Raw genomic sequence first — 446,416 nt, 5'->3', positions numbered from 1 at the left:
GCCGGTGGGCGTACCCACTTGGTCAGCCCGGCCATGGCTGCTGCAGCTGCCGTCAACGGTCGTTTCATCGACGTTCGCGAATTGATCTGAGGAATACCCGATGCGTGCTTTTACCCAACACACCGGCCTTGTCGCCCCATTGGACCGTGCCAACGTCGACACCGACCAGATCATCCCCAAGCAGTTCTTGAAGTCGATCAAGCGCACCGGTTTTGGCCCGAACCTGTTCGACGAGTGGCGTTACCTGGACGTGGGCTACGCCTACCAGGACAACTCCAAGCGCCCGCTGAACAAGGACTTCGTGCTCAACGCCGAGCGTTACCAAGGCGCCAGCGTACTGCTGGCCCGGGAAAACTTCGGTTGCGGCTCCAGCCGTGAACACGCGCCGTGGGCCCTGGAAGAATATGGCTTTCGCAGCATCATCGCGCCGAGCTATGCCGACATCTTCTTCAACAACAGCTTCAAGAACGGCCTGTTGCCGATCATCCTGACCGACGAAGAAGTCGACGAGCTGTTCAAGCAGGTGGAGGCCGAAGAGGGCTACCAACTGACCGTCGACCTGGCTGCGCAAACCGTGACCCGTCCGGATGGCAAGGTGTATCACTTTGAAGTCGATGCGTTCCGTAAGCACTGCCTGATCAACGGCTTGGACGACATCGGCCTGACCTTGCAGGACGGCGATGCGATTGCAGCGTTTGAAGCCAAGCACCGGGCGAGCCAGCCTTGGTTGTTTCGCGATGCTTGATTTTATATAAGCCGGACAGGCCCCTTCGCGAGCAAGTCGAATCGTCGCACCGCCGCTCCCACTTTTGATTGCATTTCAACTGAAGAAACTCGGTCAAATGTGGGAGCGGGCTTGCTCGCGAAGGCGGCAGCAAAAACAACACACGTCCCAAGGAAAGCCACCATGACCACCACCGCCCACACCCACATCGTGCAAAAACAATTCGGCGAACAGGCGTCTGCCTACCTGAGCAGTGCCGTGCACGCCCAAGGCACCGAATTCGCGCTGCTCCAGGCCGAACTGGCCGGGCAGGGCGCTGCACGGCTGCTGGATCTGGGCTGCGGTGCCGGTCATGTGAGTTTCCATGTGGCGCCGCTGGTCAAGGACGTGGTGGCGTATGACCTGTCCCAGCAGATGCTCGACGTGGTTGCAGCCGCTGCCAAGGATCGTGGCCTGGGCAACATCACCACCGTGCACGGCGCTGCCGAACGTCTGCCGTTCGCCGATGGCGAGTTCGATTTCGTGTTCAGCCGTTATTCGGCTCACCACTGGAGCGACCTCGGCCTGGCGCTGCGCGAAGTGCGCCGCGTACTCAAGCCGGGCGGCGTGGCGGCGTTCGTCGACGTCTTGTCACCGGGCAGCCCGCTGTTGGACACTTACCTGCAAACCGTCGAAGTGCTGCGCGACACCAGCCACGTGCGCGATTATTCCGCCGCGGAGTGGATGCAACAGCTCAGCGAGGCCGGTCTGCACGTGCGCACTAGCAGCCGCCAACGCTTGCGCCTGGAATACACCTCCTGGGTCGAGCGCATGCGCACGCCAGAGGTATTGCGCGCTGCAATCCTTGAGCTGCAGAAGGCCATGGGCCAGGAAGTGCGCGATTATTACGAAATTCAGGCCGACGGCACCTTCAGCACCGACGTACTGGTGGTCTTCGCCGAACGCTGATCGATTTTTCCCGACCTGCCCACGGGCGGGTCGCTTGATGAAATGAGGAACGCATGAGCAAGCAGATTCTGATTCTCCCTGGCGACGGTATTGGTCCGGAAATCATGGCCGAAGCGGTCAAGGTGCTGGAACTGGCCAACTCCAAGTACAGCCTGGGCTTCGAGATGAGCCACGACGTAATCGGCGGCGCGGCCATCGACAAGCACGGCGTGCCCCTGGCCGATGAAACCCTGGACCGTGCCCGTGCGGCCGATGCCGTGCTGCTCGGCGCCGTGGGTGGCCCGAAATGGGACAAGATCGAACGTGACATCCGTCCTGAGCGCGGCCTGCTGAAAATTCGCGCCCAACTGGGCCTGTTCGGCAACCTGCGTCCGGCGATCCTCTACCCGCAACTGGCTGACGCGTCGAGCCTCAAGCCGGAAGTGGTCGCGGGCCTGGATATCCTCATCGTGCGTGAGCTGACCGGCGGCATCTACTTCGGCTCGCCACGCGGTGTGCGTGAGTTGGAAAATGGCGAGCGCCAGGCCTACGACACCCTGCCGTACAGCGAGAGCGAAATCCGCCGTATCGCCCGTGTCGGTTTTGACATGGCCCGCGTGCGCGGCAAGAAAGTCTGTTCGGTGGACAAGGCTAACGTCCTGGCCTCCAGCCAACTGTGGCGCGAAATCGTCGAGGAAGTGGCCAGGGACTATCCGGATGTCGAGCTGAGCCACATGTACGTCGACAACGCTGCGATGCAACTGGTGCGCGCACCCAAGCAGTTCGACGTGATCGTCACCGACAACCTGTTCGGCGACATCCTGTCCGACCAGGCGTCGATGCTCACCGGTTCCATCGGCATGCTGCCGTCGGCGTCCCTGGACACCAATAACAAGGGCATGTACGAGCCTTGCCACGGTTCGGCGCCGGACATCGCGGGCCAGGGCATTGCCAACCCGCTGGCGACGATTTTGTCGGTCTCGATGATGCTGCGTTACAGCTTCAACCTGAGCGACGCAGCCGACGCGATCGAGAAAGCTGTGAGCCTGGTGCTGGATCAGGGTTTGCGCACCGGCGACATCTGGTCGCAGGGTTGCACCAAGGTCGGTACGCAAGAAATGGGCGACGCAGTAGTCGCCGCGCTGCGGAATCTGTAATCTCTCGGGCCCGCTTGCAGTTCTTGCTGCAAGGCGGCCCACTTTTTAACAAGGTGTAGTTGCGATGAAACGTGTAGGTCTGATCGGTTGGCGCGGTATGGTCGGTTCCGTGCTCATGCAGCGGATGCTGGAAGAGCAGGATTTCGATCTTATTGAGCCGGTGTTTTTCACCACTTCGAACGTGGGTGGCCAAGGGCCGTCCGTGGGCAAGGACATTGCCCCGCTCAAGGACGCCTACAACATTGAAGAGCTGAAAACCCTCGACGTGATTCTGACCTGTCAGGGTGGCGACTACACCAGCGAAGTCTTCCCCAAGCTGCGTGAAGCCGGTTGGCAGGGTTACTGGATCGACGCCGCGTCGAGCCTGCGCATGCAGGACGATGCCGTCATCATCCTAGACCCGGTGAACCGCAAGGTCATCGACCAGCAGCTGGACGCGGGCACCAAGAACTATGTCGGCGGCAACTGCACCGTCAGCCTGATGCTGATGGGCCTGGGTGGCCTTTTCGAAGCGGGCCTGGTCGAGTGGATGAGCGCCATGACCTATCAGGCGGCCTCCGGTGCCGGCGCGCAGAACATGCGTGAACTGATCAAGCAGATGGGCGCGACCCACGCGGCTGTGGCCGATCAACTGGCTGACCCGGCCAGCGCGATCCTCGACATCGACCGCCGTGTGGCCGAGGCCATGCGCAGCGAGGCCTACCCGACCGAGAACTTCGGCGTGCCTTTGGCCGGCAGCCTGATCCCCTGGATTGACAAGGAACTGCCGAACGGCCAGAGCCGTGAAGAATGGAAGGCCCAGGCCGAGACCAACAAGATCCTTGGTCGCTTCAAGAGCCCGATCCCGGTGGACGGCATCTGCGTGCGTATCGGCGCGATGCGCTGCCACAGCCAGGCGCTGACCATCAAACTGAACAAAGACGTGCCGATCGGCGATATCGAAGCGTTGATCAGCCAGCACAACCCTTGGGTCAAGCTGGTGCCGAACAACCGCGACATCAGCATGCAGGAGCTGAGCCCGACCAAGGTCACCGGCACCCTGAATGTACCGGTGGGCCGCTTGCGCAAGCTGAACATGGGTACCCAGTACCTGGGCGCGTTCACCGTGGGCGACCAACTGCTGTGGGGCGCGGCCGAACCACTGCGTCGCATGCTGCGGATTCTGCTGGAGCGTTGATCGCGTAAGGCAAGATGAGAAACCCGCGTTCTGGTGACAGGCGCGGGTTTTTTATTGTTCTTTCGGGCGCTATCGCAGGCAAGCCAGCTCCCACATTTGATTGCATTCCAACTGACGAAACTCGGTCGAATGTGGGAGCGGGCTTGCTCGCGAAGAGGCCATCAGCCACACCACAAAAGCTGGGTTAATTGCCTCACCCCCCACCACCCGGTAAAGTGCCGCTCCCCCCGCAATGCCCGAGGCAGCCCCCATGACCCAGACCTTTGATATCGCCGTGATTGGCGCCACCGGCACCGTTGGCGAAACCCTGGTGCAGATCCTAGAAGAACTGGGCTTCCCGGTGGGCACCCTGCACCTGCTGGCGGGCAGTAACTCTGCCGGTGCATCGGTGCCGTTTCGCGGCAAGAACGTGCGGGTGAGGGAGGTCGATGAGTTCGACTTCAGCAAAGTCCAGCTGGCATTCTTTGCGGCGGGGCCGGCGGTGACCTTGAGTTTTGCGCCGCGTGCCACGGCGGTGGGCTGCTCGGTGATCGACTTGTCGGGCGCGCTGTCGGTCGAACAGGCACCGCAGGTGGTGCCGGAAGCCAATGCCCATGTGCTCGACGGCCTGGAAAGACCCTTCCAGCTCGGCAGCCCAAGTCCATCGGCGACCCACCTGGCAGTCGTCCTGGCGCCATTGCGGGGCCTGTTGGATATCCAGCGCGTGAGCGTCACCGCCAACCTGGCAATGTCGTCCCAGGGGCGTGAAGCCGTCAGCGAATTGGCCCGGCAAACCGCCGAGTTGCTGAATATGCGCCCACTGGAACCGAAGGTGTTTGATCGGCAGGTCGCCTTCAACCTGCTGGCTCAGGTCGGTACGCCGGACGCCCAAGGTCATACAGCCCTGGAGAAGCGCCTCGTACACGAGCTGCGCGCAGTGCTGGAATTACCTTTGCTAAAGATTTCCGCAACCTGCGTTCAAGCCCCGGTGTTTTTTGGCGATAGCCTGACAGTGTCTCTGCAACTGGGCGCACCGGTCGACCTCGCCGCCGTGAACCGCCTGCTCGACGCAGCGCCGGGAATAGAGCGGGTTGAGGAGGGGGACTACCCAACGGCGGTGGGCGACGCGGTTGGCCAGGACGTGGTCTATGTAGGACGGGTCCGCGCAGGTGTGGATGACCCCGCGGAACTAAATCTGTGGCTGACGTCAGATAACGTACGCAAAGGCGCGGCACTGAACGCCGTACAGCTGGCGCAGTTGTTGATAAAAGGCCTTGCGTAAAAGATACTTGGCGGCAATTTGTAGATTGATTCTAGCCAAGCGCTATGCTTGGCCCCAGGCAGGAAAAGTTGCGCGTCGGTGACCTATCGGCTCGCCATGCCTTATGGCAGCGGTTACCAACCTTCTCGCAGGCCGGGGAGTGTTCAGACAAAGGATGAGGCTATGGTTCAAGTTCGCAAACTGGTGTTAGCAATAGCGGCCGCCTCGGCGCTGTCCTCCGGTATGGCGCAGGCGCTGCAGCTGGGGGAGATGACCCTCAAGTCGAAGTTGAACCAGCCGTTGGCGGTGGAAATCGAATTGCTCGATGTCGGTGGGCTCACCGCCTCCGAGATCACGCCAAGCCTGGCTTCGTCCCAAGCCTTCGTGGATGCCGGCGTTGATCGCCAGGCGTTCCTCGACGACCTGACGTTTACCCCGGTGGTCAATCCCAGCGGCCGCAGCGTGGTGCGTGTGACCTCCAGCAAGCCATTGCCGGATTCCTATGTCCGCTTCCTGTTGCAAGTGCAATGGCCCAATGGCCGTTTGATGCGCGACTACAGTGTATTGCTTGACCCGGCCAAGTTCGACCAGCCGGCACCGACGACCGCCGCGCCTGCGCCGCGATTGGCGGCACCGGCCAGCACCGCGCCGGCCGTGAGCAAGCCGGCACAACACACCACGACGTCTCGCGACACGTTGTGGGAAATTGCCGCGAAGAACCGCAATGGCGGCTCGGTACAGCAGACCATGCTGGCAATCCAGGCGCTGAATCCCGACGCATTTATCGACGGCAACATCAACCGTTTGAAAACCGGCCAGGTCCTGCGCCTGCCGGATCCCGTGCAAAGCACCTCGCTGCCACAACCCCAGGCGATCGCCGAAGTCAGCGCGCAGAATGCGGCCTGGCGCCAAGGCCGACGCGCCGCCAACAATCCCGCCGCGGGCAAGCAGCAACTGGACGCCACCAAGCGCACCCAGGCCGGCAATGCGCCAGCGAGCACCGGCGCCAAGGACAACCTGAGCCTGGTTTCCGCTGAGGCGGCCAAGAAAGGCGTCAAAGGCAAGGCGGGCGATAGTGCGGCGTTGAGCGACAAACTGGCGATGACCCAGGAGCAACTGGACACTACCCGTCGCGACAACGAAGAGTTGAAAAGTCGCGCAGCAGACCTGCAAAGCCAGTTGGACAAGCTGCAAAAGCTGATTCAACTGAAAAATGATCAGCTCGCACGTCTGCAGGCCGAAAAGGGCACCCCGGCCGCTCCGGCCACGGCGGCGATGCCCGCGCAGTTGGCAGGTGAGCCGGTGGCCGCTCCGGCAGTGCCCGACGCCGCCACTGCTACCCCCGCACCTGCCGCGCCGGCGCCTGAGCCGGTCAAGGCGGATGCAACGCCGGCCAGCGCCGAAGGCAAGTTCAATGACCTGCTGACCAACCCGGTCGTGCTCGGTGTGATCGGCGGTGCCGCAGGCCTGCTGGTGCTGTTGCTCCTGCTGTTGTGGGTGCGCCATCGCAATGCGCGCCGCGAGGAGGAAAAACACCTGCGCATGGCGCGCGCGCTGGCTGAAGAGCCGGTATTCACCTCGAACATCGACCAGGATCTGCCACCAGACAGCTTCGAAGGCTTGGAAGTGCCGCCGCCGAACGTCAAGCTGGCCGCAGCTCCAACTCCAACGCCTACGGTTGAGCCGGCAGTCGCTGTGCCGACTGTCGCCTCGGTGCTGGCGCCGCTGGCGGTTGCCGTGGCTCCGGTGAACGCCAGCGATGCCCTGGCCCAAGCGCAGTCCCTTGTCGACCGTGGTCACCTGAACCAGGCCGCCGATGTGCTGGAGCAGGCGATCAAACAGGAGCCCAAGCGCAGCGACCTGCGTTTGAAGCTGATGGAGGTCTACGGCCTGCAAAACAACAAGGACGGCTTCGTGACCCAGGAGCGTCAACTGGTGGCCAATGGTGAGAACCATGCCCAGGTCGAACAGCTCAAGAGTCGCTTCCCGGCCATGGCCGTGCTGGCGGCGGGTGTCAGTGCTGCGGTGGCCGCGGCTGCCTTGGACGCTCAGTACGTCAAGGATTTGCTGGAAGACAAGCCAGCGCCTGCGGCTACAGAGCCAGAAGCGTTCGACACCGATTTTGACCTGAGCCTGGACGACCTGGAAGAAGCCTCCCCGGCTGAGGCCAAGGACGATCAGCAGACCTTCGAATCGCTGCTGCAACAGCAGACCGAAGCCAAGGCCGCGCCGGATGACCTCTCGGACTTCGACCTGGACCTGCAATTGGATGGCCCGGCATCGGCGCAATCCGATGACGACTTCCTCTCCGGTCTGGAAGAGCAGATGAAGGATGTGCCGCCGGTCGAGCCGCCCACCCTGGCCCCGACGGCGCTGGATGACTTCGACCTGCCGGAAGATTTCGACTTGTCCTTGGCCGATGAGCCGGAAGCGGCGGCCAAGCCTGATGCATTTGCGTCCGAGCTGGACGATGTCAACGCCGAGCTGGACCGTTTGTCCCAGAGCCTTGAGCATCCTTCCATCGAGCCATCCTTCACCGCAGAAGACGCGGCGCAGGGCGACGATGAGCCGGAATTCGACTTCCTCTCCGGTACGGACGAAGTGGCGACCAAGCTCGACCTGGCCCAGGCCTATATCGACATGGGCGATGCGGACGGCGCGCGGGATATCCTCAGCGAAGTGCTGACCGAAGGTGATGAAGCTCAGCGTGGCGAGGCCAAGGAAATGCTCGGCAGGCTGGTCTGACCGTCAATCGTCAAGGCAGCGGCGACCTTCGGGTCGCCGTTTTGCTTTTGTGGGCACTCACACAAATCGGCATAATGGCCGCCTTTGCGCAACTCATCAGGCTCTCAGTTCTTGGCAAATATAGATAACGCGGCCGCCGAAATGGCGGCCGCAGGCTTTTACCGCATCGCCCTGGGCGTGGAATACAAAGGCTCGCGCTATTGCGGCTGGCAGCGTCAGGCGTCCGGCGTGCTGACGGTGCAGGAAACTCTGGAGAACGCACTGTCGAAAGTGGCTGATTCGCCGGTGTCGCTGATGTGCGCCGGGCGTACCGATGCGGGCGTGCACGCCTGTGGCCAGGTGGTGCACTTCGACACTCAGGCTGAACGGTCGATGAAGGCGTGGGTGATGGGCGCTAATATCAACTTGCCCCATGACGTCAGCGTCACTTGGGCCAAGGTCATGCCAGCGCACTTTCACGCGCGCTTCAAGGCCATCGCCCGGCGTTATCGCTACGTGATCTACAACGACCAGATCCGTCCGGCGCACCTTAACGAAGAAATCACCTGGAATCATCGTCCGCTCGACGCCGAGCGCATGGCCGAAGCCGCACAGCATCTGGTCGGCGTGCATGATTTCAGCGCCTTCCGTGCCGGCCAGTGCCAGGCCAAGTCGCCGATCAAGGAAGTCCATCACCTGCGGGTGACCCGTCACGGCAAGATGATCGTGCTGGATATCCGTGCAGGAGCGTTCCTGCACCATATGGTTCGAAACATTGCCGGGGTGCTGATGACCATCGGCACCGGCGAGCGTCCGGTGGAGTGGGCCAAGGAAGTGCTGGAGAGCCGCGTCCGTCGTACGGGCGGGGTCACGGCGCATCCGTTTGGCTTGTACCTGGTGGATGTGGAGTACCGTGACGAGTTCGAATTGCCGGAGCGTTTCATCGGGCCACACTTCCTCACAGGTTTCAGCGAACTTGGCGGCTGACGCCCGGAAAAGCTTTTGTTACCATCCGGGACTTTATCGGTCCAATCCCTGGGGTTTCCACGACATGTCAGCCGTTCGCAGCAAGATTTGCGGGATTACCCGCATAGAAGACGCGCTGGCGGCGGTCGAGGCGGGGGCGGATGCTCTCGGTTTCGTGTTCTATGCCAAGAGCCCGCGGGCGGTGAGTGTGGTGCAGGCGCGGGCGATCATCGCTGCGTTGCCGCCATTCGTGACCACTGTGGGTTTGTTCGTCAATGCCAGCCGCTGCGAGCTCAACGAAACCCTGGATGCCGTACCGCTGGATATGCTGCAGTTCCACGGCGACGAAACGCCGGACGAATGTGAAAGCTACCAGCGTCCGTACCTCAAGGCGTTGCGTGTCAAGGCGGGGGACGATATCGCTGCGGCGTGTGCGGCCTATGGCAGCGCCCGCGCAATCCTGCTCGACACCTATGTCGAAGGCGTGCCCGGCGGTACCGGCGAAGCGTTCGATTGGTCGCTGATTCCCGAGGGCCTGAGCAAGCCGATCATCCTGGCCGGCGGGCTCAACCCCGGTAATGTCGGGGCGGCGATAGAGCAAGTCCGGCCTTATGCCGTGGATGTCAGCGGCGGCGTGGAGCAGGGCAAGGGCATCAAGGATCACAGCAAGATTCGCGCATTCATGCAGGCCGTGCGCAACAGCAGTGACCGGATGTGACGGCTGGCAGTCTGCCGCCGTCCATAACTACCACTGTGTAAAACAGCCCGGCGCCGCCTGAGGGTGGCCCGGAAACGAAGTGGCAACCCTGCGCTGGCAGGTTGTCTGGAAGGCTGAGGATACAGGCGGGAAAAGGCCGGTCGAACGTCTGACCCCGTCCAGCTTGTGTCATCGCCACATATGAATTTAGCTCAAGGGCATACGCGGGGCTGTGTTCAAGCCACCGGTACTGGAGAAAGAAAGCATGAGCAACTGGTTAGTAGACAAACTGATCCCTTCGATCATGCGTTCCGAGGTGAAAAAAAGCTCGGTTCCTGAAGGTCTGTGGCACAAGTGCCCATCCTGCGACGCGGTGCTGTACCGCCCGGAGCTGGAAAAGACCCTGGACGTTTGCCCCAAGTGCAACCACCACATGCGTATCGGCGCTCGCGCTCGCATCGACATCTTCCTGGATGCCGAAGGTCGTAACGAGTTGGGTGCCGACCTGGAGCCGGTTGACCGTCTCAAGTTCCGCGACAGCAAGAAGTACAAGGACCGTCTGGTCGGCGCGCAGAAGCAGACTGGCGAGAAGGACGCGCTGATTTCCGTCAGCGGTAAGCTGCTGGGCATGCCGGTCGTGGTGTCGGCCTTCGAATTCTCCTTCATGGGCGGCTCCATGGGTGCCATCGTCGGTGAGCGCTTCGTTCGCGCCGCCAACTACGCCCTGGAAAACCGTTGCCCGATGATCTGCTTCGCCGCCTCCGGTGGTGCGCGCATGCAGGAAGCGTTGATCTCCCTGATGCAAATGGCCAAGACCTCTGCGGTATTGGCGCGTCTGCGCGAAGAAGGCATCCCGTTCATCTCCGTACTCACTGACCCGGTCTACGGCGGCGTTTCCGCCAGCCTGGCGATGCTGGGTGACGTGATTGTCGGCGAGCCAAAGGCATTGATCGGCTTTGCCGGCCCACGTGTGATCGAGCAGACCGTGCGTGAGAAGCTGCCGGAAGGTTTCCAGCGCAGCGAATTCCTGCTGGAGCACGGTGCTATCGACCTGATCATCCCGCGCGGTGAGCTGCGTCCACGCCTGGGTAACCTCCTGGCACAAATGATGGGCCTGCCTACCCCTGTGTACGTCGCGCCTAAAGTTGAACCGATCGTCGTGCCGCCGGTGCCTGCAAACCTATGACCCAGCGTACCCTGGGCGAATGGCTCGCTTACCTTGAGCAGTTGCATCCGTCCGCCATCGACATGGGCCTGGAGCGCTCGCAACAGGTAGCGGCCCGCCTCGGGTTGGGCCGTCCGGCACCGCGTGTGATCACGGTGACCGGTACCAACGGCAAAGGCTCTACCTGTGCCTTTGTCGCGGCGCTGCTGCAGGCCCAAGGGCTGAAAGTCGGCGTCTACAATTCCCCGCACCTGCTGCGTTACAACGAGCGGGTGCAGCTCAATGGCGTCGAAGCCACGGATGAGCAACTCTGCGAAGCCTTCGCCGCACTCGATGCCGGCCGTGGCGAGATTTCCCTGACTTACTTCGAGATGGGCACCTTGGCGGCGTTCTGGCTGTTCGAGCGTGCTCAACTGGATGTGGTGGTGCTGGAAGTCGGCCTGGGCGGGCGTCTGGACACGGTCAATGTGGTGGATGCCGACCTGGCATTGGTCACCAGCATTGGCGTGGACCATGCCGACTACCTGGGCAATACGCGCGAATCCGTTGCCTATGAAAAAGCCGGGATCTTCCGCCAGGGCAAGCCTGCGCTGTGTGGTGACCTGGATCCGCCGCACACCTTGCTCGACAAGGTGCGCGAGCTGGATTGCCCGTTTTTCCTGCGCGGTCGCGACTTCAATCTCGAGATCGGTGCGCAGCACTGGCAATGGCGTGGGCGCGATGCCCGCGGCCAGGTTGTAGAGCTGTGCGACCTGCCGCTGCTGAATCTGCCGATGGAAAACGCTGCGCTTGCGCTGCAGGCCTATCTGTTGCTGGACCTGCCGTGGAATGCCGAGCAGATTGCCGCCACCTTGTTGTCGACACGTGTGGTCGGGCGATTGGATCGTCGTGAGTTCCAATGGCAAGGCAAGCGCCTGAACCTGTTGCTGGATGTGGGCCATAACCCCCATGCGGCCGAGTACCTGGCGCAACGCCTGTCGCGTACGCCGCCGGTCGGTCGTCGTCTTGCAGTCTTTGGCTTGCTGGCCGATAAGGACCTGGACGGTGTCGTCGCGCCGTTGCTGGGCAGCGTCCAGGCTTGGGCGGTAGCGCCATTGGATACCTCGCGCAGCCGTCCGGCCGCCGAGCTGGAAGTGGCCTTGCAGAACCTTGGTGCGCCGGTAGCGTCGTATGCAAGCGTGACCGATGCCCTTGAAGCACAGTGCGCCGTTGCCACCCCCGACGATGAGATTCTGTTGTTCGGGTCATTTTATTGTGTTGCCGAGGCGCTCGAGTGGTTGGCCCGGCGCTCCACGGAGGAAGCTGCACATGGCATTACTGGATAGCGCATACAAGCAGCGAATGGTCGGAGCCCTGGTTCTGGTGGCGTTGGCGGTGATTTTCCTGCCGATGCTGTTTTCTCGCCAGGATGAAGAGCGTCAAGTGGTCGTCGAGGCGCCGGCTGCCCCACAGGCCCCGGCGGTGCCGCAAGTACAGGTTGAGCCGGTGGTGGTGCCTGAGCCCCAGGCCTTGCCGGAAGAAGAGCCGGTGCCGACCGATGCTGAAGTGGCTGCCCAGCAAGCCCCGTCGATGCCGGTTCAGCCGAGCGTACCGGTGGTCAAGCCGGCACCCGCTGCACCGGTTGCTGCCGCCAAGCCCGCTGCGCCCGCACCTGCACCCAAGCCGGTAGCGCCGCAACCTGCCGCGCCGGGCAAGCCGGACGTGGGGCAAAGCCGTATCGATCCGAATGGGTTGCCGATCAGTTGGTCGATCCAGGTGGCCAGCCTGGGTAATCGCGAAGGCGCTGATGCCTTGCAGAAAAAGCTGCGTAGCCAGGGCTATAACGCTTACATCCGTAGCGCTGACGGCAAGAACAGGGTGTTTATCGGTCCGCTGATCGAGCGTGCCGAGGCGGATCGCCTGCGGGACCTGCTGGATCGCCAGCAGAACCTGAAGGGGTTTGTCACCCGCTTCCAGCCTGAGCGCGGCTGATACCGCCAGCCTCTGGTTGGAATGCAGGCCAAGTGTGGGAGCTGGCTTGCCTGCGATGACGGTGGGCCAATCAACAGGGATGTTGAATGTGCCCGCCCCATCGTAGGCGAGCCAGCTCCCACATTTGTTTTGTGGTGGGCTTGAGATCGGATTCGCTCGCCCCAACTGACTGATTTGCAAGGCACTGACAATCACAGCTTACCGACAGCCCGACGCTCTGCTAAAATGCGCCGCCTTATCTGTCCGTAGGCTCAAACGTGCCATTTACCTGGGTTGACTGGGCGATCGTTGCAATCGTCGCCATCTCCGCTTTGATCAGTCTAAGCCGCGGCTTCGTCAAAGAAGCACTGTCGTTGCTGACCTGGATCATCGCAGGAGTCGTAGCCTGGATGTTCGGCGGTTCATTGTCGGTCTACCTGGCCGGATACATCGAGACACCTTCGGCTCGCGTCATCGCGGGCTGCGCCATCATGTTCATCGCCACGCTGCTGGTGGGAGCAATGGTCAATTATCTTATTGGCGAGTTGATACGTGTCACCGGCCTCTCCGGGACCGATCGATTTCTCGGCATGGCCTTCGGCGCCGCGCGTGGCGCGTTGCTGGTGGTCGTGGCGGTCGGGCTGTTGAGCCTGGGGCCGGTACAGCAGGATTCGTGGTGGCAGGAGTCGGTACTCGTGCCAAAATTTCTATTGGTTGCAGATTGGTCCAAGAACCTCATTCTGGGGTGGAGCAGTCAGTGGCTGGCCAGCGGAATCAGCGTACCCGCTGATCTTCCGTTCAAGGAACACCTCTTACCGGCCAAAACGCCTCAGTAAGCTGTGTTCAGTCAAGATTCATTAAGTAGGGGTTGCGTCGCATGTGTGGCATCGTCGGTATCGTCGGTAAGTCGAACGTCAATCAGGCGCTGTATGACGCGCTAACCGTCCTCCAGCACCGCGGCCAGGACGCTGCCGGTATTGTGACCAGCCACGACGGCCGGTTATTCCTGCGCAAGGACAATGGTCTGGTGCGTGACGTGTTCCACCAACGTCACATGCAGCGCCTCGTCGGGCACATGGGCATTGGCCATGTGCGTTACCCGACTGCCGGTAGCTCGACGTCGGCCGAAGCTCAACCGTTTTACGTCAACTCGCCTTACGGCATCACCTTGGCGCACAACGGTAACCTGACCAACGTTGAACAGCTGGCCAAGGAGATTTACGAATCTGACCTGCGCCACGTCAACACCAACTCCGACTCGGAAGTGCTGCTCAACGTGTTCGCCCACGAGCTGGCCCAGCGCGGCAAGCTGCAGCCGACCGAAGAAGATGTGTTCGCCGCCGTCACCGACGTGCATAACCGTTGCGTCGGTGGTTATGCGGTAGTGGCCATGGTCACCGGTTATGGCATCGTCGGCTTCCGTGACCCCCACGGCATTCGTCCGATCGTGTTCGGCCAGCGTCATACCGACGAAGGCGTCGAGTACATGATCGCGTCCGAAAGCGTGTCGCTGGACGTGCTGGGCTTCACGCTGATCCGCGACCTCGCGCCAGGCGAAGCGGTTTACATCACCGAAGACGGAAAGCTGCACACCCGTCAGTGCGCCGTGGCGCCGAAACTCACCCCGTGCATCTTCGAACACGTCTACCTGGCGCGTCCGGATTCGATCATCGACGGTGTTTCGGTGTACAAGGCGCGTTTGCGCATGGGCGAGAAGCTGGCCGAGAAGATCCTGCGCGAGCGTCCTGAACACGACATCGACGTGGTGATCCCGATCCCGGATACCAGCCGCACCGCTGCGCTGGAGTTGGCCAACCACTTGGGCGTCAAGTTCCGCGAAGGCTTCGTGAAGAACCGCTACATCGGCCGTACCTTCATCATGCCGGGCCAGGCTGCGCGCAAGAAGTCGGTGCGCCAGAAGCTCAACGCCATCGAGCTGGAGTTCCGCGGCAAGAACGTGATGCTGGTGGATGACTCCATTGTGCGCGGTACTACCTGCAAGCAGATCATCCAGATGGCCCGCGAAGCCGGTGCTAAAAACGTGTACTTCTGTTCCGCAGCGCCTGCCGTGCGTTACCCGAACGTCTACGGCATCGACATGCCGAGCGCCCATGAACTGATCGCTCACAACCGTTCGACCCAGGACGTGGCCGACCTGATCGGCGCCGATTGGCTGATCTACCAGGACCTGCCGGACCTGATCGAGGCGGTTGGCGGTGGCAAGATCAAGATCGACCAGTTCGACTGCGCCGTGTTCGACGGCAAGTACGTGACCGGTGATGTCGACGAGACCTACCTGAACAAGATCGAGCAGGCGCGCAACGACTCCTCGAAGATCAAAACCCAGGCGGTCAGCGCGATCATCGACCTGTACAACAACTGAGTGACAACCGGCCCTGAGGGGCCGGTTTTGTATCTTAAATAAAGAATTGAGTAAGGAGTCGCAGCATGAGTCAGGAATGGGATGCCGGTCGGTTGGACAGCGACCTCGATGGCGTAGCTTTCGATACCCTGGCTGTGCGCGCTGGCCAGCATCGCACCCCGGAAGGTGAGCACGGTGATCCGATGTTCTTCACCTCCAGCTACGTGTTTCGTACCGCTGCCGACGCCGCTGCGCGCTTTGCTGGCGAAGTGCCGGGCAACGTGTATTCGCGTTATACCAACCCGACTGTGCGCGCGTTCGAAGAGCGTATCGCAGCGCTGGAAGGCGCTGAGCAGGCAGTGGCCACGGCCACCGGCATGGCGGCCATCCTGGCGGTGGTGATGAGCCTGTGCAGTGCCGGCGACCACGTGCTGGTGTCGCGCAGCGTGTTCGGTTCGACCATCAGTCTGTTCGAAAAGTACTTCAAGCGTTTCGGCATCGAAGTGGACTATGTGCCTCTGGCGGACCTGTCTGGCTGGGATGCGGCGATCAAGGCCAACACCAAGTTGCTGTTCGTCGAATCGCCGTCCAACCCATTGGCCGAGCTGGTGGATATCGCCGCATTGTCCGAAGTGGCACATGCCAAGGGCGCCATGCTGGTGGTCGACAACTGCTTCTGCACTCCGGCGCTGCAACAGCCGTTGAAGCTGGGCGCGGACATCGTCGTGCATTCGGCCACCAAGTTCATCGACGGCCAGGGCCGTTGCATGGGCGGCGTGGTTGCGGGGCGCAGCGAGCAGATGAAAGAAGTCGTCGGCTTCCTGCGCACGGCTGGCCCGACCTTGAGCCCGTTCAACGCCTGGATCTTCCTGAAGGGCCTGGAAACCCTCAGCCTGCGGATGAAGGCCCACTGCGCCAACGCTCAGGCCCTGGCCGAGTGGCTAGAGCAGCAGGACGGTATCGAGAAGGTGCATTACGCCGGCCTCAAGAGCCACCCGCAACATGAGTTGGCCCAGCGCCAGCAGCGTGGTTTCGGTGCCGTCGTGAGCTTTGAAGTGAAGGGCGGCAAAGAGGGCGCCTGGCGCTTTATCGATGCGACCCGTCTGATTTCCATCACCGCTAACCTGGGTGATAGCAAGACCACTATTACCCACCCGAGCACCACCTCCCACGGGCGCCTGGCGCCGCAGGAGCGTGAAGCGGCCGGTATCCGTGACAGCCTGATCCGCATTGCAGTGGGCCTGGAAGACGTCGCTGACCTGCAAGCTGACCTGGCTCGTGGGCTGGCGGCCTTGTGATCGAGTGGTCCATGGACGCCGCGGCAGCCAGCAATGGGCGCGTCGCGCTGGTGACGGGTGCGGCGCGGGGCATTGGCCTCGGCATTGCCGCGTGGCTGATCAGCGAAGGCTGGCAGGTGGTGTTGACCGACCTGGACCGCGAGCGCGGCTCCAAGGTGTCCAAGGTGCTGGGCGAAAACGCCTGGTTCATCAGCATGGACGTGGCCGACGAAAAACAGGTGGCCCAGGGGGTCGCCGAGGTATTGGGGCAGTTTGGGCGCCTGGATGCGCTGGTCTGCAATGCCGCGGTGGCTGACCCTCGCAACATCACCTTGGAAAGCCTCGACCTGGCTTACTGGAATCGGGTGCTCGCCGTGAACCTCAGTGGGCCCATGTTGCTGGCCAAGCATTGCGCGCCTTACCTGCGTGCCCATGGTGGTGCCATCGTCAACTTGGCATCGACCCGGGCTGGCCAGTCTGAGCCGGACACTGAGGCCTATGCGGCGAGCAAAGGTGGCCTGCTGGCGCTCACGCATGCCTTGGCGATGAGTCTGGGGCCGGAAGTGCGGGTCAATGCGGTCAGTCCCGGCTGGATCGATGCGCGCGACCCTGCTGCGCGCCGCGCTGCGCCGTTGAGTGATGCCGATCACGCTCAGCATCCGGCGGGCAGGGTGGGGACTGTAGAAGACGTGGCGGCGATGGTGGCGTGGCTGCTGTCGCGCCAGGCGGGGTTTGTCACCGGGCAAGAGTTTGTCGTGGACGGTGGCATGAGCAAGAAGATGATTTACAGCGAGTAGGGTGGGTAGCCGTCTTGAAGCAATTTTGTCTTTTTCAGAAAAACTTCAAGCAGGCTATTGACTTAGGTCCGTTACCTGCGTAAATTTCGCGGCCTCAACGAAGCAAAGGGTGATTAGCTCAGCTGGGAGAGCATCTGCCTTACAAGCAGAGGGTCGGCGGTTCGATCCCGTCATCACCCACCACTTCTTGAGAGTTTTGCCTCAGGGCAAGACGCAACGTTAAAGGTTGCACCGACGCGCAGCGGTAGTTCAGTCGGTTAGAATACCGGCCTGTCACGCCGGGGGTCGCGGGTTCGAGTCCCGTCCGCTGCGCCATATTTTCCAGGTCTGATTCGTCAGGCTTGAGATTGAACAGTCAAGGCTGAACGATCAGATGTTTAAAGACGGTTGAGGCTTTACGCGCAGCCGGTCAAGCGATACGCAGCGGTAGTTCAGTCGGTTAGAATACCGGCCTGTCACGCCGGGGGTCGCGGGTTCGAGTCCCGTCCGCTGCGCCATATCTGCCTCAAGGCCCACTGAACGCCTTGAAGCACAAAGCAAGCCTCTGGCTACTTTGATCCGATAGCAAAGACCCTGGTCGAAAGACCGGGGTTTTTTGTGCCTGCGATTTGATAATGCGACCCGTGGGATCCTGATTGCGGGCGATGGCGTCAGTTAAATCGCCATCGACCGCAAACGGGCTACCGGTTCCGAGTCAGAATCCCAATTTGTCGCGCAGCCCGTAATACCAGGCACCCATTGCCGCAAAGGGCGTGCGCAGCAGTTGCCCGCCCGGGAACGGGTAGTGCGGCAGGTCGGCAAACGCATCAAAGCGCTCTGCCTGGCCTCTGAGCGCTTCGGCCAGTACCTTGCCCGCCAGGTGTGTGTACGTTACGCCATGACCACTGCAGCCCTGTGAGTAGTAGATGTTGTCGCCCAGGCGTCCCACTTGCGGCAAGCGCGACAGGGTCAGCAGGAAATTGCCGGTCCAGGCGTAGTCGATCTTCACATCCTTGAGTTGCGGAAACGCCTTGAGCATCTTCGGACGGATGATCGCCTCGATATTGGCCGGGTCGCGCGCGCCGTACACCACGCCACCGCCGAAGATCAGGCGCTTGTCGCTGGTGAGTCGGTAGTAGTCGAGCAAATAGTTGCAGTCTTCGACGCAGTAATCCTGCGGCAGCAGGGTTTTTGCCAGTTCGTCACCCAGAGGAGCGGTAGTGATCACTTGCGTGCCGCAGGGCATCGACTTGGCCGCCAGCTCCGGCACCAGGTTGCCCAGGTAGGCATTGCCCGCGACGATGATGAACTTGGCCCTGACCTTGCCCTGCGCGGTGTGCACCACTGGATTTGCGCCGCGCTCGATCCGCACTGCCGCCGATTGTTCGTAGATCGTGCCACCCAGGGATTCCACGGCCGCGGCTTCGCCGAGTGCCAGGTTGAGCGGGTGGATATGCCCGCCGCTCATGTCCAGCAAGCCACCTACATAGTTGTCACAGGCCACCACTTCGCGGATACGGCGTTCGTCCAGCAGCTCCAGTTGAGTGTGGCCGTAACGCTCCCACAGACGCTTCTGCGACTCCAGGTGGCCCATGTGCTTGCTGTTGAGCGCGGCGAATACGCCGCCGTCCTTCAGGTCGCACTGGATCTGATAGTTGGCTACTCGCTCGCGGATGATCTTGCCGCCTTCAAACGCCATTTGGCCCAACAGTTGCGCTTGCTTGGGCCCGACGCTGCGCTCGATCACATCGATATCACGGCTGTAGCTGTTGACGATCTGCCCACCGTTGCGGCCCGAGGCGCCAAACCCCACCTTGGCGGCTTCCAGCACGGTGACGCGAAAACCGTTCTCCAGCAGAAACAGGGCACTGGAGAGGCCGGTATAGCCGGCACCGATCACACACACATCGGTTTCGACTTCGCCTTGAAGTACCGGGCGAGGCGGAACGGCATTCGCGGAAGCGGCGTAATACGACTGGGGGTAGGGGGTGTTCGCCATCCTGGAACCTCTGTTTTATATTTTTTACGAGTGCGTCGATCCTACCTGAGTTGAAAATTGCCTGCCAGCCACCCGAAATTCACGGGTGTGCTCCCCGCAAATAAAAAATTCGCATATTCATAGGGTTAGCTGCAAAAAAGATGTTGACACCCCTCCGGAATTCCGTAGAATGCCGCCTCACAGCAGGCACGTAGCTCAGTTGGTTAGAGCACCACCTTGACATGGTGGGGGTCGTTGGTTCGAGTCCAATCGCGCCTACCAAACAAAATCCGCTCTGCTGGGCGGTCTAGAAGGGCTCACCGAAAGGTGGGCCCTTTTTTGTTGTCCTGGATTTCTTCAGAACGTTTGCAAGACACCCCTCTCAGAACGCCAAAGTAAAGAACACGACGTGCAGGATGATCTGCAGTCAGGCGCTGCCCTCCGGTTGCCGGACGCAGCGAATAGGGTCGGAAATGCGGAACTAAAATCGGCAATCCCGTCTACATTTCAAGGGGGAGTTCCCTTTCGGAGAAGACGATCATGTTTAAAGCTCGCTCGCTTGTATCCGCGGTTACCTGTCTTGTATTGGCCGTGGGTTCGGTGACGGCCCTGGCCGATCCTGGCAACGGTAAAGGCCAAGGCAATGGGAAAGGCAATTCACAAGGCGGCCAAGGCCATGGCAACCAGGGCAACAAGGGGAAAGGTTCCAGCGCAAGTGATTGGGATCACGGGCCCAGCATTGACCGGGGCGGTGTGCTGGGCGTGATCGGTGGCTATCGTGACTATTGGCGCCCAGGCCCTTCACTGCCACCCGGAATACAGAAGAATCTCGCTAGAGGAAAGCCGCTTCCACCTGGCATCGCCAAAAAGCTGGATGGCCGGTTGCTGGGCAGGTTGCCCCATTACGACGGCTACGAGTGGCAACAAGCGGGCACTGATTTGATACTGGTAGCCATCGCCTCAGGCATCATTTACGAGGTGCTCAACGGAGCGTTCGATTAAGTCGATAAGGGTTCGATTCTCTCCTCGCCAGGGTCTTTCTGGGTGGCGAGCAGGCTTTTATTACGGAATTCCCGCGCCACGTTGTCGGGTGTCTCACCTTCGTGGCGCGGGGGCTTGAGCCAGCTGGACAGCGGTTTGAAGATTGCCACGGCAAGCATGCGGGCAGTGATGCCGACGCACCCCGAAGGACGAGGCCCCTTTTGGTGGGGCGGCAGCCCCAGCCGCGACCCTCGAGAACAATCCATAGCGCTTCAATCACCGACAAAATTTATTGGTTCGCAGCAACAATTTTTCTTGTTGGACACCTCCCGCCCCCAGGCAGCAAAGTTGCCGCCACTGACGCTCGACCTTTCGGGTCAACAATAAAAAACCGAGCCGACTGCACGCCCATTCTTGCTGTGAGCCCGTTGTTCACATCCTGCTGTAATGGCGCCGCAGCGCGCATTTAAGGACCTCACGCCATGCAAACTGTTGTGAACTTATGGCCGTTGATCGGCGTACTTGTGATCGTGGTTGGCTTTGTCTTGCGCTTCAACCCGCTGTTGGTGGTCACCGCCGCCGCTATCGCTACCGGGCTTGCTGCCCATTTCCCTCTGGAAAAAATCCTCGCGACCATGGGCGATGGCTTCCTTCAGACCCGTGCCCTGCAATTGATCCTCCTGTTGCCCCTGGCGGTCATCGGCCTGCTGGAGCGTCATGGGCTGCGCCTGCATGCGCAGAACTGGATTGCGCGGTTCGAGCGCGCCACGGTGGGGCGTTTGTTGATCATCTATCTGTTTGTGCGCGAGTCCACGGCCGCCATGGGCTTGACCAGCCTGGGTGGACACCCGCAGATGGTGCGGCCACTGTTGGCTCCGATGGCCGAGGGCGCGGCGGAAAAACGCTACGGCAAGCTGCCGGACAAGTTGCGTCACAAGGTGTTGGCCATGTGCGCCGCGACGGATAACGTCGGCCTGTTCTTTGGTGAAGACATCTTTGTCGCCTTTGGCGCGATTGCCTTGATGCACACCTTCCTGCTTGGCTCGGGGATTGATGTGGAGCCACTGCACATTGCGGTATGGGGGATTCCGACGGCAATCTGCGCTTTCATCATCCACGCAATCCGCCTGCATCGGTTCGACCGAAGACTCACCCGTGAGATGACGCCTGCCGCCGCCTCGGTGGAGGCTGTGCAATGATTATTTCCATTCAATACCTGTACTGGCTGGCTGGCGTTCTGCTACTGATCACGGCGGGCATGATTGTGATGGACCGAACCCATCCAAAGCGCTGGTCCACTGCGCTGTTCTGGCTGTTGTTCGCCATTCCGTTCCTGATCGGTGAGCGTCTGCCGTCGGTGGCTATCGGCGCAGGCATCGTGGTAATGGCACTGATCGCCGGCATGGGCGGCGTCGGTCGTGGCAAACATGTCGAACTGCATGACAAGGCATCCCGTGCCAGTGCCGGTCGCCTGGGTCATAAGCTGTTTATCCCGGCGTTGGCCATTCCCCTGACCACCGTCATCGGTTCGGTGTTGCTCAAGCACACAGAGATCGGCGGTGTCCCGCTGCTGGACCCGAAAAACACCACCTTTGTGTCACTCGGCATCGGCTGCCTGATCGCTCTCGGCCTGGCCTGCTGGCTGACCCGTGATACGCCGGTGCAAGCCTTGCGTGAATCCCGTCGCCTGACTGAAGCACTTGGCTGGGCCATGGTGCTTCCGCAAATGCTGGCAATGTTGGGCTTACTATTTAACGAAGCTGGAGTCGGTACGGCAGTCGCGCACGTCACCACCACCTATATCAACCTGGATTTCAAGTTGGTGGCGGTGATGGTCTATGTACTGGGCATGGCGTTGTTTACGGTGATCATGGGGAATGGCTTTGCGGCTTTCCCGGTGATGACGGGCGGCGTCGGCGTGCCGGTGCTGGTCGGTATCTACGGCGGTAACCCGGCGGTGATGGCGGCGATCGGCATGTTTTCCGGCTATTGCGGTACCCTCATGACGCCGATGGCCGCCAACTTCAATATCGTGCCGGCGGCATTGCTCGAGCTGCCGGACAAGAACGCGGTGATCAAGGCGCAGTTGCCGACTGCGTTGATGATGCTGGTGGTCAATATTGTACTGCTCTACCTGTTGATGTGAGGCCAGGATGCGAATTGTACTGCTGACGGGTTTCGAACCCTTTGATCAAGACCCGGTGAACCCTTCCTGGGAAGCTGTGCGCCAACTGGATGGCGTGCAGTTGGGAAGCGACGTGAAGATTGTTGCACGCCGGCTGCCTTGTGCATTTGCCACGGCGGGTGAATGCCTGACCCGGCTGATCGACGAGTTGCACCCGGCGATGGTGATCGCCACCGGATTGGGGCCGGGGCGTAGCGATATCTCAGTCGAACGGGTGGCGATCAACATCAATGATGCACGCATCCCCGATAATCTGGGTGAGCAGCCTATCGATACGGCAGTCGTGGCTGACGGCCCGGCGGCTTTTTTTACGACGCTGCCGATCAAGGCGATGGTCAAGGCCGTGCGTGAAGCGGGAATCGCGGCCTCGGTATCGCAGACGGCAGGGACGTTCGTGTGTAATCAGGTTTTTTATCTGCTGCAGCATGCGCTCGCAGGGTCTGGGGTACGCAGTGGGTTTATCCACGTGCCGTTTCTGCCGGAGCAGGTGGCGGGTTCGCAGCGGCCCTCGATGGCACTGGATACAATGGTTGCGGGATTGCAGGCGGCTGTACTGACAGCTTGGCATACACCGGTGGATGTCAAAGAAGCGGGCGGGCAGGTCAGCTGACCGGCCCGACGCGTCTCACATTGCAAACAGTCGGGTGAGCCCGAAGGTGATCGCGCAGGCTAGGCCTGTCATTGCGCATGCGGTGGCCACGTACCACTTGATAAGGTTCGTTTCAGTGGTTGCCAGGTCTGCCTTGGACGCGAAGTGCTTATCCATGGCGTCTGCCTTGTTCGAAACGCTGATCAGCTTTTCATTCATTTCAGCCAGCCCCTTTTCCAGTAAACCTAATCGTATTTCCATTCCTGAATCTCCATTTTTTGGCGGTTGCCGGCTCTGCCTTGAGCCCCTTGGGAAGAAAGATTAGTGCGGCTTCAGTCAAACAGTAAGCGACAAACTTTTGCAAAATAACACCGGGCGTTTTGACGCTCAGTCTTCCCGTTTCGGAAAGAACAACTCAAAACACGTCACCCCTGCCTCGCTGCTCACGTCGTAACGTCCATTGTGCAGCTGCATGATGGTCGCCACGATCGACAAGCCCAGCCCATTGGACTGCGCCGAACGTTCTCGTGACTCATCCACCCGGTAAAACCGTTCGAACAGTCGCGGTAAGTGCTCGGCGGCGATGGTTTCGCCTCGATTGCTGACCCTCAGGTGAATGCCCTCGGCACTTGGAACCGCCCGGATCTGCAGCACAGTGCCCGGCGCACCATATTTGATGGCGTTGGCGCACAAGTTCGCCAAGGCCCTGCGCAGCAGCATCGGCTCCGCCCAGATTACCCCGTCGCCTTCAGCAAGAATGCTGATATCCACATCCCCCGCCAGGCCTTCAAAGTACTCGGCGATGCGTTCCACTTCGTCCGCGGCATTCAGTTCCTGGCGTTGACGCAGGGCACTGGCGGGGTCAGTGCGGGCCAGGAACAGCATGTTGTCGAGCATCCGTGCCAGGCGTTCAAGTTCTTCGACGTTGGACGCCAACAGTTGCTGATAGCTCTCGATGCTGCGGTTTTGTTGCAGGGCGACCTGGGTTTCTCCCAGCAGGTTGTTGATCGGCGTGCGCAGTTCGTGGGCCATGTCGGTGGACACCTGGCCCAGCTGTACAAAGCCCTTGGCCAGCCGCTCCAGCATGGTGTTGAACGAATCAATCATCGGCAGCAGTTCTTTTGGCGCGCCGTGACTGTCGAGGCGTTCGGCGAGGTTGCCGACGCCGATGCCCTGGGCGTGTCGGGCCAGGCGGCGCAGCGGCAAAAGCCCACGATGAACCAGCAGGTAACCGACCACGGCCAGGATGATTGCGGCAATGCTCGCCAGGACATAAACGCTCAAACGGTAGCTGGCGAGCACGGCGGTGCGCTCGGTCATCAGGCGCCCCGTGGTGACCTGCAGGCTGCCCAGGTCGCCGGAGTCGATGGACGCGGCGACGGTCGCGAAGGGCACGCCATTGATGCCGGGAAAGTGGTGCACATCGGCAAACGTCAGCTTGTGGTTCTTCGGGACGGGGGGCACGGAGGGCAGGTTGATATTGCCGGGGTTGACCGTCAGCAACGGTTGTTGCCCTGGCGCGGCGATGCTCAGCACTGATTCACGGTTGCCCAGCATGTTCTGGAACAGTTCCGGCTTGGTCTTGATCAGGTCCAGGGTGTTGCTGTCATTGAGCAGGTTGCGCAGTTGGTCGATGCGATAGATCAAGGCGGCATCGTCACGCATGATCAGCTCGCGCTCCAGCTCGCGGTACAACGCCACACCCAGGGTTGCCAGCAAGGCGAAGGCGAGCAGGGCAAAGATCAGCGCCAGGCGCAGGGTCAGGGAGTAATGGCGACGTGTGTTCATGGCTGGGTATCGAAACGGTAGCCGATGCCGCGCACGCTGTGGATCAGCTTGAGTTGGAACGGGTCGTCGATTTTCAAGCGTAGGCGCCGCACGGCGACGTCCACCACGTTGGTGTCGCTGTCGAAGTTCATGTCCCACACCCGCGAGGCGATCAGCGAGCGGGACAGTACCTGGTCCTGGTGGGTTGCGAACAGATGCAGCAGGGCGAACTCTTTATTGGTCAGGGTAATGCGCGTGCCGGCGCGGGTAACGCGGCGCTTCAGCACGTCGATTTGCAGGTCGGCGATCTGCAGCTGTTCCTCGTCCCGGCTCGGGCCGCGACGGGTCAGGGTACGCAAGCGTGCTACCAGTTCGGCGAAGGAGAACGGCTTGATCAGGTAATCGTCGGCGCCCAGTTCGAGTCCCTTGATACGATCGGCAATGTCATCGCGTGCAGTCAGAAAAAGTACTGGCGTGTCAGCTTCCTTGCGTAGGCGGCGCAGCACTTCCCAGCCGTCCATTTTTGGCATCATCACATCCAGCACGATCACGTCGAACGGGGTTTCCAGGGCCTGGTGCAGACCGTCCACGCCGTCGCGGGCGAGACTCACGGAATAGCCCAGTTCCTGCAGGCCATTGAGCAGGTAATTGCCGGCCTTGGGTTCGTCTTCGACTACGAGAATGTTCATGGGAAATGCCCTGTCTCAATGCGTGGCGCAAGTGTAGCCCGATCAATTGTCACTGGCGCAACCGATGCCCTGCACCTGGTAGTCCAGCACGTGTTCGCGGCCTTGGCTGTCGAGGTAGTTGAGGCGTGCGGGGACGATGCCGCATTGGCCGTAGGTGTCGGTGCTCGACAGGACTTTTGCCACGTCCAGGTGGACGAAAAAGCCGGTTTTATCGTGGATCACGGGCTCGGCGGCAAACACGGAACCGGTAGCGAGCAACGCGGCAACGCCGAAGATAAACAGTTTCATGGCGGTATCTCTCTTAATGGGTTGGCTGCCAGGTCATGGCAGTGAGTTCACAGTAACCAGGGGGGCCGAACAGCCAACCAACAGGATGATGACAAGTGTGTAATGCAAGGCTTAAGGCTGGCGGCCCGAGGCTTCGAGGATCAGGTCGGTGATTTCCTTGGCGTGGGATACCAGCGACAAGTGGCTTGATGGCAACTCGATGGTGGTGGCGTTCATGCGTTTGGCAAGGAAGCGCTCCAGGTCCGGGTTGATAGTCTGGTCGTTTGCCGACACCGCGTACCAAGACGGCTTGGTGTGCCAGGCGGCATTGACGGTGCGGCCGCTGAAAAGCGTCTTGGTGATGGGTTGCTGCACGGCATACAGCTGCATGGCTTTGGCGCGCGGCACGTCGGCGGCGAAATACTTGAGGAAGGCGTCCTGGTTCAGGGTGAGGTAGCCGCCGTGATCTTCGACGCCGGCGCGCACAGGCATGGTCGGGTACTTGGCCGAGAGTGCAACGAAGTCTTCGTTGGCATCTGGAGCCCGGGCGGCCACGTAGACCAGGGCGCTGACGTTCGGGTTGACCCCGGCGTCGCTGACCACGGTGCCTGCGTAGGAATGGCCGACCAACACGGTAGCGCCGTCTTGCTGATCCAGCACACGGTTGGTGGCGGCGACATCGTCGGCCACCGAGGTCAGTGGGTTCTGCACGGCAGTGACGTGCAGCCCAGCGGCCTGGAGGCGGGTAATCACCTCGGACCAACTCGAGCCGTCAGCCCAGGAACCGTGCACCAGTACTACATTATTGGCTTTGACCGGCGCGACAGTGCCGGCCATGGCGGTGCCAGTGCCCAGCATCAGCAGCGTGGCGGCGATCAGGCAGAGTTTGCTTGCAGGTTTCATGGTGAAGACCCTTTTCATCAGTAGGAAGTGACGTCATCCGGTGTGGGTGACTGACGACTCCACTGTATGAAGTGAGGGTGGTGACAAGACTTACCGTTTGATTACAAAGCTGTAATGCAATCGGCTCGGTAGCGTTTACAAGCGACGAGGTGATCCGTAGATTGCGTTGGGCCCATCATTTGTCTCCGTCCATGAGGAAGCCGCGCAGTGTCCATCCGAGGTTCAGCCGTATACAACCGCCGTTACCGTGCCTTTCTGTTCGATATGGATGGGACGTTGCTCAACTCCATTGCTGCCGCCGAGCGAGTGTGGAGCATCTGGGCTGAACGCCATGGTCTGGATGTGCCGGCGTTTTTGAAGACCATTCACGGTGCCCGCGCGATCGACACCATCACCCGCCAGGCATTGCCCGGCGTCGATCCCGAGGCTGAGGCGCGGTGGATCACCGAGGCAGAGCTCAATGATGTCGAGGGCGTTGTCGCGATTCCCGGTGCTGTCACGTTTCTGAACAGCCTACCGGGCGATCAATGGGCACTGGTTACTTCAGCACCCAGGGAGCTGGCCTTGCGTCGCCTGCAAGCGGCGGGCATTGCGCCACCGGCGGTACTGGTGACGGCCGAAGATGTTGCCATCGGCAAGCCGAACCCCGCCTGCTACGTGCTGGGCGCGCAACGCCTGGGCGTGCCGGTGCAAGAGTGCCTGGTGTTTGAAGATGCGACGGTAGGCATCCGTGCGGGAGAGGCCGCAGAGGCGGATGTGATGGTCGTGACCTCGACACATCACACGCCAATGGTTACCGAGCATCCATCGATTGACGGGTACGAGCAGCTAAACGTACGGCGTGACGCACAAGGATTGTTGTACGTGCAGAACGCGGCGGGCTGACGCGAAAAGGCCGAGCCCGTTAACGGTCTCGGCCGTGTTCTGCGCTGGATGGATCGGGCGGCTGCATCCGGTCATTCCTCATGCTCTTGCGTGACTGCACCATCTCCCTGAGTATTTCATTGGCCAGCCCTGCGATCGCTTCGGCTCCGCGGTAATGCGCGCGCACGATCCCGGTAATTGCAAAATGGTCGGTTTCCGGCCCGCTGAGCACGACCGAAAGGGTTCCATCCGCATGTAACGTACAGGTCACCTGATAGCTGGGCAGCCGTGCTGCCAGTGCGGATTCGATCTGGGATTTGCTCAGGGTATCCATCTTGCGTCAGTGCCTTTTCCTGATCATGCACGCCCAAGCATAGGTCGTGTTGTGGTGCTGTAAATACCGGCGATCTGATAGCGAATGGTGCCGCTTCAACGGGCCGCTTGCCGGCACAACTTACGCTGCACGGCTTTCTGGATGGGTTGGAGGCAGAACAGCAGCAGGTAGCCGCCGAGCAGCAGTGTCAGGTTCAGCCAGGAGTGGGGGGTGTTGGAGTCAGTGCCTTCGATTGCATGCCTCACGCCATACGCCAGCCCCACAACGATCAACCCGATCAATAGGGCAATTATCCAAGAAATGTAGGAAAAAGGCGGTGCGGTCGTAGGCCTCATCGACGTGCTCCTGAATGCACATGGATGGCTGAGTGTCAGTCAGGGGATTCGGCCGCGAATGAAACAACAAGTTCCAGGCGTGAAGACAGTTTCATCTTTCCACGAAGATGAACACGTTGGCGACGTCTATCACGCAACAAAGATCAGAGCAGTCCGAAGAAGTTTTCGCCAGCCATTACAGTGAACGAAAAGGCTGGCTACTGAAGGCGCTTCAAGGCGTCTGGTTTTTGTCCGGTGCAGTCAGGCCAGCCTGGATGCGCTGGTAGATCTCCTCGCGATGCACGGCAACATCTTTGGGGGCGTTGATGCCGATTCGTACTTGCTGGCCGCTTACGCCCAGGATGGTGATCGTTATGTCATCACCGATGTTTATGCTTTCACCGACTTTGCGGGTGAGTATAAGCATGGACTTCTCCTTGATTACTTTTAAGGACACATGTTTCAGACAGGGCAGGTGTCGGATGTGTGTAGCTTACTGCTAAGCGCTTCCCTGTGACTGCCTCTTTTAGGACGCATAGAGGCGACATTAATTCCCATGGCGGCATCATACAGGTCTGCGATACATGATTCGCATTGTTTAAGCCAACGTTTATGACGGCCAGAATAGACAGTGAATGATAAAGTCGCCTCTTTATCTTTTAAGGAGCAGGGCAGTGCGTAAAGTAGCGATGGCAATTGCGGTGTTGGCATTGGCCGGTTGCGGTGAAGGCAAAAGCGTCGATGCGCCCAAGCCCAAGCCTGCCGTGACCGAAAGCCAGCCCCAGACCGGTGCGATTGCCGCCCAGGAATGGGACGTTCGGGTAGGCCCGCCGGACCACAAGTTGCAGGCGATCACCGACCTCACGGCCTGGCTGCTGGAGCATGGTTTCAATTTTTACATCGTGAAAGTGGATGGCAAGGACGAAGTCCTGCTGGGGCCTTTCGCAACCAAGGCTGAAGCCGAGGCGAAACAGACCCTGCTCAACGAGAAAATGGCCCGCGCCAAAAAAACCGACACTGTGTCAGAAATCATTGAGCACAGTGCCGCCCAATAAGGGCCACGTGGGCGGGCGCCCCGCCCACGTTCAACCGCAGGCTTTGAGGTTTACCGGGCCGACAAATTCATTGCCACGCCCCATCACGCACGCCACGGTCTGGTTGCGTTGACGCTCCCAGGCCTGCACCGGGTAAGTCTTGTTCCAGGCTTCATATAGCTGGCGATCCTGTTTTGACAGGCGCAAGCCGTACTGCTTGCTCATGTAGAAATACGTGCGGGCGATCATCCCCCGAATGGAAGGGCGCGGCATGACCTTCTTGGCCTTGAAGTCCACCTGGGTCAGACAAGAGCCGTATTGCCCGTTTTGCACCGGCAGCCAACCAAAGCTGAAGTTGTTACGGTCCCCATTGACCTCGCCGATGCTCGGCACCAGGTTGTGCAGGTCGGCTTCGGCGCGCTTGAACACGTCGTCGTGACGCGTGCAGTTCTTGCGCCCGCCATCCTGCCAGCACTGACGCTGATGCCCGATCTGCCACGCTGGAACGATGTGCTCCCATTCGATGCGTGCGGCGCGGTTGGCGTTTTTGCGTGGGATGTAGCCACAGCCCTTCAAATCCACACGGTTGCCGGTGTATTTGCAACCGCAATAGAACTCGGTGGATTGTGGGGCGTAGAGCTTCCAGGCGACTTTCTTGGCTTCACTGAAGGTTCGGGGCGCCTGGGCGTGGGCGGTGAAGGTGAGAAACAGGCAACACACAGCGATAAAACGGACACTCATTGAATCAATCTTCCTTCGGTACAACCCAGAAAATCTGTACACCGCCGTCGTCCCGATAGGCGAGGGTGACGTTGTCGTTTTCAGCGATTTCCTCCAGCAAGCGCGCCCACTCATCCTCAGGCTCTTCCGGCAAACGGAAGATCAAGGCCGCCTTGGCTTTCTGCGCGTTGGTCGAATTGATGATCTTTTGCACACGAACAGCCAGGCGTTCGTAGGCATCGGGCGGGGTTGGCGCTGCGGAAGAGGACTTTGCCACGGAGTATTCCTTAATATGCTGTACGCACATACAGTATTTAACTGTAGGCGTTTTCGCAACTGCTTAAACTTCAAGAAGTCCGTCTGACAGCAAATCAGGCAATTTCGTGTAGGGCGGGGGCGGGGATTTGTAGGAGCGAGCAGGCTCGCTCCTACAGGACGCGGCTAGGAATCAGTATTCCCAGAACATCCGTTGCAGCTCTTTGCTGTCCTGGGTCTTGGTCAGGGCGACCATTGCCAGGATGCGGGCTTTCTGTGGGTTGAGGTCGAGGGCCGCGACCCAATCGTATTTGTCGTCAGGCTGTTCGGCGTTACGCAACACCATGCCGCCGGCATTCACGTGGGAAGAACGAATGATCTGCACACCTTGTTTGCGCAGTTCTACCAGTGCGGGCACGACTTTGGAGGACACAGAGCCATTGCCGGTGCCAGCGTGGATGATCGCTTTGGCGCCGGCTTGAGCCAGTGCCTTGTAGGCGGTATCGCTCACATTGCCATAGCCATAGGCAATCTCGACATCGGGCAGGCTCTTGATGTTCTTGATGTCGAATTCCGAATCCATGGTGTGGCGCTTGGCAGGCAAGCGGAACCAGTAGGACTTGCCTTCAACCACCATGCCCAGTGGGCCCCATGGGCTCTTGAACGCTTCGGTCTTGATATTGATCATCTTGCTGACGTCGCGACCCGACTGGATCTCGTCGTTCATGGTGACCAGCACGCCCTTGCCGCGTGCATCTTTGCTGCCGGCCACGGCCACGGCGTTGTACAGATTGAGCATGCCGTCTGCCGACATGGCGGTGCCTGGGCGCATGGAGCCGACCACCACGATTGGCTTGTCGGTTTTTTCCACCAGGTTCAGGAAGTAGGCGGTTTCTTCCAGGGTGTCGGTACCGTGGGTGATCACGATGCCGTCCACGTCCTTGCTGTCGGCCAATTCGGCGACGCGGCGACCCAGCTGCAGCAGGTTTTCGTTGTTGATGCTTTCGGACGCAATTTGCATCACTTGCTCGCCGCGCACGTTGGCGATCTGGCTAAGCTCAGGAACACCGGCGATCAATTGCTCGATGCCGACCTTGGCCGCCTGGTAGGTGGCACTGTTGGCCGCGCTGGCGCCGGCGCCGGCAATGGTGCCGCCGGTGGCGAGGATCACCACGTTGGACAGTTTGGTCTTGGATTCAACTTCCTTTGCCTGGGCGGCAACGGGGAACAGCAGCAGGAGGGCTAACGCGCCCGGAACAAAGTTTTTCAGTGCAGATTTCATTATTTTTCTCTCTGGTTTTTGATGAGTGCTGTAGCAGGTTCATCTAGAACACCCGGGCGATACTGAATGCCACGAGGTAACGGGGTAGAGCAGGATTTGTACCAGGCCGAGCGTGAATCCATTTACAAATTAAATCATTGATTTATAACAACTTATATTGAAATTTAATGGCGATTGACCCGGTGGGCGTCCGGCTTTCCGAACATCAGACGACATTGCGTTCGGTTGTCCGAAAGAGCTGGCGCTCGCTGCGTGGAGGTTTGCAGGCGTGACGCAGCACAGTCTGTCGTTTTAGAGAACGATCAAGCGCGCGCTATGTTTACAGACGTGGTTGTCTATCGCGAGGGAAGGGTGAGATGAAAGGCTATTTTCAACCGTTGACAAATCTCGACAAGGTTCTCATAGTTTGAACAACGCAAACGTTTGCGAGATGTTTCACGGAACACTCCTGGAGTATCGTGACAGCTCGTTTCAGCCACCCGGGTGGGAAGGCTGCCGAAGTGCCCTTCGGTGCAAGCGTTGCTCACAATAATCATAAGATCGGAGTGAACCCATGAAGCTGCCATTCGCTGGACGTCTTCTTGCTGTCGCTGTGCTTGCCGCCGCATCCGCTGCCCTGCCTCTCTCCTCTGCATTCGCTGATGACGCCGCCAAACCCAAGGTCGGCCTGGTCATGAAATCCCTCGCCAATGAATTCTTTGTCACCATGCAAGACGGAGCCAAGACGTACCAGAAAGAACACGCCGCCGATTTCGACATGATCACCAACGGGATCAAGAACGAAACCGACACCAGCGCGCAGATCGATATCGTCAACCAGATGATCCTCGCCAAGGTCAACGCGATCGTCATCGCACCCGCTGACTCCAAGGCGCTGGTCACCGTGCTGAAGAAGGCGTCCGATGCGGGTATCAAAGTCGTCAACATCGACAACCGCCTGGACCCGGACGTGCTCAAAAGCAAGAATCTCGATATCCCGTTCGTAGGTCCGGACAACCGCAAGGGCTCAAAGCTGGTGGGCGATTACCTGGCCAAGCAACTGGCTTCGGGTGACAAGGTTGGCATCATCGAAGGTGTGCCGACGACCACCAACGCCCAGCAGCGCACCGCAGGCTACAAGGATGCGATGGACGCTGCAGGCATGAAGATCGTTTCCACTCAATCCGGCAACTGGGAAATTGACCAGGGCCAGAAGGTCGCCTCCGCCATGCTGAGTGAATACCCGGACCTCAAGGCGCTGTTGGCCGGTAACGACAACATGGCGCTGGGCGCCGTCTCCGCTGTGCGAGCGGCAGGCAAGGCCGGCAAAGTACTGGTGGTCGGCTACGACAACATCGAGGCCATCAAGCCGATGCTGCAAGACGGTCGTGTGCTCGCCACCGCTGACCAGGCAGCTGCCCAGCAAGCTGTGTTCGGTATCCAGAACGCGCTCAAGCTGGTCAAGGGTGAGAAAGTCGACTCCAAAGACGGCGTGATCGAAACCCCGGTCGAACTCGTCCTCAAGAAGTAATCCTGGCAGTACCCAACAGCGCCCGCTCGTCCTGAGCGGGCGCCTGGAGATTTTCCTATGTCATCTTCCGCCCCGAACGCTGTCCTCTCGGTCAGCGGTATCGGCAAGACCTATGCCCAGCCGGTTCTGTCCGACATCACCCTGACGCTCAATCGCGGGGAAGTGTTGGCGCTGACCGGTGAGAACGGCGCAGGCAAAAGCACCTTGTCGAAGATCATCGGCGGGCTGGTCACACCGACCACCGGGCACATGCAGTTCAATGGCCAGGATTTCCGCCCTGGCAGCCGCACCCAGGCCGAAGAGCTGGGCGTGCGCATGGTCATGCAGGAGCTCAACCTGCTGCCGACCCTGACTGTCGCCGAAAACCTGTTCCTGGATAACCTGCCCAGCCATTGTGGCTGGATCAGCCGCAAGCAACTGCGCAAGGCTGCGATCGAGGCCATGGCCCAGGTCGGCCTGGATGCTATCGACCCGGATACACTGGTCGGCAGCTTGGGGATTGGCCATCAGCAGATGGTCGAAATCGCCCGCAACCTGATCGGCGACTGCCATGTACTGATCCTCGACGAACCCACGGCCATGCTCACTGCCCGCGAAGTCGAGATGCTTTTTGAGCAAATCACCCGCCTGCAGGCCCGGGGCGTGGCGATTATCTACATTTCACACCGGCTGGAAGAGCTGGCGCGTGTGGCCCAGCGCATTGCGGTGTTGCGCGACGGCAAGCTGGTCTGTGTCGAGCCGATGGCCAACTACAACAGCGAGCAACTGGTCACCCTGATGGTGGGGCGTGAGCTGGGCGAGCACATTGACCTGGGCCCACGCACCATCGGCGGCTCGGCCCTGACGGTGAAAGGCTTGACCCGCTCGGACAAGGTCCGCGACGTGTCCTTCGAAGTACGCGCAGGCGAAATCTACGGTATCTCCGGCCTGATCGGCGCGGGGCGGACTGAATTGTTGCGCCTGATCTTCGGCGCCGACCTGGCCGACAGCGGCACTGTGGCGCTCGGTTCGCCGGCCCAGGTCGTGAGCATCCGCTCGCCCGTGGACGCGGTAGGTCATGGCATTGCCCTGATCACCGAAGACCGCAAGGGGGAAGGCTTACTGCTGACCCAGTCCATCAGTGCCAACATTGCCTTGGGCAACATGCCGGAGATCTCTGGCGGGGGCGTAGTCAACAGCCGCGACGAAACCGCCTTGGCCAAGCGTCAGATCGACGCCATGCGCATCCGCAGTTCCAGCCCGGCGCAGTTGGTCTCCGAGCTGTCCGGCGGTAACCAGCAGAAAGTGGTGATCGGCCGCTGGCTGGAGCGCGATTGCTCGGTAATGCTGTTCGATGAGCCGACCCGTGGCATCGACGTCGGTGCCAAATTCGATATTTATGCCTTGCTTGGCGAATTGACCCGCCAGGGCAAAGCGCTGGTGGTGGTGTCCAGTGATCTGCGTGAACTCATGCTGATCTGCGACCGCATCGGCGTGTTGTCCGCCGGTCGCTTGATCGAGACCTTCGAGCGCGACAGCTGGACCCAGGACGAATTGCTCGCCGCCGCCTTTGCCGGCTATCAGAAACGTGATGCGCTGCTCAACGATGCAGTGCTTAGGGATACCCCATGAAAACCACAACTTCCCCCGGCAAGACTGGCGGCAACTTCTACGGCCTCGGCACCTACCTGGGCCTGGCGGGCGCCTTGCTGGCGATGATCGCTCTGTTCTCGGTGCTCAGCGACCACTTCCTGTCCTATGACACCTTCAGCACCCTGGCCAACCAGATTCCAGACTTGATGGTACTGGCGGTGGGCATGACCTTCATCCTCATCATCGGCGGCATTGACCTATCGGTGGGGTCGGTACTGGCACTGGCGGCGTCGGCCGTCAGCGTGGCGATCCTCGGCTGGGGCTGGAGTGTGTTGCCGGCTGCCGTGCTGGGTATGGGCTGTGCAGCCTTGGCCGGTACCATCACCGGCTCGATCACCGTGGCCTGGCGCATTCCGTCGTTTATCGTGTCCCTCGGCGTGCTGGAGATGGCCCGTGGCGTCGCGTACCAGATGACCGGCTCGCGCACTGCCTACATTGGTGATTCGTTTGCCTGGCTGTCCAATCCGATTGCCTTTGGTATTTCGCCGTCGTTCATCATCGCCTTGCTGGTGATCATCGCCGCACAGCTTGTACTAACGCGCACCGTATTTGGTCGTTACCTGATCGGTATCGGCACCAACGAAGAGGCCGTACGCCTGGCGGGGATCAATCCCAAGCCCTACAAGATCCTGGTCTTCAGCCTCATGGGCCTGTTGGCAGGTGTGGCTGCGCTGTTCCAGATCTCGCGCCTGGAAGCGGCGGACCCGAATGCCGGCTCCGGCCTTGAGCTGCAAGTGATCGCGGCGGTGGTGATCGGCGGTACCAGCCTGATGGGCGGGCGCGGTTCGGTGATCAGTACCTTTTTTGGTGTATTGATTATTTCGGTATTGGCGGCAGGCCTGGCGCAGATCGGCGCCACGGAACCCACGAAGCGCATCATTACCGGTGCCGTGATCGTGATTGCCGTGGTCCTCGATACCTACCGCAGTCAGCGCGCCAGTCGGCGAGGCTGAACCATGGCAACGATCAAGGATGTGGCAGCGCTTGCAGGTATTTCCTACACGACGGTGTCTCATGTGGTGAACAAGACGCGCCCGGTCAGTGAGCCGGTGCGCATCAAGGTCGAAGCGGCGATCAAACAGCTCGACTACGTGCCCAGTGCCGTCGCGCGTTCGCTCAAGGCCAAGACCACAGCCACCATCGGTTTGTTGGTGCCCAACAGCCTCAACCCGTATTTTGCCGAGTTGGCCAGGGGCATCGAGGATTACTGCGAGCGTAACGGCTATTGCGTGATCCTGTGCAACTCCGACGACAATGCCGAAAAGCAGCGCAACTATTTGCGCGTGTTGCTGGAAAAACGCATCGACGGCTTGATCGTAACTTCGGTGGGCGGCGATGACAGCGGCCTTGCCGCTGGATTGAGCGCGGTACGTACGCCCATGGTGATTGTCGACCGGGCGCTGGATGGCATCGACGTGGATTTGGTGCGTATTGACCACGAGGAGGGCGCCTACCTGGCGACCCGACACTTGCTCGAACTGGGCCATCGAGACATCGCCTGCATCGGCGGACCTGCCCATACCCGTGTCGCGCAAATGCGCTTGGCGGGCTATCACCGTGCGCTGCGAGAGGCAGGCGTAACGGTGGCAGCCAATCGCACCCAGGAAAGTGACTTCACCAGCACGGGCGGTTATACCGCCGCCGTGCAATTGTTGACGGAAAATCCGCCCAGCGCGATTTTTGCCAGCAACGATATGATTGGTTTCGGCGTGTTGCGCGCAGCAGCGGAGCGTAACATCCGCGTGCCGGGCGAGCTGTCGGTGATCGGTTTTGATGACATTCAAATGGGCCGTTATGTCTACCCGGCGTTGACCACGGTCGGGCAATCGATCGTGCAACTCGGCGAGACGGCGGCCGAACTCTTGCTGCGAAGAATTGCAACACCCCACATGCCGATCGATCAACGTATCGTGACGCCGAGCATTGTGTTGCGCGAGTCGACGGCGCCCGTCGCCGGTACATTTGCCCAATACCGCTGAACCGAATTGATGAGTACTGATGTATGCCAGCAAAAGTAGTGGTAGTAGGCAGCTTGAACATGGACCTGGTGACCCGCGCCAGCCGGCTGCCGCGTGCCGGTGAAACGCTGATCGGCCAAACGTTTTCCACGGTGCCTGGCGGTAAGGGCGCGAACCAGGCTGTAGCTTCGGCACGCTTGGGGGCCGATGTTTCAATGATTGGCTGCGTTGGCAGCGATGCCTATGGCAGTCAGTTGCGCGAGGCATTGCTGGTGGAAGGCATCGATTGCCAGGCCGTCAGCACCGTGGACGGCTCCAGTGGCGTGGCGCTGATCGTGGTCGATGACAGCAGCCAGAACGCGATTGTGATCGTGGCGGGCAGTAACGGCGAACTGACGCCTGCGTCGTTGCAGGCGTTCGACGCAGTATTGCAGGCGGCTGACGTGATCGTCTGCCAGCTGGAAGTCCCGATGAATACGGTGGGCTATGCGCTCAAGCGCGGCCGTGAGCTGGGTAAGACGGTGATCCTCAACCCGGCTCCCGCCAGCGGTCCATTACCGGCTGAGTGGTATGCATCGATCGACTATTTGATCCCCAATGAAAGTGAGGCCTCCGCACTCAGCGGCGTGACAGTCGATTCGATTGACGCTGCCAAAGTGGCTGCGACCCAATTGATTCAGGCGGGCGCCGGCAAAGTCATCGTCACGCTGGGGGCTCAGGGCGCGTTGTTTACCGACGGCCAGCGCTTTGAGCATTTGCAGGCGCCGAAGGTCAAGGCAGTCGACACCACGGCAGCGGGGGACACCTTTGTTGGTGGCTTTGCCGCGGCGTTGGCCAACGGCAAAAGCGAGGCCGAGGCCATCCGTTTTGGCCAGGTCGCGGCGGCACTGTCGGTCACCCGTGCCGGTGCGCAGCCCTCTATTCCAACGCTGCACGACGTACAAGGTTTTGTGCCCTCATGAAAAAGACACCTCTGCTCAATATCGCCCTGTCGCGCGTGATCGCCTCTCTGGGGCACGGCGACATCCTGGTGATCGGTGATGCCGGCCTGCCGGTGCCGCCGGGCGTCGAGCTGATTGACCTGGCGTTGACCCAGGGCATCCCGGATTTCATCAGCACCTTGCGTATCGTGCTCAGTGAAATGCAAGTGGAGAGCCATGTGTTGGCCGAAGAAATCCTGCTCAAGCAACCGCCGGCACTGGCTGAACTCAACGCACTCACAGAACAGACCGCCCTCGGTGAGCGGCGCCTGGTCAGCCATGAAGAATTCAAACAGCTCAGCCGCAAGGCACGCGCCGTGGTGCGCACTGGCGAATGCCAGCCTTACTGCAATATCGCGCTGGTGTCCGGCGTAACGTTCTAGCGTTCTCAACGACAAGGAGTGTTTTATGCAATGTAGTCTTCCAACCCTGAAAAACCTGTTCCGGAGTGTTCTGCTTTTGTCCGCACTCACTGCTGCAAGCGCCCAGGCGGCGGAAAAGATCGATCTGATCATCGACACCGACCCCGGCGCTGATGACGTGGTGGCCTTGCTGTTCGCCATGGCCTCTCCGGATGAGCTGAACATCCGCGCGCTGACCACCGTCGCCGGCAACGTTCGCCTGGACAAGACCTCCCGTAACGCCCGGCTGGCCCGTGAGTGGGCAGGGCGGGAAGAAATCCCGGTGTACGCCGGTGCGCCGGCACCTCTTCTGCGCAAACCGATCTACGCCGAGAACATCCATGGCAAGGAAGGTATTTCCGGTGTCACCGTGCATGAGCCCAAAAAGGGCCTGGCGGACGGCAATGCCGTTGATTACCTGATCAAGACCCTCAGCACCGCCAAGCCTCACAGTATCACCATCGCCATGCTTGGCCCGCAGACCAACCTGGCGCTGGCATTGACCCAGGCGCCGGAAATCACCCAAGGCATCAAGGAAGTGGTGGTGATGGGCGGTGCGCACTTCAATGGCGGCAATATCACCCCGGTGGCGGAGTTCAACCTGTTCGCCGACCCGGTTGCAGCCGAGATTGTGCTCAAGAGCGGCGTAAAGCTGACCTATCTGCCGCTGGACGTGACCCACAAGGTACTGACCAGCGAAGCACGCTTGAAAAAGATCGCCGACATCAAGAACAACGCGAGCAAGGTGGTGGGCGATATTCTTAACGAATACGTCAAGGGCGACATGGAGCACTACGGCATTCCTGGCGGCCCGGTGCATGACGCTACCGTTATCGCCTACCTGCTCAAGCCTTCGCTGTTCAGTGGTCGTCAGGCCAATATGGTGGTGGATAGCCGTGAAGGCCCGACCTTCGGCCAGACCATCGTCGATTGGTACGACGGCCTGAAGCAGGACAAGAATGTGTTCTGGGTTGAGAATGGCGACGCGCAGGGCTTCTTCGATTTGTTGACTGAGCGCCTGGCGCGCCTGAAGTAAGGGGTTGACCGGTCGGCGTTCGCTGGCCGGTTCTTATTCGCGCTCGGGGTCGTGTGCCCCCATGTGATCGGCCGGATACTTTTCGAATATCTGGCCGATAAACGCTTGCGCCGCCTGCGTGCCCAGTTCCTTGACCAGTAGGTCGATACCAATGATTGCCAATTCCTCTGGGCTGCCAGGACTGTAGGAGCTTTGTCCTTGTGGCCACTTGGCTTTGATGTCGGCTTGGAGCGTTACGGTGGTCATGACTGTCTCGCGGGGTTGAGAGTACTGGGCAATGCGCTGGAACGCGGTTCTTACCGGGCCAGTTAACCATTTTGTACCGCGTTTGGCACTGATACTTAGGCATGAGGCGATTCGGAATGACGGCGACGCTGTGCGACACTGTTCGCCTGTTTAATTGCCGGGGACACCACGTGCAGATCGATTTGAACAATCCCGAGAACCTGACATTGGGAAATGTGCGCCTGCTGCTCGCCAGTGCCAGCGACGACGAACATACCCAGTTGCGCGTGACCAAGGCCGGAATCGCCTATATCTCCTCTGGGAGGGTGGTAGGTGGTGTGGATATCGACGGGCTGCTGTTCCGCCTGGAGACCTGGGCAAAAGGCTCTGGATACGTAGGTAATGTGGCCGCCAGCGATGAAGTCTGGGTGACGCAGATTTTCAATGCGCTGAAGGAAAACTGGCCGAAGCCGGCGTTCGACTACATCGACATCTACTGAACACATTCATATCTGGTCACGATTGACCGGGCGAATGCCTGCCCAGAGTCAGGCAGACTTGCCCAGCGGCGGTTTACGTCTTGAAACCAATCCGCCCAATCGCTGTCGCACGATCTCTGTCCATTTTTTATCATAGGAGGCTTCATGCCTTGGAAGCTCGCATCATTCGGTACTTTGTTGGCAGCGCTCGCGTTGGCGGGTTGCAGCACCCAGGGCGCCTCTGAGCCAGCCAAAGACGCCGTGGCCGATGCCGGTCATAGCCGCTGTGAGTCGAAGGCCGCCGAATTCACCATCGGCCAGAAAGCCTCGCCCCAGTTGCTGGAGCAGGCCCGTACCCGTGCCGGTGCCCAGAACGCACGCATCCTCAAGCCTAACGATATGATCACGCTGGAGTACCGCTCCGACCGCTTGAATCTGAACACCGACGATAACCTGGTGATCACGCGGGTCAATTGCGGGTAAACCGCTCCAGGCTTTAGCCGCGCCCATAAAAAACCCCGTCACATGGACGGGGTTTTTTTAGCTCAGCGGAGAATTACTCGCCGCGAACCTGTGCAGCTTGCATACCCTTTTGGCCTTTCTCAGCCACGAAGGAAACGGTTTGGCCTTCTTTCAGGCTTTTGAAACCGTCGCTTTCGATAGCTTTGAAGTGTACGAACAGGTCGTCACCGCCACCTTGAGGAGTGATGAAGCCGAAGCCTTTTTCATCGTTGAACCATTTAACGGTGCCGGTTTGGCGATTAGACATGGTGTATCTCCAAGAAACATATATTTTCAGTAGTGCTGTGCTGCTCAGGCCAACTGGGCACACCGGGCTATCATAGTCGAAATGTTCGACTTGGGAGCCCCCCCAAGGCATTGTTTGCTAATCAATAGCGTCGCATTAAGTGCTTTGGTCGGCTGAAAGCCCCGAATTACGGGGCTTTGGCTCGAAATATCAGCTAGTAAAAAAAGCCGTAAAAGCTGTGTAATTTGTGCGAAATGGCAGTTTTCGGGCCATTTTTTCGGCAAAACAGCTGTGTGATCAGCCGCAAATCTTACTTTTTCTTCACCACTTTGCAGGACGAAATAGCCGCGACCGCTTTGTTTTTAAGCTCCGGGCTGGCGTTCTGATTGGTCATCAGTTCCTTGATTTCGGCAGTGCTCAATTCGGCGTTGATCTTGTCGGCGCCACATTCGCAGTGGGCTTTGGCAGTTTTGACGTCTACGTTCTGGCTGGCAGCTGCGCTGCAATCGCTGACGAAGCTATCGCGAGCACCGGCTGGCCAGTTGGACGGGGCTGCTGCGTGCGCGCCAAGGGAAAGAACAGTCAGGGAAGCGGCGAGAGCGAGAGTAGAGGTAAAACGCATCATGAGGATGCTCCTTTGGGTCGAGGACGAACGGCGATTCTCAGTGGGTTTGAGGTAGTGCGTACAGCTCAAGTTCACTTTTGCAGCTATAAAGGCCGGATTTTGTCGTTACGCAAGATAGCAGCGCCGCGATGACCGTTCATCTGTGCTAGGATCTTGCGCTTGGCTATTTCCAGGCGCGCCAATTGCCGCCTTGCCATATTCTTTTTAGCTCACTCCAGTCACTCTGGTTCGATTATCGGTTGGCCGAAAGGCTCCTGCCGCTGTAAGGCAGGCGTTCATTACTGAGCGGCCTGGTGTTGGATCTTGTACTGGCTCATCCCAACCCACGTGACCTTTGGTAGGGGTCACCACTAGGAGAGGAGGCGCCATGCCAACTATTACTCTTCCCGACGGCAGTCAACGTTCATTCGATCATTCGGTTTCCGTAGCCGAGGTCGCCGCATCCATTGGTGCTGGCCTGGCCAAGGCCACCGTGGCCGGCAAGGTTGACGGCAAGCTCGTCGACGCCAGCGACCTGATCACTCGCGATGCCAGCCTGCAAATCATCACGCCCAAGGATCAAGAGGGGCTGGAGATCATTCGCCACTCTTGCGCGCACCTGATTGGCCATGCGGTCAAGCAGCTGTACCCAACGGCGAAGATGGTGATCGGTCCGGTCATTGAAGAAGGCTTCTATTACGACATCGCCTACGAACGTCCTTTCACTCCGGACGACCTTGCTGCCATCGAGCAGCGCATGCATGCGCTGATCGAAAAAGATTACGACGTGATCAAGAAAGTCACGCCGCGCGCCGAAGTGATCGACGTGTTCACCGCCCGTGGCGAAGACTACAAGCTGCGCCTGGTGGAAGACATGCCGGACGAGCAGGCCATGGGCCTGTACTACCACGAAGAATACGTCGACATGTGCCGTGGCCCGCACGTGCCGAACACGCGCTTCCTCAAGTCGTTCAAGCTGACCAAGCTGTCTGGCGCCTACTGGCGTGGCGACGCGAAGAACGAGCAACTGCAACGGATCTACGGCACTGCCTGGGCTGACAAGAAGCAGCTGGCGGCCTATATCCAGCGCATCGAAGAAGCCGAGAAGCGCGATCACCGCAAGATCGGCAAGCGCCTGAACCTGTTCCACCTCCAGGAAGAAGCGCCGGGCATGGTGTTCTGGCATCCGAATGGCTGGACCCTGTACCAGGTGCTTGAGCAGTACATGCGCAAAGTACAGCGCGAGAACGGTTACCTGGAGATCAAGACTCCCCAGGTCGTTGACCGTAGCCTCTGGGAAAAGTCCGGGCACTGGGCCAACTACGCCGACAACATGTTCACCACGCAGTCGGAAAACCGCGACTACGCCATCAAGCCGATGAACTGCCCTTGCCACGTGCAGGTGTTCAACCAGGGCCTGAAAAGCTACCGCGAGTTGCCGATGCGCCTGGCCGAGTTCGGTGCCTGCCACCGTAACGAGCCATCGGGTGCGCTGCACGGCATCATGCGCGTGCGTGGCTTTACCCAGGACGACGCCCACATCTTCTGCACCGAAGAGCAGATGCAGGCTGAATCCGCCGCGTTCATCAAGCTGACCATGGACGTTTATCGCGATTTCGGCTTTACCGACGTCGAGATGAAGCTGTCCACTCGTCCGGAAAAACGCGTCGGTTCCGATGAGCTGTGGGATCGCGCCGAAGCTGCACTGGCCGCTGCGCTCGACAGTGCGGGCCTTGCGTACGATCTGCAGCCGGGCGAGGGCGCTTTCTACGGTCCGAAGATCGAGTTCTCACTGAAAGATTGCCTTGGCCGCGTCTGGCAGTGTGGTACCCTGCAGCTCGATTTTAACCTGCCGATCCGTCTGGGCGCCGAATACGTGTCCGAAGACAACAGCCGTAAACACCCGGTCATGCTGCACCGGGCGATCCTCGGCTCGTTCGAGCGGTTCGTCGGGATCCTGATCGAGCACTACGAGGGTGCATTCCCTGCGTGGCTGGCTCCGACCCAGGCAGTGATCATGAATATCACTGATAAACAGGCAGATTTTGCCGCTGAAGTTGAAAAAACACTCAACGAAAGCGGATTTCGTGCCAAGTCCGACTTGAGAAATGAAAAGATCGGCTTTAAAATCCGCGAGCATACTTTGCTCAAGGTTCCCTATCTTTTGGTTATCGGAGATCGGGAAGTCGAGATGCAGACTGTCGCTGTGCGTACTCGTGAAGGTGCTGACCTGGGCTCGATGCCCGTCGCCCAGTTCGCTGAGTTCCTCGCGCAAGCGGTTTCCCGGCGTGGTCGCCCAGATTCGGAGTAATTATTATTAAGCGTGAAATGAGACAAGATAAACGAGCTGCACCGAAAGCCCCGATCAACGAGAATATCTCGGCACGCGAGGTTCGGTTAATTGGCGCTGACGGCGAGCAGATTGGCATCGTCTCGATTGATGAAGCGCTTCGTATCGCTGAAGAGTCCAAATTGGACCTGGTGGAAATCTCCGCCGACGCAGTCCCGCCTGTTTGCCGGGTGATGGACTACGGCAAGTCGATCTTCGAAAAGAAGAAGCAGATTGCTGCGGCGAAGAAGAACCAGAAGCAGATTCAAGTAAAAGAAATCAAGTTTCGTCCAGGGACGGAGGAAGGGGATTACCAGGTAAAACTGCGCAACCTGGTACGTTTCCTGAGTGATGGGGACAGGGCCAAGGTATCCTTGCGATTCCGCGGCCGTGAGATGGCCCACCAGGAGCTGGGGATGGAACTCCTCAAGCGGGTTGAAGCTGACCTGCTGGAGTACGGTTCCGTCGAGCAGCATCCTAAGATGGAAGGACGCCAGCTGATTATGGTCATCGCCCCGAAAAAGAAGAAGTAATCAACAGGGCACGGCAGGCCTTCTGATTATGTTTATCAACTGAATGCGGAGTATCCGAACATGCCAAAGATGAAGACTAAAAGTGGTGCTGCTAAGCGGTTTCTGAAAACTGCTAACGGTATCAAGCACAAGCACGCTTTCAAGAGCCACATCCTGACCAAAATGTCGACCAAGCGTAAGCGTCAACTGCGCGGTAGCAGCTTGCTGCATCCGTCTGACGTGGCAAAAGTCGAGCGCATGCTGCGCCTTCGTTAATTTTTGGATCAAGAATAGAGGAAGTAACTCATGGCTCGTGTAAAGCGTGGCGTCATTGCCCGTAAACGTCACAAAAAAATTCTGAAACTTGCTAAAGGCTACTACGGCGCGCGTTCACGCGTATTCCGTGTTGCCAAGCAAGCGGTAATCAAGGCAGGCCAATACGCCTACCGTGACCGTCGTCAGAAAAAACGTCAGTTCCGCGCTCTGTGGATCGCTCGTATCAACGCTGGTGCACGTGTTAACGGTCTGTCCTACAGCCGTTTCATCGCTGGCCTGAAAAAAGCGTCCATTGAGATCGACCGTAAGGTTCTGGCTGATCTGGCAGTGAACGAAAAAGCGGCGTTTGCTGCGATTGTCGAGAAAGCTAAAGCCACCTTGGCTTAAGTACCCCCGACAGTCACCTTGGGTTACGCTGTAGCCCAAGGTGTTAAACGTCATAAATAGGGGAAGAGCCTTCAAGCTCTTCCCCTATTTTGTATCTGGAGTCTGTACATGGAAAACCTGGACGCGCTCGTCGCCCAAGCCCTTGAGGCTGTGCAAAGCGCTGAAGATGTAAATGCCCTGGAGCAAATCCGGGTTCACTACCTTGGCAAAAAAGGTGAATTGACTCAGGTGATGAAGACCCTGGGGAATTTGCCGGCTGAAGAGCGTCCGCAAGTCGGTGCGCTGATCAACGTCGCCAAGGAGCGTGTCACAGAGGTGCTCAATGCGCGCAAGGCGACCATGGAGGAGGCCGATCTCGCGGCCAAACTCGCCGCCGAGTCCATTGATGTAACCCTGCCTGGTCGCGGCCAGGCCTCGGGCGGTCTGCATCCGATCACCCGGACTCTGGAACGTATCGAGCAGTTCTTCACCCACATCGGCTACGGCATTGCCGAAGGCCCTGAGGTCGAAGACGATTATCACAACTTCGAGGCGCTCAACATCCCAGGCCACCACCCGGCCCGGTCGATGCACGACACCTTCTATTTCAACGCGAACATGCTGTTGCGCACCCATACCTCGCCGGTACAGGTCCGCACCATGGAAGCGAACAAGCCGCCGATCCGCATTGTCTGCCCAGGCCGTGTGTACCGCAGCGACTCCGATATCACCCACTCGCCGATGTTCCACCAGGTCGAAGGCCTGCTGGTTGATCGCGACATCAACTTCGCCGACCTCAAAGGCACCATTGAAGAATTCCTGCGGGTGTTCTTCGAGAAGGAGCTGGCGGTGCGGTTCCGTCCATCGTTCTTCCCGTTCACCGAGCCATCCGCTGAAGTCGACATGGAATGTGTGATGTGCAGCGGTAAAGGCTGCCGCGTCTGCAAGCAGACCGGCTGGCTGGAAGTGATGGGCTGCGGCATGGTTCACCCTAACGTGCTGCGCATGTCCGGCATCGATCCGGAAGAGTTCTCGGGCTTTGCCTTCGGCATGGGCGTTGAGCGTCTGGCCATGCTGCGTTACGGCGTGAACGACTTGCGTCTGTTCTTCGACAACGACTTGCGGTTCCTCGCGCAATTTCGCTAGTCGTAACGAATCTTTAGGAGAGCAGGATGAAATTCAGTGAACAATGGCTGCGTGGCTGGGTAAGCCCGCAGGTAGATCGTGACGAGCTGGTTGCTCGTCTGTCGATGGCCGGTCTTGAGGTCGATAGCGTTACCCCGGCCGCCGGTGTCTTCAGTGGCGTGGTGGTGGGTGAGGTGCTGAGCACCGAGCAGCACCCTGACGCCGACAAGCTGCGTGTATGCCAGGTCAGCAATGGCGCGGAAACCTTCCAGGTCGTGTGCGGAGCGCCCAATGTGCGCCCGGGCCTGAAGATCCCGTTCGCCATGATCGGTGCCGAGCTGCCGGGCGACTTCAAGATCAAGAAGGCCAAGCTGCGCGGCGTCGAGTCCAACGGCATGCTGTGCTCCCAGGCAGAGCTGCAGGTAGGCGAGGGCAACGATGGCCTGATGGAACTGCCGGCCGATGCGCCAGTGGGCCAGGACATCCGTGTTTACCTGGAGCTGGAAGACGCCAGCATTGAGGTCGACCTGACCCCGAACCGCGGTGACTGCCTGTCCCTGGCTGGCTTGGCCCGTGAAGTCGGAGCGCTGTATAACGCCCCGGTCACCCGCCCAGTCGTCGCCGCCGTGCCTGCGGTGCACGACGAAGTACGCTCGATCGAAGTGCTGGCGCCCAACGCTTGCCCGCGCTACCTGGGTCGCGTGATCCGCAACGTCGACCTGTCCAAGCCAACCCCTCTGTGGATGGTTGAGCGCTTGCGTCGCGCCGACGTGCGCAGCATCGACGCTGCCGTCGATATCACCAACTACGTGATGCTGGAGCTGGGCCAGCCGCTGCACGCTTTTGATCTTGCCGAAATCAACGGCGGCATCCGCGTGCGCCTGGCCGAAGAAGGCGAGAAGCTGGTGCTGCTCGATGGCCAGGAAGTCAGCCTGCGTGCCGATACCCTGGTGATTGCAGACCACTCCCGCGCCCTGGCGATTGCCGGCGTGATGGGGGGCGAGCACAGCGGCGTGTCCGCGACCACTCGCGATATATTCCTTGAGAGTGCGTTCTTCGACCAGATCGCCATCGCCGGCAAGGCCCGCTCCTACGGCCTGCACACCGATGCATCGCACCGCTATGAGCGCGGCGTGGACTGGAAGCTGGCGCGTGAAGCCATGGAGCGCGCCACTGGCCTGCTGCTGGAAATCACCGGTGGCGAAGCCGGCCCGATCACCGAAACCGTGAACGAGCAGTACCTGCCGTCTGTTGCGCCGATCACCCTGCGTGCCAAAAGTGTCGAGCAGATGCTTGGCCTGGTGATCGAGCCGGCTGAAATCGAACAACTGTTGTCCGCCCTCGGCCTGGGTATTTCCGCAGGCGGGGAAGGGCAGTGGACCGTTGAAGTGCCAAGCCATCGCTTCGATATCAGTCTGGAAGTTGACCTGATCGAAGAATTGGCTCGCCTCTACGGCTACAACCGTCTGCCGGTTCGTTACCCGCAAGCGCGCCTGGCGCCACAACCCAAGGCCGAGGCGCGTGCGCACTTGCCCGAGTTGCGTCGTCTGCTGGTTGCCCGTGGCTACCAGGAAGCGGTGACCTACAGCTTCATCGATCCCAAGCAGTTCGAGCTGTTCAACCCAGGCGTCGAGCCGCTGCTGTTGGCCAACCCGATCTCCAACGACATGGCGGCCATGCGTTCGTCCCTGTGGCCAGGTTTGGTGAAAGCGCTTTCCCACAACCTGAACCGTCAGCAAGACCGTGTGCGCATGTTCGAAAGCGGCCTGCGCTTCGTCGGTCAGTTGGACGGCCTGAAGCAAGAGCCGATGCTGGCTGGCGTGGTTTGCGGCAGCCGTCTGCCGGAAGGTTGGGCACAGGGTCGCGACGCTGTGGACTTCTTCGACGTCAAGGCTGACGTGGAAGCGGTGCTGGGTTTTGCGGGTGCTCTGGATGCCTTCACCTTTGTACCGGGCAGCCATCCTGCATTGCACCCTGGCCAGACTGCGCGCATCGAGCGCGAAGGTCGCCTGGTAGGCTTCGTCGGTGCCATTCACCCTGAGCTGTCGAAAACCCTCGGTCTCGACCGTCCGGTCTTCGTGTTTGAGCTGGTTCTGGCTGAAGTGGCCTCTGGCAAGATGCCTAAATTCAGCGAGTTGTCGCGCTTCCCTGAAGTGCGCCGTGACCTGGCCCTGATCGCCGACCGTGAAGTGGCCGCCACTGCCGTTCTGGAGGTAATCCGTGAAAATGCAGGGGAATGGCTGACAGACCTCAGGCTATTTGACGTCTATCAGGGTAAAGGTATTGATCCGCATAGAAAAAGCCTTGCAGTTGGCTTGACCTGGCAGCATCCATCGCGCACTCTTAATGACGATGAGGTGAATACCACGACACAAAATATCCTCACCTCGCTCGAACAAAGGTTGAACGCCACGTTAAGGAAGTGACGTATGGGGGCTTTGACGAAAGCTGAGATGGCGGAACGTCTGTACGAAGAGTTGGGTCTGAACAAGCGCGAGGCCAAGGAATTGGTCGAGCTGTTTTTTGAAGAGATCAGACACGCTCTGGAAGACAACGAACAGGTCAAATTGTCCGGTTTCGGCAATTTTGACCTGCGGGACAAACGCCAGCGGCCTGGCCGCAATCCAAAAACGGGAGAAGAAATCCCGATCACGGCTCGCCGTGTGGTCACCTTTCGTCCAGGGCAGAAGTTGAAGGCCCGAGTTGAGGCTTATGCTGGAACCAAGTCATAACGACGAGCTACCCGTCATCCCAGGCAAACGCTACTTCACCATTGGTGAAGTCAGCGAGCTCTGTGCGGTAAAACCGCACGTACTGCGCTATTGGGAGCAGGAGTTTCCTCAACTCAACCCCGTCAAACGCACCGGGAACCGTCGGTATTATCAGCGCCAGGATGTGCTGATGATCCGACAGATCCGTGCGTTGCTGTACGATCAGGGGTTCACCATCAGCGGCGCGCGCCAACGCATGTCCGGTGATGAAGCCAAAGACGACACCACCCAATACAAACAAATGATCCGCCAGATGATCGCCGAACTCGAAGATGTGCTGGTGGTTCTGAAAAAGTAATTCCGGCTTTTAAAATACTTCCACATTTCAAAAGCTTGCGGTATATTCCGGATCGCTTCGTCAAGAAGCGTACCCAGTAACACGCCTAGTCGGGGCGTAGCGCAGTCCGGTAGCGCACTAGCATGGGGTGCTAGGGGTCGAGTGTTCGAATCACTCCGTCCCGACCATATTTTTCAATGACTTAGGCCAATGTTCACAGCATTGGCCTTTTTCATGTGCGTGACTTTTGCGTGACTTCTATATTTTTCACGCCTGCTTCCTCTTCAAAATTGTCAGGACCGGTCCGCGAGAATCGGTTGCTGATACCATGTTCGCAGCTTCGATCAGATGCCCGAGTTCAGCGCCCGAGTAGTGACTGGTGATGCTGCCGTTCTTGTGCCCCAGCAGGGCCTTGCGATCTTCTTCGGTTACGCCTGCTGCGCGCAGCCGGCGGCCAAATGTGTGCTTGAGGTCATGGATCCTGATGGATGCATACCCAGGGTGAGCGGGGCGAAGGTTTTCCTCCTGCCAGAGTTTCGCCGCTCTCACCCGCGCCTTCTTCCAGGCTGAGTCGTTCATGCGGTGCATCGCGGTTCCGTTGTATGGGAAGACCCACTCCTTGCTGATGCCGCGTTGCTTCTCAATGATCGACCTGGCCACGCTGTTCAGCACCACCAACCTTTCGTCACCATTTTTCACGCCAGAGCGCTCATGCCGGCCACCAAAGTCGGCCGGTATCAGAAATACGCTGGTGCCCAGTTCCGGTACCGCGATCTCCCAATCCCACCTCAGCTTGCAGACTTCCTGCTCCCGGGTGCCGGTGTTCACCTTGAACAGCGCCATCGTTTGCAGGTGCGCCGGCAACTCCCCGAAAAGAATCGACTGCTCCGGCCATGACATTGGGTATGGCTTACGGCTCGACTTCTTCTCTTCCAGCTTCGTGAGCATCGGCACGCTATCCAGCCACGGCCTGCGCTCATCGTCTCGCCACTTCCTGGCACACAACGACAAAATCCGAACCACGCGTTCTATCGAAATGTTCACCGTTCTGTTGCTGACGCCCTTCTTGATCTTCCCGTTCTCCAGCTTCTTCGTCGCCAGCCTGTCTTTGATGAACGGCACCAGGGCCTGGTCATCGATATGGGTCAGCGGCATGTCGCCAATGAATGGGTCCAGCTGTGAAAGGTGGTGGGCGGATAGCTTGATTGACGGCTGGTCTTTGAACTCCAGCAGGAAGCGAGTTGCCGCCTCCCGCCACGTCCTTACCTTCTTTACTCCATACACCTTCTGTTGCCGGATCTGCTCCAACCTATAAATCAGGTAGCGTTCCGCTTCTTCCCGGTCACCAGTTCCAGTGCTTTCGTAAAGTCGTTCTCCGTTGATTTTCTTGTCGATATGCCAGATACCTTTCCTTTGGGAGAGGCCTGTGATCGATTTTCGCGCCATGATTTATCTCCTTTCCGGCGCTCGCTGCGGGGCGATTGTTGCTCCGTTGCGCCTTTTTTATCAATCGCCTTTGCCTCGACGTATGCCGTGGCCCAGTCGTCCAGTTCTTGCCGATCGAACCCGACGCCACGCCCGCCGATTGGGAACTCGCTGACGAAGGGTCTGACGGTCTCGTCGAAGATTGCCCGGCACATGCCCAGATAACCCGGAGCCTCTTTGGCTCGAATGAAGCGCGGGATCAGCTGTTGAGCGCCCATACCTTCCTCCTGCCGCCCATGCTGGGCAGCGTCTTAATGATGTTCATGGTGAAGATCTACTCTGCGTGCGGCGGCAGAGTGTTCAGTGGATAGTCACGCTGTCCTGGCCCGGGGCGACGGCGCGTGCCTGCTGTTCTGTGCGGAAGGACATGTGCTGCTTGATTCCGCTGCATTCCGCGATCACCCACCAATAACCGCCAAAGCGGTTTGGGCCTTTGATGATTTTGGTAATGGTCATTTGGTGTCCTTGCCGCGCTGGGCGGCAGAAGGTGGGGTTATGCTGTCCGGCGTCCGCTCTCTTTCTGGCGCTCTATGTCGATTTGCTCGTAGAGGGCGTCGACTCTTTTGCTTTTCCTGTCGATGGCCTGTGAGCGTTTGATGTGGTCTGACATAGCCTTGTCGTAAGGCTCGATTTGCTTGAGAAGCCGAAGTTTCTCTTCAGGGTCTTTCGACTCATTGAGTTGGGCTGCAAGCCGGTCGCGCGCCTTGAAATCCACACCATCCAACGCCCGGTTTTCCTTTTGCATCTCGTCGAGAACTTCGGCGGATTGCCGTTCCCAGCGCAGATACAGAACGTCGCTTCGTTTTGGGCGGAAGAAGTACTGGTTCTTGATCCAGGCAACCAGTTCATCCTTCGTCATTTCATCGAGGACATCTTTCGCGGACGAATCTTTCATGCAGGAGTACCTCGCCCGCCGCTCACCGGCAGGCTTTTGAGTTGGAGGAGGGGCAAAAAAGGGGAGGGTGTTAGCCGAACTGCTATACGGAACTTTTCAACCTTTTTTTGTACAAACAGGTGTTTCGTGTATAGGTTGTCCTGCCGCAATCAAGGTAGGAGAACTATTCGGTTAACTGGCTGCAGACCGCCACAGAACATCGACCGCCACCATGAATTCCACAGAAGATCTACGATTCCAGGCACACGTTCTTCTTGTTGAGCTTGATGCTGCTACGACGCAGTTAATGATGCTTGTAGTTGCGGGCGAGCTCTCCGGTCCGAGCTGGGATGAAGCCTTCGCTCGTCAAAGCTCCGCTTATTCAGCTTGGGTAACCACCGTAAAAGGCGTCAAAGTCGACCCAATGCCAATTCTCGATGGTCGTGCTCCTGAGGAGCCGCTCACTTCCTGATGCCGCATCACCGCGGCCCCTTGTAGCAGTACACCTAGGCGAACCAGAGGGTGGCGATCATCAGTAATCTCCCCAATCCAATCCTTGAATGTACTCGCTCGGGATGGTCACGGCCTCGGTCGGTATGGTGCTTTCGACTTCATGGTTGCCGAAGTATTCGATTGCTGCCTTCGCGCGCTCCATGGACAACTGGGCATGCTTCATCTGCCATGCTTTGCGGGCCTTGTACGAGCGCAGTGCCAGCGCCTTGTCGGTGTAGGCGAAGCGCCGGCCCCATTCGCCACCTTCTTTCAGCACGCGCTTGCGACGTTTCTTGATCGCCTCAGCAGTCCAGTTGTATTGAGGGCCTTTGACCATCGCGCAGGTATGGGTGTCGCCGATGTAGTAGCACTGTTCGGTTTCGCCAATCACCTGGTAAGTGATGCAGTGGACCTCAAGGCCATCCGGGCCAATGGTGTCGATGTAACGGAAGTGATCCGGCCAGGCTTTTTGAGTTTCTTCAGTCATGACTTCGTCCTTGCCGCTATAGCGGCTGACTTTGAAAGGGGGAGGGGTTACAGGTTTTGCGGGTGGAGTACAGATGTACTCCTATCGGGATTTGGCGGCACGCTTGCGGAACTCGTAAACCATGCCGCGCAAATCTATCAGAGCTTCCTGCAGGTCGCTGCGGGTGGAGTCGATACTCTCAAACAGCTCCCCTTCACCGTCGTCGCCGCCCTCATCGACGGCCAGAAGAGCCAGCCCATATGCCTGGAACTTCGCCAACACGTCATCGGCTGACTTGGCCATGTACTCGGCGTGCTCAATGGCATAGTCCTTGTTGGATCGCTCATTGGTGACAGGCGCTGCCGGAGCGGCGGCGAGCATGGCGGCCCAGCACAGTTTCGCGCGGAACGCCGCTTGCTGGCAGCCGCTCATCCCTTGGTATTGCTCCCAGATTTCCTCGTTGGTGAAGCTCTCGTCAGGCACCGACTCGAAACCGTGTATCACCATGGTTTCGGTCGGTTCAATCGGCACCAGTTTCCATTGACTGCTCATAAAGCCTCCCTCGTTACCAGATCATGGGCATCCACAACCGTCATGCCGAGGCGTTTGGCGATCAGGACTTCCAGGCGCGCGCCCTGTGACTTCTCCCAGTCAGGCAACAGGGCGATTACACCGCATAGGCCCAGGCGGGTCAGGTTGTAGGCCATGTAGTCGGCCCACTGGGCACCCTCGACGATGCCGTGGTCTGCGGGGTTCTCAATTTCGTAGCCCTGGGCGCGCAGGTGGTCGGCGACGGCGTTGAAGGCGGGGTAGTTGAAGTCAGCGATACCCGTCATGGGCCCCGCCACGTATACGCGGTTGGCGCGGCTTGCCTGGAGCGTTACGAATGGCTCGCCTGGCTGACTTTTACCGCTGAATGCCCATGCGGTAGGTCCCTGGCACATCTCGCAAGTGAGGTTGCGCGTGATTTCGTCGATCGCTTCGCGATCAAGCTTCTTGCCGTAGTGGTTGACGAGCTCGTTGGCGATCGTAAATACCATAGTGCCGAGTCGTGTGGATTGCGGGTTTTGGTTCTCTTTAGTGCGCATGGGGAGTCCTTGCCGGGCCATGCCCGGGCGGTGGAGTGGTGACATTTCTGGGATCAGCTACAGTTGGCTGGTCATTCACAAGGAGCATCAGAAAATGACTTGCTTGATTTGCAAAAAGCCCGCTCAGAACATTCAGACCATTGGCGATTTCGATGAACTGAAATGCTCTGATGGGTGTGGTCACTACAGAGCCTCAGGAACGCTAATCGCGGCCTTGAGGACTTCGGGGAGGTCTTTGGACGTACAGCAGACAAGGCAGTGGCTGGCGGCACACCGGGTAACCGAGCCCGCGCCAATCATCACCTCGTCGACTGCAATCTACGTCTGAAGCTGGATTAGCAGGCGCTGGCCGATCCATCGAACCACGGTGACGGCCTTGCTGTTGCCGATCGCCTTGTAGCGGGGGCCGTCCGGGCATGCGCTGGCTGGTTTGCCGCGCCATGGGATCAGGGTGTAGTCGTCGGCCATACCCTGAAGGCGTTCGCACTCGCTGGGAGTGAGTCGACGGACAGCACTGGTGGAAGACACAACGTTGGGGCCCAGGGATGAGTCGGTGTTGTCCACTTGCTTGCCGTAGTTGCTGGTCAAGGTTTGAGCTACGTCGCGGCATGCGACTATCGGCTGCCCACGGCCTGTTCCGTCCTCACTCCCATCGAACCCTTCAGCTTTCAGAGTGTGAGTGATGTCGCCAGTGATGCAGACGGCCACCTGGCCCCCGGCGTTGGCGTGGCTGCCTGAGTGATTCATGGCGCGCAGGGTCGGCGCGATCTCCCCGGCGTCAGCGCCGTGATCCTTGCAGGAGAAAGCCAGCACCGCGTTTTCCTGGCCGTTATTCCTGCCCAGGGCAAAGGCGAGCCTTTCGCTGACACCAGGATCTTGTGTGCCGTGCACGACCAACAGGCCCGACTCGGCATCTTGTTGGGTTGCGCTGCCAGCCGCCTTGCCGCCAGCCTGAAGCGTGCCGGCCACAATCAACAGACTTTCCCGGCTCTCATGATCGCCGTATTGGTTTGTTGTGAGCGGCGCCGTAACGACGAATGTTTCGGTCTCAGCATCCATCCTTGTCCCGCCAGGGTGTGCGCTGAGAGCTGTTGCTACCTCGGTCTGTTCGCAGTTGGCGCCGCCGCCGAAAGCTACTGACTGAAGATGGCCTGCTATTGCGTGGTCGACATCGCTGCCGCCGTCAGTGCTTCTAAGAGCGCCGGCGGGAGAGTCCGCTTTCTCGCCTCGGCGCGGCGCAGAATCCCGGCGCACGCCTTCGCGCTCAAAAAGTACCTGGATGGGATCGAACCCTTCTCGAGCACTTGCGACAACGAACACACGACGGCGTCGTTGGGCCAGGCCGAAATATTGGGCGTCCAAGACCCGCCAAGCGATTGTTCTTTTGGGTCCATACACACAACCAGCGTCCTGCCATTTCTTCCCTGGAGGCTGCAGCTCGCAGTCTTCCCCAGCAAGCGCGCCAAGAAAGCATCCGAAGGCGTTCCCTTTGTCACTGAGGACGCCGGGGACGTTCTCCCAGGTAAGGACGCACTCAGCTTCTCCTCTTGCGGTTCGAACATAGTCAACTGCATCTGCAAGCTCCACGTATTTGATGGTGAGGGCGCCGCGCGGGTCAGTGAGACCTTCGCGCAGGCCGGCGACCGAGAAGGCCTGGCATGGGGTGCCGCCGACCAGCGCGTCCGGCGCCGGGATCTTGCCGGCCAGCACCAAGGCCGCCAACTTGGTCATGTCGCCGTGGTTCGGAACGTTGGGATAGTGGTGGGCCAGTACCGCCGAAGGGAACGGCTCAATCTCGGCGAACCATGCGGCGCGCATGCCCAGCGGGTGCCACGCTTGTGTTGCAGCCTCAATGCCGCTACACACGCTTCCGTAAGTGATGGCCATATGGTGTATCCTTCTTGATTTAAACTCGGGCTAAGATATGGACTTACCTAAGTCATTTGAACTAAACGCTGCTGATATCAAGTACGAAGGGCAAGTATTGACGAGTCAAGTTGGCACTGAGATCGGCGTTAAAGATTCGCCAATATATATACATGTCGACTCAGACACGGACTGGGCAACAGTTGTTCCGGCTGCAGCTGGAGTGGTAGTAGCGCTTTTAGTGGCGTGGTTAACGATCGGCGTTCAGAGGAATCAAATTCAAGGGAATTTGAGTAATTTCAGACATCATTGGATGGCCGAGCTTAGAGAAGCGGCCGCAGAATTGATTTCTCTTATGACATATGTTGTCAATATGAACTCAAAGCAAGAAGGGTTTAAAGGCTCCGATGACTACTACAAAGCCTGCGCTAGGATGTCGCAACTGCGTGCTAGAGTTAATCTTCTTTTAAGTCGAAATGATGGGCGTTCTAGAAAACTAATAAAGTTCGGTGGTGAGGCTAACTTGCTGGCGATCAGAGTCGAGCATGATAGTCCTACAGTTAAACCGCTTCAAAAAATAAAAGAATACCGCGATTTGCTAAGGGCGGAACTCGAACAGGCTTGGGTGGATACTAAAAACGACCTTGGTTTCGGCCGAAGATTGATATTCCCAAAAATGTCGTGGTTGCTGAAGCGAAAAAAGGCCACCGGTGCGTAAATGCTCGTAAACGATGGATAGGCGTGGTGGACCCTCACCGGCTGGCGTGATTCGTTGATATGGGGTATTACGGGCGACCGGCATGGAGCCAGATCAAGGAGGTATGTATGCGTGATGACAACTACGAAGCAGGCCTTCTCGAGCTTCAAATCGCAAAGGAGGAAGCTGAGGCAGCGGCGGAAGATTTCTACAAGAAATACTGGCCGTTCCAGACTGACGAGATAGCCGCTCAGTACGGGGAGTTGCAGTTCACGGCCGTTATCATGCTCGCCGAGTTTGAACAATTCGCGCAGCAGGGCAGCGCCAAGCGTTCACGTTGATGTTCCTCAAGGCGTGTTGCTTGTTCCGCAGTTCCGGCAGTCTTCCCGGTAGCGCTGCGCGTCGCTTATGAACCGACCGCAACCATCGCAGTTGAACATCATCATTCGCGGCTTTTGCGGCTTGGCCAGTTTTATGCCGGTGCCACGCAAGGCCTCCTTGATGTTCACGTCGTCTCGCTCAACCAGCCTTCGGGCGAACTTATCGATGTATGGCTTGGGCCACACTATGGCGCCTGTTGAGCCAAGCTTGCTTATCCAGGTGATGGTGTGAGCCTTCGGTACTACGACTGCCTTCGACAGATCGCTTGTGAATACTCCGTCCTCACAAAGCCAAATCAGGTTGTTGCCGTTCCAGCACTGCGGCTTCTGGATGTAGAACTCGGCTGCGTCGGGGTGCTGGTCTAGGGCCTCGCTCAAGGTGACATATTGGCAGTCGACACCAACACGCGCCCTGGCGTCGATATAGGCCTTGGGCCAAGGTATATCGGTGTCTCGGTGATCGCAAACGCCGTCACGGGTGGACACCTGGGCCTTGGCCAAGTCGGTGACGTACCCAGAGCCACCGAAGCCCCAGAACGATAACCCGTCGCCGACGTAGGCGTGGCTGCGGCTGTCTTGCAGGTAGAACTGGTCGTCCATGGATTATCTCCAGTCAGGCGCCGCCCTCCGTGACCGGATACGGCTGTGTGTGAAATTTGGTGAAGTGGCGGTTTGATGGCTCTATGATTTGCCACCACCTACAGGGAGAGTTTTAAATGCGTTTTTTACTGGCTACAGCGATAGCTATTGCGATTGCAGGCTGCTCCGGACCCGGAGTTGTTCCGATGGGCCGCGACACCTACATGATTGCGAAGGACGGTAGCTTCACTACTTTTGGTGGTGGCGCTGTAAAAGCGGAGCTGTACCAAGAAGCCGATGCGTTCTGTGGCAAGAAGGGAAAGCAGTTGATGCCAGTCAAAGAGGCGTCCAGGGATTCGGGTTACGGGCGCTACGCAAATGCCGAATTGCAATTCCGTTGTCTTGACGCGAACGACCCAGAGATGGGCCGACCGACGATGGAGTCAGAGCCGCAGCTGAAGATCAAAGTGGAGTAAGCCGCCATTTGCGCTGATGGCAATTTGTTTTAGGTTGGGGTATTACGGGTGACCGGCATGGGGCCGGTCGAAGACGCGAACAAAAGAATTCGCATGATCTTAAAGGATGATATTCAATGTCCCTATCAAGGCAATTGCACGCTGGATTCGCAGAGTTTTTTGCAAAGCCTTCCTACGAAACCTTGAGAAGTCTCATTAAAAATAATATAGGCGAAACTAATGAGGTAGATTTCAAAGAGGTTTGGCCTGACAAGGGGAAGTTAGCTAAGCATGTATTGGCTTTGGGTAACTCCGGTGGCGGCGTTCTTGTGATTGGTGTGAAGGATGGTGAGCAACCGATAGCTGTCGGCTTGGATGTTGGAGCAGTTAAGGATAAAACTGTCATCGGAAATATGATAAAGTCTCTGATTCCTTCAAGTTTGAGCTATGAGGTTTTCGATTTCACCTACCGTGAATCAGAAAATAGTGATCTCAGGGGGAAGGCGTTTCAAGTGCTTCTCGTTGATTCCAGACCTTCTGACTTGCCGTATCTTGCAATTAAGGCATCTGGGGATTTAAAGGCAAACGCTGTTTATGTTCGTTCCAGTTCAAGCTCTAATGAGGCAACCCACGACGAGCTGCAGATAATCTTGGAGTCTCGAATTGGTACTCAGGAGGCTGCGAGACGGTTGCTGAATTTAGGGGAGCACTGCGAACAGCTTAAGATGCTGTTTTCTCAGTTGCCAACGCGTAATGAACTAGATTGGTTGATGCCTAAATCTTTTCGTAGTCAAAAATATTTGTCCAATGTTCTTTTTAGAAATTTCGAATCAAATATCATTGATGGCCTTCCAAAGCAACCTACCTATGAGGATTTCATTAATCAATGTATAGAAAAAAAGAAAAAAAGAATAGAGCGAGAGTTGGATATATAAGGGTTTTATGTTGGTATAGATCTTGGTTTGCTTGTTTTTAATTGCTGGATGATTGTCGCGTTATATCTGGCTTATTTATTTACTATCCTCTCTTAGAGACGGCGCGCCACGTTTTTATCTGTTAATTACCTCGTGGCGCGGATTTTCAATCGCGAGGTAGGAGCGTAAGTCCAAGGATGTCAGTGCTCAAAAGTTCATTTCACTTCTTCGCTAGTCTCGACATGGTGTACTGCTGCTTCACTTACCCAAGGTCCTGCCTGGAGCCTAGCCGTATCTGCTTCTTGCCCAGATTCGCTTTTCAGTTATGGACACCCCAATTACGCTGACCTGACAATCCGGCCAAGTCTGTCGGCGACTTAGATGCGCGTGGTTAATGGAGCACTTCACGCTGTGACCTTCTGCTGATACCACGCGTCGACCGCTTCGAAGATCCGTGCGGCGTGCGCCTCGTCCAGCGACATCACCTCGGGAATGGCGATCCAGCCGGAGGCCACCATCTGGCTTTGGTTGGCCTCGGCGCGCAGCTTCATGTAGCAATGCTCGATCACGTCTTCCAGGTGGTCGGACAGGTAAACCCCGTCCGGCGCCAGTTCCACCGACTTGCTGTAGCGGTCGCCGCGAGCGTCAATGCACATGGCGCTCATGTAGATCGTCCAGCGGTGAGGAATGCCGCACACGGCCTGGCCAATCTTCCCGGGCGCGATGTTCTTGAGTGACTTGTAATTGATCATGCCCTGGCGGCCGCTGGGATCGATGTTCACCACCGCGACGTGGTTGGATGCCAGCAATGAGCGGCACGACCGGGCGATGCGCGCCTGTAGGTTGTGAAGCTTACGCTTGCTCATAATGCCTCCGCCAATTTGCGCAGCGCCTCACGCTCGGCCCGGGTGATGGGCGGCTTGCGGCGCTTGAGGATGGTTGCCGGGTCGATGAATTCCGAACGCTTCGCCGGGGCTGGATTGATCGCCGGGCTGTCGTCGATTGTGAGCCTGCCGCCGGCGGCCAGGTGCTGACGTACCTGGCTGGAAAGCTCCAGCGCTTTCTCGCGTCGGAACTCGATATCAGATCTGAGGTTGCTGATCATGCTGCCGCCTTGCCGAGTGTCACCCCGGCCATGCTGAAGTTTGCACCCTGCGCTGCAACCATCGCGTCGAGCGCTTCCCAGTTGACCAAAAGCAGCGTGACCGGCGCCTGACCATATGCCACCGCTTTGATCAGTGCCTCGAAGTCTGTCACGCTGGCCTGCAGCGCTACCTGCTCGACCACGTGGCTCGTTACTGGCTTTGTAGCCTGGGAGACGGGTGCCGCTGTCTGAACTGGCGCGGCGCGGACTGGCTCGGGCGCCGCCACTTTCTCCACGACTGGCTCTGGCTTGATGGCTGCCAGTCGCTGGGCTTCCTGCTCTTCGGCGATGCGCTTCGCGTCGGCCTTTGCCTGCTCCGTCTTCTGGTGTTCGGAAATGCGGAATTTGATCAGCGTTACCAGGTCATCGTTTGCCTTGGTCACCAGCTGCTGCACGTCGCTGAACAGGAAGGCATGATCAACGGCGAGCTCTGCAAGACTGGTCAGGTTCAAGCGGATGCCGTCGGCTGCCTGGCTTGCATCGATCTTCGCGCGGGCAAGCTCGGTATCAACTGCGTCCTGGAGGCTGGCGATTGTGCGCTTGCTCTTCATGGCGCCGGCGAAGTCGACGTGCACATGAGGCAGCGCCACCTGGCCCAAGGTCCTGTTGATCCCCGCTATGTGCTCCGCAAGCGCTAGCTCGGCCTTTTGCTTTATGGTGGTCTTTACCAGAAGTTCCTGGGCCTTCACCAGCTTGTCGACCTTCAGGCGAGTCTCGCGGGCATGCGCACTGATGCGATCCAGCGACGAAAACAGCTCGTCGATGCTTTGGGTCTGCGACAGGGCCTGCTTTTTGGCGACAGCAACAGCTTCCTCGACATCGCCACACCACTTGACCGCCTTCTTCGCGTCGGCGAAGTCCTGGTCCGTAGAAAGTGTGGTTTTCACCGAGTCGATGACAGCGAGCGCCGAGTCTTCGAACACCTTCAGGTTGCTGGCGGTAACCATGCCAGTCAGCTCGATGCGCAAGGCTGGCAACTCATCAGGCGCCTTGCCGACGACAATTGAAGGCGCGTTGGCCATCTCGAAGTTGGCCAAGTCTGCCTCGAACTGTTTCCAGCCCTCGATCAACTGGGCCGCACGGCCGGCGACGGGCCGGTACTCCATGTGCACGAAGTTTTCCGGCGTGCCGTCCGAACAAACAAAGATCACTCGCTCTGCGCCGCTGACCAGCAGTTGCTGCTCAAGCTGCCAGTAGTAGTGCGGAGCCAGGTCGCCAGCCTTCACCTGGGCCACGACCGACTCGTTCCAAAGTTTGTGCTCGAACAGCGTCTCGCCGAGCATTGTGGCTCCGTCCATGGAGGCGAGCAGATTGCCCTCGGTAGCAACGATCGGATAAAGCTCTTCGCCGATCAATGCTTCAGCCAGCGGGCGGGCCAGAGCTTCAGTAGCGTGGCCCTTGTCGAAGATGAACTGCTGAGACGGCGTAATATCGGGCGTGATGCCGGTCTTCTTGGCCGCCAGCAGATCGGTCCGGGTTTGGTACTTCGAAGCGCCCATCATTGCCGGGGCTTCGGAGGCGGTGCGGAACTTGGCGCGAAGGGTAAGCCACTCGGCGGAGCCTTGAGCTACGTTGTGAATTTTCATGCGGCGTCTCCATCGAGGGCTTTGAGGTTGGTGATTTTTTCAATCTGCGCCGGGCTCAGCGTGTACTTGCTGCTGATGGTCGCAATGAGGTGTTCGGGGCTGGTGCGGTTCGAGTCGATCAATGGCTGCCACTTCACGATGTTCTCGGTTAACAGTTCGTCGGAGTAGGCGGGCAGCGCTTCCGGTTCAGGCTGAGCCTGCTGTTGTGGGCTTACATCGCGCGCCGGCTCCTCGAACGCTTTACCTTCCATCTCGTCGGCCGTTGGCGCTGATCCAACTTCAGGGAAAGCTTTGCGCAGGGCCTGGGCCTCGGCGCATTTGGCGAGCTGGGCAAATGCTCGGCGCTTCCACATGGCGTTGGGCGCCGCAGTGTCCTTGCTTGATGTCGCGTAGTTTTCAAGCCAGCGCTCATTGGCCGTGTATTCGGCAACAAGCCCGTTGCTCATCTGCCGCTTGACGGTCACGCGGCACCATTCGGGATACGTGACTTCTACGCCGCTCAGCTTCGCCGTTACTGGAGGGCCATATTCAGGCTCGCTGATTCCGGCGTACTGGCCGGTGCGTGCCGCTTGGATGCGGTACAGGCCGATGCCAGGCATCACTGTGTCCTGCATCTTTTTCGTCTTCGAGTTCCAGATCGGGACGATGTGCACCGGCTTCAACATTGGGTCCAGGTGGGCCGCCTGGCAGTAAGCCAACACCATCACTACAGAGTTCTTTTCTGCGCCGGGATAGAGGCTGCTGCTCAGCACTTCAACGAGCGCGGCCTCCGACATCGCAGGCGTGTTGTCGTCCTGCTTCATTACTGCGGACATGGGGATTCCTTGCCGCGATGCTCGCAGCGATGAAAGGGGTAGGGGAAATAAGAGTTGATAAACGTTCTTATTCGTATTTAAGATACGTAATAACGTATCAACTTAATGTAAGGAGCCTCACCTATGAAAGTGCTGTCCTCACTCAAAGAAGCTAAAAACCGTCATCGCGACTGCCAGATCGTGAAGCGCCGGGGCCGGATCTACGTGATCTGCAAATCCAATCCTAAATTCAAAGCGCGGCAGGGCAGTGCGAAGAACAAGAACAAAGGGAAAGGTTGATCAACTCTGCTGCTCAACCCTATAGCGCAGGACCTGGAGGACGCGACCGCCGTAACCAGGTTCTGCATATTGCTCAATTGGTGCACCGTAGAAGCCGCGGCGCTCTGCCAGGCTGTACGCCTCGCGTAGGTTGTGAGCGCTGATATCCTCAAGCTGCTCGTCGATCAGTGATTGGACTGGTGCAGTAGTCATGGCCTTCTCCTTGTATATGCGCCGCTGATTCTGATGTGCCCGCGAATGGTTTTTTCGACGAGTGACGTGTCTAGATCAATGGTTCTAAGGGCATTAGGGGTTGTCACCTCAGAATTTGGTGTTTACTCTGAAAATGTTCGAATTGTTACGAATAATTTCGGAGGCGCCTGTTTGTGAGGCGCGATACTTCAGGACGAGGAACGAAACATGTTTTCACACGAAGGTCCCGCAATAGAGCTGATGGTGTTGGTTTTTTGTCTGGCTGGGCTGCTTCTGGTTGCTTGGTTAATTCACCATCTGTACGAGCGTAAAAACGGGAAAGGCGTTAAAAAACAACAAAATCGTAACGCAGGTCGTTCAACTTAGGATCGTTGCAGTTCTATCCATTTGAGCCAGCCGCTTCCGGCTGGCTTTCAGTAACCAGGCGCTGTAGTGGTGAAATTCATCCGCTGTGAAGGTGCCGCTGGTGAAGTGACACACTATTAGTTCTTCAACCAGTGCCTCTGCAAAAACTGTGGAGTCGGGATGATCCAACGCGAGCAGGGCGGTCGAAACTTCGACGTGCGGGCTCATAACTCGTCATCCACGTCGTCTTCGGCTTCCTCACGCTCTGCTGCTGCCGCATCGGCGGCGTAAGGCCTTAGCAGGTCCATGGCGAACCGTTCGACTGTCTCGACTGGGCGCTCATTGCTAAGCAAGTCCGACGCATGATTGCGTGCCTCGCCCTGGCTGCCTAGGATCGCCGATAGGAAGAGGCGGGCAAACGAGTCTCGCTCATCCAAACCGTCAATCTGGCGCTGATTAAGGATGCCTTGCAGGTAGGTGCAGAAGCGGTCGAACGTCACCACCTGTGGCTTGCCATGGCGGCGCTTCCACTTAATGTCGACGCCGCACACCAGGCGCTCCGCCGAATGCTCAAGCCAGTCCGTTACCTCGTCGCTGTCGCTGACTTCTGGAGGCAACTGAGCGTCGTAACGCTCCTGGCATATCTTCAATGCTGCGTTCATGGTCGCCTCCAAAGTGGCGGGTTGTTCACCTGTATTCGTCAACACTCATACCTCCCGCTGGTTGCCGATGGGCGCGGGGGAGGAGTGCTGACGTAATAGAGGTGGGGAAGGGGGCCCAGGCCCGCTACTGGCGACGGCCTGGGTTGTTGCGTCAGCGGTGTGGCCCGTTGCCCGCTGCTGATTGCAGGGCTGGCCGGTCGTCTTCGGTGTGGGCTTCGAGCTTCCTACTCACAGCGTCAAACAGCATCTGTTCGCCGTGGATCACAGGTCCTTACAACATGCACGCTACAGCTCTGAATGCCCTGGCTGAGTGGGGCAGGGTGCATGAGGTCCGGCGTTCCCAGCCGAGGCTAGCGGGATCGCTAATTCAAATCTTTTGGGGTGGGCCGTGACCCGCTACTGGCGTCAGTCACCGGCTTGAATCAAATGTTCTTCCAGCCGCGGGCCTTTCGGCTTGTTCTCCCGCTGGATAACTGTTCTTGGCGCTTTACGCTGCACGCCCGGGTCAGTTGCCAACCCTCTGAACCGTTTAGGCCGGTTCATCGCTGCCTTTGAATCTGGGCCGGTGGTGAACCGGCAAGGGTTTCGCTAAAGAGCGGCACAGCTCTCGCTGCTGGCCGGCGGTGTTCGTTGCTGGCTTGAGTTGAATTTAAGCAAGCTGAAATAAAAGTGTCAAGCATGCTGAAATAGATAATTCAGATTGCTGAAACTTGAGGGTGATAAAAAGCCCGCTCACTGGCGGGCTCATTTAAGAATCGCAGTACTCACGCCAACCGATCCTGACGGCGCCGTCATCCAGATGCTCGATCCTTATCCCGGCGGTGTCGCCGATGTCTTGGATGACCTGGCGCCAGGCTTCAGGGCTTTCGTCGTCGCGTCTGGAAACCTCGACCAACTGAACCCGCTGTACTCGAGGAGAGGCAATTATGCGTTGCAGGCGGTGACCAACAAGCTCGTAGGAATTTCTCGGTTTAGGTGTGGGGTAGGGTGGCTGGATCATGCCTCGCTCCTTGCGAATACTGTATTCATACACAGTATTTGCACTGACATATCCTGGCAATAGGGTAGCAAGAAGTTTCATGCATAAATGCATATTTCTGTTGCCGAAGAGTTTTGGGGCAGGGTCGCGTCAGGCAAATTTGCAGGTATAGAGAAGCTCGCTCACTGACTGGCCTGGATAGAAAGCCAGTAGCGACCCAAGTAGGCGCGTAGTACGGTCCGCTTTCGACAAGTTGCCCGGTCCGTCGCTTGGTAGACCACGGAGCGGGACACTCATGGCATGGAGGTCAAATGGACGTTACTCGACAGGTCAAGAAAGAAGAATTGGATGCAGCCCTGGTAGCGTTTGCCCGTTACAAAATCGGGGAGATAAGAATCTTCGACCTGGAGCAGGCAATGAGTTTTGAAGTAGGCGAGGCCCTGTCCAGAAGCGGGCTGGTCAGGTTTTCAATTGCGAAGATGCTGTCCGGTCGTTATCGCATCAGCGATGAAGGGGAGAATGCGATCACAGATGCCGGCCGAGATCGCCTCAAGGTGATCCGAGGATGACGCGGCTTTTTGGCGAATGATAGGCAGCAAGAGCCCGCTCAATGGTGGGCTCAGATCGGGTAGGGCGTCAGTCCGGCCCTTGGGCCTTCAGCTTTGCCAAGCCCTGCTTGATATACCCGGCATTCTCGCCGATCGTCTCCAAAGCGCCACGTACGTTGCCGCCGACCTCGGCATTGCCTTGTTCTTCGACGAGCAGCGTAAACTCCATTAGTGCAGCCTCCAGGGCGAGTTGGTTCTCATAGATTCGCTCAAGGGTGTCCGGGAGAGAATATTCGGGATGGGGCATAGCTTTGGCTCCAGTCATTGATGCTGGAAGAGTAGTCGACGGCTGCTTGGGAGCGCGAGCAAATCACAGACAAAGAAAAGCCCGCGATGGGGAGTAGCGGGCTTAAAGGGATGTTCTCTAGGAGCTGGGGTAACCGTAAGCGCCCGACTGTGAAAGGGATGTGAAATGCTGTGCTCAGTAGGACGTCGCGATTGCCTTGGCGAGTTGCATATCGGACATGAGGGGCGACCTATAGCTCAATCGATAGTGCCTGGATGCTTGCTCAAACTGTGCGCCGCGAATTTCTCCATCCGACCCAATGAACGCCAAAGCGTCGGTCTTCGCCGATTTGAAAACCTTTGGCGGCTCGGTCGTGAGGGATGTGGTCGCCCCAATCAAAATGGTTGGCGCGGAGATAGTGAGAAATATCGCGGCAGCGATAGGGTTGGCGCCATCACCTGATACGGCTTGAGTGCTGACCGCTACCAGCAGGGCGATCGCCAGGGTCTTCCGTGAGTCCATGCTTCGATGCTTCCATTGCGATCATAGGGCGCCACGATAGCAGAGTAGGGGGATCACCAGATACAAGAAGCCCTGCGCTGGGCCGGGCTCGATGATGGCTGCTTATGCTGCTACTGCCAGGGTATCGGCTCTCACAAGCACCAGGATATTCACAAGGCGGCCTTCAGAAGGACTTTGCATTCGGCGTCGTATTTTTCACGCAGCTTGGCAGTACTAGCTGGCGTCATCGGCCCTGGTGTCTCTTTGTGCAATTCCACCATTTTTTGCGCAACTTCTTCCTGGGCCTGCGGGGTGTAGCCAGCGTGCACCAATAGTACATAGGAGGCTCTTGAGGACTGACTGCGGCTTATGTCTGGCTGGTCACCAGCTACTGAAAGCACTTCGTAGTAGGCCGCGCAGTAGATGTCTCTTTCTTTTTTTGGTGTCGGCTTGGGCTGTTAAGGAAGTGCAGGTGAAGATGGCGCATAAGGCCATTGGCATCGAGGATAGGCGCATGAAAAACGAGTCCATTCGAGAGGGGAGCAGATTTTATCAGCTCAAGGTGGAGAAACAAGAAGCCCGGCGCTTGGCCGGGCTTAGGTTTTCAGTGAAGCGTATCGGGAATGCCTTGCTTGATTTGGTCAATTATTACTGACTTTCCCTCCGCCGAGCTGGTGACGCGTATACCCGGAAAGGTCTGCAGCTCTTCAGCGATTTCGCGATACGCCTTAAGTAGCTTCGGCTTGCCTTCTTCAGGTGGTCCCGCAATAAAAAGGGTATCTTTTGCGAGTTGCCCTGCAGCACTCAAACGTCTTATTTTCGAAATCCATGCGTCGCCATGCTCAATGATTTTAGAAGACTCATCGTGCCCCAGGTGGATAGGCTTTAGGGCCTGCACAGGCTCGGTACCACTCATCAGCACAAACGGAAATTTTACTGGGTAATCAGCATTACCTAACTTCTGCTCGCTGTAGCGCTGTTTTAAGTTGGAGGCTGCGAGCAGCTTTCCAAGCTGGCGCTCTAATACCGTTTCCTGATACTCCTTTGTTGCAAAGCTGTGGTTTACATAATGGTCGAATAGAGTAGCAAGCGCTTGGTCCGCGTTATCTGTGGCCATCGTGCCGGGATCGCTAAACCTCATCATCGTTTCACGAGGATGGATCAGGTGCTTGAAGGTTGAGAGTAGCAGCGAGATATCTTCACGATTAACGGTGAGAAAGCCACTAAGGCGTGCTAGTTCTACATCAATTTCCCTGCGAGCCCTGACGAATATTTTTGCCTCGAGACTGGGGAAAAAATTTGTGATGCGCTGTCTTTTTTTCTCAATTTTGAAGCGAAAGTCACCATTATTGGCAATCAGCACGATTCCAATATTCACGAATTCGCCTGTTTCAGGGTAAGGCAAAAACCTCAGAATTGAATAGTTGCATATGTACTTCATAGCGCTCCCCAGAACCGCTCGTCCTTGAACACTTCCAGCATTTGCAGTCTTTCCGCCAGTGTGGGCTCTGTTTCGTCGATGTGGTCGCGATCTCGATACAGCCAATCGTCTGGCAAAAGGGCCGTGATCGTACCCCAGTTCTTCATAGCCTCGCCAAGCATTTGCTCGCAGTCCTGACGAACGACCAAATCCCTGAAGAATGACCGACACTCTCGAAAAACGTGCCCCTCCATAAATGCATCGCAGTCAAACGTTCTGTCAAACGCGAGATTGTGATCGATTACGGCGAGATCTCCGTTTGAGTCCAGGATCAGGTTGACGTTCCCGCCGCGATCCCCAAGGCACCGATCCTCGTTACGGATCCACCAATCAAATAGAAGAATTCGTCTTCTGAGGTCTACGGGAGTTCGATTGATATTGCTGAGACTGAAGTCAGTGGCGTTTTCTACTGCGAGAGAGGCAAATGCAAGCCCTCCTCCAAGATCCCCAACGTTGGGGATTGCACTGAATGCAATGAGGTCTTGTGGAATGTGCATCAAGCGCCAAGGAGGTATTGGTAGGTTTAGCGCCTTGCCAAGCTCAGCGCCAATCGCCTCTGAGATCAGAGCAAATCCACCGGCCTTATCGAGACCTTTCACGAAGTATGGAAGACCATCGTCCCCGCGCACAATGAAAGGCTTTATAGAATATCCCTGATGACTCTGCCGGACGATTTCAATCGCTGTAATGCTCTCAGGCATTCTTATTCTTCCATGTTCGATACACAGTGCGTGTCCGGTTTTGCTGGCCGCTTTGCCTGCGTGCTTTCGCAGTGGCCCGCTTTCAATAAAACTTCTGTAGCGCCTGCACAACCACGCCCACGATCCGGCAGTTCTCGTCGACGGCCTCGATGGGGTAGCTAGGGTTCAGCGGCTTCAGGAACAGCCGTCCGCCGTCGCTGACCAGCTTCTTGAATGTGGCTTCATTGCTGTCCGGTAGCTTGGCCACGACCAGCTTACCTGGTGCAACCTCCGCCTCAGTGTCCACTAGGATTAGCGTGCCCTCGGTGATGCTCTGGCCGGCGGGCGCTGTCATCGAGTCACCTTTGACTGTCAGCCAAAACGCTGGGCCTTTGGAGTCGTACTCCGAAAATGCGTAGGTGTCCGAGATTCCAGCCGGGTAGGGCTCTACTGCTTCCGCCCAGGCGCCGGCGGCAACCCAGCTCACTACCGGATAGCGGAATGATTTGGTGGGTTGCGCGGCGGGGGAGACGTTCGATTCTGAAGCATCCCGCTCATCACCCTCACCGATTGCCAGCCACTCAGCTCGGAATCCAGTCGCTTTTGCCAGTGCGTAAAGGTTCTCCGGCCTGAGGCTTTTGCTCTCGCCGGTGATCCACTGCGTAACGGCAGAATTTGCAACGCCGCAAAGCGATGCAATTTCTCCTTTCTTTTTACCGCTGATCTGTATGGCGCGGGCGATGCGTTCATGTCTTTCCATGGACTCAATATTAAGTTAACTGAATTTAAGCATGCAGTAGGCCTTAAACGCCGTTGATGTCATAACTTAAGCATGCTTAAATTACGTCAGATTCGAACGAGGATTCGCAATGAATACGCATGAAGTCGCCGAATTCTTCGGCAGCAAGACAAAGCTGGCGCTGGCCCTGGGTATCCGTCCAAGCGCAGTGACCATGTGGGGAGAAACGATTCCCGAATCCAGGCAGTACCAGATTCAGGTTCTCTCCAAGGGCAGATTCAAGGCAGCAAAGAAGGCGCAGGCCGCCTGACATTGATGTCCGCCGATCCATAGAGCAAATGATCGCTTCTGCATCGGCAGGGCGCCACGGAAACAAATTTGAGGTTTTACGAATGGAAGACTTTTTAGATGCATGCCAGGCAGCAGTGAAGGGCAATGAGCCCAAGATCCTGGCTGCAAAGATGGGTATTCCGCACGTTGGCCTGCTTCAGCGCGCTAACCCGGACAACGAGGCTCACCACCTGACCGTGGAGCACCTGTTCGGGATCTTGCTGCACACCCGCGACATGCGCCCTCTGCTGGCTCTCGCCAATGAGTTCGGCTTTGACCTGGTATCGAAGTCAGCGCCGGAGCCGCAAGCGCTCACCAAGTCGCTGATCAACGTGGGCAAGGAAGTCGCCGACCTGACGATCGCGGTTCACGAAGCGCTGGACGACAACCACGTCAGCACTTTTGAAAAGAGCCTGATCCGCCAGGAGATCAATCACGTTCGACAGAGCCTCGACGTGATGGATGCGTCCGTGAAGGCAGCCTGAATTTCAGACACAAAAAAGCCGACGTACGAGGTCGGCTTCTTCAACAGCTTTATGCGAGAGAAATCATGCCAAACATTGTTGCGTTACACAACCCTCGGGGATTCACCCGTATGGACAATAGCCTTATGGAGGCATTGGCTACGGTTGACCTGCCAGCGCGTGAGCTGCGCGTGCTCATGGCCATTGCACGCCAGACAATCGGCTATCAACTAGAAACCAAACGCCTGACTGCCGACGATATCGGCAAACAGACCAACTTGCGCCGTGACGTCACGTCGAAGGCGATCAGCCACCTCCTTGAGCGCCGGATCATTTTTCGCGTTGGCGGGAGCCGTGGGGATATCGGCATCGCGCCTGTGCGCGAGTGGTCTTACTTCGAAGAAAAACAACCGAGTCTCACTGAGACCAAAACGTCTCACTCAGACAATATCGTCTCACTGAGACCGCCTGCGAGTGAGACCAAAACTGCTCACTCCCTTCTTTATACAAAGAAAGAACCCCTATTAACTCTTTCTACGAAAGAGATTAATCCGCCCCAAGAGCCAGCCGGACCTCCGAAGCCTGATCGCAAAACTCCGTTCGGCATGGCGCGGCTGTTGGCCGACAACCCGCACAATGTCCCTGAGCAACTGCTGGCCGACTGGCTGACACAGCGCAAAGCCAAGCGCGCCGCAGTGACCGCCACCGTCTGGGCGACCGTGAACACCGAGCTGGCCAAGTGCGCCGAGGCCGGGATCACTGCAGACGATGCAATCACCGAAGCGCTGAATTCCGGCTGGCAGGGTTTCAAGGCTTCCTGGGTGATCAAGCGTCTGGCTGAATCCGCACCGGTGCCGGCCCCTCAGTCTCGTCACACCGGTTTTGCTGACCGTAACTACACCGATAGCCTGATTCAGCGTGAGGACGGTTCCTATGCGATCTGAGCGAACTGAGCAACCCGCACCTGAGCTACCGCCGGGAACTCGCATCCAGCCAGGAGGCTGTGAGATTCACGGTGCTTTCGAGCAGAAGGTATTCCCGGTGCTGGGCAAGGAGCTGAAGAGCGCCTGCCCTGAGTGCAGCCGAATCTCACGCGAGAAGACTGAGGTCGCCGAGCTGGCGAACAAGGCGATGGAGCTACGTATGGCCATGGAGCGCAAGCTCGGTGCCGCACTGATCCCCAAGCGCTTCGCCAGTAAAACCCTGGACGGGTACATCGCCACCACCGCAGAGCAGCGCAAGGCGTTGAACACTTGCCGCCGGTACGCCGCCGAGTTTAAGCAGATAGCCGAGGCAGGCCGCTGCCTGCTGCTGCTGGGCAAACCCGGTACCGGAAAGACGCACCTGTCCGTGGCGATTGCCAATGAAATCATGGCCAAATCAAGCGCAACCGCTGTGTACCGCACCATAGGTTCCGTGCTGCAGGCGATCCGTGCGACTTACGACCGCGCCAGCGACCAGAGCGAAAGTCAAATCCTTTCGACCCTGATCAGCCCCTCGCTGCTCATCCTGGACGAGATCGGCGTCAGCAAGGAAAAGCCCAGCGACTTCGAGTTGACCACGCTTTTCGCAATCATCAATGGCCGATACGAGCAGGTGCGCCCCACGGTGATTGTTTCCAATCTCGACGGTAAGGCGTTACCGGATGCCATCGGCGACCGCTGCATTGATCGGCTCCGAGAGGGCGGCGTGATTGTTATTCCGTTCGAATGGGAATCGCAGCGCGGAAAGGAGGGCTTTTGATATGACCAGGTTGACAAAGCCCCGCCCAATGCCTGTGTACCTAGTGCTGCGGCGCCTGGTAGATCCGGCCACCGGCAAGGAGGTCGCCGCGTTCGTACCGTCCTCCGACGCCGACCGGTCGATCCTTCGCGAGCGTGAATTCAAGATGAACGCGAAGATCCGCGCCGACCTCAAGCAGCCACGCAACCCACGGTTCAACGGCTTGGTCCACGGCCTGGGCCGGGTGCTGAGCCAGAACATCGATCGGTTTTCCGGGAAGCAATCGCATGATGCGATCAAGGCCTTGCAGTTGGAGTCGGGCGTGTACTGCGACGAGGAATTGTTCGACATCCCTGGCCTGGGCCAGCTCACCCGCAAGATCCCCCGCAGCCTTTCCTACGACTCGATGGGGGAGGAGACATTCCAAGATTTCTGGCGGCAGTGCTGCGCGTACCTGGTGCTGCATGACTGGCCAACGCTCACAGAAGAGCGCCTGACCGAAATGGCCGAGTTCGAAGCATTCAAGGAGGCTGCATGACGATTGAGCGCAAGCCGCCCAAGCCAAAGAGGTGCCGTGTCGCAACGTGCAGGGCCTCATTCGTGCCTGCGCGCCTGGGCCAGGCCGTATGCAGTCCGAAGTGCGCACTCGTCGACGGGCCGCGCCACGCGCCGAAGGCTCGCAAGGCCCTGGACCAGATCGAGCGCGCCGAGATCAAGGTCCGCAAGGAGAAGCTGAAGAGCAGGGCGGACCACCTGCGTGAAGCCCAGGCCGCTGTGAACGAGTACGTGCGCCTGCGTGACGCTCACCTACCGTGCATCAGCTGCGACTCGACGCCGAACGACAACGACCTCATGACCGGCAGCCGGTGGGATGCCGGGCACTACCGATCCGTCGGCGCCTGCCCTGAGCTGCGCTTCGAGCCGCTGAACATCCACCGCCAGTGTGTGAAGTGCAATCGCAACCTTTCCGGCAACGCCGTGGAGTACCGCATTCGCCTAGTCCGGCGCATCGGCGCCGAGAAGGTGTCTTGGCTGGAAGGCCTTCACCCGGCTTGCAAGTACACCGTGGAAGAGATCAAGGCCATCAAGGCCAAATACCGAGCAAAGACCAGAGAACTGAAAAAAGGTGAAGCCGCATGACCTATCGCAACGTTGTTTCAGCAGTAGTTCGAGCCCTCGCGGCCGAGACCATCAGTTCCGCCGGCGGCTGCGACTTTGAGCCGAAGGTGCAATGTGCCAAGCAGAAGGGGGAGATTGTCGGCAAGGAGGCAGCATTTCTGCAGGACTGCTGGGTGTTCGGTCGGCTACATAAGACGTTGACCCCGGCTCACTGGCGGGTGCTCGTTGCGAAGTACTCAACGCATCAGGAGCACAAGCACGACGCCATTCTTGAGCTGCTTAACTCGGTGTGCACGCCGGCGCCGAAACGCTTCCGGGAATGCGCTGTGCTGACCTGGGCCATTCCGCAAGTGGCAGGGGCCGAGGGCAAGCGCTCCGCCGCGGTGCTGCCGGCTGCCTGGTATGACATAGCCAACTGGGATAACGACGGCAAGCCGGAATCGACTCGTTATCGGTGGCGGTCTTCCATACGAAAAGCTTTGGATCGTCAGATGAATGAGGCGCTGGTGGCCGCTCAAGAGCTCCTTGACGCGGAGGGGCTAATTGAGACGTTCGCTGCATAATAAATTGCCGCGGCGATGAACTGGAAAGGTGGCCTATATGACCCCAGCTTTGTGAGATGGGCGGGAGCTGGAAACGAGCTTCCCGCCGACAAGTTCTAATGAATTAAAAGGACTCAGTACCTGGCTCTGTAGTCCGATCACATGGCCGCGTTGAAACCACCTTGCTCCAGCCATTCTTCTAGTGGTTTCGCTTTCAGTGGGGGTGTGAATAGGTATCCCTGCGCCTCTGAACACCCCCAGGGCGTAATTAGATCTAAGATACTTTTGGTCTCGACTCCCTCTGCTACGACTCGATACCCTAACCCTCTCGCAAGCTCGATTAGTGTCTTAACTAACCTCTTATCTTTTTCGTTTGTGTCCAGATTGCTGATCAGTGACTGGTCTAGTTTTACCGTACTGACCGGAAGTTGCCTTAGGTATGTCCAGTTGCTGTAGCCAGTGCCGAAGTCGTCCACGGAAATATCAATGCCTAGCCCACGGGCGCGCTCTAGCTGAGTAATAACTGCCTTTGGGTCTGACATGTGCATACTTTCAGTGAATTCAAGTTCTAGATTTTTGGGTAGGAGTGCGCCGTCGTTTATGTACTCTGTGATTTTGTTTACGAATTTTGAGTTTTCAAGATCACTGACAGTCACATTCATGGAGATTCGTAACTCAATACCTTTGCTCCTCCATACTTTCGCTTGGGAAACTACGGCATGAAGTACCCAAAAGGTAATCGAATGCATCAACGCAGTTTTCTCTGCCAATGGTATAAATTCTGCAGGGCTGATAGGTCCGAGCGTAGGGTGATTCCACCGGATCAAGGCTTCAACACTTTCACATGCTAGGCTAGGTAACCTGATTTTCGGCTGGAAAACTAGGCTCAGTTGATTTCCAGATCGAACGGCGTCAGGCAAGGAACTCAGTAGCACAAATGCTCGCTGCTGAGCTGCGTCCAACTCAGGCTGATACATTGTCCATCCCAAGTTACGAACTCTGGCGTCGTCGGCAGCGCCTACCACCAGGCGTAGCCAGTCCCTCTCTTCTGCATCAGCGATCTTCAAAACTCCAATGCCTGGCTGCATAGGTATTGGAATTCCTTGACAATCAACCGGTTCGCAAAAGTTAGAAAGAATGTCAAGGCAGAGGCGCTCGACCGGCTCGCCAGCTTTCAAAAGAAACCCAAAACGTGTGGGACTAATTTTGTACAGAAGATAATCTTTAGGTAGTAAAGACTGAAGTCTAGTCTTTACGTCGAGCATTAATTTTTGAGAAAAGCTGTAACCAAGTGCTTTTACTACGTCATTCAAAAATTTCGGTGATATTACGTCCACCGCAAAAAGGTCATGCTGAATGCCGCTGGAGCTTGCCATGCGGATATCTTCTTCCAATCTAAGTCGATTGAAAAGTCCAGTAGGCTGATCAATGAAGTTCCGTGAGCGTAAGCTTGTAATCCTCATTACAACGAGTTGAGCAAAATAAACGAGCATTCCCGCATCTCGCTTGCTCATTGGTTCTCGAGCTGAAGTATCTATTATGCATAGGCTGCCCAAGGAGAAACCATCACTTGTGAGAAGTGGTGCGCTAGCGTAGTAGCGAATGAAGGGCGGGCCGGTGACCATAGGGTTATCTTTGAAGCGCTCATCATCTCGCGCGTCCAAAACCTCTAAGGGCTTTCTGTCGCGTAGCGAGTGGGCGCAGAACGAAACGTCCCGTGGTGTAGTGTGTTCTTCAATCCCAATCCGAGCCCTGAACCATTGGCGGTGCTTATCGACAATAGAAATTAGCGCGATGGGAGCATTGAAGTATTCTGAAGTCATCGAAATCATTTTCTCGAAGACTTCATCGTCTTGTTCATTTTGCGGGCAGAGGGCCTCAACGCGTTTTAAGCGTTCTGCTTCGTACTCAGGAAAATGGGCGTTTACGTCCATAATTAGCCTCGTGTATCACGACCATATGGCTAAACGGTATCAGATCCCCTGCAGACCTACGACTTCATTTACCTATCGCTCCAATAGGTTAGACCCGGTCACACGTATGGCGCATACCCCGGATACGACCGTTTTACCGTTCGAAAGGATGTAGGCAAAAATCTGGAACGCCCTGGATAGGTTTTAATCGGCGGAGCTACAAGCAAAGTTCGGATACCCAAAAAATGTTGCACTGAGTGAGAAAATGAGAGATTATTTATTCATCCTATCGATCTTACGCGTTAGGAAGTTGCACTGCGAAGCCCGGCTAATATGTCGGGCTTTTTGTTGCTCTCAGTCTGTCCAGAGTCGAAAATAGAGATTCCGACTATAAACTGGGAGAGCGTCATGGTTTTGCGTGGCATGGCACAGATGCATGTCGACGACTTGGCGGAACGGTTCAAGAAGTTGGTTGTAGGGCAGGCTGGCAACGCGGATATTCAGTTTGCGTGGGTTGTTTTTTATCAGGGCAGAATGTTCGGAGCTTATTCAACGGCCGAGCTTGCACTGAAGAAAATAACGGATATTGAGCACTGCATCAGCATCGACGAGGCCCCAGTCCCTCAAACTTCAAGCGACTAAAGTTTTTATGAAGCCCCGCCTAGAGCGGGGTTTTTTATTGCCAAAATGCAGGCGAAAGACCGGAAAGACCCTCCTGCTCAATCGACGTTCGAGGATCTACCGATGACCTACATCACCCGCTGCAAAATGACTCTTCGCTCCAAAGGGCCTGTTCAGGGCTCGACGGAATCACTGACCCGCCTGCACTTCGGCGCCGTGTGGTCTGCCAATCCTGCGGAAGAGGATGCGATCTACGGCAAGTACACCCCGTACGGCGAATACGTCGTGAATGTGGCTGCCGACCGGGCCGAGCATTTCGAGGAAGGGAAGGACTACTACTTCGATATCTCGCCGGCTTTCTGATTCACCTGTAGCCAGGACAGCCTTCGGGAAGGCCTGGACGTCGATAGCCGGTAGTGCGACGTACGGAAATAACACCGGCAGCCCGTGCATCCTGACCTCACTGTGCTTCCAGGGTGGCGCGAGACAAGAACGGCGAGATCGATGCATTGGGGCGTCGACGCTGGGACTGTCTTTGGCTGACAGCGGGAAAGACCGCGCACCTATTCAGGGCCTCGACATTGATCGGGGCCTTTTCGTTTTCGGCCCCACCACACCCGTTGCTCCGAGCTGGGAGTGCAGTTGGTGCCGGATCTATCAATCTCCCCGAGGGGAGCAACCCGGATGCCTACCATGCCTGACAAGCCAGACACATGGGCCAAGATCTGGCTGGCGTTGAGCAATCCGCTCTGGCAGGGCGCAATCATGGCCATCACAGTATCGTTGCTTCGAGTCATGTACGACGCGAAGGAAACCAGTAAGCGTCGGATCTTGTTCGAATCGCTGATCTGCGGATCGCTGAGCCTTGTTGCGTCCAGCGTGATCGAGTGGATGACCTGGCCGCCCAGCTTATCGGTTGCTGCTGGAGGGACTATTGGGTTCCTCGGCGTGACTGCCATCCGCGAGCTGGTGACCCGCTTCCTGGGCCGCAAGGCGGATTCAGTATGAAGGCCTTCGCTGCTGCAATCATCATCGCCCTGGTCGGCCTGCTGCTCGTTGGCATCCAGCAATCCCGTGTCGTCGCCCTGCGCGGGGAGGTGGCCTTCGAAGCCGGCGAGAAGAAGAAGGCGGTCGACGCCAACCTCGAAAGCCAGGCGACCATCACCACGCTGCGCGCTGAAGCAAAGCGCAATGCTGAATACCAGGCAGACCTGGCAAAGCGCCTCAAGGCCAGCCAGGACAAAGCCAAGAAGGCGGAGAAGAACTTTGAAAACCTCAAGCGCAACAGCAAGCCTGTTCGTGACTGGGCTGCTCAGCCTCTTCCTGACGGCCTGCGCGGCAAAGCCGGTAGTGGTAACAAAGACCCAGGCCGTAAGAATTGAAGCCCCTGAGCTGATCCCATGCGAGCGCATTAACGACAGCGATGAAGACCTTCGCCTCAATGGTGACGTGTGGGAGCTGAAAGACAAGGCGGTCCGGCTGCTGGACACCTGCGCAGATCAGGTTGACGCGCAGATCCTCCGAAGCCAGAGCAAGTAATCCGCGCCACGTTTTCGAATGCGCCAAATCGTGGCGCGCAATCATGAGGAATCACCCATGGATAACCAGCACAAGAAAACCACCGGCTACCGCGACCTGAGCCAGTCCGAGATCGACGGCATGAATTCCATCAAGGCGCTGGAGGCGGACACGGGCGAACTGTTCAAACAGATCGGCCAGATCGAAGGCGTTGACCCGCGGCTGCTAGCACTGGCCAAGACGAACTTACAACAAGGTTTCATGTGGTTCGTGCGCTCTATCGCCAAGCCAGCCGATCCATTCAGCTGATGGGCGACGTAACCCGCCTGCGCCATGCGCTACCGATGAGTCAGGACATCAACGCAGCGGTAAGCGCTCTCGACAAGGCCATTGCTACCGCCGTGGACGCCGCCAAGGCTGCCGGGCTCCCCCAGGGCCTGATCGTTGGATTGCTCCACGGCCATGCCCATGCACAGACACACCAAATGGTGATCGAATGACCGTCAAGGTTCTGGAGTTCAAGCGGGAAGACTGGCGCGACGCCGCCAAGACCCTGCGCAAGATTGCCGATAACCTTGATGCCGGTGAGCATCCCGAGTGCACCGTAGGTGCCTTGACCCTGATCGGTGCCAAGGGTGAGGTGACAGTGTTCGGCCTCGGCCCCAAGTGTAACGACCTGCAATGCCTCGGCGCTATGCGCCTGGGTGAGCAGAAGCTGATTGATGTGCTGCTTGACGACGACGGGAACTGATCTCGCCGCCGTAACATCGCTCAGTGGATGGGCGGGTTTTCGGTCCGAAGCAGATGTTCTGCGCCGATAACCTGCATCCGTTGGCTATTGTACTTTTCATCAAGCGAAAGATATTCGTCCTGTTCTTCTGCCGATTTATGTCTAGTAGACATGCTTAAGGCAACGTACCTCTCTGACTCTTCATGCGTGAGCCCTACAAAAATTTCCCTGCCAAGCTGGTCAGTGTTCAAGGCTCGAATCTCGTTGAGCAAAGCCCTGCTTTGGTCATCAAGAAGCAGCTTTTTCGATTCTCTGTTTAACAATGCACAATGAGCTTCTGCGTCAGGCAATTTTTCGTAATGGCCGGGCAGATTTCGTTTTTCTACAGTGTCGAAAATTCCATAACCCTCAGGGGATGCCTTTGACGTTCTCCTGGCGCCGTTGACGCCAATTAGCTCAACGTGAACCTTCCGCTTTACCTTGTATCTCGGCTCCATTTTCTTCTTCCTTGTGCTGAGTGGATGAATCTTCACAAATACCGGCAACGCGCCACTATTTCAACCTCGCCTGTAGGCGCACCTGAGACAATTTATGACAACCAAGCAACCCGACTGGGAGGCAATCGAACGCGCCTACCGGGCTGGTTCGCTTTCCATCAGGACTATCGCAGAGCGCCAAGGCGTGAGCGACACGGCAATCCGGAAGAAAGCCAAGGTTCAAGGATGGGCGAGAGACCTTTCTGACCAGGTGCGTAAAGAGGTTCGAAGCAAGCTGGTTCGCGGAGAGGTTCGCAACGACCAAGGCGCGAACTGCGAACTTGACGCCGAGATCATCGAAGAGGCCGCAGAAGAAGGCGCTCGGGTGGTTCGCAGTCATCGCCGAGACATTCGCAAAGCCACGAACCTCGCGAACCTGCTGATGGATGACTTGCTCAACACCATCCAGCGCCGCGAAGAGATCGAAGACGCGATCATCGACGCGACTGACGAGGACAATAACGGTATGCGCCGGGCCTCGATGCTCGCTGCTGTTGCGCTGCCCAGCAACTCCAAGACCTTGTTTCAGCTTTCCTCTGCAATGAAGAACCTGCAAGTCCTTGAGCGGCAGGCATTCAGCCTGGACGAGAAGGAGAAGACGGACGACGCCGACGAGATCTCGAAGATGATGGACGAACTATCACAGGACGCCTGATATGAAGCCCGAGCACATGAAACTGCTTCGGGACCGGTTCTGGCGACTGAACAACCTTTACTTCATCACTGACAAGCAGGGGAAGAAGGTTCGCTTCCGCATGACGCAGGAGCAGATCGATTACTTCCAGGGGATGCATACCCGGAACATCATCCTGAAAGCTCGCCAGCTGGGCTTTACGACGCTGGTGTGCATTGTGCAGTTGGATGCAGCGTTGTTCGAGGCTGCCAAGTGCGCCTTGATTGCTCACACACTGAACGACGCGAAGCGCCTGTTTCGTGAAAAGGTCAAGTACGCCTACGACAACTTGCCGAAGGAGCTACGCGCTGCCAATCCGGCGAGAAACGACGCTGCCGGCGAACTGGTGTTCAGTAAGGGCGGCTCGCTTTACGTCTCTACCTCATTTCGGGGCGGTACGCTGCGCTACCTGCACGTATCTGAGTTCGGGAAGATCTGCGCCAAGTTTCCGCACAAGGCGCGGGAGATCGTCACCGGTGCTTTCGAGGCTGTCGCTGCTGAGTGTTTCGTAACCATCGAGTCGACGGCAGAGGGCAGGGCCGGGTATTTCTTTGATTACAGTCAGTCAGCAGAGCGCCAGCAACTCGCTGGTGTCCCGCTGGGCCTGCTTGACTGGAAGTTCTTTTTCTTCAGTTGGTGGAATAACAAGGCCTACTGGCTTGACCCGACTAACGTTGTCATCCCGCAGCGCCTGACCGACTACTTCAACGAGCTGTTCGCGAAGCACGGCATTGACACGAACCCGGGCCAGCGAGCCTGGTACGCCGCCAAGGAGAAGACTCTCGGCGACGACATGAAGCGGGAATACCCGTCACTGCCGGCGGAAGCCTTCCAGCAGTCGATTGAGGGTACCTACTACGCCAAACAGTTCACCAAGCTGTATGGCGCTCAGAGGATCGGCCCGCTACCGGACAACAGTCATCTGCCGGTGCACACGATATGGGATATCGGCGTCGGCGACTCCACGGCGATCTGGTTCGTCCGGATCGTTGGCGAGGAATATCACGTCATCGACTTCTACGAGAACAGCGGTGAAGGCCTGCGGCACTACATGAAGGTGCTCAAGGATCGCAAATACACGTACGGCGATCACTGGGGCCCGCACGACATCGACAACCGCGAATTCGGTAGCGACGGCAAGACCCGGCGCGAACTGGCCCGGGAGGGCTACGAGATCGACGGGCAAAAATACAGCCTCAAGTTCAGCGTTGTTCCAAAGCTCGGCATCGACGAGGGCATTGAGCAGGTTCGGGAGATCCTTCCGGCCTGCGCCTTCGATGAGTCCAAGTGCGAACTGGGTATTTCCTGTCTGGAGAACTACCGAAAGGAGTGGGACGACAAGCGGGGCTGCTGGAAAGACAAACCACTTCACGACTGGTCATCGCACGGCGCGGACGCCTTCCGCTACTTCGCCGTCTCGATGGGCCGACGCAAACGCACAGGCGGAACACGCCGAATTGGAGGCTTGGCCTGATGCCAGTGCAATCGACAAACCCCGACTACGACGTGCACATCGCCGAGTGGGAAATGATGGACGACGCGCTCGAGGGTGAGTGCGCCGTGAAGCGCAACGAGCGCAATCTGCCCAAGCCGAGCGGCATGGTCGAGGCGGAAAAGCTCGACGGCGCCGGCAACAAGTACCTCTACGAGAACTACACGAACCGAGCTCAGTACGAACACTGGGTGCGCGACTCGCTGCGGTCGATGATGGGCCTGGTCTCACGGCTTATTCCTGAGATCGAATTGCCCGGCGGCTTGAAAGGGCTGGAGGACAATGCCACTGCCGACGGCTTCGGCCTGAAGCAGTTGTTCTTTCGCATGGTGCGCCAGGCCATTTCACACGGCCGGGTACCGCTGGTGGTGAATATCGACGAGAGCGGTGAACCGTATTTCTCGACGTACGCCACCCGCAACGCGATCAACTGGGACACGGCTGATCAAGGCGGCCGACAGGACCTGGTGCTTTCTGTGTTCCGCGAGTTCCGCAAGAAGGGCGGCGATCGCTACAGCCATGACTGCGACACGGTGTTCCGTGAGTTCTTCATGCTCAACGAGGTCTGCTACACCGCCGTGCGAAATGAAGGCGGTGAGCTGGTTGAGGACGAAACGCCGTTGGGCACAACAGGAACTGACAACCGTCTGGTTAAAGGCCTGCCGTACTTGCCGGTGATCTACTGCGGCTCGACCGACAACTCGCCAGACGTCGACGAGGTGCCGCTGCTGACCATGGCGCGGGCCGCGCTGAAGTCCTACCAGTTGAGCGCTGACTACTTCACATCACTGCACCAGACCAGCCACCCGCAGCCGTGGGTTTCTGGCTTGGATGAGGCGGTGGAGCTGAGCGTCACCGGCCCATCGGCGGCATGGGACCTTGGTCCGAATGGCGAGTGCGGTTACCTGGAATTCCAAGGCGCCGGTATCGAAGCAGTGCGTAAGGCCATGGATGACCAGAAGAACGCCGCGCTTGAGGCAGGCGCCAAGGTCATGGACGTCGGCGGTACCGAGTCAGGCGAGGCGCGTAAAACACGCCAGAACGATCAGCACGCCACGCTGCACAGCATCGTCATCACTGTGGCAGAGGCGGTGGAGCAGGGACTGCGGTATGCGGCCGAGTGGAAGGGCTACGACCCAAAGCAGGTCAAGTTCAAGGTGAACCCTGAGTTCGTGACCCCAGTGGTCGATGCCCAAGTACTCGCTGAGCTGCTGAAAGGCGTGATGGCCGGCACAATCAGCGCCGACACCTACTGGCAGTACCTCACCACCGGCAAGCTGCCGGAGCGCCCATACGAAGACGAAGCCGAACTGATCAGCGATGAGCGCGAGTCGGCCGGCATCAACTTGGACAAAGACGATGCCATCGAGAAACCTGGTGCAGGCGGACAGCCAACTGCTGGAGCAGACGACTCGCCACTCGGTAATGCTGGAGCGGCTTAAGGCCGGCGAGGTCAAGAAATTTGAAAAGTACCTGCGCCAGATCGACAAGCTGGTGCGGGAGCAACTCACCCGCAAGGAGCTGACCACCTACAGCCGGGACCGCCTTGAGCAGTTCCTGGCCCGGGTGGACGGCAAGCTCCTGGAGATCTACAAGGCCTACGGTGATCTGGTGCAGGCTGATCTGGTCGACATCGCGCTTTACGAGTCGAGTTTTGAGGCCAAAAGCCTCAGCAATGCGCTCTCCATCGATGCGGTGGTGCCGACCAACACGGTGATCCGCGCGGCGGTATTCTCCTATCCGCTGCAGGTGAAAGGTATCGACGGTGGAAAGCTGCTGAAGAGTTTCGTCAGCGGCTGGACGCGCACGGAGACGATGCGCGTCACGAACACCATCAGGCTCGGCTTCGGCCAGGGCCAGACCAATGCGCAGATCATCCAGGCGATTCGCGGTACCGCGGCGCAGAACTTCACGGACGGCGTCTTGGCGGTGAGTAACCGCAACGCTGCCGCTGTGGTGCAGACGGCAATCCAGCACGTGGCTACCACGGCGCGAATGGAGACGCTGAAGGCCAACAGTGACGTGGTTCTGGGCTACCGCTGGGTGTCGACGCTCGATCGCAAGACCTCTCAGCAGTGCAAGGGCCTGGATGGGATGCGTTTCGACCTGGGTAAAGGCCCGCTGCCGCCGGCGCATATCAACTGCCGGTCAACCACGGTGCCCTCCACCAGGCTTTCGGAGATGTTCGCCAAGGACGCCACGCGCGCTTCGGTGGGCGATAACGGCGGGGCCCAGGTCGACGCCGGCCTAAATTATTACGAGTGGCTGGCAACGCAACCGGCGAGCTTCCAAGACCATGCCCTCGGGCCAGTCCGAGGCAAGTTGTTCCGTGATGGCGGGCTGACGCCGGAGAAGTTCGCAAAGCTGCAGCTCGACAAGTCATTCAAGCCACTGACGCTGGCGCAGCTGAAGGAAGCAGAGCCTGACATGTTCACCCGAGCAGGCGTTACACTCGGCGCTCCACCAGGTTGAGATAGCCGATGCAGATCATCGTTGAGGACGGGAAGGGCAGGCCAGACGCGAATAGCTTCGTGCCGCTGGAGAAGCTGACCTTCTACCGCGACTACTACGGGTTCCGGATACCTGAAGCTGAGGCTGAGCAGGTCGAACTGCTGCTGCGCGCTGCGGCCGACATCAACAGTCGCCAGTGGAAGGGGCGCAAGGCCAATCCTGACCAGGCAATGGCCTGGCCCCGGCGTGACTGCAAGATCGAATACCAAACGCTTTCCGAGACATTCGTGCCCTTTGAGCTGGAATGGGGGCAGGTACGGCTGGCCGTCGAGTTATACGCTGTCGAGCAGGGCTTCCAGATCGAGGAGCCAACGTATTGCACTGAGCCCAATGGCCGGCGCACGCGGCTCAACCGAGATACGCCAGGGCTGCGCATGCGTCCGCCGCCCTATGCGCCGAGCAGGGCGCAGTTCGCCGATTACTTAGTGATGCGAGGTTTTTACGTCGTTCGATAACTGTAATGCGTAGAGGCACTAGGCTATCATTCAAGCTATCACAAGGAGGATTTATGAGTGAGCGCTTGATTAGTAGTTTTGCAATGGTCTTGATTTCTTTCACGCTGGGCATGGTTGTAGGTGTAGTCAACGTTGACTGGCTTGCCAATCATGTCTCCGTTACTGGAACGATTGGGGAATGGTTCGCGGGCCTGGCTACATTCTCTGCGGTGGTATTTGCTCTGTGGCAATCCTACGAGCATAGACATAAAGAGCGAATGAAAGCTCGGGTTCTTGATAACAATGCAATTGAGGACTGGTCCCTTAGCGTTGTTTCTGAGGGGTTGATTCCTGTTACGGTTGTTGATGTGGATTTGATTGTTGGTAAAGGATCCTACAAGTCGAAGCTTGAAAAGAAGAAGAACTTACAGCTAAGTTTTCCGCATAAGCTTGAGCGTGGCGAGGTTCTTCAGCTCATCGCTATGGAGAAGGAGAGTCTGTCAGGCTTTGCTGATTGGCTCCTAGCACCCTTTGTAAGTGAACTTAGCTCGAAAAATATCAATAAAGGGCGACTTGACTGTCAACTAAATGATGATTACTTTGATGCTTTAAGTTCGCTGTCTAAGTCTCAGTTAAAGATTGTAATTCACTTTGCTCATGAAAGTATTACTCATGTTGTCAGTAGTAGTCTGTTGAATAGGCTTGTTTGGGATCTGAGCGAGCGACATAAGGCGGATCAGCTTGAAAAGCTGCGAGAACGACAAGAGGGATACGACGAAGTTGACAGAATGCTAGGGCCGGATTTTTTTTCGAAGTAGTAATGAATAGCGAGTTTCAGAACCCAGCGAACGCTGGGTTTTTTTATGCCTGCAAAGCGGGCCGACCAAACCCAAGGGGTGCACCAAGTGGCAGACGAAAACCAGATTGATCTTGAAGACCCGGCAGTTCAGACCGCCATTGCTGCAGCCGTTGAGGCTGCAACCCTGGGCCTCAAGAACAAAAACACCGAGCTTCTTGGCTCGCTCCGGACCACGAAGACCGAGCTGGACGGCTTCAAGTCCCAGTTTGAAGGCCTGGACATCGCTGCCGTGAAAGGGCTACTGACCAAGGTTGGCCAGGATGAAGAGACCAAGCTGATTGCCGAGGGCAAGCTGGACGAGGTCATCACCCGCCGTACCGAGCGCCTGCGCACCGACTACGACACCAAGTTGGCCGCCGAAAAGGCCCGTGCCGATAAGGCAGAACAATTTGCCGCCAAGTACAGCGACAAGGTCCTGGCCGACTCCATCCGCGCTGCTGCCATCAAGGCCGGCGCGCTCCCTGAGGCTGCCGAGGACATCATCCTGCGCGCCCGGGGCACTTTCAAACTCAGTGAAGACGGCGAGGCGATTGCCACCGACCGTGACGGCGAGGTCGTTTACGGGAAGGACGGGAAAACCCCGCTGTCGCCGCTCGAATGGGCGGAATCTCTGCGTGAAACAGCAACACACCTGTGGCCAAGGGCTCAGGGTGCCGGGCAGACCGGCGACAACGGTGGCAAGGCCACGAAAAAGTGGGGCGAGTACACGGAAACCGAGCGCGCTGGGATCGCCCGTGACAACCCCGAGCTCTTCAAGAAAATCCAGGCCACCAAAGGAACCTAATCCATGGCAACTACCCAACTGACCGACATCTTCGTCGGTGACTACTACGCCTCCCTGGCACCGGTTAACAGCCCGGAAAAGACCGCTGTGTACGAGTCGGGCATTGTGACCCGCTCGCCTGTGCTGGATGCGATCGCCTCCGGCAGCCAAGGCACCGCCGAGATCAGCTACTGGCAGGATCTCAACGCCGATGAAGCCCCGAACATCAGCAACGACGACCCGAACGACCAAGGCGAAGTCGGCAAAGTCACCCAGGACAGCATGCGTGCCCGCGTTCTCTACCTCAACAAAGGCTACGGCGTCACCGACCTGACCGCTGAGCTGGCAAACAGCGAGCCTCAGCAGCAGATCCGCAACCGCTTCGGCACCTACTGGACCCGCCAGTGGCAGCGTTACACCCTGGGCGCGGCTCGCGGCATCATCGCGTCGAACATCGCGAACAACGGCGGTGACATGGTCATTGACGCGGGCGCGACCATCAGTGCGAACGCTTTCCAGGATGCCGCGTTTACCGCCGGCGACGCGGCTGACCAGTTCGGCGCGATCGGCGTGCACTCGGTGGTGATGAACCAGATGGTCAAGCAGGACCTCATCGAGTACCTGCGTGATTCTGACGGCAAGATCATCCTGGCCACCTACCTCGGCAAGCCAGTGTTCATGGACGACGCTCTGGTCTACGGCGCGGGCAAGTACCTGTCCGTGTTCTTCGGCCAGGGCGCTTTCGGTTACGGCGAAGGCACACCAAAGGTTCCGGTAGAACTGGAGCGGAAGCCCAGCGGCGGTAACGGTGGTGGTGCCGAAGTGCTGTGGGAGCGGAAGACCTACATCCTCCAGCCCGCAGGCTTCAGCTGGAAAGGCTCCGAGGCTCAAAACCTCAGCCCAACCGCGACTCAGTACGCAGCTGCTGCAAACTGGCAGCGCGTGTTCAGCCGCAAGCAAGTTCCCTTCGCTGCTGTCATCAGCGGTACCACCACGCCGTAATCCGGCCCACACAACCTGGCGTCTTTATCGGCGCCGGGGAGCTTTTGAGGTGACTCATGAAAGTGATCTACACGGACAAGCCGGGCAAAGAGCGCGGCGTGTGCTACCGCCTGCTGAGCGAATTCTTCGGTGTCATCGGCTCCGCTACCGAGGTGGTGGTCGATGGCGATGCCCCGGATATCTTCGATGCCTACCAATCGGCCGGCATCAAGGTGTCAGACGGCAAGGAGCCAGAGAGCAAAGAAACCGACCCTCTGAAAATGAAGGTCCCCGAACTGAAAGAATGGCTGACCGAGAAGGGTATTGCCTTCGACCCGTCCGCCAAGAAAGAAGACCTGCAGACCCTGGTGCCAGCGGAATAAGGACAAGCACATGACCGATTACATCACCGTCGCCGATGTTGACGCCCAGCTCGGTCCTGACTGGGCCGGCACCGGTGATCCGGTCCTTGCTGTGACCATGGCCAATGCCTGGCTCATGGCCAAGATTAAGCGGGCTGTTCCTGATCCGGTTCCGGCTGAGATCAAAACAGCCGGCGCCCAGGTTGCCAAAGAGGCGGCGGCGGGCAAGCTGTACACGGCCACGCAGAAGGAAGTGCAGAGCAAGACGGTCTCGGCCCAGTCCGGCACATCGGTGAGCAAAACCTACGTGGCGGGCTCAACCGATCAGTCGGCGGGGGTCAACTTCGCCCTGGCGCTGCTGGCTCCGTGGATCACGCGCTCCGGCGTGATGATGCTGAAGAGGATCTGACCGTGGGCATGCGCGAAGAGATCCAGGCCGAACTGGCGGAAGCATTCGACGATCCCGATGGCCTGGCCGACGCAGTCAAACCGGTGACAGGCGTGCGCAACGTTGCGGGTGAGTATGACCCCGACCTGGGTGGAGAAACGCCGGAGACCACCGTCACGTACTCGGGCCGCGGCGTTCTTGGCAGTTACTTGTCCAAAGAAATCGACGGCTCCCTCATCCAGACCAGCGACAAGAAGCTGCTGGTGCTGCAAAACGAGCTGTTCGTGTTGGAGGCCGGCGTTCCGACGGCGGTACCGGCTGCCCCGGCCATTGGCGATATCGTCAACGGGCTGCGGGTGATGAACGTGTCTGCGGACCCTGCTGATGCAACGTGGACGGCGCAACTGAGGAAATGACATGGCGACCCAATCCGGCAGCTTCGCCCTGAGCCTGGCCGAGTTCGCCGCCCAGGCCAGTGAAGCAATCGACGCGAGCCTGCGTGAAATCATCATCGAGATTGGCAGTAGCCTCATCCGTATGTCGCCGGTGGGCAACCCAGAGATATGGGCCGCGAACGTCGCTCACCGCGAATCCAATGCCCGCGCTGCCGATGACTACGACTTCAACGTCGCCGTCCGCAACACGCTCATCAACCTGACCGAATCGAACTTCACGAATGCGGGAAGTCTCAAGCGCGGCGTCAAATACGCCAAGCCGCTGACAAAGACTGAGCGCGACCAGAATTTCAACGTGAATGGCCTGGTGGCCGGTCAGGACTATGTCGGCGGCCGCTTCCGGGCGAACTGGAATTTCTCTATTGGCTCTGTCGACAACAGCTTCCGCATTCACCCGGACCCGACAGGGGCTGAGGCGACTGCGCGGCTTGTGGCGGGCGCCATTGAGTTCAAGGCCGGAGAAACGGCTTTCATCGTAAACAACTTGCCCTACGCGATTCCGCTGGAGTTCGGCCATTCAACCCAGGCTCCCGGCGGTATGGTGAGGGTAACCGTGGCTCGCTTTCAGCAGATCGTGCTGGAGGCTATCAGGAACAACAAGGTATGAGTCACGCACGAGCCCGTCAGGCCATCGAAACGAAGCTGGCTGCATGGGCGGCTGAGCGCCCGATACGAGTGGCCTACCCAAACCAGCCTTTTACACCAAGCGCTTCTGAAACGTATCTGCGAGCCTTCCAACTGCCGGCCAGCACAACCTGCCGCTATCTCAGCGGGGAGGCTTACGAATACGCCGGTGTTTATCAGGTCAGCATCGTCTGTCCCTCTGCGCAGGCCATGGTCACCGCCGAAGCGCTTATTGACGAACTGACCCGGCTGTTTCGCGTCGACACGCCACTGGCCCGCAATGGTTTCGAGGGCTTGATCACTGAGCCAGTAGATCAAGGTCCAACTATTACCGAGTCGGCGACCTACACGGTCCCGGCCAGCTTCACCTATCTGGGTGTCGCAGACCAACCGCCCGCTGGGGCATAACCTACCGCCGTCAGGCGGGCACTCAAGAGGAAATACACCATGGCCGCACGCTTCCCGCTGCCGAACGGCGCTGTGCTGGAGATCGCCAGCGTTTTGGGATCTGCTGTCCCATTCACCGCCTTGACCAATGCCAAACCTCCAGTCGCTGCATCTGTTGGACACAGCATTGAAATGGGCGACATCTTGCTGGTCAACTCTGGCTGGGCGCTCATCAATGACCGCGCTGTAAAAGCATCCGGGATTACTGCCGATGCCTTTTCCTTGGCTGGCCTCAATACCACCAACACCGACAAGTACACCCTCGGCGCAGGTGCCGGCTCAGTGATTCCTGTATCCGGCTGGACGCAGATCTCGAAGGTCACGTCCTTCACATCTTCCGGCGGCGAGCAGCAGTATCAAACTGTCGGCTACCTGGAGGATGATGACGACAAGCAGTTCCCCACCAACCGCAACCCGACCACGATCACTATCGTGGTGGAGGATCAACCCACGGCGCAGTACGTCGAAACCGTCGAAGGCTACGACGACACCAAGGAGTTGGCGGTGGTCCGCATGAAGCTGCGTAACGGCGATCAGATCCTCTATCCGGGCTATGTGAGCATCACACCCGACCCGACCATGGAGCGCAACAACGTCATGACGCGCACCATCAGTATCGGGCTTTCGGCTCGTTCGCTTCGCTACCTGGCTGGCGCATAAGGACTTCTCATGGCAAAGATCAGGATCGCCCAGAACCCAACATTCAAGGCATTCGTGTTGATCCCGGTAGTTGGGGAGGAGCCCGAGAAAATCGAGTTCACCTTCAAATATCGGGATCGCCCGGGACTTGCAGCCCTGTTCGATGATTGGAGCGCAAAGGGAAAGGAGATGCGCGCCAGTTTCGGTGAAGGCACCACTCTGTCTGATGTCGTTTCGGCCGAGACCGAGCTTCAGGTGCAGCAGATCAAGGATCTCGTTGTTGGCTGGGGCTTTGATGACAAGTTCGACGACAAGAGCATCCAGGCTCTTGTTAAGTCGTGCTATGGCACCGCCGAAGCGGTCGTGAGCGCCTATCAGAGCGCTTTTAGCCAGGCCCGCCTGGGAAACTGATATCGGCAGCCAAAGCCATGTACGAAAGTGGCCCATCTGCTGAGCAGTTGGGTGTTCTCGGGCTGACGGCTGCCGACCTTGATGATGAAGATGTCGAGGTCTGGCCCTGCAACTGGCCGGCCTTCCTGCTTTTCAACCGCATGTCCACCCAGTGGCGAGCAGGCTCGGGCGGCGCTATCGGCCTCGACTACAGCAGCATCCGCGACGTGGCCGGCTTCCTCGGCATCAAGAAAAATAAAATCGCTGAAATCTTCCCTGACCTTCAGGTGCTGGAAGGCGAAGCCCTGCGCGTTATGGCGGAGGAAAGGGAAAACAGCCCGTGACCATGGGCACTTATTCAAGGTGAGTCGATGAACATTGCAGAACTCGGCGTCAAGATCGACTCGGCCGATGCAATCCAGGCGAAAACAAGCCTGGATGAGATGGCGAAGGCCGGCGGCCGGGCCGAGCAGTCCGCCGTTTCGCTAATGAACGAAATGCAGGCCCTGGAAAAGTCGCTGTCCACTAGCGCAAAAACCACCCAGGACCTGGCAAAGCAGCGTGACGCCCTCGCCAAGCTGACCAAGACCGGCGCCTATGGCGAGGCAGAGGCGGCGAAGATCTCCGCTCAGTTGGACAAGCAGCAGATCGCCCTGGCCAAGTCGGCCATGGACGAGCAAAAGGCCCTGAATAGCCTGTTGGGTGCCATCGACCCGGCCCGCGCTGCGCTGGCGAAGCTGGATACTCAGGTCGAGCAACTGGGCAAGCACCTCGACGAAGGGCGAATCAGCCAAGAGCAGTACAACAGCGCCCTGGGCAAGATCGACAAGGATTACGCCAAGCTCGAAAAGACGGCCACCGGTTTCGACAAGCTGCGCCTCGGCACCCGCCAGGCGCAGGAAAACGTTGTGCAGCTGGGCAACGCGCTGTCGTCGGGGGATTGGGGTAGCGGCGTTCGTGCCGTGGCTCAGTTGGGCGCCGGTGCTGGCGCTGGTGCGGCTGGACTGCTCGCTATCCTGGCCCCGCTGGCCCTGGCCACTGCAGCCGTCGGTGGCCTCGCCGTTGCCTACTACAAGGGCAGCGAAGAGCAGAACCGCTATAACAAATCACTGATCCTTACTGGCAACTACGCCGGCGTGAGTGCCGGGCAGTTGGGCGACATGGCTCGGCAGGTCAGCGCTACCGTGGGCACCACCGGCCAGGCGGCCGCAGTCTTGGCGCTGCTGGCAGACAACGGCAAGATCGCCGGCGAGAGCTTCACTGGGATCACCCAGGCCGCCGTGTCGATGCAGGATGCCACCGGCAAGGCGGTCAGCGAGACTGTTGCTGAGTTCGTCAAGCTCGCCGATGACCCGGTAAAGGCATCTGCTGCGCTGAACGAGCAGTACCACTACCTCACCGCTTCGGTTTACTCGCAGATTGCCGCGTTGGAAGAGCAGGGTGACCACGCCGGCGCCGTAAAGCTGGCGACTGAGCAATATGCCGATGCGATCAACGAGCGCACGCCGAAGATTCTGGAGAACCTGAGTTTCTGGGAGAAAGGCTACAACGCGGTTGCACGCGCTGCGGACAACCTCAAGAATATCGGGCGCCCAGACATTGGTGCTGATATTGAACAGGCCCGCCGAGATCTGGCTAGCGCGCAGTCGGGTGACGTTGGCTTGTTCCAAAACAAGCAGGAGATGATCGATCTCTATCAAAACCGCCTGAATATGCTCGAGGACCAAAAGGCGGCGCAGGCTGAAATAGCCAAGTTGGAAGGCGACCAGGCAAAAGCTCAACAGGCCGCTGTCACGTCCATGCAAAAAGTCGACGCGCTCACCAAGTCTTCATGGACGAATGAACAGAAGCGGGCCAATGCGCTCAAGGACTACAAAAAGCAACTCGACGACATCCGTAAGGTTGCGCCGAATGACCCGCGCCTGGCCCAGGCAACGATCGACAAAAACATCGCCAACATCAACGACAAGTTCAAAGACCCGAAAACCGCCGGGACCCAAGTTGACCTGACCAGCTTCAACGACGCGAAGAACGCACTTGCGGCGATCACCGACACCTACAAAAACTACCAGAAGGAACTGGAAGCGGCGCAGAAGGCCGGCCTGCTGTCTGAGGAAGACTATCTGCTGCGGCGCCAGGCTCTGATTGGCAATCAGCTCGACCAAACCACGGCGGCGTACGAGGCTGAGATTGCCGCACTGGAGGCAGCGAAGCGCAAGAAAACCACGTCTGCCGCGCAAAGCATCCAGCTGGACCAGAAGATCGCCGACGCGCGCGCAGGGATGGTCAAGGCGCAGAAGGATGCGGATAGCCAGCTCGAGGTATTGGCGACCAACGAGACCGGGCGACTCGCCAAGCAGGAGCGGGCGATCAGCACATATGTGCAGGCGCTCGGGCAACAACAGCGCGCCCTGGAGCTTGCCGGCCAACGTGCAGTTATCGGCGTTGGGCAGGGCGATCGCCAGAACGCACTCAGCGGTGAGCTGAACAGCCAGCAAGATCGTTTCGCTCAGCAGTCGCTGGAGTTGGCCAACCAGAAATCCGACCCGTCCCGCAACATGTCCGAGGAAGAGTTCACCAGGAAGTCGCAGGCGCTTGCAGACGCGAACAAAGCGGCCACCGACCAGATCCGGCAGAACTACGCGGATGTGGAGAACGCCCAGGGCGATTGGACGAAGGGCGCGACGTCAGCCTGGGCCAACTACCTGGATTCGGCGCGCAACGTTGCCGGCCAGACCAAGGCCCTGTTCGGCAACGCCTTCAGCTCTATGGAAGATGCAGTAGCGAACTTTGCCATCAGCGGGAAGTTTTCGTTTGCTGACTTCACCAAGTCGATCCTGGCCGACATGGCTCGCATTGCCACCCGTCAGGCCAGTTCGGCACTGCTGAGCAGTTTGGTGGGTGCAACCGCGAGTTACTTCGGCGGCAGCGCTGCCGGTGGCAACGGATTGGCCGCCGGGTCTGCAGGTGCGGCATCGTCAAATCTTGGCGCGTCAGCGGCCGGCTATTCGGGCTCGTACTTCCCTCAAGCTCTGGGCGGCGCATGGTCAGGCGGTGTGCAGATGTTCGCCGATGGCGGCGCCTTCACAAACTCCATCGTCAGCAAGCCAACGGCATTCGGTATGGCTGGTGGCAAGACTGGAGTCATGGGCGAGGCGGGGGAGGAGGCGATCATGCCGCTGACCCGTACGTCCAGCGGGAAGCTTGGAGTTATGGCCATGGGCGGCGGCGGGGCGGGTGCTACTCAGATCAACGTCGAGGTGCATATCGATGGTGACGGCAACGCGTCATCCACTGCTGATGCGCCTGGCTACGATCTGTTCGGCAAAGAACTGGCGACCTTCGTAGAGCAGAAGTATCAAGAGTTACGCTCGAAGGACATGCGCCAAGGCGGCGTCATTAACAAAGCAATCAAGGGGCGCTGATGGCAATCGAACGATTCACCTGGGCTACGGAGAAGGGCGCAGAGGGGGATATCACCCAGCGCGTTCGCTCCAAGCAGTTAGGCGATGGATACGAGCAGTCGGTAGAGGATGGCCTCAACAACCGGTCGCAATCCTGGCCCGTGACCTTTACGGGCTTGAAGGGGCGCATCAAGGACATCATGGCGTTCCTAGATCGACACAAAGGGGCGAAGGGCTTCCTCTGGGAGCCGCCCCTGGGTGAGCTTGGCCTTTACAAGTGCAACGGCTACAAGCCCGTGCACCGCGGCGGCCAGGTCTACGCCATCACCGCCACCTTCCAGCAAACCTTTCATCCCTGAGATAACCGCCCATGGCACTGATCACGGACATCCAGAAACTGGAGCCCGGCGGCGAGATTCGCCTGTTCGAAATTGATGGGACCGAATATGGCGCGGATTACCTGCGCTTCCATGGGCACGCCATTCCGCACACGCCTGAGGAATTGCTGGCCTATGAGGGCTCGGAAGAGGACCTGCCGGCCAAGTCGATAATCTGGCAAGGTGAGGAGTACGCGGCGTGGCCGGTGCAGATTGAGGGTATTTCCTCGAGCAGTGACGGCACCGCCTCTCGGCCGACTTTCGCTGCCGGCAACGTCAACGGGCGCGTCACGGCGCTGTGTCTGGCCTTCGAGGACATGCTCAAGTTCAAGTTGACGGTTCGCGAAACCCTGGCCCAGTACCTGGATGCAGCGAACTTCCCAGAGGGCAACCCAACTGCTGATCCGACTCAGGAAGCGCTGGAGATCTGGTACATCGACCAGAAAACCAGCGAGGACGGTGAGGCGGTTGTCTGGGAGCTGTCTTCGCCGGGCGAGATCGACAACCACGGACTTCCCGGCCGACAGATGACGACGCTGTGCCATTGGAGCATGACAGGGGGATATAGAGGCCCTGATTGTGGATACACCGGCGCGGCCATGTTCGACGACGAGGACAACCCTACGGACGATCCAGCCAAGGATCAATGCAAGGGCTGTCTGTCGTCCTGCAAGTTGCGCTTCGGTGAGAACAACGAACTTTCCTTTGGCGGATTCCCTGCCGTATCCCTCATTGCTCGGAGCTGACCATGCGCAAGCACATAATTGCGGCTATCCAGGCGCACGCGGCGGCGGAATACCCCCGCGAGTGCTGCGGCCTGCTGCTGGCCGTTGGCCGGGCGCAGAAGTACTACCCGTGCCGGAACATCGCCACGGAGCCCAACGAAGAGTTCCGGCTGGACCCAGAGGACTACGCTGCGGCGGAAGACCTTGGCGAGGTGATCGGCATCGTTCACTCGCACCCGGACGCCACCAGCAGGCCTTCACCGCATGACTTGGCCATGTGCGAGGCCACGGCCTTGCCCTGGCACATCCTGTCTTGGCCGGAGGGCGACATGCGCACGATCACACCAACGGGCAGCACGCCGCTGCTCAAGCGCCCGTTCGTGCATGGCGCCTGGGACTGCTGGCAGGTCTGCGCTGACTGGTATGCCCGCGAGTGGGGCCTTGAATTCGAAACCTTCCAGCGCACCGACGGTTGGTGGGAGAGCGCGAAAAACGCAAGCTTGTACGAGAAGCACTACGAGGCGGCCGGATTCGTGCGCGTCGACCGGCCAGAACGCGGCGATCTGATCGTCATGCACGTAGGGCGCACAGTGCACCCGAACCACGCCGGGATCTACTTGGGGACTGATCCTGCGCTAGCCGACGAAGAGTCGAGCACCTTCGGCCCCGGCCCGTTCCTGCTGCACCACCTGTACGGCAGGCCGTCCGAGATAATCGTCTACGGCGGCCCTTGGAATGACCGAACACGCCTGATCCTCAGGCACAAAGGTGCTCAGAGCCATAAAGTTTCCATATAGGCACAGTGAGATCGAGCTCTTCAACTTCAGAGTGTCGCAACGTCTTTGTTTAACTACGCTTTGCGTAGCAAAACTGTTTTTCCTCGGATGCCCTCAATTTGCGCAAGGAGATGCCGATAGGATTGCTATGACCTAAGAGGCGATTTCCTATGTTCAACGCTAAGCTTAAAAAGCAGCTTCAATCACAAGACAGCGAATTGTTTGAGCTACGCCAGCTACGCGATGGCCTGAACCGTGAAATGTTGACGTTGAGTATTGACTCGACGTTTAAAATTACGGGATGCAACGAAAACTTTGGAACGGCGTTGGGGTACGCTCCGGATCGACTTCTAGGTCGTGCCATGGCAGAGATTGTTCCACAGTACGTCTCCCAGTTGCCGTGCTTTCATAACTTCCGAGCAGCAGTTGCTGCAGGCAAGTCTATAACTGACGATTACAGGTACATTCATGCTGATGGTTCATTGGTGTGGATTCATGCTCATTGGCAACCGATCATGGATGCGAGCGGCCAATTGAGTCATGTCACTTGTTATGCGACAAATATTACGTCACGAGTTGAAAAAGCCTCAGAAAATGCTTCATTTATTGAGGCGTTATTACGTTCTACGGCGGTAATCGAGTTCGATCTCTCTGGGCATGTACTAATGGCAAACGATCAATTTTTACAAGCCATGGGTTATAGCTTGGGACAAGCGAAAGGGAGCCACCACCGTATTTTCTGTAAACCAGAACAAGTTTCTTCCCAAGAGTACAAGGATTTCTGGTCAACTTTGAACAGGGGTGAGTTCGTTGCTGGCCGATTCGAACGTATAGACAGCCGCGGCCAAACGGTATGGTTGGAGGCAACCTATAACCCGGTTTACGACACCGAAGGGAAACTTTGCAAAGTGGTTAAGTTCGCGACGGTAGTATCCGATCAGGTGGCCCGCGAGCAAGAAGTCAGCGGGGCAGCTCAAACAGCATTTGAAATATCTCAGCAAACTGATGTCAGCGCACAGCGAGGAGCAGTCGTAGTCAACGATACTATGCATACAATGCGCAAAATTGCCGTTGACATGCAGGCGGCCTCCGGGGGAGTAGAAGCGCTGGGCAAGCAGTCACTGTTGATCAGCTCCATTATTCAGACAATCAGTAGTATCGCCCAGCAAACCAACCTTTTGGCTTTAAACGCAGCGATTGAAGCTGCTCGCGCAGGCGAGCAAGGTCGAGGCTTTGCCGTTGTGGCTGATGAGGTCCGACAGCTAGCTGGAAGAACCAGCACAGCTACCGAAGAAATCGCTTCAGTTGTGCTGCAAAACCAGAAACTGGTAGATGAAACCGTCGCAGAGATGGCAAATAGCAGATCTCAAGCCGAGCAAGGGCTTGAACTTGCCACTCAGGCAGGCCAGGTTATTGTTGAAATTCAAGATGGCGCCAAGCGAGTGGTTGATGCGGTGGGTAGGTTCGCTACACAAGTGGCTTAGCAATTGAGTTGGCTCTCTAAAAGGTTTAGCGAGGGTTTGACGTTCATCTGGTGGGCAATCATTGCAATAGGACTGCATTCCAATACGCCCTATTTGCGAGGCTAGATAAAACTGTGGTTTATCTGGAGGCCGATTAACCTCCTCTGAACCCTAAGAGCCACGCATATGCGAGGCTTTCGTTTTTGCCCCTTTTTAGGTGATAAAATCCTGAGAAATCAAAGAGGGAACGACATGCGGATTTTGATAGCTGCGGTAGCGGTGATGGTGCTGGCGGGTTGTGCATCCACGGCGATTTCAGTACGTGATGCGAAGCCGGTGCCTGCGGATGAGCTATATGCATTTCAGTCCAAGCCGTCAGGTGAGAGCGGAAAAATTACGGTGGTGCGCGACTCCGGCGCGGTCGGCTCGGGGTGCGACATCGTTGTTTATGTCGACGGACGAAGGGCTGCAAAAATCGGCACCGGCCAGCGGGCTACATTCTACCTTCCGCCAGGCTCCCCCAATCTCGGCACTGGTCTGGCTGGCTCTGGTTTGTGTGCAGGCGCTGCAATCCGGACCATTGCGGCGACGGTGCAGCCCGGCAAGGAAAGCCTCTACAGGATCAGCGGGGATATGTCGGGCTTCTACATCGGACCATACGTCGAGTACAACTGAAACCAAACCATCCAAACCGCCTTCTGGCGGTTTTTTTACGCCCGGAGAAAGCAATGCAAGCCCCTGCAATCAACTACCAACCCATGACGACTATTCGGCTACACGGGCAACTCCGGCAATTCGGGAAGTCGTTCCGACTTGCAGTTAAGTCTCCGGCGGAAGCTATCAAGGCCCTTTGCGTGCAGATCCCCGGGTTTGAGCGTTTTCTTTCGAATGCTAAATCGCGGGGGCTTGAGTTCGCAGTCTTCCGCGATAAGCGCAACATCGGCGAAAAAGAGCTGAGCTATAACGGGACCGGTGATATCCGTATCGCCCCCGTCGTGGTTGGTAGCAAGCGCGGAGGTGTTCTTCAAACCATTGTCGGAGCGATTTTGATTGTCGTGGGTGTGATTTTCTCGGCAACGCCTTTCGGTACTCCTCTCATCGGCGCTGGTATTGGCCTTGTCGCCGGCGGAGTGATCCAAATGCTCAGCCCCCAGGCCGGCGGCCTCAAGACCAGCGCCGCTCCGGAAAATACCCCCGGCTACGCCTTCGGTAGCGCCAAGAACACCACGGCATCCGGTAACCCGGTACCGCTCTGCATCGGCGAGCGCCGGTGGGGCGGCGCGATTATCAGCGCTGAGATCTACGCAGAAGATCGCATGTAACTATCACTTGCAGCACCGCAGCCGCCCATGAGGCGGCTTTTTATTGCCTGGAGAAAAGCATGGGCGCAGCACACAAAATCGACGTTTATGGCGCCAAGGGCGGATCGGATAAGCCCAAAACACCTACTGAAGCGCCGGATAGCCTGCGCTCTGTCGCCATGGCAAAGATGCTGATCGCCGTGGGCGAGGGAGAGTTCGAAGGCACACCTACCGCGCGCGATATCTTCCTCGACAACACCCCGCTTCAAGACCCCCAAGGCAACATGAACTTCCCGAACGTTAAATGGGAGTGGCGCACCGGGGCGGTAGACCAAACCTATATCCAAGGCATCCCGTCGATCGCTAACGAAACAACGATCGGTACGGAGTTGCGCAGTGGCACGCCCTGGATTCGAGCCATCACCAATACTCAGCTTTCTGCTGTGCGCGTGCGCTTTGCCTGGCCGGCACTTCAATCCGTCGACTCGGGCGGGAACATCAACGGGTACACGATTGGCTACAAGGTCGAGCTGGCAACTGACGGCGGTGCCTACCAGGAAGTCCTGAATGAGGCCGTGTCCGGAAAGACTACAAGCGTCTACGAGCGCACGCGCCGCATCGATTTGCCAAGGGCGAGTTCTGGTTGGCTGATGCGGATCACTCGCCTGACCGCGAACCAGAACAACAACAAAATCTCCGACACCATGCAGATTGCCGGCTTCACCGAGGTAATCGACGCGAAGATTCGTTACCCGAACACCGCGCTGCTTTTCATTGAGTTCTCGGCAGAACAGTTCCGAAGCATCCCGGCCGTGACCGTGGGCTGCAAGGCTCGAAAATGGTCGGTTCCGAGCAACTATGACCCGGCATCGCGGACATACAGCGGCGTGTGGGACGGTACCTTCAAGGAGGCCTACACCAACAATCCGACATGGGCGACGCTTGGTATCACTACCAACGACCGTTTCGGCCTGGGCCGTCGCATCAAGCCGTGGATGGTGGACAAGTGGGAGCTCTACCGAATTTCCCAGTACTGCGACCAACTGGTGCCGGACGGGAAGGGCGGCGAGGAGCCTCGTTTCATCTGCAACCTGAACCTGCAGAGCAAGGCTGACGCTTGGTCGCTGCTGCGCGACATTTCGGCGATTTACCGCGGCATGACCTACTGGGCCCAAGGCCAGGTCTTCACTCTGGCGGACATGCCACGGGCTACTGACTTCGACTTCGCCTATACCCGGGCGAACGTCATCGACGGCAAGTTCACCTACTCAAGCGCATCGGAGCGCACGCGCTACACCAGGGCACTGATCAGCTACGACAACCCGCTCAACAACTACGATACCGACGTCACCGCCGTGACCGATGCCAAGTTGCAGCGGCGCTACGGCGATAACCCGCTGGAGATCAGCGCGATTGGTTGCACCCGCGAGTCGGAGGCGCAGCGCCGCGGTAAGTGGGCGTTGCTCACCAACTCCAAGGACCGGGCCGTTACCTTCAAGGTCGGCCTCGATGGGCGTATCCCGCTGCCTGGCTACGTGATCCCTATCGCCGACGAACTTTTGGCCGGTCGGCCGGTTGGCGGGCGTATCTCGGCGGTGAACGGCAAGGTCATCAAACTGGACCGTGATACCCAGGCCAAGCCCGGTGACAGGCTGATCCTCAACCTGCCAGACGGCAAGTGCGAGGGGCGCACCGTACAGTTGGTCAGCGGCCGACAGGTCACCGTTACCGTTGCCTACTCCGTTGCGCCCGAACCCGAACTGGTGTGGGCGCTGGATGCCGACGATCTGGCAATCCCGTTGTACAGGGTGGTAAGCGTGGCCCGGCCGGAGCCAGGCGTGTTCGAGATCTCGGCCGTGCAGTACGACCCAAGCAAGTTCGATCACATCGACTCCGGTGCCCGGCTGGAAGAGCGTCCAATCAGCGTTGTGCCGATTACCGTAGTTCCCGCGCCGGCAAGCGTCACGCTCACATCCAGCTACGCCGTAAATCAGGGTATTGCGATCAGCACCATGAACATTTCGTGGCCAGCTGTTGCTGGCGCGGTTGCCTATGACGTGGAGTGGCGCAAGGACAGCGGAAACTGGATCAAGGTGCAGCGCACGGGTTCGACCAGTGTCGACGTCACCGGCATCTATTCGGGCGCCTACGTGGCCCGGGTCCGCTCGGTGAGCGCCTTCGAGATCTCTTCGATCTGGAAAAGCTCCAGCCTAACCAACATGGAAGGGAAGGTCGGCCTGCCGCCTGCGGTTTCGTTCCTGACCACCACCAGCGAACTGTTCGGCATCGGCATAAAGTGGGGCTTCCCTGCTGGCGCCGAGGATACCCAGCGCACCGAGCTGTGGTATGGCCCCGCGAACGACCTGGGAGCGGCGACCAAGCTGGCCGACCTGGCTTACCCGCAGGCCGATTACCGGATGCAGTCGCTTCTGGCGGGCGCAACCTTGTTCTTCTGGGCGCGCCTGGTGGACCGGACCGGCAACGTCGGGCCGTTCTATCCGGTGGTAGACGGTGTGGTGGGCCAGGCCAGCTCGGATGCTGGTCCGATCCTTGGGATGCTTGCCGGCAAGATCAGCAAAACCGAGCTTGGCCAGGACCTGCTCAGCGACATCGAGAAGATCCCGGACTTGCAAGCCCAGATCGACGCACTGGACGGGCTCGGTGCATACGTTTCGGGTCAGGTCTACCTGAAAGGGCAGATGGTGGTGGCAGGGGATCGAATCTACCAGGCGAAAGTAGAGGTGCCGGTCAACAACCCTCCACCGAACACCACCTATTGGCTGGATGTAGGTCAATCGATTGAGACGGCCAATGGCTTGGCACAGCAGGTCTCCACCAACACCGCCGACATTACCAAGTTCGACGGCGTGGTCACCGCCCAGGCCAGCACCACCAACGTCCTGCGGGCTGCGGCGCGTGATGACAGCGGGAACGGAGCGAAGGCTGACGCGCTGAAAGGTTGGGCCAGCACGGCCGCGATCGTTCAGGAGAGCAAGGTCAGGGCGTCAGAAACGGAGGCCAGCGCCGAGCGAACCACGATCCTTGACGCCAAGGTCAACCAGAACGCTGCGAACGTCACCTTGCTGGAAAGCACGGTAGCCAACAACAAGCAGGCCTCGGCACAGCAAATAGCTCAGGTCAGCGCGGAGGTGGCGGACAACAAAGCAGTGATTCAGCAGACAACGTCAGCCCTTGCCGACACCAACAACAAGCTGTCGACAATCTGGTCGGTGAAGATGGAGACCACGGCTGGCGGCCAGAAGTATGCCGCATCGTTCGGCCTGGGCCTGCAGGTTGACCCGTCCGGTGTTTCTTCGCAGTTCGTCGTCAGGGCTGACACGTTCATGCTTTTGAACCTGACCAATGGCACACCGGTGTCTCCGTTCTCGGTGTCTGGTGGACAGACCTTCATCCGGTCCGCTTTCATCCAGGACGGCACGATCACCAACGCCAAGATCGGCAACTACATCGAGTCGAATAACTACGTGGAAGGCACCAGCGGCTGGAAGTTGTTCTTCGATGGTACCTTTGAAATCAACGGCGCATTCGGTGGGCAGGCGCGCCAGGTGATCAATAACAGAGGCGGCAAAGTCTTCGATGAAAACGGCGTGAAACGCTACCAGTGGGGAGATCTGTCCGCATGAGTTTCGGGATAAGAATCTGGGGCCCCACTGGTGCCCTTGAACTGGATGAGACCTCGTTTACTGTGAGGGTGGTGTATTCGGCTGTTGTGGCTTTCGTTACCGGCGGGAATCGGTCTCAAACAATTCCAATTGCTGGAGTTTCTCCCGCAACGCACTCAGTTGTATGCATTCCAATCGGGGCCTACCCTCAAGATCCAAATGCGCAAAACCTATCTGCCATTCAATATGAGCCACAGGTTTACGATGGGGGCGTCATTGTTTGGTTCGGAAACCGTGCGCAGCCGAGTGGAACAGTTGGGATTGGTCCTCAAAGACTTTTAGTTATGAGGTATCGATAGATGAGCTATGGCGTACAGTTCACTAATAACAATGATGTAGTGACACTTGATTCCGAGTTCTCGCGGTTAGTGGTTTTGCAGCGGGGGAGGTACCAAGGGGGCGCGTCATTTAGCGCACCTATAACCAGCGCGGAGCCGCCACTGGTATTCGTAAGGCCGGACGCCACCACTACGTTCAGCTACGCCACGATCGCCGGAAGCCCGGGAAACTGGACTGGGTTTTCGTTTCTTGGTGGAGGAGCGGGAAACTTTTTTGTTGCTGCCTATAGCTCAACCCCTACCGCAACTTATGGGATCAGGATATGGGACGGATCGACAAAGTTGCTTTTTGACAGTGGCACCCCCTGCGCCCAGTTCACTCGGACTATTTCAGCGTGGACCTATCTCGGCTCTAGCTCTACCGGCCAGGGGACCACGCGTAGCAATTGGACGGCAACTAGTCCTTTAGATACGGGTGACTTCATGCTCATCAATAACATAGGCATGGACGTAGCCGGAGCAAGCACGCGCGCCGCAAAACTGTATTGCACTTGGGACTATGGATCAAACAGATTATTGATGTGGGTGGTCGGGGTAGCCAACTCCACGTCTTTCTTCATACCAGTTGTATTTGCAAAGCCAATAAGCTGAATTAATGCCAACCACCTATGCCGCCTAGAGCGGTTTTTTATTGCCTGGAGAAAACTATGGTTTGGCAAAGAGCCGGAACAGTCGCCGTACAGAACGGCAGCAGCACAGTCATAGGCACGAACGTAGATTTCGCAGCCAGCAGCAGGATTGGGGATTCGTTCGTTGGTCCTGATGGTGCGACATACGAGCTGGCCAACGTCGCAAGCTCCACTGTTATCTCTATTCTGCCTGCTTACAAAGGACCGACCGTAAGCGGTGCGGCCTACGCTATTATGCCCGTGCAGGGCTACGACAAGATGCTGTCGGATGCCTTCAACAACCTGAATAACCAATTTGGGGCTAAGCTGGCTGCGCTGGGCACGACGGGTAACTATGACATCCTGCCAGAGACAAAGGGTGGAACCGGAAGAACAGCGGTAGGGACGGCTATATCAGCTAATGTCGCCATAAGTTCATCTGACGCTACATCGGGTCGCTTGCTAGCGGTCGGACATGCTGGATTTAACGGCGGTGGCGGGCTGGTTCAGCCATCAAGCGTAGATGCAAATTCATTAATAACGTCCGGGGTATATATATTCTCAAACGGAGGAAACGCAAATACCCCTACAAACTTGGGTTACATGATTGTCCTCACGCACCCCTCAGCTGGTTATTGCCGCCAGGTATTCAAGAGTTTCAACACAAATGCGTACTTTGAGCGCTTCCAGTCAACCGGAACCTGGAGTGCCTGGGATCAGGTTTACGGAGCCACATCATCAGTTCTTGATCCGCAAACTGCCGGCGGACTCATGTCCATGACTGCGGTTAGTGGATTCACCGTATTCAAGTATGCAAACGGTCAAATGATTGTTCAAGGGCCGGTGCCCACAACTGCAATTATTGCGGCTAACACTCAATTTGTAGTTAGCGTTTCAATTCCCGTCAGTTTTCCCGTCGGGTTCGTAACATTGGTTGGCACCCTTTACCCATCAGTTGGCAATGATTTTGCCATACGGAACACCCAGGCCCCTGGGACGACTGCGTACCTGTTTTGTGCCAACGGCACCTCAGCTCAATCTTTTTCGGGGAACATAGCCCTTTTTGGTAGGTGGAAATAATGAAAATTAAGCTGTGGGCCTGCTTAATGGACGGGCATTTAGATGCCTCGATTAGTGGTGACATCATCACTATCAATGGGGAGGCCATTGATCTATCCGGTATTCCGTCGGGTTTTCGGCTTCCGGGTAGCGCGGTCGGCAATAGGTTTTTTGTCGAGTCTGACTACGTTGAGCGGATAGGAAAAACACTTCACCTAACTTTACGTCTTCCAGTGGCTTGGGATAGCCCGGAGGAGTTTCGAAACCCAGCAGAGCCTATTGTAATTGATGCTCGCAGTGGGCCTGTGAAGTTTCCCGACACGTCGCCGGCAACCCCCCGACCTGTACAACATCCGGAAATATTTGAGGTATCAGAAAATGGTGGACTTGAGCAAGCTTGAGCCGATCAAAACCGCGCAGGACGAATCTGATCAAATCAGCCTGGACCAGGCGCGCGCATACCTGAACGAAACCAATTGGCATGCCTTCGCCTTACTTGAAGATGGCACGCCGATACCCGACGACATTAAGCAGGCGCGAGCCAATGCCAGGGATACTATAAATCGTCTCGGACCACCGACATCGGCTTGATCCAAAAAAACACCGACACCGCCTAGAGCGGTTTTTTTTCGTCTGGAGAAAAGCATGCCGATCACTGAGCAGCAGTTGCTGCAGATCCTCCCGAACGCCGGCCACCAAGCCGGCGTTTTTGTTCCTGCCCTGAACACGGCCATGAACCGCTATGGCATCGTGGGCACCGCGCGCGCTGCTGCATTCATCGCCCAGGTTGGGCACGAATCCGGCCAACTACGCTACGTGCGCGAGATTTGGGGGCCCACTGCGCAGCAACTCACGTACGAAGGCCGTGTCGATCTGGGAAACACCGTTAAGGGTGACGGCTCGAAGTACCGTGGGCGCGGACTGATCCAGATCACCGGGAGAGCCAACTATGCCGCATGCGGGGAAGCCCTGGGCCTGGACCTGATCAACAGGCCCGAGCTGCTCGAGCTGCCCCAGCACGCGGCGATGTCTGCGGCCTGGTTCTGGTCCACCAAGGGGCTGAACACGCTGGCGGATCAGGGGGAGTTCACGAAGATCACCCGCCGCATTAATGGCGGTCTCAACGGCCTGGAAGATCGCTTGCAGTTGTGGGAGCGGGCGAAAAAGGTGCTGGCATGACGCCGGTACAGAAGCTGGCCGGTTTGGTGGTGCTGATCCTGGTGCTAATGGCGACCGCCGCCGGCGTCACCTGGCAGGTGCAGGACTGGCGGATGGGCGAGAAGCTTTCCGAGCAGGCCGGCCTGCACAAGGACGACCTGGCGGCGATCAGCAGTGCCGCCGCCGCCCAGACCAGAACTGAGCAGGACAAGCGCCTGGCCGCAGAACAGAGAGCGGCCGCCGCAGACCAACAACACTCCCTGGAGCTTTCCAATGAACAACGCAAGCAAGCTGCTCTGCGCGATCGCCTTGCCACTGCTGATGTACGGCTGTCAGTCCTTCTCGACGCCACGGATTCAGCCAGTGACTGCAACGTGCCTACCACCCCCGGCGCCGTCGGCGTGGTTCATGCAGCCCGTCGAGCCCAACTTGACCCAGCGCATGCTCAACGAATTATCGCCATCACCGACGCCGGCGACCAAGGACTGATCGCGTTGAGGGCTTGCCAGTCGTACGTCAGAACCATTAGGCCCTGATCAACACTCCAGATCGCAAAATTAACACGACCCAAAATGAACACTCACCTTGCAAAGGATTGCAAAAATGACAAACCCAATCGTTCCATGGATGGGTGGCAAGCGCCGCCTGGCCGACCGTCTGATTCCTCTATTCCCTCCGCATGAATGCTATGTTGAGGTTTTCGCTGGCGGCGCGGCGCTCTACTTCATGCGGCCCCAGGCTGCACCAGTTGAAGTCCTCAACGATATCAATGGCGACCTGGTGACGTTGTATCGGGTGGTGCAAAACCACCTGGAGGAATTCGTGCGCCAGTTCAAATGGGCGCTCAGTTCCAGGCAGGTATTTGAGTGGCAGAAGATGACTCGGCCGGAAACTCTTACCGATATTCAGCGGGCTGCGCGATTTTTCTACCTGCAGCACCATGCCTTTGCCGGGAAGGTCAGCGGCCAGACTTTCGGCACAGCCACAACGGGGCCGGCTATCAATCTGTTGCGGATTGAAGAGAACCTTTCCGCAGCCTGGCAGCGCCTTTCTGGAACCTATGTCGAAAACTTGGGATGGCTTGAATGCGCTGAGCGCTACGACCGCCCCCACACTTTCCACTATATGGACCCGCCGTACTGGCAGACCGCGGGCTACGGGGTGGACTTTCCGTTCGAAAACTATGAGCGGATGGCCGACTTCATGCGCCGCTGCAAAGGCAAGGTCATGGTGAGTATCAACGACCACCCTGATATCCGGCGGGTATTTGAGGGGTTTCACTTTGAAACGCTGGACATCCGCTACAGCACCACCAATCAGCGCCAGGGAAAAGCCGAGATCAGCGGCGAGCTTGTGATCATGAATTGGAAACCCTCTGACCTCGGTGGGCTGTTTTAGGGTACAGGCTGTATCAGGTGGGGCCCCTTGTTCCGGACGTTACCCACGGCCGTATCGACCTTGAACCATTCGAAGGCCTCGGCTGGCTCGCCCTGGTGCAGCACCATCTGCTCGGCGCGCTCCTTGGGCGTGGTCGGGTCCAACCATTCCAGGGCTAGATCGGGTGTAAGCACCACGGGCCGCCGATCGTGGATGTCCACCATGCCGCCGGCGCTGTCGGCGGTAATGATGACGAAGCCGTCATGCTCACCTGGGCCTTCATCAGCATCCGGTAGCTGACCGATTGCGGCACAGAATATAGGTTCACCATCCCGCCGGCGGATCAGGTAGGGCTGCTTCTTTGCCCCGCCTTCATCCACCCATTCAAACCAGTTATCGATTGGCGTGATCGCCCGGTGCGGCCAGATAGCCCGAAAGAACGGGCCGTGGGCGACTTTCTCCACGCGTGCATTGATTGGTGCTGCACGATCTTTCGCCCAATGCGGTCGCCAACCCCAGCGAACGGGATCCGCATGGAGCATGTCCCCCTGCATGTGCAGCAGCGCAACTGCGGTTGTCGGTGCAACGTTGTAGCGCTCAATTGGCTGATCTCCCACGGAGTTAGCCAGGGCATTGGGCATGCTCAGAGCCGCGACAAAATCGTGGATTCCTCGATACTGTGAAAGCCTTCCACACATGATCTTCCCTCCCGCCGTCATTTCAGCCTAGCTTGCGCTGGAGGATTGAGCTTGACGAATCTCGCCCAGCAATCGTTGATTTTCCCTGAGCAGGTGGTCTCGCTGGCTGGTAATGAGATCGATGGGGCGAAAGCTTCCGTTGTCAGAAGGCTCATTGCTCATCGCCGCAATTTGATCAAGGGCCCTTCTTAGCGCAGCCTCCGCCGAAGCCTTGCCAGTGGCGAGCAGGTCATTCATCTGCACCAAGCCGGCCACATTGGCCCGGGCCTTTCGCAGCATCGCCTCGGTTTGGATGAGCTCGTCCTCGAGCAGGGCGCACTGGTGTTGGTACATTTCCAGGGGCGTGGGGCAGCCAAGCCACTCAGAGGTGTCTTCGTCGATGTCGTTCATGGTGCTTATCCGATACTGTATGTGCGTACAGTAATCGAGGTGTTGCGGATTGGGGAGTGGTGTTCGTCGGCAGGACGCCAGGGGAGGGTGCGTGACATTTGCGTGACTCTCTCACGCACTCGTAAGCTCTTGTAGGCATTCGATTGCAGCGAGCGCCAATAAAAACAGCCACTTAACAAGGTCTTACAGAGGTACTGCGTGCATGGGGTGCTAGGGGTCGAGTGTTCGAATCACTCCGTCCCGACCATTATTCCTGAGTAAAATCAGACACTTAAGCCGATCAGATAGATCGGCTTTTTTGTGCCCGCGCGAAACTGCCTGGTGATGTCGCTGGTATTCGGCTCAAGGGCTGTGTTCTGCTCAGTCGGGTTGCCACCTTCAGCTCTGGCAATTGCTCTGAAAATTTCCAACCGATTCATGTCTTTTTGTCGTCGGCCAGCGGGGCAGTCGGTTGGGCTTTCTCTTCGAATCAGCCTTGTCCCTTCAAGCCCTCAGGCGTTGGACAACTGAAACCGATAGCCCACGCCGTACAATGACTCGATGGGTGTTTCCCCTGGGCACGCCTGCTCCAGCTTGCGCCGTAGGTTGCGGATATGACTGTCTACCGTACGGTCGGTGACCACGCGGTGGTCGGAGTAGAGCTTGTCGAGCAGTTGGTCGCGGGAAAATACCCGGCCGGCGGAGCGTGCAAAAGTGCTCAGCAGGCGTAACTCCAGAGGCGTGAGGTCCAAAGCGACGCCGTCGAGTGATGCGCGGTACTGGGCTTCGTCGATCAGCAGTCGCGGTGGGGTGTTGCTCAGCAATTGGGGGCCACGGCGCAGGATGGCCTTGACCCTGGCAACTACCTCCCGGGGGCTGAAGGGCTTGCAGATGTAGTCGTCGGCGCCCAGGTCCAGGCCCAGCAGGCGGTCCACTTCTTCGACGCGGGCGGTGATCATGATGATCGGCACGGCACTGAAACCGCGCAGGTCCTGGCACACTTGCATGCCGTCGCGCCCTGGCAGCATCAGGTCGAGCAAAATCAGGCGAGGGGGGCGGGCGCGCACGGTCGGTACCACCTGAAGGCCATTGTCCAGGCACAGGGTCGGGTAGCCCGCTGCGGCCAAGTAATCCTGCAGCAATGCGGCCAGTTTCGGTTCGTCTTCAACGATCAGGATCGGGCGTTCTTCGCTCATGGGTCAGGTATTCCGTGGGAGGCGCAGGCTCAGCCAAAGGCCACCGAGGGGGGAGTGAGCGGCGCTGAGGCTGCCGCCGTGGGCGAGGGCGATGCTGTGGCAGATCGCGAGCCCCAGGCCGGCCCCGCCACTGGCACGGTTGCGCGAGGATTCGCCGCGATAGAAGCGCTCGAACAGGCGCGGCAATTGCTCGGCCGACACACCAGGGCCGGAGTCGAGGATGTCGATGCATACGTCAGCGCGATCCAGGGCGACGCGGATACGTATTAGCCCATTCGGGTCGGTGTAGCGCACCGCATTTTCCAACAGATTGGAGAACAGTTGCTGCAAGCGACCGGCATCGGCCAACAGTTCCACGGGCGGTGCTGGCAAATCCAGTTCGAGGCGCAGGTGGCGCGCGTTCAAGCGCTCCTGGAACATCGACACACTGGCGCGCAGCAGTGGCTCCAGTGCGCAGGCGCTCTTGCGGTAGGTCAGCGCCCCAACATCCGCCAGGGACAGTTCATACAGGTCATCCACCAGCTTGCTGAGCATGCTCACTTCGCCCTGCAAGGACTGCATCGAGCCTGGGTCGAGGGTGCGTACGCCATCCTCGATAGCCTCCAGCTCGCCGCGCAAGACCGACAGCGGGGTACGCAGTTCGTGGGACACATCGGCCATGAATTCGCGGCGCATCTGCTCATTGCGCTCCAGGGTGTAGGCGAGTTGGTTGAAGTCACGGGCCAATTGGCCGACTTCGTCATTGGAACTCACTGCCACCCGGCTGCTGAAGTCGCCGCTGGCCAGGCGATGTGTTGCCGCAGCCACCCGCTTGACTGGCTCCAGCAGCGTGCGGGCGATCCACCAGGCAATCAGCATCGCCAGCAGCAGTGAGAAGGCGCCCATGACCAGGCTGGTGCGTAACTGGTATTGCTGGAATCGTTCGCCGCCGGCTTCGGTCACGCTCTGGAACGGGGTCACGGCCAGCCAGCCCACGGTTTCATCGGCCACCACAATCGGGCGTAGCAGGGCGTCCGTGCCGATGTCCGGGTAGCCGTTCACGCGCTTTTTATATTTATCCAGCAGGGCGATCCGAAACAGGGCGCCCGTCAGGTCCGAAGCCATGGGCGAGCGCAAGTCGTTCTTCGCCGGGTCTGCGCCGAGTTCGGGCCGCATGATCTCAAACCAGCGATCCGGCTGGTTACGCAGGAACTCCCAATTGCCCTCACGCGCGTAAGCACTGGCCAGACGTGGCAGCACGGGCGCCATGCGCTCCAGTGCCTGCTCATTGAGGTACCCGAGAAAGCCGCGTCCAAAACTCCAGCTCGTCGCCAGGCCCATGCTCAGGATGACCAACAACACACCGGCCAGTACCGCAATAAACAGTTTGGTGGAGATACTGAACTTCATGCAGATGGGCCGTTAAAAATAGGTGGGACCATTTAGGCCCTAGTGAGGGATAGATTCAACCCGGCTGGGCAATCTTCAATTTTCCTGCACATTTGCCTCGCAGGATGGCGCTGACTCAAGCCATTCCGTGTCGCAGAGGCTGCTATGTCCACGAAAGTAATCGCCAAATACCTGGTAACCGCCGCAGTTTTCCTGTCCTTGATCGTTCTGGCCATGCTGGGCGGCTGCTCCGGTGGCGAGCCACCTCCTGAGGCGGTCACCCCCAAAGTCTCGGTCATCAGCATAAAACCCCAGAGCCAGGTGCTGACCACTGAGCTGGCGGGGCGCACCCAGGCCTTCATGGTGGCGCAGATTCGTCCTCAGGTTGGCGGTATCGTCCAGCGTCGACTGTTTGTCGAGGGGGCGGATGTCAAGGTTGGGCAAGCGTTGTACCAATTGGATGCAGCGTCCTACACCGCCGCGCTGGCGCAGGCCGAGGCTAGCCTGGCCAAGTACCGCGCCACGCTTAAATCGGCGCAGGCCACCGCCAGGCGCGACGCCGAACTGGTGAAGATCAATGCCATCAGCCAGCAAGATAACGAAGACGCCCAGGCGACCTTGCTGACGGCCGCCGCCGACGTGCAGGGCGCCGAGGCCGACGTTCAGACCGCGCGGATCAACCTGGCTTACACCCGTATTACCTCTCCGGTCGGCGGGCGCATCGAAACCTCGACCGTGACCCCTGGGGCGCTGGTGGTGGCCAATCAGGACAGCGCTTTGACCACGGTGCAGCAACTCGATCCGATCTATGTGGACGTGACTCAATCGACCACCGAATTGCTCAAGCTCAAGCGTGACCTGGCCAGCGGCGCATTGCAGTCCAACGGCGATGGCCAGGCACGGGTCAGCCTGAAGCTGGACGATGGCAGTGCCTACAACCAGCAGGGGCGGCTCAAGGTCAGTGGTGTCAGTGTCAACGAGGGGACGGGCACGGTCACCCTGCGTGCGGAGTTCGCCAACCCGGATCACCTGCTGCTACCGGGCATGTATGTCCGCGCGGTGCTCGAACAGGCTCGCAACGAGCAAGCCATTCTGGTTCCGCAAAAAGCTGTGAACCGCAGCGCCAGTGGCGTGACCACCGCGTTGCTGGTGGTTGACGGCAAGGTCGAACAACGTGAGCTGACCATCGATCGGGAGGTGGGGAATCAGTGGTGGGTTACGGCAGGTCTGCAGGCAGGTGACCAGTTGATTGTCGAAGGCGGACAAAAAGTCCGTGCCGGTGCCGCGGTCCAAGTGCAGGAAGCCAATGCTCAGGCGGCCACACCCCGCACCCCAGCGAAGGAGGGTTGAGCGTGGCGCACTTTTTTATTGATCGACCGATTTTCGCCTGGGTCATTGCCATCGTGATCATGCTCGGTGGCAGCCTGTCCATCAGCCAGTTGCCGTTGGAGCAATACCCGGATATTGCACCACCCACGGTGAAAATTTCTGCCACCTACACCGGGGCCTCGGCCAAGACCGTCGAAGACTCGGTGACCCAGGTCATCGAACAGCAGATGAAAGGCCTGGATAACCTGACCTATATGTCGGCCACCAGCAGTTCGGCAGGCAGTGCCAGCATCAGTTTGACCTTTACTGCCGGCACCGACCCGGACGTCGCCCAGATGCAGGTGCAGAACAAGCTGCAACAAGCCGAGTCGAGGCTGCCGCAGTCGGTACAAAGCGAAGGCCTGACCGTGACCAAGGGCGGTTCGGACTTCTTGATGATTGTCGCCCTGGCATCGGACGACCCCAGCGTCACCGGCACTCAGATAGGTGATTACATTTCCACCACCTTGCTCGATTCCATCAGCCGAATAGACGGCGTCGGCGATGTGCAGACGTTGGGCTCGGGCTACGCCATGCGGATCTGGCTGGACCCCGCCTTGCTGGAAAAATATGCGTTGATGCCATCGGACATCAGCAGCGCCCTGGAAGCGCAGAACACCGAAGTCTCGGCTGGACAGCTCGGCGCCTTGCCCGCGATCAAGGGGCAGCAACTGAACGCTACGATCAGCGCCCGCAGCAAACTGCAGACCGTGGACGAGTTTCGCAAGGTCGTGGTCAAGTCCAACAGCGACGGTGCCGTGGTACTGCTGGGCGATGTCGCGACCCTGGAACTGGGCAGTGAAAGCTACGACATCAGCACCGCCCTCAACGGCAAGCCCGCGGCGGCCATGGGCGTGCAGTTGGCCGCCGGCGCCAACGCGCTGAACGTCGGCAAGGCGGTCAAGGCCAAGCTCAAGGAGATGGAGCCCTTCTACCCGACGGAAATGCAGCTGAAAAATGTGATCGCCTACGACACCACGCCCTTTGTCAGCCTGTCCATCGAAGAGGTGGTCAAGGCCCTGGGCGAGGCCATCGTGCTGGTGGTGTTGATCATGTTCCTGTTCCTGCAGAGCCTGCGTGCAACGCTGATCCCGGCGATTACCGTGCCGGTGGTACTGCTCGGCACGTTCGGCGTGTTGGCGCTGTTCGGCTACTCGATCAATACCTTGACCATGTTTGCCATGGTCCTGGCGATCGGCTTGCTTGTAGACGATGCCATCGTGGTGGTGGAAAACGTGGAGCGGCTGATGGGCGAAGGGCTGTCGCCCGTGGCGGCTACGCGTCAATCGATGCGTGAAATCAGTGGCGCACTGGTCGGGATCACCCTGGTGCTGAGTGCGGTATTTATCCCTATGGCGTTTTTCGGTGGTTCCACCGGGATCATCTATCGGCAGTTCTCCGTGACCATCGTCTCGGCCATGGTCCTCTCAGTGTTGGTGGCGATGACCCTGACACCCGCGCTGTGCGCGACGTTGCTCAAAGCGCGCAATGGCAAGGGGCATGGTGCTCAGCATGGGTTCTTTGGCTGGTTCAACCGCACCTTCGAGCGCGCCAGCGCCGGTTATGAGCGCTGGGTGGGCGTGGTGTTGCGGCGTTGGGGGCGCAGCCTGCTGCTGTATGGGCTGGTGCTGGTGGTCATGGCGGTGGGTTATGTCAGCCTGGCCACTTCGTTTCTGCCGGACGAGGACCAAGGGATTCTGCTGGCACAGATCCAGTTGCCGGTCGGCGCGACGGACAGCCGCACACAGGCGGTGATCAAGCAGTTCGAGGACTACATCCTGCAACAGCCCGAGGTCGAAGCGATGATCAGCATCAGCGGCTTGGGCATGGGCGGTAACAGCCAGAACACCGCACGGGCGTTTATCCGCCTCAAGGATTGGTCCGAACGCGGTGGCTCTGGTCAGGGGGCAGCCGCGATTGCCCAGCGGGCGACCCTGGCACTGTCCAGCATCGGCGATGCCGATGCGTTCGTCATGCAGCCGCCGACCGTGCGTGGCCTGGGCCAGAGCTCGGGGTTCGACCTGCAGCTCAAGGACCTCGGTGGCCTGGGCCATGATGCGTTGGTGGCCGCCCGCGAACAGTTCCTTGAGTTGGCCAGGAAAGACGCCCGCTTGCTGGGCGTGCGCAGCAACGGCCTGGACGATGCACCGCAGCTCAAGGTCAGCATTGACGACCGCAAGGCCGGGGCCCTGAGCCTGAGTACCAGCGATATCAACAGCACCCTTGCGACGGCCTTAGGCGGCACTTATGTAAACGACTTTCTCAACCAGGGCCGGGTGAAAAAGGTCTATGTACAGGGCCAGGCATCCTCGCGCATGCAGGCTGCGGACCTTGATCATTGGTTTGTGCGCAACAGTAACAATGAAATGGTGCCGTTCTCGTCCTTTGCCAGCAGCACCTGGGGCTACGGCTCGCCGCTGCTGGAACGCTACAACGGTAACGCCTCCCTGGAGATCGTTGGCGATCCGGCGCCAGGGGTGAGCTCCGGCGATGCGATGGCCGCCGTGGAGGCCATTGTCCGGCAGTTGCCCCAGGGTATTGGCTACGAGTGGACCGGGCAGTCCTATCAGCTGCGCTTGTCCGGGTCCCAGGCGCCGCTTCTCTACGGCATTTCCGTGTTGTTTGTATTCCTGTGCCTGGCCGCGCTCTACGAGAGTTGGTCGGTGCCGTTTTCGGTGATCCTGGTCGTGCCCCTGGGGGTCATCGGTGCAGTGCTGGCGACCCGTGTCGCCGGGCTGAGCAACGACGTGTATTTCCAGGTCGGGCTGTTGACCACCGTGGGCCTGGCCGCAAAAAACGCGATCCTGATCGTTGAGTTTGCCAAGCACTTGCAAGAGCAGGGCAGCAGCGTGATCGACGCGACGCTGGTCGCGGTGCGCCAACGCCTGCGGCCGATCCTGATGACCTCCCTGGCCTTCATGTTCGGCGTACTGCCGCTGGCCTTGAGCACCGGTGCAGGCTCCGCCGGACGCCAGGCCATTGGTACGGGAGTACTGGGCGGTATGTTCAGCGCCACAGTGCTGGGGATCTTCTTTGTACCGTTGTTTTTCGTGCTGATCCGCGGTCGTTTCGGCCGCGTGCGCAGCGCTAATCAATCTGCCCCGACAGGTGATGCATGATCAAGTCACACTGGCCTCTGCTGGCCGCCATGGCCCTGGGCGGCTGCATCAACCTGGCGCCGCAGTACGAGCGCCCTGAGGCCCCCGTCTCCGAGCAATGGTTGCCGGCGGCCAACCTGCCCAAAGGAAAGGTTGGGGCTGATATCAAGTGGCAGCAATTTTTTACCGACCGCCGCCTGGCGCAGTTGCAGCAATTGGCGCTGGCCAATAACCGCGACCTGCGCCTGGCCAGCCTCAACGTTGAAAAGGCCCAGGCGCAGTACCGCATCAAGCGCGCTGACCTGTTTCCTACCGTCGACGCGGGCGTCAGCGGCACCCATAGCCGTACGCCGGGGTCGTTGTCCAACACCGGCACGGCAGTCACCACACACGACTACAGCGCTCAGTTGGGGCTGAGCAGCTATGAACTGGACGTGTTTGGCAGGGTTCGCAACCTGCGCGATGAGGCGCTGGAAGACTACCTGGCGTTGACGGAAACCCGGCGCAGCACGCAAATCAGCCTGGTGGCGGAAATTGCCACCGCCTGGCTGACCTTGGCCGCCGACAACGAACGGCTGCTGCTGGCCCAGGAAACCCTGACCAGCCAGTTGGCCACCTACGACCTGACCCAGCGCAGCTACGCCTTGGGTGGCTCTTCCGCGTTGTCGGTGGCGCAAGCCCAGACCACCGTCGAATCGGCACGGGGCGATGTAGCGTCCTATGAGAGCCAGATCCTGCAGGACCGCAATGCTTTGCGCCTGTTGGTGGGCAGCGATCTGCCCGAGGCCCTCTTGCCGGGCACGCGCCTGGAGTCGGCGGCAGTGCTGGTGGATATTCCAGCAGGCCTGCCCTCCAGCCTGTTGCAACAACGCCCGGACGTGCTCTCGGCCGAGCATACGCTCAAGTCCGCCAACATCGATATTGGCGCGGCCCGTGCGGCGTTTTACCCGAGCATCAGCCTGACCGCCAACGCCGGCTCTTCCAGCTCGGCATTGGCCGGCCTGTTCAAGTCCGGCAGCGGCGCCTGGACCTTTGCCCCGAGCATCAGCGTGCCGATTTTTGACGGGGGCAGTAACCGCGCAACCCTGGATTCGGCCAAGGTCGAACGCGAGATCCAGGTGCAGACCTATCAGCAAACCCTGCAAACCGCATTCCGCGAAGTGGCCGACGCACTGGCGGTGCGCAGCACCCTGGATCGCCGTATTGCCGCGCAACAGGCGCTGACCGACGCCAGCCGCAAAAGCTTCGAACTCTCGGATGCCTTGTATCGGGGCGGCTCCCAAAGCTACCTCGAAGCCCTGGATGCGCAACGCTCGCTCTACAGCGCACAACAGGACCTGATCACGCTGCGCCTGACCGAGCAGAGTAACCGCATCACGTTGTACAAAGTGCTGGGTGGCGGTTGGAATTAACGGCGCTGGCACATGCACACATCACCGCAGCAATGGAACGGCTTGCGCGGATCAAATCGGCTAGTTCATTCAACGGGGAATCAACATGTGTGCTTTTCGTTCCACTTTAAGCGGTTGCGTCCAGGTGCTGGGCTGCGCCTGTTTCATCATGATGTCACCGCTGTGTCTTGCGAATTCCGACGCGGACCCATGGGAAGGTGTTAACCGACCGATCTTCGCATTCAATGACGTACTGGATACCTATGCACTGAAACCCCTCGCCCAGGGCTATCAACTCATCACGCCCGGTGTTGTCCAGGACGGCATTCATAATGTGTTCAACAACCTCGGGGAGGTCAAAAACGTGGCTAACGATGTCCTCCAGGTGAAGTTCCACAGCGCTGGCGTCGACACAAGCCGCTTTTTGCTCAACAGCACGATTGGCCTGGTGGGGTTGATCGACGTCGCGACCCCCATGGGGCTGCAGCGCAGTGACGAGGATTTCGGGCAAACCCTCGGTTACTGGGGGGTCAATAGCGGGCCTTACCTGGTGCTGCCGTTCCTGGGGCCCAGCACACTGCGCGATGCACCGGCCATCCTTCCCGATGCCTACGCCAATCCGGTTCGCTACATGGGCGACGTGCCTACGCGTAATAGCCTGTACGGCGTGGGCGTGATCGACGGGCGTGCTCAATATCTGGCATCTGAAAAGCTCATGACGGGCGATAAATACACGTTTATTCGCAGTGCCTATCTGCAAAACCGAGCGTTCAAGATCAACGGCGCAAACGTAAAGGATGACTTTTGACCGGCGCCCCTGCGTGCTCTTCCCCAACCCGCTCGGCAAAGAAGATCAGTATCGTTCGTCACTCTCCAGTTGGAACGCAACACTAACGTTGCGCTTACTCCAACACTGCCGGTTGTACGGCTGCGCCCTGTGCGATCTAAAATTCGGTCACGACGGTTACGCCAGCGGTCTCGAAGCGATCCATGTTCATCAACGCGTCGATGGACTGCTCCAGGCTGATGGTTTTACCCACGAGTTTTTCCGGTGCCAGTTTTCCGCTGGTGATCATCTGGATCATGGCGTCATAACGATGTGCTTGCATGCCGTGGCTGCCGTAGATCTCAAGCTCGTGCGCGATGACCTTGCTCATGGGGATCGCCGGCTGTGCGTGGTCGGCGAGCATCAGGCCTACCTGGACGTGCTTGCCTCGACGGCGCAGGTTGTTGATGGAGTTGAAGCAGGTGGTGGGATGGCCCAATGCGTCCAGCGATACGTGGGCGCCCCCCTGGGTGATTTCCAGCACGGCTTCGGTGACGTCCGCCACGCTGTGTGCGTTCAGGGTGGCAACGGCGCCGAGCGTGCGTGCCAGTTCGAGTTTTTCCGGCGAAATATCGATGGCGATGACATTCGCGCCAAGGGCCTGGGCGATCATCACGGCGGACAGGCCCACACCTCCGCAGCCATGCACCGCGACCCACTGTCCGGCGCTGACCTTGCCTTGGTCAACGACGGCGCGGAATGACGTGGCGAAGCGGCAGCCCAGGCTCGCAGCAGTGGCGAAGTCCATGTTCTGCGGGAGTGCGACGAGGTTCAGGTCGGCCTGGTGTATACCGACGAATTGCGCAAACGACCCCCAATGAGTGAAGCCCGGTTGAAACTGCGTATTGCAGACTTGCTGGTTACCGCTGTTGCACTCGGGACACGCGCCACACCCGCCGACAAAGGGCACCGTTACACGGTCGCCGACCTTCCACCGGGTGATGTCCCTGCCAACTTCCGTCACGATGCCGGCAAGCTCATGCCCGGGAACATGCGGCAGTTGGATGTCCGGATCATGCCCCTTCCAGCCGTGCCAGTCGCTGCGGCAGACGCCGGTGCCCCGCACCTGTACGACCACGCCGTGACGCTCCGGCGTCGGGTCTTCGACGTTCATCAAGCGCGGCGGTTGGGAAAAGGCTTCGTAGACAACTGCTTTCATGAAAATCACCTCTGCTCGGATAGACACGACGTTGTATTCGTTCGATTTCTTGCGCGGGGCGGCTCGAATCAACGCTGATCCATTATGTGCGAATGCCTTGAAATTGCTTTTCAGATTCCAGTTGATAGTGGGCGATAAATGAAATTAATCTCCGTTATCCGGCACATAATTGAAAGGATCAACCATGTTTGAGCGTTTGGATAAGGTGGATATTGCGATATCGGAGCGACTGCAGCGAGATGGGCGACTCTCGAATGTCAAGTTGGCGGAGCAACTTTCCCTCAGTGAAGCATCGTGTTGGCGTAAACAGAAACGCCTGGAGGAGTGCGGCGTGATCGAGGGGTATCAAGCCATCCTGAATCGCAGAAAACTGGGCCTGGGGGTGATGGCTTTCGTGCAGATTTCCTGCAGTGATCACAGTGAAGAAGCCACGGAAAAGTTTGAGAAAATCATAGCGTCGGCGCCGCAGGTACTCAGTTGTCACAACACAACGGGCGAGGCGGATTTTTTACTTCAAGTGGTCGCGAGAGATTTGGACAGCTACAGCCGATTCGTTGAAAAAGTGCTGAGGAAGCTGCCGGGTGTATTGAGTATCCGGTCGAACCTGTCACTGCGAGAAATGAAGACCACCCATCGTTTTCCCGTGGCCGAACTCCTGAGCATCTGAGGACCTTTGAATCAGGGCGACGGCCTGATCATCAGGCGCCCAGGCGCTACCTGGTTCAAGGCAGGGCCTTTATCGCCTGGACGACAGCATTGACGATGGCCTGGGCGATGACCCGACGCTGGGCTTTCTCCATCCTGGGGCTCAGCCATGCAGGCAGGCTGTTCAGCATGGGCACGATTGCCTGCAGTGCGCCTTCGCGCAAGGGGCCACCAGGCTGATGGCATAGCTGCCCGACCAAGCTCAGTATTTCCGACTCATAAGCCTCCCTCAATCGCCGTACACTTTCTTCCATCGGCGCGTTCAGGCAGCCGGTGTCCATGACGGCCAACTTAAACTGCCCGGCCATGTGTTCATGCAATCGAAGGTGGCCTTCGATCAGTTTTGTCAGACGTTGCGCGGGCGTCAATCTTCGTTTTTTGATCAGCTCAACGTGCGACAACAACGTCTGATACAGCTCCATCAGCCACTCGAAAAGCAGTGCTTCCTTGCTTTCTACATGGTGATAAATCGCCCCCGGAGTGATGCCGATATGCGCCGCCAGTTCACGCATGCTGACCTGACTGAAACTGCGCTGCTGGAACAACTCCAGGGCTCTGCGCTGGAATTCAGAGCGGCTTAGCACAGTGCGCACGCTGTGTTGCGCACACGCAGCCACACCCGACGGCCGTAGCCTTGAGTCATGTGTCGAACGCCTGCTGCTTCGCGATTTCCTGGTTGCGCAGAATGAACCGCTGCAATTTGCCACTGGGTGTTTTGGGCAGGTGTTCGACGAACTCGATTTCCCTCGGGTACGCGTGCGCGGCCAGGCGTTGCCGGACATGCAGGCGCAGGACCTCCGCCAACTCGGTGCTTGGCAGGCTTTGACTGTTCAGTACGACGAACGCCTTGATCAACTCGGTGCGTTGCGGGTCCGGTTTGCCAATCACGGCGGCTTCAACCACCGCAGGGTGTTCGATCAGCGCACTTTCCACATCGAAAGGTCCGACGCGATAGCCGGAGGTAGTGATCACGTCGTCGTTACGGCCCACGAAGCTGATACTGCCGTCGTCATTCAACTCCACGATATCGCCGCTCAAATAATAACGGTCGACAAAAGCCTGGGTGGGCATTCCGAAGTAGCCCTCGAACCAACACAGGGGCGACCGCTCGCGATCCACCGCCAGCACGCCTGGCCGGCCCGGCGGCAGTTCCCGATGAGCATCATCCAGCACGACAATCCGGTACCCCGGAACCGCATAACCAGCTGAACCCTCACGTACCGGGTGACGCAGGCCGTGGTGGTTGCACAGCACCATGCCGATTTCAGTCTGGCCATAATGGTCGTGGATGACCACGCCGAGTTCGTCGGCAAACCAACGGATGACCTGCGGGTTCAGCGGCTCGCCGGCACTGCTGATGACACGCAGGCGACCACGCACGGTGTCGGCGAACGCAGCCCCCGCCGCGATCAGCAGGCGGTAGGCGGTCGGCGAGCCGGCCAGGTTGGTGATCGCATACTTGGTAATGATCCGGCAGGTACTGTCCACCGCGAACGGGCCGTCATAGAACAGCGTGGCACGGCCACATGCCAGCGGGCCGGTCACCGCGTAATACAAACCATAGGCCCATCCGGGGTCGGCGAGGTTCCAGAAATGGTCGTCCTCTCGCAGGTCAATCGAATCACGCATATAGCCCTTGAAGGCCAGAATGGCGCTTAAGGGCACCTCCAACGGCTTGGCCGGCCCTGTGGTGCCTGACGTACACATCAGCAGGAACGGCGCACTGGCGTCCAGCAACTCGGGTACACAATCGGCCTGTTGGCGATCCAAAACGGTCCAGAAGTCGTAATCGTCCGGGTTGCGTGGGCCTGCGCCGGTCACGATGATGCGTGGGCAGTCAATGACGTCGTCCAACTTGGGGCGATTATGGGCATCGGTCACAATCCAGCGCGCCTCGGAGCAACCCAATCGCTGCTCGATCGCCTTGGGGCCGAATGCGGTGAAGAGCGGTTGGTAGACCGCGCCGATGCGCCAGGTCCCCAAAATGGCAATCAACAGTTCAACCGTGCGTGGCATCAGGCCCGCTACACGCTCTCCCGGCTTGACCCCTTGCTCGCGCAAAAAGTTGCCGAAGCGCGCAGCGTGGGCCTGCAGTTCGCTGAACGTGTGGTGCGTGGCGCGGCCATCCGGCGTTTCGCAGTACAACGCCACGGCATCACCCAGGGCGTGCCGGTCGCAGCATTCGATGCAGGCGTTCATGGCCGTCAGCTCGCCGTGCAAGTCCTGGGCGGCCAGTTGTCGATAATTGAAAGAGGTCACTGCCGAGTCGTAATCACGCATAACGTACCTGATTGTTATTGTTGGTAGATGTTCGGTGTGCACACGCCCAGTGCGCGCGCTTTGATGTGGCTAGCTGTCCATCATTTCGGCCGCTTGCTGTGTGGCCTGGCTGGTCCGAGTGGCCAGCTTGCGGACTTCATCAGCGACCACGGCAAACCCGCGCCCGGCCTCGCCTGCGCGCGCCGCCTCAATGGCGGCGTTCAAGGCGAGCAGGTTGGTTTGGCTGGCAATGCCCTGGATGGTGGCGACAATGTGCGTCAACTTGCTGAGCGTTTCCTGCATCACGCGATGTTGTTCCGCCTGCGCCTCACGCATCGTGCTTTCTTCATGGTGGGCATGGATATCGGTAATGGCACCCACCACTCGCTGCGGGGAGCCGTCCGATGCGCGGCGCGTTTGCCCCCGGCCGCGGAACCAGCGGTAAGTGCCACTTTTATGTTTGAGTCGGTAATCCACATCAAACGGTGTTTTGCCGCTGCGGTCTTCAACGTGGGCAACAAACGCTGCGATCGCCCGTTCGCTGTCGTCGGGATGCAGGCGCGAGGTCCAGCTTTCCAGGGTATTGGGGAACTCTTCAACCGTGCTGCACCCCAGCAGTCGGCGCATTTGCGACGACCACCAGATGGTATTTTTCGGGTTCGCAGGGTCGCCGGCCACAACCTCGATGTCCCAGAGCCCGTCGTGCAGCATTTCCCGGGAAATGTCGAAACGTGTGGCCGCCAGTTCAAGTGTCTCGTTGTGCAGGTGTTGTTCGTGAATGTCACGAAGGGTTCCACCGATGGCGAGAGGTACGCCTTGAGGATCACGACTTGCGTTACCGCTGACCCTGCACCAGCGATAGTCACTGCCTGATGCGGACTTCAGGCGCACATCGAGCGCAAAGGGCGTCCGCCCACTGCGATCGGCAAGATGCCGGGCAAGCGCTTCCAGGTGCGGTTGCCGGTCAGCGGGGTGTAACTGTTCGCTCCAACGGCCGAGCTGATCAATACCTTGGGCCTGGATTGACGCCGACCCCGACCACTCCATTGCGCACTCCGGCCCGGGGGCGGCGGTTGCAGCCAGATCCAGTGTCCAGAACAGTTCATCTGCACCCTGGGTGATCAGTGCCCAGCGCGTCTCCACATGACGCAAATGCTTGTCGCGGCAGGCCAGACGTTCGTCCAATTGGCTGACTTTCAATGTCAGTGCACGTGCTTGCTCCTCCAAGGCACGCCGCTCCTGTAGCAATTGATCGACGCCTGACAGAATGCGGCGCAATAACGGGTTGTTCGATGATAACGGCATGCTCGGCTGGTCTGGCTGCTCCAGCCTCTCGGCGAGCGGCGCCAGTACCCAACGGGTGGTTCTGCTGAAAAAAAGCATGGAGCACCTCTACCTCGTTCAAAGGGGATCCGCCTGCAAGAGGGGGGACGGGCATGCCGACAAGGCCCGGGTGTCAAAGTCTGTCGCTCCCGGCAGGGTTTGCCAGGCCGACGGGCCTGCGGCGATTTCCTGAGCACTCAGCAGGCAGTTGTCGAGCTCGTGTTGCAACCTATGGGTATCCAGATCCTGGCCGATGAAGACCCATTCCTGCCGGCAATCCCCGACAATGCTGTCCCACTTGGCCATGATGCTTTGCAACCGATATTCATCCCGTGGCCATTGCGACGGCTCAATGAAGGTCCACCAGCGCCCGACATAGTCCCACTGGAACTGCTTGCCGCTTTGCACCAGCAGGCCGATTTCAAGGTGGCGGCTGGCCAACCAAAAGTAACCTTTGCTGCGCAACAGGCGCCCGTTGCACCAGGGTCGCAGGAGGAAATCGAACAATCGCTGCGGATGAAAAGGGGCGCGCTCGCGGTACACCCAGGACGTCACGCCATAGGTATCCGACTCGGAGGCCGGTGCGTCGCTGGCCTCCATTGTCTTCATCCAGCCCGGCGACGCCGCAAGGCTGGGTAAATCAAACAGATGGGTGCCGAGGATGTGGGATAGCTCAACGTTACCCTGAGTCATTGGCTCGATCCGCGCGGACGGGTTAAGGCCTGCGAGGATTCCGCGCAAGGCCTGGTAGCCAGGCTCATCGATCAAGTCCATTTTGTTGACAAGAATGACGTTGGCATACTCCACTTGCTCGATCAGAAGGTCGGTTAGAGGGCGCTGGGGCGTGTCCTCCTGTGCGTCGTCGCGGGGCACGGTGTCCGGTGACTCAAGCAGCGCCTGGAAACGGCTGCCATCGACCACTGTCACCAAGGTATCGAGCCGTGCCAACTCGCTGAGGCTGAAGCCTTCGGCGTCCAGGAAGGCGAACGTCTCCGCGACCGGCATCGGCTCAGAGATCCCGGTGGACTCAATGAGCAGGTAATCGAAACGCTGCTGGCGCGCCAGCGCACTGATCTGCTCAAGCAAATCGGCGCGCAGCGTGCAGCAAATGCAGCCGTTGCTCATCTCGATCAACTCATCGCTGCCACGGTGCAGTGACACATCGCGCTGCACCTCCTGGGCATCAATGTTGACCTCGCTCATGTCATTAACGATGACCGCCACCCTGAGGCCTTCGCGATTGCGCAGGATATGGTTGAGCAGGGTGGTTTTGCCGGCGCCGAGGAAGCCGGAAAGCACCGTCACCGGCAGTCGGCCTGTCAGGGCGCCGTCAATCATGCTTTCACCGCTTGAGCGACATCGGCGTGGTCCAGGTAGCTTTCGAAAAGATCGACCACCACCAGCCCATCGTCTGCCGCATCACCCCAGAGATCCTTTACGCGAAACTCGACATGGTAGGTCGGCTGGTGCGCCGCGCTCACGTCGCCATGGCCAATCGCGTCCGGGAACGGCCACTGCTCCGATGTGCGGTGCAGCACCACGCCTGCCTTGCCACGCACATAGGCTGGCATGCGGGTATGCCCGGCCACGTACTCGTCTCGCACGACGACCCGGTCGCCCACCTCAAAATGCGGTCGACCGGTGATCGCCGGGCGACCTTCGGCATGAGCAGGGTTCGCCAGCTTGAAGGGGGAGCCCAAGGCCTGATCGAGTTCTGCCTGGGTGATGACGCCTGTTTCGACCAGCAGGGTGGCGGTCGCAATGACATAGCGTTCGTAGTACTGAGTGCCGACATGTTGGCGGACATCCAGGCGTTCTACGGCGTGGCGCACTTCGTCCACGCTGAACTTTTTCAAGTGATCGGCACCGATAAACATCAAGCTGTAGGCCAGGTGTTCCCAGTCCTGCTTGAATACCTGTTTGTAGTCCAGACTATTGATGGTGTGAGGGACCTTGCCAAAGCCCTGAAAACCACCGAGATCGTGAAAACCATCCATTGTGAATACCTCTGAAAAGTGAAAGAAACAAAGCGCCCCGGTTACGCGACGTGCGGTAGCGCCACGCCGATAAGGACATCCTTGGTGATCAATTTTCGAAGCGCCTCTTCATCCATGGACTCGCTCCCTTGCGGCCGTACAGGCAGCACCAGATAGCGGCTTTCGGCGCTGGTGTCCCACACCTTGATGGTGACGTCGTCCGGCAGTTGCGTGCCCAATTCCCGCAGGACAGTGCGCCCTTCGCGCACCAGCCGGGCACGAAATTCGAAGCCCTTGTACCACTCCGGTGGTAAGCCGAGGACGGGCCAATTGGTGCAGGAGCAGAGGCTGCACACAATCACGTTTTTCAGAGTGGGCGTGTCTTCCAGGGCAACAATGTACTCACCCTGCGGGCCGGTGTAGCCAAACTGGGCACACGCTGCGGTGCCATCCCTTAGCAACAGTTCACGAAACTGCGGGTCTACCCAGGCCTTGGCCACAACCCGCGCACCATTTTCCGGGCTCCATTCGTGGGCCATCAGTTGCGTCATGTGCTCGATGTAACCGTCGGGGATCAGGTCCTTCTGCTTGAGCACTTGCAGTAACGCTTGTGCTCGTTCGCCCGGGGTTGATGTGTTTCTCTCAGGAGTGGTCATCGGTTTATTCCTCATCATTGAGCGTCTAGGCAGCGCCTGGCGGCTTGGTCTTTTTTGCGCTGCGGGGGGCCGGCTAACAGTTTTTCCAGTCGACAGCCGCCTCGAACGCTGCGGCAGCCTGATAAATCGTGCCTTCGGCATAGTGCTTGCCCACCAACATGAGCCCGACAGGCAGACCGTCTACCAGACCGCAGGGGATCGACATCGCCGGGTGGCCCGTGATGTCCTGGGCGGAGGCATTGCCGATCATTTCCAGTGCTCGCGCCACGTACTCAGTGATCGAGCAATCCGGTTCCGGGTGCGGCTGGGCAATGATCGGGACGGTAGGCATCACCAGCAGGTCATAGCGCGCCAAGGCCGCGTCATAGGCCGAGCGAGCCAGGCGCCTGAGGTTTTGCGCCTTGGCGTAGAAACGCCCGTTGTAGCGCTCGACACCGTATTGGCCGACGAACATGCACAGCTTGAGAGAGGCGGACAGGTCATCCGCCTGATCGCGCCATCCGGCTTGCTTGTCCAGCAAGCCCACGTCATACAGCCCTTTCCAGTTAAAACCCGCCCCATTGCCGTGCATCATCTGCATCGTCAGACCCTCACAGCCGATGGGGTGCCACAGCGCCCCGGCGATCGCGTGCTCAGGCACCGACACCTCCTCGACCTGCGCGCCCAGTTGCGAAAACCGTGCGATGGCATTGCGGACCGACGACGCAACGCGTGGATCCTGGTTGGCCAATTCGAAGCCTTCGCGCAGGACGCCAATCTTCAGACCGCTCACACCGCGTGCCAGGTAATCGCTGTACGTGTCGACCTGGGGCGCGGCTTGCCGGGGATCAAGCCCGTCCGCGCCGGCCATGACCTCCAGCATCAAGGCGTTGTCTCTCACATTGGCGGTGATGGGGCCGGCATGATCGATGGTCGCTTCGATGGCCATGATCCCGGTGTAAGGCACCAGACCGTGCGTAGGTTTCATCCCGTAAGTGCCGCAGAATGCGGAAGGAATCCGGATCGATCCGCCCTGGTCACCGCCGACTGCGAGGTCGACCTCGCCCGCGGCGACCAGCGCCGCGCTGCCGGAAGACGATCCACCCGAGGCAAACCCATGACGATAAGGGTTGTGAACCGGTGCGGGATCGGAAGTGTGACTGCCACCTGACAGGCAGTAATGCTCGCACGTCGCCTTGCCGAGGATGGTTGCGCCCGCGTCCAGTAACCGAGTGACCACAGTGGCGTCGAACGATGGAACGTGGCCTTCCAGTGGCTTGGCACCATTCATCATGGGCACGCCAGCCAGTGAAATGTTGTCTTTGAGTGCGACCGTTTTACCCGCCAGTTTGCCGTCACGGGCACCGCTGACTTCCGTTCGCACGTACCAGGCGTTGAGTGGGTTGTGTGCAGCCGATGGACGATAGCCCGAGCTGCGTTCGTAACGTACCGGTGGAATGAAATCGGGCAACTCGTCAATCAGGTCGTAGGCGTCAAAGCTCGCCTGCATAAGCGGCAAGTATTCCCGCGCATGCTCGGGGCTGAGCTGCATGTGCAGGCGGCTGGCGATATCCAATAACTGCTCAAGGGTGGGGCGAACGATTGCCATGGTGGGGCTGTCCTTATCGTCTGTGGCCGAAGAGCACTGCATGCTCATCAAGGTCAGTGGGCCTGGTGCTCAAGATAGTCCGCGCCTCCAGTCGAAGGCTTGGTTGAAAAAGACAGCGACTTGGCTGAGCCGGACAGCCCTGCGCCAAGGCAACAGAGGGCTGGGGCCGCTGTCCGGTGGACGCTTGCGTCAAAATACGCGGGCGTAGCGCAGGTTCATGCGGAAGTCTTCCTTGGCGCCGTTGTCCACTGACAGATCCTTGCCCAACTGCAGCTGGATCTGGTCTTGGGGGGTGACGAATTTGGTCGCTGTCAGGCGGAAGTTGGTTGTACCCAACTCGTTATCCTGATTGACGTGCTCGACGTTGGTCTCACCTCCCCAGGTGCGCCCGAAGCCGATACCAAACGCTGTGGTAGCGTCAGGCATGTAACGCCCCATGATCTGTGCTGCATAGGAAACGTCTTGCTTCAGACGGTCGGCATTTGCGCCATAGTCGGTGTTGTCGCCATACCAGGTTGCGCCGCCGACCAAGTCCATTGCCCATTTTTCTGTGAAGTGCTTGACGTAGGCACTCTGCAGTTCGAACTTCCAGCGGTTCTCACCGATATTGAGCGCGTCATCCTTGTCATAAGTGCCAGTGGGTACATACAGATAGGGGGCGATACTGAGGGTGTCGCGGGCTTCGTTGAGCCGCCACTTGACCGGCGCGGTCAGGATCAAGTCGCCGACGCCGCGGGTACTGCCCAGCGTCGAGGCGTCACCGCCACTGGAGACGTGCCCGAAGGGCAGCAGGAATTGCGGGTCGATGGTGACTGTGTCGCTGAGTGCGTAGACGTGGAGCAGACGCAGAATGCCGACGTCTGAGCTCAACCTGTAGTCGGAGCTGACCTTGTGCCCGTTGGCGTAAGCCGAGTCCGTGGTGGAGTGCTGGTAATAAATCGCACCGATGGTCGCGCCGACCGGGTATTGCTCATAGTCGCCAGGGGCTACTTCACCGGCGTTCGCGTGAAGTGCGGGCAACAGGGTGGAAAGTGTCAGCAGGCGGATCTTGTTCATTTTTTTATTCCTCGCACAGGAAACCACGCCACCCGGGGAGGGTGGCAAGGAAGTAGGAAATGGGGGAGAAGTGCCGACGGCACTCAGGCGGTTGGCGACAGCGCGTCGCGCAACATGCCGGTCTGCGAGTGACAGTTGATGTACTCGAATACCTGGCTCTTGGCGTCTGACACCGACACTTCGTGGTACAGCCGTAACTTTTTCAAACCCGCGGCCACACGGAAGAACGTCACGAAAATACGCAGGTGGGTAGGGTGCGACTCTGCCCAGCGTTCGAGTTTTTCCACCGAGCGCCAGTGACCGATGTTGTAGCTCACGTCGAGAAAGTTACCGTCGATATCGATATTGCGCACAAACCTGTTGCTGTAGCAGCCCAGGGGTTGCCCGTTGTCACGCAGGAAGTCCATGCCGTCCTGCAAGGTCGGCAAAATTTCATCCAGGTACAGCGAGCGTTCGTCCGCCTCGGCATCCGCCCAGTCCTGGCCTGAACGGATCAGCGTGAGGTTGTCATGCCCCATGACCACGACCCGCCCACCCTTGGCAGGGTCACCCGCGACCACTTTCAGCTCACTGGTAGGTTTCATCCAGTCCGTCTGAGAGATCGGGAAGCGGTCGCGCATCGAGCCCCAGTAACCGTGTTCCTCGATCTCGCCACTGGTGCTATCCATGACCGCGCCGACACCGGGCAAGTTTTCCTGGAAGGCGTACAAGGTTTCGAACTGTTCGGCGCGTGGGGCGGTGATTTCGCGGAAATAGCCCAGGCCGTCACTGAGCCGATCCGGCGAATTCCACCAGTCATTTACCTGGGGTGAGCGCAACCAGCGACAGTGGGCGGCAGGGTCTTTCCAGTACCCGACCACAATCAAATTATCAAACCCACTGCTGTCGGTGTGGTGGGTCAAATCATGGGTCTGCGGGCCATCGGCCAGACTGAAACTGCCGACGATGTGGCGCATTGACTGCAACGCGGCCTCGCGCTGGGCGTCGCCGCGATATTGCACGCCGAGGTATCCCATCACCACTTGTTCAAGTTGCTCGTCAGCGCGCGCGACCCACATCGGGAACGGCGGTTGATATTCGTCGGGCACCCGGCGTGACAGGGTGCGTGGGCATTTGAGATGTGTGTCGATTGCAGATTCCATGGTGAGCTCCTCGTTATTTTCGTTCAGGCCTACGGGTGGGCATCAGCGCTTCGGCGGCAGGTCGCGTTTGACGACTTGCCGTCGGTGCAGCAGCGTCATGGCTCCCCATTCAATCAACCAATACGCCGACTCTTCAGGGACCAGGTCGCGCCTCTGCAGAAACCAGGAGGAATCAGCCCGTCGTTGTGAATAGTGTCGATACATGGCGTGCCTCATCAGCGGGGTATGAGCTGCTGTGAGGTGGAAATTAGGCTGGGTGGCGAGGGGGCGCTTTGTTCGACGGGACAACCGTTTGGTTGGAAAAGACATTGCAGAAACTGACATTGCGCCGTGGTCCGCGTTGGTGCACTTGGGCCGACCGCGTGACGGGCTGTGCCTCTAAATGGGGATAACGGCACAGGCAACCGCCTGCGGCCTGAGGCGCGTTGCGAGGGGCATCGCACGGCAGTGTGACTGGACGGCCTGCAGCGGTGTTTGGCCTGCAAATTGCTTTTGATGGGGGACAGTTGACCGCAAGTTACCCCTTATCGAGCGCCTTTTGCATTGATGTCGAGGTCAGTGACATGAACCCGAGCACGCAGTATTCGACCCTTGCAGTGTCGGCCCCCCGTCGCTTTGATTACTGGAAGGAAGTGGTGTGCCGCCATTGCCTGGCAGCAGACAGCAAACCCTTGTCCCAGAGCAGTTTTGATGGCGCGCTCGCGATCAATACGCTCGGCGACCTGGACATCTGTTCGCTGTCTTCGCCGCTGCATTACTGGGAGCGCTCAGAGCGTCACCTGCGCAGCGGCCCGGCTGAAGATTTATGGTTGGGCTTCTCCCGAAATGGCCATGGGCAAATTGAGCAAGGAGGAAGAAAAGCCAGCCTGGCAGCTGGAAATCTGTTTCTTTATGACGCAACACAGGCGTTTCGATTCAGTTTCGGTGGTACCGAAAACCACTTGGTCCGTATTCCGCGAGCCTTACTGACCGAGCGTCTGCCACGAATCGCCGATTACACGGCGATGGTCCTCGACGACCGCCGCCCCGGCGTCGTGCCCTTGCGTGAAATGTTGCGTCAGGCCGCGAGCTCGCCGATGTCGTTGCAGGATGAGCACATCTCGAATCGTTATTCCGGCGCATTGATCGACCTGCTGGTGATAAGCCTGGAACTCCAGGACCTGAAGACAACCCACCAGGAACTCGACCTCTACGGTCGTATCATGCAGTACATCCAACGGCACTTGACCGAGCCGGACCTATCCATTGACGTCATCGCGCAGGCTCATAATGTGTCCACGCGAACTGTCACGCGCGCGTTCGCGCGATACCAGAAGACCCCCGTTGCCGAGATCTGGAAAGAGCGCCTGAATGCGAGCCGTGAAGCGATCGAGCGCGGTCAGGTGCGCAGCGTGTCCCAGGCGGCGCTGGACTTCGGGTTTTCCGACTTCTCCCACTTCAGCCATGCCTTTCGCAAGGCCTTTGGCGTTGCGCCGAATACCCTTTTGCGCCGCAATTGAGAGGCTTCGCGCTCAAACGGCTGGCGATTGAGTGCGGTTGTCGCTGGCCGTTTCCCGGAACAGTCGTGGTGACATACCGAATGTCGATTTGAAGTGCCGGCTGAAATGTGAACTGCTGCCATAGCCCCAGGCATAGGCGATCTCGGTGAGTGAGCGATGGGCCTGTTCGCGGTTGCGCAGGTCCTCGGCGCATCGGGACAACCGACGCTGCCAGATATACTCGCTGACGCTGCAGCCCAATTCATCCTGAAAGGCCCGGTGCAAGCTGCGCACCGAGCACTGTTCAGCATTGGCGATGCGCTCAATGCTGAGGTCGCGGTCCGCCAGGTGGCGCTCAATATAGGCCTTGAGGCGATTCTGTTTGAAGAACCGGAAGTCGTGGTCCAGTTGCTTTTCATCTTGCTTGTTCTTCAAGGCATTGTTGAGCAACCCGGCGATGCTGTCGCCGATCAGCCCGGCCGACTGGCTGTTGAGCAAGGGGTATTGATGGTAAGCGTCGCTGATCAGGTGCATCAGCATGCGCCCCAGCCCGTTGCGGCCACTCAAGTGCATGTCGCCGGTCTGTGTCAGTTGGCCGGCGGCGCCTTGGAACAGCAGGATAAAGTGTTCGCAACCCTGGGTACTGGTAACGCTGAAGGGCTTGCCACAATCGACCAGGAGCATTTCGTCCGGTGCGACGGTACTGCTTTGCTGTCCTTGCTCGAAGTGGCTGACACCGGCAACTTGCAGGATCAACATGCGCGGCGTGTCGACGACATCGAGTGCTTTGCTCAAGTGGCGTGAATAGCGATGGGCACTGGCGGTCATGCGGCAGAAACGCAGCTGGCCCAGGTCGCCATATTCCAGCCGCCCCTGGAAGTTACCGTTGTGCAACGGGTCGATATGGGTGGCTTCCAGGCGCTTTATATACTCAGGCGTGCGGCCCAGGTGATCGCTCATGAACTCTTTCCACTTCATCAGCCGGTCAGAGCGAACGACCTGATCGGTGGACACACAGGCTAGGTTGTTCATTGGTTTCGCCTTCTGTCTTTTTGTTATGGCTGAAGGGGCAAGGAGGGCGCCTTGCCCGATTCTGGCATGCGATCAGAACGGGTAGCGATGGCTCCCCGCTTGCCAGGTGACCCAATGGGCCCGGGTAAACTCATCCAAGGCATAGTGACCGTTGAAGCGCCCTAGGCCGGAGTTCTTCTCGCCACCGAACGGTGCATTGGGTTGGTCGTCGACGGTGATGTCGTTGATATGGGTCATGCCCGCCACGATGCCACGCGCAAAACTCAGGCCGCGCGCCATGTCCCGGGTGAACACGGCACTGGATAGACCGTACTCGCTTGCATTGGCCAACTCCAGGGCGTGGGCCTGATTGTGTGCAATCATCAATGGCAATAACGGGCCGAAGGTTTCATCGCGGGCCAATGCCTGCTCGGGGCCCACTTCGCCGAAGACATGGGCTGGCAGCACGAGCCCTTGCGCCTGGCCACCACACAGTTGCTTGAGACCGGCACGCTCGGCTGCGTCGATCTTCCCCAGCAGGCCATCGAGCTGACTCTGGTTGACCACCGGCCCGATCACCGTATCGGGCTTGGCCGGGTCACCGGTCTTGAGGTTGCGCACGCGCTCCACCACCAGCGCCGCGAAGTCGGCATACAGCGAACGATCGACAATGACGCGGTTGACGCTCATGCAGATCTGGCCCTGATGCAGGAAGCGCCCGACCACGGCGGCATGCGCCGCGATCTCGATGTCCGCATCGTCCAGGACCACCAGCGGTGCGTTGCCGCCCAATTCCAGCGCCACGCGCTTGATGTGCTTGCCGCCGGTGGCGATGCGTCCGACATTGCGGCCCACGTCGGTGGAACCGGTGAAGGAGATCAGGCTTGGTATCGGGTGCTCGACGAATGCATCACCAATCTCCGAGCCCGCGCCGACCACCACATTCAGCGCACCCGCGGGGAACCCGGCTTCTTCGAACAGGTGCGCAATCAGCAGGCCTCCGGTGACCGCCGTGTCACTGGCGGGCTTGAGCACCACGGTATTGCCCAGCGCCAGGGCCGGCACCACCGAGCGCATGCTCAGGTACAGTGGAAAGTTCCAGGGGCTGATGACACCGACCACGCCCAGCGGCTCGCGAAACACGAAGCTCTGTTCGCCAGGCTTGTAACTGCTCAGGATTCGCCCCTCAACCTGCATCGGCAGCGTTGCGCACTCGCGAACCAGGTTGAGGGTGAACTGCCATTCCATCCCCGCCTTGATACGGGTACTGCCGGACTCACGGATCAGCCAGTCGATGATTTCTTCGCTGCGGTCCTGGATGACCTGAGCGAGTTTTTCCAGCTGCGCACTGCGCTGGGTCGGGTGCAGCGCTGCCCAGTCGGTCTGTGCGCGCTGGGCCGCCTGGTAGGCGTCATCCAGGTCAGCCACCGAGGCCAGTGGCATCTCCAGCAAGCGTTCGCCGTTGAACGGGTTACGGTCATCCAGGCGTCGTGTCGAACGACCTGTGCGCCAGGTGCCGTTGATGTATTGGTCGCCTCTGATGGCGTAGGTCGCGAAGGTTGGAATTGTCATTGTCTTACCTTAGGCAGGTAGCCGCGTTGATTGAGGGTAGGTGAGGGCAGACCCTTTGAAGTGTGTCTTTTCAGCTGCGTATCCAGGCGCGTCCCCAGGAGTTGAGGGTGTATTCCTCTTGGGGCCAGACGCCTGGCGCGCGGCTGGCTTCGGTGATTTCCAGCTCCGCCGAGAACTCCAGGCGATTGCGATCGGCATCGACCACCATGAAGAACAGGTTATTGCCCGGACCGTGGCGACCTGGGCCAAAGAACAATGTAATCCGCTCCTTGGCGAAACGGTCGCCCCAGTCGCGAATGTCATTCCACTCGTTGGTTTCGTAACAGTGATGATCCCATTCGTTTTTCGAACCGCGGAAAAACGCCAGCGAGTGGTGCTCGTCGTCTGAACGCAGGAAGCAGGTCGTGAGCTGGCTGCTCTGCTCATCGACAACATTGTCCGAGACCGTGAACCCCACCGTGTTGACGTAGAAGTCGATCATCGCTTCCAGCTCTGTGGTCTGGAACACCACATGCTGCAGGCGGCCCGGCATGCCCTTGCGGTCGGTGGCGACGGCGCCAAGAGACACGCCAAACACGGTTTGCCGGCCCTGGGGGTCGCGGATTTGAAAGGCGCCGGCTTCCAGCAGTGGCGAGTCGAGCGCTTCGACGCTACAGCCCTTGCTCACCAGGCGCGTGCGCAGTTCACTCAAGCGCGCTTGGCTGCCCAGGTCGTACGCGGCCGCGAGCAGGCCGCTGTGGTCGGCGGGCGAGATTAGCATGGCCCGTTGCGGGCCTTGGAGCAGCCAACTGCCGTCTGCCTGCGCCAGGCAGTTCATGTCCAGCAGGCGCCGATAGAAATCAACTTGTTGCTGGGGCGCTTTGCTCGCCAGGTGCAGGTAACACAGGCGTGCGGGGGTAGAAGTCTGCAAGGTTTGCATAAACACCTCGGTGGCTGAAGGTTCAGGGGTAGACGGGGGCCATGGCCGGTTGATCCGCATAGGCGCTTGTCGAGGGGATGCCGAACAGCGCCTGCAAGGCGGCGGCAGCCTGGTCTTGGGTGGTCTTGTCGAAGAGGGCGGCGACATAGCGATCGGGGCGCAGCAACACAAACGTGTGGCTGTCGCCCAGCAGGTCCTTGAGCGCATCCTCATGGTCTTGAAGTACGGTGCAGCCAGGCAGCGATGGCAGAGCCTGGAAGTGCGCAGGCAGGATCAGGATGCGCTTGGCCTCCAGGTGATCCCAAAGACCGTGGCGCAGTTCATCAAGACGCTGGCGAGCAGGGTCGCCATATTGAATCAGGGCAAAGCCGGCACCGATGCTCGCGTCCAGCAACTGGGCGTGGCCTTGGGCGTCGGTCAGCAGCGGCTGAGGAAACATTTGCCCACAGGCCAGCTTTCCGGCCTTGCCGTCGGGCAGCACCAGGCCTTGGGTAAAGCGTGGTTTTGGCTTGAAGCGCATCTGCAGGAAATAGTCGCGCAGCGGCGGCACCAGGCCGACCAACGCGAATGCCGCACTGATCAGGCGAGCCCGCAGCACGGTAGCCGGCGCCATGACCACGCCCAGGTTCAGGGCCAACTTGATCAAGGCCCAGGCATGCCCGCGCCGCTCGCTTTCGTAGGACTGCAAGGCGGTCGCGGCCAATTTGCCGTTGAGTACGCCGATCAACTTCCAGCCCAGATTATGAGCATCGCGAACGCCGCTGTTCATCCCCTGTCCGGCGTAGGGCGGGGTCAGGTGCGCGGCATCACCGGCGAGCAATACGCGGCCCACCTGCCAGCGCTCTGCAACGCGGGCATGAAAGGTGTAGACCGTCTTGCGCACGATCGAAACCGGTGCATCGCCCTTGAACGGACGCAACAGCACGTGCAGGCTTTGCGGGCTGAGCACCTGCTCCTCGGTTTCGTCCGGCCGGAGCATGAATTCGAAACGCCGCGTACGGTGCGGACCGGGTACTTCCACCACCGGGCGCCGGGCGTCACAGTACACGCGGGTCTGCCAGAACGGGTCGTCGTCCTGGTCGGTATCGACCACCAGCCAGCGCGAGGAGAAGCTCGACCCGACCATCTCGATTCCCAGTTGCTTGCGCACCGGGCTGCGGCCGCCGTCGCAGGCGACCAGGTAGTTGGCCTTGACGTCGAGCAATTGGCCATCGGTGTCCTTGATCAAGGCACGCACACCGTGCGCGTCTTGAGTGAACTCCAGCAGTTCGTGATTGAAGCGTGCAGTCACGCTCGCAAAGCGCTCAAGGCCGGTCTTCAGCGTGTGTTCGAACAGTGGCTGGCGAAAGGCATTGCGTTTGGGAAAACCATACACCTTGCCGGTGGGCTCGACCTTGCCAAAGCAACGCCCGCCCGGGCGGGTGAAGTAATGCACGCCGTAGCCCGGCACCACATCGTGTAGCACGGCGGCATCCAGCCCGATCGCCTGCATGGTGCGCAGGGATTCATCGTCGATCGAGACAGCGCGGGGCTCGGTCACGGTGCCGGCCTTGCGGTCGATGATCAGGGTATCCACCTGACCCTGGCCAAGCAGGTTGGCCAGAGTCAGTCCGGTGGGGCCGGCGCCGATGATCAGGACTTGAGTGCTGAAGCTGTTGAGGGTTGTCATTGTTATTCCCTTCCAAAGGTTTCAGTCCGGCTGCGCGGGGCGTTGAGTCAGGGCCGCCATGCGTTGCGAGAGTGTCTGTGCGAGGGTCAGCATCTGTTCCCCTTGTTGCGCTTCCTGGGTGTTGTCACGCTCCTGGATCGGACGCACGCAACTGATGCTGCCCAGCACCTTGCCGTCGCTGTCGAAAATCGGTGCCGCGAGGCCGTAGACGCCGGGATCGATTTCCGCCGCACTGGCGACATAGCCCTGGCGACGCAGTTGCTGCAGCGCGCGGCGGAACTGTTCCCAGGTTTGGCCCAGGTGGCTGGCGCGCACTTCATCCGGGTTTTCCAGGAACAGCTGGCGGTGCTGGCGCGAGGTCATGTTGGCGAGGATCGCTTTCGATGTCGCGCCGAGGAACAACGGCCTGGGCGAACCCCGGGAGTAGCTGACCTCACTGAACAACTCGCCATGCTGGTGGATACATACCACCTGGTCCTTGAACAGCCGACAGATCAGCCATACCTGTTGCTCGCTCCAGCGTGGCAGAGCCTGTTCCAGCGACTGTGCCGCGCGCACCAGAGGGTCGCTCAGGCGCAGCTGGCGGTCCCAGGTGATGATCCGTGCGCCCAGTGCATAGCGTCCGGCTTCGACCTGAAACAACAGGCTCGCCTCGGCCAGTTCGCGTACGTAGCGGTAAATGGTCGAGCGGGTGTAACCCAGTGCGGCGCCCATTTCGTCCACCGCCCAGATCGGGCTGGCCTCGGTGAACAGGTCCAGCACCCGCAGCATGCGTTCCAGGCTGGAGCCTTTGCTATCGGCTTCCAGCTCCGACGGGCGTTCTGATTCAAGTAGATTCATGACTCACTGCTCGTCGGCGATGCTGTTGCGCAGGCGGCCGATGCCGGTTATCTCGACTTCGACGGTGTCGCCGGGCTTCATCCACACCGGCGGTTCACGGAAGGCACCGACGCCACCAGTGGTGCCGCTGACAATCACGTCGCCGGGGGCCAGTTCGGTGAACGTGGAGCAGTACTCGATCAACTGGCGCACGTCGAAAATCATGTCGCTGGTGCGGGTGTGTTGCATCACTTCGCCGTTCAGGCGCGTGGTCAGTTCCAGCTCCTGCGGGTCGTTGATCTCGTCGTGGGTCACCATCCAAGGGCCGAATCCACCGGTTTGGGGGAAGTTCTTGCCGGGCACGAACTGGAGGGTGTGCTTCTGCCAGTCGCGCACACTGCCATCGTTGTAGCAGGCATAACCGGCCACGTAGTCCAGCGCGTCCGCTGCGTTGACGTGCCTTGCGGTTTTGCCGATGACCACTGCGAGTTCGCCTTCGAAATCCAGTTTGTGCGACACCTTTGGACGAATGATCGGCTGCAGGTGCGCGACCTGGCTGTCGGCGAAACGCGTGAAAATCATCGGATAGGTCGGCATGTCACGCCCGGTCTCCCGCACGTGGGTGGCATAGTTGATGCCGATGCACAGCACTTTCCCGGGATTGGCGATCACCGGCAGGAAGGTGACGTCGGCCAATGGCACGCGGGGCAGTGGCGCGAGCACGGCCGGTGTCAGCTCCCCCAGGCGATTGGCGGCAATGGCTTGCTTGAGGTCAGCGCCAAAGGTTGATTTGACCGATTCCAGGTCAATCAGTTGATCACCTTCGACCACACCGTAGGTCGTGCGACCGTGAACAATGAAGCTTGCAAGTTTCATGAAGTGTCCTCTCGAAAAGGAAGCGGGAGATGGCAGCAATGGGTTTAATCTAGTCTTGAGCATTTATCCTGTAAAGTGGGATTTTTGTATAAATCCTGCATTACGAAATAAACGTGAGTTTTCTGTTCGATCATCGGATCCAGCCCTGTAACGCCGGGCAGCCCGCGCCCTTCCAGCAAGTGGAGGGCCACGGGCGTGTCGCATGGAGAGAGGGGGAGCGGTGGCGCGACTTAGTGCGGTGCCCAGCAGCCGTGCAGTGACATGCGCATGCGGAACGGGATTTTGATGCGTGCGAGGGGGCCGGCGGCCATGGCGGTGGCGTCCAGCACCACCAGTTCGCTGCGGCCTTCGGCAATCAGGTTGAGCAGGCAGACTACGTAGCCGTCGCCTTCCTTGGCTTGCGCGGAGCGCGGAATGAAGATGGGTTCCTGGAAACAGCCGCTGTCCCCGGGAAACCAGGCATCGGTGACACCGGTCGTGAGGTTGAGGTGAACCAGCAGGTTGAAAAACTGGAATGGCATCGGCCCGTTCGACGGGTTGTACGGGCGCTCTGGATCGAAGGCGAGCATGAATCCATGTTCATACTTGCGGCCGATGTAGCGGTCATCGCAGCGGGGAAACTCGCAGGGATAGTCCGTCAGCGCCTGGGGTTGTAGTTCATCCTGCGCACTGTTCAGGTCGAATATCCAGCGCATCAGACTGGCGGCCAGGGTCTCTGGCGGCGGTACGAAACCGTCCGCCTGGGGGAAGAAGTAGAAGATGTTGCCGCCGGTGACCGGCATGTCCAGATACACTTTGCCGTCTTCATCGAACGCATTCAGGGTATGGCCCTGGAAGCCGTCCTTAGGTCCTTTGAACCAGCGCACGTCGCGCGCATGGCCGTAACGGGGCACCACGGCAAACAGCTGGGGCAACTCGGGCTGCCACTGGAAATGCTGGCCGCCTTTTTTCATGCGTTCGACGTCCACTGTCAACGGGATTAGTGGGAACACCACATACCGTTCGGTGACCGCGAAGTCGTGGACCATCGCGGCGTAGGGCGCCTGGAACCAGATTTCATGCAGCAGCTTCCCCTCTGGCGATATCTCGAAATAGGCCATGTCCGGTGTACCGTCGCCTTTGGCTTCGTAACTGAAGGCCAGCAGGTTTCCCGTGACGGGGTCGAGCTTGGGGTGGGCAGTGAACGTCGCAGAGTCAATCTGCCCGTCGAAATTCCACTCGCCGAGAGTCTCCAGGGTCTGCGGGTCCAACGCCCAGGGCATGGCATCCTCCTTGAGAGCCAGCAGGACGTTGTTGTGCGGGATCACAGACGTGTTGGCGGTGGTGTTGTTTTTGGCCGCCAGCGGGTCGTTGGTGTAGACGTTGCGGTACACACCATTGAGCGAGCGCCCTTCACGGCGCTGAGCGACCAGGCGATCGGTCAGCACATAGCGGCGGCGCAGCGAGACCTTGCCATCAGCAAAATAAAAGCCGCTGACCAAGGCATCGCCATTGAAGAAAATATCGTTGCCGAGCATGGGCGGGTATTGCGGGTCGGGTGACACCTGGTAAAAGGCCCCACGGATCGCCTCGGGAAGGGCGCCTTCGATTTCAAGGTCATACACGTCGCCCTCGACGCGGCTCGGCGCATACAGCGCTCCGGAAAATTCCGGGGTGTTTGGGAATGGCGTATTCATCGCGTTATCTCATTGATCGGTTTGGGTGGCGTCGTTCAGGCGGATTGGGCTGACAGGGCCTGCCCGCCGGGCTTAACGCCGCGACGGAAGCGAGCCACCACCAGGCACGAGATGATCAAGGCCAGCCCATAAGCGCAGGCGGCCAGCCAGCCCACCGCGCGGAAATGCCCTTCGCCCACTACCAGCGCGGCGCCAAAGGGGCCAAGCCCTTGCCCGACGAATATCGCGGCGTTGCCCAGTCCCGCCAGGCGCCCGGAGGGATCCAGTTCGGCGGCCATGGAAAGCAGATAGGGCAAGCTGAAAAACCACACCATATGGATCAGGCACGCCGTGGTGGCAAAGGCAACGGTACTGTCGCCATACACCATGATCAGGGTCGCCACTAACGCAGCACCGAAGCTCAACAGTTGCGGGAACAGTAGGCCAAGCCGCCGTCCGATGAGCCCGGAAAGGCCTGCACCCAGGGCACCCGCCAGGATGCTGCCGCCGAGGATAGCCCCGATCTGTTGAGGTTCCAGGCCCAGGCTTTTACCGATTCGTTCCTGGTACACCCATAGAGCGGAATGCCCGAAGAATAGCAGCGCAAACAGCGCGATCAGCAGCAGTGAGGTCACCCCGAACGGTCGGGCCGCGCCATGGGCGATGCGTTGGGCGTCCGGGTAATGCCTGGGGATTCTCCCGCAACCCAGTGCGGCAAGCAGGCTGGTGATGGCCAGCAGGCCAAAGGCACCCCGCACGCCAAATACCTGCAGCAGCAGAGGCATCGAGGTGACCAGCAGCATGCCCCATAACAAGTTGCCGATATTGATCACTGCAAACGTTGCATCTTTGGACCGGCGCAGTGCCGCGGTCGCATACACCACCGCCATGACCGCGCCACCGCTGGCGCCGCAGATGATCCGCAAGACCACCAGCCACGTCTGGCTGTGAACCTGAGTGCTGATCAGGTTGCCGACGGCCAGTATCAACAAGGCCACCCGTGCAAAGCGGCGGCGGTCGACACGGGCCATGAGCAGGGCACATACGCCGCAGGCGATGGCCATCGCGATTAGCTCGGCAGCGAAGATCACGCCGATGGCATTGAGCGGCACCCCCACTTGGTCAATCAGCGCGCCGCCCAGAATCGGCTGGATCTGCAGCGTTCCCAGGGAAATGACCATCATCAGGCAAATAGCGCCCAGTGATTGCTTGCTGTCGATGGAGTCGAGCGCATTCATCACACATCACCTCAGTCAAAACTTATGAACGTAGCGAACTTGCACGGCGTAATCGGTCTTGCTGCGATTCTCTACGCCGGTTTCTTTATAGGTATTGAGCCAGAACGCCTTGTCCTCAGTGATCTTCCAGAACAAACCGGGGCCAATGCCAAGGACTTTCTCGCGAGAGTTGCTCAGGCGGTCGCCGTTGACCCGGTCATCGGAAATCTGCCGGAAGTAATAGCCGTTGATCCCGACCGAGATTTTCGGGTACACCTCGTAGGAGGCCGTAAAGTTGGCCCAGGCCGATTGCCCTGATTGGGTGTCGCGCACGGGGCGCCCTTCAAAGAACTGTGCCGAGCTGCTCGCGGGATCGTCGTTCTTGAAGTTGTACAGGTAATTCAAGCGCCAGCTCACTTCCCAGCGCGGTGCCGGCATCAAGGTCGCGGCCCAGTAGGGGTTGACGGAAAAGTAATGGGAACCGGGGTTCAAGTCCTTGTGTTTGTCGTACTTACCTGTGGGCAGGATCGTATCGAAGGCCACGCGTTGCACGAACACCGGCCGGCCTTCGGCGTTGAGGAGCGGATCGAACTGGATTTGCGGGCCAACAGTGACGTCGCCCAGGCCGACCCCGTTGTCCTTGAGTTTGACGCCGTTGTCGCCGAAGTCGCCGTCCAGGGAAACCACCGGGACCAACAGGCTCCAGCCCAGGTGTGCGCCGCCGCCGATGGTGTCCGGTGAGTAATAGCTGAACTGGTTGATCAGGGTAATGACATTGATCTTCTGGTTATCGAAGTTGCGGTTGTCCTTGCCACCATTGTCACGAATGCTGCTGGACGTACTGAACTTCAAATAGGTCTGATGCGTCAGCCCCGGTGGCCCGGCGAACCCGTCGAAGAAGCTGGTGCCGCCCAGGTTGATACCGCTGGGTTGGCTGACGGAGGGCGGTGGGGGGCCTTCGGCAGCAAAGGCGGCAAGTGATACGCAACTGAGGGCCAGGCACGCTGGCAAGGATGGTGTCAGTCTCATTGACGTCGCTCTATTATTGGAGTTGTGAGCTGGGGTAGCTTCCCCTGGCACTTCAACTTTAATTCTCGAGCGTTGCTGTTACTTGTACACAGCGGTCAGAGTTGACTGAGAGCGTCATGTCACGCCGGTTGATTTACCCTATCCACGGATAGAGAAGGGGGTGTTCGCAGGATGATGGCGCTTGCGCAGCCATCGTAGTGTGTCCCCATTCAGCGGATTTAACCCCTGCGCCGGTTCTCCAGTACCGTAAACAACAGCATGCCGCCCAGCATGGCCACCGTGAACAGGATGACCTGCCACTGCCCTGTCAGCAGAATGGCCACGGCCGGACCCGGACAAACCCCGGCAATACCCCAACCGATGCCGAACAACAGGCTGCCGCCCACCAGGCGCCGGTCCAGCCCGCGCTTGGCGGGCAACTGCATGGGCGCGCCCAGCAGTGAACGGGAGTGCCGGCGGGCCCAGGTCAGCGGGCCAATCGCCACGGCAATGGCGCCAATCATAACCAGTGCCAAGGACGGATCCCAAGCGCCGGCTATATCCAGGAACGCCAGTACTTTTGTCGGGTTGGCCATGCCCGCCAGAAGCAAGCCCAAACCGAACAGCAACCCGGCGATGAATGCCGTGACCTTGATCATGTTCAACTTCCCAGTAGATGACGCAGCACAAACACCGTAACGAAACCGCTGGCCATGAAGCAGGCAGTGGCGACCATTGAGCGTGGCGAAAGTCGCGATAAGCCGCACACTCCATGGCCACTGGTGCACCCTGAACCGTACCGCGTGCCCACCCCTACCAGGAAACCGGCAAGGATCAATGCGGGCCAGCCGCTCTGGAATTCAATCAACGGTAGCGTGGCGAACGCACCCCATAGCAGCGGGGCGACGAGCAGGCCGAGCAGAAACAGTGCTGTTTCACTCACGCCCTTGCCCTCTCGCTGCAGAAGATGGCCGATCAGGCCGCTGATGCCGGCGATACGGCCGTTGCTGACGACGAACACGCTGGCCGCCAGGCCAATCAGTGCGCCGCCTGCCAGAGACGACCAGGGTGTGAAGTTGAGCCAGTCGACAGTCATGAAGCATTGCTCCTGAGTGATTCGGCGCTATTGTGCTTCAGCGTCGCCACTGATAGTGGAAAAAGTCGATCAGGCCCTTTAAAACGTCTGCCCCATGGAAAACTGGAAGACCTGCTTGTCTGCGTTCTCAGGTGTGCGAATCGGATAAGCCAGGTTGACACTCAACGGCCCCAGCGGGCTGTACCAGGTCACTCCCACCCCCACGGAACTGGCCATCTGGCTCAGGTCCACGCCGCCGCAGCCTTGGGTCGTGCTCAGGTAGCACTTGTCCGAATACACCGAGCCCACATCCCAGAACAGTGAAGTGCGCACGGATTTGTTGTCCTTGATGAACGGCACGGGGAACAAGTACTCCGCGCCGCCGGTAATCAGGATATTGCCGCCCAGCGCCTCTGTATCCCGGTCCGAATAGTACGCCTGGCCGGCACTGGCATACGTTCCGGTCGCCGGCGTGCTGCGTGGGCCGAGCGTGCCGCTCTCAAAGCCGCGCACTGTGCCTTCACCGCCGGCCGTATAGCTTTCGTAGAAGGGTAAGCCGTCGGTGGAACCGTAGCCGTTGCCGTAACCGAGCTTGGTATGCAAACGCAGGGCGGTGTTATTGCTGACCGGTAGGAAGGTTTGCCCCGTGTAATCGATTTTGTAGAAACTCAGGTCGCTGCCGGGCACCGTCACCGTCAGGTTGAGGTTTTGTGCGTGCCCACGCGTCGCCAGCACGCCTTTGTTCAAGGTCGATTCCGACCAGCCCAGGTTGGCTTTGAAGTTGGTGAACTGTTTGCCTTCGCGCTCGATGAAGTCGTAGATCTCGTCGGCGCTGTAGGTGCCCGGTTCGATACTGTCGTGTTGGGCGGTCAAGCCGAAACTCAGGCGCGACGTCTCATTGATCGGGTAGCCGAGGCTGGCGCCCAGGCCATAACTGTTAATGGCGTAATAGGACACTCCGTCATCGTAGTATTTGTTGTAGTCGGTCTTGTTATAGAACGCGTTGTAACCCAGGCTCACCCCATCACGAGTGAAGTAGGGATCGGTGAAGCCGATGTTGTACTTGCTCTGGTAGGACGACCGGGTCAGCCCCAGGCTGGCAGAATTGCCGGTGCCGAGAAAGTTGTTCTGGGTAATTGACCCGCCGAGGATCAGCCCAGAACTTTGGGCGAAGCCGACGCTGGCCGTGATCGAGCCGGATGCTTGCTCTTGCACGGCGTAGTTCACATCCAGCTGGTCATCCAGCCCGGTCACCGCTGGCGTCTCGACGTTCACTTCCTTGAAGTACCCCAGCCGCTCCAGGCGCACCTTGGACTGGTCGATCAAGTAGGTCGAGGCCCAGCCGCCCTCCATCTGGCGCATTTCGCGTCGCAGCACCTTATCATCGGTCTTGGTATTGCCCCGGAAGTTGATGCGGTTGACGTAAGCCCGCTTGCCGGGCTCGACGCTGAAGGTGATATCGACCGTGTGATCCGCTTCATGCACCTGCGGCGTGCCGCTGACGTTGGCGAACGTGTAACCGTCGTTGCCCAGGCGGCGGGTGATCAGGTCCGACGTGGTGGTCATCAATTTGCGCGAAAACACTTGGCCTTTTTTCACCAGTAACAACGCCTGCACCTGATCCTGCGGGACTTTCAGCTCGCCACTCAACTTCACGTCGCGCACCGTGTATTTCTGGCCTTCCTGGATATTCACGGTGATGTACACGTGCTTTTTGTCCGGGGTCATGGAGACCTGCGTCGAGGCGATATCCATGTTGATGTAGCCGCGGTCCAGGTAAAAGGAGCGTAGGCGTTCAAGGTCGCCGGAGAGTTTCTCCCGTGCGTATTTATCGTCGTTCCTGAAAAAGGACAGCCAGTTGCTGGTCTTTAGCGTGAATTGGTCGAGCAAGGCGGCGTCGGCGAATACCGTATTGCCGACCACATTGATGTGCTGGATCGATGCCACTTCGCCTTCGTCGATCTTGATCTTCAGGCCCACGCGGTTGCGCGGTTGGGGCACGACCTCGGTGTCGACCGACGCCGAATAGCGGCCCTGGGCCACGTACTGGCGCTGCAGTTCATTGCGCAAGCCCTCCAGGGTGGCGCGCTGGAATATCTCGCCTTCGCTCAGACCTGATTGCTTCATGCCTTTCATCAGGTCATCGGTGGCGATCGCTTTGTTGCCCTCGAACTCGATACTGGCAACCGAAGGGCGCTCGACGACGTTGATAATCAGCACGTCGCCTTCGCGGCTCAACTGGATGTCCTGGAAGTAACCGGTCTTGAACAATGCTCGGGTGGAATCCACCAGGCGCCGGTCATCGGCTTCATCGCCAACGTTCAGCGGCAATGCACCGAAAACGCTGCCTGCCGAAACCCGTTGCAGGCCATTGATTCGAATATCCGAGATTTTGAAGCCTTGGGCGAGTGCCAGTGAGGCATTGAGCAGCAGCGCAACCGAGCAGAGCAGGCGCGAAAAATTCATCAAGATCTTTTCCAGAACACATCGACGAGCAGCGCCGGCGCGCTTGGTTCACTCGCCGACCGGTGAAGAGCCAGCATAAGAGTGCGCGGCGTTTGGTGCGGTTAACTGAATGTCAAGTTAGGTAAAGGTTGGCCCGGATTCCGGCAGCAAGGCTGATAATGCGCGCCCACCCCCGGACGAGCCCGTCATGATCTCCGTACTGTTAGTCGACGATGACCAGGAATTGACTGAAATGCTGCGCCAATACCTGGAGTGCGAAGGCTTCGAGGCCACGGCCGTGCATACGGGCGAGGCGGGTGAGGCCGAGGCGCTGTCGGGTCGCTACAGCATCGTAGTGCTGGATGTGATGTTGCCGCAGCGTTCGGGCATTGAGGTACTGCGGCGTATCCGTGCCGTCAGCCAAGTCCCGGTAGTGTTGCTCACCGCCCGTGGCGACAACATCGACCGCATCACTGGCCTGGAGCTCGGTGCTGATGACTACGTGCCCAAACCCAGCTCCCCAGGCGAGTTGGTGGCGCGCCTGCGCGCCATCATGCGCAGGGTGCAGGCAGTCGGTCAGCCCACCACCGAGGTGATCAAGACTGGTTCGCTGGTGTTATGGCCCGGCAAGCGCCAGGCCGTGTGGAATGGTGCAGAACTGGGCGTGACCAGCACCGAGTTCAGCCTGCTCGAAGAACTGGCCCGCTGCGCCGGCCAAGTGGTGAGCAAAAAGGATCTATCGCTCAATGCCCTGGGTTGCCCGCTGACCCGCTATGACCGGCGCATCGACGTGCATATCAGCAGCATCCGGCAGAAGCTGGGGCCGCGCCCGGACGCCAAGGCCTGGATCCAGAGCGTGCGTGGCCTGGGCTACCTGTTGATTGCCGAATGACCAAGCCCAGCCTGCTGTTCTGGAAACTGTTCCTGGCGTTCTGGCTGGCGACCACCTTGACGTTCCTGGTCGGGGTCGGTGTGCTGGAGCTGAGCCGCTTCCGCCCGGGCGACCCGCATGTGGGCGCCATCCTCGCAAGTGAGCAAAAGCTGCTGGAACAATTTGGTGTCCAGGCCGCTGGCCAGTTCCTGGCGGTATGGGAGCGTCCGCCGGACGAAGTTATCGGCATCTATGACCGCACCGGCCAGTTACTGGCTGGGTCTGCGGCTGCGGAGCCGGCCTTTGAGCGCGCGGTGACCAGCAAGGAAGGCCTGGCGCTTTCACTGCGCTCGAGTCACGCCCCCGGTGAGGACGGCGGCAGGCCCTGGCAACAGGTCCCGCTGATCATCGGCACGCTGATGAGTGCGCTGTTCAGCGGGTACATGGCGTACTACCTGGCCTGGCCGTTGGCGCACTTGCGCCGGGCGATGAGCGAGGTGGCCCAGGGGCGTTTCGAAACCCGGGTCAAGCCCTCCATGGGCAAGCGCCGCGATGAAATCGTCGACCTGGCCGAAGACTGTGACCGCATGGCCAACCAGTTGAAGGTGTTGGTGCAAGCCCAACACCATCTGCTGCACGACATCTCCCATGAACTGCGCTCGCCATTGACGCGCATGCAAGCGGCCATCGGCCTGTTGCGCCAGGACGCCGCACGCCTGGAAATGCTCGAGCGCATCGAGCGCGAGTGCGAACGCATGGACACGCTGATCGAGGCGTTGCTGACCCTGGCCCGCCTGCAGGGCCGCCCTGAAAGCATCGAGCGCGAGCCGGTGGATATCGTGGAATTGCTGGCGATGATTGTCGACGATGCGCAATTCGAAGCGGGTATCAAGGACTGTCGCGTTCACCTGCAGGCTTGCCCGCCGTTTATCGCCTGTGTCAGCGGTGAGTTGCTGTACCGCTGTTTTGAAAACGTGATTCGCAACGCCGTACGCTATACCCGTCCGGGAACGACCGTGCAGGTGTCGGCGCAGGTCAATCGCGAAGCTAATCGCTTGAGCGTACGCATCAGCGACCTTGGGCCTGGGGTGGCGCCTGACCGACTGAGCACCATCTTCCAGCCGTTCGAACGCGGTGTGGGTGATGCCACTGTCGGCTTTGGCCTGGGCTTGGCCATTGCGGCGAGGGCGGTGCAGATGCATGGCGGCCATATCGAGGCGCGCAACGAGTCGGGGGGCGGGCTGACCGTGGAGATCAACCTCCACAGTGCGCGATCTTTACACGACATTACATTGGCTTGACCGCCCTGTACGTCGCCCCTCATTAGACTGGTCGCCAGTGATTGAGCGGAGGTGACAATGTTTCAGGTGCATAAAAAGGGCTTTGTACCCGGTAGGAAAATGGTCGACGGCCTGGTCCCGTATGATTTTTTTTGCGAAGACAATCCGGCGATCAATCTCTTCGTGTTTACCGGTGCCGCCACCCCAGGCGCGGCGGTCAAGGAGCAGACGCTATGGGGGTTTACGCGGCTGGAACGGTTCGAGGCGATGACCTGTGCGCTGCTCGGCAACAAGCAGCACAGCGGCTGGTTCCAAAGCGTCAGCGTGTTGACCGGGCCTAACCAGAACGGTACGCAAAGCATGAAGTTCCAACGCGTGCTGAAAATCATCAAGCACGCAAGCAACACCCGCAACGTCGACTACGAGATCCTTACCGACGAAGGTGACACCTACTTCACACGCCCGCCCGTCACTGAAAACAGTGCGCAGACCATCATCTACTCGGCCGAACCCGGTTGAAAATGGCCGGTTGCCTTCAATCCTGATCTGAGGCCAGGGGCCGTGTTTAGACATCTGCCCCGACGTGGCCCGCGACCTGTTACGTGTGCCCACTCACGGGGCAATTTATGTGCTGTTTGGTAGCAAGCACCTGCAACGTCATTGCGCACCCTCTGTCGACAAATCCCCCGCTGTTTCATCCAAATCAACCATTTGGCACACCTTTGCATAATCTGGCACGCAAACTGCTTTTTTGTATTCATGGATAATTGGATACAAAAATACAAAAGGTGCTGCCAATGCAATTCGCCCCCGCTTACGTTGACCGTCAGCCCCTCACCGCCGAGGAGGAGGCCTACAACTTCCTGCTCGACGCCATTTGCGGTGGTCGCTACCGCAAGGGCGACCGGCTGATCGCTGAAGACATCGCCAGTGAGATTGGCATGAGCCGCATGCCGGTGCGCGAAGCCTTCCGCCGCTTGGATGCCCAAGGTCTGGTCACCTTGCGACCCAACCGTGGTGCCGTCGTCAGCGGCCTGGATATCGATGAATTGCACGAAGTATTCGAGATGCGCAGTGCCCTCGAAGGCCTGGCAGTGCGTGTGGCAGTCCCACGCATCGGCGAACGTCAATTGGCCGCACTGGAGCGCATGCTCGACGAGATGGACGACTACCGCGACGAAAGCGCCGCTTGGGTCAGCCGCCACCGCGCTTTTCACGAATACCTGTGCAGCCTCAGTGGCCGTCCACGCTTGATGAAGCAGATCTCGGCGCTGTACTCGCTGGTGGAAGCGCCCATGCGCCTGTGGTTGCAGCATGGCGAGAAACCCCTCAGCGCCCGCCAGGAACATGCGGTGATCCTTGATGCCATCCGTGCCGGTGACGCCGCCCGCGCCGAGGGCGTGGTGCGCGAGCATATCGAGGGCACCGTGCCGGCGCTGATCCAGTTCCTGCAAGCGGAAAAATAACAAGAGGCGGGCCCAAGCCCGTCCGTGTGTTGACTTTGAGTCCTGCCCCGTTAAACAACGAACTGGAGTGTCTGGTCATGCATAAACGCCGCGCCTTGTTGATGGCTGTCTCCCTCGGCTTCTGTACCCAATGGGCTTCTGCCGCGCCCCAGGTGCCGGAGCGCCTGAAGACAGTCGATAAACTCGTCTACTGCTCCGGGATGGATTCACCGCCCCTGGTGTCCTTCGATGAAGCGCAGAAACCGCGCGGTCTCACCGTCGACCTCGGGCTTGAAGTTGCCAAGCGCCTGGGCGACAAACAGGTGCAATGGCGGGTCATTCCGTTTTCCGGCCTGGTGCCTGCGTTGCTTGCCCAGCAATGCGACATGATCGTTGACCAGCTGTTCGACAAACCCGAACGGCGCCAGGTGATCGACATCGTTAACTACATGTATTCCAGCCAGTCGGTGGTGGTGCCCAAGGGCAATCCAAAAGGCATCAAGGCCCTGGATGACTTGTCCGGGCACAAGGTCGCAGTGCTCAACGGCTCCACCATCAAGACCCTGCTGGACGCGCAAAACGACAGCCTGACCAAAGCCGGCAAGCCGCCGATGAAACTGGTGGTGTACAACAGCGACACCGATGCCTTCCAGGCCCTGCGCATCAGCCAGGTCGACGCCTACGGCACCACGGTGGAAACCGCCGGCTACTACGCCGCGATGGCCCCGGACCTGTTCCAGGAAGGCGTGCCGGCATTCAGTCGCATCCTTACCGGCCTGGGCATGCGCAAGGATGACCCGCAACTCAGCGCCGCCGTGCAGCAAGTGATCAGCGACATGCGCAGTGATGGCAGCTATGTGGCATTGCTCAACAAATGGCATGTCAGCAGTGACACTCTCGACTGAGGTTTCCCGCAATGAACTTCAATTGGGATGTGTTCTGGCAGTACCTGTTGCAGCCCAGCGGGGTGTACCTCACCGGGCTCTGGCTGACCTGCCTGATCGCGGTGTCGGCGATGCTGCTGGGCTGTGTGCTGGGCTTGGCGGCTGCACTGTTGCGCCTGTCAAAGAACCCGCTATTGCACCTGCCGGTGCGTTTTTATGTGTGGCTGATGCGCGGCACGCCGTTGCTGGTGCAGATCGTGTTCCTGTACACGGCGCTGGCGGCGGGCGGGATTTTCCGCTTTGAGGATATCGACCTGTTCGGTCTGGTGGTGCCTGGCAATATCCAGGCGGCGATCATCGCTTTGGGCCTCAATGAAGGCGCCTATATGGCCGAGATCATCCGCGCCGGCATTGGCGCGGTCGACAAGGGCCAGTACGAAGCCGGGCGCTCCCTGGGCATGGGCTTTGCCAAGCTGATGCGGCGTATCGTGCTGCCCCAGGCATTCCGCGTGATCGTGCCGCCGCTGGGCAACGAGTTCAACGTGATGCTCAAGAACACCACCCTGGTCAGCGTGATCGGCGTGCAGGAATTGTTGCTCAGCACGCAGATGGTCACCTCGGCGACGTTTCGCGTGTTCGAGTTGTACCTGGTGGTCGCGATCTACTTCCTGATGCTCACCACGCTCTGGGGCTTCTTCCAGCGCTGGCTGGAGGCACGTTTCGGCCAGTCCGACCGGCCTTCCGCACCGCCACCGGCGTCCAGCCGCATGTTCGGGCGCAGCACCTTGAAACTGCTGAGGGGACGATAACCATGGCGCATCAAAGTGAAGAGCTGATTATCGAAGCGTTGGATATTCATAAGTCGTTCGGCGCACTGCAGATCCTCAAGGGGATCTCCCTGCAAGTGCGGCGCGGTGAGGTGGTGGTGCTGATCGGCGCCTCGGGTTCGGGCAAGACCACGTTTATCCGCTGCATCAACCTGCTGGAGGACATCCAGGGTGGACGCATCCGCGTCAACGGCCGCGCCATGGGCTATCGCGAGCGCAGCGACGGCAGCCTGGTGCGCGACTCGGAGCGCAACATCGCCCGTCAGCGCCGCGACATCGGCATGGTGTTCCAACGCTTTAACCTGTTCCCCCACATGACTGCGCTGGAAAACATCATCGAGGCGCCGATCCAGGTGCTTGGCACGCCTCGCGCCCAAGCCTTGGAACAGGCCCGTGGATTACTAGCGCGGGTTGGCCTGGCGGACAAGGCCAGCCACTACCCGGCGATGCTCTCCGGCGGGCAGCAGCAACGGGTGGCCATCGCCCGTGCACTGGCGATGAAACCCCAGGCCATGCTGTTTGACGAACCCACCAGCGCCCTCGACCCGGAAACCGTCGGCGAAGTGCTGCAGGTGATGAAGGAGCTGGCCGAGGAGGGTATGACCATGGTGGTGGTCACCCACGAAATGGGTTTTGCCCGTGAAGTGGCCGACCGCGTGGTGGTGCTCGATCAGGGTGAACTCATCGAGCAAGGGCCGCCGGAACAGATTTTCAGCCACCCCAGCCATCCGCGCACGCGTGCGTTCCTTAGTCGTGTGTTGTGAGTCTTCCCATCACGCTTGTGTTGACGAGTCTTAGCCATGTTGAAATTTTCTGCTCACGAGTACCCTTATCCCTCCCAACGCCAGAGCGTGTTTGCCCAGCGCGGCATGGTCGCGGCGTCCCAGCCCCTGGCCGCCCAGGCCGGTATCGAGGTCATGCAGAAGGGCGGTAACGCCATCGACGCTGCGATTGCTACGGCGGCCGCTTTGACGGTGGTGGAGCCCACCGGCTGCGGCATCGGCGGCGATGCGTTTGCCCTCGTCTGGTGCAAGGGCCAGTTGCACGGTTTGAATGGCAACGGCCATGCGCCGGCGGCCTTGAGTATCGAGGCGGTCAAGGCAGCGGGGCATGATCAGATGCCGCTGTATGGCTGGACACCGGTCACGGTGCCAGGCTGCCCGTCGGCTTGGGCCGAGCTGTCGCAACGCTTCGGCAAATTGCCGTTTGCCGAGTTGCTGCAACCGGCCATCCGCCTGGCGCGCGATGGTTTCCCGCTGTCGCCGGTGGTCGCCCATCAATGGCAGCTTACCCTGGAAGAATTCAGCCCCCATCGCGACGCTGCGCTGGATGCCTGGTTCGACACCTTCCTGATCGACGGCCGCGCGCCACGGGCCGGGGACATGTTTCGCAACCCGGCCCAGGCCCGTACCCTCGAAGAACTGGCGGCCACCCGCTGCGAAAGCCTGTATCGCGGAGCCCTGGCCGAGCGCCTGGATGCGCATTCCAGGGCGAGTGGCGGCTACCTGCGCGCCAGCGATCTCCAGGATTACCGCGCTGAGTGGGTGGAGCCGATCCACGTCAACTACCGGGGCGTGGATGTCTGGGAAATCCCCCCCAGCGGCCAGGGCCTGGTGGCGTTGATGGCGCTGAACATCCTCGAAGGTTTCAGCTTCGATCACCGCGACAGCCAGCAGACCTGGCACCGCCAATTGGAGGCCATGAAACTCGCCTACAGCGACGGTCTGCACTACATCACCGACCCGCTGCACATGCGCGTGGCCGTCGCCGACCTGCTCAGCGATGACTACAGCAGCCGTCGCCGTGGGCAGATCGGTGAACAGGCCCAGCCCCCCAAACCCGGTGATCCCCACGCCAGCGGCACGGTGTACCTGGCCACGGCCGACGCCGAGGGCAACATGGTTTCGTTTATCCAAAGCAACTACCACGGCTTTGGTTCCGGCGTGGTGCTGCCCGACAGTGGCATCGCCCTGCAGAACCGTGGACAGGAGTTCAGCCTCGACCCGACACACGCCAACTGCCTGGCGCCAGGCAAAAAAACCTTCCACACCATCATCCCCGGCTTCCTCACCCAAGACGGCCAGGCCCTCGGCCCGTTCGGCGTGATGGGCGGCTACATGCAGCCCCAGGGCCACGTGCAGATGGTGATGAACCTGGTGGATTTCGGCCTCAACCCGCAAGCGGCATTGGACGCGCCGCGCTGGCAATGGCTGGGCGACATGAAGGTCGGTATCGAACAGGGTGCCTCCCGCGACTTGGCCAATGCCTTGGCGCGGCGCGGGCATCAGGTGCAGATGGCCAGCGACCTCACCGACTACGGGCGTGGGCAGATCATTCTGCGGGACCCGGTCAGTGGTGTATTGTGCGGCGGAACGGAGCCGAGGGCGGATTCAACGATCGCAGTGTGGTAAGCGAAAAAATTGGCTGAAGCCTGTCCCCTTTTTTCATCTCGCCTGTCATTCCAGGCAAGTGAACAATATTGAGAGCTTCCGCCAATGCCTGTAGTCCGCCCCTTGCTGAAACTCAGCCTGCTGCTGAGCCTCAGCGCCAGCCCGTTCTTCGCTGCTGTCAGCTACGCCGAAGACACCGCCACTCGCCGCAGCTATCAGGTGCCCGCCGGCAGCCTGAGTGCGGCGCTCACCCGCTTTGCCGGGTTGGCGGGCGTCAATCTGTCGGTGGACCCGGCGTTGGTCAGTGGGCGCAGCAGCAGCGGTTTGTCCGGCGAGTATGCGGTCGAGGAGGGCTTTGCCCGCTTGCTGCAAGGCTCTGGCCTGCAACTGCAGCCGATGGGTGCACAGGCCTATATGCTGGTGCCGGCGCCGGAGGGCAGCAGCCTGGAATTGGCCCCGACGTCGATCCTCGGCACCACCGGCCTGTATGACGGCGACACCTACGCCGGTGGCCAAGTGGCGCGCCGCACGGCCCAGGGCCTGCTCGGCACGCGGGACTTCATGGAAACCCCGTTCAGCATCACCACCTACACCGCTGACACGGTGAAGAACCAACAGGCCCGCACCCTGGGCGACCTGATCGCCGCCGACCCGTCGGTACGCGCGACCAACCCGGCCGGTGGGCGCTACGAGCAATTCACCATTCGCGGCTTCAGCCTGTTCAACAGCGACGTGGCGTACAACGGCTTATACGGCGTGCTGCCGACTTACACCATCGACATGGAAATGGCCGACCGTGTCGACATCCTCAAGGGGCCGAGCCAGTTGATCAACGGCATTTCGCCGCGTGGCAGCGTGGGCGGCGGGATCAACGTGGTGCCCAAGCGCGCCACCGACAAGGACATCAACTCGTTTACCGGCAACTGGGCTTCCGACAGCCAGGCCGGCGGCGCAGTGGACATCGGTCGACGCTTTGGCGAAGACAACCAGTTCGGCATTCGCTTCAACGGCGTGAAGCAGTCCGGCGATACCGAGTGGGATCACCAGAGCGTCGACCGCGAAATGGCCGTGCTGGGCCTGGATTTTCGTGGCGAACGCTTGCGCCTTTCCACTGACATCGGCCACACCGAGCGCGACACCGATGCGCCGCAAGAGCGCGTACAGGTGGCGGCCGCAGCGCCGGTGCCCAGCGCCAATGACGTGCGCCGCAACTATGCGCAATCCTGGAGCAAGGCCCGCACCAACGACACCTTCGGCACGGTCAATGCCGAGTATGACCTCAGCGACAACGTGATGCTCTACGGCGGCATGGGGGCGCGCAAAAGCAACCACGATTTCCTGCGCCACGCGGTGTCCGTATCCAACGCAGCCGGTGACTTCAGCGTGCAGCCACGGGATTTCACCCGCGATGAAAACGTGCGCACCTACACCGCCGGCGTGCGCAACTGGTTCCAGACCGGGCCGGTGAGCCATGAGGTCAACCTGGCCGCCAGCTACTTCGACATGGACTTCACCAACGGAGGCGCGCGTTATACGTCGCCGTCGAGCAATCTCTACAACCCGGTGCAAACCCCCACGCCTTCGCGGCCGACGCGGTTTGATCCCAAGGTCTACACCGAAAACAAATTCAGCGGCGTGGCCTTGTCCGACACCCTGGGCTTCTTCGATGATCGCCTGTTGCTCACCCTCGGTGCGCGCTGGCAGCGCGTGAAGGTCGATGACTGGAGCGACGGCATCAAAGGTGATACCGCCTACGACGAAGAAAAGGTCTCGCCATCCGGCGGCATCCTGTTCAAGGCCACCGACAGGTTGTCGCTGTACGCCAACTACATGGAAGGCCTGAGCCAGGGCAAGATCGCGCCGTCCACCTCGATCAACGAAGACCAGATCTTCCCGCCGTTCATCAGCCGCCAGGTCGAAGTGGGCGCCAAGTACGACGCCGGGGCGTTTGCCGTGACCGCTGCGGTGTTCCGTATCAAGCAGCCGGCCTATGAAACCAATGCGACCACGCGGCTGTTTGGTCCCAATGGCAAACGCGAGAACTCAGGTGTGGAACTGAGTGTGTTCGGCGAACCGCTCAAGGGCTTCCGCCTGCTCGGTGGTGTGATGTACATCGACAGTGAGCTGAAGGACACCACCAACGGTACCTGGGACGGCAACCGTGCCCCGGCCACGCCCAAGTACAACGTCAACCTGGGTGCCGAATGGGATGTGCCGGGCCTCGAAGGCCTGACGCTGACCAGCCGTGGCATTTACTCCAGCTCGCAGTACCTGGACCAGTCCAACGTCAAGGAAATCGACGCCTGGAACCGCCTCGACGTAGGGGCGCGCTACGCGTTCAAGGTGGACGACAAACACATCACCTTGCGGGCGAATGTGGAGAACGTCGCCGATAAGCGCTATTGGAGTTCGGCCGGGGCTTCGGATGACAGTGAGCCGGGGCTGACCTTGTCGACGCCGCGTACCTATCTGCTGTCCGCCACCGTCGACTTCTAAGGGGGGACACCGATCAACCTGTGGGCGCTGGTTTGCTTGCGATAGGGAGGGGCGCCAGTCACAGCGCTATTTGCTGATGTAGCGTCATCGCAGGCAAGCCAGCTCCCACACCTGATTTTGGCGTTAATGAGAATGTTTTTTGATCACGCCGCGCCGATATGGAATAGTACCCGCCGTTTTCCCCGGCCTGTCTAGCGGGGTGTTTTAACGCCGAGGTCCTTGTCATGCGAATGCTGCGCTCCATCCCCACCCTTGCCGCCTGCGTGTTGGCGTTCTCTTCAAGCCTGCTGAGCGCCGCCCCCATCGACCTCAACGACGGCCAGCACGCGGTGCATCTGCCGGATGCGCCCAAGCGCGTGGTGGTGCTGGAATTCTCCTTTCTCGACAGCCTGGCTGCCGTTGACGTCACGCCCGTTGGGGCCGCCGATGATGGTGATGCCAACCGCGTACTGCCCCGTGTGCGCCAGGCCATCGGCCAATGGAAGTCGGTGGGCCTGCGCTCGCAACCGAGTATCGAGGAAATCGCCCGGCTCAAGCCAGACTTGATCGTCGCCGACCTCAATCGTCACCAGGCCTTGTACAGCGACCTGGCGAGCATCGCGCCGACCCTGTTGCTGCCGTCACGCGGCGAGGACTATCAGGGCAGCCTGAAGTCCGCCGAGTTGATCGGCAAGGCGTTGGGCAAAAGCGCGCAGATGGAAGCGCGGATCCAGAAGAACCGCGAGAACCTCAACGCCATTGCGCAACAGATCCCGGCCGGCGCCAGTGTGCTGTTCGGTGTGGCGCGTGAAGACAGTTTCTCCGTACACGGCCCGGACTCCTACGCCGGCAGCGTGCTCGAAGCCATCGGCCTGAAAGTCCCTTCGGTACGCGCCAACGCTGCACCTACCGAGTTCGTCAGCCTGGAGCAACTGCTCGCCCTCGACCCCGGCTGGTTGCTCGTCGGCCATTACCGTCGCCCCAGCATCGTCGACAGCTGGAGCCAGCAGCCGCTGTGGCAAGTGCTGGGAGCGGTGCGTAACAAGCAGGTCGCCGAAGTGGACGGCGACAGTTGGGCGCGCAACCGCGGCGTACTGGCCTCGGAGCAGATCGCCGAAGACGCGCTGGCGATTCTCAAAGGCGGTAAAGCCGTACTGAGCCAATAAGCATGGGGCGCAGTCTCGCGGCGGCAGGCATTGTGCTGCTGGGTGCCGGCTTGTTCTGGCTGTCGCTGTACAGCTGGTCGCCGTTCACGATCACGGCGACGGATGCGTGGAATGGCCTGGTTCATCAAGGCCGCGTGGGCGGCAATATGGCCTACATCGTCGCCCAGCTGCGTGTGCCACGCGCGCTGTGTGCCGCCTTGGTCGGCGCCTGCCTGGGCCTGGCCGGTGCGTTGATGCAGGGCATTACCCGCAACCGTCTGGCCTCGCCGTCCTTGTTTGGCGTGACGGCGGGGGCGGCGTTGGGCTTGGCGTTGTTTTCCACCGGGCTGGTTGCGTTGCCGTTTGCGGGCGGTGCGTTGTTGATGACCTGCCTGGGGGGCGCGCTGGCCTGGATCACCGTATTCAGCCTCGGCGGCGCCTGGTCGCCGACTACGGCCCAAGGCCGCCTGGTATTGGCTGGCGTCGCGGTGGCCGCGTTGTGCGCGGCATTGACCCGGCTCACGGTGATCCTGGTCGAGGCCCAGGCGCAAAGCGTGCTCAACTGGCTGGCCGGTTCCCTGGCCAATGCCGGGGCCGCGCAAGTGCAATTGCTCTGGCCGTGCACCTTGATCGGCGGCCTGTGGGCGCTCTGGTGTGCGCCGCGACTGAACCTGATCAACCTCGGCGAAGACGCCGCACGCTCCCTGGGCGTGGGCATTGCCAGCCTGCGTTTGCAGGTGTTCATCGCCAGCCTGTTGCTGGTAGGGGCGAGTGTCTGCGCGGTGGGGCCGATCGGATTTGTCGGGCTGATCGCGCCGAATATCCTTCGTCAGTTCCTCGGGAATGACTACCGCTGGTTGATTCCGCTGAGCGCTGCGTTGGGCGCGGTGATCGTGCTGGGCGCCGACCTGCTCAGCCGCGCCGTGGCGTTTCCGGTGGAAACCCCTGCCGGTGTGGTCACCGCGCTGATCGGCGCGCCGTTCTTCCTCTTTCTTGCCAGGCGTGCCCTATGACCCGGCCAACACTGCGCTTATGGCTGCTGCTGGGCCTGTTGCTGCTGGCGACGTTAATCAGCCTCAGCGCCGGCACTGTGTGGCTCACGCCTGACGCTGTGTTGGACCGCTTGTTGGCCCACGACGCCCTCGACTTCGACGTCTGGAACCACCGCCTGCCACGCAGCCTGATTGCGATCCTCGCCGGATGCGCGTTCGGCCTGGCCGGGGCGATTGTGCAGGGTGTGATCCGCAACCCGCTGGCCTCGCCGGAGATCCTCGGCGTGACCCAGGGTGCGGGCCTGGCGCTGACCGTAGCGATCATCAGTTGGCCGCATATGCCGATTGCGTGGTTGCCGTTGGTGGCGTGCCTGGGTGGAGCAGGCGGTGCGTTGCTGCTGGCGCTGTACAACGCCGGGGTGAGTTTTTCCGGAGTGCGCTTTGCACTGTCCGGGGTGGCGATTGCGGTGACCTTGTCCAGTGTCACCGAGTTTCTGATCCTGTCCCATCCGTTGGATATCAACACGGCCTTGCTCGCCCTCACTGGCAGTTTGTGGAGCCGTAACTGGCACCATGTGGCGCTGGTATTGCCGTTCCTGGTGCTGATCCCCGTGGGCCTGTGCCTGGCCAAGCCGCTGAACCTGATTGCCCTCGGCGACGAAGCCGCCCACAGCCTCGGCACGGCACTTGGCCGCACTCGCTGGCTGGCCATGGCCTGCGCGGTGGTGTTGACCAGCCTGGGCGTGGGCGTGATCGGGCCGATCGGTTTTATCGGCCTGGTCGCGCCGCACATGGCACGTCGCTTGGTGGGCGGGCATCACCAGTATTTGCTGCCGGCGGCGATGCTGACGGGTGCGCTGTTGCTGGTGCTGGCCGACACGTTGGGACGCACGTTGATCGCGCCCAGCGAAATCCCCGCCGGGGTGCTCACGGCGGTGATTGGCGCGCCGTATTTTCTTTGGTTGCTGGCACGGTTCAAGGGCTGATCACATGAGTATTCTTCAAGCACGCGAGCTGGATATCGGCTACGGCACTACGCGTATCGTGCAGGGGTTGTCCTTTGTGCCGCCGACCGGAAAGGTCACCGCCTTGATCGGTCCCAATGGCTGTGGCAAATCCACCTTGCTCAAAGCCTTCGCGCGCATCCTCAAGCCGACCCAGGGTGAACTGACCCTGGATGGCCAGGCTTACACCAGCTTGTCCGCCCGCCAATTGGCGCGGCAGATCGCATTCTTGCCCCAGGTGTTGCCAGTGCCAGAAGGCGTCAGTGTGCGTCAGTTGGTCGCCTATGGCCGCAGCCCGCACAACTCATTGTGGGGACGCCTGAGCGGCAATGACCAAGCCCATGTCACCCAGGCCATGCAACGCCTGGAACTGGATACCCTGGCCGACCGCGCCCTGGCGGACCTGTCCGGCGGCCAGCGCCAACGCGCCTGGCTGGCCATGGTGTTGGCGCAGAACGCGCCGGTGGTACTGCTCGACGAACCCACCACGTACCTCGACATCAGCCACCAGGTCGAACTGCTCGACCTGATGGGCGAACTGGCTGGCGAAGGCAAGACCGTGATCACCGTGCTCCACGACATCAACCAGGCCTGCCGCTATGCCCACCACCTGGCGGTGATGCACGGCGGCAAGCTGGTGGCCGATGGTGCGCCGGGGCAGGTGATCACTGCCGAGTTGATGCGGCAGGTGTTTGAGGTGCAGGTGCAGGTGATGAGCGAGCCGGTGGCAGGCACGCCGATGTGCCTGATCGAAAAAAGCACCCGACCTCATACCTGACGTGGTTGAAAGTGTGGTTTTGCTTCTTGTTGATAATGAAGTAACCCGGTTGAATGTATTGAAAAACCGTTTAATTGCGCGAGAAAACGCATAAGTGGCTAATTGCAACTAGTGAAAGGATGGCTATTAGCTTCTAAGGCTCTGGCGCAAGGGTCTTGGCCATTATGTTTATTTTATTCCCGGTCTTCAGGAACTAGGGCTATAACTTCCAGTCGATAACCCCGGCTTACTCTCGCTTGGGTTATGGCTAACTAATGGCATGTTGCTGTAGTTCCAAATAGCCATACTTTCTCGCAACACTAGATACCTGAACATTATGTCGTCAGCGCCTATCGATGCCTGCCAGATGCAGATCCCGCACACCGAACAGGTGTGCGCGTGGCTGATGCAGCATGCCGGGCTGAAAACGGTGGACCTGGAGCGCGCCCGACGCTTGTCCACGGACGACCTGCTGAGCCTGCTGACACGTCTGGGCCTGGTCTCTGAAGTCGAATTGGCCCGCGCCTGGGCGGCGTTACTCGGCGCGCCGCTGTTATTGGCCGATGCCGCGCCGCCGTTGCTCGATCCCTTGCCCGTCTTGACCGAACGCTTCATGCGTCACTACCAGGTAGTGCCCATGGGCTGGACCCAGGGCGGCCTGCGGGTGCTCGCCGCCAACCCGGCGCAACTTTATCCGTTCCAGGCCTTGGCTTATGCGTGCCAGGTGCCGGTGTGGCTGGCCATCGGCCCGCGCAATGAAGTCGACACCCTGATCGAGCGCTACTACGGCCAGGGCCGCTCGGCCATGGGCACGCTGATCGAAAACCTCGATGAGCAGGGCGGCGCCGAGGAAGATATCGAACACCTCAAGGACATGGCCTCCGAAGCACCGGTGATCCGCCTGGTCAACCTGATCCTGCAGCGCGCCGTGGAACAACGGGCCTCGGACATCCATATCGAACCCTTCGAAAACCAGCTCAAGGTGCGCTACCGCATCGACGGCGTGCTGCACGACGCCGAAGCGCCGCCGGCCAGTTCATCGGCGGCGGTGATCTCACGGGTGAAGATCATGGCGCGGCTGGACATCGCCGAACGTCGGCTGCCCCAGGATGGGCGCATCATGCTGCGCATCCAGGGCAAGGAGCTCGACCTGCGCGTGTCCACGGTGCCCACCAGCTTCGGCGAGTCGGTGGTGCTGCGCTTGCTGGACCGGCAGACCGTGCAGTTCGATTTCCCGAGCCTGGGCTTTGACGGCCAGCGCCTGGCAAGCTTCCTCGATCTGCTGGAGCGCCCCCACGGCATCCTGCTGGTCACCGGGCCCACCGGTTCCGGCAAGACCACCACGCTCTACACCGCGCTGTCGCGGCTCAATACCACCGAGCGCAAGATCATCACCGTGGAAGACCCGGTGGAGTACCAACTCGAAGGCATCAACCAGATCCAGGTCAAACCTGCCATCGGCCTGGACTTCGCCGGGGCGCTGCGCTCCATCGTGCGCCAGGACCCGGACGTGATCATGATCGGCGAGATCCGCGACCTGGAAACCTGCCGCATCGCCATTCAATCGTCCCTGACCGGGCACCTTGTGCTTTCCACTCTGCACACCAACAGCGCCGCAGCCAGCATCACGCGGCTGATGGACATGGGCGTGGAAAGCTACCTGATCGCTTCGACCGTCAGCGGCATTCTCGCCCAGCGTCTGGTGCGGCGCCTGGATCCGGTCACCCGCGTGGCCTTTGAAGCGCCGCCGGAACTGATCGCAGAACACGGCCTGGATCGCCTGACCGAACAGCGCCCGATTCTGCTTTATCGCGGGGACTATCACGGCCGCAGCGCCCTGACCGAGCTGTTGGTGATGAACGACGAACTGCGCAGCCTGTTGATGCGTCACGCCGATGCCGCCACGTTGGAGCAGGCGGCTCGCCGCGCCGGTTTGCGCACGTTGTATGAAGAAGGACTGCGCCAGGCCTTGGCGGGTATTACCTCGTTGGAAGAGGTACTGCGCGTCACCCGTGGAGAGGGCGCGTGAGCCTGTTCAAGTTCCGCGCCCTGGACAGCCAGGGTGTGCCGCAGAACGGTACGCTGGAAGCGGTGGATCAAGTCGCCGCCGTCGCGGCCCTGCACAAGCGTGGCCTGTTGTTGTTGCAGATTGAGGCGGCCGGCAGCCCGCTCCTGCGCAACCCACGCGGGCAGTTGAAGGGCGCGGCGTTGGTGAGTTTCACCCAGCAGTTGGCGACGCTGCTGGGGGCTGGTCAGCCGCTCGAACGTTCGTTGAGCCTGTTGCTCAAACAACCCGGTCAACCCCAGGTGCGTGCACTGATTGGGCGCATCCGTGATCACGTCAAAGCGGGTAAACCACTGTCCGCCGCTTTGGAAGAAGAAGGCGGCAGCTTCTCACCGTTGTACCTGAGCATGGTGCGCGCCGGTGAGGCGGGTGGCGCACTGGAGAACACCCTGCGCCAACTCAGCGACTACCTGGAACGCAGCGAGCGGCTGCGTGGTGAAGTGATCAATGCGCTGATCTATCCAGCCTTCCTGGTGGTGGGCGTACTCGGGTCCCTGGCGCTGTTGCTGGCTTATGTGGTGCCGCAATTCGTGCCGATCTTCCAGGACCTGGGCGTGCCGATTCCGTGGATCACCGAGGTGATTCTCGCCTTGGGTGAGTTCCTGGGCGCCTATGGCCTGCTGGTGTTGGCCGGGCTGATCGTGAGCGGTGGGTGTTGGGCGGCACGCCTGCGTAATCCGGCGTTTCGAGAACAATACGATCGGCGCCTGCTCGGTGTCCGTGGGATCGGCCCGCTGCTGCAACGTGTCGAAGCGGCCCGCCTGACGCGCACCCTCGGCACGCTGCTCAGCAATGGCGTGGCGTTGCTGCAAGCCTTGGTGATCGCACGGCAAGTCTGCACCAACCGCGCGCTGCAGGCCCAGGTCGGCAGTGCGGCGGAATCGGTCAAAGGCGGCGGCACCCTCGCCAGCGCGTTCGGCAGCCAGCCGCTGCTGCCCGAGCTGGCCCTGCAAATGATTGAAGTCGGCGAACAGGCCGGTGAACTCGACAGCATGCTGCTCAAGGTGGCCGACATCTTCGACGTCGAAGCCAAGCGCGGCATCGATCGCCTGCTCGCCGCACTGGTGCCGTCCCTGACCGTGGTCATGGCGGTGCTGGTGGCGGTGATCATGTTGGCGATCATGCTGCCGTTGATGAGCCTGACCAGCAATATATGAAGGAGCTGAACCCATGAGAAAACCACGCCGCCAAGGCGGTTTCACCCTGTTGGAAATGCTCGCGGTGATCGTGCTGCTGGGCATTGTCGCCACCATTGTCGTGCGCCAGGTCGGCGGCAATGTGGACAAGGGCAAGTACGGCGCGGGCAAGGCGCAATTGGCCAGCCTGAGCATGAAGATCGACAGCTACGCGCTCGACGTCGGCGCGCCGCCCACCAGCCTGCAACAACTGGTGGACAGACCCGGTGGCTATGCCAAGCCGTCGGACCTCAAGGACCCGTTCGGGCATGCCTTCGGCTATCGCTTCCCCGGTGAACACGGTGCGTTCGACCTGATCTTCTACGGCCAGGATGGCCAGCCGGGCGGCGAAGGTTATAGCGCCGATCTGGGCAATTGGGAGTAACGCGGCTATGTTCCAGCGCGGCTTTACCCTGCTGGAAATGCTGGTCGTGATCCTATTGATCAGCCTCGCCGCCGGGTTGCTGGGGATGGGCGTGCGCCAGGGGCTGCAGGCGGCGAAGGAGCGCCGCGCGGTCGGACAGATGGTGGAGGCGTTGCGCACCACGCGGGCGGGGGCGATTGTCAGCGGGCAGTCCGCACGTACTGCGTTCGACCTGCGCGCCCGCACGTTCCAGGCGCCGGGCCGTGCGCTGCAACAGTGGCCGTCCGAGCTGCAAGTGACACTGCACACCGCCGAACAGGTGGGCCCCGCCGTCGAGTTCTATCCGGACGGCAGCTCCACCGGCGGCAATCTGCTAGTGGCCAACGGCACCCGGCGTTGGCGCATCGATATCGGCTGGCTCACCGGCAGCGTGCAATCCAAGGCGCTGCCATGAAGCACCAGGCCGGGTTCACGCTGCTGGAAATGCTCGCAGCACTGACGCTGATGGCGGTGTGCAGCACGGTGCTGCTGGTTGCGTTCGGCCAGAGCGCGAGCTCGCTGTCCCAGGTGGCCCGCAGTGACCGGCTCACTCATGCGGCGCTGACGATTTTCGATCAAGAGGCCGCAGGGCGATTGAGCAACGGCGTCAGCCAGGGCGAACTCGATGGTATCCACTGGCAACTGACCTGTACCCGTCAGCAAACGCATATTTTTCGTCTCGATCTGGTCGTTGGTGAGGGCCCGCACCAGGCCCGTTTCAGCACGTTGAAGGCGCGCCTGTGAAGCGCCGCGAACAGGGCTTTACCTTGCTGGAAATCCTTGTGGTACTCAGCTTGCTGGGCGTGCTGCTGGTGTTGGTCGGCGGCGCGTTGCTGGGTGCCAATCGTGCCGTGTCCAAGGCCCAGGCATATGCAGTGAGCCTGGATGAAATGCGCGCCGCTCAACAGTTTTTGCGCACGGCGATCAGCGAGGCGTTGCCCCTGGCGGTGGGTGAGGGCGATGGATTTTTCGTCGGCACGCCACAGCGCCTGGAGTTCGTCTCGACCTTGCCCGGTGTGCTCGGTGGTGGGATCCACCGGTTCAGCCTGCAACGGGTCGAACAGGGTCTGCAGGTCGGGTTTTCCCAGCGTGAACCCCAGGTGCTGCTGAACAACATCGAGGGTCTTCAATTCAATTATCGCGGCACGTCACCGCTGGGCCAGCCCACCGGTTGGATCAGTGACTGGCCATGGTCCAGGCGCTTGCCTGCGGCCGTGCGCATCGCCGCCCACGTCGACGGCCCGGTGCCCTGGGTCACCCAGGTGATTGCCCTGCGCTTGAACCTGTCCAGCGGGAGCGTGGAAGAATGAGACGCCAACGCGGCGCGGCCCTGCTGCTGGTGTTGTGGGTACTGGCGTTGCTCAGCGTGTTGCTCGGCGGCCTGGCGGGCTGGGTGCAACTGGAAAGTCGCCAGGCCCTGTGGCTGCGCCAACATACCCAGACTGTTTTGGCCGCCGAAGCCGGCATCGCGCACGTCTTGGTCGACCGACGCTGGGTTGCCGATGGCCGCGATATCGCCCTGGCTTTTGACGACGCCCAGTTGCACGTCAGCTTGCGTAGCGAACGCGGCAAGCTCTACCTGATCAATGCCCAGGCACAGGATTTCACACGCCTGGCCCTGGCCTGCGGTGCCACTCCGGCCCAAGCGACACAGTTGGCCACGGCCCTCGACGCGCGACGTCACCAGGGCCTGGCGCCGTTCCGGGTGCTGGAAGAAGTGCGCCAATTGCCCGGCATGACGCAAACCCTCTATAGCCAATTGCTGCCCGAGATCACCTTGTGGAGCGACCTGGACCGCCCCGATCCCGCCTTCGCTAGCCCGCTGATGCGCAAGGCGCTGAACCTGCCGCGTCAGAACGCCGAAGGTGCCGACCCTGGCGAAGTGCTGGTGGTCGACAGCCGCGCCGAGCGCCCCGGCGGTTATCAGGCGCGGCTGCAAGTCACCGTTTTATTGAGCCCATCGGAGGACAGCGCACAACCCTATCGGGTGTTGCGTTGGCAAGAATGAATCGATTGGAACCCATTGCCCGGCACTGGCGCGGCAGCCTGCTGCAACAGGGTTGGCGCGTGTGGCTTGCGGAGTTGCGCGCCTGTGTGCCGAGTTGGTTGGCACGGCCGGAACCGCCGGAGCAGATCCACCACTGGCCGTTAGCGGTGCCGGTCGTGTCGAGCAGCACACGCCAAGTGCTGATGCTCGGCGCGGATGCCGTGCTGCTGCAACGCGTACAACTGCCTCTGGCCGCCGGGCGCAATCTGGAGGCCGTGGTCGGTTATGAACTGGACCGCTACACCCCGTTCGAGGCTGACCAACTCTACTTTGTCGCCCGCCAGGAGCGGCGCACGCCCAGCCACCTTGAGGTCACGCTGGTGGCGATCCTGCGCGAGCGCCTGGACCAGATGCTTACCGACTGCGCCGCCCTCGGCCTGCATCCCCATCGCGTGGACGCGGCAAACCTCGGTATCGACCTGCTGCCCGCACCGCTGCGCCCCCGTCAACGCCGGCCGGGCATGGGCTTGCAGCGTAGCCTGCCGTGGTTGTGCGGGGCCTTGCTGATCGCGGCGATGGTGCTGTGGCTCAACGACCGCCAGCGTGTCATCGACGTGATGCATACCAGCGTCCAACAGCAAAAAGCCCAGGTCGCCGAGGTGCATGCGCTGCGCCAGCAACTGCTCAATACCCGCGGCGCGGCGCAGTACCTCACTCGGCGCAAACTGGCGCAACCACCGCTGGCCGCGCTGCTCAATGACCTGACCACCTGCTTGCCCGCCGACACCTGGTTGGATCAACTGGAGGTGAAGGACGGTGAGATTTCAATCTCCGGCCAAAGCGCCAAGGCCAGCGCATTGATCACCCGTATCAAAGGCTGCCGCAGCCTGGAAAACGCCCAGTTCGAAGGGGTGATCCAACCCGATGCCCGCACCGGCAAGGACCAGTTTGCCTTGCGTGCACACCTACGCCAGGAGGCTGCCGATGCGCCGACCCCTCACACCCCGTGAACGCCGTGGTGCTGCCTTGCTGGTGCTGGCGTTGGTGCTTGGCACGGCCTACTGGCTGTTGATCGACAGCTGGTTCGCCGGCCCCCTGCGCGACATGGGCGAACAGGCCGAACAACTGCGCGAGCAACAGCAGCGGTATGCCGGCGTGTTGCGTCAACGCGATGCACTGCGCCAACAGCTTGAGCAAGCCCGGCAGGATCCCGCCAGCAGCACCAGCCTATTGCCGGGGGATGACCCCGATGTGGTGGCCGCCGACCTGATGCAGCGTCTCGCCGACCTGATCAACAGCCACGCCAACCTCGGCGGCGGTTGCAGTTTGACCCAGCGCAAGCCCATCACCCCGGAGCAGGACGACGGCGAGCCGTATCGCCAGGTCAAGGTCAGCCTGACCCTCGATTGCGCCATCGAACCTCTGGAAGCCCTGCTGCATGAGTTGGAGTACCAGCCGCCGTTCCTGTTCGTGGATGAACTGCGCATCCGTCGCAGCCAGCAGGCGCCGGCCAATGGCGGTGCGGGCAAGTTGGTGGTGCATCTGTTGGTGCGCGGCTATCTGCAACCGGCGCGGGTGACGCCATGATCGGCAGACTACGCCCCGTGGAGTGGGGCCTGCTCGGCTTGTCGGGCTTACTGGGCGTGTTGATGGCGGTGATCCTCAGCAGTATCGGCGATGAACCGAAATGGCTGCCTGAAGCGCCCACGCGCGCCCATCCCACCGCTCAGGTCCAGGTCGCGCCGAGTGTCCCGCTGGAAAACCTCGCCGCCACTTGGCAAACGCCGCTGTTCAGCCCGGACCGCAGCCCGGATCGCGTCGTGGGTAAAGCCCAAGGCGCCAGCCTGGCCAACCTGACCCTCAGCGGCATCATGATCACCGGCAACCTGCAAATGGCCATGCTCAAACAGGCCGACGGCCGCGCCCTGACGGTCCGTCTCGGCCAGGCCCTGCCCAACGGCTGGCGCCTGGACCACCTCACCCCGCAATACGCCCGATTCAGCCTGGACGGCCGCACGCAAACCTTGAGCCTCTACGCCAAGCGCCTGCCGCCGCCGTCCAGCAGGCCCCCCATTACTTTGCCCCGCGAGCCTCTCCCTTGATCGACATGCGCACCTCAACGTTTTGCCTGGCCACCGCCCTTGTCCTGGGCGGCTGTGGATCTTTTCCCGACCGTCTGGAGCCGGATGACGATCTGCTGCACGAAGCCATGCAGGGCACGGGCTCGCAACGCCCGCCGACCGAGCAGGCCGCAGCGGAAACTCCGCCGCCTTCGGTGCAACCGCCAGCGCAGCGCCAACTGATCCGTGGCAACCAACAGTTCGTGCGCGCGCCGGCAGCGCAGCCGGTGGCGAAAGAGAAGGGGGGCGATATCGTCTTCAACTTTGCCGACCAGCCCATCGAAGCGGTGATCAACAGCGTGATGGGCGACCTGCTGCACGAAAACTACAGCATCGCCCAGGGCGTGAAGGGCAACGTCAGCTTTTCCACCTCCAAACCGGTGGACAAACAACAGGCTCTGTCGATCCTTGAAACCCTGCTGTCCTGGACCGACAACGCGATGATCAAGCAGGGCGATCGCTACGTGATCCTGCCCGCCAACCAGGCGGTGGCCGGCAAACTGGTACCGCAGATGAACGTGGCGCAACCGTCCAGCGGCCTGTCGGCGCGGTTGTTTGCGTTGCGCTACATCTCCGCCACCGAGATGCAAAAACTGCTCAAGCCCTTCGCCCGCGAGAACGCGTTCTTGCTGGTGGACCCGGCGCGCAACGTGCTGAGCCTGGCGGGTACCCCGGACGAGTTGGCTAACTACCAGGACACCATCGACACCTTCGACGTGGACTGGCTCAAGGGCATGTCGGTGGGCGTCTTCGGTCTGCAACGGGCTTCCGTGGCCGAGTTGATGCCCCAACTGCAAAGCATGTTCGGCCCTGACAGCGGCATGCCCCTGGCCGGCATGCTGCGCTTTTTGCCGATTGAACGGACCAACTCGGTGGTGGCGATTTCTTCCCAGCCGCAGTACCTCAGCGAAGTGGGCGACTGGATTCGCACCATCGACGAAGGCGGCGGTAACGAGCCGCAGATGTACGTTTACGACGTGCGCAACATGAAGGCCGCCGACCTGGCCAAGTACCTGCGGCAGATCTACGGCACCGGCGCAATCAAGGACGACACACCGGCCAAGGTCGCGCCGGGTCTGCGCACGACCACCCTGTCGTCGCTCAATTCCGGCGGCTTGCAGAACAACCCGCCTGCGGCCGAAGAGTCGGAGCCGCAAGAAAAGGAAGTCGCCCCCACCAGCGCGCTCGAAGCCGGCACCCGCATCACCGCGCAAAAGAGCAGCAACCAGCTGCTGGTGCGCACCCGACCGGCACAGTGGAAAGAGATCGAAGCGGCGATCAAACGCCTCGATAACCCGCCGCTGCAAGTGCAGATCGAGACGCGCATCCTTGAGGTCAAGCTTACCGGTGAACTGGACCTGGGCGTGCAGTGGTACCTGGGGCGCCTGGCGGGGAATTCCTCCAGCACCACCGTGGCCAATGCCTCTGGCAGCCAGGGCGCGCTGGGCGGGGGTGGGGCGGGGTTGGGGGCAACGGATTCGTTGTTCTATTCGTTTGTCAGTTCGAATTTGCAGGTGGCGTTGCATGCGTTGGAAACCAATGGCCGCACCCAGGTACTGTCGGCACCGTCGCTGGTGGTGATGAACAACCAGCCGGCGCAGATTCAAGTGGGGGACAATATTCCCATCAACCAGACCACGGTGAACACGGGGGATGCGGATACCACCTTGAGCAGTGTCGAGTATGTGCAGACGGGGGTGATTCTGGATGTGGTGCCGCGGATCAATCCGGGTGGGTTGGTGTACATGGATATTCAGCAGCAGGTCAGTGATGCTGAGAATCAGAGTACGAATAGCGACACGCCGGTGAATCCACGTATTTCCACGCGTTCGGTGTCGACGCAGGTGGCGGTGCAGAGTGGGCAGACGGTGTTGCTGGGGGGGTTGATCAAGCAGGACAACCAGGAGAGTGTGAGTGCGGTACCGTATCTGGGGAAGATTCCGGGGTTGCGGTGGTTGTTCGGCAGTACCAGCAAGTCGAAGGATCGGACGGAGTTGATTGTGCTGATTACGCCTAAGGTGATTACCAGCAGCGGGCAGGCTCGGCAGGTGACGGATGATTATCGGCAGCAGATGCAACTGTTGCGGCTGGATAAATAGGTGTACCTATCCGTTTCTTCGGTAACGGCAGCTTAGGGTCCCGCTGTTGCAGCGGGTCACTTTTGGAAGCGCCAACAGTAAGCAAAAACGCTTCTCGCCCCAACACGGCTTGCGCCAGCAAGGCCTGGACCTGGGCGATCAGGACCGCGTGATCGATTGACCGCCCATCATTGATGCTTGGCAATCACACCGCTCATGTACTGATTCAAATCGCGGAAGTCGTTAACCCTCCAAGCGAACGGCGGTAGTTTTACGCCGTTCTCTCGCAACGTTCTTGGGATCAAGTCGCCATTGGGGCGAAGTATGATCGAAGAGACGATAACGCCCGGATAATCATTCAGGCGTTTTTTAAAGGCAGCGGTGGTCAGGTCTGGTGTAGGCGGGTTGCTTTTTTTGGCCAACGGCCCTGTTCCCTTGATATCCGCGCCGTGGCACATGGCGCATCGCTGCATATAGAGATTTTTTCCGTTGGCGTTATCGGCGAACGCCAGCGATGTTTGGGTCAGCGACAAGATGCCGAACGCAGCGATCAACACTCTTTTCATTTCCATATGCCTTATTGTGTCCGTCGGCGGACAACTTATTGATTAAGTGAACAAATACTACACTTGGTGGTGGTTGTTTTTCTGAGAAAAATCCTACAACCAGCCAGGATTTTTCATTCTTCTAGTCTGCATTTTTCCTCCTAGGATGGCGCGATCGCTTGAACACAAGCGAGACGGCAAGGGCTGTTCCCATCGCCCCGCAGCCGTAAGAACATGCTTAGGAGTCAACACATGAAGATGACCAGTGTGAGCAAACGCCTGCGCCGCTCGGCCTGGGCCGTGATCGCCGCCGGTGTACTGGCAGGTTGTGCCACGCCGCAGCCACCAGCGGTAAAGATCTCCCTGGCCCGTGATGCGGTAGGGCGTGCCTTGGCAGCGCAAGCGACCCAGTTCGCGCCACTGGAAATGAAAACGGCCCAGGACAAACTGGCGCGTATGGACCAGGCCATCGGTGAAATGAAGTACGTCGAGGTCGACGCACTGGCCGATCAGATCGAAGCCGATGCCAGCCTCGCCGAAGCCAAGGCCAATGCCGTGCGTAAACAACAAGTCTTGAAGCAGGCGCGAGAGGGCATCCAGGTGCTCAAGCAGGAAATGCTCAACGCCCCCGCGACTACCCACTGAGGATCTTGCCATGCGTGCCCTTTTTTTCATTCCTGTTCTTTCGGCCCTGAGTCTGGTGTTTGCCGGTTGCGCCACGCCGCCGGAAAACCCGCAATTGCTGCAAGCGCGCAGCCAGTTCTCCAGCCTGCAGGAGAAGCCGGAGTCCAACACCCTGGCGGCGGTTGAAACCCGTATCGCTTCCAACGCGCTGGACCGCGCCAACCAAGTGTCCCTGCACGACCGTACCGCCCTCCAGATCGACCAACTCGCCTACCTTGCCACGCAAAAAATCGCCCTGGCCGAGCAGACCATCGTCGGCCGCAAAACCGACGCCCAGCTCGACAACATCGCGGTCGACCGCACCCAGGTGCAACTCGACGTGCGCACCGCGCAGCTCAAGGCGTTGCAGGCGATGAAAGCCCAGCCGACCGAGCGTGGTCAGGTCATCACCTTTGGTGACGTGCTGTTCGATACCGGCAAGGCCGATTTGAAAGCGGGCAGCCAACGGGACTTCCAGGGGTTGGCGAACTTTCTGGTGCAGAACCCGGAGCGTCAGGTGCGCGTAGAGGGGTTCACTGACAGCGTCGGTGGCGATGCCTACAACCAGAGCCTGTCCGAGCGACGTGCCCAAGCAGTCGCCCGTGGCCTGCAACGGCTTGGCGTGGGGATCGAGCGTATTGCGGTAATCGGCTACGGCAAGCAATTCCCGGTCGCCGATAACCAGAGCGCGCAGTCACGCCAGTTGAACCGCCGTGTGGAAGTGATCGTGTCCAATGACGCTTCGGCAGTCAGCGCACGTCGCTGAGGAATCGGTATACGGCAGCATCCCAGGCCCGTTCAGTCGCGCGGGCTATTCCTGCAACTGCAACGCCTGCTGCTTGAGCGTGCGCTTTTGCTCAAACGGTAACTTCTCATCATCCCCATACGGCGCGCTGTACCAGTTGCCATAGGTCGGGTTGGGCAGCAGAAACCAGCGTTGCCCCAGCCAGTTCACATAGGGCGCCACGGCCTTGCGTTGATCCGCGACGGTGTTGTGCTCGGCCTGGACGAAATCCCCAAGGGAATCACCCGCCATCAACAACACCCGAGCATGGGCAGCGACCCATTGGCGGCGGCAGTTCTTGCCATAGCCGGCGCTTTCGCAATGGCCGGTAGGTGTGCTGGCGGCGAGGACGTGTTCGTCGCTTTCCACCGGAAAGCCGCGCAGGCGCAGGTTTTTCACCGTGGCGGTGACCTGGCTGTGTTCGCGGTTGGTCAGGTAGTAGACCGCGATGCCTTTTTGCTGGGCCGCTTGCAGGAAGGCGACTGCGCCAGGCAACGCCTGGGCCTTGGCCTGGTCGACCCAGGTGTTCCAGCGGTCGTAGGAGTAGACCTGGTTGTTGACCACATCCCGCGCGTTGAGCGGCACGTTGTCCAGCAGGGTTTCGTCGATATCCACCACCACGGCCGGCGGCAAGCCCGTCAGGTTGCGCGGTGGTAAGGGCAGGGCGTCCCAGGTGGGATCAGCCAGGGCCACGTCGAGTTGGCGGGTGGCATTGGCAAAGAGCTGGCGGTAGATCAGCTCATGCTCGATGGAGGTCTGGGTCCAGAGCACGGCGTCGAGCTGGTCGTTGGCGGGTGGCGTTTGTTGGCAGCCGGCCAACAGGCAGAGGCTGACGAAGATCAGGTTGCGCATTGAAATAATCAACCTTGGAAAAGGCGCGCCGCGTGGCAGGCGTAGAGTTTGATGGATGCCGCACCATACGGCCCCGAGCGGCTTTGTGGCAAACGCTCAATAGGATTCACCAGCACGTGTGCAAGCGATCAGAGCGGGTATTGCCCGTCGCAGCAGACTCTCCGTAGATTTCCTCATCCGCAGCTCCATTGAGCCGTCCGATTGCAGAATGATGATGCCCGCCAGCTTGTCGTGATAGTTGCGTTCTTCATGAAATCCACCGCTGTCCGTAAACAGCATCAACAGGCCACGTTCTTTTTGGGTGATGTCGTAGACTCCCTTGGGTCCGTTGACGGTTTTTTCGAACAGCGACAGCATGGCGTTACGCGTTGGCTGGCCGGGACTCACGGGTTCCGGGTAGTGCTGGTTAAGTATGAGCCCCATGCCCGAATCAGCAATGCGCTCGGCAGTGGTTGTCCAGCTATCCAAGGCTTGAGTATTCAGCACTCCACCCATTGAACTCGACAAGTCGACAATCAGGCGGGGCAGAGGTAACGCGTACTCTGTGAGTGCACGACGAAAATGCTGGCGCAATAGGTGCGTTGACATCGCGTTGATGGGGGTGACGCCTGCAAATGCCTGGCAACGCTCACTCACGTTTTCATCGCCATTCTGCGCGCACAGGTCCACCAGCTTTTTCGGCTGACTGGCGGGCACCGGTCCGTAGTTTGCGAGGGCTACAAGGGCGTGTGTGTTGATCTTTGCGTAGTCGCGCAGGGCTTCATTAAAGTTTCGAGTGTTGGCGCGCGCGTACTGCTTTGCTTCCAGCACATAGACAACTTTTTCGGTTTTATTCGGCAGGCGCTGCAGGAGCGAATAGTCAGGTTGAATGTTCTGGCTACGGCCTGCACCTGCCAACTTAATGTCTTTGGAGGCGACGCGAAGCTCCGCCATCAGCTCGAGCACATCGTTGCCGACATGCAGCTTGGCAATAAGAGTAGGCCTGAAGGCGAATGTGAGGCCGTTGTCTTCGGCCATCAGTTGAAAACGTTCACCCGACTGTTTGAGTTCGCGCTTCAGCAGCGTAATAAGCCACACCGAATAGAGCTGTGAACGTTGTTTCCAGATGGGCAGGTCCAGCAGGTCTTCCAGCTCACGTGACAAGGGTTGGGGCGGGACGAACTGCGAATGGGCATTGGTGAGTGCTTCAATTTTTTCTGCGAAATTGTCCCTGTGTGACAGGGGGACAAGCTGTTGGCAATACCAAAGTCCGCGTAAGAGGTGATAGCGCGCGATGTGATCGTCCTGAGCGTGCGCTAACTGGGATTCACTCCATTGATGGATGGGCGCTCTCTCTGATGGGCATGGCTCGTCATCACGGCGGGCGCTGCGCAGGTCATTCTGGCTGGTATAGCGGCTTGTACGTTGGCACAGCTGCTGGATCAGGGTCGCCAGTGGTGCAAGTGCCTGGGTCAGTGAGTCATTGGGCGCACCATCGGGCAGCGGCACAGGCGTTTGATAAGGCCATTCGTGGCCATCAATCCAGCTTTTTGCAGCCATATCCACGAGAGAAGGGGGTCTGGTAGTGTCCACCCCCGGCGTTTCTCTCAACGCACGGAACACGCCGTTGCTGATGAGCCTCAAGTCCTCTGCACAATAGGCGCGCTGGGCAACTGCGTGGCTGAGGTTTTCCATTATCGCGCGGGCGCGACGAAACGCATCGACGTCGAAGGGCACTTTGTCGCCCTGACCAAAATCGAACTCGATCAGCAGTCGCTCATTGCTCTGGGACACACCGCCCTCGGCGAACATTTCATAGATGTCGTTGAGCATCATGCCGAAAGGCTGCAAGGCATTCAGTACCGCGACGAGGAAAGACGTGGCATCGACGGTGTGACGTTTCAGATAGGCGCCAATGTCTTGAGATGGCGCAATGTGCAACGCCGCGCGCAGGTCTGCGACGAACTGTCTGTCATAGCTCCTGGGCGCCAGGCGGTCCGCTGAGTTCAGGCTGTTCCACAGGTCAGCTGCTGTTCGAAGGGTCACAAATCTTCCTTGATAAGAATAGGTGGCTATTAGCCATGTGGTGCGAAGTGTGGGATGTTATCCCACTCAAGGAAATCATGCGCTGGTCAGGAACATCATGAACGCACAGCAAGGTCTTTACGAAAACATCACCCTTATCGACGTCCAGTTGGCGTCCGTCTATTACCCAATCCTGGTTGATCTGGCCAAGCATAAACATTGCCTGACGTACTCCGAACTGGTCGATCGTGCCCAGTGTGAGAACCCTGACCATCCGGTCGTTCAAAATGCTATTCCCGTTTCCACCGGGCGGCGGCTGGACGTGGTCAGGCTGTTCACCAATGAGCGAGAACTGCCAGACCTGACGTCGTTGGTGATCAGTAAAAGCTCGGGGGAGTGTGGCAGTTTTTTTACTCGACACTTCGATCCGGTGGCTGCGCGTAAGCAGGTCTTTGAGTTTGACTGGAGCGCCGCGACAGCGGACTTCGATGGTTTCGTCAGTGTGACCACGCAGGCAGTGAAACCTCGCCGAAAGGTCAAAAAGCCGCAAGCTATCCAGTGTATGGCGGCTTATTACCAGACGAACAAGGCGACCCTGCCGGTGAAAGTCAGTGAATACAGAGAGGCTATCATCGACCTCATCATGGAGGGGTTCTCGGCTGAAGAAGCCTACCTGATAGCCCTGCGCTGAAAGACGGGTTGGTTATCCTCATCAATCGTCCAGTGAGGTTGGCCGGGTTGGATGCACGTTCCACCGACCCAGCGTTCATGGGAGCAATGGTCGGGCCAATAGGCTCGGCCTTTGAGCACGTCTTGGCCCAATGCCGTCAGCGTCAACCCTCTTTGCGGCCATGCTTTTTGGGCTTCTGCTTCTAGGAGCAAAGGGTTGTCGCCATCGATCAGCGGCCGCAAGAGCGCATGAAACATCATGTCCCCCAGAAACGGCAGCGGTTCACGCTTGGCCATCAGCTCGGCAAACACCCGACCGAAGGGGGTTGGCCCAGCTTCAGCAAGGTACGTCAGGGCCAATCGCTCGGTCAGCGACAGGCCATCGCGCACCCCAGGCAACTCCTGCAATTGACGCAACAGCGCCGGGGCGAGCAACGGTAAGGCGGGATGGCTGTCATGGGCCAATTGCGCCCATTTGACTGGCGAGCTATCGCAGTACGCCGACCAGGCCCGTTTGGCCAATTGCACGGCATCATTATCGATCAGACGCCGTTGCGGCCACAGCCACGCCAGCACATCCGGCGCCAGTTGGCCGATGCCGATAAAGCGTTGCACGCCGGGAATGTGGTCTACCTCGATCAGTTCCAACTTACGCGGTGCTTGTTCGAGGCCGGCAAGCGCACGGACCAGGAACAATTGGTCATAGGCATCCGCTTCGCACCACAGCACGCTGTGATCGGCGCTGGCCAATGCGTCGAGGTGGCCGTATTCAACGTCTACGCGACGCGCTGCGTCTGCTTCATCGATGGAAAAGGCCTGGCTGATAAATGCACTGCGCATGGCGCGGAAGTCTTGGCCGGGCAAGTCGCGGACCGGCCCCATGCACAGCGGGTCGGCGAGCATCCGGAACTGCCCTTTGAACCCCGCCAGCTGGAGGGTGTGGGCAATGTCATTGCCGCAGCGCCAGTGGGTGGTGCGGGCTTCATCACTGGCGGCAAAGTCGGGGTGGCGGGCGGCGAAGTCGATGGCGTCGATATGGGCCTTGAGCTTGGGCCAACTGCTGAAACCCAGCTGCTTGGCGATCGTCCACTGGGCCACGGACAAGGTAGCGTTCGGGTCCTGGGTTTTCAGGTGTGGCAGCAGTTCCTTGGCGCGCTTGCGCTGCTGCTCAAGGTTGAGGCGGCCATCGGTGTTGAATGGATGGGACATACGATCTCCTTGCACAAACCTTTTCCGCTTCAAGGTTGGGAGTCGTAAAAAAAGAGGGTGTTGCAGGGTCTTGGGCGCAGCCCTTTCCGCGGAAGGTGGCGTAGAGAGCGCCAGGCGGGAAATATAGGCAGTGCCGCGCTCGATTGCAAATCAGTCTCTTGTGTCCGGCTCCCACAGAGGTCAGTCGGGTTTTTTCAGCACCGTGGTGGGACCTGTGGTTGAGCGAACACTGTCTTTGGGAACTCGGCGTTTCTGAAACTGGATTTCGCCGCCCTCCCTGTGTTTTTCCACCAGATACAACATATCGTCACTTTCGCCGACGATACAGGCCGTGACCACATCGAGGTTGTTGAGCTGGAGAATTGATGGCTTGCAATCACGAATCTCTTCGTAGGCTCTCAGCTTGCCATGTGCCATCGACTGCGCGTACGCCAGCGACCAGATGATCCAGGCGAAAAATGCCAGCAGGCTGATCAGCAGTGCGCCGGATATCGGCGTCGTGGCTTTCCTGTAGCTCTTCTCCAGCCTGCGCAGCATTCGATAGCGACGTGTGTGGATCCCCAATTCCCGAGTGGGTAAAACACGGTCAGGGTTTTCGGTGAAGTACATCAGGCAGGCGAAAACCAGGACCGCTGCGGTGAAGATAAGCAAGGCCGCCAGTTTGACCAGAATGTCGTTTCCGCCGTACACCACGTAGTGATAAGTGTCGTAGCCGAGACGGTTAACGGGCACGCCGAGCACCTTGTTATAAGTCTCCAGATAGGCGTAGCCGTTTGAGTAAAACAGCGCAAACAGCAGCAGCATGATCGGCAGGCTTTGACGCTTTAGCAGTCGCCATAACCACGCTGCGCTCAAGCGGGAAGCGGGGGTATTGGATACTTTCTGTTCGTCCATGAGGGTTCCTTTTTATAGGACTGCGAGTCTAGCGAGCACAATGGGCCTTGCCCAGGCCAACTGCGCGCTTCTGCTCGTGCACATGAGTTTGAATGTTTTGCATGAAATCCCGACGAGTGTGCTTCACCATTGCACCATCCAGATTGAGAGGAACACCGCGTCCATGAGCGCACTGATCGAAACCCGCGCCCTTACGCGCATGGACGAGCGCCGCCACGTGGCCTTGCTCCAGCCCACCGATTTCACCTTGAATGCCACCGATCGCGTGTCGATCACCGGCTCATCCGGCTCGGGCAAAAGCGTGTTCCTGCGCGCACTCGCCCTGCTGGACGCGCCCAGCTCCGGGCAGATCCTGTGGAACGGCCAGCCGATTAACAACGCGCAGATTCCTCACTACCGCTGCCACATCAGCTACCTGTCGCAACGCCCGGCGCTGCTCGACGGCACAGTGGAAGACAACCTGCGCTTCCCGTTCAGCCTGAAGACGTCGCGCAAACGCCGCTTTGACCTGGCGACGGTGACCACGCTGTTGGGCCACGCGGGTAAGACTCCGGATTTTCTGGCCAAGCGCGCCGCCGACCTGTCGGGCGGTGAGTCCCAGGTGGTTTCGCTGATCCGCACCCTGCAGCTCAACCCCGAAGTGCTGTTGCTCGACGAGCCCACCGCCGCCCTCGACCCCACGTCTTCCCGCGAAGTGGAAGCGCTGATCGACGCCTGGTTTGCCGTGGATCGCTCCCGCGCCTGTGTCTGGGTCTCCCACGACCTCGAACAGGCCCGGCGCATGAGCGACATCCATTTGCAGATGAGTGCCGGTGTATTGAGTGGAGTGGCCCAGCCATGAACTATCAGAACCTTACCGCGCTGGACATGGGCATCGCCGCCTCGCTGATCCTGATCAACGGCGCGCTCTCCCTGCTGTTGCGCCTGGGCCTGGAGCGTCAGTTGTTGTGGGCGGCTGTGCGCACCGTGGTGCAACTGCTGGCCATCGGTTATCTGCTGGGCTGGGTGTTCGAGTTTGCCTATTGGTACGTGGTGCTGCCGCTGATGTGCGCCATGACGCTGATTGCCGGTATCTCGGCGGCGGGGCGCGGGCGGCGCACGTATCGGGGGCAGCGCGTGGACAGCATCCTGTCGGTGTGGGGCAGTTCGTGGCTGGTGACGGCGGTGGGCTTGTTTGCGGTGATTCGCATCCATCCGTGGTACGAGCCGCAGTATGCGATCCCGATCCTTGGCATGATTCTGGGCAACACCCTGACTGGCGTGTCGCTGGGGATAGAGCGTATGACCCAGGAACTGACGTCGGGCCGCAACACCATCGAAATGATCCTGGCCCTTGGCGGCTCGCGCTGGGAAGCGGCCCAGGAAGCCATCCGCCAGGCGGTGCGCGCCGGTATGATCCCGACGCTGAACCAGATGACGGTGGTGGGCATCGTCAGCCTGCCCGGCATGATGACGGGGCAGGTACTGGCGGGGGAGAGTCCGGTGGACGCGGTGCGGTATCAGATCGTGATCATGTTTCTGATTGCCGCATCGTCGGCGTTGGGCACGGTGGGGGCGGTGCTGCTCACGTATCGGCGGTTGTTTTCGGTGAGCCATCGGTTTTTGCGTGATCGGCTGCAAGAACGTGCCTGATCGAGGTCTTGGCCTGGATCGCGTTGGACAGCGTGGTGATGACCACCGTGTTCAACCTGATCGTGGGTATTATTCGACGAGTGATTGTTTCACCAGATGAAATGCTGGATTGTAAATCCTGGTGATTCCAACGGCCGGGGCAGCGGCGGAACATGCGGGGCGTCGATACCTCACTCTTTTGGAGCCTTTCATGATCAAACTCTACGGTTTCCCGTTGTCCGGCCACTCACACCGAGTCGAGCTGATGTTGTCGCTGCTCGGCCTGCCTACGGAGTTTGTGCAGGTTGACCTCAAGCAAGGCGCTCACAAAGCCCCCGAGTTCATTGCCTCGATCAACCCGTTCGGCCAGGTGCCGGCCATCGATGACAACGGTGTTGTGCTGGCGGACTCCAATGCGATCCTGGTTTACCTGGCGAACACCTATGGCAACGGTCAATGGCTGCCGAGCGACCCGGTGGGGCAGGCTCGCGTGCAGCGCTGGCTCTCGGCCGCTGCCGGCCAGTTGCACGCCGGGCCTGCGTCTGCACGACTGGCCACGGTGTTTGGTGCCGAGGTCGACACCGCCGTCGCCATTGCCCGTTCCCATGCCTTGCTGAAACTGGTGGAGGCGCAATTGAGCCAGAGCCGTTTCCTGGTCGGCGAGCAACCCACTATTGCCGATGTGGCGTTCTACACCTACACCGCTCACGCGCCGGAAGGCAATGTTTCGCTGGCCGACTACCCTCAAGTGCGCGCCTGGCTCGCCAGCATCGAGGCGTTGCCGGGGTTCGTGGGCATGCCGCGTACGGCGGTGGGCTTGCAGTCGCAATAACTTTCTAGAGGCGTGTCGATGGACCGATTTCATGAGATGCAGGTGTTCCTGGCCGTGGCCGAGGAGGAGGGCTTCGCCGCTGCGGCGCGCCGCCTGAAAACCTCGCCGCCCAGTGTGACCCGGGCCATCGCCGCCATGGAGCAACGCATCGGCACCCAATTGCTGGCGCGTACCACACGCAGCTTGCACCTCACCGAAGCCGGCCAGCGTTACCTGGAAGATTGCCGGCGCATCCTGGCGGAGCTCGATGAAGCCGAGGAAGCTGCGGCGGGCAGTTATTCCATTCCTTGCGGCCATTTGACGGTGACCGCGCCGGTGCTGTTTGGCGAGCTGTATGTGGCACCGGTGCTGGGGGAGTACCTGGACCGGTTCCCGCTGGTGAATATCAACGCCTTGCTGGTCGATCGCGTGGTCAACATGACCGACGAAGGTGTGGATGTGGCGGTGCGTATCGGTCACTTGCATGAGCCGGGGCAGCAGGCGATCAAGGTCGGTGAAGTGCGCCGAGTGGTGTGTGCATCGCCGGCCTATCTCGAACAGCACGGGCGGCCTACGCATCCGTCGCAGTTGCGTGAAGCCAAGATCGCCACGTCGTCGTCCAGCCGGTTGGTGAGTGGCTGGGAGTTCGTCGACGGCGGCCAACCCTTGACCGTGTCCATCGAGCCACGTCTGGTGGTCACGGCGAACAATGCCGCGATCAACCTGGCGCGGTTGGGCTGGGGCATGACGCGTGTGCTGTCCTATCAAGTCGCAGCGGCGGTGGCGGCGGGTGAGTTGGAGATTGTCCTTGAAGCCTATGAGTCGGCGCCGTTGCCGATCCAGGTGGTGTTCCAGAAAAGCGGCCGGGTGCCGGCCAAGATCAACACCTTTGTCGACTTTCTCACCCACCGCCTGGGCCAGGACGCCGCGCTGAACCCGGCAATCAAGCGGCGCAGCTGATGGAGCGTTATCGCGATATGCAGTTGTTCGCCGCGCTGGCCGGGCAGCCTAGCCTGGCCTCGGCGGCGCGTGACGCGAAGGTCTCCGGCCCGACCCTGGTACGCGCGATTGCCCGCCTGGAGGCGCGTTTGCGCGTGCCGTTGCTGGCGCGCAGCACGCGTGGCGTGAGCCTCACCGACGCCGGCAGCGCCTACCTGGCGGACTGCGTGCGCCTGCTCGCCGCGGTGGACGCCGCCGAAGCCTCCGCCAAGGGGCTGCATGTGCAGGCCCAAGGCAATCTGCGGGTGTTTTTGCCGTTCCTGTTCAGCCGCTATGTGATGGCGCCGGTCTTGGCCGACTACTTGGACCGCTATCCCGAGGTGAACCTGGTCGTCAGCTACCACGACTATTACCCGAACCTGCACGAAGAAGGGCTCGACGTCGCCATCCTCGTCGGAGAACTGCCCGATTCGTCATTGATTGCCCGACCGCTGGGGCACGTGCGGCCTATCCTCTGCGCCAGCCCCGACTATCTTGCTGTTCACGGTGAGCCTCAACGCCCGGATGACCTCAAGCAGCATCGACTGATCGCCAGCACCGATCAGGTGCATTGGGATTTTCCGGGCTATCAACTCAAGGCCCGCGCCCGACTCGGCTGCGCCACGGTGCAGGGCGCGATCAATGCGGCGGTGCATGGCGCGGGGTTGATTCGCTGCTTGAGTTATCCGGTGCACGACCACCTGCAGACCGGGCAGCTGCGTAGGGTATTGCCGGACTTTGAGCCGCCGCCCCTGCCGGTGCAGGTGGTGTACCGCGAAGGCCGCAACGCACCGATGCGCGTGCGCAGTTTTGTCGATCACTGTGTGACGGCGTTGCGCGACTACCCGGCATTTCAGCTGGCGTAACAGTGGATTGCCTGGCGTGGTGATTCTCACGCCGGCTGACAGGGCGCAGCATCGACACATCCAACATGAGGTGCTCGCCATGAACCTGATCGAACAATCCCCCTGGCATGCCGGTGAACGGCACATACAAGCAGCGGTGGGCGTGGCCGACCGTATGGCCGTGGTCGGGCCCAAAGTGATCCGCGATCACCTGCCGGAACAGCACCGGGATTTCTACCCTTTATTGCCGTACCTGATACTGGGTGCGGTGGACGAGCAGGGCATCCCTTGGGCGACGATGATTGAAGGCGCGCCAGGCTTTGTCCACTCGCCGGATCCGCAGACCCTGCAGATCGACAGCCTGCCGTCCGCGACTGACCCGGCCCGCAACGCCTTGCGTAGGGGAGCAGCCGTCGGCCTGCTGGGCATCGACCTCAACACTCGGCGCCGCAATCGCATGAACGGCCGAATCGGTGCATTCGATCACGAAGGGTTTTCGGTCGACGTGGTGCATACCTTCGGCAACTGCCCCAAGTACATCCAACTGCGCCCGGTCGACGGCATCGCCCGCAGACCCGGAACGGTGGTCGAGCGCTTCAACGACCTGGACGATGCCGCGCAAACCCTGATCCGCAACGCCGACACGCTTTTCGTCGCCAGTTACGTCGAGGTCGATGGCCAACGTTCGGTGGACGTTTCTCATCGGGGCGGTAACTCAGGTTTTGTGCGGGTCGAGGGCAACGTGCTGACCATCCCCGACTTCGCCGGCAACCTGTTCTTTGCCACCCTGGGCAACCTGCAAGCCAACCCGGTGGCGGGTTTGTTGTTCATCGACTTTGAGTCGGGGGATGTACTGCAAGTGGCTGGACGGACCTCGTTGATTCTCGACGGCCCGGAAGTGGCGCTGTTCGAAGGCGCCCAGCGGCTGTGGACGGTGACAGTGGAACACGTGGTGCGCCGCCCAGCGGCGTTGGCGTTGCGGTGGCAGTTCGCGGAGTTTTCGCCGTTCAGTCTGGCGATGGGGAGTTGGTAGCCAGGCCCGGACCATAGGAGGCATTCGGGAACAACTGGTTGGTCATCTCGATGATCTTGCTTTGTGCATCGATAAACTTGCCCATTCGAGCGCCACCCGAAGTCGAGTCATACAGCGCCTTGCCCACCTGGCGGCCATTTTCAAACACCTGGATATCGGCATAGCTCATGTAAAGCGCCAGGTCCCAGCTCCATTGACCAATGTAGGTCGTCGACAGGGCGCAACTGGCCGGTGGGGTGCCGGGCCGCAGCTCACGAGTCTGGAACCCTTTGCTGCGCAACTGCGCGGTGTAGGTGGCATTGAACCCGGCACGCAAGCCTTCGGCGGGGATCATGCAGATCTCAGGCGCCTGGGCGCCGCTGAAGGCAACCGGCGTGACGGTTTGCTTGATGCTGCAGCCAGCCAGGGTTAAGGCGGCCAGTAAACAAGCGGGAGCTGTTATCAGGCGCATAGCGACGTCCATTTCTTCAGTAGTGGTTTGATGATAGCAGTGAAGGCCTGATGCCGAGCGCAGCATTTCAGACGCAGGGGGTCGTCTGTATGGGAGCTGGCTTGTCGGATCGCCGCACTGCTATCGGGGGCAAGCCCTTATGCCAGTCAGTTAAGACAAACACTGTAACTGTGGCGAGGGAGCTTGCTCCCGTAGGGTCGCGAAGCGGCCCCAGCTCTATGTTTGAACAGACTGGGACTGCTGCACAGTCAGCGGGAGCAAGCTTTCTCGCCACAGGGATTGCTTTTTATGATGGAGTTACGTGTTTGATCAGGCTACCGGGCATTCCCGGTTTAGCGCTTCATTGACCAACAACTGCGCAATCTCGACCATCTGCACCACCGCCAGCACCTTTTTCAGGCTTGGCCCATCAAGGTGTTCGGCACAGTCATAGGCGCAGACAGCCGCTGACTCAAGCATCTCGCTGGCATTGTTCAAGGCGGCTTCGGTACTGAGTCCGGGACGGACGGTGAAAATGACATCGGGAGGAAGTTGCGGATTGTCATCCGAGGTGGATGGCGGGGATTGGGGGTGACGTTTGTCAGGGTGAAACGCCTATGAATGAGCACCTCCATTTCGCTACCACACGAAGTAAGGAGGCGACTGTACACGGGGTGGTAGACCGGTCATAGAAACCCGGAAGGCCGAAGCCTCCCATGCACAGCCGCCACAAAGCAGCCCGCACAAAAAAACGCCCATGAGCGTTTTGGGGTCTATGAAAGAACTGGGCTACCACACCCATTCGCTGAATTTGCAGCGACCCGCGAAGGTTAGCGGCGAGGTTCATCGGACGCAACCCGAAAGTTATTCAGGAACGGTCCGATAAAAAGGGCCTTCTATACCATTCGTGCCCCCCGGTTAACATTCAATTGCGCCATGCCCGGTGGTGACCCGTGCTTTTTGAGGCAATACTCCCTCACGTTTCTGCCTTGAGGTTCCAACCATGAATGTACCGAGCCGTCTTGCGCTCCTGATTGCCGCTGCCGCTGTCCTCAGCGCTTGTGGCGAAGCCTCCAGACTGCCTTTCCAGGCGGGTGTCGGGCCTGCGCCGCAACTGCCCGAGCCCAGCCCTTCTTTGATCCCTACGCTCAAGGTCTCCAAGGCCGTGGGCTGGTCTGACGGTGTGCAACCCACCGCGCCTCAGGGCTTCACCGTCACGGCCCTGGCCGACAATCTCGACCACCCGCGGTGGGTCTACACCTTGCCTAACGGCGATGTGCTGGTCGCCGAAAGCAACCACCCGCCCATGCCCGAAGGTGCCACCGACGGCGGCACCGGCTTGATCGCCTGGGCACGCCGCACGGCAATGGGCGTGGTGATGGGCCGCATCGGCGCCGATGCACCCAGCGCGAATCGCATCACGTTGCTACGCGATGCCGATCACGATGGGCATGCGGAGGTACGCACCGAATTCCTGACTGGCCTGATGTCACCTTTCGGCATGGCGCTGGTGGGCAACGATTTGTACATCGCCAACGCCGACGCGGTGGTCAAGGTGCCCTACACCCCGGGCCAGACTCACATCGACGCAACTCCGGTGAAGGTCACCGACCTGCCGGCGGGCATCAACCATCACTGGACCAAAAACCTGCTGGCCAATCCCGAAGGCTCCCGGCTGTATGTGACGGTTGGATCTAACAGCAATGTCGGCGAAAACGGCCTAGACGCAGAGGAGGGTCGTGCGGCTATCTGGGAACTGGACCTGGCCAGCGGCGAGAAACGGTTATTCGCCAGCGGCTTGCGCAACCCCAACGGCCTCGCTTGGAAACCGGGTTCTACCCAGCTGTGGACGGTGGTTAACGAGCGCGATGAAATCGGCAGCGACCTGGTGCCCGACTACCTCACCTCGGTGCAGGACGGCGCGTTCTACGGCTGGCCGTGGAGCTATTACGGCAGCCACGTGGATGTACGCGTCCAACCGCCGCGCCCGGACAAGGTCGCCCAGGCCATCGCGCCGGACTACGCCCTGGGTACCCACGTCGCCCCCCTGGGCCTGACGTTCTCCTACGCACGCGGCATGCCGGCCGCTTTTGCCGATGGAGTGTTTGTCGGTGAGCACGGCTCCTGGAACCGCAATCCGCAAGCGGGCTACAAGGTGGTGTTTATCCCGTTCAAGGACGGCAAACCGTCGGGCGCACCGGTCGACTTCCTCACTGGGTTTCTCAATGCCGAAGGCGAAGCGCAAGGTCGGCCGGTGGGCGTGACCCTGGATGAGCAGGGCGCCTTGCTGGTGGCGGATGATGTGGGGAACAAGGTGTGGCGGGTGGCGCAGAGCAAACCCTGACCGTCGATATGTTGCGGGATGTTGAACTGCCAGATTGAACGATGCCTTTGGGTTAGCCTTGTTTGCCTACCGACAACAAGGAAGCGTCATGCAACGAAAGGTCATCAATCCCACGACGGTATTCAACTCCCTGCAATACGGCTTCAGCCAGGCGCTTGAGGTGCCACAGGGGCGACGTATCATGCTTTCCGGCCAGGTGGGCGTGGATGCTGACGAGCGCACGGTGGGCGGAGGCATTGCCGAGCAGGCCGCCAAGGCGCTGGACAATATCGACAAGGTGCTGGCCGAAGTCGGGGGGGACCTTTCCGATGTGATCATGCTGCGGCTGTACATCGCCGAGTCCGCTCGTGACCAGCAGGAGCCGATCGCGCAGGCGCTGCGCCAGCGCTTCCCACATAACCCGCCGCCGTCTTCGTGGATTATCGTCAGCGGGTTGTCGTTGCCGGAATGGTTGATCGAGATCGAGGCCGAGGCGGTCGTTCCATTCAGTACCGAATCATCACCGATTTGAGTTCGGTGTAATCCTCGATAAACGCACTGCCGAACTCCCGCCCAACCCCCGAAGACCTATTGCCCCCAAACGGCACCGCCGGATCGAGCAGCGTGTGCATGTTCACCCACAAGGTGCCGGCCTGGATGGCCGGCACCATGCGCAAGGCCTTGCCCAGGTCGTTGGTCCATAGGCTGGCGCTGAGGCCGTAGGGGCCGTTGTTCATCAGCGCGAGCAGTTCGTCTTCGCTGTCGTAGGGCAGGAAGGTGGCGATGGGGCCGAAGGTTTCTTCGTTGAGCAGGGTGTCGTTGATGCTGTTGGCGAGGATCACCGTGGGCTCGACGTAGCAGCCGGGGCGGTCAATGAGGGTGCCGCCATGGATGATCGTGTTGTTTTCGGCGCGGGCCTGGTTGAAGTAACCGAGCAATTTGAGTTGGTGCTGGTGGTGGGTGACGGGGCCGAATTCGGTGCGTTCATCCAGTGGCGAGCCGATGTTCAGGCGACTAAGGCGCTGGCTGAGTGTGTCCAGCACCGCGTCGATCTGCGAACGGTGCACGAAGAAGCGCTCGGCCGCCGCGCAAATTTGCCCTGAGTGCAAAAAGCCCGCTTCGATGATGCCGTTCACCGCCGTGTCCACGTCCACATCGCGCAGGAAACCGGCAGCATTCTTGCCCCCCAGCTCCAGGGTTGCACGGGTAAGGCCGGCGCCCATGGCGCTGCGGCCGACCGCAATGCCCGTAGGCACGGAACCGGTGAAGGACACTTTGTGGGTGCCAGGGTGTTCCACCAGGCCTTTGCCGACATGGCCGCCGCCCGTCAATACATTGAGCACACCCGGTGGCAACCCGGCTTCGACGGCCAGCTCGGCGATGCGCAGAACGGTCAGCGGCGTGAATTCGCTGGGCTTGATGATGATGCAGCAGCCGGTTACCAGCGCGGAGGCGAGTTTCCAGATGGCGATCATGGTGGAAAAATTCCACGGTACGATGCCCACCACCACGCCCACCGGTTCACGCAGGGTGAATGCGGTGTAGCGTTCGCCGTTGAACGAGGGCAGCGACGGAGTGAGGGTCTGGCCGCTGAGCTTGGTCGCCCAGCCCGCGTAGTAACGCAGGAAGTGCGCGGCCTGGTCGACCTCGAATGCGCGGGCAATCTGGATGATCTTGCCGGACTGGCAGGTCTCGATCTGCGCCAGTTCTTCGCGATTGCGCTCCAGCAGGTCGGCGAGCTTGAGCAGTACATTGCCGCGTGTCGCGGGTAAAGCCTGGGACCACACCTGGAAGCCGCGGTTGGCGGAATTCACCGCCGCGTCGATATCCGCCAGGTCCGCATCGGCCACCTGGGCGATCACGTCACCGGTGGCCGGGTTGGTCACGGCCAGTGTCTGACTGGAATGGCTGCGGATGTTGACGCCGTCGATGAACAGCCCATGGGGCCGACGCAAAAAGGCTTCGACTTGAGGCAGCAGCGGGATATCACTCATGGCGGGTTCCTGGCAGGTCACAAAGGAAAAACCGAGGGTAACCAAGCCACCGGGCCATGGCTTGACTCTGCCTGCCGTGCGAGATGTCTGTGGCTGCCAGCCCTATGAAAAGTACAATCTTGCCTGTGGAACGTGCATTTTCCAGCCGTGCCACCCCACCGATACTGGCCCTGCATCAGGCGCCGTTCCTCAACCCGGAGCGCGCGCCCGACTTCCAATAATAAGCAGGGCCGTCCATGAAAAAGCCAAACCCGCTCCTTGAAGACCTCAAGCCACTCCTGCCCATCATCGCCGCGAATGCCACACAGGCTGAACAGCAGCGTCAGGTGCCGGATAAAAACATCGCCTTGCTCAAAAGCATTGGCCTGCACCGCGCTTTTCAACCCAAGGCCTTTGGTGGCCTGGAACTCTCGCTGCCGGAGTTTGCCGATTGCATCGCCTTGCTTGCCGGCAGTTGCGCGAGCACCGCCTGGGCCATGAGTTTGCTGTGCACCCACAGCCACCAACTGGCGTTGTTTTCGGCCCAGTTGCAGCAGGAGATCTGGGGCGAAAACCCGCACGCCACCGCCAGCAGCAGTATTGCGCCATTCGGTCGTGTGGTGGAGGGCGAAGGCGGCGTGCACTTCAGCGGTGAAATGGGCTGGAGCAGCGGTTGTGACCATGGCGAGTGGGCGATTGTCGGCTGCCGTCGACAGAACGCCGAAGGCGGCCAGGATTACTGCTTCGCCGTGCTGCCGCGCAGTGACTACCAGATTCGTGACGATTGGTACGCCGCCGGCATGAAAGGCAGCGGCACCAAGACCCTGGTCATCGACAACGTCTGGGTGCCCGAACACCGGATCCAGAAAGCCAAAGACATGATGGAAGGCAAGTCCGCAGGTTTCGGCCTGTATCCCGACAGCCAGATTTTCTACGCGCCGTACCGGCCATATTTCGCCAGCGGGTTTTCCACCGTCAGCCTCGGCGTGGCCGAGCGCATGCTGGAGGTGTTCCGCGAAAAAACCAAAAACCGCGTGCGCGCCTATACCGGTGCCGCCGTTGGCGCCGCCACTCCCGCCTTGATGCGCCTGGCCGAGTCCACCCACCAGGTGGCGGCCGCCCGCGCATTCCTTGAAAAGACCTGGCAAGACCACGCCGAACACAGCGCCGCGCACCGTTACCCGAGCCGCGAAACCCTGGCGTTCTGGCGCACTAACCAGGCCTACGCGACAAAAATGTGCATCGAAGCCGTGGACCGTCTGTTCGCCGCTGCCGGCGGCAACGCCTGGTTCGAACATAACGAGATGCAGCGCCTGTTTCGCGATTCCCATATGACCGGCGCCCATGCCTATACCGACTACGACGTCTGTGCGCAGATCCTTGGCCGCGAGCTGATGGGCCTGGAGCCGGACCCGAGCATGGTGTGACGCGTTCTTCCCCCCACAACAATCAGGGCGCCCGTTCGACGGCGCCCGGGAGTCTTGCATGTCTGACAGCAGCCTTTTCGACCCACGGGCCTTTCGCCGTGCCCTGGGCAACTTTGCCACCGGCGTGACCGTGGTCACCGCCGCCACCGCATCCGGGCGCAAGGTGGGTGTGACCGCCAACAGTTTCAACTCGGTATCTCTCGACCCACCGCTGGTGCTGTGGAGCATCGACAAACGCTCCAACAGCCATGAGGTGTTCGAGGAGGCCAGCCATTTTGCGGTGAACGTGCTGGCGGCCGACCAGGTGCACTTGTCGAATAACTTTGCGCGCCCCCGTGAAGACCGCTTTGCCTTGATCGAATACGAACCGGGGGAGGGTGGCTCGCCGGTATTCGCCGATTGCTCGGCACGGTTCCACTGCGAGAAGTACCAGCAGGTGGACGGCGGCGATCACTGGATCATGATCGGCAAGGTGGTCGCCTTTGATGACTTCGGGCGTGCGCCGCTGTTGTATCACCAGGGCGCTTATGCCGAGGTCCAGGCGCTGCGTCCCTGCGCGCCCGAGACGGTTCAGAACGGCACGGCAACCACCAACTGACTGTAGACGTTGATGCCGTTGCCCCCGACCTGATTGCCACCGGTCTCTGCAGCCTTGTTGGGTTTGTAGAGACCCAGCAGCGGCGTAATGATCAGGTGATCGTTCACCGCCCACTCGGCGTACAGGTCCAGCTCACGGCCATCCAGGTTGAGTTGGCCACGGGTGCTGACGGTGGTGTAGTCGAAAAACAGCGCGCCGAGGGTGACGTTCTCCAGCGGCTTGACCTTGAGCGCCACGTGTTGCACTGAGGTGTTGGTGTTGTAGGGGCCGGAGTAGTTGCCGGCGACTTCACCCTGCACCCAGGTGCCGTAGCCCCGGCTGAAACCGGAGAACATGGCGTCCCAGTTCTTTGAATAGCGCGCGTAGCGGTAGGTCAGGTCCGGCGACCAGGGCAGGTCGGCGAAGGTGTAGCCGGCTTCGGCGTAGCCCGCATTTTGCTGGCTGTCGCGGCGGTCCTGGCGGGCCAGTTCGAAGGCGAAATGCGCGTTGTCGATACCCGCATTGCCCGCGCCACGCAGGCTATAGAGGTTCATGCCCTTGCGTTGGCGCTGTACGTCGCTGGCGAAGCGTTCATCCACGTCGATTCCGTGAATGTAGGTGAGCCCGAGCGTGCCCGGTGCCGCGCTGTATTCCAGGGTGCCGGCGGCCATTTCAGTCATGGCCTGGGCAGGGTTGTCGGACTTGAGCCACATCAGGCTGCCATGTACGCCGTCTTTGCCGCCCAGGCGGATCACGGCGGTCTTGTCGAAAGCATGGCGAGCGGCAATGTAGTAGGCGCCGCCACGGTTGAAGTCCCCATCGCCCACGCCCTTGCCGAGGTTGGGACCGTCATCATTGATGAGAAAGCCGTCGCCCAACAGGATGATTTGCCGGCCGAACGATAGGTCTAGACCGTCCTTGCCCAGGGCCGGGAACAGGTCGCCGGAGCGCCAGCCGGCGAAGGCTTCGTCAAACTTGGTGGTGCGCTCCTTGCCCGTGGTGACCCCCGACGCATCGCCATCGCCCCAGGTGCCGGAGCTCACCAGGTTGACCGTGCCATACACGCCGCCAAAGGCGCCCAGGCTCTGGTCCACGCTCAGGCCGTACTTGATAAACGCCTCGCGCCAGGTGGAACCGCCGCTGCGCCCATCGTAGTTCTTCGGGCTGTTGAACATGCCGTACACGGCGAGGAAATTGCCGGTGACCTGAGTGTCGGCATCGGCATACAACTCAATGGCCTGGGCCTGGCCCACCAGCAGCGCAATGCCCAGGCCGACCGCCTGGCGCAGGCGGCGATTTTTCAGTGTGTACTCCATTGTTATTGTCCCCATCTTGGTTAAGAGTGAGGGCGCATTAGGGCGAGCGTTGGAGGCCTGAGTCTTTTCTCTGCGTGCCAGGGAATTGACCCAGGCCGCCACGCCATACGTTGTGGCAGGGAGCAACAAAACCGGCGGCAGACAGGGGCAAGACGATCAACTCGAGTGGGGCGCAGAGTGCTGACACATTAAAAAAACCGCTTTCGAGGACCCCAACATGTCGATCAACGACCGACTCACCGCGCACCTCAACCGGGGCACGGTAGGTTTCCCCACCGCTTTGGCCAGCACCATTGGCCTGATCATGGCGAGTCCGGTGATTCTCACCGCCACCATGGGCTTCGGCATCGGCGGCAGCGCGTTTGCCCTGGCGATGCTGATTGCCGTAGTGATGATGCTGGCCCAGGCCACCACCTTCGCCGAGGCCGCTTCGATCCTGCCCACCACCGGCTCGGTGTACGACTACATCAACTGCGGCATGGGTCGTTTTTTCGCGATCACCGGCACCTTGTCGGCGTACTTGATCGTGCATGTGTTCGCGGGCACCGCTGAAACTATCCTGTCCGGCGTCATGGCCCTGGTGAACTTCGAACATCTCAACACCTTGGCAGAGTCGGCCGGCGGTTCATGGTTGCTGGGCGTCGGCTTCGTGATCGTCTTTGGTGTGCTGAACGCATTTGGCGTCAGCGCGTTTGGCCGTGCGGAAATCATCCTCACCTTTGGCATGTGGACGACCCTGATGGTGTTCGGCGTGCTGGGGCTGATCGCCACGCCCGCCGTGCAGTTGGACGGCTGGTTCGGTGAGTCGCTGGTGGGCACCGACCTGATCACCGTGCTGTCATTGGTGGGCATGGCGATGTTCATGTTTGTCGGCTGCGAATTCGTCACGCCGCTGGCGCCGGACCTGCGCCAATCGGCCAAGGTGATGCCACGCGCCATGATGCTGGGCCTGATGGGCGTGGCCACGTGCATGTTCATCTATGGCGCCGCAATGAAACGCCAGGTGGAAAACGTGGTACTCGATGCCGCCTCCGGCGTGCACCTGCTGGACACGCCCATGGCGATCCCCAAGTTCGCCGAGCAGGTGATGGGCCAAATTGGCCCCCTGTGGTTGGGCATCGGCTTTCTGTTCGCCGGCGCGGCCACTATCAACACCTTGATGGCCGGTGTGCCACGGATTCTGTATGGCATGGCGGTGGATGGAGCGTTGCCCAAGGTTTTCACTTACCTGCACCCACGTTTCAAGACGCCGCTGCTGTGCATCCTGGTGGCGATGCTGATTCCCTGCCTGCACGCGCTGTACCTGGGCGGCAACACCGACAACATCATGCACTTGGTGCTGGCGGCGGTGTGTGCGTGGAGCTTTGCCTACCTGCTGGTGACGATCTCGGTGGTCAGCCTGCGTATCCGTCGGCCGGATTTGCCGCGGGCGTATCGTTCACCGTGGTTCCCGCTGCCGCAGATCGTATCGAGCATCGGCATCCTGCTGGGCATGTGGTTTATCACGCCTCCGGGCATGAACCCGGCGGACATCTATGTGCCGTTTGGCGTGATGCTGGGCGGTACGGCGGCGTACGCGCTGTTCTGGACCCTGGTGGTGCAGAAGGTCAACCCCTTCAAGCCGGCTTCCGTGGAGGAAGTGTTGGCAAAGGAATTCAGTCATCAACCGGAGCAGGCCGATGAGGGTCATGGCGACTTTGCGGCAAAGACTGTTTGAACTGTTTCGCACCGGTCGTGCCCCGGCGGGGTATCGGCCAGGGGTGACCCTGGCGCACCTGCGGCGCAACCTCGGGCTGGCGACGCTGGACGTGGAGGGGGTGGCGTTCGAGATTGTCGAACGCACCGAGTCGCAGTTGTTGATGCACCTGGTGCTGACTGAATTCGTCCTGCAGGTACCCGCTGCGACAGCGGGCACGGCGAGCTTCGAGGTGCACCATGGCGGCGCGATCCGCCGCACGGGCCTCCGTGTGAGGTGCCGTTCCGGCGACCAGGCGCTGGGTCGCGAGTTGCAGGTGCGATTGCTGGCCGACACAGCGCTGTTCCAGGCGCTGATGCCGCTGGATTTCAAACGCCTGCGCATCCAACTGCAAGACCAGCACTGGTGCGTGCGCCTGGAGCATATGGGCGGCAGCGAGGTGGTCAATCGCCTGCCGGCGTTTCGGCGTTACATCGCGCTGAGCCCGGTGCAACGCACCCACCTCCTGGCATCCCTGACAGGCCTGCAGCGGGTACTGTCACACCTCTAAAAAACGACCCACGCTGCGAAGCGCTACTCATCGTGGGTGCGCGGACCCGCAGGAGCCGGCGCCTATCCTTCCCATTGGCATCAATAGTGCTACTCCAGCAGCACACCAGATGTTGTTGCGTGCATATAGATAACATGTTAACTATTGCACCAGAACAACAAAAAGAAGCCATTGCGGAGACACCCCATGAGCATCCCACAGCATGCACACGACGGGCTGGACACCTGGAACCGCGAGCTACGCGCCGCGTGCGGGTATTTCGACACAGAACTGGCCTTCAACCGCTCGTTGTTCATCGGCGAGATCAGAGACCTGCCGCGCGGCCTGGCCCTCTTGCGCACCAATGCCGGGCTGATCAAACGCCCGGCGCACCACGCCGACCATGACAACGACCAGGACTGTTTCCTGATCAGCCAGCGCAGCGGCTACTCGCAGATCGTGCAGAACGGCCAGGCCCTGCAACTGGCCCCCGGCGAGATGCTGCTGATGGACTCGGTGGGCTCCATCGAAATCACCCCCTTCGGCCTGATCGAACACGCCTCGCTGTCATTGTCGCGCCCGCAGGTGTGCAAGCACCTGGGCGGCGACGCACGGGCCTTCGGCAAGATCTCCTCGACCAAAGCCTGTGGGCGCATGCTGCATGTGCTGATGGACCAATTGTGCAAGGACGACACCGAAGACGGCGCGGGTGAAGTGGAGGCGCTGCAAAGCGCTTTTGTATCGCTGTTGGGCTCGGCCCTGGAGCAGGGCGACGAGTGTCGCGAAGGCTTGGCACTGCTGCAGGGCAACAACCTGCGCAGTTATGTGCAGAAGGTTATTGATGAGTCCCTGAGCCAGCCTGGCCTCAGCCCGATCGGCCTGGCCAACCGCCTGAACATTTCGGTACGCCACTTGTACCGTCTGTTCGAAGAGCAGGACGACAGCGTTTGCCGCTACATTCAGCGCGCGCGGCTCAAACGCAGTGCGGATGACTTGACCAACCCGTTCCTGCGCAGTGAGTCGATCACCTCGATAGCCTACAAGTGGGGTTTTACCGATTCGGCGCATTTTAGCCGGTCGTTCAAGAAGCAGTTCGAGGTGTCGCCCAAGGATTTCCGTTCGAGCCGCATGCAGGCGGTGGGGGCGTAGGAAGGTCAGACTTCTGGCAGGGTGGACCCGCCGTCCACCACCAGGGTCTGCCCGGTGATGTAGCCGGCGAGGTCGGAGGCAAGAAACAGCATGGCGCCGGCAATATCCGCCGCTGTTCCCAAACGCCCCAGTGGCACGCGACTGGCGATGGTGTCGTTCAGCGCGGTATCGCCCAGGTTGGCCATCGCCGGCGTGGCGATCATGCCCGGTTCCACGCCATTGACCCGCACATTCAGCGGCGCCAGTTCCAGCGCTGCATTGCGGATAAAACCGTTGACGCCGGCCTTGGACGCCGCGTAGTGGCTGAGGCCCGGATAACCGACACGGTTGCCGGTCACCGAAGAGGTCACCAGCACGCAGCCCCGGCCTTGTGCGCGGAACGCCGGCAATGCGGCCTGGGTCAGCCAGAACAACGCCGACAGGTTAACCGCCAGGGTGCGCTGCAGGAGGTCCGGGGTGATGTCTTCAAAAGCCGTCAAAGGAAAATACCCGGCGTTGTGCACCAGAATATCCAGCTGCGGCAGCCCTTGAACGCACTCAAACACAGCCTGGGATTCGGCCAGGTCGACGCCCACCGCTTCAACTCGGCAACCCTGCGCGGATAACTCAGTCGCCACCGCCTGAGCCTGTTCCCGCTGCCGATCGGCGATTACCACCCGTGCGCCACGTTGGACAAACGCCTTGACGATGCCTCGGCCAATGCCCTGGGCGCCGCCCGTGACCAGCACCACTTGCCCGCTGAAATCCAGGTCATTCATGGGCATTCTCCAAGTGAGCGAAAGCCAGCGTGGGCACATCGACAATGCTGGAACCGCCATCGGCCACCACCGTCGCCCCGGTAATGATGGACGCATCACTGGAAGCCAGGAAGCGACACACCTTGGCGATCTCGTCGGCACTGGCGGCCCGTCGCAGCGGCACGTCGGCGCAGACCCGGTCATAGGCTTGCTGCAACGTGTCGCCAAAGGCCTCCATCAGCGGCTGCATCTCCGCATCGGCCATAGGTGTGCGCACCCAGCCGGGGCAGACCGCGTTCACCCTTACGCCGTGCGGCCCATAGTCGCGCGCCAGCGAGCGATTGAGCCCGAGCAACGCGTGTTTGGCCGTGGTGTAGCCGCACACCTCAGGCCCCGCCGCCAATGCGGCGATGGAGCCGATCAACACGATATTCCCCGCACTTTCCTGCAACAACGGCAAGCAGGCGCGGGCGCTGTAGAACGCGCTGTCCAGATTGCTGCGCAGGGCGCTTTCCCAGGTGCTCGGGCTGGTCTGGGTGGCGCTGCCCAGGCCATGCCCGCCAGCACAGGCGAGCAGCACATCGAGGCGCCCGTGTTGCTCGCGGATCTGGTGGATAAACCCGTCCCAGGTCTGCGGGCAGGCGGCATCACCCACCAGGATCAGGCCGCCCGTGTCCTGCGCAACCTGTTCCAACGGCGCTCTGCGCCGACCGATCAGCACCAGGCGTGCACCTTCCTGCGCATACAGCCGGGCACACGCTGCGCCGATGCCTGTGCCGGCGCCGGTGATCACCACCGTGCGCGGCTCAGTCATCGGGATACTCCGTGCGGTTGAGCACCTGGCAATACGAGCTGATGGGGAAGTTCGACAGCGCATCGAAGGACGCACCCGCATAGCCGAAGATCTTGCCGTCGCTGCGGTGTTGTTGCAGGTCGATCAGCACCAGGCCGAGGGTCGGCACGATCTTCTCCTGCCATACGAACAGATACAGCTGCTCGGCGATCTTGTAGGAGTGGCAGCGGTCGGTGTCGCACAGGCCTTGTTCTACACCTTTGAGGCATTGCCAGGCGTAGAAGCGCTCGTTGAGGTAGATGTGTTCGTAGACTTCGCTGGGGCTGTAGCGGTAGTGGTTGCGCAGGCCCACCAGTTCATCGGTGGGCGCATGCAGGCAGTGGCCGGCCTGCCACGGGCGGTCGAGGCTGCCATGGAGGAAGTCGACTTCGACCGAGGTCAGCGGTTTCCCGGCGAGGGCGCGGTGATAGAGGCCTTCGTGAGTCTCGGCGTGGTCCGGCAGGCGCCCGATCACCGCCGTGAATGAGGTGTTCGGTGCGTCCAGCACCAGGCTGATCGACCAACTGTGCCCGGCCTCATGCTTGATGAAGTCCACCAGATACAGCCCTGGACGGATCGAGGTGGCGCGGTACGGCGCACTGCCGCTGGAGTGCCCGTCAGCGGCGTGCCAGGCCAGGCGGTCCTGCTCGAAACGGTGCTCGATCTGCCAGCCGTTGGCGAAATGCAGGGTGAAGGTTTGGCCCGCCAAGTCGGCGAGGTTGGGCAGGATGAAAGCGTCCGGGGCGAAACCGTCGGCCAGCGCACCGACGGTGATCCAGTCAGAAGAGCTCGTCATGGCAATGTCTCCTTTATACGACGGCGAAGTAGTGTTTAACGAAGCTTTCGGTGAGCACTTCCCACAACACTGGCGTGCCCTTGGTCACGAACCAGCTGTCACCGGCTTTGTAGTGCGTGGATTGGCCGGTGGACTCGTCGGTGAGCCGCACTTCGCCGGTCACCACCGTGGCGTGTTCGGCGAAGGGGTAGACCATGCGGAATTTGCCCTGGGTGGTGCCAAAATAGGCGCTGCTGACCGGGTCGGTGGGCGCGCCGAAGGTCATCTTGCCGAAGGCACGCACTTCGCCTTCGAGAATCTGCGAGCCGAGGTCGGCCACAGTGCCCCAGGCGTCGAGTTCCGACAGCGGGATGTTGTGCTTGAGGGTCGTGAGAGTCATGGCGTTGCTCCTGATGAGGAAAAAATGTAGGAGCGAGCGTGCTCGCGAAAAACGCAATGGCACCGCGATCAATCGGAATGCCCGCGTTATCGTTAACGATTTTCGCGGGCAAGCCCGCTCCTACAGGGGGGTGGTTTAGCGGCGCCCGTTCCAATAACCGGACAGTTGGTGCCAGGATTTGCCCGCCGTCAGCAGCAAGGGGCGGATCGCGTCCTTGCCGATGATGGTCGGGCGATGAATCGAGCTGACTAGGTCATAGCGCACCGAGCCTTCGCTCATGCCTTCGGCCAGGACCTTGCAGATGATGTGGCTGGGCGTCACGCCGAAGCCGGAGTAGCCCTGCACGAAAAACGCGTTGCTGCGCCCCGGCAAGGTGCCGACCTGCGGGAACAGGTTGGGGCTGCACGCCATGGGGCCGCCCCAGGCCAGGTCGATCTTCACGTCCTTGAGGTAGGGGAAGATCTTCAGCATGAGGGTGCGGTTCCAGGCCTTGAGGTCGCCGGGAATATGCTCCACCAGCGGCGTGGCGGCGCCGAACAGCAGGCGGTTCTCGTGGGTGACGCGGTAGTAATCGATCACCGGGCGAATGTCGCTGTAGGCCCCGCGAATCGGGCTGATGCGCTGGATCAGTTCCTCGGACAACGGCTCGGTCATCATCTGGAACGCGTAGGTGTTGATGGTCGAGCGGTGCAGCTCCGGCTCCAGCTTGTTGAGGAAACTGTCGCAGGCCCACAGCAGCTTGCTCGCGCGCACCGAGCCGCGGCCGGTACGCACGGTGATGCGTTCGCCATAACTGACTTCCAGCGCCGGGCTGTTCTCGAAAATCCGCACGCCATGGCTGGCCAGTGCGGTGGCTTCGCCCAACAGCAGGTTCAGCGAGTGCACATGCCCGCCGCCCATGTGCAGCAGGGCGCTGCTGTAGGCCTTGGAACCGATGATCTGCTGCACGTCCGAGCCGCCGAGAAAGCGGATCTCGTGCTGGCTGTTGACCGACTTGAAGTCCTTTTCCCAGGCGCGCAGGGTTTTTTCCTGGCGGGCGTTGAAACCCATGTAGCCGTAGCCGTGGCAGAAGTCAGCGTCGATGTTGTACTTGGCGATGCGGTTCTTGATGATGTCGGCGCCCAGGTCGCTGATCTCGAACACTTTGCGCAGACCGTCTTCGCCCACGTCCTTCTTGATCTTTTCCAGATCGTGGCCGATACCCGCCATGATCTGCCCGCCATTGCGGCCGGTGCCGCCGAAACCGAGGTAGCGCGCTTCGAGCACCACGATATTGGTGATGCCTTTTTCCGCCAGTTCCAGGGCCGTGTTGATGCCGGAGAAACCGCCGCCGATCACCACGACGTCGGCGTCGATGTCCTGTTCCAGGGTCGGGAAGCTGAGGTTGTATTTCTTGGTGGCGGTGTAATACGTCGGGGTTTCGATGTTGATCATGGCGCAGCCTGAAAAGGTGAAGGAAGGCTCTAAAGCGGATGCCTCCATTAGGGGCCCTGGCGGGATGGAAGTCTTGATCCTGCGTGCCCAGGCTTTTGATTCTGCGCGCCATGGGCGGTGCGATAGACAAGTTATAGCGCGCTCGCTGGCAGGGAATGCTAGAGTTTCGTTAAATTATTAACTAAATACGTCGTGACCCTGATTCCTATGCTCAAACCTCGCCAGTCCCTGACCCTGACCCTGCTGCAAGCCCGCGAAGCCGCGATGAGTTTCTTCCGCCCGTCCTTGAACGAACACGGCCTGACGGAACAGCAATGGCGGATCATCCGCATCCTTGAACAGTACGGTGAGCTGGAGATCTACCAGCTGGCGGAACTGGCCTGCATCCTCAAGCCGAGCATGACCGGCGTATTGGTGCGCATGGAAACCGCCGGTATGGTGCACCGGCGCAAAGCCGAGCAAGACCAGCGCCGGGTACTGGTGACCCTGGCCGACAAGGGCAAGGCCAGTTTCGAGTCCATGAGCCAGTGCATGGAGGCCAACTACCAGCGTTTGCAGGATCAGTTGGGCGAAGAGAAGTTGCAGACCCTGTTGGGTCTGCTGGATGACTTGAAGAACATCAACATCAAGCGTTGAGTCAGCACCGCACAACCCCCTGTAGGAGCCGGCTTGCCGGCGATAGCGTCTTCAAGATCGCCATCGCCGGCAAGCCGGCTCCTACAGGGGGTTAGTACACGCTACCGGCGTGGGTTGGCGTGGGAACGCCTTTGAACTTGCCGGCCAGCGCCTGCAACCCGCGCATCAACACCGTGGTGTCCACGCCGACCGCCACAAACGTCGCGCCCAATTCGATATAGCGCCGCGCCAGGTTTTCATCGGCACTCAGAATCCCTGCCGCCTTGCCCGACTGCACGATGCGCCCGATGGCGTCTTCAATCGCTACCTGCACCTCGGGATGCCCAGGATTGCCGCGATGCCCCATCGACGCGCTCAAATCCGCCGGGCCGATAAACACACCGTCCACGCCCTCGACGGCGGCAATCTCATCCAGGTTCGCCAGGCCCTCAAGGTTTTCGATTTGCACCAGCAGGCACATCTGATCATCCGCCTGGTCGAGGTAGCCCTGGATACTGTTCCAGCGCGACGCCCGCGCCAGCGCGCTGCCCACTCCACGAATCCCCTCGGGCGGATAGCGCATGGCTCGCACGAGCTCGCGGGCCTGGGCGGCGCTTTCGACCATGGGCACCAGCAGTGTCTGGGCGCCGATGTCCAGCAGTTGCTTGATCAGCGCGCTGTCGCCGATCACCGGGCGAATCAGCGCCTGGCTGGGGTAGGGCGCCACGGCCTGTAGCTGGGCGAGCATGCCTTGCAGGTGATTGGGCGCGTGTTCGCCGTCGATCAGCAACCAGTCGAAACCAGCGTTGGCAGCCAGCTCCGCGCAATAGGCATCGGCCAGGCCCAGCCACAGGCCGATCTGTACCTCGCCGTTGCGCAGGCGTTGTTTGAAGCGGTTGACGGGCATGTCCATGACAATCCTCCAGGGTTCAGACGAAGCGGCAGGCGATCGAGCCGAGCAGGTCGTAGTCGACGTGGAATGTATCGCCAGGGCGGGCGGCGACCGGGCGCGTAAACGAACCACCGAGGATGATTTGCCCTGGTAGCAGGGTTACGTCATGGGGCGCCAGTTTGTTCGCCAGCCAGGCCACGCCCTTGGCCGGATGGTTGAGCACGGCAGCCGAAACGCCGGACTCTTCGATCACACCATTGCGGTACAGCACAGCCGGCACTTTGCGCAAGTCGATCTCGGTTGGCCGCACCGCGCGACCGCCCAGCACCACACCGGCATTCGCGGCATTGTCGGAGATGGTGTCGAATACCTTGCGTGTTGCGTTGGTCTGCGGGTCGACCTGCTGGATGCGTGCGTCGATGATTTCCAGCGCCGGGATCACCCATTCGGTGGCGTCGAGCACATCGAACACCGTGCAGTTCGGGCCCTTGAGGGGTTTGCCGAGGATAAACGCCAGCTCGACTTCCACGCGCGGCACGATGAAGCGTTCGAAGGGAATGTCGCTGCCTTCGTCGAAGAACATGTCATCGAGCAACGCGCCGTAGTCCGGTTCGGTGATGTTCGACGACACCTGCATGGCCCGCGAGGTGAGGCCGATCTTGTGGCCCTTGAGCGTGCGCCCGTCCTTGATCTTCTGCGCGACCCAGGCGCGCTGGATCGCGTAGGCGTCTTCGATCGTGATGCCTGGATAGTCGAGGGAAAACTGGCGTACTTGTTCGCGGCTGCGTTCGGCGCGGTCCAGGTTGGCAGCGGCCGCAAGAATTTGCTGGGAGTCGAGCATGGCAAGGGTCCTTAACGGGGATTTACGATGGCAGCGTGGGTGCGCAGCACCAGCAGGCCGCCGAGGGCGATAAATACAGCGAGTACGTACAGGGCCAAGCTGGCGCTCTGGGTGGCGTCACGCATCCAGCCGATCAGGTAGGGCGCGAGGAACGCGGCGATGCTGCCGAACGAGCTGATCATGGCGATACCCGCTGCCTGGGTGGTGTTGGAGAGAAACGCCGGCGGCAGTTGCCAGAACATCGGCAATGCGGCGCTGGCGCCCATGCCGGCGACGATCAGCCCACCCATCACCAGCAGCGGATTACCCGGCGCCAGGCCCGCCACGGCGATACCGACGGCAGCCATCAGCAGCGGCACGCACAGGTGCCAGCGACGTTCGCGGTGGCGGTCGGAAGAACGCCCGCAGCCGATCATGAAAAAGCATCCGGCCAGGTACGGTAAGGCGCTGAGCAGGCCGACCTGGCTGTCGCGGCCGATACCAGCGCCGTGGATCAGCGTGGGCATCCAGAACGCCAGGGTGTTCACTGCCAGCATCACCGCGAAATACACCGCCACCAGCAGCCAGACCTGCGGGTCACGCAGGATGCCGCCGAACGAGGTGATGGTCTTGCGCTGTTCCTCACTGCGCAGTTGGGTCTGCAACTGGCGCTTTTGCTCGGCCGTCAGCCAGTGCACCGAGTCGAAGCCGTCCGGCAACCACTTGAGCACCACCAGCCCGAGCAGCACCACCGGCAGACCTTCGATCAGGAACATCCACTGCCAGCCGCGCAGGCTGCCCACATCATGGAAATGTTCGAGGATCGCTCCCGACAACGGCCCGCCCAGCACGCCCGCCATGGGCACGGCAATGGCAAACAACGCGGTGACCTGGGCACGACGGCGTGCCGGGTACCAGCGGTTGAGAAACACCAGGATCCCCGGGAAAAATCCGGCCTCAGCCATCCCCAGCAGAAAGCGCAGCACATAGAAACCACGGGCGCTCTCCACCCACAGCATGCCGGTGGACAGCAGCCCCCATACCACCATCAGGCTGGCGATCCAGCGCCGTGGGCCGACGCGGTCCAGCGCCATGTTGCTGGGCACGCCAAACAACGCATAGGCGATAAAGAACAACCCGGCGCCGAAGCCGTACACCGTGTCGCTGAAATGCAGGTCGCTGCTCATCTGCATCTTGGCGAAGCCGATGTTGATGCGGTCCAGGTGGGCGAACAGGTAACACACCAGCAACAGCGGCATCAGGCGCCAGGTCACTGAACGATGGGTGCGGTCGTGCTCGGCCAGCACGCGGCTGGCAGTCGATTGGGCTGTGCTCATGATGTTGTACTTTTTGTCTGAGAGGCCGTGGGAGGAGGCCCGTGGGCGCTGGCTTGCCAGCGCCTACGGGGTTGCGTGATCGGTGGAGACCGTCGGGTTGTTCAGGAACGCATGCACATTGTTCTGCTTGAAATTGAGCTGCGCGTGCAGCTCGACCATTTCGAACGACAGCGCCAACAGGCGTTGCGCCTGCAGCTCGGCGAAGTGCGTGGTGATCACCGCAAACACGGTCTCGGCCACTGCTTGGCGCGTGCTCAGGTCGCGACCGTGGCCGACCTTGAGGGTCATGTGTACGAAGGCGTAATCGTGCTTGCCGTCGGCCATGCGCCAGGTGTCCAGGCGCACGCCGCGGCTGCGGATACCGCCCAAGGGAAACACGCCACTGTCTCCCAGCACGCGGTGGACCTTTTCAAAAAGGCCGGGCAGGTCGGCCTGTCGTTCGATGTTGTCGGTGTACTCGGCGATGAAGTGCGGCATGGGTTTCTCCCAGGTTTACAACGGGAAAATCGCGTTGATCTGGCCGGTGCCCGAACTGCCGAACGGCGGCGTGATGATCTCTGCGGGCTTGGCATAATCCGGTCCGCCGAGCAGCCCCAGGAGCATGGCGGTGTCATGCATCTTGCCTTCGCCGAAGCAGTGCTCGGCGTAATCCGGCAGCATCGCGCAGAACGCCTTGAAGCGGCCTTGCTTCCACATCTCCACCACATGCAGGTCCATCTGCTTGTCGAACTCGCGGGTCCAGTTGTGGATGTTTGCTTCGGCCTGGCGGTCATCCGAGAAGCGGTGCGACAGGGAACCGGACGCCAACACCAGCACCTTGCGGTCGCTCTTTTCGATGGCCCGGCGCACGGCGGCGCCAAAGGCAAAGCTGTCTTCCAGGCGATGCCAGGCGCACCACGCGGCGATGGAAATGACCTTGAATTTCTCGTCCTCCGGCACGCCCATGTGCATGTAGCGCATGGGCACCAGCGTGCCGTATTCCAGCTCCAGGCTCGGAATGTTATGGGCCATGCTGCGCACGCCGGCCCCGTTGGCCTCGGCGGCGATCAGTGCACCCAGCTCGGGGCAACCGGGGTAGGCGTAGTCCATGTTCTTGATGAAGTGCGGCAGCTCGTTACTGGTGTAGGTGCCCTGGAACTGCTCGCCGCAGTTGACGTGATAACCGCTGTTGACCAGCCAGTGCACGTCGAACACCACTGCCGTGTCGGCGCCCAACTCACGGGCGCGGCGGCCGATTTCCTTGTGGCCGGCAATCGCCGCTTCGCGACAGCCGTGATGCTTGCCGGGCAGTTCCGACAGGTACATCGACGGTACGTGGCAGATCTTCGCCGCCAGGACCACTTCGCCCATGATGATTCTCCTGAATAGTTGTTTTTATTAGAGTGCGCATTGTTGCGGGTTACACACCCCAACGCGGGATGTGATGGCTGCCCATGGAAATGCACACGTTCTTGATCTCGGCAAACACTTCGAAGCTGTACTGGCCGCCTTCACGCCCGGTGCCGGAGCCTTTGACGCCACCGAACGGCTGGCGCAGGTCGCGCACGTTCTGGCTGTTGATAAATACCATGCCGGCTTCAATCCCGCGCGCCAGGCGATGAGCCTTGCCGATGTCCTGGGTCCAGATGTAGGAGGCCAGGCCGTACTCGGTGTCGTTAGCCAGTTGCAGGGCCTCGCCTTCGTCCTTGAAGGGGATCAGGCACACCACCGGACCGAAGATTTCTTCTTGGGCAATGCGCATTTTGTTGTTCACATCGGCAAACACCGTTGGCTGGATGAATTGGCCTTTGCTCAGGTGCGCCGGCAGATTGGCCGGGCGGTCCAGGCCACCGGCGAGCAGGGTAGCGCCTTCCTCGATACCAATCTTGATGTAGCCGGTGACCTTGTCGTAATGCGCCTGGGTGATCATCGAGCCGACTTGGGTCTTCGGATCCTGTGGGTCACCGACGATTAGGCGCTTGGCACGTGCGGCGAATTCGGCGACGAACTGCGGGTACACGCTTTCCTGGATAAAGATGCGGCTGCCGGCGGTGCAGCGTTCGCCGTTCAGGGAGAAGATGGTGAACAGCGCCGAATCGAGGGCGCGTTCCAGGTCGGCATCCTCGAAGATCAGCACCGGCGACTTGCCGCCCAACTCCATGGAGTATTTTTTCAGGCCCGCGGTCTGCATGATCTTCTTGCCGGTGGCGGTGCCGCCGGTAAAGGAAATCGCCCGCACGTCCGGATGGCGCACCAGTGCATCGCCGGCCGTGGCGCCGTAGCCCTGGATCACGTTGAGCACGCCGTTGGGGATCCCGGCTTCCACTGCCAGGCGCCCCAGTTCATTGGCGGTCAATGGCGACAGTTCCGACATCTTCAATACCGCTGTGTTGCCCAGTGCCAGGCACGGTGCGGTCTTCCAGGTGGCGGTCATGAACGGCACGTTCCACGGCGACACCAACCCGCACACGCCCACCGGTTGATAGAGGGTGTAGTTGAGCATCTGGTCGTCCACCGGGTAGCTGTGGCCGTCCATGCGCGTGCAGACTTCGGCAAAGAAATCGAAGTTGTGCGAAGCGCGTGGGATCAACACGTTTTTGGTCTGGTGGATCGGTAGGCCGGTGTCGAGGGTTTCCAGCTCGGCCAGGTGCGGCACGTTCTGCTCGATCAACTCACCGAGCTTGCGCATCAAGCGTGCGCGCTCCTTGGCCGGGGTGTTGGCCCATTTGGGGAAGGCTTCCTTGGCCGCGGCGACGGCCAGGGCGACTTCCTCGGCGCCGCCGCTGGCGACTTCGCCAATCGCCTCGCCGGTGGCCGGGTTGTAGTTGATGAAGGTGTCTTTGCTCTCGACCTCACGGCCGTTGATCCAATGTTTGATCATGCTGATTACGCCTCTTTCCGGGCGGAGAAGAAGTCCGCCTCGCTGACAATCCGGTTGACTAGGCGGCCCACGCCTTCGACTTCCACTACCACTTCATCGCCGGGCACCACATCGGCCAGGCCCTCGGGCGTGCCGGTGGCGATCATGTCGCCGGGTTGCAGGGTCATGAAGCTGGACAGGTATTCGATGAGGTAGGGGATGTCGAAAATCATGTCGCGGGTGCTGCCTTCCTGGCGCAGTTCACCGTTGATCCAAGTGCGCAGGGTCAGGTTGCCTGGGTCGGGCACGTCGGCCACGTCGACGATCCACGGGCCGACCGGGGTGGTGGCGTCGCGGTTTTTCACGCGCAGGTTGGGGCGGTAGTAGTTTTCCAGGTAGTCGCGGATCGCGTAGTCGTTACACACCGTGTAGCCGGCCAGGTAGTCCAGGGCGTCGGCACGCTTGACGTTGCGCGCGGCCTTGCCGATGACAGCTACCAACTCGCACTCGTAGTGCATGTAGGCGACGTTGTCCGGGCGCCAGGTGACGTGGCGGTGGCCGGTGTAGGTGCCGACGGACTTGATGAAAGCCAGCGGTTCCGTGGGCGGGGTGAAGGCCAGTTCGGCGGCATGGTCGGCGTAGTTCAAGCCGAGGGCGAACATGTTGCCGGTGGCCGGGGGCAGCCACTCGACCTGATCCTCGGCGAGCAGGCGTCCATCGTCCAGGCGCACGGCGTTGTCGGCTTCGACCTGTACCGCGTGGATTTCATTTTCAAAGCGAATGCGCGCGCGTTTCATGCTGGGGTCTCCGCTTGAATATGATTGACCAGGCGGCCCACACCACTGATCTCGACTTCAACTTTGTCCCCCGGCAGCACGTCCACACGGCCTTCGGGCGTGCCGGTGATCAGCACGTCGCCGGGGTGCAGGGTCATGAATTCGCTGATTTCGGCGATCAATTGCGCAATATCGCGGACCCAATGGGCGGTGGAGTTTTCCTGGCGCAGTTCGCCGTTGACCCACAGCTTGAGGCTCAGTTGATTGGGGTTGGCCACCTGGTCGCGCGGGATCAAATGCGGCCCGAGTGCGCAGAATCCATCGCGGCATTTGGCTTTGACGGCGGGGCGGTAGTAGCTGTCTTCCGGCAGGCTGAACTCGTTGACCACCACATAACCAGCCACATGGGCCATGGCATTTTCCAGGCTGACGCGGCTGGCCCGCAGGCCAATCACCACGCCTAAAGCAGGGCCGGGTTGCAGGCGTTCACCCTGGGGATGCAGCACCACCGCGTCGTGCTGATTACGCGTATTCGGGGTCTTGATAAACAATACCGGCTTGGTCGGCGGCTTCTGGTAGGGCGCCTGCTGGAAGGCGGCGAGATGCTGGTCCAGCAAACCCTGATAGTTCAGCGCAACGCCGAACAGGGTGCCGCTGGCAACATCATGCAGGGTACGGCTCATGCGTTTCTCCTGACGGTGGCGACTGCTGCATAGGCAGTTCGTTAAGTTGTTAACGTTATAATTAATATGTTAACTACCGTCAAGCGTGGCAAAATCGGTCAGCCTCAAAACAACAAGAAGAGAGCCACGTGAAGCCGATCCCCAACATCAACATCGGACAGGTCTACGACCAGCGTTACAGCGATGCCGAGGTGCATTACGACAAGCTCGGCAACCTGGCGGGCTTTTTCGGGCGCAACATGCCGGTGCATCGGCATGACCGGTTTTTCCAGGTGCATTACGTGAAAAGCGGCGCGGTGCGGGTGTACCTGGACGACCGCCAGTACGTGGAGTCCGGGCCGATGTTCTTCCTGACGCCGCCCACGGTGCCCCACGCTTTTGTCACTGAGGCGGATGCCGACGGGCATGTGCTGACGGTGCGCCAGCAGTTGGTGTGGGGATTGATCGATGCCGACCCCAGCCTGGCCTCCGGCGCCGCCTGTGTGGCGCTGACGGCGGGTGACCAGGGGCTGGATCGGTTGTTCGAAGAGTTGAACGAAGAGATCAACGGCGCGAGGGCAGGGCGTGCCGCCGCGCTGGACAGCCTCACGCGGCTGATCATGATTCGCCTGCTGCGCCTGTGCGTTCACTCACTGCCCGCGCAGCCGACCCGCCATGAAGACCTGCGCATCTTCCATCGCTTCAACGAACTGATCGAGGCCCACTACCTGGAACACTGGCCGCTGGCACGCTATGCCGAAGGAATTGGCGTGACCGAGGCACGCCTGAATGATGTGTGCCGGCGCCTGGCCGACCTGCCCTCCAAGCGCCTGATCCTGGAAAGGCTGATGCAGGAAGCCAAGCGCCTGCTGTTGTTCACCGGTAGCTCCGCCAACGAAATCTGCTATCAGCTGGGCTTCAAGGATCCGGCGTACTTCAGCCGGTTTTTCCTTCGGTATGCGCAGGTGACGCCGGGGGAGTATCGGCTGCGGCAGTCGGGCTTGCGCTGACTTGCAACGCGCCGCCCAACTCAACGGCGCCGCTGAATCTGACGGTTTAAGTGCGGTCCCTGTGGGAGCACCCTTAAACCATTCTTTAGATGCTTTTCTTTTAAGGGGGCAAAGAACTAATTATAAAAAACTGTCATTTATAACAGTCGCTGCGCAGTTGATTTCGGCTTAAGTTTGGATGGGCGAATCACTGTGCGAGTGTTGAAATGATCGAGTTAAAGGATAGTGTGAAAACGTACAAGCCTTATACGTTAGAGTATCCGTCCTGGTTGTTTGGGACCGGCTTTAGCAAAGGTATTTACCATGATCGCCAGTCGCTGGGCATTGCGTTGCCTGCCGGTGCCAGCTTTTCAATTCGTCGATCGAGTCCAATGGACACCGTGTTAGAGTTGGATATGCTGAATGATAGCGGATCGACGGAAACCTACGTTAGGATCACTGGAGAGTGGACGACACTTACTGTGACTAGCGCATCGGTCCCCTTTATTCGTACACCCTATATTCCCATCGATGTGCAAATTGAATATTCGGCGGTGGGTGAGCATGTATTGCCGACCTATCGCGCGGGTGATGATGCTGACTTGTTTTTTCGGCAATGGGATGAAACTGACTCGGCGTTTACACTTGTTCAAACAACGTATGCAAATTTGCTGGTGCCGGCAGTTGATAAGTCAAGGCTCAAGGAGCTGCATCAGGCGGAAGGTCTGGGCGCCCTTGAAGCCTATTATGTGAATGTGTTTGAATATTTTAATCGGTTGGCGGGTATTTCGCTTGATGCAACAGTGCCTACGGATAAAAATATTCTCAATCGTTATTTTATCAAGGCTGATAAGGACGGAGGAGGGTCAGCGTATTATGGTCAGTATTGGACCGCCCAAGTGGCAGCAACTATCGCGCCTTGTTGGCTGGATACCCGCCCCGATAATTGGTGTGCGCTGCATGAGATCGCTCACGGTTATCAAACGTTAGCGATGTATAATAGTTCGATACCGACCGGTGAGGTTTGGAATAATATATACGCAACGTACTATCAGCATAAGATGATGGGCGACAGTGTGTATGAGCGTGGTTGGATGTATGGGGGAAATGCTCAGGCTACCTTTGATGCCGTGCGTAGTCGTATTGATAGTGACGTCCCCCTTTCGATGTGGCCCCTGAGTGAGTTGCTTTTCATATTTATGCTTGTCATTGATAAAGTCGGTGAGCCTGCATTTACCGAGTTTAATCAGTATTATCGACGACTCGCCAACGCTGAAGGGTTTAATTACCTCACCTTTCCTTTGGAAGATATCTTCGTCACACGCTGGGCTGAACGAACCAACCTGGATGTCGGCCCGTTCATGACGCAAGTGGGGGCCAACGTCACGAATGCGGTTAGCTTCAACACTGCCTATGCCAATTATCAACCCTGTTGCCCCTTGTACAGGGTTGTTCCTCCCGAACAGCTGGCCTCCATTCAACGACGCCTGAAGTTAAAGACGCCACTGTCTCTTGTTGATTGCAAATCCCTCCTGGAGACCGACCTCAAGGGCGACGTGACACTGAGAATGACAGAGCGAGCCTATTTCGAAAATAAAGGCAAATCCCTTGTCATTCGGACGGGTAGCAATATATCAAGGGTCGTTAAGGTGATTTCACCAACGTTAGAAGTAAAGGGGCTGCCAATCGGTGTTTATACCTTGCAGCCCCCGGCGATGACCAGTGGGAATCTCATCAAAAATTACACGTACGTGGAAGTGGCCGCCAATATGAACAATCTCGTTGAGTTAGATAGCGTGCTGGCGAAGGGGACTTCATTGGCTTCCCAAACAATTGACTTTTTGGGACTTGGCGATGGGAAAATTGCAACGTTATGTATTGATATGGAATCGTGCAGGGCTTCGTTCAGTGTTGTCAGTACCACGCCACACTCTTACTTTGGTTCTGCGACGTATGCAAGTGTTCTTGTTAGGGATTTGAATGGCTTTATATTGTGCGATGTGGTACTTCCGGGCGTGGGTGCGCTCGTGGGCGTGTATGAGTTTCCGATAGCCCCGGGTTGTACTGTCAACGTTCACCACCAGGAACCTGTTCGGCTGAGAGAAGTTCCGAGGTTGCAGCCATTTATTGACCTCAAGGCAATAGATAATTTTTTAGAAGTTACAACGCAGGGTTTTAAAAATATCAAGATGGGCAGCTGGCCCGCGGATAACCTCAAGACCAGAATTGCAGCCGCGGCCGATGAAATCAGAAAAACACCGCATGTATTGCTCCATGCTGGATCAGCACCTGTGATGGATGTCTTCGCAGCGATCCATACGTTCGACGGCGCCGAAAAAGACACGCTTATCGGCCTGTATAAGGACTTGATCATTTCTTACGCGGACACGGGGGGACCAGTCGTTTCGGGTAACTATTTTACCTGGAGTCAGCCTGGACTTGAAAATAGGTCGGTCGCGGAAATCAATATTAATACAGCGACTCAGCAAGTGGCTATCCAAGTGCACCCCGGTGCGCCGCACTATTATTTTTCAACGATCTATATTGCCGTATGGGTGAGGACTGCGACAGGTGAAGTTCTGTTCTCTCAGGAACTACGAGGTACTGCGCCTGCTGAGGCCAGTTATGTAAGTCTGCCGTTTGTCAAAGGGTCTACGGTCAGCGTTCTGCACGTGGAGTCGGTACGCTCTGAATTGGTGAATACCGATACTCAAGCGCGATATCCGGTGAAACAGATACAGGTTGTTCGAGCGCTCGGCGACGGGAAGTTACAGGTCTGATCGCCCTCGATGGATTACGTCTTGCTGGACGACGTTGCTCACCCCAGCGCTTGTCCGACCTGTAACGGGTGACCAACCGCGCGATTGTGTTGCAGGAGGACGAGTGACCAGCGACCTGAGTTCCTGACACTTGCTGAGTACGGCGTACCTTGTTTGAGGATGTGGTCGAGCATCCGACGGTGCAGGCGCTGGTGGCAGGTTTGCGAGTGGACACGGCCGAGGCCGGTATGTCGCGCATGAACGGGTTCAATCCTGGTTTCGACTACGGATTCAACCTGACCTACGGAAAAGGCTACACGGATGCCGATCCTTTGTTTGAAAGGCTCCACGGTCTTATTGATGCGGGGACCCGCGAGAAGATCGACCTGTCGGGCCGATGAAACCTCTGTCTATCGAAGCGTTGGCACAAACGCCACGCTTCCATCCTCACGCTTATGAAACCACCGCTCGTCATTATCTGGTTGGGTGGTTATCACCCCATGATCTTCGCCTAAGTACGCCAGAGGCTCCCCCACATGTGGTACTGCTGCCACGGCGCGCGTTTGGCCGCTTCTGTTCGCACATCCTCGGCGAGCGCAGTTACTACGCGGGTAAGCAGCCAGTATTAGCGTCGCGCAGATAGCAAACCCTTAGAGACAAGCAGCGCCACTTGTCGGATTTATTCTGCACACCTGTCGAGAAAAGTTCTGTTTTGCAAAAAAAATCGATATTGGTGTTGGCTGTTGCTTTTGGTTAGACGATTTGCAACGTATTAATTTTATTTAGATTGATTTTTTAATGCGTGGGTGGCGACGGTTTTTATATTTTTGGCAATTGTTTGGATTCCGAAATTCATGAATGAATTTTCCTAAAATTATAAGTTATATGTCCTACATAAATTTTTTATTGTTGTTGCGAGATTCTCCAGTCGGACTAGATTTGATTTTGTTGCTTGTTGATGAGCGACCTAAAGTCAATAGCTTCACAAAGCTGGAGATCCGACATGAACAATGAAGCGTTTGGGGAGTTTGTTTTTAGCTTTGAAAGTGAGGAAGGGTTCAACCCGTACGCGGGTAACGCCGGAGCCTCGGGAAGTCAAGGTGGGTGCGGGGGTAGCGGAGGATGTGGTGGAGGCGGCGGGTGTAATGGGGGGAGCGGGGGGTGCCATAACTCGATAATAGAGCCCCCACCGGCGGATGAGTAGATTCAGTATTCACTCACCTAATGAGGTTTTCTGGTTTTCCAGAAAACCTCTACAGGAGATCGTGCAATGAATATCATCATACCCAATTACGAAATCCTGAACTTTGAAACCGAAAGTCTTCTGGTTTCCGATATTGGGATTTCAAAAATCCATTCTCAGCCATTGTTAAAGGCGCTTCGGAAACTAAAGCTTTCGAAGGTGATGACGAAGGTCGAGTTGGATGAGGTGTTGGCAGAAAGTGGGTTGAATCAAAGTGATGCCTTTGCATTTTTAGAGAGAGTAATCCCGCTGAGGTCGGTTGAGGAAATATATTTTGAGAAAACTATTGTTATCCATGATTGGGGAGGTCAGGTTGATATAGAAAATCTATTCAGGGGCGAGCTGTCCACGTCTTTGGAGTTTAGATCATTCTCAAGTGAATCGGTTGAAGCGGTCCGGAATTTAAGGTGTTTTATTGTACTGTTGTGCTATGTGTATGATTATGATCGTGTTAAGAGCTTGTATTTCGATCTCGTACGTGCGTCTCCTAAAAGTGCCATTAGCGTTTGTTGGCAAATGGGTAGTGTTTTTTGCATCGGGCAGCCTTATATCCCGGAGATAGGGAATCCGTGTCATTTTTGTAGCGTTGACAGGTTTATTCCCAATCAGTTGGTGAAGACTTCAAGGAACGACTGGGCAAGTATTTTGGCGTTTTTGTAAAAACAAGCATGTAGGTGTGCCAACCAAGGCGCTCAGTCTTTATCAGGAGATGATTGTTGTCGGTGCGGTTATAAAAAAGATTAAATTCTTCACCGAGTATAACGATGGGCATAAGTATCAGGATGACGTTCTGCATAGCTCACATCTTCGGCTAATGGATGGTCACATTTCAGAAGAGCCTAATTCGCACTGGTATATGTGTGATTGTTTGAGGGCGCGTGAATGAAAAATATTCCGCACGATTACTATCTAAGGTTTATAGAGTCCTCGGTTTACGGTGAGGTGCTTGAGTTTCATAATAAGGGTAATTTTGTATTTCATGGGGCGATCAAAGGCCGCACGAGCCTCCATCGATTAAATGAAAAAAACCTTGAACAACTGACAGGGAATGAATTGGCCCTTTATCCCGATATGGATCTTACGCTGACGATAAACGTCTCCCAAGAGGAAAGAGAAAAAACGCTGTACAGAAATGAGTCATGTGAGCACTTTTCGCCTCACTTGTTAGCGTTCTCGGATGTAGAGATGCTTATGTGGCCATTATTATCAAGGAGTATTGAATCCTGCAAAAGAGGGTATCCGAGCGGTGGCGCACTGTACCCTGCCGAAGTTTTCCTCTGCTCAATGACTGAGGACAACCCCACCTGGCCCTGTCCCGGGAAAGTACTCCATTTGCTTCCGAGATCCCGAAAATTTGAGGTGATGCAGATTCAGGTTGATGTAGAGGAACTCAAGGCGGCACTGCTGTTTTCGTCTAATAGTATTGGGACGCCCAGTCTGGCGATAGTCTACGCGGTCTATATGCCTAAAAATCTCTTCAAGTATCGGTATCGTGGGTATCGAATGGCTCTGATGGAGATTGGCTCAATTTACATGCTTGTCGAGCTGCAAGCCAAGTCCTTGGGACTGTCATCTCGGCTATGGTCTGCGTATACGGACCTCATGCTGTGTAAAGTCCTGGGAATTAACCCGGCTCTGTTTTTACCAATGTGTGTTCATTTTATAGGTAAGCGGCATGAAGCTTATTAATGAAATGCATAAGCCGGATCTCCCCGGAGTACTTCTTTTTCAGCCTGCGGGGATGCTCGGCCTGCCAAGCGCCGTAGAAATATCAGATTTCCTCTCGGTGAATGGATCTGGTGTAGGAGGAGGTTCAAACTCGATCAAAACTGCTATAGGTGAGTATTTCGAACGCCGACATTTTTATAGGGAGGTTTTTTCAAAAAAACGCGGGTTTCTTAGTGAGACTCTGTCAGAAAGTGAAGCTCTCGGTTTCGCGGAGGCGTTCGTTCAGACGTCGAATAAGAAAGTCTCTCTTGCAGATATCGGTGGATATAAGTTTGCTTTAAGCCAGGTGGTCAGGGCTTCTGACTTCTCTACGTGTTTTATCCCGACTGCCTGTATTTCGCTCTCGTCCTATAATCTCGGTGATGATAGCGTGCTCTACCCTCTTCGGGATACATGTGGGTGCAGCTTCCATTGGTGCGCAGATATAGCTTTCTTAGGAGCGATAAAAGAATATCTTGAACGCCAGTTTCTTGTCAGGTTCTGGTTAACGAAGACGTGTCGTTCGCGGATTTCTTCTAAACAAGTGGTGCAGTTATTGGTGAGGCGGGACGTTCTACACCTATACAATGCGCTATCCATGTCGGGGGAGATAACCTTTTTAGATATATCTGATACTAGATTTCCGGGGTTTTGCATATTGGTTGTATATGGGCAAGAGAAAGACGGTCGGCACGTAAAATATTGTGCTGGGATGGCTTATTCGTCGGATATGTCTATTGCGTTGGAAAAATCTTTGCTTGAGTTGTGGCAGACTTTTCGCTTCATGAATGTGTTCAGGGCTACTGGTTCTGAAGAATCAAAGCTTGAAGATTCATATATACGTTATTTTTTAAGTTGCAATGCTTATGAGACCTATCAAGATGTTGTTGATGTGCTGGAGTGTGGAGGGCGTAGGTCTCTGCAGGATTTTACAGTGCCTGATTTTTTGTCAGTGCTAAAGCAATTGGGTATCTCTGGCTATTTCTACTCAAAAATTGAGGAGGTTAATGGCGTGGTGGGGGTTTTCGTTAAATTCGTCTCCCCTGATTTGTTTCTTCACATGAATAACTCGAAGAATTTCAATTTGATAAATCAGTATTCCAGAGCGTTTGAGTTATCGATACTCGGCTCCAGATTAGCAGTGATGGTCCCGTTTCCGTGAGGTGAGTGATGGTTTTTTATTGTGTGTCGAGACCGGTCTCGTTAGCGGCGTTATTTATAAAAGAACAGCTCAGAGAGCCTGTTGCATTGTTTTGGACGGTGATATCTCCAGTGGTGACCTACTATTTGATTACCTACGTGCGTGCGCCACTGAATAGTTCGGCTGTGGATTATCTCTCCAGTACTTCGTGGTTCTATGCTTTTGTGTCATCGAACGTGGCATTGTTTGGGCTGGCGTTTTATATGGTCGGTCGGAGGGAAAGTGGTTTTCTTCGGTCTTTTGTTTATACGGGGCGTACTAAGGTTGTCTTTTTGGTTGGGCAGTTTTTCGCATATACAGTTGTGTCGATATTGTATGGCTCTGTGTTTTATTTACTTACCCGTATTTTTTCAGGGCGTGTGGATGTTGCCGAGTATCTCGTGATTATTGGACGGTTTTACGTTTGTTTTCTTGTTTTTTCTATTCCCTCGCTGTTGCTGACACTGGTCCCGTTAGGTTTTCAAAATACGAGTACACTTTTTTCTATTGTGTCCCTCACGATGTTAGCACTTGGAATTCTGAGTGTGGGTCCAGTAAGTCCGGCATTAGGGGTTATCAGTTTTTTTAATCCGATGTGGTGGGCGAATAGGATTATGTTGGACGGAGTGATGGAATGTGGGATGGTTGTCTTGGTGGTTATTATTTCACTTCCGTTTTTGTTTTTAGTGATGTGCCGGTTTTTACTGATTAACCCTGTTTGGAGCCGTTACTGATGGCGGGACTTCTTGTAGATTCTCTTGATGTCAGATATGGAACTCATATCGTGTTTCATAAGGCTTCTCTGACAGTCGAGGCCGGCTCCATATCAGGCCTTCTCGGTCCAAATGGCTCCGGCAAAACCACCTTTTTTGATGTGCTGTGCGGCCTGAAGAAAATGGATGGCGGCGCGATAAACAACGCCTTCTCAAAGCTGCTCTACCTGTCGCAGATCATCAGCACACCCCCTGTATTTCGCATGTTCGACATCTTCAAAATGACCATGCTGTTTTGCTCTGACACCAAGGTCACCCAACAACATGCGCTTGATAAAATCGAAAAATGGAGCCCAGGCATCGCAGAGCGTTACGGCGAGATCTGGAACAAAAAATCTGCACTCTGCAGCTACGGGGAAAAACGCTGGTTTTTTACGTTGTCCCTGCTCTGCGCCAGCCCGGACCTTGTGATATTGGATGAACCCACTGCGGGTGTGGATCCAGAGTTCCGTTATCACATCTGGCGTTGTCTGGAGGGGGCCGCGGCAGGAGGTGTCGCGGTGTTGGTTTCATCACACAATGTCGATGAGATCGTTGCGCATTGCGATGATTTCTACATGTTGAGTCAAAGACAATTCAACCGTTTCACTGATGCGCAAGGCTTCATGGATGCATACAGCGCTAATAGCTTGGATGAGGCATTTATTCACGCCGCCAGCCTGCCAAAAGGATAAGACCGCCTCATATTTGGGCTGCGGAATGGACACCACGCTCCCACAGCGCGCTTTAGGGCGCCGCGGTTCGAACGTCTTCGGCAAAGCGCGGCACACCGCCATTTCCGTTGCTCCACGGGTAAACCACGCCCAGTATCAGCAGCATCAGCACAGCAGCTGTTCGTTGATCAGATAGATCCGCCACACGCTCAGCCAGGCGCCGATCCCGTACGGAAGACGCAGTGACCAGGACCGAGGCCACCCAGCTAGTGGGCATTGGCAATGATCAACCAGTTGCAGGACAGCGCGCCGCGTTCGGTCTTCCAGAACGTAGCCATCAAGGCGATTGCGGATAAATGATCAGTTCAAGGGAGCCCTTGTAGTAGCGTTTGCCTCCTGGCGGTAGTTGCCCGGCTTCGCGCATTTCACGGGTGCTGTTGACGCGCATCAGTACGCCGACCGAGCCGATAAGGCGCTTCTCCTTGAGCCAGGCCTGCACGTCTTCCAACCCCACTTTGCGATGTACTGACCCCGCGTATTGCAAGCCATAACGCAACTCGCCCTCGGTGTCATACAACGCGACTTCCGGGCGTTTCAGGCGCCAGGCCAGGGCGCTGGCATTCCCCAGTTCGTTGCTCAGCAGGGCTTGGGTCTGTTGCAGTTCTTCCAGGTGTTCGAGCACAAACTGGTCGGGCATTTCGTTGTCTGCGATCCACTCCGGCATGCTCGCCGGCAGCAGGATAACCAGCACGCCAATGCCCAAGGTCGGCATCGCCCACAGCGTCAGCGGGCGGAAGGCTTGCAGCAGGTTAGTGAGGATCCACACCAACAACACGATAAACGCCAGGGACAGGCTGAACATCTCCGCGTGGCTGTTGCTGTAAAGCGGCCGGGCGATTTGCAGGTAGATCAGCGCGATCATGGCGGCCATGCCGATCAGGAAATTGAGCAGGCCATTGAGGCAAAGGGTGCGGGCGCGGCCGTTGTTGATCAGGTTGACCAGCGTATGCCCCATCAACAAGGCCAGGGGCAGCAGGCACGGCATGATGTAGGTCGGCAGCTTGCCTTTGCTCAAGCTGAAGAAACCCAGCGGCAACAGCAGCCACAAGGCGAGGAAGGCGATCGCCGGTTGGCGCTTTTCCTGCCAGGCCTTGCGCAGGGTGGTCGGCAGCAACCCTGCCCAGGGCAGGCAAGCCACTGCGATGATCGGCAGGAAGAACCACCATGGCCGCACGTGTTGCGCGTTGTCGGCGCTGAAGCGGCGGATGTGTTCATTCCAGAAAAAGAAGCGCCAGAAGTCCGGTTCCTGCAGATGGACCGCCAGTGCCCAAGGCAGGCACACCAGCAAGCACACCAGCATGGCCAGTGGGCCATAGCACAGCAGTTCGCCCAGGCGGCGTTGCCAGAGCATGTAAGGCACTGCAATCAGCACCGGCAACGCCAAGGCCAGGAAACCCTTGGTCAGGAAACCCAGGGCGCAGGCCAGGCCCACGACGGCCCAGGCCCAAAGACGGCCGCGCAATGTGCTGCTGTCGAACGCAAACCACAGGGCTACCAGGCTCAGATTGACCCACAGGGTGAATTGCGGATCCAGGTTGGAATAACCCGCTTGCCCGGCCACCAGGCCGAAGCTCAGGTAGAGCAGCGCGCAGGCGAAGCTTTTGCGAGGGTCTTTCCACAGGCGACGGGCGATCAGATAGGCGAGCAGCACGCTCAATCCGGTGGTAAGGGCCGAGGCGATGCGCACACCAAACAGGTTCTGGCCGAACACCGCCTGGCCCAGGGCGATCAACCAGTAGCCGCCGGCAGGCTTTTCGAAATAGCGGATGCCCATGAAATGCGGCGCTATCCAGTTGCCGCTCTGGAGCATTTCCTGGCTGATCTGGGCGTAGCGGGTTTCGTCCGGGGTCCACAAGCCGTGCAGGCCCAGGGGAAGCAGGTAAAAGGCGACAAAGGCCAGTAATAATATCGGCAGGGGTTTTAATCGAGTCATGCAAACGTCGCTCCCTGACGTTTAGTTGCGGGGCTTTCAAGTAATGAAGTAGAAGAAAAAATCACAGCGCTCACTGAATTACGGGAAATAGTCATGATGTCCTTAGTTAAAAGGCGCAACTAAACATGCCAGAGCAGGGCTGTCTTTTTGCTGAACAAACAGACAGGAAAGTGTCTAGAGTTGTTTTAAGGCGGCGGGCCAGTCCTGGCTGTTGACGATGCCCAGCGTGTTGAATTTTCCGTTGGGCAATACCTGCACGAACAAGGCGCTGCCGTATTTGGGGAACGCGGCACGGGGAAAACCCAGGGTGCTTTCGAAGTCGGCGATGCAACCGCTGTGGGTGACGAAGACCAGGTTGCGTCCGGGGGTTTTGTGACTGAGCAATTCTTCGCCCATGGCCGCGCCGCAGACGGCTTGCTGGCCGGAGGTCAGTTCATTTTTGCCGAACATGAAGCGTAAGGTCTGGGCGGTGCGGATGGTTGGACTGGCCAGCACGTCGCTGCCCTCCATACCCAATGTTTTAAAGGCTTTTCCCAGGGCTTCGGCGTTCTGGCTGCCGTTGATCGTCAGGCCTTCCACGGGCCCCAGGCAAGGGTTGGTCGAACGGTCGCAACGTTCTTCGTGGCGCACCAGCACGATCAGGTCGCCGTCGCGCCACAGGGGCAGCATGTGGGAGGTCAATAGGCGATTGCCGATGCCCAGGTCCTTTGGCGATGCGTTCCACAGCAGGCTGGCGGCGAACAGCAAACCCACCACGAAGAGCCCCAGCCACAGGCGTCGCAGGCGCTTGATAAAGACCCATCGCGAGCGCGGTTTGGTCAGGGTAAAGTCAACCACTTCAGTCACCATGGGCAGTGTTGGCAAAGTTGTATTAGTTAGGTGCAACGTGTTGGCGTATGCCCACAGTGAAGCCAGAGGCTGTCATACGGAGGCTGTCTTTTGGCTGAACATGCTGCGGTTAAAAAGTTGTCAGGCGGGGCAACTAACAAGTTGCCGGCGAACGACCCATGGCCGGTAATCTAAAGTGTGCTGGGTGGTTAGCCGGTGAAATCCATGTGAAAAATTTGCATGGCCTGGATCGGCAGCCGTTATTCTCGATTGCCCCCCTATCAAACGAGTGTCGTCATGCTGCAGGTGCAAGGTGTGTTCAAAAGCTATGCCACCCCCCAGGGACCTCTGGCGGTGTTGGCCGGTGTGGATCTGCATTTGGCCGAGCGCAGCAGCCTGGCATTGATGGGCGAGTCGGGCAGCGGCAAGAGCACCTTGCTGCATTTGGTGGCCGGGCTGGACCGCGTGGACGGTGGCAGCATCCAGGTCGGCGAGCAGCGCCTCGATCAGCTCAGCGAAGCGCAGCTGGCCCACTGGCGGCGCACGGACATCGGGCTGGTGTTCCAGCAGTTCAACCTGATCGGCAGTCTGCGGGTGGATGACAACCTGGCGTTTCAGGCGCGATTAGCGGGGCGGTTTGACCCGCAGTGGCAGGCCCAGTTGGTGGAGCGCCTGGGCCTGGGTGATCTGCTCAAGCGCTATCCGGAACAGCTTTCCGGCGGCCAGCAGCAACGGGTCGCGGTGGGGCGGGCATTGGCGTCACGGCCGGGTCTGTTATTGGCCGACGAACCCACCGGCAACCTGGACGAAGCCACCAGCGACGAAGTGCTGCAACTGCTGCTGGACTTGCTGCGTGACAGCCCCACCAGCCTGCTGATGGTCACTCACAGCCCGCGCATCGCCGCCCGGCTGGACCAGCAGGTGGTGCTGCACCGCGGTCGTGTCGTGCCCGCGGGCGTCGCCTGACATGGCGGTCTTTCATTGGACCCTGCGCGCGTTGCTCAGCCACTGGCGGCGGCATCCTGTGCAGTTTTTCAGCGTGCTCACCGGCTTATGGCTGGCCACCGCGTTACTGGTCGGCGTGCAAGCCCTCAACAGCCAGGCGCGTGATAGCTATGCCCGCGCCAGCCAATTGATCGGCGGCGAACCCCAAGCCAGCCTCGGTACGCCGGACGGCGCCAGTTTCGCCCAAGAGGTCTTTGCCCAATTGCGCCGTGCCGGATGGCCGGTGTCGCCGGTGGTACAGGGGCGGGTGCAGCTCGAGGGACAGCCAGACGTGCGCCTGCAACTGATGGGCATTGACCCGGTGTCGTTGCCCGGCAGCGGTGCGGTGGCGGGGCAGCGTTTGAGTCAGGCGCAGATGCTGGCGTTTTTCGATCCGCCGGGGCGTACCTGGATCGCACCGCAGACCTTGCAGGCCTTGGGGCTGCATGAAGGTCAACAGCCAACCACCCTGAGCGGACACACCCTGCCGCCGCTGCAAATCCAAGCGGATATGGCTCCCGGTCTATTGCTCACCGATATCGGGTTTGCCCAACCGGTGCTGGAGATGCCGGGTCGCCTATCGCGCCTGCTGGTGGACAAGGCATTCGCTGCCGGCCAGCCCACGGCGCCCGCCGGGCTGCAACTCAAGCAGGGCGAGGATAATAACCTCGCACGCCTCACCGAGAGCTTTCACCTGAACCTCGACGCACTGGGCTTTTTGTCCTTCGTAGTGGGGCTATTTATCGTGCATGCCGCCATCGGCCTGGCACTGGAGCAACGGCGCGGACTGCTGCGCACCCTGCGGGCCTGTGGCGTCAGTGTGCGGATGTTGATTGCCAGCCTCAGCGTGGAACTGGGCGCGCTCTCATTGCTGGGCGGTGTGTTAGGCGTGGCCAGCGGCTACCTGTTGGCCAGCCTGTTGTTGCCGGATGTGGCCGCCAGCCTGCGCGGGTTGTATGGCGCTGAGGTACCGGGGCAGTTGAACCTCAGCCCCTGGTGGTGGGGCGCGGGGTTGGGTTTGAGCCTGCTCGGTGCCTTGCTTGCCGGCGCCAGTAGCCTGTGGCGGGCGGCGCGTTTGCCCTTGCTGGCGCTGGCCAATGCACAGGCCTGGCATGAAGCCCATGGACGCTGGTTGCGTCGCCAAGGCTGGGTGGCCAGTGCGGCGCTGTTGATTGCGGTGCTGGCGCTGTGGTTGGGCAACAGCCTGGCTGCTGGTTTTGTGTTGATGGCGGCGTTGCTGCTCGGCGCCGCCCTGGGGTTGCCGGTGGTGCTCAATGGCCTGCTCAAGGCCGTGTTGGGGCGCAGCCGTTCGGTGCTCGGCCAATGGTTTCTGGCTGATTGCCGCCAACAATTGCCGGCATTGAGCCTGGCGTTAATGGCACTGTTGCTGGCCCTGGCTGCGAACATCGGGGCGGGTTCGATGACCTCGGGGTTTCGTTACACCTTCAACAATTGGCTGGAGCAACGCCTGACCGCCGAGCTGTACCTCAACCCACAAACCCCGGCTCAGGCACAGCAACTCAGCACCTGGCTGGCGCAGCAACCGTTGGTGCAAACCGTGCTGCCCACTTGGCAGGTCGCCGTGCAACTGCAAGGTTGGCCGGCGGACCTGTTTGGCGTGGTCGACGACCCGACCTATCGCCAGCATTGGCCCCTGCTGGAAGCGGCCAATAAACCGTGGGACCAGTTGCAGCAAGGCGACACCCTGATGCTCAGCGAGCAACTGGCGCGCCGGCTCAACGTGAGGCTGGGCGATAGCGTAAACATTGCCACGCCCCAAGGCGTGTGGGCGCCGAAGGTGGTGGGGGTCTACGCCGACTACGGCAACCCCAAGGGGCATATGTTGGTCAATTCCACGCACCTGTTGACCCACTGGCCGACGCTGTCGCCGGCGCGTTTCAACCTGCGGGTTGCGCCGGAAAATGTGGCGCCACTGGTGCGCGAGGTGCAACGCGCCTTTGCCCTGGACGACAGCCGTATCATCGATCAGCAACAACTCAAAGGCTGGTCGAGCCAGGTGTTCGAACGCACCTTCGCCGCCACTGCCGCATTGAACAGCCTGACGCTGGGCGTGGCCGGTGTGGCGCTGTTCATCAGCCTGTTGACCCAGAGCCAGAGCCGCCTCGGTCAACTCGCGCCGCTGTGGGCGTTGGGTGTCACGCGACGGCAATTGATGCTGCTCAACCTTGGCCAGACCTGGCTGTTGGCTGTGCTCACGCTGATCCTGGCGTTGCCCCTGGGCCTGCTGCTGGCCTGGTGCCTGGATGCCGTAATCAATGTGCAGGCGTTTGGCTGGCGTCTGCCGTTGCAGGTGTTCCCGTGGCAATTGGCGCAATTGCTCGGGCTGGCAATGCTCGCCACGTTGCTGGCTTCGGCTTGGCCGCTGTGGCAGTTGTACCGCAGCCGTCCGGCAGACTTGTTGAGGACGTTTGCCCATGAAGATTAAGTGCCTGCTGTGGACGTTCCTGTTACTGGCCGCTTGCGACAAAGTGCCCGCGCCACAGGAGAGCTTCGCCGGCTTGGGCAGTGATGCGGCCGACTTCGCCCAAGTGGTACCTGGCAAGGTGTTCAGCTTCCCCGAGGATCATGGCCCCCACGCGGGGTTTCGGATCGAGTGGTGGTACGTCACTGCCAATCTCAGGGATGAACAAGGCAACGTATTCGGTGTGCAATGGACGTTGTTCCGCAATGCCCTCAAGGCCGGGCCGACACAGGCTGGCTGGCGCGATTCGACCATTTGGCTTGGCCACGCCGCCGTGACTTCCGCCACCCAACACTATGCCGCTGAGCGCTACGCGCGCGGCGGCGTGGGCCAGGCTGGAGCCCAGGCGAAGCCATTCAACGCCTGGATCGACGACTGGCATTTCGTCACCCGCCCCGGCGCCGCGAGCAGCTTGGCGGACATGCAACTCAAGGCCAGCGGTGCGCAATTCGCCTACGACCTGCACCTGACTTCCAGTCGCCCGCTGGTGTTGCAGGGTGACAATGGCTACAGCCGCAAGTCCGACCAGGGCCAGGCATCGTACTACTACAGCCAGCCGTTTTTCAGTGCCAGCGGCAGCGTCACTCTCGACGGCAAGGTGTATCAAGTCACGGGCCCGGCCTGGCTCGATCGCGAGTGGAGCAGCCAACCGCTGAGCGCCAGCCAGACCGGCTGGGACTGGTTCTCCCTGCACCTGGACCGTGGCGAACAGTTGATGCTGTTCCGGGTTCGACAAACCGACGGCACCGGGTATCTCACGGGCACCTGGATCGACGCGCAAGGCCAGACACAGACGCTGCACAACGCTGATATCCAGCTCGTACCGTTGGAAACCAGCACGATTGACGGCCGCAAGATTCCCACGCGCTGGTCGCTGAAAATTCCCGCAAAGCAGCTAGACATCACCACCCAAGCAGTCAATCCGAATGCCTGGATGAACCTGAGTATTCCATACTGGGAGGGGCCGGTGCAGTTCGAAGGTGGGGTGGGTTACCTGGAAATGACCGGGTACTAGCGCGGTTTCCGTAGGCTCTATTTCTTCGCTGCGTAGGCCGATTCCCAAATATAGATCTGCCCCCCCCCCCTGGACTTGTGTCCGGGGCGTAGGCGCTTGCTTATATTTCGACGCCATCTTCATCGCATCGGGAATGTGAAGCATGGCGCAGAGCTTTATCAATGACCGCGCGACGGACTATCAGAGTTTGAAAAATCGATCGATGGGCGGCGCCCTGAGTCGACCGCGCTCCGATCATTTCGACGTGTTGAACCGGTACCTGCGGCCCGGCCTGGTGGCGCCGGGGCAACTGGTGATTGTCCCCGACGGCCACAGCGTGAATTGTTCGGTCGAGGAAGCGTGGTTGATGCGTCATGCCGAGGAGGTGCGTCGCCACCTGGAGATGAGTGCAGCGGGCGGCGCAGTGGTGATCGACAACTATGACTTGCTGCAGAGTTTCATGGCGAATGGCTCGATTGGCATCGGCAGCGCGACGTCGGCGTGGGCGCGGCACCTGAATGAAGTGGCGCAAACGCTGGAGGACATCGAGCGGTTGCATCAGCGGTTGAAAGCCGGCGGCCTGGACAGGGCGGCATTTATCCAGCAGCGCCAGGCGTTGTTCCGGGGTTTAGAGGTGCAACTGCAAAGTGCGTCGCGGGTTGGTGCGGGGTTGCGGGGCAATGAGTCGTTGAAGAAAGTGCTGGGGATTTCGACCAAGAGCTATTTGCACAAGGGGGAGATCGCGGGGTATGCGAAGCGGATTCGGGAGACGGCGCAGACATCGAAGTGGTTGGGCAGAGGGACTTATGTGGGGTTGGCCTTGGACGTGGGCGTGGCGGGGTTGGAGATCAAGGAGGCGTGTGTGACGAGGCGGGAGGCACAGTGTCGAAGGGCGAAGTATGTGGAGACGGGGACGTTTATGGGGGGCGTGCTGGGGGAGGCGTGTTGGGTGCTGAGCTAACTCGTCGTGCATGCACCATTTTTTTAGGTGTCGCGACGAGAGGAAGCGGTGCTCTGACCTGCGCAATCGTTGGGGGCGCTGCTGGCGGGTATGCAGGAGGCAATCTAGGTGGCGACGGTGGCAAGTTCCTAGGCGGCAAGGTCATCGAGATGGAGGGTGATTTGATCTTTCAACCAGAGGGGGCTTAACAATGTCATGGTTTTTTGCCTACACCATCGTGATGGTGATTGGGACGTTTGTTGTCGTGGGACTGGTGCGTTATGCCAAGCGCACAAAACTCGACGAGTTGGAAAGTTACTTCAGTGAAAACGCAGAGGTACGCAAACTTCTGCAACGCTGGGAAAACCAGCGGTTTGCTAGATTTAATCGCATGTGCCTCATGATCAGTATCCTCACAACGCCAAAACGACATGTGAAAGACAGGCTCGTGACTGAGGCAGAGTTGGCCTCCATACCCATAGCACTCAAGCGGTGGGCGGTAGGGTTGTATCGTCTTGCGATTTTTTTGGCTGCCTACTGGGGGCTCTGGTTCACTTGGCTCTAGATTGCCCTTTCGGCGAAACATTTATTTGAAATAGTGCTGTACATCCATCCAGTACTGTCCTACATTCCATCCCAGGTGACCGGATGTCACCTGAGCTTCACTTTTTAACTATGGATGGATAAAAAATGAAATCGAAAAAAGCCTTTATGCTGGGCGCAGCCATGGCAGCCTCCTGCTTCGTTTCGGCCTTTGCCCTGGCCGAGCAAACCCCTCAGAAACTCAGCGCCGAAGCGGTCAAGCAGGCCGTGGACAAAGCGCTCAAATCCGGTGGCAAGCTGGACGCGGCGAAGGTCCCGGCCAGCCTCAAGCAAAAACTCCAGGCGGCTAAGAGCGGCCAGTCCAAGGCTGTCACTCAGTCCGTCAAATCCGCGCCTTTCAACACCGTGGTCGGCGAGTTGAAAAAGCCCGGCCAGGCCGAGCTGAAAAGCGCTGCCGTTGCGGCCTTCGTACCCCTGTTCCCGACTCTGGATATCAACACGCTGTACACCATCACCGGGGTGGCTCAAGGTGAAGAGTTCGCTTATCACTTCAATCTGCCTGAGAACGCGCGGATCCAGGTGCAACTGGTCAACCAGAGTGCGGGCAGCGACATGTCGTTGACCCTGTTTCAGGACGACGGCCAGGGCAACCTGAGCGTGGTGGGTTCCTCGGATGCGGCGGGCAATGCCGACGAGTATCTCAACGGTGTGCTGCCGGCTGGTGACTACTACTGGTACATGGTCGCCAAGGTTGCCAACAACTCGCAGTTCAGCTTTGGCGTGGCGGTGGACACCAACATCGACGCCTACGAGCCCAATGACTCGCCGCAAGCCGCCTTTGTGCTGCCGGACTCGATGAACAAGGTGACCGGCAACCTCGACAACGCTAACGATGTCGATTACTTCGACTTCAAGGCGGTGCGTGGCCAAAGCGTGAGCATGTACCTGGCCGGTGACGCGAGCGGCAGTCGCAACCAATGGATCTTCGACCGTTTTGACGGCGTCAATTGGGTCACCATCCCTGCCGGTTCGACCTCCACCTACCCGAGTGTCACGCCGGGCACTACCGTGAAGGTGCGTGTGCGGGCCAACCCGGCGGCGGTACAAGACCCGACCAAGCAGTACCAGTTGAGCTTGGGCTCTACGCCGCGGCTGAACACATCGGATGTGAAGGGCGACAATATCGTGCGTGTACCCGCGTCGATTTTCTGGATGGCGACCCAGGCCGCACGTACGGTGAACTGGACCACCAACTGGTCCGACTCCACGGGCGCACCGCTGTTGGGTGTCACGCCGGTCCTGCGCATCGACAAACGCTTCGACGGTGCCGAGTTCCACTGGACCGACTTCAAGGCCACCACCAACAGTGCGGGCACATCCCAGGCGAGTGCCGGTATCGGTGAGTGCTTCGGCGATAACCGTGTGCAGTACCCGGACAGCAGCACCGGTGTCACCTACACCTGGGACACCACCTTCAACTTCGGCGGCTGGCGTATCGAGCTGGACGAGTTCCCGGGTGTGGGCGTGGGGGGCGAGAACGTGCCTTACGTGACCTTCGGGCACATCTGCACCCAGAACATCGTCCACTGATTCAACGGTGTAAGTAAGCAGGGGCAGCCTGACGAGGCTGCCCCTTTTTTATTCACCCGCCAATGCCAGGTCCAACGGCAGGCGCGCCATGCTCGTGCTCGTCAGCGAGCCCAGGTACAACCAGTTTCCGTACTCCCTCGCGGTGGTGATCGGCGAGTAGTTCCCCGCGCTGCCATCCTGCAGGTTGGCGATGACCTTGCCTTCGGTATCCAACCCCAGCACAAAGGCTTTGTGCTCGATAGGCTTGGGCACCACCATCAGCGCCCGCACCATCACTTTGCGCAGCGATGGATAGCCGGCAAATCTGTCCAGCAAGGGATTGCGTGGTGAGTACAGCGCTACCCAGAAGCGGTCCTGGCCGTTGAAGCTGAGATTGTCCGGCAGTCCGGGCAGGTTGTCGAGAAACAGGTCATGGGTACCGGCGCGCTCGCCTTTGAGCCAGTAACGGCTGATGCGATAGGCGCCCGTTTCATTCACCAGCACAAAGTTTTCATCCGGGCCCAAGGCAACGCCGTTGGCGAATTGCAACTGGTCCAGCAGCACCTCGGTCGTGCCGTTGCTGAAGTCATAACGCAGTAGCCGACCATCGCCGCCATGTTCGATCACCGCTTCACCGTCCTGCCCATAACCCCAGCGGCTCGACGCGTCGCTGAAGTAGGCATAACGCCCGCTCGCGTCTACGGTGACGTCATCGGTAAAGCCAAAGGGCACGCCGTTGGCGCTGGTACTCAAGGTGGTGAGCTGGCGCTTGGCATCCAGGGCGAGCAAGCCCTTGATCCCGTCGGCAACGATCAAGCGTCCATCCGGGTGCATCGCCAGGCCCAAGGGCCGCCCACCGGTATTGACCAATACTTCCAGGCTGCGGCTGTCGGGCGAGGTGCGGATGATGCGTCCGTCATGCAAACCACTGATCAGGTAGCCCTGAGTATCCAGCAACAAGGCCTCGGGGCCGGCGATGTCCTGGGCGCCGATTCTCTGCACGCCCTTGAGGCGCAGGTTTTCGGCGTAAGGGCCGCTTTTCATCGACGGAGCCTTGGGCGGTGTCCAATTCACCGGTTGCACCTTAGTGGGCATCAACAGCAGGAAGGCGATCACCGCCAGAAACAGTACAAACAGCAGATGACGCAGTTTTTTTGGACGGGTGCTCATGACGATTCCTGGTTGTCCGGGGTGCTCGGTTCCCAGTGCAGGGTACCGAAGAGGTAATCCATCAAAGGGAGGACGATATTGAAGTTGCGCCCCTGCATCAGTTCACGACGGTGATGCAGGGCGTGCAGTTGGTGCATCTGGCGGATCCACGGCAAGCGCGCCACCGGATGCTCGGCGGGCAGGTGCTCGCAGGCGTGAAACACTTCGTAAAGTAAATACCCGAGGATCATGCACCCGGCGAACAGCCCTGCAACGTTGGGGCTCAATTGATTGAGCAACCACCAGGCGGGCAGGGTGATTGCCAGGCTGTGCAGCACGATCAGCCAGGCCGGGAACAGGATGACTCGCCAGTCGCGGGGGCTGTCGTAGGTCATGTGGCCGGGGGTGAAGAAACTGTGATGGTCGCCGGTGTGGCGTGCGTAGAACAGGCGGGCCAAGGCGTGTTTGTGGTGGCCGAGGTGGCGGTGTACGAGGTAGATGCAGAGGTTGAAGAACACCAGGGTCGCGGGCACGGTCAGCCATTGCAATGCGGATATATGGGCAGTGGATGACCAGGCCAGGGTGATGCAGGCAACGCCGTAGCCGAACACGAAACTGGCGTGGAGCCAGGGGTTGTAGTGGGGCGCGACGTTGGCGCGGTAACGGGCGCGAAAGGTCTCGGTGGGGTGGGCCATGGCGGGCAGCTCAGCGGCTTTTTGTTGGAGAGTGAGCTTAGTTGGTACTCGAATTTGTGCGAGTTTTTGCGTGGTACACCAATCTAATGTGGGAGCGGGCTCGCTCGCGAAAACGGTGTGTCAGGCACTCCATTGGGTGACTGGCTTACCGCATTCGCGGGCAAGCCCGCTCCTACATTTCGATCGCGACCGACCAGTGGCCCCTTGCGCCTGCCGAATTTACTTGTTAGCTTTTGGAAAAATGTTAACGATAACATTTGCTCTAACAATAAAAACAAAACAGAGAACCACGCCATGAAAATGCTTCCGAAAACCCTGTGTTTATTGGCTGTAAGCATCACCCTCGGCACCGCTGCTCCTGCTTTTGCCGACGCTGCCAAGCCGATTCGTATCGGCGCGTCCTTCCAGGAAATCAACAACCCTTATTTCGTCACCATGAAAAACGCCCTTGAAGAAGCCGGGGCGACCATCGGCGCGAAACTGATCATCACCGACGCCCGCCACGACGTGTCCAAGCAAGTCAGTGACGTTGAAGACATGCTGCAAAAAGGCATCGATATCCTGCTGATCAACCCCACGGATTCGGTCGGCGTGCAATCGGCAGTCAAGTCTGCCCACGCTGCGGGTGTGGTGGTCGTCGCGGTGGACGCCCAGGCGGACGGCCCGCTGGATTCCTTCGTCGGCTCGAAGAACTTCGACGCCGGCTTCCAGGCCTGTGAATACCTGGCCAAGAACATCGGCGACAAAGGCAATATCGCGATCCTCGACGGCATCGCCGTGGTGCCCATCCTCGAGCGCGTGCGCGGCTGCAAGGAGGCCGTGGCGAAGCACCCGGACATCAAGATTGTCAGCATCCAGAACGGCAAGCAGGAACGTGACCAGGCGTTGACCGTCACCGAGAACATGTTGCAGGCCCAGCCCACCCTCAAGGGCATTTTCAGCGTGAATGACAACGGCTCGCTCGGTGCGCTCTCTGCCATCGAAGCCAGCGGCCTGGACGTGAAACTGGTCAGCGTCGACGGCGCACCGGAAGCGATCGAGGCGATCCAGAAGCCCGGCAGCAAATTCATCGCCACCTCGGCGCAATACCCCCGCGATCAGATCCGCCTCGCCCTGGGCATTGCCCTGGCCAGGAAGTGGGGCGCGCAGGTGCCGGCCACCCTCCCGGTGGACATCACCCTGATCGACCAGGCCAAAGCCAAGGATTTCAGCTGGTAAATCACCCAGGCCCCACACAATCCGTGGGGCCCAGGTCATCCTTCTGAATACGAGGTCGGCGGTATGAGCAGTCTTCTGAAGCTGGAAAACATCTGTAAACGTTACCCGGGCGTACAGGCCCTCAAGTCCATCAACCTGCAAGTCGAGCGCGGCGAGATCCATGCCTTGCTCGGCGAAAATGGCGCGGGCAAATCGACCCTGATGAAGATCCTCGGCGGCGTCGAGCACCAAGATGAGGGCCAGATCCTGATCGATGGCCGGGCGCAGCAGTTCGCGACCTATCGCGATGCGATTGCCGCCGGTATCGGCATCGTGTTCCAGGAATTCAGCCTGATCCCCTACCTCACGGCGGTGGAAAACATCTTCCTCGGCCATGAGCTGAGCAACTGCTTCGGCCTGCTGCGCAAGCGCGAAATGGTCGAGGCCAGCGAGGCCTTGTTCAAGCGCCTGGGCGTGACCATCGACCTGCAATGTGCGGTCAAGCACCTGAGCGTGGCCGAGCAGCAGTTTGTCGAGATCGCCAAGGCCCTGGCCCTGGATGCGCGCCTGCTGGTGCTTGACGAACCCACCGCGACCCTCACGCCCAGTGAGGCGGAACTGCTGTTCGAGATCATGCGCGAGCTCAAGCGCCAGGGCGTGGCGGTGATTTTCATCTCCCATCACCTGGAGGAGATTTTCCAGGTGTGTGACCGCATCAGCGTGTTGCGCGACGGCGGCAATGTCGGCGTTACCGATGTGGCCGACAGTGATATCGATCACTTGGTCGAGATGATGGTCGGGCGTCGCCTGGCATGCAGTTTTCCGCCCAAACCGACTCGCGAACGCGGCCCGCTGTTGCTGGAGGTCAAGGATATCCAGCTGGTGCGCAACGGGCCCCACAACCGCTTCCAACTGCACAAGGGCGAGATCCTCGGCTTTGCCGGACTGGTCGGTTCCGGTCGCACCGAACTGGCCCTGGGCATGATGGGCGCGCTGCCGTCGGTGAGCAAAGACGTGTGGCTGCGCGGCGAGAAAATCACCCTCGACGACCCGGCCCAGGCGCTGGCCCATGGCATCGGCCTACTGCCGGAAAGCCGCAAGAGCGAAGGGCTGATCACCGACTTCAGCATTCGCGAAAACATCTCGCTGAACAACCTGCCCAAATACCAGAACGCTTCGGGCCTGATCGACAAAAACCGCGAATGCGCCAGTGTCGAGGGCCTGATGAAGCAACTGTCGATCAAGGCTCCCAGCAGCGAAAGCCGGGTGTTCAACCTCAGCGGCGGCAACCAGCAAAAGGTGGTGATCGCGCGCTGGATCAACCACCACTGCGATGTGCTGGTGTTCGACGAGCCCACCCGTGGCATCGACGTGGGGGCCAAGGCGCAGATCTACGCGCTGATGCGCAGCCTTACCGAGCAGGGCTACGCAATCATCATGATTTCCTCCGAGTTGCCGGAAATCATCGGCATGTGCGACCGGGTCGCCGTGTTCCATAAGGGCGCCATCGTCAAGCTACTCGAAGCGTCCGCCGTCAATCCTCAAGAGGTCATGCGCCATGCAACAGGGGGCTCAAGTGAATACGTCCATTAGTACCGGCGACAGCAGCCGGCTGCGCCTCAACCTGGCGCGGCTGGTGCGCTCGCCGGCCTTCTACCCGTTCGTGGGGCTGGTGGTGGTGACCTTGGTGATGATCCTTGCCAGCGACACCTTCCTCACTGCCAGCAACCTGTCGAACATTGCCCGCCAGGTGTCGATCAACGCGATCATCGCGGTGGGCATGACCTGCGTGATCCTCACCGGCGGCATCGATTTGTCGGTAGGGCCGGTGATGGCCTTGTCCGGCACCCTCACGGCCGGGTTGATGGTCGCGGGGCTGCCGCCGGGCCTGGCGATTGGCGCAGGCATGTTGATCGGCGTGGCCTTCGGCATCGGCAACGGCTTGTTCGTGGCCTACCTGCACATGCCGCCGATCATCGTCACCCTGGCGACCATGGGCATCGCCCGTGGCCTGGGCCTGATGTACACCGACGGTTATCCGATTTCCGGTTTGCCGGACTGGTTTGCGTTCTTCGGCCGCGAAAGCCTGTTCGGCATCCAGGTGCCGATCCTGATCATGCTGCTCACCTACCTGGTCGCCTATGTGCTGCTGCAACACACACGCATCGGCCGCTACATCTACGCCATCGGCGGCAATGAAGAAGCCGTGCGTTTGTCCGGCGTGCGCGCAGCGCGCTTCAAGCTGCTGGTGTATGGCATCAGCGGCCTGACGGCGGCGATTGCCGGGCTGGTACTCACCTCACGCCTGATGAGTGGCCAGCCGAATGCCGGCGTGTCGTTCGAGCTGGATGCGATTGCTGCGGTGGTGCTCGGCGGCGCCTCGATTGCCGGCGGGCGCGGCGTGATCGTCGGTACGTTGCTCGGCGCCATGCTGCTCGGCGTGTTGAACAACGGATTGAACATGCTTGGCGTTTCGCCCTACGTCCAAAGCGTCATCAAGGGCGGGATCATTTTGCTGGCGATTTTTATCAGCCGTCAGCGCCACAAATAAACTCCTAACAAGAACAGGACTCGACACCATGGACAAGCACACCGAAATGCAAGCCGTCGTCTGCCACGGCCCCAAAGACTATCGCCTGGAACGCATCGGCAAACCCCAGGCACGCGCCAATGAACTGGTGATCCGCATCGCCGCCTGCGGCATATGCGCCAGTGACTGCAAGTGCCACTCGGGCGCAGCGATGTTCTGGGGCGGCGACAACCCGTGGGTCAAGGCGCCGGTGGTGCCGGGCCACGAGTTTTTCGGCTATGTGGTGGAAGCGGGCGAGGGCGCCGAAGAGCACTTCGAAGTCGCGGTGGGCGACAAGGTGATCGCCGAACAGATCGTGCCGTGCGGTAAGTGCCGTTTCTGCAAGTCGGGCAAGTATTGGATGTGCGAAGTGCACAACATCTTCGGCTTCCAGCGTGAAGTGGCCGAAGGCGGCATGGCCCAGTACATGCGGATTCCCAAGACCGCCATCGTGCATAAAATCCCCGAGTCGGTGTCGCTGGAAGACTCGGCGCTGGTGGAACCGATGGCCTGTTCCATCCATACCGTCAACCGCGGCGATATCCAGCTCGATGACGTGGTGGTGATCGCCGGTGCCGGCACCCTTGGCCTGTGCATGGTCCAGGTCGCTGCGTTGAAGACGCCGAAGAAACTGGTGGTGATCGACATGGTCGACGAGCGCCTGGAACTGGCGAAGAAGTTCGGCGCCGATGTGGTGATCAACCCGTCGCGGGACAACGCCCGCGAGATCATCAATGGCCTGACCGACAACTATGGCTGCGACGTGTACATCGAAACCACCGGCGTTCCGGCCGGCGTGACCCAGGGGCTGGACCTGATCCGCAAGCTCGGGCGTTTTGTCGAGTTCAGCGTGTTTGGTGCCGAGACCAGCGTCGACTGGTCGATCATTGGCGATCGCAAGGAGTTGGACGTACGCGGCGCCCACCTCGGGCCGTATTGCTACCCGATCGCCATCGACCTGTTCGAGCGCGGCCTGGTCACGTCCAAGGGCATCGTTACCCATGACTTCCCGCTGGACGACTGGGCCGAAGCCTTCGAGCTGGCGAACTCGACCAAGTCGATCAAGGTGCTGTTGAAGCCGGTGGTCTGAAAAATGAACTACGTGATGGGTGTCGATATAGGAACCCAGAGCACCAAGGCGCTGCTGGTGGATGGTCAAGGTACGATCATCGCCCAGCACAGCCAGGGGTATCGTGTGGATACCCCGAAAGTGCGCTGGGCCGAGCAATGGCCTCAGGTCTGGCTGGATGCGGTCGAGGCCTGTGTGGCGCAGTGCATGGCCAAGGCCGGCGTGGCGGCGGAACAGGTCAAGGCATTGTGCATCAGCAGCCTGTACGGCGGCTCGGGGATTGCGGTGGATGCGCAGATCACGCCGCTGCACTCGTGCCTGATCTGGATGGATCGCCGCGCCGGCGAGCAGGTAGCCTGGGTACGCGAGCAGGTTGACCTGGACCGGCTGTTCGCGATCACCGGCAATTCGGTGGACAGCTACTATGGCTTCACCAAGATGCTCTGGCTCAAGCAGCACCAGCCTGAGGTGTGGGCGAACACCCGCTACCTGTTGCCGCCCAACAGCTATATCAATTGGTGCCTCACCGGGGAGTTGGCGGTGGACCATAGCAGCGCCGGCAATATCGGCGGTGTCTACGACGTGAAGGCGCGTGACTGGTCGGGGGAGATGCTGGATGCGCTGGGCATTCCCCAGACAATGATGCCGCAGCGGCTAGTGTATTCAGGGGAGGTGGTGGGTGGCCTGCTCGACACCTGGGCAACACGCCTGGGCCTGCAAGCTGGCACGCCGTTGCTTGCCGGTGGCGTCGATGCTGCCATGGCCACGCTGGCCGCAGGGGTCACCCAGCCGGGCAACCACGTGGCAATGATCGGCACCAGCATGTGCTGGGGTTACCTGAACCAACAGGTGGACGCCCATCACGGCTTGGTCAGCATGCCCCACGTCTACAACGGCCACCGCGACCTGTACATCTTCGGCGGTGCGATCACGGCCGGTGCCTCGGTCAGCTGGTTTCGCGAGCAGTTCTGCCAGGCCGAAGAGCAACAAGCCAAGGTTACCGGCCAGGACAGCCTGGTGCTGCTGGAGCAGCGTGCGATGAACCTCCCGGCGGGCAGCGAAGGCCTGTTGTTCCTGCCGTACCTGATGGGTGAACGCAGTCCGGTTTGGGATGACCGTGCCAGTGGCAGTTTTGTCGGCTTGAACCTTTACCACAGCCGCATTCACCTGTATCGCGCGGTGCTGGAGGGCGTGAGTTTTGCCTTGCGGCACAACATCGAAGCGGGCACCCGTGGCGCGCATTCCCTGGACCCGCGCTTGATTGTGGTGGGTGGGGCAAGCCATTCGGATTTGTGGATGCAGATCATCGCGGATATTACGCAGTACCCGGTGTACACCATCGTTCAGGAGGTGGAGGCGGCGTTGGGTGCGGCGTTGTTGGCGGCGCATTCGGTGGGGTTGGTGAGTGATGGGGAGATGGACAAAGGGTGGGTGCAATTGGCGCTGCGGGCGGAGCCCAAGGTTGAAAACGTCGGGGTTTATGACCGGGCGTTTGCCGAGTACTTGAAGCTGTATCCCGCGCTGAAACCGATCATGCATAACCTGCAAACCAACTGATTCAACACAGTCCAAAAATGTAGGAGCGGGCTTGCTCGCGAATGCGGTGTGTCAGTCAACAGATTCATTGGCGGATCCACCGCATTCGCGAGCAAGCCCGCTCCCACAGGGGATCTTCATTGCTTTTGAGATGTGTATTCATGAACGCAGCCTTCGACTTCACCCACCACCGTATCCTCGTCACCGGCGCCAGCAGCGGCATCGGTCGCGAAATCGCCCAACAGCTCATCGCCAGCGGCGCTGAAGTCTTCGCCCTTGGCCGCGACGCGCAAGCTCTGGCCCAACTCGGTTGCCACACCCTCTGCCTGGACATCGCCGACAGCGCCGCCCTCGACAAAGCCCTGCACGACCTGCCGCCGCTGCATGGCCTGGTCAACTGCGCCGGCATTTCGCGCCTGGAGCCCGCCGCTGCCATCAGCGCCGAAGCCTTCGACCAAGTGATGCAGGTTAATGCCCGTGCCGCCGCGCAAGTCGCCAGCCGCGTGGCGGCCAAGATGATAGAAGCGCAGATCGCCGGTAGCATCGTCAACGTCTCCAGCCAGGCCTCGCTGGTGGCCCTGGACGATCACCTTGGCTATTGCGCGTCCAAGGCCGCGCTGGATGCGATCACCCGTGTGCAATGCGCCGAGTGGGGTCGCTTTGGCATACGCGTCAACAGTGTCAACCCCACGGTGACGCTCACGCCGATGGCAGCCATGGCCTGGTCCGAGCCGGCCAAGCGTGACCCGGCGCTGGCGGCCATTCCATTGGGGCGCTTTGCGCAAACCGTGGAAGTGGCCTTGCCGGTGCTGTTCCTGCTGAGTCGCGCCGCCAGCATGATCAGTGGCGTCAGCTTGCCCATCGACGGCGGTTACACCAGTCGCTAGCCGTTTTCCAACTGGCCGGCGATCACCACCTTGTCCCGTGGCTTGAACGGGTCTTCCAGGCGGTCGAGCAGCAGGCGCACCGCGCTGCTGCCGGCCAGGGACGCATCGTGGGCCACGCAGGCGATGGGCACGCCAAAGATATCGGCGAAGGGCAGGCGGTCGATGCCGCAGATGGTCAGGCTGTCGTGGGCGATGTTGTGCATGCGCAGTGCGCGTAGGGCGCCGAGGGTGATCAACTGGTTGAAGCCCATGATCGCGTCTGGCGCCGAGTGTTCGGCCAGGTAGTCGAGGGTGTGCAGGTAGGAGGGCATCAGCGTGTAGTCGCCGGCCTGCACCTCGACCTGTACCTGCGGGTGTTCGGCCAGCACTTCGCGCAGGCCCTTGAGGCGTTCGACGGTGATACGTGAGTGCTCGGGGCCGGTCAGCACCAGCAGGCGCTTGAGATTTGGTGTCTGGCGCAGCAGGTAATGCGCGGCCTGGATGCCGCTGTGGTAGTTGTCGAGCACCACGCGGCTGAACGGGCTGTCATGGATCGTGCGATCGAGCAGCACCACCGGGGTCTTGCCGTTGGCCAGGCGTTCAAGGTAGTCGGGCTGATAGCTTGGCTCATCCGAGACCGGCGACAGGATGATCCCCGCCACACGGTAGCCCAGCAGGGTATCCACGGCCTTGCTTTCCAGCTCTTCCAGCTCATCGGTGTCCACCAGCATGATGGTGTAGCCGTGCTGTTTGGCCTCGCGGGAAATCGCCTTGATCATTTCGCTGTAGAACGGGTTGTCCACCGATGCGGTGATCACGCCGATGATCAGGCTCTCACTGCGTTTGAGCCCGCGTGCGAAGGCGTTGGGCACGTAGTCCATCTCCCGTGCCACTTCAAGGATGCGCGCCAGGGTGGCCGGCTTGACCAAGTCGGGTTTGCTCAACGCCCGGGACACCGTGATGGTGGTCATGCCGACGCGTTTGGCGATATCGCTGATGGTGACGGACTTTTTCTTGTTCATCGGTAAGGCTGCAAAAGGAAACACTCGCAGGCTAGCATGCGCGCAGGGGGAGGGTGATTCAAATCAATGGGTCCCAGCGCTGCGACCAGTCACTTTCAGCCTTGACCACTTCGCGCAGCAACCCCAGTGCCTGTTGCAACACCGCCGAATCCCGCGCCCGTGAATACACCAGGTAAGTGGGGAAGCTGAACTCCGGCGCCTTGGGCACGCGCTGCATCACGCCATTGTCCAGGTAGCTCTGCACCACGCGGGTACGGAAGTAGCCGGCTCCACCGTTTTCCAGGATGTACTGCAACGCCAGCGGGCCGAGGTTGAAACTCAGCGCGGCGCGGGCCTTGTCGGGCAGGGCGGCATCATGCTGTTGGCGAAAGCCGGGGCCCCAATCGATATACACGTAGGGGGCCGGATTGCTCGCCAATTGCACCAGGATCAGTTTTTCTTCCAGCACTTGCTCCACCTGCAACCCCGGCCAGTACTGCGGCTGGAACACCAGCGCGGCGTCGAGCACGCCCAGTTCCAGCTGGCGCAACAGGTACTCGCCTTCGCGTACTTCGGTGCGCAGCGCATGGCCGGGGAGATGCTGACGCAGGGCCTGGGCCCAGCCGAGCATCAATGGATTGCACAGGCTGACCTCGCCGCCGATATGCAGCACGTTGCGGTAGCCATCGGGCAGCGGCAGGTCGCGTTTTGCCGCTTCCCAGGTTTGCAGCAATTGGTTGGCGTATACCACGAAGGCCTCGCCGTCGGCGGTCAGCCTGGCGCCGGCGCGGTTGCGCACGAACAGTGTGCTGCCTAGCTGGCTTTCGAGGCTTTTGACTCGCGCGGTGATGGCGGTCTGGGTTACGTGCAGTTTCTCGGCGGCTGCGGCCAGGCTGCCGCAGCGGGTGATTTCGAGGAAGGTGCGTGCCAGTTCGATGTCCATGAAGCCCCCCGGGGTTGAATGGAGGGCATTGTAGTGGATGGCGGCCTGACAGCCGACGACAATCTCACTGTGGCCCCACGATCCAAATGTGGGAGCTGGCTTGCTCGCGAAGGCGGCCCGACAGCCGACGACAATCTCACGTGGCCCCGCGATCCAAATGTGGCAGCTGGCTTGCCTGCGAAGGCGGCCTGACAGCCGACGACAATCTCACTGTAGCCCCACGATCCAAATGTGGGAGCGGGCTTGCTCGCGAAGGCGGCCTGACAGCCGACGACAATCTCACTGTGGCCCCACGATCCAAATGTGGCAGCTGGCTTGCCTGCGAAGGCGGCCTGACAGCCGACGACAATCTCACTGTAGCCCCGCGATCCAAATGTGGGAGCGGGCTTGCTCGCGAAGGCGGCCTGACAGCCGACGACAATCTCCCTGTAGCCCCGCGATCTAAATGTGGGAGCTGGCTTGCCTGCGAAGGCGGCCTGACAGCCGACCTGGATGTTGGATCTGACCGGGTATATATCCGTTATTTAGGTAAAGGCGGCTATTGGTTCCGCCCTTACGGCGGGTCACTTTCGAAAAGCGCGAAAGTAACCAAAGCGCTCTTGCCCCAACACTCGGCACCTCGCCTAGGCTCGGTGTGCCCGTAATCCGACAGGGATTTGGGGGGCCGCCGCCACGCGCCATCCATGGCGCGGGGCGGCTAAACCGGCATCCCTGCCGGTTTACCCCCCAAATCCCTGTCGAATTCCGGCCAGCGTGTTTGACGGGGCGCTTAGGATCAAGATCAAGATCAAGATCAAGATCAAGATCAAAAGCAAGAGCACGGCGGCCTGATAGCCGGCCTGAGTGGTTGAATCAAAAGCCGGTAGGTGTAGGCGCCGGCAAGCCGGCTCCTACAGGGGGTATTTCAGGTTGGGGTTTGCGGGGCTTGGAGGTGCTGGGTCGGGAAGGCCTTCGCGTAGGCGTGGCACACCCGTAACACTTGTTCGTCGGCAAACCGCGCGCCCACTACATGCAAGCCCACCGGCAAGCCATTCGTCGCCAACCCACACGGCACCGAGGCCGCTGGCTGTTGGGTCAGGTTGAAGGGGTAGGTGAACGGTGTCCACTGTGTCCATTCCTCCAATCCGGAGCCGGGCGGTACGTCGTGCCCGGCGTCGAATGCCGTGATGGGCATCATCGGCGACACCAGTACATCGTAGTGCTCATGGAACGCCGCCATGCGCGCCACCAGGGCTGCGCGGGCTTCGAGGGCTGCGTTGAAGTCATCCAGGCTCAAGCGTTCGCCGCGTTGTGCAATACGCAGCAGGCCTGGGTCCAGCAGCTGTTTTTGCGCATCGTTCATGGGTCTTGTCAGGCGTGCGGCGCCGGCCGCCCACAGGGTGCTGAAGACTTCCAGCGGGTCGCTGAAGCCGGGGTCGATTTGCTCGACATGGGCGCCCAGTTGCACCAGCCCTGCCACCGCTTGAGCGACGACCTTGGCCACTTGCGGGTCGACGTCCACGTAACCGAAGTTCGGGCTATAGGCGACACGCAAACCGTTCAGATCCGTACCCGGCGTGAGCCACTGCGTGGTGCGTGGCGCGCCGATCAAGCCATCGCGCGCGTCCGGCTGGGCGATGGTCTGTAGCATCAACACGCTGTCTTCCACCTTACGGGTCATCGGCCCCAGGTGCGAGAGAAGGGTCATGGCGCTGGCCGGCCACTGCGGCACATAGCCAAACGTCGGTTTGATCCCGAAGGTGCCGGTAAATGCACAGGGAATCCGGATCGAACCGCCGGCATCGCTGCCTTGGTGCAGCACGCCCAGGTTCAGCGCTGCCGCGGCCCCCGCGCCGCCGGATGAGCCGCCCGCCGTGGTGCGTGTGTCCCAGGGATTGCGGGTAATGCCGTACAACGGGTTGTCGGTGACGCCTTTCCAACCGAATTCCGGGGTAGTGGTCTTGCCCAGCAGCACCGCACCGGCCTTGCGCATAAAGGCGGTGAAGGGCGCGTCGACGTCCCACGGGCCCTCGGCCGATGTGGTGCGCGAGCCCTTGCGGGTCGGCATGCCGACGGTCAGCGTCAGGTCTTTGATCGACGCCGGCACACCGTCCAGCGCGCCGCAGGGTTGGCCGTTGAGCCAGCGTTGTTCCGAAGCGCGCGCGGCGTTCAGCGCGCCTTCCGGGTCCACGTGGCAGTAGGCATTCACCACCGGGTTATAGCGTTCGATACGCAGCAGGGCGTCTTCGGTGACGTCCACCGGTGACAAGGTCTTGTCGCGAAAATGCTGCAGCAGCTGCACTGCCGTCAGTTGGCCGATCTCGCTCATGCCGTTTCCCCCTGGGCTGCATTGACCATGGCGCGCAGCAATACCGCGCAGCCCGCCGCCAGGTCGTCCGGCGCCGCGTTTTCGATTTCGTTATGGCTGATGCCGCCTTCGCACGGCACAAAAATCATCCCGGCCGGGCCGAGTTCGGCGACGAAAATCGCATCGTGCCCGGCGCCGCTGACGATATCCATATGGCTCAAGCCCAATACAGCCGCGGCGTCGCGCACAGCGTTGACGCAGACCGGGTTGAAGTCCAGCGGCGGAAAATCAGCCGTCGGCGTCAGCTCGAAGGTGAGGCCGTGCCTTTTAGCGGTGTCTTCGATCACGCCGCGCACTTCATCGACCATGGCTTGCAGCTTGTCCGCATGCAGGTGGCGCAGGTCGATGGTCATGTGCACTTGGCCAGGAATCACATTGCGTGAACCGGGGTGCAGGCTCAGGCAACCGACCGTGCCGCAGGCGTGCGGTTGTTGTTGATGGGCGATACGGTTGACCGCGCTGACCACCTCGGCGGCGCCGACCAGGGCATCCTTGCGCAGGTGCATCGGCGTCGGGCCGGCGTGGGCTTCTACGCCGGTAAGGGTCAGGTCGAACCACTTCTGGCCCAGGCAGCCCATGACCACGCCAATGGTGGTGGCCTGGTCCTCCAGCACCGGGCCTTGTTCGATGTGTGCTTCGAAGTAGGCGCCCACCGGGTGGCCGAGCACGGCGCGGGCTCCGGCATAACCGATGCGCTGCAATTCGGCGCCGACCGACAGACCCTGGTCATCGAGCTTGTCGAGGGTGTCCTGCAAATCGAACTTACCGGCAAACACCCCGGAGCCCATCATGCACGGCGGAAAACGCGAGCCTTCTTCGTTGGTCCACACCACCACTTCAATCGGCGCGGCGGTTTCGATGTTCAAGTCATTCAGGGTGCGGATCACTTCCAGCCCGGCCATCACCCCGTAGCACCCGTCGAACTTGCCGCCGGTGGGCTGGGTGTCGATATGGCTGCCGGTCATCACCGGGGGCAGGGCGGGGTTGCGCCCGGCACGGCGTGCAAAGATATTGCCGATGGCGTCGACACTGACACTGCAGCCGGCGGCCTCGCACCATTGCACAAACAGGTCGCGGGCCTGGCGGTCCAGGTCGGTCAGCGCCAGGCGGCACACACCACCTTTGACGGTGGCACCGAGCTGGGCCAGGTCCATCAAGGATTGCCAGAGGCGGTCGCGGTTGATCAGCGGGGCGTTGCTCTTGAGCGGTTGCGCAAAACTATTCATGTGCAATCTCCGGTCAGGCACTCAGGGCCAAATAACGGTTTTTGATGGTTGGGTCGGCGCGGAAGGCTTCGGCGCTGCCCTCGTAGACCACGCGGCCCTGTTCGAGCACGTAGTGGCGGTCGGCGAGCTTGTCGCAGACCATCAGGTTCTGTTCCACCAACAGCACCGGCAGGCCGTCGTCCTTGACCTTGCGCAGGATCTTCACCAGTTCGTCGACGATCACCGGCGCCAGGCCCTCGGTGGGTTCATCGAGAATCAGCAGCTTGGGATCGTTGAGCAGGGCGCGGGCGATGGCGAGCATCTGTTGCTCGCCGCCGGACAGCGCATGGCCGGCGTTTTTGCGGCGTTCCTTGAGACGCGGGAACATGCCGTAGACGTCCTCAAGCTGCCAGCGGCTGGTCTTGCGCGTGGCGATGCGCAGGTTTTCCTCGACCGTGAGCAGGCGGAAAATCCCACGGTTCTCCGGCACCAGCGCCAGGCCCTGGCGCGCGATTTCGAAGATTTTCTGGCCCACCAGCGCCTGGCCGTTGAAGTGGATCTGGCCCTGGCGCGGGCAGATGATGCCGAGGATGCTGCGCAGGGTGGTGGTCTTGCCGGCGCCATTGCGTCCCAGCAGCGTCACCAGTTCGCCAGGGTTGACGGTCAGCGACACGCCTTCCAGCACATGGCTCTTGTCGTAGTAGGAATGGATATTCTCGACGATCAGCATCAGGCAGCCTCCCCAAGATACGCGGTGCGCACGCGTTCATCGGCACGCACGAATTCCGGCGTGCCTTCCACCAGGATCTGCCCGTGGCTCATCACCGTGATGCGTTGGCTGATGGACATGACAATGCTCATGTTGTGTTCGATCAGCAGCACCGTGTGGTCACGGCCTAGGTCGCTGATCAACTGGGTCATGATCGGGATGTCATCGATGCCCATGCCCGAGGTGGGCTCATCCAGCATCAACAGTTTCGGTTTGGAGCAGATCGACATGCCCACCTCCAGCACCCGCTGCTGGCCGTGGGACAACTCGCCGGCGAGGGTATCGGCGCGGGCAGTGAGTTGCAGACGCTCCAGCACCTGGTCGGCCATCTCCAGGTGTTCGCGCTTGCTGTCGACGCGACGCCAGAAATTCAAGGCACGCGCACCGTCGCGGCCTTGGGCGGCCAGGCGCAGGTTTTCGCGCACGCTGAGGTTCTGGAACAGGCTGGTAAGCTGGAACGAGCGCGCCATGCCCAAGCCGACCCGGCCGTGGGCGGGCTTGCGCATCAGGTTCTTGCCGTCGAAATGAATCGCCCCGGCGGTGGCCTGGCGTTCGCCGGTAAGGCAGTGGAAAAGGCTGGTCTTGCCCGCGCCGTTGGGCCCGATGATGGTGTGGATGGTGCCGGCCTCGACCTTGAGGTTCACGCCGTTCACCGCATGGAACGCGTCGTAGGCCAGTTCCAGGTCTTTGGTTTCCAACAGGATGCTCATAGCCCTTCCTCCTTGGCGACAGCGGCGGTCTTGCGGCTGCCACGCACCCGTTCAAACAGCGACACCAGGCCGCCCCACAAACCACCGCGCATGAAGATCACCACCAGGATCAGAATCACCCCCAGCAGCATCAGCCAGCGCGGCCACAGGTCGGAGAGGAAATCCCCCAGCAACACGATGGAACCGGCGCCCAGCAACGAGCCGAACAACGAGCCCGTGCCGCCGACGATGGTCATGATCAGGATGTTTTCGGACATCATCAGGTCGATATTCGACAGCGGCACAAAGTGCAGCAGCATCGCGTAGAGCGCGCCGGCGATGCCGGTGACGGCGCCGGACAGCACAAACACCAGGATTTTGAAGTGGCGTGTGTCATAGCCGATGGCTGAGGCGCGGGTTTCGTTTTCGCGGATGGCCATCAGCGTGCTGCCGAACGGCGAAGCGATCACCCGGCGTGCGCCGATGAAGATCAGCAGGAACAGCACCGCGACAAAGGCGTAGAAGGCGCGGGCGTCGGCCAGTGACAGCAGCACGGTTTCACCCAGGCGGATCTCCGGGCGTGGCACGCTGAGCAGGCCGTTGTCGCCACCGGTCCAGTCGCTGAGGGTGTAGGCGACAAAGTAGGCCATCTGGCTGAATGCGAGGGTCAGCATCACGAAGTAGATGCCGGTGCGACGGATCGCCAGGGCGCCCACCAGCAACGCCAGGAAGCCACCCGCGATGGCGGCGCCGAGCAATGCGGTGAACAGGCCCAGTTGCAGATGAATCATCAGCAACGCCGCACAGTAGGCGCCGGCCCCGAAGAAGATGCCTTGGCCGAACGACAGCAGCCCGGTGTAGCCCAGCAACAGGTTGCAGGCGAGGGCGGCCATGGCAAAGATCAGGATCTCGGTGGCCAGGGTCGCCGAGGGCAATATCAACGGCAGGCCGATCAGTACCGCCAGCACCCACAGCAACATGGCCTTGGATTGGGTCTTGGCGAACGGCAGGGGATTTTTCTCGCTCATCTCAGGCTCTCCCGAACAGGCCGTAAGGACGTACCAGAATCACCACGGCCATTGCGCCATAGATCATCAGGCTCGCGCCTTGGGGCCAGAGTGTGGTCATCAGGCTTTGCACCACGCCCACCAGCAAACCGCCGACCAGCGCACCGCTGAACGAACCCATGCCGCCGATCACCACCACCACGAAGGCCACCCCGAGAATCTCCGGGCCGACAAAGGGCTGGGCGCCGCGCAACGGGGCGAACAGTACGCCGGCAACGCCGGCCAGGGCCACGCCGAGGGCGAAGGTCATGGAGAACAGGCGGAAAATATTGGTGCCCAGCAGCGACACGGTTTCGGTGCTTTCACTGCCGGCCCGCACCAGGGCACCGAAGCGCGTGCGTTCCAGCAGCAGCCACAGGCCCAGGCCGACCAGCCCGGAGAACACGATGAGGAACAGGCGGTAGTAGGGGTAGACGAAGTCACCCACCACCAGCACGCCGCGCAGCAGTTCCGGCACGGCGACGCTCTTGCCCACCGGGCCCCAAATCATCACGCTGGCTTCCTGGATGATCAGCGCGATCCCTAAGGTCACCAGGATCTGGAACATGTGTGGCAAGTGATAGATCCGCTGGATCAACACTCGCTCGATGACCCAGGCCAGTGCGGCCACCACCAGCGGCGCGATCAGCAGCGCCAGCCAGAAGTTGCCGGTGAGGCTCACAGCGGTGTAGCAGATGTAGGCACCCAGCAGGAAAAACGCGCCGTGGGCGAAGTTGACGAAGTTGAGCAGGCCGAAAATGATCGTCAGCCCGACCGCGATCAGGAAGTAGATCATCCCCAATCCGAGGCCGTTGAGAATCTGGAACAGGTAAAGATTAAGCATGCAGGAACCCTCTGCAGGAGGCCGCTTGCACGGCCCTGCGCTACCAAATTCAGGGGATCAGCCGAGCGTGCAGCCCGTGGCTTCCACGGGTGGGAACGACTGGCCGGCGCTGAGCACTTTGGCCAGGTCATCCTTGTCGGCCATGTCGGCAGTGGCCTTGCCGATCAGCAGGTAGTAATCCTTGATCACCTGATGGTCGCCGGCGCGGATCGATTCCTTGCCGGTCGGCCCTTCGTAGCTCAGGCCCTGCATGGCCTTGGCCACGGTGGGCCCGTCGAAGCTGCCGGTGGCGATGATGGTGTCGAGCATGATCTTGGTGCTGATGTAGTCGGCGGCCAGCGGATAGGTGGGGTTGATGCCGTATTGGGCCTGGGTGAGCTTGACCAGTTCACGGTTGAGCGGGGTGTCGACCTGGTGCCAGTACTGCGCGCCAAGGTACACGCCTTCCAGCACGTCGCTGCCCAGTTCCTGGAACTGGTCGAGGCCGGCGGACCACACCAACAGCACTTTCATGCGTTCCTTGATGCCGAAGTTGACCGCCTGGCGCAGGGTGTTGGACGACTGGCTGCCGAAGTTGAGCAGTACCAGCACATCGGGCTTGGCGGCGATGGCATTGGTCAGGTAACCGGAGAACTCCTGTTCCTGCAGTGAGTGGTAGCTGTTGCCGATGTGCTCCAGGCCGTTTTCCTTGAGCACATTTTTTGCGCCTTCGAGCAACGCTTCGCCGAACACGTATTGCGGGGTGATGGTGTACCAGCGCTTGGCGTCCGGCAGCAGCTTGATCAGCGGCACCATGGTTTCGCGGATGGCACCGTAGGTGGGCACCGACCAGCGGAAGGTCGCGAGGTTGCAGTCCTTGCCGGTGACTTCATCGGCGCCGACCGGGGTCATGAACACGCCACCCACCTTGTCGACTTCCTTGGCCACCGCCAGTGCCGACGACGACAAGGTGCAACCCTGGAAGAACCGTGCGCCGTCCTGCTGGATGGCTTCCTGCACCTTGCGCACCGCCTTGCCGGCGTTGCCTTCGGTGTCGATGACCTTGTAGTTCAACGCGCGACCTAGCACCTGCGGGTGCTGTTGCACCGCCAGGCGCGAACCCATGTCGGCAAACTTGCCATAGCTGGCAAAGGCGCCAGACATGGACTTGAGGCCGTAAAAGGTAAAGGGCTCGGCGGCGAATGCAGACCGAATGCTCAGCGGGAGGCTGAGGGCGGCGGCTGCGGTAAGACTGGCTTTCAACAACGTACGACGCTGCATGGGGTGACTCCCTGGTTTAGTTATTGGCAGGAGTGGCAATGGCGATACGGTGGAGCAAGGGCCTGTGGGCAGGCCTGTTATTGGGATAACGCGGTTTTGGTTGGAATAGGGTCAAACTGTGGGAGCGGGCTTGCTCGCGAATGCGGTGTATCAGTCACCGGGTGCATTGCTGACCCACCGCATTCGCGAGCAAGCCCGCTCCCACATTGGATTCGTGGTGTCCTTAACGATGATCGAACTCCAATAGAAAATGCGGGCTGACTTCACCTTCCAGCGCCGTCATATGGTGTTCGGCGTCGCACATGTGTTCATGCATCAGGCTGCGCACTGCGCTTTCATCCCCGGCCCGAAACGCGATCAGCAACTGCTTGTGATAATCCAGGTTGGCCGCATCGAACTGCTTGCGCTTGGGCTTGTAGGCCTTTTTCAACACCACCAGGTCACGCAACAGGTCGTTGAGGAACTGCGCCATGAAACTCAGCAACGGGTTGGGGCAGGCCTTGGCCAGCAGGTTGTGAAACTCCAGTTCTGCCAGGCGCTGTTCACGCTGGCCAGCCTCGCTGTCTTCGGGCGCGCTGCAAAAATCCACGTTGTCTTGCAGGGCTTGGTAGTCGTCTTCGCTCAAGCGTCCGAGTACCGACACCGCCAGTTCCACTTCGATGACTTTGCGCAGTTGGTACACCTGCTCGCCGTCCAGGTGCTGGAAGTGCAGGTAGTTGCGCAACGCCCGGCTGGCCGGTTCGGTGCCGGCCTGGTTCAGGTAGGCGCCGCCGCTGGGCCCGGTACGCGTGCTCACCAACCCTTCGACTTCCAAGGCCTTGAGCGCTTCACGGGCCGAGCCTTTGGAGCACTGGAAGCTTTCCATCAGCTCGCGTTCGGTGGGCAAGCGGTCGCCGGGCTTCAAGGCATCGGTGACGATGGAGCGCTTGACCGACTCGACAATCACGTCGGACAGCTTCTGGCGTTTGCGTCGTAGCGGGCGGCTTAGCATAAGTTCGATTTATCGTATTAATGCGGATAAATAGCACTTAATAACGATCGGGGGGCAGCGTCAACGGCGGGTGTCGTTTTCGACGGCAACAGGTCGCAATCGGGTGGTTACTCCCCGTTGCCTGAGTCCAGGCATCGGGTGGACGGCGGCGGCTGCTTGCCGAAGACCAGGAAATCGCCCACCCAACGGTTGATGCAGCTGCTGGCGTCCTGTTTGGTTGTTTCTTTCAGGCGCAGTTGTTCGACGTGGGGCGCTGCCGATTCGGGCTGCTGCGCATTGACCAGCACCATGCGCGCTACCCGTTCGGGAAACAGGGCCGCGTAACGGTTGCCCAGGCGGGTGGCATCGGCATTGCCCAGGTAGAACAGTTGGGCCTCGCCCAGTTGGCTGCGCACATACTCAAGGTCTTGAGCGGCCTGTTCGACTCCAGTCTCGTTGTCGAGGTCGCGAGGGCTGAGCTCGATGACGTCGTAGCGGTTGACCAGTGTGCGATACGCCGGGTTGGAGTAAGAACCCCAAAGGCTGGTCAGGTGAATGACGAAGGTGCCGCCCTGATTCCTTTTAGGCGCGTCGCCGGCCTGGGCGAACACCACGCCTTCCCGGTTCAGTGGGTCTCGGGCGCCGACGCGGGTCAGGTAGAGGCGCAGGTTGCCTTGCCGGGGGGCTGCGTAATTGCGCGGTACGCTCACGACGCCGCATTGGGTGCGCTGCAGCACTTCGGGGTCCAGGCGTTCAACGGTCGGCAGGGGGCAATCCAGCAGCCAATCGATGGCGGTGGGGGCAATCAGGTCTTGGGCAGCGCTTGCTGTCATCCAGAGACAGGCGCACGTCAGGTATTTTGCGACAGTCATCAAGAGGTCCTGGGCAACCGTGTGAGTGCGGTTTTTTTACCAAGGACCGTTGGTCGAAGAATGTAGGGCGAGAAGACAGCTGGCGTACGAAAACGGAGTTTTGTTTATCGGATCTGAGTCTGCCAGCCGCCGCCTAATGCTTTGTACAGCGCGATGCTGGCCTGTAGGCGCGACAGCCGCAGTTGCACGTTCTGGTCCTGGGCTGTGTACAGGGTGCGCTGGGTTTCCAGTACCGTGAGCAAGTCTTCGGCACCCGCCTGATAGCGGCTTTCTGCAATCTGGAAGGCGGTCTGGGCCTGTTGCAGTTCTTCGCTTTGCCATTCGCGCTGCTGGTCGAGACGCGTGATGCTGCTGAGGGATTTTTCCACGTCGGCAAAGCCGTTGATGATCGCACCGCGATAGGTTTGCAGCAGTTCATCCTGGCGCGCGCGGGCCTTGTCGCGTTCAGCACTTAAACGGCCGTTGTTGAAGATCGGCGCCACCAGTCCAGCGGTAAGCGTGTAATAAGGGCTGCGCAGCACATCCACGGCTTTGTAGGCGTCGGAACCCAGGGTGGCGCCAAGGGTGATGGCGGGCAGCATGGCCGCGCGAGCCACCGTGACGTCGGCCTGCGCTGCCGCCAGCTGTGCCTCGGCCTTGGCGATATCGGGGCGACGGCTGAGCAACTGGCTTGGCAAGCCGGCGCCGATTGCAGGCCAGGTCAAGGCTTGGAACGGTTCGGTGCCTAGGTTCAGAGCCTGTAACGGCTGGCCGAGGAGGGCAGCCAGCGTAATCCGCGACTCTTCGGCCAATTGCTGGATCAACGGCAGTTGGCGTTGCTGGCTGGCCACCAGGCTTTTTTGCTGGGCCAGTTCCAGGGCAGTGGCGGAGCCGGCGTCATAGCGAGTCTGTACAAGGTCGAGCACATTACGCGCATTGGCCAGGTTCAACTCGGCAATCTGCTGGCGTTGCTGCGCGGCCAGGGTTTGTGCGTAGCGGTCGGCCACGCTGCTGAGCAAGGTCAGCTCCACGGTGGCCTGGTCAAACTCGCTGGCGCGCACGTTGTGCAGGGCGCTGTCGCGAGCGGCGGCGCGACCGCCCCAGAAGTCCACTTCGTAGCTGGCGGTGAGGTTGGCGCCGAAATTGTCGACGGTGTCATCGCTTTGTGATGCGTCAAGATCCGGTCCACCCGGACCACGCAACAGTTTCTGACGGCTGGTGGTGAGGTTGAGCTTCACCTCCGGCAACAGCGGCGCGCCGGCGATCACTGCACTGGCTTGGGCTTGGTGCACGCGTGCGGTGGCGGCGGCCACGTCGAAGCTGTCACGCCGGGCCTGGTCGATCAGACGGTTGAGCTGCGGGCTGCCAAACTGTGTCCACCATTGCTGATTGGTGGCTTGGGCGGCGTCGCGTTCGGCAAATTGCCAGGCGGCAGGCGGTGCAATCCCGCTGTCGACCGCTGGCGGGTTGCCGGTGCAGGCGCTGAGTAATACGCACAAGGCGGGCAGGTAGAGGGATCGTTTATTCACTGGTCAACGCCTTAACCGGATCGAGCCGGGCAGCTTTACGGGCCGGCATGAAGCCGAATACGACACCGGTGACGAGTGCGCAACCAAACGCGCCAAACACCGCCAATAGGGAGAACTGCACCGCCACCTTGGCCAGCACCAGCACCCCGCCGACCAACAATGCTAGGGCGATGCCGCACAAACCGCCGACCACCGAGAGCATCACCGCTTCCGTGAGGAACTGGCGCAGGATGTCGCGCTGGCGTGCGCCGGTGGCCATGCGAATGCCGATTTCGCGGGTACGCTCGCGCACGGTCATCAGCATGATATTCATCACGCCGATCCCGCCCACCAGCAGGGAAATTGCCGCAATCGAACCGAGCATCAATGACAGCGTGTTCTGAGTGCGGGCCTCGGCCTGGATCATCGCGGCGTTGTTGGTCAGCTCATAGTCGCGCTTGCCGTTGTGCAGCTTTTGCATCAACTGGTCGATGGCCACCTCGGTTTCGCGGACCTTGCGCGCATCGGCCGCCGCGATCACGACATACTCGGGGTTGTAGTTGCCGAACAGACGCACGCTGGCGGCGGTGTAAGGGATGGCAACGCGGTCGTCACTGTCCTTGTTGCCGGAGGCGGCGCCTTTTTCCGCCAGCACACCGATTACCTGGAATGGCACGTTTTCAATCAGGATGTACTGGCCGATCGGGTTGACCTCGCCCTTGAACAGCTTCTCGCGCACGCGATGACCGATCACCGCCACCGTGGCGGCGGCACGCTCGTCGGCGGCCGTGAAGTAATTACCCTCGACCACCGGCCAATTAAAAATCTCCGGGAAGTTGGTGTCATTGCCCCCCACGTAGGCCATGTAGTCGACGTTGCTGAAGCGCACCCCGACTTCGCTGCCGTTGACCGGCATGATGCGCTGGACCTGGGGTAACGCCGCCAGTGCGTGGACGTCGTCGAGGGTCACGATACCCAGGGGCGTGCGCGGGTTGGGCGATGTTCCACTGAGGTAGATAATGTTGGAACCGAACGCCCCCATCTGCGCCATGACCTGGCGCTTGCTGCCCTCACCGACGGCCAGCATCACCACCACCGAGGCCACGCCAATGATGATCCCCAGCAGGGTCAGTGCGGTGCGGAAGCGGTTGATCCACATCACCCGCCAGGCGGCTTGCACCGCGTCCACCAGCTCGGCTTTCCACGCGCCATTGTGCTCGGCGCCGTCGGCCAGGCGCTGGCGCAGATCCACGGCTTGCAGGGCGCCGTTCGCTAATGCTGGCGCAACGTCGCTGCTGTCCGCCGAGTCGCTGATGATCAAACCATCGCGAATCTCGATGATGCGATTGGCCCGCGCCGCCACTTCGCGGTCGTGGGTGATCAGGATCACCACGTGGCCCTGGCTGGCGAGTTCATCGAGCAGGGTCATGACCTCGGCGCCACTGTGGCTGTCGAGGGCGCCGGTGGGTTCGTCGGCGAGGATGATATGCCCGCCGTTCATCAAGGCTCGGGCAATGGATACCCGCTGTTGCTGGCCCCCGGAGAGTTGGTGCGGACGGTTGCCGGTGCGTTCGGCCAGGCCCAGGCGCGTGAGCAGGGCGTTGGCGCGGGCATGGCGCTCGGCGGCGCTGATGCCGGCGTAGATCGCCGGCATCTCGACGTTCTCCTGGGCCGAGCCCGACGGGATCAGGTGGTAGCCCTGGAACACGAACCCGAACGCTTCGCGGCGCAGCCAGGCCAGTTCATCGCTGTCCAGGTGGGCGACGTTTTCCCCGGCGAACAGGTAGTCGCCTGTGCTGGGGCGGTCGAGACAGCCAAGGATATTCATCAACGTGGACTTGCCGGAGCCGGAGGCGCCGACGATGGCGACGAACTCCCCGGCATGGATCGACAGGTCGATGCCGCGCAACACGTCGACCTGCGGACTGTCGCCGCCGCCGTAGGATTTGCGGATGTTCTTGAGTTCGATCAGGGGCGTGGTCACCTCAACCCCCGTTGCCGTCGGCGGGGCCGATCAGCAGGTGATCGCCTTCGCTCAAGCCGTCGAGCACCTGGACGCGCAGGCGGTCGCTGATGCCCACCTGCACCTGGCGCTGCTCGATACGGCCGTTCTTGCCCACGACCTGGGCGATCTGCTGGTTGGCGTTCGCCGTGCCCGATAACGCGGCAACCGGCGCGGTGAGCGCATCCTTGACTTGGCTGGCGACGAAAAATACCTGGGTGGTCATTTCGGCCATCAGCGCGTTGTCGCTGTTGTCCACGTCCAGCAGCACGGTGTACAGCACCACGCGGCCGCTGCCGCTTTTACTGGTGCTGTTGGGGCTGCCGCTGCCTTGGGTTTCATTCAACGGCTTGGGCGGGATCGGCAGGATCTGCCGCACGGTGCTGGTCCAGCGTCGGTTACCGCCGCTCAAGGTAGTGAAGTACGCGGTCATGCCGGGTTTGACGTGGCCAATATCGGCCTCCGAGACTTCTGCCCACACCGTCATCGGCGACAGCTTGGCGATGCGCAGGATCAACGGCGTCTGCTGCTGGGCATTGAGGGTTTGGCCAACCCGCGCGTCCACCGCGACCACGGTGCCGGTCATGGGCGCGTAGATGCGTGTGTAGCCCAATTCCGCTTCGTCACTGCGCAGGCTGGCCTGGGCTTGCAGGATCTGCGCCTGGAACATGTCGACCCGGGCCTGGGTAGCGCTCAGTTCGGCCTTCGCGGTTTGCACGTCTTCCTCACGGGTGGCGTTTGCGGCGGTCAGGCGTTGCTGGCGCTGGTACTTCTGGCGTGCCAATTCGTGCTGAGCCTTTTGTTCCTGCAACTGGGCCTTGAGGTTTTCGATGGCGTAGCGGCTGGCGTCCAGCTTGGCTTTTTGCGTGGACGGATCGATCTCAACCAGCAATTGGCCTTCCTCGACCTGGTCGCCGGCTTCGACGTGGATTTTGCGGATCTGGCCAGAGGCCTGGGCACCGACGTCCACATAGCGACGCGGTTGTAGGGTGCCCAAGGCGGTCACGCTGTTTTCGATACTGCCGCGGGTGACGGTGACGGTGGTGAGAGTGTCACGCCCCGGCGGCAGCACCTGCCAGGCCGCGACGGCGATAAAAGGGATCAGGCACGCGATAACAAGCAAGGCGCGTCGGGCAGGTCGAGGGCGTTTCATGCTTTGGTTCCAGCCAGGAAAGTTCGGACCGCAGTTGCGGGGAGCTGACAAGTAAACGAGGGAATTGCGCGGGGATTTAGGCGGTTACATAAGCAGTTACAGCTCCCTTGAAGAAAAAAATCGTCCGTTGATGCAAGTCTGCTTTAAAAGTAGATGAGAATTACTATAAATTGCACGCACTCAAACTGCCATCACCGAACGGGTTGATTTAAGTGTAGGAGCGAGCTTGCCCGCGAGGGACGTTCAGGCGCTGCGTTTATCCTGAATGCTCGCGATATCATTAACGGTCTTCGCAAGCACGCTCGCGTCTACAGGCTGTTTTTTGCACCCAGGGACCAAATGCCGCCACCCGGCGGTCGGGAGTCATGTTGGAAAACTACTATCGCGAGCTGGTGTGTTTCCTCAACGCCAAGCTGGGCAACCGTCAGGTGGCCGAGGATGTGGTGCATGACGCTTATGTCCGGGTGCTGGAGCGTTCCAGCGACACGCCCATCGAACAACCCCGTGCCTTTTTGTACCGCACCGCATTGAATCTGGTGATCGATGGACATCGGCGCAATGCCTTGCGCCAGGTTGAACCCCTGGACGTGCTGGATGCCGAAGAGCGCTTCGCCAGCAGTTCGCCTCACTCCCACCACGATCACGGCCAGCGCCTGGAACTGCTCGAACGCGCCCTGGCCGAGCTGCCGCCGGCCTGTCGCGACAGCTTCCTGCTGCGCAAACTCGAAGGCCTGACCCACCTGCAGATCGCCGAACGCCTGAGCATTTCCCGCGCCATGGTGGAGAAACACATCGTCAATGCCATGAAGCACTGCCGGGTGCGGATGCGCGAGTGGGAAACGCACTGATCGAAGATCAGTTAAATTTTATTTCATTGTCCTCGTTTCCTATCAACACACGACCTGTTGTTCAGGTCTTGAAGGTATTCCCGCCCCACCGCCAAGGGGCTTATCCAGAGGACACTGGAATGACACAGGCAATTGCTTCGCCCGCGGTTCACGACCTGATCGGTATCGGTTTCGGCCCTTCGAACCTGGCGCTGGCCATCGCCCTGCAGGAGCGCGAAAAGGCCCAGGGCAAACTGGATGTGCTGTTTCTCGACAAACAGGCCGACTACCGCTGGCACGGCAACACCCTGGTGACCCAGAGCGAGCTGCAGATTTCATTCCTCAAGGACCTGGTGACCCTGCGCAACCCCACCAGCCCGTATTCCTTCGTTAATTACCTGAAAGCCCACGACCGCTTGGTGGACTTCATCAACCTGGGCACCTTCTACCCGTGCCGCATGGAGTACAACGACTACCTGCGCTGGGTCGCCGGGCAGTTTCAGGCCCAGGCGCGCTACGGCGAGGAAGTGCTGTCCATCGAGCCGATCCTGCACCAGCAGCAGGTTGAAGCGCTGCGTGTGATTTCCCGCGATGCGCTGGGGGAGCAACATGTACGCACCACCCGTTCGGTGGTGGTCAGCGCCGGGGGCACGCCGCGTATTCCCGAAGCGTTCAAGGCGCTCAAGGGCGATAGCCGGGTGTTCCACCATTCCCAATACTTGGAGCGGATGGCCAGCCAGCCATGTGTCGAGGGCAAGGCCATGCGCATCGCCATCATCGGCGGTGGCCAGAGCGCGGCAGAAGCCTTTATCGACCTGAACGACAGCTTCCCGTCGGTGCAGGTCGACATGATTCTGCGCGGTTCGGCGCTCAAACCCGCCGATGACAGCCCGTTCGTCAACGAAGTGTTCTCGCCGGCCTTCACCGACCTGGTGTTCCAGCAAGAGGGCGCCGAGCGTGAGCGCCTGGTCGCCGAGTACCAGAACACCAACTATTCGGTGGTGGACCTGGACTTGATCGAGCGTATCTACGGCATCTTCTACCGCCAGAAGGTCTCCGGCATCGCCCGCCAGGCGTTCCGCACCCTGACCGTGGTCGAGAAGGCCACACCAGGCCCGTTGGGCATCGAACTGGTGCTGCGCAACAACGCCAACGGCGACACCAGCGTCAACCACTACGACGCGGTGATTCTCGCCACCGGCTACGAGCGCCAGACACACCGCGCGCTGCTGGCGCCATTGGAAGACTACCTGGGCGACTTCGACGTGGCGCGCGACTATCGCATCGTCACCGACGAGCGTTGCAACGCCGGTATCTACATCCAGGGCTTCAGCCAGGCCAGCCATGGGTTGAGCGATACCCTGCTGTCGGTACTGCCGATTCGGGCGGATGAGATTGCGGCGTCGCTGTATGCGCTGGACCGTGGGCGCGGCAAGGGTCGTTCGGTGCAGGATTTGTTGCTCGCCACCGCGAGCTGAAACGCGCTCCTACAAACGGCACTTGTGGCAACGAGTGGCTATTGGTACTGTACAAAAAACCAGTATCGGTAGCCCCCATGCAGTTGATCGAAAAACTCAGCATCCTCGCCGACGCCGCCAAGTACGATGCCTCGTGCGCCAGCAGTGGTGCGCCCAAGCGCAGCTCCGAGGGCAAGGCGGGGCTGGGTTCCACCGATGGCATGGGCATCTGCCACAGCTACACGCCGGACGGGCGTTGTGTGTCGTTGCTCAAGGTATTGCTCACCAACTTCTGTCTCTACGACTGCCAGTATTGCGTCAACCGCCGCTCCAGCGACGTGCCCCGCGCGCGTTTCAGCCCGGAGGAGGTGGTCACCCTGACCCTGGATTTCTACCGACGCAACTGCGTCAGCGGGCTGTTTCTCAGTTCCGGCATCATCCGTTCGTCCGATTACACCATGGAGCAATTGGTGCGGGTCGCCAAACTGCTGCGCGAAGAGCATGACTTTCGCGGCTATATCCACCTCAAGACGATTCCTGATGCCGACCCGGCACTGATCGCCGAAGCCGGACGCTATGCCGATCGCCTGAGCGTGAACATCGAACTGCCCACCGAGGCCAGCCTGCAGACCCTGGCGCCGGAAAAGAAGATCGTGTCGATCAAACAGGCCATGCAGACCATCTACACCGGCGAGCAGACGGTACGCAACGAGCCACGCGCACCGCGTTTTGCCCCGGCCGGGCAGAGCACGCAATTGATCGTCGGCGCCGACGACACCGATGACAGCACCATTCTCCACGGTGCCGAGGCGTTGTACGGCAACTTCAAGCTGCGCCGCGTGTATTACTCGGCGTTCAGTCCCATCCCCAATAGCCCGAAAACCGTGCCTCTGGCCGCGCCGCCGCTGATGCGCGAGCACCGTTTGTACCAGGCCGATTTCCTGTTGCGCAGCTATGGGTTCAACGCCAATGAGCTGTTCAAAGGTCCTGGTCACCTGGCGCTGGATATCGATCCCAAGCTGGCGTGGGCGCTGGATAATCGCGAAGTCTTCCCTCTAGACCTGAATCGCGCGGAACCGACCTTGATAGCGCGCATTCCGGGCATTGGCCTGCGTACCACCCAGCGTCTGGTGGACCTGCGCCGTGAACGCAAGATCCGCTTCGAAGACCTGGCGCGCATGCGGTGCGTATTGGCCAAGGCCAAGCCGTTTTTCATCACCAGCGACTACCACCCGCAACAGGCCGACAGCACCAGCGTGTTGTTGCGCGAACAACTGCGCGACCGTCCTCAGCCGCAGCAAATGGGGTTGTGGGGATGATCAGCCTGGAATGCAACAACCTGTTCAGCACTTGGCGCGATCAGGCGCGCTGGCTGCTCAGCCATCAGGTCGACCCCAGCCAGGTGAGTTGGGGCGAGGCCGAAGTGGCGGACCTGTTTGCCACCGACGAACCGATTCCCGAGGGGATGGGGCCTTTCCAGACACGGGTGCCCAAGGCCCTGCTGGAATTGTTGGAGTCGGCCGCCTGTTACCACGGCGACCAGCGCTGGAGCTTGTTGTATGAAGTGCTGTGGCGCGTCAGTCATGGTGACCGCACGGCGATGCTGGCAGGGGACAAACTGGGCAGTGAGTTGCAACGGCGGATCAAGCAGGTCAGTCGCGAGGCACACCATCTGCACGCGTTTGTGCGGTTCATCGCGTTACCCGCCGAGGCCGGGCTGGAATTGCCCGAGTACGTGGCCTGGCACGAGCCGGCCCATGACATCTTGAAATCGGCCAGCCAGCATTTCATCGGGCGCATGGGGCGTCACCGCTGGATGATCGCCACGCCGTTGGACGGTGTGTACTACGACGGTGAGCAGTTGATCCACCAGCGCGAATGCCCCGAGGCGTGGCGGCAATTGGCGCAGAATGTCGAGGATCCACACAGTGCGATGTGGCTGACCTACTACAGCCACATCTTCAATCCAGCACGGTTGAACCCCAAGGTGATGGAAGGGCATTTGCCCAGCCGGTTCTGGAAGAATCTGCCAGAGGGCAAGTTGATACCGGGGTTGATCAGTGAGGCGCGTACCGGCAAGCAAAAGGATGGGCAGGCGAAGATGATCGGGGCAAAGCTGGGCAAGCGAATCGCTCGCGCCTTTTAAGGCTCAGGTGAGTTCCGTCGCTGTGTTCTTGACCACCGCCAACTCCGGATGCGCGACCAGCTTATCGATGTGCAATTCGTCGTTGTTCAACCAGGTCTCCGTCAGCACCCGGTAGTGCTCCATATCCCGGCAACGCATGCGCAGGCTGTAGTCAAACGGACCGCTGATCAACTGGCATTCGAACACCTGCGGGCAAGCCTTGACGCAGGCTTCGAAGGCCTTTTGCGCCGAGCGCCCGCTCTGGTTGGACAAGGCTACCAACACCAGCAATGACAGCCCTGGCGAGACCATCTGCACATCGATGATCGCCCCATACCCACGGATCACCCCGCGTCGCTCCAGCTTGCGCACCCGCTCCAGGCAGGGCCTGGGCGTGAGGTGCACCAGCGACGAGAGCTTTTCGTAGGTGATACGCCCCTGATGCCGCAGCACTTCGATGATGGCTTCATCAATGCGGTCCAGCGTGGGGGAGGAATGGGGTCCGTTGGCCTTGGTATCCATGGGGTTCACTTCAAACGGTTGGAGAGAAATTGCTGCAAGCGCTCGCTGTTGGGCTGGTCGAGAATCCTGGCATCGCCGTGTTCCTCAACCCGGCCCTGGTGCAAGAACAACACTTGGCTGGACACCTGGCGGGCAAAGCCCATTTCGTGGGTGACCATCAGCATGGTACGACCTTCCTCGGCCAACGTCTGTATGACTTTGAGGACTTCTCCTACAAGTTCTGGGTCGAGTGCGGAAGTCGGCTCATCGAACAGGATGATCTCCGGCTCCATCGCCAAGGCCCGGGCAATCGCCACGCGCTGTTGTTGGCCGCCGGAGAGAAACGCCGGGTACTGATCCGCCACGCGGCTCGGCAGGCCGACCTTGTCCAAGTACATTCGCGCGCGTTTTTCCGCCTCCGCAGCGCTTACGTCCAGTACCCGGCGCGGCGCCATGGTGATGTTTTCCAGCACGGTCATGTGGCTCCACAGATTGAAGTGCTGGAACACCATGGCCAGGCGTGTGCGCAGGTTCTGCAATTGATCTTGGTGCGGCGCACGGGTGCCGGCGCGGCCCTGGCGCATTTCAATGCTGATGCCGTCCAGGGTGATCACCCCGGCGTCCGGCTGTTCGAGGAAGTTGATGCAGCGCAGCATCGTGCTTTTGCCAGAGCCGCTGGCGCCGATCAGGCTGATCACATCGCCCTGGCGCGCATTCAGGGAAACACCCTTGAGCACTTCGTGCTCGCCATAGCGTTTGTGGATGCCTTCGACTTGAAGCTTGATGGCCGCGGTGACGGGTTGGGCAACGGGTTCATCAACGGGATAAGCGGCCAGGGCCTGCGCGGACTGATTCATGGGTTAGCCTCGGGTAGGAACAAGAAAGCGCATCCAGCGACGTTCGGCCAGTCGGAACAGGCCCACCAGTGCAAAGGACAGCAGCATGTAGAGCAGGGCAGCGATGCCGAACGCCTGGAACGTCAGGAACGTTTCGGCATTGGCGTCGCGGGCCACCTTGAGGATGTCGGCGACGGTGGCGGTAAAGGCCAGCGAGGTGGCGTGCAGCATCAGGATCATTTCGTTGCTGTAGGCCGGTAACGCACGACGCAGCGCGGCGGGCACCACCACGAACAGGTTGAGACGCCAACCGTGCAGGCCGTAGGCGCGGGCCGCTTCGATTTCGCCATGGGGGATATTGCGGATCGCCCCGGCGAAGATCTCCACGGTGTAGGCGCAGGTGTTGAGCACGAAGGCCAGCAGCGTGCAGTTCAGCGCATTGCGGAAAAACTGGTTGAGCAGGGCGTTATCCTGCACGATTTCCAGGCTGTACAGCCCGGTGTAGCAAATCAGCAGTTGGATATACAGCGGCGTGCCGCGAAACAGGTAGGTGTAGACCTCCACTGGCCAGCGCAGCCAGACGTGCTCGGAAACACGCGCGAGCGCCAACGGGATCGACAGGAAAAAACCCAACACCACCGAGATGATGAACAACCACAGTGTCATGGCCACGCCGGACAATCCTGCGCCATCGCTGAACAGATAGGCCAGACCGTATTGCTGGAACAGTTCGATCATCGCGCCATCCCCTTGATGCCGAGGTTATAGCGCCGTTCGAGGCGCTTGAGGACGCGGTTGGACAGGGTGGTGATCACCAGGTACATCAGGCCCGCGAGGATCAGGAAGTACAGCGGCTCATTAGTGGTTTTGCCGGCATTTTGTGCGGCCTTGACCAGGTCCGACAAGCCGATGATCGACACCAGCGCCGTGGATTTGAGCAGCACCAGCCAGTTATTGCCCAGGCCCGGCAGGGCAAAGCGCATCAGTTGCGGGAACAGCACCAGGTGAAAGCGCTGCCAGCGGCTCAGGCCATAGGCGGTCGCCGCTTCCAGCTGGCCCACCGGCACGCTGAGGATCGCGCCTCGGAAGTTCTCGGTGAAATACGCGCCGTAGATAAAGCCCAGGGTGATCACCCCAGCGGTAAACGGGTCAATTTCAAAATAGTCCCAGCCGAACACTTCACTCAGGTCGTTGAGCCACAGTTGCAGGCTGTAGAAAATCAGCAGGATCAGCACCAGGTCCGGCACACTCCGGATCAAGGTGGTGTAGAGCGTGGCCGGCAAACGCAGCCATTTGGCGCTGGAGAGCTTGGCAGCGGCGGCGATCAGGCCCAGGGCGAGGCTCAGCGCCAGCGCGAGGAAGGCCAGCTTGAGCGTCATCCAGGCACCCTGGGCCAGCATCGGGCCGTAGCCGTGCAGATTCAGGAATTCGTTCATGGGGAAGGAGATCTCTTTTATGCAGGCGCGAGCTCGCTCGCGCCTACAGGGGACTTTTGCCTGGCTCGGACATCACTCGTGGTAGATGTCCTGATCGCCGAAGTACTTCTTCTGGATCTGTGCGTAGGTGCCATCCGCCTGCACAGCGGCGATGCCTTTGTTGATCAGCGCCCGCAGTGCCTGATCGTTCTTGCGCAGGCCCATGGCGATGTCCAGGGGCAGGGTCGGGTCCTTGAAGGCAGGGCCGGTCTTGAAGTCGCTGCCTTCGGGTTTGGACAGGAAGTTGAGCTGGGCTTCGAGCTTGTCGGTCAGGGTCGCGTCCAGGCGGCCGTTCTGCAGATCGGCGTAGTTCTGGTCCTGGGACTGATACGCCTTGATCTGCGCGCCGAGCTTGGCCAGGTGGGCACGGGCGTAGGCCTCCTGCAACGAGCCTTGCAGTACCCCGACTTGCTTGCCCATGAGGGATTCCGGGGTGTCGCCGAAGTCGGCGCTCTTGCGCGTGATCACGGAGGTAGGGCTGAGGAACAGGCGGTCACTGAAGTCGATGATCTTTTCGCGGGCCGGGGTTACAGCCATGGAGGACATGATCGCGTCGAACTTGCGGGCGCGCAGGGCCGGGATCATGCCGTCGAATTCGTTGTGCACCCAGGTGCATTTCACTTCCAGCTTGGCGCAGATCGCGTTGCCCAGCTCGATATCGAAGCCTTGCAGGCTGCCGTCGGCGGCAACGGATTCGAAGGGGGGATATTCGGGGAACACGCCGAAGCGGATTTCTTTCCATTCCTGAGCGTGGGCGGTTGCGCAGAGTGGCAACAGCAACGCAGCGAAGAGTGATCGCAGTGGAGTCATGTGTAGTCCCTATATTTTGTAATTGATGTCAGGGCAGTCATTGAGCTGAAACAAATCGTTCTTATTGGCGGAGAGAATGCTCCATGGTGGTGCGTTTTTTGTGTCGTTTACCCCGTGCTCAAAGCGCGAATTGCGCTGTTAAAACGGGCAATGCAGCGGAATCGGCTGTGCCACCCGCTGAATCGGCTTTTCACCCACCCAAATCTGGGCCGCCCTCGACGCAGAGCGGCAGGCCAGAGCGTTCTCAGGCGCGCTTTTTCTGCTGTGCGCGAGGTTGTTGTGCCAGGCGTGCGAACAGGTCTTTCGGGTCGGCCAGGTCCGGCACCAGCTCCAGGTCGCTGCCCACATCCAAGGCCTTGGCCACGTCCAGCACATAGCGCAGGGCCGAGTAGTCTTCGATGGCAAAACCTACCGAGTCGAACAGGGTGACCTGGCGCGCATTTTCGCGGCCGGGTTGTTGCCCGTTGATCACTTGCCAGAGTTCGGTGACCGGCGAGTCTTCCGGCATGTGCTGGATTTCACCTTCGATGCGGCTTTGCGGTTCGTACTCGACGATCACCCGGGCGCGCTCGACGATACGTCGGTCCAGCTCGGTCTTGCCGGGGCAGTCGCCGCCGACGGCGTTGAGGTGCATGCCGGGTTCGATCATCTCGTCCGTCAGGATGGTGGCGTAGGCCTTGTCGGCCGTGACGGTGGTGACGATGTCCGCGCCTTTTACCGCTTCGGCGACGCTGCCGGCCAGGATCACCTTGATCGCCGGGAAAGCTTTGAGGTTGGCGGCCAGCTTGGCGGTGGCCTTGGCGTCGATATCGAACAGGCGGATCTCAGTGATGCCGAGCATGGCGTGGAAGGCCAGGGCCTGAAATTCGCTCTGGGAGCCGTTGCCGATCAGCGCCATGCTGCGGCTGTTGTCGCGGGCCAGGTAGCGGGCGACCAGCGCCGACGTGGCGGCGGTGCGAATCGCAGTGGTCAGCGTCATTTCCGCCAGCAGCACCGGCAAGCCGGTGTCCACGTCCCCCAGCGCGCCGAAAGCCATCACGGTGAGCATGCCGGCCAGGGTGTTTTTCGGGTGGCCGTTGACGTATTTGAACGCGTACAGCGATGCGTCGGAGACCGGCATCAGCTCGATCACACCGTCCGGCGAGTGGTTGGCCAGGCGCGCGCATTTTTCGAAATCCTGCCAGCGCAGGTAGTCGGCACGGATGTACTCGGCCATCTCGGTGATGCAGGTTTGCAAGCCTTTTTGCGAGACCAGGTAGCAGAGATCGTTGACGTCGATATAGCGGGTCATGACAAGACTCCTTGAGTTATTGGACGGTGGCGCGGGCGGGCAGGTGCACTTCCGCCAGCATGCAGCGGGCACTGCCGCCGCCGATGCGTTCGATGTTGTCGATGTTTACCACCACCGGCCGCGTATGGCGTTCCACGTGCTGGCGCTGGGCGGGTTGCAAGGCGCCCCAGGCGCTGGCGGACATCACCAACAGGGGCTGCCCGTCGCGGTCGTGGATTTCGAGCATGTTGCCGGCGAAGCCCTCCAACTGATCGAAATCGAGCGCGAGGATGTCCTTGCCGGTGTCGCGCAGGGAGCGTTCCAGGCCCTGGCGTTCGCTGGCGTCCGGCAGGGCTTGCAGGCACACCACCGAGAGGTCGCGACCGACGCTCATCATCACGTTGCTGTGGTAGATCGGCGCGTGATGGCGGTCGACGGCGTGAAAAACGCAGAGCTGGTAGTCGAGGCGTTCGGCGAACTGGCGCAGGGCGTCCTGGTGAGTGCGCCCGGAGTGGCAGGCGTAGCTGATGCGGTGTTGGCGGTCGAGCACCATGCTGCCGGTGCCTTCGAGGAAGATGTTCTGCTGTTCCAGGTGGCTGAGATCAATGGTGCTGTTGATCGCAAAACGTTGCTCCAGCACTTGCAGCACGCCTTTGTTGCGCTCCAGTCGTCGGTTCTGGCCTTCCATCGGGTACAGCACCAGGCTGCCGTCGGCGTGGCTGCTCCACCAGTTGTTGGGGAATATCGAGTCGGGGGTGTGGGGCGCCGGCGTGTCCTGCACCACCAGCACTTCCACGCCGTGCCGGCGTAGGGTGTCGACATAGCCGTCGAACTCTTCCAGCGCTTTCTGCTGTGCGCCGAGTGGGTCGAGGGGTTGGCGTTGGAAGCGGTTGTTGATCGCGGTGTCCGGGTTGAAGGCAAAGCGCGCCGGGCGAATCATCAAGACGGTATTGGTGGTTTGCATGGGTGCACGAATCCATGGGTTGAACTGTGGGGCTATTTTGTGGGTTGTGCGGGGTGAATCCCGGCTGAAACCGGGAAGCGGGTCAGCCGGGAAAGCTGAAGAGTGGGGTGAGGCAGCCGAATCGGCTGTTCGGGCGAGCGCAGGTCAAAATTGCTATTGTGCGGGTTGTTCAAACGCAGTCAGCCAGGAGGAATCATGTCTACCGCCGTTCGCCTCGCCCAGGCAGCCGATGCCGAGGGCATCAGCCAGGTCATCCTGGCGGCCTTGCATAGCAGCAATGCGCGGGATTATCCGGCGGATGTGATTGCGCGGGTGGCCAGTAACTTCACACCGGATGCGGTGCTGGCCTTGCTCAAGCGTCGCCAGGTACTGGTGGCAATTCAAGATCATGTGATCGTCGCCACCGCCGCCCTCGACGGTAATGTGGTGCGCTCGGTGTTCGTCAATCCAGCGCTGCAAGGGCAGGGGATCGGTCGCCTGCTGATGATCGAGATCGAACTGCGCGCCCGCGAGGCTGGGGTGACGGTATTGAGCGTGCCTGCTTCGCTGACGGCCGAGCCGTTCTACACCAAGCTGGGGTTTAACACCGTGCGTGACGTTTACCACGGCAACGAACGTACATTGGTGATGGAAAAAGCGCTGCTGTCCCGGCATCCCATCGGTCCGTATCGCGACCGTCAGCATCGGGCGCAAGTGGTTGCGCTCTGGCAGCAGGCCTTTGGCTATGACACCGCCCACAACCTGCCAACGCTGGCGATTGATAAGAAGCTGGCCGTCAACGATGGGCTGTTCTTCGTAGCCATGGATAAAAAAGCAGTGATCGGGACGATTCTTGCCGGCTACGACGGTCATCGCGGCTGGCTGTATTCGGTGGCGGTGCACGCCGACTATCGGCGCCATGGCTTGGGGTCTTCGTTGGTACGCCACGCGGAACAGGCATTGACCGCGTTGGGGTGCATGAAGATCAACCTGCAGATCACCGGCGGCAACGACGCGGTGGTGGGGTTCTACGAGGCGTTGGGGTATGGGGTGGAACCGAGGATCAGTATGGGCAAGAAGATTGTAGGGAATATTCCCAAGGACTTGTGAGAACACCCAAATAAACTGTGGGAGCTGGCACGCCAGCTCCCACATAGGCTTTGTGGTGGGGCTCGTTGCAGAGTTAGACCTTGACGATCCAGCCTTGCGGCGCTTCAACGTCGCCGGTCTGCACGCCGGTCAGCTCTTTGTAGAGCTTCTGGGTGATCGGACCGACTTCGGTCTCGCTGTGGAACACGTGCAGCTTGCCGTTGTACTGGATGCCGCCGATTGGCGAGATCACTGCAGCCGTACCGCAGGCGCCGGCTTCCTTGAACTGGTCGAGCTTGTCGATGAACACTTCGCCTTCGACCACTTCCAGGCCCAGGCGGGTCTTGGCCAGTTCGATCAGCGACAGGCGGGTGATGCCTGGCAGCACCGACGGCGACTTCGGCGTGATGAACTTATTGTCGTGGGTGATCCCGAAGAAGTTGGCCGAGCCGACTTCTTCGATTTTCGAATGGGTCATCGGGTCCAGGTAGATCGCGTCGGCGAAACCGGACTTCTTCGCTTCGGAACCTGGCATCAGGCTGGCGGCATAGTTGCCACCGACCTTGGCGGCGCCGGTGCCTTGTGGTGCCGCGCGGTCGAAGGTGGAGATCTGGAAGTTATGTGGTACCAGGCCACCTTTGAAGTAGGCGCCGACGGGGATGCAGAACACGGAGAAGATGAACTCCGGGGCGGTCCGCACGCCGATGTTGTCACCGGTGCCGATCACGAACGGGCGCAGGTACAGCGCGCCGCCGCTGCCGTATGGCGGGATGAAGTGCTCGTTGGCCTTGACCACTTGCTTGCAGGCGTCGATGAACACGTCGGTCGGCACATGCGGCATCAGCAGGCGGGCGCAGCTGCGTTGCATGCGGGCGGCGTTCTGGTCCGGACGGAACAGGTTGATCGAACCGTCCTTGCAGCGGTAGGCCTTGAGGCCTTCAAAGCATTGCTGGCCGTAGTGCAGGGCAGTGGAGCCCTCGCTGATGTGCAGCACATTGTCATCGGTCAGGGTGCCTGCTTGCCATTCGCCGTTTTTCCAGACCTGGAGAAACCGCTTGTCGGTCTTGATGTAGTCAAAACCCAGCTTGTCCCAATTGATGCTTTCGTTACCCATGACACCCTCTATCTCTGGTCAACCGCCTGGTCGAAGGCAGGCTTGTCGGTTTTTTTCTGGATGGGCACAACAATACTTCATTCTTGGCCGGTGTGGGAGCGGGTGGGTGGGCCCTGCCGCGCTTTTACAGGTGCAGGGCGTGGCCCAACGCCCTTAACGCGGCTTCCTGAACGGCTTCGCCGAGGGTCGGGTGGGCGTGGATGGTGCCCGCCACATCTTCCAGACGTGAACCCATTTCCAGGCTCAGGCCAAAGGCGGTGGACAGCTCGGAGACACCCACCCCCACGGCCTGCCAGCCGACGATCAGGTGGTTGTCACGTCGCGCCACCACCCGCACGAAACCGGTCTTCGACTCCAGGGTCATGGCCCTGCCATTGGCCGCGAACGGGAAGCTCGACACGATGCAGTCCAATCCGGCGGCCTTGGCTTCGTCGGGTGTCTTGCCGACGACCACCAGTTCCGGGTCGGTAAAACACACGGCCGGGATCGCGGCCGGGTTGAATTCACGGTGTTTACCGCTGATCAGTTCGGCCACCATCTCGCCCTGGGCCATGGCGCGGTGCGCCAGCATCGGCTCGCCGCTCAAGTCACCGATGGCATACACGTTGCGCATGCTGGTCTGGCAGCGGCTGTCGATCTTGATCGCCGCGCCGTTCATCTCCAGGTTCAGCGCCTCGAGGTTCCAGCCTTGGGTGTTGGGCTTGCGACCCACAGCAACCAGCACCTGATCAGTTGCCAACGACACGGTGTCGCCATTCGGGTCGCGTACTTGCAGGCTGCCATCGGTAAAACCGGTGACACTGTGCTTGAGGTACAGCTTCACCCCCAGGTGCTTGAGGGATTCGTTCACCGGCTGCGTCAGCTCAGCATCATAGGCCGGCAGGATACGATCCTGGGCCTCGACCACGCTGACCTCGGCACCCAGCTTGCGGTAGGCAATGCCCAGCTCCAGGCCGATATAGCCGCCACCCACCACGATCAGGCGCTTGGGCACCCGCGTGGGCGCGAGCGCCTCGGTGGACGAGATGATCGGCCCGCCAATCGGCAGCATCGGCAGGTTGACGCTCTTTGAACCGGTGGCCAGCAGCAGGTGTTCGCACTGGATGCGCTGGTCGCCGACCTCGACGGTCTTTCCGTCTACGACCTTGGCCCAGCCGTGGATCACTTGCACCTTGTGCTTTTTCAGCAGCGCGGCGACGCCGGTGGTCAGGCGGTCGACGATGCCGTCTTTCCATTCCACGCTTTTGCGGATGTCCAGGGTCGGCACATCCACTTCGATGCCCAGGTGCGAACCCTGGCTATGGTGGATGGTTTGCTGGAACTGCTCGGCCACATGGATCAGGGCCTTGGACGGGATGCAGCCGATGTTCAGGCACGTGCCGCCCAGCGCCTGGCCTTCCACCAGGATGGTCGGGATGCCCAGTTGGCCGGCGCGGATCGCCGCCACATAACCGCCAGGGCCGCCGCCGATAATCAGCAGCGTGGTATTCAACGTCTGAGTCATGCGTTACTCCAGGAACAGGCTGGCGGGTTGTTCGAGCAGGCCGCGAATGGCCTGGATGAATTGCGCCGCGTCCATGCCATCGACTACACGGTGATCGAAGGAACTAGAGAGGTTCATCATCTTGCGCACCACGATCTGACCCTTGATCACCATCGGCCTTTCGACGATACGGTTGACGCCCACGATCGCCACTTCCGGCAGGTTCAGTACCGGCGTGCTGACGATGCCGCCCAAGGCACCCAGGCTGGTCAGGGTGATGGTTGAACCGGACAGCTCATCGCGACTGGCCTTGCCATTGCGCGCAGCAGTGGCCAAGCGGGCGATTTCTTCGGCGTTGCCCCACAGGCTGCGAGCTTCGGCGTGACGCACCACCGGCACCATCAGGCCTACGTCGCTTTGGGTGGCGACACCTACGTGCACCGCGCCAAGGCGGGTGATCACCTGGGCTTCATCGTCGTAACGCGCATTGATCTGCGGGAAGTCCCGCAGTGCAACCACCATGGCGCGCACGATAAACGGCAGCAGGGTCAACTTGCCACGCGTGGCGCCGTGCTTCTCGTTGAGGTGCACGCGCAACTCGTCGAGGGCGGTGACGTCGATCTCTTCTACATAGCTGAAATGCGCGGCACGACGGGTGGCGTCCTGCATGCGCTGTGCGATCTTGCGGCGCATGCCGATGACGGGGATCTGTTCTTCGGTGTTGCGTTCGGCGTAGGGATTGGTGGCTGTTGAAGACTTTGACGCGCCTTGTTGCAGGTAGGCGTCGAGGTCCTCATGCAGAATCCGCCCGGCCGGACCGGAGCCCTGGACCAGGCGCAGTTGAATCCCCGCGTCCAATGCGTGCTTGCGTACGGCGGGGGAGGCCAATGGGCGTTCGTCGGCGGCACGCGCCACAGGCGGCTGGGTTGCGACAACCGGCGCTGGTTTGCTTTCAACGGCCACCGGCGCAGGCTTGGCTTCAACCACCGGCGCGGCTTTCGGCGTCTCCTTCGCTGCCGGCGCTTCCTTGGCGTTGCCCGCACCTTCCACTTCAATGCTGATCAAAATACTGCCCACGGCCATGACTTCACCTGGCTCGCCGCCGAGGGAAATGACCTTGCCATGCACCGGCGAGGGAATGTCCACCATTGCCTTGTCGGTCATCACATCCGCCAGCACCTGGTCTTCGACGACCATGTCGCCGACCTTCACATGCCACACCGACAATTCAACTTCTGCGATGCCTTCGCCAATGTCCGGCATCTTGATAACGTGCGTGCCCATTCAGACCTCCATGACCCGTTTCAACGCCGCGCCCACTCGGGACGGCCCTGGGAAATACGCCCACTCCTGCGCGTGCGGATAGGGGGTGTCCCAACCGGTGACGCGTTCGATCGGCGCTTCCAGGTGGTGGAAGCAATGCTCTTGCACCAGCGACACCAGCTCGGCACCAAAGCCGCAGGTGCGGGTGGCTTCATGTACCACCACGCAACGGCCGGTCTTTTTCACCGACTTGACGATGGTTTCCAGGTCCAGCGGCCACAGGCTGCGCAGGTCGATGACTTCGGCGTCGATGCCGGTCTCTTCGGCAGCGACTTGCGACACATACACCGTGGTGCCGTAGGTCAGCACCGTCACGGCCGAGCCCGGACGCACAATGGCGGCCACGTCCAGTGGCACGGTGTAGTAGCCGTCCGGCACTTGGGCTTGCGGGTGTTTCGACCACGGGGTCACCGGACGATCGTGATGGCCATCGAACGGGCCGTTGTACAGGCGTTTTGGCTCCAGGAAGATCACCGGGTCATCGTTTTCGATGGAGGCAATCAACAGGCCTTTGGCGTCATAGGGGTTCGACGGCATGACCGTGCGCAGCCCGCAGACCTGGGTGAACACCGCTTCGATACTCTGGCTGTGGGTCTGGCCGCCGTAGATGCCGCCGCCGCAAGGCATGCGCATGGTCAATGGCGCGGTGAACTGGCCGGCCGAGCGATAACGCAGGCGCGCTGCTTCGGAGATGATCTGGTCGGTGGCAGGGTAGACATAGTCGGCGAATTGGATCTCGGCCACCGGGCGCAGGCCGTAGGCGCCCATGCCCACCGCCACGCCGACAATGCCGCTTTCGGAGATCGGCGCGTCAAACACGCGAGAGCTGCCGTATTTGGTCTGCAAGCCTTCGGTGCACCGGAATACTCCGCCGAAATAGCCGACGTCCTGGCCAAATACCACCACGTTGTCGTCGCGTTCGAGCATCACATCCATGGCCGAGCGCAGGGCCTGGATCATGGTCATGGTGGTGGTGGTCATGGCGGTTTCCACTTCAATGCTGTTGTTGTGATCGTTCATGTCAGATCCCCAACTCTTGACGCTGGCGCTTCAAATGCTCCGGCATCTCTTTGTAGACGTCTTCGAACATCGTTGCGGCGCTTGGAATCTGGCCGCCGGCGAGGGTGCCGTACTGTTCGGCTTCTTTCTGTGCCTTGACCACTTCGGCTTCAAGTTCGGCACTGACCGCCGCGTGTTCCTCTTCGGACCACTGGCCCATCTTGATCAGGTGCTGCTTGAGACGGGCAATGGGGTCGCCGAGGGGGAAGTGGCTCCAGTCGTCGGCTGGGCGGTATTTCGAAGGGTCATCAGACGTGGAGTGCGGCCCGGCGCGGTAGGTGACCCACTCGATCAGCGTTGGCCCCAGGTTGCGGCGCGCACGCTCGGCAGCCCAGGCGGAAGCGGCGTACACCGCAATGAAGTCGTTGCCGTCCACGCGCAGGGAGGCGATGCCGCAACCGACGCCGCGTCCGGCGAAGGTGGTGGCTTCACCGCCGGCAATCGCCTGGAAGGTGGAGATCGCCCACTGGTTGTTGACCACGTTGAGGATCACCGGCGCGCGGTATACGTGGGCGAAGGTGAGGGCGGTGTGGAAGTCGGATTCGGCGGTGGCGCCGTCGCCGATCCAGGCGGAGGCGATCTTGGTATCGCCCTTGATCGCCGAGGCCATGCCCCAGCCCACGCCTTGTACGAATTGGGTGGCGAGGTTGCCGGAAATGGTGAAGAAGCCGGCGTCCTTGACCGAATACATGATTGGCAACTGGCGGCCCTTGAGCGGATCTCGCTCGTTGGACAGCAGTTGGCAGATCAGGTCCACCAGTGGCACTTCACGGGCCATCAGGATGCTTTGCTGGCGGTAGGTGGGGAAACACATGTCGTCGATGTTCAAGGCAAGGGCCTGGGCGCTGCCGATGGCTTCTTCGCCGAGGCTCTGCATATAGAACGACATTTTTTTCTGACGCTGGGCGACCACCATGCGGTTGTCGAAGATCCGCGTCTTGAGCATGGCGCGCATGCCTCTGCGCATGATTTCGACGGAAACACCTTCGGCCCACGGCCCCAGGGCCTGGCCCTGGTCGTCGAGCACGCGGATCAGGCCCTTGGCCAGGTCGGCGGTGTCGGCGGGTTCTACGTCGATGGCGGGTTTGCGCACGGTACCGGCGTCGGTCAGGCGCAGGTAAGTGAAGTCGGTCTTGCAGCCTGGGCGGCCCGAGGGTTCAGGGACGTGCAGGCGCAGTGGTTCATACTGCTGGGTCATGGCTTTCTACGCTCTATCTTGTGAATTTCTTGTAGTGGGCGCGCTAGCTGACAGTCAGCCTCCGGATAGGAGAAATCTTGTCCTACAACAATCATAGGCGGGGCGTAGAAGAATATTTATCTGTGTTTCATTGCGCTCACGATCATTTGCGGATAAAAAAACTGCATAAACATAATAAACAGGTGATTTTGTCTCATGCGTAAACTAGACCGTACCGATATCGGCATTCTCAACGCCCTGCAGGAGAACGCCCGCATCACCAACGCCGACCTGGCCCGCTCGGTGAACCTGTCGCCCACGCCGTGTTTCAATCGGGTGAAAGCGATGGAGGAGCTGGGCTTGATCCGTGACCAGGTCACGCTGCTCGACGCCGATTTGCTGGGGCTGCACGTCAACGTGTTCATCCACGTCAGCCTGGAAAAACAGAATGAGTTGGCGTTGCAGCAGTTCGAAGGCGCGATCTCCGACCGGCCCGAAGTGATGGAGTGCTACCTGATGGCCGGTGACCCGGACTATCTGATCCGGGTGCTGGTGCCGACGATCCAGTCGCTGGAGCGTTTCATGATGGACTTTTTGACCAAGGTACCGGGGGTGGCGAACATCCGGTCGAGCTTTGCGTTGAAGCAGGTGCGCTACAAGACTGCGCTGCCGTTGCCGGCCAATGGTATCAACCTCGGTTAGAGGTGGTTGATCGGGATCTTCAGGTACACCACCCCATTGTCCTCAGCCGGCGGCATATTCCCCGCCCGCACATTCACCTGGATCGCCGGCAGCAACAGCGTCGGCATCCCCAGCCCGGCATCGCGCTGGGTGCGCATCTCGACAAACGTGGCTTCATCCACGCCATCATGCACATGGATATTTCCTGCGCGCTGCTCCGCCACCGTGGTCCGGCACTTTGCCTCACGGCCGTCGGGCGGGTAGTCGTGGCAGACGTACAGTTCGGTTTCCAATGGAAAGGCCAGCAACTTGCGCATCGACGCATACAACTGCCGCGCATCCCCTCCGGGGAAGTCACAGCGCGCCGTGCCGACATCCGGCATGAACAGCGTGTCGCCCACCAGAATCAGTCGGCCATCGATCAGGTAGGCCATGTCCGCCGGGGTATGCCCAGGCACATGCAGGGCCTGGGCCTTGAGGGTGCCGATGTGGAACACCTCATCCGGCGCAAACAGATGATCGAACTGCGAGCCATCCACGCGAAACTCCGGCTCCAGGTTGAACAGGTTCTTGAACACGCCCTGCACTTTGCTGATCGACTGTCCGATGGCGATCTTGCCGCCCAGCGTCCGGCGCAGGTAAGGCGCGGCAGACAAGTGATCGGCGTGGGCGTGGGTTTCCAGCAACCATTGCACCTGCAGGCTGTGCTCGCGCACAAAGGCAATGATCTTGTCTGCCTGGACGGTCTCGGTGCGCCCCGAGGCCGGGTCGTAGTTGAGCACCGAATCGACGATGGCACAGGGGCCGCCATCGCCTTCATAAACGACGTAGGTGTAGGTCGATGATGCCTCGTCCAGAAAGGCTTGAATCAGCGCTGGCATGGCGTTTGTCCCGGGTGAAGAAAAAAGTAGTTACAATCAGTTTATGTTTTCACATAATGTTTCGAGCTTAAGTGACAAAAAGGACCCGAAGCAAATGGAATCTACTCTGAGTGAGGGCGAAGTCGCCCAGCTGCGCGCATCGGCGTCCAAGGCCTGTTCCTTGCTCAAGGCCCTGGCCAATGAGGACCGCTTGTTGATCCTGTGCCAACTGACCCAGGGCGAGCGCAATGTCGGCGAACTCGAAGCCCTGACCGGCGTGCGTCAGCCGACGCTGTCTCAACAGTTGGGCATCCTGCGTGACGAAGGGTTGGTCGCCACCCGTCGGGAAGGTAAATACATCTTCTACGGGCTGGCCAGCCACGAAGTGATTCAAGTCATGAAGACCCTGTCCGGGCTGTACTGCGGCGCGGTCATAAAAAGCTGGGCGTGACGCCATCTGGCAGCGACCCTTGTGTGCATGTATGACAAAGGCGATAGACCATGACCGACCAACACTGGGGACCGACCATCAGTGGCGACATCGTAGTCATCGGCGGCGGCTCGGCAGGCATTGGCCTGCTGGCCAGTCTGCTCAAGCGCGACCCGAATCTGAACATCATCCTGATCGAACCGAGCGACCACCATTGCTACCAGCCCGCGTGGACCTTGGTGGGTGGCGGCGCCTACGACCTGAAAAAAACCCGCCGCCCGCTGGCGGATGTATTGCCCAATGGCGTTACCTGGGTGCAGGCCGCCGTCAGCGAAATACTGCCCGACGAGCAGACCCTGATCCTCGACAGCGGCCAGCGCGTCAGCTGGCAACACCTGATCGTATGCCCCGGCCTGAGGCTGGCGTGGGAGAAGATCGAAGGCCTGCAAGACACCCTCGGCAAGCATGGCGTCACCTCCAACTACAGCTACCAACACGCCGCCTATACCTGGCAACTGGTCCGGCAACTCAAGGGCGGCAAGGCGATCTTCACCCAGCCGGCCATGCCGATCAAATGCGCAGGCGCGCCGCAAAAAGCCATGTACCTGTCCTGCGATCACTGGCTCAAGCGGGGCGTGCTGAAAAACATCGACGTCGAATTCAACCTGGCCGGCGCCGCGCTGTTCGGCGTGGCGACGTTCGTGCCGCCGTTGATGAAGTACGTAGAGAAGTACAACGCGCGCCTGGCGTTCAATGCCAACCTGGTGAAAGTCGACGGCCCGGCACGCAAGGCCTGGTTCGAAGTGAAGGACGTCGAAGGCAATGCTCGCATTGAAGAAAAATCCTTCGACTTGCTGCACGTCGTCCCACCGCAAGTCTCCCCGGATTTCATCCGCCAAAGCCCTTTGGCCGACGCCGCCGGCTGGTGCGAAGTGAACCCCCACAACCTGCAACACCTGCGTTACCCGCACATCTTCGGCCTGGGTGACGTGTGCGGCACCACCAACGCCAAGACCGCCGCTGCGGTACGCAAGCAGATCGTGGTGGTTGCCGAGAACCTGCTGGCCCTGCGCAAACAGGCGCCGCTGCCGCTCAAGTACGATGGTTACGGCTCCTGCCCATTGACGGTGGAGAAGGGCAAGGTGGTGTTGGCCGAGTTCGGCTACGGCGGCAAGTTACTGCCGACCTTCCCCCTGGACCCGACCCAGGCACGTCGCTCGATGTGGTTTCTCAAGGCCACGCTGCTGCCATGGTTCTACTGGAATGGCATGCTCAAGGGCCGCGAGTGGTTGACCCGTCTGAGCAAGGTGGACTGAATGCTGCTGGCCAGTGTGTTGGGATTATTGATGGGCGTGGTCATGGGGTTGACGGGCGCAGGCGGCGGCATCCTTGGGGTGCCGGCGCTGGTGCTGGGCCTTGGCTTGAGCATGACCCAGGCGGCGCCGGTGTCGTTGCTCGCCGTCGGTGCGGCGGCAGCGGTGGGGGCGATCGACGGTTTGCGCCATGGTCTGGTGCGTTATCGTGCTGCGTTGCTGATCGCGTTGCTCGGCGCGCTGTTCTCCCCGGTGGGGGTGTTTGTCGCCCACCAATTGCCGGAACCGCTGTTGATGGGCTTGTTCAGCGCGTTGATGGTGCTGGTCGCCTGGCGCATGTTGCAGCGCGAAAAAAACCAGCCGGGACCCAGTGATCATGGCAGCGCGTCCTGGGGGCAGAAGAACTGCATGCTCAACCAGCAGACCGGGCGCTTGGCCTGGACCGCCAAATGCAGCGCCACCCTGGCCGCACTGGGCGCGGTGACGGGGGCGGTCTCGGGTTTGCTCGGGGTGGGCGGCGGCTTTTTGATCGTACCCGCGTTCAAGCAACTCACCGACGTGCAGATGCGCGGCATCGTCGCCACGTCGCTGATGGTGATCAGCCTGATTTCGCTGATCGGCGTGGCCGGCGCGTTGCATGCCGGGGTGCGCATCGAATCCGTGGGCTGGGTATTTATCGCGGCGAGTATCGTCGGCATGCTGATCGGCCGGCGCCTGTGCTCGGTGGTTGCCGCACGCACGTTGCAGGTGGGGTTTGCCAGCCTGTGTGTGGTGGTGGCTATCGGCATGCTGGTCAGCGCCTTGCTTTGAACGTAATCGTTCCTACGCGGCGGGAACGATCAAGCGCCCTCATCCCATCGCATCCCCCTACCCAGTACCCAAGTAGCATAGGTCCCAACCCTCGCTCTTCGTAAACTCATGCCTCAGAGGGGGAGGCAACGATGCATAACGGTGAAGGCGTAGTCAGTGCCATGTCCCAGGCTACCGATGCCGGGCAGGCCGCCGAGGAGTTGGCGCGGCAACTGCTGCATCCGTACCTGGGCTTCGTGCTGTTTTTCTGCTCGGCGTCCTACGACCTGCAGGCCCTGGGCCAGGCCCTGCAAGCGTGTTTCGGCAACGTGCGCGTGGTGGGCTGCACCAGCGCCGGCGAGATCACGCCCCAGGGCTACGGCCGCAATTGCGTGACGGCAATGGGCTTTAACCATGCGCACTTTTCCATCGCCACGGAGCTGATCGACCAGGTGGAACACTTCAGCCTGATCGATGCCCAGCAGATGGTCGAACGTCTCGTCGGCGGTTGCCGCAGCAATACCCTGGCACCGATCAAGGGCAACACCTTCGCCCTGACCCTGCTCGATGGTTTGTCCAGCCGTGAAGAGGTGGTGCTCGCTGCCCTCAGCGCGGCGCTTGGCGACATTCCGCATTTCGGCGGTTCGGCCGGCGACGACAATTTCCTCACCCACACCCACGTGTATTTCAACGGCGCTTTCCACAGCGGTGCGGCGGTGGTGGTGCTGGTCAATACCTGGCTGGATTTCGAGGTGTTCACCACCCACCACATCCTGCCGCGCAGCGAAAAACTGGTGGTCACCGGCGCCGACAGCCCGTCGCGCCGGGTCTTCGAGCTCAATGCCGAACCGGCCGCCGAAGAATACGCCCGGCATATCGGCGTGGCGGTGGCCGACCTCGATCACCGGGTCTTCGCGGCGCATCCGTTGGCGGTACGCATCCACGACCAGTACTACGTGCGGGCGATCCAGCAAGTGCACGACGACCTCAGCCTGAGTTTCTACTGCGCGGTGGAAAACGGCATCGTCCTCACCGTGATGAAGCCCGGGCTGATCCTGCCGAACCTGCAAACCCTGTTCGACGGCTTGCAAGCGCGCCTTGGCGACCTGCTGTTGACCATCGGCTGCGACTGCTTCCTGCGCCGCCTGGAGTTGGAAGACAGCGACAATCTGGAACAGATCGGCGGTTTCCTGCGTGACCAGCGGGTGATGGGCTTCAACACCTACGGAGAACAGTTCAATGGCATGCATATCAACCAGACCTTCACTGGAGTCGCCATTGCCCGAGGTCGGCGCTGAACTGCTCGCCCAGGTTGCCCAGCTGCAACAGGACAACCACAAGCTGGCACGGATCAACGCCGCGCTGATCGAACGCATCGAGTCCGGCATGGCCCAGGGCAATAACCCTTACACCACCTTTCAGCATTCCGTGGTGCTGGCCGAGCAAGTGCGTGAACGCACCGACGCGCTGAACCAAGCGATGGCCGAACTCAAGGCCAGCAACCACTTGCTGATCAACGCCCGGCTGCGCGCCGAAACCCTGCGCGGCGAACAGGTCGCGGCACAAAAGGCCCAGGAAAGCGAACGCTGGATTCGCCTGATCACCGATAACGTCCCGGCCCTGATCGGCTACCTGAACGCCGACCTGGTCTACGAGTTCACCAACAAAGTCTATGAAGAATGGTATTGCTGGCCGCGCGGCATGATGCTCGGCCAGAGCCTGCGCGAGGTCCACAGTGAGCAACACTGCCAGCGCCTGGACGCCTACGTCGCCCGCGCCCTGGCGGGGGAGAGCGTGACCTTTGAATTCGCCGAGACCAACATCAATAATCAGGAGCGCTACATGCTGCGCTCCTATGTGCCGAATACGCTGGCCAGCGGCGAAGTGGTGGGGATCTTCGTGCTGATCCGCGACATCACCGAACGCCGTCGCACCGCCGAAGCCCTGCACCAGGCCTATCAGCACCTGGAGCAACGCGTGGCCCAGCGCACCTCGGAACTGACCGCGCTCAACGACCAGTTATTGCAGGAGATCGACGAGCGCCGCCGTGTGGAGGCGCGCCTGCGTGAAGCCAAGTTGGAGGCCGAGCAGGCCAACCTGTCAAAAACCAAATTCCTCGCCGCCGTCAGCCATGACCTGCTGCAACCTTTGAATGCGGCGCGCCTGTTTACCAGTGCGCTGCTGGAGCGGCCCAGCGAAACGTTGGTGCGCAACGTGAGCAATTCCCTGGAAGACGTGGAAAATCTGCTGGGCACCCTGGTGGATATTTCCAAGCTGGATGCCGGGGTGATCAAGGCCGACATCGCGCCGTTTGCCCTGAGTGAACTGCTCGACAACCTGGCCGCCGAGTACACCGAATTGGCCCGCAGCGAGGGTCTGGCGCTGCATTTTGTCGGCTGCTCGGCGTTGGTGCGCAGCGATATTCAGCTGCTGGCGCGGATTCTGCGCAACCTGTTGAGCAATGCGATTCGCTACACCTACAACGGGCGTGTGGTGCTGGGGTGCCGCCGCCAGCATCAGCGTTTGTTGATCCAGGTGTGGGACAGCGGCATGGGCATCGCCGAGGAGCGGTTGGAGGAGATTTTCCAGGAGTTTAAGCGCGGCGATGTGCAGCGGCCCGACCAGGACCGGGGGTTGGGCCTGGGGCTGGCGATTGTGGAAAAGATCGCCGGGATCCTGGGTCATCGTATCAGCGTCAAATCCTGGCCGGGTAAAGGCTCGATGTTCTCGGTGGAGGTGCCGTTGAGCGCCACGGCGCCCAAGTCGCTGCCAATACTGGCCATGAGCGAACCGATGCTCGAACGCCTGCAAGGCGCGCGGGTGTGGGTGCTGGATAACGACGCGGCGATCTGCGCGGGCATGCGCACCTTGCTGGAAGGCTGGGGCTGCCAGGTGATCACGGCGTTGTCGGAGCAAGACCTGGCACGACAGGTGGATAACTACCATGCCGAAGCCGACTTGCTGATCGCCGACTACCACCTCGACGACGACCAGAACGGCGTCGACGCCGTCGCCCGCATCAATGGACGACGCGGCCGCGCGATACCGGCGTTGATGATCACCGCCAACTACAGCAATGAGTTGAAGCAGCAGATCCGCGAGTTGGGACACACCCTGATGCACAAGCCGGTACGCCCGATGAAACTCAAGACCGCCATGAGCCACCTGCTCGGCAAATGAACGGCGAAATACCCACAAGTGGAGATCAAAATGTGGGAGGGGGCTTGCGCCCGATAGCGGTGGGTCAGTCGACATCATAACTGACTGATGCACCGCCATCGGGAGCAAGCCCCCTCCCACATTTGACCGGTGTGGTGTGAGGCGGGTCAGCGGCGCAGGTAAGAGCCGAAATCGATATCCCCGGCGCTGAGGATCGCCTGCACCCGGTTATGCACATTCAATTTGCGCAGGATCGCCGACACGTGGGCCTTTACTGTGGTCTCGGCAATCTCCAGCGTGTACGCGATCTGTTTGTTCGACTCGCCCTTGGTCATGCGTTCCAGCACCAGCAATTGCTTGCGCGTCAGGGCTTGCAGCAGTTCGGGGGCGAAGCCGGGGTTTTCGTTGAGGCGCCGGTGGGTGCCAGGCTTCTGGGTGCGGATGATGTCCGGCGGCAGGTACACGTTGCCGTTGAGAATCTGCTGGATCGCCTCGGTCATTTGCAGGCGCGGCGAGGATTTGGTGATAAAGCCCACGGCGCCATAGGTGATGGCTTGCAGCACGACTTGCTTGTCCTGCTCGGCCGAGACGATCACCACCGGAATGGTCGGCGCCTCGTTGCGCAGGTTGATCAGGCCATTGAGGCCGTGCATGCCGGGCATGTTCAGGTCGAGGAGGATCAGGTCGAGGTCGTCGTGTTCCTGGGTCAAGGCAAGGGCGCTGTCGAGGTCGGCGGTTTCCATCACTTCGCTGCCGGGAAAGCCGTCGCTGATGACGTTATGGATCGCTTCGCGAAACAGTGGGTGATCGTCGGCAATCAGGATTTTGTACATGGCCGTTCACCTTGCTTATTGTGATGTTTGAAATGGCTCGGGTTGGGCGACCGTCACCGGCAGCTTCGCCGCTTCCCAGGCATCCAGTCCGTCGCGATACCAGTACACAGAGGTATAGCCGAGGTTGGCGGCACGTTTTACCGCGTTCCAACTCAGCCAGCAATCGGAGCGGCAATAGAAGACCAACGGTCGCTTGAGGTCGCCGCCGCTGTAGGCATACAGGTGGCGCACGAAATAGCTTTGCCACTCCGGCGTCAGGTCGCCGTCGCCCGTATTGGCCAGCCAGTGGCTGCCGGGCAGGTTGGCGTGGGGCTGGTCTTCGATGAAGCGACCTTGCAGCCACTGGCGGCGGTACACGTCGATCAGCACGGGCGCGGGTGTTTGGCTGAGCAGGGTTTGCAGCGCCGCAGTGTCGACAATCGTGGCACCGGGCAGGTGGTCGGGCGTGGGGCTGCGGTACAGGCTGATGCGGTAGCCGTCGGCGGAAAACAGAGGGGCGTCAGCCTGGACGTTGGCGACGAACAGGCACAGCAGTGCCAACAGAGGCAGTCGGGCGTACAGCATGGCAGGGCGATCCTTATCGTTATGCGCGCATTACACGTGAGTCCCGAGCCCTTGGGAATGCGACGATAGACAGGAAAACCAGTACTAAAGTAGTAGTTTTTGCCGCCGTCAGCCCTTTTTGCGCAACGCCGCATGCTGGGGATTGAAGGTCAGCACCGCCAACACCGCGAACAGCACGGTCAAGCCCAGGCACACCGCCAAGGCCAGGCCGGCGAAGCGTTCGTACAGGGCGAAGCGCACCAGCTCCACAGCGTGGGTAAACGGGTTGATCGCACACAGCCAGTACAGCCATTCACTGGAGTCGCGCATCTTCCACAGCGGGTACAGCGCCGAAGACAGGAAAAACAGCGGGAAGATCACGAAGTTCATCACCCCGGCAAAGTTCTCCAGTTGGCGAATCGCGTTCGACAGCAACAGGCCCAGGGCGCTCAACATCAAGGCCACCAGCAGCAACGCCGGCAGGGCGATCAACAGCCCCATGGCCGGTGGTTGCACGCCGTACACCCAGGCAATCGCCAGGAACCCATACACCTGCAACAGTGAAATCAGCGCGGTGGCCAACAGCTTGCTGCACAGCAAAAACGTGCGCGGCAACGGGCTGGTCAGCAGCACGCGCATGCTGCCCATCTCGCGGTCGTAGACCATCGACAGCGAGCCTTGCATGCCGTTGAACAGCAGGATCATGCAGGCCAGCCCCGGGATGATGTACACCTCGTAGGGGATGTAGGTGTCGTAGGGTTCGATCACCGAGATGCCCAACGCGGCGCGGAACCCGGCGGCGAACACCAGCAGCCACAGCAATGGGCGCACCAGCGCACTGAGAAACCGCGTGCGCTGCAACACAAATCGCAGCCACTCGCGCAGCACGATGCCGCGCAGGCATTGCCAGTAAGCGTTCATGCCGCTGCTCCCGTCGTGGTGGGGCGAGTCAAACGCGCGAACACACTGCCGAGGTCGCCGCCTTGTTGCGCGATCAAGGCATCGACTTGCCCACGGGCCACCAGACGACCCTGATGCAGAATCATCAACGCATCGTCGGCCTGCACTTCGTCGAGCAGGTGGGTGGTCCACAGTACGCTGATGCCGTGTTCGAGGCACAGGCTGCGCACGTGCTGGTTCAGCGCCAGGCGGCTGGCCGGGTCGAGGCCGACGCTGGCTTCATCCAACAGCAGCAAGCGCGGCTCATGCAGCAACGCCCGGGCGATTTCCACCCGGCGCCGGTGTCCGCCGTTGAGCTCGCGGACTTTTTCGCGGCGCCGTTCCGTGAGGACCTGGCGTGCCAGTTCGGCGGCTACGCGCAGGTCGGTCTGGCGCCGCGATAAACCATGCAGCGCGGCGTGGTAACGCAGGTTCTGTTCCACGCTCAGATCCAGGTCCAGGGTGTTTTGCTGGAACACCACACCCAACTGGGTGAGGGCCGCACGCGGTGCCTCACGCAGGGAGTGACCGCCCACGCGAATGTCGCCGCTTTGCAGGTCATACAGCCGCGTGAGCAGGGCGATCAAGGTGGATTTGCCGGCGCCATTGGGCCCCAGCAGCGCCGCAAAGCGCCCCGTTGTGAGGCTGAAACTCACTTCGCACAAGGCCTGCCGTGCGCCGTAGGCGAAACTCACGTCGCGCACTTCCAGGGCGTTCATGGTGTGACCACCACGCCCCACGGGTAACGCCCGACCTTCACCGACTTGATCACCTTGAGGCTGTCCACATCGATCACCGACACATCGCCGCTCACGCCGTTGGTGACCAGCAACTGTTTCTCGTCCGGGGTAAATGCCATCTGCCACACGCGGCGGCCCACCAACAGGTAGTCGAGGACCTCGAAGGTCTTGGCGTCGATCACGGCCACATGGTTGGCCGGGCCGAGGGCCACAAAGCCGTACTTGCCGTCGGCGCTGAGCTTGATGCCGACCGGCTGGACTTTGTCCGGGTGCACGCCCTTGATGCTGAAGGTCAGGGTCTTGAGGATCGCGCGGCTGGCTACGTCGAGGATGGTCACGGTGCCGCCGATTTCCGCCGAGGCCCACAGCTGCGAGCCATCGTGGTTGAACTCGACGAAGCGCGGGCGCTGGTCCACCAGGGTGCTGTCGGCCAGGGTCTGGGTGCTGGTGTCGATCCAGTGCAGCATGTTGGTGGTTTCGCTGGTGTTCACCGCCCACTTGCCATCGGGGCTCACGGCCATGCCTTCGGGTTCGACGCCGACGTTGATCTGGCCGAGCACCTTGGCGGTCTCGGTGTCGATCACGGTGACCAGCGCGTCGTCTTCGTTGGACACATACAGCCAACGGTTATTGGGGTGCAGGGCGAACTGCTCGGGGTCTTTGCCGGAGGGCAGTTCCTTGATGATCTTGCGCGTGGCCACGTCCATCACCTGCACGCGGTCCGAGTCGCTGGCGCAGATGTACAGCAGCTTGTTGTCATGGGACAGCAGCAAGCCTCGCGGACGCTGGCCGACCTTGAGGGTGTCGGTGACTTGCAGGGACTGCATGTCGATCAGGCTCAGGCTGTTGTCTTTCTCGTTGGAGACCCAGGCGGTACTGGCCACGGCGTGCCCGGCGGCAAGCAGCAGGGCGCATGAGAGCAGGGTGCGGCGCATGGCGGAGTCCTTATTATTGTGGGTAGGTGATCAAGGGAAGCGGCAGGTCACCTCGGGTTTGTCATAGCCCAGGCTGTCCATTTCGTTGGTGGGGTGCAGGAAGCCGTCCTGGGGCGAGGTGCTGACCAGCGCGCGGGGCTGCACGATGGGAATCGGTTGGCGCAGTTGGCCGTTCCAGGGGCGGTAGCTGAGCTTGCGGCCCTTGAAACCATCCAGGGGCAGTTGCTCGCTGATTTCCAGTTGACGGATCGCCATGGGCTCGACCTGGCGCAACTTGCTCACTGCACTGGCGATGCTGCGCACGGCCATCCAGGCGGCGAAGTCGCGGTCGTTCATCCAGCGCCCGGCCAGGGCCTCGAAGCGTTTCTGCAATTGGGCAGCGCCGTAGGTCTCGACGGTTTTGTGCCAGCCAGTGGGCGTCAGGCCCTGAGTGCCGGCGACGGGGCGCGGGTACCAGGTTTGGTAGGGCACGTACTCGCCGAAGTCGCCGCGCTCGTCGGCCACCAACACCACGTCGTATTCGGCGGTCTGGGTGAACAGCGGCATATCCGCCTGGGCGCTGCGGCGTTGGTCGTTATCGAAGCGCCAGGCCTTTTCCGCCACCCACTGCACGCCGAAGCGTTTGGCGGCGCGACGCAGGGCGGCGGCGTAGGCCTGGTCATCCTCGGTGGGGCCGACGATCAACAGCGCTTTCTGCCATTTGCGCACGACCAGGAACTGCGCCAGCGCATCGGCGAGCATCGCGCGGCTGGGCAGCGTATGCAGCACGTTGCCCAGGCAGGCGGTGCTGCGCAGGCTGTCATCCGGGCTGCCGGCATTGAACAGCAGGCTGTCGGGCAGCGCCGCGCTGAGTTGGCGCAGGCTGGCGGCAGGCGCGTTGACCACGAACAGGCGCAGGCCTTGGGCATGCTGGGCTTGGGCGGCGGCGAGCAGGGCGTCTGGGGTGTCTACCGTGGCGGTCGTCAGGCTATAGCGCTGGTTGAGAAAGGCGCCGGTGCTGTTGCTGTCGAGGATCGCCAGTTCAGCGCCGCGCTGCCCGGCATCGGCAGGCTCGGGAATGACGTTCGACAGCAGCGGGCCCGGATCGGGCCGATAACCCAGGTAGCCGATCTGCACCTGCAAGGGCGCTTCAGCGGCCTGGCCGTTGGCGGCCCAGGCGATTGCCAGCAGGCAGATCACGGCGTAGGGGGCGAGCTGGCGCATAAGGCACTCCATGACAGGTAGCGCCAGCATAGGAACCCTGAACGTCGCTGCAAATATGCAGAAAGTAGCGCTGGGGCAGTACCAAGGTAGTAGCCCCGCGCAGCGAGTGCGGTCTTAGCATGGATCCCTACCGGTCTTATTCACAGGAGTGACACGAGCATGCGCGTCTTCACCACCCGGCCCGGCCTGTCGGCCCTATGGCGCATCAACCTGTGGGTGTGCGGCTTCTTCGCCCTGGTGACCTGCGCCTGCACCGCGCTGTTGCTGCACCAGGCCCTGGCCGATGTGGAGCACGAGCTGCAATCGGCCGAAGCAGTGGTGCACTACCTGAGCGAAACCGCCGAGCGCGACCCGGCCAGCCTGCAACCCCACCTCACCGCGAGTTTGCGCCATGTACGTGTGCACTGGCTGGCGAGCGGCGACACCGCGCAAGCGCCGGCCCCGGACGGGCTGGACGCCTGGCTCGGGCGCCTGCTGTTTGCCGAGGCACGACGCAGTGCCCAGGTGCTGGACTTGTCGGACGGTCGGCGCGTGTCCATCGCCGTCGACCCTCGGGATGAGATCGATGAGGTCTGGGATTCCCTGCAACAACTGCTGGGCCTGTGCGCCCTGGCCCTGGTGTTGAGCCTGTTGACCATCCGCTGGGCGGTGCGCCGTGGCATGGGCGTGTTGGATGAATTACTGCGCGCGCTGCAACAGGTGTGCGCCGGCCAGCTCAACGTGCGCCTGCGCAGTAAAGGCGCGCCGGAAGCACGGCAGTTGGCGCTGCACTTCAACCGCATGACCGACGCCCTGGAGCAGGCGCGTACCGATAACACCCGGCTCACCCAGACCCTGCTGGCGGTGCAGGAACAGGAGCGCACCCACCTGGCCCAGACCCTGCACGATGACCTCGGTCAATACCTGGCCGGCATTCGCGCCCAGGCCTGCCTGTTGCGCCTGGTCACCGACCAGCCGCATCTGCTGGCGTCCACCGTGGCGCAATTGGAGGATCACTGCGAGCACTTGCAGCAAGGCTTCAGGGCGCTGGTCCACGATCTCTATCCGGTGGCCCTGCAACACCTGCCGATGGCCGAGGCGTTTTCGATGCTGGTCACGCAGTGGCAGGCCAGCCACGGCATTCCCTGCCACCTGCAAGTCAGTACGGACCTGCCGCTGTTGCCCGGCGCCAGCAAGACCCATCTGTACCGTCTGCTCCAGGAAGCCCTGACCAACATCCTGCGGCATGCCGACGCCAGCCAGGTGCACGTGCGTCTGCAACATCGCGGTTCGCGCCTGCGCCTGTGGGTGCGTGATAACGGTCGCGGTGCAGACACGCCCCAGCGGCCCGGCGTGGGCCTGTATTCGATGGCCGAACGCGCCCGCTGCCTGGGCGGCGAATTGAAGATCATCAGCCAGCCCGGCGCCGGCTGGGCGTTGGCGTTGAACGTGCCGTTGGAGGCTTCATGAATATTCTGTTGGTGGATGACCACGCTGTGGTGCGCCAGGGTTATGCCAGCCTGCTGCGCGCGCTGCTGCCGGCCGTTGAAGTGCGCGAGGCGGCCAGTGGTGAAGAAGCGTTGAGCCGGGTCCAGGAAGCGCTGCCGCACCTGGTGATCATGGACTTCGGCTTGCCGGGCATCAGCGGCCTGGAAACCACCCGTCGCCTGCGCCAGCGCCTGCCGCACCTGCGTGTGCTGTTTTTCAGCATGCACGACGAGCTGCCCCTGGTGCGCCAGGCCCTGGACGCCGGGGCCTCAGGCTACCTGACCAAAACCTCGGCCCCCGAGGTGTTGATCGAAGCGGTGCGGCGCATCCTCGACGGCCACGCCTACATCGAGCAGGCCCTGGCCACCGAACTGGCCTATACCCCCAGCGATCAACGCTTGCAGGGCATGACCCCGCGTGAACTGGAGATTTTCCTGATGCTGGCCAGGGGCACGCCTACCCGAGCGATTGCCGACCAGCTGAATATCAGCAGCAAGACCGTGTCCAATCACCTGACCTTGCTCAAGAGCAAATTGCAGGTGAGTTCCCATGCCGAGCTGGTGCACCTGGGGATCGACATGGGGGTGGTGCGGGTGGTTGGATAACCGGGCGTGCACAAAACCCACATTTCAATGGCGTCGTTTCAGCGATCCCAGGTCGTTGGGCAATCCTGGCAGCCCTCCATATTGGCATCCTGGAAGTTCGCATAGTGCTGGCGACTGCCGGTGAGGGTGGCCTGTTCCAGGTTGCTCTCGCCGAACTTGGCTTCCTGCAGGTTGGCGTCGCTGAGGTCGGCACCTTGCAGGTCGGCCTTGCTCAGCCAGGTCATCTCCAGGTCGGCCGCACGCAGGTTGGCCTTGTGCATTTTTGCCCCGGACAGCCGCGCAAACTGCAGGTAGGCCGCACTGAGGTTGGCGTTTTCGAACTGCGCCCCCTGGGCAAACAAGCCCCAGCCCTGGATCGCCATCAGCGTGGCGCCGCTGAAGTTGGCCAGGCGCAGGTTGGCCTGTTGCAGGCTGGCGCGGGTCAGGTTGGCGCCTTGCAGCTGGGCTTTTTCCAGGTTGGCCAGGTCGAGGTTGGCATGGCGCAGATCCGCCTCGCGCAGGTCGGCGCCGGCCAGGTTCATCTTGCTCAAGTCCTGGTTGCGCAAATCGGCGCCCTTGAGGTTGGCGCCGGGGCATTGGCTGTGTTCGGCGAGGGTACAGCCGTTGATGATCAGCGGGGCGTCGTCGCCATCGTCGGCGTGCGCCAGGGGCAGGGAGAGCAGGAGTAACAAGGGCAGGTAGTTCATCGTGCAACCTCTAGGGATCCTGTGGTGAGCGGGGCAAGCCCGCTCATCACAAAAGGCGGTCCGGTCATCTCGCAAGGGTTACTTCTGGGCGGTCTTGTTATCCCAGCTCGGGATCTTGAACACCCAGAACGACCCGCCCTGTGCCACCGGCTTGGTCAGCTCGGCCATGTCGCCGCCCCACAACGGCACCGCGCCGCCATAGCCGACGGTTACGCCGACATATTGCTCGCCATCCTGCTCCCAGGTGATCGGCGGCGAGACGATGCCGCTGCCGGTCTGGAACTTCCACAGCTCCTTGCCGGTTTTGGCGTCGAAAGCTTTGAAGAAGCCGTCGCCGGTGCCGGTAAACACCAGGTTGCCCTTGGTGGCCAGCACGCCAGCCCACAGCGGCAAGGCTTCCTTGTGCTCCCACACCACCTTCCCGGTGGTTGGGTTCATCGCACGCAGGGTGCCGACGTGGTCGTCATACATGCGCTTGATGCGAAAGCCCATGCCCAGGTACGCCGAGCCCTTCTTGTAGTTGACCTCTTCGGTCCAGTATTCCTCTTTCCACTGGTTGCCGGGGATGTAGAACAGCCCGGTGTCCTGGCTGTAGGCCATGGGGTTCCAGTTCTTGCCACCCAGGAACGGCGGCGAGACTTCCACCGGTTTGCCTTTGGTTTCACCCGGCAATGGCTTGGCCGGACGCTGGCCTTCGTTCTCCACCGGACGCCCGGTCTTCAGGTCGATATGGCTGGCCCAGGTGATGTTGTCGACGAAGGGGAAGGCGTTCTGCAGCTTGCCGTTATTGCGGTCCACCACATAGAAAAAACCATTGCGGTCGGCGTGGCCGGTGGCCTTGACCACTTTGCCGTCCTTGTCCTTGTAGTCGAACAGCACCAGCTCGTTGTTGCCGGAGAAGTCCCAGGCGTCGTTCGGGGTGTGCTGGTAGAACCACTTCACTTCGCCGGTGCTGGGGTCGACGCCGACCTGGCCCGAGGTGTAGAGGCTGTCGAAGTCGTGGGGGTTGCCGTCCTTGGCGGTGCGCGCCCAGGTGTTCCACGGGCCGGGGTTGCCGGCGCCGACGATGATCGTATTGGTCTCGGCATCGAAGCTTGCGCTCTGCCAAGGGGCGCCGCCGCCGTGGCTCCAGGCCTCGACCTTGCCGGTTTCGGTGGTCGGGTCATCCGGCCACGAAGGGGCCTTGACGTCGCCGGTCGGCGTGCTGTCCTTGCCGTTCAGACGGCCCATATGGCCCTCCACGAACGGGCGCATCCATACTTCTTCGCCAGTGTCCGGGTCGCGGGCAAACAGCTGGCCGACCACGCCGAATTCATCGCCGGAGCTGCCGTGGATCAGCAGCACCTTGCCGCTGACCTTGTCTTTGATCAGCACCGGAGCGCCGGTCAGGGTGTAGCCGGCGGCGTGGTCGCCGAACTTCTTGTTCCACACCACTTTGCCGGTGTTCTTGTCGAGGGCGATCAGGCGCGCGTCGAGGGTGCCGAAGTAGATCTTGTCGCCGAAGATCGCCGCACCCCGGTTGACCACGTCACAGCACGGGCGAATGTTGTCGGGCAGGCGGTGGTTGTAGGTCCACAGGCGCTTGCCAGTCTTGGCGTCGAGGGCGAACACGCGGGAGTAGGAGCCGGTGACGTAGACCACGCCGTCGCTGACGATGGCCTGGGACTCCTGGCCGCGTTGCTTCTCGTCGCCGAACGAGTAGGACCAGGCCGGGGTGAGCTTGAACACGTTCTTGTCGTTGACCTGGGCCAGCGGGCTCCAGCGCTGGGCGTTGGTGCCCATGCCGTATTGCAGCACGTCCTGGGTGGTCAGGTGGTCGTTGGCGATGTCTTCCCAGGTGACAGTGCGCGTCGGCTTGGCGGGTTCGGCGGCCGCGAACGTTACAGCACTGAGGGACAGGCTGCCCACCAGCACAAAGGCTTGCACGGCAAGGCTTAAAGGTGAGCGGGCGGGTAGCGATCTTATTGTCATGGTTGCAGTTCCCAGTGGAGGTTTTGGCCTGCACAGGGTGGAACGCCGGGGCGCCGGGCGGATACGGAAAAAGTCCCGCTGTGGCCGGGAAGACTTCCCGGGGCGCCGCTGTTTTAGGCGTGCCCCACAAGCCCTACTACCAAGGGAGGAGAGGGCGGCCACCAAAGCAGCATACGGCCCATGTCCCGGGGTTTCTAAGATGGTTGCCATAGCCTCTGCAATGAGGTTTTGCGTGCAATCCTGAGGGCAAAAATAATGACAACAAAACACAATGCCTTGCTCGTCGCCGGGCTGTTGGTCGGTGTGATCGCCGCGGGCTCCGCCTGGGCCCATGGTGACGTGGTCCCGCAAGCGGTGGAAACCCAGGGCCTGACCTCGATCAAGGACGCCGGCGTGCCGGTCAACGAAGACGGCTGGGCGGCGGTCAATCCGTACCGCACCTCGCCTGAACACGATCGGGCCGTGGAGATTGGTTCGTCCGCCTACAACCAGAACTGCGCCGCCTGCCACGGCCTGGAAGCCAAGTCCGGCGGCATCGCCCCCGACCTGCGCATGCTCGATGTGGGCGAAGCCGGTGATGAGTGGTTCGTCGAGCGCGTGCGCCATGGCGCGGTGCGTGACGGCCGCGTGTACATGCCGAAAATGGCCGACTACCTGAGCCAGGAAGCCTTGTGGGCCGTGCGCACCTACCTGGATACCGTGCACGTCGAGGAGTAAGCCATGCGCCTGTTCGCTTATGTGCTTGGCCTGGCCCTGCTGTGTTGCCAGCCGGCACAGGCGCAGGTGCGCAGCTATGACCAGATGATCGCCGCCGGCGACATCAACGTGGCGGTGTACAAGGACTTTGCCCCCTACAGTTTCGAAGACGGCGCCACCGCGCGCGGGGTCGACGTGGAGCTGGCCCAGGCCCTGGCCACGGCGCTGGGGGTACGGCTCACGTTGATCTGGGCGCCGGCCGGCGAGAAGCTCGACGACGACCTGCGCGACTACATCTGGCGTGGCAGCCAGTTGCACAACCAGCAACTGGCCGACCTGATGATGCGCGCGCCCTACGATCGCGATTACGCACAGAAGCGCAACGACCAGGGCGAACTGGAAAACGGCCATGTGGTGATGTTCGGGCCGTATCAGAACGAACAATGGCAGGTGGCTTACGACCGTCGGCGCCTGGACAGGGTTGCCAGCGTGGCGGTGTTCGAGCAGCACCCGATTGGCGTCGAAGTCGACAGCGTGCCGTCGTTCTACCTCACCTCGGTGTTCAACGGCATGCTCGCCGCCAAGACCCATCACTACCCCGACGTCCCCCAGGCCTTTGCGGCGATGAAAGCCGGTGAGGTCGATGCGGTGATGGCGATGCGCGGCGAAGTCGATTGGCAGGTGCATGAAGCCCACGACCCGCAACTGGCCCTCGCCGAAAACGCCTACCCGAACATGGGCAAGCAGCGCTGGGAGATCGGCATGGCGGTGCACGAGAGCAATCGCCAGTTGGCCTACGCGGTGGAAGAGGCGCTGGAAGGCTTGATCCGCGACGGCGCGGTGCAAGCCATCTATGCCCGTTACGGCCTGCAGTATGAAGTCCCCGAGATGTATCAATAGGAGCAGGCGATGAACTGGCGACTGAGCTGCATCTTGGCGTGCTGGCTGCCGCTGGCGGCTCACGCCGTGGAGGTCGACCCGGTACCGTCGGTGATGTGGGCGTTTTATCACAAGCAGTTCCTGGCCGAGGCGCCGTTCGTGTTCGACGACCGAGTCAAGCTGCTCGCGCCGCCGTTCGCCGAAGATGCGCGCCAGGTGCCGCTGGAAATCGACGCCCGCGCCTTCAACGGCCATGTGGTGAAAATCCTCGCCTGGGCCGAGCTCAACCCATTGCCGAAAATCGTCGACTTCCAACCCAAGACCGGCGTGCTGCCGTGGCTGTCGCTGCGGATTCGTATCGAGCAGGCCACGCCGTTGCGGGCGGCGGTGCTCACCGATGACGGGCTGTGGCATGTGGGCTCGACCCTGATCGACGCGGCCGGTGGCGGCTGCACCGCGCCCAGCGTGGTACGCACCCAGCCGGGCTGGGAAGAGCACATCGGCGAAGTGCTCGGCGGCCGTTACCCGCGGGGCGAGTTCAGCCGCGTACGTGTGCAGGTGGCGCACCCGATGGACAATGGCATGGTCAGCGGCATCCCCGAGTTTTTTATCAACCATGCACAACTGCTTGGCCGGGACGGCCAGGTGTTGGCTGATCTTGAGCTATTCCCGGCGGTCAGCGAAAACCCCAACCTGGCCTTCGACATCGACGCGCCGGGGCCTACCCGGCTGGTGCTGCGCGACAACAGCGGCAATGAGTTCGACGCGGCCATCCCCTGACCAGAAGGAGCGCGGCATGCGCTGGATTCTATTGTTATGCCTGGGCCTGAGCCTGCCCGCCCTGGCGGACCTCGACTACGCCCTCAAGCCCCGATTGATCGCCGATGACACCTGGCTGCTTGAAGGCAGCACCGACAATTTTGCCAAGGCCAATGGCGGCAATATCGTCAACACCGCCTTCATTGTCACCGAGGCTGGCGTGGTGGTGATCGACACCGGGCCGTCGCGGCGCTATGGCGAAGCCATGCGCGAGGCCATCGCCCGCGTCACCCCCAAGCCGGTGACCCAGGTGCTGATTACCCACCATCACCCCGACCATGCGCTGGGCAACCAGGCCTTCAAGGACGTGCCCATCGGCGCCCTGGCCGAGACCACGCGGCTGCTGCACGAGCAGGGCGACGGCATGGCGGAAAATCTCTACCGCATGGTCGGCGACTGGATGCGCGGTACCGAGGTGGTATTGCCGACCCAGGTGCTGGAACCCGGTGTGCTGAGCGTCGGCCGCCACGACTTGCGCTTGCTCGCGCTCACCGGCCACACCGGCGCCGACCTGGCGATCTTCGACCAGAGCACCGGCGTGCTGTTCGCCGGCGACCTGGTGTTTTACCAGCGCGCGCTCACCACCCCCAACAGCCCGGGGCTGGCGGTGTGGCTGGCCGACCTCGGCACCCTGCAAGCCTTGCCCTGGACCCTGATCGTGCCCGGCCATGGCCCGGTGGCCAGCGACGCGCAGCCCTTCACGCAGATGCGCGACTACCTGACCTGGCTCGATCAACTGCTGCGTGACGGCGCGGCCCACGGCAGCGACATGGCCGAGATGATCCGCAGCCCCATCCCTGAACGCTTCGCCACGATCAGCCTGAGCCGCTATGAACTGATTCGCAGCGTCAGCCACCTGTACCCGCGTTACGAGCGCGAACGGATGCAACGCGTGGATTCGGCGCGCTGACCCGCTACTAAGGAACTAGCAAACTCGATACTGCGGTCAATTGTGACAACTGCCCCTGCGCCCAAGAATCTGCTCCAGACCGGGAAAATTTCCCGGGTATAACAAAAAACCGCAGAGGTAGCCGTCATGACCCAACCCGCACGCCGCCAACCCTTCGCCTTGAGTGTGTTGCTCGGTGCCATCCTGTTGTCAGGCCAGGCCATGGCCTCGGTGACCGATGAGGAAATTCTCCAGGACCCGAAAAACCCCGGGCAGATCGTCACCAACGGCCTGGGCGTGCAGGGCCAGCGCTACAGCCCCCTCGACACCCTGAACGTCGATAACGTGAAGGAACTGCGACCGGTCTGGGCGTTTTCCTTTGGCGGCGAGAAGCAGCGTGGGCAACAGGCGCAGCCGATGATCAAGGATGGGGTGATGTACCTCACCGGTTCCTACTCGCGGGTGTTCGCGGTGGATGCGCGCACCGGCAAGAAGCTCTGGCAGTACGATGCGCGTCTGCCCGATGACATTCGCCCGTGCTGTGACGTGATCAACCGTGGCGTGGCGCTGTACGGCGACCTGGTGTTCTTCGGCACCCTCGACGCCAAGCTGGTGGCGCTGAACAAAGACACCGGTAAAGTGGTGTGGAGCAAGAAAGTCGCCGACCACAAAGAAGGCTACTCCATCAGCGCCGCGCCCCTGGTGATCAACGGCAAGCTGATTACCGGTGTGGCCGGTGGCGAGTTCGGCGTGGTGGGCAAGATCGAAGCCTATGACCCGAAGAACGGTGAACTGCTTTGGAGTCGCCCGACGGTCGAAGGCCATATGGGCTACGTCTATAAAGACGGCAAGGCGGTTGAGAACGGTATCTCCGGTGGCGAGGCGGGCAAGACCTGGCCCGGAGATCTGTGGAAAACCGGCGGCGCCGCACCGTGGCTGGGCGGCTACTACGACCCGGAAACCAACCTGCTGCTGTTCGGTACCGGCAACCCGGCGCCGTGGAACTCGCACCTGCGCCCTGGCGACAACCTCTACTCGTCCTCGCGCCTGGCGCTGAACCCGGACGACGGCACCATCAAGTGGCACTTCCAGACCACGCCCCATGACGGCTGGGACTATGACGGCGTGAACGAGCTGGTCTCCTTCAACTACACGGAAGGTGGCAAAGAGATAAAAGCTGCCGCCACAGCCGACCGTAACGGCTTCTTCTACGTGCTTGATCGCACCAACGGCAAGTTCATTCGTGGTTTCCCGTTTGTCGACAAGATCACCTGGGCCACCGGCCTGGACAAGGACGGTCGGCCGATCTACAACGACGCCAGCCGCCCTGGCGCTCCGGGCAGCGAAGCCAAGGGCACCTCGGTGTTCGTCGCACCGGCGTTCCTGGGCGCGAAAAACTGGATGCCGATGGCCTATAACCGCGACACCGGGTTGTTCTACGTGCCGTCCAACGAGTGGGGCATGGACATGTGGAACGAAGGCATCGCCTACAAGAAGGGCGCGGCGTTCCTCGGTGCGGGCTTCACTATCAAACCATTGAACGAAGACTATATCGGCGTGCTGCGCGCCATTGACCCGAAGACCGGCAAGGAAGTCTGGCGCCACAAGAACTTCGCGCCGCTGTGGGGCGGGGTGCTGACCACCAAGGGCAACCTGGTGTTCACCGGCACGCCGGAAGGCTTCCTGCAGGCGTTCAATGCCAAGACCGGCGAGAAAGTCTGGGAATTCCAGACCGGCTCCGGCGTGCTCGGCTCGCCTGTGACCTGGGAAATGGACGGCGAACAGTACGTCTCGGTGCTCTCGGGCTGGGGCGGTGCAGTGCCGTTGTGGGGCGGTGAAGTGGCCAAGCGCATCAAGGACTTCAACCAGGGCGGCATGCTCTGGACCTTCAAGCTGCCCAAAGAGCTGGTCGCCAAACACTGAATCTACGACCAAATGACAAGCGCCCCCCTGCCAACGGCGCATTCGCCCGGCAACGGGGGCTCTTTACTATCGGGTCATCGCCTGTTGACCGACAGGCCCGGACCCAGACAGAGGCTTTAACATGATCTACGCACAACCTGGCACCCCTGGCGCCATCGTCAGCTTCAAGCAGCGCTACGGTAATTACATCGGCGGTGAGTTCGTCGCCCCGCTCAGCGGTGAATACTTCACCAACACTTCGCCGGTGACCGGTGAAGTGATCGCCGAATTCCCGCGCTCCAACGCCGCCGATATCGACAAGGCCCTCGACGCTGCCCATGCCGCCGCCGACGCCTGGGGCAAAACCTCGCCTCAGGATCGCTCCCTGGTGCTGCTGAAAATCGCCGACCGTATCGAGCAGCACCTCGAAGTGCTGGCCGTGACCGAAAGTTGGGACAACGGCAAGGCCGTGCGCGAAACCCTCAACGCCGACGTGCCTCTGGCCGCTGACCACTTCCGCTACTTCGCTGGCTGCATCCGCGCCCAGGAAGGCGGCGCCGCCGAGATCAACGAACACACCGCGGCCTATCACTTCCATGAGCCATTGGGCGTGGTCGGGCAGATCATTCCGTGGAACTTCCCGCTGCTGATGGCCGCCTGGAAACTCGCCCCGGCCCTGGCCGCCGGTAACTGCATCGTGCTCAAGCCGGCCGAGCAGACGCCGCTGTCGATCATGGTGTTTGCCGAGTTGATCAATGACCTGCTGCCACCGGGCGTGCTGAACATCGTCCAGGGATTTGGCCGCGAAGCCGGGGAGGCACTGGCCACCAGCAAGCGCATCGCCAAGATCGCGTTCACCGGCTCGACCCCCATCGGTGCGCACATCATGCATGCCGCCGCCGAGAACCTCATTCCTTCTACCGTGGAACTGGGCGGCAAGTCGCCGAACATCTTCTTCGAAGACATCATGCAGGCCGAGCCGCAGTTCATCGAAAAAGCCGCCGAAGGCCTGGTGCTGGCGTTCTTCAACCAGGGTGAAGTGTGCACCTGCCCGTCGCGGGCGCTGGTGCAGGAGTCGATCTACGACGACTTCATGAAAGTGGTGATGAAGAAGATCGTCAAGATCAAGCGCGGCAACCCGCTGGACACCGAAACCATGGTTGGCGCCCAGGCGTCCGAGCAGCAATACGACAAGATCCTCTCCTACCTCAAGATCGCCCAGGAAGAGGGCGCCGAGCTGCTCACCGGCGGCGCAGCCGAGCGCCTGGAGGGCGACCTGTCCAGCGGTTACTACATCCAGCCGACCTTGCTCAAGGGCCACAACAAGATGCGCGTGTTCCAGGAAGAAATCTTCGGCCCGGTGGTGGGCATCACCACCTTCAAGGACGAAGCCGAAGCCCTGGCGATTGCCAATGACAGCGAGTTCGGCCTCGGCGCCGGGCTGTGGACCCGCGACATCAACCGTGCCTACCGCATGGGCCGGGCGATCAAGGCCGGGCGCGTGTGGACCAACTGTTATCACCTGTACCCGGCGCATGCGGCGTTTGGCGGCTACAAGAAGTCGGGCGTGGGGCGTGAGAACCACAAGATGATGCTCGATCACTACCAGCAGACCAAGAATTTGCTGGTGAGCTACGACATCAATCCGCTGGGTTTCTTCTAACCCTCTGACTGCAATGCGGTCTCCTGTGGGAGGGGCGGTGCGACGATTCGACTTGCTCCCTCCCACATTTTGCTCCCTGTACATTCGCGACTAATGCAGTGCGGCATTTACTTCGAAAGTAGCATTCGCCCCCCCATCCCCCCATGCATTAATGCCCATACCGGAATCTTCCGGCACAACAAGAGGACTCTCCCTATGTGGACCAAACCCGCCTTCACCGACCTGCGTATCGGCTTCGAAGTGACCATGTACTTCGCCAGCCGCTGATCCATCTCCGGCCAGCCTTGTGCTGGCCGGTGCGGTATTGGGAATGACCCTTTGGTCTGATTGCATTCGCCCCGGAATGGGTTAGTGTGAAGCGCATCTACCAAAATAATAACAACAGGCTTTCCAATGAGCCCCAATCTGAGCCTCCTGCGTAAATTCGTCTCGCCTGAAATCATCTTTGGTGCCGGCTGTCGGCATAACGTCGGTAACTATGCCAAGACCTTTGGCGCGCGCAAGGTGTTGGTGGTCAGCGACCCCGGGGTGATCGCCGCCGGTTGGGTCGCCGATGTGGAAGCCAGCCTGCAAGCCATCGGCATCGACTATTGCCTGTACAGCGCCGTGTCGCCCAACCCGCGCGTTGAAGAAGTGATGCTCGGCGCCGAGGTGTACCGCGAAAACCACTGCGACGTGATCGTGGCCATTGGCGGCGGCAGCCCCATGGACTGCGGCAAGGCCATCGGCATTGTGGTCGCCCATGGGCGCTGCATCCTCGAGTTCGAAGGCGTGGACACCATTCGTGTGCCGAGCCCACCGTTGATCCTGATCCCCACCACCGCCGGCACGTCGGCGGATGTCTCGCAGTTCGTGATCATTTCCAATCAGCAGGAACGCATGAAGTTCTCCATCGTCAGTAAGGCGGTGGTGCCGGATGTGTCGCTGATCGACCCGGAAACTACGGCGAGCATGGACCCGTTCCTGTCCGCCTGTACCGGCATCGACGCGCTGGTGCATGCCATCGAGGCGTTCGTGTCTACCGGCCACGGCCCGCTGACCGATCCCCATGCGCTGGAAGCCATGCGCCTGATCAACGGCAACCTGGTGCAGATGATCGCCAACCCCGGTGACATTGCCCTGCGCGAGAAGATCATGCTCGGCAGCATGCAGGCCGGCCTGGCGTTCTCCAATGCAATCCTCGGCGCGGTGCATGCCATGTCTCACAGCCTCGGCGGGTTTCTCGACCTGCCCCACGGGCTATGCAACGCAGTGCTGGTGGAGCATGTGGTGGCGTTCAACTACAACTCGGCGCCGGAGCGCTTCAAGGTGATCGCCGAGACCTTTGGCATCGATTGCCGGGGCCTCAGCCATCGGCAGGTTTGCGCGCGGCTGGTGGAGCATCTGATTGCACTGAAGCACGCCATCGGCTTTCACGAAACCCTCGGTTTGCATGGGGTGCGCGTGGCGGATATTCCGTTCCTGTCCCGGCATGCGATGCACGACCCGTGCATCCTCACTAACCCGCGCGAGTCCAGCCAGCGTGACGTCGAGGTCGTGTATGGCGAAGCGCTCTGAAGATCAGCAACAGGCCCTGGCCGGGCTGCTGGGCCTGGGCAATCACTCGGCGCGCAAGAGCCACTACCCGGAACTCACCGCGCGTCTCGACGAACTGGAGGCCGAGCGCAACCGCTATATCCGTCTCAACGATGAGCTGGAGCAGCGCGTGGCGGTGCGCACCGATGAACTGCTGGAAGCCAACCGTAACCTGCAACAGCAGATTGCCCAGCGCGAGCAGGTCGAGCAGGAGTTGCGCGATGCGCGCGACGCCGCCGAGGCTGCCAACCGCAGCAAGGATAAATACCTCGCCGCCGCCAGCCACGACCTGCTGCAACCGCTTAACGCGGCGCGGTTGCTGATCTCGACCCTGCGCGAACGCAACTTGCCCAGCGTCGAGCAGGTGCTGGTGGAACGTACGCACCAGGCCCTGGAAGGCGCCGAGGATTTGCTCACCGACCTGTTGGATATTTCGCGGCTCGATCAGGCGGCGGTCAAGCCCGACGTGGCGCTGTATCGCCTGGATGAGCTGTTTGCGCCGCTGGTCTCGGAGTTCCAGTCGGTGGCGCTGGCGGCCGGCCTCAACCTGCGCGCGCGCACCGGCCATTATGCGATTCGCACCGACTTGCGCCTGGTGACGCGAATCCTGCGCAACTTCCTCAGCAACGCCTGCCGCTACACCGACGAGGGCTGCATCCTGCTCGGCGCACGCCGCCGTGGCGATTGCCTGCGCCTGGAGGTGTGGGACACCGGGCGCGGCATCGCGGCCGACCGGCTCGACGCGATCTTCCTTGAATTCAACCAGCTCGATGTCGGCCGTGCTTCGGACCGCAAAGGCGTGGGGCTGGGCCTGGCGATTGTCGAGCGCATCGCCGAGATCCTCGGCTACCCGGTGGCGGTCCGTTCGTGGCCGGGGCGTGGCTCGATGTTCAGTATCGAGGTGCCCATCAGCGAGGAGATGCCCCTGGCGATCAGCCAACTGCCGGTGCTACCGACCACGGGTAACCCGCTGCCGGGGCGGCGCCTGCTGGTGATCGATAACGAGGTGAGCATCCTCGACAGCATGCGCGCCCTGCTGGCGCAGTGGGGCTGCGAGGTGATCACCGCCACCGACCAGGCCGGGGCGTTGCTGGCACTGCAGGGCAGGGCGCCGGAGTTGATCCTCGCCGACTACCACCTCGACCACGGCGTGGTGGGCTGTGCGGTGGTCAAGCACCTGCGCGAGCATTTCGCACAGAACATCCCCGCCGTGATCATCACCGCCGACCGCACCGACCAGTGCCGTCGCGTGCTGCGCCGCCTGGACGCGCCGTTGTTGAACAAACCGCTCAAGCCCGGCAAGTTGCGGGCGGTATTGAGCCAGTTATTGACCTAGGATCTTGATACCCGTCAACACCCGTTGCGGCGCTTTGCCCCATGCTGCGGGCCTGATTCAGAGCCCGACGGAGCCCGCCATGAACGCCCCCGCAACAACCGCAGCATCCTTCAAGTTGCCCCTGGGCCTGGTGATCGGCGTACTGGTGATGGTCGGCGTGCTGCTGTTGCCGCTGCCCGCCGACCTGCCGGTAGCCGGGCAGCGCATGCTGGCGATCCTCGCGTTTGCCGTGGTGGTGTGGATCACCGAGGCGGTGTCTTATGAAGCCAGCGCGATCATGATCACCTCGCTCATGGCGTTTTTGCTCGGCACGGCGCCGTCGCTGCAAGACCCCACGCACCTGATCGGCTCCAGCCCGGCCATCAGCATGGCGCTCACCGGCTTTTCAAATCCGGCGCTGGCGCTGGTGGCAGGCGCGTTGTTCATCGCGGCGGCAATGACCCACACCGGCCTGGACCGGCGCATCGCCCTGGTGACCCTGACCCGCGTCGGCACCAGCACCCGCGGCATTCTGCTGGGGGCGATTGCGGTGACGATCCTGCTCAGTCTCGTCGTCCCCAGCGCCACCGCGCGCAGCGCTTGTGTGGTGCCGATCATGATGGGCGTGGTCGCAGCGTTCGGCGTGGACAAACGCTCCAATATCGCCGCCGGCCTGATGATCGTGGTGGCCCAGGGCACCAGTATCTGGAACGTCGGTATCCAGACCGCCGCCGCGCAAAACCTGCTGACCGTGGGCTTTATGGATAAGATGCTCGGCCAGCGCGTGTCGTGGATCGACTGGCTGATCGCCGGCGCGCCGTGGGCGGTGATCATGTCGGCGGTGTTGCTGTTCCTGGTAATCAAGCTGTTACCGCCGGAAACCGACAGCATCCCGGGCGGCAAGGAGGCCGTGGCCCAATCCCTGGTAGACATCGGTCCGATGACCGGGCCGCAGAAACGTTTGCTGACAGTGTCGGTGCTGTTGCTGTTGGCGTGGGCGACGGAAGGGCGCCTGCACCCGTTCGACACCACCTCGACCACCTACGCCGGGCTGGTGTTCCTGCTGCTGCCGGGGGTTGGAGTGATGACCTGGAAGGACGTGCAATCGCGCATTCCATGGGGCACCGTGATTGTGTTCGGCGTTGGGATCAGCCTTGGTACGGCGCTGCTGACCACTCAGGCCGGGCAATGGCTGGGCTCCCAGGTGGTGGCGCACACCGGCCTTGATCAGGTCGGGCCGCTGGGGGTGTTTGCGATCCTGGGGGCGTTTCTGATTGTGATCCACCTGGGCTTTGCCAGCGCCACGGCGCTGACTTCGGCGCTGTTGCCGATCCTGATTGCCGTGCTGCAGACCTTGCCGGGGGAGTTCAACCGGTTGGGCATGACCATGCTGTTGGGGTTTGTGATGAGCTACGGGTTTATCCTGCCGATCAATGCGCCGCAGAACATGGTGTGCCTGGGGACCGGGACGTTTACGGCACGGCAGTTCGCCAAGGTGGGGATTTTGGTGACGTTGATCGGGTATGGGTTGATGTTGGTGTTTGCGGCGACTTACTGGAGTTGGCTCGGTTGGATCTGATTGGGAATGCGTTTCTGGGTGCACAGGAGATCCAATGTGGCAGGCGGCTGAATCTCCGACTTAGCGCTGTCGCACAGCAAACTGGAAGCCCCAAAACCAGCCACTGCGCAATATCGGGTACACCGCATTCGTCCTGCATTGGGGGCGCTTCGCACCCCAACAGTTCTTATGGTTCGCGTGACTATCACACCTTGGCTTGATAGCGCTCGGCGACGGCCGATTGGCGGATCTCTGACAGCAAACCTTGGCGGGCGGCCTGCAGAGCATCCCAGCGGGCGGCGTCTTGCAATGGCGGAATGGTCACTGGCTCGCGACGATCAAAACCGACCAGCGCAGCATCGACCAGCTCGTCCACGCTCATGATTTCGCTCAGGGTATTGATGTCGATGCCCGCGCGATCCCAGATTTCCGTGCGGGTGGCGGCTGGCAGGACAGCTTGCACGTAGACGCCTTTGGGTGAGAGCTCAAGGCTCAGCCCCTGGGATAGAAACAGCACAAACGCTTTGGTTGCACCGTAGACGCTCATGCCGAATTCCGGTGCCAGCCCCACCACCGAGCCGATGTTGATAATCGCGCCGCTACCGGCGTGTGCCAGGCGTGGCGCGATGGCGCTGGCAAGTCGCACCAAGGCGGTGGTATTGAGCGCGACCAGGTTGGTAACGCTGTCGATGGATTGCTCGATGAAGCTACCGGAGAGGGCGGCGCCCGCATTGTTCACCAGGATGCCGATACTGGCGTCATCACGCAGGCGTGCTTCGACGCTGGTCAGATCGCTGGTTTGAGTCAGGTCGGCCTGGATCACGTCAATGGAAACCGCGTGTTTCTCACGCAGCCGCGAGGCCAATGCGTCTAGCCGGCCTTTGTCGCGGGCAACCAGCACCAGGTTATGCCCACGCTGGGCAAAACGCTCGGCGTAGGTCGCGCCAATGCCTGTTGAGGCGCCGGTAATCAGTACGGTTTCTGGGGTGCTCATAAGTAGATGCTCTTGAGTGTTCAGGATGGTCAGAGACGGCGATCCGCGCCGTACCGTCGCAGAGACATGCGCTGGTGGTTTTATGATGTCGATCATAATCAAAGCTGTCAACAATTTTGATTATGACCGACATCAGAGTATAGTCAGACCATTGTTCAGGAGTTCCAGGGGCGCGAAATGAAGATCACCAAAACGCAATCACTCGCCAACCGAGCGCATATTGTGGAGACGGCGTCAGAGCTGTTTCGGGAGCGTGGCTATGATGGTGTGGGTGTGGCAGAACTCATGGCGACTGCGGGTTTTACCCAGGGAGGCTTCTATAAACACTTCGGCTCCAAAGCCGACTTGATGGCCGAAGCGGCCGAAAACAGCCTGGCAAAGTCCCTGTCGAGTACGTGCGATCTCGACGTGCCGGGATTTGTAAACCTGTACGTGTCCAGGGATCACAGAGACGGCAGGGGAGAGGGGTGCACCCTGGCAGCCCTGTGTGGTGACGCCGCCCGTCAGTCGGATGATCTGAAGGCGACCTTTGCCAGTGGCGTTGAAAATACGCTGGCAGCCCTTGAGGACAAGTACACGGCGGGTGTGGATGTCACCCGCCAAGAGGTCCGCACGAAAATGATCAACCTGCTGGCCCACGCAGTCGGTGCGGTCATGCTGTCGCGGGCGTGTCCGGATGACTCGGAACTCGCGGATGAGATCCTGCAAACGTGCCGCGCTGAGATAATCGCATCGCTGCCATCGAGTAAAGAAAACAGCGCATGAGTGGCAAGATGGGCGTTAACCGATGCGCCCAAGATGGCAAGATGAACCCCGCTCAGGTTTACTACTCTGAGTAATGGTTTTACCGACGTCACCCGTCGGGTCATCTAGGTCATCGAATGGATAAATACACCCCCCACACCTGGGAACCCCACGAGCGCCCGAGCCTGCCCGGTTCGCCGTCGACGCCGTGGCACCCCACCCACAAGCGCTGGCTGTATGCGCTGGTGGGCGTGCTGGTGGCGATCACCGGTGGCCTGGGCAACGCGCTGGTCATCGCCAACCTGCAATACCTGCAAGGCGCCCTCGGGGCGACCACTGCGGAAATGGCCTGGCTGCCCGCCGCCTATGTGATGACGAACGTGTGCATGAACCTGCTGCTGGTGAAGTTTCGCCAGCAATTCGGCTTGCGTGCGTTTACCGAGGTGTTCCTGGTGCTCTACGCGCTGGTGACCTTCGGCCACTTGTTCGTCAACGACCTCAACTCGGCCATCGCCGTACGGGCGGCCCACGGCATGGTCGGCGCCGCGCTGAGTTCGTTGGGCTTGTACTACATGATCCAGGCGTTCCCGGCCAAGTGGCGGTTGAAGTCGCTGGTACTGGGGTTGGGCACCGCGCAACTTGCTTTACCCTTGGCGCGCCTGTTCTCCGAAGACTTGCTGCAAATTGCCGAGTGGCGTGGTCTGTACCTGTTCGAGCTGGGCATGGCACTCATCTGCCTGGGTTGCGTGTTCCTGCTTAAACTTCCACCCGGCGACCGCTTCAAGACGTTTGAAAAACTCGATTTCCTCACCTTCGCCATCCTCGCCAGCGGCGTGGCCCTGCTGTGCGCGGTGCTGTCCCTGGGGCGCATAGACTGGTGGCTTGAAGCCCCTTGGATCGGCATTGCCTCAGCCTGTTCCCTGGTGCTGATCATGGCGGGCCTGGCCATCGAACATAACCGCGCCAATCCGATGTTGATGACCCGTTGGCTGGGCAGCGGTGTGATGATCCGCCTGGCGCTGGCGGTGATCCTGATTCGCATGGTGCTGTCCGAGCAGTCCACTGGCGCGGTGGGGTTCATGCAGATGTTGAACATGAGCTACCAGCAGATGCACACCCTTTACGTGGTGATGCTCGCCGGGGCGATTGCCGGGTTGGTGGTCAGTGCCTTGACCATCAACCCGGCGCACCTGTTGATGCCGCTGGTAATTTCCCTGGCGCTGATGGCCACCGGCTCGGTGATGGACAGTTTCTCCAGCAACCTCACGCGCCCGCAGAACCTGTACATCAGTCAGTTCCTGCTAGGCTTCGGCGGAACGTTCTTCCTTGGCCCGACCATGGTATTGGGCACCAAGAACGTGCTGACCAACCCGCGCAACCTGGTGAGTTTTTCGGTGATGTTCGGTATCTGCCAGAACCTCGGCGGCTTGATTGGCGCGGCGTTGCTGGGCACCTTCCAGATCGTGCGCGAGAAGTATCACTCCAGCATGATCGTCGAGCACCTGACCCTGCTCGACCCACGTGTGGCCGCACGGGTGCAGAGCGGTGGCTCGGCCTACGGCGGCGTTGTCGCCGACCCGGAACTGCGTAACCTCATGGGCATCCGCAGCCTGGCCACCGCGGCGACCCGTGAGGCCAATGTCATGGCCTACAACGATGTGTTCATGCTGATCGCGATTATCGCGATCCTGACCATGATCTGGATCTTTATCCGCAGTCTGTGGCTGATGAGCACCACTAAAGCAGCCACTCCCGTTCAACCCAGCGGCGCACCTTCATGACCGAATCGACCACCACGACCACCAACGCCATCGCCGCCACCCCGGAAGGCACCACGCCGCCCGGCGCCACGGTCACCGAGCCGCGCTCACTGCGCGTGCGCATCCTCTCGTCCCTGGGCTTTGCCGCGATTGCCATCGTCGGGGTGCTGATCGTGCTGTATGCCTGGCAATTGCCGCCGTTCAGCAGCGCGGTGGAAACCACCGAGAACGCCCTGGTGCGTGGCCAGGTGACCATCATCGGCCCACAGCTCAGCGGCTATGTGTTCGAAGTGCCGGTGCAGGACTTCCAGTACGTCAAGGCCGGCGACCTGCTGGTGCGCCTGGATGACCGCATCTACAAGCAGCGCCTCGACCAGGCGCTGGCGCAACTGGCGGTGCAGAAGGCCGCGCTGGCCAATGTGGTGCAGCAACGCAACAGTGCCGAAGCCACCATCAAGCTGCGCCAGGCAGCCTTGGCGGACAGCCAGGCCCAGGCGCGCAAGAGCACCGCCGATTTGCGCCGCAATGAAGAACTGATCAGCGACGGTTCGGTGTCCAAGCGTGAGCTGGACGTAACCCGCGCGGCCAACGCGCAGACCATCGCCGCCGTGGCGCAAGCCCAGGCCAGCCTGGAAATCGCCCGGCAGGACCTGCAAACGGTGATCGTCAATCGCGGCTCCCTGGAAGCGGCGGTGGCGAGTGCCGAGGCGGCGGTGGAGTTGGCGCGTATCGACCTGTCCAACACCCGCATCACCGCGCCGCGCGATGGTCAGCTCGGGCAGATTGGTGTGCGTCTGGGGGCCTACGTCAACTCCGGCGCACAGTTGATGGCGCTGGTGCCGCCGCAGTTGTGGGTAATCGCCAATATGAAGGAAACCCAGATGGACAACGTGCAGGTCGGCCAGCCGGTGACCTTCACGGTGGATGCACTGAACCATCGCAAATTCCATGGCACGGTGCAGCATATTTCCCCGGCCACGGGGTCGGAATTCAGCCTGTTGCAGGCGGACAACGCGACGGGCAACTTTGTGAAGATTGCCCAGCGCGTGCCGGTAAGGATTACGGTGGACCCGGACCAGGCCGAGAGCGAGCGGTTGCGGCCGGGGTTGTCGGTTGTCGTGAGTATCGATACCGCCGGCCGCCTCAAAAACTCACCACCTTGAGCATGGCGCTGATCCCTGCACGAGCGAGCTTGCTCGCGAAGATCGTCAACGATAACGCGGGGCGCCTGATGCCCGCGTTGCCCTGAGGTTTTTCGCGAGCAAGCTCGCTCCTACAGGGGGGTGTATTTCAGGTTGAAATTGAGTTGGACCGACTGATTGTGTTCCAGCAGTTTCAGGCCCGGTCGTCCCGCCAGGTGATGAGCGTTCACTGGATGACTCACCGGCTCGACGCAAAAGAACCCCAGCCCCGGCGGGCAGTACAGCAGGAAGTAGTCGGCCCCGCTGGCCTGGCATTCCAGCGCATAGCCCAGGTCCGGCTGTTCGATCCGGCAGTACCCATCCCACTGGCAAAAGCCGTTGTCCACCAGGCCTTCGGGCAGGGTATTCAATACCTGGAAATCCCATTCGCCCGGCACCAGCGTCAACCCGGTCGGCAGCTTGGACGCGTCACTCATCCACACCTGCGCGGCCCTGGCCTGCAACCGGGTACCTGGCCGGCGCGGAAAGTATGGATGCAAGCCCACGCCATGCCACGCCGCTGTTTCGGCCAGGTGTGTCACCCGCAGCTCGATACTCAACGCCCCGTCGTTCAAGCGAATCCGCTGCTCGGCGCGATAGGCAAACGGCGTGTCACAGCGCACTTCCAGCACCACTTCATCCGCTGTGTGGCTGACCACCTGCCACGCCTGCTGCCAGGCCGAACCATGAATCGGCAGCGGGTCGGTCAGGCTGTTGGGCGTGAGCGCGAGCCAACCGTCGGGGTTGTCGAAACCGCCGTGGGCAATACGGTTGGACCAGGGCACCAATGGATAGCACCCCAGCTTGCCCGGCAAACCGGTATCGATCGCCTGCTGATCGTTATGGCGCAGCAACGGCTGCCCGGAGGCGCGCACCGTCCAATTGACAAGGCTGCCTCCCGTGGCTGGCGCGAGGGTGAGGTGGGTCAGGTTGTCCTGCAGTTCAATCAGCATCAGAGCACCACGCTTGGCAGCCACAACGACAGCGCCGGAATGTAGGTCACCGCCATCAGCACCAGGAACAGCACGCCATAAAACGGCAGCAGCGCTTTCACGGTCTTCTCGATACTGACCTTGCCCACCGCCGCGCCCACGAACAGCACCGCGCCCACCGGCGGGGTGATCAAGCCGATACCGAGGTTGACCAGCATGATCATGCCAAAGTGCACCGGGTCGACGCCGATACCCAGCACCACCGGCAGCAGGATCGGCGTGAGGATCAGGATCAACGGCGCCATGTCCATCACCGTGCCGAGCAACAGCAGCATGGCGTTGATGCACATCAGGATCACGTAGCGGTTGTCCGACAGGGTCAGGAACAGCGTGGTGATCTTCGCCGGGATCTGCATCAGGGTCATGATGTAGCCGAAGCTGGCGGCGAAGGCGATCAGGATCATCACAATGGAAATGGTGCGCACCGTGCGGTGCATCAGCTTGGGCAGCTCGCTCCATTTGTAGTCGCGGTAGATGAACATGGTCACGAAAAACGCCCACAGCACCGCAATTGCGGCGGACTCGGTGGCGGTGAAAATACCCGAAAGGATACCGCCGAGGATGATCACCATGGCCATCAGGCCCCAGAGCGCATCGGCGCAGATTTTCAGCGCCTGCTTGAGCGGGATGACTTCACCCTTGGGGTAGTTGCGCTTTTTCGCGAAGATCAGGCACAGCACCATCAGGCACGCGCTCATCAACAACCCAGGCACCACGCCGGCCATGAACAGCGAGGCGATGGACACCGTGCCGCCCGCCGCCAGGGAGTAGAGCACCGAGTTATGGCTGGGCGGGGTCAACAGCGCCTGCACCGAACCGCTGACGGTCACCGCGGTGGCGAATTCACGCGGGTAGCCACGGCGCTCCATTTCCGGGATGAGCACTGAGCCGACCGAGGCGGTGTCCGCCACCGACGAGCCGGAAATCGCGCCGAAAAACGTCGAGGCCATGATGTTCACCAGCGACAGGCCACCGCGCACAAAGCCCACCAGCACGCCGGCAAACGCGACCAGCCGCCGTGACATGCCACCTTCGGCCATGATCGCGCCAGCCAGCACAAAGAACGGAATCGCCATCAGCGAAAACTTGTTCACGCCGCCAGCCACCTGGATCATCAGGGCCTGGAACGGGATATCGATCCACCACGCACCGATCAGCGCTGACAAGCCCAGGGCGTAGGCCACGGGCATGCCGATCAGGATCAAGGCGATAAAGCTGCCCAACAGAATCAATGCGTCCATATCAGGCAGCCCCTTCGCTTTCTTCAACCAGGTCGAAGCGCACGACCCGACGGTTGCTCTGATCACCGAGCAAGAGTTTCTCCACCACGAAAATCAAGGTCAGCAGCCCGCCAATCGGGATCGGCATGTAGGTGATGCCCACGCGCAGGGTAGGAATCGCACTCATGAACTGGTTCCAGGTGGACAGGCACAGTTTGGTGCCCCAGATAGTCATGAACAGGCAGATGGTGCCCATCAGCAATTGCGAAACGACGCCGATGATCTGGCGTTGGCGGGGCGGCAGGCGGTCGGTGACCATGGCCACCGACATATGCGCGCCGGCGCGGTAACTGGCGGCGGCGCCGATAAAGGTGAACACCAGCATCAGCAGGATGGCGGTGGGCTCCGGCCAGCTGGAGCCGGTGCCGAGGACGTAGCGGGCGAAGATGCCCCAGGGGATGATCAGCGCGACTCCCAATACCGAGAGGCCGGCGACCCAGATACAGGTCATGTAGATGCGGTCGTTGATGCGCAGCAGTAAATTCTTCATGGCGTTCACCGTAACCGGGCGCGTCGATGCCGACCGCGCCGGGCCTTGCTAGAGAAGGAGGGCGTTACTGAACGGCGTCGATACGCTGGATGATGTCGGCGTACGCCGCCCCGTACTTGGCGCGAACCGGTGCGGTGGCGTCATAGAAGGGTTTTTTGTCGACGGTGATGAACTCCACACCGGCGGCCTTGAGCTTGGTTTCACTGCTGGCGGACTTGGCGTCCCACAACACACGCTCGTCAGCCTGGGCGGCCTTGGCGGCTTTTTTCACCATATCCTGTTGCGCGGGGGTGAGTTTGTTCCAGGTGATTTTTGACATCACGATGGGCTCGGGCAAGATCAGGTGCTCGGTGAGGGTGTAGTACTTGGCGTTCTGGAAATGGTTGTGCTCAAGCAGGGTCGGCGGGTTGTTTTCCGCGCCGTCGATCACGCCGGTCTGCAGGGCGCTGAAGATCTCGCCGGTGTCCATGGCGATGCCATTGGCCCCCATTTCATTGAACGCTTCGATGAACAAGGGGTTGCCTTGTACGCGGATTTTCATGCCCTTGAGGTCTTCGATCTTGCGCACGGGTTTCTTGGTGTAGAGGTTGCGCGTGCCGCCGTCCATCCAGGCCAGGGCGACCAGGCCGAATTCGGAGTCGGTGATCTTGGCAAGGATTTCGTCGCCGATCTCGCCGTCGATGACTTTGCGCATGTGCGCCTGGTCACGGAACACGAACGGCAGGTTGAACACGTTCACGTCCGGCACCACCGGGCCGACGATGCCCAGGCTGACGCGGGTCATCTGGATGGCACCGACTTGCGCTTGTTCGACCACTTCTTTCTCGGACCCGAGGACACCGCCTGGGAAATACTTGAAGGTCAGTTCGCCGTTGCTTGCCTGGGTCAGGGCCTTGCCCATGTTCTCTTCAGCAACGACGGTGGGGTACCCGGCGGGGTGGATGTCGGCAAATTTGATTTCCAGCGCATGGGCGGCGCTGCTGAGGGCGAAGCATGCGGCGGCGAGCAAGGTGCGTTTGAAGTCCATGGGAGGTCTCTCCTGTCTTGTTATTGTTGTATTCAAGGCACAGCGATGCAGCTAGAGGGTGAACGTGGGCTCCGGCAATCCGACAACGCCGGGGTTGAGGGCGAACACGCCGCCGGACAGTGACTGTTCACTCTGGTCATCGCGGATCGAGGTGACGAACAAGGTGTCCAGGCGACTGCCGCCAAACGCGCACATGGTGGGTTTTTTCACCGGTACGGTGAGGGAACGATCGAGGCGACCGTCGGGGTTGAAACGGTGGATCAGCCCGGCGTCGTTGGCGCAGATCCAGTAGCAGCCATCGGCATCCACGGCGGCGCCGTCGGGGCGGCCGAGGTGCTTGTGCATATCCACGAACACGCGGCGATTGGAGGGCGTGCCGGTGTCGATGTCGTAATCGAACGCCCAGATCTGCTGCACCAGCGGGTGTGAGTCCGAGGCATACATTGTGCGGCCATCGGGGCTGAAAGCCAGGCCATTCAAGGTGATAAAGCCGTCCAGTTGCGCATGGGGCGCCGCACCTGATGTGTAGCGATACAGGGTGCCCTCGGCTGCATTCAACCCCATGTTCAGCACCATGCTGCCGGCCCAGAATCGGCCCTGGCGGTCGCAGCGGCCGTCGTTCAGGCGCATGTCCTGGCGTGGGTGCTCGACAGCCGCCAGTAGCGTGGTGTCGAGGCTGCCGTCGTTGTGCGGGGTGAGCTGGAAGAAGCCGGTTTCCATGCCGGCGACCCAGTTGCCCGCATCGGTGCGGGCGATGCAGGCAAGCATCTGCGGGGCTGTCCAGGCGGCCACGTGGCCGGTGGCGGCGCTCCAGCGTTGCAGGCCACCCTTGGGGATGTCCACCCAGTACAGGGCGTTTTCCCCAGGCACCCACACCGGGCATTCACCCACGGCATTGCGCGCGTCGACAATCAATTCAGCGTTCATGGGTCAATCACCGAACGGGCCGGCCGCGCAGAACGCGCCGCCCTGGTAGACCTTGGCCGGGTCATTGTCGGACACCGGTGGCTGGGTTTCGACCTGGGCACGGAACACTTCGGAGCTGTCCTTTGGCGCAAAGCCCAGGTGGGCGGCGTAGCGGTTGTCCCACCAGGTGTCGAGGTTATCCGACATGCCGTAGACCACGGTGTGCCCGACGTTGGGGGTGTACAGCGCGCGCTCGAGCAACTGAGTCAGGTCGTCGAAGCTCAGCCACGTGTGCATCATCCGACGATTCTGCGGTTCCGGGAACGACGAGCCAATGCGGATGCTGACGGTCTCGATGCCATAGCGATCAAAGTAGAAGCTGGCCATGTCTTCGCCGTAGGACTTGGACAAGCCGTAGTAGCTGTCCGGGCGGCGAGGGGAGTGGGCGTCGAGTTTTTCACCTTGCTTGTAGAAGCCGATCACGTGGTTGGAACTGGCGAAAATCACGCGCTTCACACCGTGGCGGCGCGCGGCTTCATAGATATGAAAAATGCCGCTGATGTTCGCGCCGAGCACTTCTTCGAAAGAACGCTCCACCGAGACGCCGCCGAAGTGCAGGATCGCGTCGACGCCTTCCACCAGGTGGTGCACGGCTTGTTTGTCGGCGAGGTCGCAAGGTTGCACTTCTTCGGACGCGTCGGCAGCCGGGGCCATATTGGCGATGTCCGACAGACGCAGTACCTGGGCATAAGGGCGCAGGCGCTCGCGCAGGACCTTACCCAGGCCGCCAGCGGCACCGGTGAGCAGCAGGCGGTTGAATGGAACGGGCGTGGTTGGGGTAGTGGTCATGAGGGTTCCATTGTTGTTGTAGGTTGTCGTATGACTATGCCGAAGTATCGTTAGGGATTCCCTTGGTTGTCAACGTCCTTGCGGTCAGGTGATGGCCGGAAATGTGGGAGCGGGCTTGCTCGCAAATACAGTGTGTCAGTCGACTCATCCGCGGCGGATGTAGCGCATTCTCGAACAAGCCCGCTGCCACAGGGGTATGCGTTGACGGGAAGTTTCCGCTCGATCCGAAACCCTACAGCAGTGAGATCGGGTAGCTGATAAAGAGGCGATTTTCATCGAACTCGTTATTGCTGAAATCCCGACGCATGGTCGAATTGCGCCAGCGCACATTCAGATCCTTCAGTGCGCCGCTTTGCACTGTGTAGGCCAGTTCCGACTCCCGACCCCATTCCTTGCCATCGGTGATTGCCCCGGTGTGTACGTTACTGCCGCTGATATAGCGGTTCATCAGGGTCAACCCCGGAATGCCCAGTACCACGAAGTTGAAGTCATGGCGCACCTGCCAGGATTTTTCCTTGGCGTTATCGTAGCTGGCGTTGTAGCTGTCGTTGGCCAGGGTCCCGCCGCTGGTGCCGTTGACCCGCATCCACACGCTGTCACCGGTGAGTTTCTGCAGGCCCACATAGAAAGTGTTGCCGTTGTATTTGGCTGAGAGCAGGGCGAAAGCGGTTTTGTTGTCGAGGTCGCCGGCCAGGGCGCTGCCGTCTTCCTTACCGGTGAAAAAACCGAGGTTGGCGCCCAGGGTCCAGTCGCCGACAGGTTGGCTGTGGGTCAAGTTGAAATACTGCTGCTGGTAGATGTCGCTGAGTTCGGCGTACCACACACCGACCTGGGTGCGTTTGTCGTTGAAGCTGTATTCGCCGCCACCGAAGTTGAAGCGGTCGGAGGTGAACGCGGCTTTGCCGTTCATGAACATGTCTTCCATGCTCGCATCGTTGCGCGGGCTGTTACCGCGAAACTGCCCGCCGTAAAGCGTCAGGCCGGCGATTTCATTGGAGGTGACCTGGCCTCCGCGGAAGGTCTGGGGCAGGGAGCGGCCGTCGTCGGAGCGCAGGATCGGCAGCACTGGCATCCATTCGCCGACCTTCAATTCAGTCTTCGATAATTTGGTTTTCAGCGCCACGCCAAGGCGCCCGAAGTTATCGGCCGGGCGGCCATCGCTGTGGATCGGCAGCAACTGCGTACCGCCGGTGCCTTTACCGCCATCGAGCTTTTGCGAATACAGGCCCAGCACATCAATGCCGAAGCCCACCGTCCCTGTGGTGTAGCCGGACTTGGCGTCGAGAATGAAGTTCTGCGTCCATTCTTCGGCCTTGCCCTGGGGGTTGGTCGGGTTGGTGAAGTTACGGTTGAAGTAGGCGTTGCGCAGGTTGAGCGTGGCCTTCGCGTCTTCGATAAAACCGTCGGCCTGAACGCTGAGGGGGAGGGTAAATGCCAGGCTGCCGAGACCGAGGAGGCCGATACATGAGGACGAATTGCGGGCGAATTGACTCACAGTGGAACTCCCTTTTTTGTTGTTTTTATTATTTGTCATACGTCGTCGTACAACATTGAGCGGGATATTTGCGAGGTTTTCGAGGGCTGTCAAGCAGAAGTTATACGATGACTCGGGGCGGGTTGATCAAAAGCGGGCACCGCCACTGTGGGAGCTGACTTGCCTGCGATGGCATTGCCGCGGTGTTCCTGCCAGACCGTGTTGTCTCCATCGCAGGCAAGCCAGCTCCTACAGGGATTGCATTTCAACCTCTGTTTTTAGCCGGCCATAACCATTGGCGGGAGGGTACCCAACAGCGAGACGGCGGCTACCGCTGAAACACCCAGTAACCATTCCAGCATCACGCTGGCCTTCAAAGTGCCCAATCGCGCTTCACAACGTTCGATACGGAGCCGGTTCAGCAAGGCCAGCGCCAACATCCCCAGCACCAGCAGCACCTTGATCAACAGGATCAACGCGAACCCCTGGAACAAAGGCGTGGGCCACAGTTGCCCGGTAAGCACACGCACGTTGATCAAACCGGTGACCAGCAAACCGGCGACCAGGCCATAACCCACACCGCTGAACCGCCGCAGGATCGGCTCCAGCGCCAAGGGGGGCGAGTGCCTGAGGATCAACACCAGCAGGAGCAATCCGCCTAGCCAGGCACCCACACACGCCAGGTGCACCACCTGATTGAGGATCAGTAATTGCCCGCTGAGCCCATCGAGCATGGCGCCATGGCCGACCGGCGCCAAGGTCCCCAGCAACAACGCGATGACCGCCAAGCGCAGTGCCCGCCAGGGTTTGATCAGCACGATCAGCAGCAACAGGTTCAATAGCAGGTGCCATACCCACACCTGGCCAAAGAAGGTCTTGCCCAGTACCAACTGCACGGTGGCCGGTTGCAGCGCCGCGTTCCAGCTACCCGCCATGCTGGCGGTAATCAACAGCAACCAGGCCACGCCGGAAAACACCCCCAGCCAGGCCAGCCCACGGGTGATACGGTCAAGTTGCCGGTCCAGTACCGGTTGCGTTTCAGCGCCCAGCAGCCAGGGCCTGAAAGCGCAGGACCCGAACATCAGCAGCACGACGATGAAATGCAGGAAGCGGCACAGCACCAGCAGCGTCGCCATGGGTTATTGGCCGACCTTGAAGCTGTACTCACCGTTGCTCTTGTGGGTGTCGACCGAAACCGCGTTCCACACCACTGTGTAGTTACCGGCGGCCAGTGGTGCGGCCGGGGTGACTACCAGGACTTTCTTGTCGGCTCCTAAGGTTTCCAGGCCCTTGATCGCAACTTCGGTGCCGTCCTTGCTCAGGGACACCTTGGTAAAGGTGGCCTCGACGCCTTCGCTGAAGGTCAGGCGCAGGTCTTTAGGCGCGGCGACGCTGCTGTCGGCCGCCGGTTCGGCGCTTTTGAGGTGCGCGTGGGCGAATGCGGCAGATGCACCCAGCAGGGAGGCGAGCAGGGCGACGGTGGTGAGGCTTTTCTTGATCAACATTGTTCAATACCTTCGGGGTCAGGAGTCGGTAAAGCCATGTGCAGCAACGGAAAGGGCTTGCCTTCGCCATCCAGCGGCGAGCGCGCGACCTGGATAAAACCATAATGCAGATAGAAGCCCACGGCTTGGGGGTTTTGTTCGTTCACGTCCACCGTTAGCGTGTCGTGACGGGCGCGGGCGTGGTCCAGCAACTGGCGGCCGATGCCCTGGCCACGGCGGTCGGGCTCGATGAACAGCATTTCCACGTTGTGCCCACCGGTGCCGATGAAACCGGCGATGCCGTGTGGGTCTTCATACACCCACACATCCAGCGCGGGCATTGGCAGGTAGGTGTCGCGCACCAGGGGCAGCAGACGTTGGATGTCATCCTCGGGGAGGAAATCATGGGTGGCGCGTACCGAGCGCTCCCACAGTGCTCCCAGCACGGGGTCGTCGGTGGGCACGCGGGGTCGAATAGTCATTGCGATGATCCTTCATGGGGACCGCGATCCTAACCAATCCGATTTCCAGGGGAAAGGTTCGCGTCAGAAGTTTCATTATGGGCTGTCGCCGCGATCTAGAGCCGATGGTAGTCTTTAAGCCAAGTTGTTGTCAGGGAGCCCTTATGGGCAATCACAAGATCGGAATTCGTCGGGTCAACGTCGAGAAAATCCTGCTGGCGGCGGAGAAAATCTTCGCCGAAAAAGGCTATGGCAGTACCGCCATGGCGGATATCGCCGAAGAAGTGCAACTGCCGCGCTCCAACCTGCATTACTACTTCACCACCAAAAGCGAGCTGTACAGCGCGGTGCTGTTCGATCTGCTGGAGGTGTGGAAGCAGGACGCCTTGAGTTTTGAGACCTTCGATGACCCGCGGGTGGTGCTCAGCAGTTACATCCGCGCCAAGATGCAACGCTCGCGCACCCGGCCCTATGGCTCGAAAGTCTGGGCCAATGAAATCATCCACGGCGCGCCGACGCTTGGTGAGGCATTGGATGAAAGCCTGTACGACTGGGCCAAGATGAAGGAAGCGAAAATTCGCCAGTGGGTGGAAGACAAACGCATCCTGCCGGTGGAACCGTCGAGCCTGCTGTACATGATCTGGGCCTCGACCCAGCACTATGCCGACTTTGATCATCAGGTGAAGATCCTGAATGAGCACCAGCCGTTGTCGGATATGCAGTTTGAGAAGGCAATACAGACGGTGACGAGTGTGATCTTGCGGGGGATTGGGCTGGAGCCTTGACGGGGCGAGGCTGATGGCCTCTTCGCGAGCAAGCCCGCTCCCACATTCGACTGCATTCTATCTGGAGGAATGCGGTCGAATGTGGGAGCGGGCTTGCTCGCGAAGGCGGCCTGAAGGGCTACACAGCTTCGCGGTAGGGATTCCTCGGATCCTGCGTCCAATTCAAGAACGGCTTGCCTGTGTCCATCGGCACCATCTCGATACAGTCCGCCACCGGGCAGGTGATCTGACACAGGTTGCAGCCCACGCACTCATCATCGATCACCTCGTATTTATGCGTGCCATCCGCCTGTTTCAAACTGGCGATGGCCTGGTGCGACGTGTCCTCACAGGCAATGTGGCAACGTCCGCAGCCAATGCAGGCTTCCTGATCGATCTTCGCAATGACTTGATAGTTGATATCCAGGTACTTCCAGTCCGTCGTGTTGCCCACCGCACGCCCGGAAAAGTCCTGCAGGCTGTTGTAGCCTTGGCTGTCCATCCATCGCGATAGTCCGTCCTTCATCTCCTCCACAATCCGAAACCCATGCAGCATCGCCGCCGTGCACACCTGCACCGCGCCGCAGCCCAGGGCTACAAACTCCGCCGCGTCACGCCAGTTGCCGATGCCACCAATGCCGCAGATCGGCAGGCCCTGGGTCTGCGGGTCGCGGGCGATTTCGGCGACCATGTTCAGCGCGATCGGCTTGACCGCCGAACCGCAATAACCGCCGTGGGTACTTTGGGTGCCCACCACCGGCAGCGCGACCATGCGTTCCAGGTCGACGCTGGTGATGGAGTTGATGGTGTTGATCAGCGACACCGCATCCGCGCCGCCGCGATACGCGGCCCGCGCCGCCACGCGAATGTCGGTGATGTTCGGCGTGAGCTTGACGATCACCGGCAGCGAGCAATAGGTTTTGCACCAGCGCGTCACCTGTTCCACATACTCCGGCACCTGGCCTACCGCCGCGCCCATGCCGCGTTCGGGCATGCCGTGGGGGCAGCCGAAGTTCAGTTCGATACCGTCGCAGCCGGTGGCTTCCACCAGCGGCAGGATTGTTTTCCAGGACTCCTCGACGCACGGCACCATCAGCGACACGATCAGCGCGCGGTCGGGCCAATCCTTTTTCACCTGGGTGATTTCCCGCAGGTTGATCTCCAGGGAGCGGTCCGTGATCAGCTCGATATTGTTGATGCCCATCACTTCACGGTTGGGACCGTAGTGCGCCGAGTAGCGTGACGACACGTTGACCGCAGCAGGGTCTTCGCCAAGGGTTTTCCAGACCACGCCACCCCAGCCGGCCTCGAAGGCGCGCACCACGTTGTAAGCCTTGTCGGTGGGCGGCGCGGAGGCCAGCCAGAACGGGTTGGGGGCTTTGATACCGGCAAATACAATCGAGAGATCGGCCATTACGCAGCCTCCGCATTCAACATGAGTTGGGCGTGCATGGCCTCGGCGGCCAGCTTGCCGTGTTGCACGGCCTGCACGGTGAGGTCCTGGCCGAGGCTGACGCAATCGCCACCCGCGTACACACCGGGAATGCTGGTGCGCAGCTGTTCGTCGACGAAAATCCTTTCACCGACACGGTGCAACTGCTGGGCCAGCGGATCGTGCAGTGCCTCGTTGTCGAAACCCTGGCCGATGGCCTTGAAGATCGCATCGGCAGCCAGGTCGAAGGTTTCGCCGGTCGGGAGCAGACGGCCGTTTTCCATGCGCGTGCGCAGGAAGCGCATGCCGCGCACATGGCCCTGATCGTCCAGCAGCACCTCCTCTGGCTGGGCCCAGGTCAGCAGGCGTACCTGGTTGGCCTTGGCGATGTCCTGTTCATGGTGGGTGGCGCCCATGTCCGCCAGGCCACGGCGGTAGACGAGGTTCACATCGTGGGCACCGAGACGGGCCATCTGCACGGCCATGTCGATGGCGGTGTTGCCGGCGCCGAGCACGATGCAGCGATTGGCCAGGGGCAGTTGGGTCAGGTCGTCGGCCTGGCGCAGTTCGCGGATGTAGTCGGTGGCGGCGAGCAGGCCGGGGGCGTCTTCGTGGGGCAGGCCGAGCTGTTTGCTCGCGGCCAGGCCGAGGCCGAGGAACACCGAATCGAATTGCTGATGCAGTTCGCTGAGGGTCAGGTTATCGCCGAGGCGCTGGCCGTGACGAATCTCGATGCCGCCGATTTGCAGCAGAAAATCCAGCTCCTTCTGCGCGAAGTCATCCACCAGTTTGTACTTGGCGATCCCGTATTCATTCAGGCCGCCGGCTTTTTCCCGGGCCTCGAAAATCACCACGTCATGGCCGTGCAAGGAGCTGCGGTGGGCGCAGGCCAGTCCCGCAGGGCCTGCACCCACCACGGCGATACGCTTGCCGGTCGAGGCTGCGCGGTGGAAGGGGTGCTCGGTGAAGTGTGCATTGTCGACGGCATAACGTTGCAACAGACCGATCAGCACCGGCGCGCATTCTTCAGCGTTGTTACGCACGCAGGCTTGCTGGCAGAGGATCTCGGTGGGGCAGACCCTGGCGCAACTGCCGCCGAGAATGTTGGCCGAGAGGATTTTTTGCGCCGCGCCTTGTACGTTTTCGGTGTGGATGTTGCGGATAAACGACGGGATGTCGATTTCGCTGGGGCACGCATTCACGCACGGCGCGTCGTAGCAATACAGGCAGCGCGAGGCTTCCAGTTGTGCCTGGCGGGCGTTGAGAGGCGGTGCCAGGTCGGTGAAATGGCTGGCGAGGGTGGCCCCGTCTTCGTGGGGATGGGGGAGGTGGGTCAGGGTCTGGATCACGGTTTTGGCCTCACGGTGATTGAGGTGCTGCCTCTGATGGGCATTGGTTTTTTTGTTGCCTGTGCTGGCCTCTTCGCAGGCAAGCCAGCTCCCACATGCATCGGGTTCACAGGGTTAAAATGTGGGAGCCGGGCTTGCCCGCGACAGGCCTAAGGCCGTTTTCAGCGCTTCACAGCAGTGGGCCTGGAACGCTCTGCGCGCTTGCTCAACTGCTCGAACACCGGCGGGTACGTCGGCCGCTCTACATACCGCCCGGCCCCGCGCTCGGCGCGCAGGTCGCCATCGGCCCAGACCAGCTTGCCCTGGCTGATGGTATGGCTCGGCACGCCGCGCACGGTCTTGCCTTCGAAGATGTTGAAGTCGACTTTCTGATGGTGGGTCTTGGCGGAAATGGTCCGCGTCCCCTCGGGGTCCCACAGCACCAGGTCGGCATCCGCGCCCACACGGATCGCACCTTTGCGCGGGTAGAGATTGAAGATCTTCGCAGTGTTGGTGGAGGTCAGCGCGACAAACTCCTGCATCGACAGGCGCCCGGTGTTGACCCCTTCATCCCACAACAAGGCCATACGGTCTTCGATGCCGGCGGTGCCGTTGGGGATTTTGCTGAAGTCGTCACGGCCGGCGGCTTTTTGCTCGGCGCAAAAGCAGCAGTGGTCGGTGGCAGTGGTGTGCAGGTTGCCGGATTGCAGGCCGTGCCACAGCGCTTCCTGATGCCCGCGTGGGCGGAACGGCGGGCTCATCACGTAACCGGCGGCGGTCTGCCAGTCCGGGTGCTGGTAGACGCTGTCGTCCAGCAGCAGGTGGCCGGCGAGGACTTCGCCATAGACCGGTTGGCCTTTGCTGCGGGCGTAGGTGATTTCATCCAACGCCTCTTTGGTGGACACATGCACCAGATAGAGCGGCGTGCCGATGGTCTCGGCGATGCGGATTGCGCGGCTGGCCGCTTCGCCCTCGACTTGCGAAGGGCGCGACAGCGGATGCGCCTCGGGCCCGGTGATGCCCTGGGCCATCAGCTTGCGTTGCAGGTGGTACACCAGCTCGCCGTTTTCCGCATGCACGGTGGGCACCGCGCCCAGTTCCAGGCAGCGTTCGAAGCTGGCGACCAAGGTGTCGTCCGCCGCCATGATTGCGTTCTTGTAGGCCATGAAGTGCTTGAAGCTGTTGATGCCGTGCTGACTCACCAACTCGGCCATTTCTTCACGTACCTGTTCGCTCCACCAAGTGATCGCTACGTGGAAGCCGTAGTCTGAAGCGGATTTTTCCGCCCAGCCGCGCCACTGGTGAAACGCTTCCAACAGGGATTGCTGTGGGTTGGGAATCACAAAGTCGATGATCGATGTGGTGCCGCCCGCCAGACCTGCCGCCGTGCCACTGAAAAAGTCTTCACTGGCCACAGTGCCCATGAAGGGCAGTTGCATATGGGTATGAGGGTCGATGCCGCCGGGCATCAGGTATTGGCCGCTGCCATCGAGTATTTCAGTACCGGCGGGAATATCCAGATTCGTACCAATAGCCCGAATTAGACCGCCCGCGCATAACACATCGGCGCGATAACTTTCATCATGGGTAACAAGGGTGGCGCCACGGATCAACAGCGACATGTCGAGTTCCTCACAGGCTTGACCGGCTTGTGCCAGTTCTAAATGTTGTAATGCTGCTTACCGATGATCGATTAATTCCTGTCATCGGTGACAGGAATAGAAACTAGCCCGAGTTTTTCGATTGAGCAAGAAGATTTTTCATAAGCTTATATCAATGATAACTAGTTGATTATTAAGGATAAAAAATGAAATTCACCAAAATGTAGCGTGCACTCACCATTTTGACGCACTTGACAGGTTCTTAAATTGAGCAACATTTCTTATTGCAAATCAGACGCTTGAGACTTGCCTCTTGACGGGGCGGGAAAATAAAAATAATTGTGTTGCACCAGATTGAGTCCTGATGGTTCGGCCAACTTTCGCTTTAGTTAGCCTGAGTAAAGCGGCAAGTTCCGAAGGCTCACTCGGAAAGCTGATAAACATCAGCAAGTTATATAAGCGGTGTGGGTGCGGTAACGGTTGTCGGCACGGATATTGAGTGCAGTGGCGGCTGGCCGGGCCCGTGATGTCATGTTGTTTACGAGGTACTCCGGCCACCTGCACACACCTTGCAGGCGAGCAACAATAATTCGAAAAAACCGTGGAGCGGCCATGCAACAGAACAGATCGCAAGTCATTGAACGCAACGGCCTGTACGAACTCGACGCCGGCCCCGACGTCCTCGACAGCCCCCGCTATAACCACGACATGGCACCGACCAAGGTGCATGAACGCACCTGGAACAAGTGGCACATCACCGCGCTGTGGGTCGGCATGTCGATCTGCGTGCCCACTTATACCTTGGGCGGGGTACTCACCGCGTACTTCGGTCTGTCGGTGGGGGAAGCGCTGATGGCGATCCTGCTGGCCAACATCGTGGTGCTGATTCCGTTGACCCTCAACGCCTTCCCCGGCACCCAGTACGGCATACCGTTCCCGGTCTTGTTGCGCTCGTCGTTCGGCATCCTGGGTTCCAACGTGCCGTGCCTGATCCGGGCGCTTGTGGCCTGTGGCTGGTTTGGTATCCAGACGATGTTTGGCGGGCTGGCGATTCACCTGTTCCTGGGCTCGATTTTCGAGGGGTGGAAGTCCCTAGGCGGCACCGGTGAAGTGATCGGTTTCATGATGTTCTGGTGCCTGAATCTGTGGGTGGTGTTACGTGGCGCCGAGTCGATCAAGCGCTTGGAAACCCTGTCCGCGCCGCTGCTGGTGGCGGTGGGCATCGGCCTGCTGGTATGGGCGATGCCCAATGTGTCCCTCAGCGAGCTGATGGCCATCCCGGCCAAGCGTCCAGAAGGTGCGAGCCTCACGGGCTACTTCATGGCTGGCCTGACGGCGATGGTGGGGTTCTGGGCTACCTTGTCCTTGAATATTCCTGACTTCAGCCGCTACGCCAAAAGCCAGAAGGACCAGATCCTCGGGCAGATCTTCGGTTTGCCGCTGACCATGTTCCTGTTCGCCGCCCTCGGCGTGATCATGACTGCTGCCTCGGTCAAGCTGGTCGGGGTGAGCGTGTCCGATCCGGTGACCCTGATCGGGCATATCCAGAGCCCGGTGTGGGTGGCCGTGGCCATGGCGCTGATCATCGTCGCGACCTTGTCCACCAACACCGCGGCGAACATCGTCTCGCCCACCAATGACTTTCAGAACATTGCGCCGAAGCTGATCAACCGCACCACGGCGGTGATCCTCACCGGTTTGGTGGGGTTGGTGCTGATGGGCCATGAACTGCTGAAAAAACTCGGCTTGATCGTCTCGGATGTGAGCCTGGAAACCGTGTATTCCAACTGGTTGCTGGGCTACTCAAGCCTGCTGGGCCCGATCGCCGGGATCATGGTGGTGGACTACTTCATCACCCGCAAACAGCAACTGGACCTGGCCGGTCTGTACCGCGACGACGTGTACCCGGCGTGGAACTGGAGCGGCTTTATCGCCTTTGGCGTGCCGGTGGTGCTGACCTTGCTGTCGCTGGGCAGTGATGCGTTCAGCTGGTTCTACAGCTATGGCTGGTTTACCGGTTCGGCCTTGGGCGGGTTGTTGTATTACGGCCTGAATGCCAGGCGTGGCATCAGCCCCGTTGCCGCCAAGTCACCTCTGTAAACACGGCCAATGTGGGAGCTGGCTTGCCTGCGATTGCATCACCTCAGTTCGGCAGAAATACCGAGCCGCCTGTATCGCAGGCAAGCCAGCTCCCACACACGCCAGCTCTCACAGTTGAGTGAGTCAATTCATAAGAAATGTAGCCTGAGGAGATCCCCATGAACGCTGCCCTCGACGTTCTGCAATCGACCCATCAGCACATCAACCGCGACCGCTTGTGGCAGTCGCTGATGGACCTGGCCAAACTTGGCGCCACCCCCAAGGGCGGCGTGTGCCGCCTGGCGCTTACCGACCTCGACCGCAAAGCCCGCGACCTGTTTGTAAAGTGGTGCGAAGAAGCCGGTTGCACGGTCACCATCGACGGCATCGGCAATATCTTCGCGCGGCGCCCCGGCCGCAATCCCAACCTTCCACCGGTGATGACCGGCAGCCACATCGACACCCAGCCCACCGGTGGCAAGTTTGACGGTTGCTTTGGCGTACTCGCCGGCGTGGAAGTGCTGCGCACCCTCAATGATTTGAAGGTAGAAACCGAGGCGCCGCTGGAAGTGGTGGTGTGGACCAATGAGGAAGGCTCGCGCTTTCCGCCGTGCATGATGGGCTCGGGGGTGTTTGCCGAGAAATTCACCTTGGCGGACACCTTGGCCAAGGTGGATGTGGATGGCGTCAGTGTCGGCGACGCGCTGAATGCGATTGGCTATGCGGGCTCGCGCGCGGTAAGCGGTCATAAAGTGGGTGCGTATTTCGAGGCGCACATCGAACAGGGCCCGATTCTTGAGGACGAGCAGAAAACCATCGGCGTGGTGCTCGGCGCACTCGGGCAGAAGTGGTTTGACCTGAAACTGCGTGGAGTTGAAGCGCATGCGGGACCAACGCCGATGCACCTGCGCAAGGATGCCTTGGTGGGCGCGGCGGCAGTGGTAGCGGCGGTGAACGCAGCGGCACTGGGGCACCAGCCTCATGCGTGCGGGACGGTGGGTTGCCTGCAGGCTTATCCGGGATCACGCAACGTCATTCCAGGCGAAGTGCGCATGACCTTGGACTTCCGGCACCTGGAACCGGCACGTCTGGATTCGATGATTGCGCAGGTGCGCAAGGTCATTGAAGACACCTGCGCCAAACATGGACTCAGTTTCGAGATGGAACCCACCGCAGACTTCCCGCCGCTGTATTTCGACAAAGGCTGCGTGGACGCTGTGCGCAATGCGGCGAATGGCCTGGGCCTGTCGAACATGGACATTGTCAGCGGGGCAGGGCACGACGCGATCTTCGTTGCCGAACTCGGTCCGGCAGGGATGATCTTTGTGCCGTGTGAGGGTGGCATCAGCCATAACGAAATCGAGAATGCCGCACCTGATGACCTGGCGGCAGGGTGTGCGGTGCTGCTGCGCGCCATGGTCGCCGCCTCGGCAGCCATCGCCAACGGCAAACTCGCTGCCTGAAACCCGGCGGTTCAGTTAGGTGTTTACTGATTGGTCCACTGCAATCGCAGGCAAGCCAGCTCGCACATTTGAAAGGCTTCACAGCTTAAAAATGTGGGAGCCGGGCTTGCCGCCCTGACAGACGATGCTGTTACTGGGAGATTGCCTCGTTGGTGCCATCTGCGACTCGATCCACCAACAGCTGCACGCCCTCCACCCTCCGACAAATCCCCCGCACCACACTGCGTTGCGGACCATCGACTTCAAAAACCGGGTTCGCGGCAATGGCATTGATGGATTCAAGATCCTGAGAGGCATTGACCAGCAGGGTTTCGTTGTCGAGGGCGGGCCCGAAAGACATGTCCCAAACCTTCGTATGCCAGATTCAGGAACTACTAAAAAGTCGCTTTACTCAATCGTTACCACGATCCTGCTGGCGCTATGCTTGGTGTATATCGGCGGCGGCTGGCTTCTTTCGCCAAGTCGCCCGCAATTGACAGAGGTTGTACTCCGCACGCCTCTGAGCAATGACGCGTCCGTCTAGGGTGTGAAGGATGATCGTGGAGGGGCAACTGTTCCGTTCACCTACCGATACTACGTCTATCGCACCTTTGGGACTGACACAGAAGTATTGTCTGCTTTGGAAGGTGCCAGTCCATTTTTGATTACGCGTGACGCATCGGCAAAGATTGAGGTGCAAGGCCAAACGATCACTGTCTCGGTGGCGGGGGATGTTTCGGACTACCACAGCCGTACGCTGTATCGACATGCCAATGGCAGCGATTACACCGCGGTCAGTGTTTATCTTGATAGCCGGCCGCAAGTGAGCGAGTCAACGTTGACTCCTTGATTCCCCACAATCAGGAAAGTGCGAGCTGGCTTGCCTGCGAAAGGGGGCATCAACCCGTTGATTCGGCGACTGGCTCACCGGCATCGCAGGCGAGCCAGCTCCCACATTTAATTCGATGCGTGCCAACCCCCGCCGAGCGCAGTCACCAACCCTACACTGGCTTGCAGTTGCCGTGTCTGCACCGCCTGCAAGGTCCGTTGCGCCTGCAGCGCTGCCGTCTGCGCGGTCACCACGTCCAGGTAGCTCACGGCCCCGGCCTGGTAGCTGTTCATCGCCAGCGATTGAGTGTGCTGTGCCGCATCCGCCGCTGCCTGCTCATCCTGTGCCTCTTGCTGCAAGTCGCGCAGCTGAGCCAGGTTGTCCTCCACTTCGCGCACGGCTTTCAGCACCTGGCTGCGGTAGTGCGCCGATGCCTCTTCAAACTCGGCCTTGGCTTGGCGTTCGTTGGCACTTAGGCGACCGCCATCGAAGATCGGCAAGTTGACCAATGGCCCCAATGCCCAATAGCGATTGCCGGCGGACAGCAGGTTGCCGACCCCTTGCGTCTGCCCGCCAATCAACCCCGTCAGACTGAAATCCGGGTACCACGCCGCCTTGGCCACGCCGATGTTGGCGTTGGCCGCAAACACCCGTCGCTCTGCCGCTGCAATGTCCGGGCGGCGTTGCAGCAGGTGGCTTGGCAATTGCGAGGGTATCCCCGGCAAGGAGATCAATTGCGGGCTCGGCGACAATGAAAAATCACTGGCGGCCACACCCACCAGCTCACCAATCGCATGCTCGGTCAGGTTGCGCTGCCCGCGTATTTCATCCCATTGCGCCTTGGCTTCGGCCAGTTGATTCTGCGCGCGTGTAAGGTCCAGCTCCGAGGCAATCTGGCCTTCATAGCGGCTACGGGTCAGCTGTAGCGCCTGGCGGAAATCATCCAGCGAACGGTCGAGAATACGCGCCTGCGCATCCAGCCCATTGAGCTGCACATACAACGTCGCCAACTGATGCTGAAGGCTCAGGCGTGCCACCGCCAAGTCATCGCCGGATGCCTGCGCCTGGGCATCGCCCGCCGCGACCTGGTTGCGGATTTTGCCCCACAGGTCCAGGTCGTAGCTCAGTGAAAAGCCCGCGGTATTGCTGTTGTACACCGAGGGTTGCGTATCGCCCCTCAGCGGTCGCGAATCCGATTGCCGCTGGCGCAACGGTTGCGCGCTGGCAGTGATCTGCGGGAACAGCCCGGCATGCAGTTGGCTGGCATACGCCTGGGACGCATCGAAATGCGCCAGTGCCGCGGCCAAATCCGGGTTGGCCTTGAGCAGTTGCTGTTGCAGGTCGTTCAGGCGCGAATCGTTGTAGAGCGTCCACCACTCGGGCGCCAGTTGGTCGGACGGTTGCGCGCTGTGCCACGGGCCGTCGCTGGTCTGTTCGCGGTAGCCGGCGGGCAAGTCAACCGCAGGCACCTGGTAGGTTGGGGCCATGGAGCAACCCTGCAATGCCAGCAGCATCAAGGCAGTGAGAGGTTTAAGCCTTGGGCGCATGCGCACCTCCCGAGGCATCGGCCAGTTGCACCGGGTCACCTTCACGCAGGGCGTCGGGCGGGTTGTCGACTACACGATCGACCGGTTTCAGGCCCTGGTCGATCACCAGGCGTTCACCGAGATCCAGGCCGATGTGGATGGTTTGCAGATGCACATGATTGTGCGCGTCAAGCACAGCGACCTGAGTACCTTGGGCGCGAAAAATGAGGGCGCTGGCCGGAATGCTCACGCCATGGGTGTCCGCCGGAATCGGCAGCGTCGCTTCGGCGTAGTCACCGGGCAGCAATTCACCGTTGGGGTTGTCCGCAACGAACTGCGCAAGCAGGGTGCCGGAGCGGCGGTCGATGGCGGTGGAGTCGCCGATCAGGCGCGCCTTGAAGTGCTCGCCGGGATGCTCGGGCACCGTCAGTTCAGCTTCAAGGCCGGGATGGATGACCGCCGCGTAGTTCTGCGGCACCGGTACGTACAGACGCAATTGATGGGTGTCGGCAATGTTGAACAATTCCGGGTCACTGTCGGTATCGGCCTTGATCAACTGGCCGATATCGGTGTTGCGTGCGGTGATGGTGCCGGCGAATGGTGCGCGGATGGTTTTGTAGCTTTCCAGTGCGGACAGCCGCGCATAGTCGGCAGCGGCGGCTTCGGCATTGGCCTTGGCGGCTGCAGCGTTGGAGGTTTTCTCATCGGCTTCCTGGCGTGATACCGAGTGGCTGGCGATCAGGTTTTGCCAGCGCGTGGCGGTGGTTTGCGCCAGGCGTGCGTTGGCCTGTTCCTGAATCAGCCGGGCGTGGGTTTGCGCCATTTGCTGGTCCAGGTCCGGGCTGTCGATTTCGGCCAGGATTTGCCCGGCTTTCACCTGCGTACCTATGTCGGCTTTCCAGTCCTTCAGGTAGCCGCTGACGCGGGCATGGATGGGCGCCTTGCTCCAGGCTTCCAGGTGCGCCGGCAAGCGCAGGGTGTCGCCGGCGGCGTTCTGTTGCGGTTGGAACACCCGCACTTGCGGGATCGCTGCAGTCTCTGTCCAGGCGGTGACCGATTGTTCGTGCAGCGTGCGGGCATGCAGGCCATTGGCGACCAACAGGGCGGCCAGGGTCAGGCCGCCGACACCCATGAGCATCAGACGCTTGCGCGAGGGTTTGTGATCAGACGACATGTGGGGTTTCTCCTGCAACAGCGCGAGTTGGGTGGCGCCCGTGGATCAGACTGAAGACCACGGGTACAAACAGCAGGGTGGCGATGGTGGCGAAGATCAACCCACCGATCACAGCCCGGCCAAGGGGGGCGTTTTGTTCCTCGGAAATGGCCAGGGGCAGCATGCCGATGATCATTGCCAGGGCGGTCATGCACACCGGGCGGAAACGCGTATAACCGGCCTCCATCGCGGCTTTGAGTGCATCGCCGTGTTCGGCCAGGCGTTCACGGCAGAAACTCACCACCAGGATCGAGTTGGCGGTGGCCACCCCCATGCACAGGATGGCGCCGGTCAGTGCCGGCACCGACAGCGAGGTGCCGCTGAGGAACAGCATCCACACGATTCCCGCCAGTGCGGCCGGTAACGCCGTGATGATCACGAACGGATCGGCCCAGGACTGGAAGTTGACCACGATCAGCAGGTAGATCAGCACCACAGCACCGAGCAGGCCGAAGCTCAAGCCACTGAAGGCTTCATGCAGCGCATCGATCTGCCCATGCAGGCTGATCACTGCGCCTTTGGGGCGCATGGCCGCGGTGTCATCCAGTACCTTTTGCACATCGCGGGCCACGCCGCCGAGGTCGCGGCCTTGCACGTTGGCGTACAGGTCCAGGGTCGGTTCGATGTTGTAGTGGGTCACTACCGCGGGGCTTTCCACCCTGGAAATACTTGCCACACCGCCGAGGATCTGCGACTGACCACCCGCGCCGGTCACCGGCAAGGCTTCCAGTGACGGCAAGCTGTCGAGACGGTATTGCGGCGTCGCGGCGACGATTGAATACGACACGCCGTTGGCCGGATTGAGCCAAAAGGTCGGGGCCACTTGGGAGCTGCCGGCCAGGGAGGCGACCATGCTGTTGGTCACGTCACGCTCGGTGATGCCCAGGCCATTGGCGCGCAGGCGGTCGACGTTTACCTGCAGGGACGGATAGCCGGTGGACTGCTGGATTCGCAGGTCGGCAATGCCCGGTACATGTTGCAGTCGTCGCTCCAGTTCCACCGCATAGGCCCGGTTTTCTTCATCGCTGCGCCCGGATATTTTCACGTCCAGCGGGGCCGGGGCGCCGAAGTTGAGGATCTGGCTGCTGATGTCTGCCGGTAGAAACGCGAAGTGGCTGCCGGGGAAACTTTGCGGCAGGGCTTCACGCAGCTTCTTCACGTAGTCGGCGGTGGGCGCGTGGTCTTTTTTCAGCGTGACCTGGATATCGCCGTCCTGCGGGCCGATGGTGCCGCTGCTGCTGTAGGCCATGTCGATGCCGCTGAGCGGGATGCCGATATTGTCGACGATAGTGTCGAGTTCCTCGGCAGGAATCACCTCTCGAATCCGCGCTTCGATACGGTCGAACGCGGCTGCGCTTTCTTCAATGCGCGTGCCCAGCGGCAACCTCACGTGAAGGGCCAGGGCGCCGGCGTCGGTGGCCGGGAAAAAGTCTTGGCCCAGACTGGGCAGCAGCAGGAACGACGCGAGCACGCAGGCGAGGAAACCGACGATAAAGCGCTTGCGATTGCCCAGCGCCAACGTCAATAGGCCATGGTACGTGTCGCGGATATTCGAGAAGTGCCGCTCGAAGCCCTGCTGGAAGTTCAGCACCCCTTGCAGCACGGCATTGCGTTGTTGGGTGTGCTGCTCGCCCTCGTGGTGGTTGATGAATTCATCTTCCGGGTGATGGCCCGCGCCTTGCTCCGGTACATGGGGCTTGAGCAGGAACATCGCCAGGGTCGGCACCAGTGTGCGCGAGAGAATGAACGAGCTGGCCATGGCAAAGATCACCGCCAGGGCCATCGGCCGGAACAGGTAGCCGGCGATGCCTTGCAACAGGAACATCGGCACGAACACGATGCAGATACACAGCAGCGAGACGAACGCCGGTCCGACTATCTGCGCGGCGCCGTCGAGGATCGCGGTCTTCACCGCCTTGCCTTGCTCCAGGTGCCAGTTGATGTTCTCGATGGTCACCGTGGCATCGTCCACCAGGATCCCCACTGCCAACGCCAGTCCGCCGAGGGTCATCACGTTGAGGGTTTGCCCGCTGACCGCCAGCAGCGCGATGGCCGACAGCACTGCCAGGGGAATCGATGCGGCGATAATGATCGTGGAGCGCCAGCTGCCGAGGAACAGCAGGATCATCGCACTGGTCAGCAACGCCGCGATGATACCCTCCTGGGCCACGCTGCCCACGGATTGCTTGACGAACACCGAGGCGTCACCCAGCAACGAGGTCTTCAGCGACGGCGGCAGGGTTTCGTTGATACGCGGCAGCATCTGGCGGATGCCGTCGATAATCGACAGGGTGGAGATGCTGCCGTTTTTCAGTGCCGGCATCAGTACCGCACGGTGACCGTCGACGCGCACGATATTGGTCTGTGGCGGCGAACCATCCCGCACGTGGGCGACTTGGCCGATGGTGATCAGCGCGCCGTCGACGGTCTTGATCGGCAGGTCATTGAGCTCATCAATGGCCTTGGGGCTGTTGTTGAGCAGGATCGTGTATTCGTTGGGGCCGAGTTTGGCGGTGCCCACCGGGATGATCTGGTTCTGCAACGCCAGGGCGTTGCCCACGTCCTGGGCTGACAAGCCTTTGGCAGCCAACGCCTGTGGGTCGAGGTCCAAGGTGATCTGGCGTTGCTTGCCACCCATCGGTGTGGGCATGGCCAGACCGGGCAGGGCGCTCAGGGGCAGGCGAATGTTGTTCTGCACCAAGTCGCGGATCTTTGCTTCCGAGAGGCTGGGGCTGGAGAACGCCATTTGCAGGATTGGCACCGTGGAGGCGCTGTAGTTGAGGATCAGCGGCGGCGTGATGCCTGGCGGCATCTGCTTGAGCACGGTTTGTGACACCGCCGTCACCTGGGCGTTGGCGGTGCGGATATCCACGCCGGGTTGGAAGAAGATCTTGACGATGCCCATGCCGGGCAGGGATTGCGACTCGATGTGTTCGATGTCGTTGACGGTGGTGCTCAGGGAGCGTTCGTAGGTATAGATCACCCGACCGGCCATGGCGTCCGGCGACAGGCCGTTGTACTGCCAGACCACGGCAACCACGGGGATGCCGATGTCCGGGAAAACGTCAGTGGGGGTACGCAGGGCCGCCATCGGCCCGATGATGCAGATGAATATGGCCAACACGATAAACGTGTACGGCTTTTGCAGTGCGGTCTTTACCAGCCCGAGCATGCGTGAAACCTCCGAAAGGAGCAGGATTGCAAACCCCGGCAGTCTCACGCGACCCACCTAACACGCACCTTTCAGTCAGGTGAAGGAACATTTAGGAAGGGGCTGAAGATCGTTTCATATGTATTCATTTGTTCTACACAGGGTGGCTCCTCAAGCTTGTAGCCCACCGGACACATAGTCCTTCTTTGGAGCCCTGCCATGTCACTCAAACCTCTTTTGTTGATCCCCGCCCTCGGTGCTGTGCTGTTGTTGTCGGCGTGCGCCGGCCCGATCCCCAAGGCGGACCCGAGCGAAGCGTGGATCGGTTTGAAAGAAGAAGCCCCCAACGACCTGATGGCTGAGCGCGTGGACGGTCATCGCGTGGATGACGGACGTTTCTTCGAAGTGACGCCGGGAGACCATCGCCTGGATGTAACGCTGTTCGAGGAAGAGCCAGGCGACGACAACCAGCAGGACTGCCAAGGGCGGGTCGAGTACAAGCACTTCAAGGCGGGTGAGCACTACACCCTGGTGGAGTCGAGCCTGGGCACCACCGTGCGCGCATCCTTGATGGATGGTCACGGCAAGGAAGTGGCGGCGACTCAGGACTTCAATTGCATGCCTGGCTAGGCGTGATGCGCTGCCACCTTATGGGGTTTGGCGGGTGCAGCGGGTCTGACCTGGGGGTGATGGTGCCGACGGGTGATGCGCAGCACCCCCCACAACATGGCGCCGGCCACCGCCAGCCAACCGCAGATCAACAGGACAATCGTTGTTGCAAGGCTCATTCGGGCCTCCTTTCGCCCCCTCGGGGCACACACAGTCTTCTCAATGGACAGTCTAGCTACCTGACGGTTGCCTGCTATTGACCAATGGTCGTGTCTGTCCAACTTCTTTGCTATATCCACGACCTTTGTAGGCACGAGCTTGCGCGTGAAACACGTCAACGGTAAGGCGGGCTATCTGGATTGACCCGGCACCCTCAGGTTTTTCGCGAGCAAGCCCGCGCCTACTTAAACGTGATTGGGCTATGATCAGGCCCCTTACCGGCAGTTGATCAAGAGAGTCGAAAATTGCGGTTACGGTCGAACCTTAAAACATCCTTGTTCCTCGCGTGTGCCCTGGGCCTTGCGGCGTGTTCCTCCACCCCGTCGAGACTGGCGGGCCTGCCGGAGCGTGTCGAGCTCACCGGCGTGCCGACTTTTCGCAGCGAGGCATATCAGGGCGGTCCAACGTCTTTAGCCAGCATGCTGTCGCAACAAGGCATTGTCATGACACCGGGGCTATTGGATAAACCGCTGCATTTGCCGGGCGGCGAAGCGGACCTGGAGCGCAACATGCAGGTGTTGGCGCGTGATTACGGCCTGATGGTGTATCCGCTGGATGCCAAGCTGACGGCAGTGCTGGCCCAGGTGGCGGCGGGATATCCGGTGATGGCGCGGGTTGGCGGTGGGTTGTGGTCGGATGCGCACTATGTGGTCGTGGTGGGGTTCAACCAGCAAAAAAGCACAGTGTTGCTGCGATCGGGAATGGATCGGCGTCTGTTGATGAGCTTCAGCGACTTTGAGTCCAAATGGAAAAGCGCCGGCAGTTGGGCAATCCTCACCCAGCGCCCGAGCCAGTTGCCAGCCAATGTGGATGCACAACGGTGGCGGGACTCGGCGAATGCGACGGCTCAAGCCGGTCAGGAGCGGGCGGCGGCGCAGGCGCTGAAGGTGTTGGCGGAGAAAAAGTAACAGCCAGCCCCGAGGTGCCAATGTGTGCACCGGAACCTGTGGGAGCCGGGCTTGCCCGCGATGCAGGCACTGGGGTGGTTCAGTTACACCGCGGTGATGCTAGCGCAGGCAAGCCAGTTCCCACACAAGCCAGCTCCTGCATTAAGGTGGCTGCGGTTAGCGGCGTACTTCGGCGGCGTTGGGACGATTCTTCAGGTTCTTGTCAGCCTTGTAGCGCAGCGCCACATCCGGCACCGAACCGCTCTTGCCGGTCTCGACCCAATTGCGGATACGGCTGGCATCGGCAAAGTGGGTGAATTTGCCGAAGGCATCCAGGATTACCAGCGACACCGGGCGGTTGCCCATGTTGGTCACCAGCACCAGGCAGTGGCCGGCTTGGTTGGTGAAGCCGGTCTTGGTCAACTTGATGTCCCAGTTGGCGCGGTTGATCAGGTGGTCTGTGTTGGAGAAGCCCAGGGTGTAGTTGGGCTTGCGGAACGACACGGTCTTTTCCTTGGTGGTGCTCAACTGGCTCAGCAACGGGTAGTGACGCGCGGCGGCGAGCAGTTTGCTCAGGTCACGGGCAGTGGACACGTTGTGGATCGACAGGCCAGTGGGCTCGACGTAATGGGTGCTGGTCATGCCCAACGCCTTGGCTTTGGCATTCATCGCCGCGATAAATGCCGGGTAACCACCCGGATAGTGGTGCGCCAGGCTGGCGGCGGCACGGTTTTCCGAGGACATCAGCGCGATCAGCAGCATCTCTTTGCGCGGCATCTCGCTGCCGATCTTCACGCGGGAAAACACACCTTTCATTTCCGGCGTGTCCTTGATGTTGATGTCGATGTATTCATCCATGTTCTGCTTGGCTTCCAATACCACCAGACCAGTCATCAACTTGCTCACCGAGGCGATGGGGACGACCACGTCCGGGTTGCTGGAATAGATGACCTTGTTGGTTTGCAGGTCCACCAGCATGGCGCTGCCGGAAGCGATTTGCAGTTTGGACGTGTCACGCGGGGCCTGGGTGGTTTCGGCGGCGTGCGCAAAGGTGCCTGTGAAAGCAAATAATAGGCTGACGAGAGAAAGACGAATTTTCACGCGGATGAACTCGCTAAAAAGTAAGGAAATACCGTTCGGGAACGGTTTTTTGATAAATGCCGTTACATTTTAGGAGTATGGATCAGAAACTGTCGAATGTTCTTCTAGAACCCGATGAAAGTTCTTAAAAACTAAGAAAAAACAGGATTTATTGCGGGCAATAAAAAGCCCTGCGATAAAGCAGGGCTTTTTCAGTACGGCTGGTTATTAAGCGTGCAGGGTCTCTGCGGCGTACAGAGTGTTTTCCAGCAGGCAAGCGCGCGTCATCGGGCCGACACCACCGGGTACCGGGGTGATCCAGCCAGCGCGGGGCAGGGCGGTGTCGTACACCACGTCGCCCACCAGCTTGCCGTCATCCTGGCGGTTGATGCCCACGTCGATGACGATCGCACCTTCCTTGATCCATTCACCTTTGACCAGTCCGGGCTTGCCGGCGGCAACCACGACCAGGTCGGCGCGGCCGACGTGGCCTGCCAGGTCTTTGGTAAAGCGGTGGGTGACGGTCACGGTGCAGCCGGCCAGCAACAGCTCCATTGCCATCGGGCGGCCGACGATGTTGGAGGCGCCGACCACTACTGCATCGAGGCCATACAGGTCGACACCGGTGCTTTCCAGCAGGGTCATGATGCCTTTTGGTGTGCACGGGCGCAGCAGCGGAATGCGCTGGGCCAGGCGGCCGACGTTATAAGGGTGGAAACCGTCGACGTCTTTGTCGGGCCGAATGCGCTCCAGTAATTTGGAGGCGTCCAAATGCTCGGGCAATGGCAGTTGCAGCAGGATGCCATCGATCTTCGGGTCGTCGTTGAGGCCGTCGATCAGGTCGGTAAGGGCCTGCTGGGTGGTCTCGGAAGGCAAGTCGTAGGCCTTGGAAATAAAGCCGACCTCTTCACAGTCTTTACGCTTGTGCGAGACATAAACCTGAGAGGCAGGATCGCTGCCGACCAGGATCACCGCGAGGCCCGGCGTGCGCAGGCCTTGCTGGCTGCGCTCGGTGACTCGTTTGGCGATCTGCTGGCGCAGGCTGGCGGCGATTGATTTGCCGTCGATAAGTTGTGCAGTCATTACGCGTGATTAACCATCGAGAGGGGGAAGAAAAGTGCGCGCATTCTCGCATGCCAGGACGTTAGGGCAAAGGCGCTTGGTCTGCAAATTGCCCTAACCCCTTAAATAAAATGAATTTTTTTCAAAAAAGATTTGACGGGTTTCGAGGGCGTCTATACTATTCGTCGCACTTGTCGGGCACAGCCTAGCACTGGTTAAGAAGGTCGAGCAGAATAACGTGTTGTTCTGTAAGGCTGGAAGCACTTAGTTTGTAATCCTCCAAGAGTACAGATTAATAAGGCGCCCGTAGCTCAGCTGGATAGAGCATCCGCCTTCTAAGCGGATGGTCGCAGGTTCGAGTCCTGCCGGGTGCGCCATTAGGCAGCTTTGGCACAAGTAGCGCTATATGGTGGGCGTAGCTCAGTTGGTAGAGCACGGGATTGTGACTCCCGTTGTCGAGGGTTCGATCCCCTTCGTCCACCCCATATTTTAAAAGGCGCCAGATTAATCGTCTGGCGCCTTTGCTTTAAGAGCTTCAAGCGCGGATGTGGTGGAATTGGTAGACACACTGGATTTAGGTTCCAGCGCCGCGAGGCGTAAGAGTTCGAGTCTCTTCATCCGCACCAAATAAAGCCTGGCCCTGTCGAAACGCAGGGTAGGGCTCAACAAAGAAGTGGTTTGGTTTCTTTGTTAACGCAATATGGTGGGCGTAGCTCAGTTGGTAGAGCACGGGATTGTGACTCCCGTTGTCGAGGGTTCGATCCCCTTCGTCCACCCCATATTCGAAAGGCGCCAGATTTAACAGTCTGGCGCCTTTTTTGGTTTCAGCGGTTCGAAATATCCAGCGGCTGCAGGTAATGAGGCGCGACGGCAGGGCGTTTCGTCGTATTTATGTATCTCGATGATGCTGCGCTGCCTGCCAGCCCTGTTTGCGGGGTTGGCCGTCAGGGAGATGCATGACGACTTCTTCTATATATAGAAGGGGCGGCGCAGAGCCCTGGCGTGATGGGTTGTATTTGTCACCGGGGCGAGGTGCAGCAGTGCCTTCGTACCGATAAATTGCCGGCTGTTTTCGGGCGTATTTCCAGTAGGGTGACTTCTTGAGTTTGACCCACTAGAATGCATGCCCTTGATTGGGGTCGGAAATGGCCGGCTAACGTCTGTGCAACGAGGAATATCCATGCAAGTTTCTGTTGAAAATACTACTGCTATCGAGCGTCGCCTGAGCATCACCGTGCCGGCCGAGCGTATCGAGACTGCGGTCAACAAGCGTCTGCAGCAGACTGCCCAGAAGGCCAAGATCGCTGGTTTCCGTCCAGGCAAAGTGCCAATGAGCGAAATCAAGCGCCGCTTTGGTGCCGATGCGCGCCAGGAAGCTGTAGGTGACGTGATCCAGGCTTCTTTCTATGAAGCCGTTGTTGAGCACAAGCTGAACCCAGCGGGTTCGCCTTCGATCGAACCTAAGTCCCTGGAAGCTGGCAAGGACCTGGAATACGTTGCAACGTTCGAAGTGTTCCCTGAATTTGAAGTGGCCGGTTTCGACGGTATCGAAATCGAGCGTCTGAGCGCCGAAGTGGCTGATTCGGACCTGGACAACATGCTGGAAATCCTGCGCAAGCAGAATACCCGTTTTGAAGTGGCCGACCGTGCTGCCCAGAACGAAGACCAGCTGAACATCGATTTCGTTGGCAAGGTTGACGGCGAAGTATTCGCTGGCGGCTCGGCCAAGGGTACTCAGCTGGTGCTGGGTTCCAACCGCATGATCCCCGGTTTCGAAGACGGCCTGGTTGGCGCCAAGGCCGGCGAAGAGCGCGTTCTGAACCTGACGTTCCCTGCTGACTACCAGAACCTGGACCTGGCTGGCAAAGCCGCCGAGTTCACCGTGACCGTCAACAGCGTTTCCGAGCCTAAGCTGCCAGAGCTGAACGAAGAGTTCTTCGCTCAATTCGGCATCAAGGAAACCGGCATCGAAGGCTTCCGCACCGAAGTTCGCAAGAACATGGAGCGCGAGCTGCGTCAGGCCATCAAGTCCAAGGTCAAGAACCAGGTCATGGACGGTCTGCTGGCCGCCAATGCGATCGAAGTGCCTAAGGCCCTGCTGTCCAACGAAGTGGATCGCCTGCGCGTACAGGCTGTTCAGCAGTTTGGTGGCAACATCAAGCCTGATCAGCTGCCCGCTGAACTGTTCGAAGAGCAAGCCAAGCGCCGCGTCGTGCTGGGCCTGATCGTGGCTGAAGTGGTCAAGCAGTTCGACCTCAAGCCTGACGAAGACCGCGTTCGCGAAATGATCCAGGAAATGGCTTCGGCCTACCAGGAGCCTGAGCAGGTCGTGGCTTGGTACTACAAGAACGATCAGCAGCTGAACGAAGTGCGTTCGGTTGTGCTGGAAGAACAAGTTGTGGATACTGTTCTGCAGAAGGCTAAGGTGACCGATAAAGCGGTCTCTTACGAAGAAGCAGTCAAACCGGCGGAAGCAGCACAAGCCGACTGATTGTCCAACTCGTTGGAAATTCAACCATAAGCCAGCCTCGCGCTGGCTTATGCGTTTTCAAGACATGACTATTTGGGAGTAACTGCAGAGCATGTTCCGTAATTCCTATATTCAGCAGAACTCTGATATCCAGGCCGCTGGCGGCCTGGTCCCGATGGTTGTCGAGCAGTCCGCTCGTGGCGAACGCGCCTACGACATCTACTCGCGCCTGCTTAAGGAGCGAGTGATCTTTCTGGTAGGCCCCGTAGAGGACTACATGGCCAACCTGATCTGTGCGCAGCTGCTGTTCCTTGAAGCGGAAAACCCGGACAAGGACATCCATCTCTACATCAACTCCCCAGGCGGTTCGGTGACCGCAGGCATGTCGATCTACGACACCATGCAGTTCATCAAGCCGAACGTGTCGACCACCTGCATTGGCCAAGCCTGCAGCATGGGCGCATTCCTGCTGACCGCCGGTGCCCAAGGCAAGCGTTTCTGCCTGCCTAACTCGCGCGTGATGATTCACCAGCCACTGGGCGGTTTCCAGGGCCAGGCGTCGGACATCGAAATCCATGCCAAGGAAATCCTGTTTATTCGTGAGCGTCTCAACACGCTGATGGCCAAGCACAGCGGGCGCACCCTGGAAGAAATCGAGCGCGATACCAACCGCGACAACTTCATGAGTGCCGAAGCCGCGCAAGCCTATGGCCTGATCGACGCAGTGATCAATCAGCGCCCCGCTTAATATAAGCCGCTCAAAATAGGGCTGGTCGGCATGTCCGACCACCGGCGGGCTTGAAAAAGCCCGCATAAGCCTTCATCTTGTGTTGCAAGCCTATCGGATTTGGATCGAACGAATGACTGACACCCGCAACGGCGAGGACAACGGCAAGCTGCTCTATTGCTCCTTCTGTGGCAAGAGCCAGCATGAAGTACGCAAATTGATTGCCGGCCCCTCGGTCTTTATCTGCGACGAGTGCGTCGACCTGTGCAATGACATCATCCGTGAGGAGGTGCAGGAAGCCCAGGCCGAAAGCAGCGCGCATAAATTGCCTTCGCCTAAAGAAATCAGCGGCATCCTTGATCAGTACGTGATTGGTCAAGAGCGTGCAAAGAAGGTTCTGGCCGTAGCGGTGTACAACCACTACAAGCGCTTGAACCAGCGTGACAAGAAAGGCGACGAAGTTGAACTCGGCAAGAGCAACATCCTGCTGATCGGTCCTACAGGCTCGGGTAAGACCCTGCTTGCAGAAACCCTCGCTCGCCTGCTGAACGTTCCGTTCACGATCGCCGACGCCACCACCCTCACCGAGGCTGGCTACGTGGGCGAAGATGTCGAGAACATCATTCAGAAGTTGCTGCAGAAGTGCGACTACGACGTAGAGAAAGCCCAGATGGGTATTGTCTACATCGACGAAATCGACAAGATTTCGCGCAAGTCGGACAACCCGTCGATCACCCGGGACGTTTCCGGTGAAGGCGTGCAGCAGGCCCTGTTGAAACTGATCGAAGGCACGGTCGCTTCCGTACCACCACAAGGTGGTCGCAAGCACCCGCAGCAGGAATTCCTTCAGGTCGATACGCGCAACATCCTGTTTATCTGTGGTGGTGCGTTCTCCGGTCTGGAAAAAGTCATCCAGCAGCGTTCGACTCGCGGCGGCATCGGTTTCAGTGCCGAAGTCCGCAGCAAGGAAGAAGGCAAGAAGGTTGGCGAATCCCTGCGTGAGGTCGAGCCCGACGATCTGGTCAAGTTCGGTTTGATCCCGGAGTTCGTGGGTCGTCTGCCGGTCCTGGCCACGTTGGACGAGCTGGATGAGGCTGCTCTGATTCAGATCCTCACCGAGCCGAAAAACGCCTTGACCAAGCAATACGCCAAGCTGTTCGAGATGGAGGGTGTAGACCTTGAGTTCCGTACTGACGCTCTTAAATCGGTGGCCAAGCGGGCACTGGAGCGCAAGACCGGTGCACGTGGCCTGCGTTCGATTCTGGAAGGCGTGTTGCTCGACACCATGTACGAAATCCCCTCGCAGTCCGAGGTGAGTAAAGTGGTGATCGACGAAAGCGTCATAGAAGGTAAGTCCAAGCCACTGTATATCTACGAAAACAGTGAGCCGGCTGCCAAGGCTGCGCCCGACGCGTAAGCGTCTCGCAGTTTCGGTATAAACAAGGGGCCTTCAGGGGCCCCTTTGTTTTTACAACGTTTTTTGCCCCGAAGCGTTTACTGCGTTTAACTGCTGGCAATAAGCTTGTTTTTTTTGCATGCAGCCCCCATCTTGGCTTCAAGCTTATTTTTCATCTGTCATAGAGGCGAAATCATGAAGACCACCATCGAATTGCCTCTCCTGCCGTTGCGTGATGTCGTCGTCTATCCGCACATGGTTATCCCGCTGTTCGTGGGGCGCGAGAAGTCTATCGAAGCCCTCGAGGCCGCGATGACGGGCGACAAGCAGATCCTGCTGTTGGCCCAGAAGAATCCTGCTGATGATGATCCAGGCGAAGACGCCCTGTATCGCGTTGGTACCATTGCTACCGTGCTGCAATTGCTCAAGCTGCCTGATGGCACCGTCAAGGTGCTGGTGGAAGGTGAGCAGCGTGGTGCGGTTGAGCGCTTCATGGAGGTGGATGGCCACCTGCGCGCTGAAGTGGCGCTGATCGACGAAGTCGAGGCCCCTGAGCGCGAGTCAGAAGTGTTTGTACGCAGCCTGCTCTCGCAATTCGAGCAGTATGTGCAGTTGGGCAAGAAAGTCCCGGCTGAAGTCCTGTCGTCCCTCAACAGCATCGATGAGCCAAGCCGCCTGGTCGACACCATGGCGGCGCACATGGCGCTGAAAATCGAGCAGAAGCAAGACATTCTCGAAATCATTGATCTGTCGGCGCGTGTTGAGCACGTGCTGGCGCTGCTGGATGCCGAAATCGACCTGTTGCAGGTCGAGAAGCGCATCCGTGGTCGCGTGAAGAAACAAATGGAGCGCAGCCAGCGCGAGTACTACCTGAATGAGCAGATGAAGGCCATTCAGAAAGAGCTCGGCGACAGCGAGGAAGGCCACAACGAAATCGAAGAGCTGAAAAAGCGCATCGATGCCGCTGGCCTGCCGAAAGATGCCCTGGCCAAAGCCACTGCCGAGCTGAACAAGCTCAAGCAGATGTCGCCGATGTCGGCCGAAGCCACCGTGGTGCGCTCCTATATCGACTGGCTGGTGCAGGTGCCGTGGAAGGCCCAGACCAAGGTGCGTCTGGACCTGGCCCGGGCTGAAGACATTCTCGACGCCGACCATTATGGCCTCGAAGAAGTCAAAGAACGCATCCTCGAATACCTCGCCGTGCAAAAGCGCGTGAAGAAGATTCGTGGTCCGGTGCTGTGCCTGGTCGGGCCGCCTGGCGTGGGTAAAACCTCCTTGGCTGAGTCCATTGCCAACGCCACCAACCGTAAATTCGTGCGCATGGCCCTCGGCGGTGTGCGTGATGAAGCGGAAATCCGTGGTCATCGCCGGACTTACATCGGTTCGATGCCAGGAAGATTGATTCAAAAGATGACGAAAGTCGGCGTGCGCAATCCGCTGTTCCTGCTCGATGAAATCGACAAAATGGGCAGCGACATGCGTGGCGATCCGGCGTCGGCGTTGCTCGAAGTGCTCGACCCCGAGCAGAATCACAACTTCAACGACCATTACCTGGAGGTCGACTACGACCTGTCCGACGTAATGTTCCTGTGCACCTCCAACTCCATGAACATCCCGCCAGCGTTGCTGGACCGGATGGAAGTGATTCGTCTGCCGGGTTACACCGAAGACGAGAAGATCAACATCGCCGTCAAATACCTTGCGCCCAAGCAGATTTCGGCTAACGGCCTGAAGAAGGGCGAGATCGAGTTCGAAGTTGAGACGATCCGTGACATCGTGCGCTACTACACCCGCGAGGCCGGTGTACGGGGCCTGGAGCGCCAGATTGCGAAGATCTGCCGCAAGGCAGTCAAGGAGCATGCACTGGAAAAACGCTTCTCGGTGAAGGTGACGGCCGACTCCCTGGAACACTTCCTGGGCGTGAAGAAATTCCGCTACGGCCTGGCTGAGCAGCAGGATCAAGTAGGGCAGGTGACTGGCCTGGCGTGGACCCAGGTGGGCGGCGAATTGCTGACCATCGAAGCCGCGGTGATCCCTGGCAAAGGCCAGCTGATCAAGACCGGTTCCCTGGGTGACGTGATGGTCGAATCCATCACCGCGGCGCAGACCGTGGTGCGCAGCCGTGCCAAGAGCCTGGGGATCCCCCTGGACTTCCACGAGAAGCACGACACCCACATCCACATGCCGGAAGGGGCGACCCCGAAAGACGGCCCTAGCGCTGGCGTAGGCATGTGCACGGCCCTGGTGTCGGCATTGACTGGCATTCCGGTGCGTGCCGATGTCGCCATGACCGGGGAAATCACCCTGCGCGGCCAGGTATTGGCCATCGGTGGTCTGAAAGAGAAATTGCTTGCCGCACACCGGGGTGGTATCAAGACGGTGATCATTCCTGAAGAGAATGTTCGCGACTTGAAGGAAATTCCTGACAATATCAAGCAGGATCTGCAGATTAAACCCGTTAAATGGATTGACGAGGTCCTGCAAATTGCGCTGCAATACGCGCCGGAGCCCTTGCCGGATGTGGCTCCGGAGATAGTTGCTAAGGACGAAAAACGCGAGTCTGATTCCAAGGAAAGAATTAGCACGCATTAATGTGTTAAAGCCTGGGAGCTTCCTTGACAGCATTTTAGAGCCCTTGTTATAAAGCGGCTCTTAAGTGTCTGTAGGCCATTCAGCACTGGTTTTTGCTTTCATCAAAAAACTTAGAATCATACTCAATAGATATATAAGGGGACTTAGAGTGAACAAGTCGGAACTGATTGATGCTATCGCTGCATCCGCTGATATCCCGAAAGCTGCTGCTGGCCGTGCGCTGGATGCAGTAATCGAATCCGTCACTGGCGCTCTGAAGGCCGGCGACTCCGTGGTACTGGTAGGCTTCGGTACTTTCTCTGTGACTGACCGTCCAGCTCGCACTGGCCGTAACCCACAGACTGGCAAAGCACTGCAAATCGCTGCTGCCAAGAAACCAGGTTTCAAAGCCGGTAAAGCCCTGAAAGAAGCTGTTAACTAAGCTTCGATCCAGCCTTACCTACCCGGGTCGAACGTAGGTTCAACCTGGGAGCGGAGCGGCAGCAGACCCATGTATGCATCGGGTCGCCAAGCCGGGGGGAGAACCAAAGCCCCCGTCCGCTCCGCCAGTTGCGAGAAGGCGCATCCTTGGATGCGCCTTTCTTATATCCGTACTCTACCCACGCTCCACGGTTGCCTATTATTGAAGTTCAACCGTTTCTGGGGGACGCATGCTGCAAAATATCAGGGACAATTCACAAGGCTGGATTGCCAAGACCATTATCGGGATCATCGTCGCATTGATGGCGTTCACCGGTATCGAGGCCATTTTCCAGGCTTCGGGTAACAGTAAGCAGGACGTGGCCAAGGTCAACGGTGAAGAAATCACCCAGACCGAGCTGAGCCAGGCCGTCGACATGCAACGTCGTCAGCTGATGCAACAGCTGGGCAAGGATTTCGATGCCTCCCTGCTGGACGAAAAACTGCTGCGCGAAGCGGCCCTCAAGGGGCTGATCGATCGCAAGCTATTGCTGCAAGGTGCTGCCGACTCCAAGTTTGGCTTCTCTGAAGCTGCACTGGACCAAGTGATCCTGCAGACGCCGGAATTCCAGGTGGACGGCAAGTTCAGCGCCGAACGCTTTGACCAGGTGATCCGTCAACTGGGCTACAGCCGTATGCAATTCCGTCAGATGCTGACCCAGGAAATGCTGATCGGCCAGGTTCGCGCAGGTATTGCCGGCAGCGGTTTCGTCACCGATTCCGAAGTGCTGGCATTCGCGCGTCTGGAAAAACAGACTCGCGACTTCGCCACCGTCAACATCAAGGCCAACCCTGCCGCGGTGAAACTCACCGACGACGAGGTCAAGGCTTACTACGACCAGCACGCCAAAGAATTCATGACCCCGGACCAGGTGGTCATCGACTACCTGGAACTGAAGAAGTCTTCCTTCTTCGACCAGGTCAGCGTGAAGGACGAAGAGCTGCAGGCGGCCTATCAGAAAGAAACCGCCAACCTCGCTGAACAGCGTCGTGCGGCGCACATCCTGATTGAAGTCAACGACAAGGTCACCGACGCGCAAGCCAAGGCGAAGATCGAAGAAATCCAGGCGCGCCTGGCCAAGGGTGAAAAATTCGAAGCCCTGGCCAAGGAGTTTTCCCAGGATCCTGGTTCGGCCAACATTGGCGGCGACCTCGGTTTTGCTGGCCCTGGCGTCTACGATCCAGACTTCGAAACCGCCTTGTACGCGTTGAACAAGGACCAGGTCTCGGCACCGGTACGCAGCACTTTCGGTTGGCACTTGATCAAGCTGTTGGGCGTTGAGGCACCGCAAGTGCCGACGTTCGCTAGCCTGAAAGACAAGCTGACCAAGGAGCTGAAGACCCAACAGGTTGAGCAGCGTTTTGTTGAAGCGACCAAGCAATTGGAAGATGCGGCGTTCGAAGCTTCCGACCTGGCCCAGCCGGCGTCCGACCTGAAACTGACCGTGCACACCTCCGCGCCGTTTGGCCGTGAAGGTGGCGAAGGTGTTGCGGCCAACCGTGCCGTGGTCACCGCTGCGTTCAGCCCGGAAGTGTTGGATGAAGGTGCCAACAGCACCGCCATCGAACTGGATCCGGAAACCATCATCGTACTGCGTGCCAAAGAGCACCTGAAACCTTCGCAACTGCCGCTGGAAAGCGTCAGTGCGGCGATTCGTACGCAGATGGCCAAGGAGCGCGCCAGCGCGGCTGCCAAGGCTCATGCTGACGAACTCATCGCCAGCCTGCGTGATGGCAAGACTCCACTGAACCAGCCGGTCGACGGCCAGGCATGGAAGGTCACTGAAGCGGCTACCCGTAGCCAGGAAGCGATCGATCCTGCCGTGCTGCAAGCCCTGTTCCGCATGCCCAAGCCTGCGGCCAAGGACAAGCCGACCTTCACCACGGTGACTCTGGCGGATGGTAGCCTGGTGATCGTGCGCTTGAACGGCGTCAATGAAGCCGCTGCCCCAACGGACGAAGAAAAGGCGCAATATCGCCGTTTCCTCGCCTCCCGTGTCGGTCAGCAGGACTTCGCGGCTTACCGCAAGCAGTTGGAAACCAAGGCTGACATCAAGAAGTTCTGATGGCGGTTTGAAAGAGAAGCCCCCGGCCTGAAAAGACCGGGGTTTTTTTTATGTGCGCTAGACTGCGCGTACGTTATCGCCGATCAGGGAGTTTCAAGCGTGTCTATTCATGGAAGAGAGGACTGGATAATCCGTCGCGCCAGCGCGGCGGACGCCCCGGCAGTGCTGCAAGTGTTTGACGAGGTGATTGCCTGGTTTGTAGGGATAGGGAATACCGCCCAATGGGGTACCGAGCCTTGGTCGGCATCGCTCCGGCGAGTGGCGCAAGTCACAGAAGCGTGTGCGATGCCGGATGCGTGGGTGGTCGAGGCGCCCGAGGGGCAGGTCCTGGCGGCACTTGTGCTGGGCGAGCCCATGCCTTACGTGCCGCCAGCGTCCGGGCCGGAGGTCTATGTGCGATTGCTGATTGCCGCACGTGATGCGCGTGCGCGTGGGTTGGGCCGGCATCTGTTGGCCTTCGCCGATGAGCGGGCCCACGCTGCCGGGGTGGGGCGCCTGCGCGTGGATTGCTACGCCGGCGGCACGGGTGACCTGGTGCGTTTTTATGAGGCTTGCGGGTATCAGCGTATTTCAACGTTCGATCTTGAAGGGTGGCCGGGCCAGTTGTTGGGGCGCTGTCTGTAATCCGCCGGCCAGAGCCAGTAGCATCAGCAATACAACGGCCCAGGCAAATGCGCAGGCCCCCCAGCCCTGGAGTAACACGCCACCTACCAGGCCGCCGCCTGCGATGCCCAGGTTCCAGACGGTCACCAGCATCGATTGCGCGGCATCGGCCGACTCGCCCGCCGATTGGGCCAGTGCCGTTTGCAGCAAGGCAGGTAACCCGCCGAACGCCAGGCCCCATAATGCCACGGCGACGTAGATGACCGCTGGCAGGTTGATCCAGAACGCCAGCGCCAAGGCGATCAGGCCAAACATCGTGCAACTGATCAGCAGCAGTACGCGCAGCCATCGATCAATCAGCACACCGGCCATCCAAATGCTCAACAACGCTGCAAGGCCGAACACCAGCAGCACCTGATCAATGTCGGCAGCAATCCCTGCCGGCACCAGCAGCGGTGCGATGTAGGTGTAGAGAATGTTGTGGGCCAGTACATAGGTAAAGGTCACCCACAGCACCGGACGAATCCCCGGCAAGGTCAGCACTTGATGCAATCCCAGGCGTTTTCCTGCCGGCTCGCCCGCAAAGTCCGGGAGTTGCCAGCGCGCCCATGCCAGTAGCACCAGTGTCAGTCCAGTCATGATCGCAAAGCTCAGGCGCCAGCCAACTGCGGCCCCGAGGAAGGTGCCTGCTGGTACACCCAACGACAGCGCCAGCGGTGCGCCAAGCATTGCCACCGCAATTGCCCGGCCTTGCAGGTGTGGCGCAACCATCCGGCTGGCATAACCGGCCAGCAGCGCCCACAGCAGTCCGGCCCATACACCGGCTAAAAAGCGCGCCACCAGGGTCAACCCGTAATGACTGGAAAGGGCGGTCACGCTGTTGACCAAGGCGAAGCCGCCAATGGCTAACAGCAACAAGGGGCGTCGTCGCCAGCCACGGGTCAGCAGCGTCAGTGGAATGGCTGCCAGCAGTGACCCCAGGGCATACACCGTGACCATTTGACCGACTAAAGCGGGTGATACGCCCAGCCCTTCGCCTATTTGCGGCAGGAGCCCGGCGGGCATGGCTTCGGTGAGGATGGTGATAAAACCGGCGCTGGCCAAGGCCAGTAAGCCGCTCAACGGCAAGGTGTCCCGCCGGTCTGTCACTGCGGGGTCGGTAAGGGAGGTCATCGCGCTCTATCCAAGCAAAAGGGTAAGCAGGCAGGGTAGGGGGCTGTGCTCAGCGGAAAAACAGGCTAAGGTTCCGGACTTATCGGACTTAAACGTCCGCAATCATCAAGGACCCTTCCATGGACAGTCTGGGCAGTCTTTCCGTATTCGTGCAGGTGGCGGAGACCCGTAGCTTCACCGCCGCCGGGCGGGTGCTGGGCGTCTCGTCGTCGGCCGTGGGCAAAAGCATCGCGCGGATGGAAGAGCGCCTGGGTGTGCGGTTGTTTCATCGCAGCACCCGCAGCATCACTTTGACCAGCGAAGGCGCGCTGTTCCTTGAGCGTTCGCGGCGCATCCTGGCCGAGGTCGAAGCTGCCGAGCAAGAACTGAGCGACGCCAGCGCAACCCCTCGGGGCAAGTTGCGTATCAGCGTGCCGCAAGTGCGCGGCTTGCTGATGCCGGTCCTCAGCGACTTCATGCGCGCCTACCCGGACATCGAGTTGGATGTGGATTTTTCCGACCGCATGGTGGATGTGATCGAAGAAGGGTTCGACGCGGTGATTCGCACCGGCAAGCCGGAAGATTCGCGGCTGATGGCCCGTCATCTGGGGCATTACCAGTTAGTGCTGGTGGGTACGCCGGGTTATTTTCGCGAATATGGCACCCCGCAACAGCCGCAGCACCTGAGCGACCATGCCTGCCTGCGCCACAAGTTCTGCGCGACCGGCAAGCTGGAGCCCTGGCCTTTGCGGCGAGCACCGGGCGCCCCCGAGTCCATCTTGCGTGGGCCGTTCGTCAGCACCACCATCGAGTCCCTCAACCATGTCGTGCACGAAGGCTTGGGCATTGCCTGCCTGCCGGACTATATGGTCAACCAGGCTGTCGCCGAAGGGCGTCTGCAGAGGGTGCTGGATGATTACCTGGAGCATCGCGGCAGTTTCTGGATGCTCTGGCCATCAAGTCGCCACGCCTCGGCCAAACTGCGCGTGTTTATTGATCATATGTGCGCAGGGCTGTTTCCTACAGGTGGCGTCGTGTAAGGCTGTGACGTTTTACCGACAGGAATGCGCGCGCCAAGGCAGCGTTCTGTTGCACAATACCGCCCGGACTGTTTTCCTCAGGATTTTCAATGTCGACATCATTTCACTTGCGTAGCCTCGGGCTGGCGCTGGTGCTGGCGGGCGCCGCGGGCTGCTCGTCACCCAAGACCGCCATTTATGAACATGAGAATTTCGACGACTCCGGTACGTTTTCCCGGGATTACCCCGTCACTGACGTCGCCGCGTGCGAAGCCGCGCGACGCGCCTTGCTGAGCCAGGGCTACATCATCACCAGCAGCGATCCGAAACTGGTGGTGGGTAACAAGAGCTTCCAGCAGACCGGCGAGACCCATCTGCAGATCAGCTTCAACGTGGTGTGTGCCGATGATGGCAAAGGCACCAACCATTCGACGATGTTCGCCAACGCATTGCAGGATCGCTACGCGCTGAAAAAGGTCAACAACTCCGCGAGCCTGGGTGTGGGCGTGCTGGGCTCGGTGTCGATGCCGATCGGTTCCACCGATGACTCCATGGTGAAAGTAGCGAGCGAGACCGTGTCCGCGCCGAAGTTCTACGAGCGTTACTTTGCGCTGGTGGATGTGTTCCTACCGCAGGAAGTGAAGAAGGCCGAGCATATTCCCGAGCAGCCGAAAGCCGAGTTGGGGGTGCCGGAACCCAAGGCAGCTCCGGCTGCCGAGAAGGTTGAGCCGCCGAAGGAAGAGCCTGCGGTCTCCCAGCCTGTCGCTCCACCTGCCGAGTCCGCGCCAATTGCGCCGCAGGCAGAGCCCGCTCCAGCCACCAGCAACCCGGACCTGCCACCGCCGACAGAAGCGATTCCGCCCCTACCGGCGCCGTCGCAGTAACTTAGACCGCTACGGGGTTGGCCTTGTCGACGTTGATCCCGTAGCGGCTGATGGCTTCACTGACTTTCTCGCGTCCGATCACGCCGTCATCCGCCAAGGCCTTCAAGGCCGCCAGCACGATGAAATGCCGGTCCACTTCGAAGAACGCCCGCAAGGTTTCACGGGTATCCGATTGCCCGAAGCCGTCCGTGCCCAGCGCCACAAAGCGCCGGCCGGGTACGAAAGGTCGGATCTGATCGGCGAACAGCTTCATGTAGTCCGTCGCCACCACCACCGGCCCCGTTTCACCGGCCAGGCATTGCTCCACGTAGCTCACCCTTGGCTCGCTCTGCGGGTGCAGCAGGTTCCAGCGCTCCACTGTATGACCGTCACGGCGCAATTCGGTGAGGCTGGTTGTGCTCCACACATTACTGTGCACGCCGAAGTCCTCCTGCAGCAGCTCAGCCGCCGCGATCACTTCGCGCAGGATTGAGCCACTCCCCATCAATTGCACCTGGGCCTGCTGGCTGGTACTGAGCCGGTACATGCCCTTGAGAATGCCGTCTTCCACGCCTTCGGGCATCGCCGGGTGCGGGTAGTTTTCGTTGAGCAGAGTGATGTAGTAGTAAATGTCCTCTTGTTGCTCATACATCCGCCGCATGCCCTCGCGAATGATCACCGCCAACTCGTAGGCGAACGTCGGGTCGTACGACACGCAGCACGGGATCACCGACGACAGGATATGGCTGTGCCCATCGTCATGCTGCAAGCCTTCGCCCATCAACGTGGTGCGGCCGGCCGTGGCCCCCAGCAAGAAGCCGCGCGCGCGTGCATCGCCTGCTGCCCAGGCGAGGTCGCCGACCCGCTGGAAGCCGAACATCGAATAGAAGATGTAGAACGGCACGGTCATCAGACTGTGGTTGCTGTAGGACGTACTCGCCGCGATCCACGAGGAAATGGCGCCGGATTCATTCAGGCCTTCCTGCATGATCTGTCCGTCCTTGCTTTCCTTGTAGTAGCTCAATTGCCCTGCGTCCTGTGGAGTGTAGAGCTGGCCTACGGCGGAGTGGATGCCGATCTGACGGAACAGGCTTTCCATACCGAAGGTGCGCGACTCATCCGGTACGATGGGCACGATCAGTTTGCCCAGGTGCGGGTCCTTGAGCAGGGTGCCGAGGATGCGCACGAAGGCCATGGTGGTGGAAATCGCCCGTTCGCCGGTGTCCTTGAGCTGCGTGGCGAAGGCGGCCAGTTCGGGAATCTGCAAGGGCTCGACCGCACTGTGGCGCGCAGGTACGTAGCCGCCCAGGGCCTGGCGGCGTGCGGCGAAGTAGCGGGCTTCTTCGCTGTCGGCGGCGGGCTTGAGGTAAGGGATGTCGGCGAGCTGATCGTCCGCGACGTCCAGGTCAAAGCGATCTCGGAAAGCTATTACCGCATCGGCGCCCATTTTCTTCAGTTGGTGGTTGATGTTCTGGCCTTCGCCTGCTTCACCCATGCCAAAACCCTTGACGGTTTTCGCCAGGATCACGGTGGGCTGGCCGTTATGGCGCACGGCCGCCGCATAGGCGTTGTAAACCTTGTCCGGGTCATGCCCGCCCCGCGAGAGTTTCCAGATTTCGTCGTCGGACATGTCCGCAACCAGTGCGAGTAATTCCGGGTATTTGCCGAAAAAGTGTTCGCGCACATAGGCGCCGTTCTGCGACTTGTAATTCTGATAGTCGCCGTCCACGCATTCCATCATGCGCTGGCGCAGCAGGCCGCTCTGGTCTTTGTCCAGCAGGGCGTCCCAGCCACTGCCCCAGATCACTTTGATCACGTTCCAGCCAGCAGCGCGGTACAGGCTTTCGAACTCCTGGATCACCTTGGCATTACCACGCACCGGGCCGTCCAGGCGTTGCAGGTTGCAGTTGACCACGAAGATCAGGTTGTCGAGTTTCTCGCGCCCGGCCAGGGAAATGGCGGCCAGGGATTCCGGCTGGTCCATTTCGCCATCACCGAGGAAGGCCCAGACCTTGCGCCCTTGGTGCTGTTTGAGGCCGCGCAATTCTAGGTAGCGCATAAAGCGCGCCTGATAAGCGGCGGTGATGGGGCCGAGGCCCATGGACACGGTAGGGAATTGCCAGAAGTCCGGCATCAGCCTTGGGTGTGGGTAGGAGGAAATACCGTCGCCACCGGCCTCGCGGCGGAAGTTGTCGAGTTGCGCTTCGCTGATGCGGCCTTCCAGGTAGGCGCGACCATAAATGCCGGGGGAAGAGTGGCCTTGGATATACACCAGGTCGCCATCAAAGCTGTCGGTGCGGCCACGAAAGAAGTGATCGAAGCCTACGTCGTAAAGTACTGCGGCTGACGCATAGGTCGCGATGTGCCCACCGACCCCCGAGTGTTTGCCTGCACGCAACACCATCGCCATGGCGTTCCAGCGGATAAACGCGTTGGTACGCCGCTCGATAACGACGTTGCCGGGGTAGGGCAACTGACGGTCCACCGGGATTGTATTGACGTAGGGCGTGGTCACCCGCCCGTAGAAATCGCCATGCCGCGCCACGTCGAAATCCAGCAACTGATCGATCAGGTAGTGGGCGCGCGGGCGGCCTTCGGTGGACAGCACCGATTCGATGGACTCCAGCCACTCGCGGGTTTCCTGTGGATCGTCGTCGCGTCTGACTGCGTTGTTCGGGGTCATGTGAGGCTCCAGGGTAGGCGGATTTCAAGCGGCGTGCTCCTTGTGGGAGTGCCGGCAAATGTAATTGCAATTGCAACTACATGGCCGAATCTAGCGCGGGATGAGCTACTATTGCAACCTTCTTGAAATTGCCCGGATGGTGTTGCATGTCGTCGAAAGAGCCTGATGTCTGGTTTCGGTTTGTCAGGGCCCACAGGACGGTCATCCGCGAGATCGAGCGGCGCCTGGCAGAGGCGGACCTGCCGCCCTATGCCTGGTATGACGCGTTATGGGGCCTGGAAAGCGGCCCCGACGGTACTCGCCGCATGCACGAATTGGCTGATGTGCTGGCCATCGAGCGCTACAACCTCACGCGCTTGGTCGACCGCCTGGAAAAGGACGGCCTAGTGGTGCGCTCCCGCTCCGACGGCGACGGCCGTGCGGCATTTGCCTCGATCACCGGATCGGGCCGGGAGCTGCGTAAAAAGATGTGGAAGATCTACGAAAGCACGGTGGATGAGCTGTTCCTGTCACAGATCGAGCCTGAGCAGCGCCAGGCTTTCGCCGACGCGCTGGAGCGCACCGCCGGGCTGGCGATGGAGGCGGGCGCCCAGACCCGCAGCCGCCGCAAAGTCTGAAGGCCCTCGACAAAACCTTGTAGGCGCCGGCAAGCCCGCGCCTACAGTCCATTGCATTCCAATGCATAGCGATTCATCGCTGCCTCCACTTGCAGTGCATCGATGCACCCTTCATCCGCCAACGCCCTGAGCGCAGCCACCACAATCCAATACCGACTCGGCGCCGACGCCTGCACCGAGCCCGCGCCCAACGCTACGAACCGCGCATCCACGTGTGCCCCTAACTGGTGGACAATCGCTTGCGGATAGCCGGTCACCGCAATCACCGGTGCTGCACTTCCGGCCAGACAATTGCGCAAATGACAGCTGCGCTTGGGCACTCCGGGGTGCAGGCGATTCCAGCGTTCAACCGCAGCAGCCTCGCGGGCCAGTCGTGTGTAGCTGGGGCAGCTCCACAGTTGCGCGGTGATGTTCCAGTCCTGTGCCAATAAGCGCTTGGCCTGCACCACCTCTGCAAGCGCCCGGCCTGCGCCGAGCAATCGCACATCCCCCCGCGTGTCCTGCTGCAGCGGGTACATGCCCTCGAGCACGGCTTCACGGTCCTGCTCGCTCAGGGGCGTTGCGCCTTCATGATCATGCAGGGCCAGGTAATAGAACCCGGGCTTGCCGTCGACGTACAGGCTACGCAACGCCGCCAGCACAATCGCACGGGCCTCTTCGCCCGAGGCCGGGTCATACGGCGTACAACACGGGTGGGTGGCCAGCCACAACGGTAAGGAAGGTTGCGCACCCTTGGGCCAGCGGGAGGGCTGGTTTTCAATGTCGTTGCACAGAATGCCGCGCTGTTGGGTGACGTCCGACAGCGCACTCAGTTGCGCGGACGATTGCGCACTGTGCAGGTATAGCAAAGGTTTTTCGGTGGTATTACGGGCGAACCAGCCAGGCCAGTTACCCATGCGCCGGGAGCTTGACTGGCCGCGGATCACCCAGGCCTGGCGGCTGAGTTCAAGGGTATTGGCCATGTTGATGACGGTGTACAGCGGTGAGTGGCGGGTGGGGGCGGTTGTGCTCAAGGCGTTGATGCAGAGCTGCGCGGCGTGTGCGGTAGCGGCGGTCATGGAGAGGATCACCTGGCGACGAATGTCATTACCTTAACGGAGACTGACATATGATTGCAATTGCAATGATTGCAATAGTTCCTCTAAGGCCACGTGCTAAATCCATATGGCGCTGCTACGTTTAATCCTTGAGTGCAGGAACGTCATGACGTCGACATTTTTTCGTCATCACGGCACTTTAGGCTGGTGATGCAGGTCATTTATCTGCAGCCACTCTTAACTCAAAAAGGAGTCCACCATGGACGATTACCAGGAAGAACTGCTCGAGTACCACGCGATTGAGTTGGACCCGCTGGAACCGGCTGACGATGCCACTGAGCTGTAAGACCGACTTCAGGCGGAATGCCGCTGACTGCGGCGAAATTCCCCTGGGGTCTGGTTGTTCCACCGCCTGAAGGCCCGTTGAAACGCCTGGGCCGAGGCAAAACCGAGCAAGTAGGCGATCTCGCCGAATGCCAGTTCCGTATCGCGAATGTAGGTCATGGCCAGGTCGCGGCGGGTGTCGTTGAGAATCGCGCGGAACTGAGTGCCTTCGTCGGCCAGTTTGCGGCGCAACGTCCAGGTGGGCAGCTTCAAGCGTGCCGCCACTTCTTCCAGGTCGGGTTCCCGGCCGCCATTGAGCATGGGCCCGAGCAACCGGGTAATGCGCTCGCGCAGGCTGCGGGTGCGCGTCAATTGCACCAACTCTCGCTCACAAAGTTGTAACAACAGATTCCAGGTACTCGGGCAGTGCTGTGGGTTGCGCAGGGCCAGGGTCTGCTGGTTAAGACGCAACTGGTTGGCCTCGGCACCGAAGTGGACGTCGCCCAGCACGCTGTATTGATCGCTGTACTCCGGTGCTTCAAATTCGATGTCGATGCGCTGCGCCTGCACCGGTTGCTGGGCCAGGCTCGACAACTGGTGCAGCCAGCCGGCGATGATCGAGTCCACCACAAAGCGGTTGTAGGCGTTGTAGGGGCTGATGGAATAGAAGCGCAGCCAGGCGCCTTCGGCATCTTCGACAAAGCTCGACTGCCCGCGATAATTGGAGCCGTACAGCGCTTCGAAGCGGGTGAGCGCGCGCGCAGCTTCGCGCACGTTGGGGGCTTGCGCGGCGGTCACGCCCGCCAACCCGCCTTGGCTCAAGCGGCTGAGCTGGCCCATGCGCAGACCCAAGCCCGGGTCGCCGGTGAGTTGGATAGCGGCATGGCCAAGACGCATGTAGCGCGGGATCGACAATCGTGCACCGGCCTCGGCCAGGCGCGCCGGGTCGAGGCCGTATTGCAGCAGCAGTGGCTGCGGGTCCAGGCCGTGGCTGTGGATGGCGTCGGCCAGGGCGTGCACGAAGCCCACCGACAAATCCCCCAGCCGTACGGGCTTCACAGCCAGATATTCAACAAGCGCGCGCCACGGGCTTCGCCATCGGCGCTGACTTGCCCGTTGCTGCTGAGAAAGCTGTGCCCGGCAGTGCCCAGGTCCCAGAACTGGCCGCGCAGGAACACGCTCATGCCGGCGCTGGCCTGGCTGATGGGGGGCTGGCTGATCAATGTAAGACGGCGCCAAGCCTCGCCCTCGCTGAGTTCTTCGGGCTTGAGGCTGATTTCTGTCGGGGTGGACACGCTTTTGAATCCACGCCAAGGACGGTCCCAGGTATCACGGCCAAGCACGAAGGCCGGTACCGCGATCAATTGCGCGCCTTGTTCGTTGAGTTTGCGGTAGTTGTCCGGGTACCAGCTGTCGCTGCCTACCAGTACACCCAGTCGACCAGCCGGCGTGTCGACCACGCTGACGACGTTTTCATCACCGGGCTCGATAAAACCGCGTTCATCGTAGATCGGGTAGAGCTGGCGCTGCGGATCGCCGATCGGCAAGCCATCGGCGGCAAACACCACGCTGGCGTTATACAAGGCACCATGGCCGACGTGCAGCTGGCCTTGGCTGACACTTGGGTTGGGCAGGGTGATGGAGCCCGCCACCAGCGTGACGCCGAACTCCTTGGCGAGGCCACCGAACAGCACTTGGTAATCCCGTGCCATGCCGTCGGCTTTCATGCGCAGGTAGGCATCGTCGGTGCGGTTGTCGCCAGTGGCGCTGATCCAGGCGCGGGCGAACAGCAGCGGATTGCTCACCGACAGCCAGTTCATCGCATCTTTAGCGTGGAGAGCCTGGTACACCTCGTTCTTTTCGCCGGTCAGCATCAGCCAGGTACCGATGTGCTCAGGTAGCACCACGATGGTCTTGTCGTTGATCAGCCCCTGGTCGCGGGCGTTTTGCAGGTAGGCCGCAAGCTTCAGGTGCAGGCGTTCCAGGCTCTGGTAGTCGGCGGGGAACAGCTCTGGCTGGATGCCCAGCAAGTTGCCACGGTCGGCAGGCAGGCCTTCGTTGACGGCAAGGGTAATACGCAGGTCCGACAGGTAATGCGCCACGGGGCGCTCCTGGGTCCAGACCAGATACGCGGCGACGGCGGCAACCAGGGCCATGGTGACGGTAAAAGCTAGAAGTTTACGCATGGGGGAACAGACAACAGACCGGGTGCAGGGTTCGCCGACTAGGGTATGGCCCATGGGCCGGCTTGCCAAGGGGGGGGCTGTGCATTTGGATCAATAACTTGTCAGTTTCAGTCATTGAGCCGTTGTCCACCGCCTCTTAGTCTGTGGGACATAAACCGATGGCAGGCCATTCGAGCCTTCCACGTCCCGTGATGATCCGTTGTGGAGCTTGACCATGACCGCTGTTGCCTACCCGCACCTGCTGGCCCCGTTGGACCTGGGTTTTACCACCTTGCGCAACCGTACCCTGATGGGGTCGATGCACACCGGCCTGGAAGAAAAGCCCGGCGGTTTCGAGCGCATGGCGGCCTACTTTGCCGAGCGCGCCCTGGGCGGCGTCGGCCTGATGGTCACCGGCGGCATCGGCCCGAATGACGAGGGCGGTGTGTATGCCGGTGCGGCCAAGCTGACCACCGACGAAGAAGCACAAAAGCACAAGATCGTGACCAAGGCCGTGCACGAAGCGGGCGGCAAGATTTGCATGCAGATCCTCCACGCCGGCCGGTATGCCTACAGCCCCAAGCAGGTTGCGCCCAGTGCGATCCAGGCGCCGATCAACCCGTTCAAACCCAAGGAGCTGGACGAAGAGGGCATCGAAAAGCAGATCCAGGATTTCGTCACCTGCTCGTTGCTGGCCCAGGTCGCCGAGTACGACGGCGTGGAAATCATGGGGTCCGAAGGCTACTTCATTAACCAATTCCTGGCAGCTCACACCAATCATCGCACCGACCGCTGGGGCGGCAGCTACGAAAACCGTATGCGCCTGGCCGTAGAAATCGTGCGCCGTGTGCGTGAAGCCGTGGGCCCGAACTTCATCATTATCTTCCGTCTGTCGATGCTCGACCTGGTGGAAGGCGGCAGCACCTGGGAAGAAATCGTGCAACTGGCCAAGGCCATCGAGGGCGCCGGTGCGACCCTTATCAACACCGGGATTGGCTGGCACGAAGCACGCATCCCGACTATCGCCACCAAGGTGCCCCGTGGTGCGTTCAGCAAAGTCACCGCCAAGTTGCGCGGTGCGGTGCAGATTCCGCTGATCACCACCAACCGTATCAACACCCCGGAGATCGCCGAGCAGATCCTCGCTGAGGGCGATGCCGATATGGTGTCCATGGCTCGCCCATTCCTGGCCGATCCGGACTTCGTCAACAAGGCCGCCGCCGGGCGCGCCGATGAGATCAACACCTGCATCGGCTGCAACCAGGCCTGTCTGGACCACACCTTCGGCGGCAAGTTGACGACCTGCCTGGTCAACCCTCGAGCGTGCTACGAGACTGAACTCAATTACCTGCCCGTCAAACAGATCAAGAAGATTGCCGTGGTGGGTGCCGGCCCTGCGGGCTTGGCGGCGGCCACTGTGGCGGCAGAGCGCGGACATCAAGTGACCCTGTTCGATTCCGCCAGTGAAATCGGGGGCCAGTTCAACATTGCCAAACGTGTACCGGGCAAAGAAGAGTTCTTCGAAACCCTGCGCTACTTCAAGCGCAAATTGCAGACCACTCACGTCGAGCTGTGCCTCAACACCCGCGTTAATGTGGCGCAACTGACAGCAGGCGGTTACGACGAGATCATCCTGGCCACCGGTATCGCACCGCGTACCCCGGCGATTCCAGGCGTCGACAACGCCAAGGTGCTGAGCTACCTGGATGTGATCCTCGAACGCAAGCCCGTGGGCAAGCGCGTCGCGGTGATCGGCGCGGGCGGTATCGGTTTCGACGTGTCGGAATTCCTTGTGCACCAGGGCGTGTCCACAAGCCTGGACCGCGAAGCGTTCTGGAAGGAGTGGGGCATCGACACCCAACTGCAAGCCCGTGGCGGCGTGGCGGGGATCAAAGCCCAGGTGCATGCTCCGGCGCGTGAGGTGTTCCTGCTGCAACGCAAGACCTCCAAGGTCGGTGACGGCCTGGGCAAGACCACCGGTTGGATCCACCGCACCGGTTTGAAGAACAAACAGGTGCAGATGCTCAACAGCGTCGAGTACCTGAAGATCGACGATGAAGGCCTGCACATCCGCATCGGTGCCGAGGGCGAGCCCCAGGTGCTGGCGGTGGACAACATCGTCATCTGCGCCGGCCAAGACCCACTGCGCGAATTGCAGGACGGCCTGGTGGCGGCCGGCCAGAACGTGCACCTGATTGGCGGCGCCGACGTGGCGGCCGAACTGGACGCCAAGCGCGCCATCAACCAGGGCTCGCGACTCGCGGCCGAGCTGTAAGACCCGAAGCGGGGCGGTGTTAGACTACCGCCCCGTTTTTCATGCAGATTCCTCCCGATGGGTCCCTTCGATTGGCTTCCCCACGCCCCGCTTGAACCTTTGCGCCTGGACTGGCTGAGCGGTGTCGAGTTGGCCGTGCTGCGCCTGGACCGCATCGACCCGCTGATCAGCGGCAACAAGTGGTTCAAGCTCACCGGGCATCTGGCGCAGGCGCAAAATGCTCGTGGCATCATTAGCCTGGGGGGCGCGTACTCCAACCATCTGCACGCGCTGGCGGCGGCGGGAAAGCGGTTTGGTTTTCCTACCGTCGGCCTGCTGCGCGGACATCCCCAAGACACCCCGACCGTCCTTGACCTGAAAGCCTTCGGCATGCATCTGCATTGGCTGGGTTATGGCGGCTATCGTGCGCGGCATGAGCCGGCGTTCTGGCTACCTTGGCGCGAGCACTATCCGCATCTTCATCCCGTGCCCGAAGGCGGTGGCGGGCTTGCCGGCGCGAGTGGCTGTGGTGTGCTGGTCGAACAGGCTCGCGCGCAGTTGCAAGCGCTGGGCTGGGCTGATTACGACGCTTGGTGGTTGGCGGCGGGTACGGGGACCACGTTGGCGGGGTTGGTGCTTGCAGAGGCGGGGGCGCATCCGGTTTACGGCGCCTTGGCCGTGCCGGATGATCACGGTGTGGCACAGAACATCGGTGCCATCGTACAGGCGGGCTATGAGTTGCTGGACGCCAGCCGAGGTGGCTTCGCCAAAGTCGATCCCGTGCTGCTCGACTTCATCGACACCACGCAGCAAACGTGTGGCCTGCCCTTGGAGCCGCTCTACACCGGCAAGGCGTTAATGGCCTTGAAGGCGCAGGTCGAGGCCGGGCGCTTCACCCCCGGCACTCGCCTGATCTTCGTTCACACCGGCGGCCTTCAGGGCCGTCGAGGCTTCACGGGTTAGCGCGCTTGCCCGGCATCATGCGCAATGCCGTGTTGTCCCGCAGGATGTAGTGGTGGGCGATCCCCGCCAGTGCATGCAGCCCGATCAGCCAATAACCGACCTTGCCAAACCACACATGCCACCCCTCGATCTGTTTGGCCAGGTCCTTGTTCTCGCCGATCAACGGCGGCAATTCCATCCCGTAGAACATCACCGAATGACCCTCGGCACTGACAATCAGCCAACCCGCAATCGGCATGCCGATCATCAACGCGTACAGCGCAACGTGCATCAGGGTCGCCAACAGGGTTTGCCATTGCGGCGGCGCCGGCACGATCTTCGGCGCCACGCCCAGGCTGCGTGCGAACAACCGCAGCCACACCAGCACAAACACGGTGAGGCCGAACATGAAGTGCATCTCCACGATCAACGTTCGCGCACCGCTGCCTTTGGGAAACTGGCCGCGTAATTCAATGCAGGCGTACACCACCGCCAGCAGCACCACCATCAACCAGTGCAGCGCGATCGACATGCTGCTGTAGCGTGTATCGGAGTTTTTCCACGGCATCGCTGGGTTCCTCACTCATCAGGGCAAACCTCCATTCTTGGGTGATGGAGTCCTTTTACTGTATGCCGGTTTTGAGCGGTTTGCCTGGCGTAAGTGGCGTAGTTTTGACCTCGATCAGTAGCTCTGTGGCATTTCTCCACGGGCCAGCCGTGCATTGATGTCGAGGATGACCGCAGGCAGGTCATTGATCGTGTCGATCAGGTAATGCGGGCGCGAGCCTTCGAACATCGCCTCGATACGCTTGCGTTCGCTGGCCAGGGCGGCGCCGTCCAAGTCGCGGAACTGCTCGTAGGTCAGGCCCAGGGCATTGCCGGAGCAGGTCAGGGCCACGGTCCACATCCCGGCGCGGCGGCCTTCGAGGATACCCGGCACGGTGTCGTCGACCTTCACGCACGCCGCCACATCGTCGATACCCAGCGCAATCACGTTGGCCAGCGCCTGGGCTGGCCATGGGCGGCCATTGGGCACTTCGTCGGTAGCGACCACATGGTCGGCGATATAGCCGTTGGTGGCCGCCAGGGCGACGACTTTATCCATGACTTGCTTGGGGTAGCCGGAGCAGGAGCCGATCTTGATGCCTTGCACGCGCAGCCGGGCAATGGTGTCGAGGGCGCCGGGGATCAGCGCCGAGTGTTCGGCGATTTTCTCGATCTGCAAGGGCATGAAGCGCTGGTAGATGGCAGTCACGTCGTCATCCGTGGGCGTGCGGCCGAAGGCTTTGCGGTAGCGTTCGGCGACCTGTGGCTGGTCGCAGAGGGTGCGGATGTGGTCCCACTTGCCCATGCCCATCGGGCCACGGGCTTCTTCGATGGAAACCTGTACGTCGAACTCGGCAAAGGCCTCGACAAAAATCTGCGTGGGGGCGAATGAGCCGAAGTCGACCACGGTGCCGGCCCAGTCAAGGATGACGGCCTGGAGGGTGTTGGGGTTTTGATAGTTCATCATTCAGATCCTGTGGGTTATGGGGAAATCAAACGTCCAACACTTCCATTTCTTGCAGCACGTCGGCGATCGCCTTGACCGCCGCTCGCATCCCTGCCGCGTCGACATGGCCAATGCAGCCCACGCGGAAGGTTTCCACCTGGGTCAATTTGCCGGGATACAGAATGAAACCCTTGGCCTTGACCCGCTCATAGAAATCCTTGAACTGATAGCGCGGGTCCCTCGGTGCATGGAAGGTGACGATGATCGGCGCCTGGATGTCAGCCGGCAGGAAGCTGCGCAGGCCCCGTTCGGCCATGCCGTCGAGCAACGCCTGGCAGTTGCTGGCGTAGCGTTTATGCCGCGCGATCAGGCCGCCTTCCTCCTGGTACTGCAGCAGCGCTTCGTGCAGGGCGGCGACTACATGGGTAGGAGGGGTGAAGCGCCACTGACCGGTCTTGGCCATGTAGCTGTGTTGGTCGAACAGGTCCATCGCCAGGGAGTGGCAATTGCCTTGAGCGGCGGCCAGCGCCTGTTTGTTGGCGAAGACGAACCCCATGCCCGGCACGCCTTCCAGGCACTTGCCGGAGGCGGCGACCAGCGCGTCGAATGGCACTTCGCGGGCGTCGATCGCCAGCGCGCCAAAAGAACTCATGGCGTCGATGATCAAGCGTTTGTCGTGGGCTTTAACGACCTGGGCAATCTCCGGCAATGGGTTGAGGATGCCGGTGCTAGTTTCGCAGTGGATGAGCGCGACGTGGGTGATGGCCGGGTCGGCGCGTAGCAGACGGTCCACATCGGCGGCGGTCGTGGGCTCATCCTCGGCGGTTTCAAAGGTGCTGAACGCGCGGCCCAAGACTTCGCAGATTTTCGCCAGGCGCTTGCCATACGCGCCGTTGATCAGCACCAGCACCTTGCCGTCACGCGGGACGAGGGTGCCGATGGCGGCTTCGACGGCGAAGGTGCCGCTGCCCTGCAAGGGGACACAATGGTGGCTGCCTTCGCCGTTGAGGATCGCCAGCAATTGCTCGCACACGCTGGCCGTGAGTTGGTTGAAGCGGTCGTCCCATGACCCCCAGTCCACCATCATGGCTTGGCGGGTGCGGTTCGATGTGGTCAGGGGGCCAGGGGTCAGCAGGATCGGCGCGGCAGTGGTCATCTCAAGTCCTCGCAAGGCATCGGGGGTTGAAGCTACGGCGCTTAAATTGCAGTTTGGCTTGTTATCAATCAAATTGTTTGTTGTTATGCGAGCTATCAGTGAGGCCGATAGCCATGAATTTGTTCCAACTGCGTGCATTCGATGCCGTGGCCCGCGAGGGCAGCTTTACTCGTGCCGCCGCACGGCTGTTCATCAGCCAGCCGGCGGTGACCGGGCACATCAAGGCCCTGGAGGAGTACTACCAGATCCCGTTGCTGCGGCGCACCGCGCGACGGGTTGAGTTGACCGAGGAGGGCGCACGCCTGGCGTCAATCACCCGGGCGATCTTTGGCCTGGTGGACGAAGCGCAGACGATGCTGGAGGCCAACCGTCAATTGCTCACCGGGCGGCTGGAAGTGGCAGCGGACGGCCCGCACCTGGTGATGCCAATGATCGCCAGCCTGCGAGCGCGTTACCCGGGGATCACCGTGAACCTGCGCCTGGGCAATGCCCAGGAAACCCTGGCGGCGCTTATGTCCGAGCATGCGGATGTGGCGGTGCTCACCGAAGTGGCGCCGCGCAATGGCCTGCACCTGCAACCGTTGAGTGAGTCGCGGATCTGCGCGCTGGTGCCGGCTGCGCATCCGTGGGCGATGCAATCCGGGGGCATTCGCCTGGCGCAATTGAATGAGGTGATCATGGTGCTGCGCGAACCCAGCTCGATCACCCGGCGTACGTTCGATGAAGCGTGTGCCGCGACCGGTGTAAAACCCAAGGTGCTGCTGGAACTCGACAGCCGTGAAGCGGTGACCGAGGCCGTCGCCGCCGAGTTGGGCGTCGGTGTGGTCTCGTCCATGGAGGTCAGCCAGGACCCACGCGTGCGGGCGGTACCGCTGCTGGGTGATGGCCTGGTGAACCGGCATGTGCTCGGTTGCATGGAGCGGCGCCGGTCGCTGCGCCTGATTCAGGCGTTCTTCGAGCTGGCGCCGGGCTGAAGACTCTCGCGCATGATGTCGAGGAACGTCGCCACCACCCGCCGTGAGCTCTGCTCCTTGAGGCACACCAGGGTTTCTTTCATCCGCTGGCTGCAATCGCGGATCGGCATGGCGTAGACCCGTGAGTCCGCGCCGAACTCCGCCGCCGAGACCACCCCCACGCCAATCCCCACCACCACCGCTTCTCGTGCGGCTTCACGGCCTTCGACCTGGATCGCCGGGCGAATGCGCAGCCCGGCCTGGCTCATCTCCTGCTCCAGGGTCTGGCGGGTGACAGAGCCCGTTTCCCTGAGCACCAGGGGCGTGTCGTCCAGGTCGGCCAGGCAGATAGATTCGCGCCCGGCCCACGGGTGGTTGCGCGCGACAAAAGCCAGTAGCTGGTCGTCGGGCAGGGGCAACGACAAGAGCCGTTCGTCATCGACATCGCGCCCCAGCAAGGCCAGGTCGGCCTGGTAGTTGTACAGGCGAAACAGTGATTCGTCGGTATTGCCGGTTTCGATCTTCACGCTGATGCCCGGGTAGCGCTCGCAAAAACGCGCGATCTGCGGCAGCACGTGGACCGGTGCGTCCACCGCCAGCGTCAGGGTGCCGGTGAGCAGGGCGCGCGAGTCTTGCAGCAGTTCCTCGGCTTCGGCCTGGATCACGAACAGGCGTTGGGTGATGGCGAGCAGGCGTTCACCCAGGTCGGTCAGGCGCACTGCACGTTTGTTGCGATGAAACAGCAACACCCCAAAGCGCTCTTCAAGTTTGCGCACCTGGTCGGAGATCGCCGGTTGCGTGAGGAACAGCCGTTCGGCGGCCTGGGTAAAGCTGCCGTGGACCGCTACGGCGTGAAAGGCTTTGAGTTGCGCATGAGACACCGACATGAACAGACCTCCTACAAGCTCAGCTTATATTTGAAATACGATAAATCGATTTTACCTATTAGTCTGCCGTTGCTTTTATACGCCTCAGTCGCCGTAGGTTGAGTCCTACAACCGCGGTGGCCATGAGCCCTGGCAAACAGCGCTCATCTGACCAATGCCGTTCCCCAGGGACCGGTGTTGCAGTGCTCAACAATAAAAAAACAGGCATTTGCTTCGCGATTCTGCCGGCACACTCAACCTGAGGTCAGAACCACCATGAATATCCCTATGGGTAGCATCAAGCGTTGGCGCGTGCAGATTTTCGCCATCACCTGGCTGGCGTACGCCGCCTTTTACTTCACTCGCAAAGCGTTTTCGGTGGCCAAGCTGGGCATTGGCGACGACCCGAGCTTCCCCCTCGATAAAATGATGATGGCCAACCTGGACGGTCTCTACCTGGCGGCGTATGCCGTCGGGCAATTCACCTGGGGGATGTTGGCCGATCGCTTCGGGCCACGGGTCGTGGTGCTGGGCGGCTTGTTGATTTCCGCTGCCGCCGCCCTGGTCATGGGCACGTTCGCGACCTTGCCGATCTTTGTCACATGCATGTTGATCCAAGGCCTGGCGCAGTCCACCGGCTGGTCGGGGTTGTGCAAGAACCTCGGTAGTTTCTTCCCGGCGCAACAGCGCGGACGGGTACTGGGGTTGTGGAGTTCGTGCTACGCGTTCGGTGGCTTGGTAGCCTCGCCCTTTGCAGGGTGGTGGGCCTACACCTTGATAGGCAGCTGGCACGCGGCGTTTATCTCCAGTGCGGTGGTGGTGGCGCTGGTGGCGCTGCTGTTCTTTATCTTCCAGCGCAACACGCCGCAGGATGTGGGCTTGCCCGCCGTCGAACCGGAGCCGGCGTTGAGTGCGGAGGAGGCCGCCGCCGAAAAACGCATCAGCGTGCTGGAGCCATTACGCGCGATCTTGCGCAACCGCACGGTGCTGACCCTGGGGCTGGCGTATTTTCTGTTGAAACCGGCGCGTTACGCGATCCTGTTGTGGGGCCCGGTGATCGTCTACGAACAGATGCCGTCGGTGGGCAAAGTGGGGGCGGCGATCGTGCCCACGGCGTTCGAGCTGGCGGGCTTGCTCGGTCCGGTACTGATCGGCCTGGCTTCCGACAAACTCTTTGGTGCCCGCCGCATGCCCGCCTGTGTGCTCAGCCTGCTGGCCCTGACCGTGGCCCTGGCCTTGTTCATGGGGGCGCTGCATACCGGTAGTGTGGTGCTGGTGATGGCCTTGCTGTTTGTCATGGGCCTGACCCTGTACGGGCCGGACTCGATGATCAGCAGCACCGCTGCCATCGACTTCGGCACCGCCAAGGCCGGTGCCACCGCCGCGGGCTTTGTGAATGGCTGCGGCTCGGTGGGCGCGATCCTCGGCGGGCTGCTGCCGGGGTACTTCGATACCGTAACGGTGTTTATCGTGTTTGCCGGGGCTGCGTTGTTTTCTTCGCTGGTGTTGATGCCGTACTGGAACGCCCGGCCGGCAGTGCTGGCCCAGGTCGGGGATTTCGTGCCGGACTGTAACGTGGCGGTCAAACCCTTGCGAACCTGAGGGGTATGGCCGGTTTTTTGGTGGATTAGAGCGTTTTTGCCCTATAAACTCTGCCCCCAAAGCGCCGGCCAGTAGACGTTTCGGCGCGATGGATAGAAGAGAGTGAGTCATGGGCGCACAGTGGAAAGTCAAACATAAAGAAGCGGCAGCGAATGCCAAGGGCAAGATCTTCGGCAAGCTGGTGAAAGAAATCACCATCGCCGCGCGCAACGGCGCCGATACCTCGACCAACGCTCACCTGCGTCTGGTGGTGGAACAGGCCAAAAAGGCCTCGATGCCCAAGGAAACCCTGGACCGCGCCATCAAGAAAGGCGCCGGTCTGCTCGGCGAAACCGTGCAGTACCATCGCGTGACCTATGAGGGGTTCGCCCCGCACCAGGTGCCGCTGATCGTCGAGTGCGTGACCGACAACATCAACCGTACCGTGGCGGAAATCCGCGTGGCATTCCGCAAGGGCCAACTCGGTGCTTCCGGCTCCGTGGCCTGGGATTTCAACCACGTCGGCCTGATCGAAGCCTCGCCGGACAGCCCGGACGCCGATCCGGAAATGGCAGCCATTGAAGCCGGCGCCCAGGATTTCGAAGAGGGTGAAGAAGAAGGCACCACCCTGTTCATCACCGAGACCACCGACCTCGACGCCGTACAGAAAGCCTTGCCGGAGCAGGGGTTCACCGTGCTGTCGGCCAAGTTGGGCTATATCTCGAAGAACCCGGTGAGCGGGTTGAGCGATGAGCAAATGGCGGAAGTCGAAGCCTTCCTCGAAGGCTTGGACAACCATGATGACGTTCAGGACATGTTCGTCGGTCTGGCGGGCTAAAACACGCTAACAAATGTGGGCGCTGGCGTGCCTGCGATGAAGTCGTGTCATTCACTTTTTCAGTGATCGATACACCGCTATCGCAGGCACGCCAGCGCCCACATTTGGATTGGGTTTCAGCCCCGGCTCAGCAGTGATTCGATTTCGTTGAACCCCGGTCGTGCCAGCACATCAGGCTGACAGCAGCTTTTTTGCAACGCTGCCAGTCCATCACTCAGCTGTTCCTCAACCCGCTCCAACAATTCCCCCAACAACACCCCAAACGCCCGCACTTCAATCCGCTGCAAGGCCCTGGTTTCCACGCCATCGGCCGTGGCATGGAACGACGCCGCGCCAAAATCCCCCAGCAAACAGTCTCCCGCCTCATTCCACAGAATATTGTGGCCATACAGGTCGCCATGGGTGATGCCGTGGCGATGCAGATGCGCCGCGACCGACGCGATGCCCCTTGCAATGCGCAGCGCCACATCAAGGCTGAAGCGCGTACCCGGTTCATAGATGTCGCGGGTGCACGAAGCCAGGCTGGGCAGGGCTGCGAGGTTGCGGTAGCTCGGGTCGATCAGGTCCATCACCAGCGCGGCCTGGTCATCCGGGTGGCCGACAACGCGGCCTTCTACCTTGATCAGGTTAGGGTGCAGCCCGGCGGCGATGCAGGCCTGCATTTCGTGCAGCGGCGAACCATCGCTGGTGATGCTGCCTTTATACAGTTTGACTGCGACCGGTTTGCCTGACGGTTTCCACAGGGCCTTGCGGATAACGCCGGAGGCGCCTTCGCCAAGGACTTCGGCCAGTTCCAGCTGGGCCCAGGGAATATCCGGCGTGGCGACATCACCTGTCACCTCCACCGCCATTTCCACCGGGTTACCGGCATAGGCCAGCCAAGTCAGGCTTGGCAGGGCCAGCAACCACGCCGGCAACTGGGTGAAACGGTTGGAGGCGATGCGCAGCAATTCGAGGCTGCGGCAGTTGGCCATGCTCTCCGGCAGCTGCGACAGTTGATTGCCGGCCAGCATCAGCTTTTGCAGCAGCGGGCGTTTGCCCAGTTCATCGGGCAAATGGTGGATGCGGTTGTCGGTCAGGATCAGCCAGCGCAACAACGGCGGCAACGCGGCGGCGGGCACGTGGCTGATCTGGTTGGCCTTGAAGCCGATCATGCTCAGCTTGGCGCACAGGCCCAGGCAAGTCGGCAGCTCGGTGAACAGGTTGTCTGAACAGAACAGCACACGCAGGTGGGGCAGGCGATGCAGGTCGTCGGGCAGGCTGCTCAGGGCGTTACCGCTGAGGTTGAGGATCTCCAGGGAGTCGGCCAGTTCGAAGATTTCCTGGGGAAATTCGGTCAGCCCGCAGGACAGGTCCAGGCGCGTGATACCGGCCAGTTGGCCGGCCTTGAGTTGGGCGAGAGTATTCATGAACGCAGCGGTTACTCGGTAAAGGGGCGCAAATGGCGCTCATGATACCGGGTCGTGTGCAGGTTGCGGGTCAGCCTGTTGCAATTGGCCGAGACGGCTGGCGGTGCGGGCGAGGTCGATGGCCTGGCCACTCAGGGCCAGGTCGAGGGGTTGCTCGCCGATCAGGATCAGGTGCTTGTCCCGGTCGTAGAGCACATCCACCAGGTTGATAAAGCGTTGCTGTACGGCAATCGGGCAATCGGCCAGTTGCGGCAGGCCGTCGATGATCCAGTGATCATAGTCTTGGCACAGCAGCAGATAGTCCATCACGGCGGTCAACTGTTCACAAAGATCGCTGAAGGTGAAAGCAATGGTGCGGCCTGCGTGGTGGCGGCAGATCAACGTCCGGTTGCCGACGGCCAGAGGGCGCGGCGGGCAGTCGGCAGCGGGAAGCCCCAAGGCTTGGCGCTGGCTCGCGTTTGCGGGCCAAACGTACCGACCGCTGGTAAAACGTTGTGCGCTCTGGGCTTGAGGCAGGCTGCGAAAATCCTGGGGCGAGCTGACTTCCAGCACCGCCATGCGCGCATCGATCAGGTCGATCACCGGCTTGAAGCGCTCGTGGTACAGCGGATTGGGCAGCAGCCCCTGCGGCGCATAGTTGGACGTCACCAGCACCAGCACACCGCGCTCGAACAAGGCTTTGAACAGCCGCGTGATCAGCATGGCATCGCCGATATCGTGGACGTGGAACTCGTCAAAACACAGGACACGGCAGTCCGTCAGCAGTTCATCGAGGGTCACAGCCAGGGCATCGTCCTGCTCACGGTGCGTGAACATACCGCGATGCAGGCGCGCGAAAAAATCATGGAAGTGCACGCGCTGTTTCTCGGCAATCGGCAGCGCTTGGAAAAAGCCGTCCAGCAACCAGCTTTTGCCGCGCCCCACCGGCCCGTGCAGGTACAGGCTGCGGGTAGGTCGGCCGGCGAGCAGGTGCTGGGTTTCTCGGGCCAGGGCAGCAATGGCTCGGGTTTGACCGGCACTGAGGGTATAACCCTGTTGCTCGGCTTTGCGCTGAAAGAACGCGGGGATAGGCGAGGCGTCCAGGGCGTCGGTTTTCTTACCGAGCAGGCGACGGATCAGGGAAAGCGCGGCCAATGCAAGTCACTCTGTATTTCAGTGGTCGCTCACTTTAGGGCGCCCGCCGCGTTTTGACCAATAGAGAAGGGCACTGCCAGCTATCTCGAAAAAGCATGTCACGGAGGTAATCCTGTCCAGACTGGCAGTTTCTCGTTGAGTGACTAACCTTCTACACAGCAGTCACCCCTGTAAAAGGATTTGGGGCAGTGAAGGGACGAGCAGTATTGGCAGTCATGGGCGCGATGCTCTGCAGCACGGCTTACGGTGCACAGCTTCAGGTGGAGGTGCGTATCGACGTGCAGCGGGGCTGCCAACTGGTGGGCACGACCCGCCAAGCGGGCATCGAGCAGCTTGGCGTATTGGATTTTGGCAGCGGCCCGCGTCTGGATGACCCGGCCGGGCCCCTGAGTGCGGCACTGATCAGCCAGCGCCAGCCGCGCCTGGAGTGCAACCCCGACACGCCGTATCAAGTGCGCGTGGATGGCGGCCTGCATGGCGGCACCGGTGAACTTCGTTACCTCAGCGCCACCCCTTCGACCCGACCCATTCCCTATCGCATCTATGCCGACGCCGCGCGGCGCGTGCCGTTGCCGGTGGATGTGCCGCTGAGTGGCCGGGTGCCTGACGCCGGTTTCGTCGACCTGCCGCTGTATGGCCGCATCGAGCCGCTCAAAGACATACCCGCCGTCGGCCGCTACACCGACCTGCTCAAGGTGACGGTCACGTGGTAAGCCGCTATCTGGCCGCGGTGGCCATGGGCGGCCTGCTGGTGCTGGCGGATGACGCGCAGGCGGCTGTCGCCACCGGGTTTATCCAGGCGCGGCTGGTGATCACCGCCAGTTGCGAAGTGAGCAAAGGCGTCGAAAGCGCACCGGTCAACCCCACGGGTGGCACGGCGATGCTCGACTTCGGCAGCCAGGGCCCGACCTGGAACAGCACGCTGGGCGCAGCGGTCTCCGACGGCGACAAGGCGCCGCTGGCGGTGTCGTGCAACCCTTCGGTCTCGAGCTTTACCGTGACCATCGACGGCGGCACCAATGGCGATGGCACTACACGACGCCTGAGCAATGGGCGCCAGATGATTCCGTATCGGCTGTCTGCCGACCCGCAGGGCCGCAGCGCTTACAGCATCGGCCAACAACGCAATTTTGTCGTGGCCAGGGGCACCCAGATACCGATTCCGGTGTTTGGCTCCGTGGTGGCAAATACCAGTGCCTTACCGGCAGGGATCTACACCGACACGTTGACGGTGACACTGGACTGGTAACTCAAGAGGATGAAAACCATGCATGTACTTGTTTCGCGATTAGGTGTCTGTGCACTGGGCCTGGCCATGGCCTCCAGCCTCAACGCGGCGACCACCGTGACCGGGCAGATCACGTCCAGCCTGATATTGATCGCCAGCTGCCAGGTCAACGGCTCTGGAGCCGCCAGCGGCCTTAACTTTGGTAGCTTGAACTTCGGCACCACCAACAGTCTGTTCACCAACGCCGATGCCCAGTTGCTCGGCGGCACCGGCACCGGTGGGGCGCTGTCTATTCTGTGCTCCAGTGGCACCACCCCAGCGGTCAAGGTGCGCGCCGGTGCCCATGACGGTGCGTCTCCGGGTGGAAGTCGTGCGTTGGCCGACGGTGCAGGCAACTTCGTGCCCTACGACTTCTATACCGACAGCGGCCACTCCGCGCTGTTGGCGATTGACGACGTGATCACACTCGCCACCAGTACCGGCGTAGCGCAGACCGTCAACCTCTACGGTCGAGCGGTGGGCAAGGCGGGGCTGCCAGCCGGCACCTACACCGACACCGTGGCCGTGGAACTGACGTTCTAGCGATGTGGCTCAGAGCGTTGCTGGCCTGCGGGCTGGCGGTGCCGCTGCCGTTATCGGCGGTGACCAGCCAAAGCTTCCAGGTGAGCGCGACTATCACACCAGGTTGCCTGGTTGTGGGCGCAGGCTCCAATTATGGCGCGCTGACCTACGGCAGTTACTCGGCCCTGGCTACCAGCACGGTCACGGCGGCGCTGACGGGGGGTGTGACTTTGCAATGCACGCCTGGGGTGACGCTGAGCATGAGCGTCAACGGCGGCCTGCACAGCGGCACCGGGCGCAATTTGCAGCTCAACAGCGGCAGCGCGCGAGTGGCTTACCAGTTGTTTCGGGATGCGGCGTTCAGCCAGAGCCTGGGGATTGGCCAGAGCGTCAACGTGGCCTACAGCGACGCGAATAACATCAACCTGCCCATCTACGGGCGGGTGCAATTGCCGGGCAATCAGCCTGGGGGGACATACAGCGACACGCTGCAGGTGCAGCTGACGTGGTAAGGCTATCGGTATAAGGAGTGGGGTTATGCGTTCACCTTCCCGGCGGTTGTGGGCCGCGGGTATTGCCTTGAGTGCGGTGTGCACGGCGGGGGTCGTGCAGGCGGCCAGCTCGGTGCTGATCTGGCCCATCGATCCAGTGCTGGAGGCCGACCAACAGGCCAGCGCGCTGTGGCTGGAAAACCGTGGGACCGAAACCGCGAGCCTGCAGATACGCGTGTTCGCGTGGAGCCAGAGCGGCTTCGATGAGCAATACCAGAACCAGCGCGATGTGATCGGCAGCCCGCCGGTGGCGCGAATCGAGCCAGGGCAAAAACAACTGGTGCGCCTGACCCGCACCCGCGAAGTGCCGCCGGGACAAGAGTTGGCCTACCGCATCATCATTGATGAAATCCCTTCGCCGCTGCAGGTGCCAGCGCCGCCAGAGGGCAAGAATACGGCGGCGGCTATTCGCTTCCAGATGCGTTACTCGGTACCGCTGTTTGCCTACGGCGCGGGCCTGTGGAGCAAGGAAGACAGCACACGTCAGCGTGATCCCAAGGGCGCCGGCAAGCCGGACTTGAGTTGGCAGAAAGTCACGGTGGCGGGGCGCAATTACCTCGAAGTACGCAACCAGGGCGCCGTGCATGCGCGCCTCACCGATGCCTCATTCAAGCAGGGCGGGCAGACACGGCCCTTGGTGGACGGTTTGCTTGGCTATGTCTTGCCGGGCGCGACCATGCGCTGGCCGGTGCCGGATGGGCTGTCGGCTGACCAGCCCCTGCAGGTCAGGATCAACGGCGCGCAGCAGTTGGAGAACCTTGCGCCGACACGGTAACCGGGTGTAACGGGGCGGGAAGCTCCGGGATTTAAACGGATGGAGATGTCCATTGAAGGACACAACGCCATGTGTGAGTCGTGGTTGGACTCGAGGTCTATGGCCGTCGGTAGCAATGGTAAGCGGGCTATGGGGCGCAATGATTGCGCCGCAGGGGGGGGCTGGCGACTTGCCACCGCCCCCGAGCAGTATGGAGGCTGTCGCCGATGCACAGTTGTTTCTGGAACTGGTGGTCAACCAGATGGACACCGGCCGCGTCATCGCGGTCGATCAACGGGCCGGACAGCTCTATGTGCCGGCCAGTGCGCTGCAGGATGTGGGCATGAAGCTGCCCGGTGAACTGAGTGGCAGCGTGGCGTTGGACACGCTCCCAGGTCTGCACAGTGACTACGACAGCAACGCTCAGCGCCTGCTGCTGGATGTGCCGCCTGCGTGGTTGAAAGAGCAGTTCATCGGTAACCGCAACGCCTATCCGCGCACCCAGGCGATGAGCAGTTTCGGCGCCTTGCTCAACTATGATCTGTATTTCAGCGACACCGACGAAGGCGGCAGCTACCTCGCCGCCTGGAACGAAGTACGGCTGTTCGACAACTGGGGCACCTTGTCCAATACCGGCCAGTATCGCCAGACCCTGGCCGATGGCGTGAGCAGCAGTACGTTCAACAATGGCTATCGGCGCTATGACACCACCTGGCGTTTCTCCGATGACGAACGGCTGCTGACCTACGAGGCCGGTGACGTGATCAGCGGCGCCTTGCCCTGGAGCAGTTCGGTGCGCCTGGGGGGGGTGCAGTTTTCCCGTGACTTTGCCGTACGCCCGGACCTGGTGACCTACCCGTTGCCGCAATTTGCCGGTGAAGCCGCGGTGCCGTCGTCGGTTGACCTGTTCATCAACGGCTACAAATCCGACAGTGCGCTGCTGCAACCGGGGCCTTACACTCTGACCAACGTCCCGTTCATCAACGGTGCAGGCGAAGCGGTCGTGGTGACCACCGACGCCCTGGGCCGCCAGGTGTCGACCACGGTGCCGTTTTATGTGACGAGTACGCTGCTGCAAAAAGGCCTGACGGATTTCTCGGTGGCTGCTGGTTCCTTGCGCCGGGAATACACCTTGAAAGATTTCGCCTACGGGCCTGGCGTTGCCAGCGGTACCTTTCGTTATGGTTATTCCGACAACCTGACCCTGGAAAGTCACGCCGAAGCGTCCAGTGACCTGACCCTCGGCGGACTGGGTGGCAACCTGCGGCTGGGCAACTTCGGCGTGCTCAATACCGCCGTCAGCCAAAGCCAGTTCGAAGGCCGCGGCGGCCAGCAAATGAGCCTGGGCTATCAATACAACAGCATGCGCTACAGCCTGTCGTACCAGCGGGTCGAGCGGCGCGACGAGTACGCCGACCTGACCCTAGTCGACACGCCCTATGCCAGCCTCAGCAAACGCAGCGAGCAAGTGACCTTGAGCCTTAACCTTGAGCGCTTCGGCAGCCTGGGCGTAGGTTACTTTGACGTGCAGGCAGCGGACGATTCTCGAACGCGCTTGCTCAACCTCAGCTGGAGCAAGCCGCTGTGGCGCAACACCAGCTTCTACCTGTCGGCCAACCGTGAGATCGGCGACAGCAACTGGGCGATGCAGGCGCAGCTGGTGATTCCGTTTGATCTCAACGGCAGCCTGGCCTTGAGCACCGAGCGCAGCAAGGATGGCGCCAGTCGCCAGCGCCTCAACTACAGCAGTGCGGTGCCCAGCGAGGGCGGGGTGGGTTACAACCTCGGTTATGCCCAGGGTGATGGCCCAGCGTACCGGCAGGCCGATCTGACCTGGCGCTTGCAGTCGGTGCAGTTGCAGGCCGGTGTGTACGGCAGCAGCGACGCCGAGACGCGTTGGGCGGATGCCAGTGGCTCGCTGGTGTGGATGGGCGGCGACACTTTTGCAGCCAACCGTATCAATGATGCCTTTGTGGTGGTGAGTACTCAGGGCTTCGCCGGGATTCCGGTGCGCTATGAAAACCAACTGGTGGGTGAAACCGACCGCAACGGTCATCTGCTGGTGCCGTGGAGCAGCGCGTATTACCGCGCCAAGTATGAAATCGATCCGCTGAACCTGCCGCTCAACGTGCAGAGCCCGAATGTGGAGCAGCGTGTATCCGTGCGGCGCGGCAGCGGTTATCTGCTGGAGTTCCCGCTGCGCCGGGTGCTTGCGGCCAGCGTCACGCTGGTGGACACCCAGCACCAGGAATTACCCCTGGGCAGCCTGCTGGTGCACGAGCAAAGCAACCAGCAGGCGGTGGTCGGCTGGGATGGCCTGGTGTACCTGGAAAACCTCTCGGCGCATAACACCTTGCAGGTCACACTGGGGGACGGGCGCACGTGTCAAGCGCGATTCGATATCGACGAGCAGCAGCAGGGCGTGCCGTTGATCGGGCCGTTGGTGTGCCAATGAGAGGCTTGGGATGGCTGTCGCTCATCGGGCTGTTGTGTTCGGGGCAGGCGATGGCGCTGTGTTCGACGGTGGCGACTGCTCCGGTGAGTTTTGGCTCGGTGAGTTCGATCAACGTGCGCACCGCGACGCAAAACAGTTCGACCCTCAATGGCGGTTTGAGCTGCACGGCCTCATTGATCGCCCTCGGCACCAATGACCACTTCTATGCCACGATCACTTCAACCACCAGCGGCATGGTCGGCCCCACGGGGGACGTGATTGGTTATACGATTTATGGCAATAACACCACCACGTTCCCGATTACCCGGGGGATCCAGTTCGATTTCGGTCCCAATGGCATTGCGACCAGCGCGGGGCTTTTGACGGGGCCGGGCAGCAAGAACCTGCCGCTTTACGTGGGCAGTATTACTGGGACGAATGTGGCGGCCGGGGTGTATACCGAAGTCTTGAGCGTCGCGTGGACCTGGGATTATTGTATCGGCCTGGGCGTTGGCAATTTGTGCATATTGCGTGACAAGAACCTCACCCCCCAGGTCAAGCTCCTGACCGTGAGCATGACCGTCACCAACGACTGCCAGATCACTGCACCCAATATCAGTTTTGGCAGCGCGCCCGTCATCAGCGGCTTTACCCCGGTCACCGGCCAGACCATCAGCATTTCCTGCACCAAGGGCAGTGCTTACAGCGTAGGTTTGAGCGATGGCCAGAACGCCGTCAGTGTGGGCGGGCGACGCCGGATGGTCTCAGGCAGCAACTACTTGGCCTATGACCTCTTCAAAAGCGCCGGTACCACGCGCTGGGGCAGTGTCGGCGCTGCGCGTCGCGACAGCTCCACCGCCGAGATCAACCCCGGCAATGGCCTGGGCATTGGCAGCCAGGTGTTCAACTATAACGCCCGGATCTACACCGACCAGCCCACCCCGCCCGCGGGCACCTACCTGGACAACGTGGTGCTCGACGTCGGCTTCTAGAATTTCAGCAGCGGCGGGCCGGGCTGATCCACCGGGCTGACCAGCGCATAGTTATAGCCGGCACCGGACCAGTATTGCGCTTGCAAACCATCGGCGCTGCGGCTGCCCCGAGGCAGGAAGCCGTTTTCCGGGCCTGGCGGGCGGATATAGAAACTGATGCGCCGGCCTTGCGGGTCCTCGTACAACACCATGGCGGCGGCGCCTTGCTCGGTGGTGAGCAGGCGCCCGCTGACCGGAGTGAACCCGGAGGTGCTCAAGTCCGGCAGGCGGTGTGCCTGGTTGAAGTAGCGATCGAGCCAGGCCTGCATCGTGCCGCCGCCCTGCACCTTGTAGTCGGCGGGCATGATGCCGTCCTGGGCAAACAAGCGGAACGCCTGCATGGCATCGGCCATGGGCAGTTGGGCGGGCTGGGTGGCTTCACGGGCGTGCCAGCCGCCGATACCGCCGAGGCTGACGGCGAGAAGCAGCACGGCGGCCGTAGCAAACTGTCGACGCGATTGGCGCTTCATGCGCTGGCGGATCAGGGCCGGGTCCAGGTCCGGGTTGGCCGGCTGCTGCAGGGCGCCGCCCAGCGCTGCACGCAGCAACTGCGCGTCGTGTTGCCAGGCATGGACCTGCGCGGCGACGTCCGGGTGCGCCGCCAAATAGGTCTCAAGCACGCGGCGATCACTCTCCAGCAGTTGGTGATCGACGTAGGCATGCAAATCGCGTTCGCTGGGGGGCAGGCTGATCATTTGAGTATCCGCAGGGAAGGGCTGGCAATTTCGCCATCACTGAGTAGACGCAGGGCTTGGCGCGCACGGGACAGGCGCGACATCACGGTGCCGATGGGCACCTCAAGGATCTCGGCGATTTCCTTGTAGCTCAGGCCTTCGACCGAGACCCACAGCAGCAGCGCACGCTGCTCGGTGTTGAGTTGATCGAAGGCTTGCAGGGTCGACTGGGCGATCACCGTACGTTCCACCGACGGCTGCGCATCGTCGCGTCCGGTGAAAAATTCGAGCATGCGAGCGTAGCGCCGGGTACGGCGGTGGGCATCGAGGAACTGCCGGTAGAGGATCGAAAACAGCCAGGCGCGCAAATCGCCTTCGACGCGTTTGTCGGCCCAACTGATGATTGCCCGTTCCAGGGTCGACTGCACCAGATCGTCGGCGCTGCTGGCGTTACGGGTCAGGGACACGGCAAAGCGCCGCAGCCTGGGGATGAGTTCACGTAACTGTTCGTCGAGTTCATGCATGGGTATCTGGCTGGTCACTACGCTGGGACTAGAGAGACGTGCGGCGTTGACGATTATTCCGCGTGCCAGGAAATAAATCCGAGGCCAGGGAATAGAGCCGATCGGCGTTCGTCTTAATGCTCCGACCTTATGTTCATCCCTAAGGCCTTTGGCCCTGGAGTTCCTTCATGGTAGATCACTCATCACCGCCCCGTCCTCCGCTGAGCACTGCGAGCCTGATCGCGCGCCTGGCGGGTATCGGTGCCGTGGTTGCGGTTGTGGCGGGGGCTTTTGCCTACGTCAATGGCAGCCTCGACCCGCAGCGCCTGCGCCCTAAAACCCTGGTCAATGCCTTGGAAACCAACAATGGCGTGCACCCTGGGTTCCGCCGTAACCACGCCAAGGGCGTGTGCGTGGCCGGGTATTTCCAGAGCAGCCCCGAAGCCCGTGCCTACTCCAGTGCCCAGGTGTTCAGTGAGGCCAAGACCCCACTGATTGGCCGATTTGCGCTGCCCAGCGGCAACCCCTATGCGCCGGACAGCAGTGTACCGATCCGCAGTTTTGCCGTGCAGTTCAGCCAGGCCAACGGCCAACAGTGGCGCACCGGCATGAACAGCATGCCGGTGTTCCCAGTGGGCACGCCTGAGGCGTTCTACCAACTGCTCAAGGCCGGTGCGCCGCAGCCCTCCACCGGCAAACCGGACCCGGCGAGCATGCCGGCATTCTTTGCCGCCCATCCCGAGACCGCGCCGTTCCTGGCGTGGGTCAAATCCGCCAAGCCTTCGGCCAGCTATGCGACCGAAACCTACAACGGCATCAACGCGTTCTTCCTGGTGGGGGCCGATGGCAAGCGCCAGGCCGTGCGTTGGGGCGTAGTGCCGCAGAGTCAGGACGCAGCGGGCGATACTGCGCCTGCCGGCAGTGATTTCCTGGAAAAGGACCTGGTACAGCGCCTCGCTACCGGTCCGTTGCGCTGGCAGTTGAACATGACCCTGGCCAATCCCGGCGATCCTTTGGACGATGCAAGCAAAGCCTGGACCGGCGAGCATAAAGTCATCAACGCCGGCACCCTGGTGTTGCAAAGCAGCCAGCCGCAAGCGGACGGGGATTGTCGCGATATCAACTTTGATCCACTGATTCTGCCCAGCGGCATTGAAGCCTCCAATGACCCGTTGCTGGCGGCACGTTCGGCGGCGTACGCCAGCTCGTACCTGCGTCGCGCCGGTGAAGTCAGCCCGTTGCACAGCGCCCCTCAGGAGTTGAAGCCATGAATGTCCAACCACGGTTTTTTGCCCCCCTGGCGCGCCTGCTGCATTGGCTGATGGCGCTGATGGTCATCGCCATGCTGTTTATCGGCGCGGGGCTGGCGGCTTCTGTTTCGCAGCGGCATGAGTGGCTGATCCACCTGCACAAGCCGTTGGGTATCGCGATTCTGGTATTGGTGATCGTGCGCTTGGTGGTGCGCTTTTCTACTCGCCAACCGCCGTTGCCTGCCGACTTGCCGCTGTGGCAAGTGCTGGCGGCCAAGGCCTCCCACCTGGTGTTGTATGCCCTGATGCTGGTCTTGCCGCTGCTGGGCTGGGCGATGATCTCGGCGGCGGGTGATCCAGTGATGCTCAGCAGTTCGGTGCAGTTGCCAGCGCTGGTGGGAGCGAACGCGCCACTGTTCGCGGTGCTGCGCAGGGCCCATGGGTTCCTGGCCTATCTGCTATTCCTGACGGTGCTGTTGCACCTGGCGGCGGCCTTGTTCCACGGGTTGATCCGTCGTGACGGCGTGTTGCAAAGCATGACCGGCAGCCAGGACTGAAACAGGTTTCGGGGGCAGTGTGGCCAGCCAGTAGACCAGCGCCAGCAGGTTGATGGCTGCGCCGAGGACACACACCCCGATCCAGCCGCCCCAGGCATACATGGCCGTTGCGCTGATGGAGCCCAGCGCACTGCCCACCGAGTAAAACAGCATATAACCGGCCACCAGCCGACTCTGGGCAATGGGGCGCACGGCGTAGATCAGGCTCTGGCTGGTGACATGCACGGCTTGCAGGCCCAGGTCGAATACAATCACGCCGAGCAACAAGGCCCACAACGAGGATTGGGTGAAGCCGATTGCGACCCATGACAGCAGCATCAGCAGCAGGGCTGTGCCACTGGTCCATTGGGCCAGCCCTTGGTCGGCCAGGCGCCCGGCGTGGGCGGCACCTAAGGCACCGGCGGCGCCGGCGAGTCCGAACAGGCCGATTTGCGTGTGGGAAAGCGACAACGGCGGGGCGCTCAGGGGCAGTACCAGCGGCGTCCACAAGACAGTGCCGGCGGCGAAAATCAACATCGCCAGCACGGCGCGGTCACGCAGGACTTTTTCCTCCTTGAACAAGCTGAACACCGAGCGGATCAATGCGCCATAAGTGCCGCTGGCGCGCGGTGGCTCGGTGCTTGGCAATACACGCCACAGCAAGATCGCCATCAAGAGTGTCAGGCCTGCCGACAACAGGTAGACCGAGCGCCATCCCGCCAGGTCGGCCATCGCGCCGGAAACCGAGCGGGCCAGCAACAAACCGACCACGATACCGCTGGTGACCAACCCCACCACATGGCCGCGCTGTTCAGGCGATGCCAGATGAGCGGCCAGTGCCACCAGCACCTGGGCGACCACTGCCAGCAGCCCGGTCAGTGCCATGCCGGCCAGCAGCCAGAAACTGCTTGAGGACCATCCCACCATCAGCACGGCCAGGGTGGAAAGCAGCAGTTGGCTGACGATCAGTCTGCGCCGGTTGAGCAGGTCCCCCAGTGGCACCAGCAACAACAGGCCCGCCCCATAGCCAACCTGGGTGAGGGCGATGATGATGCCGACGGTGGCGTGGTCCATGGCAAAGGTTTCAGCCATGGCGTCGAGCAGCGGCTGGGCGTAGTAGACATTGGCCACCGACAGGCCACAGGCGACGGCGAGCAGCAATACTACGGCGCCGCTCAAAGGGGATGACGACATGCGAATAATCCTTGTGTGGTTTCAAAATGAAACTCGTTGTACGGTAAGGATTCTGGTTTTATATTGCAACTACATAACTGGTCGACGACAGGCAGCCCGATGGTCAAGCTCACCCGCTTTGAAAGCGCCGAATGCCCGGTGGCGCGCTCGTTGGACGCAATTGGCGATGGCTGGTCGCTGCTGATCATTCGCGATGCATTCGACGGGATTTGCCGCTTTGGTGAGTTCCAGCGCAGCCTCGGGATGGCCAAGAACATCTTGTCCACGCGCTTGCGCAGCCTGGTCGCCCATGGGGTGCTGGAGATCGTGCCGGCGTCGGATGGCAGTGCGTATCAGGAGTACGCCCTGACGGAAAAGGGTCGAGGCCTGTTCCATGTAATCATCGGGTTGCGGCAGTGGGGCGAGGGATTTTTCTATGGGGCAGAGGAGAAGCATTCGGTGATGGTGGACCGCGCCAACGGCGAGCCGCTGCGAGCGCTGGAGTTGCGCTCGGCGGATGGGCGCTTGCTGGGGCCCGAGGATTGTCGGCGGGTGCCCGCCGCACTCGGCTTAGCGTAAGACGTCGACGATATCGGCCACGCTGCTCAACACATCCTTGCCCAGTTGCATCGAACGTTTACCTGACCAACCGGTGAGCAGGTTGGGGGCGTCGTCGTTGTCCTTGAAGGGCATTTCCAGGGTCAGGGACAGGCAGTCGTACTGCTGACCGACTGCATTGCACGCCAGGGTCATGTTGGCTTCGCCCGGCAGGTCGCGGGTGTAGCCGTAGGTGGTCTGGAAGTCGCGGGTCAGGCTGCTCAAGTGGCTGCGGAAGTGTTTTTCCAGCGTCTCGATGCGCGGCGTGTAGCCGGGGTTGCCTTCGCATCCGGCGGTGAAAACGTAGGGGATTTCCTCGTCGCCGTGGATATCGAGGAACAGGTCTACGCCGTATTTCTCCATCTGTTGTTGCACGAACAACACTTCCGGGCTGATCTCCTGGCTGGCGCTCTGCCACGCACGGTTGAGGTCCTGGCCCGCGGCATTGGTGCGCAGGTGGCCATGGAACGCCCCGTCCGGATTCATATTGGGCACCAGGTACAAGTCGGCGACTTTCAGCAGTTTTTTCAGCTCGGCGTCACCGTCCTGTTGCAGGCGTTCGATGATGCCTTCCATAAACCATTCGGCCATGTGTTCGCCGGGGTGCTGTTGGGCGATGATCCAGACCTTGCGGCGGCCTTTGCCGCCTTTGCCGCGACGTAGCAGTTGGATATCACGACCTTCGACACTTTTACCGGTCGCCAGCAATTGGGTGCCGGCGCGAGTCAGGGCCTGCTCGATCAGCCAGTCGTGGCGCTCACGGCTGTAGGGTTCGAAATAGGCAATCCAGGCGTGCTTCTCGCGGGTCTCAAGGCTGATATGCAGGATTTCCCCATCAAAGCGCGAGGGCACCCGAAACCAGTTGATATTGTCGTAGGAGGCCACGGCGTTGTAGCCGCTCCACGCGTGCGGGTAAGACGACTTGCCCGCATTGCTCAGGCGAAACGTGTGGGTGTGGCCCACGTGCATGCCTTCGGCCTTGAAGTGAAACCACTGGTAATGTTGGCTACGGGTGTCGGGTTTGATTGCCAGCAACAACTGATGGGAATCGTGGGCATCCAGTACCTGGATATTGCCACTGTCGAAGTCGGTGCTGATCTTGATGGAGGTCAAGGCCACGGTCATAGTCTGGTTGCCTGATTATGAGTGTTGTGGCGGCTATATTACACAGGAGTCCGGTAAAGACTGGATGCAAAATTGTTGCACGGGGGGAGGGGGCGTCATCCTTGACGCCGCAGCAGCTTAGAATCTATGAGATTGATTCTCAAGCGCTATTTCGCAAAGATCTGGGCTAGAGCGGTCGACTGGCTTTCTTTTGACGATGGTCTTTTGCTACCATGCGCGTCATCAAGCAACACACAGTCTTCATTAGCCTGAAGCCATGCCAGGGAAACTGGCAAAAAAAAGACCCGGCCAAAGAGCCGGGTCAAAAACCGTGATTAGCCTGATGAGGAGATATTCCAAGAGTCCGACCTAAGGTCCCTTGGTCTATCGACTGATCTCGCGATCAGCTAGGTCCAATAATAATCATTATCATTTGCAAGTCAAATGTTTTTATCCGTCAGATAGAAATATTTTTCTCTGTGCCTGTTATCCGTTCGCGTGAGCCGCTGGCACTTGCAACGACCGCTCCACCATCGCCTTCGCCATATCAATCAAATACACCACCGAAAACGCCAGGTCGCGATGATTGCCCTGATGGTTGTTCGCTGATTCATAGGCCGTAGCTGCGGCACTGCGCAACAAGTCCGAGGCGTGCACCAGGGCTTCCTCCTGGCTGATGCCTGGCTTGATGGCGAACAGGGCGTCGTCAGGGGCTGCTGCCGACATCTCCTCTTTCAAGTAAAAGTCCAATGCGCGCCGGGCGGCACCGCTGCTGCGTAGCACGTGCAGGTCGTGTTCTTCTGGGGTTTCGGGTAGCAGATACGGGCTGGTCGTCATAAGGGGCGGTACTCTGTTGTGGGTGTCGAAAACCTTATGTCCGATGATAGTACGTATCGTATTTGTGTCGTTTTATGGATTACTACAAACTGTTTATTGCCCTGAACACTGCATGACGTATTGTCAGCTCCATGGATAACTGGATAGCGTTGGTCAAGGCCAACATGGAAGACCGCAAGGTCACGCAGGGTGAATTGGCTGAACGCCTGGGCATGTCCCAGGGCGGCGTTGGCCACTGGCTCAACAAGCGCCGTGCGCCGAACCTGACGGACATGAACCGGGTACTGACGGCGCTGGGGCTGGGGTACCTGGAAGTTGCGCTGGATATTCGCGAGCGGGCCGAAGAAGCGCTTCCGGAGAAAAACTACAACCCGTATTTCCGCTACCCGGTCAGCGATTGGAAAGGGCTGTGCGAGGTCCGCGAAGAGCGGGCGACCTATGGCGCGGCCCGTTTCGAATTGAGCGATTATCATGCCCAGGGCGACGCTTTCTGGCTGCCGGTCACAGGCGACGCCATGACCGCGCCCAGCGGCCTGAGCGTCAGCGCGGGCATGATGATCCTGGTCGACCCGGCCATCAAGGCCGAGCCCGGTAAACTGGTGGTCGCCCAAGGAGCTGCGAACCCCCAGGCGACCTTCCGCCAGTTGCTGGAAGAAAGCGGCCAGCTCTACCTGGTGCCGCTCAATCCCACCTACCCAAAGCAGCCCTTCACTGACGACTGCCACATCCTTGGCGTCGTGGTTCAGGCCATGGCAAAGTTCTAACCGGCCGGTTCGAGTTCCACCAGCGCGCAACCTTCTGCAACCATTTCACCTTCCTGGCAGAACAACGCCTTGACCACTCCAGCCTGGGGCGCGCGAATGCTGTGCTCCATCTTCATGGCCTCCAGCACCACCAGTTGCGTGCCGGCGTCGACGTGTTGGCCCACCTCCACCAGCACACGTACGATGCTGCCGTTCATCGGTGCCGTCAGGCCGCCCTGGTGCGACTGGTTGGCCTCAACGGCCGCAATCGGGTCGAACAGCGTCACGCCGTGCATCTCGCCGTCCCAGCGCAAAAACACACTGCCTTCGCTGCGCACTGCCAGGTGGCTGCGACGTACGCCCTGTCGCTCGATCAGCAGCTGCTCGCCGCGCAATGGCGGCGCATCCGCGGCCAGCGTCACCAATCGATCCTGGCCAGTGCAGCTCAAGTGCAACGACACTTCGGCAGGTAACCCAGCACGAAATCCGCGCTTATCCCCCCAAGGCCCATCTTCCGGCGGCAAACTCTGTATGAATGCCGATCCGGCCGCCTGCCAGAATTCATCACTCAAGTCCCCTGGGGCCGGCAGCAACTCCTCCTGATAGCGCGGAATAAACCCGGTATCCAATTCGGCTGCCGCAAACGCTGGATGCCCGATAATGCGCCGCAAAAAGCCCAGGTTGGTCTTGAGTCCGCCGATGGCAAACTCATCCAGCATGGCCAGCAACCGCAATCGCGCCTGCTCACGGTCTTCGCCCCAGGCAATCAGTTTGCCGAGCATGGGATCGTAGAACGGCGACACGCTGTCGCCTTGTTCGACACCGCTGTCCACACGACGCCCCGGCCCCGGTGCGGATTCGCGGTACAGCGCCAGGCGTCCGGTGGCGGGCAGGAAGTCATTGGTCGGGTCTTCGGCATACAGCCGCACTTCGATCGCATGGCCCGTCAGCGGCACTTGCTCTTGATTGATCGGCAACGCCTCGCCCTGGGCGACACGGATCTGCCAGGCCACCAAGTCCAGGCCGGTGATCGCCTCGGTCACCGGGTGCTCCACCTGCAGCCGCGTGTTCATCTCCATAAAGAAGAATTCGCCACGCGCGTCCAGCAAGAACTCCACGGTGCCTGCGCCGACATAGCCGATGGCCTGGGCCGCACGCACGGCGGCTTCGCCCATGGCCTTGCGTTGTTCACCACTCAATCCCGGTGCCGGGGCTTCTTCGACGACCTTCTGGTGGCGACGCTGGATCGAGCAGTCTCGCTCATTGAGATACAGGCAATGCCCGTGCTGATCGGCAAACACCTGTATCTCCACGTGACGTGGCTTGAGCAGGTACTTTTCCACCAACATCTGCCCGTTGCCGAAGGACGACAGCGCCTCGCGCTGTGCCGAGGCCAGGGCCTCGGCCAACTGGCTGACATCCTCCACCACCTTCATGCCCTTGCCGCCACCACCGGCCGTGGCCTTGAGCAGCACGGGGTAGCCGATGCGCTCGCAGGCTGCGCGGAAGGTTTCCAGGTCTTGGGCTTCGCCGTGGTAACCCGGCACCAGAGGCACGCCGGCGGTTTCCATCAGTGCTTTGGCGGCCGATTTGCTGCCCATGGCGTCGATGGCCGAGGCGGGTGGGCCGAGGAAGATCAAACCAGCCGCTTCAATCGCGCGGGCAAAACCGGCGTTCTCCGACAAAAAGCCGTAACCCGGATGAATCGCCTGGGCGCCGCTGTCCTGGGCTGCGGCGATCAGTTTGTCGATTTGCAGGTAGCTATCAGTGGCCTTGCTGCCGCCCAGGTCGACACGGATATCCGCTTCGCGGCTATGGCGCGCATCGCGGTCGATGGCGCTGTGCACCGCCACGGTGGTCAGGCCCATGGCCTTGGCGGTGCGCATTACCCGGCAAGCAATCTCGCCACGGTTGGCCACCAGCAGAGTTGTCAACGTGCTCATGAACGCGGCTCCTGGGATTGCCAGCTGGGTGGACGTTTTTGCAGGAAGGCACGCAGGCCTTCCTGGCCTTCAGGGCTGACACGTATGCGCGCAATGGCATTTTCGCAATAGCGGCGCAGGGCCGGGGTGAGGGCGCCGTGGCCCACTTCGCGCAGCAGGTCCTTGCTGGCGCGCATTGCCGCCGGGCTGTTCTGCAGCAGGTTGGCGATCCATTGCTCGACTTGTTGATCCAGTTCGTCGACTGGATAGCTTTCCGCCAACAAACCGATCTCCCGTGCCCGCTGGCCGCCAAAGCGCTCAGCGGTCAGCGCATAGCGCCGTGCTGCACGCTCGCCGATGGCCTGTACCACGAACGGGCTGATCACCGCCGGTGCGAGGCCGATACGCACTTCCGACAGGCAGAACTGCGCATCGTCGGCGCCAATCGCCATGTCGCAGCAACTGATCAACCCCAGCGCACCGCCATAGGCCGCGCCTTGCACCACCGCGAGGGTGGGAATCTTCAGCTTGGCCAGGTTGTACATCAACTCCGCCAGTTCGCGCGCATCGTCCAGGTTGGTGTGGTAATCCAGCTCGGCGGATTGCTGCATCCAGGCCAGGTCGGCCCCGGCACTGAAGTGCTTGCCGCGCCCGCGCAGCACCAGAAAACGCAATGATGAATCACCTTGCACCTGGTCGAGGGCGATGATCAGTTCGCGGATCATTTCGGCATTGAACGCGTTGTTCTTGGCTTCGCGACTGAGCCACAGCGTGGCAAAGCCACGACGGTCGGTGATCAGTTCGAGGGTATTGAAATCGCTCATGCAGGGAGCTCCATGATGATAAGAGGTCTCCTGTAGGTGCGAGCAAGCTCGCTCCTGCAGGTTACATGCGGAAGACGCCGAAGCGGCTCGGCTCGATGGGGGCATTCAGCGAAGCGGACAAGGCCAGGGCCAGCACGTCTCGGGTCTGCAGCGGGTCAATCACACCGTCGTCCCACAGGCGTGCGCTGGAATAGTAGGGGTGGCCCTGGGTTTCGTACTGGTCGAGGATCGGCTGCTTGATCGCGGCTTCTTCTTCAGCGCTAAAACCCACGCCGGCGCGCTCAGCCTGCTCACGCTTGACCTGCACCAGCACGCCGGCGGCCTGTTCGGCGCCCATCACGCCGATGCGTGCATTCGGCCACATCCACAAGAAGCGTGGGTCATAGGCGCGGCCACACATGCCGTAGTTACCGGCGCCAAAGCTGCCGCCGATGATCACGGTGAACTTCGGCACCTTGGCGCAGGCCACTGCGGTGACCAGCTTGGCGCCGTGCTTGGCGATGCCACCGGCTTCGTATTTCTGGCCGACCATGAAGCCGGTGATGTTCTGCAGGAACAGCAGGGGAATCCCGCGCTGGCACGCCAACTCGATAAAGTGCGCGCCTTTTTGCGCGGCTTCGGCAAACAGGATGCCGTTGTTGGCCAGGATCGCAATCGGGTAGCCGTGCAAGTGCGCAAAGCCGCATACCAGCGTGGTGCCAAACAGCGCCTTGAACTCATCGAACACCGAACCGTCCACCAGCCGCGCGATCACTTCGCGCACATCAAAGGGTTGCTTGGCGTCGGCGGGGATCACGCCGTACAGTTCTTCGCTGCTGTAAAGCGGCGCCACGGGCGTACGTTGCAGCAACTCGCCCTGTTTGCGCCAATTGAGGTTGGCCACGCTGCGCCGGGCCAGCGCCAGCGCGTGTTCATCGCTGTCGGCATAGTGATCAGCCACGCCGGAGATCTTGCAGTGCACATCGGCACCGCCGAGGTCTTCGGCACTCACGACTTCACCGGTCGCGGCCTTCACCAGTGGCGGCCCGGCGAGGAAGATGGTGGCTTGCTGGCGCACCATGATCGCTTCATCCGCCATGGCCGGCACGTAGGCGCCACCGGCGGTGCACGAGCCCATCACCACCGCAATCTGCGGAATGCCCTGGGCACTCATGTTGGCCTGGTTGAAGAAGATCCGCCCGAAGTGCTCGCGGTCGGGGAACACCTCGTCCTGACGCGGCAGATTGGCGCCGCCGGAGTCGACCAGGTAGATGCATGGCAGGCGGTTCTGCTCAGCGATGGTCTGGGCGCGCAGGTGTTTTTTCACGGTGAGCGGGTAGTAGGAGCCGCCTTTCACCGTCGCATCGTTGGCGACAATCATGCATTCGACGCCTTCCACCCGGCCGATCCCGGCAATCACTCCGGCGGCGGGTACGTCCTCGCCATACACCTGATGGGCGGCCAATTGGCTGAGTTCAAGAAACGGCGAGCCGGGGTCGAGCAACCGATTGATACGTTCACGGGGCAACAGTTTGCCGCGTGAGGTGTGCCGCTCCTGGGCCTTGGCGCCGCCGCCTTGTTGCACGTGGGCAAGCAGGCTGTGCAGGGCGTCGACCTGTTGGCGCATCGCCGCGCTGTTGGCGGCAAACTCCGCCGAGCGCGGGTTGAGTTGGGTATGCAAGGTGGCCATGGTGCGCTCCTTCAGCGGGTTTCGTTGAAGAGTTCGCGACCGATCAGCATCCGGCGGATCTCACTGGTGCCGGCGCCGATCTCATACAGCTTGGCGTCGCGCAGCAGGCGCCCGGCCGGGAATTCGTTGATGTAGCCATTGCCACCGAGGATTTGAATCGCATCGAGGGCCATTTGCGTGGCGCGTTCGGCGCTGTAGAGGATCACCCCGGCCGCATCCTTGCGCGTGGTCTCGCCGCGCTCGCAGGCCTGGGCCACTGCGTAGAGGTAGGCACGGCTTGCGTTGAGTTGGGTGTACATGTCGGCAACCTTGCCCTGGATCAGCTGGAATTCGCCGATGCTCTGGCCGAACTGCTTGCGGTCGTGGATGTAGGGCACGATCAGGTCCATGCACGCCTGCATGATCCCGGTAGGGCCGCCGGACAGCACCACGCGTTCGTAGTCCAGGCCGCTCATCAGCACTTTGACGCCGCCATTGAGCGTGCCGAGGATGTTTTCCTCCGGCACTTCCACGTCATCGAAAAACAGCTCGCAGGTGTTGGAGCCGCGCATGCCCAGCTTGTCGAACTTGTTACTGCGGCTGAAGCCTTTCCAGTCGCGCTCGACGATAAAGGCGGTGATGCCGTGCGGACCCTTTTCCAGGTCAGTCTTGGCGTAGATCACATAAGTGCTGGCGTCGGGACCGTTGGTGATCCAGGTCTTGCTGCCGTTGAGCACGTAATGGTCGCCGCGTTTGTCGGCGCGCAGTTTCATCGAGACCACATCGGAGCCGGCATTAGGCTCGCTCATGGCCAGGGCGCCGACGTGTTCGCCGCTGATGAGTTTGGGCAGGTACTTGAGTTTCTGTTCGTGGTTGCCGTTACGGTTGATCTGATTCACACACAGGTTGGAATGCGCGCCGTAGGACAACGCCACCGACGCCGAACCCCGGCTGATCTCTTCCATCGCCACCACGTGGGCCAGGTAGCCCAGGCCGGCGCCGCCGTATTCTTCCGGGACGGTGATGCCCAACAGGCCCATGTCGCCGAATTTCTGCCACAGGTCGGCGGGGAACAGGTTGTCACGGTCGATCTGTGCCGCGCGCGGCGCGATTTCCTTGCTCACGAAGGACTGCACCTGGTCGCGCAGCATGTCGATGGTTTCACCGAGGGCGAAGTTCAGGGACGGGTAACTCATGGACAGGCACCTTAATGTGAGCTTTGTTTTTGTGTGGAGGGCGCGCCAGGGGAGGGCGCTCACCTTTACGTTAACGTAAACTTGCGTTACGGCGGTGTCAATCGTAGTTTACGTTTACGTCAACCTACAAAAAAGACAAACAGGGGTCGTTATGGATCAACCGAACCAGAGCTACAGCCGTGGCTCCCAGGACAAGACCTTGCTGGCCATGACGATTGGCCAAGCCTTTGACCGCACCGTCGCGCAATTCCCCGATGGCGAGGCCCTGGTGGTGCGACACCAGCAGCGTCGTTACACCTGGCGGCAATTGGCCGAAACGGTCGATTTGCACGCCCGTGCCTTTCTCGCCCTGGGTATGCAGACCGGCGACCGCCTGGGTATCTGGGCACCCAATTGCGCCGAGTGGTGCATCAGCCAGATCGCCAGCGCCAAGCTCGGCGTGATCCTGGTCAATATCAACCCGGCGTACCGCAGCAGTGAACTGGAATACGTGCTCAAGCAGTCCGGCTGCCAGTGGCTGGTGTGCGCCGGGTCATTCAAGACCTCCGACTACCACGCGATGCTGCAGGCACTGAACCCCGATCTACGCGGCATGATCAGCCTAGACCCCAGCCCGCCCCCGGGATTCCTGCCCTGGGCGCAATTGGCCGCGCTCGGGACAGGCATCCCGCTCGAACAGTTGCACAGCCGCCAGGCCAGCCTGCACTTCGACCAGGCGGTGAATATCCAGTACACCTCCGGCACCACCGGTTTCCCCAAAGGCGCCACCCTCAGTCACCACAACATCCTCAATAACGGTTACATGGTCGGCGAAAGCCTGGGCCTGACCGCGCAAGACCGCCTGGTGATCCCGGTGCCGCTGTATCACTGCTTCGGCATGGTCATGGGTAACCTGGGCTGCATCACCCATGGCACCACCATGATCTATCCCAATGACGGCTTCGACCCGCTGCTGACGCTCACCGCCGTCGCCGAAGAGCACGCCACCGGCCTGTACGGCGTGCCCACCATGTTCATCGCTATGCTCGATCATCCACAGCTGGGCGGCTTTGACTTGTCCAGCCTGCGCACCGGCATCATGGCCGGCGCCACGTGCCCCATCGAAGTGATGCGCCGGGTGATCAGCGAGATGCACATGAGCGAGGTGCAGATTGCCTACGGCATGACGGAAACCAGTCCGGTGTCCTTGCAGACGGGGGCGGATGATGACCTGGAGCGCCGCGTGACCACGGTCGGGCGCACCCAGCCGCAGTTGGAAAACAAGATCATCGATGCCGACGGCAATACGGTGGCGCGAGGCGAGATCGGCGAGTTGTGCACCCGTGGCTACAGCGTGATGCTTGGCTACTGGAACAACCCCGATGCCACCCGCGAGGCCATCGACGACGCTGGCTGGATGCACACCGGCGACCTGGCGAGCATGGACGCCCATGGCTACGTGTGCATTGCCGGGCGCAACAAGGACATGATCATCCGTGGTGGCGAGAACGTTTACCCGCGTGAGCTGGAGGAGTTTTTCTTCACCCACCCGGCAGTGGCGGATGTGCAGGTCATCGGCATTCCGGATGAGCGTTACGGTGAAGCCATCGTCGCCTGGGTCAAGTTCCATCCAGGCCATGTGGCCAATGAGCTTGAGCTGCAAACCTGGTGCAAGGGCCGCATTGCGCACTTCAAGACGCCCAAGCATTTCAAGTTCGTGGAGGAGTTCCCGATGACGGTAACGGGCAAGATCCAGAAATTCCGCATGCGCGAGATCTCAATACAAGAGCTGAAGAACGCGCTCTAGCTAATGACGCAAGACCAATGTGGAGCGGACTTGCTGCGAATGGGGTGCCTCAGTCGCCACCTGTATCGACTGAACCACCGCATTCGCGAGCAAGCCCGCTCCTGCATTTTTTGACGCGTGCCAGGCCAGGGTTTATCAATTCCCAGAAAGCACAAAGGGGACCCGAGGGTCCCCTTTAATTTGTCGTTGCGTGCTCTTTTTTTATTATTGAGGGGCGGTCTATTGTTGTTTTTGGCAACCGTTACCCTTTACCGCTGTTTTTGGCGACCCCCATGCGGGGTCAAGAGCAAACGTATTTTTTTGAGCGCTGATCTGCTTCTTCGTTATCGATCCAACCAGTGGGTAGCTACCTGAGGTAGTTTTATTTTTCTCTAACCGGTTGCGGGTTTCGGCATGCCGTACCCTGCGAAGCACATCTTCTCCAAAAAAATCTGTTAGCTGCGTCTCTGCCGTGTTGTTTTTGTTATGTCAGAGTCGTTTCGTCTTATTTTTATTAGGTTTGGCGCTTTTTATTCTTGTTATGCCATAGAGATAGCAGAAGCCGTGCCAACTTTTAAAAATGCTTTAAAATCAATAACATAATTTTTATGTAGGGATTGGCCTACGGCAAATACGACAAAATATGTTCCCGTGTTACTCGATGTGTAGCAGGGCGGTAACACATTCTTACCGCTAAGCTACTCAACCGGCGTTACGCGCCTTCGCCACGCGCGACCCGGTAGGCCTACCCAGCACGCTGCTGATTTGCTGGCCCGCGCCGATCAAGGCCTCCAGGTCGATACCGGTCTCGATACCCAGGCCATTGAGCAGGTACACCACATCTTCGGTGGCGACGTTACCGCTGGCACCTTTGGCGTAAGGGCAGCCGCCGAGGCCCGCGATAGAGCTGTCGAACACCGAAATCCCTTCCAGCAGGCTGGCGTAGATGTTCGCGATGGCCTGTCCATAGGTGTCATGGAAGTGCCCCGCCAGCTTGTCCCGTGGCACCTGCGCACCGACCACCTCGAACAGGCGACGCGTGGCGCCCGCTGTGCCGGTGCCGATGGTGTCGCCGAGGGACACCTCGTAGCAGCCCATGGCATACAACTCCCGTGCGACCGCCGCCACTTGCTCTGGCGCGATCTGACCTTCATAGGGACAACCCAGCACGCACGAGACATAACCCCGCACGCTGACCCCATTCTGCTTGGCCGCCGCCATGATCGGCGCGAAGCGCTCCAGGCTTTCGCTGATGGAACAGTTGATATTGCGCTGGGAAAACGCCTCGGATGCCGCCGCAAACACCGCCACTTCCTTCACGCCGGCCGACACTGCGTCCTCGAAACCGCGCAGGTTCGGCGCCAGGGCACCATAGGTCACGCCAGGCTTGCGCTGGATCTGCGCGAAGACCTCGGCGGAACCGGCCATCTGCGGGACCCACTTGGGCGATACAAAACTGCCGACTTCGATATAACTCAGGCCCGCCGCGCTGAGGGCGTCCACCAACCGGACCTTGTCCGACACGCTGATGGGCTGGGCTTCGTTCTGCAGACCGTCGCGTGGGCCGACTTCCACCAGGCGGACGTGTGAGGGGAGTGACATGGCAGTTACCTTCTGATCAATGGCCGGCCTGGCGCATGGTGTGGGCCAGGGCCTGGGTGCAGCGTTCTTCGGCGGTGTCCAGTTCCAGCTTCATCTGTTCGATGTCCAGCAGTTGCTGTTCCAGCTGTTCACGGCGCTCGGCAATTTTTGCGAGCATGCTGTTGAGTTGCACATGGTTGCCGCTGGTGGGGTCGTAGAGTTCGATCAACTCACGGCATTCCGCCAGGGAAAAACCGATCCGTTTGCCGCGCAGGATCAGCTTGAGGCTGACCTTGTCCCGCGCCGAGTAGATGCGCTCCTGGCCCCGGCGTTCCGGAGCCAGCAGGCCTTGTTCCTCGTAGAAGCGAATGGCGCGGGTGGTGATGTCGAGCTCGCGGGCGAGGTCGGAGATGCTGTAGGTAGTGCTCATGGCGGCGCTCAAGAAGGTCTTGGCGCTAAGCTAATGGCAGGTTGACGTAAGCGTCAAGCTCAACCCTGTAGGCGCTAGCCTTAGGGTTGTTGCTTGTCGAGCTTCTTTTCGTGCGCCGTGACCTGCTGGCACAACTCGATCATCTGCTCACGCATCCAGCGGTTGGCCGGGTCCTGGTCGGTGCTTTCGTGCCAATACAAATGGGTTTCCACCGGCGGCACGTCGTTGACCGGCAGGTTGAACCAATGCAGTTCGTGGCGGCGGGCGAAGCGCTCGGGCACGGTCATCACCATGTCGGTCTGCTGCAGCACCTGCGAGGCCATCAGGTAGTGCTGGGAACGCAGAGCGATCTTGCGCTGCAGGCCCATCTTGCCCAGTGCCAGGTCCACATGGCCCAGACCGTTGCGCCGGCTGGAGATATGGATGTGGGTCAGCCCCAGGTAATCATCCAGGGTCAGCTTGTCCTTGCCCGCCAGCGGATGACCCTTGCGCATGGCGCACACGTAGCGGTCTTCCATCAGCTTGACGTGTCGCACCTGCGGATCGGTGTTGAGCGGCGCGTCCACGGCAAAGTCCAGGCGCCCGGCGGCCAGTTCCTTGGTGGTTTCGCGGCGTTTGGACAGGAAACTCTCGATCACCACGGTAGGCGCCAGGCGGCGCAGACGCTGAAACAGCAGCGGCAGGATCACCGCTTCGGTGAGGTCGGTCATGCTGATGCGGTAGGTCTTGGCCGCCTGTTGCGGGTTGAAGATGCGGCTTTCCTGCACCGACACCCGCAGCAACGACAACGCATTGCGCACCGGGCCGATGATGTTCTGCGCCATCGGCGTGGGCACCATGCCTTGGGCGGTGCGCACGAACAGCGGGTCGTTGAAGGTCTCGCGCAGGCGTGCCAGAGCGTTGGACACCGCCGGCTGGGTGATGCCGACAATCTGCCCGGCGCGGGTCAGGTTGGCTTCGGTGTAGATCGCGTCAAAGACGATAAACAGGTTGAGGTCGACCTTGCTCAGATTCATTTCGTAGCGCTCTTATTGTTAGGTGGCCATACGTCGATCATATATCGGTGATGAATGTTAATACACGCCGAGAATAGGCTAGGTAAATTATCAACGCTGTTCTAGCATCGATTGCATGACCTAAACAACCTCTCAGAGAAGGGAGCTGCTCATGGATTTCGCCTATTCGCCCAAGGTTCAGGAACTGCGTGAACGCGTCACTGCGTTCATGGACGCTTACGTGTACCCGGCCGAGCCGGTATTCGAACGCCAGGTCAGCGAAGGCGACCGCTGGCAGCCCACCGCAATCATGGAAGAGCTGAAGGCCAAGGCTAAAGCTGAAGGCCTGTGGAACCTGTTCCTGCCGGAGTCCGAACTGGGCGCCGGCCTCACCAACCTCGAATACGCACCGTTGGCTGAAATCATGGGCCGTTCGCTGTTGGGCCCTGAGCCGTTCAACTGCTCCGCCCCCGACACCGGTAACATGGAAGTGCTGGTGCGCTATGCCAACGAAGAGCAAAAGCAACGCTGGTTGGAGCCGTTGCTGCGCGGCGAGATCCGCTCGGCCTTCGCCATGACCGAACCGGATGTGGCGTCCTCAGACGCCACCAACATGGCCGCCCGCGCCGAGCGCCAGGGCGATGAATGGGTGATCAACGGCAAAAAGTGGTGGACCTCCGGCGCCTGCGACCCGCGCTGCAAAATCCTGATCTTCATGGGCCTGAGCAACCCGGACGCACCGCGCCACCAGCAACATTCGATGATCCTGGTGCCGGTGGACACCCCCGGCGTGAAGATCGTGCGCCCGCTGCCGGTGTTCGGCTACGACGACGCGCCCCACGGCCATGCCGAAGTGCTGTTCGACAATGTGCGGGTACCCTACGAAAACGTGCTGCTGGGTGAGGGGCGGGGCTTTGAGATCGCCCAGGGCCGCCTTGGTCCGGGCCGTATCCACCACTGTATGCGCTCCATCGGCATGGCCGAGCGCGCACTGGAACTGATGTGCAAGCGCTCCGTCAGCCGGACTGCATTCGGCAAGCCACTGGCGCGCCTGGGCGGCAATATCGACAAGATCGCCGACTCACGCATGGAGATCGATATGGCACGCCTGCTGACCTTGAAGGCGGCGTACATGATGGACACCGTGGGTAACAAAGTCGCGAAAAGCGAAATCGCCCAGATCAAGGTGGTCGCGCCGAATGTGGCCTTGAAGGTGATCGACCGCGCGATCCAGATCCATGGTGGTGCCGGTGTTTCCAACGATTTCCCGCTGGCCTACATGTACGCCATGCAACGCACCCTGCGCCTGGCCGATGGCCCGGACGAAGTACACCGGGCGGCGATCGGCAAGTTCGAGATTGGCAAGTATGTGCCTAAAGAGCTGATGCGCGGCGGGCAGTAAGACCGAGCCGCCTGCATCACGGGCAAGCCCGGCTCCCACATTAGATGGCGTTTACATGAACGACTCGATCCACTGTGGGAGCCGGGCTTGCCCGCGATGAGGCCGGCCCGAACACCACAACGCTCAAGGTTCAGTAGACCCAAACCTCCACGCGCCGATTCTTGATCCGGCCTTCATCCGCCGTATTCGCCGCCACCGGCATCTGCGCGCCAAACCCTCGGATATCGCGCAATACCACGCCGTTCTTGACCAATTCCCGGCGCACCGCCATTGCCCTGAGTTTCGACAGCAATGCCGCCCGCTGCGGGTCATTCTTGGCATCTCCAAACCCCACCAGCGTCACCTGTTTATCCAGCTTGTCGTGGCTTTTGAGATACGCCACCACCCGCTGCAGATCCTGGCGTGCCTTGTTGTCCAGGCTGGCGCTGCCTTCCTCGAAACGAAAATTCACCGTCAGGCGCTGAGCATCACGTGCGATCGCTTGATAGTCCTCAGGCATCGACGCGCGCGGCTCCACGGCGATCGCCTGCACCTGCTGCGCGATAAAGCCGTTGGCTGCCACAATCGCCTGGCCCTTGCTGCTCTGGCTGAAGTCCACCAGCGCCTTGGCCCATGGATTGCGACTGGATGGCGGCAAGTAAAAGAACAGTCGACGTGAGAGTGGGTAATCCTCGGTAGCAATCAGGCTGTTCAGCGGCAGCATGGGGTGCGAGTCGCCATCCACAATCGCCACCGCCTTGGCCTGGCGTACGTAGGGCAGGCCGATAAAACCGATGCCTTGGGGGTCCTGGCTGACCGAATCGGACAACTGCTCGCTGGACTCGAAACGTGTGGCGCCCGAGGCGAGCGACTTGCCACGCAGGCGCAGTACCAGTTCCTTGAAGGTGTCATAGGTGCCCGACTGATCATCCCGTGCGTACACGTGAATCGGCCCACCCACGCCACCCAATGCCTCCCAGGTGCTGATCTCGCCATTGAAGACCTGCGCCAGTTGCTCGGTATTCAGGGTGTTCAGCGGGTTTTGCGGGTGGAGGATGATGGCCAGGCCATCGATGGCGATCACCTGTTCGGCTTCGGGGCTTTTCAGGTCGCCGAGGGGTTCGAGGTCCACCAGTTCGCTGTCCTTTATCGGGCGCGATGAGGCCGCCAGGTCGGCAGTGGATTTCTTTAGGGCAGTGAAACCGGTGCTTGAACCATGAGCGGCGATTTCGATGATCACCGTCTTGCCTTGGCGGGTCTTGCCGATCACGCGCTGTTCATTGGCGCCTTCCGCCGGTTCACCGTGCACCGCCTGCAAACCCTGATGTTCCATCAAGCCCTTGACCAGCGCCGGGCCCAACGCCGCGCCAATGGTATTGGAACCCTGGATGCGCAAAGCAGGGCCTTGATCGGGAGCGGGTAGGGGGGCGGAAACAGCGTAGAGAGGAAAGAGTGCCAGCAGAAACAGAACGCGCAGCATCATGCCGGCACCTTCTTAAGCCAAAGGGAGTGCCGCGAGAATAAGTCAGGCCGGTTGCAGAAATATGACTGATAAGCCAAGGATCCAATTGTGGGAGCTGGCTTGCCTGCGATAGCGGTGTATCAGCAAACCAATCTTTCACTGGCCCACCGCTATCGCAGGCAAGCCAGCTCCCACATTGAATGGTGGTGTCAGCTCAATTCCAGCCAGATCGGCGCATGGTCGGACGGTTTTTCCAGCCCCCGCAGTTCGTAGTCCACCCCGGCATCCTTGACCCGCGACAGCAGGCCATTGGAGGCCAGGATCACGTCGATGCGCAGGCCGCGCTTGGGCTCGTCTTCAAACCCACGGCTGCGGTAGTCGAACCAGCTGAAACGATCGGCAACGTCCGGGTTGAGGTGGCGGAAGCTGTCCACCAGGCCCCAGTTCTTCAGGCGCGCCATCCACTCGCGCTCTTCCGGCAGGAAGCTGCACTTGCCGGTCTTCAGCCAGCGCTTGGCGTTGTCGGCGCCGATGCCGATGTCGATGTCTTCCGGGGAAATATTGATGTCGCCCATCACCACCAGTGCCTGATCATTGCTGAACTGGCTTTCCAGCAGTTGCTGCAAGTCTTCGTAGAAGCGCTGCTTGGCCGGGAACTTGGTGGGGTGGTCACGGCTTTCGCCCTGGGGGAAGTAACCGTTCATGATGGTGACCGGGTGGCCATTCTCGTCGGCGAAGGTGCCCCAGATAAAGCGGCGCTGGGCATCTTCTTCGTCACTGGCGAAGCCTTTGTGCAGGCTCAACGCCGGCTGGCGCGAGAGCAGGGCGACACCGTAGTGACCTTTTTGGCCATGGTAGTACACGTGGTAGCCAAGGGCCTGTACTTCGGCGAGTGGGAATTGGTCATCGTGGACCTTGGTTTCCTGCAGGCCGATCACATCGGGCTGGTGCTTTTCAATCAGCGCCGCCAGCTGATGAGGGCGGGCGCGCAGCCCGTTGATATTGAAGGAGACGATTTTCATGGTCGGCAGTCCAGTCCTGGCAAAAGGGCGATGCTAGCGGACAAGACGGACGGGGGCCAGCGTGGCGGTAGGACAGATGCACTGCTAATGTCTGGGAACGACTGATGCTGTGTAGGTTCGTACCATAAGAGCGCCATCCTTTCAGTGGCGCCCAGGGAGATTGACGGTATGCCGGACACTTCAACTGCAATCGCTGAAATTCGCCTGCTCAACAGCGGCTATTCACGCGAAGCCCGTTCCTTGTTGTACCAGGCTTATCGGCATGAGCCGACGTTCGCCTACATCTTCGAAGCCGAACGCCCTGGCTATGAACAGCGGGTACGCGCCACCGTGCGCGAACTGGTCAAGCAGCACTTCTTTCAGAAACTTCCGGCCATCGGCCTGTTCGTCAACGACCGGCTGATCGGTATCGCCCTGATCGCACCGCCGCAGCGGCGCCTGGGCATTACCGAAAGCTGGGCCTGGCAACTGCGCATGTGGCTGAGCACGGGTGTGCGCGGTACGCGACGTTACCTCGACTACCATCACGCGGTGCTGGCGTGCCTGCCCACTGAATCAGTGCATGTGCTGCCGTTGTTGGGTATTCATCCGCACTTCCAGGGCAAACACTACGGCGAGCAGTTGCTGGAGGCCGTGCACAATTGGTGCGCCGAAGACCCGCATTCGTCCGGCGTGGTACTGGACACGGGCAACTCGCGTTATCTGGAGTTCTATAAGCGTCAGGGCTATCAGGAAATCGGTGAAGTCGCTGTAGGCCCCATCCTGGAGCATGTGTTTTTTCACCCCAATCCCCAGTCGTTACATGCTGCAACGGCTTAATACAGAATTATTCAGACATTTCCGAGTTCAAAGAGGCTCCCCAGGTCGTGTAGCATCCGCGCCTATGAAGTTTCCAGGAAGATTTACCAGCGGCTTGATTCTGCTGTTCACAAGCTGCGGCGCCTTGGCGCAAAGCGAATTGGACGTGCGAGTCAAACCTTCAAACGACGCGTTGAAAGCCAACATCGAAGGCTATATCGGCGGGGTGGGCGATCGTGATGAAGAGGCCTTGCTACGGTTCAGCCGTGGCGCGGAGGAGCAGGCGCGCAAAGCCGCCCAGGCCCTAGGCTTCTATCAGCCACGGATCGAGAGTGACGTGAAGGGCGGCAACAACCCGCGCCTGATCCTCACCATTGACCCCGGCGAGCCCGTGCATTTGCGTAACGTGACCATTCGGGTCGACGGCCCGGCCGCCGACCTCAAGGCCTTTCGCGTGCCCGTCAGCAACGACCTCAAGTCCGGCGCCGTGCTCAATCACGGCCATTACGAAGACGCCAAGCGTCTGATTCAGAACCAGGCCTCGCGCTATGGCTTTTTCAGTGGGCGCTTCACCCGTCAGAAATTGGCAGTAGACCCGCAGGCTGGCGTCGCCGATATCGAACTCATCTACGACAGCGGTCCGCGCTATACCCTCGGCAAAGTGAGCTTTGCCGGCGATACGCCATTTGACGAAGAACTGCTGCACCGCATGGTGCCGTTCAAAAGCGGCACGCCCTACGACTCTGAACTGATCGCCGAACTCAACCAGAACCTGCAAGCCAGTGGCTTCTTCGAAGGCGTGCGCGTGGACGCGGCCCCGGCCGCTTCGACCAACGACATCATTCCGGTGGCTGTGCGCTTGGAAACCCGCAAGCCGCGCACCATGGGGCTCGGCCTGGGGTTTTCCACCGACGTCGGTCCGCGTGGCAAAGCCAACTGGACCCGCCACTGGGTCAACCCCCAGGGCCACAGTTATGGCTGGGAAGCCGAGCTGTCGGCGCCCCGGCAGAACGTCGGCCTGTGGTACGACATCCCGCTCGACCCGCCGTTGACCGACAAGCTGCGTTTCGCCGGGGGCTACCAGAACGAAGAAATCGCCAACACCGATACGGTCAGTAAATTGCTGACCCTCGGCCCTGAATGGCATAGCAAGTTGCCGAGCGGCTGGACACGTGTGATTTCGCTCAAATACCAGCGTGAGGAATACCGCCTGGGCAATGACTCCGGCCTGAGTAACCTGGTGATGCCGGGCGTCAGCTATTCCTACCTGCGCAGCGATAATCGCATCGACCCGCACAACGGCTACCGCCTGCAATTCGACACCAAGGTCGCCAAAGAGGGCCTGGGCTCCGATACCAACCTGCTGTATGGCACGGCCCTGGTCAAAGGCCTGACCACGTTGTGGGACAACCACCGCTTCCTGGCCCGCGCACAGGTGGGTGGCAGTGCCACCAACGGCTATAAATCGGTGCCGCCGTCACTGCGTTTCTTTGCCGGTGGTGACCAGAGTGTGCGGGGCTACGAGTATCAGACGCTGTCGCCCGAGAACGACCGTGGCGACCGCATCGGTGGCCGCTACATGGTGGCCCTGAGTGCCGAGTACCAATATTCCATCGCCGAGAAATGGCGGATCGCAACCTTCATCGACCAAGGTAATTCCTTCAACAACCTGGACCTGCCGAGCCTGAAAACCGGCGTGGGTGTCGGCATCCGCTGGGTTTCGCCGGTCGGTCCGATCCGCCTTGACCTGGCCCATGCCCTGGAAGACCCGGGCGGTATTCGATTGCACTTTTCCATGGGGCCTGAGCTGTGATGCGTGGTGTAAAAATAGCGGGGCTGGCGGTGGTGGCCATCCTTGTAGTGCTGTTGCTGGCACTGTGGGCGGTGCTCGGCACCCAGGCGGGCAGCCGCTGGGCGTTGGGCCGCGTGCCGGGTTTGACCCTGGAAAATTTCCAGGGGCATTTGGGCGGCCAGTGGAGCGCCGACCATGTGCTGTGGCAGCAGGACAGCAGCCGTGTCGAACTCAAGGCGCTCACGTTTGATTGGTCGCCGGCATGCCTATTGCGCATGACCCTGTGTATCGAGACGTTGGATGTGGAGCAGGTCAGCCTGCAATTTCCTCCGAGCACCGAAGAAAGCAGCGGGCCGATTCAACTGCCCGACTTGAAACTGCCGCTGGCCATCCAGTTGGGCGACGTTCGCGTCGGCAGCCTGCTGTTCAATGGCAGTGAGGAACTCAAGGGCCTGCAATTGGCGGCGCATTGGACCGCCGCCGGATTGCAGATCGACTCGGTGCACCTGCAACGCGATGACCTGGTGCTGGACCTCACCGGGCTGCTGCAACCCACCGGCGACTGGCCGTTGAACGCTACCGGTAACCTGAGCCTGCCTTACGCACCGGGCGGCGCTTCGTGGAAGGTGGCGCTCAAGGTCGATGGCGACCTGCTCAAGACCCTCAAGCTTGACGCTGACAGTACGGGTTACCTGCCGGCCAAGCTCACGGGCGAACTGCAACCCCTGGTGGAAAATCTACCGGCTCAATTGCACATCACTGCCGACGGCTTCAAACCGAGCGCCGATCTGCCCGATACCCTGCAACTCAATCAACTGGACCTCACCGCCAAAGGTGACTTGAATCGCGGCTACCAACTGCAGGGCAAAGCCGTATTGCCAGCGGAAAAAGGTCCGGTGGATCTGCTGCTGCAAGGCCGGGTCGACGCCAAGGGTGCGCAGATCGCTGGCCTGGACCTGAATGCCGGTGACAAACAAAGCCTCAAGTTGACGGCCCAACTGGATTGGCAGCAAGGCTTCAGCGCCGACGCCAAGATCGACTGGCTGGATTTCCCCTGGCATCGCCTCTATCCGGTGATCGACGAGCCGCAGGTCGCCCTGCGAACGTTCAACGGCGAGATTTCCTACAAGGACGGCAACTACCTGGGTAATCTCAAGGCCGACCTCGACGGCCCGGCGGGCACGTTCAATGTGGTCACGCCCTTCAGTGGCGACCTCAAGCAGATCTTCCTGCCCGAGCTGAAACTCGCCGCCGGCCAGGGCAAGGCTGAAGGCCACCTGAACCTGCAATTTGCCGACGGCATTACCTGGGACACCGCGCTGGACCTGTCGGCGCTGAACCCGGCGTACTGGGTCGCAGAACTGCCGGGCACCCTGGCGGGACCGCTACGCAGCAAGGGCGAGTTCAAGAATGAGCAACTCAAGCTGAACGCCGACCTCGACCTCAAGGGCCGCCTGCGTGGGCAAACCGCCGTGTTGGCGGCCAAGGCTGAAGGCGCTGGCGAGCAGTGGACGTTGGCCAACCTGGATATTCGCCTGGGTGACAACCGCATCAACGGCAGTGGCAGCCTGCAACAGCGTTTGGCCGGGCAGATCGATATCAAGCTGGCGCGCCTGGCCCAGCTTTGGCCGCAATTGCGCGGCCAGGTCAACGGCCGACTTGACGTGGCCGGCAGCCTCAAGGCTCCCCAGGGCAAACTCGACCTCAAGGGCCAACAACTGGCGTTTGCCGACAATCGCCTGCAAAGCCTCACCCTCGACGCCACCCTCGACAGTGCCCAGCGCGCCAAGATCGACTTGAAAGGCAGCGGCATCCAATCCGGCGACACCCAGGTTGGCACCCTGACCGCCAGCGCCCAGGGCGATATCAAAAACCAGAAAGTCCAGCTGGACCTGGCCGGTCCGCTGGTCAAGCTTGCCCTGGCGTTGGATGGCAACCTCGACAAAGGCAACTGGCGCGGGCGTCTGGCCAGCGGCGATGTACAAGCCGGTGGCCAGGACTGGAAGCTGCAAGCCCCGGCGAAGATCGAACGCATGGCCGATGGCAAGCTGACGTTTGCCGCGCACTGCTGGGTGTCCGGCCCTGCCAGCCTGTGTGGCGAAGACCAGCGCCTGATGCCCGAGCCGAAACTGCGCTACCACCTCAAGCAATTCCCCATCGACAGCCTCGCGGCGTTCCTGCCCAAGGATTTCGCCTGGCAGGGCACGCTCAACGCCGACGTGCAACTGGACTTGCCCGACAGCGGCCCCAAAGGCGTGGTCGCGGTGGATGCCAGTGGCGGCACCTTGCGTGTCAAGGACAAGGACCAGTGGCTGGACTTCCCCTACGACACCTTGAAGCTGGAAACCACCCTCAATCCCAAGCGAATCGACACACAGTTGAATTTTCGTGGCGGCAAGCTTGGCGAATTGATGGTGCAGGCGCAGATCAACCCGCTGCCGAAGAACAAACCGATCACCGGCAATTTCAGCCTGGTCGGCCTGGACCTCGCGGTGGCGCGACCGTTTGTGCCGATGGTGGAAACCCTCAGCGGCAAGCTCAATGGCAACGGGCGTATTGCTGGTGGCCTGTTGGCGCCCCAGGTCAACGGCAACGTGAACCTGGTGGGCGGCGAGGTTTCCGGTCCGGAACTGCCCATCAGCCTGCAAGGTTTGAACGTGCAAGCAGTGATTGCCGGCGAGAGCGTGCAGCTCAACGGTGGCTGGCGCAGTGGCAAGGCCGGGCAGGGCAGCCTCAAAGGCCAGATCGAATGGGGGCAGGCGTTGGCGGTGGATCTCAGCCTGCAAGGCTCGCAACTGCCGGTGACGGTGGAGCCCTACGCGGTGCTGGAAGTGGCGCCCGACCTGAAAATCAGCCTGAAGAACGACAAGCTGGCCGTCGCCGGCAAAGTGCACATCCCGCGCGGCGATATCACGGTGCGCGAATTGCCGCCGTCCACCGTCAAGGTCTCGGATGACACGGTGATCATCGGCAGCCAGACCGAAGAGGGCAAGCCGCCGATGGCGATGGCCATGGACATCGACGTGGTGGTGGGCGAGGACAAGCTCAACTTCTCGGGCTTCGGCCTCACCGCCAAGGTGCAGGGCCAGGTGCATATCGGCGACAACCTCGACACCCGTGGCGAGCTGTGGCTCAACGATGGCCGTTACCGCGCCTACGGGCAGAAGCTTGATGTACGCCGTGCACGACTGCTGTTCGCCGGCCCCCTGGACCAGCCATACCTGGACATCGAAGCGATTCGCAAGACCGACGATGTGATCGCCGGGATCCGCCTGAGCGGCAGCGCCGAGCAGCCCACCACGCAGATCTTCTCGGAGCCGGCCATGAGCCAGGAACAGGCGCTGTCCTACCTGGTGCTGGGGCGTCCGCTGAGCACCACCGGTGAAGACAACAATATGCTGGCCCAGGCCGCGTTGGGCCTGGGTTTGATGGGCAGCGCCGGAGTGACGTCGGACCTGGCGAAGAACTTGGGCATCCAGGACTTCGAACTGGATACCCAAGGCAGCGGCAACAACACTGCCGTCGTGGCCAGCGGCAAGATCACCGAAAAACTCAGCCTGCGTTACGGCGTAGGGGTGTTCGAACCGGCGAGTACCATCGCCTTGCGTTATCTGTTGAGCAAGAAGGTGTACCTGGAAGTGGCGAGCGGTGTGGCCAGCTCCCTGGATATCTTCTACAAGCGCGACTTTTAAGTCCGACCACTCGGCACCTCGCCCGGCTTAGCGTGCCCATACTCCGACATGGATTTGGGCCAGCGTGTTTGACGAGGTGCTTACGGGTTCGGCGCGCAGGTGAGTGCTACCCGCTCGTAGTTCAGCGCCTTGTTGCGTTCGCCCAACGCATAAGGCGCCTGGCAGTGCTGGTCGGCCCATTTGATCACCAGCGTACCCGTATCTTCTTCCACCAAGGCCAACGCCTTGCCACCCGGATCGGCGATCGCCATCTGCTTGCCCGCCATGCTTTCCAGCGACGCGCCAAACGGGATCGGCCGATGTTGGGCGTCGAACAAGGCGAACTGCACGCGGCGCCCGCTCTTGCTGGCATAGCGCGCCAAGACCACGGCCCCGCGCCGAGGGACAACTTGCTGGGTGGCGTTATCGATTTCGATATCAGCGCCCAGGTCGCGGGTGTCCAGGCTGATCCAGTTAACCCGATAAGGCTGCGTATTGGGGATCACTGCATAGCCGTTGCTGCCAGTCCTGGCGCCGGAGAAACTGCTGATCTTCACACCGGGCACGCCTTCGACTTGCGCCAGCGCAAAGGTCTCGCCCACGGTCTGTCCCAGGTTGATACCGCCCGCGTGGGCCACCACTGACCCGGCCACATTGAGGTTCTGTGCGCTGTACCCACGGCCCTGGCTGTAGCCACCGCTGATGTCCATCAACGCCGTGCGGGTGCTGAGGTTGGCCGAACCGGTGCTGCCGCCCGTGCTGCTGTTGCCGGCTTGCAGCGAATAATAGGTGTTGCTGTCTTCCGTCAGGTAGCCGTTGACGCCCATTTGCGTGGTGTCGTTGTCTTTTTGCGTGCTGGCAGAAACGAATGCCCTCGGCGCACGGGGCTTCGAGCCCAGCGGAAACGACAGTGACAGGTTAATCAACGTGTCGTTGTTCGACGGCCCGTAGTTGCCCACATCCTTGGTGTGCGTGGCGCTGAGGTTGTAGGTCACGTCTCTCCAGTAATTGCTGTAGCCCGCCGACAAGCTTTGCGCGCCGCCGCGTCCCCAGTAGCGCTGGTCGCTGGCGTTCAGGTACACACTGCCGAACTGCTGGTTGCGCCCCAGGCTCTGGTTGACGGTCAGGTCGGTGCGGGTTTTCGAGTTGCCGAGGTGTGTCCGGCCGTCGCTGCTCAATTCCTCGACATGTTCGGTGAGGGTGCGATAGCCCTCGGTCGAGTACCTATAGGCCGCTAGGGTGAAGTTGGTGTCGGTGCCGGTAAAGGTCTTGGCATACAGCGCGCGCAGGCTGTTGCCCGTGACCTGCCGGCCGAAGGTACGGCTGGCGGAGTGGGTCATGTCCAGCGACACCGCACCAATCGATGTGTTGCGCCCGGCCCCGACCGACAGCGCCTGGAAGTCCTGCGTGGCCTGCACCCCGACGATCCCCGACAGGTTGCTGCTGATGCCATAGGCCAGGGTGCTGCTGACAAACTGCGGGGTTTTCTGCCCGTCACTGTTGCTGTTGTACTGACCGGCCGAGAGGCTGTATTTCACCTGGCCTTCACGCACCATGATCGGCAAGCTGGAAAACGCCTGCACCGTGACCCGGCGACGGCCGTCCGCCTCGATCACCGTCACTTCAAGGTCGCCGTTGGAGCCGCTGGGGTAAATGTCACTGATTTCGAACGGCCCCGGCGGCACGTTGGCGGTATAGAGGATGTAGTTGTTCTGGCGGATCTCCACGGTGGCGCTGGACTGCGCAACGCCCCGGATGATCGGCGCGTAGCCGCGTTCGCTGTCGGCGCGCATGCCGTCATCAGAGGCCATCTTCAGGCCGCGATAGCGCACGCTGTCAAACAGGTCGGCATCCGAAAAAATGTCCCCGGCGCTGAACTGCCCCTTCAAGGCGGTCAGGTCATGTTGCAGGTAGCTGCGGTTGCTCTTGAACGTGCTGGAGCGGCCGGTGCTGCTGCTGAAGTTCGACTCGTTGCGCAGGCGCCAGCCCCCGAGGTTGATACCGTTGCGCAGGCCCAGGTTGTTTGAAAGCGTGGTGTTGGCGTCGTTGCTGCTGCGGTTGCTGCTCAACTGGTAGTTCATGAACGCGGCGGGTACGCCATCGTCCCACAGGGCCGGATCGACATAACCGCGGCGCCCGCGCTCCATGGCGCGTTGCGGCACACTGACCAGCAAGCGCAGGCGCGGTACGTCGTAGCGAACGCTGGCGTGTTCGATCAGTGCGGGCAGGTCGAGACAGGCGTTGGGATCGGTGTCGACGAGTTTCCCGTTGGCCTGTAAGGCGCCGATATCGACGCCCACTTGTTGCAGCATCTCCAGGGTCAGGCAGGCCTCGACCCGGCCGTTCGAAGGGTTGCGGCGAAAGTCGATATCGCGTCGGCCTACCAGGGTGTCGTTACCATACAGGTCAACCCGGTAATTGCCGGGGAGCACGCTGCTGCTGGCGAGCAACGACTGCAGGTCGACCGACGCCGCTGCGCCCTGTAAAAACGAAGTATTGAAGTGTTCATCGCCGTCGGCGTGACAGACCGAGCTGAAGCCCACGGCAATCAAAAGTGGCGCCAGACTATCGCGCTTGAATAAAAACATGCAGGAACCCTATATCACCTCCGATACGAACTAACGGAGCGAAGAGAAATACAGTGAAAGTGTGGCTGCGCGAAGGGCAGGCGCGTTATGGTGATTCTTTGTTCAAACTGGCGCTTATTTGAGCGCTGTTGGAAATTTGCGCGCTGTAGGGATCTTGTGCGCCATAGTCATTAATACTGCTGAACTTCAAGTGCGCTGTATTAGTGACCGGAAGTTGTTTGAGGACGAACTCTTTTTGTTCGCCTGGCGCAATCATCATCGTATCGAATGGGTGTTCGCTGACGGCACCGGCCTGCAGGGTAATGTCGGCAATCGACACGTGATAAGCCCCAGGGTTGCTCACCCGCAGCACAGGCTTGCCGCCGTGCTCGGCCAGTTGCCAGCGCAGTTCGGTCGGCGCCAGGTAGGCGTTGTTTTTCATGCCGGCTGGGCGAAAGAACACCTTGATGCGCTGGCGCACGGCAAGCTGCAAGGTGTTCTCGGTTTTCGAGGCCTTGGGAATTTCCTGCACGTTGAGCCAAACGACGGACTCGCGGTCGGTGGGCATGCCCGTGCCTTCGTAGATCACCCGCAACAGTTGTTGCTCATTGCTGGTGACCCGCGCCAGCGGCGGGGTGACGGCGAACGGTACGGAGCTTGCGTCGGCGTCGTCCGTGTCGACCCAGGACTGAATCAATATGTCCTCGCCGCTGTTGCGTACGGTGATACCGGCTTCTTTGTGCTGGCCGTCGAACACCAGGCGTGTGCTGCTCAACGAAATGCCGGCTGTGGCCTGGCCGACCGCAAACAGGCCGAGCAGACCCGCACAGAGGGACAGTGAATAGCGAAAAAACATAATGGCTACCGCTATGTTTGAGAGGTATGCGAGGCCCGCAGGCCCCGCAACAGGTTGGGCTTATTCGTACTGCAGGGTGAATGGCAGGGTGGCATCGGCGCGACCGGCCACGGCGGAGGCGGCGTCAGCGGTGGTGACGTAGGCAGCCGAGAATTTCAGCGTGGTATTGCTGTCTTGCAGGGTGTTCTCGACCTTCGCGGCGGTCGGCGAGCTCAGGTCGATCAGCGCGCCATTGGAGTCGAGCAGGGCGATACCGATGTTCTTGGCGGCGCCCAGGCCGTCGGTCAGCTTCAACACTTTGGTGCCGGTCACGATGCCGGAGCCGGCGCCTTTGGTCGGTTGGAAGATCATCGCCACCTTGGTGCCAGCGTTGCAGTTGATCGTCATGCCGAAGTTCTCGGCGCTCAGGGTGCCGTTGCCTTTCGGTGCGGTGGCTGTGCCTATGTCCTTGATCGACACTTCGCCCATGCTGACCGAGATAGTTTTGTTCTCACCGATGCCTTCAACAGAGCAAGCATCATTGTTGATGCTGCCGGTGAAGTTGATGGTGCCGCTACCGGCTTTGGTAGGGGTTGCCGGTGGGTCGGCGGCAAACGCATTACCAGCGGCGAAGATCGACAATGCCAGAAGTGTGCGAGACAGCTGTTTCATGTTGTTTTTTCCATGTTGGGGTTAAAACAACACAATAAGGCTGCAGCGGTGAGTGGGACATCAGACGATCCCTAGAAACCGGTGTTAGTTGAACAAGTTGCGCTCTATGCAATAAGCCAACAAGTCCTGATCGCTGCCGACTTCCAACTTGCGCATGGCCGAGACTTTTTGTGTGCTGATGGTTTTGGCGCTGCGGTTCAAACCTCGCGCAATTTCATTGACACTTTGTCCTGAGATAAACAAACGCAGGATCTCATGTTCCTTTGGGGATAACCGAGTGAAGCGCTCATCGAGATCGGACGATTCCAGTACCGAGGTCGGTTGCGGGCCCTTGCTGCGTACCGGGATGCCCCGGGCGATGGCCTTGAGCACGGCCTGAATCTCATTGTGCAGTTGGTTTTTCTGGATCACGGCCAGCACGCCCACTTCCTGCAAGCGCGTGAGGATCAGCGGATTGGAGATCATCGTCAGCACCAGCACGCGTACCTTGGGGAAATGCCGCACCAGGTATTCCACTAACTTCAGGCCATCGCCGTAGGGCGAGTCCGCCGGCATATTGAAGTCGGTGATCACCAGGTCCACTGCAGTGTTTTCCAGTAGCGTCACCAGTTCGTTGGAGCACACGGCTTCGCCCACCACGCGAAAACGCTTGTCGCGCTCGACCAGCTCCCGTACCCCGACCAGCACGATGGGGTGATCGTCTGCAATGACTACGTTGAGGGTTTCCATGGGTTGATTATCCAGAGTGAAATTATTCAAAGGAGTCGAGCAATGCCGTGAGGCGAGCCAGGTTGCGCCGTACTTCCAGGGCAAGCGTGGGCGTGATGGCCATGCCGGTCAGGCGCAGTTCCAGTTCGACAAAGGCGTTGGCCAAATCAACGAGCTGCACCGCGCCGAGGGCTCCGGCCATGCTGTGCAATTGTTGCGCCGTGCCGCTGGCGTCCTGGTTGTCCAATGCGGCCAGGGTGGTGTGCACATCCTGACGCAGCGTGGTGACAAACAGTTCGCGCATCTTGGGCGACAGCGGCGGCATATCGACGACGGCGGGCACTTCGATCTTGCAGTGTTTTTCCAATTGCGCACGCAAGGTGGCGAGGTTCAGCGGCTTGACCATCCACCCGTTCATGCCAACAGCCGTACAGTGTTCGCCTTCTTCGCGCATGGCATTGGCGGTTATCCCGATAATCGGCAACGTGGCATCTTGTCGGCGCAATGCTTCGGCCAACTGATAGCCGTTCATTACCGGCATATTCACGTCGGTCAGCACCAGGTCGAAGCGTCCGGGCAACCATTGGGTCAGTGCCTGTTCGCCGTCGGAGGTGAGTACCACCGAGCAGCCCAGGGCTTCCAGTTGCTCCTGGATGATGGCCGCGTTGATCACATTGTCCTCGGCCACCAGTACCTGCAGGTTCAGCGGGCGTGCCTGGGTGGGTGGCGCGGGGCGATGGTCGGCCTCGGCACCGTGCTGCGCCAGGTAGACCGCCCAGGCGATGGCGCGAACATCGTTGGCGTCGACCGCCCAATCGCTGCCGTACGGTTGCGCCGGGCTCGGCCCTCCGGCGCTGGCGATGATGCGTGTGCCGGGCCATGCCGGGTCATGGGTGAAATCCACCAGCAGCGCGGCGGCGGGTGTGTCGGCGGCACATACGCGGCTGTCGAGCCCCAGGCGTTTGAGCCAGTCGATCATGCATTGCGTCCGCTCCGCTTCCGGCGCGCGCACGTAGACAGCCGGCGTGTCGGGTCTGAAGACGGGGCAATCGGCCAAGGTGCCGGGCACGGACTCCAGCGCGACTTGCAGGGTAAAGCTGCTGCCCAGGCCGGGTTCGCTGACCACGTTCAGTTGGCCGTGCATCAACTCGCACAGCCATTTGCAGATGGCCAGGCCCAGGCCGGCGCCGGCCTGTCGGGTGGCATCTTCGGCCTGGTAGAACGGGTCGAATAGTTGATGCTGTTGTGCTTGGGCAATGCCCACGCCAGAGTCGCTGACTTGCCACTGCAACTCGACCCGCCCATCGCTGGTTTCCAGGCCCCGCAGGCGCAGCACCACGCGCCCGTTATCGGTGAACTTGATCGCATTGCTCAGCAGGTTATTGAGGATCTGGCGGATACGCAGCGGGTCACCGCGTAACCTGTCCGGCAGGTTCGCGTCGATGCAGGCATACAGCTGCAAGCCCTTGGAGCGGGCGAATGCGCCGTAGGTGCGCACGCAGTCTTCCGTCAGTTCCAGGGGGCAGAAATCCTGGAGTTCGAGGGTCATTTGCCCGGCCTCGATCTTCGACACATCCAATACATCGCTGATCAACTGGAACAAGGTGGTGGAAGAACGCTGGATGGTCTGCAGGTAATCCTGCTGGCGTGGCGCGAGTGACGTCAGGCCAAGCAGCTCCAGGGTGCCCAGCACGCCATACAACGGCGTGCGAATTTCATGGCTCATAGTCGCGAGGAAACGGCTCTTGGCCTGGCTCGCCGAGTCTGCGGCCTGACGCGCTTCTTCCAGGGCGGCAGCGTCTTCGATATGCCGGGTCACGTCATGCACCACGCACAACCACGCGTCCTGGCTCTGATAGCGAGTGGGCACGAACGCCACGTGCAGATGCCGGCCGCGGCTTTCCAGGTCGGCCTGGCCCGGTGCGGTGTGAGGCTGTTGCTTGAGCAAGTCGTACAAGGGGCGAGCGTCTTGCCATTGCAGGGCGTGCTGGTTCTGCAGGAGTACGTGATGATCACTGCGACGGATCACGCACAAACCGATCGGGGCCGTGTCGATGAGTGCACGGCTGAAGGCCTCGCTTTCGGCGATACTGGCATGGGCCTGATGGGCGGGAAGGACCACCCGTACGGTGTACCAACGCGTGAACGCCCGACTGCACCCCAGCATCGCCAGCGCCACGGCCACCAGGCACAGTAATGGCCACATCGCATAGTCGAGAAAACGCTGCACGCTGATCACATAGATCGCCGTCCAGTGTTGCTCGCCCTGGCTGGTCAACTTGAACACCAGGCCATCACGGGTGAAGTTTATGCCCTCGTTCAGCACCTGGCCGGGCTTCGTCGCACCGGTCAGCACTACACCGGCGGGCGTGATCAGGGTGAAGTCGTCGTAGATCGACCATTGCATCAGCCGCTCGATGTTATTGACCTTGGCCAGGTCCAGCAACGAGGCCACCACCACCCAAGTACTGGCGCCGTCGATGGTCAGCGCGGTCGAGGCCAGGTTGATGTCGACATAGCCCAGCAGCACAGGGGCGCCCTTGTCATCGGACGCGGGATGGTAGGGTTCCCAGCGCACGGGATGATCTGGCAATGACGCGTTCTGCAGGTGCAGGCGCTTGTTCACTTGGGTTATCACCTCCACCAGTGCACCGATCTGCACGTGGCCGCCATCGCGCAGTCGGCCGGTGGCGGGCACGCTGATGTCGAAGTTGTCCGGGCCGTTGACCACCACCACTTGCGGGGATTGGTAGTGGGATGCCGCCCAGAAGGCACTGTAGTAGGCGGACAGGTAGGTGCCCAGCGCGAACACTTTGGGGTATTGGTCGACGGCGACCTTTTGCGGGTTGATCTTCAGGCTATAGGGCAGGGAAAACGGCAGCCCGCGGCCTTCATAGATATTGGCGCCTTCTTCAGGCAGGTGTTTTTGCACGTAGGGCGGCAGCATGGCCGAGGGGTTGAACTTACCCGTGCTGCTGCCCCGCGAGATATCGCCGAGGAACGCTTCCTGCTCGCGGATGTTTTCCATCAGCCGGGCGAAGTGGAACTGCAAGGTGTCGCGCTGCTCCTGAACCATGCGCTGCACCCCCAGATAGCTGATGCCCAGCAGCAACAGTACCAAGGCTCCCAGCACCAGCAAGCCTTTGTTCAGGCGCAGCGAACTGCTGGTAAGTTTCTCCAGGAAGGCGTTGGGGTGATGCATGACGCGGTGACCTCGCAAGCTAACGGCGTTCGACCACACCCGGCCGGCGGGTCAATAGGCGCTCGCCGGACCGTCGTGGGTCAGCAATTGCTGGAACTGATCCGCAGACACGGCGTGGGAGATCAGGAATCCTTGGACCTGAGTGCAGTCGATTTTACGCAACAGCGCAAGTTCTTGCGCGGTTTCTACACCTTCAGCCACCACGATCAAACCCAGCTGGCGTCCCAGGCTGACGATGCTGGTGAGCGCCTGGGCCAGTTCCTCGTTGGCGTTGCAGCCTTGCACCAGTGCACGGTCGATTTTCAACTCGGTGAAAGGCGCCGATACCAGGTTCATGTACGAGCTGTAGCCTTTGCCGAAATCATCTTGGGACAAGCCAAAGCCCTTGATGCGCAAGCGACAGGCCCCAGCGTAGAAGTTGCTGATGTCATCCGGTACCGAGCACTCCATCAGCTCGAAACAGATGCGCGCGGGCAAGCCCTGGTGTTCCAGCACGAACGCCTGGATGCGGTCGGGCAGGTCGTGGCTGTTGAGCAGGTGAGTGGGCAAGTTGATCGATACCGGGATGTCGTAGCCTTGTTGGCGCCACGTGGCTTGGGCGGCCATCGCCTGTTTCAGCACGCACCACAACAGGCGTTCCTCCAGGTTGCAGGCAATCAATGCCGGCAGGAACACACCGGGCAATAACAGCCCATGCTCGGGGTGGGCCCAGCGCACCAAGGCTTCGGCCGCGACGATGCGGCCATTGCTCAGGGCCTTCTTGGGCTGGAACCAGGCTTGCAGGTCACCATTGACCAGGGCGTTCATCAGGCTTTGGCAATCAATACCCGGCTGGATCTCTGCCGGTGCGACCTGACGCAGCGCTTGCAACTGATCGGTCAGGCAGCGCAAAGCGGCGGCATTCACCGGCTTGGAGATCAGCCCGATCACCTTCACTTGCAGGTTGCTCGCCACCAGGCTCGCACCCATCAGCATGCGCCGCGACGCGGCGCTCATAATTGCCAGCGCCGGACGTGACGGTTGCGCAGCGAGGCCCTGGATAAATTGCACGCCGTCCATGCCCGGCATCAGCAGGTCGGTGAGCACCAGGTCGAAATCACGTTGTTTCAGGCAGGCCAGTGCTTCTTCACCGTCCCTGGCGCACACCAGGTCGAAATCGCCCAACTCGCTGAACAGGTTCTGCAAATACAGGTGCTGAAAGGGATGGTCTTCGACAATCAAAATGCTACAGGGCTTCATGGGTGGCTCGTTCGTAGGGAGCCAGGACAGTGGACAAGGCTCGCAGCGTAAAGGGTTTGACCAGGCAGTGATTCATGCCGGCCGCCAGGCACAAGGCCTCTTCTCCGCGCAGGGCGTTGGCGGTGGCGCCGATGATCGGGGTGGTACAGCCCAGCCGCCGGAGTGCTTCGGCCAGTTCGTAGCCGTTGAGCCTAGGCATGTTGACGTCGGTGAGGACGACGTCAAAGGTGCCTTCGTGCCAGCGTGCCAAGGCGTCTTCTCCATCACCGGCCAGTTCCACGCTGCACCCGAGTTCCTCAAGCTGGTCGCGCAGGATCAACTGGTTGATGACGTTGTCTTCGGCCACCAGGATGTGCAGGTGCAAGGGGCGCAGGTCGCGCGCTTCGCAGCGCGTCTGGGGTGGCACGACTTGGCCGTTCTGGGCGTGGCGAACCGCTTGTTGGATCGCGTCCAGGTCGTTCAGGTTGACCTGCCAGCCATCGCCGTTGAACTGCGGTTCGTGGGCTCCGTCATTGCTGGCCAGTACCCGTGGCCCCTGCCAGGGCAAGTCGAGGCGGCGTTCCATGAGTTCAAGCAATACACAGTGCCCCGCCAGCTGCGTGCTGGTCGGCAGACCGACCTGCGCGCGCGCGCCCCAGCGGCGCAGCCAGCCGCAGAGACTGTCGGCCAGTTCGCGGATCGGCGACAGCACATACACGATCTCCGGCGCCAGTGCCTGCAAGCTCTGCGGCGCGTTGCCGGAAGGTTGCTCCAGTGGCACGGTCAGTGAAAAGCTGCTGCCCAGTCCCGGCTCGCTGACCATGCGTAGTGTGCCGTTCATCAAGTGGGTCAGGCGCAGACAGATTGGCAGGCCCAGGCCGGTGCCGGCGATCACATGGGAGTTGCCTTCGCTCTGGTAGAACGGTTCAAAGATGAACGCCTGGTCGGCAGGGGCGATGCCTTTGCCGGTGTCGGAAATTTGCCATTGCAGGCACACCCGTTCGCCTTCGCGGCCGAGCTTTTTGACCCGCAGCACCACGCGACCGGAGTCGGTGAACTTGACGGCGTTGCTCAGCAGGTTGTTGAGGATCTGGCGCACGCGGCTGGCGTCGCCGATCAAGCGCCGGGGCAGTTGCGGGTCGAGGCAGGCATACAGCTGCAAGCCTTTGCTGTGTGCCGCTGCCGCATAGCCTTGCACCACTTCCTGTACCAGGGTCGGCACACAGAACTCGCTTAATTCCAGGGCCAGTTGTCCGGCTTCGATTTTCGACACGTCGAGCACGTCGCAGATCAGTTGCAGCAGCGTCGCAGACGATCCTTCGATGGCGTGCAGGTAGCTTTTCTGCTGGGCATCCAGGCGGGTGCGGGCGAGCAGTTCGAGGGTGCCGAGTACGCCGTACAGGGGCGTGCGGATTTCATGGCTCATGGTGGCCAGGAACAGTGTCTTCGCTTCGTTGGCTGCGTCGGCGGACTGGCGTGCCTGTTCCAGCGCCGCTTCGATCTGCGTGCGCGCGCTGATATCGCTGAAGGCGCAGAGCAACACGTCTTCGCCTTTGTAGCGGGTGGGCGCGCAGCTCAGGTACAGATGGCGGCCGTCGGCGGCTTCGAAGTAGTCGGTGAGGGACGGTGCGTCGGGGTCGAACGCCTGACGGATCCAGCCGGGACCGAGTTGTGCGCCACGTTCGCCGAGCCATTGTTGGGCAAGGGTGTTTTTCAGTACCTCTGCGCCATCGGTGCGACGTAGCACGCACAGCGCTACGGGGGCCGTCTGGATCACGTCGCGGCTGAACAGCTCGCTTTCCACCAGCGCCTGGATGCGGTGGATCGCCGGGGTGATGAAGCGGTGTTCCAAGCGGCGGGTCAGCAGGCACACCAGGCTGATGGTCAGCAGGCAGAACAGCAGGGCGCCGAGCATCTGCGGCCAGAGTGCCCACAGGACCGCGCGCAGGTCGATGGAGTAGGTGAGCTGCCAGTCCGAAGACTTCAGTTGTTTGCGCAGCACAATTTGCTCGGGCAGCCAGCCATCGCCGACAAAGCCGAAGAAGTCCTGCTGGCGCAGGTGCGGCAGATTTTGTCCTGGTGGTGGTCTATGGCTGTTGCTGAATAGCGGCATACCCTGGGTATTGAACATGGTGAAGTCGCCAGCGCTGTGATCACTCAAGGCGTTAGAGACTTCACGGTCGTCCATTTCCAGGCCGAGCCAGCCGGAGTTCAGGTCGCGCTCATCCAGGCGAATGAAGATGTACAGCTGTGAGTGACCGTCCGTGGCATGGGTCAGCCAGAGTTCCTGCAGGGTTTTCTGCTGCTTGAGGGCGTGCAATTGCTCAAGCATGGCCGCGGGAAAATCCGCAGCCACGGGCGTCGCATCGTATAGCCGCAGCACCTGGGCATCCGTGCTGACATACAGCAGGTTGAGCTGCTTGGACTTCAAGAAGGCACGCATGCGTTCGGTCAGCCAGATACTCCATTGCTTGCCCGGGGTGTTTCCCAGCAACAGGCGGATCTCTTCATCGGAGACCGGCAGGTCCAGTTTAACATTGCGTGTCGCCGACAGGCTGAGGCTTTCCAGCACGGCTTCACGGGTGGTGAAAAACGTATGCGCCTCGGCAATGGCGCTGCTCATGTAGCTGCGCCGCTGGGAGATCTCATTGTTGAAGGTGAATAGCAGGAAGCTGTACACACCGCCCAAGATGCCCACCAACAGTACCAACGCAAAAATGCGCAACAGGCGACGCGCGGCATTGGGCGTGGATAGTACGGGGCTGATCTGGTGCAGGTAGCTCTTTAATCTCATCCCGGCACTCTAGGGGTGGCCGAGCGCAGGAAAAATCAGACGATCCTTAGAACACCGCCACTCATCCGCCAGATACCAAGCAAGCTAATAATTCCATTTGACATTCGCTGCCTAAGCAGTAACATCTTGTCATACATTCACTGCCTAGGCAGTAATAAGGTGACTTCCGATGCCCCACTTCACCCCTGACAGCTTTCGCAACTGCCACCTCGGCCTTCTCCTGGGCCGGGCGGCGCTGCTCAAGGACCGCATTATCGACACCCATATGGAGCCGCACGGCGTGACAGCCGCGCAGTTCAAGGTGTTGATCATCATCGCCCAGTTCGACGTGGATACCCCGGCGGAGCTGTGCCGCAACCTGTCCCTGGACAGCGGTTCCATGACCCGCATGCTCGACCGCCTGGAGCAGAAAGGCTTGCTCGCGCGCCAGCGTTCCGAGCAGGACCGGCGCCAGGTGCGGTTGGTGCTTACGGAAGACGGCAAGCGCCTGGCGGACATGCTGCCGTACATCGGCGCCCAGTCGATGAACGAATTGGCGGGTGCCCTGGAGCCCGGCGAGTTGCAGACCCTGGAGCGCATCCTCAAGAAAATTCTGGTAGCTGCCGGTGACGCCATCGTCATCCAGCGGGTAGGTAATCAATGAACACACGCGCCTTATGCCTGGTGCTCGTGGCCATGAGCATGGCCGGTTGCGCCAACTACAGCGGCCTCGACACCCAAGGCAAACGCCTCGACGCCAGCACCTTGCAAGCCGGTAAGTCCCTCAGCGGCATGACCTTGTCGAGCGCCGCCTGGCCCACCGCTGACTGGTGGAAAAGCCTCGGCGACCCACAGCTGGACGGCCTGATCCAGGAAGCCCTGCAGAACAGCCCCGACATGCAAGTCGCCAGCGCCCGTGCCCATCAGGCCGAAGCGGCCGCTTACGCCGCCAATGCCGAGCGCATGCCGACTCTCGACGCTAGCGCGGGCGTGAGCCGCTCACGCCTGGCCAAGGATCAGGACCCGCGGGGGCAGGGCGATGCCTACTCGACCGTGCGCAACATCGGCGCCAGCTTCAACTACAACTTCGACCTCTGGGGTGGCCAGCGCGCTGCCTGGGAAGCCGCGTTGGGCGAGGCGCGCGCCGCCCAGGTCGATCAGCAGGCGGCGCGCCTGACCTTGGCCGCCAACGTCGCCAAGGCTTACAGCGACCTGGGCCAAGCGCACATCGTGCGCGACCTGGCCAACGACGACCTCAAGCGCACCCGGCAGATGCTTGACCTGAGCAAACGCCGCCTGGACTCGGGCATCGACAGCCACTACCAGTACCAACAGACCGAAAGCCTGGAAGCCAGCTCCCAGTCGCAACTGATTGATGCGGAAAAACAACTGCAGAGCGCGAAAATCGCCCTGGCGGTGCTGCTCGGCAAAGGCCCGGACCGTGGCAATGAGCTGGCCCGTCCCCACGTGCTGAAACCCAGCGCGGTCGCCGTGCCTTCAGTGCTGCCGGCTGAACTGCTGGGTCGTCGCCCGGACTTGATTGCTGCGCGCTGGCGTGTCGAGGCGGCGGGCAAAAGCATTGATGCGAGCAAGACCCGCTTCTACCCCAACCTCAACCTGAGCGCGAGCGCCGGGGCCGAGTCGTTGCTGGGTGACGCGATGTTTGGTTCGGCCAGCCGCTTCTTCAATATCGCACCAACAATTTCGCTGCCGATCTTCGACGGCGGCCGCCTGCGCGCCGACCTGGATGCGCGCGACGCCGACTATGACCTGGCCGTGGCGCAGTACAACAAGACCCTGGTGCAAGCCCTGGGCGATATCGGCAACACCCTTTCACAACTGCGCGACACCGGCCGGCAGATCCAGGCCCAGCAACATGCCGCTGACATTGCCCAGCAGTCCTACGACACCGGCGTGCAGCGTTATAGCGCCGGGATCGGTAACTACCTGGACGTGCTCAGCATCGAGCAGCAATTGCTGCAGGCCCAGCGCCAGCTGGCGACCCTGAATGCCGCGCAGATCGATCTGTCGATTCAACTGATGCAGGCCCTGGGCGGTGGCTACAGCGCCGACAACGTGGCAGCGACCACCCCAGCCACACGCACGGAATAATTTGAGGTATTTGTCATGGCCACTGCTGAAAACACCAACGCAACCGAACAACCTAAAGACAACAACCCACGCAAACGCAAAGTGATGCTGATCGGCCTGGCGCTGATCGTCGTCCTGGCGGTGGTGGGCGTGTGGGGCTGGTATGAGCTCTACGGCCGCTTCAACGAAAGCACCGACGACGCCTACGTGAACGGCAACGTGGTGGAAATCACCCCGCTGGTCACCGGCACCGTGGTCAGCATTGGCGCCGACGATGGCGACCTGGTCCATGAGGGTCAGGTGCTGGTCAACTTTGACCCGAACGATGCCGCCGTCGGCCTGCAAAGTGCCCAGGCCAACCTGGCGCGCACCGTGCGCCAGGTGCGTGGCTTGTACAGCAACGTCGACGGCATGAAAGCTCAGGTCAATGCGCAGAAAGCCGACGTGCAAACCGCCCAGGACAACTTCAACCGACGTAAAGCCCTGGCCCAGGGCGGGGCGATTTCCCAGGAAGAACTGTCCCACGCCCGTGACAGCCTGACGGCGGCGAAAAACGCACTGACCAACCTTGAGCAGCAACTCAAAACCACTAATGCCTTGGTGGATGACACCGTGATCTCGTCCCACCCCGACGTGCAAGCCGCCGCCGCACAATTGCGTCAGGCCTACCTGACCAATGCGCGCAGCACCCTGATCGCACCGGTCACCGGCTATGTGGCCAAGCGCACCGTGCAACTGGGCCAACGCGTGCAACCGGGCACCGCATTGATGGCGGTGATCCCGCTGAATCAGCTGTGGATCGATGCCAACTTCAAGGAAACGCAACTGCGCGACATGCGTATCGGGCAGCCGGTGGACATTGAGTCGGACATCTACGGCAGCGACGTGAAATTCAGCGGCACCATCGACAGCCTGGGCGCCGGTACCGGTAGCGCGTTTGCCCTGCTGCCGGCGCAGAACGCCACGGGTAACTGGATCAAGATTGTGCAACGGGTGCCGGTGCGTATCCATATCAACGCCGATGAGCTGGCCAAGCATCCGTTGCGCGTGGGCTTGAGCACCCTGGTCAATGTCGACCTGCACGACCAGAGCGGCCCGGTACTGGCGCAACAGGCGCCGCAGAAAGCCTCGTTCACCACCAACGTGTATGACCGCCAACTCGCTGAAGCTGACGCCATGATCAACCAGTTGATCCATGACAACAGCCTCGCCGCGCCTAAGGCTGTGCAACGCTGATGAGCAATAACGCCTCCTTCACGCCACCCAGCCTGTTGATGGCCACCATTGGCCTGTCGCTGGCGACCTTCATGCAGGTGCTCGACACCACCATCGCCAACGTGGCGTTGCCGACCATTTCCGGCAACCTCGGCGTGAGTTCGGAGCAGGGCACTTGGGTGATCACTTCGTTTGCGGTGAGCAACGCGATTGCCTTGCCGCTGACCGGCTGGTTGAGCCGCCGCTTTGGCGAGGTGAAGCTGTTCTTGTGGGCGACCCTGCTGTTTGTGTTGGCGTCGTTTCTCTGTGGTATTTCTACGTCGATGCCCGAACTGATCGCCTTCCGGGTCATACAAGGCCTGGTGGCCGGGCCGTTGTACCCGATGACCCAGACCCTGCTGATCGCGGTCTACCCGCCGGCGAGGCGCGGCATGGCCCTGGCGTTATTGGCGATGGTCACGGTGGTGGCGCCCATTGCAGGGCCGATCCTCGGCGGTTGGATCACCGACAGCTACAGCTGGCCGTGGATCTTCTTCATTAACGTCCCCATCGGCATCTTTGCTGTGATGGTGGTGCGTTCACAGTTGAAGAAGCGTCCGGTCGAAACCAGTTACCAGCCGATGGACTACGTTGGCTTGCTGAGCCTGATTGTCGGTGTCGGCGCCTTGCAGATCATCCTCGACAAGGGCAATGACCTGGATTGGTTCGAATCCAACTTCATCATCATTGGCGCGGCGATTTCGGTGATTGCGCTGGCGGTATTCGTCATCTGGGAAATGACCGACAAACACCCGGTGGTGAATCTGCGGCTGTTTGCCTACCGTAATTTCCGTATCGGCACCATTGTGTTGATTCTGGGCTACGCGGGTTTCTTCGGTATCAACCTGATCCTGCCGCAATGGCTGCAGACCCAGATGGGCTACACCGCCACCTGGGCGGGGCTGGCGGTAGCGCCCATCGGCATCCTGCCGGTCTTGATGTCGCCGTTTGTCGGCAAGTACGCGCACAAGTTCGACCTGCGCCTGCTGGCGGGGCTGGCGTTCCTGGCGATCGGCTTGAGTTGCTTCATGCGCGCAGGCTTCACCAATGAAGTGGACTTCCAGCACATCGCCCTGGTGCAGCTGTTCATGGGTATCGGCGTGGCGCTGTTCTTTATGCCGACCCTGAGCATCTTGATGTCCGACCTGCCGCCGCACCAGATTGCCGACGGCGCTGGCCTGGCAACCTTCCTGCGGACCCTGGGCGGTAGTTTTGCGGCGTCGCTGACCACCTGGATCTGGATTCGCCGTGCAGACCAGCACCATGCGTACATGAGCGAAAACATGACCACCTACGACTCGGCCACCCGCGATGCCCTGCAGGCACTGGGTGGGGCAGGGCAGAAGGCCTACACGCAGCTGGACCAGATTCTCACCAGCCAGGCGTACATGATGTCCACCGTGGACTACTTCACGTTGCTGGGGTGGATGTTCATGGGGTTGATGCTGCTGGTGTGGCTGGCCAAGCCGCCGTTTGGCGCGAAGGCCGGGCCGGAAGCTTCCGGGCACTGATCACAGGATGTAAGCGGTCAAAAATGTGGGAGCGGGCTTGCTCGCGAAGGCAGTGTGCCAGTCAACTCATGTATCGACTGAGTCACCGCCTTCGCGAGCAAGCCCGCTCCCACATTCAGATCTCGATCTACAGGGAGTCAGGGGGGAGGTCATGCGCCAGGCAACGCCAATTGCGGGTTCACAAAATCAAACGCCGCCAACTGAAACCCTTGCTCATCCACCTGCAACGCCCAGCCCTGCTTGTCCCAATCCCCCAGCACAATGCGCTTGGCCGCCTGATCGCCAATCTGCAACTTGTGAATGGCGGGGCGGTGCGTATGGCCGTGGACCAGGGTGCGCACGGCAAACTGCTGCATCACCCGTGGCACTTCCTCGGGGGTAACATCAACGATGTCGTTGGCCTTCATGCGGGTCTGCGCGCGGCTTTCACTGCGCAGCTTGCGTGCCAGTTTATGGCGCGTGCTCAGGGGCAGGTGCTGCAGGATAAACAGCACAATCGGGTTGCGCAGGATGCGTCGCAGCTTCATATAGCCGACGTCGCGGGTGCAGAGGCTGTCGCCATGCATCAACAGCACGGGCTCGCCATGGAGTTGCACGACACTCGGGTCCTTGAGCAAGGTGGCACCTGCTGCTTTGCAGAACGCCTTGCCGATCAGGAAGTCGCGGTTGCCGTGCATGATGAAAATCGGGGTGCCGCTGTCGCTCAGTTCGCGCAGGGCTGCGCAAATCGAGCGCTGAAAGGGCGTCATCCCATCGTCGCCAATCCAGGCTTCAAAGAAGTCCCCCAGAATGTACAACGCCTGGGCGCCACGGGCGCGGGTGTGGAGCAGATCCAGAAACGCCCGGGTGATATCCGGGCGCTCCTCTTCCAGATGCAAATCTGAAATCAGCAATATCACCCAACGATCTCGGCTTTCTCGACGATAACGTCTTCTACCGGAACGTCCTGGTGACCGGCTTTACCGGTGGTCTGCACGCCTTTGATCTTGTCGACGACGTCCTGGCCTTCGGTCACTTTACCGAATACCGCGTAGCCCCAGCCCTGTACGTTCTTGCCGCTGTGGTTGAGGAAGGCGTTGTCGGCGACGTTGATGAAGAACTGCGCGGAGGCCGAATGCGGCTCCATGGTACGGGCCATGGCGACGGTGTACTTGTCGTTGGAAAGGCCGTTGTCCGCTTCGTTCTGGATGCTTGGACGCTTGTCTTTCTTTTCTTTCATGCCAGGCTCGAAACCGCCGCCCTGGATCATGAAGTTGCCGATGACACGGTGGAAAACGGTGTTTTCGTAGTGGCCGGCGTTCACGTACTCGATGAAGTTGGCGACGGTGATCGGCGCTTTCTCGGCGTTCAGCTCGATGACGATGTCACCGTGGTTGGTGGTCAGTTTGACTTGAGTCATGTTCACTACTCTTTTCAGGGAATTCGTGGGTTTGGGTGCCTGGGCACCACGACCGGTATGGCGAAACTGCGGCCAAGGCGCGCAGTTTAGCGTGCCCTGCAGGAATTTCGAGGTGGTTTTTTACCGCCGATGCAATAAATGCAGCAGTTTTCGGCCTCGCTCTGTCAGGTACTTGACAGCATCAGCTATGATATCGCCTTTGTTTTGTCGGCCTAGCCCGGCCACGTACTCGTCTGTTCAAGGATCCTATGAGCAAGCCCACTGTCGACCCTACCTCGAATTCCAAGGCCGGACCTGCCGTCCCGGTCAATTTCCTGCGCCCGATCATCCAGGCGGACCTGGATTCGGGCAAGCACACGCAGATCGTCACCCGCTTCCCGCCAGAGCCCAACGGTTACCTGCACATTGGTCACGCCAAGTCGATCTGTGTGAACTTCGGCCTGGCCCAGGAGTTCGGTGGCGTCACGCACCTGCGTTTCGACGATACCAACCCGGCCAAGGAAGACCAGGAATACATCGACGCCATCGAAAGCGACATCAAGTGGCTGGGCTTCGAATGGTCCGGTGAAGTGCGCTATGCCTCCAAGTATTTCGACCAGTTGTTCGACTGGGCCGTCGAGCTGATCAAGGCCGGCAAGGCCTACGTCGACGACCTGACCCCGGATCAGGCCAAGGAATACCGTGGCACCTTGACCGAGCCGGGCAAGAACAGCCCGTTCCGCGACCGCTCGGTGGAAGAGAACCTGGACTGGTTCGCCCGCATGCGCGCCGGTGAGTTCCCGGACGGCGCCCGCGTACTGCGTGCCAAGATCGACATGGCCTCGCCGAACATGAACCTGCGCGACCCGATCATGTACCGCATCCGCCACGCCCATCACCACCAGACCGGTGACAAGTGGTGCATCTATCCGAACTACGACTTCACCCACGGTCAGTCGGATGCCATCGAAGGCATCACCCACTCCATCTGCACCCTGGAGTTCGAAAGCCACCGTCCGCTGTATGAATGGTTCCTCGACAGCCTGCCGGTACCGGCGCACCCGCGCCAGTACGAGTTCAGCCGCTTGAACCTGAACTACACCATCACCAGCAAGCGCAAGCTCAAGCAACTGGTGGATGAAAAGCACGTACACGGTTGGGATGATCCGCGCATGTCCACGCTGTCGGGTTTCCGTCGCCGTGGCTACACACCTGCTTCGATCCGCAACTTCTGCGACATGGTCGGCACCAACCGTTCCGACGGCGTGGTCGACTTCGGCATGCTCGAATTCAGCATCCGCCAGGACCTCGATGCCAACGCTCCGCGCGCCATGTGCGTGCTGCGTCCGTTGAAGGTGGTGATCACCAACTACCCGGAAGACAAAGTCGACCACCTCGAACTGCCGCGTCATCCGCAGAAAGAAGAGCTCGGCGTGCGCAAGCTGCCGTTCGCCCGCGAAATCTACATCGACCGCGATGACTTCATGGAAGAGCCGCCAAAGGGCTACAAGCGCCTGGAGCCGAACGGCGAAGTGCGCTTGCGCGGCAGCTACGTGATCCGCGCCGACGAAGCGATCAAGGACGCCGATGGCAACATCGTCGAACTGCGTTGCTCCTACGACCCGGACACCCTGGGCAAGAACCCTGAAGGCCGCAAGGTCAAGGGCGTGATCCACTGGGTGCCGGCGGCGGCCAGCATCGAGTGTGAAGTGCGCCTGTACGATCGCCTGTTTCGCTCGCCGAACCCTGAAAAGGCTGAAGACAGCGCCAGCTTCCTCGACAACATCAACCCTGACTCCCTGCAAGTACTGACGGGTTGTCGTGCCGAGCCATCTTTGGCCGACGCACAGCCGGAAGATCGTTTCCAGTTCGAGCGCGAAGGTTACTTCTGCGCGGATATCAAGGACTCGAAACCCGGTCAGCCGGTATTCAACCGTACCGTGACCTTGCGTGATTCGTGGGGCCAGTGATGCAGCCGTGAGCGGCTTTGCATAGAGAGAAAAGGAAGCATCGTGCTAACGATCTACAACACGCTGAGCAAAACCAAAGAAGTCTTCAAGCCGCTGGATGGCAACAAGGTGCGCATGTATGTGTGCGGCATGACCGTGTACGACTATTGCCACATCGGCCACGGCCGCAGCATGGTTGCCTTCGACCTGGTGACCCGCTGGTTGCGGTTCAGCGGCTATGACTTGACCTATGTGCGCAACATCACCGACATCGACGACAAGATCATCAATCGCGCCAACGAAAACGGCGAGTCGTTCGACGCGCTGACCGAGCGCATGATTGCTGCGATGCACGAGGACGAGGCCCGCCTCAACATCCTCAAGCCGGACATGGAACCGCGTGCCACCGATCACATCCCTGGCATGCACGCGATGATCCAGACCCTGATCGACAAGGGTTACGCCTACGCCCCAGGCAACGGCGACGTGTACTACCGCGTCGCCAAGTTCATGGGCTACGGCAAGCTGTCGCGCAAGAAAATCGAAGACCTGCGTATCGGCGCACGCATCGAAGTCGACGAAGCCAAGCAAGACCCGCTCGACTTCGTGCTGTGGAAAGCCACCAAGCCGGGCGAACCGAGCTGGGAATCGCCATGGGGCGCGGGCCGTCCGGGTTGGCACATCGAATGCTCGGTGATGTCCACCTGCTGCCTGGGCGACACCTTCGACATTCATGGCGGTGGCAGCGACCTCGAGTTCCCGCACCACGAAAACGAAATCGCCCAAAGCGAAGCCGCCACCGGCAAGACCTACGCCAACGCCTGGATGCACTGCGGCATGATCCGCATCAATGGCGAGAAGATGTCCAAGTCCTTGAACAACTTCTTCACCATCCGCGACGTGCTGGAAAAGTACCATCCGGAAGTGGTGCGTTATCTGCTGGTGTCCAGCCACTACCGCAGCGCCATTAACTACTCGGAAGACAACCTCAAGGACGCCAAAGGCGCCCTGGAGCGTTTCTACCATGCGTTGAAAAGCCTGCCCGCCGTTGCCCCGGCTGGCGGCGAAGCGTTCGTGGCACGGTTTACCGAAGTCATGAACGACGACTTCGGCACCCCCGAAGCCTGCGCGGTGCTGTTCGAAATGGTGCGCGAGATCAACCGCCTGCGCGAGAGCGATCTTGATGCAGCGGCGGGCCTGGCGGCACGCTTGAAAGAGCTGGCCAGCGTGCTGGGCGTGTTGCAGATGGAAGCCGATGACTTCCTGCAAGCCGGCGCTGAAGGGCGTGTGGATGCGGCGCAAGTGGATGCGTTGATCCAGGCGCGTTTGGCTGCGCGCACCAACAAAGACTGGGCCGAGTCCGACCGTATCCGTGACCAATTGACCGCGATGGGTGTGGTGTTGGAAGACGGCAAGGGTGGGACGACATGGCGGTTGGCTGATCAGGCTTGATCGGTAAACGCTAAATGAAAAACGCCCCGACTGGTTCGGGGCGTTTTTTTGCACACCGTTTAACGGCTCACTCGATCTACTGTGGGCGCTGGCTTGCCTGCGATGACGGACTGTCAGTCACCGGAAATGTTGACTGACCTGCTGCAATCGCAGGCAAGCCAGCTCCCACATTTTTTACCGTGCGCACTTTGCGAACTCTTCGGTTTCAGATTTATGTGTGAGTCGAATGGTCTTTGAGGCTTAGTGTTTTATCCACCATTAGCTGGATCCCCTCCAGCATCCGACACATTCCCAAGGCCACGCTGCGAGGATTGCCGTCGATCTCAAAAGCCAAATGACTGCTGTCGGAAATTTCCTTGCTTCGCTTACTCGCCTGAAGTTTGCAATACCTGTGCTAGGTAGGGGGGCCTTGTACTGACTTTATAGGCGTTACTCGTTGCGTCGTTATAGATCGTCTCGTGGTACTTACCGTCCTTGAAATGCAAAGCGACGCCATCGTCGACCGCGTACGCGGGTTGTATCCCCTCAAGCTGAACAAGCTCGACAAACGAGGTTTCCCTTCCTGCTTCTGAGCTGAAATGCGGACACAGTGCTCCAGGCAGCAATCCCAGGCCCTGAACCAGCGCAAACGCTCCCCCTGAGTCGGAATGCCCATGCTCGAACCAGCAAATGGCGCCTGCACTGACACCGCACAGGACTTTGCCGTTTTCCCAGGCCTTCTTCAGATGGTCCACGACAGCAAATTCGTGCCAGACCGCCAACATGGCGCGGGTATTTCCGCCTGGTACGTAAATGATGTCGGCTTGCTCAAAGAGTGATGAAACATGATTGGCGTTGGGGAAGGGTGAAATAAAAAATGCCAGCGAGGTTACGCGACAGCCAGCGCTTTCATATTTGGCGGTGAAATCGGAAATCTTGATTCGGTCATCGCCATTGGCGGTGGAGATATAGAGCACGCTAGGGTGCGTTTTGCCTGATGACGCGACGATGTGTTTATCGATACGCGTCATGCGGGTCATGTCTTCGGTGGACTCGCCGCCAATGACAATAATGTGTTGAGTCATCCTGAACTCCAGTCCCTATTGCGCGGCGCGAGCGCCTGCCCTCACTTGATATTGGCTCTGAACAAAACCATTGTCCGACACGTAGGTTCCGACGTGGTGCAGCGCATGCTCACTGCCAAGCTGGTTGAACAGTGGAATACCTTGCCCCAGCACAACCGGGATACGCGTAATGATCAGCTCATTGACCAGGCCTGCTTCAAGAAACGTCTGAATCGTCTGGCCGCCGTCGATATAGACGTGCTTCATACCGCGTTCGGCTAACGTTGCCATGAGTGAGGTGACGTCTCCCGCCATGACCTCCAACTTGCCCTCCAGGTGCGCAGGGATCCGCAGAGGGTGATGGGAGAGCGCAATGACCGGCGTACCCTCATAGGGCCACTCGGGAAAAGACAGCACTTTCTCCAGGGTTTTGCGCCCCATCACCAGCGCATCCACCGTGGCGATAAAGCTTTCATAGGTCACGCCGCTCAACTCGCTGGCTTCATACTCGGGTCGATGCAACCAGTCGATATCACCGTCCGGACGGGCAATGAAGCCGTCGACGCTCGCTGCGATGAAGACTGAGCATTTGATATCCATGGCGGAAACTCCTTTTAGTGCGCTTGGACGCTAATGTTAATTTAATCCCCGCGTGCAACAACCGGGCGTCTAAGAAGCAGCCCTGACACCCCTTTCTGCAGTGCGAGGATGTATGCGAAGTTGGTTGATCCGTTACCGTTACGCAATCATTTTCTGGATGTGCTTCGGCGTTTTCCGTACGTCCCTGGCTGACTGGAACCCCATTCCTTCTGGCTCCATGCGCCCGACCTTGCTGGAGGGCGATGTGGTGCTGGTGAACCGGGTGGCGTATGACCTCAAGGTGCCGCTCACGGACATTTCCCTGGCCAGGCTCGATAACCCTCAGCGCGGTGACGTGGTGACGTTCTCGTCGCCCAAGGATGGCATGCGCCTGATCAAGCGCATTGTCGGCATTCCCGGTGACAGCCTGGAAATGAAAGATGAAGTGTTGTGGGTCAACGGCGTGCCTGCTACCTACAGTGATGCGCAAGACATCAGCGAACCGATTGTTCCCGGCCATACGGTGCCGGGGATCAAGCTGAATGAGTGGGTGGCCAACCGTCAGCGCACGGTGCAGTTCATGCCGACGGTGCGCGCGTTGCGTGATTTCGGGCCGGTGGTGGTGCCGGCCGAAAGCTATTTCATGCTGGGGGACAACCGCGATAACAGCGATGACTCGCGGTACATCGGCTTCGTGCCACGTCGGCTTCTGATCGGGCGCGCACATCATGTGCTGGCCTCTGCGGACATCCTGGATCATTGGATGCCACGCCTGAACAGATTTGGTGCAAAGATCCTGTAACGGCGAGCGCATCGATTGCCACCCGATGCATCGCTAGGTGCTGACAAGCCGGCTCCTTCCGTTGGGTGTGTTGCGCAGGCCCCATGAATCCGGACACTTACTTTTGAGTGAGCCCATTACCTTTTCGTGCGTTCTTGTGGCCTGTTCGTCCCGTTCCTATCCTGGGTTTTCTTTTAACCAGGAGTAGGTTCCATGAGCTTTGATCTCGGACTAACAGGCCTTCGCGCGCTGGTCACCGGTGGCACCAAAGGTATCGGTGCGGCCGTGGTTGCCGTGTTGCAGGCGCAGGGCGCCCAGGTGGTTTCGGTCGCGCGTTCGGCGGTGGTTTCGCCACCCGAGGGTGTGCATTTCATCGCCGCCGACCTGGGCACTGCCGCCGGTTGCACCAGCGCTACCCAGGTGGTGAAGGAGCAATTTGGCGGCGTGGATATCATCGTCAATGTACTCGGCGGTTCCAGTGCGCCGGGCGGTGGTTTTGCGGTGCTCGATGATGAGCAATGGGCGAATGCGCTCAACCAGAACCTGATGGCGGCGGTGCGCGTGGATCGGGCGCTGTTGCCGGGCATGGTCGAGCGTGGGGCAGGTGTGATCATTCATGTCACGTCGATCCAGCGGGAGTTGCCGTTGCCGGAATCGACCACGGCGTATGCCGCTGCAAAGGCAGCGTTGGCGACGTACAGCAAGAGCCTGTCGAAAGAAGTGACGCCCAAGGGCGTTCGGGTCGTGCGGGTTTCGCCGGGTTGGGTGGAGACGGATGCGGCGGTCGCGCTGGCAGAGCGTCTGGCGGACGAAGCCGGAACCGATTACGCAGGTGGCAAGCAGATCATCATGCAGGCGCTGGGTGGCATACCTTTGGGTCGGCCTGCAAAGCCTGAGGAAGTGGCTGATTTGATCGCTTTCCTGGTCTCGCCCCGCGCCGCGTCGATCAGCGGCACCGAGTACGTGATCGACGGCGGCACCGTGCCCACGGTCTAGCGTGTCGTTTTGGCGGCCTGCCATTTGAGCAGGCCATCCAGCACCGGGCACAGGCTCTGGCCCCACTCGGTCATGCGGTACTCCACTTTGGGCGGCACCACCGGGTAGACCGTGCGCTGCACCAGACCATCAGCTTCGAGCTGGCGCAGTTGTTGAGCGAGCATCTTCTGTGAGATATCCGGGATCAGCCGTTCAAGGTCGGAATAACGCTGCACCTGGCCGCCGAACAGGTGAAACAGGATGATCAGCTTCCAGCGCCCACCGAGCCAGGCGAGGGTGGTTTCGACATCGGCTGCGGCGGTGGCGGGGGTGTAGGTTTTGCTCATCGCATACGTCCTTGGGGCATTTCGGAAAATGCGCATTTATTTTGACGCCCGCCTGATCCTGGCTTTAGATGGTCGCCACGACCCAACTGGCGGTGATTCAAATGGAATGTATTTTCTGCAGCATCGTTAAAAAGACGTCCCCGGCGCACATCCTGTGGGAAGACGACCAGCATATGGCATTTTTGTCGATCTTCCCCAATACGCCGGGTTTCAGCGTAGTGATCCCCAAGCAGCATTACGGCAGCTATGCGTTTGCACAGTCGGATGAAGTGTTGGCCGGGCTCGCGATAGCGGCGAAGAAGACCGCGTTGCAGATCGACCGGGCGTTTCCGGATGTGGCGCGCACCGGGATGATGCTGGAAGGGTATGGGGTGGACCACCTGCATGCGAAGTTGTTTCCCATGCACGGGACGGGGTGTGACAGTACCTTCAAGCCGATCAGCTCCAAGGTGGAGAAGTTCTTCGAGGCGTACGAGGGCTATATCTCGTCCCACGATTATGTGCGGGCGGATGATGCTGAACTGGCGGAATTGGCAGCGCACATCAGGTCTTATGTCTGATACACAACCCAATGTGGGAGCGGGCTTGCTCGCGAAAGCGGAGTATCAGTCACTGTATGTGTTTCTGACACACCGCTTTCGCGAGCAAGCCGCTCCCACATTTTTCAAGGGGGTTCGCTTGATGAATCAGCGGCGGCTGCTGACCTCGGCCGGCACATCATCACCGGCCATGCGCTTGCGGAACAGTCCGGTGCGGGCCAATAGCAACGTGGTCACTGGCACCGTGATCGACAACAAAATCGGTATCAACCACCCGTGCAACACCGGCCCGGACTTGAGCACCGAAAAGTAGATGATCGACGCCAGCGCCACGCACCATGCGCCCAAGGTCGAGGCCAGTGCCGGCGGGTGCATGCGCTGAAAAAAGTCTTTCATCCGCAGCAAGCCAATCGCGCCAATCAACGCAAACACACTGCTCAATACCAGCAGTACGGCCACGATCACTTCCACCCATAACGGCATCATTCAATCACCTCCCCACGCAGCAGGAATTTCGCCAGGGCAAACGAGCCCACGAAGCCAAACAGCGCAATCAGCAGCGCCGCTTCAAAGTACGTGTCACTGGCATAACGAATGCCCAGCACCAGCATCATCAGCATCGCCAGGATGTACAAATAGTCCAGCGCCAGGACCCGATCCTGGGCCGACGGGCCTTTGAACAGGCGGATCAGTGTCAGCACCATGGCCAGCGAGAACAGGAACAGGCTCAACAGGATCGCATTGGAGAGCAGGGCGCTCATTCGAAGATCTCCATCAGGGGCCGTTCGTAGGTGGTCTTGAAGTGCTCGATGAAGGGCGCTTCGTCCTCCAGGTCAAACACGTGCAAGAGCAGGATGCTGCGGTCCAGCGCCAGTTCCGACCAGATAGTGCCGGGCACCACGGTGGTGATCATCGACAGCGCAGCCAGGCCGTTGGGGTCGCGCAGGTCCAGGGGGATCTTGACGAAGCGCGACCGCGGCGCTCGTGTGCCGCACATCAATACGCCCCAGGCCACTTGCAGGTTGGAGATGATTACATCGCGGCCGACCAGGAAGAACAGGCGAATGATCACCCCAGGGCGGCGAATGCGGATCGGCAAGGGGCGTAGCGGCGCCATCATCAATGGCGCAAGAAAGCCCAGCAAGGCGCCCAGCAGCAGGTTGCCGGGACTCACGGACAGGTTCAGCACCAGCCACAACGACCACAACGCCAGCGACAACCACGGGGCAGGGAACAGGCGCTTCATGGTTGCACCTCCAGCGCGGCGGTCTTGGCTTCAGGGCTTGGCACCGGACGCGTGGCCATCACCGCCATCACGTAGTGTTCCGGGTTGTTCAGGCTGACGGCTGTGTCCTGGGTGTAGCGCATCAACGGCTCGGCCTTGAAGGTGAGCAGGATGCTCAGACCCAGCAGGAAGAAGATCGGCAGGCACTCGTAGCGACGCAGTAGCGGCGAAGGGCGCTCTTCCGGGGTCCAGAAACGCTGGATGCCCAGGCGGGCGAAAGCGATCAGCGAGGCCAGGCCAGACAGGATCAACAGTGCGACCAAGCCCCAGGCAGCCGGGCGTATCGGCGCGTCAATGCTGACACCCAGGCCCAGCGGATTGACCAGCGCGCTCAACAAGCTGAGCTTGCCGATAAACCCGGACAGCGGCGGCATGCCGATAATCAGCAGTGCACAGGCAACAAAGCTCAAGCCAAGGAAGGCCATGGTCCAGGGAATCACTTGGCCGACCACGGCTTTCTGTTCATCGTCGAGGTTCACGCCGGGCCGCGGATGCAGGGATTCCATGGCCTTGGGCAACGCATCGATTTCCTCATCCAGTGGCAGGTCATTGGCCGAGCGCGAACGTTCGATCAGTTCAGCCAGCAGGAACAGCGCACTCAGCGCCAACGTCGAGCTGACCAGATAGAAAAGCGCCCCCGCCGTCAGGCTGGGTTGAGCGAAACCGACGGCAGACAACAAGATTCCCGCCGACACCAGAATGCTCAAGCTGGCCATGCGCTCCAGCCGCTGCGCCGCCACCATCGCCAAACCGGCGCAGAGGATGGTTGCCATGCCGCCATACACCAGCCAATCGCCGCCAAACAATGCCGATGCACCGGCCTGGCCGGAGAACAACAGGGTCCACAGGCGCAGCACGGTGTACACGCCGACCTTGGTCATGATCGCAAACATCGCCGCCACCGGCGCGCTGGCCGAGGAGTAGGCGGGGGCCAGCCAGAAGTTCAGCGGCCACATGCCAGCTTTGGCCAGGAACGCGGTCGCGAGGATAGCGGCACCTGCGTGCAACAGTCCGCGATCGGCCTCGGGCACCAGCGGGATTTTCAGCGCCAGGTCCGCGAAGTTCAGCGTGCCGGTGACACCGTAGATCATCGCCGCGCCAATCAGGAACAGCGACGAGGCCAGCAGGTTGATCGCAATGTAATGCAGCCCCGACGACACCCGCGCACGGCCGGAACCGTGCAGCATCAAACCATAGGACGCCGCCAGCAGCACCTCGAAGAACACGAACAGGTTGAACAGGTCCGCCGTGAGGAATGCGCCATACAAACCCATCATCTGAATCTGGAACAGTGCATGGAAGCTGGTGCCGGCACGGTCCCAACGGGCCATGGCGAACAGCAGCGCGCTCACACCGATGATCCCGGTAAGCACCAGCATCAACGCCGAGAGTTGATCGACCACCAGCACGATGCCGAATGGCACCTGCCAGTTGCCCGGCAGGTAGACGCCAATCGAGCCGGGGCCGCCTTTTTGCGTCCAGTACAACAGCAGGATCGCGATGCCGAGGCCGATGACGCTGGAGAACAGGTTGATCTTGGCCTTCAGCGGACGGCGTTTTTCGCCGAGCATCAGCATCAGTGCGGCGGTGAGCAACGGCAGCAGGATGGGGGCGACGATCAGTTGGTTGACCCAATTCATTCCTTGGGCTCCCTGCCATCCACGTGGTCAGTGCCGGTCAGGCCCCGTGAGGCCAGCAGCACCACCAGAAACAGCGCGGTCATGGCGAAGCTGATCACGATGGCGGTGAGCACCAGCGCTTGGGGCAGCGGATCGGTGTAGTTGAGCAGGTCTTGTGGCACGCCGTCCTTGATGATCGGCTCCTTGCCGATAAACAGGCTGCCCATGCTGAAAATGAACAGGTTGACCCCGTACGACAGCAGGCACAGGCCCATCACCACCTGGAACGTCCGTGGCCGCAGGATCAGCCAGACGCCGGAGGCGGCCAGGACCCCAATGGCAATTGCGATGACTTCTTCCATCAGGCGGCTCCTTCCGTTGCGGCAACTACTTTGGCCTGGTTGCTCGGTTTATGGGCACGCACGGACTGGTGACCGAGGGCGGTGAGCATCAGCAGCGTGGAGCCTACGACCATGGCGTACACGCCGACGTCGAAGAACAAGGCGCTGGCGATGTGAATATCGCCGAGCACCGGCAGGCTGAAATGCCAGGTGTGGGTGGTGAGGAATGGATACCCGGCAAACAGTGCGCCGAGACCGGTCAGCGTCGCCGAGAACAGGCCAAAGCCCATCCAGCGCATCGGCCGCAGGCTCATCTGCGCCTCGACCCACTGCGTGCCGGCAACCATGTATTGCAGGATAAACGCCACGGACATCACCAGGCCCGCGACAAACCCGCCGCCTGGCTGATTGTGCCCGCGCATGAACAGGTAGAACGACACTACCAGCGCAATCGGCAGCAGCAGGCGCACCAGCACCGCCGGCACCATCATGAAGCCCAGGGCGGTGTCGCTGGCCTGGCGCGGGTTGACCAGGTCGGTGGCCACGTCCGGCGCCAACTGACGCTGTTGCGCGGGCAATTGCATGCTTTCCTTGGACGGGCGGAAGCGGCGCAGCAGGGCGTATACCGTCAGCGCCACGGCGCCAAGTACGGTGATTTCACCCAGTGTGTCGAAGCCGCGGAAATCCACCAGCATCACGTTCACCACATTGCTGCCGCCACCTTCGGGCAGGGCACGGCTGAGGTAGAACGAGGAGATATCGTTGGGCGTCTGGCGGGTCAGCATCGCATAGGACAGCAACGCCATGCCGCCACCCACCACGGTCGACAACAGGAAGTCGCGTACCCGTCGAATCCGCGCTTTGCGCAAGGTGTTCGGCAATGGCGACACCTCCTCTATCCGCCGGGGCAGCCAGCGCAGACCCAGCAGGATCAGCACGGTGGTGACCACTTCCACAACCAACTGGGTCAGCGCCAGGTCCGGCGCCGAGAACCACACGAAGGTCACGCAGGTCATCAGGCCGCACACGCTGACCATGGTCAGGGCCGCCAGCCGGTGGTACTTGGCTTGCCAGGCGGCACCCAGGGCGCAGGCAATTGCCAGCAGCCACAGGGTCACGAACACGATGGAGCCTGGGATTTTCGGGCGATCGCCCCAGCTCAAGCCACTGTTGAGCATCGGGATCATGCCGCCGATCACCGCCACCAATACCAGCAAGAAGAGTTGAGTCTGCAGGCGCTTGGTGCTGATGCGTTTTTCGATCTTGCGCACGCCGCGCATCATCACTACCAGGCTGCGCTCGAAGCCGCGCTTGCCGTTGAAGTAACTGATGATGGGCGGGTATTTGAAGCGACCGCGCTTGAGTTGCTTGCGCAGCAGCAGGTACAACACCACGCCGCCGGACATCGCCACCAGGCTCATGATCATCGGCGCGTTCCAGCCGTGCCAGATCGCCAGGCTGTATTCCGGTAGTTCACCGCCGACGACGGGCAGGGCGGCGGCAGCGAGGATCGAACCGACCACCTGAGCCGGGAAGATCCCCACCAGCAGGCAGGTGAACACCAGCAACTCGACCGGCGCGCGCATCCAGCGCGGCGGTTCGTGGGGCGTGTGCGGGAGATGGGTGGCAGGCGGACCGAAGAACACATCCACGGTAAAGCGCAGGGCATAGGCCACGCTGAACGTGCCGGCAATCGTCGCAATCAGCGGCAGGGCAATTTCGACCCACGCGGTCGATGAGATAAACACGGTCTCGGCAAAAAACATCTCTTTGGACAGGAATCCATTGAGCAGCGGCACGCCGGCCATCGAGGCACTGGCGACCATCGCCAGGGTCGCGGTAAACGGGATCAGCTTGACCAGCCCGCTGAGCTTGCGGATGTCCCGCGTGCCGCTCTCATGGTCGATGATGCCGGCCGCCATGAACAGCGAGGCCTTGAACGTGGCATGGTTGAGAATATGGAAAACGGCTGCGACGGCAGCCAGTGGGCTGTTGAGACCCAGCAGCAAGGTGATCAGCCCGAGGTGGCTGATGGTGGAGTAGGCCAGCAGGCCCTTGAGGTCATTTTGGAACATGGCGCAGTAGGCGCCGAGGAGGAGGGTGAGCGCGCCGGCACCGCCGACGATCCAGAACCATTCTTCGCTGCCGGACAGCGAGGGCCACAGGCGGGCCAGCAGGAACACGCCGGCCTTCACCATCGTCGCCGAATGCAGATACGCCGACACCGGCGTGGGGGCCGCCATCGCGTGGGGCAGCCAGAAGTGGAAGGGGAACTGGGCGCTTTTGCTCAGGGCGCCGATCAGTACCAGGGCGAGCATGACCGGGTACAGCGAATGGGCGCGAATCTGATCGCCCGCCGCCAGCACCCGGTCCAGGTCATAGCTGCCGACGATATGCCCCAGCAGCATCACGCCCGCCAACAGGCACAGGCCGCCGGCGCCGGTGACCATCAACGCCATGTATGCGCCGCGTCGCGCATCGGCGCGGTGGTGCCAATAGCCAATCAGTAGGAACGAGAACAGGCTGGTCAGTTCCCAGAAGAACACGATCTGGATCAGGTTGCCGGAGATCACCAGCCCGAGCATGGCGCCCATGAATGCCAGGAAAAACGCGAAGAAGCGCGGCACCGGGTCGTCCGGCGACATGTAATAGCGCGCATACAGCGACACCAGCGTGCCGATGCCCAGCACCAGCATCGAGAACAGCCAGGCAAACCCGTCCATGCGCAAAACGAAGTTCAGCCCAAGGCTGGGCAACCACATGAATTCTTCGCGGATCACGCCACCGTGGGCGATCTGAGGGTAAAGCAGGGCGACTTGAATAGTACCGACCAGTGCGACAAGGCCGGCCAACAGGGATTCGGTGTTACGTGCGTTGTGCGGCAGCAAGGCCGCCAGACAGCTGCCAATAAACGGCAGAAGCAGTAGAACTATCAGGGACATAGGCTTCTAATCTGCGGAAGTTTGGGATGCATCATACGTGCCGCTTTCACGATCACCAAACGGCAAGATGTGGCAGGATCCTACAAGGTAGGCCGAAACCGCTCATTTAGCTTTGTTTCAAGCGAGCCTGTTCCAGTGTCCACACCGCCCTCTGTAGGCGCCGGGCTTGCTTGCGATGGCGATCTGACAGCCACTGCAAGCATTCGGACCTTATCCCTGCTGTTCCTGTTCCCGCTCATCGCGCAATTCGAGGGCCTTCTGCCCCTTGGTCTTCATCTCACTGACAATCACCGCCGCCACAATCAACGCCGCGCCCACCATCGCAATCGGCGGGAAGCGCTCCCCGGCGATTCGCCCCACCACGCCTGCCCACACCGGCTCACCGGCATAAATCAACGTGGCACGGGTTGGCGATACGCTTTGCTGGGCCCAGTTCATGGCGACCTGGATCACCGCACTGGTCAAGCCCAGGCCCACTGCGCTGAACAGCAACAGCCAGGAGAAACCCGGCAATGCTTCGCCCATCGGCACCACCATCAGGAACGACAGCAACGATGCCGTGGCCAGTTGCACCACGGTCACCCGGCGCACATCCACCTGGCCGGCAAAGGCACTGATCAGGATGATCTCCGCCGCAATCGCGACCGCCCCGATCAAGGTGGCGATTTCACCAGGGCTGAAATTCAGCGAAGCGCCCGCCGGCCCGGTCAGCAGCATCAGCCCGGTGAACGCCAGCATGATACCGATGCTCGGCATCAACCCCGGGCGCCGCCCTAGCACCAGCCATTGCAGCAATGGCACGAAGGGCACATAGAGCGCGGTGATAAACGCCGACTGGCTGCTCAGGATCGTCTGCAGGCCAATGGTCTGCAATCCGTAGCCAAACATGATCGCTACGCCGATAAACACCCCGGCCTTCAACTCGAACAGGGTCAGGTCGCGCAGGGTGCGCAAGGAAAAGAACCCCACCACGATGGCCGCCGCCGCAAACCGCAGGCCGACGAAAAACATCGGGCCGCTGACGGTCATCGCATGCTGCACCAACAAAAAGGTGCCGCCCCAGATCATGGTGATCACCACCAGGATGCATTCGGCTTTGCTGAAGCGGTTGAAACGCGAAGGGGAGTTTGGGGTGGTCATGGCGGCTCGGTCTTGCAAGGGAAAGGCACGGACCGCACAATGCGCCGCACGCTGGGCAGTATACTGCGCACACCCACCCATTGAGCAATATAGTGCACAAAGAAAATCCACACCGGGCTTCGGTCCTGCAGCACGTCAGCCAGAACGTTCGTCGCCTGCGCCACGCCGCCGACCTGAGCCAGACCGCGCTTTCGGAAAAATCCGGGGTCAGCCGGCGCATGCTGGTGGCCATCGAGGCAGGGGAAAAGAATGTCAGCTTGTCCACCCTCGACCGTGTCGCCGAAGCGTTGGACGTAGCCTTCAGTGACCTGATCCAGGCCCCGGATGCGCCTGACCACAGCCGCATCAACGAACTGGCCTGGGCGGGTGAAATTCCGGGGAGCAAAGCGGTGCTGTTGGCCAAGGCCACGGCGCGGCGTGAGGTCGAATTATGGGAAATGCAACTGGAGCCAGGTGATCGCTACAGTCCCGACCCCGACCCGGATGGCTGGAGCGTGCAGCTATTTGTATTCGAAGGCTGCCTCACATTGCTGGTGGGCGATGAAGAGAAGCGCGTTGCCGCCGGTGAGTTTTATATGTTCGCCAGCCGTCACGTCCATGGCTATCGCAATGACGGCGATGTGGCTGTGCGGTTTGTGCGCAACGTGGTGATCTAACTGTTCACCCGGCAACAGTGGATGGACACTTTGCTGGTTTGAACTACGCGCTACTGCGCTTAATTGCCAGCAACTCGCTGATTTTATTGGCGATTAGATTCAGGCACGACTCCTGCAATCACTCCAGTATCCCCTCGGAGCCTGGAGTCGGCCCATGTCAGCCCACCCTCAACACCCTGCCCATGTCATCCGCTCGGACGCGGAAGCCATCGAAGTCGCCACGCGCCTGGCCGCACGGTTTGCTGTCGACGCCAGCGCGCGCGACCGTGAGCGTCGCCTGCCGGTGGCCGAACTCGACGAATTCTCTGCCAGCGGCCTATGGGGCATCACCATTCCCAAAGAGTACGGCGGCGCAGGAGTGTCCTATGTGACGGTCGCCGAGGTGATCAAATTGATCTCCGCCGCCGACCCGTCCCTGGGGCAGATCCCGCAGAACCACTTGGGCGTGGTGGACATCCTGCTGCAAACGGCCACAGAGGCACAAAAGCAGCACTACTTCGGCAAAGTCCTCCAGGGCTACCGCTTCGGCAACGCCTTCTCCGAAGCCAAGAGCAAAAACGCCGGCACCTTCGACACGCAGATTCGCTTCCACGGTGAAACCGCGCAAATCAACGGCGAGAAGTTCTACTGCACCGGCGCGCTGTTTGCCCATATCGTGCCGACGGTCGGCAATAACGAACACGGCCAGGCGTTCATTGGCTTTGTCGAGCGCGATGCACCAGGCCTGACCGTGATCGACAATTGGGATGGCTTTGGTCAGCGCACCACCGCCAGCGGCGGCGTGACCCTCGATGGCGTCACCGTGCCGTTGAGCGCGGTAGTCCCTGCGCACCTGGCCTTCGATCAACCCACGGCCGATGGCCCGATCTCGCAAATTATCCAGGCTGCCGTCGATACCGGCATCGCCCTCGGCGCCCTTGAGCAGGCGAAGATTTTCGCGCGCCAGGCACGCCCATGGATCGACAGCCAGCAGGATCACGGCTGGCAAGACCCGTTCACCATCGCCGCCATCGGCGACCTGGAATGGCGGGTGCACGGCACCGAAGCCATCCTCGCCAAGGCCGGCCAGGCGGTGGACCGCGCCCTTGCCGAGCCGAGTGAAGACTCCGTCGCCCATGCCTCGCTGGTCGTCGCCCAGGCCAAAGTGTTGTCCGCCGAAACCGCCTTGCTCGCCAGCAGCAAACTCTTCGAACTGGCCGGCACCCGCTCGGTCACCGGCAAGCACAACCTCGACCGTTTCTGGCGCAATGCGCGCACCCACACCCTGCACGACCCGGCCCGCTGGAAATATCACCTGATCGGTAATTTCGTGCTCAACGGCGTGAAACCCGCGCGCCACGCCTGGAACTAAGGAGCTTAACCATGACCGCACTGAGCCTTGCGCGCCAACTCTTGGACAGCACCCGCCGGCATGTCGAGAAAAGCGCTGACCCTTACGAGATCAGCCGCTTTGGCGACTTACAGATCCGCGTCGATGTCGCCGCTGCCCTGTTGGAACGCGCCGAAACCCACCCCAGCCCGGTGGCCGCCACCGAAGCGCAAATTGCCGCCGCCGAAGCCCTGATCGCCGCGAGCAACGCCGAATTCGAACTCACCGGGCAACGCACCGCACTGCCGTCGACCCTCGACGACCCCCTGCGCTGGAAATACCAGGTCGTCGGCAATTATCACCTCAACGGAGTGCTTTGATGTCCCGTGAAATCCGCTTGAATGCCTTCGACATGAATTGTGTCGGCCACCAATCTCCGGGACTGTGGGCCCATCCGCGTGACCGTTCGTGGCAGTACAAGGATCTGGAATACTGGACCGACCTGGCGAAAATCCTCGAACGAGGCAAGTTTGACGGCCTGTTTATCGCCGACGTGCTCGGTATTTATGACGTCTACAACGGCAACGGCGATGCGGCGATTCGCCAGGCCGCGCAGGTGCCGGTCAATGATCCGCTGTCGCTGATCGCGCCGATGGCCTTGGTCACCGAGCATCTGGGTTTTGGCCTCACCGCTTCGCTGTCCTTTGAGCATCCGTACCCGTTCGCCCGCCGTCTCTCCACCCTCGACCACCTGACCAAGGGCCGTGTCGGCTGGAACATCGTCACCTCCTACCTGGAAAGCGGCGCCAAGAATCTCGGGCAGCAAGCCCAGACCGAACACGACGCGCGCTACGACTACGCCGAGGAATACCTGGAGGTTTGCTACAAACTCTGGGAAGGCAGTTGGGAGGAGGGCGCTGTCTTGCGTGACCGTGAGCGCCGGATTTTCAGCGACCCGAGCAAGATCCACGAAATCCGCCATGTCGGCAAACACTTCCAGGTGCCCGGCATTCACCTCTGCGAGCCGTCGCCGCAGCGCACGCCGTTGCTCTACCAGGCCGGTGCGTCCAGCCGTGGCAAGCAGTTTGCCGCTGAACAGGCCGAGTGCGTATTCGTCGCCGCGCCCTCCAAGGTGCTGCTGAAAAAGACGGTCGCCGACATCCGCCGCCGCGCCGCCGAAGCCGGGCGGGATCCGCAGAAGATCCTGATCTTCAACCTGCAGACGGTGATCGTCGGTGAGACCGACGCCAAGGCCAAGGCCAAGTTTGACGAATACAAATCCTACGTCAGCTACGAAGGCGCGATGGCGCTGATCTCTGGCTGGACCGGTATCGACTTCAGCCAGTTCAAGCCTGATGAACCGCTCAAGCACGTGCACACCAACGCGATTCAATCGGCGGTGGAAGCCTTCTCCACGGCGGACCCGAACAAAGTCTGGACGCCAAACGAACTGGCCGATTGGGTCGGCATCGGCGGTTTTGGCCCGCTGTTTGTCGGCGGCCCGGAAACCGTGGCGGACCTGTTGCAGGAATGGGTCGAAGAGACCGATGTCGACGGCTTCAACCTAGCCTATGCACTGACCCATGAAACCTTCATCGACGCCGTGGACCTGCTGGTGCCGGAGTTGCAGAAGCGTGGTGTGTACAAGACCGAATACGCCCAGGGCACCTTGCGCGAGAAGTTGTTTGGCGACGGTGCGAGGTTGGCCTCTAACCATCCTGGCGCCAGCTACCGCGACCTCAAAGCCACCCGTCTCTGATTGAAACACCTCGGTCAATGTGGGAGCAGGCACGCCAGCTCCCACCGTTTGATCTTTATTGTTTGATCGATACCCGCCAGCGGACCACCGCACGCACACCACCCAATAGGAGCAACCCCCCCTATGAGCGTGCACGAACTCAAACGTCCGCTGGTCCTGGAATGGCCTGCCGAACTCCTCGGCAACCTGCCCAAGGCGCTGGAACAACTGCAGCACTGGGCGCAGATCACGCCGCTGCACACCGCCCTGCGCCACAAGCGCCAGGGGCAGTGGTACGCGTGGCGCTGGATTGACGCATTGCGTGACGTCGAGCGCCTGGCCGATGGCTTGCGCCAGCAAGGTTTCGGCGAGCACTCGCGGCTGGCCCTGAGCGGTGCGTTCGAGCCGAACCTATTGTTGCTGGCGCTGGCGGCGCAATCCATCGGCGGGCAGGTCCTGACCCTGGCCGATGACCTGGAACCCGAGGCGCTCCAGCCGCACCTGTGGCGCATTCGCCCCACCCATGCTTATGTGCAGAACCGCCAGACCGTGCGCCATTGGCAGTCGGCCAATTTGTTGGACTTCGTCCAATTGCTCGGTCCGTTGGCGCCCGCGCAACACATCGCACGTTGGTGGCACCCCACAGGCGAAACTTCATTGTGGAGCGAAGAGGGCACCCATTGGCAGGGCGGCCTGGCGGTGGTCCTGGAGCAGTGGCTGAACAGCGGCCATGGCCTGGCCTTTCCGGAAAGCCTGGCGTCGGCGCGACGTGATCGCAGTGAAGTCGCTCCCACCGGCCTGCTGTTGTCGCCCGCACGCCTGCAGCACTTGGCCGACGAGATCGAAAGCCGCCTGGCGCCCCACGGCACCTGGCGTCGGCGCCTCTGCGACTGGGCCATCGCCCATCCTCAAAGCGGCCTGCGTCGCCTGCTGAAAAACCGCGTGCGCAAACTCCTGGGTTTCCAGCGACTGGCGTATATCTGGCAACCCGTCAAATCCACCCCTTCGCCGGCGTGGCTGGCGGAATTCAAGCGGGACATCGCATGAGCCAGGCCATTCTCCAAGTGCGGGATATTTCGCTGTCGTTCAAGGGCGTCAAGGCGATCAATGCCTTGTCCTTCGAGGTGGCGCGCGGCGAAATCTGCGCGCTGATCGGGCCCAATGGTGCCGGTAAAAGCTCGCTGCTCAACGTGCTCAATGGTGTGTATCGCTTCGACGCCGGCGAGATCGTCTTCGAAGACCAGCACTTCCACCGCATCGACCCCTTGGGGGCCGCGCGCCGGGGCATTGGCCGCACCTTCCAGAACAACGCGCTGTTCAAGAAGATGAGCGTGCTCGACAACATTCTCACCGGCCTGTCGCGCCACATGCGCAGCAGCGTTATCGAACAGGCCCTGGGCTTGCCCCGCGCACGCCGAGAAGCCGAAGCATTCCGGCTGCGGGCCCAGGGCATTCTCGAATTCCTTGAGCTGCAAGCCCATCGCGATGTGTTGGTGGGCAACCTGTCCTACGGCCTGCAAAAGCGCGTGGAACTCGGCCGGGCGTTGATCGCAGGGCCGAGCCTGTTGCTGCTGGATGAGCCCATGGCTGGCATGAATGCCGAAGAAAAACAGGAAATGGCGCGCTTCGTCGCCGACGTAAACCGCGACCTCGGCACTACCGTGGTGTTGATCGAACACGACATGGGCGTGGTGATGGGCCTGTCCGACCATGTGGTGGTGCTCGATTACGGGCGCAAGGTCGGCGACGGCACACCAGCCGACGTGCAGGCCAATCCCGAGGTGATCGCGGCCTACCTGGGAGTTGTAAACGCATGACGTTCTTCTTCGAAACCCTGCTCGGCGGCCTGCTCGCCGGCACCATGTACTCGCTGGTTGCCATCGGCTTCGTGCTGATCTACAAGGCCAGTGGTGTGTTCAATTTCGCCCAGGGCTCGATGCTGCTGTTTGCCGCACTGACATTCGTCAGCCTGCATGACCAAGGCGTGCCGTTTGCCCTGGCGCTGCTGGTGACAGTGATCGTGATGATCGTCGGCGCCTTGCTCATCGAACGTTTGGTGCTGCGGCCGCTGGTAAACCGTTCGCAAATCACCCTGTTTATGGCCACGTTGGGCCTGTCGTTCATTATCGAAGGCCTGGCCCAGGGCTTGATGGGTTCCCAGGTGCGCGCCCTTGACCTGGGCATCGACGACGTGCCGCTGTTCGTTGGCCCGCTGATGCTCAGCCAGTTCGACCTGATCGCTGCCGCCGCCGCTGTGGTGCTGGTGACCGTGCTGGCGCTGCTGTTCAACAAGACCCGCATCGGTGTGTCGCTGCGTGCGGTGGCGGATGACACCACGGCGGCGCTGTCCATCGGCATCAACCTCAACCGCATCTGGCAGATCGTCTGGGCGGTGGCGGGCATTGTCGGGCTGGTGGCTGGCCTGCTGTGGGGCGCGCGCCAGGGCGTACAGTTTTCCTTGTCGCTGGTGGTGCTCAAGGCTTTGCCGGTGCTGATCATCGGCGGGTTTACCTCGATTGGCGGGGCGATTGTCGGCGGGCTGATTGTCGGCGCGGCGGAGAACCTCGCCGAGGTGTACATCGGCCCATTGATTGGCGGCGGCATCACGCCGTGGTTCGCCTATGTATTGGCCCTGGCCTTCCTGTATATCCGTCCCGCCGGCCTGTTCGGCGAGCGCGCCATCGAGCGAGTCTGAAACCATGTCGATCCCCGTTGCTCAAGACACCGCGCCGTTGCTGCTGATTCAGCGGCGCATCCCCTGGGCCCTGATCGGCCTGTTGGCGCTGGCCTTTATCGTGGTGCCGCTGTGGGGCAATGACTATTGGCTGAACGCGATCCTGATCCCGTTCCTGGTGCTGTCGCTGGCCGGGCTGGGCCTGAACCTGCTCACCGGCTACACCGGCCAGACCTCAGTGGGGGCGGCCGGCTTCATGGCCGTCGGCGCGTTTGCGACCTATGGGTTTTTGCTGCGCCTGCCGGAGCTGGGGTTGCCGGTGGCTCTGCTCGGCGGTGGCATCATCAGCGCCTTGGTCGGCCTGCTGTTTGGCCTGCCGAGCTCGCGGATCAAGGGCTTCTACCTGATGGTCACCACCCTGGCCGCGCAGTTTTTCCTGGAGTGGCTGTTCGTCAAGTTCCCCTGGTTCTACAACTACGGTTCGTCAGGGACCATTTCCGCGCCGAAGCTGGCGCTGTTCGGTCATGACCTCAACACGCCGTTGGGCCGTTACCTGCTGACCCTGGTCACCGTGCTGCTGTTGACCTGGACCGCGATAAATCTGGTGCGCAGCCAGATCGGGCGCAACTGGATGGCGATCCGTGACATGGACACCGCCGCCGCCGTGGTCGGCATCCCGGTGGTGCGCTACAAGCGCCTGGCGTTTGCGGTCAGCTCGTTTTACTTAGGGATTGCCGGCGCGCTGTGGGCCTTTGCCTACCTGGGCACGGCCAGCGCCAGTAGCTTCGATATCAATCGTTCCTTCCAGATCCTGTTCATCATCATTATCGGTGGCATGGGCAGCATCGCCGGCAACTTTGTCGGTGCGGCCTTCATCAGCCTGCTGCCGATCTTCCTCAGCCATGCCGGCCAGGCACTCTTCGGCGGTTCGGTGGATGCGGGGCAGTTGCAGAACCTGCAGAAAATCATCTTTGGCGTGTTGATCATCGTGTTCCTGATCAAGGAACCCGAGGGTTTGATTCGCCTGTTGCACAACCTGCGTGACCGTGTGCGGCAGTGGCCGCTGCGTTTCTGAGCCTTTTCGACTGACTGTTTATTTTACTGACTGATAGAGAGCCCCCATGCGTGCATCCTTGAAACGTTCCTTGATCGGCGCCGCGTTTACGCTGGCAACCCTGGCCGGTGCGGTCCCCCAGGCGACGGCCTCGCCGGACCAGCAGTTCATTCCCCTGGCCACCTATCGCGTGGGCGCCTACGCCTCCAGCGGTGTGCAGGTGTGGGCCGGGATGATCGACTATTTGCGTTATATCAACGAGGTCGAAGGCGGCATCAATGGCGTAAAGCTGGTGTGGCAGGAGTGCGAAACCGAGTGGACGGCGGAGAAGGGCATCGAGTGCTATGAGCGCTTCAAGAATGGCCTGGATGGCGCGCCGGTCGCGGTCTACCAGCCCAACGGCGCGCCAGCGGCGTATGCGCTGAGCGAGCGCGCGGAGGTCGACAAGATCCCGCTGATCACCCTCGGCTACGGCCGCACCGAAGCCACTGACGGCACTGTGTTCCCTTACAACTTCCCGGTGATGCTGACCTTCTACAGCGAGGCATCGACGCTGGTGAACTACATCGCCCAGCGCGAAGGCGGCTTCGACAAACTCAAGGGCAAGAAGATCGCCACGGTCTACCACGACTCGGCCTATGGTCGCGAAACCCTCGGCCCGCTGAAGTTGCTGGCGGAAAAGTACGGCTTCGAAAACATCCAGATTCCGGTGGCCGATCCCGGCAACGAACAATCCGCGCAATGGCGGCAGGTGCGTCAGGCCAACCCGGACTGGGTGTTCCTGCGCACCTGGGGTGTGTCCACGCCGGTCGCGGTAAAGACCGCCGCGCGCTTCGGCTTCCCGGTCGACCACATCATCGGCGATATCTGGGCCAGCTCCAGCGAAGACGTGTTGCCCGCCGGTGCCGCCGCCAAGGGCTACCTGGCCCTCACGCCATACCCGGCCGGGGCTGATTTCGAGATCCACAAACGCCTCAAGCAGTACATCCTCGACAAGGGCCACAGCGACCTCAAGGACCTGAAGAACTTCGGCAGCGTCTACTACAACTCCGGCCTGGTGAACGCCGCCGTGGCGGTAGAAGCGATTCGCACCGGCCAGGTCAAGTTCGGCAAGCGCCCGCTCAATGGCGAAGAAGGCCGCTGGGGCCTGGAGCACCTGAACATCGACGATGCGCGCTTGAAGGACATGGGCTACCTGGGCCTGATGCAGAACCTCAAGCTGTCGTGCCGCGACCATGAAGGTGGTGGGTCGGCGCGAGTGCAACAGTGGGACGGCGCCAACTGGACGCTGATCAGCGACTGGATCGCCGCCGACCGCGCGCTGTTGCGCCCGCTGATCGATGACAAATCGGCAGCGTTCGCCAAGGAAAAAGGTCTGACGCCGCGTACCTGCACCGGGGATGAATAAACCATGAGCCAGCCCGCCGCTGAATCCGCCAGCCAGGCACTGTTAAGCGTCAACGACATCGAAGTGATCTATGACGGCGCGATCCTCGCGGTAGCCGGTGTGTCGCTGAGCGTACCCAAGGGCGCGATCGTGGCCTTGCTCGGTGCCAATGGCGCCGGCAAGAGCACCACGCTCAAGGCCATCTCCGGGTTGGTGCGTGCCGAGCGGGCCGAGGTCAGCCGGGGCACGATCGAATACGCTGGCACCGACCTGGCCGGCATCGACCCCAGCCAGCGCGTGCGCCAGGGCATGGTCCACGTGCTGGAAGGTCGCCATGTGTTCGGCCAACTGAGCGTGGAAGATAACCTGCGCAGCGGTGGTTTTGTCCGGCGCCTGAGCCGCCAGGAGATGGAGCACGACCTCGAACGCCTCTACGCGTGGTTCCCACGGCTCAAGACCAAGCGCCACACCCGCGCCGGCCTCACCTCGGGCGGCGAGCAGCAGATGGTCGCCATCGGCCGGGCGTTGATGACCCGTCCTACTTTGGTACTGCTCGACGAGCCATCCATGGGTTTGGCGCCTATGATCGTGCAGGAGATTTTCGAGATCATCGGTCAGCTCAACCGCGAGCAGCAGGTGAGCTTCCTGATCGCCGAGCAGAACATCAACGTCGCGCTGAACTATGCGTCCCACGGCTACGTATTGGATACTGGGCGCGTGGCCTTGAGTGGCAGTGCCGCTGAACTGTTGGCGCGGGGTGACTTGCATGACATTTATCTGGGCAAACGGTAAGGGCGACTCTGCATGACTGAATCCATCCGCAACGCTGATGTACTGATCATCGGCGGCGGCCTGAGCGGCACGATGCTGGCCGTGCAACTGCTGCGCCTGCCTGGCCAACGCCGGATCCTGGTGATCGAGCCGCGCGCGGAACTGGGGCGCGGCGAGGCCTACAGTGCTGTCGAACTGGGCCATACCCTGAACGGCAATGCGGCGCGCATGAGTGTCGACCCGGACAATGCCGACGACCTGACCCAATGGCTCACCGACTACATCGGCGCTGGTGGCTGGCCCGAGTCCGACCAGCAACGCGTGCCGATCAGCGAACTGTTCCCGCCGCGCGGGATTTTTGGTTTGTACGCCCAGCAGCGCTTGGCTGAGGCCAGGGCGCAGTCCGCATCCAGCGTCGAGCACGTGCGCGGCGAAGTGGTCGACCTGCAAGTGGAGGAAGCCTCGACGCTGCTGACCCTCGATAACGGCCAGCAACTGCGCGGCGGGTTTGCGGTATTGGCCACCGGCATGTTCCCGGCGGCCCGTACACCACAGACTGAATCCACAGGGCTGAACGCGGCGGCGGTGGACCCGTGGGATGTCAAGGCGATGACCGGGATTGACCCACAAGCGCCGGTGCTGATCATCGGGTCGGGGCTGACTATGGTCGACGCCGTGGTCTCCCTGGAACAGGCCGGGCATCGCGGGCCCGTCGAGGTTTTCTCGCGTCACGGCTTGCTGCCCCATGTGCGCCGGCAACCGCCGAGCTGGGTGGATTTTCTCGGCGAGGATCACCGTCTGCGCAGCCCACGGCAGTTGTTGCGTGAAGTCCGTCGGCAATGCGCTATCGCGCAAACGCAGGGCATTGATTGGCAAGCGCCGCTGGACACCGTGCGCGCGCACATCGGCCGCCTGTGGAGCCAGGCCAGCGAGCGCGAGAAACGCCAGTTCGTGCGGCATGTGCGGCCGTGGTGGGAAAGCCATCATCACCGTTCGCCGCCGTTGAGCGCGCAGTTGGTGGCACGCTTGCATGATGAGGGGCGTTTGCGGATTCGGGCAGCCTCCTTCAAGGGCTTGGAGCCTTCGGCTGAAGGCGTGACCATTCGCTTGCGTCATCGCGGCGAGCAAGCCATCACCCTGGTTTCGGGTGCAGCGCTGATCAACTCCAGCGGCATCGAATACGACTGGCGCCGTGTGGCTCGTCCGCTGCCGCAGCAATTGCTCAAACGTGGACTGGTCCGCCCCGGGCCGCTGGCGTTGGGGATTGCGGCGGATGCGTCGGGCGCGGTGCTGGACGCCGAGGGCACTATCAGCCGGCGCCTGTTCGCCATGGGCCCGCCGTTGCGCGGGATGTGGTGGGAAAGCACCGCAGTGACGGATGTAGCGCTGCAAGCCAAGGCGCTGGCCGCACGACTCACCCTGTAGCGGGCTTGTCAGCTCCCACATTTGAATCGCGGGGCAACAGTAGGAGAGTGGTTGGCTGTCAGGCCGCCTTCGCGGGCAAGCCAGCTCCCACATTTGGATCGCGGGGCAACAGTGGGAGAGTGGTTGGCTGTCAGGTCGGCTTCGCAGGCAAGCCAGCTCCCACATTTGGATCGCGGGGCAACAGTTGGAGAGAGGTTGGCTGTCAGGTCGGCTTCGCAGGCAAGCCAGCTCCCACATTTGGGTCGCGGGGCAACCGTTGGAGAGTGGTTGGCTGTCAGGTCGCCTTCGCGGGCAAGGCAGATCCTACAAGGGGTTTGTTTTCACGAAGCCGGGTTTGAGGCCGAACACTTCCACGCCTTGGGCCGTCGCTTGCCCGGTGGTCACCTTCACCCGCTCCGACGGCTTATCCATCGCCTCGCGGTATTCGACCGTCTTATCCGCCCGGATCGCCTGGCTCGGAATCACAATCGCCTGCGCATTGTTGTAAGTCACAATAGTCAACCGCGCACTCATCCCCAGCCGCACCCGCTGCAACTGCTGCGGCGTGAGTTTGGGGATCGACAGGGTCACTGGAAACTGCGCGCTGCCCTGGCTGTCACCGGCAATCGCCAAGCCGCTCACCACGCTTACCGAGCCAGTCAGTCGCTCGCCGTCAAAACCATCCCCCAGCACTTCCACTGCCTGGCCCTGATGCAACTGGTTGATGTCCAGCTCCGAGACCTTGGCGACGATTTTAAGCCGTTCGATGTTCGCCAGGCCAAACAGCACCTGACCCTGACTGACCTTGCTGCCGGCTTGCACCGGGGCCGTATTGTTGCCGCCAGCCTGAGGTGAATTATTGCCGGGTGGTGGCACCACGATGCCGGAGAACGGCGCCTTGACTTCCTTGCCTTCGAGCAGCTTGTGCAGGGCGTCGTATTTCACCGTGGCATTGGTCAGTTCCATGTCGGCGATCTGGCGGTATTCGCCCTTGCCCTGGTCGATGGCCTGCTGCAGTTCGCTGCGCGCGGAGGCAAGGTCCAGCTGTTGCTGCTGGGTCTGCTGCTTGAGGTCATCGAGTTCGTTGCGTGGGATGATGCCGCGCTTGAACAGGTTTTCACTTTCGGTAAGTTTGCGCTGGGTATTACCGGCTGTCATTTCGACGGTGCGTAAGCTACGGCGCGCGCGGGTGACGGTGGGGCCGTTGTCCCAGTCCTGCATTTCCTGCACGGTGCGCCGGGCCTTGAGTTGGGCGGAAAGGGCGTCGCGCAGTTGCACCTCCAGGGTCGCCGGGTCCATGCGCAACAGTACCTGGCCGGCCTCGACGCGCTGGCCTTGCTCCACCAGGTTGGCTTGCACATTGCCGTCGAAAGGCGCGGTGAGGGTGATAGTGGTGTCGGGCTCGATCTTGCCGACCAGGCCGATCTGGTGCACCAATGCCTCGGGCTTGACGACCTGCCATTGCTCTTGGGTGCCAACCGGATCGGAGGCCGGGCTGCGCAAGGTCAGGACCGCGCCGCCCAGTAAGAGAATAAGTACAGCGCCCAGCAGGCGTTTCTGATTAGTAGTCATTGAGGGCAATTTCCCAACTTTCCAGCGTCATGCCCAGGGTCAAGTCGAGCTGGGTCTGGGCGTTCAAATAAGCGATCAGCGCATTCAGCTGCGCGTTTTCGGCGTTGCGCAGGTCGGTCTCGAAACTCAGCACCTGGAAGTTGGTGGAACGTCCGGCGCTGAGTTTTTCCCGCTCGATCTCGATCTTGCGCCGCGACAATTCCACGGCGCGCTGGGAGATTTCATATTGGCGCCAACGGGTGCCGAGGTCGCGCACCACATCATTGACGCTGCGCTCCAGGGCCTGGCGCGCGTCGGTGATACGGATCTCCTGATCCTCCACATTCACCCGCGCGCGCACTTCGGCCTGGCGCGTACTGATGTCGCCGATGGGGATTTGCACCTGCACCCCGGCGTAGCTGTCCCAGGTGCGGTTGTTGGAACGGCCGGCGTTGTTATCGGTGTTGGCGCGTATCTGGTTGGCACCGGTCACCAAGTCCACCTGCCAGCGCCCGGAGTCCTTGGCGATTACCAGGTTGAGGTCGGCCTGCTGGCTGCCGAGCAAGACCGCCAGGTACTCCGGTTGCTGGGTCTGGGCCAGGGTAAAGGCCTGGCGCTTGTCGATCTGCATGGGCCTGGCCTCCAGGGCTTCGGTGGCGCGAATCGGTGTGGACAGGTCCAGGGCCAGCAGGCGCAGCAGGGCCAGGCGGTTGGTGTCCAGTTGGTTCTGCGCTTCTTCCACGCCGAGTTGCTGGGTGGCGATATCGGCTTCTGTCTGCACGATCTCGAACTCAGCCATGCGCCCGGCATTGATCAGCGCCTTGTTCACTTCCAGCAAGGTGACGGAGCGCTTGAGGGCGTCCTGCACGATGCTCAGCTGCTCCTGGGCGCGCAGCAGTTCGCGGTAGGTGGCGATGATCTGGCTGATGGTCTGTGCCACGGTGGCCTTGAGGTTCAGGCGGTTGGCCTGCTCCGACAGCCGTGACAGGCGCAGCGGTGCGGTGGTGGCGTCCCAGCCGGCGCCGCGCATCAGCGGCTGGATGATCGCCAGGTCAAGGCCGTCACTGCGGTAGCGGCCGGCGCGGTCGGCGTTGTTCAACTGCTGGGTCCAGGCCATGCTCAGGCGCGTGCCGTACTCGCCGAGCAGGCTGGTGGCCGGCGCCACGTTGGCATTGCGCGCATTGTCGGCCGAGCCGCGGGTGCTGCGGTAATAACTGTTGAGGGTGAGCTTGGGGTTGAACTCGTCTTCGGCCACGCGCAGGTCGAATTTCTGCGCCACCCGTTGCAGGTAGGCGCTGCGGATCGCCGGGTTGTTGCGCAGACCCAGGTACACCGCGTCGCCCAGGGTCAGGCTGGTGACCTGGGCATTCAACGAGACGCCCCGGTCATAGCCGCTGCGGGTCGTACTGGGTGCCGATGGCTTGATTACCACGTCGGCGGCCATGCCGGGCAGGCTGGCGAAGACGAGCAGCCAGAGCCATTTATTCATCGCGCAGGGCCTCCACCGGCTGCAAACGTGAGGCCGAGACCGCCGGGTAGATGCCAAAGAACAACCCCACCAGCAACGTACTGCCCACCCCCAATGGCAAGGCAGCAATCGCCAGGGCAAATTCCCAGCCCGACAGCCAGGCGTACAACCAGGCGGCGGTCAGGCCCAGCACGGCGCCGCAGAGGGCACCGACGGCGGTGAGGGTCACGGCTTCGAGCAGGAACAGGTTGCGGATATCTCGCTGACGCGCGCCGAGCGCCATGCGGATGCCGATCTCGCGGCGGCGCTCCGAAACGTTCATCAGCATCACGTTCATCACCCCCACGCCACCGCCCACCAGTGAGATTGCGCCCAGGGCCAGCAGCAGGTAGGCGAAGGTGCGGCTTTGCCGGGTCATGCCGTCGATCATCTGCTGGGGCACCTGGATGTCCACATCGTGGTCGGTCAGTTGGGGTTGCAGCGCGACAGCCACGTCCTTGGCGATACGCTCCATGTCCTGGCCGGGCGCAGCGCGGATGATCAGGTTGCCGATCTGCGGCGTTGCATAGATGCGGCGCATGCCTTCGGCGGGAATGAACAGCGACTCGTTGGCTTGCACCGGCATCAGCATCGCCCGTGGCTGGCTGCGCAGGATGCCCACGATCAGGAACAGGTAGTCGTTGATGCGCACGCGATCGCCCAAACGCAACGGGTCACCTGGCGCTCCGAGTGACTGGGCCACTTGGTCGCCGATCACACCATAGGTTTCGTTGGCATCGAAACCCGACAGGAAGCGCCCCTGTTGCAACGCCAAGCGCATCGCGTCCTTGATGTCCGGGGTGCTGCCGACTAAGTTGGCGTTGACGGTACGGCCATGGAACACGATGGGGCCGCTGAACAGTGTGAGGGCGCCGACATGGGCAATGCCCGGCACCGTCTGGCGCACGGCGTCCAGGTCGAGGCGGGCGGGCATCGGGACAGTGCTGGCGCCTTTGGGGGGGAACTGTGCGATCAGGGTGTCGGTGCCCATGTCCTTGAAAATCATCGCGGCATCCACTGCCGCGTTGTGGCCGATATTGATCAGCGCAACCACCGACGAGCTGCCGATCACGATACCCAGCAGGGCCAGGATCGAGCGCTTGCCCAGGGTGCGCAGGCTGACGAAGGCTTCATGCAGCAGTTGGCTGAAGTTCTGTTCGACCCGCAGGCTGCTCTTTACCCGCTCGGTCATGGGCACCCGGCCTCTTGCACCACGCCATTGCGCACCAGGATCTTGCGGTCCAGGCGCTCGGCGATGTGTGGGTCGTGGGTGACGATGATCAGGGTGACCTGTTGTTCGCGGTTGAGCGTCAGCAGCAGTTCCATGATGTCTTGGGCGGTGGTGCTGTCGAGGTTGCCGGTGGGTTCGTCGGCGAGGATCACCGAGGGCTTGCCTACCAGCGCCCGGGCAATGGCAACCCGCTGGCGCTGGCCGCCGGACAGGTCGGCGGGGCGATGGTGGGCGCGGTCGGCCAGGCCGACTTGTTCGAGCATGCGCAGGGCTTGCTCCACCGACTCATGGCGCGACACGCCGCGATAACTCAGGGGCAGGGCGACATTGTCCAGAGCGCTGAGGCGTGGCAACAGGTTGAAGCTCTGGAACACAAAACCGATCTGCTGGTTGCGGATGGCCGCCAACTGGTCGGGCGTGGCCGTGAAGATATCGTGGCCGGCAAAGTGGTATTGGCCACAGTTGGGCAGGTCCAGCAGGCCGAGGATATTGAGCAGGGTGCTTTTGCCGGAGCCGGAGGCGCCGAGGATGCCGCAGCTGTCGCCGCGGGCGATGGACAGGCACACATCATTGAGAATGGACAGGTGCTGCCCGGCCAGCTGATAGCGTTTGCCGATGCCTTGCAGGGAGATCAAGCCTGGGTGCGCGGGGGTATCTGTCATGAATACGCCTTCAGTCTCGACGCTGCCGTCAGCCGCCCCAGTAAAGCTTTGTAACAAGTTGGGAGGTTGGCCGGGGATGCGTCATGGACTGCTTTTGTTTCTTGTTTTTAAAATATTGTTTGAATACTAACCGCGTTCCAGGCGCTCCGCCAGCCATCGATATAGAGCGGCTCAAGCTTGGGAAAATGCCTACCTGCGAGGGCGAAAGGCAGCTCAAAACCCGCTTGGGACTCCCCCGACGAGCCCGCCAGCCGAGGCTTTCGATCATATGGCGGTGTGTCACTACTTGCTTTCGAACGATGGCCCCGGTATAAAAAATCAAATTATTTTTTTAAACAATATTTCCCATGTGGAACTTCTATGGTCGCGAAGAAAGTCAGCGCTCCAAACATTACCAAGACTCGATTGCTGGATGCGACAGAGGCTCTCTTCATCAAATACGGATACGACGCGGTATTGCTGCGGCAGATTACCGAGCGTGCCCAGGTGAATCTGGCTGCGGTGAACTACCATTTCGGGGACAAGGACTCCCTGATGCAAACCTTGCTCAAGCAGCGCCTGGAGCCGCTCAACGAGCAGCGCCTGGAACTGCTTGCGCGCTGTGAGGCTGAGTCCGACGGCCCGTTGGACTGCGACACGTTGCTCGGCGTGCTGTTCGCCCCGGCCATGGGCCTGGAGCGCAGCGATCCAGCCAGCGCCAGTGGGGAAGGGCGTTCATTCATCCGCTTCCTGGGGCGGGTGTACAGCGACACGTCGCCGTTTATCCAGGAATACCTCAAGGTGCATTACCAGCCGGTGTTCCAGCGTTTCTTCGAGGCTTTTGCCTTGGCCTTGCCGGACCTGCCGCGCAATGAACTGGGCGTGCGTCTGCAATTTGCCCTCAAAGCGATTTCCGGGGTGATGGCCGGCACCGAGCTGCGCCTGCTGATGAACTCCATGAGCCTGGGCCGTCCGGCCACGGATGCCGAGGTGATGGCCAAGTTGATCACGCTGGTGTCAGCGGCGATTCGGGTACCGCAACAAAGCCCGGAGGCAGAAAATGCCTTGGCCAAGGTGCTGGATACCCAGCGTGCCATTCGTGAGCAGGCCATGGCGCCAGCGAGCAAGGCCGCGCGTTGACGCAAATCCCAGGCAAAAAAAAGCCCGCTGGGGCGGCGGGCTTGATGTGCAACATTTGTAACGGATGAGGCTTCACATTACGTTCCGAGATGTGAATAAAGCGTGAAAACTTTGTAAGACAAACTGTGAAATTTCTGAAATGTGTGAACACATCGGAATTTTCCTCTTCCACCCAGCGGATTCAGATTTTCCAGCGCCCCGCACTCTTGGCCAGCCGCTGGCGCATCGCGTCCACGTTCTGCGCCAATTGCAGGGTTAGCAGCCGATACCCATCCAACGCGCTGTAGACCGGAGCATCCAGTGCTGGCTCGACACCCGCATGGCTCTGCCGCTCCAAGCGCTCCGTCACCCCTGACTTCAATGCCCGTGCCATCCCCACCAATTGCACGCGGATCTGCCGATGTTCGGCCTTCAACACCCCCTGCATGCGCGCCATCGCCTGTTCATCGCGAGGGTCGGGCCGGGTGTTGCCGAGAATCTCCAGGGTGCTGATGCACAGGCGCAGATGCCGCTGGATCGCGTCCAGTTCGGTCATGGAGATGCGCACTTCCTTGGACACCGACGGCATCAGTGAACGCAACTGCAACATCGCCGCATTCAGGCGGTTGAGCAACTTGAGGTGTTCATCACTGGTGACGGACTCGCCATTGATGATCCGGCTGTAGATCTGGGCACAATCGCGTAATGCGCTGGCCAGGTTGTAGCGCCAGGAGTACACGGCATACAGCGGCAGGGCAAAGGAGAACGCCAGGGCCAGGGCGATACCGATCAGGATGTCCACGGTGCGCCACAACCCATCCGACAGCGGGTTGTCACCGTGGCCGGCGACGATAAATACCGTGATCGCCGACAACAGTGCGGTGTACCCACCCTTGCCGATGGCGTGATAGGAAAAGAACCCGCACACCACCGACATCAACAGGTAAGTCAGGAGTGGCTGGCCGACGTACGCCTCCTGCACCACCAGCAACAACCCGACGCTGGCGCCGATCAACGTACCGTAGGCGCGCTCCACGGCTTTCTTGCCGATATTGCCATGGTGCTGCAACCCGCCGATCACCACCAGCATGGTCACCGAGGCCCACTCACCATGCGGCAGGTTGATGCCGGTGGTCAGCAGGATGGTCGCCAGCAAACCGATGGACACGCGCACGGCATGGATCAGCTTGGCATGGCGATAGCGGCGGTACGGGTCGAGCAGTGGGCGCAGCAGGCGCCGGGCAAACACAGGCAGGTGCAGGTTAATCAACGACGAATCGTCCTCTAGAAAATGTAATCGGTGGTCAGGAAACTCGAATCGCGGTTGCGCAGGATGTCGCTGACCAGCGCCTTGTTGCTCTCCTGGAACTTGGTCGCCACCAGGGTGCGGATCGAGAACACGCGCAAGGCGTCATGTACCGACAGCGTGCCCTCTGCCGAGTTCTTGCGTCCGTTGAACGGGAAGGTGTCGGGGCCGCGCTGGCACTGGGCGTTGATGTTGATACGGCCGACCTGATTGGCGAAGGTGTCCACCAGGCGCCCGACTTCTGCGGCGTTGGTGCCGAAAATGCTCAACTGTTGGCCGAAATCCGAGTCCAGCACGTAGTCGATCACGGTCTCCAGGTCGCGGTAGGGCACGATCGGCACCACCGGGCCGAACTGTTCCTCGTGGTACACGCGCATCTGTGGGTTCACCGGG

General features: G+C 60.6%; 439 protein-coding genes, 9 tRNA genes and 6 pseudogenes (2 of these 454 only partly in view). 252 read left to right on the top strand and 202 right to left on the bottom strand.

Features of this window, described 5'->3' with window-relative positions; genetic code table 11:
- The 19 genes from leuC to PF1751_RS18550 all read left to right on the top strand — a co-directional run.
- Positions 1-90 carry the 3' end of a 3-isopropylmalate dehydratase large subunit gene (gene leuC, locus PF1751_RS18640; RefSeq protein WP_010209060.1) on the top strand. 1,329 nt of this gene lie to the left of the window's left edge, so only the last 90 of its 1,419 coding nucleotides appear in the window; the start codon falls outside the window, past its left edge; its stop codon occupies positions 88-90.
- Between the two features lie 10 nt (positions 91-100).
- A complete protein-coding gene (gene leuD, locus PF1751_RS18635; RefSeq protein ID WP_010209061.1) occupies positions 101-745 on the top strand; it encodes a 3-isopropylmalate dehydratase small subunit in 645 nt (214 codons plus the stop codon).
- A gap of 162 nt (positions 746-907) precedes the next feature.
- Positions 908-1,672, top strand: a complete 765-nt coding sequence (locus PF1751_RS18630) for a class I SAM-dependent methyltransferase (protein ID WP_044287555.1) — start codon at positions 908-910, stop codon at positions 1,670-1,672.
- Between the two features lie 53 nt (positions 1,673-1,725).
- Positions 1,726-2,808, top strand: a complete 1,083-nt coding sequence (gene leuB, locus PF1751_RS18625; protein ID WP_010209063.1) for a 3-isopropylmalate dehydrogenase — start codon at positions 1,726-1,728, stop codon at positions 2,806-2,808.
- A gap of 64 nt (positions 2,809-2,872) precedes the next feature.
- Entirely contained in the window at positions 2,873-3,985 is a 1,113-nt protein-coding gene (asd, locus tag PF1751_RS18620; RefSeq protein ID WP_010209065.1) for an aspartate-semialdehyde dehydrogenase, read from the top strand.
- Positions 3,986-4,235: 250 nt separating this feature from the next.
- Positions 4,236-5,246 (top strand): aspartate-semialdehyde dehydrogenase, encoded by a 1,011-nt coding sequence (locus PF1751_RS18615; protein ID WP_010209066.1) that lies wholly within the window; start codon positions 4,236-4,238, stop codon positions 5,244-5,246.
- Between the two features lie 162 nt (positions 5,247-5,408).
- A complete protein-coding gene (locus PF1751_RS18610; protein ID WP_010209067.1) occupies positions 5,409-7,970 on the top strand; it encodes a FimV/HubP family polar landmark protein in 2,562 nt (853 codons plus the stop codon).
- Positions 7,971-8,111: 141 nt separating this feature from the next.
- Complete coding sequence (gene truA / locus PF1751_RS18605; protein WP_044287554.1) at positions 8,112-8,936, top strand: tRNA pseudouridine(38-40) synthase TruA; 825 nt, start codon at positions 8,112-8,114, stop codon at positions 8,934-8,936.
- A gap of 64 nt (positions 8,937-9,000) precedes the next feature.
- The gene (locus PF1751_RS18600) at positions 9,001-9,633 is read left to right on the top strand and encodes a phosphoribosylanthranilate isomerase (protein ID WP_044287553.1); all 633 of its coding nucleotides are present in this window, start codon (positions 9,001-9,003) and stop codon (positions 9,631-9,633) included.
- 244 nt (positions 9,634-9,877) lie between these two features.
- The gene (gene accD, locus PF1751_RS18595) at positions 9,878-10,798 is read left to right on the top strand and encodes an acetyl-CoA carboxylase, carboxyltransferase subunit beta (RefSeq protein ID WP_016976632.1); all 921 of its coding nucleotides are present in this window, start codon (positions 9,878-9,880) and stop codon (positions 10,796-10,798) included.
- Positions 10,795-12,102, top strand: coding sequence for a bifunctional tetrahydrofolate synthase/dihydrofolate synthase (gene folC / locus PF1751_RS18590; protein ID WP_010209071.1), 1,308 nt, complete (start codon positions 10,795-10,797; stop codon positions 12,100-12,102). Before accD ends, folC begins: the two co-directional genes overlap by 4 nt.
- Positions 12,086-12,748, top strand: a complete 663-nt coding sequence (locus PF1751_RS18585) for an SPOR domain-containing protein (RefSeq protein ID WP_010209072.1) — start codon at positions 12,086-12,088, stop codon at positions 12,746-12,748. The genes folC and PF1751_RS18585 overlap by 17 nt, the downstream gene beginning before the upstream one ends.
- Positions 12,749-13,005: 257 nt before the next feature.
- Entirely contained in the window at positions 13,006-13,563 is a 558-nt protein-coding gene (locus PF1751_RS18580; protein ID WP_003192538.1) for a CvpA family protein, read from the top strand.
- Between the two features lie 41 nt (positions 13,564-13,604).
- Complete coding sequence (gene purF / locus PF1751_RS18575; protein ID WP_021491193.1) at positions 13,605-15,110, top strand: amidophosphoribosyltransferase; 1,506 nt, start codon at positions 13,605-13,607, stop codon at positions 15,108-15,110.
- Positions 15,111-15,175: 65 nt separating this feature from the next.
- Positions 15,176-16,387 (top strand): O-succinylhomoserine sulfhydrylase, encoded by a 1,212-nt coding sequence (locus PF1751_RS18570; RefSeq protein WP_010566994.1) that lies wholly within the window; start codon positions 15,176-15,178, stop codon positions 16,385-16,387.
- 11 nt (positions 16,388-16,398) lie between these two features.
- Positions 16,399-17,163, top strand: coding sequence for an SDR family oxidoreductase (locus PF1751_RS18565; RefSeq protein WP_010209079.1), 765 nt, complete (start codon positions 16,399-16,401; stop codon positions 17,161-17,163).
- A gap of 107 nt (positions 17,164-17,270) precedes the next feature.
- Positions 17,271-17,346, top strand: a tRNA-Val gene (locus PF1751_RS18560).
- Between the two features lie 55 nt (positions 17,347-17,401).
- A tRNA-Asp gene (locus tag PF1751_RS18555) sits at positions 17,402-17,478 on the top strand.
- A 105-nt stretch (positions 17,479-17,583) separates the two neighbouring features.
- Positions 17,584-17,660, top strand: a tRNA-Asp gene (locus PF1751_RS18550).
- 197 nt (positions 17,661-17,857) lie between these two features.
- Here PF1751_RS18550 and PF1751_RS18545 read toward each other — a convergent pair.
- Positions 17,858-19,141: an NAD(P)/FAD-dependent oxidoreductase gene (locus PF1751_RS18545; protein ID WP_044287552.1), complete on the bottom strand. Its 1,284-nt coding sequence runs from the start codon at positions 19,139-19,141 to the stop codon at positions 17,858-17,860.
- A gap of 184 nt (positions 19,142-19,325) precedes the next feature.
- Between PF1751_RS18545 and PF1751_RS18540 the strand changes: the two genes are divergently transcribed.
- Together PF1751_RS18540 and PF1751_RS18535 are read left to right on the top strand one after the other, a co-directional pair.
- Positions 19,326-19,402 (top strand) — tRNA-Val (locus PF1751_RS18540).
- Positions 19,403-19,660: 258 nt separating this feature from the next.
- Entirely contained in the window at positions 19,661-20,122 is a 462-nt protein-coding gene (locus tag PF1751_RS18535) for an anti-virulence regulator CigR family protein (RefSeq protein WP_010209082.1), read from the top strand.
- On the opposite strand, the gene PF1751_RS29145 is transcribed toward PF1751_RS18535, so the two are convergent.
- Complete coding sequence (locus PF1751_RS29145) at positions 20,119-20,280, bottom strand: hypothetical protein (RefSeq protein WP_010209083.1); 162 nt, start codon at positions 20,278-20,280, stop codon at positions 20,119-20,121. The two genes, PF1751_RS18535 and PF1751_RS29145, sit on opposite strands and share 4 nt — an antisense overlap.
- A 303-nt stretch (positions 20,281-20,583) precedes the next feature.
- On the opposite strand from PF1751_RS29145, the gene PF1751_RS18525 reads away from it, so the two are divergent.
- Genes PF1751_RS18525 through pcp form a run of 3 tightly spaced genes read left to right on the top strand, consistent with a single transcriptional unit; the run spans position 20,584 to position 22,896 of the window.
- Positions 20,584-21,300, top strand: coding sequence for a DUF969 domain-containing protein (locus PF1751_RS18525; RefSeq protein ID WP_010209084.1), 717 nt, complete (start codon positions 20,584-20,586; stop codon positions 21,298-21,300).
- On the top strand, positions 21,297-22,247 hold the full coding sequence (locus tag PF1751_RS18520) for a DUF979 domain-containing protein (protein ID WP_010209085.1): 951 nt from the start codon (positions 21,297-21,299) through the stop codon (positions 22,245-22,247). Before PF1751_RS18525 ends, PF1751_RS18520 begins: the two co-directional genes overlap by 4 nt.
- A 7-nt stretch (positions 22,248-22,254) precedes the next feature.
- Positions 22,255-22,896 carry a pyroglutamyl-peptidase I gene (gene pcp / locus PF1751_RS18515; protein ID WP_044287551.1) on the top strand — a complete coding sequence of 214 codons (642 nt, stop codon included), beginning with the start codon at positions 22,255-22,257 and terminating at the stop codon, positions 22,894-22,896.
- Between the two features lie 15 nt (positions 22,897-22,911).
- On the opposite strand, the gene PF1751_RS18510 is transcribed toward pcp, so the two are convergent.
- From PF1751_RS18510 to PF1751_RS18490, 5 genes are all read right to left on the bottom strand, one after another.
- A complete protein-coding gene (locus PF1751_RS18510) occupies positions 22,912-23,136 on the bottom strand; it encodes a hypothetical protein (protein ID WP_044287550.1) in 225 nt (74 codons plus the stop codon).
- A 126-nt stretch (positions 23,137-23,262) separates the two neighbouring features.
- On the bottom strand, positions 23,263-24,663 hold the full coding sequence (locus tag PF1751_RS18505; protein WP_044287549.1) for a heavy metal sensor histidine kinase: 1,401 nt from the start codon (positions 24,661-24,663) through the stop codon (positions 23,263-23,265).
- Positions 24,660-25,331: a heavy metal response regulator transcription factor gene (locus PF1751_RS18500; RefSeq protein WP_010209090.1), complete on the bottom strand. Its 672-nt coding sequence runs from the start codon at positions 25,329-25,331 to the stop codon at positions 24,660-24,662. The genes PF1751_RS18505 and PF1751_RS18500 overlap by 4 nt, the downstream gene beginning before the upstream one ends.
- 42 nt (positions 25,332-25,373) lie before the next feature.
- A complete protein-coding gene (locus tag PF1751_RS18495; RefSeq protein ID WP_010209091.1) occupies positions 25,374-25,619 on the bottom strand; it encodes a DUF2790 domain-containing protein in 246 nt (81 codons plus the stop codon).
- A gap of 111 nt (positions 25,620-25,730) precedes the next feature.
- Complete coding sequence (locus PF1751_RS18490) at positions 25,731-26,501, bottom strand: alpha/beta fold hydrolase (protein WP_044287548.1); 771 nt, start codon at positions 26,499-26,501, stop codon at positions 25,731-25,733.
- A gap of 207 nt (positions 26,502-26,708) precedes the next feature.
- On the opposite strand from PF1751_RS18490, the gene PF1751_RS18485 reads away from it, so the two are divergent.
- On the top strand, positions 26,709-27,386 hold the full coding sequence (locus PF1751_RS18485) for an HAD family hydrolase (RefSeq protein WP_044287547.1): 678 nt from the start codon (positions 26,709-26,711) through the stop codon (positions 27,384-27,386).
- Positions 27,387-27,405: 19 nt separating this feature from the next.
- On the opposite strand, the gene PF1751_RS18480 is transcribed toward PF1751_RS18485, so the two are convergent.
- The 3 genes from PF1751_RS18480 to csrA form a co-directional block, all read right to left on the bottom strand.
- Positions 27,406-27,699, bottom strand: coding sequence for a hypothetical protein (locus tag PF1751_RS18480; protein ID WP_010209097.1), 294 nt, complete (start codon positions 27,697-27,699; stop codon positions 27,406-27,408).
- Between the two features lie 95 nt (positions 27,700-27,794).
- Positions 27,795-28,034 (bottom strand): hypothetical protein, encoded by a 240-nt coding sequence (locus PF1751_RS18475; RefSeq protein WP_029529087.1) that lies wholly within the window; start codon positions 28,032-28,034, stop codon positions 27,795-27,797.
- 211 nt (positions 28,035-28,245) lie between these two features.
- Positions 28,246-28,440 carry a carbon storage regulator CsrA gene (gene csrA, locus PF1751_RS18470; RefSeq protein ID WP_003192511.1) on the bottom strand — a complete coding sequence of 65 codons (195 nt, stop codon included), beginning with the start codon at positions 28,438-28,440 and terminating at the stop codon, positions 28,246-28,248.
- A gap of 262 nt (positions 28,441-28,702) precedes the next feature.
- Between csrA and PF1751_RS18465 the strand changes: the two genes are divergently transcribed.
- The gene (locus tag PF1751_RS18465) at positions 28,703-29,068 is read left to right on the top strand and encodes an SPOR domain-containing protein (protein ID WP_021491190.1); all 366 of its coding nucleotides are present in this window, start codon (positions 28,703-28,705) and stop codon (positions 29,066-29,068) included.
- A gap of 30 nt (positions 29,069-29,098) precedes the next feature.
- On the opposite strand, the gene PF1751_RS18460 is transcribed toward PF1751_RS18465, so the two are convergent.
- The 3 genes from PF1751_RS18460 to PF1751_RS18450 all read right to left on the bottom strand — a co-directional run bounded on the left by PF1751_RS18460 (position 29,099) and on the right by PF1751_RS18450 (position 31,304).
- Positions 29,099-29,788 (bottom strand): endonuclease, encoded by a 690-nt coding sequence (locus PF1751_RS18460; RefSeq protein WP_010209100.1) that lies wholly within the window; start codon positions 29,786-29,788, stop codon positions 29,099-29,101.
- Between the two features lie 4 nt (positions 29,789-29,792).
- The gene (locus PF1751_RS18455) at positions 29,793-30,044 is read right to left on the bottom strand and encodes a DUF1654 domain-containing protein (RefSeq protein WP_010209101.1); all 252 of its coding nucleotides are present in this window, start codon (positions 30,042-30,044) and stop codon (positions 29,793-29,795) included.
- Between the two features lie 171 nt (positions 30,045-30,215).
- Complete coding sequence (locus PF1751_RS18450) at positions 30,216-31,304, bottom strand: asparaginase (protein WP_010209102.1); 1,089 nt, start codon at positions 31,302-31,304, stop codon at positions 30,216-30,218.
- A gap of 553 nt (positions 31,305-31,857) precedes the next feature.
- Here PF1751_RS18450 and PF1751_RS18445 point away from each other — a divergent pair.
- From PF1751_RS18445 to PF1751_RS18415, 7 genes are read left to right on the top strand one after another with little or no spacing between them, the layout of a single operon-like run.
- Complete coding sequence (locus PF1751_RS18445) at positions 31,858-32,814, top strand: sugar ABC transporter substrate-binding protein (RefSeq protein ID WP_010209103.1); 957 nt, start codon at positions 31,858-31,860, stop codon at positions 32,812-32,814.
- Positions 32,815-32,871: 57 nt separating this feature from the next.
- On the top strand, positions 32,872-34,425 hold the full coding sequence (locus PF1751_RS18440; protein WP_044287546.1) for a sugar ABC transporter ATP-binding protein: 1,554 nt from the start codon (positions 32,872-32,874) through the stop codon (positions 34,423-34,425).
- Entirely contained in the window at positions 34,422-35,399 is a 978-nt protein-coding gene (locus PF1751_RS18435; RefSeq protein WP_010209107.1) for an ABC transporter permease, read from the top strand. Before PF1751_RS18440 ends, PF1751_RS18435 begins: the two co-directional genes overlap by 4 nt.
- A 3-nt stretch (positions 35,400-35,402) precedes the next feature.
- Positions 35,403-36,425: a LacI family DNA-binding transcriptional regulator gene (locus PF1751_RS18430; protein WP_010209108.1), complete on the top strand. Its 1,023-nt coding sequence runs from the start codon at positions 35,403-35,405 to the stop codon at positions 36,423-36,425.
- A 23-nt stretch (positions 36,426-36,448) separates the two neighbouring features.
- Positions 36,449-37,366, top strand: a complete 918-nt coding sequence (gene rbsK / locus PF1751_RS18425) for a ribokinase (protein WP_010209111.1) — start codon at positions 36,449-36,451, stop codon at positions 37,364-37,366.
- On the top strand, positions 37,363-37,767 hold the full coding sequence (rbsD, locus tag PF1751_RS18420) for a D-ribose pyranase (RefSeq protein ID WP_010209113.1): 405 nt from the start codon (positions 37,363-37,365) through the stop codon (positions 37,765-37,767). Before rbsK ends, rbsD begins: the two co-directional genes overlap by 4 nt.
- Positions 37,768-37,792: 25 nt before the next feature.
- Positions 37,793-38,821, top strand: coding sequence for a nucleoside hydrolase (locus PF1751_RS18415; RefSeq protein WP_021491189.1), 1,029 nt, complete (start codon positions 37,793-37,795; stop codon positions 38,819-38,821).
- Positions 38,822-38,854: 33 nt separating this feature from the next.
- Here PF1751_RS18415 and PF1751_RS18410 read toward each other — a convergent pair whose 3' ends face one another.
- Positions 38,855-39,067, bottom strand: coding sequence for a hypothetical protein (locus PF1751_RS18410; protein ID WP_010209115.1), 213 nt, complete (start codon positions 39,065-39,067; stop codon positions 38,855-38,857).
- Positions 39,068-39,237: 170 nt separating this feature from the next.
- Between PF1751_RS18410 and PF1751_RS18405 the strand changes: the two genes are divergently transcribed.
- Positions 39,238-39,546: a hypothetical protein gene (locus tag PF1751_RS18405; RefSeq protein WP_029529088.1), complete on the top strand. Its 309-nt coding sequence runs from the start codon at positions 39,238-39,240 to the stop codon at positions 39,544-39,546.
- Between the two features lie 144 nt (positions 39,547-39,690).
- Positions 39,691-40,008, top strand: a complete 318-nt coding sequence (locus PF1751_RS18400) for an I78 family peptidase inhibitor (protein ID WP_010209117.1) — start codon at positions 39,691-39,693, stop codon at positions 40,006-40,008.
- Between the two features lie 73 nt (positions 40,009-40,081).
- On the opposite strand, the gene PF1751_RS18395 is transcribed toward PF1751_RS18400, so the two are convergent.
- Together PF1751_RS18395 and PF1751_RS18390 are read right to left on the bottom strand one after the other, a co-directional pair.
- The gene (locus tag PF1751_RS18395) at positions 40,082-40,294 is read right to left on the bottom strand and encodes a cold-shock protein (RefSeq protein ID WP_003234260.1); all 213 of its coding nucleotides are present in this window, start codon (positions 40,292-40,294) and stop codon (positions 40,082-40,084) included.
- A 289-nt stretch (positions 40,295-40,583) separates the two neighbouring features.
- A complete protein-coding gene (locus PF1751_RS18390; RefSeq protein ID WP_010209119.1) occupies positions 40,584-40,898 on the bottom strand; it encodes a hypothetical protein in 315 nt (104 codons plus the stop codon).
- Between the two features lie 367 nt (positions 40,899-41,265).
- On the opposite strand from PF1751_RS18390, the gene thrS reads away from it, so the two are divergent.
- The 9 genes from thrS (at position 41,266) to PF1751_RS18345 (ending at position 48,721) form a co-directional block, all read left to right on the top strand.
- Positions 41,266-43,188, top strand: a complete 1,923-nt coding sequence (gene thrS, locus PF1751_RS18385; RefSeq protein WP_010209120.1) for a threonine--tRNA ligase — start codon at positions 41,266-41,268, stop codon at positions 43,186-43,188.
- Positions 43,188-43,739, top strand: a complete 552-nt coding sequence (gene infC, locus PF1751_RS18380; RefSeq protein WP_169850653.1) for a translation initiation factor IF-3 — start codon at positions 43,188-43,190, stop codon at positions 43,737-43,739. Before thrS ends, infC begins: the two co-directional genes overlap by 1 nt.
- A gap of 60 nt (positions 43,740-43,799) precedes the next feature.
- A complete protein-coding gene (gene rpmI / locus PF1751_RS18375; RefSeq protein WP_002553160.1) occupies positions 43,800-43,994 on the top strand; it encodes a 50S ribosomal protein L35 in 195 nt (64 codons plus the stop codon).
- Between the two features lie 30 nt (positions 43,995-44,024).
- Positions 44,025-44,381 (top strand): 50S ribosomal protein L20, encoded by a 357-nt coding sequence (gene rplT, locus PF1751_RS18370; protein WP_002553161.1) that lies wholly within the window; start codon positions 44,025-44,027, stop codon positions 44,379-44,381.
- Between the two features lie 108 nt (positions 44,382-44,489).
- Positions 44,490-45,506 carry a phenylalanine--tRNA ligase subunit alpha gene (pheS, locus tag PF1751_RS18365; RefSeq protein ID WP_010209123.1) on the top strand — a complete coding sequence of 339 codons (1,017 nt, stop codon included), beginning with the start codon at positions 44,490-44,492 and terminating at the stop codon, positions 45,504-45,506.
- Positions 45,507-45,532: 26 nt separating this feature from the next.
- Positions 45,533-47,911, top strand: coding sequence for a phenylalanine--tRNA ligase subunit beta (gene pheT, locus PF1751_RS18360; RefSeq protein ID WP_010209125.1), 2,379 nt, complete (start codon positions 45,533-45,535; stop codon positions 47,909-47,911).
- Positions 47,912-47,914: 3 nt separating this feature from the next.
- Complete coding sequence (gene ihfA, locus PF1751_RS18355; protein ID WP_002553164.1) at positions 47,915-48,217, top strand: integration host factor subunit alpha; 303 nt, start codon at positions 47,915-47,917, stop codon at positions 48,215-48,217.
- Positions 48,198-48,554 carry a MerR family transcriptional regulator gene (locus PF1751_RS18350; protein ID WP_010209127.1) on the top strand — a complete coding sequence of 119 codons (357 nt, stop codon included), beginning with the start codon at positions 48,198-48,200 and terminating at the stop codon, positions 48,552-48,554. The genes ihfA and PF1751_RS18350 overlap by 20 nt, the downstream gene beginning before the upstream one ends.
- Positions 48,555-48,644: 90 nt before the next feature.
- Positions 48,645-48,721: transfer RNA gene (locus PF1751_RS18345), tRNA-Pro, on the top strand.
- Between the two features lie 79 nt (positions 48,722-48,800).
- On the opposite strand, the gene PF1751_RS18340 is transcribed toward PF1751_RS18345, so the two are convergent.
- From PF1751_RS18340 to PF1751_RS18330, 4 genes are all read right to left on the bottom strand, one after another.
- The gene (locus PF1751_RS18340) at positions 48,801-49,964 is read right to left on the bottom strand and encodes a tyrosine-type recombinase/integrase (protein WP_226994563.1); all 1,164 of its coding nucleotides are present in this window, start codon (positions 49,962-49,964) and stop codon (positions 48,801-48,803) included.
- Positions 49,850-50,236 carry a hypothetical protein gene (locus tag PF1751_RS29545; RefSeq protein ID WP_226994525.1) on the bottom strand — a complete coding sequence of 129 codons (387 nt, stop codon included), beginning with the start codon at positions 50,234-50,236 and terminating at the stop codon, positions 49,850-49,852. Before PF1751_RS29545 ends, PF1751_RS18340 begins: the two co-directional genes overlap by 115 nt.
- Before the next feature lie 82 nt (positions 50,237-50,318).
- The gene (locus PF1751_RS29140) at positions 50,319-50,474 is read right to left on the bottom strand and encodes a hypothetical protein (RefSeq protein ID WP_158497711.1); all 156 of its coding nucleotides are present in this window, start codon (positions 50,472-50,474) and stop codon (positions 50,319-50,321) included.
- A gap of 37 nt (positions 50,475-50,511) precedes the next feature.
- Positions 50,512-50,913 carry a hypothetical protein gene (locus PF1751_RS18330; protein ID WP_044287542.1) on the bottom strand — a complete coding sequence of 134 codons (402 nt, stop codon included), beginning with the start codon at positions 50,911-50,913 and terminating at the stop codon, positions 50,512-50,514.
- Positions 50,914-51,124: 211 nt separating this feature from the next.
- Here PF1751_RS18330 and PF1751_RS28520 point away from each other — a divergent pair, with 211 nt between their 5' ends.
- Complete coding sequence (locus PF1751_RS28520) at positions 51,125-51,364, top strand: hypothetical protein (protein WP_080923219.1); 240 nt, start codon at positions 51,125-51,127, stop codon at positions 51,362-51,364.
- A 60-nt stretch (positions 51,365-51,424) separates the two neighbouring features.
- Here the strand turns inward: PF1751_RS28520 and PF1751_RS18325 are convergent, their stop codons facing one another.
- The 4 genes from PF1751_RS18325 to PF1751_RS18305 form a co-directional block, all read right to left on the bottom strand.
- Positions 51,425-51,871: a hypothetical protein gene (locus PF1751_RS18325; RefSeq protein WP_044287540.1), complete on the bottom strand. Its 447-nt coding sequence runs from the start codon at positions 51,869-51,871 to the stop codon at positions 51,425-51,427.
- A gap of 81 nt (positions 51,872-51,952) precedes the next feature.
- Positions 51,953-52,402, bottom strand: coding sequence for a hypothetical protein (locus PF1751_RS18320; RefSeq protein ID WP_044287539.1), 450 nt, complete (start codon positions 52,400-52,402; stop codon positions 51,953-51,955).
- On the bottom strand, positions 52,399-52,938 hold the full coding sequence (locus PF1751_RS18315; protein ID WP_226994524.1) for a DUF4406 domain-containing protein: 540 nt from the start codon (positions 52,936-52,938) through the stop codon (positions 52,399-52,401). The genes PF1751_RS18320 and PF1751_RS18315 overlap by 4 nt, the downstream gene beginning before the upstream one ends.
- Positions 52,939-53,256: 318 nt before the next feature.
- A complete protein-coding gene (locus PF1751_RS18305; protein ID WP_044287535.1) occupies positions 53,257-54,825 on the bottom strand; it encodes a DNA cytosine methyltransferase in 1,569 nt (522 codons plus the stop codon).
- 37 nt (positions 54,826-54,862) lie between these two features.
- Here PF1751_RS18305 and PF1751_RS18300 point away from each other — a divergent pair, with 37 nt between their 5' ends.
- The gene (locus PF1751_RS18300; protein ID WP_044287533.1) at positions 54,863-55,522 is read left to right on the top strand and encodes a hypothetical protein; all 660 of its coding nucleotides are present in this window, start codon (positions 54,863-54,865) and stop codon (positions 55,520-55,522) included.
- Positions 55,523-55,629: 107 nt separating this feature from the next.
- On the top strand, positions 55,630-55,842 hold the full coding sequence (locus tag PF1751_RS18295) for a hypothetical protein (protein ID WP_044287531.1): 213 nt from the start codon (positions 55,630-55,632) through the stop codon (positions 55,840-55,842).
- A 6-nt stretch (positions 55,843-55,848) separates the two neighbouring features.
- Here the strand turns inward: PF1751_RS18295 and PF1751_RS18290 are convergent, their stop codons facing one another.
- Positions 55,849-56,481 (bottom strand): hypothetical protein, encoded by a 633-nt coding sequence (locus PF1751_RS18290; protein WP_044287529.1) that lies wholly within the window; start codon positions 56,479-56,481, stop codon positions 55,849-55,851.
- 116 nt (positions 56,482-56,597) lie between these two features.
- Between PF1751_RS18290 and PF1751_RS18285 the strand changes: the two genes are divergently transcribed.
- Both PF1751_RS18285 and PF1751_RS18280 read left to right on the top strand, forming a co-directional pair.
- Entirely contained in the window at positions 56,598-56,936 is a 339-nt protein-coding gene (locus tag PF1751_RS18285) for a hypothetical protein (protein WP_144407266.1), read from the top strand.
- Between the two features lie 116 nt (positions 56,937-57,052).
- The gene (locus tag PF1751_RS18280; RefSeq protein WP_044287526.1) at positions 57,053-57,850 is read left to right on the top strand and encodes an AlbA family DNA-binding domain-containing protein; all 798 of its coding nucleotides are present in this window, start codon (positions 57,053-57,055) and stop codon (positions 57,848-57,850) included.
- 383 nt (positions 57,851-58,233) lie between these two features.
- Here PF1751_RS18280 and PF1751_RS18275 read toward each other — a convergent pair whose 3' ends face one another.
- From PF1751_RS18275 to bet, 4 genes are read right to left on the bottom strand one after another with little or no spacing between them, the layout of a single operon-like run.
- Entirely contained in the window at positions 58,234-58,695 is a 462-nt protein-coding gene (locus PF1751_RS18275) for a hypothetical protein (RefSeq protein WP_044287525.1), read from the bottom strand.
- Positions 58,692-58,934, bottom strand: coding sequence for a hypothetical protein (locus PF1751_RS18270; RefSeq protein ID WP_044287524.1), 243 nt, complete (start codon positions 58,932-58,934; stop codon positions 58,692-58,694). Before PF1751_RS18270 ends, PF1751_RS18275 begins: the two co-directional genes overlap by 4 nt.
- On the bottom strand, positions 58,931-60,559 hold the full coding sequence (locus tag PF1751_RS18265) for a YqaJ viral recombinase family protein (RefSeq protein WP_044287523.1): 1,629 nt from the start codon (positions 60,557-60,559) through the stop codon (positions 58,931-58,933). Before PF1751_RS18265 ends, PF1751_RS18270 begins: the two co-directional genes overlap by 4 nt.
- On the bottom strand, positions 60,556-61,362 hold the full coding sequence (gene bet / locus PF1751_RS18260) for a phage recombination protein Bet (protein WP_044287522.1): 807 nt from the start codon (positions 61,360-61,362) through the stop codon (positions 60,556-60,558). The genes PF1751_RS18265 and bet overlap by 4 nt, the downstream gene beginning before the upstream one ends.
- A gap of 135 nt (positions 61,363-61,497) precedes the next feature.
- Between bet and ykgO the strand changes: the two genes are divergently transcribed.
- A complete protein-coding gene (gene ykgO / locus PF1751_RS18255; RefSeq protein WP_017255737.1) occupies positions 61,498-61,653 on the top strand; it encodes a type B 50S ribosomal protein L36 in 156 nt (51 codons plus the stop codon).
- Here ykgO and PF1751_RS18250 read toward each other — a convergent pair whose 3' ends face one another.
- Entirely contained in the window at positions 61,654-61,845 is a 192-nt protein-coding gene (locus tag PF1751_RS18250; RefSeq protein WP_044287521.1) for a hypothetical protein, read from the bottom strand.
- A 207-nt stretch (positions 61,846-62,052) separates the two neighbouring features.
- Here PF1751_RS18250 and PF1751_RS29295 point away from each other — a divergent pair, with 207 nt between their 5' ends.
- Entirely contained in the window at positions 62,053-62,211 is a 159-nt protein-coding gene (locus PF1751_RS29295; RefSeq protein ID WP_167337371.1) for a hypothetical protein, read from the top strand.
- Here PF1751_RS29295 and PF1751_RS18245 read toward each other — a convergent pair.
- From PF1751_RS18245 to PF1751_RS18235, 3 genes are all read right to left on the bottom strand, one after another.
- Positions 62,203-62,418, bottom strand: coding sequence for a hypothetical protein (locus PF1751_RS18245; RefSeq protein WP_044287520.1), 216 nt, complete (start codon positions 62,416-62,418; stop codon positions 62,203-62,205). The genes PF1751_RS29295 and PF1751_RS18245 overlap by 9 nt on opposite strands.
- A complete protein-coding gene (locus tag PF1751_RS18240; protein ID WP_226994523.1) occupies positions 62,415-62,897 on the bottom strand; it encodes a hypothetical protein in 483 nt (160 codons plus the stop codon). The genes PF1751_RS18245 and PF1751_RS18240 overlap by 4 nt, the downstream gene beginning before the upstream one ends.
- Positions 62,898-63,600: 703 nt before the next feature.
- Entirely contained in the window at positions 63,601-63,852 is a 252-nt protein-coding gene (locus tag PF1751_RS18235) for a DUF1654 domain-containing protein (RefSeq protein WP_044287518.1), read from the bottom strand.
- Positions 63,853-64,142: 290 nt separating this feature from the next.
- On the opposite strand from PF1751_RS18235, the gene PF1751_RS18230 reads away from it, so the two are divergent.
- The gene (locus PF1751_RS18230; RefSeq protein ID WP_044287517.1) at positions 64,143-64,400 is read left to right on the top strand and encodes a hypothetical protein; all 258 of its coding nucleotides are present in this window, start codon (positions 64,143-64,145) and stop codon (positions 64,398-64,400) included.
- Positions 64,401-64,467: 67 nt separating this feature from the next.
- On the opposite strand, the gene PF1751_RS18225 is transcribed toward PF1751_RS18230, so the two are convergent.
- The 5 genes from PF1751_RS18225 to PF1751_RS18205 all read right to left on the bottom strand — a co-directional run bounded on the left by PF1751_RS18225 (position 64,468) and on the right by PF1751_RS18205 (position 68,086).
- Positions 64,468-64,686: a hypothetical protein gene (locus PF1751_RS18225; protein ID WP_042570972.1), complete on the bottom strand. Its 219-nt coding sequence runs from the start codon at positions 64,684-64,686 to the stop codon at positions 64,468-64,470.
- A gap of 174 nt (positions 64,687-64,860) precedes the next feature.
- Positions 64,861-65,187 carry a DUF2388 domain-containing protein gene (locus PF1751_RS18220; RefSeq protein ID WP_044287516.1) on the bottom strand — a complete coding sequence of 109 codons (327 nt, stop codon included), beginning with the start codon at positions 65,185-65,187 and terminating at the stop codon, positions 64,861-64,863.
- Positions 65,188-65,770: 583 nt separating this feature from the next.
- Positions 65,771-66,607, bottom strand: a complete 837-nt coding sequence (locus PF1751_RS18215; protein WP_044287515.1) for a DUF3037 domain-containing protein — start codon at positions 66,605-66,607, stop codon at positions 65,771-65,773.
- Positions 66,604-67,347: a HipA family kinase gene (locus tag PF1751_RS18210; RefSeq protein ID WP_044287512.1), complete on the bottom strand. Its 744-nt coding sequence runs from the start codon at positions 67,345-67,347 to the stop codon at positions 66,604-66,606. Before PF1751_RS18210 ends, PF1751_RS18215 begins: the two co-directional genes overlap by 4 nt.
- 82 nt (positions 67,348-67,429) lie before the next feature.
- Positions 67,430-68,086, bottom strand: coding sequence for a LexA family protein (locus PF1751_RS18205; protein WP_044287511.1), 657 nt, complete (start codon positions 68,084-68,086; stop codon positions 67,430-67,432).
- Positions 68,087-68,195: 109 nt separating this feature from the next.
- Between PF1751_RS18205 and PF1751_RS18200 the strand changes: the two genes are divergently transcribed.
- The 7 genes from PF1751_RS18200 to PF1751_RS18170 all read left to right on the top strand — a co-directional run bounded on the left by PF1751_RS18200 (position 68,196) and on the right by PF1751_RS18170 (position 72,263).
- Positions 68,196-68,375, top strand: coding sequence for a Cro/CI family transcriptional regulator (locus PF1751_RS18200; RefSeq protein ID WP_024075251.1), 180 nt, complete (start codon positions 68,196-68,198; stop codon positions 68,373-68,375).
- Between the two features lie 82 nt (positions 68,376-68,457).
- Positions 68,458-68,880 (top strand): phage regulatory CII family protein, encoded by a 423-nt coding sequence (locus tag PF1751_RS18195; protein WP_044287510.1) that lies wholly within the window; start codon positions 68,458-68,460, stop codon positions 68,878-68,880.
- Between the two features lie 65 nt (positions 68,881-68,945).
- Positions 68,946-69,803, top strand: a complete 858-nt coding sequence (locus tag PF1751_RS18190; RefSeq protein WP_044287508.1) for a replication protein — start codon at positions 68,946-68,948, stop codon at positions 69,801-69,803.
- Complete coding sequence (locus PF1751_RS18185) at positions 69,793-70,602, top strand: ATP-binding protein (protein WP_044287505.1); 810 nt, start codon at positions 69,793-69,795, stop codon at positions 70,600-70,602. Before PF1751_RS18190 ends, PF1751_RS18185 begins: the two co-directional genes overlap by 11 nt.
- A gap of 1 nt (position 70,603) precedes the next feature.
- Positions 70,604-71,119: a hypothetical protein gene (locus tag PF1751_RS18180; protein ID WP_044287504.1), complete on the top strand. Its 516-nt coding sequence runs from the start codon at positions 70,604-70,606 to the stop codon at positions 71,117-71,119.
- Entirely contained in the window at positions 71,116-71,721 is a 606-nt protein-coding gene (locus tag PF1751_RS18175) for a recombination protein NinG (RefSeq protein ID WP_044287503.1), read from the top strand. The genes PF1751_RS18180 and PF1751_RS18175 overlap by 4 nt, the downstream gene beginning before the upstream one ends.
- On the top strand, positions 71,718-72,263 hold the full coding sequence (locus tag PF1751_RS18170) for a hypothetical protein (RefSeq protein ID WP_044287502.1): 546 nt from the start codon (positions 71,718-71,720) through the stop codon (positions 72,261-72,263). The genes PF1751_RS18175 and PF1751_RS18170 overlap by 4 nt, the downstream gene beginning before the upstream one ends.
- Positions 72,264-72,400: 137 nt before the next feature.
- Here the strand turns inward: PF1751_RS18170 and PF1751_RS18165 are convergent, their stop codons facing one another.
- Entirely contained in the window at positions 72,401-74,176 is a 1,776-nt protein-coding gene (locus PF1751_RS18165; RefSeq protein ID WP_044287501.1) for a sensor domain-containing phosphodiesterase, read from the bottom strand.
- Between the two features lie 387 nt (positions 74,177-74,563).
- Between PF1751_RS18165 and PF1751_RS18160 the strand changes: the two genes are divergently transcribed.
- The 7 genes from PF1751_RS18160 to PF1751_RS18130 all read left to right on the top strand — a co-directional run bounded on the left by PF1751_RS18160 (position 74,564) and on the right by PF1751_RS18130 (position 77,045).
- Complete coding sequence (locus PF1751_RS18160; protein ID WP_044288146.1) at positions 74,564-74,797, top strand: hypothetical protein; 234 nt, start codon at positions 74,564-74,566, stop codon at positions 74,795-74,797.
- Positions 74,798-74,899: 102 nt separating this feature from the next.
- Positions 74,900-75,139 carry a hypothetical protein gene (locus PF1751_RS18155; protein ID WP_044287500.1) on the top strand — a complete coding sequence of 80 codons (240 nt, stop codon included), beginning with the start codon at positions 74,900-74,902 and terminating at the stop codon, positions 75,137-75,139.
- Between the two features lie 321 nt (positions 75,140-75,460).
- A complete protein-coding gene (locus PF1751_RS18150; RefSeq protein ID WP_044287499.1) occupies positions 75,461-75,784 on the top strand; it encodes a phage holin, lambda family in 324 nt (107 codons plus the stop codon).
- The gene (locus PF1751_RS18145) at positions 75,781-76,158 is read left to right on the top strand and encodes a hypothetical protein (protein ID WP_044287498.1); all 378 of its coding nucleotides are present in this window, start codon (positions 75,781-75,783) and stop codon (positions 76,156-76,158) included. The genes PF1751_RS18150 and PF1751_RS18145 overlap by 4 nt, the downstream gene beginning before the upstream one ends.
- Before the next feature lie 214 nt (positions 76,159-76,372).
- A complete protein-coding gene (locus tag PF1751_RS18140) occupies positions 76,373-76,603 on the top strand; it encodes an Acb2/Tad1 domain-containing protein (protein ID WP_044287497.1) in 231 nt (76 codons plus the stop codon).
- Complete coding sequence (locus PF1751_RS18135) at positions 76,603-76,794, top strand: hypothetical protein (protein ID WP_044287496.1); 192 nt, start codon at positions 76,603-76,605, stop codon at positions 76,792-76,794. The genes PF1751_RS18140 and PF1751_RS18135 overlap by 1 nt, the downstream gene beginning before the upstream one ends.
- A complete protein-coding gene (locus PF1751_RS18130; protein ID WP_044287495.1) occupies positions 76,791-77,045 on the top strand; it encodes a hypothetical protein in 255 nt (84 codons plus the stop codon). The genes PF1751_RS18135 and PF1751_RS18130 overlap by 4 nt, the downstream gene beginning before the upstream one ends.
- Before the next feature lie 20 nt (positions 77,046-77,065).
- Here the strand turns inward: PF1751_RS18130 and PF1751_RS18125 are convergent, their stop codons facing one another.
- Positions 77,066-77,521 carry a hypothetical protein gene (locus PF1751_RS18125; protein ID WP_044287494.1) on the bottom strand — a complete coding sequence of 152 codons (456 nt, stop codon included), beginning with the start codon at positions 77,519-77,521 and terminating at the stop codon, positions 77,066-77,068.
- A 94-nt stretch (positions 77,522-77,615) separates the two neighbouring features.
- Here PF1751_RS18125 and PF1751_RS18120 point away from each other — a divergent pair, with 94 nt between their 5' ends.
- The 31 genes and pseudogenes from PF1751_RS18120 to PF1751_RS17975 all read left to right on the top strand — a co-directional run bounded on the left by PF1751_RS18120 (position 77,616) and on the right by PF1751_RS17975 (position 104,868).
- A complete protein-coding gene (locus PF1751_RS18120; RefSeq protein WP_044287492.1) occupies positions 77,616-78,215 on the top strand; it encodes a hypothetical protein in 600 nt (199 codons plus the stop codon).
- A 1-nt stretch (position 78,216) separates the two neighbouring features.
- On the top strand, positions 78,217-79,707 hold the full coding sequence (locus PF1751_RS18115; protein ID WP_044287491.1) for a terminase large subunit: 1,491 nt from the start codon (positions 78,217-78,219) through the stop codon (positions 79,705-79,707).
- On the top strand, positions 79,707-81,167 hold the full coding sequence (locus PF1751_RS18110) for a DUF4055 domain-containing protein (RefSeq protein ID WP_044287490.1): 1,461 nt from the start codon (positions 79,707-79,709) through the stop codon (positions 81,165-81,167). The genes PF1751_RS18115 and PF1751_RS18110 overlap by 1 nt, the downstream gene beginning before the upstream one ends.
- Entirely contained in the window at positions 81,085-82,197 is a 1,113-nt protein-coding gene (locus tag PF1751_RS18105) for a minor capsid protein (protein ID WP_420820063.1), read from the top strand. The genes PF1751_RS18110 and PF1751_RS18105 overlap by 83 nt, the downstream gene beginning before the upstream one ends.
- Before the next feature lie 8 nt (positions 82,198-82,205).
- Positions 82,206-82,691: a DnaT-like ssDNA-binding protein gene (locus tag PF1751_RS18100; RefSeq protein ID WP_044287486.1), complete on the top strand. Its 486-nt coding sequence runs from the start codon at positions 82,206-82,208 to the stop codon at positions 82,689-82,691.
- Between the two features lie 53 nt (positions 82,692-82,744).
- Positions 82,745-83,488: a hypothetical protein gene (locus PF1751_RS18095; protein WP_044287484.1), complete on the top strand. Its 744-nt coding sequence runs from the start codon at positions 82,745-82,747 to the stop codon at positions 83,486-83,488.
- An 87-nt stretch (positions 83,489-83,575) separates the two neighbouring features.
- Positions 83,576-84,313 carry a hypothetical protein gene (locus tag PF1751_RS18090; RefSeq protein WP_044288145.1) on the top strand — a complete coding sequence of 246 codons (738 nt, stop codon included), beginning with the start codon at positions 83,576-83,578 and terminating at the stop codon, positions 84,311-84,313.
- Positions 84,314-84,316: 3 nt separating this feature from the next.
- Positions 84,317-85,294 carry a major capsid protein gene (locus PF1751_RS18085; protein WP_044287483.1) on the top strand — a complete coding sequence of 326 codons (978 nt, stop codon included), beginning with the start codon at positions 84,317-84,319 and terminating at the stop codon, positions 85,292-85,294.
- Positions 85,295-85,350: 56 nt separating this feature from the next.
- Positions 85,351-85,656 carry a HeH/LEM domain-containing protein gene (locus tag PF1751_RS18080; RefSeq protein WP_044287482.1) on the top strand — a complete coding sequence of 102 codons (306 nt, stop codon included), beginning with the start codon at positions 85,351-85,353 and terminating at the stop codon, positions 85,654-85,656.
- Positions 85,657-85,666: 10 nt separating this feature from the next.
- Complete coding sequence (locus PF1751_RS18075; protein WP_044287481.1) at positions 85,667-86,044, top strand: hypothetical protein; 378 nt, start codon at positions 85,667-85,669, stop codon at positions 86,042-86,044.
- Between the two features lie 2 nt (positions 86,045-86,046).
- The gene (locus tag PF1751_RS18070) at positions 86,047-86,439 is read left to right on the top strand and encodes a hypothetical protein (RefSeq protein ID WP_044287480.1); all 393 of its coding nucleotides are present in this window, start codon (positions 86,047-86,049) and stop codon (positions 86,437-86,439) included.
- A 1-nt stretch (position 86,440) separates the two neighbouring features.
- The gene (locus PF1751_RS18065) at positions 86,441-87,085 is read left to right on the top strand and encodes a hypothetical protein (protein WP_044287479.1); all 645 of its coding nucleotides are present in this window, start codon (positions 86,441-86,443) and stop codon (positions 87,083-87,085) included.
- Positions 87,082-87,510, top strand: a complete 429-nt coding sequence (locus PF1751_RS18060) for a phage tail terminator-like protein (RefSeq protein ID WP_044287477.1) — start codon at positions 87,082-87,084, stop codon at positions 87,508-87,510. The genes PF1751_RS18065 and PF1751_RS18060 overlap by 4 nt, the downstream gene beginning before the upstream one ends.
- A 39-nt stretch (positions 87,511-87,549) precedes the next feature.
- Complete coding sequence (locus PF1751_RS18055) at positions 87,550-88,209, top strand: phage tail protein (RefSeq protein WP_044287476.1); 660 nt, start codon at positions 87,550-87,552, stop codon at positions 88,207-88,209.
- Between the two features lie 9 nt (positions 88,210-88,218).
- The gene (locus PF1751_RS18050) at positions 88,219-88,599 is read left to right on the top strand and encodes a phage tail assembly chaperone (RefSeq protein WP_044287475.1); all 381 of its coding nucleotides are present in this window, start codon (positions 88,219-88,221) and stop codon (positions 88,597-88,599) included.
- A gap of 17 nt (positions 88,600-88,616) precedes the next feature.
- Positions 88,617-88,922, top strand: a complete 306-nt coding sequence (locus tag PF1751_RS18045) for a DUF1799 domain-containing protein (protein WP_044287474.1) — start codon at positions 88,617-88,619, stop codon at positions 88,920-88,922.
- 27 nt (positions 88,923-88,949) lie between these two features.
- Positions 88,950-92,003 (top strand): phage tail tape measure protein, encoded by a 3,054-nt coding sequence (locus PF1751_RS18040; RefSeq protein ID WP_044287473.1) that lies wholly within the window; start codon positions 88,950-88,952, stop codon positions 92,001-92,003.
- Positions 92,003-92,341, top strand: coding sequence for a phage tail protein (locus PF1751_RS18035; RefSeq protein WP_044287472.1), 339 nt, complete (start codon positions 92,003-92,005; stop codon positions 92,339-92,341). Before PF1751_RS18040 ends, PF1751_RS18035 begins: the two co-directional genes overlap by 1 nt.
- Positions 92,342-92,352: 11 nt before the next feature.
- The gene (locus tag PF1751_RS18030; RefSeq protein WP_044287471.1) at positions 92,353-93,105 is read left to right on the top strand and encodes a phage minor tail protein L; all 753 of its coding nucleotides are present in this window, start codon (positions 92,353-92,355) and stop codon (positions 93,103-93,105) included.
- Between the two features lie 2 nt (positions 93,106-93,107).
- A complete protein-coding gene (locus tag PF1751_RS18025) occupies positions 93,108-93,881 on the top strand; it encodes a C40 family peptidase (RefSeq protein ID WP_044287470.1) in 774 nt (257 codons plus the stop codon).
- Positions 93,882-94,030: 149 nt separating this feature from the next.
- Positions 94,031-94,807: pseudogene (locus PF1751_RS29925) on the top strand (PAS domain-containing protein); the annotation flags it as partial.
- A 99-nt stretch (positions 94,808-94,906) separates the two neighbouring features.
- On the top strand, positions 94,907-95,344 hold the full coding sequence (locus tag PF1751_RS29920; protein WP_420820069.1) for a methyl-accepting chemotaxis protein: 438 nt from the start codon (positions 94,907-94,909) through the stop codon (positions 95,342-95,344).
- Between the two features lie 231 nt (positions 95,345-95,575).
- Positions 95,576-95,998 (top strand): hypothetical protein, encoded by a 423-nt coding sequence (locus tag PF1751_RS18015; RefSeq protein WP_044287468.1) that lies wholly within the window; start codon positions 95,576-95,578, stop codon positions 95,996-95,998.
- A 53-nt stretch (positions 95,999-96,051) separates the two neighbouring features.
- Positions 96,052-96,645 carry a tail assembly protein gene (locus tag PF1751_RS18010; RefSeq protein WP_044287467.1) on the top strand — a complete coding sequence of 198 codons (594 nt, stop codon included), beginning with the start codon at positions 96,052-96,054 and terminating at the stop codon, positions 96,643-96,645.
- Between the two features lie 59 nt (positions 96,646-96,704).
- Positions 96,705-100,268 (top strand): TipJ family phage tail tip protein, encoded by a 3,564-nt coding sequence (locus PF1751_RS18005; protein WP_044287466.1) that lies wholly within the window; start codon positions 96,705-96,707, stop codon positions 100,266-100,268.
- 1,024 nt (positions 100,269-101,292) lie between these two features.
- The gene (locus PF1751_RS29530; protein WP_052806514.1) at positions 101,293-102,333 is read left to right on the top strand and encodes a pyocin knob domain-containing protein; all 1,041 of its coding nucleotides are present in this window, start codon (positions 101,293-101,295) and stop codon (positions 102,331-102,333) included.
- Positions 102,333-102,713 (top strand): hypothetical protein, encoded by a 381-nt coding sequence (locus PF1751_RS28940; protein WP_144407265.1) that lies wholly within the window; start codon positions 102,333-102,335, stop codon positions 102,711-102,713. Before PF1751_RS29530 ends, PF1751_RS28940 begins: the two co-directional genes overlap by 1 nt.
- Positions 102,700-102,903, top strand: coding sequence for a hypothetical protein (locus PF1751_RS17990; RefSeq protein ID WP_139136436.1), 204 nt, complete (start codon positions 102,700-102,702; stop codon positions 102,901-102,903). Before PF1751_RS28940 ends, PF1751_RS17990 begins: the two co-directional genes overlap by 14 nt.
- 54 nt (positions 102,904-102,957) lie before the next feature.
- Positions 102,958-103,491, top strand: a complete 534-nt coding sequence (locus PF1751_RS17985) for a glycoside hydrolase family 19 protein (RefSeq protein ID WP_044287463.1) — start codon at positions 102,958-102,960, stop codon at positions 103,489-103,491.
- On the top strand, positions 103,488-104,006 hold the full coding sequence (locus PF1751_RS17980) for a lysis system spanin subunit (protein WP_021491118.1): 519 nt from the start codon (positions 103,488-103,490) through the stop codon (positions 104,004-104,006). Before PF1751_RS17985 ends, PF1751_RS17980 begins: the two co-directional genes overlap by 4 nt.
- Before the next feature lie 67 nt (positions 104,007-104,073).
- Positions 104,074-104,868: a DNA adenine methylase gene (locus PF1751_RS17975; RefSeq protein WP_021491117.1), complete on the top strand. Its 795-nt coding sequence runs from the start codon at positions 104,074-104,076 to the stop codon at positions 104,866-104,868.
- On the opposite strand, the gene PF1751_RS17970 is transcribed toward PF1751_RS17975, so the two are convergent.
- From PF1751_RS17970 to baeS, 5 genes are all read right to left on the bottom strand, one after another.
- A complete protein-coding gene (locus tag PF1751_RS17970; RefSeq protein WP_044288141.1) occupies positions 104,865-105,545 on the bottom strand; it encodes an SOS response-associated peptidase family protein in 681 nt (226 codons plus the stop codon). The two genes, PF1751_RS17975 and PF1751_RS17970, sit on opposite strands and share 4 nt — an antisense overlap.
- 27 nt (positions 105,546-105,572) lie before the next feature.
- Positions 105,573-105,935: a hypothetical protein gene (locus tag PF1751_RS17965; protein ID WP_044287462.1), complete on the bottom strand. Its 363-nt coding sequence runs from the start codon at positions 105,933-105,935 to the stop codon at positions 105,573-105,575.
- 263 nt (positions 105,936-106,198) lie between these two features.
- A complete protein-coding gene (locus PF1751_RS29135; protein WP_156046228.1) occupies positions 106,199-106,354 on the bottom strand; it encodes a hypothetical protein in 156 nt (51 codons plus the stop codon).
- 72 nt (positions 106,355-106,426) lie between these two features.
- Positions 106,427-107,110, bottom strand: coding sequence for a response regulator (locus tag PF1751_RS17960; protein WP_010209128.1), 684 nt, complete (start codon positions 107,108-107,110; stop codon positions 106,427-106,429).
- 3 nt (positions 107,111-107,113) lie between these two features.
- A complete protein-coding gene (gene baeS, locus PF1751_RS17955; protein WP_010209129.1) occupies positions 107,114-108,499 on the bottom strand; it encodes a sensor histidine kinase efflux regulator BaeS in 1,386 nt (461 codons plus the stop codon).
- Between the two features lie 144 nt (positions 108,500-108,643).
- Between baeS and PF1751_RS17950 the strand changes: the two genes are divergently transcribed.
- From PF1751_RS17950 to PF1751_RS17935, 4 genes are all read left to right on the top strand, one after another.
- Positions 108,644-109,828: an efflux RND transporter periplasmic adaptor subunit gene (locus PF1751_RS17950; RefSeq protein ID WP_044287460.1), complete on the top strand. Its 1,185-nt coding sequence runs from the start codon at positions 108,644-108,646 to the stop codon at positions 109,826-109,828.
- Between the two features lie 2 nt (positions 109,829-109,830).
- Positions 109,831-112,965, top strand: coding sequence for an efflux RND transporter permease subunit (locus PF1751_RS17945; RefSeq protein ID WP_010209132.1), 3,135 nt, complete (start codon positions 109,831-109,833; stop codon positions 112,963-112,965).
- Positions 112,962-114,356: an efflux transporter outer membrane subunit gene (locus PF1751_RS17940; RefSeq protein ID WP_044287458.1), complete on the top strand. Its 1,395-nt coding sequence runs from the start codon at positions 112,962-112,964 to the stop codon at positions 114,354-114,356. Before PF1751_RS17945 ends, PF1751_RS17940 begins: the two co-directional genes overlap by 4 nt.
- Positions 114,357-114,441: 85 nt before the next feature.
- Positions 114,442-115,143: an MlaA family lipoprotein gene (locus PF1751_RS17935; protein ID WP_042571785.1), complete on the top strand. Its 702-nt coding sequence runs from the start codon at positions 114,442-114,444 to the stop codon at positions 115,141-115,143.
- A gap of 136 nt (positions 115,144-115,279) precedes the next feature.
- Here PF1751_RS17935 and PF1751_RS17930 read toward each other — a convergent pair whose 3' ends face one another.
- A complete protein-coding gene (locus PF1751_RS17930; protein WP_010209137.1) occupies positions 115,280-116,320 on the bottom strand; it encodes a zinc-dependent alcohol dehydrogenase family protein in 1,041 nt (346 codons plus the stop codon).
- 184 nt (positions 116,321-116,504) lie between these two features.
- Here PF1751_RS17930 and PF1751_RS17925 point away from each other — a divergent pair, with 184 nt between their 5' ends.
- Positions 116,505-116,987, top strand: coding sequence for an Lrp/AsnC family transcriptional regulator (locus tag PF1751_RS17925; RefSeq protein WP_010209139.1), 483 nt, complete (start codon positions 116,505-116,507; stop codon positions 116,985-116,987).
- Between the two features lie 55 nt (positions 116,988-117,042).
- On the opposite strand, the gene PF1751_RS17920 is transcribed toward PF1751_RS17925, so the two are convergent.
- The 10 genes and pseudogenes from PF1751_RS17920 to oxdA all read right to left on the bottom strand — a co-directional run bounded on the left by PF1751_RS17920 (position 117,043) and on the right by oxdA (position 127,025).
- On the bottom strand, positions 117,043-117,618 hold the full coding sequence (locus PF1751_RS17920; RefSeq protein ID WP_085989253.1) for a TetR/AcrR family transcriptional regulator: 576 nt from the start codon (positions 117,616-117,618) through the stop codon (positions 117,043-117,045).
- A 46-nt stretch (positions 117,619-117,664) separates the two neighbouring features.
- Positions 117,665-119,305 (bottom strand): AMP-binding protein, encoded by a 1,641-nt coding sequence (locus PF1751_RS17915; RefSeq protein WP_044287457.1) that lies wholly within the window; start codon positions 119,303-119,305, stop codon positions 117,665-117,667.
- A 78-nt stretch (positions 119,306-119,383) separates the two neighbouring features.
- A pseudogene (locus PF1751_RS29915) lies at positions 119,384-119,638 on the bottom strand (methyl-accepting chemotaxis protein); the annotation flags it as partial.
- Positions 119,639-119,668: 30 nt separating this feature from the next.
- Positions 119,669-120,331, bottom strand: a pseudogene (locus tag PF1751_RS29910) (PAS domain-containing protein); the annotation flags it as partial.
- Positions 120,332-120,685: 354 nt separating this feature from the next.
- Positions 120,686-121,945, bottom strand: coding sequence for a GTP-binding protein (locus PF1751_RS17905; protein WP_044287456.1), 1,260 nt, complete (start codon positions 121,943-121,945; stop codon positions 120,686-120,688).
- Positions 121,942-122,604 carry a nitrile hydratase subunit beta gene (nthB, locus tag PF1751_RS17900; RefSeq protein WP_010209144.1) on the bottom strand — a complete coding sequence of 221 codons (663 nt, stop codon included), beginning with the start codon at positions 122,602-122,604 and terminating at the stop codon, positions 121,942-121,944. The genes PF1751_RS17905 and nthB overlap by 4 nt, the downstream gene beginning before the upstream one ends.
- A 41-nt stretch (positions 122,605-122,645) precedes the next feature.
- Positions 122,646-123,239: a nitrile hydratase subunit alpha gene (gene nthA / locus PF1751_RS17895; protein WP_029529092.1), complete on the bottom strand. Its 594-nt coding sequence runs from the start codon at positions 123,237-123,239 to the stop codon at positions 122,646-122,648.
- A 73-nt stretch (positions 123,240-123,312) separates the two neighbouring features.
- The gene (locus tag PF1751_RS17890) at positions 123,313-124,827 is read right to left on the bottom strand and encodes an amidase (RefSeq protein ID WP_010209147.1); all 1,515 of its coding nucleotides are present in this window, start codon (positions 124,825-124,827) and stop codon (positions 123,313-123,315) included.
- Between the two features lie 189 nt (positions 124,828-125,016).
- Complete coding sequence (locus PF1751_RS17885; protein WP_021491102.1) at positions 125,017-125,883, bottom strand: transporter; 867 nt, start codon at positions 125,881-125,883, stop codon at positions 125,017-125,019.
- A gap of 83 nt (positions 125,884-125,966) precedes the next feature.
- A complete protein-coding gene (gene oxdA / locus PF1751_RS17880) occupies positions 125,967-127,025 on the bottom strand; it encodes an aliphatic aldoxime dehydratase (RefSeq protein WP_044287455.1) in 1,059 nt (352 codons plus the stop codon).
- Between the two features lie 563 nt (positions 127,026-127,588).
- Between oxdA and PF1751_RS17875 the strand changes: the two genes are divergently transcribed.
- On the top strand, positions 127,589-128,524 hold the full coding sequence (locus PF1751_RS17875; protein WP_010209152.1) for an AraC-like ligand-binding domain-containing protein: 936 nt from the start codon (positions 127,589-127,591) through the stop codon (positions 128,522-128,524).
- A 12-nt stretch (positions 128,525-128,536) separates the two neighbouring features.
- On the opposite strand, the gene PF1751_RS17870 is transcribed toward PF1751_RS17875, so the two are convergent.
- The 12 genes from PF1751_RS17870 to bamA all read right to left on the bottom strand — a co-directional run bounded on the left by PF1751_RS17870 (position 128,537) and on the right by bamA (position 142,790).
- Entirely contained in the window at positions 128,537-129,535 is a 999-nt protein-coding gene (locus tag PF1751_RS17870) for a helix-turn-helix domain-containing protein (RefSeq protein WP_010209154.1), read from the bottom strand.
- A 72-nt stretch (positions 129,536-129,607) separates the two neighbouring features.
- Positions 129,608-131,086 carry an aldehyde dehydrogenase family protein gene (locus PF1751_RS17865; RefSeq protein ID WP_044287454.1) on the bottom strand — a complete coding sequence of 493 codons (1,479 nt, stop codon included), beginning with the start codon at positions 131,084-131,086 and terminating at the stop codon, positions 129,608-129,610.
- 70 nt (positions 131,087-131,156) lie between these two features.
- Positions 131,157-132,005 (bottom strand): VOC family protein, encoded by an 849-nt coding sequence (locus PF1751_RS17860; RefSeq protein WP_021491099.1) that lies wholly within the window; start codon positions 132,003-132,005, stop codon positions 131,157-131,159.
- A gap of 22 nt (positions 132,006-132,027) precedes the next feature.
- The gene (locus PF1751_RS17855; RefSeq protein ID WP_044287453.1) at positions 132,028-133,674 is read right to left on the bottom strand and encodes a bifunctional 3-(3-hydroxy-phenyl)propionate/3-hydroxycinnamic acid hydroxylase; all 1,647 of its coding nucleotides are present in this window, start codon (positions 133,672-133,674) and stop codon (positions 132,028-132,030) included.
- A gap of 21 nt (positions 133,675-133,695) precedes the next feature.
- Positions 133,696-134,514 carry an IclR family transcriptional regulator gene (locus PF1751_RS17850; protein ID WP_010209161.1) on the bottom strand — a complete coding sequence of 273 codons (819 nt, stop codon included), beginning with the start codon at positions 134,512-134,514 and terminating at the stop codon, positions 133,696-133,698.
- A gap of 3 nt (positions 134,515-134,517) precedes the next feature.
- The gene (locus PF1751_RS17845; protein WP_010209162.1) at positions 134,518-135,369 is read right to left on the bottom strand and encodes a fumarylacetoacetate hydrolase family protein; all 852 of its coding nucleotides are present in this window, start codon (positions 135,367-135,369) and stop codon (positions 134,518-134,520) included.
- Between the two features lie 230 nt (positions 135,370-135,599).
- Positions 135,600-137,045, bottom strand: coding sequence for a carotenoid oxygenase family protein (locus PF1751_RS17840; RefSeq protein ID WP_010209163.1), 1,446 nt, complete (start codon positions 137,043-137,045; stop codon positions 135,600-135,602).
- Between the two features lie 35 nt (positions 137,046-137,080).
- The gene (locus PF1751_RS17835; RefSeq protein WP_044287452.1) at positions 137,081-138,262 is read right to left on the bottom strand and encodes an MFS transporter; all 1,182 of its coding nucleotides are present in this window, start codon (positions 138,260-138,262) and stop codon (positions 137,081-137,083) included.
- A gap of 15 nt (positions 138,263-138,277) precedes the next feature.
- Complete coding sequence (locus tag PF1751_RS17830; protein ID WP_042571774.1) at positions 138,278-139,270, bottom strand: SphA family protein; 993 nt, start codon at positions 139,268-139,270, stop codon at positions 138,278-138,280.
- A 218-nt stretch (positions 139,271-139,488) separates the two neighbouring features.
- Entirely contained in the window at positions 139,489-139,908 is a 420-nt protein-coding gene (locus tag PF1751_RS17825; RefSeq protein ID WP_010209166.1) for a DUF6691 family protein, read from the bottom strand.
- A 2-nt stretch (positions 139,909-139,910) separates the two neighbouring features.
- Positions 139,911-140,345 carry a YeeE/YedE family protein gene (locus PF1751_RS17820; protein ID WP_010209167.1) on the bottom strand — a complete coding sequence of 145 codons (435 nt, stop codon included), beginning with the start codon at positions 140,343-140,345 and terminating at the stop codon, positions 139,911-139,913.
- A gap of 78 nt (positions 140,346-140,423) precedes the next feature.
- On the bottom strand, positions 140,424-142,790 hold the full coding sequence (bamA, locus tag PF1751_RS17815; protein ID WP_042571772.1) for an outer membrane protein assembly factor BamA: 2,367 nt from the start codon (positions 142,788-142,790) through the stop codon (positions 140,424-140,426).
- Between the two features lie 187 nt (positions 142,791-142,977).
- On the opposite strand from bamA, the gene PF1751_RS17810 reads away from it, so the two are divergent.
- The 24 genes from PF1751_RS17810 to gspD all read left to right on the top strand — a co-directional run bounded on the left by PF1751_RS17810 (position 142,978) and on the right by gspD (position 166,688).
- On the top strand, positions 142,978-143,661 hold the full coding sequence (locus tag PF1751_RS17810; protein WP_010209170.1) for a response regulator transcription factor: 684 nt from the start codon (positions 142,978-142,980) through the stop codon (positions 143,659-143,661).
- Complete coding sequence (locus tag PF1751_RS17805) at positions 143,658-144,941, top strand: ATP-binding protein (protein ID WP_044287451.1); 1,284 nt, start codon at positions 143,658-143,660, stop codon at positions 144,939-144,941. The genes PF1751_RS17810 and PF1751_RS17805 overlap by 4 nt, the downstream gene beginning before the upstream one ends.
- 57 nt (positions 144,942-144,998) lie before the next feature.
- Entirely contained in the window at positions 144,999-145,439 is a 441-nt protein-coding gene (locus tag PF1751_RS17800; RefSeq protein WP_029529093.1) for a hypothetical protein, read from the top strand.
- A 278-nt stretch (positions 145,440-145,717) separates the two neighbouring features.
- Entirely contained in the window at positions 145,718-146,386 is a 669-nt protein-coding gene (locus tag PF1751_RS17795) for a GntR family transcriptional regulator (RefSeq protein WP_042571771.1), read from the top strand.
- A gap of 77 nt (positions 146,387-146,463) precedes the next feature.
- The gene (locus PF1751_RS17790; RefSeq protein WP_010209177.1) at positions 146,464-147,270 is read left to right on the top strand and encodes an ABC transporter substrate-binding protein; all 807 of its coding nucleotides are present in this window, start codon (positions 146,464-146,466) and stop codon (positions 147,268-147,270) included.
- Positions 147,271-147,281: 11 nt separating this feature from the next.
- Positions 147,282-148,058: an amino acid ABC transporter permease gene (locus PF1751_RS17785; RefSeq protein WP_010209179.1), complete on the top strand. Its 777-nt coding sequence runs from the start codon at positions 147,282-147,284 to the stop codon at positions 148,056-148,058.
- Between the two features lie 2 nt (positions 148,059-148,060).
- Entirely contained in the window at positions 148,061-148,840 is a 780-nt protein-coding gene (locus tag PF1751_RS17780) for an amino acid ABC transporter ATP-binding protein (protein ID WP_010209181.1), read from the top strand.
- 36 nt (positions 148,841-148,876) lie between these two features.
- Positions 148,877-150,487: a gamma-glutamyltransferase family protein gene (locus tag PF1751_RS17775; RefSeq protein WP_044287450.1), complete on the top strand. Its 1,611-nt coding sequence runs from the start codon at positions 148,877-148,879 to the stop codon at positions 150,485-150,487.
- Positions 150,488-150,571: 84 nt separating this feature from the next.
- Positions 150,572-152,962, top strand: coding sequence for a TonB-dependent receptor (locus tag PF1751_RS17770; RefSeq protein WP_010209184.1), 2,391 nt, complete (start codon positions 150,572-150,574; stop codon positions 152,960-152,962).
- Positions 152,963-153,192: 230 nt separating this feature from the next.
- Positions 153,193-154,107, top strand: a complete 915-nt coding sequence (locus PF1751_RS17765) for a Fe(3+) dicitrate ABC transporter substrate-binding protein FecB (RefSeq protein ID WP_373422424.1) — start codon at positions 153,193-153,195, stop codon at positions 154,105-154,107.
- Positions 154,108-154,109: 2 nt separating this feature from the next.
- Positions 154,110-155,099: an iron-dicitrate ABC transporter permease FecC gene (gene fecC / locus PF1751_RS17760; protein ID WP_021491088.1), complete on the top strand. Its 990-nt coding sequence runs from the start codon at positions 154,110-154,112 to the stop codon at positions 155,097-155,099.
- Complete coding sequence (locus PF1751_RS17755) at positions 155,096-156,064, top strand: iron chelate uptake ABC transporter family permease subunit (protein WP_044287449.1); 969 nt, start codon at positions 155,096-155,098, stop codon at positions 156,062-156,064. The genes fecC and PF1751_RS17755 overlap by 4 nt, the downstream gene beginning before the upstream one ends.
- Positions 156,065-156,068: 4 nt before the next feature.
- On the top strand, positions 156,069-156,860 hold the full coding sequence (gene fecE / locus PF1751_RS17750; protein ID WP_044287447.1) for a Fe(3+) dicitrate ABC transporter ATP-binding protein FecE: 792 nt from the start codon (positions 156,069-156,071) through the stop codon (positions 156,858-156,860).
- 316 nt (positions 156,861-157,176) lie between these two features.
- A complete protein-coding gene (gene gspE, locus PF1751_RS17745; RefSeq protein ID WP_021491085.1) occupies positions 157,177-158,868 on the top strand; it encodes a type II secretion system ATPase GspE in 1,692 nt (563 codons plus the stop codon).
- Positions 158,865-160,061 (top strand): type II secretion system inner membrane protein GspF, encoded by a 1,197-nt coding sequence (gene gspF, locus PF1751_RS17740; RefSeq protein WP_010209192.1) that lies wholly within the window; start codon positions 158,865-158,867, stop codon positions 160,059-160,061. The genes gspE and gspF overlap by 4 nt, the downstream gene beginning before the upstream one ends.
- A gap of 13 nt (positions 160,062-160,074) precedes the next feature.
- The gene (locus PF1751_RS17735; protein WP_010209194.1) at positions 160,075-160,464 is read left to right on the top strand and encodes a type II secretion system protein GspG; all 390 of its coding nucleotides are present in this window, start codon (positions 160,075-160,077) and stop codon (positions 160,462-160,464) included.
- Between the two features lie 7 nt (positions 160,465-160,471).
- Positions 160,472-160,897: a GspH/FimT family pseudopilin gene (locus PF1751_RS17730; protein ID WP_021491084.1), complete on the top strand. Its 426-nt coding sequence runs from the start codon at positions 160,472-160,474 to the stop codon at positions 160,895-160,897.
- Positions 160,894-161,226, top strand: coding sequence for a type II secretion system protein (locus tag PF1751_RS17725; RefSeq protein ID WP_044287446.1), 333 nt, complete (start codon positions 160,894-160,896; stop codon positions 161,224-161,226). Before PF1751_RS17730 ends, PF1751_RS17725 begins: the two co-directional genes overlap by 4 nt.
- The gene (locus PF1751_RS17720; RefSeq protein ID WP_044287445.1) at positions 161,223-161,792 is read left to right on the top strand and encodes a prepilin-type N-terminal cleavage/methylation domain-containing protein; all 570 of its coding nucleotides are present in this window, start codon (positions 161,223-161,225) and stop codon (positions 161,790-161,792) included. The genes PF1751_RS17725 and PF1751_RS17720 overlap by 4 nt, the downstream gene beginning before the upstream one ends.
- The gene (locus tag PF1751_RS17715; RefSeq protein WP_010209198.1) at positions 161,789-162,490 is read left to right on the top strand and encodes a hypothetical protein; all 702 of its coding nucleotides are present in this window, start codon (positions 161,789-161,791) and stop codon (positions 162,488-162,490) included. Before PF1751_RS17720 ends, PF1751_RS17715 begins: the two co-directional genes overlap by 4 nt.
- The gene (locus tag PF1751_RS17710) at positions 162,487-163,479 is read left to right on the top strand and encodes a PilN domain-containing protein (protein ID WP_044287444.1); all 993 of its coding nucleotides are present in this window, start codon (positions 162,487-162,489) and stop codon (positions 163,477-163,479) included. The genes PF1751_RS17715 and PF1751_RS17710 overlap by 4 nt, the downstream gene beginning before the upstream one ends.
- Entirely contained in the window at positions 163,454-164,056 is a 603-nt protein-coding gene (gene gspM / locus PF1751_RS17705; RefSeq protein WP_010209200.1) for a type II secretion system protein GspM, read from the top strand. The genes PF1751_RS17710 and gspM overlap by 26 nt, the downstream gene beginning before the upstream one ends.
- Positions 164,053-164,571, top strand: a complete 519-nt coding sequence (locus tag PF1751_RS17700; RefSeq protein WP_044287442.1) for a general secretion pathway protein GspN — start codon at positions 164,053-164,055, stop codon at positions 164,569-164,571. The genes gspM and PF1751_RS17700 overlap by 4 nt, the downstream gene beginning before the upstream one ends.
- 5 nt (positions 164,572-164,576) lie before the next feature.
- A complete protein-coding gene (gene gspD / locus PF1751_RS17695) occupies positions 164,577-166,688 on the top strand; it encodes a type II secretion system secretin GspD (RefSeq protein WP_021491080.1) in 2,112 nt (703 codons plus the stop codon).
- A gap of 167 nt (positions 166,689-166,855) precedes the next feature.
- On the opposite strand, the gene PF1751_RS17690 is transcribed toward gspD, so the two are convergent.
- On the bottom strand, positions 166,856-167,233 hold the full coding sequence (locus tag PF1751_RS17690; protein WP_106119372.1) for a c-type cytochrome: 378 nt from the start codon (positions 167,231-167,233) through the stop codon (positions 166,856-166,858).
- Positions 167,234-167,464: 231 nt separating this feature from the next.
- On the opposite strand from PF1751_RS17690, the gene PF1751_RS17685 reads away from it, so the two are divergent.
- Positions 167,465-167,857 carry a DUF4398 domain-containing protein gene (locus PF1751_RS17685; protein WP_010209206.1) on the top strand — a complete coding sequence of 131 codons (393 nt, stop codon included), beginning with the start codon at positions 167,465-167,467 and terminating at the stop codon, positions 167,855-167,857.
- A gap of 10 nt (positions 167,858-167,867) precedes the next feature.
- Positions 167,868-168,641 (top strand): OmpA family protein, encoded by a 774-nt coding sequence (locus PF1751_RS17680; protein WP_044287441.1) that lies wholly within the window; start codon positions 167,868-167,870, stop codon positions 168,639-168,641.
- 45 nt (positions 168,642-168,686) lie between these two features.
- Here the strand turns inward: PF1751_RS17680 and PF1751_RS17675 are convergent, their stop codons facing one another.
- Together PF1751_RS17675 and PF1751_RS17670 are read right to left on the bottom strand one after the other, a co-directional pair.
- Complete coding sequence (locus tag PF1751_RS17675) at positions 168,687-169,511, bottom strand: 5'-nucleotidase, lipoprotein e(P4) family (protein WP_021491076.1); 825 nt, start codon at positions 169,509-169,511, stop codon at positions 168,687-168,689.
- 96 nt (positions 169,512-169,607) lie between these two features.
- Positions 169,608-171,536 carry a hypothetical protein gene (locus PF1751_RS17670; RefSeq protein WP_044287440.1) on the bottom strand — a complete coding sequence of 643 codons (1,929 nt, stop codon included), beginning with the start codon at positions 171,534-171,536 and terminating at the stop codon, positions 169,608-169,610.
- 97 nt (positions 171,537-171,633) lie between these two features.
- Between PF1751_RS17670 and PF1751_RS17665 the strand changes: the two genes are divergently transcribed.
- Positions 171,634-172,206: a hypothetical protein gene (locus PF1751_RS17665; RefSeq protein WP_044287439.1), complete on the top strand. Its 573-nt coding sequence runs from the start codon at positions 171,634-171,636 to the stop codon at positions 172,204-172,206.
- On the opposite strand, the gene PF1751_RS17660 is transcribed toward PF1751_RS17665, so the two are convergent.
- Positions 172,185-173,393, bottom strand: a complete 1,209-nt coding sequence (locus PF1751_RS17660) for a DUF1835 domain-containing protein (RefSeq protein WP_042571760.1) — start codon at positions 173,391-173,393, stop codon at positions 172,185-172,187. The two genes, PF1751_RS17665 and PF1751_RS17660, sit on opposite strands and share 22 nt — an antisense overlap.
- A gap of 180 nt (positions 173,394-173,573) precedes the next feature.
- Positions 173,574-174,287, bottom strand: coding sequence for a hypothetical protein (locus PF1751_RS17655; RefSeq protein ID WP_010209214.1), 714 nt, complete (start codon positions 174,285-174,287; stop codon positions 173,574-173,576).
- A 163-nt stretch (positions 174,288-174,450) separates the two neighbouring features.
- On the opposite strand from PF1751_RS17655, the gene PF1751_RS17650 reads away from it, so the two are divergent.
- The 6 genes from PF1751_RS17650 to PF1751_RS17625 all read left to right on the top strand — a co-directional run bounded on the left by PF1751_RS17650 (position 174,451) and on the right by PF1751_RS17625 (position 179,565).
- A complete protein-coding gene (locus tag PF1751_RS17650) occupies positions 174,451-175,128 on the top strand; it encodes an ABC transporter ATP-binding protein (protein WP_021491073.1) in 678 nt (225 codons plus the stop codon).
- Positions 175,125-175,919, top strand: a complete 795-nt coding sequence (locus PF1751_RS17645) for an ABC transporter permease (protein ID WP_010209218.1) — start codon at positions 175,125-175,127, stop codon at positions 175,917-175,919. The genes PF1751_RS17650 and PF1751_RS17645 overlap by 4 nt, the downstream gene beginning before the upstream one ends.
- Before the next feature lie 190 nt (positions 175,920-176,109).
- Positions 176,110-176,730, top strand: coding sequence for a glutathione S-transferase family protein (locus PF1751_RS17640; RefSeq protein WP_010209219.1), 621 nt, complete (start codon positions 176,110-176,112; stop codon positions 176,728-176,730).
- Between the two features lie 18 nt (positions 176,731-176,748).
- Positions 176,749-177,669 carry a LysR family transcriptional regulator gene (locus tag PF1751_RS17635; protein WP_010209220.1) on the top strand — a complete coding sequence of 307 codons (921 nt, stop codon included), beginning with the start codon at positions 176,749-176,751 and terminating at the stop codon, positions 177,667-177,669.
- Positions 177,669-178,553 (top strand): LysR family transcriptional regulator, encoded by an 885-nt coding sequence (locus PF1751_RS17630; protein WP_010209222.1) that lies wholly within the window; start codon positions 177,669-177,671, stop codon positions 178,551-178,553. The genes PF1751_RS17635 and PF1751_RS17630 overlap by 1 nt, the downstream gene beginning before the upstream one ends.
- A 79-nt stretch (positions 178,554-178,632) precedes the next feature.
- A complete protein-coding gene (locus PF1751_RS17625; protein WP_044287438.1) occupies positions 178,633-179,565 on the top strand; it encodes a pyridoxamine 5'-phosphate oxidase family protein in 933 nt (310 codons plus the stop codon).
- Here PF1751_RS17625 and PF1751_RS17620 read toward each other — a convergent pair.
- On the bottom strand, positions 179,540-180,016 hold the full coding sequence (locus PF1751_RS17620) for an Sbal_3080 family lipoprotein (protein ID WP_010209225.1): 477 nt from the start codon (positions 180,014-180,016) through the stop codon (positions 179,540-179,542). The genes PF1751_RS17625 and PF1751_RS17620 overlap by 26 nt on opposite strands.
- A gap of 309 nt (positions 180,017-180,325) precedes the next feature.
- Positions 180,326-180,532, bottom strand: coding sequence for a DUF6124 family protein (locus tag PF1751_RS29130; protein ID WP_226994560.1), 207 nt, complete (start codon positions 180,530-180,532; stop codon positions 180,326-180,328).
- Positions 180,533-180,998: 466 nt separating this feature from the next.
- Here PF1751_RS29130 and PF1751_RS17615 point away from each other — a divergent pair, with 466 nt between their 5' ends.
- Both PF1751_RS17615 and PF1751_RS17610 read left to right on the top strand, forming a co-directional pair.
- Positions 180,999-182,339 carry a PQQ-dependent sugar dehydrogenase gene (locus PF1751_RS17615; protein WP_021491068.1) on the top strand — a complete coding sequence of 447 codons (1,341 nt, stop codon included), beginning with the start codon at positions 180,999-181,001 and terminating at the stop codon, positions 182,337-182,339.
- An 88-nt stretch (positions 182,340-182,427) separates the two neighbouring features.
- Positions 182,428-182,850, top strand: a complete 423-nt coding sequence (locus tag PF1751_RS17610) for a RidA family protein (RefSeq protein ID WP_010209228.1) — start codon at positions 182,428-182,430, stop codon at positions 182,848-182,850.
- On the opposite strand, the gene PF1751_RS17605 is transcribed toward PF1751_RS17610, so the two are convergent.
- Positions 182,825-184,312, bottom strand: coding sequence for an aldehyde dehydrogenase family protein (locus PF1751_RS17605; protein WP_044287437.1), 1,488 nt, complete (start codon positions 184,310-184,312; stop codon positions 182,825-182,827). The two genes, PF1751_RS17610 and PF1751_RS17605, sit on opposite strands and share 26 nt — an antisense overlap.
- A gap of 236 nt (positions 184,313-184,548) precedes the next feature.
- Here PF1751_RS17605 and PF1751_RS17600 point away from each other — a divergent pair, with 236 nt between their 5' ends.
- Together PF1751_RS17600 and PF1751_RS17595 are read left to right on the top strand one after the other, a co-directional pair.
- Positions 184,549-185,718 (top strand): p-hydroxyphenylacetate 3-hydroxylase oxygenase component, encoded by a 1,170-nt coding sequence (locus PF1751_RS17600; RefSeq protein WP_042571754.1) that lies wholly within the window; start codon positions 184,549-184,551, stop codon positions 185,716-185,718.
- Positions 185,719-185,776: 58 nt separating this feature from the next.
- Positions 185,777-186,256, top strand: a pseudogene (locus tag PF1751_RS17595) (flavin reductase family protein); the annotation flags it as partial.
- Positions 186,257-186,288: 32 nt separating this feature from the next.
- Here PF1751_RS17595 and PF1751_RS17590 read toward each other — a convergent pair.
- The gene (locus PF1751_RS17590; RefSeq protein WP_044287436.1) at positions 186,289-187,611 is read right to left on the bottom strand and encodes an alginate export family protein; all 1,323 of its coding nucleotides are present in this window, start codon (positions 187,609-187,611) and stop codon (positions 186,289-186,291) included.
- A 217-nt stretch (positions 187,612-187,828) separates the two neighbouring features.
- Here PF1751_RS17590 and PF1751_RS17585 point away from each other — a divergent pair, with 217 nt between their 5' ends.
- From PF1751_RS17585 to feaR, 3 genes are all read left to right on the top strand, one after another.
- Entirely contained in the window at positions 187,829-189,328 is a 1,500-nt protein-coding gene (locus tag PF1751_RS17585) for an APC family permease (RefSeq protein WP_010209238.1), read from the top strand.
- Entirely contained in the window at positions 189,291-189,857 is a 567-nt protein-coding gene (locus PF1751_RS17580) for a DUF3156 family protein (protein WP_021491063.1), read from the top strand. Before PF1751_RS17585 ends, PF1751_RS17580 begins: the two co-directional genes overlap by 38 nt.
- Positions 189,858-190,043: 186 nt before the next feature.
- Positions 190,044-190,985 (top strand): transcriptional regulator FeaR, encoded by a 942-nt coding sequence (gene feaR, locus PF1751_RS17575; RefSeq protein ID WP_010209242.1) that lies wholly within the window; start codon positions 190,044-190,046, stop codon positions 190,983-190,985.
- Between the two features lie 5 nt (positions 190,986-190,990).
- Here feaR and PF1751_RS17570 read toward each other — a convergent pair whose 3' ends face one another.
- From PF1751_RS17570 to PF1751_RS17550, 5 genes are all read right to left on the bottom strand, one after another.
- Positions 190,991-191,743 carry an SDR family oxidoreductase gene (locus tag PF1751_RS17570; RefSeq protein WP_420820062.1) on the bottom strand — a complete coding sequence of 251 codons (753 nt, stop codon included), beginning with the start codon at positions 191,741-191,743 and terminating at the stop codon, positions 190,991-190,993.
- Positions 191,736-192,536: an SDR family NAD(P)-dependent oxidoreductase gene (locus tag PF1751_RS17565; RefSeq protein WP_021491061.1), complete on the bottom strand. Its 801-nt coding sequence runs from the start codon at positions 192,534-192,536 to the stop codon at positions 191,736-191,738. Before PF1751_RS17565 ends, PF1751_RS17570 begins: the two co-directional genes overlap by 8 nt.
- Positions 192,529-193,350 carry a molybdenum cofactor biosynthesis F family protein gene (locus tag PF1751_RS17560; protein WP_010209248.1) on the bottom strand — a complete coding sequence of 274 codons (822 nt, stop codon included), beginning with the start codon at positions 193,348-193,350 and terminating at the stop codon, positions 192,529-192,531. Before PF1751_RS17560 ends, PF1751_RS17565 begins: the two co-directional genes overlap by 8 nt.
- A 13-nt stretch (positions 193,351-193,363) precedes the next feature.
- Positions 193,364-193,729, bottom strand: coding sequence for a cupin domain-containing protein (locus tag PF1751_RS17555; protein ID WP_010209249.1), 366 nt, complete (start codon positions 193,727-193,729; stop codon positions 193,364-193,366).
- A 135-nt stretch (positions 193,730-193,864) separates the two neighbouring features.
- Positions 193,865-195,163 (bottom strand): NAD(P)/FAD-dependent oxidoreductase, encoded by a 1,299-nt coding sequence (locus tag PF1751_RS17550; RefSeq protein ID WP_044287432.1) that lies wholly within the window; start codon positions 195,161-195,163, stop codon positions 193,865-193,867.
- A 207-nt stretch (positions 195,164-195,370) separates the two neighbouring features.
- On the opposite strand from PF1751_RS17550, the gene hpaR reads away from it, so the two are divergent.
- Positions 195,371-195,799 carry a homoprotocatechuate degradation operon regulator HpaR gene (hpaR, locus tag PF1751_RS17545; RefSeq protein WP_010209251.1) on the top strand — a complete coding sequence of 143 codons (429 nt, stop codon included), beginning with the start codon at positions 195,371-195,373 and terminating at the stop codon, positions 195,797-195,799.
- Positions 195,800-195,890: 91 nt separating this feature from the next.
- Here hpaR and hpaI read toward each other — a convergent pair whose 3' ends face one another.
- From hpaI to PF1751_RS17505, 8 genes are all read right to left on the bottom strand, one after another.
- Complete coding sequence (gene hpaI / locus PF1751_RS17540; protein ID WP_010209252.1) at positions 195,891-196,691, bottom strand: 4-hydroxy-2-oxoheptanedioate aldolase; 801 nt, start codon at positions 196,689-196,691, stop codon at positions 195,891-195,893.
- Between the two features lie 16 nt (positions 196,692-196,707).
- A complete protein-coding gene (gene hpaH, locus PF1751_RS17535; protein ID WP_010209253.1) occupies positions 196,708-197,511 on the bottom strand; it encodes a 2-oxo-hept-4-ene-1,7-dioate hydratase in 804 nt (267 codons plus the stop codon).
- A gap of 11 nt (positions 197,512-197,522) precedes the next feature.
- Positions 197,523-198,827, bottom strand: a complete 1,305-nt coding sequence (locus PF1751_RS17530; RefSeq protein WP_010209254.1) for an MFS transporter — start codon at positions 198,825-198,827, stop codon at positions 197,523-197,525.
- Positions 198,828-198,890: 63 nt separating this feature from the next.
- Complete coding sequence (locus PF1751_RS17525; protein WP_010209255.1) at positions 198,891-199,304, bottom strand: tautomerase family protein; 414 nt, start codon at positions 199,302-199,304, stop codon at positions 198,891-198,893.
- A gap of 15 nt (positions 199,305-199,319) precedes the next feature.
- Positions 199,320-200,177 (bottom strand): 3,4-dihydroxyphenylacetate 2,3-dioxygenase, encoded by an 858-nt coding sequence (gene hpaD / locus PF1751_RS17520; RefSeq protein ID WP_010209257.1) that lies wholly within the window; start codon positions 200,175-200,177, stop codon positions 199,320-199,322.
- Between the two features lie 49 nt (positions 200,178-200,226).
- Complete coding sequence (gene hpaE / locus PF1751_RS17515) at positions 200,227-201,687, bottom strand: 5-carboxymethyl-2-hydroxymuconate semialdehyde dehydrogenase (protein WP_044287430.1); 1,461 nt, start codon at positions 201,685-201,687, stop codon at positions 200,227-200,229.
- Between the two features lie 5 nt (positions 201,688-201,692).
- The gene (locus tag PF1751_RS17510; RefSeq protein WP_010209259.1) at positions 201,693-202,463 is read right to left on the bottom strand and encodes a fumarylacetoacetate hydrolase family protein; all 771 of its coding nucleotides are present in this window, start codon (positions 202,461-202,463) and stop codon (positions 201,693-201,695) included.
- Positions 202,460-203,125 (bottom strand): fumarylacetoacetate hydrolase family protein, encoded by a 666-nt coding sequence (locus tag PF1751_RS17505; RefSeq protein ID WP_021491054.1) that lies wholly within the window; start codon positions 203,123-203,125, stop codon positions 202,460-202,462. Before PF1751_RS17505 ends, PF1751_RS17510 begins: the two co-directional genes overlap by 4 nt.
- A 128-nt stretch (positions 203,126-203,253) precedes the next feature.
- On the opposite strand from PF1751_RS17505, the gene hpaA reads away from it, so the two are divergent.
- From hpaA to PF1751_RS17465, 9 genes are all read left to right on the top strand, one after another.
- On the top strand, positions 203,254-204,114 hold the full coding sequence (hpaA, locus tag PF1751_RS17500) for a 4-hydroxyphenylacetate catabolism regulatory protein HpaA (protein WP_021491053.1): 861 nt from the start codon (positions 203,254-203,256) through the stop codon (positions 204,112-204,114).
- 206 nt (positions 204,115-204,320) lie between these two features.
- Entirely contained in the window at positions 204,321-206,873 is a 2,553-nt protein-coding gene (locus PF1751_RS17495; protein WP_044287428.1) for a putative mucin/carbohydrate-binding domain-containing protein, read from the top strand.
- A 149-nt stretch (positions 206,874-207,022) separates the two neighbouring features.
- Entirely contained in the window at positions 207,023-207,253 is a 231-nt protein-coding gene (locus PF1751_RS29515; protein ID WP_010209264.1) for an HD domain-containing protein 2, read from the top strand.
- A gap of 869 nt (positions 207,254-208,122) precedes the next feature.
- The gene (locus PF1751_RS17485) at positions 208,123-208,755 is read left to right on the top strand and encodes an McbB family protein (RefSeq protein ID WP_264371024.1); all 633 of its coding nucleotides are present in this window, start codon (positions 208,123-208,125) and stop codon (positions 208,753-208,755) included.
- A 49-nt stretch (positions 208,756-208,804) separates the two neighbouring features.
- Entirely contained in the window at positions 208,805-208,981 is a 177-nt protein-coding gene (locus tag PF1751_RS29655) for a hypothetical protein (protein WP_420820068.1), read from the top strand.
- Positions 208,978-209,784 (top strand): SagB/ThcOx family dehydrogenase, encoded by an 807-nt coding sequence (locus tag PF1751_RS17480; protein ID WP_044287427.1) that lies wholly within the window; start codon positions 208,978-208,980, stop codon positions 209,782-209,784. The genes PF1751_RS29655 and PF1751_RS17480 overlap by 4 nt, the downstream gene beginning before the upstream one ends.
- Complete coding sequence (locus tag PF1751_RS28500) at positions 209,771-210,964, top strand: YcaO-like family protein (protein WP_029529098.1); 1,194 nt, start codon at positions 209,771-209,773, stop codon at positions 210,962-210,964. Before PF1751_RS17480 ends, PF1751_RS28500 begins: the two co-directional genes overlap by 14 nt.
- A gap of 8 nt (positions 210,965-210,972) precedes the next feature.
- Positions 210,973-211,716: a hypothetical protein gene (locus PF1751_RS17470; RefSeq protein ID WP_010209269.1), complete on the top strand. Its 744-nt coding sequence runs from the start codon at positions 210,973-210,975 to the stop codon at positions 211,714-211,716.
- Positions 211,716-212,429, top strand: coding sequence for an AAA family ATPase (locus PF1751_RS17465; RefSeq protein WP_010209270.1), 714 nt, complete (start codon positions 211,716-211,718; stop codon positions 212,427-212,429). Before PF1751_RS17470 ends, PF1751_RS17465 begins: the two co-directional genes overlap by 1 nt.
- A 52-nt stretch (positions 212,430-212,481) precedes the next feature.
- On the opposite strand, the gene PF1751_RS29125 is transcribed toward PF1751_RS17465, so the two are convergent.
- From PF1751_RS29125 to pmrG, 3 genes are all read right to left on the bottom strand, one after another.
- On the bottom strand, positions 212,482-212,685 hold the full coding sequence (locus PF1751_RS29125) for a hypothetical protein (protein WP_080662759.1): 204 nt from the start codon (positions 212,683-212,685) through the stop codon (positions 212,482-212,484).
- A gap of 60 nt (positions 212,686-212,745) precedes the next feature.
- Positions 212,746-214,401: a lipid IV(A) 4-amino-4-deoxy-L-arabinosyltransferase gene (arnT, locus tag PF1751_RS17460; protein ID WP_044287426.1), complete on the bottom strand. Its 1,656-nt coding sequence runs from the start codon at positions 214,399-214,401 to the stop codon at positions 212,746-212,748.
- Between the two features lie 174 nt (positions 214,402-214,575).
- Positions 214,576-215,250 (bottom strand): lipopolysaccharide core heptose(II)-phosphate phosphatase PmrG, encoded by a 675-nt coding sequence (gene pmrG, locus PF1751_RS17455; RefSeq protein WP_010209274.1) that lies wholly within the window; start codon positions 215,248-215,250, stop codon positions 214,576-214,578.
- A gap of 276 nt (positions 215,251-215,526) precedes the next feature.
- Here pmrG and PF1751_RS17450 point away from each other — a divergent pair, with 276 nt between their 5' ends.
- The 6 genes and pseudogenes from PF1751_RS17450 to PF1751_RS17425 all read left to right on the top strand — a co-directional run bounded on the left by PF1751_RS17450 (position 215,527) and on the right by PF1751_RS17425 (position 222,762).
- Positions 215,527-216,195 carry an ABC transporter ATP-binding protein gene (locus PF1751_RS17450; RefSeq protein ID WP_010209278.1) on the top strand — a complete coding sequence of 223 codons (669 nt, stop codon included), beginning with the start codon at positions 215,527-215,529 and terminating at the stop codon, positions 216,193-216,195.
- A 1-nt stretch (position 216,196) separates the two neighbouring features.
- Entirely contained in the window at positions 216,197-218,659 is a 2,463-nt protein-coding gene (locus PF1751_RS17445) for an ABC transporter permease (protein WP_044287424.1), read from the top strand.
- Positions 218,649-219,710 (top strand): lipocalin-like domain-containing protein, encoded by a 1,062-nt coding sequence (locus PF1751_RS17440; RefSeq protein WP_044287423.1) that lies wholly within the window; start codon positions 218,649-218,651, stop codon positions 219,708-219,710. Before PF1751_RS17445 ends, PF1751_RS17440 begins: the two co-directional genes overlap by 11 nt.
- Positions 219,711-219,852: 142 nt before the next feature.
- Positions 219,853-220,838, top strand: a pseudogene (locus PF1751_RS17435) (hypothetical protein).
- A 2-nt stretch (positions 220,839-220,840) separates the two neighbouring features.
- Entirely contained in the window at positions 220,841-221,194 is a 354-nt protein-coding gene (locus PF1751_RS17430) for a hypothetical protein (protein WP_044287422.1), read from the top strand.
- Between the two features lie 125 nt (positions 221,195-221,319).
- Positions 221,320-222,762, top strand: a complete 1,443-nt coding sequence (locus PF1751_RS17425; protein ID WP_044287421.1) for a PPC domain-containing protein — start codon at positions 221,320-221,322, stop codon at positions 222,760-222,762.
- A 48-nt stretch (positions 222,763-222,810) separates the two neighbouring features.
- Here PF1751_RS17425 and PF1751_RS17420 read toward each other — a convergent pair whose 3' ends face one another.
- Both PF1751_RS17420 and PF1751_RS17415 read right to left on the bottom strand, forming a co-directional pair.
- Positions 222,811-223,911 (bottom strand): SMP-30/gluconolactonase/LRE family protein, encoded by a 1,101-nt coding sequence (locus PF1751_RS17420; protein WP_044287420.1) that lies wholly within the window; start codon positions 223,909-223,911, stop codon positions 222,811-222,813.
- Positions 223,908-224,585, bottom strand: coding sequence for a sterol desaturase family protein (locus tag PF1751_RS17415; protein WP_044287419.1), 678 nt, complete (start codon positions 224,583-224,585; stop codon positions 223,908-223,910). Before PF1751_RS17415 ends, PF1751_RS17420 begins: the two co-directional genes overlap by 4 nt.
- Before the next feature lie 294 nt (positions 224,586-224,879).
- Here PF1751_RS17415 and PF1751_RS17410 point away from each other — a divergent pair, with 294 nt between their 5' ends.
- The 6 genes from PF1751_RS17410 (at position 224,880) to PF1751_RS17385 (ending at position 231,843) form a co-directional block, all read left to right on the top strand.
- Positions 224,880-225,803, top strand: coding sequence for a substrate-binding domain-containing protein (locus tag PF1751_RS17410; protein ID WP_044287418.1), 924 nt, complete (start codon positions 224,880-224,882; stop codon positions 225,801-225,803).
- Between the two features lie 63 nt (positions 225,804-225,866).
- Complete coding sequence (locus PF1751_RS17405; RefSeq protein ID WP_044287417.1) at positions 225,867-227,375, top strand: sugar ABC transporter ATP-binding protein; 1,509 nt, start codon at positions 225,867-225,869, stop codon at positions 227,373-227,375.
- Positions 227,341-228,333, top strand: a complete 993-nt coding sequence (locus PF1751_RS17400; RefSeq protein ID WP_010209289.1) for an ABC transporter permease — start codon at positions 227,341-227,343, stop codon at positions 228,331-228,333. The genes PF1751_RS17405 and PF1751_RS17400 overlap by 35 nt, the downstream gene beginning before the upstream one ends.
- Positions 228,334-228,361: 28 nt before the next feature.
- A complete protein-coding gene (locus PF1751_RS17395) occupies positions 228,362-229,441 on the top strand; it encodes an erythritol/L-threitol dehydrogenase (protein WP_010209291.1) in 1,080 nt (359 codons plus the stop codon).
- A 3-nt stretch (positions 229,442-229,444) separates the two neighbouring features.
- Positions 229,445-230,977: an FGGY-family carbohydrate kinase gene (locus tag PF1751_RS17390; protein ID WP_044287416.1), complete on the top strand. Its 1,533-nt coding sequence runs from the start codon at positions 229,445-229,447 to the stop codon at positions 230,975-230,977.
- 140 nt (positions 230,978-231,117) lie between these two features.
- Complete coding sequence (locus PF1751_RS17385) at positions 231,118-231,843, top strand: SDR family oxidoreductase (RefSeq protein ID WP_021492873.1); 726 nt, start codon at positions 231,118-231,120, stop codon at positions 231,841-231,843.
- On the opposite strand, the gene PF1751_RS17380 is transcribed toward PF1751_RS17385, so the two are convergent.
- The 14 genes from PF1751_RS17380 to PF1751_RS17315 form a co-directional block, all read right to left on the bottom strand.
- The gene (locus PF1751_RS17380) at positions 231,840-232,844 is read right to left on the bottom strand and encodes a LacI family DNA-binding transcriptional regulator (RefSeq protein ID WP_021492872.1); all 1,005 of its coding nucleotides are present in this window, start codon (positions 232,842-232,844) and stop codon (positions 231,840-231,842) included. The two genes, PF1751_RS17385 and PF1751_RS17380, sit on opposite strands and share 4 nt — an antisense overlap.
- Before the next feature lie 58 nt (positions 232,845-232,902).
- On the bottom strand, positions 232,903-233,766 hold the full coding sequence (locus tag PF1751_RS17375) for a LysR family transcriptional regulator (RefSeq protein WP_044287415.1): 864 nt from the start codon (positions 233,764-233,766) through the stop codon (positions 232,903-232,905).
- Between the two features lie 904 nt (positions 233,767-234,670).
- Complete coding sequence (locus PF1751_RS17370; protein ID WP_044287414.1) at positions 234,671-236,074, bottom strand: amidase; 1,404 nt, start codon at positions 236,072-236,074, stop codon at positions 234,671-234,673.
- Positions 236,071-237,339: a Zn-dependent hydrolase gene (locus PF1751_RS17365; RefSeq protein WP_021492868.1), complete on the bottom strand. Its 1,269-nt coding sequence runs from the start codon at positions 237,337-237,339 to the stop codon at positions 236,071-236,073. The genes PF1751_RS17370 and PF1751_RS17365 overlap by 4 nt, the downstream gene beginning before the upstream one ends.
- A gap of 13 nt (positions 237,340-237,352) precedes the next feature.
- The gene (locus tag PF1751_RS17360; protein ID WP_042572037.1) at positions 237,353-238,048 is read right to left on the bottom strand and encodes an ABC transporter ATP-binding protein; all 696 of its coding nucleotides are present in this window, start codon (positions 238,046-238,048) and stop codon (positions 237,353-237,355) included.
- Positions 238,048-238,797 (bottom strand): ABC transporter ATP-binding protein, encoded by a 750-nt coding sequence (locus PF1751_RS17355; RefSeq protein WP_044287413.1) that lies wholly within the window; start codon positions 238,795-238,797, stop codon positions 238,048-238,050. Before PF1751_RS17355 ends, PF1751_RS17360 begins: the two co-directional genes overlap by 1 nt.
- The gene (locus PF1751_RS17350) at positions 238,794-239,804 is read right to left on the bottom strand and encodes a branched-chain amino acid ABC transporter permease (RefSeq protein WP_010209302.1); all 1,011 of its coding nucleotides are present in this window, start codon (positions 239,802-239,804) and stop codon (positions 238,794-238,796) included. Before PF1751_RS17350 ends, PF1751_RS17355 begins: the two co-directional genes overlap by 4 nt.
- Position 239,805: 1 nt before the next feature.
- Positions 239,806-240,666, bottom strand: coding sequence for a branched-chain amino acid ABC transporter permease (locus PF1751_RS17345; RefSeq protein ID WP_021492866.1), 861 nt, complete (start codon positions 240,664-240,666; stop codon positions 239,806-239,808).
- Between the two features lie 57 nt (positions 240,667-240,723).
- Positions 240,724-241,926: an ABC transporter substrate-binding protein gene (locus tag PF1751_RS17340; RefSeq protein ID WP_010209304.1), complete on the bottom strand. Its 1,203-nt coding sequence runs from the start codon at positions 241,924-241,926 to the stop codon at positions 240,724-240,726.
- A gap of 223 nt (positions 241,927-242,149) precedes the next feature.
- Entirely contained in the window at positions 242,150-242,917 is a 768-nt protein-coding gene (locus PF1751_RS17335) for a FadR/GntR family transcriptional regulator (protein WP_010209305.1), read from the bottom strand.
- A 107-nt stretch (positions 242,918-243,024) separates the two neighbouring features.
- Complete coding sequence (locus PF1751_RS17330; protein WP_010209307.1) at positions 243,025-243,768, bottom strand: alpha/beta fold hydrolase; 744 nt, start codon at positions 243,766-243,768, stop codon at positions 243,025-243,027.
- A gap of 104 nt (positions 243,769-243,872) precedes the next feature.
- Entirely contained in the window at positions 243,873-245,276 is a 1,404-nt protein-coding gene (locus PF1751_RS17325) for an efflux transporter outer membrane subunit (RefSeq protein WP_044287411.1), read from the bottom strand.
- A complete protein-coding gene (locus PF1751_RS17320) occupies positions 245,269-247,239 on the bottom strand; it encodes a MacB family efflux pump subunit (RefSeq protein ID WP_021492863.1) in 1,971 nt (656 codons plus the stop codon). The genes PF1751_RS17325 and PF1751_RS17320 overlap by 8 nt, the downstream gene beginning before the upstream one ends.
- A gap of 1 nt (position 247,240) precedes the next feature.
- Positions 247,241-248,410 carry an efflux RND transporter periplasmic adaptor subunit gene (locus PF1751_RS17315; protein ID WP_010209313.1) on the bottom strand — a complete coding sequence of 390 codons (1,170 nt, stop codon included), beginning with the start codon at positions 248,408-248,410 and terminating at the stop codon, positions 247,241-247,243.
- A gap of 365 nt (positions 248,411-248,775) precedes the next feature.
- Here PF1751_RS17315 and PF1751_RS17310 point away from each other — a divergent pair, with 365 nt between their 5' ends.
- From PF1751_RS17310 to PF1751_RS17295, 4 genes are all read left to right on the top strand, one after another.
- Complete coding sequence (locus PF1751_RS17310) at positions 248,776-249,258, top strand: sigma-70 family RNA polymerase sigma factor (RefSeq protein WP_021492862.1); 483 nt, start codon at positions 248,776-248,778, stop codon at positions 249,256-249,258.
- A 119-nt stretch (positions 249,259-249,377) separates the two neighbouring features.
- The gene (locus PF1751_RS17305) at positions 249,378-250,715 is read left to right on the top strand and encodes a lysine N(6)-hydroxylase/L-ornithine N(5)-oxygenase family protein (RefSeq protein WP_010209316.1); all 1,338 of its coding nucleotides are present in this window, start codon (positions 249,378-249,380) and stop codon (positions 250,713-250,715) included.
- A 77-nt stretch (positions 250,716-250,792) separates the two neighbouring features.
- Entirely contained in the window at positions 250,793-252,013 is a 1,221-nt protein-coding gene (locus PF1751_RS17300) for a putative DNA modification/repair radical SAM protein (RefSeq protein ID WP_010209318.1), read from the top strand.
- Positions 252,010-252,840 (top strand): TIGR03915 family putative DNA repair protein, encoded by an 831-nt coding sequence (locus PF1751_RS17295; protein WP_010209319.1) that lies wholly within the window; start codon positions 252,010-252,012, stop codon positions 252,838-252,840. Before PF1751_RS17300 ends, PF1751_RS17295 begins: the two co-directional genes overlap by 4 nt.
- A gap of 3 nt (positions 252,841-252,843) precedes the next feature.
- On the opposite strand, the gene PF1751_RS17290 is transcribed toward PF1751_RS17295, so the two are convergent.
- From PF1751_RS17290 to ctlX, 7 genes are all read right to left on the bottom strand, one after another.
- On the bottom strand, positions 252,844-253,341 hold the full coding sequence (locus PF1751_RS17290) for an Lrp/AsnC family transcriptional regulator (RefSeq protein ID WP_044287410.1): 498 nt from the start codon (positions 253,339-253,341) through the stop codon (positions 252,844-252,846).
- A gap of 5 nt (positions 253,342-253,346) precedes the next feature.
- Positions 253,347-254,177 carry an ABC transporter ATP-binding protein gene (locus PF1751_RS17285; RefSeq protein ID WP_010209321.1) on the bottom strand — a complete coding sequence of 277 codons (831 nt, stop codon included), beginning with the start codon at positions 254,175-254,177 and terminating at the stop codon, positions 253,347-253,349.
- 3 nt (positions 254,178-254,180) lie between these two features.
- Positions 254,181-254,894 carry an ABC transporter permease gene (locus PF1751_RS17280; RefSeq protein WP_010209322.1) on the bottom strand — a complete coding sequence of 238 codons (714 nt, stop codon included), beginning with the start codon at positions 254,892-254,894 and terminating at the stop codon, positions 254,181-254,183.
- A complete protein-coding gene (locus PF1751_RS17275) occupies positions 254,891-255,592 on the bottom strand; it encodes an ABC transporter permease (RefSeq protein ID WP_044287409.1) in 702 nt (233 codons plus the stop codon). The genes PF1751_RS17280 and PF1751_RS17275 overlap by 4 nt, the downstream gene beginning before the upstream one ends.
- A 72-nt stretch (positions 255,593-255,664) precedes the next feature.
- Positions 255,665-256,441 carry an ABC transporter substrate-binding protein gene (locus tag PF1751_RS17270; protein ID WP_010209324.1) on the bottom strand — a complete coding sequence of 259 codons (777 nt, stop codon included), beginning with the start codon at positions 256,439-256,441 and terminating at the stop codon, positions 255,665-255,667.
- A gap of 244 nt (positions 256,442-256,685) precedes the next feature.
- On the bottom strand, positions 256,686-257,732 hold the full coding sequence (locus tag PF1751_RS17265; RefSeq protein WP_010209325.1) for an ornithine cyclodeaminase: 1,047 nt from the start codon (positions 257,730-257,732) through the stop codon (positions 256,686-256,688).
- A 16-nt stretch (positions 257,733-257,748) separates the two neighbouring features.
- The gene (gene ctlX / locus PF1751_RS17260; RefSeq protein ID WP_010209327.1) at positions 257,749-258,675 is read right to left on the bottom strand and encodes a citrulline utilization hydrolase CtlX; all 927 of its coding nucleotides are present in this window, start codon (positions 258,673-258,675) and stop codon (positions 257,749-257,751) included.
- Positions 258,676-258,870: 195 nt separating this feature from the next.
- Here ctlX and PF1751_RS28490 point away from each other — a divergent pair, with 195 nt between their 5' ends.
- Positions 258,871-259,764 (top strand): GNAT family acetyltransferase, encoded by an 894-nt coding sequence (locus tag PF1751_RS28490; protein ID WP_074900420.1) that lies wholly within the window; start codon positions 258,871-258,873, stop codon positions 259,762-259,764.
- A 73-nt stretch (positions 259,765-259,837) separates the two neighbouring features.
- Here PF1751_RS28490 and PF1751_RS17245 read toward each other — a convergent pair whose 3' ends face one another.
- The 5 genes from PF1751_RS17245 to PF1751_RS17225 form a co-directional block, all read right to left on the bottom strand.
- The gene (locus PF1751_RS17245) at positions 259,838-260,857 is read right to left on the bottom strand and encodes a branched-chain amino acid aminotransferase (RefSeq protein WP_021492858.1); all 1,020 of its coding nucleotides are present in this window, start codon (positions 260,855-260,857) and stop codon (positions 259,838-259,840) included.
- A gap of 124 nt (positions 260,858-260,981) precedes the next feature.
- Positions 260,982-262,361 carry a dihydrolipoyl dehydrogenase gene (gene lpdA / locus PF1751_RS17240; RefSeq protein ID WP_010209331.1) on the bottom strand — a complete coding sequence of 460 codons (1,380 nt, stop codon included), beginning with the start codon at positions 262,359-262,361 and terminating at the stop codon, positions 260,982-260,984.
- 3 nt (positions 262,362-262,364) lie between these two features.
- A complete protein-coding gene (locus tag PF1751_RS17235) occupies positions 262,365-263,624 on the bottom strand; it encodes a dihydrolipoamide acetyltransferase family protein (protein ID WP_010209332.1) in 1,260 nt (419 codons plus the stop codon).
- Positions 263,625-264,683 (bottom strand): alpha-ketoacid dehydrogenase subunit beta, encoded by a 1,059-nt coding sequence (locus PF1751_RS17230; protein WP_010209333.1) that lies wholly within the window; start codon positions 264,681-264,683, stop codon positions 263,625-263,627.
- 1 nt (position 264,684) lies between these two features.
- Entirely contained in the window at positions 264,685-265,920 is a 1,236-nt protein-coding gene (locus PF1751_RS17225; protein ID WP_044287408.1) for a 3-methyl-2-oxobutanoate dehydrogenase (2-methylpropanoyl-transferring) subunit alpha, read from the bottom strand.
- A 195-nt stretch (positions 265,921-266,115) separates the two neighbouring features.
- On the opposite strand from PF1751_RS17225, the gene bkdR reads away from it, so the two are divergent.
- Complete coding sequence (bkdR, locus tag PF1751_RS17220) at positions 266,116-266,601, top strand: Bkd operon transcriptional regulator BkdR (RefSeq protein WP_010209335.1); 486 nt, start codon at positions 266,116-266,118, stop codon at positions 266,599-266,601.
- Here bkdR and PF1751_RS17215 read toward each other — a convergent pair.
- Complete coding sequence (locus PF1751_RS17215) at positions 266,598-267,461, bottom strand: MBL fold metallo-hydrolase (protein WP_021492855.1); 864 nt, start codon at positions 267,459-267,461, stop codon at positions 266,598-266,600. The two genes, bkdR and PF1751_RS17215, sit on opposite strands and share 4 nt — an antisense overlap.
- 94 nt (positions 267,462-267,555) lie before the next feature.
- Here PF1751_RS17215 and PF1751_RS17210 point away from each other — a divergent pair, with 94 nt between their 5' ends.
- The 5 genes from PF1751_RS17210 to PF1751_RS17190 all read left to right on the top strand — a co-directional run bounded on the left by PF1751_RS17210 (position 267,556) and on the right by PF1751_RS17190 (position 273,152).
- Positions 267,556-267,891, top strand: coding sequence for an ArsR/SmtB family transcription factor (locus tag PF1751_RS17210; protein ID WP_005789341.1), 336 nt, complete (start codon positions 267,556-267,558; stop codon positions 267,889-267,891).
- Between the two features lie 50 nt (positions 267,892-267,941).
- The gene (locus PF1751_RS17205) at positions 267,942-269,186 is read left to right on the top strand and encodes an NAD(P)/FAD-dependent oxidoreductase (RefSeq protein ID WP_044287407.1); all 1,245 of its coding nucleotides are present in this window, start codon (positions 267,942-267,944) and stop codon (positions 269,184-269,186) included.
- Positions 269,187-269,993 (top strand): sulfite exporter TauE/SafE family protein, encoded by an 807-nt coding sequence (locus tag PF1751_RS17200; protein ID WP_044287406.1) that lies wholly within the window; start codon positions 269,187-269,189, stop codon positions 269,991-269,993.
- A 131-nt stretch (positions 269,994-270,124) separates the two neighbouring features.
- Positions 270,125-271,270, top strand: coding sequence for a nitric oxide-sensing protein NosP (gene nosP / locus PF1751_RS17195; protein WP_044287404.1), 1,146 nt, complete (start codon positions 270,125-270,127; stop codon positions 271,268-271,270).
- The gene (locus PF1751_RS17190) at positions 271,212-273,152 is read left to right on the top strand and encodes a PAS domain-containing hybrid sensor histidine kinase/response regulator (protein ID WP_042572084.1); all 1,941 of its coding nucleotides are present in this window, start codon (positions 271,212-271,214) and stop codon (positions 273,150-273,152) included. The genes nosP and PF1751_RS17190 overlap by 59 nt, the downstream gene beginning before the upstream one ends.
- 146 nt (positions 273,153-273,298) lie before the next feature.
- Here the strand turns inward: PF1751_RS17190 and PF1751_RS17185 are convergent, their stop codons facing one another.
- The 6 genes from PF1751_RS17185 to PF1751_RS17160 form a co-directional block, all read right to left on the bottom strand.
- Positions 273,299-273,964, bottom strand: a complete 666-nt coding sequence (locus PF1751_RS17185; protein ID WP_010209341.1) for a response regulator transcription factor — start codon at positions 273,962-273,964, stop codon at positions 273,299-273,301.
- A 15-nt stretch (positions 273,965-273,979) separates the two neighbouring features.
- Positions 273,980-274,528: a PQQ-dependent catabolism-associated CXXCW motif protein gene (locus PF1751_RS17180; RefSeq protein ID WP_021492852.1), complete on the bottom strand. Its 549-nt coding sequence runs from the start codon at positions 274,526-274,528 to the stop codon at positions 273,980-273,982.
- A 108-nt stretch (positions 274,529-274,636) separates the two neighbouring features.
- Positions 274,637-275,428, bottom strand: a complete 792-nt coding sequence (locus PF1751_RS17175; protein WP_021492851.1) for an ABC transporter permease — start codon at positions 275,426-275,428, stop codon at positions 274,637-274,639.
- Positions 275,425-276,165 (bottom strand): ABC transporter ATP-binding protein, encoded by a 741-nt coding sequence (locus PF1751_RS17170; protein ID WP_044287403.1) that lies wholly within the window; start codon positions 276,163-276,165, stop codon positions 275,425-275,427. The genes PF1751_RS17175 and PF1751_RS17170 overlap by 4 nt, the downstream gene beginning before the upstream one ends.
- Positions 276,162-277,121, bottom strand: a complete 960-nt coding sequence (locus PF1751_RS17165; RefSeq protein WP_042572087.1) for a YVTN family beta-propeller repeat protein — start codon at positions 277,119-277,121, stop codon at positions 276,162-276,164. The genes PF1751_RS17170 and PF1751_RS17165 overlap by 4 nt, the downstream gene beginning before the upstream one ends.
- Positions 277,122-277,151: 30 nt before the next feature.
- The gene (locus PF1751_RS17160; protein ID WP_021492848.1) at positions 277,152-278,324 is read right to left on the bottom strand and encodes an ABC transporter substrate-binding protein; all 1,173 of its coding nucleotides are present in this window, start codon (positions 278,322-278,324) and stop codon (positions 277,152-277,154) included.
- Between the two features lie 186 nt (positions 278,325-278,510).
- Here PF1751_RS17160 and PF1751_RS17155 point away from each other — a divergent pair, with 186 nt between their 5' ends.
- Together PF1751_RS17155 and PF1751_RS17150 are read left to right on the top strand one after the other, a co-directional pair.
- Positions 278,511-279,773, top strand: a complete 1,263-nt coding sequence (locus tag PF1751_RS17155) for a HAMP domain-containing sensor histidine kinase (RefSeq protein WP_044288140.1) — start codon at positions 278,511-278,513, stop codon at positions 279,771-279,773.
- Positions 279,770-280,396, top strand: coding sequence for a response regulator transcription factor (locus tag PF1751_RS17150; RefSeq protein ID WP_010209351.1), 627 nt, complete (start codon positions 279,770-279,772; stop codon positions 280,394-280,396). Before PF1751_RS17155 ends, PF1751_RS17150 begins: the two co-directional genes overlap by 4 nt.
- A gap of 38 nt (positions 280,397-280,434) precedes the next feature.
- Here PF1751_RS17150 and PF1751_RS17145 read toward each other — a convergent pair whose 3' ends face one another.
- On the bottom strand, positions 280,435-281,082 hold the full coding sequence (locus PF1751_RS17145) for a pentapeptide repeat-containing protein (protein WP_021492846.1): 648 nt from the start codon (positions 281,080-281,082) through the stop codon (positions 280,435-280,437).
- Between the two features lie 78 nt (positions 281,083-281,160).
- Entirely contained in the window at positions 281,161-283,053 is a 1,893-nt protein-coding gene (gene exaA / locus PF1751_RS17140; protein ID WP_021492845.1) for a quinoprotein ethanol dehydrogenase, read from the bottom strand.
- A 255-nt stretch (positions 283,054-283,308) separates the two neighbouring features.
- Between exaA and pedF the strand changes: the two genes are divergently transcribed.
- The 10 genes from pedF to PF1751_RS17095 all read left to right on the top strand — a co-directional run bounded on the left by pedF (position 283,309) and on the right by PF1751_RS17095 (position 294,370).
- Positions 283,309-283,770, top strand: a complete 462-nt coding sequence (pedF, locus tag PF1751_RS17135; RefSeq protein WP_042572089.1) for a cytochrome c-550 PedF — start codon at positions 283,309-283,311, stop codon at positions 283,768-283,770.
- 3 nt (positions 283,771-283,773) lie between these two features.
- Entirely contained in the window at positions 283,774-284,649 is an 876-nt protein-coding gene (locus PF1751_RS17130; protein WP_010209356.1) for a substrate-binding periplasmic protein, read from the top strand.
- A gap of 9 nt (positions 284,650-284,658) precedes the next feature.
- Positions 284,659-285,408 carry a quinoprotein dehydrogenase-associated SoxYZ-like carrier gene (locus tag PF1751_RS17125; protein ID WP_044287402.1) on the top strand — a complete coding sequence of 250 codons (750 nt, stop codon included), beginning with the start codon at positions 284,659-284,661 and terminating at the stop codon, positions 285,406-285,408.
- Between the two features lie 16 nt (positions 285,409-285,424).
- Positions 285,425-286,357, top strand: coding sequence for a quinoprotein relay system zinc metallohydrolase 1 (locus PF1751_RS17120; RefSeq protein ID WP_010209360.1), 933 nt, complete (start codon positions 285,425-285,427; stop codon positions 286,355-286,357).
- Positions 286,358-286,483: 126 nt separating this feature from the next.
- On the top strand, positions 286,484-288,259 hold the full coding sequence (locus PF1751_RS17115) for a PQQ-dependent methanol/ethanol family dehydrogenase (protein ID WP_010209362.1): 1,776 nt from the start codon (positions 286,484-286,486) through the stop codon (positions 288,257-288,259).
- Positions 288,260-288,380: 121 nt separating this feature from the next.
- Positions 288,381-289,901 (top strand): acetaldehyde dehydrogenase ExaC, encoded by a 1,521-nt coding sequence (gene exaC / locus PF1751_RS17110; protein ID WP_010209363.1) that lies wholly within the window; start codon positions 288,381-288,383, stop codon positions 289,899-289,901.
- Between the two features lie 195 nt (positions 289,902-290,096).
- The gene (gene pqqA / locus PF1751_RS28485; protein WP_010209364.1) at positions 290,097-290,168 is read left to right on the top strand and encodes a pyrroloquinoline quinone precursor peptide PqqA; all 72 of its coding nucleotides are present in this window, start codon (positions 290,097-290,099) and stop codon (positions 290,166-290,168) included.
- A 126-nt stretch (positions 290,169-290,294) separates the two neighbouring features.
- Entirely contained in the window at positions 290,295-291,458 is a 1,164-nt protein-coding gene (gene ercA / locus PF1751_RS17105; protein WP_010209365.1) for an alcohol dehydrogenase-like regulatory protein ErcA, read from the top strand.
- Entirely contained in the window at positions 291,442-292,812 is a 1,371-nt protein-coding gene (locus PF1751_RS17100; protein WP_021492841.1) for an ATP-binding response regulator, read from the top strand. The genes ercA and PF1751_RS17100 overlap by 17 nt, the downstream gene beginning before the upstream one ends.
- A gap of 79 nt (positions 292,813-292,891) precedes the next feature.
- Positions 292,892-294,370 carry a DASS family sodium-coupled anion symporter gene (locus PF1751_RS17095; protein ID WP_010209367.1) on the top strand — a complete coding sequence of 493 codons (1,479 nt, stop codon included), beginning with the start codon at positions 292,892-292,894 and terminating at the stop codon, positions 294,368-294,370.
- A 184-nt stretch (positions 294,371-294,554) separates the two neighbouring features.
- Here PF1751_RS17095 and PF1751_RS17090 read toward each other — a convergent pair whose 3' ends face one another.
- On the bottom strand, positions 294,555-295,343 hold the full coding sequence (locus tag PF1751_RS17090; protein ID WP_010209368.1) for an SDR family NAD(P)-dependent oxidoreductase: 789 nt from the start codon (positions 295,341-295,343) through the stop codon (positions 294,555-294,557).
- A 177-nt stretch (positions 295,344-295,520) separates the two neighbouring features.
- Here PF1751_RS17090 and PF1751_RS17085 point away from each other — a divergent pair, with 177 nt between their 5' ends.
- The 3 genes from PF1751_RS17085 to PF1751_RS17075 all read left to right on the top strand — a co-directional run bounded on the left by PF1751_RS17085 (position 295,521) and on the right by PF1751_RS17075 (position 299,010).
- Positions 295,521-296,108, top strand: a complete 588-nt coding sequence (locus PF1751_RS17085) for a TetR/AcrR family transcriptional regulator (RefSeq protein ID WP_010209369.1) — start codon at positions 295,521-295,523, stop codon at positions 296,106-296,108.
- A gap of 116 nt (positions 296,109-296,224) precedes the next feature.
- Positions 296,225-297,868 carry an MFS transporter gene (locus tag PF1751_RS17080; protein WP_042572092.1) on the top strand — a complete coding sequence of 548 codons (1,644 nt, stop codon included), beginning with the start codon at positions 296,225-296,227 and terminating at the stop codon, positions 297,866-297,868.
- Positions 297,865-299,010, top strand: coding sequence for an HlyD family secretion protein (locus PF1751_RS17075; RefSeq protein WP_010209371.1), 1,146 nt, complete (start codon positions 297,865-297,867; stop codon positions 299,008-299,010). The genes PF1751_RS17080 and PF1751_RS17075 overlap by 4 nt, the downstream gene beginning before the upstream one ends.
- Before the next feature lie 110 nt (positions 299,011-299,120).
- Here PF1751_RS17075 and PF1751_RS17070 read toward each other — a convergent pair whose 3' ends face one another.
- The 10 genes from PF1751_RS17070 to PF1751_RS17025 all read right to left on the bottom strand — a co-directional run bounded on the left by PF1751_RS17070 (position 299,121) and on the right by PF1751_RS17025 (position 308,012).
- A complete protein-coding gene (locus PF1751_RS17070; RefSeq protein ID WP_031291169.1) occupies positions 299,121-299,981 on the bottom strand; it encodes an aldose 1-epimerase in 861 nt (286 codons plus the stop codon).
- A complete protein-coding gene (locus PF1751_RS17065) occupies positions 299,981-301,261 on the bottom strand; it encodes a TRAP transporter large permease (protein WP_021492835.1) in 1,281 nt (426 codons plus the stop codon). Before PF1751_RS17065 ends, PF1751_RS17070 begins: the two co-directional genes overlap by 1 nt.
- Before the next feature lies 1 nt (position 301,262).
- Positions 301,263-301,790 (bottom strand): TRAP transporter small permease, encoded by a 528-nt coding sequence (locus tag PF1751_RS17060; RefSeq protein ID WP_010209377.1) that lies wholly within the window; start codon positions 301,788-301,790, stop codon positions 301,263-301,265.
- Between the two features lie 64 nt (positions 301,791-301,854).
- Positions 301,855-302,817, bottom strand: a complete 963-nt coding sequence (locus tag PF1751_RS17055; RefSeq protein ID WP_010209378.1) for a TRAP transporter substrate-binding protein — start codon at positions 302,815-302,817, stop codon at positions 301,855-301,857.
- Positions 302,818-302,868: 51 nt separating this feature from the next.
- Positions 302,869-303,744, bottom strand: coding sequence for an SMP-30/gluconolactonase/LRE family protein (locus tag PF1751_RS17050; protein WP_044287401.1), 876 nt, complete (start codon positions 303,742-303,744; stop codon positions 302,869-302,871).
- A gap of 3 nt (positions 303,745-303,747) precedes the next feature.
- Positions 303,748-304,572, bottom strand: a complete 825-nt coding sequence (locus PF1751_RS17045) for an NAD-dependent epimerase/dehydratase family protein (RefSeq protein ID WP_010209382.1) — start codon at positions 304,570-304,572, stop codon at positions 303,748-303,750.
- Positions 304,573-304,804: 232 nt separating this feature from the next.
- A complete protein-coding gene (locus PF1751_RS17040) occupies positions 304,805-306,067 on the bottom strand; it encodes an OprD family porin (RefSeq protein ID WP_010209383.1) in 1,263 nt (420 codons plus the stop codon).
- Positions 306,068-306,324: 257 nt separating this feature from the next.
- Positions 306,325-307,182, bottom strand: coding sequence for a copper homeostasis membrane protein CopD (copD, locus tag PF1751_RS17035; protein ID WP_044287400.1), 858 nt, complete (start codon positions 307,180-307,182; stop codon positions 306,325-306,327).
- Between the two features lie 3 nt (positions 307,183-307,185).
- The gene (gene copC, locus PF1751_RS17030; RefSeq protein WP_010209386.1) at positions 307,186-307,551 is read right to left on the bottom strand and encodes a copper homeostasis periplasmic binding protein CopC; all 366 of its coding nucleotides are present in this window, start codon (positions 307,549-307,551) and stop codon (positions 307,186-307,188) included.
- Positions 307,545-308,012, bottom strand: coding sequence for a GNAT family N-acetyltransferase (locus PF1751_RS17025; protein WP_010209387.1), 468 nt, complete (start codon positions 308,010-308,012; stop codon positions 307,545-307,547). Before PF1751_RS17025 ends, copC begins: the two co-directional genes overlap by 7 nt.
- A 143-nt stretch (positions 308,013-308,155) precedes the next feature.
- On the opposite strand from PF1751_RS17025, the gene PF1751_RS17020 reads away from it, so the two are divergent.
- The gene (locus PF1751_RS17020; protein ID WP_010209389.1) at positions 308,156-308,776 is read left to right on the top strand and encodes a TetR/AcrR family transcriptional regulator; all 621 of its coding nucleotides are present in this window, start codon (positions 308,156-308,158) and stop codon (positions 308,774-308,776) included.
- Between the two features lie 118 nt (positions 308,777-308,894).
- Here PF1751_RS17020 and preA read toward each other — a convergent pair whose 3' ends face one another.
- The 3 genes from preA to hydA form a co-directional block, all read right to left on the bottom strand.
- Positions 308,895-310,169: an NAD-dependent dihydropyrimidine dehydrogenase subunit PreA gene (preA, locus tag PF1751_RS17015; RefSeq protein ID WP_010209390.1), complete on the bottom strand. Its 1,275-nt coding sequence runs from the start codon at positions 310,167-310,169 to the stop codon at positions 308,895-308,897.
- Positions 310,169-311,536: an NAD(P)-dependent oxidoreductase gene (locus PF1751_RS17010; protein ID WP_044287399.1), complete on the bottom strand. Its 1,368-nt coding sequence runs from the start codon at positions 311,534-311,536 to the stop codon at positions 310,169-310,171. Before PF1751_RS17010 ends, preA begins: the two co-directional genes overlap by 1 nt.
- A 161-nt stretch (positions 311,537-311,697) precedes the next feature.
- Positions 311,698-313,137: a dihydropyrimidinase gene (gene hydA, locus PF1751_RS17005; RefSeq protein WP_010209394.1), complete on the bottom strand. Its 1,440-nt coding sequence runs from the start codon at positions 313,135-313,137 to the stop codon at positions 311,698-311,700.
- Positions 313,138-313,728: 591 nt separating this feature from the next.
- Here hydA and PF1751_RS17000 point away from each other — a divergent pair.
- On the top strand, positions 313,729-315,216 hold the full coding sequence (locus tag PF1751_RS17000; protein WP_010209396.1) for an NCS1 family nucleobase:cation symporter-1: 1,488 nt from the start codon (positions 313,729-313,731) through the stop codon (positions 315,214-315,216).
- Positions 315,217-315,374: 158 nt separating this feature from the next.
- On the top strand, positions 315,375-316,658 hold the full coding sequence (locus PF1751_RS16995; protein ID WP_021492832.1) for a Zn-dependent hydrolase: 1,284 nt from the start codon (positions 315,375-315,377) through the stop codon (positions 316,656-316,658).
- Positions 316,659-316,788: 130 nt separating this feature from the next.
- On the opposite strand, the gene PF1751_RS16990 is transcribed toward PF1751_RS16995, so the two are convergent.
- The 4 genes from PF1751_RS16990 to PF1751_RS16975 form a co-directional block, all read right to left on the bottom strand.
- Complete coding sequence (locus tag PF1751_RS16990) at positions 316,789-316,998, bottom strand: DUF6124 family protein (protein WP_021492831.1); 210 nt, start codon at positions 316,996-316,998, stop codon at positions 316,789-316,791.
- A 596-nt stretch (positions 316,999-317,594) separates the two neighbouring features.
- The gene (locus tag PF1751_RS16985) at positions 317,595-319,013 is read right to left on the bottom strand and encodes an efflux transporter outer membrane subunit (protein WP_044287398.1); all 1,419 of its coding nucleotides are present in this window, start codon (positions 319,011-319,013) and stop codon (positions 317,595-317,597) included.
- A complete protein-coding gene (locus PF1751_RS16980) occupies positions 318,997-320,166 on the bottom strand; it encodes an efflux RND transporter periplasmic adaptor subunit (protein ID WP_044287397.1) in 1,170 nt (389 codons plus the stop codon). Before PF1751_RS16980 ends, PF1751_RS16985 begins: the two co-directional genes overlap by 17 nt.
- Positions 320,156-323,377 (bottom strand): efflux RND transporter permease subunit, encoded by a 3,222-nt coding sequence (locus PF1751_RS16975; protein WP_010209403.1) that lies wholly within the window; start codon positions 323,375-323,377, stop codon positions 320,156-320,158. Before PF1751_RS16975 ends, PF1751_RS16980 begins: the two co-directional genes overlap by 11 nt.
- Before the next feature lie 198 nt (positions 323,378-323,575).
- Between PF1751_RS16975 and PF1751_RS16970 the strand changes: the two genes are divergently transcribed.
- Entirely contained in the window at positions 323,576-323,986 is a 411-nt protein-coding gene (locus tag PF1751_RS16970; RefSeq protein ID WP_010209405.1) for a PA0061/PA0062 family lipoprotein, read from the top strand.
- On the opposite strand, the gene PF1751_RS29290 is transcribed toward PF1751_RS16970, so the two are convergent.
- Complete coding sequence (locus tag PF1751_RS29290) at positions 323,983-324,144, bottom strand: hypothetical protein (RefSeq protein ID WP_010209406.1); 162 nt, start codon at positions 324,142-324,144, stop codon at positions 323,983-323,985. The two genes, PF1751_RS16970 and PF1751_RS29290, sit on opposite strands and share 4 nt — an antisense overlap.
- 285 nt (positions 324,145-324,429) lie before the next feature.
- On the opposite strand from PF1751_RS29290, the gene PF1751_RS16965 reads away from it, so the two are divergent.
- Positions 324,430-325,092, top strand: a complete 663-nt coding sequence (locus tag PF1751_RS16965) for a C39 family peptidase (RefSeq protein WP_044287396.1) — start codon at positions 324,430-324,432, stop codon at positions 325,090-325,092.
- A gap of 156 nt (positions 325,093-325,248) precedes the next feature.
- On the opposite strand, the gene pbpG is transcribed toward PF1751_RS16965, so the two are convergent.
- The gene (pbpG, locus tag PF1751_RS16960) at positions 325,249-326,172 is read right to left on the bottom strand and encodes a D-alanyl-D-alanine endopeptidase (RefSeq protein ID WP_010209408.1); all 924 of its coding nucleotides are present in this window, start codon (positions 326,170-326,172) and stop codon (positions 325,249-325,251) included.
- Between the two features lie 207 nt (positions 326,173-326,379).
- Positions 326,380-327,234, bottom strand: a complete 855-nt coding sequence (gene folD / locus PF1751_RS16955) for a bifunctional methylenetetrahydrofolate dehydrogenase/methenyltetrahydrofolate cyclohydrolase FolD (RefSeq protein ID WP_010209410.1) — start codon at positions 327,232-327,234, stop codon at positions 326,380-326,382.
- 279 nt (positions 327,235-327,513) lie between these two features.
- Here folD and PF1751_RS16950 point away from each other — a divergent pair.
- From PF1751_RS16950 to PF1751_RS28475, 11 genes are all read left to right on the top strand, one after another.
- Positions 327,514-327,590, top strand: a tRNA-Arg gene (locus PF1751_RS16950).
- 32 nt (positions 327,591-327,622) lie between these two features.
- Positions 327,623-327,698, top strand: a tRNA-His gene (locus tag PF1751_RS16945).
- A 56-nt stretch (positions 327,699-327,754) separates the two neighbouring features.
- Positions 327,755-327,839, top strand: a tRNA-Leu gene (locus tag PF1751_RS16940).
- A 77-nt stretch (positions 327,840-327,916) separates the two neighbouring features.
- Positions 327,917-327,992, top strand: a tRNA-His gene (locus PF1751_RS16935).
- Between the two features lie 401 nt (positions 327,993-328,393).
- Complete coding sequence (gene tig, locus PF1751_RS16930; RefSeq protein WP_010209411.1) at positions 328,394-329,704, top strand: trigger factor; 1,311 nt, start codon at positions 328,394-328,396, stop codon at positions 329,702-329,704.
- A 91-nt stretch (positions 329,705-329,795) separates the two neighbouring features.
- A complete protein-coding gene (clpP, locus tag PF1751_RS16925; protein WP_021492827.1) occupies positions 329,796-330,431 on the top strand; it encodes an ATP-dependent Clp endopeptidase proteolytic subunit ClpP in 636 nt (211 codons plus the stop codon).
- Between the two features lie 112 nt (positions 330,432-330,543).
- Positions 330,544-331,827, top strand: coding sequence for an ATP-dependent Clp protease ATP-binding subunit ClpX (clpX, locus tag PF1751_RS16920; protein ID WP_010209414.1), 1,284 nt, complete (start codon positions 330,544-330,546; stop codon positions 331,825-331,827).
- Between the two features lie 174 nt (positions 331,828-332,001).
- Positions 332,002-334,398, top strand: a complete 2,397-nt coding sequence (gene lon / locus PF1751_RS16915; RefSeq protein WP_010209415.1) for an endopeptidase La — start codon at positions 332,002-332,004, stop codon at positions 334,396-334,398.
- A gap of 148 nt (positions 334,399-334,546) precedes the next feature.
- On the top strand, positions 334,547-334,819 hold the full coding sequence (locus PF1751_RS16910; protein ID WP_003174819.1) for an HU family DNA-binding protein: 273 nt from the start codon (positions 334,547-334,549) through the stop codon (positions 334,817-334,819).
- Positions 334,820-335,048: 229 nt separating this feature from the next.
- Positions 335,049-336,923 carry a SurA N-terminal domain-containing protein gene (locus PF1751_RS16905; RefSeq protein WP_044287395.1) on the top strand — a complete coding sequence of 625 codons (1,875 nt, stop codon included), beginning with the start codon at positions 335,049-335,051 and terminating at the stop codon, positions 336,921-336,923.
- Positions 336,924-337,022: 99 nt separating this feature from the next.
- Positions 337,023-337,547, top strand: coding sequence for a GNAT family N-acetyltransferase (locus PF1751_RS28475; protein ID WP_080923215.1), 525 nt, complete (start codon positions 337,023-337,025; stop codon positions 337,545-337,547).
- Here PF1751_RS28475 and PF1751_RS16900 read toward each other — a convergent pair.
- On the bottom strand, positions 337,494-338,699 hold the full coding sequence (locus PF1751_RS16900; RefSeq protein WP_044287394.1) for an MFS transporter: 1,206 nt from the start codon (positions 338,697-338,699) through the stop codon (positions 337,494-337,496). The genes PF1751_RS28475 and PF1751_RS16900 overlap by 54 nt on opposite strands.
- A gap of 119 nt (positions 338,700-338,818) precedes the next feature.
- Between PF1751_RS16900 and PF1751_RS16895 the strand changes: the two genes are divergently transcribed.
- Complete coding sequence (locus tag PF1751_RS16895) at positions 338,819-339,718, top strand: LysR family transcriptional regulator (protein WP_010209419.1); 900 nt, start codon at positions 338,819-338,821, stop codon at positions 339,716-339,718.
- Positions 339,719-339,807: 89 nt separating this feature from the next.
- Entirely contained in the window at positions 339,808-340,581 is a 774-nt protein-coding gene (locus PF1751_RS16890) for a DUF2242 domain-containing protein (protein ID WP_010209420.1), read from the top strand.
- Position 340,582: 1 nt separating this feature from the next.
- Here the strand turns inward: PF1751_RS16890 and aceE are convergent, their stop codons facing one another.
- Complete coding sequence (aceE, locus tag PF1751_RS16885) at positions 340,583-343,243, bottom strand: pyruvate dehydrogenase (acetyl-transferring), homodimeric type (RefSeq protein WP_044287393.1); 2,661 nt, start codon at positions 343,241-343,243, stop codon at positions 340,583-340,585.
- Positions 343,244-343,389: 146 nt separating this feature from the next.
- On the opposite strand from aceE, the gene PF1751_RS16880 reads away from it, so the two are divergent.
- The gene (locus tag PF1751_RS16880) at positions 343,390-343,860 is read left to right on the top strand and encodes a MarR family winged helix-turn-helix transcriptional regulator (protein ID WP_010209424.1); all 471 of its coding nucleotides are present in this window, start codon (positions 343,390-343,392) and stop codon (positions 343,858-343,860) included.
- A 41-nt stretch (positions 343,861-343,901) separates the two neighbouring features.
- Here PF1751_RS16880 and PF1751_RS16875 read toward each other — a convergent pair whose 3' ends face one another.
- From PF1751_RS16875 to PF1751_RS16865, 3 genes are all read right to left on the bottom strand, one after another.
- A complete protein-coding gene (locus PF1751_RS16875) occupies positions 343,902-344,918 on the bottom strand; it encodes a transketolase-like TK C-terminal-containing protein (RefSeq protein ID WP_044287392.1) in 1,017 nt (338 codons plus the stop codon).
- A 333-nt stretch (positions 344,919-345,251) separates the two neighbouring features.
- Positions 345,252-346,280, bottom strand: a complete 1,029-nt coding sequence (locus PF1751_RS16870; protein ID WP_044287391.1) for an AraC family transcriptional regulator — start codon at positions 346,278-346,280, stop codon at positions 345,252-345,254.
- Positions 346,277-347,407 carry a carbon-nitrogen hydrolase family protein gene (locus tag PF1751_RS16865; RefSeq protein ID WP_021492821.1) on the bottom strand — a complete coding sequence of 377 codons (1,131 nt, stop codon included), beginning with the start codon at positions 347,405-347,407 and terminating at the stop codon, positions 346,277-346,279. The genes PF1751_RS16870 and PF1751_RS16865 overlap by 4 nt, the downstream gene beginning before the upstream one ends.
- A 214-nt stretch (positions 347,408-347,621) precedes the next feature.
- On the opposite strand from PF1751_RS16865, the gene PF1751_RS16860 reads away from it, so the two are divergent.
- Complete coding sequence (locus tag PF1751_RS16860) at positions 347,622-349,661, top strand: NADPH-dependent 2,4-dienoyl-CoA reductase (protein WP_021492820.1); 2,040 nt, start codon at positions 347,622-347,624, stop codon at positions 349,659-349,661.
- Positions 349,662-349,718: 57 nt separating this feature from the next.
- On the top strand, positions 349,719-350,603 hold the full coding sequence (locus PF1751_RS16855) for a 1-aminocyclopropane-1-carboxylate deaminase/D-cysteine desulfhydrase (protein ID WP_042572102.1): 885 nt from the start codon (positions 349,719-349,721) through the stop codon (positions 350,601-350,603).
- Here PF1751_RS16855 and PF1751_RS16850 read toward each other — a convergent pair.
- The 3 genes from PF1751_RS16850 to PF1751_RS16840 form a co-directional block, all read right to left on the bottom strand.
- Positions 350,593-351,150, bottom strand: a complete 558-nt coding sequence (locus tag PF1751_RS16850; protein ID WP_021492818.1) for a cytochrome b — start codon at positions 351,148-351,150, stop codon at positions 350,593-350,595. The two genes, PF1751_RS16855 and PF1751_RS16850, sit on opposite strands and share 11 nt — an antisense overlap.
- Positions 351,151-351,264: 114 nt before the next feature.
- Complete coding sequence (phnX, locus tag PF1751_RS16845) at positions 351,265-352,092, bottom strand: phosphonoacetaldehyde hydrolase (protein WP_044287390.1); 828 nt, start codon at positions 352,090-352,092, stop codon at positions 351,265-351,267.
- 28 nt (positions 352,093-352,120) lie between these two features.
- Positions 352,121-353,230 carry a 2-aminoethylphosphonate--pyruvate transaminase gene (locus tag PF1751_RS16840; protein WP_044287389.1) on the bottom strand — a complete coding sequence of 370 codons (1,110 nt, stop codon included), beginning with the start codon at positions 353,228-353,230 and terminating at the stop codon, positions 352,121-352,123.
- A 113-nt stretch (positions 353,231-353,343) separates the two neighbouring features.
- Here PF1751_RS16840 and PF1751_RS16835 point away from each other — a divergent pair, with 113 nt between their 5' ends.
- Positions 353,344-354,204, top strand: a complete 861-nt coding sequence (locus tag PF1751_RS16835; protein ID WP_010209434.1) for a LysR substrate-binding domain-containing protein — start codon at positions 353,344-353,346, stop codon at positions 354,202-354,204.
- Here PF1751_RS16835 and PF1751_RS16830 read toward each other — a convergent pair.
- On the bottom strand, positions 354,174-355,070 hold the full coding sequence (locus PF1751_RS16830; protein ID WP_010209435.1) for a LysR substrate-binding domain-containing protein: 897 nt from the start codon (positions 355,068-355,070) through the stop codon (positions 354,174-354,176). The genes PF1751_RS16835 and PF1751_RS16830 overlap by 31 nt on opposite strands.
- Before the next feature lie 255 nt (positions 355,071-355,325).
- Here PF1751_RS16830 and PF1751_RS16825 point away from each other — a divergent pair, with 255 nt between their 5' ends.
- Together PF1751_RS16825 and PF1751_RS16820 are read left to right on the top strand one after the other, a co-directional pair.
- On the top strand, positions 355,326-356,651 hold the full coding sequence (locus PF1751_RS16825; RefSeq protein ID WP_010209437.1) for an MFS transporter: 1,326 nt from the start codon (positions 355,326-355,328) through the stop codon (positions 356,649-356,651).
- Positions 356,652-356,760: 109 nt separating this feature from the next.
- Complete coding sequence (locus tag PF1751_RS16820; RefSeq protein WP_010209440.1) at positions 356,761-357,468, top strand: YebC/PmpR family DNA-binding transcriptional regulator; 708 nt, start codon at positions 356,761-356,763, stop codon at positions 357,466-357,468.
- Between the two features lie 116 nt (positions 357,469-357,584).
- On the opposite strand, the gene PF1751_RS16815 is transcribed toward PF1751_RS16820, so the two are convergent.
- Together PF1751_RS16815 and zapE are read right to left on the bottom strand one after the other, a co-directional pair.
- On the bottom strand, positions 357,585-358,877 hold the full coding sequence (locus PF1751_RS16815; protein WP_021492815.1) for a protein kinase: 1,293 nt from the start codon (positions 358,875-358,877) through the stop codon (positions 357,585-357,587).
- Between the two features lie 39 nt (positions 358,878-358,916).
- Positions 358,917-360,011 carry a cell division protein ZapE gene (gene zapE, locus PF1751_RS16810; protein ID WP_044287388.1) on the bottom strand — a complete coding sequence of 365 codons (1,095 nt, stop codon included), beginning with the start codon at positions 360,009-360,011 and terminating at the stop codon, positions 358,917-358,919.
- A gap of 215 nt (positions 360,012-360,226) precedes the next feature.
- Between zapE and PF1751_RS16805 the strand changes: the two genes are divergently transcribed.
- The 7 genes from PF1751_RS16805 to PF1751_RS16775 all read left to right on the top strand — a co-directional run bounded on the left by PF1751_RS16805 (position 360,227) and on the right by PF1751_RS16775 (position 366,531).
- On the top strand, positions 360,227-360,724 hold the full coding sequence (locus tag PF1751_RS16805; protein ID WP_010209444.1) for a Csu type fimbrial protein: 498 nt from the start codon (positions 360,227-360,229) through the stop codon (positions 360,722-360,724).
- Positions 360,718-361,260, top strand: a complete 543-nt coding sequence (locus PF1751_RS16800; protein ID WP_010209445.1) for a Csu type fimbrial protein — start codon at positions 360,718-360,720, stop codon at positions 361,258-361,260. Before PF1751_RS16805 ends, PF1751_RS16800 begins: the two co-directional genes overlap by 7 nt.
- Positions 361,261-361,278: 18 nt before the next feature.
- Positions 361,279-361,821 carry a Csu type fimbrial protein gene (locus PF1751_RS16795; protein ID WP_010209446.1) on the top strand — a complete coding sequence of 181 codons (543 nt, stop codon included), beginning with the start codon at positions 361,279-361,281 and terminating at the stop codon, positions 361,819-361,821.
- 2 nt (positions 361,822-361,823) lie between these two features.
- Positions 361,824-362,312 (top strand): Csu type fimbrial protein, encoded by a 489-nt coding sequence (locus PF1751_RS16790; RefSeq protein ID WP_010209447.1) that lies wholly within the window; start codon positions 361,824-361,826, stop codon positions 362,310-362,312.
- A gap of 25 nt (positions 362,313-362,337) precedes the next feature.
- Positions 362,338-363,126 (top strand): fimbrial biogenesis chaperone, encoded by a 789-nt coding sequence (locus PF1751_RS16785; protein WP_021492811.1) that lies wholly within the window; start codon positions 362,338-362,340, stop codon positions 363,124-363,126.
- 115 nt (positions 363,127-363,241) lie between these two features.
- Positions 363,242-365,560, top strand: coding sequence for a fimbria/pilus outer membrane usher protein (locus PF1751_RS16780; RefSeq protein ID WP_044287387.1), 2,319 nt, complete (start codon positions 363,242-363,244; stop codon positions 365,558-365,560).
- Positions 365,557-366,531, top strand: coding sequence for a Csu type fimbrial protein (locus PF1751_RS16775; protein ID WP_044287386.1), 975 nt, complete (start codon positions 365,557-365,559; stop codon positions 366,529-366,531). Before PF1751_RS16780 ends, PF1751_RS16775 begins: the two co-directional genes overlap by 4 nt.
- Here the strand turns inward: PF1751_RS16775 and PF1751_RS16770 are convergent.
- Both PF1751_RS16770 and PF1751_RS16765 read right to left on the bottom strand, forming a co-directional pair.
- Positions 366,528-367,265, bottom strand: a complete 738-nt coding sequence (locus PF1751_RS16770; RefSeq protein WP_044287385.1) for an anti-sigma factor family protein — start codon at positions 367,263-367,265, stop codon at positions 366,528-366,530. The genes PF1751_RS16775 and PF1751_RS16770 overlap by 4 nt on opposite strands.
- Positions 367,262-367,768, bottom strand: a complete 507-nt coding sequence (locus tag PF1751_RS16765) for an RNA polymerase sigma factor (RefSeq protein ID WP_010209455.1) — start codon at positions 367,766-367,768, stop codon at positions 367,262-367,264. Before PF1751_RS16765 ends, PF1751_RS16770 begins: the two co-directional genes overlap by 4 nt.
- A 167-nt stretch (positions 367,769-367,935) precedes the next feature.
- On the opposite strand from PF1751_RS16765, the gene PF1751_RS16760 reads away from it, so the two are divergent.
- Both PF1751_RS16760 and PF1751_RS28470 read left to right on the top strand, forming a co-directional pair.
- Positions 367,936-369,018, top strand: coding sequence for a catalase family peroxidase (locus PF1751_RS16760; protein WP_010209457.1), 1,083 nt, complete (start codon positions 367,936-367,938; stop codon positions 369,016-369,018).
- Positions 369,015-369,554 carry a cytochrome b gene (locus PF1751_RS28470; RefSeq protein WP_010209458.1) on the top strand — a complete coding sequence of 180 codons (540 nt, stop codon included), beginning with the start codon at positions 369,015-369,017 and terminating at the stop codon, positions 369,552-369,554. Before PF1751_RS16760 ends, PF1751_RS28470 begins: the two co-directional genes overlap by 4 nt.
- Here PF1751_RS28470 and PF1751_RS16750 read toward each other — a convergent pair.
- Complete coding sequence (locus PF1751_RS16750) at positions 369,456-370,727, bottom strand: MFS transporter (protein ID WP_044287384.1); 1,272 nt, start codon at positions 370,725-370,727, stop codon at positions 369,456-369,458. The genes PF1751_RS28470 and PF1751_RS16750 overlap by 99 nt on opposite strands.
- Positions 370,728-370,826: 99 nt before the next feature.
- Here PF1751_RS16750 and PF1751_RS16745 point away from each other — a divergent pair, with 99 nt between their 5' ends.
- Complete coding sequence (locus PF1751_RS16745; protein ID WP_044287383.1) at positions 370,827-371,285, top strand: winged helix-turn-helix transcriptional regulator; 459 nt, start codon at positions 370,827-370,829, stop codon at positions 371,283-371,285.
- On the opposite strand, the gene PF1751_RS16740 is transcribed toward PF1751_RS16745, so the two are convergent.
- Both PF1751_RS16740 and PF1751_RS16735 read right to left on the bottom strand, forming a co-directional pair.
- Positions 371,277-372,428 carry a M14 family metallopeptidase gene (locus PF1751_RS16740; RefSeq protein ID WP_021492805.1) on the bottom strand — a complete coding sequence of 384 codons (1,152 nt, stop codon included), beginning with the start codon at positions 372,426-372,428 and terminating at the stop codon, positions 371,277-371,279. The genes PF1751_RS16745 and PF1751_RS16740 overlap by 9 nt on opposite strands.
- Positions 372,429-372,893: 465 nt before the next feature.
- Positions 372,894-373,244 carry a DUF6124 family protein gene (locus PF1751_RS16735; RefSeq protein ID WP_010209462.1) on the bottom strand — a complete coding sequence of 117 codons (351 nt, stop codon included), beginning with the start codon at positions 373,242-373,244 and terminating at the stop codon, positions 372,894-372,896.
- A 131-nt stretch (positions 373,245-373,375) separates the two neighbouring features.
- Between PF1751_RS16735 and PF1751_RS16730 the strand changes: the two genes are divergently transcribed.
- Positions 373,376-374,008 carry a LexA family protein gene (locus tag PF1751_RS16730; protein ID WP_021492804.1) on the top strand — a complete coding sequence of 211 codons (633 nt, stop codon included), beginning with the start codon at positions 373,376-373,378 and terminating at the stop codon, positions 374,006-374,008.
- Here the strand turns inward: PF1751_RS16730 and PF1751_RS16725 are convergent.
- From PF1751_RS16725 to PF1751_RS16710, 4 genes are all read right to left on the bottom strand, one after another.
- Entirely contained in the window at positions 374,005-375,930 is a 1,926-nt protein-coding gene (locus PF1751_RS16725) for an acetyl/propionyl/methylcrotonyl-CoA carboxylase subunit alpha (protein ID WP_044287382.1), read from the bottom strand. The two genes, PF1751_RS16730 and PF1751_RS16725, sit on opposite strands and share 4 nt — an antisense overlap.
- A complete protein-coding gene (locus PF1751_RS16720) occupies positions 375,927-376,733 on the bottom strand; it encodes a gamma-carboxygeranoyl-CoA hydratase (RefSeq protein ID WP_010209466.1) in 807 nt (268 codons plus the stop codon). Before PF1751_RS16720 ends, PF1751_RS16725 begins: the two co-directional genes overlap by 4 nt.
- Before the next feature lie 61 nt (positions 376,734-376,794).
- Complete coding sequence (locus tag PF1751_RS16715) at positions 376,795-378,402, bottom strand: carboxyl transferase domain-containing protein (RefSeq protein ID WP_044287381.1); 1,608 nt, start codon at positions 378,400-378,402, stop codon at positions 376,795-376,797.
- A gap of 11 nt (positions 378,403-378,413) precedes the next feature.
- Positions 378,414-379,577: an isovaleryl-CoA dehydrogenase gene (locus PF1751_RS16710; RefSeq protein WP_044287380.1), complete on the bottom strand. Its 1,164-nt coding sequence runs from the start codon at positions 379,575-379,577 to the stop codon at positions 378,414-378,416.
- Positions 379,578-379,728: 151 nt separating this feature from the next.
- Here PF1751_RS16710 and PF1751_RS16705 point away from each other — a divergent pair, with 151 nt between their 5' ends.
- Positions 379,729-381,363 carry an AMP-binding protein gene (locus PF1751_RS16705; protein ID WP_044287379.1) on the top strand — a complete coding sequence of 545 codons (1,635 nt, stop codon included), beginning with the start codon at positions 379,729-379,731 and terminating at the stop codon, positions 381,361-381,363.
- A gap of 681 nt (positions 381,364-382,044) precedes the next feature.
- On the opposite strand, the gene PF1751_RS16700 is transcribed toward PF1751_RS16705, so the two are convergent.
- From PF1751_RS16700 to PF1751_RS16690, 3 genes are all read right to left on the bottom strand, one after another.
- Entirely contained in the window at positions 382,045-382,944 is a 900-nt protein-coding gene (locus PF1751_RS16700; RefSeq protein WP_010209470.1) for a hydroxymethylglutaryl-CoA lyase, read from the bottom strand.
- A 16-nt stretch (positions 382,945-382,960) separates the two neighbouring features.
- Positions 382,961-383,353, bottom strand: a complete 393-nt coding sequence (locus PF1751_RS16695; protein WP_010209471.1) for a MerR family transcriptional regulator — start codon at positions 383,351-383,353, stop codon at positions 382,961-382,963.
- 80 nt (positions 383,354-383,433) lie between these two features.
- A complete protein-coding gene (locus PF1751_RS16690) occupies positions 383,434-384,369 on the bottom strand; it encodes a LysR family transcriptional regulator (protein WP_010209472.1) in 936 nt (311 codons plus the stop codon).
- Positions 384,370-384,520: 151 nt separating this feature from the next.
- On the opposite strand from PF1751_RS16690, the gene PF1751_RS16685 reads away from it, so the two are divergent.
- Positions 384,521-385,750, top strand: a complete 1,230-nt coding sequence (locus tag PF1751_RS16685) for an acyl-CoA dehydrogenase (RefSeq protein WP_021492800.1) — start codon at positions 384,521-384,523, stop codon at positions 385,748-385,750.
- 130 nt (positions 385,751-385,880) lie between these two features.
- On the opposite strand, the gene PF1751_RS16680 is transcribed toward PF1751_RS16685, so the two are convergent.
- Both PF1751_RS16680 and xthA read right to left on the bottom strand, forming a co-directional pair.
- Entirely contained in the window at positions 385,881-387,212 is a 1,332-nt protein-coding gene (locus PF1751_RS16680; protein WP_010209475.1) for a substrate-binding domain-containing protein, read from the bottom strand.
- A gap of 188 nt (positions 387,213-387,400) precedes the next feature.
- Positions 387,401-388,213, bottom strand: a complete 813-nt coding sequence (gene xthA, locus PF1751_RS16675) for an exodeoxyribonuclease III (RefSeq protein WP_010209477.1) — start codon at positions 388,211-388,213, stop codon at positions 387,401-387,403.
- A 168-nt stretch (positions 388,214-388,381) separates the two neighbouring features.
- Here xthA and PF1751_RS16670 point away from each other — a divergent pair, with 168 nt between their 5' ends.
- The 3 genes from PF1751_RS16670 (at position 388,382) to PF1751_RS16660 (ending at position 394,495) form a co-directional block, all read left to right on the top strand.
- Positions 388,382-389,032 (top strand): GNAT family N-acetyltransferase, encoded by a 651-nt coding sequence (locus PF1751_RS16670; protein WP_021492799.1) that lies wholly within the window; start codon positions 388,382-388,384, stop codon positions 389,030-389,032.
- Between the two features lie 64 nt (positions 389,033-389,096).
- The gene (locus PF1751_RS16665) at positions 389,097-390,824 is read left to right on the top strand and encodes an autotransporter assembly complex protein TamA (protein ID WP_021492798.1); all 1,728 of its coding nucleotides are present in this window, start codon (positions 389,097-389,099) and stop codon (positions 390,822-390,824) included.
- The gene (locus PF1751_RS16660; RefSeq protein ID WP_044287377.1) at positions 390,824-394,495 is read left to right on the top strand and encodes a translocation/assembly module TamB domain-containing protein; all 3,672 of its coding nucleotides are present in this window, start codon (positions 390,824-390,826) and stop codon (positions 394,493-394,495) included. The genes PF1751_RS16665 and PF1751_RS16660 overlap by 1 nt, the downstream gene beginning before the upstream one ends.
- An 80-nt stretch (positions 394,496-394,575) precedes the next feature.
- Here PF1751_RS16660 and PF1751_RS16655 read toward each other — a convergent pair whose 3' ends face one another.
- The 7 genes from PF1751_RS16655 to PF1751_RS16625 form a co-directional block, all read right to left on the bottom strand.
- A complete protein-coding gene (locus PF1751_RS16655) occupies positions 394,576-397,062 on the bottom strand; it encodes a fimbria/pilus outer membrane usher protein (RefSeq protein WP_010209482.1) in 2,487 nt (828 codons plus the stop codon).
- A gap of 85 nt (positions 397,063-397,147) precedes the next feature.
- A complete protein-coding gene (locus PF1751_RS16650; protein ID WP_010209483.1) occupies positions 397,148-397,897 on the bottom strand; it encodes a fimbrial biogenesis chaperone in 750 nt (249 codons plus the stop codon).
- A gap of 60 nt (positions 397,898-397,957) precedes the next feature.
- Positions 397,958-398,548: a fimbrial protein gene (locus PF1751_RS16645; protein WP_010209484.1), complete on the bottom strand. Its 591-nt coding sequence runs from the start codon at positions 398,546-398,548 to the stop codon at positions 397,958-397,960.
- Between the two features lie 84 nt (positions 398,549-398,632).
- Positions 398,633-399,277, bottom strand: coding sequence for a response regulator (locus tag PF1751_RS16640; RefSeq protein ID WP_010209485.1), 645 nt, complete (start codon positions 399,275-399,277; stop codon positions 398,633-398,635).
- A gap of 22 nt (positions 399,278-399,299) precedes the next feature.
- Positions 399,300-402,458, bottom strand: coding sequence for a hybrid sensor histidine kinase/response regulator (locus PF1751_RS16635; RefSeq protein ID WP_044287376.1), 3,159 nt, complete (start codon positions 402,456-402,458; stop codon positions 399,300-399,302).
- Positions 402,459-402,509: 51 nt separating this feature from the next.
- Positions 402,510-403,697 carry a response regulator cyclic di-GMP phosphodiesterase PvrR gene (gene pvrR / locus PF1751_RS16630; RefSeq protein ID WP_010209487.1) on the bottom strand — a complete coding sequence of 396 codons (1,188 nt, stop codon included), beginning with the start codon at positions 403,695-403,697 and terminating at the stop codon, positions 402,510-402,512.
- A complete protein-coding gene (locus PF1751_RS16625; RefSeq protein ID WP_044287374.1) occupies positions 403,684-406,470 on the bottom strand; it encodes an ATP-binding protein in 2,787 nt (928 codons plus the stop codon). Before PF1751_RS16625 ends, pvrR begins: the two co-directional genes overlap by 14 nt.
- 169 nt (positions 406,471-406,639) lie before the next feature.
- Here PF1751_RS16625 and PF1751_RS16620 point away from each other — a divergent pair, with 169 nt between their 5' ends.
- The 4 genes from PF1751_RS16620 to PF1751_RS16605 are packed head-to-tail and all read left to right on the top strand — an operon-like array spanning position 406,640 to position 411,305.
- A complete protein-coding gene (locus tag PF1751_RS16620; protein ID WP_010209489.1) occupies positions 406,640-407,113 on the top strand; it encodes a MarR family winged helix-turn-helix transcriptional regulator in 474 nt (157 codons plus the stop codon).
- Complete coding sequence (locus PF1751_RS16615) at positions 407,110-408,561, top strand: efflux transporter outer membrane subunit (protein ID WP_010209491.1); 1,452 nt, start codon at positions 407,110-407,112, stop codon at positions 408,559-408,561. Before PF1751_RS16620 ends, PF1751_RS16615 begins: the two co-directional genes overlap by 4 nt.
- A 15-nt stretch (positions 408,562-408,576) precedes the next feature.
- Entirely contained in the window at positions 408,577-409,776 is a 1,200-nt protein-coding gene (locus tag PF1751_RS16610; protein WP_010209492.1) for an HlyD/EmrA/EmrK family protein, read from the top strand.
- Positions 409,776-411,305 (top strand): DHA2 family efflux MFS transporter permease subunit, encoded by a 1,530-nt coding sequence (locus PF1751_RS16605; RefSeq protein ID WP_010209494.1) that lies wholly within the window; start codon positions 409,776-409,778, stop codon positions 411,303-411,305. The genes PF1751_RS16610 and PF1751_RS16605 overlap by 1 nt, the downstream gene beginning before the upstream one ends.
- A gap of 149 nt (positions 411,306-411,454) precedes the next feature.
- Here PF1751_RS16605 and lpxH read toward each other — a convergent pair whose 3' ends face one another.
- Together lpxH and PF1751_RS16595 are read right to left on the bottom strand one after the other, a co-directional pair.
- The gene (gene lpxH / locus PF1751_RS16600) at positions 411,455-412,204 is read right to left on the bottom strand and encodes a UDP-2,3-diacylglucosamine diphosphatase (RefSeq protein ID WP_044287373.1); all 750 of its coding nucleotides are present in this window, start codon (positions 412,202-412,204) and stop codon (positions 411,455-411,457) included.
- Positions 412,201-412,704, bottom strand: coding sequence for a peptidylprolyl isomerase (locus PF1751_RS16595; protein ID WP_010209496.1), 504 nt, complete (start codon positions 412,702-412,704; stop codon positions 412,201-412,203). The genes lpxH and PF1751_RS16595 overlap by 4 nt, the downstream gene beginning before the upstream one ends.
- Positions 412,705-412,952: 248 nt before the next feature.
- Between PF1751_RS16595 and PF1751_RS16590 the strand changes: the two genes are divergently transcribed.
- Both PF1751_RS16590 and cysS read left to right on the top strand, forming a co-directional pair.
- Positions 412,953-414,653 (top strand): glutamine--tRNA ligase/YqeY domain fusion protein, encoded by a 1,701-nt coding sequence (locus PF1751_RS16590; protein ID WP_044287372.1) that lies wholly within the window; start codon positions 412,953-412,955, stop codon positions 414,651-414,653.
- Positions 414,654-414,695: 42 nt separating this feature from the next.
- Positions 414,696-416,084: a cysteine--tRNA ligase gene (gene cysS, locus PF1751_RS16585; RefSeq protein WP_044287370.1), complete on the top strand. Its 1,389-nt coding sequence runs from the start codon at positions 414,696-414,698 to the stop codon at positions 416,082-416,084.
- A gap of 211 nt (positions 416,085-416,295) precedes the next feature.
- Here the strand turns inward: cysS and PF1751_RS29905 are convergent.
- From PF1751_RS29905 to PF1751_RS16575, 3 genes and pseudogenes are all read right to left on the bottom strand, one after another.
- A pseudogene (locus PF1751_RS29905) lies at positions 416,296-416,427 on the bottom strand (DUF6124 family protein); the annotation flags it as partial.
- A 22-nt stretch (positions 416,428-416,449) separates the two neighbouring features.
- Positions 416,450-417,148, bottom strand: a complete 699-nt coding sequence (locus tag PF1751_RS16580) for a Type 1 glutamine amidotransferase-like domain-containing protein (RefSeq protein WP_044287369.1) — start codon at positions 417,146-417,148, stop codon at positions 416,450-416,452.
- A gap of 15 nt (positions 417,149-417,163) precedes the next feature.
- Entirely contained in the window at positions 417,164-417,727 is a 564-nt protein-coding gene (locus tag PF1751_RS16575) for a dihydrofolate reductase family protein (RefSeq protein ID WP_021492790.1), read from the bottom strand.
- A 112-nt stretch (positions 417,728-417,839) separates the two neighbouring features.
- On the opposite strand from PF1751_RS16575, the gene lepB reads away from it, so the two are divergent.
- Together lepB and PF1751_RS16565 are read left to right on the top strand one after the other, a co-directional pair.
- The gene (lepB, locus tag PF1751_RS16570) at positions 417,840-418,508 is read left to right on the top strand and encodes a signal peptidase I (RefSeq protein ID WP_021492789.1); all 669 of its coding nucleotides are present in this window, start codon (positions 417,840-417,842) and stop codon (positions 418,506-418,508) included.
- 192 nt (positions 418,509-418,700) lie between these two features.
- Positions 418,701-419,483, top strand: coding sequence for an SDR family oxidoreductase (locus tag PF1751_RS16565; RefSeq protein WP_010209503.1), 783 nt, complete (start codon positions 418,701-418,703; stop codon positions 419,481-419,483).
- Here PF1751_RS16565 and PF1751_RS16560 read toward each other — a convergent pair.
- A complete protein-coding gene (locus PF1751_RS16560; RefSeq protein ID WP_010209504.1) occupies positions 419,480-419,809 on the bottom strand; it encodes a winged helix-turn-helix transcriptional regulator in 330 nt (109 codons plus the stop codon). The two genes, PF1751_RS16565 and PF1751_RS16560, sit on opposite strands and share 4 nt — an antisense overlap.
- 101 nt (positions 419,810-419,910) lie before the next feature.
- Between PF1751_RS16560 and PF1751_RS16555 the strand changes: the two genes are divergently transcribed.
- Positions 419,911-420,369, top strand: a complete 459-nt coding sequence (locus PF1751_RS16555; RefSeq protein ID WP_010209505.1) for an HIT family protein — start codon at positions 419,911-419,913, stop codon at positions 420,367-420,369.
- 126 nt (positions 420,370-420,495) lie between these two features.
- Here the strand turns inward: PF1751_RS16555 and PF1751_RS16550 are convergent, their stop codons facing one another.
- The 7 genes from PF1751_RS16550 to PF1751_RS16520 form a co-directional block, all read right to left on the bottom strand.
- Positions 420,496-420,834, bottom strand: a complete 339-nt coding sequence (locus PF1751_RS16550; protein WP_010209506.1) for a Na+/H+ antiporter subunit G — start codon at positions 420,832-420,834, stop codon at positions 420,496-420,498.
- A complete protein-coding gene (locus PF1751_RS16545; RefSeq protein WP_010209507.1) occupies positions 420,831-421,109 on the bottom strand; it encodes a K+/H+ antiporter subunit F in 279 nt (92 codons plus the stop codon). Before PF1751_RS16545 ends, PF1751_RS16550 begins: the two co-directional genes overlap by 4 nt.
- Positions 421,106-421,594, bottom strand: coding sequence for a Na+/H+ antiporter subunit E (locus PF1751_RS16540; RefSeq protein ID WP_010209508.1), 489 nt, complete (start codon positions 421,592-421,594; stop codon positions 421,106-421,108). Before PF1751_RS16540 ends, PF1751_RS16545 begins: the two co-directional genes overlap by 4 nt.
- Positions 421,591-423,273 carry a monovalent cation/H+ antiporter subunit D gene (locus tag PF1751_RS16535; protein WP_010209510.1) on the bottom strand — a complete coding sequence of 561 codons (1,683 nt, stop codon included), beginning with the start codon at positions 423,271-423,273 and terminating at the stop codon, positions 421,591-421,593. Before PF1751_RS16535 ends, PF1751_RS16540 begins: the two co-directional genes overlap by 4 nt.
- Positions 423,270-423,614 carry a Na+/H+ antiporter subunit C gene (locus PF1751_RS16530; protein ID WP_003192163.1) on the bottom strand — a complete coding sequence of 115 codons (345 nt, stop codon included), beginning with the start codon at positions 423,612-423,614 and terminating at the stop codon, positions 423,270-423,272. The genes PF1751_RS16535 and PF1751_RS16530 overlap by 4 nt, the downstream gene beginning before the upstream one ends.
- Positions 423,614-426,535, bottom strand: coding sequence for a monovalent cation/H+ antiporter subunit A (locus PF1751_RS16525; protein WP_038453379.1), 2,922 nt, complete (start codon positions 426,533-426,535; stop codon positions 423,614-423,616). Before PF1751_RS16525 ends, PF1751_RS16530 begins: the two co-directional genes overlap by 1 nt.
- Positions 426,536-426,745: 210 nt before the next feature.
- Positions 426,746-427,675: a DMT family transporter gene (locus PF1751_RS16520; protein ID WP_010209516.1), complete on the bottom strand. Its 930-nt coding sequence runs from the start codon at positions 427,673-427,675 to the stop codon at positions 426,746-426,748.
- Positions 427,676-427,767: 92 nt separating this feature from the next.
- Between PF1751_RS16520 and PF1751_RS16515 the strand changes: the two genes are divergently transcribed.
- The 11 genes from PF1751_RS16515 to PF1751_RS16465 all read left to right on the top strand — a co-directional run bounded on the left by PF1751_RS16515 (position 427,768) and on the right by PF1751_RS16465 (position 438,689).
- Positions 427,768-428,331 (top strand): helix-turn-helix domain-containing protein, encoded by a 564-nt coding sequence (locus PF1751_RS16515; RefSeq protein WP_044287368.1) that lies wholly within the window; start codon positions 427,768-427,770, stop codon positions 428,329-428,331.
- A 154-nt stretch (positions 428,332-428,485) separates the two neighbouring features.
- Positions 428,486-429,682 (top strand): SfnB family sulfur acquisition oxidoreductase, encoded by a 1,197-nt coding sequence (locus tag PF1751_RS16510; RefSeq protein WP_021492785.1) that lies wholly within the window; start codon positions 428,486-428,488, stop codon positions 429,680-429,682.
- An 11-nt stretch (positions 429,683-429,693) separates the two neighbouring features.
- Complete coding sequence (locus tag PF1751_RS16505; protein WP_044287367.1) at positions 429,694-430,020, top strand: acyl-CoA dehydrogenase; 327 nt, start codon at positions 429,694-429,696, stop codon at positions 430,018-430,020.
- Positions 430,020-431,399 (top strand): LLM class flavin-dependent oxidoreductase, encoded by a 1,380-nt coding sequence (locus PF1751_RS16500; RefSeq protein WP_044287365.1) that lies wholly within the window; start codon positions 430,020-430,022, stop codon positions 431,397-431,399. The genes PF1751_RS16505 and PF1751_RS16500 overlap by 1 nt, the downstream gene beginning before the upstream one ends.
- Before the next feature lie 123 nt (positions 431,400-431,522).
- On the top strand, positions 431,523-432,425 hold the full coding sequence (locus PF1751_RS16495) for an AMP-binding protein (RefSeq protein ID WP_044287364.1): 903 nt from the start codon (positions 431,523-431,525) through the stop codon (positions 432,423-432,425).
- On the top strand, positions 432,422-433,195 hold the full coding sequence (locus PF1751_RS16490) for an ABC transporter ATP-binding protein (protein WP_021492783.1): 774 nt from the start codon (positions 432,422-432,424) through the stop codon (positions 433,193-433,195). The genes PF1751_RS16495 and PF1751_RS16490 overlap by 4 nt, the downstream gene beginning before the upstream one ends.
- Positions 433,192-434,073 (top strand): branched-chain amino acid ABC transporter permease, encoded by an 882-nt coding sequence (locus PF1751_RS16485; RefSeq protein ID WP_010209524.1) that lies wholly within the window; start codon positions 433,192-433,194, stop codon positions 434,071-434,073. The genes PF1751_RS16490 and PF1751_RS16485 overlap by 4 nt, the downstream gene beginning before the upstream one ends.
- A 4-nt stretch (positions 434,074-434,077) precedes the next feature.
- Positions 434,078-435,127, top strand: a complete 1,050-nt coding sequence (locus PF1751_RS16480; RefSeq protein WP_044287363.1) for a branched-chain amino acid ABC transporter permease — start codon at positions 434,078-434,080, stop codon at positions 435,125-435,127.
- A gap of 46 nt (positions 435,128-435,173) precedes the next feature.
- The gene (locus PF1751_RS16475; protein WP_044287362.1) at positions 435,174-436,514 is read left to right on the top strand and encodes an ABC transporter substrate-binding protein; all 1,341 of its coding nucleotides are present in this window, start codon (positions 435,174-435,176) and stop codon (positions 436,512-436,514) included.
- Between the two features lie 3 nt (positions 436,515-436,517).
- The gene (locus PF1751_RS16470) at positions 436,518-437,285 is read left to right on the top strand and encodes an ABC transporter ATP-binding protein (protein WP_042572131.1); all 768 of its coding nucleotides are present in this window, start codon (positions 436,518-436,520) and stop codon (positions 437,283-437,285) included.
- A gap of 12 nt (positions 437,286-437,297) precedes the next feature.
- The gene (locus PF1751_RS16465) at positions 437,298-438,689 is read left to right on the top strand and encodes an FAD/NAD(P)-binding protein (protein WP_044287361.1); all 1,392 of its coding nucleotides are present in this window, start codon (positions 437,298-437,300) and stop codon (positions 438,687-438,689) included.
- 303 nt (positions 438,690-438,992) lie between these two features.
- On the opposite strand, the gene PF1751_RS16460 is transcribed toward PF1751_RS16465, so the two are convergent.
- Genes PF1751_RS16460 through PF1751_RS16445 form a run of 4 tightly spaced genes read right to left on the bottom strand, consistent with a single transcriptional unit; the run spans position 438,993 to position 443,619 of the window.
- The gene (locus PF1751_RS16460; protein WP_044287360.1) at positions 438,993-440,240 is read right to left on the bottom strand and encodes an efflux RND transporter periplasmic adaptor subunit; all 1,248 of its coding nucleotides are present in this window, start codon (positions 440,238-440,240) and stop codon (positions 438,993-438,995) included.
- A complete protein-coding gene (locus PF1751_RS16455; RefSeq protein WP_010209531.1) occupies positions 440,230-441,708 on the bottom strand; it encodes a TolC family protein in 1,479 nt (492 codons plus the stop codon). Before PF1751_RS16455 ends, PF1751_RS16460 begins: the two co-directional genes overlap by 11 nt.
- On the bottom strand, positions 441,701-442,918 hold the full coding sequence (locus tag PF1751_RS16450; protein WP_042572135.1) for an ABC transporter permease: 1,218 nt from the start codon (positions 442,916-442,918) through the stop codon (positions 441,701-441,703). Before PF1751_RS16450 ends, PF1751_RS16455 begins: the two co-directional genes overlap by 8 nt.
- Entirely contained in the window at positions 442,915-443,619 is a 705-nt protein-coding gene (locus PF1751_RS16445; RefSeq protein ID WP_010209535.1) for an ABC transporter ATP-binding protein, read from the bottom strand. The genes PF1751_RS16450 and PF1751_RS16445 overlap by 4 nt, the downstream gene beginning before the upstream one ends.
- A 360-nt stretch (positions 443,620-443,979) precedes the next feature.
- Between PF1751_RS16445 and PF1751_RS16440 the strand changes: the two genes are divergently transcribed.
- Positions 443,980-444,738, top strand: coding sequence for a TetR/AcrR family transcriptional regulator (locus tag PF1751_RS16440; RefSeq protein WP_010209536.1), 759 nt, complete (start codon positions 443,980-443,982; stop codon positions 444,736-444,738).
- A gap of 181 nt (positions 444,739-444,919) precedes the next feature.
- Here the strand turns inward: PF1751_RS16440 and PF1751_RS16435 are convergent, their stop codons facing one another.
- Entirely contained in the window at positions 444,920-445,978 is a 1,059-nt protein-coding gene (locus PF1751_RS16435) for an FUSC family protein (RefSeq protein ID WP_029529107.1), read from the bottom strand.
- Between the two features lie 23 nt (positions 445,979-446,001).
- Positions 446,002-446,416, bottom strand: partial view of an NADP-dependent glyceraldehyde-3-phosphate dehydrogenase gene (locus PF1751_RS16430; protein ID WP_044287359.1) — the end only. 1,202 nt of this gene lie beyond the right edge of the window; the window shows 415 of its 1,617 coding nt (coding positions 1,203-1,617); its start codon lies off the right edge, out of view; its stop codon occupies positions 446,002-446,004.

Source organism: Pseudomonas simiae, from assembly GCF_000934565.1.
GTDB classification, from domain to species: Bacteria; Pseudomonadota; Gammaproteobacteria; order Pseudomonadales; family Pseudomonadaceae; genus Aquipseudomonas; species Aquipseudomonas simiae.
Note: the sequence above shows the minus strand (reverse complement) of the source record. Positions and strands in the feature narration are given on the sequence as shown.

What these genes read in the sequence shown, in the direction of transcription:
- leuD (WP_010209061.1), top strand. Translation starts at nt 101, where the DNA reads ATGCGTGCTTTTACCCAACACACCGGCCTTGTCGCCCCATTGGACCGT.
- PF1751_RS18630 (WP_044287555.1), top strand. Translation starts at nt 908, where the DNA reads ATGACCACCACCGCCCACACCCACATCGTGCAAAAACAATTCGGCGAA.
- leuB (WP_010209063.1), top strand. Translation starts at nt 1,726, where the DNA reads ATGAGCAAGCAGATTCTGATTCTCCCTGGCGACGGTATTGGTCCGGAA.
- asd (WP_010209065.1), top strand. Translation starts at nt 2,873, where the DNA reads ATGAAACGTGTAGGTCTGATCGGTTGGCGCGGTATGGTCGGTTCCGTG.
- PF1751_RS18615 (WP_010209066.1), top strand. Translation starts at nt 4,236, where the DNA reads ATGACCCAGACCTTTGATATCGCCGTGATTGGCGCCACCGGCACCGTT.
- PF1751_RS18610 (WP_010209067.1), top strand. Translation starts at nt 5,409, where the DNA reads ATGGTTCAAGTTCGCAAACTGGTGTTAGCAATAGCGGCCGCCTCGGCG.
- truA (WP_044287554.1), top strand. Translation starts at nt 8,112, where the DNA reads ATGGCGGCCGCAGGCTTTTACCGCATCGCCCTGGGCGTGGAATACAAA.
- PF1751_RS18600 (WP_044287553.1), top strand. Translation starts at nt 9,001, where the DNA reads ATGTCAGCCGTTCGCAGCAAGATTTGCGGGATTACCCGCATAGAAGAC.
- accD (WP_016976632.1), top strand. Translation starts at nt 9,878, where the DNA reads ATGAGCAACTGGTTAGTAGACAAACTGATCCCTTCGATCATGCGTTCC.
- folC (WP_010209071.1), top strand. Translation starts at nt 10,795, where the DNA reads ATGACCCAGCGTACCCTGGGCGAATGGCTCGCTTACCTTGAGCAGTTG.
- PF1751_RS18585 (WP_010209072.1), top strand. Translation starts at nt 12,086, where the DNA reads ATGGCATTACTGGATAGCGCATACAAGCAGCGAATGGTCGGAGCCCTG.
- purF (WP_021491193.1), top strand. Translation starts at nt 13,605, where the DNA reads ATGTGTGGCATCGTCGGTATCGTCGGTAAGTCGAACGTCAATCAGGCG.
- PF1751_RS18570 (WP_010566994.1), top strand. Translation starts at nt 15,176, where the DNA reads ATGAGTCAGGAATGGGATGCCGGTCGGTTGGACAGCGACCTCGATGGC.
- PF1751_RS18565 (WP_010209079.1), top strand. Translation starts at nt 16,399, where the DNA reads ATGGACGCCGCGGCAGCCAGCAATGGGCGCGTCGCGCTGGTGACGGGT.
- PF1751_RS18545 (WP_044287552.1), bottom strand. Translation starts at nt 19,141, where the DNA reads ATGGCGAACACCCCCTACCCCCAGTCGTATTACGCCGCTTCCGCGAAT.
- PF1751_RS18535 (WP_010209082.1), top strand. Translation starts at nt 19,661, where the DNA reads ATGTTTAAAGCTCGCTCGCTTGTATCCGCGGTTACCTGTCTTGTATTG.
- PF1751_RS29145 (WP_010209083.1), bottom strand. Translation starts at nt 20,280, where the DNA reads ATGCTTGCCGTGGCAATCTTCAAACCGCTGTCCAGCTGGCTCAAGCCC.
- PF1751_RS18525 (WP_010209084.1), top strand. Translation starts at nt 20,584, where the DNA reads ATGCAAACTGTTGTGAACTTATGGCCGTTGATCGGCGTACTTGTGATC.
- PF1751_RS18520 (WP_010209085.1), top strand. Translation starts at nt 21,297, where the DNA reads ATGATTATTTCCATTCAATACCTGTACTGGCTGGCTGGCGTTCTGCTA.
- pcp (WP_044287551.1), top strand. Translation starts at nt 22,255, where the DNA reads ATGCGAATTGTACTGCTGACGGGTTTCGAACCCTTTGATCAAGACCCG.
- PF1751_RS18510 (WP_044287550.1), bottom strand. Translation starts at nt 23,136, where the DNA reads ATGGAAATACGATTAGGTTTACTGGAAAAGGGGCTGGCTGAAATGAAT.
- PF1751_RS18505 (WP_044287549.1), bottom strand. Translation starts at nt 24,663, where the DNA reads ATGAACACACGTCGCCATTACTCCCTGACCCTGCGCCTGGCGCTGATC.
- PF1751_RS18500 (WP_010209090.1), bottom strand. Translation starts at nt 25,331, where the DNA reads ATGAACATTCTCGTAGTCGAAGACGAACCCAAGGCCGGCAATTACCTG.
- PF1751_RS18495 (WP_010209091.1), bottom strand. Translation starts at nt 25,619, where the DNA reads ATGAAACTGTTTATCTTCGGCGTTGCCGCGTTGCTCGCTACCGGTTCC.
- PF1751_RS18490 (WP_044287548.1), bottom strand. Translation starts at nt 26,501, where the DNA reads ATGAAACCTGCAAGCAAACTCTGCCTGATCGCCGCCACGCTGCTGATG.
- PF1751_RS18480 (WP_010209097.1), bottom strand. Translation starts at nt 27,699, where the DNA reads ATGGATACCCTGAGCAAATCCCAGATCGAATCCGCACTGGCAGCACGG.
- PF1751_RS18475 (WP_029529087.1), bottom strand. Translation starts at nt 28,034, where the DNA reads ATGAGGCCTACGACCGCACCGCCTTTTTCCTACATTTCTTGGATAATT.
- csrA (WP_003192511.1), bottom strand. Translation starts at nt 28,440, where the DNA reads ATGCTTATACTCACCCGCAAAGTCGGTGAAAGCATAAACATCGGTGAT.
- PF1751_RS18465 (WP_021491190.1), top strand. Translation starts at nt 28,703, where the DNA reads ATGGCAATTGCGGTGTTGGCATTGGCCGGTTGCGGTGAAGGCAAAAGC.
- PF1751_RS18460 (WP_010209100.1), bottom strand. Translation starts at nt 29,788, where the DNA reads ATGAGTGTCCGTTTTATCGCTGTGTGTTGCCTGTTTCTCACCTTCACC.
- PF1751_RS18450 (WP_010209102.1), bottom strand. Translation starts at nt 31,304, where the DNA reads ATGAAATCTGCACTGAAAAACTTTGTTCCGGGCGCGTTAGCCCTCCTG.
- PF1751_RS18445 (WP_010209103.1), top strand. Translation starts at nt 31,858, where the DNA reads ATGAAGCTGCCATTCGCTGGACGTCTTCTTGCTGTCGCTGTGCTTGCC.
- PF1751_RS18440 (WP_044287546.1), top strand. Translation starts at nt 32,872, where the DNA reads ATGTCATCTTCCGCCCCGAACGCTGTCCTCTCGGTCAGCGGTATCGGC.
- PF1751_RS18435 (WP_010209107.1), top strand. Translation starts at nt 34,422, where the DNA reads ATGAAAACCACAACTTCCCCCGGCAAGACTGGCGGCAACTTCTACGGC.
- PF1751_RS18430 (WP_010209108.1), top strand. Translation starts at nt 35,403, where the DNA reads ATGGCAACGATCAAGGATGTGGCAGCGCTTGCAGGTATTTCCTACACG.
- rbsK (WP_010209111.1), top strand. Translation starts at nt 36,449, where the DNA reads ATGCCAGCAAAAGTAGTGGTAGTAGGCAGCTTGAACATGGACCTGGTG.
- rbsD (WP_010209113.1), top strand. Translation starts at nt 37,363, where the DNA reads ATGAAAAAGACACCTCTGCTCAATATCGCCCTGTCGCGCGTGATCGCC.
- PF1751_RS18415 (WP_021491189.1), top strand. Translation starts at nt 37,793, where the DNA reads ATGCAATGTAGTCTTCCAACCCTGAAAAACCTGTTCCGGAGTGTTCTG.
- PF1751_RS18410 (WP_010209115.1), bottom strand. Translation starts at nt 39,067, where the DNA reads ATGACCACCGTAACGCTCCAAGCCGACATCAAAGCCAAGTGGCCACAA.
- PF1751_RS18400 (WP_010209117.1), top strand. Translation starts at nt 39,691, where the DNA reads ATGCCTTGGAAGCTCGCATCATTCGGTACTTTGTTGGCAGCGCTCGCG.
- PF1751_RS18395 (WP_003234260.1), bottom strand. Translation starts at nt 40,294, where the DNA reads ATGTCTAATCGCCAAACCGGCACCGTTAAATGGTTCAACGATGAAAAA.
- PF1751_RS18390 (WP_010209119.1), bottom strand. Translation starts at nt 40,898, where the DNA reads ATGATGCGTTTTACCTCTACTCTCGCTCTCGCCGCTTCCCTGACTGTT.
- thrS (WP_010209120.1), top strand. Translation starts at nt 41,266, where the DNA reads ATGCCAACTATTACTCTTCCCGACGGCAGTCAACGTTCATTCGATCAT.
- rpmI (WP_002553160.1), top strand. Translation starts at nt 43,800, where the DNA reads ATGCCAAAGATGAAGACTAAAAGTGGTGCTGCTAAGCGGTTTCTGAAA.
- rplT (WP_002553161.1), top strand. Translation starts at nt 44,025, where the DNA reads ATGGCTCGTGTAAAGCGTGGCGTCATTGCCCGTAAACGTCACAAAAAA.
- pheS (WP_010209123.1), top strand. Translation starts at nt 44,490, where the DNA reads ATGGAAAACCTGGACGCGCTCGTCGCCCAAGCCCTTGAGGCTGTGCAA.
- pheT (WP_010209125.1), top strand. Translation starts at nt 45,533, where the DNA reads ATGAAATTCAGTGAACAATGGCTGCGTGGCTGGGTAAGCCCGCAGGTA.
- ihfA (WP_002553164.1), top strand. Translation starts at nt 47,915, where the DNA reads ATGGGGGCTTTGACGAAAGCTGAGATGGCGGAACGTCTGTACGAAGAG.
- PF1751_RS18350 (WP_010209127.1), top strand. Translation starts at nt 48,198, where the DNA reads ATGCTGGAACCAAGTCATAACGACGAGCTACCCGTCATCCCAGGCAAA.
- PF1751_RS29545 (WP_226994525.1), bottom strand. Translation starts at nt 50,236, where the DNA reads ATGGGCGCTCAACAGCTGATCCCGCGCTTCATTCGAGCCAAAGAGGCT.
- PF1751_RS29140 (WP_158497711.1), bottom strand. Translation starts at nt 50,474, where the DNA reads ATGACCATTACCAAAATCATCAAAGGCCCAAACCGCTTTGGCGGTTAT.
- PF1751_RS18330 (WP_044287542.1), bottom strand. Translation starts at nt 50,913, where the DNA reads ATGAAAGATTCGTCCGCGAAAGATGTCCTCGATGAAATGACGAAGGAT.
- PF1751_RS28520 (WP_080923219.1), top strand. Translation starts at nt 51,125, where the DNA reads ATGAATTCCACAGAAGATCTACGATTCCAGGCACACGTTCTTCTTGTT.
- PF1751_RS18325 (WP_044287540.1), bottom strand. Translation starts at nt 51,871, where the DNA reads ATGACTGAAGAAACTCAAAAAGCCTGGCCGGATCACTTCCGTTACATC.
- PF1751_RS18320 (WP_044287539.1), bottom strand. Translation starts at nt 52,402, where the DNA reads ATGAGCAGTCAATGGAAACTGGTGCCGATTGAACCGACCGAAACCATG.
- PF1751_RS18315 (WP_226994524.1), bottom strand. Translation starts at nt 52,938, where the DNA reads ATGCGCACTAAAGAGAACCAAAACCCGCAATCCACACGACTCGGCACT.
- PF1751_RS18305 (WP_044287535.1), bottom strand. Translation starts at nt 54,825, where the DNA reads ATGGCCATCACTTACGGAAGCGTGTGTAGCGGCATTGAGGCTGCAACA.
- PF1751_RS18300 (WP_044287533.1), top strand. Translation starts at nt 54,863, where the DNA reads ATGGACTTACCTAAGTCATTTGAACTAAACGCTGCTGATATCAAGTAC.
- PF1751_RS18295 (WP_044287531.1), top strand. Translation starts at nt 55,630, where the DNA reads ATGCGTGATGACAACTACGAAGCAGGCCTTCTCGAGCTTCAAATCGCA.
- PF1751_RS18290 (WP_044287529.1), bottom strand. Translation starts at nt 56,481, where the DNA reads ATGGACGACCAGTTCTACCTGCAAGACAGCCGCAGCCACGCCTACGTC.
- PF1751_RS18285 (WP_144407266.1), top strand. Translation starts at nt 56,598, where the DNA reads ATGCGTTTTTTACTGGCTACAGCGATAGCTATTGCGATTGCAGGCTGC.
- PF1751_RS18280 (WP_044287526.1), top strand. Translation starts at nt 57,053, where the DNA reads ATGTCCCTATCAAGGCAATTGCACGCTGGATTCGCAGAGTTTTTTGCA.
- PF1751_RS18275 (WP_044287525.1), bottom strand. Translation starts at nt 58,695, where the DNA reads ATGAGCAAGCGTAAGCTTCACAACCTACAGGCGCGCATCGCCCGGTCG.
- PF1751_RS18270 (WP_044287524.1), bottom strand. Translation starts at nt 58,934, where the DNA reads ATGATCAGCAACCTCAGATCTGATATCGAGTTCCGACGCGAGAAAGCG.
- PF1751_RS18265 (WP_044287523.1), bottom strand. Translation starts at nt 60,559, where the DNA reads ATGAAAATTCACAACGTAGCTCAAGGCTCCGCCGAGTGGCTTACCCTT.
- bet (WP_044287522.1), bottom strand. Translation starts at nt 61,362, where the DNA reads ATGAAGCAGGACGACAACACGCCTGCGATGTCGGAGGCCGCGCTCGTT.
- ykgO (WP_017255737.1), top strand. Translation starts at nt 61,498, where the DNA reads ATGAAAGTGCTGTCCTCACTCAAAGAAGCTAAAAACCGTCATCGCGAC.
- PF1751_RS18250 (WP_044287521.1), bottom strand. Translation starts at nt 61,845, where the DNA reads ATGACTACTGCACCAGTCCAATCACTGATCGACGAGCAGCTTGAGGAT.
- PF1751_RS29295 (WP_167337371.1), top strand. Translation starts at nt 62,053, where the DNA reads ATGTTTTCACACGAAGGTCCCGCAATAGAGCTGATGGTGTTGGTTTTT.
- PF1751_RS18245 (WP_044287520.1), bottom strand. Translation starts at nt 62,418, where the DNA reads ATGAGCCCGCACGTCGAAGTTTCGACCGCCCTGCTCGCGTTGGATCAT.
- PF1751_RS18235 (WP_044287518.1), bottom strand. Translation starts at nt 63,852, where the DNA reads ATGATCCAGCCACCCTACCCCACACCTAAACCGAGAAATTCCTACGAG.
- PF1751_RS18230 (WP_044287517.1), top strand. Translation starts at nt 64,143, where the DNA reads ATGGACGTTACTCGACAGGTCAAGAAAGAAGAATTGGATGCAGCCCTG.
- PF1751_RS18225 (WP_042570972.1), bottom strand. Translation starts at nt 64,686, where the DNA reads ATGCCCCATCCCGAATATTCTCTCCCGGACACCCTTGAGCGAATCTAT.
- PF1751_RS18220 (WP_044287516.1), bottom strand. Translation starts at nt 65,187, where the DNA reads ATGGACTCACGGAAGACCCTGGCGATCGCCCTGCTGGTAGCGGTCAGC.
- PF1751_RS18215 (WP_044287515.1), bottom strand. Translation starts at nt 66,607, where the DNA reads ATGAAGTACATATGCAACTATTCAATTCTGAGGTTTTTGCCTTACCCT.
- PF1751_RS18210 (WP_044287512.1), bottom strand. Translation starts at nt 67,347, where the DNA reads ATGCCTGAGAGCATTACAGCGATTGAAATCGTCCGGCAGAGTCATCAG.
- PF1751_RS18205 (WP_044287511.1), bottom strand. Translation starts at nt 68,086, where the DNA reads ATGGAAAGACATGAACGCATCGCCCGCGCCATACAGATCAGCGGTAAA.
- PF1751_RS18200 (WP_024075251.1), top strand. Translation starts at nt 68,196, where the DNA reads ATGAATACGCATGAAGTCGCCGAATTCTTCGGCAGCAAGACAAAGCTG.
- PF1751_RS18195 (WP_044287510.1), top strand. Translation starts at nt 68,458, where the DNA reads ATGGAAGACTTTTTAGATGCATGCCAGGCAGCAGTGAAGGGCAATGAG.
- PF1751_RS18190 (WP_044287508.1), top strand. Translation starts at nt 68,946, where the DNA reads ATGCCAAACATTGTTGCGTTACACAACCCTCGGGGATTCACCCGTATG.
- PF1751_RS18185 (WP_044287505.1), top strand. Translation starts at nt 69,793, where the DNA reads ATGCGATCTGAGCGAACTGAGCAACCCGCACCTGAGCTACCGCCGGGA.
- PF1751_RS18180 (WP_044287504.1), top strand. Translation starts at nt 70,604, where the DNA reads ATGACCAGGTTGACAAAGCCCCGCCCAATGCCTGTGTACCTAGTGCTG.
- PF1751_RS18175 (WP_044287503.1), top strand. Translation starts at nt 71,116, where the DNA reads ATGACGATTGAGCGCAAGCCGCCCAAGCCAAAGAGGTGCCGTGTCGCA.
- PF1751_RS18170 (WP_044287502.1), top strand. Translation starts at nt 71,718, where the DNA reads ATGACCTATCGCAACGTTGTTTCAGCAGTAGTTCGAGCCCTCGCGGCC.
- PF1751_RS18165 (WP_044287501.1), bottom strand. Translation starts at nt 74,176, where the DNA reads ATGGACGTAAACGCCCATTTTCCTGAGTACGAAGCAGAACGCTTAAAA.
- PF1751_RS18160 (WP_044288146.1), top strand. Translation starts at nt 74,564, where the DNA reads ATGGTTTTGCGTGGCATGGCACAGATGCATGTCGACGACTTGGCGGAA.
- PF1751_RS18155 (WP_044287500.1), top strand. Translation starts at nt 74,900, where the DNA reads ATGACCTACATCACCCGCTGCAAAATGACTCTTCGCTCCAAAGGGCCT.
- PF1751_RS18150 (WP_044287499.1), top strand. Translation starts at nt 75,461, where the DNA reads ATGCCTACCATGCCTGACAAGCCAGACACATGGGCCAAGATCTGGCTG.
- PF1751_RS18145 (WP_044287498.1), top strand. Translation starts at nt 75,781, where the DNA reads ATGAAGGCCTTCGCTGCTGCAATCATCATCGCCCTGGTCGGCCTGCTG.
- PF1751_RS18140 (WP_044287497.1), top strand. Translation starts at nt 76,373, where the DNA reads ATGGATAACCAGCACAAGAAAACCACCGGCTACCGCGACCTGAGCCAG.
- PF1751_RS18135 (WP_044287496.1), top strand. Translation starts at nt 76,603, where the DNA reads ATGGGCGACGTAACCCGCCTGCGCCATGCGCTACCGATGAGTCAGGAC.
- PF1751_RS18130 (WP_044287495.1), top strand. Translation starts at nt 76,791, where the DNA reads ATGACCGTCAAGGTTCTGGAGTTCAAGCGGGAAGACTGGCGCGACGCC.
- PF1751_RS18125 (WP_044287494.1), bottom strand. Translation starts at nt 77,521, where the DNA reads ATGGAGCCGAGATACAAGGTAAAGCGGAAGGTTCACGTTGAGCTAATT.
- PF1751_RS18120 (WP_044287492.1), top strand. Translation starts at nt 77,616, where the DNA reads ATGACAACCAAGCAACCCGACTGGGAGGCAATCGAACGCGCCTACCGG.
- PF1751_RS18115 (WP_044287491.1), top strand. Translation starts at nt 78,217, where the DNA reads ATGAAGCCCGAGCACATGAAACTGCTTCGGGACCGGTTCTGGCGACTG.
- PF1751_RS18110 (WP_044287490.1), top strand. Translation starts at nt 79,707, where the DNA reads ATGCCAGTGCAATCGACAAACCCCGACTACGACGTGCACATCGCCGAG.
- PF1751_RS18105 (WP_420820063.1), top strand. Translation starts at nt 81,085, where the DNA reads ATGCCATCGAGAAACCTGGTGCAGGCGGACAGCCAACTGCTGGAGCAG.
- PF1751_RS18100 (WP_044287486.1), top strand. Translation starts at nt 82,206, where the DNA reads ATGCAGATCATCGTTGAGGACGGGAAGGGCAGGCCAGACGCGAATAGC.
- PF1751_RS18095 (WP_044287484.1), top strand. Translation starts at nt 82,745, where the DNA reads ATGAGTGAGCGCTTGATTAGTAGTTTTGCAATGGTCTTGATTTCTTTC.
- PF1751_RS18085 (WP_044287483.1), top strand. Translation starts at nt 84,317, where the DNA reads ATGGCAACTACCCAACTGACCGACATCTTCGTCGGTGACTACTACGCC.
- PF1751_RS18080 (WP_044287482.1), top strand. Translation starts at nt 85,351, where the DNA reads ATGAAAGTGATCTACACGGACAAGCCGGGCAAAGAGCGCGGCGTGTGC.
- PF1751_RS18075 (WP_044287481.1), top strand. Translation starts at nt 85,667, where the DNA reads ATGACCGATTACATCACCGTCGCCGATGTTGACGCCCAGCTCGGTCCT.
- PF1751_RS18065 (WP_044287479.1), top strand. Translation starts at nt 86,441, where the DNA reads ATGGCGACCCAATCCGGCAGCTTCGCCCTGAGCCTGGCCGAGTTCGCC.
- PF1751_RS18060 (WP_044287477.1), top strand. Translation starts at nt 87,082, where the DNA reads ATGAGTCACGCACGAGCCCGTCAGGCCATCGAAACGAAGCTGGCTGCA.
- PF1751_RS18055 (WP_044287476.1), top strand. Translation starts at nt 87,550, where the DNA reads ATGGCCGCACGCTTCCCGCTGCCGAACGGCGCTGTGCTGGAGATCGCC.
- PF1751_RS18050 (WP_044287475.1), top strand. Translation starts at nt 88,219, where the DNA reads ATGGCAAAGATCAGGATCGCCCAGAACCCAACATTCAAGGCATTCGTG.
- PF1751_RS18045 (WP_044287474.1), top strand. Translation starts at nt 88,617, where the DNA reads ATGTACGAAAGTGGCCCATCTGCTGAGCAGTTGGGTGTTCTCGGGCTG.
- PF1751_RS18040 (WP_044287473.1), top strand. Translation starts at nt 88,950, where the DNA reads ATGAACATTGCAGAACTCGGCGTCAAGATCGACTCGGCCGATGCAATC.
- PF1751_RS18035 (WP_044287472.1), top strand. Translation starts at nt 92,003, where the DNA reads ATGGCAATCGAACGATTCACCTGGGCTACGGAGAAGGGCGCAGAGGGG.
- PF1751_RS18030 (WP_044287471.1), top strand. Translation starts at nt 92,353, where the DNA reads ATGGCACTGATCACGGACATCCAGAAACTGGAGCCCGGCGGCGAGATT.
- PF1751_RS18025 (WP_044287470.1), top strand. Translation starts at nt 93,108, where the DNA reads ATGCGCAAGCACATAATTGCGGCTATCCAGGCGCACGCGGCGGCGGAA.
- PF1751_RS29920 (WP_420820069.1), top strand. Translation starts at nt 94,907, where the DNA reads ATGCATACAATGCGCAAAATTGCCGTTGACATGCAGGCGGCCTCCGGG.
- PF1751_RS18015 (WP_044287468.1), top strand. Translation starts at nt 95,576, where the DNA reads ATGCGGATTTTGATAGCTGCGGTAGCGGTGATGGTGCTGGCGGGTTGT.
- PF1751_RS18010 (WP_044287467.1), top strand. Translation starts at nt 96,052, where the DNA reads ATGCAAGCCCCTGCAATCAACTACCAACCCATGACGACTATTCGGCTA.
- PF1751_RS18005 (WP_044287466.1), top strand. Translation starts at nt 96,705, where the DNA reads ATGGGCGCAGCACACAAAATCGACGTTTATGGCGCCAAGGGCGGATCG.
- PF1751_RS29530 (WP_052806514.1), top strand. Translation starts at nt 101,293, where the DNA reads ATGGTTTGGCAAAGAGCCGGAACAGTCGCCGTACAGAACGGCAGCAGC.
- PF1751_RS28940 (WP_144407265.1), top strand. Translation starts at nt 102,333, where the DNA reads ATGAAAATTAAGCTGTGGGCCTGCTTAATGGACGGGCATTTAGATGCC.
- PF1751_RS17985 (WP_044287463.1), top strand. Translation starts at nt 102,958, where the DNA reads ATGCCGATCACTGAGCAGCAGTTGCTGCAGATCCTCCCGAACGCCGGC.
- PF1751_RS17980 (WP_021491118.1), top strand. Translation starts at nt 103,488, where the DNA reads ATGACGCCGGTACAGAAGCTGGCCGGTTTGGTGGTGCTGATCCTGGTG.
- PF1751_RS17975 (WP_021491117.1), top strand. Translation starts at nt 104,074, where the DNA reads ATGACAAACCCAATCGTTCCATGGATGGGTGGCAAGCGCCGCCTGGCC.
- PF1751_RS17970 (WP_044288141.1), bottom strand. Translation starts at nt 105,545, where the DNA reads ATGTGTGGAAGGCTTTCACAGTATCGAGGAATCCACGATTTTGTCGCG.
- PF1751_RS17965 (WP_044287462.1), bottom strand. Translation starts at nt 105,935, where the DNA reads ATGAACGACATCGACGAAGACACCTCTGAGTGGCTTGGCTGCCCCACG.
- PF1751_RS29135 (WP_156046228.1), bottom strand. Translation starts at nt 106,354, where the DNA reads ATGAATCGGTTGGAAATTTTCAGAGCAATTGCCAGAGCTGAAGGTGGC.
- PF1751_RS17960 (WP_010209128.1), bottom strand. Translation starts at nt 107,110, where the DNA reads ATGAGCGAAGAACGCCCGATCCTGATCGTTGAAGACGAACCGAAACTG.
- baeS (WP_010209129.1), bottom strand. Translation starts at nt 108,499, where the DNA reads ATGAAGTTCAGTATCTCCACCAAACTGTTTATTGCGGTACTGGCCGGT.
- PF1751_RS17950 (WP_044287460.1), top strand. Translation starts at nt 108,644, where the DNA reads ATGTCCACGAAAGTAATCGCCAAATACCTGGTAACCGCCGCAGTTTTC.
- PF1751_RS17940 (WP_044287458.1), top strand. Translation starts at nt 112,962, where the DNA reads ATGATCAAGTCACACTGGCCTCTGCTGGCCGCCATGGCCCTGGGCGGC.
- PF1751_RS17935 (WP_042571785.1), top strand. Translation starts at nt 114,442, where the DNA reads ATGTGTGCTTTTCGTTCCACTTTAAGCGGTTGCGTCCAGGTGCTGGGC.
- PF1751_RS17930 (WP_010209137.1), bottom strand. Translation starts at nt 116,320, where the DNA reads ATGAAAGCAGTTGTCTACGAAGCCTTTTCCCAACCGCCGCGCTTGATG.
- PF1751_RS17925 (WP_010209139.1), top strand. Translation starts at nt 116,505, where the DNA reads ATGTTTGAGCGTTTGGATAAGGTGGATATTGCGATATCGGAGCGACTG.
- PF1751_RS17915 (WP_044287457.1), bottom strand. Translation starts at nt 119,305, where the DNA reads ATGCGTGATTACGACTCGGCAGTGACCTCTTTCAATTATCGACAACTG.
- PF1751_RS17905 (WP_044287456.1), bottom strand. Translation starts at nt 121,945, where the DNA reads ATGATTGACGGCGCCCTGACAGGCCGACTGCCGGTGACGGTGCTTTCC.
- nthB (WP_010209144.1), bottom strand. Translation starts at nt 122,604, where the DNA reads ATGGATGGTTTTCACGATCTCGGTGGTTTTCAGGGCTTTGGCAAGGTC.
- nthA (WP_029529092.1), bottom strand. Translation starts at nt 123,239, where the DNA reads ATGACCACTCCTGAGAGAAACACATCAACCCCGGGCGAACGAGCACAA.
- PF1751_RS17890 (WP_010209147.1), bottom strand. Translation starts at nt 124,827, where the DNA reads ATGGCAATCGTTCGCCCCACCCTTGAGCAGTTATTGGATATCGCCAGC.
- PF1751_RS17885 (WP_021491102.1), bottom strand. Translation starts at nt 125,883, where the DNA reads ATGAACAAGATCCGCCTGCTGACACTTTCCACCCTGTTGCCCGCACTT.
- oxdA (WP_044287455.1), bottom strand. Translation starts at nt 127,025, where the DNA reads ATGGAATCTGCAATCGACACACATCTCAAATGCCCACGCACCCTGTCA.
- PF1751_RS17875 (WP_010209152.1), top strand. Translation starts at nt 127,589, where the DNA reads ATGAACCCGAGCACGCAGTATTCGACCCTTGCAGTGTCGGCCCCCCGT.
- PF1751_RS17870 (WP_010209154.1), bottom strand. Translation starts at nt 129,535, where the DNA reads ATGAACAACCTAGCCTGTGTGTCCACCGATCAGGTCGTTCGCTCTGAC.
- PF1751_RS17865 (WP_044287454.1), bottom strand. Translation starts at nt 131,086, where the DNA reads ATGACAATTCCAACCTTCGCGACCTACGCCATCAGAGGCGACCAATAC.
- PF1751_RS17860 (WP_021491099.1), bottom strand. Translation starts at nt 132,005, where the DNA reads ATGCAAACCTTGCAGACTTCTACCCCCGCACGCCTGTGTTACCTGCAC.
- PF1751_RS17855 (WP_044287453.1), bottom strand. Translation starts at nt 133,674, where the DNA reads ATGACAACCCTCAACAGCTTCAGCACTCAAGTCCTGATCATCGGCGCC.
- PF1751_RS17850 (WP_010209161.1), bottom strand. Translation starts at nt 134,514, where the DNA reads ATGAATCTACTTGAATCAGAACGCCCGTCGGAGCTGGAAGCCGATAGC.
- PF1751_RS17845 (WP_010209162.1), bottom strand. Translation starts at nt 135,369, where the DNA reads ATGAAACTTGCAAGCTTCATTGTTCACGGTCGCACGACCTACGGTGTG.
- PF1751_RS17840 (WP_010209163.1), bottom strand. Translation starts at nt 137,045, where the DNA reads ATGAATACGCCATTCCCAAACACCCCGGAATTTTCCGGAGCGCTGTAT.
- PF1751_RS17835 (WP_044287452.1), bottom strand. Translation starts at nt 138,262, where the DNA reads ATGAATGCGCTCGACTCCATCGACAGCAAGCAATCACTGGGCGCTATT.
- PF1751_RS17830 (WP_042571774.1), bottom strand. Translation starts at nt 139,270, where the DNA reads ATGAGACTGACACCATCCTTGCCAGCGTGCCTGGCCCTCAGTTGCGTA.
- PF1751_RS17825 (WP_010209166.1), bottom strand. Translation starts at nt 139,908, where the DNA reads ATGATCAAGGTCACGGCATTCATCGCCGGGTTGCTGTTCGGTTTGGGC.
- PF1751_RS17820 (WP_010209167.1), bottom strand. Translation starts at nt 140,345, where the DNA reads ATGACTGTCGACTGGCTCAACTTCACACCCTGGTCGTCTCTGGCAGGC.
- bamA (WP_042571772.1), bottom strand. Translation starts at nt 142,790, where the DNA reads ATGAATTTTTCGCGCCTGCTCTGCTCGGTTGCGCTGCTGCTCAATGCC.
- PF1751_RS17810 (WP_010209170.1), top strand. Translation starts at nt 142,978, where the DNA reads ATGATCTCCGTACTGTTAGTCGACGATGACCAGGAATTGACTGAAATG.
- PF1751_RS17805 (WP_044287451.1), top strand. Translation starts at nt 143,658, where the DNA reads ATGACCAAGCCCAGCCTGCTGTTCTGGAAACTGTTCCTGGCGTTCTGG.
- PF1751_RS17800 (WP_029529093.1), top strand. Translation starts at nt 144,999, where the DNA reads ATGTTTCAGGTGCATAAAAAGGGCTTTGTACCCGGTAGGAAAATGGTC.
- PF1751_RS17795 (WP_042571771.1), top strand. Translation starts at nt 145,718, where the DNA reads ATGCAATTCGCCCCCGCTTACGTTGACCGTCAGCCCCTCACCGCCGAG.
- PF1751_RS17790 (WP_010209177.1), top strand. Translation starts at nt 146,464, where the DNA reads ATGCATAAACGCCGCGCCTTGTTGATGGCTGTCTCCCTCGGCTTCTGT.
- PF1751_RS17785 (WP_010209179.1), top strand. Translation starts at nt 147,282, where the DNA reads ATGAACTTCAATTGGGATGTGTTCTGGCAGTACCTGTTGCAGCCCAGC.
- PF1751_RS17780 (WP_010209181.1), top strand. Translation starts at nt 148,061, where the DNA reads ATGGCGCATCAAAGTGAAGAGCTGATTATCGAAGCGTTGGATATTCAT.
- PF1751_RS17775 (WP_044287450.1), top strand. Translation starts at nt 148,877, where the DNA reads ATGTTGAAATTTTCTGCTCACGAGTACCCTTATCCCTCCCAACGCCAG.
- PF1751_RS17770 (WP_010209184.1), top strand. Translation starts at nt 150,572, where the DNA reads ATGCCTGTAGTCCGCCCCTTGCTGAAACTCAGCCTGCTGCTGAGCCTC.
- PF1751_RS17765 (WP_373422424.1), top strand. Translation starts at nt 153,193, where the DNA reads ATGCTGCGCTCCATCCCCACCCTTGCCGCCTGCGTGTTGGCGTTCTCT.
- fecC (WP_021491088.1), top strand. Translation starts at nt 154,110, where the DNA reads ATGGGGCGCAGTCTCGCGGCGGCAGGCATTGTGCTGCTGGGTGCCGGC.
- PF1751_RS17755 (WP_044287449.1), top strand. Translation starts at nt 155,096, where the DNA reads ATGACCCGGCCAACACTGCGCTTATGGCTGCTGCTGGGCCTGTTGCTG.
- fecE (WP_044287447.1), top strand. Translation starts at nt 156,069, where the DNA reads ATGAGTATTCTTCAAGCACGCGAGCTGGATATCGGCTACGGCACTACG.
- gspE (WP_021491085.1), top strand. Translation starts at nt 157,177, where the DNA reads ATGTCGTCAGCGCCTATCGATGCCTGCCAGATGCAGATCCCGCACACC.
- PF1751_RS17735 (WP_010209194.1), top strand. Translation starts at nt 160,075, where the DNA reads ATGAGAAAACCACGCCGCCAAGGCGGTTTCACCCTGTTGGAAATGCTC.
- PF1751_RS17730 (WP_021491084.1), top strand. Translation starts at nt 160,472, where the DNA reads ATGTTCCAGCGCGGCTTTACCCTGCTGGAAATGCTGGTCGTGATCCTA.
- PF1751_RS17725 (WP_044287446.1), top strand. Translation starts at nt 160,894, where the DNA reads ATGAAGCACCAGGCCGGGTTCACGCTGCTGGAAATGCTCGCAGCACTG.
- PF1751_RS17715 (WP_010209198.1), top strand. Translation starts at nt 161,789, where the DNA reads ATGAGACGCCAACGCGGCGCGGCCCTGCTGCTGGTGTTGTGGGTACTG.
- PF1751_RS17710 (WP_044287444.1), top strand. Translation starts at nt 162,487, where the DNA reads ATGAATCGATTGGAACCCATTGCCCGGCACTGGCGCGGCAGCCTGCTG.
- gspM (WP_010209200.1), top strand. Translation starts at nt 163,454, where the DNA reads ATGCGCCGACCCCTCACACCCCGTGAACGCCGTGGTGCTGCCTTGCTG.
- PF1751_RS17700 (WP_044287442.1), top strand. Translation starts at nt 164,053, where the DNA reads ATGATCGGCAGACTACGCCCCGTGGAGTGGGGCCTGCTCGGCTTGTCG.
- gspD (WP_021491080.1), top strand. Translation starts at nt 164,577, where the DNA reads ATGCGCACCTCAACGTTTTGCCTGGCCACCGCCCTTGTCCTGGGCGGC.
- PF1751_RS17690 (WP_106119372.1), bottom strand. Translation starts at nt 167,233, where the DNA reads ATGAAAAGAGTGTTGATCGCTGCGTTCGGCATCTTGTCGCTGACCCAA.
- PF1751_RS17685 (WP_010209206.1), top strand. Translation starts at nt 167,465, where the DNA reads ATGAAGATGACCAGTGTGAGCAAACGCCTGCGCCGCTCGGCCTGGGCC.
- PF1751_RS17680 (WP_044287441.1), top strand. Translation starts at nt 167,868, where the DNA reads ATGCGTGCCCTTTTTTTCATTCCTGTTCTTTCGGCCCTGAGTCTGGTG.
- PF1751_RS17675 (WP_021491076.1), bottom strand. Translation starts at nt 169,511, where the DNA reads ATGCGCAACCTGATCTTCGTCAGCCTCTGCCTGTTGGCCGGCTGCCAA.
- PF1751_RS17665 (WP_044287439.1), top strand. Translation starts at nt 171,634, where the DNA reads ATGAACGCACAGCAAGGTCTTTACGAAAACATCACCCTTATCGACGTC.
- PF1751_RS17660 (WP_042571760.1), bottom strand. Translation starts at nt 173,393, where the DNA reads ATGTCCCATCCATTCAACACCGATGGCCGCCTCAACCTTGAGCAGCAG.
- PF1751_RS17655 (WP_010209214.1), bottom strand. Translation starts at nt 174,287, where the DNA reads ATGGACGAACAGAAAGTATCCAATACCCCCGCTTCCCGCTTGAGCGCA.
- PF1751_RS17650 (WP_021491073.1), top strand. Translation starts at nt 174,451, where the DNA reads ATGAGCGCACTGATCGAAACCCGCGCCCTTACGCGCATGGACGAGCGC.
- PF1751_RS17645 (WP_010209218.1), top strand. Translation starts at nt 175,125, where the DNA reads ATGAACTATCAGAACCTTACCGCGCTGGACATGGGCATCGCCGCCTCG.
- PF1751_RS17640 (WP_010209219.1), top strand. Translation starts at nt 176,110, where the DNA reads ATGATCAAACTCTACGGTTTCCCGTTGTCCGGCCACTCACACCGAGTC.
- PF1751_RS17635 (WP_010209220.1), top strand. Translation starts at nt 176,749, where the DNA reads ATGGACCGATTTCATGAGATGCAGGTGTTCCTGGCCGTGGCCGAGGAG.
- PF1751_RS17630 (WP_010209222.1), top strand. Translation starts at nt 177,669, where the DNA reads ATGGAGCGTTATCGCGATATGCAGTTGTTCGCCGCGCTGGCCGGGCAG.
- PF1751_RS17625 (WP_044287438.1), top strand. Translation starts at nt 178,633, where the DNA reads ATGAACCTGATCGAACAATCCCCCTGGCATGCCGGTGAACGGCACATA.
- PF1751_RS17620 (WP_010209225.1), bottom strand. Translation starts at nt 180,016, where the DNA reads ATGCGCCTGATAACAGCTCCCGCTTGTTTACTGGCCGCCTTAACCCTG.
- PF1751_RS17615 (WP_021491068.1), top strand. Translation starts at nt 180,999, where the DNA reads ATGAATGTACCGAGCCGTCTTGCGCTCCTGATTGCCGCTGCCGCTGTC.
- PF1751_RS17610 (WP_010209228.1), top strand. Translation starts at nt 182,428, where the DNA reads ATGCAACGAAAGGTCATCAATCCCACGACGGTATTCAACTCCCTGCAA.
- PF1751_RS17605 (WP_044287437.1), bottom strand. Translation starts at nt 184,312, where the DNA reads ATGAGTGATATCCCGCTGCTGCCTCAAGTCGAAGCCTTTTTGCGTCGG.
- PF1751_RS17600 (WP_042571754.1), top strand. Translation starts at nt 184,549, where the DNA reads ATGAAAAAGCCAAACCCGCTCCTTGAAGACCTCAAGCCACTCCTGCCC.
- PF1751_RS17590 (WP_044287436.1), bottom strand. Translation starts at nt 187,611, where the DNA reads ATGGAGTACACACTGAAAAATCGCCGCCTGCGCCAGGCGGTCGGCCTG.
- PF1751_RS17585 (WP_010209238.1), top strand. Translation starts at nt 187,829, where the DNA reads ATGTCGATCAACGACCGACTCACCGCGCACCTCAACCGGGGCACGGTA.
- PF1751_RS17580 (WP_021491063.1), top strand. Translation starts at nt 189,291, where the DNA reads ATGAGGGTCATGGCGACTTTGCGGCAAAGACTGTTTGAACTGTTTCGC.
- feaR (WP_010209242.1), top strand. Translation starts at nt 190,044, where the DNA reads ATGAGCATCCCACAGCATGCACACGACGGGCTGGACACCTGGAACCGC.
- PF1751_RS17570 (WP_420820062.1), bottom strand. Translation starts at nt 191,743, where the DNA reads ATGAATGACCTGGATTTCAGCGGGCAAGTGGTGCTGGTCACGGGCGGC.
- PF1751_RS17565 (WP_021491061.1), bottom strand. Translation starts at nt 192,536, where the DNA reads ATGACTGAGCCGCGCACGGTGGTGATCACCGGCGCCGGCACAGGCATC.
- PF1751_RS17560 (WP_010209248.1), bottom strand. Translation starts at nt 193,350, where the DNA reads ATGACGAGCTCTTCTGACTGGATCACCGTCGGTGCGCTGGCCGACGGT.
- PF1751_RS17555 (WP_010209249.1), bottom strand. Translation starts at nt 193,729, where the DNA reads ATGACTCTCACGACCCTCAAGCACAACATCCCGCTGTCGGAACTCGAC.
- PF1751_RS17550 (WP_044287432.1), bottom strand. Translation starts at nt 195,163, where the DNA reads ATGATCAACATCGAAACCCCGACGTATTACACCGCCACCAAGAAATAC.
- hpaR (WP_010209251.1), top strand. Translation starts at nt 195,371, where the DNA reads ATGCTCAAACCTCGCCAGTCCCTGACCCTGACCCTGCTGCAAGCCCGC.
- hpaI (WP_010209252.1), bottom strand. Translation starts at nt 196,691, where the DNA reads ATGGACATGCCCGTCAACCGCTTCAAACAACGCCTGCGCAACGGCGAG.
- hpaH (WP_010209253.1), bottom strand. Translation starts at nt 197,511, where the DNA reads ATGCTCGACTCCCAGCAAATTCTTGCGGCCGCTGCCAACCTGGACCGC.
- PF1751_RS17530 (WP_010209254.1), bottom strand. Translation starts at nt 198,827, where the DNA reads ATGAGCACAGCCCAATCGACTGCCAGCCGCGTGCTGGCCGAGCACGAC.
- PF1751_RS17525 (WP_010209255.1), bottom strand. Translation starts at nt 199,304, where the DNA reads ATGCCGCACTTCATCGCCGAGTACACCGACAACATCGAACGACAGGCC.
- hpaD (WP_010209257.1), bottom strand. Translation starts at nt 200,177, where the DNA reads ATGGGCGAAGTGGTCCTGGCGGCGAAGATCTGCCACGTACCGTCGATG.
- hpaE (WP_044287430.1), bottom strand. Translation starts at nt 201,687, where the DNA reads ATGATCAAACATTGGATCAACGGCCGTGAGGTCGAGAGCAAAGACACC.
- PF1751_RS17510 (WP_010209259.1), bottom strand. Translation starts at nt 202,463, where the DNA reads ATGAAACGCGCGCGCATTCGCTTTGAAAATGAAATCCACGCGGTACAG.
- PF1751_RS17505 (WP_021491054.1), bottom strand. Translation starts at nt 203,125, where the DNA reads ATGAGCCGTACCCTGCATGATGTTGCCAGCGGCACCCTGTTCGGCGTT.
- PF1751_RS17495 (WP_044287428.1), top strand. Translation starts at nt 204,321, where the DNA reads ATGATCGAGTTAAAGGATAGTGTGAAAACGTACAAGCCTTATACGTTA.
- PF1751_RS17485 (WP_264371024.1), top strand. Translation starts at nt 208,123, where the DNA reads ATGAATATCATCATACCCAATTACGAAATCCTGAACTTTGAAACCGAA.
- PF1751_RS29655 (WP_420820068.1), top strand. Translation starts at nt 208,805, where the DNA reads ATGATTGTTGTCGGTGCGGTTATAAAAAAGATTAAATTCTTCACCGAG.
- PF1751_RS17480 (WP_044287427.1), top strand. Translation starts at nt 208,978, where the DNA reads ATGAAAAATATTCCGCACGATTACTATCTAAGGTTTATAGAGTCCTCG.
- PF1751_RS28500 (WP_029529098.1), top strand. Translation starts at nt 209,771, where the DNA reads ATGAAGCTTATTAATGAAATGCATAAGCCGGATCTCCCCGGAGTACTT.
- PF1751_RS17470 (WP_010209269.1), top strand. Translation starts at nt 210,973, where the DNA reads ATGGTTTTTTATTGTGTGTCGAGACCGGTCTCGTTAGCGGCGTTATTT.
- PF1751_RS17465 (WP_010209270.1), top strand. Translation starts at nt 211,716, where the DNA reads ATGGCGGGACTTCTTGTAGATTCTCTTGATGTCAGATATGGAACTCAT.
- PF1751_RS29125 (WP_080662759.1), bottom strand. Translation starts at nt 212,685, where the DNA reads ATGCCCACTAGCTGGGTGGCCTCGGTCCTGGTCACTGCGTCTTCCGTA.
- arnT (WP_044287426.1), bottom strand. Translation starts at nt 214,401, where the DNA reads ATGACTCGATTAAAACCCCTGCCGATATTATTACTGGCCTTTGTCGCC.
- pmrG (WP_010209274.1), bottom strand. Translation starts at nt 215,250, where the DNA reads ATGGTGACTGAAGTGGTTGACTTTACCCTGACCAAACCGCGCTCGCGA.
- PF1751_RS17450 (WP_010209278.1), top strand. Translation starts at nt 215,527, where the DNA reads ATGCTGCAGGTGCAAGGTGTGTTCAAAAGCTATGCCACCCCCCAGGGA.
- PF1751_RS17445 (WP_044287424.1), top strand. Translation starts at nt 216,197, where the DNA reads ATGGCGGTCTTTCATTGGACCCTGCGCGCGTTGCTCAGCCACTGGCGG.
- PF1751_RS17440 (WP_044287423.1), top strand. Translation starts at nt 218,649, where the DNA reads ATGAAGATTAAGTGCCTGCTGTGGACGTTCCTGTTACTGGCCGCTTGC.
- PF1751_RS17430 (WP_044287422.1), top strand. Translation starts at nt 220,841, where the DNA reads ATGTCATGGTTTTTTGCCTACACCATCGTGATGGTGATTGGGACGTTT.
- PF1751_RS17425 (WP_044287421.1), top strand. Translation starts at nt 221,320, where the DNA reads ATGAAATCGAAAAAAGCCTTTATGCTGGGCGCAGCCATGGCAGCCTCC.
- PF1751_RS17420 (WP_044287420.1), bottom strand. Translation starts at nt 223,911, where the DNA reads ATGAGCACCCGTCCAAAAAAACTGCGTCATCTGCTGTTTGTACTGTTT.
- PF1751_RS17415 (WP_044287419.1), bottom strand. Translation starts at nt 224,585, where the DNA reads ATGGCCCACCCCACCGAGACCTTTCGCGCCCGTTACCGCGCCAACGTC.
- PF1751_RS17410 (WP_044287418.1), top strand. Translation starts at nt 224,880, where the DNA reads ATGAAAATGCTTCCGAAAACCCTGTGTTTATTGGCTGTAAGCATCACC.
- PF1751_RS17405 (WP_044287417.1), top strand. Translation starts at nt 225,867, where the DNA reads ATGAGCAGTCTTCTGAAGCTGGAAAACATCTGTAAACGTTACCCGGGC.
- PF1751_RS17400 (WP_010209289.1), top strand. Translation starts at nt 227,341, where the DNA reads ATGCAACAGGGGGCTCAAGTGAATACGTCCATTAGTACCGGCGACAGC.
- PF1751_RS17395 (WP_010209291.1), top strand. Translation starts at nt 228,362, where the DNA reads ATGGACAAGCACACCGAAATGCAAGCCGTCGTCTGCCACGGCCCCAAA.
- PF1751_RS17390 (WP_044287416.1), top strand. Translation starts at nt 229,445, where the DNA reads ATGAACTACGTGATGGGTGTCGATATAGGAACCCAGAGCACCAAGGCG.
- PF1751_RS17385 (WP_021492873.1), top strand. Translation starts at nt 231,118, where the DNA reads ATGAACGCAGCCTTCGACTTCACCCACCACCGTATCCTCGTCACCGGC.
- PF1751_RS17380 (WP_021492872.1), bottom strand. Translation starts at nt 232,844, where the DNA reads ATGAACAAGAAAAAGTCCGTCACCATCAGCGATATCGCCAAACGCGTC.
- PF1751_RS17375 (WP_044287415.1), bottom strand. Translation starts at nt 233,766, where the DNA reads ATGGACATCGAACTGGCACGCACCTTCCTCGAAATCACCCGCTGCGGC.
- PF1751_RS17370 (WP_044287414.1), bottom strand. Translation starts at nt 236,074, where the DNA reads ATGAGCGAGATCGGCCAACTGACGGCAGTGCAGCTGCTGCAGCATTTT.
- PF1751_RS17365 (WP_021492868.1), bottom strand. Translation starts at nt 237,339, where the DNA reads ATGAATAGTTTTGCGCAACCGCTCAAGAGCAACGCCCCGCTGATCAAC.
- PF1751_RS17360 (WP_042572037.1), bottom strand. Translation starts at nt 238,048, where the DNA reads ATGCTGATCGTCGAGAATATCCATTCCTACTACGACAAGAGCCATGTG.
- PF1751_RS17355 (WP_044287413.1), bottom strand. Translation starts at nt 238,797, where the DNA reads ATGAGCATCCTGTTGGAAACCAAAGACCTGGAACTGGCCTACGACGCG.
- PF1751_RS17350 (WP_010209302.1), bottom strand. Translation starts at nt 239,804, where the DNA reads ATGAGCGAGAAAAATCCCCTGCCGTTCGCCAAGACCCAATCCAAGGCC.
- PF1751_RS17345 (WP_021492866.1), bottom strand. Translation starts at nt 240,666, where the DNA reads ATGCTTAATCTTTACCTGTTCCAGATTCTCAACGGCCTCGGATTGGGG.
- PF1751_RS17340 (WP_010209304.1), bottom strand. Translation starts at nt 241,926, where the DNA reads ATGCAGCGTCGTACGTTGTTGAAAGCCAGTCTTACCGCAGCCGCCGCC.
- PF1751_RS17335 (WP_010209305.1), bottom strand. Translation starts at nt 242,917, where the DNA reads ATGCTAAGCCGCCCGCTACGACGCAAACGCCAGAAGCTGTCCGACGTG.
- PF1751_RS17330 (WP_010209307.1), bottom strand. Translation starts at nt 243,768, where the DNA reads ATGACTGTCGCAAAATACCTGACGTGCGCCTGTCTCTGGATGACAGCA.
- PF1751_RS17315 (WP_010209313.1), bottom strand. Translation starts at nt 248,410, where the DNA reads ATGAAACGCCCTCGACCTGCCCGACGCGCCTTGCTTGTTATCGCGTGC.
- PF1751_RS17310 (WP_021492862.1), top strand. Translation starts at nt 248,776, where the DNA reads ATGTTGGAAAACTACTATCGCGAGCTGGTGTGTTTCCTCAACGCCAAG.
- PF1751_RS17305 (WP_010209316.1), top strand. Translation starts at nt 249,378, where the DNA reads ATGACACAGGCAATTGCTTCGCCCGCGGTTCACGACCTGATCGGTATC.
- PF1751_RS17300 (WP_010209318.1), top strand. Translation starts at nt 250,793, where the DNA reads ATGCAGTTGATCGAAAAACTCAGCATCCTCGCCGACGCCGCCAAGTAC.
- PF1751_RS17295 (WP_010209319.1), top strand. Translation starts at nt 252,010, where the DNA reads ATGATCAGCCTGGAATGCAACAACCTGTTCAGCACTTGGCGCGATCAG.
- PF1751_RS17290 (WP_044287410.1), bottom strand. Translation starts at nt 253,341, where the DNA reads ATGGATACCAAGGCCAACGGACCCCATTCCTCCCCCACGCTGGACCGC.
- PF1751_RS17285 (WP_010209321.1), bottom strand. Translation starts at nt 254,177, where the DNA reads ATGAATCAGTCCGCGCAGGCCCTGGCCGCTTATCCCGTTGATGAACCC.
- PF1751_RS17280 (WP_010209322.1), bottom strand. Translation starts at nt 254,894, where the DNA reads ATGATCGAACTGTTCCAGCAATACGGTCTGGCCTATCTGTTCAGCGAT.
- PF1751_RS17275 (WP_044287409.1), bottom strand. Translation starts at nt 255,592, where the DNA reads ATGAACGAATTCCTGAATCTGCACGGCTACGGCCCGATGCTGGCCCAG.
- PF1751_RS17270 (WP_010209324.1), bottom strand. Translation starts at nt 256,441, where the DNA reads ATGACTCCACTGCGATCACTCTTCGCTGCGTTGCTGTTGCCACTCTGC.
- PF1751_RS17265 (WP_010209325.1), bottom strand. Translation starts at nt 257,732, where the DNA reads ATGACCCGCTATATCGACGTCAACGATCTCTGCTACCTGGTCTCGCAA.
- ctlX (WP_010209327.1), bottom strand. Translation starts at nt 258,675, where the DNA reads ATGCAAACCACCAATACCGTCTTGATGATTCGCCCGGCGCGCTTTGCC.
- PF1751_RS28490 (WP_074900420.1), top strand. Translation starts at nt 258,871, where the DNA reads ATGTCTACCGCCGTTCGCCTCGCCCAGGCAGCCGATGCCGAGGGCATC.
- PF1751_RS17245 (WP_021492858.1), bottom strand. Translation starts at nt 260,857, where the DNA reads ATGGGTAACGAAAGCATCAATTGGGACAAGCTGGGTTTTGACTACATC.
- lpdA (WP_010209331.1), bottom strand. Translation starts at nt 262,361, where the DNA reads ATGACTCAGACGTTGAATACCACGCTGCTGATTATCGGCGGCGGCCCT.
- PF1751_RS17235 (WP_010209332.1), bottom strand. Translation starts at nt 263,624, where the DNA reads ATGGGCACGCACGTTATCAAGATGCCGGACATTGGCGAAGGCATCGCA.
- PF1751_RS17230 (WP_010209333.1), bottom strand. Translation starts at nt 264,683, where the DNA reads ATGAACGATCACAACAACAGCATTGAAGTGGAAACCGCCATGACCACC.
- PF1751_RS17225 (WP_044287408.1), bottom strand. Translation starts at nt 265,920, where the DNA reads ATGACCCAGCAGTATGAACCACTGCGCCTGCACGTCCCTGAACCCTCG.
- bkdR (WP_010209335.1), top strand. Translation starts at nt 266,116, where the DNA reads ATGCGTAAACTAGACCGTACCGATATCGGCATTCTCAACGCCCTGCAG.
- PF1751_RS17215 (WP_021492855.1), bottom strand. Translation starts at nt 267,461, where the DNA reads ATGCCAGCGCTGATTCAAGCCTTTCTGGACGAGGCATCATCGACCTAC.
- PF1751_RS17210 (WP_005789341.1), top strand. Translation starts at nt 267,556, where the DNA reads ATGGAATCTACTCTGAGTGAGGGCGAAGTCGCCCAGCTGCGCGCATCG.
- PF1751_RS17205 (WP_044287407.1), top strand. Translation starts at nt 267,942, where the DNA reads ATGACCGACCAACACTGGGGACCGACCATCAGTGGCGACATCGTAGTC.
- PF1751_RS17200 (WP_044287406.1), top strand. Translation starts at nt 269,187, where the DNA reads ATGCTGCTGGCCAGTGTGTTGGGATTATTGATGGGCGTGGTCATGGGG.
- nosP (WP_044287404.1), top strand. Translation starts at nt 270,125, where the DNA reads ATGCATAACGGTGAAGGCGTAGTCAGTGCCATGTCCCAGGCTACCGAT.
- PF1751_RS17190 (WP_042572084.1), top strand. Translation starts at nt 271,212, where the DNA reads ATGGCATGCATATCAACCAGACCTTCACTGGAGTCGCCATTGCCCGAG.
- PF1751_RS17185 (WP_010209341.1), bottom strand. Translation starts at nt 273,964, where the DNA reads ATGTACAAAATCCTGATTGCCGACGATCACCCACTGTTTCGCGAAGCG.
- PF1751_RS17180 (WP_021492852.1), bottom strand. Translation starts at nt 274,528, where the DNA reads ATGCTGTACGCCCGACTGCCTCTGTTGGCACTGCTGTGCCTGTTCGTC.
- PF1751_RS17175 (WP_021492851.1), bottom strand. Translation starts at nt 275,428, where the DNA reads ATGAACGCTTACTGGCAATGCCTGCGCGGCATCGTGCTGCGCGAGTGG.
- PF1751_RS17170 (WP_044287403.1), bottom strand. Translation starts at nt 276,165, where the DNA reads ATGAACGCCCTGGAAGTGCGCGACGTGAGTTTCGCCTACGGCGCACGG.
- PF1751_RS17165 (WP_042572087.1), bottom strand. Translation starts at nt 277,121, where the DNA reads ATGCGCCGCACCCTGCTCTCATGCGCCCTGCTGCTTGCCGCCGGGCAC.
- PF1751_RS17160 (WP_021492848.1), bottom strand. Translation starts at nt 278,324, where the DNA reads ATGCGCCAGCTCGCCCCCTACGCCGTGATCTGCCTGCTGGCAATCGCC.
- PF1751_RS17150 (WP_010209351.1), top strand. Translation starts at nt 279,770, where the DNA reads ATGAATATTCTGTTGGTGGATGACCACGCTGTGGTGCGCCAGGGTTAT.
- PF1751_RS17145 (WP_021492846.1), bottom strand. Translation starts at nt 281,082, where the DNA reads ATGAACTACCTGCCCTTGTTACTCCTGCTCTCCCTGCCCCTGGCGCAC.
- exaA (WP_021492845.1), bottom strand. Translation starts at nt 283,053, where the DNA reads ATGACAATAAGATCGCTACCCGCCCGCTCACCTTTAAGCCTTGCCGTG.
- pedF (WP_042572089.1), top strand. Translation starts at nt 283,309, where the DNA reads ATGACAACAAAACACAATGCCTTGCTCGTCGCCGGGCTGTTGGTCGGT.
- PF1751_RS17130 (WP_010209356.1), top strand. Translation starts at nt 283,774, where the DNA reads ATGCGCCTGTTCGCTTATGTGCTTGGCCTGGCCCTGCTGTGTTGCCAG.
- PF1751_RS17125 (WP_044287402.1), top strand. Translation starts at nt 284,659, where the DNA reads ATGAACTGGCGACTGAGCTGCATCTTGGCGTGCTGGCTGCCGCTGGCG.
- PF1751_RS17120 (WP_010209360.1), top strand. Translation starts at nt 285,425, where the DNA reads ATGCGCTGGATTCTATTGTTATGCCTGGGCCTGAGCCTGCCCGCCCTG.
- PF1751_RS17115 (WP_010209362.1), top strand. Translation starts at nt 286,484, where the DNA reads ATGACCCAACCCGCACGCCGCCAACCCTTCGCCTTGAGTGTGTTGCTC.
- exaC (WP_010209363.1), top strand. Translation starts at nt 288,381, where the DNA reads ATGATCTACGCACAACCTGGCACCCCTGGCGCCATCGTCAGCTTCAAG.
- ercA (WP_010209365.1), top strand. Translation starts at nt 290,295, where the DNA reads ATGAGCCCCAATCTGAGCCTCCTGCGTAAATTCGTCTCGCCTGAAATC.
- PF1751_RS17100 (WP_021492841.1), top strand. Translation starts at nt 291,442, where the DNA reads ATGGCGAAGCGCTCTGAAGATCAGCAACAGGCCCTGGCCGGGCTGCTG.
- PF1751_RS17095 (WP_010209367.1), top strand. Translation starts at nt 292,892, where the DNA reads ATGAACGCCCCCGCAACAACCGCAGCATCCTTCAAGTTGCCCCTGGGC.
- PF1751_RS17090 (WP_010209368.1), bottom strand. Translation starts at nt 295,343, where the DNA reads ATGAGCACCCCAGAAACCGTACTGATTACCGGCGCCTCAACAGGCATT.
- PF1751_RS17085 (WP_010209369.1), top strand. Translation starts at nt 295,521, where the DNA reads ATGAAGATCACCAAAACGCAATCACTCGCCAACCGAGCGCATATTGTG.
- PF1751_RS17080 (WP_042572092.1), top strand. Translation starts at nt 296,225, where the DNA reads ATGGATAAATACACCCCCCACACCTGGGAACCCCACGAGCGCCCGAGC.
- PF1751_RS17075 (WP_010209371.1), top strand. Translation starts at nt 297,865, where the DNA reads ATGACCGAATCGACCACCACGACCACCAACGCCATCGCCGCCACCCCG.
- PF1751_RS17070 (WP_031291169.1), bottom strand. Translation starts at nt 299,981, where the DNA reads ATGCTGATTGAACTGCAGGACAACCTGACCCACCTCACCCTCGCGCCA.
- PF1751_RS17065 (WP_021492835.1), bottom strand. Translation starts at nt 301,261, where the DNA reads ATGGACGCATTGATTCTGTTGGGCAGCTTTATCGCCTTGATCCTGATC.
- PF1751_RS17060 (WP_010209377.1), bottom strand. Translation starts at nt 301,790, where the DNA reads ATGAAGAATTTACTGCTGCGCATCAACGACCGCATCTACATGACCTGT.
- PF1751_RS17055 (WP_010209378.1), bottom strand. Translation starts at nt 302,817, where the DNA reads ATGGACTTCAAACGCACCTTGCTCGCCGCCGCATGCTTCGCCCTCAGC.
- PF1751_RS17050 (WP_044287401.1), bottom strand. Translation starts at nt 303,744, where the DNA reads ATGAACGCTGAATTGATTGTCGACGCGCGCAATGCCGTGGGTGAATGC.
- PF1751_RS17045 (WP_010209382.1), bottom strand. Translation starts at nt 304,572, where the DNA reads ATGACCACTACCCCAACCACGCCCGTTCCATTCAACCGCCTGCTGCTC.
- copD (WP_044287400.1), bottom strand. Translation starts at nt 307,182, where the DNA reads ATGGCGACGCTGCTGGTGCTGTGCCGCTTCCTGCATTTCATCGTCGTG.
- copC (WP_010209386.1), bottom strand. Translation starts at nt 307,551, where the DNA reads ATGTTGATCAAGAAAAGCCTCACCACCGTCGCCCTGCTCGCCTCCCTG.
- PF1751_RS17025 (WP_010209387.1), bottom strand. Translation starts at nt 308,012, where the DNA reads ATGACTATTCGACCCCGCGTGCCCACCGACGACCCCGTGCTGGGAGCA.
- PF1751_RS17020 (WP_010209389.1), top strand. Translation starts at nt 308,156, where the DNA reads ATGGGCAATCACAAGATCGGAATTCGTCGGGTCAACGTCGAGAAAATC.
- preA (WP_010209390.1), bottom strand. Translation starts at nt 310,169, where the DNA reads ATGGCCGATCTCTCGATTGTATTTGCCGGTATCAAAGCCCCCAACCCG.
- hydA (WP_010209394.1), bottom strand. Translation starts at nt 313,137, where the DNA reads ATGTCGCTGTTGATCCGTGGCGCCACCCTTGTTACCCATGATGAAAGT.
- PF1751_RS17000 (WP_010209396.1), top strand. Translation starts at nt 313,729, where the DNA reads ATGCAACAGAACAGATCGCAAGTCATTGAACGCAACGGCCTGTACGAA.
- PF1751_RS16995 (WP_021492832.1), top strand. Translation starts at nt 315,375, where the DNA reads ATGAACGCTGCCCTCGACGTTCTGCAATCGACCCATCAGCACATCAAC.
- PF1751_RS16990 (WP_021492831.1), bottom strand. Translation starts at nt 316,998, where the DNA reads ATGTCTTTCGGGCCCGCCCTCGACAACGAAACCCTGCTGGTCAATGCC.
- PF1751_RS16985 (WP_044287398.1), bottom strand. Translation starts at nt 319,013, where the DNA reads ATGCGCCCAAGGCTTAAACCTCTCACTGCCTTGATGCTGCTGGCATTG.
- PF1751_RS16980 (WP_044287397.1), bottom strand. Translation starts at nt 320,166, where the DNA reads ATGTCGTCTGATCACAAACCCTCGCGCAAGCGTCTGATGCTCATGGGT.
- PF1751_RS16975 (WP_010209403.1), bottom strand. Translation starts at nt 323,377, where the DNA reads ATGCTCGGGCTGGTAAAGACCGCACTGCAAAAGCCGTACACGTTTATC.
- PF1751_RS16970 (WP_010209405.1), top strand. Translation starts at nt 323,576, where the DNA reads ATGTCACTCAAACCTCTTTTGTTGATCCCCGCCCTCGGTGCTGTGCTG.
- PF1751_RS29290 (WP_010209406.1), bottom strand. Translation starts at nt 324,144, where the DNA reads ATGAGCCTTGCAACAACGATTGTCCTGTTGATCTGCGGTTGGCTGGCG.
- folD (WP_010209410.1), bottom strand. Translation starts at nt 327,234, where the DNA reads ATGACTGCACAACTTATCGACGGCAAATCAATCGCCGCCAGCCTGCGC.
- tig (WP_010209411.1), top strand. Translation starts at nt 328,394, where the DNA reads ATGCAAGTTTCTGTTGAAAATACTACTGCTATCGAGCGTCGCCTGAGC.
- clpP (WP_021492827.1), top strand. Translation starts at nt 329,796, where the DNA reads ATGTTCCGTAATTCCTATATTCAGCAGAACTCTGATATCCAGGCCGCT.
- clpX (WP_010209414.1), top strand. Translation starts at nt 330,544, where the DNA reads ATGACTGACACCCGCAACGGCGAGGACAACGGCAAGCTGCTCTATTGC.
- lon (WP_010209415.1), top strand. Translation starts at nt 332,002, where the DNA reads ATGAAGACCACCATCGAATTGCCTCTCCTGCCGTTGCGTGATGTCGTC.
- PF1751_RS16905 (WP_044287395.1), top strand. Translation starts at nt 335,049, where the DNA reads ATGCTGCAAAATATCAGGGACAATTCACAAGGCTGGATTGCCAAGACC.
- PF1751_RS16900 (WP_044287394.1), bottom strand. Translation starts at nt 338,699, where the DNA reads ATGACCTCCCTTACCGACCCCGCAGTGACAGACCGGCGGGACACCTTG.
- PF1751_RS16895 (WP_010209419.1), top strand. Translation starts at nt 338,819, where the DNA reads ATGGACAGTCTGGGCAGTCTTTCCGTATTCGTGCAGGTGGCGGAGACC.
- PF1751_RS16890 (WP_010209420.1), top strand. Translation starts at nt 339,808, where the DNA reads ATGTCGACATCATTTCACTTGCGTAGCCTCGGGCTGGCGCTGGTGCTG.
- aceE (WP_044287393.1), bottom strand. Translation starts at nt 343,243, where the DNA reads ATGACCCCGAACAACGCAGTCAGACGCGACGACGATCCACAGGAAACC.
- PF1751_RS16880 (WP_010209424.1), top strand. Translation starts at nt 343,390, where the DNA reads ATGTCGTCGAAAGAGCCTGATGTCTGGTTTCGGTTTGTCAGGGCCCAC.
- PF1751_RS16875 (WP_044287392.1), bottom strand. Translation starts at nt 344,918, where the DNA reads ATGACCGCCGCTACCGCACACGCCGCGCAGCTCTGCATCAACGCCTTG.
- PF1751_RS16865 (WP_021492821.1), bottom strand. Translation starts at nt 347,407, where the DNA reads ATGCGTAAACTTCTAGCTTTTACCGTCACCATGGCCCTGGTTGCCGCC.
- PF1751_RS16860 (WP_021492820.1), top strand. Translation starts at nt 347,622, where the DNA reads ATGACCGCTGTTGCCTACCCGCACCTGCTGGCCCCGTTGGACCTGGGT.
- PF1751_RS16855 (WP_042572102.1), top strand. Translation starts at nt 349,719, where the DNA reads ATGGGTCCCTTCGATTGGCTTCCCCACGCCCCGCTTGAACCTTTGCGC.
- PF1751_RS16850 (WP_021492818.1), bottom strand. Translation starts at nt 351,150, where the DNA reads ATGCCGTGGAAAAACTCCGATACACGCTACAGCAGCATGTCGATCGCG.
- phnX (WP_044287390.1), bottom strand. Translation starts at nt 352,092, where the DNA reads ATGAACTATCAAAACCCCAACACCCTCCAGGCCGTCATCCTTGACTGG.
- PF1751_RS16840 (WP_044287389.1), bottom strand. Translation starts at nt 353,230, where the DNA reads ATGACCACTGCCGCGCCGATCCTGCTGACCCCTGGCCCCCTGACCACA.
- PF1751_RS16835 (WP_010209434.1), top strand. Translation starts at nt 353,344, where the DNA reads ATGAATTTGTTCCAACTGCGTGCATTCGATGCCGTGGCCCGCGAGGGC.
- PF1751_RS16830 (WP_010209435.1), bottom strand. Translation starts at nt 355,070, where the DNA reads ATGTCGGTGTCTCATGCGCAACTCAAAGCCTTTCACGCCGTAGCGGTC.
- PF1751_RS16825 (WP_010209437.1), top strand. Translation starts at nt 355,326, where the DNA reads ATGAATATCCCTATGGGTAGCATCAAGCGTTGGCGCGTGCAGATTTTC.
- PF1751_RS16820 (WP_010209440.1), top strand. Translation starts at nt 356,761, where the DNA reads ATGGGCGCACAGTGGAAAGTCAAACATAAAGAAGCGGCAGCGAATGCC.
- PF1751_RS16815 (WP_021492815.1), bottom strand. Translation starts at nt 358,877, where the DNA reads ATGAATACTCTCGCCCAACTCAAGGCCGGCCAACTGGCCGGTATCACG.
- PF1751_RS16805 (WP_010209444.1), top strand. Translation starts at nt 360,227, where the DNA reads ATGGGCGCGATGCTCTGCAGCACGGCTTACGGTGCACAGCTTCAGGTG.
- PF1751_RS16795 (WP_010209446.1), top strand. Translation starts at nt 361,279, where the DNA reads ATGCATGTACTTGTTTCGCGATTAGGTGTCTGTGCACTGGGCCTGGCC.
- PF1751_RS16790 (WP_010209447.1), top strand. Translation starts at nt 361,824, where the DNA reads ATGTGGCTCAGAGCGTTGCTGGCCTGCGGGCTGGCGGTGCCGCTGCCG.
- PF1751_RS16785 (WP_021492811.1), top strand. Translation starts at nt 362,338, where the DNA reads ATGCGTTCACCTTCCCGGCGGTTGTGGGCCGCGGGTATTGCCTTGAGT.
- PF1751_RS16780 (WP_044287387.1), top strand. Translation starts at nt 363,242, where the DNA reads ATGGTAAGCGGGCTATGGGGCGCAATGATTGCGCCGCAGGGGGGGGCT.
- PF1751_RS16775 (WP_044287386.1), top strand. Translation starts at nt 365,557, where the DNA reads ATGAGAGGCTTGGGATGGCTGTCGCTCATCGGGCTGTTGTGTTCGGGG.
- PF1751_RS16770 (WP_044287385.1), bottom strand. Translation starts at nt 367,265, where the DNA reads ATGATCAGCCTGCCCCCCAGCGAACGCGATTTGCATGCCTACGTCGAT.
- PF1751_RS16765 (WP_010209455.1), bottom strand. Translation starts at nt 367,768, where the DNA reads ATGCATGAACTCGACGAACAGTTACGTGAACTCATCCCCAGGCTGCGG.
- PF1751_RS16760 (WP_010209457.1), top strand. Translation starts at nt 367,936, where the DNA reads ATGGTAGATCACTCATCACCGCCCCGTCCTCCGCTGAGCACTGCGAGC.
- PF1751_RS28470 (WP_010209458.1), top strand. Translation starts at nt 369,015, where the DNA reads ATGAATGTCCAACCACGGTTTTTTGCCCCCCTGGCGCGCCTGCTGCAT.
- PF1751_RS16750 (WP_044287384.1), bottom strand. Translation starts at nt 370,727, where the DNA reads ATGTCGTCATCCCCTTTGAGCGGCGCCGTAGTATTGCTGCTCGCCGTC.
- PF1751_RS16745 (WP_044287383.1), top strand. Translation starts at nt 370,827, where the DNA reads ATGGTCAAGCTCACCCGCTTTGAAAGCGCCGAATGCCCGGTGGCGCGC.
- PF1751_RS16740 (WP_021492805.1), bottom strand. Translation starts at nt 372,428, where the DNA reads ATGACCGTGGCCTTGACCTCCATCAAGATCAGCACCGACTTCGACAGT.
- PF1751_RS16735 (WP_010209462.1), bottom strand. Translation starts at nt 373,244, where the DNA reads ATGACGACCAGCCCGTATCTGCTACCCGAAACCCCAGAAGAACACGAC.
- PF1751_RS16730 (WP_021492804.1), top strand. Translation starts at nt 373,376, where the DNA reads ATGGATAACTGGATAGCGTTGGTCAAGGCCAACATGGAAGACCGCAAG.
- PF1751_RS16725 (WP_044287382.1), bottom strand. Translation starts at nt 375,930, where the DNA reads ATGAGCACGTTGACAACTCTGCTGGTGGCCAACCGTGGCGAGATTGCT.
- PF1751_RS16720 (WP_010209466.1), bottom strand. Translation starts at nt 376,733, where the DNA reads ATGAGCGATTTCAATACCCTCGAACTGATCACCGACCGTCGTGGCTTT.
- PF1751_RS16715 (WP_044287381.1), bottom strand. Translation starts at nt 378,402, where the DNA reads ATGGCCACCTTGCATACCCAACTCAACCCGCGCTCGGCGGAGTTTGCC.
- PF1751_RS16710 (WP_044287380.1), bottom strand. Translation starts at nt 379,577, where the DNA reads ATGAGTTACCCGTCCCTGAACTTCGCCCTCGGTGAAACCATCGACATG.
- PF1751_RS16705 (WP_044287379.1), top strand. Translation starts at nt 379,729, where the DNA reads ATGGATCAACCGAACCAGAGCTACAGCCGTGGCTCCCAGGACAAGACC.
- PF1751_RS16700 (WP_010209470.1), bottom strand. Translation starts at nt 382,944, where the DNA reads ATGTCACTCCCCTCACACGTCCGCCTGGTGGAAGTCGGCCCACGCGAC.
- PF1751_RS16695 (WP_010209471.1), bottom strand. Translation starts at nt 383,353, where the DNA reads ATGAGCACTACCTACAGCATCTCCGACCTCGCCCGCGAGCTCGACATC.
- PF1751_RS16690 (WP_010209472.1), bottom strand. Translation starts at nt 384,369, where the DNA reads ATGAATCTGAGCAAGGTCGACCTCAACCTGTTTATCGTCTTTGACGCG.
- PF1751_RS16685 (WP_021492800.1), top strand. Translation starts at nt 384,521, where the DNA reads ATGGATTTCGCCTATTCGCCCAAGGTTCAGGAACTGCGTGAACGCGTC.
- PF1751_RS16680 (WP_010209475.1), bottom strand. Translation starts at nt 387,212, where the DNA reads ATGATGCTGCGCGTTCTGTTTCTGCTGGCACTCTTTCCTCTCTACGCT.
- xthA (WP_010209477.1), bottom strand. Translation starts at nt 388,213, where the DNA reads ATGAAAATCGTCTCCTTCAATATCAACGGGCTGCGCGCCCGCCCTCAT.
- PF1751_RS16670 (WP_021492799.1), top strand. Translation starts at nt 388,382, where the DNA reads ATGCCGGACACTTCAACTGCAATCGCTGAAATTCGCCTGCTCAACAGC.
- PF1751_RS16665 (WP_021492798.1), top strand. Translation starts at nt 389,097, where the DNA reads ATGAAGTTTCCAGGAAGATTTACCAGCGGCTTGATTCTGCTGTTCACA.
- PF1751_RS16660 (WP_044287377.1), top strand. Translation starts at nt 390,824, where the DNA reads ATGCGTGGTGTAAAAATAGCGGGGCTGGCGGTGGTGGCCATCCTTGTA.
- PF1751_RS16655 (WP_010209482.1), bottom strand. Translation starts at nt 397,062, where the DNA reads ATGTTTTTATTCAAGCGCGATAGTCTGGCGCCACTTTTGATTGCCGTG.
- PF1751_RS16650 (WP_010209483.1), bottom strand. Translation starts at nt 397,897, where the DNA reads ATGTTTTTTCGCTATTCACTGTCCCTCTGTGCGGGTCTGCTCGGCCTG.
- PF1751_RS16645 (WP_010209484.1), bottom strand. Translation starts at nt 398,548, where the DNA reads ATGAAACAGCTGTCTCGCACACTTCTGGCATTGTCGATCTTCGCCGCT.
- PF1751_RS16640 (WP_010209485.1), bottom strand. Translation starts at nt 399,277, where the DNA reads ATGGAAACCCTCAACGTAGTCATTGCAGACGATCACCCCATCGTGCTG.
- PF1751_RS16635 (WP_044287376.1), bottom strand. Translation starts at nt 402,458, where the DNA reads ATGCATCACCCCAACGCCTTCCTGGAGAAACTTACCAGCAGTTCGCTG.
- pvrR (WP_010209487.1), bottom strand. Translation starts at nt 403,697, where the DNA reads ATGAAGCCCTGTAGCATTTTGATTGTCGAAGACCATCCCTTTCAGCAC.
- PF1751_RS16625 (WP_044287374.1), bottom strand. Translation starts at nt 406,470, where the DNA reads ATGAGATTAAAGAGCTACCTGCACCAGATCAGCCCCGTACTATCCACG.
- PF1751_RS16620 (WP_010209489.1), top strand. Translation starts at nt 406,640, where the DNA reads ATGCCCCACTTCACCCCTGACAGCTTTCGCAACTGCCACCTCGGCCTT.
- PF1751_RS16615 (WP_010209491.1), top strand. Translation starts at nt 407,110, where the DNA reads ATGAACACACGCGCCTTATGCCTGGTGCTCGTGGCCATGAGCATGGCC.
- PF1751_RS16610 (WP_010209492.1), top strand. Translation starts at nt 408,577, where the DNA reads ATGGCCACTGCTGAAAACACCAACGCAACCGAACAACCTAAAGACAAC.
- PF1751_RS16605 (WP_010209494.1), top strand. Translation starts at nt 409,776, where the DNA reads ATGAGCAATAACGCCTCCTTCACGCCACCCAGCCTGTTGATGGCCACC.
- PF1751_RS16595 (WP_010209496.1), bottom strand. Translation starts at nt 412,704, where the DNA reads ATGACTCAAGTCAAACTGACCACCAACCACGGTGACATCGTCATCGAG.
- PF1751_RS16590 (WP_044287372.1), top strand. Translation starts at nt 412,953, where the DNA reads ATGAGCAAGCCCACTGTCGACCCTACCTCGAATTCCAAGGCCGGACCT.
- PF1751_RS16580 (WP_044287369.1), bottom strand. Translation starts at nt 417,148, where the DNA reads ATGACTCAACACATTATTGTCATTGGCGGCGAGTCCACCGAAGACATG.
- PF1751_RS16575 (WP_021492790.1), bottom strand. Translation starts at nt 417,727, where the DNA reads ATGGATATCAAATGCTCAGTCTTCATCGCAGCGAGCGTCGACGGCTTC.
- lepB (WP_021492789.1), top strand. Translation starts at nt 417,840, where the DNA reads ATGCGAAGTTGGTTGATCCGTTACCGTTACGCAATCATTTTCTGGATG.
- PF1751_RS16565 (WP_010209503.1), top strand. Translation starts at nt 418,701, where the DNA reads ATGAGCTTTGATCTCGGACTAACAGGCCTTCGCGCGCTGGTCACCGGT.
- PF1751_RS16560 (WP_010209504.1), bottom strand. Translation starts at nt 419,809, where the DNA reads ATGAGCAAAACCTACACCCCCGCCACCGCCGCAGCCGATGTCGAAACC.
- PF1751_RS16555 (WP_010209505.1), top strand. Translation starts at nt 419,911, where the DNA reads ATGGAATGTATTTTCTGCAGCATCGTTAAAAAGACGTCCCCGGCGCAC.
- PF1751_RS16550 (WP_010209506.1), bottom strand. Translation starts at nt 420,834, where the DNA reads ATGATGCCGTTATGGGTGGAAGTGATCGTGGCCGTACTGCTGGTATTG.
- PF1751_RS16545 (WP_010209507.1), bottom strand. Translation starts at nt 421,109, where the DNA reads ATGAGCGCCCTGCTCTCCAATGCGATCCTGTTGAGCCTGTTCCTGTTC.
- PF1751_RS16540 (WP_010209508.1), bottom strand. Translation starts at nt 421,594, where the DNA reads ATGAAGCGCCTGTTCCCTGCCCCGTGGTTGTCGCTGGCGTTGTGGTCG.
- PF1751_RS16535 (WP_010209510.1), bottom strand. Translation starts at nt 423,273, where the DNA reads ATGAATTGGGTCAACCAACTGATCGTCGCCCCCATCCTGCTGCCGTTG.
- PF1751_RS16530 (WP_003192163.1), bottom strand. Translation starts at nt 423,614, where the DNA reads ATGGAAGAAGTCATCGCAATTGCCATTGGGGTCCTGGCCGCCTCCGGC.
- PF1751_RS16525 (WP_038453379.1), bottom strand. Translation starts at nt 426,535, where the DNA reads ATGTCCCTGATAGTTCTACTGCTTCTGCCGTTTATTGGCAGCTGTCTG.
- PF1751_RS16520 (WP_010209516.1), bottom strand. Translation starts at nt 427,675, where the DNA reads ATGACCACCCCAAACTCCCCTTCGCGTTTCAACCGCTTCAGCAAAGCC.
- PF1751_RS16510 (WP_021492785.1), top strand. Translation starts at nt 428,486, where the DNA reads ATGTCAGCCCACCCTCAACACCCTGCCCATGTCATCCGCTCGGACGCG.
- PF1751_RS16505 (WP_044287367.1), top strand. Translation starts at nt 429,694, where the DNA reads ATGACCGCACTGAGCCTTGCGCGCCAACTCTTGGACAGCACCCGCCGG.
- PF1751_RS16500 (WP_044287365.1), top strand. Translation starts at nt 430,020, where the DNA reads ATGTCCCGTGAAATCCGCTTGAATGCCTTCGACATGAATTGTGTCGGC.
- PF1751_RS16495 (WP_044287364.1), top strand. Translation starts at nt 431,523, where the DNA reads ATGAGCGTGCACGAACTCAAACGTCCGCTGGTCCTGGAATGGCCTGCC.
- PF1751_RS16490 (WP_021492783.1), top strand. Translation starts at nt 432,422, where the DNA reads ATGAGCCAGGCCATTCTCCAAGTGCGGGATATTTCGCTGTCGTTCAAG.
- PF1751_RS16485 (WP_010209524.1), top strand. Translation starts at nt 433,192, where the DNA reads ATGACGTTCTTCTTCGAAACCCTGCTCGGCGGCCTGCTCGCCGGCACC.
- PF1751_RS16480 (WP_044287363.1), top strand. Translation starts at nt 434,078, where the DNA reads ATGTCGATCCCCGTTGCTCAAGACACCGCGCCGTTGCTGCTGATTCAG.
- PF1751_RS16475 (WP_044287362.1), top strand. Translation starts at nt 435,174, where the DNA reads ATGCGTGCATCCTTGAAACGTTCCTTGATCGGCGCCGCGTTTACGCTG.
- PF1751_RS16470 (WP_042572131.1), top strand. Translation starts at nt 436,518, where the DNA reads ATGAGCCAGCCCGCCGCTGAATCCGCCAGCCAGGCACTGTTAAGCGTC.
- PF1751_RS16465 (WP_044287361.1), top strand. Translation starts at nt 437,298, where the DNA reads ATGACTGAATCCATCCGCAACGCTGATGTACTGATCATCGGCGGCGGC.
- PF1751_RS16460 (WP_044287360.1), bottom strand. Translation starts at nt 440,240, where the DNA reads ATGACTACTAATCAGAAACGCCTGCTGGGCGCTGTACTTATTCTCTTA.
- PF1751_RS16455 (WP_010209531.1), bottom strand. Translation starts at nt 441,708, where the DNA reads ATGAATAAATGGCTCTGGCTGCTCGTCTTCGCCAGCCTGCCCGGCATG.
- PF1751_RS16450 (WP_042572135.1), bottom strand. Translation starts at nt 442,918, where the DNA reads ATGACCGAGCGGGTAAAGAGCAGCCTGCGGGTCGAACAGAACTTCAGC.
- PF1751_RS16445 (WP_010209535.1), bottom strand. Translation starts at nt 443,619, where the DNA reads ATGACAGATACCCCCGCGCACCCAGGCTTGATCTCCCTGCAAGGCATC.
- PF1751_RS16440 (WP_010209536.1), top strand. Translation starts at nt 443,980, where the DNA reads ATGGTCGCGAAGAAAGTCAGCGCTCCAAACATTACCAAGACTCGATTG.